Consider the following 461,373-nt stretch of genomic DNA (forward strand, 5'->3'; position numbering starts at 1 on the left):
GCGTCTTCGCCGAAGACGAGGCCGAACTACTGATCGCCGCCGCCTCCTCTGAGGCCGAACTCTCCGCGTTGGTGGACCGGCGGGTCCAGGGCCTGCCGCTGGAACACGTTCTCGGCTGGGCGGAGTTCTGTGACCTGCGGGTCGCCGTCGATCCGGGGGTGTTCGTGCCGCGCCGCCGTACCGAGTTCCTGGTACGGCGGGCCGCCGCCCTCGCCCCGCCGCATGCCGTCGTGCTCGACCTGTGCTGCGGCTCAGGCGCCGTGGGCGTGGCCCTGACCAGCGCCATCCCCGCCGCCGAACTGCACGCCACCGACCTCGACCCCGCGGCGGTCCGCTGCGCCCGCCGCAACTGCGCCACGGTGGGCGGACAGGTCTACGAAGGCGACCTCTTCGACCCACTCCCATCACGACTGCGGGGGCGGGTCGATGTCCTGGTGGCCAACGTCCCCTATGTCCCGAGCGACGAGGTCGGATTCCTCCCACCCGAGGCCCGCCACCACGAGCCCCGCATCGCCCTCGACGGCGGCCCGGACGGCCTCGACGTCCTACGCCGAGTGACAACGACAGCCGCGACCTGGCTGTCCCCGGGCGGCCACCTACTGATCGAAACCAGCGAACGCCAGACCACCCCCGCCACAACCGCCATGACCACCGGCGGCCTCGCCACCACCGTCGCCCACTCCACCGACTGGAACGCGACAGTGGTGATCGGCACCCTGCTCTGAAACCATGCGCATGGGGGTCGATCTTGCAGACCGGAGCCCGGAGTGCGAGCTGGGGTCCTGTGCAAAGGCGATTTCACTCACCACGCACCCCGAAGGCGGACACACCCCTCTGCGAGGGATGGCCGACCCTAGGCCGGGTCCTTTTCCTGATATTTGCGGAGAGCATTTCGACGAGGGAGTGCCCGAGCGGCAGTGGGTCAACATGGGTTTCACCCATAGCCGTCGCCCGAAGATGGGCCGGCCCTTGCGCATGGGCTGACCCTTACTTGATCTTTGTGGATGGCATCCCGGTGAGCCCAAGCGGCGGCGGGTTTACGGGGGTGAGCGTCGGGACCTGTGCGAACGTGTTTCTCTCGCCGCTGTCGCCCTGCGGAAGGTGCGCGTGCCCGTGCGGGTGGATTAGCCGCCCCCCGGGTCCGGTCCTTCTCGACTGTCCGGGCGGGGGTGAGTCTGCGGGGCGGAGCCCAGGGCGAGAGTCGGGACCTGTGTGAAGGTGTCTTCGTCCACCGCTGTCCCCCTCTTGAAGGCGGGCCCACCCTTCCGAGTGGATTGACCCACCTGAGCCTCGTGCTGCCGGAAGCTTTGGGGAGGGCATTTCGGTGGCGCCGCATCAGGCACCGTTCGCCCTCACCAGGGAGGGCTAATCTGGCCCACTCATCGCAGGAGTGTCAGTAGGCAGTGCGATGCTGACACCGACAACTCCGCTCACGGTGATCAATGGAGGGCCGATGCCTGGTGAACGATCACAGTCTGACTTGTCCTCGGTCGGCTTCGACTCTGCTTGGTGTGCCACCGACCTGGGTGAATACCGACCCTGCCGCTACACCTATGAGCACTACCCCTACGAGAGCCTGCCACCTCTCGACTCCACCGAGTTCACGGGCGCCTTTCAATGGCTCGGTGGTACCGGCGAACCCGTTCCCGAACAGGTCACGGCGCTCAATCACTTGGCGGAGAACCTTGCGGCCAAGGGCTTGACGCTGCCTCGGGACTTCGTCACCTTCCAGGCCGACTTGAAGCTGCACCGCTCGCTGGATGAGGTCTCGGTGACCGGCTGCTGGACCGATATCTCAGAGCCCCTGCCCAGTCCGGTCGAGCCTGGTGCCTTTGCCGTGCGATTCCTGCGGGACCAACAGGACTGCGTCATCTGGTACCTCTACCTCCGTCCTTCGGGTGAGGCGTTCGTGGTGCACTCCTATCTCGACTACGAATACGAGTACGAGGCACGGCGCGATGGCGAAGGGACGGAGACCGATCTCGACGATCCGGAGGAGCAAAGGGCTGCAATCCTCTGGTGTGCACCTTCGTTCGAGGAGTTCGCCCATCGGTTCTGGATTGAGAACCGTCTCTGGCATGCCCTCAACGGCAATGACCTGTCCGGACTCGAGCCTCAGATGCGTGACTACTTGCGCCACTACGCGCCGTCTGGGATACCCGCATGACCGTGCACTGAACGAGATCATGTGCGGATGGCAGAGCGGGTACGCGTTCGCGAGATCGATGGCGACGCGGGGCAGCGCCTGCTGCGGATCATCCGTAGAGGCACCGGTTCGGTGGTACTTGGCGGCGGGCACAGATGGTGCTGTTATCCGCGCAGGGCATGCCCGTGGCAAAGACCGCTGAGGTGACGTTCACCAGCGCGGACCGGATCCGGGATGTGATCCACAACTTTAACCCTGACGGCTTCGACTCGTTCTACCCGAAGTACAAGGGCGGCCGGCCCAGAACCTTCAGCCTCCTGGAGCGCCGGGAGATCAAGAAGATCGCCAAGTCCAGGTCGGCCGAGCACGACCTGCCGCTTTCGACCTGGAGCCTGGCCGAGCTGGCCGACTTCTTGGTCGCTCAGGGGGGCGGTCGACGACATCAGCCACGAGGGTCTGCGGGTCCTGCTCCACGAGGAGGGCGTCTCGTTTCAACGCACAACGACCTGGGAGACCTCCCGCGACCCCGACTACGCCGCCAAGAAGGCCCGCATCGAGCGCCTCTACGCGATCGCCGACGACGAGGTCATACCCGAGGACGGCGAGCCTGAAGTCGTCTTCTGCCTGGACGAGTTTGGTCCGCTCAACCTCCAGCCCACCCGGGCCGACAGTGGGCCGAGCAGAGGACGGCACAAGGATCCAGCCCGAGAGCCACGGCCCCGCAGGCGGGCGACCTACACCCGCCCGCGCGGAGTCAGGCACCTGTTCGCCGCCTACGACCTGGGCAGGGACAAGCTCTACGGTCACATCAAGCCGAAGAAGAGCCGGATGCGGTTCCTGGAGTTCTGCGGCTATCTGCGCAGTTTCCACCCGCCGAAGATCCGCATCGCGATCGTGCTCGACAACCTCTCGCCGCACCTGACCACGACAAGGACAGCCGGGTCGGCGACTGGGCCGCAGCCAACAACGTCGAGTTCGCCTACACGCCGACCAACAGTTCCTGGCTGAACCGCATCGTGCGACACGAGGCCGCATGTGATGAGTGGAATGTGCTGAAGGAGGTCGCTTGATGTCGACGGCATAATGCCCGGTCCAGTGCGTAATGGACCGTCCCCGCCCCGGCGTGCGTCATGGGTGACCGTGGGGTGTGAAGCCCGGGGAAATGCCCAAGGACCCTCGTTCCATCCGGGGGTCACAGGCTGGGGAAGGCAGATCAGTCCCGCGTTGATGAACGTGGCATTGCACGGCATGGAGCAGGCAGTCGGAGTCAGGTATTGGGAGACCGGCGGTGGCCTGCGGGCCACCCCGGACTCGCCGGTCCTGTGAGGTATGCCGACGATGTGCTCGCTGTGTGTCACTCCCGTGAGCAGGCCGAGGATATCCAGCAACGACTCGCGAGCTGGCTGGAGCCCAAGGGTTTGGTCTTCAATCAGGCCAAGACCCGGATCACCCACCTGGACCAGGGGGTGGACTTTCTGGGTTTTGAGATTCGCCGGTTCCGGGGGAAGTTGCTGACCAAGCCGAGCAAGGACGCGTTACGGCGGATCCGCAAGCGGCTGTCTCAGGAGGTGGCGGCCCTGCGAGGGGCCAACGCCGACGCGTTGATCGCCAAGCTCAACCCGATCGTCAAAGGATGGGCCGCCTATTACCGGATCGGGGTGTCCAAACGCGCCTTCGGCGCGCTGGACGCCCATCTGTGGAGACTGGCCTACGAGTGGGTCAAGATCTCCCACCCGAACAAGCCGAAGCGCTGGATCATCGCCCGGTACTTCGGCATGTTCAACACCGCCAGGCGCGACAAGTGGGTGTTCGGGAGCCGGGAGACCGGCTTCTACCTGCGCAAGTTCGCCTGGACGAAAATCGTCCGGCACCGGATGGTCGCAGGCCGGTCCTGTCCCGACGACCCGGCTCTGACCGGCTACTGGACCGAGCGGCGTCGCCGCGCCAGGGCCCCGGTGGACGCCGCCACCTGGCGGCTTCTACGTCAGCAGGGCGGCCGATGTCCGCTCTGCCGGGGCCTGCTGCTGCACGCCGACCGTGAGCCGCAGAGCCCGACCGAGTGGCAGCAGTGGCTCACAGCCACGCGCACAGCGATCCGCAAACAGGCGATCGCCGCTGCCGTGGAGCTCGGAAACCCGGACGAACACGCCGCAACGGGTCTCATACACGCCCACTGTCGCCGCCGACTCGGCGACGGCACCAACCCAGCACTTCCGCCCGGCCTCGTGCCAACAGGGCTTGCTTGAGCCGGTTGCCTGGAAAGCGGGCACGGCCGGTTCTGAGGGGGCCGGGGCGCGGTAACGCACTCCGGCTACCCGACGAAGCCCAGTTCATCGTCCTGCGCTACTTCGCCCTGGCCGGCACCGACCACGCCGGCCGCGAAGAGCAGGGCTGCATGATCCGCCGCTACATCATCTGGCGGAACAAGCACGCCGCCGATGAACGGCTACGCGAGGTCGCCAAGAGGGCGAACGTTGCCTGAGGCGGGCACTAGAGCGAGGGCTGGGACCTGTGCGAACGCGGTTTCAGCCACCGTCGTCCCTTTTGAAGGTGGACAGGCCCTTGCGCATGGGCTGGCCGTCGCCGGGGCTGGTCTCTTCCTGACCTCGGTTGCGCCTGTGCGATCGTGCTTTACCCACCGCTGTCACTTTGCAGGTGGGCACGTCTTTCCGGTGAGGACTGGCCGACCCTGGACCGGCTCTCGCTGATCTTCGAGAGGGATGCCCCGTTGACGTCGTTGGGGAGCACTGATCTTGTGCAGGCCGGGTGAGCCTGGGGTGCCGTGGCGTGATTGTGGTAGGGCGGTTCTCAGCTCTGGCAGGGCCGCTGCGGCCGGGCGACTTCGGCCGTCGGAGGAACACCGTGCCCGGGTGTGGCCCCGCGGGGTGCGGGGGAATGCGGCGACGATGGCCGCCACGGCCCTGGAGGGGGGTGGCGGCCTGCTCGGCGGGGATGGCTCAGAGCTTGCGGAGAACGGCGACGACCTTGCCGAGGACGCTCGCCTCGTCACCGGGGATGGGCTCGTAGTTGGCGTTGTGCGGCACGAGCCACACGTGGCCGTCCTTGCGCTTGAAGGTCTTGACCGTGGCCTCGCCCTCGATCATGGCCGCCACGATGTCGCCGTTGTCGGCCACCGGCTGCTGGCGGACCACGACCCAGTCGCCGTCGGCGATGGCGGCGTCGATCATCGAGTCGCCGGTCACCTGGAGGAGGAACAGCGTGCCCTCGCCGACGAGCTGCTTGGGCAGCGCGAAGACGTCTTCGACACTCTCCTCTGCAAGGATCGGGCCACCGGCCGCGATGCGGCCGACCAGTGGCACGAAGGCGGCCGTCGGTCGGTTGACCGCGGGCTCGTCCGTCGCGGCGTCGGGGTCGACCCAAAGGACCGGCTCGCCGGGGAGGCGTACCTCAAGCGCTCTCGGCCGATGCGGGTCGCGGCGTAGGTAGCCCTTGCGCTGGAGCGCGGTGAGCTGGTGGGAGACGCTCGACGTGCTGGTGAGCTGCACCGCCTCGCCGATCTCGCGCATGGAGGGCGGATATCCCCGCTGCTGAACCGAGTCTCGGATCACCTCGAGGATCTTGCGCTGTCTGGGGGTGAGGCCCAGCGAGTCTCGCCTGCGCACCGCGAGGTCGCTCGCCGCCCCTTCATCACGCCCACTCATGATCTGCCTCCTCGCCTACTGGACCGGCTCGCCGGGCTCACGTGGCTTCCTTCCGGACCGTGGTCTTCATGTCGCACACAGCAACCGTATCTTCATTGAAGATCATCATCAAACAATTGTTCGACTTGCTCCTCGAAATTATCGGTCGCGTGGTGTACAACATCGTACGGGAGTTCGATCGACACCGTGTTCGATTTGGCGATCTTATACCGGCCGTTTCGACCGGCCGGCCCGTGGGTGGGAGGTCATCATGCGGGCGACGACAACCACGACGACCACAACAACACCAGCCGCGATCCCATGGTCCACCCTCGCACGCCGCGAGTCCCTGCGCCGTGCCGCGGCCCGCCGTTCCGCCGAGCGCCGCCGCCAGGCGGCGGCCACGGCGTGGCGAACGCCCGACGTCCGGGCCGCGCCCGGGCTGGACGGGCAAGGGGCGGCCGGGCGACCAGGCTCCGACGCGAGGTCCCGGTCCGTAGGCCTGGGCGATGAGGCGGCGAAAGTCCCCCGGAGGCGGCCCCCGGCACGGGAGGCCGCACCTGCTGCCGGCCGCCGGAGGCAACCCCCGGCCACGGGGATCGGCGGCCCGTCTGGGATGCCGGTCTCCTCTTCGGGCGGTACGGGTCGGTCGAGTAGCAGTGACGGGCGATCTTCGGCTCAGGGCGTAGCGCGTACGGCCGGTGCTCGGAAGTCGCGTCCGTCCATGGGGTATGGCGACGTGCCTGGAATGTCCGCCTCCTCCTCGGGCGGCGCGGCGCGGCGGAGCGGCCGTGGTGAGGTGGCTTCTGGGCGGGGGGCCCCGGATCGGGTTGCGGCGCGTATGGGCGATGGGCGGAGCTTGCGTGGGGCGGTGGGGTACGGCGGGGTGTCTGGGGTGTCCGTCTCCTCCTCGGAGGGGGCGGGGCGGCGGGGTGGCCGTGGTGAGGTGGCTTCTGGGCGGGGGGCCCTGGCTCAGGGGGCGGCGCGTTCGGTTTCGGGGTACGGCGACGCGGCCGGGGCATCGCGGGTTCGGACTCGGGCGCGCGCGAGATCGCGTCCGGTTGCGGAGTACGGCGGGGTGTTCGGTTCTGTGGCGGCGGGTGGGGGTTCGCCGCGCCGTCGGGGCCGGGGGGCCGGTGGACGAGAGGTGGCGGCGGGCCGTGGCGTCCGGCTGGTGGTCGTGGGTGAAGGTACCGGCAAGAGGCCGCAGGGCCGGGGCGGCGGGGGGTCGCCGCAGGGCATGGCGCGGCCGGAGGTGCGGGCGCCCGTGCCAGGGACGGTGCGGCTGACCCGGCGGGGGAGGGTCGTGCTGGCCGTGCTGGTGGCGCTGATCGCCCTCGGCGTCTTCTGGCTTGGCACGCGGGCTGGCGTGGCCGCGGAGTCATGGCGGGTGCCGGGTGCGGCTAAGGCGGCGCATGTCCCGGTGGGGCAGCCGGTCGGCGAATGACCGGCGGAGGAGGCTAGGGGCGCCGGCCGGGCTGAGCGCAGGTGGGAGTGATGGGGTCGAGGTGATCGTGTGGTCGGGGCGGTCCTTCTGGGGGGTCGGTACCGATGGGGCTGAGGGGCGTGTCGGCCAGGCGGTGGCGAGGGGGCCAGGGGGATGGATGTCCTGTCGGGGGTGGTCAGGCGGCAGGTGATCGGTGGAAGGGCCACGGGTCGCGGTCAGGGGTGAATGCAGGGTTTTGGTGGGTCTCGGGGAGGTTAGGCATTTCGGGTGGTCCCGCCGAGGCGGTCGGTCGACCGATGAAGTTGATCTCTTGGCAGTGCAGGTCATGTGGCGGGGGAGGGGCGTGCCGGCCGTGCCGATGGCTGCTCTGGTGAGCGGTCGGCGCCCTGTGGGCGGGGCCGGGGCGGGCTGGGCTTTTGGTCGTTCGGGGTCGCCTGGCTTTGCCGGGGGCCGTTCGGCGTGGCGGAGTGTTGCGGGTGGGGCTCGGTGAGTGACTAGTGGTGGGTGTTCGAGCAGGTAGCGGCTGGGGTGTGGCTGGGGGCGGGGGGAAGGTGCGACACGCCCGGGGTGTTCTACATGGCGCGGGCTGAGCAGCGATTTTGGGGGGCGACAGGGGGTTCGACTTGCGTTCATCGGCCCGCGCTTCTAGGTTGGGACCACAACATCTAGTAGTTACACCGATGTAGTTCACCATAGGTTGTGTTCCGTCACCGCACCATGGCAGTCCGTGGGGCGTGCGCGAGCGTTCCCCTCGGCGAGGGGGTCTTCGAGTGCGGGAACGGCGCGGCGCGTGGGCTCCTGGTGGCGGTCGTTGGGAGGCTCGCGTGCATTGTCCGTTCTGCAGGCACCCTGACACACGCGTCATCGACAGCCGCTCGACGGAGGACGGCGCGGCCATCAGGCGCCGCCGTACGTGCTCCTCGTGTGGCAAGCGGTTCACCACCCAGGAGACGGTGCTGCTCATGGTGAGCAAGCGCAGCGGCGTGACCGAGCCGTTCTCCCGGGACAAGGTGATCGCCGGCGTACGCCGCGCGTGCCAGGGCAGGCCGGTGAGCGAGGACTCGCTCGCCCAGCTCGGGCAGCGCGTCGAGGAGAGCATCAGGGCCACGGGGGCCGCGGAGATCCCGTCCAACGAGGTGGGGCTCGCGATCCTGGGGCCGCTGCGCGACCTCGACGAGGTGGCTTACCTGCGCTTCGCCTCGGTCTACCGGGGGTTCGAGACCCTCGCCGACTTCGAGGCCGAGATCGCGCAGTTGCGCACCGAGCGCTCGGCCGTGGCGGCCGGGGGCGGCGGCGACGCCGACTGAGAACGAGCTACTGACGAGCTACACGGGTCAAGTGAACCCCGGCGCCGGGGGCGATTCATGCGGCGCGACATGTGGTCCACATTCGAGGGCTCAGGTGAGCCTGGAAGGGGGAGTCATGACCGAGACGGTCAGCGGCGCGGCAACGCGTGGGGGCAGGCGAGGCCGCAAGGGGTTGAAGGTCAAGCGCGTCCACACCACCCCGGGGGTACACCCGTACGACGAGGTGACCTGGCAGCGCCGCGACGTCGTCATGACCAACTGGCGGGACGGATCGGTCAACTTCGAGCAGCGTGGCGTCGAGTTCCCCGACTCCTGGTCGGTGAACGCCGCCAACATCGTGACGACGAAGTACTTCCGCGGCGCGGTGGGCACCCCGCAGCGCGAGTGGAGCCTCAAGCAGCTCGTCGACCGGGTGGTCGGCGTCTACACCCGTACCGGCCTGGAGCACGGCTACTTCGCCTCCGACGAGGACGCCGAGATCTTCGACCACGAGCTGAAGTACGCCCTGATCCACCAGCTCTTCGCCTTCAACTCCCCGGTGTGGTTCAACGTCGGCACCGCCAGCCCCCAGCAGGTGTCGGCCTGCTTCATCTTGTCGGTGGACGACCAGATGGAGTCGATCCTGGAGTGGTACAAGGAAGAGGGTGTGATCTTCAAGGGGGGCTCCGGCTCCGGGGTCAACCTCTCCCGCATCCGCTCCAGCAAGGAGCTGCTGTCCAGTGGCGGCACGGCCAGCGGCCCGGTGTCGTTCATGCGCGGCGCCGACGCCTCCGCGGGCACCATCAAGTCGGGCGGCGCGACCCGGCGGGCGGCCAAGATGGTCGTGCTCGACGTGGACCACCCCGACATCGTGGAGTTCATCGAGACCAAGGCGCGCGAGGAGGACAAGGTCCGCGCGCTCCGCGACGCCGGGTTCGACATGGACCTCGGCGGCAAGGACATCGTCTCGGTCCAGTACCAGAACGCCAACAACTCCGTGCGCGTCTCCGACGAGTTCATGCACGCGGTGGAGAACGGCGAGGAGTTCGGCCTGCGCGCCCGGCTGTCCGGCGAGGTCATCGAGACCCTGGACGCGCGTGACCTGTTCCGCAAGATGGCCAAGGCCGCCTGGGAGTGCGCCGACCCCGGCATCCAGTACGACGACACGATCAACTCCTGGCACACCACCCCGGAGACCGGCCGGATCACCGCCAGCAACCCCTGCTCGGAGTACGTCCACCTGGACAACTCCTCGTGCAACCTGGCGAGCATCAACCTGCTGAAGTTCCTGGGCGACGACGGGTCCTTCGACGTCCAGCGGTTCGTGAAGCTGACCGAGCTGATCATCACCGCGATGGACATCTCGATCAGCTTCGCCGACTTCCCGACCGAGAAGATCGCCGAGACCACCCGCGCGTACCGGCAGCTCGGCATCGGCTACGCCAACCTCGGCGCGCTGCTCATGGCGACCGGGCACGCCTACGACTCCGACGGCGGGCGGGCCATCGCGGGCGCGATCACCAGCCTGATGACCGGCGTCTCCTACCGCCGCAGCGCCGAGCTCGCCGGGGTGGTCGGCCCCTACGACGGGTACGCCCGCAACGCCGAGGCGCACAAGCGGGTCATGCGCAAGCACGCCGCCGCCAACGACGACCTGCGCACGATCGGCGGCATGGACACGGGTATCCACCGCGAGGCCACCCGCCAGTGGTCGGAGTGCCTGAAGACCGGCGAGAAGAACGGCTACCGCAACGCGCAGGCGTCGCTGCTCGCGCCCACCGGGACCATCGGGCTGATGATGGACTGCGACACGACCGGCATCGAGCCGGACCTGGCGCTGGTGAAGCTGAAGAAGCTGGTCGGCGGCGGTTCGATGCAGATCGTCAACCAGACCGTGCCGCGCGCCCTGGTCCGGCTGGGCTACCAGCAGGAGCAGGTCGAGGCGATCATCGAGTACATCTCCGAGCACGGGCACGTGGTGGACGCACCGGGGCTGCGGCCGGAGCACTACGAGGTGTTCGACTGCGCGATGGGCGAGCGGGCGATCGCGCCGATGGGGCACGTCAGGATGATGGCCGCCACCCAGCCCTACCTGAGCGGGGCCATCTCCAAGACGGTCAACCTGCCCGAGTCCGCCACGGTGGAGGACATCGAGCAGGTCTACCGGGAGGGCTGGAAGCTCGGGCTGAAGGCCCTGGCCGTCTACCGGGACAACTGCAAGGTGGGGCAGCCGCTGTCGATCGCCAAGAAGGGCGGCGACAAGGCCGGCGAGGACAAGCCGGCCGAGCCGCCCGTCGTGGAGGTCGTGGAGATCACCAGGCCGACCCGGCGGCGGATGCCGAACCAGCGGCCCAGCACCACCACCCGGTTCACGGTGGGCGGCGCGAAGGGCTACATGACCGCCTCCTCCTACCCGGACGACGGCCTCGGCGAGGTCTTCCTGAAGATGTCCAAGCAGGGCTCGACGCTGGCGGGCGTGATGGACGCCTTCTCGGTGGCGATCTCGATCGGCCTCCAGTACGGCGTGCCGCTGGAGACGTACGTGAGCAAGTTCGTCAACATGCGGTTCGACCCGGCCGGGATGACCGACGACCCGGACGTCCGGATGGCCGCCTCGGTGATGGACTACATCTTCCGCAGGCTCGCCCTGGACCACCTGCCCTACGACGAGCGGGCCGCGCTCGGCATCTTCTCCGCCTCCGAGCGCGCCGCGCAGCAGCGCGGCGAGGACCCGGCGGCCCAGCACGAAGAGGTGATGGACGCCGAGGCGCTGGCCCAGTCGGCCCCGATCGAGCGCGCGCCCGCCCAGGACGCGCCTCGCCCGGACCCGGCCCCCCAGGAGGTGCGGGCACTGGAAAGTCACCAGGGCCGCACCGCCGACGCTCCTCTCTGCATGACCTGCGGGACCAAGATGCGCCCCGCCGGCAGTTGCTACGTCTGCGAGGGCTGCGGCTCCACCAGCGGCTGTAGCTGACAGCGGCTGTAGTGCGTTCGAGCGCCCGGCCTCATGGGAGGCCGGGCGCTCGGCGTGCTCAGGACGCCCGCGACGACGACGCCGGCCGGGTGAGGGCGAGGGTGGCCAGGGCGGCCAGTGCGGCGATGGCGGCGGCGGCGATCACGCCGGTGTTCATGGCCGTGGAGAGGCCCAGGGTGCCGGTGAGCGCGTTCATGGCGGCGACGCCGATGGCGGCGCCCGCGTAGCGGGCGGTGTTGCCCGCCCCCGCGCCCATGCTGGCCCGTTCGGCGGGCACGCTCTCGATGGACAGGTGTGTGACCGCGGCGTTGATCAGGCCGCTGCCCGCTCCGGCGGCGGCCAGGGTGAGCGCGATCCGCGGCCAGGAGGGCGCCGGGCCCGCCGCGCCGATCAGCGGCAGTGCTCCCGCGGCGGCGATCAGCAGCCCGGCCGCGAGCAGTACGGCCGGCCGTACGCGCAGCCGCCTCGCCTGGAGCGCGGTCAGGAAGGACATGCCCGACCACGCCGAGAGCAACAGCGCGGTGGTCAGCGCGGAGATGCCGTGCGCGAGTTGCAGCGCGGTCGGCAGGTAGCTCAGGAATCCGATCACCGCCACCCCGGTGACCAGGGTGCCGCCCGTGGAGACCAGGAACAGCGGGCGACGCCACAGCCCCGGGTCGAGGAGCGGCGCGCGGCGCGAGGGTGGACGGGGAGGTCAAAGGGCCGCCTTTCTAGGTTCGTTCATTGAACCGTCAGCACGCTAGCTGTACTGCGTGCGCCGCTACGGCGACTTCCTGACCCACCTGAAGATCCCGCGAGCCGTGCTGTCCCAGCGCCTCAGCGCACTGGTCGAGGCCGGAGTGCTGCGCAAGAGCCGCTATCGGGACTCGCCGCCGCGCCACGAGTACGTGGTGACCGAGATGGGGCAGGAACTGTGGCCGGTGGTGTTCGCGCTGGCCCGGTGGGGCGAACGGCACCTGTCGGCCGACCGCTGGCGGATCTTCCTCCACCAGCCGTGCGGTGTCCCGCTCGAACCCAACGCGGCCTGCTCAGGCTGCGGCGTCGTGCCGGCGCTCCGGGAGATCGAGATGCGCCCCGCGCCGGAGGCCGATCACACCCAGACCGACCCGGTCAGCATCGCCCTGCGCCGCCCCCGCCGGCTGCTGGAGCCGCTGGTCCCCTGAGCCGGTATCCCGAGCCGGTCCCCACTGTCAGCAGGATTAGAGTGGACATGTAATCATCCTATGAATCAAACGCCCGACGTTGGGGGTAAAGGATGATCCATGACCTGGATCCCGAAGAGACCGCCGAGTGGCTGGAGTCCATTGACGCCGTGATCCGGGAGGCGGGCCCCGACCGGGCGCGCTTCCTGGTCGCGCGGCTCGGACAGGCGGTCCCTGTGGGCCTGGGCGCGACGCCGTACATCAACACGGTTCCGACCGCGGCCGAGCCGGACTATCCAGGAGACCTGGACATGGAAGAGCGCATCGCCGCCTACGACCGGTGGAACGCGGCGGCGATGGTCACCCGGGGGAGCCGGCTCGGGCTCGGCGGGCACATGGCGACCTACGCCTCGGCGGCGTGGCTGTACGAGGTGGGGTTCAACCACTTCTTCAACGCCGACGACCAGGTGTACTTCCAGGGCCACGCCTCACCGGGCGTCTACGCCCGCGCCTTCCTTGAGGGCAGGCTCACCGAGCAGCGGCTGGACGCCTTCCGGCGCGAGACGATCGGCGGACTGCCCTCCTATCCGCACCCCCGGGCGATGCCCGACTTCTGGCAGTTCCCGACGGTGTCCATGGGGCTCGGCCCGATCAACGCGATCTACCAGGCCCGGTTCAACCGCTACCTGCGCGACCGCGGCATCAAGGACACCTCGGGCTCTCGGGTGTGGGCGTTCCTCGGCGACGGCGAGATGGACGAGCCGGAGGCGACCGCGGCGCTCACGCTGGCCGTCCGGGAAGGGCTCGGCAACCTCACCTTCGTGATCAACTGCAACCTCCAGCGGCTCGACGGGCCGGTGCGCGGCAACGGCCGGATCGTCCAGGAGCTTGAAGGCGTCTTCCGGGGCGCGGGCTGGCACGTGGTCAAGTCGCTGTGGGGCGGCGCGTGGGACCGGCTGTTCGACGCCCCGGGCGGCGATCTGCTGGCCCGGACGCTGGGCGAGGTGCCCGACGGGCAGTTCCAGACCTACTCCGCCAGCGACGGCGCCTACATCCGCGAGCACCTGTTCGCCGGGCCGCTGCGCGGGCCGGCCGAGCGGTTCGGCGACGACGAGCTGGCCGCGATCGTCGGCGGCTCCCGGGCCGGGCACGAGCCGCGCAAGGTGCACGCCGCCTACCGCGCGGCGCTGGACACCCCCGACGTGCCGACCGTGATCCTGGTGCAGACCGTCAAGGGCTGGACGCTCGGCACCGGCGTCGAGGCGCGCAACGCCAACCACCAGATGAAGAAGCTCAGCCAGGACGAGTTCCGGGCGATGCGCGACCGGCTCGGCCTGCCGGTGTCCGACGAGGCGCTCGCCGGCGACATGCCGCCGTACGCGCACCCCGGCCCCGGCTCTCCGGAGGCCGCCTACCTGGCCGAACTGCGCGCGGCCAGGGGCGGGTACGTACCCGCCCGCCAGGTACGCGCAGCGCCGCTGCCCGAGCCGGACGCCAGGCCGTTCGAGGCCGCCGCCAAACCCAGGGGCGGTGCCGGGATCGCCACCACGATGGCGTTCGTCCGCCTGGTCAAAGACCTGATGCGCGATCCGGTGAGCGGGCGCAGGTGGGTGCCGATCGTGCCGGACGAGGCGCGCACGTTCGGCATGGAGTCGCTGTTCCCGACGGCCGGGATCTACTCGCCGCGCGGGCAGCGCTACGACGCCGTCGATCGCGACCTGCTGCTGTCCTACAAGGAGGCGGCCGACGGGCAGATCCTGAACGAGGGGATCACCGAGGCGGGCTGCATGGCGTCGTTCACCGCGGCGGCGACGTCGTACGCCACCCACGGCGAGCCGATGATCCCGTTCTACATCTTCTACTCGATGTTCGGCTGGCAGCGCACCGGCGACCAGATGTGGGCGCTGGCCGACCAGATGGGCCGCGGGTTCCTGATCGGCGCGACCGCGGGCCGCACCACGATGACCGGCGAGGGCCTGCAGCACGCCGACGGGCACTCCCAGTTGCTCGCCTCGGCCAACCCGGCCTGCCTGGCCTACGACCCGGCGTTCGGGTACGAGGTGGCCGCGATCGTCCGCGACGGCCTGCGCAGGATGTACGGCGAGGCGCAGGAGGACGTCTTCTACTACCTCACCGTCTACAACGAGCCGATGCCGCAGCCGGCGATGCCGGACGGCGTGGAAGAGGGCATCGTCCGCGGCCTGTACCGCTACGCGGGCGACGGGCACGGCTCACTGCAACTGCTGGCCAGCGGCACCGCGGCGCACTGGGCGCTCGCCGCGCGCCGGATGCTGGCCGAGGACTGGGGGGTGGCGGCCGACATGTGGTCGGTCACCTCCTGGAGCGAGCTGCGCCGCGAGGCGATGGACTGCGACGCGGAAGCCCTCGGCGACCCGGGAGCGCGCCGGCGGGTGCCGTACGTGACCCAGGCACTCGGGCAGGCGGCCGGGCCGGTGATCGCGGTGAGCGACTGGATGCGTGCGGTTCCCGACCAGATCAGGGCATGGGTGCCGCAGGAGTGGACCTCGCTGGGCACCGACGGGTTCGGCCTGTCCGACACCCGTGAGGCCGTCCGCCGCCGCTTCCGGGTGGACCCGCCGTGGATCGTGGTGGCGGCACTGAGCGCGCTGGGCAAGCCCGACCTCGCCGAGCAGGCCATCGCGAGGTACGGCCTGGCCCCCGCTCGCGCGGAGGGTCAGCCGGCCGGCTTCTGACCGGTCACCGTGGCCAGGTGCGCCTGCGCCCACGGCACCGGCAGGAAGCCGCGCTTGACGGTGAGGAGCTGCACGCTGGCCGTCCACGACTGGATGCCGGGGATGCCGGCCAGCGTTCGGCTGGTGAACTCGTGCAGCTCCGCCGTGGTCGGCATGATCACCTCGATCAGCAGGGACGACTGGCCGAGCGTCGCGGAGATGTGGCGGACCCCGCGGTGCCCGGTCAGCACCCCGGCCACGGCGTCCAGCCGGGCGGGCTCGACCGACAGCCAGAACAGCACCTCGGCCTCGTACCCGAGCGCCGACGCCGGGATGAAGGTGGAGATCGTCGCGCAGCCGCGCTCGGTCATCACCTCGAAACGCCGCCGCACGGTGCTCTCGCTGACGCCCAGATGCTTGGCGACGGACTGGAAGCTGGCCCGGCCGTCGTCGCGCATCACGTCGAGGATGTCGCGATCGACGTCGTCGAGGTGGTGCGGGCCGCAGGAGTGCGCGATCGGCTCGGCGGCGAACGCGCCGGGGGCGAAGTCCAGGCCTTGCAGGCTCCAGTCGTAGGAGATCTTGTAGGTGTGCAGCACCAGGTCGGCCTGGCTGCGCATGGCCCCGGGGATGCGCTGCACCTCGTCCACCAGGATGGAGAAAAGGTCGCGGCTCTTCGGCGCGACCAGCTCGAAGACGATGTCGTGGCTGCCGGTCACCACCGCGACGAACCTTATCTCGGGGAACCGGGCGAGGCGGTCGGCCACCCGTAACTGGGTGCCGGGGGAGCAGGCCAGCCGTACCAGGAAGACGTCCACGGGGCCGCGGTGCTCGACGTGCGGCACGGCGGCGACCACCACCACGCCGTCCTGGATGAGCTGCTGGGCGCGGCGGGCGACCGTCGTGGTCGAGGTGCCGATGGCCTGGGCTATGTCGGTCCAGCTCGCCCTGCCGTTCAGGTGCAGGGCGGCCAGGATCTTCCGATCGAGGGTATCGAGTTCATTCATCGGGTGCATTTTGACGCTTTTATAACTTGGTTAGCGCCACTTTTTATGAAATAGCAGTCTTTGTCAGGAAATCACGGACAGTGGCCTCGAAGAGACCGGCCTCCTCCACCTGTGGCGAATGCCCCGAGTTCTCGAAGACGACCAGCTTCGCGCCCGGGATCAGCCCGGCGATCGTCTCGCTGCACGACACCGGCGTGATCCAGTCGTGGCGGCCAACGGTCACCAGCGTCGGCGCGGTGATGCGGGGAAGCAGGTGCTTGATGTCGTAGTTCGGCTGGTTCACCGCGAACGCGTGATTGTGCGTCCGGTACCGGTACGGCGTGGCGTCCACTCGCTCGCCGACCTTGGCGGGGTCGTAGTCGTGGTCGTACAGCGGCAGGATCTCCCGCCAGCAGTCCCGCAGGTCGTCATCGTCGCGCACGGTGCCCGACATGATCCGGTCCAGCTTGGCCCGGTCGATCGCGACGCGCGCCGAGGCGAGCGCGTTGGCCAGCGCCAGCTCCTGGTTGGAGTTGTCGGCGGCGGTGTCGCGCAGCACCAGGGCGCTCACCCGCTCCGGATGCGCGATCGCGTACTCCATCGCGATGAACCCGCCATAGGACCCGCCCGCCATCACGATCCGCTCGGCCCCGGCCCATTCGCGCAGCCCGTCCACATCCGCGACCCACTGCTCGTGCGTGTACGGCTCACGGCCCTCGCTCGCCCCCGACCCCCGGGCGTCGAACACGATCACCCGGTAGGCGTCGGCCAGCCTGCCGAAGGTGGCCCGGGGCTCGGCCAGCGATCCCAGCCCCGGCGCGCCGTGGTGGGCGATCAGTGTCGGCGCGCCGGGCCGCTCGCCGCCCAGCACCTCGACGTTCAGCTCGTTGCCGTTGATCAGGACGCGCATCGCGCGCTCCTTCCTCACCGCTCACCGCGGTGGTTGCGTGCGTCGTTGTAGGCCACCGAGACCAGCGTCGCCGCCACCACCAGCAGCAAGATGGCCAAGGAGGGGAAGAGCGTGGTCCACCACGCCGAGGCGAGCGACCCGGACAACTGCGCCTTGTGCAAGATCCCGCCCCAGGACCAGCTGCCCGGGTCACCGAGCCCGAGGAAGGACAACCCCGCCTCGGCCAGTACCGCCCGTGAGACGGTCAGCACCACCGACACCCCGACCACCGGCATCACGCCGGGCAGCAGATGGCTCCTGATGATCCGCCCCGCCGACGCGCCGAGCATCCGGGCCGCCGACACGTACGGCAGCGGCACGATCGCCAGCGCCTGCGAGCGCACCACCCGGGCCACCTCCGGCCAGCTGAACAGCGCGATCACCATGACCAGCGTGGTCACGCTCGGCCCGGCCAGCGCCGCCACCAGGATCATCAGCGGCAGCACCGGCAGCGACAGGGACAGGTCGATCAGTACGCCCAGCGGGGTGTCCAGCCGCCTGAAGTAGGCGGCCACCACGCCGAGCAGCAGCCCGATCAGGATGGCCAGCGCCGAGGCCGCCGCGCCGACCGTGATGCTCACCCTGGTGCCCCAGATGACCTGGGCGAAGACGTCCTGTCCCACGTCGTCGGTGCCGAACCAGTGCGCCGCGCTCGGCGGCAGGGAGATGTCCGTGCCGTACCCCTCGGGGAAGGGCGCGATGAGCGGCGCGCAGAGCGCGACCAGGGTCATCAGGACCAGCACGGCCACCGAGCCGATGCCGAGCGGGTTGCGCCGGAACCCCTCCCACGTCCTGCGCCGCGGCGTCGGTTCGCGGGTCTGCTTCTTCGTCTCGTCCGTCGCGGCCACCGCGGTCATGAGGTACGCACCCTGGGGTCGAGCAGGCCGTAGGCGACGTCGGTCACCAGGTTCGCCACCACCACGGCCGCGGCCAGCAGTACGAACGCGCCCTGGAGCACCGGGAAGTCCATCTGCCCGACGGCCTCGAAGATGGCCCGGCCGATGCCGGGGTAGGCGTAGATCGTCTCGGTCAGCACCGCGCCGCCGACCAGCGCGCCGAGCTGGAGTCCGGCGATGGTGGTGGTGGGCAGCAGCGCGTTGCGCACGGCGTGCTTCCACACCACCGCGCCCGGCGGTACGCCCTTGGCCCTGGCCAGCGCCACGTAGTCCTCGCCCATGGTCTCGATCAGCGTGGAGCGCATGGTCAGCACGTAACCGCCGAGCTGGATGAAGACCAGCGACAGGCACGGCAGCACCAGGTGGTGCAGCATGCTCAGGCTGGCCGCCACGCCGGTCGCGTCCGGGTCCAGGGCGCCGCCGATCGGGAACCAGCCGAGCAGCACGCCGAACACGTACAACAGGAACACCCCGATGCTCGGCACGAACAGCGACTGGGCGGTGATGCCGCCGACCTGGATGAGCCGGTCGACCCACCCGCGCGCCCTGGTGGCGGCGAGCACGCCGAGCGGGATGCCCACCACGATGGTCACCGCCATCGCCGACAGGGTCAGGATCAGCGTCCAGGGCAACCGCTCCATCAGCACCGTGGTGACCGGCAGCGACTGACGGAAGGACATGCCGAGATTGCCCTGGACGAGCTGCGCGAGGTAGCTGCCGTACTGCACCAGCAGCGGCCGGTCCAGGCCGAAGTCGGCGAGCAGCTTGGCGCGCAGCTCCGCGGTCATGTTGGGGTCGGCCACCGTGACCACCGGGTCACCGGGCAGCAGCCGTACCAGGAAGAAGGTCACGGTGACGGCGAACCACAGCGTGACCAGGCCGCGCAGCAGCCGCGTGCCGACGAACTTGAGCGTCACCGTGACCTCCCCGACCTCAGCCGGCCCGCTTGACCTGGGCCAGGGAGAGCGGGTTGAGGATGGACAGCAGCTCGCTGGGCATCGGCTTCCAGTTGGTCCACTCGGCCGAGTGCGCGATGTTGAAGGTCTCGACGTAGAGCACGTTGTCGTAGACCTGGTCGCGGATGATGCGGGCGGCCTCCTGGATCGGCGCCTTGGCCTCCTCCGGTGACAGGGCGCGCTGGCCCTTGTCGATGAGCTCGTCGAGCTTGGGGTCGGCGACCTGGGCGTAGTTGATGAAACCGCCGGACTTGAAGGCCAGCCCGAAGTTCGCCGGCGGGTTGTCCATGATCGCCCAGGAGCCGGCGTAGACGTCGAAGTCGTGCTTGAGCGACTTGTCGACGTAGGTGTTGCGCTCAAGCCCCTGGAGCTTGATCGTGATCCCGGCCTTCTTGGCGGAGTCGCGGACCATCGGCGCCCACTTGGCGATGTTGGGGTCGGCCTGGTCGTAGATCATCGACACGCTCAGGTTCTGCTGCCCCGCCTCGGCCAGCAGCGCCTTGGCCTTGGCCGGGTCGTACGGGTACTCCTTGATCGTGGGATCCACGTAGCCGGGCTGGGAGGGGGTCAGCACACTGCCGTTGGAGGACTTGGCGAAGCCCTGCATGGCGATCTTCCTGATCGCCTCGTAGTCCACCGAGTAGGCGAGGGCCTGCCGCACGCGCACGTCGTCGAGCGGCTTGCGCATGGTGTTGTACTGCAGGTGCGCCCAGCCCAGCGACGGGATCTGGGTCAGCTTGATCTTGGGGTCGCTCTTCAGCGTGGCGGCGGTGGCCGGCGGCAGCACGTTCCCGATCATGTCGATCTCGCCGTTGCGCAGCGCCAGGACCTCGGTGTTGACGTCGGGGAAGACGCGGAACACGACCTCCTTGACGCCCGGCTTGCCGCCGGGCGCGGGCCCGAAGGACTCCACCCGCTCCATCAGGTAGCGCTGGCCGCGTTCGACCTTGGTCAGCCGGTACGGCCCGGCGCTCACCCAGTTCTCGGCGTTGGCGAACTTCTGCACGCTCGGCGCCTTCTCGAAGACGTGCTTGGGCACGATCGGCATCCAGAAGCCGACGTTGTGCAGGAAGGTGCCGTCCGGGCGGCTCAGATGGAACTTCACCTCGGTCGGGGAGACCGCCTCGGCCCTGTCCAGGGCGGTGATCAGCCCGGCCACGACGCCGAACTTCTCCTTCTGCACCGCCCCGATGGTGAACACCACGTCATCGGCGGTGACCGGCTTGCCGTCGGACCACTTGAGGTCGTCGCGCAGCTTGACGGTGGCGGTCTTGCCCTTGTCGCCGTAGGACCACTCGGTGGCGAAGTAGGGGATCCGCTGGCCCGCCTCGTCCATCTGCATCAGGTGCGGGTACATCAGGTTGGTGACCCACGTGTCGGTACGGCTGTTGCCGACCAGCGGGTTGTAGTTGACCACGTCGGCGGTGGTGCCGATGGTGATCCGGCCGGCCCCGGCTCCGCCGCTGCCACCCGTCGCGCCGCCCGTCCCCGACGACGGGGTGCTCGGGGCGCAGGCCGCCACGGCGGTGGCGAGCGCGGCGGCTGCCGCCGCCAGTGCGATGCGTCTCATCAGTACCAGACCTCTTCCAGCACCCGCAGCACGTTGCCGCCGACGACCTTGGTGATCTCGTCGTCGGAGTAACCGTTGCGGACCAGCCACGCGATGATGTTCCAGAAACACTCGGCCGGGTTCTCCAGGCCGTCGACGTAGGGGACCTTCTCGTAGGAGGCGCTGCCGTGCGCCTGCTTGATCGACAGGTGCTCGGCGAAGGTGTCGTGCAGCCCGACGTGGTCGCCGAACAGCGTGTCGGGGCCGAACGCCACGTGGTCGATGCCGACCAGGTCCACGCAGTAGGTGAAGTGGTCCATGACCGACTCCAGTGAGTGGCGCGGGTGGCCGGGGGACAGCGTGGTGTGCGGGGCGGCCTCCAGGCCGATGACGCCGCCGCGCTCGGCGGCGGCCTTGATGACCTCGTCCGGCTTCATCCGGTTGGTGGGCCACACCGAGCGGGCCCCGGCGTGGGTGATCAGGATGGGCTTGTCCGAGTGCCTGATCGTGTCGAGCGAGGTCCGGTCGCCGGAGTGCGAGACGTCGATCGCGATGCCGAGCTTGTTCATCCGGCGCACGGCCTTCTCGCCGAAGATGGTCAGGCCGCCGTCGTTGCGCTCGCGCAGGCCGCTGCCCAGCGTGTTGGCCTCGCTGTAGGCGATGCCCATCTGCCGTACGCCGAAGCCGTACAGCATGTCGATCCGGTCCACCTCGTTCTCGATCATGGTCGCCGCCTCAAGGGCGAGGACCAGGCCGATCCGGCCGGTCTCGTGCGCCGTGCGGATATCGCCCAGGCGCTCGACCTTGATCACGTAGTCCTGGTGGGCCAGGTCGGACAGCCGCATGCCGATGTCGGCCACGACGTCGGTCCACTTCCAGCCGGCCTGGCTGGTGATGCAGCAGGTGCCGTCCATCAGGTTGTCGAAAACGGCGGTCATGCCGGACCGCGCCAGGCCCGCGTAGCCGGTGTGGTGCCGCGCGGTGCGGTTGTACTCGACGGTCTGTGCGATGTCGGTGGGGAAGACCGAGGGGTGGTCGTGCAGGGAGACCACGACGTTGTCGGTCAGCAGGCGGCGCACCCGGTCCTTCTGCTCGCCGGAGAGGGGCACCCCCTCGTAGGCGGGCACCCGGCCGAGTTCGGGGGCGAGGTCGAACACCCGGTAGTCGGAGCCGGGCTCCAGGTAGTCGTAGGACCGGTAGCCGGTGTACCGCTTGGCGGGCTCTAGCACGCGCGATGTCCCCTCTCTGTGGAGCGGATCGCCACGACCCGCAAAAATCACTCATACATGCCAATAATCGGCGAAGTATGGCGAAAGCTTGCCTGAATTCGGCGTGAGGGTCAACCATCGGGCATGTATCAGCGATCAATCGCCGCTCCGGCGCGATCTTCGGTAACGAGCCGGGCAAGCAAAAGCCCGGAGCGGCGGGAGCCGTCCGGGCGCTGTGCTGCGGGTCGTGGCGGGGTCAGGCCGCTGGGGTGGGGCCGCCTTCGCGCGGGAAGGGGATGACGTTGCGGCCGGTCCAGGCGCGCAGGTCCACGACCGCCGGATCGGGGGCGGCCGTCGCCGGACGGCGGCGCGCCGAGCGGATGTCACGGATCTTGTGGCGCGCGGCGTGCGGCGCCACCGCTACGAGCTTCCTCATCTCAAGCCCCCGTCGTGATGATTTCGTTACCAGAAGACAACTACAGTCCAGCCCGTAAGACCGCGGTAAAGAAGCGGCTCGTGGGGCCGATGTGACCCTTGTGTCAGTAGGGAAGCCTGCGGCCGGACGGCGAGCGCAGGTCGAGCCCGTTCGTGGCGGCGGGGCGCCGCGCCCTGTGCGGCTTGGTGATCGTGATGCGTCGCATGATCTGCCTCCTTCCACCGGCTCGGCTGCCGGACATACCGACCTTCCACCAAAGAGGTTGACGAACGGTTGCAAGGGGCCTGCCCGGCCGACCTGACGGGGACGGCGGCCGGGCCGCAACGGATCGATCCCTTGCGCGCTACGCCCGCCCGCCGCGCGGCCGGTACGCGCCCGCGGGCACGCGCAGCGTCACGCCGATGCGGTTCCAGGCGTTGATCGTGGCGATCGCCATCACCAGCGCGGCCAGCACCGGCGGCTCGTAGTGCTTGGCCGCCTCGTCCCACACGTGGTCCGGCACCGCCTCGGCCCGGTCGGCCAGCCGGGTCGCCTCCTCGGTCAGCGCCAGCGCGGCCCGCTCGGCGTCGGTGTAGTACGAGGTCTCCCGCCAGGCCGCCACACTGAAGATCCGCTCCAGGCTCTCACCCGCCTCCTTCATGTCGTTGGCGTGCATGTCCACGCAGAGCCCGCAGGAGTTGATCTGGCTGGCCCGCAGTTTCACCAGCTCATAGGTGGACTTCGGCAGGCCGCTCGACCGCATGAACTTCTCCAGGCCGAGCATCGCCTCATACGCCGCGGGCGCGACCTCCGGCATGCTCAGACGCTGACTCATGGCTTCTCCTCATGTCCGACGACGGTCTTCCGTCGACTTTGACCGGACGGCGCCCGCGAACGTGACACCGCCACCGAACTTCCGCGCCGTTCCCGACGTCCAACTTCGTGTCGGCCGCGGCGGGCGGACCTCGAAGAGGTGGAATGGGAGGCGCACTTCCAGGGGATCACTTACACGCACGTTTTTGCCTGCGTTCGAACGAGAACTTTGCCGCCGGATTCGACGTCCAACACCCCAGCTACGAGTGCAGGGGGCAGGAATGGCGCAGTCGCTGAGCGATGGTGACCCGCATCGGCTGGGCGAGTACTGGCTTTCTGGCCGCCTGGGCGCGGGCGGACAGGGGGTCGTGTACGAGGCGTACGCGACCGACGGGCGGCGCGTGGCGATCAAGGTGCTGCGCGGCGACCCGGACGGCCGGCGCGGGCTGCGCGACCGGCTGGCCAGGGAGGCCGCATCCGCCCAGCGGGTCGCCTCGTTCTGCACCGCCCAGGTGCTGGACGCCGACCTGGACGGCAGGCGGCCCTACATCGTCTCCGAATACGTGGCGGGGCCGAGCCTGCGCCAGGCCGTGGCGGCCGGCCGTACCTTCACCGGAGGCGACCTGCACCGGCTGGCCACCGCGATCGCGACCGCGCTGACCGCGATCCACGAGGCCGGGGTGATCCACCGCGACCTGAAGCCGGACAACGTGCTGCTCGGCCCGGACGGCCCGCGCGTCATCGACTTCGGCGTGGCCCGGACCCCCGAGATGTCGCTCACCTCGACCGGGCTGGTCGCGGGCACCCCCACCTACATGGCCCCGGAGATCTTCATGGGCCAGCGGGCGGACACCGCGACCGACGTGTTCGCCTGGGGCGGGATAATGGTGTTCGCCGCGACCGGCGAGGACCCGTTCCGCGGCGAGAGCCTGGGCGCGGTGATGCACCGGGTCCTTTCCACCGACCCCGATCTCGGCAGGCTGCCGCTGGAACTGCGCGATCTGGTCGGAGCGGCGCTCGCCAAGGACCCCGCCGAGCGCCCGGCGGCAAAGGCGCTGCTGCACGCCCTGATCAGCGGGGACAGCGGGCCGGACGTCTCGCGGCTGCTCGCCGAGGGCAGTTCGGAGGCGCGCGGGGTGCGGACCCCGACCGGCGACCCGGCGCTCGGCGACCCCGCGCTCGGCACCCTGGCCGAGCAGGCGTACGAGATGCTGGACCCGGCCGAGCAGGCGGCGGTCCCCGAGGTCTTCCTGCGCCTGGTCACGATGACCGGCGACGGACGGCTCGCGCTGCGCGCCGCGTCGGTGCCCGAACTCACCGACGGGCGGCCCGAGGCCGAACGGGTGCTGGCCGTCTTCTCCTACCTGGTGACCGTGAGCGGCGAGGAGGTCACGCTGGCCAGGCCCGCCCTGGTACACGCCTGGCCGCGGCTGCGCGCCTGGGTGGCCGCCAACCGCGACGGCTTCGCCGTCCACGACGCGATCGCCGAGGGGGCCAGGCGCTGGCGGGCCCGCGGCAGGAAGGACGCCGACCTGCTCGCCGGTGGCGACCTGGCCGAGGCCCTGCACTGGGCGGCCACCCAGCGCTGCAACATCACGCTCACCCCCGCCGAACGCGACTTCCTGGAGGCCGCCGACGCACTGGCCCGCCGCCGGGTGCGCAGGGGCCGGGCGCTGACCGCCACGATGGCCACGCTGCTGGCCCTCGCGCTGGTGGCCGGGGCCTTCGCGGTACGCCAGAGCGCCGTGGCCGACGCCCGGCGGGTCGAGGCCGAGGCCCGCAGGATCGCGGGCATGGCCGAGGCGCTGCGGACCACCGACCCCGCCCGCGCCATGCTGCTCGGCGTCGCGGCCTGGAAGCTGGCCCCGCTGCCGGAGACCAGGGAGGCCCTGACCGCGTCCATCGCCCGGCCGGAGGTGGGCGTGTTCCGCGACCCCGCGGCCTCGGCGGCGCGCGCGCTCAGCTCCGACGGCCGCACGCTGGTCAGCGTGAGCGGAGGCGAGGTACGGATCTGGGACGTGCGCACCGGCAGGCGTACGGGCAGCTTCCCGATCGGGGAGTCCGCGCCGGTCAAGAGCGTGGCGCTGAGCCCCAACGGCAGGGAGCTGGCCGTCACCGCGGGCGGGCGCATCCGGCTGTGGGACCTCGGCACCGGCGAGGCGCGCCCCTGGATCCACCGGCTTCCCCCCGACTACCAGGACTACGACTTCTCCATCGGCTACGACCAGGCGTCGGACCTGCTCGCGGTGAGCGTCGGCCAGGGCGTCACCCTGTGGAACACGCGTACCGGCCACAGCATCCCCGTCCCCGACTGCTGCGGCCCGTCCACCATGCCCGACGCGAGCGCGGTGCTGATCCCCAGCCTGGACGGCGGCGTCAGCCGGATCGCCCCGCCGGGCGGCGAGCGGCGGGCGCTGCTGCCGCGCTGCCCCGGCTGCGGCCACAAGATCGCGGTCAGTGCGGACGGCCGGTCGATGGCCTCCGGCCTGGACACCATCATCAGCCTGCACGACCCGAAGACGGGGGAGGAACAGGGCGAGTCACTCGACCGATGGAACGGCGGCGACCTGCGGTTCAGCCATGACGGCCGGCTGCTCGCCTCGATCACCGCGGGCGGGCTCCAGATCTACCGGCTGCGCGACCGCAGTCTGGCGCTGGACCACGAGATCCCGGTCCGGGCCATGGTGCCCGAGGCCGGGCTGCCGCCGAAGGTCGCCTTCGACACCGACGGCCGCACCCTGCGCTACCTCGACGGCGACACGGTGGCCGGCCTCGATCTCCAGGGCGTGACCGGGGGCGAGGAGCGCTGGCAGGCGCTCAGCCCGGACGGGCGGCTCGTCGCCGGGCGCGACGACGCCACCGGCGAGGTACGGCTGCGCGACCTCACCCGTCCCGGCGCCCCGGACCGCGTGCTGGCCGTCGATCCCGACAAGGGCGAGAACCCCCGCTTCCGTGTCACGTTCAGCCGGGACGGCCGGCTCGTCGCGGCCAGCGGGCACACCGGCCGCGGCAAGATCGGGGTGTGGGACACCGCGACCGGTGGCGAACGGGCCACCCTCACCAAGATGCCGGTGGAGTACCAGGAGTGGCTGGTCTTCAGTCCCGACGGCCGGCGGCTGGCCTCGCTCGGCCAGCGGACAGTCGCGCCCTCGCTCCGCGTGGTCCTGTGGGAGCTGCCGGGCGGCGGGGTCTGCTGGAACTTCGACACCGAGCGGGTCAGCGCGCTGTCGTTCACCCCGGACGGCCGGTCCGTCGCGATGACCGGAGAGGACGGGGTCCGGCTGCTGGACGCGACGACCGGGCGGCAGGGCGTGCCGATGACCGCGAAGGGCGGGGCCGCGGCCCCGGACTTCGCCTCGGACGGCACCGCGTTCGCCGCCGACGACCCGCTGGCCGTGTGGCGGCCGGGCGCGGCGGAGTTCCTGGACCTGCCGTTACGCGGCACCGGGCGCGGCGTCACCAACCTCGCGTTCTCCGCGGCCTTCTCCACCGACCCGCCGCCGGAGGGCGGGCTGGCCGCCACCGCGGACTCCTCCGGCGATATCACGCTGTGGGACGCCACCAGCGGCCGGGCGCTGGGCCGCCCGGTCGTCGGCCAGGCGGCCGGGATCGCCGCCCTGGCGCTCTCCCCGGACGGCAGGTGGCTGTCCACGCTCGACGGCGACGGCCGGCTCTCCCGGGTCAGGACCGACCCGGAGTGGCTGGCGGCGGCGGCGTGCCGCCGGGCGGGCCGTACGCTGACCGAGAAGGAGTGGCAGACCGCCCTGCCCGACCTGCCTTACCAGGACGTCTGCCGCGCGTAGCGCGGATCAGCCGACGGGCGCGGCCCGCGTGGCCGGTGGCGTGTAGCCGGGGGCGATCCCCTGCTCGGCCAGCCATTCGCGAAGACCCGGGATGGACGACGGGTCGCTCGCGACCTTGGCGGCGTAGTGCGACAGCGCCACCTCCTCGCCATCGGTGTAGAGCAGCCGGGCCGGGCCGGACCACGACAGCCGCCAGCGGGCCTCGCCGTGCTGGATCAGCACCGCCTCCAGCGCCTGCCCGAGCACGCCGCCGAGCAGCGTCTCCGATGGATTCCAGCCGAGCTGCCGCAGTTCGTGGGTGAGCGCCGCGGCCTGCCCCCTGGCCAGCGCCTCGAAGGCCGCGTCCAGGTACGGCAGCGGCGTGCCCATCACCCGCTGCCCGGCCACGGCGAGGTCGTGCAGCGCCTCGGCGTTGCGCATCTCGTACATCGCCGCCGCCACCATGTCCTCCCACGGCACCGGCCGCAGCGTGGCCAGGGCCTGCGGGGACCAGATGGTGCCCTCCACGGCGTTCGCCGCGACCGCCGGATCGACCAGCAGCGCCGTGGCCGGCCGCCGGTCCGGGACGTGCCCGGGGTCGGGCAGCGCGGCGATGGCGGCCAGCCGTTCGGCGAGGCTGGGATGGGAGTCGTAGGGCGAGGTGGTCTCCGGCTCCCCGGCGGCGGAGGCGAGTTCGGCCTGCCTGCCCGGTTCGGCCAGCATCGCCGAAAAGCCCGCCATGACCTGCGCCGGGCGGCTGCCCGCCGCGCCCGCCATGCTCACGTAGCCCGACATGAACAGGTCCCAGCCCAGCGCGGTGAAGCGGACCTTGCGCAGTGCGCCGCTCATCGCCTCACGGCCCGCGATGGTGACCGCGAACCGGTCGGCCTCCAGCTCCTGACGCCGCGAGACGGCCTGGGACACGCGCATGTAGAGCTTGGCGTAGGCGAGGAAGACGCGTTGCAGCACGGGGTGGCGGCCCAGGTGGCCGACGGCCGCGCCGAGTGCCACCCTGCCCCGGTAGACGGGCGCGCCGAGGCGGGTGTGCGCGCCGCTGTAGTGGCCGAGTTCGTGCCCGAGCACCGCGCGCATCTCGTCAACCGTGAGGGCCTGGAGCAGGGGCAGCCCGATGTACATCCGGCGGCGGGTGGCCACCAGGCCGAGCAGCCGCGTCTCCTCGCCCACCGCCGCGTTGACCTCGGCCACCAGCCGGATCTCGTCGGGCGGGGCGGTGCGCACCCGCTGGGCCAGGTCCGTGACGACCCGCCATAGCTCCGGCTCCTGCCGCTGGTCCACGGCCACGCCCGGTTCCTCGCCCGGTCTGGCCCGGCTGACCATCCACAGCGCCCTGGCGAGCGCGATGGCGGCGAGCGTCAGTACGGCGGCCACCTGGATGCCACGGGCGTGGAAATCGACGAACAGGTAAACGTCGAAGAAGACGGCGCCGGCGAAGATGAGACCGACCAGCGCGTAGAAACCCGCGAGCAGGGTGAAGGCCAGGGCGGCCCGTAGTGCGGTGGTCATCGGGGGAAGGACTCCAGGGGCGACGACATTGCCCACAAAAATAGTGGAATTCCCTGCGTTATATGACGAATCCTCGGGTGTGGGCCGCCGGTCACGCAGGTCCGCGCCGGGGTGCCCTGGTCGGCATCGGCCACGGGCGCCGGCCGGCGTTGTGCGAAGGTTCAGTGTTCTGCAAGCGGTTCTTCAGCGGCGTGGAACATTCTGGAGTCGTGAAGGTGCATGGCCCCGTCGAGCAGGAAAAGTGTCGGTGGCGCTCGGCAGAATGGGACATGCACGCACGCACGAGCGCCACCCTGAGAGGTGCCATCATGTGCCAGCACCAGCCGACCTGCCCCAATGCCTACTCTGCCGATCGCGAAGCCGCACACGTCATCGCCGCACACCCCGACCAGGGGTGGAGCCTGCTGTGCAACGGCGTCCTGCTCTTCGAGGACACCGGCCTGCTGCTGCCCGACGGCCGCGCGGTCGATCCGCACCGGGCGCCCGTCGCGGCCTAGCGCCGCCCGGCCGTCCGGTCGCGCCGCATTTCCGCCACGCCGCCCGTGGCGGCACGGTGACCTGCCTTCGGCGGAGGCAGGCAGGACGCCGTCCCCGCCCGGGTGGTCGTAACTTGCCGATGCGCGGGCGACTTGATGGCCCGGCCCCGGGTAGTCCTCCTTCGGAGCACGCGTTCGGGACGCGATGGGGGAGAGACCGTTGGCACGCTGTGAGACCTGCGGAAACGACTACGACATGGCTTTCGAGATCCGGGCGCAGGGGGTGACCCACATCTTCGACTCCTTCGAGTGCGCGATCCAGCGGATGGCCCCGGTGTGCGAGCACTGCGGCTGCCGGGTGATCGGGCACGGCGTACAGGCCGGCGACCGGTGGTACTGCTGCGCGCACTGCGCCCGCGAGGAGGGCGCCGACCAGATCGTGGACCGGGTGGGCGCGCCGGCCTGAACGGCCGGTCAGTTCGCGGTGAACCACAGGGTGACGTCGCCGAGATCGGCGGTCGGCCCTTCGGCCAGCGTGCGCACGGCCGCGCCGCGCCGGTCCAGCATGATCACTTCGGTGGTGCGGGGGCCGGACCGCACCGCGAGCAGGTGCAGGTCGTCCAGCCAGCCCCGGACGACGACCCGCTCGGGCAGCGGCACCGACGCCCGCCGCGCGCCGGAGGCGGCGTCCCACAGGCAGACGCTCACCGAAAGACCCGGGCAGGCCGTGCCGAACACCGTGCCCGCCCATGACCTCGCCGCGTTCATGCCGAGCAGTTGCCCGACGCCGCGGAACGAGCGCAGCACCCTGCCCTTGAGGTCGTGCACGGCGACCGTGCCTCCCGCGCTCTGGTGCAGCACCGTCGAGCCGTCCCCGCCCCAGTAGTAGGCCGAGTCGTGCCCTCCGGGCAGGGACACCACCGAGGCGGTCCGCGCCGCCGGATCGACGACGACGAAACCGTCGGTCTCCTTGCGTCCGGTGCCGGGCTCGGGATAGATGGTCAGCAACAGCAACCGGCCATCGCCGCGCCACACCGGAGAGGCGGTGTACGCCGGTCTGGCGACGCTCTTGATCCGCACCTCCTGCCCGCGCACCCGGTCGGCGATCCGGATCGTCTCGAAGCTCAGGTCGCTTGGGGCGCCTGCGGTCACGGAGGCCACATAGCCGCCGCCCGGTGAGGTGACGGGCTCCTGGAAGCCCCCATAGTAGGAGAAGCGACGGGTGCGCGGGTCGCGCACGTAGGACGGAAACCCGTCGCCCTCCCCGCGGCGGTCGATGTAGCTGGAGACCGACACGGGGTCGGCGGCGTTCTCGCGCAGGATGATCCCGGTGCCGGGGATGCGGAATTCGGAGGTCGACTTCACCGGCATCCGGCCGCCCTTGGGCGCGGGAGCCGTGGGAGGGGCCGATCTCGGTTCGGTGGGCCCGGACGTACGGGTGAGCAGGACGCCCGCCGCGACCGCCACCGCCACCGCGCAGGCCGCGGCCACAAGCACGACCGGCCACCGGCGGCGGCGCGCGGGAGGGGCGGCCGACTCCTGGCCCTCGGCCAGCAACCGCACCTCGGGCACCGGATGGCCGAGCAGGGTGAGCAGCGCCTGCGTCGCGGTGGGGCGCGCCTCCGGGTCCTTGGCCAGGCAGCGCGCGACCAGCTCGCGCAGCTCGCCGTCCAGGGCGCCGAGGTCCGGTTCGGTGTGCAGGATGCCGGCGATCACGGCCGTCAGGTCGCCCGAACCGAACGGCGGGCGGCCGGTCGCCGCGCACACGATCGTGGACCCCCAGGCGAACAGGTCCGCGGGCGGCCCCGAGGGCAGCCCGGCGAACTGCTCGGGCGCCATGAACGGCGGGGTGCCGAGCAGCCCCTCGCCGGTGGTCTCGGCGGCGTCCAGCGCGCGCGAGATGCCGAAGTCGATCACCCGCGGGCCGTCCCTGCTGAGCAGCACGTTCCCCGGCTTGAAGTCCTGGTGCACCACCCCGGCCTGGTGGATGGCGGCCAGCGCGGTGAGCGTGCCGATCGCCACGCGGCGCAGCTCGGCCCCGCTCATCGGCCCGCGTTCTTTGATCACCTGCGCCAGGCTGGGCCCGTCCACGAACTCGCTGACGATGTACGGCACGCCGCCCGACTCGCCGGTGTCCAGCACCTGGGCGGTGCAGAACGCCTTCACCCTGCGGGCGAGCCCGATCTCACCGGCCCACGCGCCGCGGGCGTCGCCATCGGCCAGGCCCGCCTGGATCAGCTTGATCGCCACCCGCTCACCGCCCGGCCCTTCGCCGAGCAGGACGACCCCCTGCCCGCCCTGCCCGAGCCTGCCGAGGATCGTGTACCCGCCGACCGCCGCCGGGTCGCCGGGCCGGAGCGGGGCGGCGGCCATCAGCGTGCCGGGCGGGCGAACTGAAGCGACGCCTTCAGCCGATGCACATCGGCGAGCACCCGCCTGGTCGCCCCGACGAAGTCGATGACCTTGACCTGGTCCGCGTCCTTCTTGCCCTTCACCGGATCCTGGACCAGCAGGTGGTTCTCGTTGAACCAGCCGAGGAGCTGCCCGCTCTCGTCGGCCGGCACGGTGGCCCTGCGGTTGCCGGTCCTGGCGTCCCACACGCAGTAGTTCTCCTCGTCCGGGCACACCGTGACGAACTGCCGGCCCGACGGGGAGAACCAGTCGCGGGAACGGGGCTTGCCCACCCAGTGGAAGGTCTTGGTGACCTGCCCGGACAGGTTGTAGTACTCCATCCCGGTGACCTTGCCGTCGTAGTAGCCGCGCGCGATCGTGCCGTCGGGGGTGAAGGTGAAGGCCAGCGCGGCGTCGTCGGTGTACTCCGTCCGGACGTGGGTGGCGGTCCGCGTGCGCACGTCGATGACCACGAAACCGGTGATCCGCCGGATCTTCTTGTCCTCGTGCACCGAGAGCACCACCTTGGAGCCGTCCCTCGACCACACCGGGGTCATGGTCGTCAGCGGCTTCTTCACGGTGGACACGGTGAACTGCTCGCCGGTGTCCGGGCGGAGGAACCGCACGTGGTCGGTGTCGGAGTCGCGGAACTTGAGCCACGGGTTGAGCACCACCCAGGTGCCGTCCGGCGACACCTGGGGCTCCTCGCCGGTGCCGACCTGCTTGAAGGCGCCTGCCTTGTCCCTGACGTAGCTGCCGAACGGGCTGGACACCTCCAGGTACGCCTGGAGGCGGAGCGGATCCTTCGGGTGCTCGTGCAGGGTCGCCTGGGCCCGGTCCAGCTTGAGGTCACTGGCGGCCTTGCCCTCGACCTTCTCCAGCGGGGCGGTCGTGGAGCCGGGGGTGACCTGCGGCTGGGCGGTGATCACCGAGGGCTGCGGAGTGGAAGTGGCCGGCGCTTTCCTGTCGTCCGCGACGGCCCGGCCGGGGCCGCCGGGGACCAGGAAGTAGACGCCGGTGCCCGCGATGAGCGCCCCGGCCAGGAACGCCGCCCCGGCCGTGAGGACGCCGCGTCCCCTGCCGACCGGCCGGGTCGTCCGGTCCTGCCGCGACGGCGGCGTGGCGGCCGACACCTGTGAGGTGAGCACGCTCGGCTCGCCCACCAGGCGCAGCAGCGCGTCGCCGGCCGGGGGCCGCCTGGCCGGGTCCTTGGCCAGGCAGGCGGTGATCAGGCCGTGCAGCTCGCCCAGGTCCGGGAGTTCGGGCTCGCCGTTGACGATCCGGTTGACCGTGCCGGCCATCGTGCCGCCGTCGAACGGCGAGCGGCCGGAGGCGGCTGCCGCCATGGTCGCCGCCCAGGAGAAGACGTCGGCCGCGGCGGTGGGCGGGCCTCCGCTCAGCCGTTCCGGCGCGGTGTAGGCGGGTAATTCCACCCTGCGGGTCGCCCCGGTCTCCGTCGAGGTCACCGCCCTGGCCACACCGAAGTTGATCACCCGGGGGCCGTCCGGGCCGAGCACCACGTTGCCCGGCCGCAGGTCGCCATGGACCAGCCCGGCCTGGTGGATCGCGACCAGCGCGGTCATCGTGCCCACCGCCAGCCGGTGCAGCCCGACCCCGGTCACCAGGCCGCCCGACTCGGCCAGCGTGGGCCCGTCGATGTACTCGCTGACGACGAACAGCCGGTCACCGTGGGTGCCGGTGGTGAGGACGCGTGCCGTGTAGAAGGCCGAGAACCCCTGGAGGGGCGCGATCACCCGGTGGAAGCGCTCGCGGTCCACGTCGGGGTGCAGCAGCTTCACCACGACCCGCTCACCCGTGCGCGTCTGGGCGACGAACACGTCGTCGCCCAGGCGTCCGGTCAGCCGGTGACCCCCTACCTCTGCGGGGTCGCCCGGCCGCAGCGCGCTGATCTCCGGCATCGGAATTCCTCCCACTCCGCCCGTAGATCACCAATTATGAGGGCAGGGCGGCCTGTGTCGTAGACCCGGAACATGACCGGGAGGGGTCCGCGTGGCGACCGGGGGTCAGCGCTCCAGGTCCTGCTCCCTGCCGAGCTGCTCGCCCTGCTCCGGACCGAAGCCGAGGTCGGGGCCCTGCTCGCGGCGCTGCTCCCGGCCGGGCTCGCGGCCGTCCTGCTGACCTTGCTCCCGGCCTTCCTGACTGCCCAGTTCCACGATGATGTCATTGCCGTCGCGGCCACCGTCGCCGTCGTCGTCGTCGGGCTCGGCCTTCTTCCTGGGCGCGCACGCCGAGCCGCAGCCGCCGAAGCGCGAGGAGTTGATCGGCTTGAAGGAGGTCTTCGGCACGCCCTTGAGCGCGCCCATCATCGTGTCCTTCCAGATCGGGCCGGGGATGGTGGCCCCGAACACCGACCCGTAGTACCGGCCGCCGATGGTCACGCCGTTCAGCTTGTGGTTGACCGCGCCGCGTGGGTCGCCGATGCTGACCGCTCCGGCCAGGTCGGGGGTGGTACCGGCGAACCAGGCGGTGGACTGGCTGTCGGTGGTGCCGGTCTTGCCCGCGGCGTCGCGGCCGATGCCGCCCACACCGCGCATGGTGCCCTTGGTGAACACGCCCTCGAGCACGTACGCGGCGGCGTCGGCGACCTCGGGGTCGATGGCCTGGCGGCACTTCGGCTTGTACTTGACGACCTTGCCGTCCCTGTCGGTGATCTGACTGATCGCCTTCGGCTCGCAGTACTTGCCGCGAGCGCCGAGCACCGCGAAGGCGTTGGCGACGGTCAGCGGGTCCATCTCGTTCACGCCGAGGGTGAAGACCGGGACCTCGACCAGGGGCAGCCCATCGGACCGCTTGATGCCCATCGCCTTGGCCGTCTTGATCACGTCGCACAGGCCGACCCGCTGCTCAAGGGCCATGAAGAAGGTGTTGACCGACCCCCAGGTGCCGGTCTGCAAGGTCCGGAAGCCGGGGGCGCCCTCGTCGTTGGTCACGGTGTGGCTGGGGTCGCCGACGCTTTGGCCCTTGCAGTTCTTGAAGCCGGAGTAGCCGGTGCTGAACCCGGCTCCCGCGGTCAGCCCGTCGTTCACCTTCATGCCCTCTGCCAGGGCGGTGACCAGGGTGAACATCTTGAACGTGGACCCGGCCTGAAAGCCCGTGCCGCCGCCGTGCCTGGCGTCGGCCACGACGTTGTAGGACATCTCCTTCTTGCGTTTGGAGTTGCCGTACGCGCGGCTGGAGGCCATCGCCTTGATCTCCCCGGTGCCCGGCTCGACCAGGGCCTCGGAGGCCATCGCGTAGTCGGTGGGCGAGACCCGCTTCTTGATCGCCTTGTCGGCGGCGGCCTGCATCTTCGGGTCGATCGTGGTCTTGATGGCGAGGCCGCCGCGGTTGAGGAACTCCAGCCGGGCCTTGGGGGTCTTGCCGAAGTCGGGGTTGTTCAGGATCTCCTGCCTGACGTACATGCAGAAGTAGGGGTACGGGCTGTTCTCACAGCCGCCGGGCAGCGGGGTGCCCTTGTATCCCAGTTTCTCCGCCTTGGCCTTGGCGGCGTCGGCCTTGCTGATCTTGTTCAGCTCGGCCATCCGGTCCAGCACGATGTTGCGCCGCTGGACCAGCGCGTCACGGTACTTCTTGCCGCGGTGCGGGTCGGTCGCGTTGGGCTCCTGTACGGCTCCCGCCAGCGTCGCCGCCTGGGCCAGCGACAGCTCCGACGCCTTGACGCCGAAGAACCGCTTGGCCGCCGCCTCCACCCCGTTGGCGCTCGCGCCGAAGTAGGCGATGTTCAGGTACTTCTCCAGGATCTGGTCCTTGGAGTACTTCTTCTCGATCGCCATCGCGTAGCGCAGCTCGTTGAGCTTGCGGGCGTAGCTGGCCTCGGTCGCCTTCGCCCGCTCCTTCTTGGAGTCGGCCTGGTTGAGCAGCACCTGCTTGACGTACTGCTGGGTGATGCTCGAACCGCCCTGGCTGACCCCGCCGGAGTGGAGGTTGGTGGCCAGGGCGCGGATCGTGCCCTCGATGTCGATGGGACCGTGCTGGTAGAAGCGGTAGTCCTCGATGGAGATGATCGCCGTCTTCATGATGTCGGCGATCTGGTCGAGCGGGACGACCTCGCGGTACTCCTCGTAGAACTGGGCGATCTGCTTACCGTCCGCGTCCAGGACCGTGGTGCGCTCGGCGAGCGGGGGCTCCTTGAGGTCTTCCGGATTGAGGTTGAGCTCTTCCTTGACCGCGACGACGCCCAGCCCAACGCCGCCCACGGCGGGCAGGGCGACTCCGGCGGCGAGGACCCCGGCGGCGACGCCCATGACGGCCAGCGCTGCGATCTTTGAGCCGGACCCGGCCAGACTCATCCCCCGTTTCGACATGTGACTAGATTATGGGGTATTCGTGGTGGCCTTGAGACCGGATTGGCGCACCAGGGCAGAGGCGGTCCGGCTGCACATTGGTGACTCTGCGACCAGTCAATACTGACTGTGCCTGTATTGCTACAGAGGGTAATAATCGAGGAAACGCACCGCCCACAGGAAGGGAACCCCATGCGTTTCTCGCGCAGGATCACCGCGCTCGCCTTCGCCGGCGGCCTGGCCGCCGTGGCGCTCGCCACCCCCGCCGCCGCCACGCTCGAGCCCGCACCCGCCCCGGCCCCGGCGCCCGCCGTGCAGTGCTCCAACACCAACCTCATCGGCAACGTGATCAACCTCGACGTGCCGATCATCTCCTCGCAGCCGCAGGGGAGCTGCAACAACAGTTGATCTGACCGGCGACACGTCGCGGAGATCCCTGGCGGGGGTCTCCGCGACGCCCGTTCCGGGGCGTTCAGAACAGCCCGGCGGGCAGCGAGACGGGGCCTGTGGCGGTGTGGACGGTGAGGGTCCCTTCCGGGCCGGGGGTGACGTCGAGGTCGCCGGGGCCGGGCACGATCAGGGTCAGCAGGCGGGAGGCGGCGGGCGAGACCACGGTCACCGACTCCGTCCTGCGGAGGTAGCCGGTGCAGACCGTGCCCTGACGTACGAGCTGGCCTGGGGCGGGCGCGTGGTCCGGCGGCCGGAGCTGGAGGAGGGTGACGCGCCGGTCGCCTGCGGCGAGCGTCACCCGGCCCTCGCCGGTGGCCGCGACGCGCAGCGCGGGGGCGAAGTGCCACAGGTTGCGCAGCGTCCGACCGGCGGGCGCCTCGTCGAGCACCGCCATCAGGTCCGGGCCGTGGTGGACCAGTACCGTGCGAGTGCGCCGCACGCCGTACGCCTCGTCGGAGAGCCGGTAGCACTGCCTGGACGGCCCGATGGCGGAGGCGTCCAGCGAGGTCGCCGTGCCCGGCCTGAACTCGGCCTCCTGCACGATCGGCACGTTGTGCGCCTCGGGGGAGAGGGTCCACCGCCTGAACTCGGTCCGCTCATAGGAGTCGAACCCCGCCTCGACCAGTACGTCGTGCCCGCCCGCCTGGTAAGTGACGCCGAGATGGTCCTCATGGCCGTGCAGCCGCCTTCCCGGCCCGAACCGGAGCGAGTAGTAGGCGGCCTCCGGGTCGTCCCACGCCGTGCGGCCGAACGCGTAGCCGGCGTCGAACACCCGCGCCGTGGACGTCTGCGCGCCGCCGAACCGGGGCGGACGGGTGTCGGCGGGGCTGTCGCCGAGCGGTGCGAGCCGTCCGTCCGGCTGGGTGGCGTGCGCGATGTAGTGCGCGAGGACCGCGCGGCGCGCGGTGAGCCGCCCGGGCACCTCCAGGCCGCTGTTCTCGATGAGCCGCAGCGCGGCGCCCAGCCGCCGGTGTACGTACACCCCGTAGCGGGGGGCCTGCTCGTGCAGCGCGCCCTGCTCGTCGATGGCCAGTTCGGCGGAGGCGGTCATGCGGTCGATCGCCAGGCGTGTCCTGGTCGCGTCGCCCAGCCGCCGCCCGATCAGCAGCAGCGCGATGTCCTGGTCCAGGCCGTGGTTGTGGCCCTCGCGGTACAGGGCGGGGTCGGCGAGCACGTTGGCGTGCTCGGCGAGGGAGACGGCCAGCCACGGGTCGAGCACGTGGGCGCTCAGCGCCACCAGCGCCGGCCCGCGCAGCGCGACCGCGTGCTCGGCCCAGGCCCACTCGCTGACGTCCGCGCCGCGGCGCGGGTTGCTCCGCGCCCAGTCGCGGGCGATGTCGGTGGCGCGTTCCAGATGGTCGTGCTCACCGGACCTTTCGTACTCCACGACCAGGCGTCCCATCCAGCGCAGCGTGTGCAGGTTGAGCGCCCAGGACCGGTTCCGGTGCGGGTCCGAGTGCCAGTCGATGCCCCCGGCGGGCGTGCGGCCGAGTTCGGTGGGCGGCTGTCCGGCGAAGGTGACCACCCCGCGCGCCACCTCGGCGGCGTCGGCCGCGGGGAACAGGCTCGCGAGCGCGTCGGCGGTGATGTCCGGGGGCGGGGGATCCAGCGCGCGGCGGCGGCCGGGCACGGGCTTTCTGCGGGCATGCCAGAACAAGCGCTTGCTCCATTTCGGGCGACGGCCGAGCGCACGGCCGTGCTGGGGGAAGGTGCCGGTTCAGCCGGTCAGGACGGCGAAGGCGCGGGCGGAATCCGTGGCGGGGACGGCTCCTTGGCGGTCCAGCCTGCCGAAAGGACGAGTTCGGAGCGTTCTTCCGCGCCCGGCCCCTGGTCCGTGGAGGACAGGACCTGAGAGGTGCGCGGGTCGATGATCAGCGTCCGCAGTACCGGCGAGTTCGAACGCCGCACGGTGAAGGAGAACCCGGCCCCCTTCCGGCCCCGCTCGTCGGCGGTCTCGCCGAGGTACCGCACCTCCGGCAGCCCGGCGAGCACCCGGTAGGCGGCGGCGCGCACGCCGGGCGGGGAGGGCTTGCTCCACAGCAGCCCGCACATCGCGTCGGCGAGCAGGCCGTCGGGCGCGTCCGCGGGCAGCATGCCGCGCACCCGGCGTTCCAGATCGGCCGGATCGGCAGGCAGCCGCTGCGTCTGCGCCACGGTGAGGTCGCGCCCGGCGATGCTGAACGGCGCGCGGTCGCTGACCGGGGTCAGGTCGCCCTTGCCCGGCGAGGTGCGCAGCGCCACGCCGTACCAGGCGGACGGCGAGCCGTCCCGGCGCCAGGCGGCCTCGTCGGCGGGAGACCTGGGGCGGGTGCCGAGGTCACGATCGCCCTGCCAGTGGCGACCGTCCTCGGTGGCCCACTGCTCGCTCAGCCGCTCGGTCACGATCTGGTGGCCTGCGACCTGCCGGATCTCGCTGCGGAGCCTGCTGACATGCCAGTAGGCCCCCGCGGGCTCGCCCGGAACGGCCGCGGCGGCGGTCGCGGCGGCCAGCAGTACCGACCGCCCGGCCAAGGTGGCGGTGGGCGCGGGCAGCGCGGTGCCCACGACGACTGCCACCGCGGTGGCGGCGGCCAGCATCCAGGGCAGCCGGGCGCGGCGGCGGCGCTCGTTCTCCAGCCTCGCGCGTACCCGGGCGGCGGCGGAAGGATGGGGTGGCGGCGGCTCGCCGTACAGCTCCCGCAGCTCGTGCAGTTCGGGCAGGTCCTCGTGCGGCTTACCCATGCTCGGCCTCCGCGACGAGCATCGGATTGGCGCTGCCCAGCGAGCCGCGGAGTTTGCGCCTGGCCCGGCTCAGCCGGGAGCCGACCGTGCCGTAGGGGATGCCGAGCGCCGCCGCGACCTCCTCGTGGCTCAGCCCGGCGAGCGCGACGAGCAACAGCACGTCGCGGTCGCGCCGGTCGAGCGCCGCGACCGCCGCCGCCAGGCTGGGCCGCAGGCTCTGCGCGCTCACCCGCACCGCGACCCGGTCCTCGTGCCCCGGCGCGTCCGGATCGACGCCGTGCCGGGCCAGCGCCCGCAGCGTCCGCACCTCCAGCCGCCGCTGCCTGCCGATCAGGTTCGTGGCGATGCCGTACAGCCAGGACCGGACCGTCGCCCGCGCCGGATCGTAGGAGGCCCGCTTGCGAAACGCCACCAGGAACGTCTCGGCCACGACGTCTTCCGCGTTGTCGGGGCCGAGCCGCTGGGCCGCGTAGCGGTGGATCTCCGCGAAAAAGGCGTCGAAGACCTCGGCGAACCGCTCGGTGTCGGCCAGCGGGCGCGCCGCCGTCTCCCCGCCCGCCGCCGGGCCCGCCCACGAGATCGCGGTCACACCGGCCTCCACCGGGTAGATCTCCCCGTCATGTACAGCCTTTCGCGATGCGGGAACGTCGGACACTCCTTACTCTCCCGATCCCGCGATTCACTTTCACGCCGTCTGGAGGGCCATCGCCGATCTTGTGGATTTCGTGAAACTTGGGTGGTTCGGTACAGGACCGTCGGCATGTTACTGGGGCGGGGGATGCGGCATGATGGGCGCAGCCTGGCGCGAGCGGGAACGAGGCTCACCTTGATCACTTCTACGACGGGCCCGCGGCCCGCTGACTTCACCGACGTCCGGGCGACCAACCTCGCGGTGGTCTTGAGGTTCGTGCGGGAGAACGCGCCGTGCTCACGGGCCGACATCGCCGCCTCGACCGGGCTGAACAAGGCGACCGTCTCCAGCCTGGTGGCCGATCTGATCGAGCGGCGGCTGGTACGCGAGACCGGGCTCACCGAGAACCGCGTCGGCCGCCCGGCGACGATGCTCGTGCTGGACGGCTCGCCGTACGCGGCGGCCGGGATCGAGGTGAACGTCGACGGCCTGACCGTGGTGGCGGTCGACCTGTCGGGACGGCAGGTGCTGACCTTACGCAAGTCCTTTCCCGGTATCGGTGCGTCGGCGAGCCAGGCGGTGGCCGCGGTGGCGGCGCTGGCCCGCCGTACGGTCAACCGGATGGTCAGGGAGGAGCGGCGGGTCCTCGGGCTGGTCGTGGCCGTTCCCGGGCTCGTGGGCGTGGAGGGCAGGGTGCGCTTCGCGCCCAACCTGAACTGGCATGACGTGGACCTGGCGCACGACCTCGCGGCGGCGCTGCGCGACCCGGAGTTCCCCATCCAGGTGGACAACGACGCCAATCTCGGCGCGCTGGCCGAGCACCGCTTCGGCCCATACGGGGGCGCGGGCAACCTGGTCTACCTCACCGGCGAGGTCGGCGTCGGCGCGGGGGTGATCGTGGACGGGCGGCTGCTGCGCGGCGGCCAGGGGTTCAGCGGCGAACTCGGCCATGTGCAGGTCGATCCCGCGGGGCCGCGGTGCGGCTGCGGGCGGCTCGGCTGCCTGGAGGCCGTCGCCGGGATCGGCGCGGTGTTCGGCCGGTTCTCCGAGGGCGGCCCCGCGGTCTCCCCGGCCGTCGTGGCGCCGGAGATCGACGAGGTGGTACGCCTGGCCCGGGCGGGCGACCGGGCCACCCTCGCGGTGCTCGCCGACATCGGCGGCAGCCTGGGCAAGGGCGTGGCGATCCTGGCCAACCTGCTCAATCCGCAGGCCGTGGTGCTCGGCGGTCACTACGTGCCGCTCGCGCCCTGGCTGATCCCCGCGGCCGAGGCCGAGGCGCGCGTCCGCACGATCGCCCCGGACGCCGGCGGCTGCCGGATCGTGGCCTCCACCCTCGGGTACGGCGCGGCGGCCCTCGGCGGCGCGGCCCGCGTCCTCGACTCCATCGAGTCCGGCCGCCTCCCCGCCCGCCCCTGAGTCACGCCTCCAGAATTCGTGGCCGTCCGTCCCACGGACGGACGACGACCTCTGGCCGTTCTGGGCGGTGTTTCGAGGATCACCGCCGTCCGTCACCTGGCGTTCCTGAGCCGGGCTTTTCAGGGTTCGTCGTCGTTCGCCGGGCGGGTGGTGGGCGGGCGGCGGCCTCCGGTCTTGCGTGCGGCCGGGCGTTGGGGAGCGCTGTCGCGACCGCCCGCGACCAGGGTGTCGCCGGACTCGGGGGCCGGTGGGTGCTCCGGGGGCTTGGCGGCGGGCGGCCGGGACCGTGGGGCGCGGGAGGGTCTGCCGGCCTTGGCGGCGTCGTCTTCGGCCGGGTCCCCGGTACCGGGCTCGGCCGCCGTGTCCTTCTCCTCACGGGGCGCGGCGGTCACCGCGGGCGCGGGGTCGGCCTCCCGCCAGGAGGCCAGTACGTGATCGGCCTCGGCGTCGGCGGCGAAGTCGTCGGCCTGTTCCGCCTCGCGGCGCTTGATGACCACCATGTGGTCCACCGACACCCGCCCGGCCCCGCCCACCGCCAGCAGGATCGAGGCCGCGCCCAGCGCGATGATCAGATCGACGTCGCCGGTCAGCGGCAGGCTCTGGTCGCCGCTCGCGATCACGAAGACGGCCAGGGCCTCGGCGAACAGCAGCAGCCCGCACGGCCCCACCACCAGGCCCGCGACCAGCAGCGCCCCGCCGATCAGCTCGGTCAGCATGGTCACCGCCGCCCAAACCTGCGGGGCCGGGGCCTGGAGGGTGGCGAACTGCTCCGCCGTCTGGTTCAGCCCGGCCTCCAGCTTGTGCCAGCCGGTGGCGAAGAAGATGCCGCCCACGCCCAGCCTGGCGGCGAGCGAGGCGAGGTCGTGGAGAGTACGGCGCACGTCACTCATCATTCCCCGCCCTGTCGTGGTTGCCCATAGCCGACTGCCCTCCTGAGGGATGGTCGAACATCATGAAGGGTCGTCGTCCGGCGGCCTGCGGGGCGCGAGGACGGCGGCGGCCAGCGCGGTGGTGGCGAGCAGGGCGATGCTGACGCCGATCGCCGAGTGCAGCGCCCCGACGAACGCCTCCCGGGCGGCCCGCAGCAGGGCGCGGCCGGCCGTACCGCCGATCTGCTCGGCGACGTGGGCGGCGGCGGCCAGCGACTGGCGGGCCTGGGCGGTGGCCGCCCCGGACACGCCCGCGAGGCCGGGCACGGCCGGCGCGTAGACGACGGTGGTGATCGTGCCGAGCACCGCGATGCCGAGCCCCGCGCCCAGCTCGTAGGCGGTCTCCTCGATCGCCGCCGCGCCGCCCGCGCGGGACTCCGGGGCCGCGGCCATGATGGTGTCGGAGGCCGCCAGCAGCGCCACCTGCACGCCGAAGCCGATGCCGGCGAAGCACAGCGTCAGCAGTACCGGGTGGCTCTCGGTGCCCCACCACAGGGTCGGCGCGAGGGACAGCGCGGTGAGCGCCAGCCCGCCGCCCATGGTCGCCCGCAGCCCGCAACTGCGCAGCAGGCGGGCGGCGGAGAGGCCGCCCGCGACGGCGGCGACCATCAGCGGCAGCATCCGCACGGCGGCGGCCAAGGGGCTGTCGCCCAGCACCAACTGGAGGTACTGGGCGAGCATCAGCTCCAGGCCGACCAGCGCGAACACGGCCAGCAGCACGGTAGCCACGCCGGTGGAGAATCCCCTGCGGGCGAACAGCTCGACGTCGAGCAGCGGGTGGGCCAGCCGCCGCTGCCTGCGTACGAACACGGCCAGCAGGCCCGCCCCGGCGGCGAAGATCGCCAGTGCGGGAGCCACGCCGAGCACTTGCCCGGAGCCCGCCTCCTTCAGCCCGAAGGCCAGCGCAAGGATGCCGAGCACGGACAGCGCGGCGCTGAGGGCGTCCCAGCGGTGGCGGGTGGCGTCCGCGCCCGCGGACTCGGGCAGCAGGCGGGCCGCGGCGGGCAGCAGTACCAGCAGGATCGGTACGTTGATCAGGAAGACCGCGCCCCACCAGGCGTGCTCCACCAGCACGCCGCCGATCAGCGGGCCGACCGCCGCCCCGCCCGCCGCGACCGCGCTCCACACGCCGAGGGCGAACGCCCGCTCCCTGCGGTCGGTGAACACCTCACGGATGATGGACAGCGTGGCGGGCATGATCATCGCGCCGCCCACGCCGAGCAGCGCCCTGGCGACGATCAGCACGGCCGGTGAGCCCGCCGCCGCCGCGCCCGCCGAGGCCATCCCGAACACCGCGTACCCGGCCAGGACGAGCCTGCGCCTGCCGTACCGGTCGCCGAGGGTGCCGAAGGTGATCAGCAGCGGCGCGACCACCAGGGAGTAGACGTCGATGATCCACAGGAGTTCGACCGCGGTGGGTTCGAGGTCGGCGGTGAGCGCCGGGACCGCGATGTGCAGGACCGTGGCGTCCACCGCGATCAGCAGCAGGCTGAAACACAGCAGCGCGAGCACCGCCCACCGGCTCACCCGGCGGCGGCGCTTGCCGCTCCCGGCCCGCTGAACCTGGGAGTCGGCGACCATCCCGAACGTGATCATGGCCGCTCAGGGGGACCCGGCCCGCACGAACATGCGTGGCAGCTTAGGCCATCGCACCCCGCCCGGGGGCGGGCATCGCCGGATGCGTCAGGCGGTATGCGGATCGGCTACACCTAACCCCACAGATGCGGACAAGGTGTGATCGAAGAGTGAGTACCTCTCTAGAGAGATACAGCCATGTGTCGGAGACCTAGGCAAACGGTGATCTCCCACGGACCATTGCGGTCGTGGACAGGGACCGCGAGGCGACGGCCCGGCCGCCCCGACCGGGGCCTGTCGCCGCATGGGTCCCCCTCAATCCCGACAATCCGCGTGAGTGGTGCGTTTCGGCGGTCGCGCGGCTGAACGCGGGGGAGCCGGAGCCGGCGCTGGAGGCGGCCCGGGAGGCGCTGGGCCGCGATCAGCGCCTGGAGTGGGCGCATCGCGTCGAGAGCCTGGCGCTGGAACGCCTCGGGCACGACCAGGAGGCCGTGGAGTCGGCCGAGCGGGCCGTACTGCTGGCGCCGGGATCGTGGCCCGCCCGGCTGCGCCTGGCATCGGCCCTGCGCCGGATTCCCGGACGCCGGCGCGAGGCGTGGAACCAGGCGGCCAAGGCGCTGTGGTTCGCCCCCGAGGAGCCCGACGTACGCGTGCTCGCCGGGGACCTGGCCCTGCTCAGGGGGGAGCACGGGCGGGCCGCCGCCGCGTACCGGGCGGCGCTGCGCGAGGCCCCCGGCCATCCGGCGGCGCGGATCAACCTCGGGCTGACCCTGCTGCGCTGGGAACGCCCGCGCGGTCACCACGACGACGACTGGCCCGTCGATCCCCGGGAGACCGGCCGGGCGCGGCGGGCGCTGGAGGTGTGGTCCAGGCAGGTCCGCGCGCTGCTCGCGTCGGCCCTGGCGGCGGTGACGGCGGTCGCGGCGCTGACCGGTCTGCGCGCCGAGGCCCGGACCGGCGGGCTGCTGGTGCTCGTGATCGTCGCGGCGCTCACCCTGCGGCAGGCCCGCAAGATCCGGACCTGGAGATATGTGCCGGGGATGCTCGGGCGCGACCTGTGGTTCGGCGTGGCGGTGGGCGTGACGCCGCTGGTGGCGGTCGCCTACGCGGTCGCCGTCGCCACGCTGCCCGGCGGGGGTTTCGGCGTGGCGTGGGCGGGGTCGGCCGGGCTGGTGCTCGGCAACGCGCCCGCCCTGGCGATGGTCCGCGTACTGGCCGAGGGGTGGCGGGGCAGGCCCGTGCGCGCGCTCGCGGAGTTCGCCGCCGCGCTGCCCGAGCGCACGGCCAGGCGCGACGCCGCCGTGGCGATCTGGATACTGGCGGTCCGCGCCTGGTCGGTCACCTTGGTGCTGGCCGGGGTGGCGGCGGGCGCCGGCCGGCCGTACGCCGGGCTCGGCGCGCTCGTGGTGCCGCTCGCGCTGGCGCGGATCAGGCGGTCCGCCGGACTGGCCGGCCGTACGCGGGCCGTCCTCGCCGCCGACCGTTCTCTCGGCGCGGCCCTGGCCCTGCTCCTCGTGGCCTGCCTGGGCCTGTCGGCCGCGGTCCTGCCCGGCCCGGCCGCGATGTGGGGATGGCGCACCGGGCTGGCCGCGCTGCTCGCCATGGCGCTGGTGTTCACGCTGCGCGCGGTACGGGCCTGGTGGCGCGGCTCCCCGGGCCCGTGGCGGCCCTCCCTGGTCATGTGCGAGGGCTGCGGGACGTGGCCCCCCGCCGACGTCCGTCCCGGCGTCGGCCTGAGCCAGGAGGTACGGCGGGCGTTCACCTCCTCCCGCGGCGTGGTCCTCGCCTACGCCGACGCGAGCGGCCCCCGCGCGCTGGCCGTCGGAGCCGTGGCCTCGGTCGGCCCCGCGGGCGAACTCCGCCTGATCGCCGCCGACGAGGCGTGGCAGGCCGCCGAGCGCGACCCCAAGGTGGCGGTCTTCGTGGCCGATCCGATGGAACGCAGGTTCTGGGCCGAGGTGCGCGGGATAGCCCTTGGCGACCCCGAGGCCGAGGTCCTGCGGGTGACGCCGAAGGAAGTCGTCATCGGCGAATACCCGGGCCGCCATCAGGGAAGGCACCATGGTGACCGGCCGGGCCGCGCCTGACCGGCACCAGGCATTCCTCCGAGCGATTCACCAGGCGAGCCCGTGAGACGACGGGCCGGGCCGGACACCTGCGTCCGGCCGGCCCCGGAACACGCGGCGCGCCACGGCGAAACGCCGGGTGGCGCAGGCGCCCAAATGTCGCTCCCGTGCGGTATAACCGGGGGCGGACCGGGGAGGCGTGATGCGGGATTCCGGCAGGGCCCGGCCGACGGGGCGTGCAGCGGCCAGGGGTCTGTTCGAGCAGATCCGAGTTCGCTATTTCCAGATATCACCGGGCGTCCGGCGGGCGGGTTACGTCGTCGTGGCGATCGCCTCCGTCGGGGTCGCCATCGCGCTCGGCTGGCAGCTCGACAAGGCCCTCCTGCTCACCCTCATCGTGCTCGGCTTCCTCGCGCTCACCCTGCGCTTTCCCCGGGCGGCGGCCACGGCCCTGGTCGTGGCGGGCTGGGCGATGCTACTGCCGGTCTTCCAGAGCATGTTCGGCAGCCAGTCCTTCGCCCCCGTGGTGCTCATGCTGCTCGGCGGCGTCGTGGCCGGCATCGCCCACCTGATCCGCTGGGTCCCGCCGTGGGCCACCACGCTGGCCGCGCTGGTGGTGGCGGGCCTGCTGGCCGGGGCCCTGTTCCTGGCCTCCCCGGTCGTCGCGCTGTGGGGGGCCTGGGCCGGGGCCGCCGTGGTGCTGGCCTACCGGTTCGCCGCCGCCCGCAGGGTCCGGGCCGCGCTCACCGCGGGCGAGGCCAAACCGGTCCAGGCCCGCGCCCGCGACGGCGCCCCACAGCAGGGCGCGGCCTCCGCCGAGGCCGCCGCGCCCCCGCCGATCTCGGTGGAAGACGCGCTGGGCGAGCTGGAGCGCATGATCGGGCTGTTGCCGGTCAAGGAGCAGGTGCGTTCGATCGCCGCGTCCATCGAGGCGTCCAGGCTGCGGGCCGAGGCGGGCTACACCACCGAGCGGCCGATGCGGCACTTCGTCTTCGCCGGGCCGCCGGGCACCGGCAAGACCAGCGTGGCCCGCACGCTCGCCAAGATCTTCTACGCGTTCGGGCTGCTGGAGACCCCCTATGTGGTGGAGGCGCAGCGGGCCGACCTGGTGGGCGAATACCTGGGCGCGACCGCGATCAAGACCAACGAGCTGATCGACCGGGCGCTCGGCGGGGTGCTGTTCATCGACGAGGCGTACAGCCTGATGAACACCGGCGACGGCCAGGCCGACCGGTTCGGTTCCGAGGCCGTGCAGACCCTGCTCAAGCGGGCCGAGGACGACCGCGACCGGCTGATCATCATCCTGGCCGGCTACGAGAAGGAGATGACCGCCTTCCTGTCGTCCAACCCCGGGTTGTCCTCCAGGTTCGCCACCAGGGTCAAGTTCCCCAGCTACAGCGCCGAGGAACTGCTCGGCATCACCGAGGAGTTGCAGCGCGGCAGGGGCGACCGCCTCGCCGCCGACGCGCGTCCGGTGCTGGCCGGGCTGCTGTCCGACGTCGAGCGCCGCGGCCTGGTGGACGAGCTGGGCAACGCCAGGTTCGCCCGCAGCCTCGTGGAGGCCGCCGCGCAGGCGCGCGACGTGCGGGTGGTGGGCGCGGGCGGCGCGCCGAGCGGCGACGACCTGGTGGTCACCGCGATTCCCGACGTGACCAAGGCGTTCGACGAGCTGACCGCGAGGTTCCGCGGTTTCGCGGCGATCCCCACGCTGGAGGAGGCGCTCGCCGACCTCGACCGGATGGCCGGGCTCGACCCGGTCAAGCGGCAGGTACACGCCATCGCCGCGCAGCTCCGGGTGGCCAGGATGCGCCAGGAGCAGGGGCTGCCCACCCCGCCGCAGATGCGGCACTTCGTCTTCGCCGGCCCGCCGGGCACCGGCAAGACCACGGTGGCGCGCATCCTGGGCCGCATCTTCGCCGCGCTCGGGCTGCTGGCCCGGCCCGACGTCGTGGAGGCGCAGCGCGCCGACCTGGTGGGCCAGCACCTGGGCGCGACCGCGATCAAGACCAACGAGCTGGTCGACCGGGCGCTCGGCGGGGTGCTGTTCATCGACGAGGCGTACAGCCTGATCAACGCCGGTTACTCCGGCGGCGACGCCTTCGGCGCGGAGGCCGTGCAGACGCTGCTCAAACGGGCCGAGGACGACCGCGACCGGCTGGTGATCGTGCTGGCCGGTTACGCCAGGGAGATGGACGCCTTCCTGTCCACCAACCCCGGCCTGGCCAGCCGGTTCAACCAGCGCGTCGGCTTCCCCTCCTACGCGCCGAACGAGCTGGCCGAGATCGCCGAACTGCTGGCCGAGCAGGCCGGCGACCGGTTCGACGAGGCGGCCGGACGCGACCTCGTCGAGGTCTTCACCTGGGTCTGCGGCGAGGGCCTGATCGACAACCTCGGCAACGGCCGTTTCGCCCGCTCGTTGTTCGAGCGTGCCGCCATGCGCCGCGATGTCCGGCTGGCCGCCCGCGGCGAAACCGCGAGCGCGGCCGATCTCACCACCATCACCAGCGATGACGTGCGGGCCGCGGTGGACGAGCTGGCCGATCGCTGACCTCGCGCCTGCTCGATGATCTCGGTGGTGGCCGGTTCGCCCGGCCGTTGGGGGTACGGCGAGTGCGGCCGATCTCACCACCGTCACCAGTGATGGTGTGCCGGCGGTGATGGATGAGCCGGTCGATTGTTGACCTTGTGCCTGATCGGTGATCTCGGTGGTGGTCGGTGTGTCGGGTTGTTGGGGTACGGGGAGTGTGGCTGGTCTCGTGATCGTCGCCAGTGGTGGTGTGTGGGCGGTGGTGGGTGAGCCGGTCGATCGCGGATCTCGTGCTTGATCGGCGAGCCCGGTAATGGAGCGGGTGGCGATCCGCCGCGATGTCCGGCTGGCCGCGCGCGGCGAAACCGCGAGCGCGGCCGATCTCACCACCGTCACCAGCGATGATGTGCGGGCTGCGGTGGACGAGCTGGCCGATCGCTGACCTCGCGCCTGCTCGGTGATCTCGGCGGTGGCCGGTTCGTCCGGCCGTTGGGGGTACGGGGAGTGTGGTTGGTCTCGCCACTGTCGCCGGTGGTGGTGTGTGGGCGGTGGTGGGTGAGCCGGTCGATCGCGGATCTCGTGCTTGATCGGCGAGCCCGGTAATGGAGCGGGTGGCGATGCGCCGCGATGTTCGGATGGCTGATCGCCGGCCCCGCGAGGGCGCGGCGGAAACGATCGCGGTGCGTCCAGTTGTGATTACACTCTGTAGCGCAGCGGTGTGATTTCGTGATCGGGGGCGAACGGCGGTTTCCGCCGCGCGGTCACACGTGTGTGACTTTGGAGGGGATTGTGGGAAAGATCCGGCACTTGCGGTCGGGATGCGCCGTCGTGCTCGTCGGTGGCGCGTTGGCCGGGGCTGCGGGCTGCGGCTCCGGTGGGGAGCGGGCGGACCAGGCGGTGCCCACGGTGGCCAGGCCGTCCGACATCAACCCGGTGCCGCGCGAGCGGGTCGCCGACGGCGGCGCGCTGCGCTGGGGGATCGACGACTTCCCCCTCCAATGGAACCGCAACCACGTGGACGGCAACCTGCCCGAGGTCGAGCTGGTCACCGACGCCCTGATGCCGGCGCCGTTCCGCTCCGACGAGCGGGCCGTGGTCACCCCCGACCCCGACTACGTGACCGATGCCGCGCTCACCTCGACCCGCCCGCGGCAGGTGGTGACCCTGACCCTCAACCCGAAGGCGCGCTGGTCCGACGGCACCCCGATCACCTGGGCCGACTACGAGGCCCAGTGGAAGGCGCTGGACGGCAGGGGCGACGGCCGCCGGGTCGCGTCCACGACCGGCTACCGGGACATCAAGAGCGTCGCCCAGGGCCGCGACGACCACCAGGTGGTGATCACCTTCGCCCGGCCGTTCGCCGACTGGCGCTCGCTGTTCACCCCGCTCTACCCCAAGGGCACCAACGCCGACCCCAAGGCGTTCGACCGGTCCTGGCTGAACGCGCTGCCGGTGACCGCGGGGCCGTTCAAGTTCGGCGCCTTCGACCCGGCGGCCCGTACGGTGACCATCGTCCGCGATCCCGCGTGGTGGGGCCCGCCCGCCAAGCTCGACCGGATCGTCTTCCGCGCCATGCCGGTCGGCGCGCTGCCCGGCGCGTTCGCCGCCGGCGAGCTGGACATCGCCGATGTCGGAGCGTCCGCCCCCGCCTACAGCAAGGCCAAGAACGCCCCGGACGCGCGGGTCCGCCAGGCGGCCGGGCCCGACTTCCGGCACTTCACCTTCAACGGCGAAAGCCCGATCCTGTCCGACCCGGCCGTGCGCAGGGCCGTCGCGATGGGCATCGACCGCGCGGCCATCGCCCGATCCGACCTGGCCGGTCTGGACTGGCCCGGCGAGCCGCTGGACAACCACTTCTTCATGCCCAGCCAGCGGGGCTACCGCTCCAACGCGGGCGAGATCGGCCGGCACGACCCGGCCGCGGCGCGGCGGCTGCTGGAGGAGGCGGGCTGGCGTCTGCCCGTCCAGGCGGGCGGCCCGGCCCTGACGGCCCCCGCGGTCAGGCAGAAGAACGGCAGGCCGCTCCGGCTCACCTTCCTGATCCCGGCGGGCCTTCAGCTCGGCCGGTCGGAGGGCGAGCTGGCGCAGGCCATGCTCAAGGAGATCGGCATCGAACTCGTGCTGCGCGAGGTCCCCGGCGAAGACTTCTTCGCGAAGTATGTGATCCCCGGCGACTACGACATCGCGCCCTTCTCCTACATCGGCACGCCGTACCCGCTGTCCAGCTCGCAAGGGCTCTACTCCGACGGGGTGCGCGCCCCCGGCGGGCGCAAGCACTGGAACGCCAACCTGGGCCGCATCGGCGGCGCCGCCATCGACGCGGCCATCCGCAAGGCGAGCCGGGAGCTCGATCCGGCCGAGGCCCGCGCGCTCGTCAACCGGGCCGACGCGCTCATCTGGCGGCAGGTCAACGTCCTGCCGCTCTACCAGCGCCCACAGAACGTCGCGGTGCGGTCCGGCCTGGCCAACGCGGGCGCGCGCGGCTTCCACGACCTGCGGTACGCCGACATCGGCTTCACCAAGTAGCGCGGGCCGGGGGTGTCGCCGATGACCGGCCACCCCCGAGCGCTCACGCCGTGCGGGCCCTGGCCGCCGGGCCGGTCCCGATCTTCTCGACGGGGCGTCCGCGGGTGCTCACGCCGTGCGGGCCCTGGCCGCCGGGGCGGTCCCGATCTTCTCGACGGGGCGTCCGCGGGTGCTCACGCCGTGCGGGCCCTGGCCGCCGGGCCGCCCTCCGACGCCGAGGCGATCTCGATCACCTCGACCGGGCGCTGGGGGTCGTAGTACGCGCGCAGTGGCGCGGTCGCGGGCCGGTGGCCGGGGCTGCGCTCCCAGCGCTCGAACTCCTCGCGGCTCGCCCACTCGCTGGTCACGGCGAACGCCCCCGGGTCGCCCGGGTAGCACCACAGTTCGGTCGAGAGCAGCCCGGGCGTGCCCGCGATGGTGTCGGCGATGGCGTGGTAGCCGGAGGTCACCGTGGCCTCCGCCCCGGGTGGCACGCGGTACCAGAGCAGGACGCGGATACGGCCGGTCACCAAACGACCTCCTCAAGCCTGCGCCGAAGCACGATCACGTGCCTCCGTCAACATCGATGGTAGCGCCCGTCACATAGCCGGCCAGGTCGCTGGCGAGGAACGCGACCACGTTGGCGACCTCCTCCGCCTGCCCGAGGCGGCCCAGGCTGATGATCGACTTGTAGTGCTCCGCCCGGGCGGCGGGGATGTCGATGGTCTGGATGACGCCCGGCTGCACCACGTTGATCCTGATGCCCTTGGGGCCGAGCTCCTTGCTCAGCGTGCGCGACAACCCCAGCAGGCCCGACTTGGAGGCGGTGTAGTGCGCCCGCTGCGGCAGTCCCACCATGGCGACCCGTGAGCCGATCAGGATGATCGAGCCGCCCGCCGACAGCAGCGGCAGCGTCTCGTGGACCACGGAGAAGGCGCCGGTGAGGTTGGTCTCCACGATCCGCCGCCACTCCTCGTGGGACAGGTCGGCGAACGGCACGTGCGAGACTGCGCCGGCGTTGTTGACCACCACGTCGAGCCCGCCGAGCCGGGCCCGGCACTCGGCGGCCAGGTGGGCGACCCGCTCGTGGTCGCTCACGTCGGCCTGGATCACATGGTGGTTGCCGCCGGTCAGCCGGAGGTCCCGCCGTACCGCCTCGACGGCCTCCGACTCCTGCCGGTAGCAGGTCACGACGTCGGCGCCCGCCCCGGCGAGGGTCAGCGCGACGGCGCGGCCGATGCCCCGGGTCCCCCCGGTCACCAGGGCGCGTTTGCCGTCCAGTTTCAACTCCATGGGTCTCCTCCCGCGGTCGTCCGATTCCACGGTCATTGCCTATCAGCGCTGTCTACCTCCGCAGGGCCAGCGTCTCCACCACGCGACGGAGGGGGCGACCGGTACGGCGGCGGGAAGACGGCGGCCGATTCCGGCGGAACTCTGGCAGGGACGGCTCATGAGATTCGGCAACAACGGATCACGATCCCCAGCGGATCATTAGGAGGACGGATGATGGACACCGGGCCCCATCCAGGGCCGCCGGTGCGGGCGGTGCTCGTCTTCACCGTCCGGCCGGGCGACACCGCGGAGTTCGAGCGGGCCTGGGCGGACGTGGCCGACTGGGCCGGCCGGTGGTCCGGCTGCGTCCGTCAGACGCTGTGCCGGACCGACGCGGCCGAGCCGACGTATGTGATCACGTCGGACTGGGTGGACCGGGCGGCGTTCCGGGCGTTCGAGAGGAGTGAGGAACAGGACACCGTCACCGCTGAACTGCGGCGGCTGCGTCGTACGGCGCGCATGGAGCTGCACACGATGATCGCCGAACGCAGCGCCTCCGGCCCCGTCCACGCCGCCTGACCGGGCCCGCGGCCGGCGCCCGCACCGCGCCCGCCGCCTTTTCCGGCGCGTCCGCGCAATCGGGGAGGCGAGTGGACCTTACGCGCTCTTTACTCTTCGCATACGGTCAGCAACAATGAGTTAGTGTACGTCGTCGGCGTGCACGACTCGGTGCTGAACGGGAGCCAGGGTGCCGTGATGGGAAGAGAGTGTTTCGGCGCCGCCGCCCTCGGGGCGCTGCTCGTGGTCGGCGCATCCTTCGTGCTGCGCGCACTCGGGCGCGCCGCCGAGCGGCCGGGCGGCGCTCCGCCCGGCGCGCGGGAGGCCGCCACGGAGACCGACGCCGCAGCGGGCACGGTGGCGGCCGAGGTGTTCCGTGAGCGCCGCCGCATCGCCAGGGAGCTGCACGACACGGTCGGCCACGGGCTGCTGATGATCGCGATGCAGGCCCGGAGGCTGCCGTCCGTCGCGCCGCAGGCGCGTCCGGTGGCCGAGTCGATCGACGACATGGTCCGCGTCGTGCTCGCCGACATGCGGCGTACGGTGGGCGTGCTGCGCGGTGACCGCGCGGAGCCCGCGCCCGACCGCGCCGACCCGCTGTCGGCCCGGGTGGCCTCGGTGGTCTCCCAGGTGCCGCACGACGAGCCGGGCGGCCCGGTCGAGCTGGCCATCTCCGGCGCCGAGCGCAGGCTGCCCGAGCCGGTGGAGGCCATCGCCCTGCGCGTGGTCAGGGAAGGGCTCACCAACGCGCTCAAGCACGGCGACGGCTCGACGGTCCGGGTGCGGCTCGGGTTCGGCGGCGACCGGCTGTCGGTGAGCGTGCGCAACGGCTGCGGCCGGCCGGCCGGATACGTGCCGCGCGCGGCGGCCGGCCACGGGCTGGCCGGGCTGCGGGAGAGCGTGATCACCGAGGGCGGCGGGTTCGCCTGCGGCCCGCTCACCTCCGGCGGCTTCGTGGTGCAGGCCTGGCTGCCGGCCGAGGAGCACGCCCTGCGGCAGGCGCGCGGGCACGCCAGACGATCAAAAGAGACGGGGGAAGCTCATGAGATGTGTCCGTCTGCTCATTGTCGATGACCAGCCGCTGGTCCGCAGCGGGCTGCGGGCGACGTTCGAGGGGGTGGGCGATCTGTCGGTGGTCGGCGAGGCGGCCAACGGCGTGGAGGCGATCAGGCAGGTCCGCGCGCTGCGCCCCGACGTCGTGCTGATGGACATCAACATGCCTCGCATGGGCGGCCTGGAGGCCACGCGGGAGATCTTCACCGCGCACGGCGGCCCGCCCGCCGCGGGCGGCGGGGCGGTCACCCGCGTCCTGATCCTGACGATGTACGACCAGGACGAAAACCTCTACGACGCGCTGCGGGCCGGGGCGAGCGGTTTCGTGCTCAAGGACACCCCGACCGAGCAGCTCGTCGGCGCGGTCCGCACGGTGGCCTCCGGCGAGGCGCTGCTGTCGCCGTCGGTCACCCGGCGGCTGATCGAGGAGTTCGCCCGCAGGCCGGTGCTGTCGGCCTCGGCGGTGCCCGAGCTGATCGGGCTGACCGACCGGGAGGTCGACGTCTTCCGGCTGCTGGTGCGCGGCTACCGCAACGAGGACATGGCCCGCATGTTGCTGCTGGGCGAGAGCACGGTCAAGTCGCACGTGCAGCACCTCTACCAGAAGCTCGGCGTACGCGACCGCGTGCAGGTCGTCATCTACGCCTATGAGCGCGGTCTCATCCAGCCGGGCCAGGGCTGGGACTCCCTCGATCAGACGATCGTGTCCACCGGAAAGGGGAGACGGGAGTTCATGTCATCGGCGGGCGACAGGGCGGACGGGGCTGCCTAGCGTGGCCTGTGACCAGAGCGGTGTTCTGGCCGGTGTCCTGACCGGAGTCACCACTAGCCACGACTGGAGACAACCGTGACCGACCGGACCCTCATCGTCGATCGCTGGGAGCCCGATCCCGAGTCCGCACCTCCGCACGCCCCGGCGTCCGGGCTCGCGCCGCTGCCCGTGCCCCCGCCCGCACCGCCGCCCCCGCCGCCCGAGCCCGTCCCGGAACCCTCCGCCGCCGGCCCGGCCGAGGCCGGTGAGCGGCGCTGGACGTCCTGCGGGCGCTGCCGTTCGCTGCTCTACGTGCCGAAGCTCGCCCGCGACCTGTACGTCTGCCCCGAATGCGGGCATCACCGGCGCATCGGGGCGCTGCGCCGGCTGCGCATGCTGCTCGATCCCGGCTCCTTCCGCCCGGCGCCCGCCGTACACGGCGGCGACCCGCTGGGGTTCTCCGATTCCCGGCCCTACCCGGCCCGCCTGGCCCAGGCCAGGCGCGCGACCTCGCTGGCCGACGCCGCCTGCCACGGCCGGGGCGCCATCGGCGGGCACGAGGTCGTCGTGCTCGCGATGGACTTCGGGTTCATGGGCGGCAGCATGGGCTCGGCGGTGGGCGAGGCCGTGGCCAGGGCCGCCGACGAGGCTCTGGACACCCGCACCCCGCTGATCCTCATCACCTGCTCAGGCGGGGCGCGCATGCAGGAGGGCGCGCTGTCGCTCATGCAGATGGCCACCACCGCGCAGGCGCTGCGCCGGCTGGAGCGGGCCGGCGTGCTGCGCGTCTGCGTGCTGGCCGACCCCACCTTCGGCGGCGTCACCGCGTCGTTCGCCACCCTGGGCGACGTCCTGGTGGCCGAGCGGGGCGGGCTGATCGGCTTCGCCGGGCCGCGCGTCATCGCGGCGGCCACCGGCCGCCCGCTGCCCGAGGGCTTCCAGACCGCCGAACACCTCCACGGCAAGGGCCTGCTGGACCGGGTGGAACACCGCGGGTCCCTGCGCCCGCTGCTGACCCGCGTGCTCCACCTCGCGGCCCCGGCGGTCGGCCCCGCTCCGCCCTCGGGACGAGGGCCGGGCGTCGCGGTCGTCACCGACCCCGGCGAACTGGACACCGGCCTCAGCGCCTGGGACGTCGTCCGGACCGCGCGCGACATCCGCAGGCCCACCACCCTCGACTACATCCGGCTGATCGCCGATGACTTCGTCGAGCTGCACGGCGACCGCGCGCACGGCGACGACCCCGCGATCGTGGGCGGCCTGTGCTCGATCGGCGGCTCACGGGTCGTGCTGGTGGGCCACCAGAAGGGCCATGACACCGCCGAGCTGGTCGCCCGCAACTTCGGGATGCCGCACCCATGGGGCTACCGCAAGGCGCTGCGGCTGATGCGGCTCGCCGACCGGCTCGGCCTGCCCGTGGTCACGCTCGTCGACACCCAGGGCGCCGCCCCCGGCGTCGAGGCCGAAGAACGCGGCCAGGCGTGGGCGATCGCCGAGACCATCGCCGGCATGTCCGACCTTCAGGTGCCGGTCGTCTCGGTGGTGACCGGCGAGGGCGGCAGCGGCGGTGCGATCGCGCTGGCCGTCGCCGACCGGCTGCTGATGATGGAGCACTCCTGCTACTCGGTGATCAGCCCGGAGAGCTGCTCCACGATCCTGTGCGGCGACCCCTCCCAGGGCCCGGCCATGGCCGAGGCGCTGCGGCTGACCGCGCCGGAGCTGCTGCGGCTCGGCGTCGCCGACGGGGTGATCCGCGAGCCGTACGGCGGGGCGCAGGCCGACCACGCGGCGGCGGCGGCCAACCTCGCCGCGGCCCTGCTCGCCGCGATCGAGGAGGAGGCCAAGGAGCCGGCCGCGGGCCGCAGGGAGCGCAGGCACGCGAGGTTTCGCCGGCTGGGAATGGTGACCGATGGCTGATGAGCCGATGGTGCTGGGCTCGGCGCGCGGTGAGGAGCTGCGCCTGCTCCGGGCGGAGGTGAGCAGCCTGGTCAAGACGATCCCCGGCGCGGTCGAGCGGGTCGCGCTGCGGGTGGGGGAGTGCTCGCTGGAGATCGCCTGGGCGCGCCCGGCCGTGGCGGAGCCCGGGCGGCCGGTCGACGACGCGCCCGCCGAGCCCGCGCCGGCGCCTCCCGCCGCCGCCGACCCGCAGGTGAAGGCCGTCCGCGCCCCGCTGGTCGGCACCTTCTACGCCGCTCCGCAGCCCGGCGAGGCCCCGTTCGTCCGTGCGGGCGACCGCCTCGCGGCCGGGCAGCCGGTGGGCATCGTCGAGGCGATGAAGCTGATGAACCAGGTGCCGTGCGAGTGGCCGGGCGAGGTGGTGGAGATCCTGGTGGCCGACGGGCAGCCGGTCGAGTACGGCCAGGAGCTGCTGCGGGTCAGAGTGGAGGGCGCGACGTGAGCGTGCCGTTCAAGAAGATCCTCATCGCCAACCGCGGCGAGATCGCGCTGCGCGTGGCCCGGACGTGCCGGGAGATGGGCGTCCCGTGCGTGGCGGTCCACTCCACGGCCGACGCCGGGGCCCCGTTCGTGGCGTTCGCCGACGAGGCGGTGTGCGTCGGCCCGCCGCCCTCGCGGCGCAGCTACCTCTACATGCCGAGCCTGATCGAGGCGGCCCGGCGGCACGGAGCCGACGCCGTCCACCCCGGGTACGGCTTCCTGTCGGAAGACGCCGACTTCGCCCGGGTGTGCGCGGAGAACGGGATCACCTTCATCGGGCCCGCCCCCGAGGTCATGGAACGGGTCGGCGACAAGGCGCGGGTGCGCGGGCTGATGGCCGAGGCCGGGCTCCCGGTGCTGCCGGGCAGCGCCGGGCCGGTGACGAGCCTGGCCGAGGCCGAGCGGATCGCCGCCACCACGACCGGCTACCCGGTGGTGGTCAAGGCCGCGGCGGGCGGCGGCGGGCGGGGCATCGCCGTGGCGGGCTCGGCGGCCGAGCTGCGCGACGCCTACCGGGAGACCGTGGCGCTGGCCCGCGCCCTGTTCGGCAACGGCGATGTCTACCTGGAGCGTTACGTGCCGGGGGCCAGGCACGTGGAGGTGCAGATCCTCTGCGACGGCCACGGCGGCGCGGTCCATCTGGGCGAACGCGACTGCTCGTTGCAGCGACGGAACCAGAAGCTGGTGGAGGAGGCCCCGGCCCCCGGGCTGTCCGACGGGCAGCGCGCCGAGCTGGGCCGGCACGCCGTGCGCGGGGCGCTCAGCGTCGGCTACACCGGGGCGGGCACGATGGAGTTCCTGCTCGCCCCGGACGGCGTGGCGACCTTCATGGAGATCAACGCGCGCATCCAGGTCGAGCACCCGGTGACCGAGATGATCACCGGCCTGGACCTGGTCCGCGAGCAGATCCGCATCGCCGCGGGCGAGCCGCTGGGCTACACCCAGCGCGACGTCCGCCTCGACGGCGCGGCCGTGGAGTGCCGGATCAACGCCGAAGACCCCGACGCCGAGTTCCGGCCGACCCCGGGGCGGCTGGACCGGCTCGACCTCCCCGGCGGCCCTGGCATCAGGGTGGACGCGGGGTTCGTGGCGGGCGGCACGGTCCCGCCCTACTACGACTCGCTGATCGCCAAGCTGGTCGCCTGGGGGCGCACCCGCGAGCAGGCCATCGCCCGGGCCGAACGGGCGCTGGCCGAGACCACCGTGGCCGGTCCGGGGGTGCGGACCACCATCCCGCTGCTGCGCCGGCTGCTGGGCCATCCCGCCTTCGCCGACGGGCGGCACACCACCCGGTTCGTCAACGACCTCCTGGCGGGCGGCCTATGAGCCCGATCCTCTGAAATCTGTCGATAAATCAGTCCATTCCCCCTGGAGTCACCCATGTCACAGATACTCACTGATCAGGACCTACGTACGCTACTCATCGCGGTCGGACTGTCACCCGACGTGCCCGACGAGTCGCTCGCGCTCACCTTCGAAGAGCTCGACCTCGACTCCCTGGCCCGCATGGAGATCGCCACCCGGATCCAGGAGAAGTTCGGCGTGGACGTCGAGGACGACCTGGTGGCCGAGACGTCCCCGCAGCAGGCCAAGCACCTGGTCAACCAGCGACTGGAGAGTGCGGCATGATCGGCCACACCGACAACGTCGTGGACATCGACGCGCCCATCGCGTTCGTCTGGCGGCACACCAACGACGTGCGCGGCTGGACCGACCTGTTCACCGAGTACGCCAAGGTCGAAGTGCTGTCGGAGGAGGCCAACGCGGTCACCTTCCGGCTGACCATGCACCCCGACGAGGAGGGCAGGCAGTGGTCGTGGGTGTCCTACCGCGAGTGGGACCTCGACACCTACACCGTGCGGGCCAGGCGGGTGGAGACCGGGCCGTTCGAGTTCATGAACATCACCTGGACCTACGAGGCGCTGGAGGCCGACCGCACCCGGATGCGGTGGATCCAGGACTTCCACATGAAGCCGGGCGCGCCGGTGGACACCGCCGGGATGACCGAGCACATCAACCGCAACAGCCGCATCCAGATGGACCTGATCGCCGAGCGGGTGCGGCTGCGCCGCCAGGCCGTCGTGGGCTTCGACGACGTGATCGCCAACCGGCGGCGCGGCGGCGACCTGCGCACGCTGGTCGCGCCGAGCACGGTGGGCTCGGCGTTCGGCTTCTGCGGCGCGGTGCGCCTCGGGCCGGGCGAGCGGATCACCGAGCACTACCACCCCTACTCGGAGGAATACCTGTTCGTCGCGCGCGGTGAGGTGCGCATCGACCTGGACGGCACGCCGACCGCGGCCGTCCGGGACCACGCCGTCCTCATCCCGCGCAACGTGCGGCACCGGGTGGTCAACACCGGCGAGGAGGAGGCGCTGGTGGTGTTCACCCTGGCCCCGCTGGCCCCCCGGCCCGAGCTGGGCCACGTGGAGACCGAGACGCTGGGCGAGCCGGCCGCGGAGCCGGCATGACCGTTCGCCGCAGCGTCGTCACCGGAGTGGGCGTGATCGCTCCGGGCGGGGGCTCCAGGGAGGAGTTCTGGGCGCGGATCGTCGGCGGCAAGCCGGCGATCCGGCGGATCAGCGTGTTCGACCCGGCGCCGTTCCGCTCGCAGATCGCCGCCGAGTGCGACTTCGACCCGACCTGCCACGGGTTCACCCCGCGGGAGGTCCGGCGGCTGGACAGGTTCGTGCTGATGGCGATGGCGTGCGCGGACGAGGCGTTCGCCGACTCGGGCCTTACCCCCGGGGCGATCGACCACGACCGGATGGGCGTGTCGCTGGGCAGCGCGGTCGGCGCCACCATCCGGCTGGAGGACGAGTACGTCGTGGCCAGCGACCACGGCCGCCACTGGGAGGTGGAGGCGCGGCACGCGCTGCCGTTCCTGTACGGCGCGCTGGTCCCGGCCGCCGGGGCGAGCGAGCTGGCCGTGCGGTTCGGCGCGCGCGGCCCGGCGGCGGTGGTGTCCACCGGCTGCACCTCTGGGATCGACTCCATCGGGCACGCCCACACCCTCATCCAGGACGGCGAGGCCGACATCATGATCGCGGGGGCGTCGGACGCCCCGATCTCCCCGATCACGGTCGCCTGCTTCGACGCCATCCGCGCCACCACGCCGAGCAACGACGACCCCGAGCGGGCCTCCCGGCCGTTCGACGCCGACCGCAAGGGGTTCGTGCTGGGCGAGGGCGCCGCGGTGCTGATCGTGGAGGAGCTGGAGCACGCCCTGGCCCGGGACGCCCGGGTCTACTGCGAGATCACCGGGTCCGCGGCCAGGGCCAACGGCTTCCACATGACCGGGCTGCGGCCCGACGGGTTCGAGCTTGGCGAGGCGATCAGTGAGGCGCTGGACCAGGCCCGCCTCGACCCCGCCGACATCGGTTACGTCAGCGCCCACGGCTCGGGCACCAAACAGAACGACAGGCACGAGACCGCCGCCTACAAGCGGGCGCTCGGCGAGGCGGCGCGGCAGGTGCCGATCAGCTCCATCAAGTCGGTGATCGGCCACTCACTCGGGGCCATCGGCTCCATCGAGATGGCGGCCTGCGCACTGGTGATCGAGCGCGGCGTGCTGCCGCCGACGGCCAACCTCACCACTCCCGACCCGCACTGCGACCTGGACTACATCCCGGTCGTGGCCAGGGAGGCGACCGTCACGCACGCCCTGTCGGCGGGCAGCGGGTTCGGCGGGTTCCAGTCAGCGATGATCTTTTCCAGGTTCCGGGGGTGACGAGTGCGGCAACGGGCGGTGATCAGCGGCATCGGGGTGGTCGCCCCGACCGGTATCGGCGCGGCCGACCACTGGTTCGCCGGGCTGGCCGGGCGCAGCGGCATCCGGGAGTTGCCCGACCGCACCGCGGCCGGCCTGCCGGTGCGGGTCGCCGGGCAGGTGCCCGGCTTCGATGAGACCGAGTTCGTGGCCAACCGCCTGCTCGTCCAGACCGACCGCTGGACGTGGATGGCGCTGGCGGCCACCGACCTGGCTCTCGCCGACGCCGGTCTGGACACGCGAAAGGAGTTCCCTTTCCACCTTTCGGTGGTGACTGCGGCGGCCTCCGGCGGCAACGCCTTCGGGCAGCGGGAGATCCAGGCCCTCTACCAGGAGGGCCCGCGCTCGGTGAGCGCCTACCAGTCGATCGGCTGGTTCTACGCGGCCAGCAGCGGCCAGATCTCGATCAAGCACCAGCTCAAGGGGGCCTGCGGGGTCCTGGTCGCCGACGCGGCGGGCGGCGTCGACGCGCTGGCCCAGGCCCGGCGGCTGATCGCCAGGGGCACCGGCGTGGTGGTGACCGGCGGCACCGAGGCGCCGCTGTCGCCCTACGCGATGGCGTGCCAGGCGGGGCAGCAGACGCTGAGCCGCGACCCCGACCCGGCCACGGCCTACCGGCCGTTCGCCCCGGACGCGGCCGGGCACGTCCCGGGTGAGGGCGGCGCGATGCTGGTGGTGGAGGAGTGGCGGCGTGCGCACCTGCGCGGCGCGACCGTCTACGCCGAGGTGTCGGGGTCGGCCGCGACCCACGACGCGACCGACGCGACCCGCTCGCCCGCGCAGTCGCACCAGTACGCCAGGGCGATGCGCGAGGCGATCGCCCGCTCCGGCTGCACGCCCGACGACGTGGACGCCGTCTTCGCCGACGGGGCCGGCGACGTCTCCGCCGACGATTTGGAGGCGCGGGCGCTGCGGGAGGTGTTCGGCGACCGGCGGGTGCCGGTGACCGTCCCGAAGACGATGACCGGGCGGCTGTGCTCGGGGGGCGCGCCACTGGACCTGGCCTGGGCCGCGCTGGCGATCTCGCACGGCGTGCTGCCGCCCACCGTCAACGTCGATGCCGGCGAGGCGGCCCGGCGGCACGGCCTGGACCTGGTCACCGAGGCCCGGGACGGCTCGCTCGGCACGGTCCTGGTGGCGGCCAGGGGGGCGGGGGGTTTCAACGCGGCGGTCGTGCTGAAGGCGCCGGCGTACGACGAGTGACCAGGGCGCGTGAAACCGCCTGCATGGCGCGGCCGGCGGTAAGCGGGGGTGCGGGCGCGGGTGCCGTCGTTCGGCCCTGCGCCTGGCTCACGCCGGATTTGCTTTGACACCGGTGTCAAGGTTCTAGCGTGAGCAGCCGAACTCGCCGTCGAGCACCGCCCCGCTCGCTCACCTGAGAGGCCGCGCCATGAATCTCCTTCTGATCAGCGGCAGCACACGGGCAGGATCCACCAACACCGCCGTGGTGCGGGCGGTGCCCGAACTCCTCGGTACCGCGGTTCGCTGCCTGACCTATCTCGACCTGACGAAGCTTCCCCACTTCAACCCGGATGACGACGTCGACCCCCTTCCCTCCGAGGTCGTCCGCCTCCGCGCGCTGATCAGCGAGGCCGACGCGCTGCTGTTCTGCACGCCGGAGTACGCGGGAGATCTGCCCGGTTCGTTGAAGAACCTGCTGGACTGGACCGTCGGCGGGGTCGAGATCGTCGGCAAGCCCGCAGGCTGGATCAACATCTCGTCGTCCACCACCGGTGCGCAGGGCGCCCATCGCGCGCTGCGCGTCGTCCTGGGCTACACCGGGGCGGCGGTCGTGGACGAGGCCTGCGTCCGGATGCCGGTCGGGCGAAACGACGTGAGTTCGGAGACAGGAGAGATCGACGCGCTCCACGTCCGCGAAGAACTCGGCCGGGCCGCCCACCTGATCATCAAGGCCCTGGACGGGGCGTCCGCCACGACCCCGCGATGAAGTGGTACCGCCTCACGCCGGCACGGCGATGCGGACTCACGCTCCAGGCCCACCGGGGCGGAAACGGACCTGGTCACCGGGGCGGAGCTGCGCGATGACCGCCAGGGCGCGGGAGGTCAGCACGCCGATCACCGGATAACCGCCGGTGGGCGGATGGTCGGGCAGGAAGACGATGGGCCGCCCGTCCGGCGGCACCTGGACGGCACCGGTGACCATGCCCTCACTGGGGATCTCGCCCTCGCGGGCCCGGTGCAGTGTCGCGCCGCGCAGCCGTACGCCCACGCGGTTGCTCTCCGGCGTGATCTCGTATGGCGTGCCGTAGAAGGCGCGCAGCGCCTCCTCGGTGAACCAGTCCTCGCGCGGCCCCGGCAGCACGCCGAGCACCGGAGCCGCCGGGAACGCCGGGCCGGGCACGGCATCGACCGTGATCGGCCGGTCGCCCGCCACGCCCACCGGCAGCCGGTCGCCGGGACGCAACGGCGGCGGGCCGAGCCCGGACAGCGAATCATGCGAACGGCTGCCGAGCACCGCCTCGACCTCGACGCCGCCCCGCACCGCCAGATAGGTGCGCAGCCCCGCCACAGGAGCCCCGATCACCAGCTCCGCGCCCGCCGGAGCCCACACCGGGGCGTACATCTCCGCCGCCCGCCCGGCGAGGCGCAGCGGGCAGGGCGCGCCGGTGACGGCGACCCAGGCCGGATCGGCGAAGCGCAGCCGGGCCCCGCCGAAGGTCAGCTCGATGCCCGCGTGCCCCTCGGGGTTGCCGACCAGGCGGTTGGCCAGTGTCAGCGCGCGCTCGTCGGCCGCCCCCGAGCGGGGCACGCCCAGATGCGCGTAGCCGGGCCTGCCCAGGTCCTGGATGGTGGCGTAGGGCCCGGGCGCGAGGACGTCGATCACGGGCCCGCCACCTGGAACCGCACCCGCGTGCCGGGGCGCAGGATCGACGGCGGATCGGCGCGCACGTCCCAGGTGCGCAGGGTGGTGTGCCCGATCAGCCGCCAGCCGCCCGGCGAGGCCGACGGGTAGACGGCCGAGTAGGGCCCGGCGATGGCGACCGCCCCGGCGGGCACCGAGGTGCGCGGGGTGGCCAGGCGGGGTACGTGCAGCAAGGGGTCCAGGCCGGTCAGGTAGGCGAACCCGGGGGCGAAGCCGAGCCAGCCGGCGACCAGCTCGGTGCCGGTGTGCCGGGCGATGACCTCCCGGACGGAAAGCCCGGTCAGCTCGGCGACGCCGGGGAGGTCGGCTCCGTCGTAGACGACGGGGATGACGACGGTGTCGGTGCCGGACGGGCGCGCGGGGGGCGCCTCGCCCGCCGTACGGGCGAGGTCGCAAAGGCGGGCGCGCAGCCGCGCGAGATCGACGCCGGGGGCGACGACCAGCACGGTCGCCGGGCCGGGCACGATCTCCACGACGCCGGGCGGGCGTTCGGCGCGCAGCAGTGCGTCCAGGCGGTGGGAGATCGCCAGCTCGCCGGTCTCGACGAGCAGGCCGTGCTCGCCCGCCCGCCGGATCGCGGGCGCCTGGCCGCCGGTCACGCGAAGGGCCGCACGGACAGACCGGCCGCGGTGAGGGCGTCGCGGACGGCGCGGGCCATGGCGACCGCCCCCGGGGTGTCGCCGTGTACGCACAGCGACCGGGCCGCGACCTGCACCTCGGTGCCGTCGGTGGCGGTGACCGTGCCCCCGGCGGCCATCCGGGCGGCGCGGGCCGCCACCTCGCCGACGTCGTGCAGCACCGCGCCGGGCTCGCGCCGCGGGACGAGACGTCCGTCGGCGGTGTAGGCGCGGTCGGCGAACGCCTCGGTCACGGTCGGCACGCCCCGCTCGGCGGCCACCTCGCGCAGCACGGAGACCGGCAGGGTGAGCAGCGGCAGCACGGGGGAGAAGGCGGCGACCGCACTGACCACCGCATCGGCCTGCGCGGCGTCGCGCACCACCCGGTTGTAGAGCGCCCCGTGCGGCTTGACGTAGGCCACCCGGCCGCCCATCGCCCGCGCGATTCCGTCGAGCGCGGCGATCTGGTACAGCACCTCGGCCGACAGCTCCTCCGGATCGACGTCCATCGCCCGCCGCCCGAACCCCGCCAGGTCGCGGTAGGAGACCTGGGCGCCGATGATCACACCGCGGTCGACGGCGGCGGCGCAGGTGCGGCGGATCGTCAGCGGATCGCCCGCATGGAACCCGCAGGCGATGTTGGCGCTGGTGACGATGTCGAGCAGCGCGTCGTCGTCGCCGAGCCGCCAGATGCCGAACCCCTCGCCGAGGTCGGCGTTGAGGTCGATCTCCATCCCGCACCTCCTGCCGTCACGCCCACCCTAGACCCGCCCGCCCCGGCTCAGACCGGAGGCGAGTCGGGGATGTCCGCGATGTCGTCGAAGGCGGCGGCCAGCTCGTCGGGGTCGTCGCCGATCCGCTCGGCGATCTCGATCAGCACGTGCAGCACGTCGTGCCGGTCGTGCCCGAGGTCGAGCAGCCGCTGCGCCGCCTCCCAGAGCTGTGGCGGGTCGCCGTTCCACAGCCGCCTGGCGATCTCCTCGTGCCAGGCCAGGTGCTCCTGGTAGTCGGGGCGGTTGCGGTCGTGCAGGTGGTCGATCTCCAGCAGGATCCGCCGGTCGGCCTCGACCGCGGGGTTGAGCCGGTCGAGCAGTATGTCGCCGTGCGCGCCCTGGAGGTAGGGGAACGCGAACACCCGCCGGGCCAGCGCCGACAGGTCGCCGTCCGGCAGCAGCCGCTCCACCAGCTCGCGGTCCAGGCCGAGCGAGGCCGGATCGCGGTAGGTCTCGGCGAAGCGGTTGGTGGCCTCCCAGATCGCGTCGAGCGTGGCGCGCAGGCCGGGCTCGGGCAACGCCGTACGGCCGGCCGCGAAGCGCGCCCACGCCGACAGGACGTACGGGACCGCCTCCTGCTCCGCCGGGCTGAGCATGATCTTGCGGGGCAGCCAGTCGAGCAGGAACGTCTCACATTTGGTGGGACTGACCCGAAGCGGACGGCCGAAGTCCTGTTCGCAGCCGTAGTCGATGATGTGGTCGGCGCAGCGCGAGGCCGCCGACGGGTCGGACAGGTGCTCGGCCGCGTCGGAGGCCAGGAACTCCGCGGCCAGCATGGCCCGCCGCTCGCGGTTGTAGGGGGCCTCGGTGTGCAGCGGCGCGGGACGCTTGCGGCCGGGCGGCAGCGCCTTGATGCGCGAGCGGGCGAAGGCGTGGTAGGTGGCGTAGCTGTCGCTGACCGGCGGCGGGCCGTGCCGGTCGAAGGCGTCTCTGGTGGCCTTCATCGCCGACTCCAGCAGCGCCCTGGCCTGCTGGGCGGGCAACTCCTCGAAACGCAGCATGGGATTGCCGTCGGCCTCGGCCCGCGCCTTGTCCAGGAGGGTGTCCACCTGGGAGGAGACCCAGGCGTCGCGGGCCATGCCGCGCATGTTGTAGTCGACCACAAGCACCAGCGCGTGGCGCTCCTCGCCTGCCGTGCCGGTCAGGCCGCGGTAGCCGAACGTGCACACCACGGTGTCCTGGTCGCCGTAGGCGTCGCGGGAGACGTAGCAGCCGGTCGGCTTGACCGCGCCGACCCGGTCGGCCCAGCCCGGCCGGGCCACCCCCGACTCGATCAGCGCCAGCGCCGCGCCCTCGGCCTTGGCCGCCTGCCTGGCGGTGCCGAGGTAGGCCATCGCGATCAGCAGCGTGAGCCCGGCGGGCGTGCCCGCCTTGGCCGCGTAGTCGACCAGCCCCTCGCCGAGCACCTGCTCCACGTCGCCGCCGGGCAGGCGCCTGCCCCACCACGCGCCGATCATGTCGGAGACCATCAGCTCCGCGTCGAGCGGACTGCGCACGGCCAGCAGCTCTCGTGCGGCCTGCAACATCTCCGCGAACACGTCGTCTGGGGGCGGGGACTCCTGGGGGGCTCGACGGTGCTTACGGATCACGCAACCTCCTGGCGCGGCCGCCCGAGCCCGATGCCGTCGTGGGCGATGGCTCGCTCGATCACGCACCCCTCCTGTGTCGGCCGGGCGAGCCCTGGGCTGCCGTACTGGGCGGGCCGTCGCGGGCGCCGCGCACCCGGCGCCGCTGATGGCCCAACCTTCTCGCGTCACCGGGCGGTGCGGTGCGGTGGGCACGGCCCGGTGATCCCCTATGTTACCGGCGAATGCGCGGCGGTGGCGCGGAGTTGACGAGGGCGAGCAGGTGTTCCCTGGCCACCCGTTCGACGATCTCGGGGGTGGCCGGGATGCCGAGGTGCCTGGCGCACGTCCGCACGTCGGCGACGCGGCGCGCCACGGATTCCACGGGCACGCCACCGAACTCCGCGGTCAGGCGCTCGATCACGGGGTCCGGCGGGACGGCGGTGCTCACGGTGCCGACAGCGGCGCCGACGGTTGGTCGTGCGGCGAGATCGCGCATTACAAGGTCGCATTCTTCGCGTCATGGGACCGGCGCTCCCATTCCATATCTTCTTTCGCCGGTGTCAACCCCTCTCCGGCCGACATGCGAAGCTGGTTTCATGCGCATACAGATCGCCCAGCGGGCCGACGCCGACGAGCTCCTCGGCAGCAACCCGTTCGCCCTGCTCACGGGGATGCTCCTCGATCAGCAAGTCGCGATGGAATGGGCGTTCACCGGGCCCTTCACGATCGCCGAGCGGCTGGGCGGGGAGCTGTCGCCCGGCGAGATCGCCGACCGGGATCCCGAGGAGTTCGCGGCGCTGCTGGCGCGCAAGCCGGCCGTCCACCGCTACCCCTCCTCGATGGCCAAGCGCGTCCAGCAGCTCGCCGCCTATCTCGTCGAGCACTACGACGGCGACGCCGCGGCGCTGTGGCGCGATGTGCCCGACGGCAAGGAGCTGCTGCGCCGGCTGAACGACCTGCCGGGGTTCGGCAAGCAGAAGGCGCAGATCTTCCTGGCCCTGCTCGGCAAGCAGCTCGGGGTCACGCCCGAGGGCTGGCGGGAGGCCGCAGGGCCGTACGGCGAGCAGGGCTCGCACCGCTCGGTCGCCGACGTGGTCGACGACGAGTCCCTGGCCAGGGTCCGCGCCGCCAAGCAGGCCGCGAAGCAGGCGGCCAAGCGGGCTGCCGAGCCGGGCTGAATCGCACTGAAGCGCACTGAAGACGGCTGAACCGTGGCTGAACTGCGGACCGACCCGCACATGGCCTGGTGGCGGGGCGGAAAAGCGGAGCGCCGGGCAGGCCGAGTAGCTTGATCCTGCTGCGCGGCGCGCGGCGGATTTGGCAGGATGCGTTGACCGCATAGCGGCCGGGGCTTCCGTACGCGCATGTGCATCGCAGATGATGTACTGCAGTATCCGGTCCCCCCGGAGCTGCGCAAGACCGATTCTCGAGTTTGGAGATGTGCCTCGTGGGAGACCCTGGCACGCTACGGAGGTGCCGACCATGAGTGCCGAGACCTCCGTGCCCCGTCCCCGGGAGTCGGATGTGGATGTCACGGATTCCGCACTGCTGAACGGCTTGATGGGCCAGACTCCCTTCGCGCTGGCCTTCTTCGACACCAAAGGGCGTTTTCTGCGGGTCAACGACGTCTTCGCCGACGTCGTCGGGGTCGCCATCGACGGCCTGGTGGGCAGGCTGCCCAGGGAGACGCTGGCCGCCGACCTGACCGCGCTGATCGAGGGCGCCTTCCGCACGGTCGTGGAGGAGGACCGCGGCATCCACGACGGTGACCAGCGGGTGCGCGTCCGCACGCCCGACGGCGAGACCAGGCACTGGTCGCTGTCGTTCTCGCCGCTGCGCGATGAGAAGGGCCTGCTGCGCACGGTCGCCCTGATCGGAGCCGACATCACCGAGAGCCGGCAGGTCGAGGAAGACCTGCGGCGCAGCGAGGAGCGCTACCGCTCGCTCGTGGAGGCCCAGTCACAGCTCGTGTGGATCACCTCGCCGTCCGGCGCGGTGGTCGAGGACGCGCCGCGCTGGCGGGCCATCACCGGCCAGGGGCTGGAGGAGTACCTCGCCCACGGCTGGCTCGACGTCGTCCACCCCGACGACCGCCAGCACACCGAGGAGGCGTGGCGGGAGGCGCTGCGCGGCCGGACCATGTTCGAATGGAACTACCGGGTCCGTACCAGGGCCAGCGGCTACCGGCACTTCGAGGTCAGGGCGGTGCCGATCATCCGGCACGGCCGCGTGGTGGAGTGGGTGGGCGCCAACACCGACGTCACGCCGCAGCGCGAGGCCGAGGAGATGCGCGGCAGGCTGACCGACCAGCTCGGCGCCGCCGCGCTGCGCACCGCGCGGCTCCAGGGCGCGACGGCCATACTGGCCGAGGCGCTGACCGTGGAGCAGGTCGTCCAGGTCATCATCGACGTCGGCCGTACGGCGGTGGCGGCCGACAAGTCGGCGGTCGCGCTGCTCGACTCCGAGCGCCCGGTGCTGAAGCTGATCAACGGCACCGGCGTGCCCGACGTGCCCGGCTTCCCCGGCGATGAGATCCCGCTCAGCCAGACCAGCGTCATGACGATGGCGGTCAACAGCCGAAGGCCGGTCTTCGCCGAGTCGCCGGAGAGCCTGGCCACCCAGCTCAGAGACGCGGGCGCCGATGACGAGACCATCTCCAGGTTCACCGGCCACGACGAGGAGCGCGCCTGGGTGGGCCTGCCGCTGCTGGCCGCCGGGCGGGCGCTCGGCGCGCTGCGCTTCTCCTTCACCCGCCCCCAGAAGATCTCCCAGGAGGACGGCGTCTTCCTGGAGGCGCTGGCCGGGCAGTGCGCGCTCGCGGTGGAGCGGGCCACGCTGTTCGAGCGCGAGCACCGCACCGCCGAGACGTTGCAGCGCAGCCTGCTGCCCGACCGGCTGCCGGTGGTCCCGGGGCTGATGCTGGCCCAGCGGTTCCGCTCGGGCAGCCGCCACGTACAGGTCGGCGGTGACTGGTACGACGCGTTCGTCCTACAGGACAGCCGGGTCGCGGCGGTGGTGGGCGACGTGATGGGCAAAGGCGTCACGGCCGCGGCCGGGATGGGCCGCATCCGCAACGCGATGCGCGCCCTGGCGCTGACCAACCCGCCTCCCGCGGCCGTGCTGACCGGCCTGGACCGGGTCTTCGAGGCGACCGAGGACGAAGAGCAGGTCACCACCCTGGCCTACATGGTCGTCGAGCCCGGCACCGGGGAGGGCACCCTGGCGCTGGCCGGTCACCCGCCACCGGTGCTCGTCTCGCCGCAGGGTGTGCCGGTGCTGTGCGACGCCGAACCCGGCACTCCGCTCGGCTGGGCGGCCAGCCGCAAGCAGTTCAGGTTCTGTGTGCCGCCGGGGCACACGGCGGTGCTCTACTCCGACGGCCTGGTGGAGAACCGCAAGCGCGGTCTCGATGCCGGACTCGCGGAGCTTTGTTCGGTTGTGCAGGAGGCCCCGCCGGAAGTAGTCGGAAGCCCGCATTTGCTGCTTGACTTCCTGGTAGATCGTATGCTGGCGGGGTACGAGCAGGATGATGACGTTACCGTCCTGGCGATTCACGTGCCCGATGCCACGAAGAGTGACTGAATGAAACAGTCATAACGGTTGCTTTCGGATATCAGTGCGCGGCTTCCGTACGCACTACTCTCCCGGTCGGCCTAGGGTGGAGGGCAACCGCCGGGAGGCGGCCGTATGGAGTGCGGGGTCGTGTCACAATGCTGGGCAGGTCCGTCGCGGTCCGTACGGCCAGCACAACAAGAAGGCATCTGCCCCTAGCGGGCAACTTGGGTCCATTGTCGCCACGCGTTCGTTCGAGAGGTGTTCGTGTCGCCTGCAAGTTCGACTCGCTCAAAGCCATCGGAGCTGAACGAGCCCGTCATTCAGCGACTGCTCGAGCGTGGGCGCTCGCAGGGTTTCCTTGAGTCCGAGGATGTCCGCAAGGCCTTCGAGGAGGCTGACATCCCCATGTCGCACGCCGCCGGGTTCCTGCGGAGCCTGAGCAAGGAAGGCGTGACCGTGGTGGTGACCGCCGCCGACTCGGCCGCCGCGCCCAAGCGATCCCGCGGTTCCGGCAAACGCCGCACGGCCGCCCCTGTCAAGAAGTCCAAGCCCGCCTCGGCCGCCGCCAAAGAGCCGCAGCCCGAGACCGTGACCGCGGTCGTCAGCGAGCCTGAGCCGGTCATCGCGAGGAAGCCCAAGCCTGAGGCGCCCGCGGACAAGGCCGCGCGCGCCGAGGCCGCCAAGCGGGCGCCCGCCAAGAAGGCCGCCCCGGCAAAGCCCGCGCCCAAGCCCGCCGCTCCGTCGGCCGCCGCGGCCAAGAAGGCGCGGCCCGAGCCCGGCGCTCCGGCCAAGGCCGCCGCGCCCGCCGACGCCAAGCCCGCCGACGTCGATGACGAAGGTGACGTCGATCTCGATCTCGACGTCGATGTCGACCTTGAGGACTTCGAGCTCGACGACGTCGAGAGCGACGAGGTGGAGGCCGGCGACGAGGTCGACACGGCCGACGACGACACCGAATCCGACGCCGAGCCGGAGTCGGTCGTGAGCGACCCGGTCGGTGAGCCCAAGGCGGTCGTCGTCACGCAGGGCGAGGACGAGGTCCTGATCCTCTCCGACGACGACGATGACGCGCCCGTGGCCCAGGTCGCCGCGGCCGGCGCCACCGCCGACCCGGTGAAGGACTACTTGAAGCAGATCGGCAAGGTCCCGCTGCTCAACGCCGAGCAGGAGGTCGAGCTGGCCAAGCGGATCGAGGCCGGCCTGTTCGCCGAAGAGCAGCTCGGCACCGACGGCGACAACCTCCCCGTCGACGTCCGCGCCGAACTCGAATGGATCGCCGAAGACGGTCGCCGCGCCAAGAACCACCTGCTGGAGGCCAACCTGCGGCTGGTGGTGTCGCTCGCCAAGCGCTATACGGGGCGGGGGATGCTGTTCCTGGACCTGATCCAGGAGGGCAACCTGGGCCTGATCCGCGCGGTGGAGAAGTTCGACTACACCAAGGGCTACAAGTTCTCCACCTACGCCACCTGGTGGATTCGCCAGGCGATCACGCGCGCGATGGCCGACCAGGCCCGCACCATCCGCATCCCGGTTCACATGGTCGAGGTCATCAACAAGCTGGCCAGGGTGCAGCGCCAGATGCTCCAGGACCTCGGCCGCGAGCCGACCCCGGAGGAGCTGGCCCGCGAGCTGGACATGACCCCCGAAAAGGTCATCGAGGTGCAGAAGTACGGCCGTGAGCCGATCTCCCTGCACACGCCGCTCGGTGAGGAGGGCGACAGTGAGTTCGGCGACCTGATCGAGGACTCCGAGGCCATCGTCCCGGCCGACGCGGTCAGCTTCACCCTGCTCCAGGAGCAGCTCCACTCGGTGCTGGACACGCTGTCCGAGCGGGAGGCCGGGGTGGTCTCGATGCGGTTCGGGCTGACCGACGGGCAGCCGAAGACGCTGGATGAGATCGGCAAGGTCTACGGCGTGACCCGCGAGCGGATCCGCCAGATCGAGAGCAAGACGATGTCCAAGCTCCGCCACCCGTCCCGCTCCCAGGTTCTTCGCGACTACCTCGACTGAGGTCGCGCAGTAGTGCGGGTCACCAGGCGCCGGCAGGCGTCTGGTGACCGGTGCTTTCGGCAGGGCCGGTCGGCCTCGGGGAGGCCGGCCGTACACGGGATGCGGGCAACCGTCGTAGACTCCCACTGATCTCATCGCCGGTTCACCGCGGGGGCACTCCGTGGTCGCCAGGGCGTTCCCGGTGCGGGTAGTCAGCCGGTGGCCCAGGCCGGACCACCGCAGAAGGGACGATCTGAGCATGGCCGACGCGCAGCGCCTCGCCACGCTCACGGCTGCCCATGCGATGTGCCGCCGGGGCGGCTCTCTTACGGCCACACGGAACGGCGCTGGTACGGAGGCGCTGTTATCCGACGCACCGGCACGACGGGCTCATGTACGAGCGCACGCCGGGCACCTGCGGGATTGCGCGTGTGAGCCACCGATCGGCCGGGTGGAGTCTCCCTGGCCAGGGTCGGCGCACAGAGCAGAGCTGCCTGACGGCACGCCGATGTCTCTCGCCGGCCCGGTGGGGGCCGGAAAGGGTGCGCCCGACGCCGATGCGTCCGGGCATGTGGCACCTAGCGCACGGCGGTCTTGCGGGGGGTGCTCACGGTGTACTGAGCGCCCTGCCCTCGCTGTGCGGGCAACAGGGCGCCGAACGGGCATATGTCGTGTTCACGGAACCCGGCACCGTGGCCCGGGCGCTGGGCGAGCGCGCCGGATTGCCGATGCCGGCCCGGTGTCGCCACCGGGTCCGTTGATCTTTATCTTTCCTCGTCGCGTGCCATCGAAGGGGTTTCGCTCAGCCGCGCGGACTCGTCCTGGATGTCGGCGCCCTTATCGCGCAATGCCGCTACGTGCTGACGCCCATGATGGGCGCAGAACAGCAGCTCCCCACCCACGGGCAGGGTCGCGCGAATGTAGGCCTGGGCGCCGCATCGGTCACAGCGATCGAGGGCCGTCAGCGGCTTGGTGGGGGCGAGAGCTCCAGTCACGTATCGCCTTTCGGGTCATCCCCGCCGGGACGGGGATCTGGCGTCAGTCACTTGGGACAACATCTAACCGGACCTGGACGTTCCCAATCACCCCTCCGCTACGCCCAGAGCGGAATGTGTCAGAAAGTGACGGGGATCACTCTCCAGGTAACGCCAATCCTCTCCTAATGGCAAGCTTGTACGCGCACGATCGGGAAGAACGGTAAGCTACGCACACATGTTCGATGCAGAGTGGGAGTCGGTGTGACCGCCGTACGTCTGGAGACGACCTACACGGCCCGTCATCTGTCCGTGCTGGAAGGGCTTGAGGCGGTCCGTAAGCGGCCGGGGATGTACATCGGGTCCACCGACACCCGTGGCCTCATGCACTGCCTCTGGGAGATCGTCGACAACTCGGTCGATGAAGCCCTCGCCGGCTTCTGCACCCGCATCGAGGTCGAGCTCCACCGCGACGGTTCGATCGAGGTCCGCGACAACGGCCGCGGCATCCCGGTCGACGTCGAGCCCAAGAGCGGCCTGGCGGGCGTCGAGCTGGTCTACACCAAGCTGCACGCGGGCGGCAAGTTCGGCGGCGGCTCCTACGGCGCTTCCGGCGGCCTGCACGGCGTCGGCGCGTCCGTGGTCAACGCGCTGTCCTCGCGGCTCGACGTCGAGGTCGACCGCGACGGGCGGATCTACGAGATCAGCTTTCGGCGCGGCGTGCCCGGCGTCTTCGACGGCGAGGGCCCCACCGCCAAGTTCAAGAAGAAGTCCGGGCTGCGCGACGACAGGCGGCTCGGCCACAAGGGCACCGGCACCCGGGTGCGCTGGTGGGCCGACAAGCAGATCTTCCTGCCCGACGCCGAGCTGTCGCTGGACGAGATCCATGTGCGGCTGCGTCAGACCGCGTTCCTGGTCCCCGGGCTCACCCTCGCCCTGCGCGATGACCGCGGCGAGGAGCCGGTCGAGGAGGAGTTCCGCTTCGACGGCGGCATCTCGGAGTTCACCGAGTTCCTGGCGCGCGACGAGGCCGTGTGCGACGTGCTGCGGCTGCAGGGCGTGGGCCACTTCCACGAGACCGTCCCGGTGCTCGACGACCAGGGCCACATGACGCCGACCCAGGTCGAGCGGGAGCTGACCGTCGATGTGGCGCTGCGCTGGGGCAAGGGCTACGACACCACCGTGCGCTCGTTCGTCAACGTGATCGCCACCCCCAAGGGCGGCACCCACCTGACCGGGTTCGAGCGCGCCCTGCACCGCACGGTGAACGAGCAGTTGCGCGAGACCCGCCTGCTGAAGAACGGCGACGACCCCGTCCTGAAGGAGGACATCCTGGAGGGGCTCACCGCCGTGGTGACCGTCCGGGTGCCCGAGCCGCAGTTCGAGGGGCAGACCAAGGAGGTGCTCGGCACCTCGGCCGCCACGCGGATCGTCTCCCACGTCGTCTCGCGGGAGCTGAAGGAGGTCTTCGCCGCCCCCAAGCGCGGCCAGAAGCAGCAACTGCGGGCCGTTCTGGAAAAGGTGGTGGCCGCCGCCAAGGCGCGCATCGCCGCCCGCGAGCACCGCGACAACCAGCGCCGCAAGAGCGCCCTGGAGAACTCGGCGCTGCCCGCCAAGCTGGTCGACTGCCGCAGCGACGACATCGACCGCACCGAGCTGTTCATCGTGGAGGGCGACTCCGCGCTCGGCACGGCCCGCGCCGCCCGCGACTCGGAGTTCCAGGCGCTGCTGCCGATCCGGGGCAAGATCCTCAACGTGCAGAAGGCGTCCGTCGCCGACATGCTGAAGAACACCGAGTGCGCGGCGATCATCCAGGTCATCGGCGCGGGGTCGGGCCGCACGTTCGACATCTCGGCGGCCCGGTACGGCAAGGTCATCCTGATGGCCGACGCCGACGTGGACGGCGCGCACATCCGCTGCCTGCTGCTGACCCTCTTCCACCGCTACATGCGGCCCATGGTGGAGGAAGGCCGGGTGTTCGCCGCGGTGCCGCCGCTGCACCGCATCGAGATCAGCAACCCTGGCCGCAACCAGGAGAAGTACATCTACTGCTACTCCGACGCGGAGCTGCACAAGGTGCTGCGCGACCTGGAGCGGCGCGGCAAGCGCTGGAAGGACCCGGTGCAACGGTACAAGGGCCTCGGCGAGATGGACGCCGACCAGCTCGCCGAGACCACCATGGAGCCCCGGCACCGCACCCTGCGCCGGGTCCGCATCGAGGACGTCCAGGCCGCGGAGGAGATCTTCAACCTGCTGATGGGCAGCGACGTGGCGCCGCGCCGGGAGTTCATCGTGGGCAACGCGGCCGAGGTCGACCGCGACCACATCGACGCCTGACCCGCCCGCCGGCCACCGCTCGGCGGGCGGTTTCGGCATGGTCAGAGTTCGACGGGCATCAGCCTGCCGGTGTGCACATCGTAGATGGCGCCGCCGACCGGCAGGTCCGGGGGCAGGAACGGGCTGGTGCGCACCCGTACGAGGTCGTGCCGCAGCGCCTCGCTCTGGTCGGGCACGGTGTGAAACTCCAGGCTGCGGGTGTCCACGCCGTGCTCGGCGGCCATCCGGTGTACGTCGTCGTCGTTGACCTTCGTCATGCCGCAGTCGGTGTGCGGCATGACCAGCACCCGGCGTACGCCGAGCAGGTAGACCGCGAGCACGAGGGTTCGCTGGACGTCGTCGGTCACCCGCGCGCCCGCATTGCGCAGGATCTTGGCGTCTCCGGCCTTCAGGCCGAGCAGCCCGAGTGGGTCGATCCGGGAGTCCATGCAGGTCACCACGGCCAGGCCGCGGGCGGCCCGCCCGGTCAGGCTGGAATGAGCGAATTTGCGGGTGAATTTACGATTACCGGCAAGCACATCATCGAACGCGGTCATGGTGACAATGATTCAGCATGTCCCGATAAGGGTGCTGCCGGGTGGCCATGGGCGGGACATGCTTGGGTGAAGATTGCGAAAGTCGCCGCCACGGAGAGTGACGCTGCCCTAACTTAGGGTCCGACTACCGTGGAGAGGGCATGAGCAAGAGCCAAACCGTGGCCGCCTACCTGCGCGGCCAGGCCCGGTGGCGGCTCGACCGGGTCGAGCTGCGCGACGACGAGCGCAACGCCCGGTGCGCGCTGGCACTGCTGGACGCGGCGGCCTACGCCGCGGCCCTGGGCGACGACGACCCGCTGATGACCGGCCTGGTCCAGGCCGGCTGCTTCGCCGACGGCGGCCACGCCTTCACCCCCGACGACGAGACCGTCACCCTGATCCGCTCCTGGGAGGGCGAGCCCTGGCGGCTCCTCCTCACCATCGCCACCGCCCCCCGCCGCTCCTCCGCCTGACCCTGCCCTGCCGCCGTGTACGGCTGGGGCGGACCGCTCCGGGAGCGGGCGGGGTGGGGGCCTGGCGGGGTGGGTGCCAGGCCCCTGGGGATCAGGTGGGCTCGTTGCCCGGCTTCCACTTGATGCCGCAGCCCAGGCTGGGGTGTTGGGGCTCGGGTACGGCGGTGCCGGAGAGGACCGCGTCGGTCGCGGCGCGGAGGGAGGCGCCGGTGACCGGTACGTCGTTCTTCGGGCGGGCGTCGTCGAACTCGCCCCGGTAGGCAAGCCGCAGGTCGCCGTCGAAGAGGAAGAAGTCGGGCGTGCACGCCGCCCGGTACGCCCGTGCCACCTCCTGCGTCTCGTCGATGAGATAGGGGAAGGTGAACCCGGCCCTGGCGGCCTGCTCGGCCAGGTGGCCGGCGTCGTCGTCAGGGTAGTTGACCACGTCGTTGCTGCCGATGGCGACGATGGTCACCCGATCGGCGTAGTCGGCGGCGAAGGCTCCGATGCCCGCCTCGATCCGCCGGACGTACGGGCAGTGGTTGGACAGGAAGACCACGAGCGTGGCCGGAGCGCCCTTGATGTCGTCGAGTGAGAGGTGTCCGCCACCGACCGCGGGCAGGTCGAAGCCGGGGGCCGGCGTGCCGAGTGGGACCATGAACGAGGTGACAGGCATGTCCTCATTGTCGCGCACCTCGGCGGCGTGTCCCCGCCCGACCCGCGAAGGCAGGGCGAGGACATGCCGGCGACTCGCTCAGAAGGGGTCGTCGGAGTCGTCCTGGGCGGAGGGCGTCGGCGACCCGGCCATGATCGGGTGCGTGCCCAGCCCGCCGCCGATCGCGGCCACGGCGTTGGTGATGCGGATCCCCGACCCGTCGCGGCGGCCCAGCTCCTCCGGCAGTGGCACCGGCTTGCCGGTGGTGGACGCGCCCTTGGCTGGAGCGGGCCCCGCCCAGGCCAGCAGGAGCGTGTCCTCGCCCTTGAGGAAGCGCTGGGCCCGTACGCCGCCGGTGGCCCGCCCCTTGGCGGGGAACTCCGCGTAGTCGGACACCTTTCCGCCGCCGGTCTGCGTGCCGGGCAGGGCGGTGGCCGAACCGGCGATGGTGACCACCCGGGCGGGCAGCGCGGGGTCCACCGCGCCGAAGAAGATCACGGTGGCTCCCTCGTCGAGGCGCATGCCCGCCATGCCGCCCGCGGGCCTGCCCTGCGGGCGCACGGCCGATGCCGGGAACCGCAGAAGCTGCGCGTTGGAGGCGATGAACACCAGGTCGTGGTCTTCGCTCGGCAGCTCGACGGCGCCGACCACCCGGTCGTCGTCCTTCAGCCCGATCACCTCGAATTCATCCCGGTTGGCCGGATAGTCCGGAGCGACCCGTTTGACCACGCCGCCCGCCGTACCGAGAGCGAGACCGGCCCCGCCGCCGGTGAGCGACCCGATGCCGACCACCGTCTCTCCGGGGACGAGCGTGACGTATTCGCTCACCGGATGCCCGCCCGACAGTGTGGGCGGGGCGGCCACGGACGGCAGCGTGGGCAGGTCGACCACGCTCACCCGGATCATGCGGCCGTGCGAGGTGACGACCCCGATCTCGCCGCGCACGGTCGAGGCGACCGCCGACACCAGCACGTCGTGGTTGGAGCGCTCGCCCTCGGTGGCGAGCGGGGTGGCGTCGGCCGTACGGGCCAGCAGGCCGGTGGAGGACAGCAGCACCCGGCACGGGTCGTCGGCCACCTCCAGCGGCACGGCCACCGTGCCCGCGGCCCCGGACGACTCCAGCAGGACGGTACGGCGGGGCGTGCCGAACTGCTTGGACACCTCCGCCAGCTCCTTGGAGACCACCGCGCGCAGCCGGGTGTCGGAGGACAGGATCTCGCTCAGCTCGGCGATCTCCTGCTGGAGGGTCTGCCGCTCCCGGTCCAGCTCCAGCTTGTCGAATCTGGTGAGCCTGCGCAGCGGGGTGTCCAGGATGTAGGCCGCCTGGATCTCCGACAGCTCGAAGACCTCCATCAGCCGCGCGCGCGCCTGCCCGGAGTCGTCGGAGGAACGGATGACCTGGATGACCTCGTCGATGTTGAGGAGCGCGATGACCAGGCCGTCGACCAGGTGCAGCCGCTCCTCCCGCTTGCGCCTGCGGTAGGCCGAACGGCGGCGCACCACGTCGATCCGGTGGTCGACGTAGACCTGCAGCAGCTCCCTCAGCCCCAGCGTGCGGGGCTGGCCGTCGACCAGGGCGACGTTGTTGATGCCGAAGGTCTCCTCCATCGGGGTGAGCCGGTAGAGGTCTTCCAGCACGGCCTCGGGGTTGAAGCCGTTCTTGATCTCGATGACCAGGCGCAGGCCCTTGTGCCGGTCGGTGAGGTCCTTCAGGTCGGAGATGCCCTGCAGCCGCTTGGCGGTCACCAGCTCCCTGATCTTGGTGACCACCCGCTCGGGGCCGACGTTGAAGGGCAGCTCGGTGACCACGATGCCCTTGCGCCGCGGCGTGACCTGGTCGATGGCGCACTTGGCGCGCATCTTGAAGGTGCCCCGGCCGGTCTGGTAGGCGTCGCGGACGCCGTCCAGGCCGATGATCGTGCCGCCGGTGGGCAGGTCGGGGCCGGGGACGAACCGCATCAGCGCGTCGAGCCCGGCGTCGGGGTGCTTGATCAGGTGCCGGGCGGCGGAGATGACCTCGACCAGGTTGTGCGGGGCCATGTTGGTGGCCATCCCCACGGCGATGCCGGAGGCGCCGTTGACCAGCAGGTTGGGCAGCGCGGACGGCAGGACGGTGGGCTCGGTCTCCTGCCCGTCGTAGTTGGGCTTGAAGTCGACCGTGTCCTCGTCGATCGACTGCACGAGCATGGTGGCGGCGGTCGCGAGGCGGGCCTCGGTGTAGCGCATGGCGGCGGGGTCGTCGTCGGGCGAGCCGAAGTTGCCGTGCCCGTCGATCAGCGCCAGCCGCATCGAGAACGGCTGGGCCATCCGCACCAGCGCGTCGTAGATGGCGGTGTCGCCGTGTGGGTGGAGCTTGCCCATGACGTCGCCGACCACGCGGGAGGACTTGACGTGCCCCCGGTCGGGCCGCAGGCCCATCTCGTTCATCGAGTAGAGGATGCGCCGCTGCACCGGCTTGAGGCCGTCGCGGGCGTCGGGCAGTGCGCGCTGGTAGATGACCGAGTAGGCGTATTCGAGGTAGCTGGTGCGCATCTCGGAGGAGACATCGATATCGATGATCCGCTCCTCGAAGTCCTCCGGCGGGGGCGTCGTCGTTCGTCGGGCCATGTCGAACATTGTGCCGAAGGTGGCGACCGTTCCGCGACCTGGACGGAGCCTGGTGCGCGGCATGCGTGAGATGTCCGGAAGGTCGGCTATGCAGGCCGGTAAAACCTGGTAACAAGGACCTCATGGCTGACGTCCTTCCCGAAGCCGCGATGGTCCGCGAGGCGGCCGAGGAGCGGTTGCGCGCCCTCGCCGGAGACCACGCGCGCCTCCGCGATGACCAATGGACCGCGATCGAGGCCCTTGTGCTCAAGCGCCAGAGGGTCCTGGTGGTCCAGCGCACCGGCTGGGGCAAGTCGGCGGTCTACTTCGTGGCCACCGCCCTGCTGCGGGAGCTGGGCGAGGGGCCGACCGTCATCGTCTCGCCGCTGCTGGCGCTGATGCGCAACCAGATCGCCGCCGCCCAGCGGGCCGGCATCCGCGCCGTGACCATCAACTCCGCCAACAGCGACACCTGGGAAGACGTCTACGCCCGGGTCGCCGACGGCGAGGTCGACGTCCTGCTGGTCAGCCCCGAGCGGCTGAACAACCCCGAGTTCCGCGACAACGTGCTGCCCGAGCTGGCCGAGAGCGCCGGCCTGGTGGTCGTGGACGAGGCGCACTGCATCTCCGACTGGGGCCATGACTTCCGGCCCGACTACCGCAGGCTGCGCACCCTGTTCGAGGACCTGCCGCCCGGCGTGCCCGTGCTGGCCACGACCGCCACCGCCAACGCCCGCGTCACCCGCGACGTGGCCGAGCAGATGGGCGAGGAGACCCTCGTGCTGCGCGGCCCGCTGGAGCGCGAGAGCCTGCGCTTGAGCGTCGTACGGCTGGCCACCGCCGAGCAGCGGCTGGCCTGGCTCGCCCAGACCCTGCGCGAGCTGCCGGGCTCCGGCATCGTCTACACCCTCACCGTGGCCGCCGCCCACGAGATCGCCGCCTACCTGCGCGAGCAGGGCTACGAGGTGGCCGCGTACTCCGGCCAGACCGACCCGGACGAGCGCCTGGCCGCCGAAGAGGCGCTGCTGAACAACAAGATCAAGGCCCTGGTCGCGACGAGCGCCCTGGGCATGGGCTTCGACAAGCCCGACCTCGGGTTCGTCGTCCACGCGGGCGCGCCGCAGTCGCCGGTGGCCTACTACCAGCAGGTCGGCAGGGCCGGGCGCGGCGTCGAGCGGGCGGAGGTCATCCTGCTGCCCGGCCCGGAGGACCAGGCCATCTGGGCATATTTCGCCTCTCTCGCCTTTCCCCCCGAGCCGGTCGTACGGGCCACGCTGGCGGCCCTCGACGGCGGCGTGCTGTCCACCCCGGCGCTGGAGACCCGGGTCGATCTGAGCCGGAGCCGCCTGGAGATGATGCTCAAGGTCCTCGACGTGGACGGCGCGGTGCGCCGGGTCAAGGGCGGCTGGGAGGCCACCGGCGAGCCCTGGGGCTACGACGCCGAGCGCTACACGCGCATCACGGCCGAGCGCCGGGCCGAGCAGGAGGCCATGCTGGGCTACCTGACCACCACCGAGTGCCGTGAGGAATACCTGCGCCGTCACCTCGACGACCCGGCCGCGCGGCCCTGCGGGCGCTGCGACAACTGCACGGGCGAGCACCGGCCGGCGGAGGTCGCGCCCGCCGCCGTCGCGGGGGCCAGGGAGCGCCTGGCCCGCCCCGGCGTGGAGGTCGAGGCCCGCAGGCAGTGGCCGACCGGCATCGCCGACCTCAGCGGGCGGATCAAGCCGGAGTTCGGCGCCGAGCCCGGCCGGGCGCTGGGCAGGCTGACCGACATCGGCTGGGGCAACCGGCTGCGCGCCCTGCTGGCCGACGACGCCCCTGACGGGCCGGTGCCCGACGACGTGTTCGGCGCTGTGATCAAGGTGCTGTCGGCGTGGGAGTGGCGCGAGCGGCCGGTGGCCGTGGTCAACGTCCCCTCCGCCCGCCGTCCGGCGCTCGTGCGCGGCCTGGCCGAACGGCTGGCGTCGGTCGGCCGGCTGTCCTACCTGGGCGAGCTGGGCTACCGCTCGGGCCCGCCCGGACGGCAGTTCAACAGCGCCCAGCGGGTGCAGGCGATCAGGGCGACCCTGACGACCCCGCCGGAGCTGGCCGCCGCGCTGACGGCGGCCGGAGGGCCGGTGCTGCTGGTGGACGACCGGGTGGACACGGGGTGGACCATGACCATGTCGGCGGCGCTGCTGCGGCACGCGGGCGCGCCCGCCGTACTCCCGCTGGCGCTCGCCGTCACCACCTGATCCCCAGGGCGCGCGCCCGGCGCTTTCAGAGGCGGGGCCGCGCGCCCAGGTGGGAGATCGCCTTGGCGGCCAGCCGGCAGCCCGCCGACAGCGCCTCGGAGGGCGGCTTGCCCGCCAGCCACGGCGGCAGGAACCCGGCCGCGAAGGCGTCGCCCGCGCCGGTGCCGTCCACCACACGGTCCACCGGCTCGGCGGGCACCCGCACCGGCTCTGCGCGGTTGTTGGTGTACCACAGCGCGCCGTCGACGGAGAGCTTGATGACCACCTGCGGGAACCACGCGGTCAGCACCTTGGCGGCGGCGGCCGGGTCGTCGCGCCCGGTGAGCACCTTGGCCTGGTCGGCGTTGGCGAACAGCAGCTTGGCCCCGTGGGTCCATTCCAGGAACGGCTCGGCGCCGGTGCGCTCCAGCGGCGCGGCCGAGGAGGAGTCCACCGAGATGCTCATGCCCGCCCGCCGGGCCAGGTCGAGGGCGGTCATGCCCGCGTCCCGCGAACCCTCGTTGACCAGCGTGTAACCGGACAGGTGGAGGTGGCCGCCGGCGCTGAACAGGTCGCGCGGCAGGTCTTCCGGCGACAGCGCGGCGTTGGCCCCGGGGTCGGAGAGCATGGTGCGCTCGCCCTTGTGCGTGACCAGCACCACGCAGGTGCCGGTCGGCCGCTCGGGGTCCATCACGAGCCGGGCGTCGACCCCGTAGCCCATCAGCTCCATGTCGCGGTTGCGCCCTGTGATGTCGGCGCCCCTGCGGCCGATGAAGGCCACATCGGCCCCCTCGACCGCGAGCCAGGACGAGACATTGGCACCGGACCCGCCGCCGTGCATGGTCACGATCGCGGGGGTGTCGCTGGCCCTGGCGAGTGGGAAGCGTGCACGCGCGACCGCATCGGTCATGAGATCGCCCACCACGACAACCCGGGTCATGACGTCACCGCCTTGCTGCACTGCCTTCACGTGGCCTCACGTCTGACGCCGAGAAACCTAACAGTTTCTCGCGGGCCTTTGGGCCAGAGAGCCGACAGTGGGCGCCAGTCGATGCACAAGCGTTGTTGAAGAAGGGGCCCTGGTCTTGTCATCTGAGATCGCGGTTTACGCTCGGGACTGTTGGTGTGAGTGTGGAGGCGTCCGATGGCTGCATATTATCCCGCGCATTGGGAGGCCGACGTCGTTCTCGCCGACGGCGGCACCGCGCATGTCCGGCCCATTCGCCCCGCCGACGCGGAACGACTCCTGTCGTTCTACTCCCGACTATCCGAAGAATCCATATATTTCCGGTTTTTCGGGCCGCGCCCGCGACTGAGCGAGCGCGAGGTGACCCGGTTCACGAACGTCGACTACGTCGATCGGGTCGCGCTCATCGCCACCATCGGCGAGGAGATGGTCGCGGTCATCCGCTACGACAAGGTCCAGGAGGGCGAGGCGGAGGTCGCCTTCCTGGTCGAGGACGCCCACCAGGGCCGCGGCGTTGCCTCGGTACTGCTGGAGCACCTGGCGGCCACCGCCCGCGAGCACGGCATCGGCAGGTTCGTCGCCGACGTGCTGCCCGCCAACCAGAAGATGATGGCCGTACTGCGCCAGGCGGGGTACACCGCCCAGAGCCGTTTCGCCGACGGTGTGGTCAGGATGACGCTCGACCTGACCCCTACCGAGACCTCCCAGGAGGTCACCGCCGCCCGCGAGCATCGCGCCGAGTCGCGGTCCATCGAGCGGCTGCTCACCCCCGGCTCCGTGGCCGTGGTGGGCGCGTCGCGGGGCCCCGGCGGGGTGGGCCAGACCGTGCTGCGCAACCTGCTCGCCGCCGACTTCGCCGGGCCCGTCTACCCGGTCCACCGTGAGGCCAGGGCGCTGGCCGGGGTACGCGCCTATCCCAGCGTCACCGCCATCGACGGCGAGGTGGACCTCGCGGTGCTCGCCGTACCCGCCGAGGGCGTGCGCGATCTTGTCGTGGAATGCGCGGAAAAGGGCGTGCGCGGCCTGGTGGTCGTCTCCTCAGGGTTCGGCGAGACCGGCCCCGAGGGCCGGGCCAGACAGGACGAACTCGTGCGCATCGCCCGCTCCCACGGCCTGCGCGTGGTCGGCCCGAACTGCCTGGGCATCGCCAACACCGACCCCGGCGTACGGCTGAACGCCACCCTGGCCGCCACCATCCCGGCCCGCGGCCGGGTCGGCTTCTTCAGCCAGTCCGGCGCGCTCGGCACCACCCTGCTGCACCGCGTCGCCCAGCGGAACATGGGCATCTCGTCGTTCGTGTCCGCGGGCAACCGGGCCGACGTCTCCGGCAACGACCTCCTGCAGTTCTGGGAGGAGGACCCGGCGACCGAGGTGATCCTGCTCTACCTGGAGTCGATCGGCAATCCCCGCAAGTTCGCCAGGCTGACCAGGCGCGTCTCGCGGCGCAAGCCGGTGGTGGTGGTCAAGAGCGGCGGCACCACCCAGGGCGTGCCCATCGGCCACGCCGCCCCCGCGCTGAAACTGCCCGACAGCGCGCTCAGCTCGCTGTTCGAGCAGGCCGGCGTGATCCGGGTGGACGACCTGATCCAGCAGTTCGACGTGGCGCAACTGCTCGCCTACCAGCCGCTGCCCGCGGGGTCCCGGGTGGGCGTGGTGAGCAATTCCGACGCGCTGGCCCTGCTGGCGCTGGACGCCTGCGTCACCGCCGGGCTCGACCCACGGCCACCCGTCAACCTCGGGGCCGAGGCCGGAGCCGAGGCGTTCGGCGCCGCGCTCTCCGGCGAACTGGCCGACGGCGACACCGACGCCGTGGTCGTCATCTACATGCCGCCCATCCCCGGCGACGCGGCGGCCGTCGCCGCCGAGCTGCTGCGCAACGCCGCGGAAGCCCCCGGCAAGCCCGTGCTCGCCACCTTCGAGGGCCGCGTCGGCATGCTCCCCGAGCTGAGCCACGACCCACGGGGGCGCGACCCCGGGCGCGGCTCCATCCCGTCCTACGCGGCGCCCGAGGAGGCCGTACGCGCCCTCGCCCACGTCGTACGGCACGCCCAGTGGCGTGAGCGTCCCCTGGAGCAGCCCCCGATCGGCGGGGGAGAGGGCACCGCCGAGGCCCGCGACCTCGTACGCGACGCGCTGGCCGGCCGTGCCGGTCCCGTGGAGATCGACGCCGCCCGGCTGCTCGCCCCCTACGGCGTCACCGTGTGGCCCGCCCCGGTGGCCGCCACCGCCGACGAGGCCGTGGAGATCGCCGATGGGCTCGGCTGGCCGGTCGTGGTCAAGGCGGCCGACCGGGAGGCCGCCGCGCGGGCCGGGGCGGTCCGCCTGGGCCTGACCGGGCCCGAGGCGCTGCGCCAGGCGTACGCCGGGCTGTCGGCCCAGCTCGGCCCCGGCGTCCCGATCGCCGTGCAGCGGATGGCCCCGCAGCCGGGTGTGCCCGCGCTGATCAGCGCGGTCGAGCATCCGTCGGTCGGGCCCGTCGTGTCGTTCGGGCTCGGCGAGGTCACCGCGCGGCTGCTCGGCGACCGCGGATACCGCCTGGCCCCGCTGTCCACCGGCGACGCCGCCGAGCTGATCAGGTCGATCCGGGCCGCTCCGCTGCTGTTCGGCGAGTACGGCTACCCGCCGGTAGCGGTCGGCGCGCTGCGCGAGCTGCTGGTCCTCACCGGGCGGATGGCCGACGAACTCCCCGAACTCGACCGCCTGGACCTCGACCCCGTCCTGGTGGGGGAGAGCGGGGTGACGGTGCTCGGGGCGCGAGCCGTACTGCGCGTCCCGCAAGGCCCGCGCCCCGACGACGGGCCGCGCCGCCTGCGCTGAGCCGGGCGGGTGGCGTACCCCGGGCGGGCGGGTGAAACCGGCCCCCCGGACAGGGCAGGATGGACCCATGAGGGAAACCCGAGTCTCGGCCGCGGGCCTGCGCGAGGCGATCGATCGCAGCGGCTACTACCCCGACCTCGTGTCCGACGCGGTCGACTCCGCGCTGGGCAAGGAGGCGGTCGACGCCTACGTGGTACACCATGAGGCGACCTTCGACCCGGCCATGGAAGTCCGCAGGCACGTCACCGTGCTGGTGCTCACACCGACGCGGCTTCTGGTGTGCCACACCGACGAGCATCCGCCCGCCGAGGGCGTCACCGTGGCCCACGCCTCGACCACCACCGAGGCGGTGCGCCTCAGCCGTATCAAGTCGGTCGCGGTGACCAGGGTCGTCCCCGACCCGGCCGCCTACGCGCCCGGCGTGCCCCCCACCGAGGCCACGCTCAACATCGGCTGGGGCGGCATCTCACATGTCGACCTGGAGCCCGCCACCTGCGGCGACGAGAACTGCGAGGCCGACCACGGCTACACCGGCGCGATCACCGCCGACGACCTGTCCCTGCGGGTCAGCGACGCCGCCGACGGCGCCGAGGCGGTCGCCCACGTCCTGGCCTTCGCCAAGGCCCTCTCCGCCGCCACGGCCCACAGCACCCCCTGAAAGCCCCTGAAACCCCCCGCCACGCCCCCGCCACCTCCTCAGCCCCGCCCCGACCGGCGGCGCGCGGCCGTGACCGCCCATCCGGCGGCTGCCGGTTCGCGTCCCTGGAAGGGCGGCTTCGCACCACGGTCCGCTGTCCGCCTGAATCCGCGGCCCGGCGGCGCATAGCGATGGTCGCCGGGGCGGCCCCGTCCGGCGGTGCCCAGCGCCATGATCCTTCCTGGCCGCTCCCAAGGCCGCCGCGCGCCCGCGGCACTTCCGGCGCCCCGGCTCGGTGACGCCCCACGCCGTGATCCCTTCCCGGCCGGGTCCCTTGCTGGAGCCGTGCCACGGTCGGCGGTGCGTGGCCGTGTGCGGGGGCTCTGTGTCGTAGCGTTTCGCTGCGATGCATGGAACCCCGACCATCCCGAGGAGTGCCGTCCGATGCTGATCACACCTGCCGTTCTGGCCGCGCTGCCCGGCGCGTCCGTGCTCGATGTGCGCTGGCGGCTGGCCGGTCCGCCCGGCCTTTCCTCCTACCGCGAGGGGCACATCCCCGCGGCCGTGTTCTGCGACCTGGACACCGACCTCGCCGCACCGCCCACGCCGCCCGGACCCGGTGGCAGGCACCCCCTGCCCGAGCCCGCGGACTTCCAGGCCGCCATGCGCCGCCTCGGCGTCTCCGGCTCGCGGCCCGTCATCGTGTACGACGACGCCGACTCCACCGCCGCCGCGCGCGCCTGGTGGACCCTGCGCTACTTCGGCCACCCCGACGTCCGGGTGCTCGACGGCGGGTTCCGCGCCTGGACCGCCGCCGGCCTGCCGGTGGAGACCACCACGCCCGACGTGCCCCCCGGCGACTTCACCGTGAGCCCCGGCGGCATGCCCCTGCTCTCCGCCGAGCAGGCGGGCGCGTTCCCGGCCAGCGGGGTGCTGCTCGACGCCCGCGCCCCCGAGCGCTACCGCGGCGAGACCGAACCGATCGACCCGGTCGCCGGGCACATCCCCGGCGCGGTCAACGCCCCCACCGCGGCCAACGTGGACGAGACGGGCCGCTTCCTGCCCCCCGACCGGCTCAAGGCCCGCTTCGAGGGCCTGGGCGTCACCCCCGGCACCCCGGCCGGCGCCTACTGCGGCTCGGGCGTGACCGCCGCCCACGAGGTACTGGCGCTGCACCTCGCAGGGATATCCGCGGCCCTCTACGTCGGCTCGTGGTCGGACTGGATCACCTCGCCCGAGCGCCCGGTCGCGACGGGCTGAGCTACCCCAGGGGCCGGTGCCCCGCGCCGAAGCAGGCGAAGCCCCGGACACCGGTCGCCGAGGCCGCCGCGGCCAGCGCCCCCGCCGGGGTGCCGCCGGTGGCCAGCAGGTCGTGGAAGGCGGTCATCAGGGCCAGGGCCTCCTCGTCCCGTACCGGCACCACGCAGGCGACCACGCACGCCGTGCCCCGGGACAGCAACGCCCCCGCCAGCCCCAGCGGCCCGCCATCGGCCGGCGTGTGCGCCATGCCGGCCTCGCACGCCGACAACACCACCAGCCGGGGCGGCCTGCGCAGCCCCAGAAGGTCGTACGCCCTCAACGGGCCGTCGTCGAGCACCAGCCCGGACATCAGCGGACTGTGGGCGTGGAAGGCGCCGTGGGTGGCGAGGTGCGCCAGCGCGGCCCCGTCGAGCGCGGCCAGTACGGCGGCGGCCCGGGCCGGCACCCGCCGCGCGCCGGGGTGGCGAGCGGTCACCATCGCCGCCTCGGCGCGGGCATGGGTGAGCCCCGGACCGGCGACGGCGACCACACCGCCCGCCTCCTGCCGGGCCGCCGCCGTACGGTCGCCCGCCAGCCACCCGGCGGCGCTCGCGGCCACGCACACCGGCCGTCCGGCCAGCGCCGGGAGGGCGGGCCAGGGGAGGGGGTACAGCGGCCCGGTGGGCACGATGACCAGCGGGCCGTCACCGAGATGTCCCGCCAGCGGGCCGATCAGCTCCGCCTGCACGGCCGCCGCCTCCCGCTCCACCGGACCGGCGGCCTCTCCCGCCCCGTCCCGGCAGGCGGCGCGCCGCAGGCCGTACCGCAGCCGCAGGCCCGCCTCGGCGGCGCGCCTCGCCGGGCCGAACGCGTGCATGGTGATCTCGGTGCGGCTCACCACGACGGCGGTGAGCCGGTCGCCGTGCGTCAGGTACTCCACCAGCCTGGCCCCGCCCAGCGCGTCCTGCAACGCGCCGGGCTCGGGGCAGGAGGGGACGCCGGTACGGACGACCGCGCGCCAGCGTTCGGCCCAGGCCAGCGCCGTACCGGCGCGCCCGGTGCCGATCGCGACCGACAGGCCGAAGGCGGCCAGCCGTTCGCCCGCCCTGACCGCGTGGGCGCGGGTCATCGGATCGGTGAGCGCCGCCACTGACGCGCCCACCTCGGTGAGACCGCCCGCCACCGCGCGCAGCGCGCCCTCCTGGTCGCCGCGCGACGCCCGCGCCATGGCCTCTGCGTGCCGCCGCACCACCGGGTCGGTCGTGCCCGGGCCGCCGCGAAGGAGCGTGAGCAGCGCGTCGGCGAGGTCGCGGCGGCCCGCCTCCAGCGCGATCTCGGACGCCGTCAGCCGCAGCGCGTCCGCGGCGGTGGGGAAGGGACGGGCGAGCCGGTCCGCGCAGTCGATCAACGCGGGGAGCAGCGCCGGGTCCGGGCCGCGGGCCGCCAGCCGCGCCCGCAGGGCGACGCTCGCGGCCAGCGGGATCCAGCCGTCGCGGCCCTGGTCCTGTAATTCGGCGCGGGCCCGCGCCGCCGTACGGGCCGCCCGGTGCGGGTCGCCGGTCTGCAACTCCAGTTCGGCGAGCAGCAGCCTGGCCTCGGCCAGGACACCGAGGGCGCGCGCCGACTCCAGCTCCGGCACGGCCAGGCCGAGCAGCGCCCTGGCCTCCCCGGGCAGGTACGCCGCCACCAGCGCCCCGGCGAGGTCGCAGCGCATCGTGGCCAGCCGTTCGGGGTAGGCGGCGAGCGCCTCTTCCGCTTCGCGGTAGTGCGCGAACGCCCCGCCGATGTCGCCCCGCCTGGCCGCCACGAACGGCAGGTTGGCCTTGGCCAGCGCGGTGACGTGACCGAGGCCGACGGTCGCGGCCAGCTCGGCGCAGCGCTCCAGGTCGTCCTGCGCGGCGCGCGGGTCGCCGAGGTAGGCCGCGGTGATCCCGCGGTTGAGCAGCGCCCCGGCCAGGAACCGCAGGTCGTCCTGCCCGATGGCGGCCGGGCCCGCGGGGGTCAGTACGCGTACGGCGTGGTCGCAGCACCGCACCGCCTCGCCGAACCGGCCCAGGCGGCTCAGCGCCACCGCGCGCTGCGCGTCCAGCTTGGCGCGCTCGGCCCGGCACAGGTACGGCTCGGCGGCGTCGGCCACCTCCAGCGCCTGCGCGGGGCGGCCCAGCTCGGTGAGGACCGTGACCAGCGACAACCGGGCCTGAGCGGTCGGCTGCGGGGCCGCCGCCGCGCCCTCCCTCACGGCCCGCCGCAACTCCTCCTCCGCCAGCGGAAGGTCCCCCAGCTCCCGCGCGGCCAGCGCGAGCGCCCGCCTCGCCACCACCCGGGCGGCGAGATCCCCCTCACTCACGCTCGCCGCGAGCACCTCACCGGCCCGCCACCGGCTCGCCACGGGATCCACCGCACTCTCCACCACGGCCCGCCGCGCCGCCGCCAGCACCCCGCCCCCTTCCTCCGCGGCCCAACGGGGCGCCGCTCCACCCGGCCCGGCGGGGGTTCGCACAGCGGCGCCGCCGGGCTCGGCGGACCGGCCGGGTGGCGCGGTACCGGGGCAGGCGGGCCGACCGGGTGGTGGGCCGTCCGGGTCGGTGTGCCGGCTGCGGGGTGTTCCGGTGTCGCCGGTGATGGGCTTGGGCATGGTGGGTTCCTCAGCGGCCTAGGCGGGTCCAGGTCGTCGCGACCGGGGGGTGGGGCCCCCGGTGGCAGACGACGCTGTACCAGCCGGGGGGCAGGCCGCAGGCGGCGAACTGGCCGGTGTCGGGGAGGGGGCGCGGGTGGGTGTCGTGCAGGGCACGGATCTCCACGTGGCCGCCGGGACCCGGGTGCGGGATCACCCGGCCCGCGACGTCGATGGCGCCCGCGCTCGCCACGACCTCCATGTCCACGATCAGCCCGTCCGCGGCGAACCGCAGCCGCCGGCAGTCGCCGGGCCCGGCGCGCGTACCGATGGCCGGGGGAGCGGGGATCGGCCGGGCGGTGACCGCACCGGGCACCCGCAGCCGGTAGGCGTCCCTGGCCGACCCGGTGACGTGGCCGGGCACGGGATCGCGCGAGGCGGCCAGGTGCAGCGCTGCGATCAGCAGGTCGTCGCCGGTCATCGGGCCGCCTCCCTGGTGTCCACGATCGTGCGCAGCCGGCGCAGGCAGCGCGCCCGCGTGGGCCCCACGCTGCCCGGGGGCATGCCCAGCCGCACGGCCAGCCGCTGCGTCCCGGCGTCCGGGGCCGTGGCCATCAGCCGCAGCAGCGAGCGGCAGGGCTCGTTCATGGACTCCACCGCCCGCCACAGCCGCCCCGCCTCATCGGCGTCGAGCACGGCCGAGGCGATGTCCGGTACGGCGGTGCGGGCCGCGTGCGCGGGCTCCTCCGCGGGGGAGGGCGCGGGGTGCTCGCGGCGCCGCCTGCCGGCCAGCCGGATCGCCTCCCTGCGGGTGGTGGTGACCAGCCACAGGCCGACGGCGTGCGGCTCGCGGATGCCGCCCATGCTCTCCAGCAGCCGCAGCCAGGCGGCCTGTACGGCGTCCTCCGCGTCGGCCGCCCCGAGCCCGCAGGCCCTCGCGGTGGACCACATGGCCGCCCCGAACCTGCTCACCAGCGCGTCCCATGCCTCCTGGTCGCCATGGGCGGCGGCGACCAGCAGTTCGCCGGGCCGCACGTCGTGTGTGCGCTCCTCCATGGCCGCCGCTCACAACCGGGCCGGGACGACGACGCCGAGGCCGGGCACCCGCTCGCCGCGTTCGGGGTCGAGCAGTTCGGCGGCGGCCTCCGCGGGGGCCTGGCCGTTGCGGGCGGCCTCCGCCAGGGCGGCGCTGACCAGGGCGGTGGCGAAGGAGGTGCCGCTCCAGCGGGCGTACCCGCGAAACCCCTCGACGTCCAGGAAGCTGCTGGCCAGCCACTCCCCGCGGGCGCAGGCATCGACCCACGGCCCGTGCGCGGAGAACGGGGCCGCGGCGCGCTCTGCGGCGTCCAGCGCGCCCACGGCGATCACCCCGGGGAGCGCGGCGGGCCAGAACGGGCGTGTCGAGGGCGTGTTGCCCGCGCAGGCGACGGCCACCGTGCCGGACTCGGTCAGCCCGGCCAGCGCCGCGGCCAGCAGCGGCGGGGGCCGGTCGCCCGGGGTGTGGCCGCCGAAGGAGAGGTTGAGTATCCCCGGCGGGTCGTGCCGCAGCCGGTGCAGGGCGCGCAGCACGCGGGCCTCGTCGCCGACGCCGTGGCCGTCCAGGACCTTGAGGACGCGCAGCCGTACGCCGGGCGCCCGCCGCACCAGCAGGCCCGCGATGAACGTGCCGTGGCCGGCCTGCGGGTCGAGGCGGCCGTCGTGGTCGGCGTCGGCCAGTTCGGCGGCGCTCATGCCGACCTCGCCGAACCACGGGGCGGGCTTCCACCAGGGGTGCTCGGTGATGCCGGTGTCGAGCACGGCGACCTGCGGCCCGCGGGGAGCCTCCGGCCCAGGCGCCCAGGCGATCGGCTCGGCCGGCACCGGGCGGGAGGCGGGGCCGCCGAACCACAACGGCTGCCCGACGAAGACGTGGTTGGGCGAGACGAGGTGGCCGCGTTCGCCGAGGTCGGCGGCGACCTGGAGCGGGTCGACGCCGGCGGTCAGGCGTACGGTGCACACGCCGTCGGCCTCCGAGGCGGCGTGGGTCCAGCGCTCCAGGGCGCCGGCGCCGCGCAGGTCGGTGATCAACTGGCCCGGGCGAATGAGGGCGGGAGGCTCTCCAGAGCGTTCCACGATCGCGATCTCAGGATCCACAGCAGCTCCGTGGTGTTCGGCACGGCCGATGGCGTGCCCGCGTCGGGTAATCGACGGGTAATCGATCGGTCACGCAGTGTATCTTGCGGATGGGAGTGCTGTGTCAAGTGGCACTGGCGCAACACATAGGTATGACCCCGCCTCTGGTGTCACGTCACGACCGACGGTAGTCTCTCCTACAGTCACTTGTGATCATCCCAGTACGAGGCCGTTGGGGAAGGCGCACCTCGTACCGAAACGGGAGGTCCGGTGTCTGCTCGTGGCGTGCTTTACGTCCACTCGGCTCAGCCTGCGCTGTGCCCGCATATCGAATGGGCGGTCGCGGGCGTCCTTGGCGTGCCCGTCGACCTGAGATGGACTCCTCAGCCCGCCGCGCCTGGCACCGTGCGCGCGCAGGCGGAGTGGGAGGGTCATCCGGGCACCGCCCCGGCCGTCACGTCCTCGCTCATGGGATGGCAACGGATCCGGTTCGAGATCACCGAGGATGCGTCGCCGGGGATCGACGGTTCCCGGCACGCCTACACGCCGACCCTCGGCGTCTTCACCGCGGTCATCGGCGCCAGCGGTGACATCCTCGTGCCCGAGGACCGGCTGCGGGCGGCCATGCTGACCGCCGCGCAGGGGCGGGGCGTGCTGCAAGACGAGCTTGACAAGTTGCTCGGCCGTCCCTGGGATGAGGAGTTGGAGCCCTTCCGCTACGCGGGAGACGGGGCGCCGGTCCGCTGGCTGCACGCCGCCGTGTAGCCGCGGGCGAGGCCGCCTGGCACGTCGCGCGTGTGCGCGGTCGGGGAAGCCGCACACCCGCCGGCGGGTACGGCGAAGCCCCCGCACCGATCATCGGTGCGGGGGCTTCGCCGCTTACGATCATGTTGTGTCACGCAAAAGCGTGACAAATCGCCCTTAGAGCGGGATGTTGCCGTGCGCTCCACGGGCCGGGGTGGCCTGCGCGAGGACCTTCACGATGGCCCCGCGGGTGTTCGCCGGCTCCAGGACCTCGTCCACGACGCCCAGCTCCATCGCCCGGGCCAGCCCGCCGGTCATCTCCTCGTACTCGGCGGCCAGCCGCTCCTCCAGGGCCGGGCGCTCCTCTTCGGACACCGCGGCGAGCTGACGCCGCTTCAGCAGGCGCACCGCCGCCTTGGTGCCCATCACGCCCATCTCGGCGGTCGGCCAGGCGAAGACGCGGGTGGCGCCCAGGGAGCGGGAGTTCATGGCGATGTAGGCCCCGCCGTACGCCTTGCGGGTGATCAGCGTCACCCTCGGCACGGACGCCTCGGCGAAGGCGTGCAGCAGCTTGGCGCCCCGGCGCACGACCCCGTCGTGCTCCTGGCCGACGCCCGGGAGGTAGCCGGGCACGTCCACCAGGACGACCAGCGGCACCCCGAAGGCATCGCACATCCGGACGAACCTCGCGGCCTTCTCGGCGGAGGTCGCGTCCAGGCAGCCGCCCAGCCGCATCGGGTTGTTGGCGATCACCCCGACCGTACGGCCGGCCATCCGCCCCAGGGTGGTGACGATGTTGGGCGCCCACTTCGGGTGCAGCTCCACGCCCGGCTCGTCCAGCAGCCCCTTGACCAGCGGCTTGACGTCGTACGCGCGGCGCGGCGACTCGGGCAGCAGGTCGCTGAAGTCGATCTCCTTGACCTCCGAGGCGCGTGTCCGGCCCTGGTGCCCGAGGAGTACGGCCAGCCGCCGGGTCTGAACCAGCGCCTCCGGCTCCGACTTGGCCACGACGTGGACCACGCCGCTGCGCTTGCTGTGCGGCTCGGGCCCGCCGAGGCCCGCCATGTCGATCTTCTCGCCGGTGACGCTGTGCACCACGTCGGGGCCGGTCACGAAGATCCGGCCCTGGTCGGCCAGCACCACGATGTCGGTGAGGGCCGGGCCGTAGGCCGCGCCCCCGGCCGCCGGGCCGACGACCACGGAGAGCTGTGGAACGATCCCGGACGCCTTGGTCATCGCGGCGAAGACCCGCCCGACCGCGTGCAGCGACTCCACGCCCTCGGGGATCCGCGCGCCGCCGGAGTGCCAGATGCCGATGATCGGCACCCGCTCCCGGACCGCCACGTCGTAGGCGTGCACGATGTGCTCGCAGCCCTCACTGCCCATCGCGCCGCCCTGCGTCCTGGCGTCGTTGCAGAACGCGACCACCGGCACGCCTTCGACGCGCCCCATGGCGGCGAGGGCGCCGCTGGTGTCCTCTGGAGTGATCAGGCGGAGCGAGCCCTCGTCGAGCAGCGCCGCGAGGCGCACCTGGGGATCGCGAGGATCCGCGGCCTCCTTATCGGAGGCCGTGCTCACCACCCTGTTGTCAAGTACCGTCATGAGCGACTCCTCAATGAGTGGTGAAGGCGATCGCGACGTTGTGGCCGCCGAAGCCGAACGAGTTGTTGATCGCGGCGAGGTCGCCGTCGGGCAGCTTGCGCGGCTCGCCCGAGACGATCTCCACCTCGATGCCGTCGGCGGGGTCGTCGAGGTTGGCGGTGGCCGGCACGATCCGCTCGTGCAGGGTGAGCGCGGTGAAGACCGACTCGATGCCGCCGGCGCCGCCGAGCAGGTGGCCGGTCAGCGACTTGGTCGCGGTGACCAGCGGGTGGCCGCCGATCGCCTCCTTGATCGCATGCGTCTCGATCTCGTCGCCGATGGGCGTCGAGGTGGCGTGCGCGTTGACGTGGATGATGTCGCTCGGGTCGAGCCCGGCATCGCGCATCGCGAACTGCATGGCCTGCTGCCCGCCGACGCCGCTCGGCTCGGGGGCGGAGATGTGATGGCCGTCGCTGGTGTATCCGGCGCCCGCGGCGACCGCGTAGACGCGCGCGCCCCTGGCCCTGGCGTGCTCCTCGGATTCGAGCACCAAGATGCCCGCTCCCTCGCCCAGCACGAAGCCGTCCCTGCCCTTGTCGAACGGCCGGGAGGCGCGCTGCGGCTCGTCGTTGCGGGTGGACATGGCGCGCATCGCGGCGAAGGACGCCACGTTGAGCGGGTGGATGGCGGCCTCGGTGCCGCCGGCCACGACCACGTCGGCCCGCCCGGAGCGGATCATGTCGATCGCGTAGCCGATGGACTCGGCACCGGTGGCGCAGGCGCTGACCACGGCGTGGGTTCCGGCCCGCGCGCCGAGGTCGATGCTGATCCAGCCGGCCGAGCCGTTCGGCATCAGCATGGGCACGGTGAACGGCGAGAGCCGGTTCCAGCCCTTCTCACGGTAGGTGTCGTAGGCGGCCAGGATCGTGGTGATCCCGCCGATGCCGCTGCCGACCACCACGCCCAGGCGCTCGCCGTCGACCTTGGGGGCCCCGGCGTCCTGCCATGCCTCCCTGGCGGCGATGAGCGCGAACTGCTCGGCGCGGTCGAGCCGGCGCATCTCCGGCCGCGGGAGCACCTCGGCCGGGTCAACCGCGGCCACGCCGGCGAACTTCACCGGAACCGTGTCGACCCAGTCCTGGGTGAGGGTGTCGATACCCGACCGACCGGCGAGGAGCGCCGACCAGGTCGAACCCACGTCCCCACCGAGGGGCGTCGTCGCGCCGAGCCCGGTGACGACGACACGTACCTGGTCCCTAGCCACTTTGTGTGCACTCCTCTTGGTCGGTTGTGAAGATCCCGGGCATCCGCCCGTGGACGGCCGCGGTGGGCCCGCGCCCGCCCCACGGACTACCCCTGAATGAAGGTGATGACGTCCTTGACGGTCTTGAGGTTCTTGAGCTGCTCGTCGGGGATCTCGACGTCGAACTCGTCCTGGGCGGCCACGGCGATCTCGACCATGGACAGGGAGTCGATGTCGAGGTCGTCCACGAAGTTCTTCTCCGGGGTCACCTCGGAGGCCGGAATGCCGGTGATCTCGTTAATGATCTTCCCGAGGCCGTCCAGGATCTCCTGCTCGGTGATGGCCATGTCGCGATAACTCCTTGATCGGTTTCTTTTGCGTGGAATCGGGTCTTGCAGTCCGTACGGCGACGCCGTACAGGTCTCAGGGAAGCTCGACCACCTGGGCGGCGTAGGTCAGCCCGGCGCCGAACCCGAGCAGCAGGGCCAGCCCGCCGGACGGGACCTCGCCGCGTTCGATCATGCGGGACAGCGCCATCGGGATGGACGCCGCCGAGGTGTTGCCCGCGAGCACGATGTCACGGGCGATGACGGCGTTGTCCGCGCCGATCTTGCGGGCGATGGACTCGATGATCCGCAGGTTGGCCTGGTGCGGGACGAAGGCCGCGAGCTCCGCCGGGTCGATCCCGGCGCGGTCGCAGGCGTCCCTGGCCACGGGGTGCAGGGCGGTGGTGGCCCAGCGGAAGACGGTCTGGCCCTCCTGGTGCAGGAACGAGTTGCGGTCCTTGACGATGATCGCGTCGGACTTGTCGCCGTCGCTGCCCCAGACCACCGGGCCGATGCGGGGCACGTCGGAGGGGCCGACGACCACGGCGCCCGCGCCGTCGGCGAAGATCACCGCGGTGGAGCGGTCGTTCCAGTCCAGCCAGTGGGAGAACTTCTCGGTACCGATCACGAGCACGTTGCGGGCCGAGCCGGAGCGGACCGCGTCGGCCGCGGCGGACAGGGCGTAGCAGAACCCCGCGCAGGCGGCGTTGACGTCGAAGGCCCCGGGGGCGTGGATGCCCAGGCGGGAGGCGACCCGCCCGGCCGCGTTGGGGATCTGCGACTCCATCGTGCAGGTGGCCACGAGCACCAGGTCGATGTCGGCCGCGGACAGGCCGCTGGCGGCCACCGCCTTGCCCCCCGCGTGTACCGCCAGGTCGACCTCGGTCTCGTCCGGCGAGGCCAGCCGCCGTTCGGCGATGCCGACCCGGCTCTGGATCCACTCGTCGTTGGTGTCCATGGTCTTGGCCAGGTCGTCGTTGGTCACGACGTTGGCCGGTTGGTAGTGGCCGAAGGCCAGAATCTTGGCGCCGGGAGCGCCCTGTGCGAGTTTCACTTGAGCAGCTCCCTGGCGCTGTCGAGGTCGTCGGGGGTCTTGAGGGCCACGGTGGCCACCCCGCTCATGCCGCGCTTGGCCAGGCCGGTCAGCGTGCCGCCGGGAAGCAGCTCGATCATCCGGGTGACGCCCATCTCGGTCATGGTGGCCATGCAGCGGTCCCATCGGACCGGGCTCGCGACCTGCTCCACCAGGCGGGACAGGAGGTCGGCGCCACTGGAGACCGGAGCGCCGTCGAGGTTGGAGAGCAGTGTGACCTGCGGGTCGGCGGGCGTCACACCGGCCGCCGCGGCGCGCAGCCGCTCGACGGCGGGCGCCATGTGCACGGTGTGGAACGCTCCCGCGACGGAAAGCGAGACCAGGCGGGCGCGGGCCGGCGGGTCGCCCTTGAACGCGGCCAGCTCTTCGGTGGTGCCCCCGGCGACGATCTGCCCGGCGCCGTTGATGTTGGCGGGCGTGAGCCCGTGCCGCTCGATCGCGGCCAGCACCTCCGGCTCCTCGCCGCCGAGGATCGCCGTCATGCCGGTCTCGGTCAGCGTGGCGGCCTTGGCCATGGCCTGCGCGCGCTCGCGGATCAGCTCAAGCGCCTGCGCCGGGGTGAGCGCCCCGGCGATGGCCGCGGCGGCGAACTCGCCCACGCTGTGCCCGGCCACGAGGTCGGGCGTGCCGCCCAGCTCCGCGGCGGCGGCCAGCGCGGCGGCGACCAGGAGGGGCTGGGCGACCGCGGTGTCGCGGATCTCCTCAGCGCTTCCCGTGGTGCCGCAGGCGGCGAGATCCAGGCCGACGATCTCCGACCACGCGGCCATGCGGTCCGCGAATCCGGGCAGGTCGAGCCATGGGGCGAGGAAGCCTGGTTTCTGGGCGCCTTGGCCCGGAGCGACGATGACGAGCACGAAATCCAGCCTGCCCTGTAGAAGTTCACCACCCGGATAGAGATCCGTACGAACTTTGTCCACGGTTTGTTGTAGGGATCCTACAGTTCGTACGGACCACTCATGACGTGACAGAGGTCAGGTAACGGGTGATTCGGTCAGCCTGCCCAAGATCAGGCCGACCTGGAGGGTGAAGGCGGAACGGCCTTCGGTGGGCTGGTAGCCGGTCAGTTCGGTGATCTTCTTGAGGCGGTAGCGCACCGTGTTGGGGTGCACGAACAGCAGCCGGGCGGTGGCCTCCAGGGACGTGCCCTGCTCCAGGTACGTGGCCAGGGTGTCGAGCAGCGGCGTGCCCGCCAGCGGGAGGTAGACGTTCTCGATGAGCTGCGCGCGGGCGTCCTCGTCGCCGTCGATGGCCCGCTCGGCGAGAAGTTCGTCGGCGTTGACCGGGCGCGGCGCGTCGGGCCAGCCGCCCGCCGCACGCAGCCCGGCCAGCGCGGCACGCGCCGAGCGGGCCGCGGTGTGCAGGTCGGGCACCTCCGGGCCGATCACGATCGGCCCGGTGCCGAACCGCGGCGCCATCTGCCTGGCCGCCGACGCCGCGTTCTCCGCGCCGCCGACGATCACGATCAGCCGGTCGCCCTGAACCCCGGCCAGCAGGTCCATCCCCGTCCTGCGGCCCCGCTCGCGCAGCCCGTCGATGATCGACTCCGGCTTGCCCGGCGGTGTACGGCCGGCCAGCACCACCACGGGGGAGGACGTCCAGCCGAGCGCCGCGGCCCAGGAGTGCAGGCCGTCGTCCACCTCGCCCCTGACCAGGGCGTCCACGATGAGGGCTTCGAGCCGCGCGTCCCACGCGCCGCGCACCTCCGCCTCGCGGGCGTAGACCTGCGCCGCCGCGAAGGCGACGTCGCGGGTGTAGCGGAGCATGGCCTGTTCGAGCTGGTCGCCGCCGCCGGGCGCGGCCAGGTCGTCCACCTGCGCCTCGACCACCTCCACCACGACCCGGACGATGTCCACCGTCTGCTGGAGCGAGATCGAGCGCTTCAGCTCGCGCGGCGCGGTGCCGAAGAACTCGATGCTCGGGGTGGGCCTGCCCTCGCCCGCGTGCTGGAACCACTCGACGAACGCGGCGATGCCGGCCTGTGCCACCAGGCCGACCCATGAGCGATCCTCCGCCGACAACGCGCGAAACCACGGCAGCCGCTCGTCCATCCGCGACATGGCCGCGGTGCCGAGGGTGCCCATCGCGCGTTCGAGCCGCCGCGTGGTGTCCGCGCGGGCCTTGCCGCCGCTCTCGACGTCCGCGGCGGGTCCCCCGCCGGGCGCGGGACTGCCGGACTGCCTTTCCGATGCCTCGGTCACGTTCCTAGAGTGCCAGGTCACTCGGGGTGCTCACGCGCGTACCCGAATCACAGCACCGCCACGGCGGTGATCAGACCGAGGACCAGGTGGATCACCGCGAGCAGCCGCGCGCCGGGCTGCGGACGCGTCTCGCGTACCAGGTCCTGCACCGAGATGCCGATGATGTGGTCGAACAGCAGCATCGCCACCGTCTGCACGGCGATGCCCACCATGCCGAAGGTCAGGGTGGTGAGCAGCCTCTCGTGCAGTTCGCCGCTGGAGGACCACATCGAGGCGGCCACGATGAGCCCGATGGAGGTCAGGCCGGAGGAGGCGAGCAGGGTGGCGTTGGGGTTGCGGTCGGTCTTGATGAGGTCGCGCAGGTTGCCGGGGATGGCCAGGTCGATCACGTAGAAGCCGATGATCAGCAGCAGTACGCCAAGTGTCGCGTAGGCCAGGATGGCGAGCGCGCCGCGGCCGAGATCGTCGCCGAGGCCGTCGGCGAGGGGGGCGGCCAGGGCGGTCACCATCTGGCATGACTCCTAGTGGTCGCGGAGCCTGCCGTCCCTGCCGGGCACGGCGGTACGCCGGACGCGGTGAGTGGGGCTCACGATGGACGGTAACCCCAACAGATTACTGGTATGCCCGGCATTACCGCACTTACCGCGCTTAACGGAGTTCCGCTCTCTCGGCCGCCGGAGGCGCGGGAATGTCGGTGCGCAGGCGTAGTTTCGGAGTGTGAACCGTACCGATCGGCTGTACGCGCTCGTCGAGGAGCTGCGGGCGATCTCCCCTCGATGCCGGTCCGCGGCGGACCTGGCGGCCCGGTTCGAGGTGAGCGTGCGCACGATCGAGCGCGACATCGCGGCTCTGCAACAGTCCGGCGTCCCCATCTACCCCCAGCCCGGCAGGCGCGGCGGCTACGTGCTCGACAAGGCGATGTCGCTGCCCCCGCTCAACTTCACCCCGGCCGAGGCGGTGGCCATCGCGGTCGCGCTCGGCGGGGCGGGCGGCCGGCCGTTCGCCCGGCACGCGCGCACCGCGCTGCGCAAGGTCGTCGCGGCCATGCCCGGCGGCGACAGCGAGCGGGCCAGGGAGCTGGCCGCCCGGGTGCGGCTGTTCGACCAGGCCGAGGCCGACGACGCGGCGGCCTCGGCCGACGTGGCCCGGGTGATCGAAGACGCGCTCCAGCACCGCCGCGTCCTGCACCTCGGCTACCAGGACGGCAAGGGCGCGGTGACCACCCGCGACGTGGAGCCCGGCGTCTTCCTGGGCGGCCGGGGCGGCTTTTGGTATCTGGTCGGCTACTGCCGATTACGCGAAGACGTCCGGGTCTTCCGCCTCGACCGGATCACCGCGGCCGCGCTCACCGGGGAGCGCTGCCCGGAGCGGGCGCCCGAGGAGTTCACGACCGACCTGCCCGACATGGTCCTGCGCAACCCGGCGCTCGACTGACCGGCCGAAAACCCCGCGACCGGCCGGACACGCGTCCGAAAACACCGACAGGCAGTTGTCGCCCGGCCCGGTGACCATTGACCTGTCCGACCGATCCGACCTGTCCCGAACCTCGGCTCCGAGACTTCCCGGGCACGCCGCCCACCGCCGATCGGCGGCGCGCCCGGGAAACACCCCGGCAGCACGTAGCGCCCTTACGCCTCGCTAACCCGCGCAGCCCTAGACATGGACGTGTCGTCGCGCGGCGAAGGCCCGCGGGTTCTCGGAGGTGCGTGCAGTTGACCTCCTCCCCCTCGTGAACGAGAGGGATTCCGGCTCTCGCGAGCCGGACCTTCCTGCTTCACCGGCGACTGCCCCCACCCACCGATCCCGGAGGAACAGCGGTGACCGGTCTTACACGGCCTCCACAGGCATCACATCCCGCCGGCCCGGCGGCAGACCCACCAGACCTGACCATCACCCGGCGGATGTCACCAAGCGTAACAGAAGTATCACACTTTGCGCGGCCGATCGCCGAAACGGCGATCGGCCGAATCCTGCCCCGCTCCGCAGGAGATCCGGTTCCTCCCTCGCCTGAAGTCGAGGGTTTCCACGGAGGTATCCGATGAGAGTCCGGCGTGCGGTCGTGCTCACCGGCGTGGTGGCGGCGCTTTCCGCGCTCACGGCATGCGGCCAGCAGGCGTCGTCCAGCGGGGTCGCCTCGGTGGCCGGCACCGGGCGGGCGGGCGCCTCGGCGTCGCCGTCCCCCTCGGTCTCGGCCGACCCGGCCAAGTTCGCCCAGTGCATGCGCGAGCACGGTATCAAGATCAACGAATCCAAGGGGGGCGGAATGGTGACCGCCCGGGTCACGAAGGGCGACAAGACGAAGATGGAGGAGGCGCACAAGGCGTGCGGCAAGTACATCGAGGGGGCCATCGCCGAGCGGATGAACGACCCGAAGACGCACGACGCCATGGTGAAGTTCGCGGCGTGCATGCGCGAGAACGGCATCGACATGCCGGACCCGCAGCCCGGCAAGGGGTTCCCGGCTCTGGCCAAGCCGGCCAAGCGCCCCAGGGGTGACGCCGCCATGGAGAAGGCCATGAAGGCGTGCGAGGACCACCTACCCGGAGGTCGCACCAAGCGCCCCTGATCCCTAGGCGGGGGATCGCTCCCCGGTCGCGGGGAGCCGGACCACGACGGACAGGCCGCCGTCCGGGCGCGCGGTGGCGGCGGCCGACCCGCCGTGCGCCACGGCGATCGCGCGGACGATGGACAACCCGAGCCCCGACCCCGACGACGAGCCGATCCTGTCGTGCAGCCGCCGGAACGGCTCGAACAGGTCCGCCACGTCGTGGGGCGGAATGGCCATGCCGTCGTTCTCCACGGTGAGCACGACCTCCCCGGGCTCCCCGGTGATCCCGGCGGCCTCCACGGCCAGCCGCACGCGCAGCTCCCCGCCCTTCAGGTTGTACTTCACCGCGTTCTCCACGAGGTTGAACGCACACCGTTCGAGCAGCAGCGCCTCGCCGGCCGCCCACACCTGCGGCAGGTCGGCCGTCACGGTGACGCGCCGCCGCTCGGCCGCGGGCCCGACCTGGTCGAGCACCCCGCGCACGATCTGCCGCAGGTCCACCGGGTTGCGGGCGATCACCTCGTGCTCCGAGCGCGCGAGCAGCAACAGCCCCTCGATCAGGCGCTCGTGCCGGGCGTTGGTGCCGAGCAGCGCCTTGCCGAGCGCGCGCAGGTCGTCGGAGGCGTCCGGCTCCTCCAGCGCCACCTCGATCAGCGTGCGGTTGATGGCGATGGGCGTGCGCAGCTCGTGTGAGGCGTTGGAGACGAACCGCCGCTGCCCGTCGAAGGCGCGTTGCAGCCGGTCCAGCATCGCGTCGAAGGTGTCGGCCAGCCGTTTGACGTCGTCGCGCGGCCCGCGCAGCGCGATCCGCTCGTGCAGGGTGCTCTCCGAGAGGCGCTCGGCGGCGGAGGTCACCCGGCGCAGCGGGCTCAGCGCGCGGCCGGTCATCGCCCACCCGAACAGCACGCCGGCCACCCCCACGCCCAGCATGATCAGGACGGAGTTGCGCAGTACGTCGGCGAGCACCGCGGCCCGGCCGGCCTCCAGCCGTTCGAGCACGGTGGCGCCGAGGAAGTCCGCCGACCTGCCCACCGGCCCCTGCACCGGCCCCTCCACCGTTCCGCGCCGGGCGAACGCGTCCTCGCCCGGCAGTACCGGCGGCCCGTCGGTGGGCCGGGCCACGTCGACCGCCTTGGTCAGGGCGGCCAGCGGCTTGCCCGCCACGAACTGGTCCTGGATGGCGCGCTCGGTGAGCAGGTAGGTCACCCACACCAAGGTGGCGCCCCCCAGCAGGAACAGCAGGCTGTAGAGCAGCATGAGCCGGGCGCGCAGCCCGATGCCCGACACCCGGGCGCCGGCGGCCGACAGGCCGGCCGCGGCCCGCCGTACCGGCCTCACAGGCGGTATCCCGCGCCGAGCACGGTCTCGATGACCGGCGGGTCGCCGAGCTTCCTGCGCAGGGTCGCCACGGCGACGCGCAGCGCGCCGGTGCCCGCGTCGTAGTACTCGTCCCAGGCCCGCGCCAGCAGGTCGCGGGGCGAGACCGGCGCGCCTTCGGCCAGCATCAGCTCCTTCAGCAAGGCGAACTCCCGCCTGGTCAGGCCGACGGCCCGGCCGTCCCTGGTCACCGCGCGGGTGGCCGGGTCCAGCCGCAGGCCCGCGCGCTCCAGCACCCTGGGCCTGGCCCGCGCGGTACGTCGGGCCAGCGCGCGCACCCGCGCCACGAGTTCGGCGAACGCGAACGGCTTGGGAAGGTAGTCATCGGCCCCCAGCCCGAGCCCGGCCACCCGGTCGGTCACCGTGTGCGCCGCGGTCAGCATCAGCACCCTGCCGCCCGCGCCCGTCGCGACCAGGTGCCGGCACACGTCGTCGCCGTGCACGTCAGGCAGGTCGCGGTCCAGCACGACCACGTCGTAGTCGACGTACGACAGGCGTTCCATCGCCTCCGCCCCGTCGTAGACGACGTCCACCGCCATGGCCCTGCGCCGCAGCCCGCCCGCGATGGCGTCGGCCATCTCCGGCTCGTCCTCGACCACCAGCACGCGCATCTCACGCACCTCCGGTGACCAGCGTGAACCACCCGATGTTAGGAGCCGATAAGGCGACCGGCCCGGTGATCGCGCTTACCCTCCGCTAACCCCCGTCGCCCTACACATCGGGTGGTGCCACGGGCGTGGGTCCCGTGGGCCGGAGGTGAGGACGATGAGACGTGACCGGCCGGCCTGCCCGGGAGGCGGCGGATGAGGCGCAAGGGGGCGCTGTTCGCCGGGGTCGCGGCGGTGGCGGTGATCGGCGGCGGCACGTGGGCGGCGGTGAACTCCTACCGGCAGGGCGGCCCCGAGCCCGGCGGCACCGCCGCGCCCCCGCCGGCCACCGCCGAGATCACCAGGACCGACCTGGTCGACTCCGAGTCGGTGAGCGGCAAGCTGACCTATGCCGAGGAGCGCAAGGTGTCCTACAGCGGCTCCGGCACCGTCACCGCCGTCCCCGCCGAGGGAAAGGTGATCAGGCGGGGCGGCGCGCTGCTCAAGGTGGACCGCCGCCCCATGGTGCTCATGTACGGCAGGCTGCCGCTCTACCGCGAGCTGAACTCCGGCGTGAGCGACGGGCCCGACGTGGAACAGCTCGAACGCAACCTCAAGGCGCTCGGCTACGGCGACGACCTCACCGTGGACGAGGACTTCACCTATGCCACCTCGGCCGCCGTCAAGGAGTGGCAGAAGGACCGCGGCCATCCGCAGACCGGCGCGGTGGACGCCGCCCAGGTCGTCTTCCTGGACGGGGCCGTACGCGTGTCCGGCGTCTCGGTGGAGGTCGGCCGGAAGATCAACGGCGGCGAGGTGCTGACCGTGACCGGCACCCGCAGGATCGTCCAGGTGGACCTGAACACCGATGACCAGGCCCTGGCCCGCAAGGGCGCGCGGGTCACCATCGAGCTGCCGGGCGGCGCGGAGGTCAAGGGGCGCATCGTCCGCGTCGGCACGGTCGCCCAGCAGGTCAGCGCGGAGGAGGGCGGCGGCTCGACCATCGACGTGGAGATCTCGCTGGGCGGCCGGAAGACCGGCCGCCTGGACCAGGCGCCGGTCAACGTCGCCATGGAGAGCAAGCGGGTCAAGGACGTGCTCACCGTCCCGGTGGAGGCGCTGCTCGCGCTGCGCGAGGGCGGCTTCGGCGTGGAGGTCGTCGAGGGCGGCGCGACCCGCCTGGTCGCCGTGGAGACCGGCGCGTACGGCGGGGGCCGGGTCGAGATCACCGGCGACGGGCTCGCGGCGGGCATGAAGGTCGGGGTGCCCGCGTCGTGAGCGCCGCCAACGTCGTCGAACTGGCCGGGGTCACCAAGGTCTACGCCGGTGACGTCGCCGCGCTGCGCGGAGTGGACCTGCGGATCGGCGCCGGGGAACTGCTCGCCATCGTCGGCCCCTCCGGATCGGGCAAGTCCACCATGCTGCACATGATCGGCACCCTGGACCGTCCCACCACCGGCACCGTCACCATCGCCGGCCACGACGTGGGCGGCCTGTCCGACCGGCGGCTGTCCTCGCTGCGGGCACGCCATCTGGGGTTCGTCTTCCAGCAGTTCCACCTGTCGGCGGGCGTCAGCGCGCTGGACAACGTGGCCGACGGCCTGCTGTACGGCGGGCCGCGACTGCGCGAGCGGCGCGAACGCGCCGCGGCGGCCCTGGAACGGGTCGGCCTCGGCCACCGCCTCGGGCACCGCCCGCACCAGCTCTCCGGCGGCGAGCAGCAGCGGGTCGCGGTGGCGCGCGCGGTGGTCGGCGATCCGCCGCTGCTGCTGGCCGACGAGCCGACCGGGAACCTCGACTCCGGCGCGGGGGCGGAGGTGCTGGCCGTACTCGCCGGCCTGCACGAGTCGGGCACCACGGTCGCGATCATCACGCACGACATGGAGATCGCCGGCTGGGCACCCAGACGGGTCAGGCTCAAGGACGGCCTGATCGTGTCCGACGACTCCGGCGACGGGGACGCCGCGGATGTCACGGCGGCCGGGGTCGCGGGGGAGCGGCGATGAGCGACCGGCTCGCCCCGACGCGGCTCACCCCCGGCGACGTCCTGCGCGTGGGCGCGGCCGGGCTGCGCGCCCGCCCGGCCCGGGTCGTGCTGTCCGCGTTCGGCATCGCGATCGGCATCGCGACGATGGTCGGCGTCATCGGCATTTCCGCCTCCTCGGCGGAGAGCCTGCTGCGGCAGTTGGACCGGCTCGGTACCAACCTGCTCACCGTGCAGCCCGGCAACACCCTGTTCGGCGACGCCGCCAAGCTCCCGATGGACGCGCTCGCCATGGTCCGCAGGATCGGCCCGGTCACCACGGCCTCGGCCACCGGTGACGTGGACGCCGGCGTGCGCCGCACCGACCGGATCCCCGAGGAGATCACCGGCGGCATCGCCGTACGGGCGGCCGACGGCGACCTCGTCAAGACCCTCACGGGCCGGGTGCGTTCCGGGACGTGGCTCAACGCCGCCACGGAGAAGTACCCCGCCGTCGTGCTCGGCGCGGTCTCCGCGCAGCGGCTCGGCCTGAGCAAGGCGGGCGGCAGGGTCTGGATCGGCGGCCGGTGGTTCACCGTGCTCGGCGTCCTGGACCCGCTGCCGCTCGCCCCCGAGATCGACCGCTCGGCGCTGGTCGGCTTCCCGGCCGCCGAGCGGTACCTGGGCTTCGACGGCCACCCCACGATGATCTACGAGCGGTCGCAGGAGGCGGCGGTCGCCGACGTCCAGGCCGTGCTGCCGCGCACGGTCAATCCGGAAAACCCCGAGGAGGTGGAGGTCAGCCGCCCCTCCGACGCGCTGGCGGCCAAGGCCGCGGCCACCGGGGCGTTCACCGGGCTGCTGCTCGGCCTCGGCGCGGTGGCGCTGCTGGTCGGCGGCGTGGGCGTGGCCAACACCATGGTCATCTCGGTGCTGGAGCGCCGCAGGGAGATCGGGCTGCGCCGTTCCCTGGGCGCGACCCGCGGGCAGGTGCGGGTGCAGTTCATGGCGGAGGCGCTGCTGCTGTCCGCGCTCGGCGGGGCGGCGGGGGCGCTGCTCGGCGCGGCGGTCACGGTCGGGTACGCCTACACGCGGGACTGGCCCTCGGTGGTGCCGCCCTGGGCGCTCGGCGGCGCCGTGGGCGCGACCCTCGTCATCGGCACCCTGGCCGGGCTCTACCCCGCGATGCGCGCGGCCCGCCTGTCGCCCACCGAGGCCCTGGCCACCACCTGAAAGGCGAGGGGCGCCCCGCCGCGCACGGCGGGGCGCCCCTCGTGTCGTTCGTGCTACAGGCCCATCGACTGGGTGTCGTTGGACTCCGCGCCGCCGGCCTCCGTCACGCCGTTTTTCAGGTGGTAGCGGCTGATCGCCTCGCGCAGGTTCTCGGTCTCGATCTCCCCGCGCCGGGCGAGCTGGGTCAGCACGGCCAGCGTGATCGACGCGGCGTCCACGTGGAAGTGGCGGCGCAGCGCCGAGCGGGTGTCGGACAGGCCGAATCCGTCGGTGCCGAGCGAGGCCCAGTCGCCGGGAATCCACCGGGCGATCTGGTCGGGCACCGCCCGCATGTAGTCGCTGACGCCCACGAACGTGCCCTCCACACCCGACAGGGTGCGGGTGATGTGCGGCACCCTCTGCTCGGCGTCGGGGTTGAGCAGGTTGTGCTCCTCGCAGGCGAGGGCGTCCCTGCGCAGCTCCGTCCAGGAGGTGGCCGACCATACCTCGGCGGCGACCCCCCACTCCTCGGCCAGCATCCGCTGCGCCTCGAGCGCCCAGGGCCCGGCCACGCCGGACACCAGGATGTTGGCCTTCGGCCGCTCCGCCGCCCCCTCGGGGGCCTGGGAGAGCCGGTAGAGGCCGCGCAGCAGCCCTTCCACGTCCAGGCCCTCGGGCTCGGCCGGCTGCGGGTAGGGCTCGTTGTAGACGGTGAGGTAGTAGAAGACGTTCTCCGGCTGCTCGCCGTACATCCGGCGCAGGCCGTCACGGACGATGTGCGCGATCTCGTACGCCCACGACGGGTCGTAGGAGACCGCGGCCGGGTTGGTCGAGGCGATCAGCGGCGAGTGGCCGTCCTCGTGCTGCAGGCCCTCGCCGTTGAGCGTCGTACGGCCGGCGGTCGCGCCCAGCAGGAAGCCGCGCCCCATCTGGTCGCCGAGCTGCCACATCTGGTCGGCCGTGCGCTGCCAGCCGAACATCGAGTAGAAGACGTAGATCGGGATCATGTGCTCGCCGTGGGTGGCGTAGGCCGTGCCCGCGGCGGTCACCGATCCCATCGACCCCGACTCGCTGATGCCCTCGTGCAGGATCTGGCCCTCGGTGGACTCCTTGTAGGACAGCAGCAGGTTGCGGTCCACCGCCTCGTACGTCTGCCCGTGCGGCGAGTAGATCTTCGCGGTCGGGAACATCGCGTCCATGCCGAAGGTGCGCGCCTCGTCGGGGATGATCGGTACGAACCGCGCCCCGATCTCCTTGTCGCGAATGAGGTCCTTCAGCAGGCGGACGAAGGCCATCGTGGTGGCCACCGCCTGTTTGCCCGAGCCGCGCCGCAGGTCGGCGTAGACGGGGTCGCCGGGCAGCTTCAGCGGCTTGGCCCGGTTCACCCGCTTGGGCAGGTAGCCGCCGAGCGCCGCGCGGCGCTCCTTCATGTAGGCGATCTCGTCGTCGTCCTCGCCCGGGTGGAAGTAGGGCGGCAGCTCGCCCTCCAGGGCCGAGTCCGGGATCGGCAGGTAGAGCCGGTCGCGGAACTCCTTCAGCTCGGCCTTGGTGAGCTTCTTCATCTGGTGGGTGGCGTTGCGGGCCTCGAAGTCCTTGCCGAGGGTCCAGCCCTTGATGGTCTGGGCGAGGATCACGGTGGGCTGGCCGACGTGCTCACGCGCCGCCGCGAACGCCGCGTACACCTTGTGGTAGTCGTGACCGCCGCGCGACAGCCTGCGGATCTCCTCGTCGGACAGGTGGGAGACCATCTTGCGCAGCCGCGGGTCATCGCCGAAGAAGTGCTCGCGGATGTACTCGCCGCTCTCGACGGAGTAGGTCTGGAACTGCCCGTCGGGAGTGGTGTTCATCTTGTTGACGAGCACGCCGTCCACGTCGGCGGCGAGCAGCGGGTCCCAGTCGCGGCCCCACACGACCTTGATGACGTTCCAGCCGGCGCCGCGGAAGAACGACTCCATCTCCTGGATGATCTTCCCGTTGCCCCGGACCGGCCCGTCCAGCCGCTGGAGGTTGCAGTTGATGATGAAGGTGAGGTTGTCCAGCTCCTCGCGGGCGGCCAGGCCGATCGCGCCCAGCGACTCCGGCTCGTCCATCTCGCCGTCGCCGAGGAAGCACCACACGTGGCTGCGGCTGGTGTCCTTGATCTTGCGGTTGAGCAGGTAGCGGTTGAACCGCGCCTGGTAGATCGCGCTGATCGGCCCCAGGCCCATGGAGACCGTGGGGAACTCCCAGAAGTCGGGCATCAGTCGCGGGTGCGGATAGGAGGGCAGGCCCTTGAACCCGTGCGAGAGCTCCTGCCTGAACGCGTCGAGCTGGGCCTCGTTGAGCCGCCCTTCGAGGAAGGCGCGGGCGTAGATGCCCGGTGCGGCATGGCCCTGGATGTACACCTGGTCGCCGGACTCGCCGTGGTCCTTGCCGCGGAAGAAGTGGTTGAAGCCCACCTCGTAGAGCGAGGCCGCGGAGGCGTAGGTGGCGATGTGCCCGCCGACGTTGGTGCGTGCGTTGGCGCGCGACACCATGATGGCGGCGTTCCACCGGATGTAGGCGCGGATGCGCCTTTCCACGTGCTCGTCGCCGGGGAACCATGGCTCCCGCTCCGGCGGGATCGTGTTGATGTAGTCGGTGCTGCGCAGTCCCGGCACGCCGACAGAGTGCTCACGGGCCCGCTCCAGCAGGCGCAGCATCAAGTACCTGGCCCGCGAGCGCCCCTCCGTCTTGACGACGGTGTCGAGCGATTCGAGCCACTCTTGGGTCTCGCTGGGATCGACATCAGGAAGCTGGCTGGGTAGGCCGTCACTGATGATCGAGAAACGCTGGCGTCCGGAAGCCACTGGGTCTTCGCCTTCCGAGGATGGACTTGTGAAGCCTCTATGTATGGTGTCTAGGTCACTTCCATCCTGGCTGCTTACCCAGCAATGCGCATCTCTACTGTCGAGTAGCCAAGATGTCCCTGCTGGCAGTCGGCCGGATGTGGCCTAGTCCACCGATCGTAGGACGATTCTGGCATGTAGCGCCCCGACCGGCAAAGGTTCGCTCTGCAACGTGGGCGGCGTGAGGACGGGCCGGGCCCGCCAGGAGGGGTCCACCGGCGTGTCGCGTTCACGGCGAGCGTAACGATTCGGTCGAAGTTCTCCTCGCTCTCCCGCAGAGACGCCCGTGCCCTCTTCCCCAATGCCGCCCGCCGTACCAATGTGGAAGACACCGTGGCCATGCGGAAGGAGGGATGCACATGAACGCGACGGTTGGCGATCGGCTCCTCGTACACGGCAATGTCGTGGGGGAGCGGGACCGCCGGGGGGAGATCATCGAGGTGCGCGGCCCCGGCGGCGGCCCGCCGTACGTGGTGCGCTTCGACGACGGGCACACCGGTCTGGTATTTCCCGGCCCTGACGCCGTCGTCGTCCCAGCTCAACGGCGGCCGTAAGATCGACTGGTGAAGTCAACGGAGATCGAGGTCACGACCGGGACACGGGACCGTGTGCACGACATCACCCGGGAGTGCGAGAACTTCGCGAGAAGCTGTGGCGAGGACGGGCTGCTGCACGTCTTCGTCCCGCACGCCACGGCCGGCGTCGCGCTCATCGAGTTGGGCGCCGGCAGTGACGAGGACCTGCTCAAGGCCCTGGGCGACCTTCTCCCGGCCGACGGCAGGTGGCGGCACGCCCACGGCTCGAAGGGGCACGGGCGGTCGCACGTCATGCCGGCCTTCGTGGCGCCGTACGCGAGCGTCCCCGTGGTCGGCGGGCGGCTCGCGCTGGGCAGATGGCAGTCGATCACGATCGTTGATCTCAACGTGGACAACCCGAACCGTCGAGTTCGTTTGTCTTTTTTGTCCGACTAATCGGGGCATACCGCAGCCTCGGGCGGCCCGTTGCCGTGGCGACCGTTGACGTCGGCGGGTCACAGCGTGTGGACTGTGCCGAAGCGAAGGCCCACATAGGGCCGGACGTCCGCATCGGACGGGGCCATTCAAGCAGGAGGGATAGACGTGAGCGCGACCGCGGGTCAGGCGCAGGGCGAGCGCGGCCTGGCCGAACGACTCGGCCTGAAGCCGGGTCAGGTGGTGCAGGAGATCGGCTGGGACGAGGACTGCGACGAAGAACTGCGCGAGTCCATCGAAGAGCTGACCGGCAGCGAGTTGGTCGACGAGGACTACGACGACGTCGTTGACGTGGTGCTGCTCTGGTGGCGCGACGGCGACGGCGATCTGTTCGACGTCCTGACCGGCGCCCAGACCGGGCTGGCCGACGGTGGCCAGATCTGGTTGCTGACGCCGAAGGCCGGCAGGAGCGGCCACGTGGAGCCGAGCGATATAGGAGAGGACGCCACGACGGCGGGTCTGTCGCAGACCAGCAGCATCAGCGCCGCCGCCGACTGGTCGGGGACCCGGTTGGCGACCCCGAAGACGCGTCGTTAGCCCGTCGCTCGTTCATCGGGGGCCGTAACTGCCGTACGGCCGGCTCCGTGCGGGCCGTGCGGCAGAACGCGTGCGCGCGGCCGACGCGCGCCGTGGACGCTTGTCCACGTGCCTGGATACTGACATGGGAGGACCTTGCATGTCCGTCGAGGTCGGCTCCGTCGCCCCGGACTTCGAGCTGCAGGACCAGCACGGCACTCCGGTCCGGCTCTCCGGCCTGCGGGGGTCGAACACCGTCCTGATCTTCTATCCGCTGGCGTTCAGCGGTGTCTGCACCAGCGAGCTGCGGTCCATCCGCGACGAGTTCGCGCCGCGCCGCGACGAGGTGCGGGTGCTCACCGTCACGGTCGACTCGATTTTCGCGCTGCGCGCCTGGGGAGACCGGGAAGGGTACACGTTTCCGCTGCTGTCGGACTTTTGGCCGCACGGTGAGGTGGCGCGGGGGTACGGTGTCTTCGATGAGGAGAGGGGCCTCGCGTTGCGGGGCACCTTCGTCATCGACGGCGAGGGCGTGGTCCGCTGGAAGGTCGTCAACCCGATCCACTCGGCGCGCGACACGGCGGCGTACACCGCGGCGCTCGCCGCGATCTCGTGAACTCGTGAGCTCGTGACGATCGCGCAAGGCCCGATGTGACCTTCTGGCACGACGGGATCCAGATATTTCCAGATTTCCGGATCTTCCCGGCCTGCCAGGGCGGCTCCGCCCGGGACGGCCGGTGGTGACCGTCCAGCATCGATCCTGACGGAGGCGAGGATGCCCTGCTACCACTGCGGGGCCCGGCAGACGGACCCGGTTCGCGGCGCCAGCCCCTGGCTGCGCGGCGTCAGCGACGGAGGTCAGGTCCTCATCTGCCCGGACTGCCAGGGCGCCGCGGACCTGCGGCTCGACACCTGTGACACGTGCGGCTCCACCCGCCTGGTCTGCCGCCTCGGCGAGGTCGAGTGCCGCGACTGCGGCGCCGAACGCCCGGCCGCCAGATCCGCGGCCGGCGTCCTCGCCCCCACCACCCCGCCCGGCCTGTCCGCCGAGGTGGAGGCCGCCCTCAACCGCGTCCTGGGCCGTAACTGACCCACTCCCGCCCATCGGTTAGCGTCCAGGAGCGCAGGTCAGAGGGGCACAAGGAGAACAGGGCGAGGCTGCGCTATGGTCAAGGCGCGCCAGTCCACATAACGGTCGAGGCGTGACGAACACCACCTTTTCAGCATTTAATCAACGGATGGGCGGCATGAGCGCGTTCGTAGTGGGCCTCGACGTGGGCGGCACCTCGATGAAGGGAGGCGCCGTCACCCGCGAGGGCGTGGTCCTCCATACCGAACGCCGCCCGACCCCCCGCGCCGACGGCCCCGACGCCGTGGTGGCGGCCATCCGGACCTTCATCCTCGATCTGTCGCACATCCCGCCCGCGGGCACCGAACTTGCCGGCGTCGGCCTCTGCGTCCCCGGCCTGGTCACCCCCGACGCCGCCCTGTTCTCCGCCAACATCGGCTGGCGCGATGTCCCGGCGTCCGCGTTCGCCCCCGAGGGCGTGCCCGTCCGGCTCGGCCACGACGTACGCACCGGCGGCCTCGCCGAAGCGGTCATCGGCGCCGGGCGCGGGGTCGCGGACTTCCTCTTCCTGCCCATCGGAACCGGCATCGCGGGCGCGTGCGTACTGAACGGCTCGCCGTACGCCGGCGCGACCGGCTGGGGCGGCGAGATCGGCCACACCCCCGTCTACCCGGACGGCGAGCCGTGCGCCTGCGGCCAGCGCGGCTGCCTGGAGACCTACGCCTCCGCCGCGTCCGTGGCGCGGCGCTACGCAAGCCGTACGGGCCGCACGGCGCCCACCGAGGAGATCGCCATCCGCGCCGCCACCGGCGACGACCCGGCCGCCACCGAGGTCTGGACCGACGCAGTGCAGGCCCTCTCCCTCTCCCTGGCCACCTACACCCTCCTCCTGGACCCCTCCCTGATCGTCATCGGCGGCGGCCTCGCCGAAGCCGGCCCTCTCCTCCTCACCCCCCTCGCCGACCGCCTCTCCACCCACCTCGCCTTCCGCCCGGCCCCACCCCTCCGCCCAGCCGCCCTCGGCCCCCAGGCCGGCATGCTCGGCGCCGCCCTCCTCGGCTGGCAAATCGCCGGCCACCCCGACATCGGCACCGCCTGGACGTCTGATGTGCCCAACACCGCCCCAGTACCGTAAGGTGTAGTGCCGACCACGAACGGCGGGCGGTTAGCTCAGCGGTAGAGCACTCGCCTTACAAGCGAGGGGTCACTGGTTCGAACCCAGTACCGCCCACCAGCCAGAAGGCTCCATTTCCCATCGTGGAAACGGGGTCACCTCGTGCGATCACGCGCCGGATCCGACGCCGGTAGGCGGTCTCGGTGAATGTTCCCGCCCGTTGGGGCGGGCCAGGCCATCGGATGGGCGCACCCGGGCATCTTCGACGGCCGATATCCACCCGACGGCGCATTGGCCATTGACCCCTCGCTTGTAAGGCGAGTGGTCGGCCGCCGACCCGCCGACGACGGGATGGGGTTGGTGGTCTAGGTGCGGTCGTGTAGTTCGCGCATGTAGCGGTTGATTCGGGGCAGTCTGCGGGCCGACTCCTCCCTGTCGTCCAATTCCCAATGTTCGTCGCCGGGGTTGGGGAGAGCGGACAACTCGTGGCCGCGTGCCACCAGGGCCTCGCAAAGATCGTCGTGGTCTTGGCCCGTTACCTGCTCCCAGGCGTTGCCCGCCACGTAGCTCAAGAACTCGAACTCAGGCCAGTCATCGTTCGCCCACAGGCGTCCACGATGGATCATGGTCACCAGGCGTTGTACCTCCGGCACATCGGCCAGGGTGTCCGGGTCTCGGGCCACTCTTTCGAAGATTTCTCGTCCCAGGCCCACGAGCCACATCTGGAAGTACCAGAAGCCGTCGTCGGAGCCGCTGTGGAAAAGGGCGCGCATAGCGCCCCACATCAGCCAGGTGTCCACTTGGCGCCTGGCCCTGATGATGTGCTCGTCGAAACCGATGATCGCCTCGGCGGAGCGTTGTTCCAGTGCGTCCTGAAGCCAGGCCGCGCGTGCGTACTTGCCATCTGTCTCACGCCCGGATCGCTCTATCAGATGCCAGAACTCGTCGGGATCCATAGCGGGTGATCATGCCAGGCGCGTACGACAAAATCCCGGCGGGATGAGCCGGTGATTGTCCCGCAGGTACGCCGAGCCGGGGGAGACCCCCGGCAGTTTGTCGGTATTAAGCAATTTCGGCGGTTTGTGACGTGTGCCGGCTGGGCTTTCTGCCGCCGAAATGTACGACCGCGTGCCATCATGGCTGCTGCTGGGAAAGGAAGCCTGATGGGAAGACCCGCAAGGTATCCGCGGAATCGGCATTCGGCTCAGCCGCGGCGGTGGTGGAATCGGCCTGTTGTCCGGTGGGTCGGGAGTGCGGTTGCGACGCCGGTGCTGGTCGGGGTGTTGATCTGGGCGATTCAGCAGGGGATGGCGCCTCCCGTCGTGCCGGAGTCCGCCGCGAGGACTCCCAGGCCGTCACCGGTCCAGAAAGCCCGGTCGGGGCCGCCGGTTGCGGTGGATCTGGTGAAGGTCAAGCGGTTGTCCGACGACAACAGTTGGGCCTTCGCATCCGCTCCGGAGCTCTCGGCCGGTGATCTGGCCGCGCTCAACGCCATTCCCGCGCACACCGAGGCCCATGCCCAGTGGTTGCGGCGGCGGGGTGGTGTCGATGTCACGGAGACCGATATCGAGATCGTGGCCCGGGGCAACCGGGACCGGCCCGTGCGCATCATGGGGATGAAGGCGGACACCGAATGCCGAAAGCCGCTTTCCGGTGCCTACTTCGAGAGCCCGAGCGCCGGAGTGCCGGAGAAAATCGTGAAGATCGGCCTGAATCTGGACGAGCCCGAGCCGCGCGGCAAGGCCGAAGATGAGAACGGGAACTGGAATGGAGACTACTTTCAGCAGAACACGATATCGCTGAAGCCGGACGAGGAGATCGTCTTCCATGTGAAAGCGTGGACCCTTGAGCATTACTGCCGGTTCTCCATCGTGCTGGAGGTTCTCGATCGGGGCACGATGGTCGGTCAGGCCGTCAATGACGGGGACGGGCCGTTCCAGGTGACCGCCGCCATCACGAGCGAACCAGACGATTTCGGCGGTACGCGGACCAGGTTCGGCCAATATGACGAGGTGTACATCGGCGGCGTGGCCAACCCCGACCTCAGCGGCTGGATCGAGGTCGATCCATCGCGGTACGAGCGGCAACTGACCCCCTGATCGCTCGCGGGGTCAGAGGCCCAGGTAGGTCAGTACGGCGAGGACGCGGCGGTGCCCCGGGTCGGTCGGCGCGAGGTCGAGTTTGAGGAAGATGTTGCCGATGTGCTTGTGCACCGCGCGTTCGGTGATGACGAGCCGGGCGGCGATGTCGGTGTTGGCCAGTCCCTGGGCCATGAGCGTGAGGACTTCGCGCTCCCTCGGCGTCAGCCCGGCGAGCGGGTCCGCCTTGCGGGCCAGGAGCTGGGAGACGACCTCGGCGTCCAGCGCGGTGCCGCCGCCCGCGACGCGGCGCAGCGCCTCGGAGAACTCCTCCAGCCGGGTCACCCGGTCCTTGAGCAGGTACCCGACCCCGCCGCGGCCGTCCGCGAGCAGTTCCCTGGCGTAGACCTGCTCGACGTACTGCGAGAACACCAGCACCGGCAGGCCGCCGCCACGAACGACGGCCCGTCGCCCGTGATCGCGGCGACCTCGAAGCCCGCCGAGGCGATAAGGAGGTTCAGGCCCTCGGCCAGGACGACGTTGTCCTCCGCGATCACGACGCGCACGGCAGCGTCACCTCCAGGGTCGTCGGCCCGCCGGGCGGGCTGGTGACGCGGGTGCCGCCGTCCAGGGAGGTGACCCGGCGGCGGATGCCGGCGATGCCGGGCCAGTACCCGGGCCACTCGCCGCTGGCGTCGGTGGGGTACATGATCATCAGTACCGTTCTGATCGTGCCGATCTTCGCCTGGCTGCGCCTGCGTTCGGTCTCGGTCTGGCCCGCGGTGCTCGCGCACACCTTCGTCAGCAACGCCGGTGTCCAGATGATCTGGCTGTTCTCCGACGCCGCCCACCCCATCGACCCGCTCCAGGTGGGCCTGAACGGCTGGCCCGGCTGGATCGTGATGGGCGCGTTCGTCGCCTTCCTTGCCCTGACCGGCCGCCTCCGCCGGTGAGCCGGGCGGCGGGGCGTATGGTCGGAAGTGTGAGCGACGGTGCTGAGCCGATGTTCGCCCTGGTCAGGGCGGCTGCCGGGGCGTTGTTCTTCGACACGGCCGATCGGGTGATGCTGGTACGGCCGGTCTACAAGACCGGGCTGGACATCCCCGGCGGGTGCCTTTCGCCGGGGGAGACGCCCTACCAGGCGTGCGTGCGCGAAGTACGCGAGGAACTCGGCATCGAGCCGGACATCGGGCGGCTGCTGGTGGCCGACTGGGAGCCCGGTACGCGGGACGGTGGCACGATCCTCTTCGTGTTCGACGGGGGTGAGATCGACGACGGGACGCGTGAAAGGATCACGTTCACCGACGGCGAGTTGAGCGGATACGACTTCTGCCCGCCCGGTGAGCTAGAGGATGTGCTGGCCGGGCCGCTGGCGCGGCGGGTCAAGGCGGGCGTGGTCGCCCGGGAGCTGGGGGAGACGGTCTATCTGGAGTACGGCAGGGCCGTTCCCGCCACCTGATCGAGCCGGGCCGGGTGACCGGGAAAAGGCATTCCGGACGCCCGTTCGCCGGCGTGCCGCTACTGACCGGAATAACCGCCGGAGGCGAAAATCCGCTATACCTGGTTGCCGGAGTAGTCGGGTACGAGAGAAGGGTCTTCCGGAGGCTCCGCCAAAAGGTCCTGGATATCGGGAAGGGCCGCGCCCGCGGTGATGCGGGCACGGGCGCGGACGACCTCGCGAGCGTGCTGCTGGAGGCGGCGGCGGATGAAATCGGATTCGTCCGTGTCGCTGGTCAGGGCCTCAAGGAGCGCGGCGGTACGCTCGCGCACGCGACGGATCAGGATGCTGTCGTCGTCATTCCACGTCGGCACGCCGGTCACCCCCAAGAAAATGCGACGAAGGCCCCACAGGGCTTTGCCGGACCCGGTTTCTCGCCCGGTCGTGCCATTGCACGGCCGGACCATGATCTATGGCTAGGTCTTGACCACCCCCGTTGCGGGATTGTAACGCTGAGGCGGTGGGGATGACAGGGGCGAGAGGGGTTATGCAGACATTTCTTCCCTATCCCGATTTCCGGGCGTCCGCTGGAGTTCTCGATCCGGTACGACTCGGCAAACAGCGCGTGGAGGCGCTACAGGTCTTCCGCGCGCTGACCGTCCCCGGGTACGGCTGGCGCCACCACCCCGCCGTCGCCATGTGGGCGGGCTATGAGGAGGCGCTGGTGCGGTACGGGCTGGAGGTGTGCGCCCACTGGACCGGCCAGGGCCGTGCGGACACCTGTGCCGCCACGATGACCACCGAGCTGGCCGCGGCCTGCGGCATCCGCGCCGCCCGGGACCAGCCGGCGCTCGCGGAGGCGGGGGAACTGCCGCCATGGCTGGGCGACCCGGGGTTCCACCGGAGCCACCGTTCGGCGCTGCTCCGCAAGGACCCGGGTCACTACCGGCCGCTGTTCGGCGACGAGCCCGACGACCTGCCGTACGCCTGGCCGTCCTCCGGCCGCGCCCCCGCCTGCCGCCCGCCCGGCTGAGCCGGGCGTGACCCCGGACCGTCAGGGCACGAACAACCCCCAGTACGCGGCCCATCCGATCAACAGCACGCCACCCGTCAGGGCGAGCCGTCCCGCGCCCCCGGTACGCCGGAGCGTCAGCGCCGTGCCCACCGTCGCGACCGCCGCCGCCACCGCGAACACCTGAAGGACCAGCCAGACCACCGGACGGCCCGCCACCACCGGCCCCGGCGCGCCGGCCGCCGTGGCCAGCAGATAGCCCAGGTAGAGCACGGTCCCGAGCACGGTGACCACCCCGGTGGCGGCCAGCAGCGCGGGCCACCGCCGAGCCCGGTCCGCGCCATCGGCGGCTCCGCGCCGCCGCCGGATCAGGGCGGCGACCGGATAGCCCGCGAAGGCGACCAGCAGTACGGTGAGCGCGCCGAGCTGCACGGGCACCGACTCCCACCACGCCAGCGGCGTCACCGGTTCGGCGGGCAGGTCCTGGCGCGGCGGGGCGTCGGCCGAGGACGCGGGCGGGTCGTCCAGGCCGTGGATCCAGGAGGTGACCAGTTCGAGGTAACCCGGCACCAGGCCGTCGCCCTCGATGAACCCGTCGGGGCTTCGCATGAGCCCGTGGTCCGCGCCGGGCAGGATCTTGATCGTGTGGCTGGGGTTCCCGGCCGCGCGCAGCGTCGCGGCGAAGATCCGGGAGCTGTCGGCGGCCGGGATGCTGCGCTCGTGTTCGCCCCACAGGGCGAGTACCGGCCGGTCGATGCGCGCGAGCACCGGCACCGGCTCGTGCCCGGCCGCGCCGAACAGCCCGGCGCCCACCATGACCCTGGTGAGGTTGACGGCCAGCGGGCGTATCCGCGCCCCGGTGACCCCCGCGTGCGCGAGGTGGATGGCGTTGCTCCACACCTGGACGCGTTCGGGGGAGTGGCCGCCCGCGCCGACCGTGACCAGGAAGGCCACCTCCGGCGACCGGGACGCGGCCAGCGGGGCGACCCAGCCGCCCTCGCTGAAGCCCCAGAGGCCGACCCGCCCGGGATCGACGCCCGGCTGCCGGCGCAGCAGGCGAACCCCGGCGAGCGCGTCCTGCGCGAGCGCCGGGAACGACCGGCTGGTCTGGCTGTAGCCCTTGGTGCGCTTGTCGTAGACCAGGGCGACCACCCCGCGCCGGGCGAATTCGGCGGCCTGGCCGGCCTTGTCGTCAAGGGAACGGGGCCCGGCCCCGTCCACCATCACCACGGCGGGGGCGCGGCGGCCGGTGGCGGCGGGGGCGTAGATCATGCCGCGCAGCCGTACGTCACCGCTGTCGATGGTGACCTCGGTGCGGACCACGGTGCCGGCCCCGGCCGGCGGGGCGGTGAGCAGGGCCGTCACGGCGAACACCGCGAGCAACGCCGCGAGGGCCGACGATTTGCTCAAGGACAGCATCAGGTGCTCTCCTTTCTTGTTGGAAGGTCGGTTCACAGAAGGACTCGCCCTCGGGCGAGGTGATTCGGATCTTTCGCCGCGGGGTCGCCGAGTTGCCGCTCGACGGCCCCGCATTTCTCCGGCCGCCTCAGTCGTCAGGGGGCGGCGCGGGATCGGGGAAGCCCAGGAATCGGGTGTGCACCGTCCGGGCGTCCGGCGGGCCCTCACCCGCCCGGCGCGAGTAGCGTTTCACCAGGTCGATGTACTCCTCGAAGAATCGGGCCAGCTCCTCCAGCGTCACGCGGATCTCCCCCCGGGAGTACGGCATGGCATCGCCCCAGGGGCCCATGTCGTCCCGCGTGGCCCGAAATCGCTCGAACAGCTCCAGGTCGGCGACCAGGAACCCGTGTTCCAGCTCCGCCAGGGCCGCCCGCATGTCGTCGTCCCTGCGGCTCATCGGCGCGAACCGCAGGTCCACCGGGACCGGCCGCCACCACCGCTCGCGCCCGCGCGCCAGCTCGGGCACCTCCTCCACCAGCCCGTGTTCGGCCAGCACCCGCAGGTTGTAGCTGGTGCCCCCGGTGGTGATGCCGAGCGCCTTGGCGAGCGTGGTAGAGGTGGCAGGCCCCTCGCGAAGGTGGTCGAGGATGCGCTGCCTGATCGGATTGGCCAGGGCCTTGATCGTCCCCAGTTCGGCGGGTTCGGGTGGTGGTTCGGCCACAGTTACACGATAAATGATGCACGAGTTTTCGTGCAACTCGGGATCGGCTCGGCCTGACCGGATGGTGACAATCTCCCGCCCGCCCGGGATGTGTGAATCCGCCGGGCGGTCCCCGGTCGTACAACCGGCAGGTGCAGTGACCCGGATGGAGGCAGACAATGACCGCCATACCAGTGCGGGCCGGCCTGATCGGCACCCTCAACGGGCGCGGGCACCAGGCCGCCCTCAACGTGTTCCTGTTCATCGTGCTGGCGCACTGGGCCGAGCACATCGTCCAGGCGATCCAGATCTGGGTGATGGGCTGGCCGCTCCCCGAGGCGCGCGGCGTGCTTGGGCTGTGGTTCCCCTGGCTGGTCACCTCCGAGGCGCTGCACTATGGCTACGCGCTGGTGATGCTGGTGGGCCTGGTCGCGCTGCGGGGCGGCTTCACCGGACGCTCGCGCGTGTGGTGGAACATCTCGATGGGCATCCAGATCTGGCACCACGTCGAGCACCTGCTGCTGCTCTTCCAGGCGGCGAGCGGCACCCCCTTCTTCGGCAGGGCCGTACCGACCAGCGTGGTGCAGCTCCTGGTGCCGAGGGTGGAGCTGCACCTGTTCTACAACTCGCTGGTGTTCGCCCCGATGGTGGTGGCGATGGTGCTGCACCGGCGGCCCCGCCCCGACGAGCGCGCCCATATGGCCTGCTCGTGCGCCCAAAGCCGGTAAGGCTAGTAGAGCGGGTAGACCAGTGCCGGACCGCCGCCCTGCGGGCCCCCGCTGACCAGGCCGATCGCGGTGCCGCCCGCGTAGACGGGGCCGCCGCTGTCGCCCTCGGCGGCGTAGAGGTCGGTGACGGCGAGGCCGTGGATCGGCCCGTCGCCGTAGTCGGCGGTGGCGTCGAGCGCGTAGACGACGCCGCAGGAGGTGCCGGTCCGCGCGCCGGTCTTGCACAGGCGCTGGCCCAGGCGCACCTGGGCGGTCGAGTCGATCTCCTGGTAGGACCCGTCGGACTGCAGCACGCTGCCGGTCAGCCGCCAGCCCGGCTCCGGGGTGATCTCCGAGACGTCCCCGCCGGGGTAGCGCAGCCGGGTGATCTCGCCGAGGTGGTCGCCGCCGAGGTACCACGAGGGGCCGTACCGGTAGCAGTGACCGGCGGTCAGCACCCGGCCGGCCGGGCCCGCGCCGACGTTGAAGCCGGTCGAGCAGTAGGAGTCGCCCGCGGTGATCTGCTGCCCGCCGTACACGGGGCCGGACCTTCGGGCACGGCCGGCGGCCGGGGCGTGCGCGACCGTGCCGACGTAGGGCGTGACGGGCCGGTCGATGACGGAGGTGATGGTGCGGGCGTCCGGGGTCGAGCCGGCGAAGCCCCTGGTCACGCTGTCGTCCGCGCCGCGCAGCACGGCGATGTGCACCTTGCCCCGGGCGTGGTCGATGTACCAGTACTGGGCGTCGCCCGCCTTGCCCTGCTCGGCGAGCCGGTCCAGGCGCTGCTTCAGCGCGCGCAGCTCGGCGGCCTGGGCACGGGCGCCCGCCGCCCCCGCACTGGCCGGATCGGCGCAGGCCAGGGCCGCGGCGGCGAGCACAGGGGCGAGCACGATGGCCAAGGCCATGCGAGGGAGGGACACATGTGTCATGCGGTACTCCGAAAGGTCTGGAGGACAGGGACCGGCTCCGCCGGGAGAGCGGCGCGGGAGGGGACGCACGATTCAGGAGTAACAAGGCGGGGCCACCGCTGTCACTATGTGCTGCCGAATGAATCCGATGGGTAATCACACTGTGGCCGGGAAGCGCCGGACGCGCTGCCACCCGCCGCTTTCACCGGGGACCGACCGCTCGTCGCGATGTTTCGACCGTTCGGCGACGCCGCCGGACGCGCTGACCGCTGCTCGTCCACCGCTCACCGCTCGGCGTGCATTCCGCCCTTTCCGGCGACCGTGCCCGGGCGGACTCTCGACCTAGGTTCCATTCGAGGCAATAAATTCTGGCGATTCCGCTATTTACGGACTTCTTTTATCGACCCCCCGAACCCCCCGCACGCAGCACCGCCATGCCAAGGAGGTCCATTGCGGATGAGAAGATCCAGATCTACGACAGTGCTGGTCGCGGCCGTCCTGGTCGCGGCCATGCCCGGCCTGTCACAGTCGCACGCGGAAGTACGCGAAGATCCGCTCGCGGCGCCCGTGGAGTACGTCCCCGACGAGCCGTTGCCCGTCGAGCCCACCGAACCCCAGCAGGCACTCGACGCGCTCGGCATCAGCGGCTACCCGGACCGGCTCAGCGTACGACCGGGCGAGTCCGTGCAGTTCATGGTCAGTACGAAGGCGCCCGAGTTCAAGAGCACGATCGTCAGGGTGACCCACGGCGACGCCGACCCGGCCGGGCCCGGCCTGAAGGAACAGATCATCGACAGCCCGGTGAACAAGACCTACCCGGGCGCCCACCAGCCGCTGCCGCTGGGCTCCTACGTGCGGGTGCCCGACGACCGGCGGCTGCGGCCCTCGGGCGGATTCACCATCACCGCGTGGGTCGCGCCGTCCACGATCCCCGGCTCCCCGTACAACAGGACGGCACTGCAACGCACCCCGGTGGGCACGCCGCGCGCCCAGGGCCTGGTCACCAAGTGGTCGGAGACCGACCGCCGCGGGTACGGGCTGTTCATCGACGAGCAGGGCGCACTCGCGCTGCGCGTCGGCGCGGACACCGTCTCGACCGGCGTGAAGCTCAAGCCGTGGGCGCCCGCGATGGGCGGCCCGGAGATGTACTTCTCCAAGCGGCCTCGCCCGCAGCACGTCAACAACTCCGGCTGGTACTTCGTGGCCGCCGCCTACGACCCCCGGACGCGCAGGGCGACTGTGACCCAGCGCCCCGTGTCCACCATGCCGGACGACTCCGCGGCCACCACCACAAAGCAGGTTGGCTCCGGACAACTCGCCCACACCTCCGATCCACTGCTGATGGCCGGCTACTGGAACCGCTCGGGAGACACCCGCCCCGCCGGCCTCTACAACGGCAAGATCGAATCGCCCGCCCTGTACGACCGCGCGCTCAGCGAGCGCGAGATCGACGCCGTGGCCCGGGGACGGCACGCCCCCCGGCCCGCCGCCGCCTGGGACTTCACCCGGCACATGTCCGGCGACCAGGTGGCCGACACCGGCCCGCACCGGCTCTCCGGCACGGCGGTGAACATCCCGGTCCGGGCGCTCACCGGCCATGACTGGGACCGCAAGACGATGAACTACAACGAAGACCCCGGCCAGTGGGGCGCGATCCACTTCCACGAGGACGACCTCGGCGACGCCGCGTGGAAGCCCGCGTTCACCTGGAAGGTCCCCAAGGACGCGCGCAGCGGGATCTACGCGGCGCGCCTTGAGGCGGCCGGCAAGGTCTACCACGCGACCTTCGTGGTCCGGCCGAAGCAGGCCGAATCCAAGATCGCCATGCTGGTGCCCACGCTGACCTACCTCGCGTACGGCCAGACCGGCGGCTCCCTCAGCCAGTACTCCAACCACGCCGACGGCAGCGGCTACGTCTACTCCAGCCAGAAGCGGCCCATCACCAACCTGCGCCCGCTGACCACCGGGCCGAACGGCGAGGGCCGGCCGTGGGGCTTCGAGGCCGACACGCACATCTTCGACTGGCTGGAGACCAGGAAGTTCGACATCGACTACATCACCGACCACGACATCGACCGCGAGGGCCGCAGGATCCTCGACGACTACCAGACGGTGATCACCGGCACCCACCCCGAGTACATCTCCACCACCGAGCACGAGGCGATCAAGGGCTGGCTCGGCGACGGCGGCCGGCTGATGTACCTCGGCGGCAACGGGTTCTACTGGGTCACCGCCCTGAACCGCAGCAGGGAGTACACCGAACTGCGCCGCCACGACGGCACCGAGGCCTGGCAGGCGGCGCCCGGCGAGTACTACCACAGCACCGACGGCGAGTACGGCGGGCTGTGGCGCTTCCGCGGCACGCCGCCCCAGGAACTGGTCGGCGTCGGATTCTCCGCGCAGGGCTTCGGGCATCCCAAGGGGTTCGCCTTCTACAACAAGCCCTTCGACCGGTCCGAGGCCGGCTACTCCGAGGCCGGGGCCTGGATCTTCGAGGGCGTGTCGAAGAAGGACGGCATCGGCGGCGACCTGCCGAGCCTGCAGAGCCAGGGCGGCCCGATGGGCGAGGAGGTGGACCGGGTGGACTACTCGCTCGGCACGCCCCCCAACGCCATCGTGCTCGGCACCTCACAGCCGTTCGGCGAGCAGTACATGCACGTGGTCGAGGAGATCAACACCTCGGCCCTGTTCGAGGGCGGCGACACCAACCCGATGGTGCGCGGTGACGTCACGCTGATCCACTACCCGAACGGCGGGGCGGTCTTCTCCGCCTCCTCGATGGTGTGGAGCGGCTCCTTCTACAACAACGGCTACGACAACGACCTCACCAAGATCACCGAGAACGTGCTGAAGAAGTTCACCTCGGGCGACCCGCTGCCCGGGACGAAGGGAGCAGGGAAGGAGGACGCGGCCGGCACCCGGTGACGGACCGGGCCACCGGGAACCCGGTTCCCGGTGGCCACCGGTCACGCATGCGATGAAAGGTACGGTTCCTTGTACATAAGCGTTCGAGGCACCCCCGCCACCGGGTCCGGTAAGGCGGGTCGCGTGCCGGGCACCGTGGTCGTACTCGGGTTCGTCAGCCTGCTCACCGACATCTCCACCGAGATGGTCACGGCCGTGCTTCCGCTGTTCGTCACCATGGGCCTCGGGCTGTCCCCGCTGTTCTTCGGCCTGCTCGACGGCTTCTACCAGGCCGGGACCGCGGTGGCGCGAATCGGCGGAGGTTACGCCGCCGACCGGCTCGGCCGCCCCAAGGCCGTGGCGGTGGCCGGATACGGGCTCGGCGTGCTGTCCAAGGTCGTGCTGCTGCCCGCCGCCGGGTTCGCCGCGCTGTCCGGCGCGATCGGCCTGGACCGGATCGGCAAGGGGCTGCGCACCGGCCCGCGGGACGCGCTGATCGCCGAGGCCAGCCCGCCCGGCGCGCTCGCCCGGTCCTTCGGCGTCCACCGGGCCCTTGACACCCTGGGCGCGCTGCTCGGCCCGGTGGCCGCGTTCTACCTGCTCGCGGTGGTGCCGGGCGACTTCGACGCGGTGTTCACCGTGTCCATGTGCGTCGCGGGGCTCGGCGTACTGCTGCTGCTCGGCAAGGTCGCCGAACGCCCGGCCGCCCCCGCCGCCCGGCCCCGCGCGCGGCTGCGCGAGGCGGTACGGCTGGCCGCCCGCCGCACGCCGATGCGCCGGATGCTGGTCGCCGCGGCGGCGATGTCCGCGCTGACCGTGAGCGACGCCTTCATCTACCTGACCCTGCTGGAGCGCGGCGCGGTCTCGGCGCAGATCTTCCCGCTGCTGTTCCTCGCCACCGGGGCGGTCTACCTGGCCGGCGCGGTGCCGCTGGGGCGGCTCGCCGACCGGTACGGCAGGCCGCGCGTCTTCATGGCCGGCCATGTCGCGATCGTCGCCGCCTACCTGGTGGCGAGCGGCGCGGACGGCCTTCCCGCGGCCGGGGTGACCCTCGCGCTGCTCGGCCTGTACTACGCGGCGACCGACGGGGTACTGCCCGCCGCCGCGGCGGCGATGGTCCCCGGCGAGTGGCGGGCCACCGCGATCTCCGCCCTCCAGACCTGCGTGGCGCTGGGCAGGGGCCTGGCCGCCGTCGTCTTCGGCGCGCTGTGGGCGGTCGCCGGTCCCGCTCCGGCGCTGTGGGCGTTCGCGGGCGGGCTGGCGGTGGTACTGCTGTTCGCCGCGCCCACGCTGCTGCGCGGCCCCCTGGGAGGACGGGAATGAAGAACCGGGCCAACAAGATCATGATCGGGCTGGCGGTGCTGCTGGTGGCCGTCGCCGGAGGTACCGTGCTGACCTCGGTGCTCTCCCGGAGCGGGACCTCGGCGGCCGGGACCGCCGACCCCGAGCTGTTCGAGGAGCGGCACATCGTCTTCCGCTCGCTGCGCCCGGGGCCGGACCTGGGCCGCGTCGGCTACGTACGGGCCGGCGAGGAACAGGCCGGGCGGCGCGGCCTGGCGGGGCCGCACTGCCTGCGGGTCGCGGCGGCCGGACGGCAGGCGGTGTGCCTGCGGGCCGGGCGGGCGCCGGGGCGGCCGTACGAGGTGGCGGCGCTGGACGAAGGGCTCGCCGAGACCGCCGACGAGCCGCTGTCCGGTGTGCCCAGCCGGGCGCGGGTGGCTCCGGACGGACGGCACTTCGCGACGACGGTCTTCGTCAGCGGGCACAACTACATCTCGCTCGGCTTCTCCACCGAGACCATCATCTACCAGCGGGACGGGAAGGTGGTCGGCAACCTGGAGGACTTCACCTTCCTGATCAACGGGAAGCAGGACCGGAGCGTGGACCGCAACGTCTGGGGCGTGACCTTCGCGGCCGATTCCGACCGGTTCTTCGTCACCGTGGCGGCGTCCGGCCGCACGTACCTGGCCCGCGGCGACCTGGCGACGCGCACGCTGACCGCGATCCAGGACAACGCCGAGTGCCCCTCCCTGTCGCCGGACCAGACCAAGATCGCCTACAAGAAGCGGGTGAACGACACCTCCCAGGACGCCTGGCGCTTCCACTGGCTGGACCTTTCGACCGGCCGCGAACACCCGCTCGGCGAGTCCCGGAGCATCGACGACCAGCTCGCCTGGCTGGACGACGAGCACCTGATGTACGCGGTGCCGAAGGCGGCGGGGGGCAGGACCACGGCCGACATCTGGGTCGCCCCGCTGGACGGCGGCCCCCCGCGCACACTGATCCCGGACGCCGATTCACCGACCGTGGTCGGGGCCCTGACCTGAGGGATCGGCGGGGGCGCCGGGTCAGCCGCGGTCCTTCTGGTCGGAACGGCCGAGCAGGTGCGGCAGCAGGGCGAGGGTCCCGGCGGCCGCCGTCCCGCAGGTGAGCAGGGCGGTGGGCCAGGACGCGCCCGCCGCCAGGGCGAGCCCGCACGCGATGGCGGCCACCAGTGCGGCGGTGATCAGTGTGAGCCACTGATGTGTCGAGAACATGGTCGGGGTCGTCCTTCGGATGGTCGGTCAGCCTGTGACGGTCCGCTCGTCGGCCCAGAACTCGATGAGTTCCTCCACCGAGAGCGCTTCCAGAGGTCCGGGCGGGATTCGCCATGTGGTCAGCACCCATGTCGCGATGAGCAGGGTGCGCAGCTCCCCTTCGTCCCGGTCGTCCCGCCGCCCGGATCGCGGGGGGCCGGGCGGCGGGACGTCGCCGTCTTGCGGTACGGCGGGCGCGCCGGCGCCGGGGGCGATCATGGCGCCCGGCTCGGCGGACGGGGCTTCCGTGAGGCACGACATTGATGTGGCCTCCGTGATAGGGGTGCTGGACGCGCAAAACGATGCCGGACCGCTATCGGGGCTCGCTACCGGCTCAAACGTGTCCGGACGACGCCGGACGAATCCCTTTTGGCGGTGGCGGGGGTACGGGGTGGCCTTGGGCGCCGCCCGGACGTCGTCCGAGGTCATCCGGAGTCGTACGGAGCCGTACGGAGCTGTACGGAATCAGCGGAAGTCGGCCGGAAGTGGTAATGGACGGTTGGTTCAGGCCGATTCAGGACGGTGCTGCGGGTGGAATGTCCGGTAAGCCGCCGCCGTCGTGCGGTAAACATGTGCATATCCCTAATCCCTGCGGCATTACAAGATGGGAAAAGATGGGCAAAACACACCACAGCGGGCCGAATGCCGCCTTCATTGCCCGGCTTAACGAGTTGCGTGACTCGGTGGGGGCACCGAGCTACAAATACCTACAAGCCCTGTCAGAGCGCAGCGAACTGCCCGGTTCCCGCCCGCTGATCAAGAGCACCACCCAGGAGATCCTTTCCGGCAAGCGGGTACGGCTTCCGGACTGGCAATGGGTCTCCGCCTTCGTCCGCGCCTGCCACGCGGCCGCGGCCGAGTCGGGCCTGCCGACCGACGGCCTCGGTACCGTCCAGGAGTGGTGCGAACACCTGCGCGCCGCCCGCGCCGCCACCACCACCCCCGTGGCTCTCACCGAGCCCGCCCAGCCTCCGGAGCCGCCCCGAAATTCGGACCCCACCGGCCCGCACGAGCCGGCCGCCGGCCTGGCCGACCCTGTGATCGAGTCGCGCGGGCCGCTCGCCGGGTCGCCAGGGCCGCCAGGGCCGGGTGCTGAAGGGGCCGCGCCCGGGCCGGACATACGGGAGGCAGTGCCGGAGCCGCGCCGGGAGACACCCCCGCCGGGCGCCGCGTTCCCCGGAGCCCCCGCCGGACCGGCCTCCTGCGCCCCGGACGGACATACCGCCGCCGGTCACGGCCTCACCGGACCTGATTCGGACGGCCACGACACCTCCGGTCACGGCCACATCGGGTACGCCGGTGCGCCCGGGGTGCCGGCCGTGCCACCGCCCGCTGAGGGCCGGGGCGACGATGTGACCATGGCCCCCGCGCATGTCCTGGAGCGCTTCTACCTGAACACCCATGGCAGGACCGAGGCCCGCCTTGCGCGCTGGGCGAGCGACGGCGACGCCGAGGCGTGCTTCCAGCTCGCCGTGATCCACCTGCTTCGCGACGAGCCCTTCGACGCCAGCAACTGGCTGCGCCGGGCCGGTGAGGCCGGCCGGCCGGGAGCCCTGCGGCTGCGCGACCACCTCAACGCCAAGGAGGAGGCGGCCGAGTTCGCCTACCTGTTCGGGTGCCAGTACGAGTTCCAGGGCCGGGCCAAACGCCCGCTCGCCGCCTTCTTCCACGAAATCGCCGCGCGCTGCGGCCACCAGGACGCCGCCTTCCGGCTCGCGGTCATCCGCCGTAAGAGCGGCACCTGGAGCTGACCGGCGGAACTCGCCACCTTACTTGACCGATCGTTACAGGTGGGCGGTAAGGTGGCCGCGTGGTACGCACGCGGGAGTTCGACATGGACGCGGCCGTGGACGCCGCGATCGGCGTCTTCTGGCGCAAGGGCTACGCGGCGACCTCGATCCAGGACCTGGTCGAGGCCACCGGCGTCGGCCGCGGCTCGCTGTACGCCGCCTTCGGCAGCAAGGCCGGGCTGCACGAGGCGGCCCTGATCCGCTATGCCGAGCGCTCGGCCGCCGAGGCCGGCGCCCGGCTCAAGCGTGCCGCCCCGCCCCGCGAAGTGCTCCGTGACCTGCTGGCGTCGATGGTGGACGCCACCGTGCTGGACCCGGAACGGCGGGGCTGCCTGATCACCAACACCGCGACCGAGCGGCTGCCGCACGACCGTGTCGCCGCCCGCGTGGTGGGGGATGCTCTGGACGGGAACGCCACGTCGATCGCCGCCGTGCTGCGCCGCGCCAGGGAGCGCGGCGAGCTGCCCCCCGGCGCCGACGTGACCGCGATGGCCGACCTGCTGGTGACGACGATCCAGGGGCTGCGTGTGCAGGGCAAGGCGGGGGCCGACCGGCGGCGGCTGCTGGCGGTCGTGGATCTCGTCCTGTCTGGACTGTTCGTTAAAGATTGATTTCAATGAATTCGGAGTTCGAGATGACGACCGTCGCGGTGCTGGGCACGGGGATCATGGGCGCGCCCATGGCGCGCAATCTGGCCAAGAACGGCCTCCAGGTCAGGGCATGGAACCGGACCCGGGACAAGGCGCTGCCGCTGCAAGCCGATGGCATCACCGTGTGTTCCGATCCGGCCGAGGCGGTGACCGGGGCCGATGTCGTGATCACCATGCTCAGCGACGGCGACGCCGTGCACGCCGCCATGTCGGCCGCCGCTCCCGAGCTGGCCGCCGGCCAGGTGTGGGCGCAGATGAGCACGGTGGGCCTGGTCGCGCTCGACCGCCTCGCCGCTCTCGCGCAGGCGCACGGGCTGGTCTTCGTGGACGCCCCGGTACAGGGCACCCGCCAGCCGGCGGAGGCGGGGACCCTCGTGGTCCTGGCCGCGGGCCCCGCCGACGAGCGCCTGGAACCGGTGTTCTCCGCGGTCGGCGGCCGGACCCTCTGGGTGGGGGAGGAGGTCGGGGCGGCCACCCGGCTCAAGCTCACCACCGTCGGGTACGCCATCACCCTCACCGCGGTGCTGGCGGAGTCGCTGGCCCTGCTGCGCGCGCTCGGGCTGGACCCCTCGCTGTTCGCCGAGGTGGTCACCGGGAGTCCGCTGGACAGCGGGTACGTGCAGGCGAAGATGAAGTCGATCAGGGACGGCGACTACACGCCCAGCTTCACCGTCCGCAACGCGGAGAAGGACACCCGGCTGATCGCCGAGGCGGCGTCCGGGGCCGGGGTGCGGGTGGACATGGCGGTGGCCGCGGGCGAGCGCTTCCGCCGCGCCGAGGCCCAGGGCCACGGTGACGACGACATGGCCGCGGGCTATTTCGCCAGCTTTCCTGCTGATTCCACCTCCCGCTGAGCCCCCTGCCAGAGGAGACTGATAAGTCGCCGGCCCGGTACCGGGCCGGCGACTTCTTCGTTGGGCCGTCGCGCCGCCACCGAGCTGGCAGATCTTGCCGCCTCCGCGGCATCACCGCAGGTCAGAGCTTCTCTCCGGCAGGCGGGACCGGCGCAACCTGTCCGTTATCCCCATTTACCTACCTGATAGATAGGCTTGCCGCAGTTCAGGGAGGTGAGCATGGGAATGACAGACGTCCGGCGGCCCCGCGCGGACCGCGCCCGGCAGGTGGCCGATGTGCTACGCAGGGAGATCCTTCACGGCCGGTTCCGCCAGGGGGCGCTGCCGCTGGAAGGCGTGCTGGCCCGTGAGTTCGGCGCCTCGCGCAACACCGTGCGCGAGGCCCTGGGCCTGCTACGCGAAGAAGGGCTCGTGGACCGGGTCCCCGGAGTCGGGACCACGGTGGCGGGGGAGAAGTACCCGCACGGTCTGCACAAGCTGCTCGGCCTGGCCGAGACGCTGCGCGAGCACGGCGAGGTGACCAACGAGGTCCGCACGATGAGCGTCATCGTGCCGCCCGCCGCCGTCGCCGAGCGCCTGGACCTGCCCCCCGGCGAGCAGGTCGTCTACCTCGAACGGCTGCGCAGCCTCAACGGCCTGCCGCTGTCGCTCGACCTCACCTACCTGGTCAGGGAGGTCGGCGAGCCGCTGTTCGACGCCGACCTCACCTGCAACGACATTTTCGTGCTGCTGGAGGGGATCGCCGGGCAGCCGCTCGGCATGGCGGAGCTGACCCTGGAGGCGGTGAACGCCGACCCGCACACCGCCGCCGTGCTCGCGGTCCCGCGCGGGTCCGCGCTGCTCATGGTCGAACGCCTCGCCCATCTGGCCGACGGCCGTCCGGTGGACCTGGAGTTCATCCGTTTCCGCGGCGACCGGCTGACCATGCGCGGCCACCTGCGCCGCGATCAGGAGGGAGACTGATGGCTCTGGTGGAGCAACGCGTCGATGTCCCGGTGACCATCGACGAGGCGCTGTGCATCACCGGCTGCACGCTCTGCGTCGAGGCGTGCCCGCTCGACTCGCTCGCCATCGACGAGGTGTCCGGCAAGGCGTACATGCACGTGGACGAGTGCTGGTACTGCGGCCCCTGCGCCGCCAGGTGCCCCGTGGACGCCGTCACCATCAACATCCCCTACCTGCTGCGATGACCGCGATGACCGCGATGAGGAAGACCATGCGCAAGGTTCTGGCCGCCGTGTCCCTGCTCGCCGCGGCCGGATGCTCGGTGTCCGGCGCGGCCGGCGACAGCGGGAAGATCAAGGTCGTCGTCGGGTACCAGTCCAAGACCATCAACACCGTGACCGCGGGCACGCTGCTGCGCTCGCTCGGCTACCTGGAAAAGCGGCTCGGCCCCCGCTACAAGGTGGAGTGGCAGGACCACGACACCGGCGCGCCGATCACCGCCAAGATGGTGGCCGGCAAGATCGACATCGGCTCGATGGGCGACTACCCGCTACTGATCAACGCCTCCCGTACGCAGGCCACCGAGTCCGCGCGCACCGAGCTGATCTCCACCACCGGCTACAACCTGCGCGGCGGCCTCAACATGGTGGTCGTCGCGCCGGACTCGCCGGTCAAGGACCTGACCGGCCTCAAGGGCGGCAAGATCTCCGCCAGCGTCGGCTCCGCCGGGCACGGCACGCTGGTGCAGGCGCTGGAGAAGGCCGGGCTGAACCCGGCCACCGACGTCCAGGTGGTCAACCACCAGCCCCCGGTGGGGGCCTCGCAACTGGAGTCGGGCGGGGTGCAGGGTTACGCCCAGTTCGTCGCCTGGCCGGGCCTGCTGGTCTTCCAGGGCAAGGGACGCCTGGTCTACGACGGGTCGGCGCTCAACGTGCCGACCTTCCACGGCGTGGTGGTACGCCGGGCGTACGCCGGCCAGCGCCCCGAGGTCGTGGACGCCTTCCTCAAGGCCCAACTGGACGCCACCCGCTACCTGCACGAACACCCGCTGGCCGGCGCCGAGTCGGTGGCCGCGACCACCGGGCTACCCGCCGAGGTCGTCTACCTCTACAACGGCCCCGGCGGCATCTCCACCTTCGACGTCACCCTTAAGGAACCGCTCAAGGCCGCGCACGAGCACGACGTGCCGTACCTGGCCAGGATCGGCGACGGCTTTTCCGGGGTGGACCTCAAGCGGTTCGTCAACGACTCCTACATCCGCAAGGCGTACGGCCCGGGCTACGACACCGACGCCGCCGCCACCGTCAACCCGGCCAAGATCACCGGTACCGACCCCGTGTGCGCGAAGCCGGTGAGCGACCCCGCCACCGCGTCCGAGCTGTGGCTCGCCGGGGCCGCCGAGACCCGGCCCGCCGCCACCCCCACCTGCCTGCTACGCCAGATCGCCGAAGCAGGCGACGCACGGATCCGCGCCGCGTACGTGCCCGACACCACGACCGGCACCCGCTGGTTCGCCGGCGCGTCGGTCTGGCTGAAGGACCCCGGCGCCAAGAAGGACGCCCGTTTCCTGCCCTTCACCACCCAGGAGGGCGCCGACGCCTACCGCGCCGCCCACCCGAAGACGCGTCCCGTCTCCTACGCGGACGCCGTGGCCGAAAGCGGGGCGCGATGACCACCGGCACCACGGCCGGACGGGCCGCCCCGGCCGTGGCGAGCCCGCCCGAGGCGGCCCGCGAGGGCGGCCCGCGGTGGCGGCGATGGGCGGTGCGGGCCGGGGCGGTGGCCGTGGCCGGCGCGCTGTGGCAGATCCTGACCGTCACCGACGCCCGCCTCTGGCTGCGCTTCGACCGGCTGCCGGCCCTCGACGAGGTCGCCGCGGAGCTGGCCGGGCAGCTCGGCACGTCCATCTTCTACCTGGACCTGTTGCAGAGCCTGATCCGCATCCTGAGCGGGTTCGGCCTGGCCGCCGTCGCCGGGGTCGCGGTCGGCGTCGTGGTGGCGCGCTCGCGGTGGGCCGCCGACGTGCTCTCGCCGCTGCTGGAGGCGATCCGCCCGATCCCTGCCATCGCGCTGGTGCCGATCGCGATCCTCCTCTTCCCGGCCGACGAGCAGGGGATCGTGTTCATCACGTTCACCGCCGCGTTCTTCCCGATCATGGTGAGCACCCGGCACGCCGTGCGGGCGCTGCCGACGCTGTGGGAGGAGGCGGTGCTCACCCTCGGCGGGTCGCGCCGGCACGTGCTGTTCAACGTGGTGCTGCCGGGCGCGTTGCCCGGGGTGTTCGGCGGCCTGTCGGTCGGCATGGGCGTCGCGTGGATCTGCGTGATCTCCGCGGAGATGATCTCGGGCGAGTTCGGGGTGGGGTACCGGACCTGGCAGGCGTACACCCTCGTGGACTACCCGGCGACGGTCGTCGGGATGGTCACGATCGGCGCGCTGGGCTGGCTCACCTCGGCGGCGATCGAACTGGCCGGGCGGCGGGCGACCCGCTGGCTGCCCCGGGCGGAAGGGACGGGCCGATGACCACGGTGACCACGACGGCGGGCAAGGGCATGCGGCTGGTGCTCGCCGGGGCGGCGCTCGGGTACGGCGGGCACCCGGTGCTCGACGAGGTGAGGCTGGAGGTGGCGCCGGGCGAGATCGTCGTGGTGGTCGGCTCCTCGGGTTCGGGGAAGTCCACGCTGCTGCGCGGCCTGGCCGGGCTGCTCGCGCCGCGCGCCGGGCGGATCCTCGCCGACGGCGCGGAGGTGCGCGGGCCGTCCCCCGACCGGGCGATGGTCTTCCAGGAGGACGGCCTGCTGCCCTGGCGCTCGGTGCTGCGCAACGTGGAACTACCGCTCGGCATCCGCGGCGTCGGCCGGGCCGAACGCCGCCGCGCGGCCCTCGCCTGGATCGACCGCGTCGGCCTGGCCGGCTTCGCCGACCGGCTGCCCAGGGAGCTTTCCGGCGGCATGCGCCAGCGCGTGCAACTCGCCCGCGCGCTGGTGGGCGCGCCGCGTGCGGTGCTGATGGACGAGCCGTTCGGGGCGCTGGACGCCCAGACCCGGGCCGAGATGCAGCGCCTGCTGCTGGACGTGCTGCGGGACACCGCGGCCACCGTCGTGTTCGTCACCCACGACGTGGACGAGGCGCTGCTGCTGGGCGACCGCGTCCTGGTGCTCGGCCGTACCGGCGGGCTGCGCTCCCTGACCGGCGCCACCCGCGAGCAGATCGTGAAGGAGCTGTAAGCCACATGGAGATCCCCCCGGTCACCGAGGGACGGCGGCACCTGTCCTGCGAGGTCCTGGTCGTCGGCGGAGGTACGGCGGGCACGATGGCCGCCATCTCGGCCGCCGAGCGCGGCGCGCGGGTACTGCTGCTGGAGAAGGCCCACGTACGCCACAGCGGCGCGCTGGCGATGGGCATGGACGGCGTGAACAACGCGGTCATCCCCGGCAAGGCGACCCCCGAGGACTACGTCGCCGAGATCACCCGCGCCAACGACGGCGTGGTCGCCCAGAAGACGATCTACCAGACCGCCACCCGCGGCTATGAGATGGTCCGCCGGCTGGAACGGTACGGCGTGAAGTTCGAGAAGGACGAGTACGGCGAGTACGCCGTGCGCCGCGTCCACCGCTCGGGCAGCTACGTGCTGCCGATGCCCGAGGGCAAGGACGTCAAGAAGGTGCTCTACCGGGTGCTGCGCCGGCGTGAGATCCGCGAGCGCGTGCAGATCGAGAACCGGGTCATGCCGGTGCGGGTGCTCACCTCCCCGGAGGGCAGGGCCGTCGGCATCGTGGGCTTCGACACGCGCAGCGGGGAGTTCGTCACGGTTTCGGCGGGCGCGGTCATCCTGGCCACGGGCGCCTGCGGCCGGCTCGGGCTGCCCGCCAGCGGCTACCTCTACGGCACCTATGAGAACCCCACCAACGCCGGTGACGGCCACGCCATGGCCTACCACGCCGGGGCCGAGCTGAGCGGCATCGAGTGCTTCCAGATCAACCCGCTGATCAAGGACTACAACGGCCCCGCCTGCGCCTACGTGGCCAACCCGTTCGGCGGGTACCAGGTCAACAACCGGGGCGAGCGGTTCGTCGACTCCGACTACTGGTCGGGTCAGATGATGGCGGAGGTGTCCAGGGAGATCGGCTCGGCCCGGGGCCCGATCTACCTCAAGCTCACCCACCTGCCCGAGGAGAGCATCAGCGCGCTGGAAGGCATCCTGCATTCCACCGAGCGTCCCACCCGGGGCACCTTTCACGCCGGGCGCGGCCATGACTACCGGACCCACGACGTGGAGATGCACATCTCGGAGATCGGGCTGTGCGGCGGGCACTCGGCGTCGGGGGTGTGGGTGGACGAGCACGGGGCCACCACGGTGTCCGGCCTGTACGCGGCGGGCGACCTGGCGTGCGTCCCGCACAACTACATGATCGGCGCGTTCGTGTACGGCGACCTCGCGGGCACGCACACCGCGGACCACCACGGAGATCCGGGCGAGGGCCTGCCGGAGGACCAGATCGCCGCCGCGCACGAGCTGATCTACCGGCCGCTGCGCAACCCCGACGGGCCGCCGCAGCGGCAGGTCGAGTACAAGCTGCGCCGTTTCGTCAACGACTACGTGGCCCCGCCGAAGACCGGCGCCAAGCTGGACATCGCGGTCGAGGCGTTCGAGCGGATGCGCGAGGAGATCGCGGCGATGGGCGGGCGCACCCCGCACGAGCTGATGCGCTGCGCCGAGGTGGACTTCATCAGGGACTGCGCGGAGATGGCGGCCAGGTCGTCGCTGGTCCGCACGGAGAGCCGCTGGGGGCTCTACCACGACCGGGCGGACATCCCACGCAGGGACGACGGGGAGTGGCTGTTCCACCTCAATCTTCGTAAGCGCTCCGATGGCGGGATGGAGTTCATCAAGCGCCCGGTCGAGCCGTACCTGGTGCCGGTGCCGGAGTTCCGGCCGGTGCCGGGGACGGCCTCGGTGGTGGCCGGCTTCGCGCCCGCGGCCCGCGAGCGGGTGGCGGCCGAACGCGCCGAGCGCGCGGCGATCGGCCGCTCGCCGCGCATCCTGGAGCTGAACCGGATGGCCGAGGAGCAGCCCGGCCTGGACCGGTTCGCGCCCTACCTGGCCGACGACGACCCCAAGGTGCGCAGGGCGGCCATCGCCACGCTCACCGAGACGGTGCCCGAGGGCGCGGGGGCGGCCCTGGTGGCCGCGCTCGCCGACCGGCACGGCACGGTACGGCACGCCGCCGCCGCGGGCCTGCGCGAACTGGTCGAGGTACTGCCGGCCACCCGCGAACTCGCCGCCGGGCTCATCGCCCGGACCGCGAGCCAGGACGCCGTGGTCCGGGCGACCGCGCTGGACGTACTGCGGGCGCTGCGCCTCGGCGACCGCGACACCTTCGCCCCCGCCCTGGACGACGCCGACCACCGGGTGCGGATCGAGGCCGTGCGCGGACTGGTCTCACTGGACGAGCCCGAGCCGGTGGCCGGGGCCGCCGCCGACCCCGCGCGCGAGGTGCGGGTGTGGGTGGCCAAGGGCCTCGGCACGATCGGCAAGCCCGCCCCCGCCCTGGGGACGCTGGCCGGCGACCCCGACCCGCTGGTGCGGGCGGCGGCGCTGGAGGCTTCGGGCGCGACCGGCGCGCCGCTGTCCGACCTCGCCGTGGCCGCCATGCGCGACTCGGCCTGGCAGGTCAGGGTCGGCGCGGCCAGATGCCTGGCCGCGGCCGGCCCGCGTACCGCCACCGGCCCCCTGGTCGCCGCGCTCACCGACACGAACCTGGACGTCCGCAAGGCCGTCGTCCAGGCCCTCGCGAACTGGGCCGACCAGAACCCCGACGTCACCACGGCCCTCCGCAACGCCCTCACCGACCCCGACGCCGACGTCCGCGCCTACGCCCGCCGCGCCCTGGACTGAGCAACCGCGAGGGGAAGCGCACCGGTGCCCTGGTCTGAGGAGCGAAGGAGCCCGCGAGGGCGCGCCGGTCATCAGCGCCCGAGCCGCGACGCGCGCCGTCGCATTGAACACTACGGCATACCCCCTAAATCCGGTAGGAAATATTGACTTTCGGTCATCGGGATCGTAGCTTCGTGAACATGAGCAGGACCACCCATGACTGAGACCCTGCCCGACCTGGCGGTCGACCGGGACCGGTTCCGGCGGGCGCTGGCCGTCCACGCCGCCGGGGTCGTGATCGTCACCGCGAGCAGTGGCGACACGCCGGTCGGCCTCACCGCGACCTCGTTCACCTCCGTCAGCCTCGATCCCCCGCTCGTCTCCTTCTACGTGGACCGATCATCGAGCACCTGGCCCTGGATGCGGACCGCCGAACACTTCGTGGTCAACATCCTGGCCAGCGAGCAGGCCGAGCTCGCCGCCAGGTTCGCGCGCAAGGACATCGACAGGTTCGCCGCCCCGACCCGGTGGAACCGCGGCCCGCTCGGTCAGCCGGTGCTCGACGACGTGTCGGGTCACCTGTTCTGCCGCCCGCGCGAGACCATCGCCGTGGGCGACCACTTCCTCGTCGTCGGACTGGTCACCGACGTGAGCGTGCGGACGGCGACCCGCCCGCTGCTGTACCACCAGGGAAGGTTCGGGCGGTTCACGCCCCACAACTAGCCGGAACGCCCAGCCGGACTCAAGGACTCACGGACTCACGGCCGCACGTCGTGCCAGCGCGCGACGGCGGCCAGGTGGTCCTTCCTGCCGATGGCCACCAGGTTGGAGCGGTAGAGCCCGATCGCGCCGGGCTCGTCCAGCTCGGCCCTGGAGTGCGGGAGCAGGCGGTCGTTCAGCTCGTCCACGACGAAGACCCAGGGGTAGTGCGCGTAGACCTGGTCCAGCAGCTCACCGGCCGGGCATCCGCAGTTGGCCTGTAGCTCGGGGTGCACCTCGAACAGGAGGGTGGGCAGCCCGGCCAGGGTCTCGGCGGCCCCGCGCAGCACGAACCCCTCGTACCCCTCCACGTCGATCTTGATGATGTCCGGCCGCGCGTCCCGGCCGGTCAGGTAGGCGTCGATCGAGGTCATCGGCACGGTGACGGTGCTCCCCGGCGCGTCCGGCGTGGCCCCGGCGTTGGCCGCCGACGCCGAGTGCTTGCCCGACTGCTCGCCGGAAAGGTGCAGGGTCAGCTCGCCCGGCCCGGCCCCCACCGCCATGGGCTCCACCGTGACGCGCCCGGCGAGGTCGTTGGCCTCGACGTTGCGCCGCAGGTAGCCGAGGTTCTCCGGGACCGGCTCGAAGGCGGTCAGCCTGCCGTGCGGGGGCAGGTGGGCGGCGCCCGCGCAGGCGTAGACGCCGATGTTGGCGCCCACGTCGAGGATCGTGCCGCCGGTCGCGGCGAGCCGCTCGAAGATCGAGACCTCGAACTTCTCGTAGTAGCCGCCCGCGACCGACGGCATGATCGTGCGGTCCCAGGCCGGGCCGGTCAGGGTGAGCCCACGGTAGGCGGCCGTGACGTCGCTCGCATGCTCGCCGGTCACGCCCGCGCGGAACACCGCGTGGTAGATCTTGTTGACCAGCGGGAAGCGGCGGACGCTGCGGCCACGCAGGGCCACGCGGACGACACGTGAGCGGTTGGCGGCCCGCGCCGCCCGCATCAGGGAGATGGCGATCCCGCGCCGCAGGTTTTTTCTGCTCGGCATGGCATTCGGCATGGCACGAGTCTGGCCGAAAACGGCCTCGCGCACACATCGGCTGGCGCCGGGACGCGGGGCACGATACATTGAGGAGTTAGCGCTGAAGAGATAAGCACAACTCACTTCAAGTTTATTATCCCAGGGGGAGCAGGCATTGTCAACCGATGAGATCGCCCGCGAGCAGGAGTACGTGTCAATGCTCTACGGCCGGCTCGACGACCTGCGGGAGCGAACGGCGCGACGCCTGTCCGCGACGCTGCGCGAAGACCTGCCCGCCGGACCGGGGGACAGCGGCCAGGCGCTGGTCGAGCGCGACGTCGCGGCGACCCGGCACACCCGGCGGCTCGCCCAGATCGACGCGGCGGAGCGGGGGCTCTGCTTCGGCCGGCTGGACCTCAGCGACGGCGAGCGCTACCACATCGGCCGGATCGGTATCCACGACGACACCGGGGAGGACTACGAGCCGCTGCTGCTGGACTGGCGCGCCCCCGCCGCCCGCCCCTTCTACGTCGCCACGGGCGCGTCCCCGCACGGCGTACGGCGGCGCAGGCACATCTCCACCAAGGGCCGCACGGTCACCTCTGTCAGCGACGAGACCCTCGACTTCACCTCGGCCGACCCCGAGGCCCTGACCGGCGAGGCGGCCCTGCTCGCCGCGCTGACGGCGGGCCGTACCGGGCGGATGAGCGACATCGTGGAGACCATCCAGGCCGAGCAGGACGAGATCATCAGGTCCTCCCACCGGGGCGTGCTCGTGGTGCAGGGCGGCGCGGGCACCGGCAAGACCGTGGTGGCCCTGCACCGCGCGGCCTACCTCCTCTACACCCACCGCGACCTGCTGGAACGGCGAGGCGTACTGATCGTCGGCCCCAACGCCACCTTCCTGCGCTACATCGGCGAGGTACTGCCCTCGCTGGGCGAGACCGGCGTGCTGCTGGCCACCGTCGGCGAACTGTTCCCCGGGGTGAGCGGCGACCGGCCGGAGCCGCCCGCCGTGGCCGAGGTCAAGGGCCGCCCGCAGATGGCGGACGTGCTCGCCGCCGCCGTACGCGACCGGCAGTGGGTCCCGGACGACGACCTCACCGTCATGCACGACGATCGGGCGCTGACCCTGTCGCCCGGGATCTGCGCCCGCATCCGCGAGCGGGTACGGGCCACCAGGCTGCTGCACAACGAGGCGCGCCCGCTGGTGGTCAAGGCCGTCGCGGACGTGCTCACCCGGCAGTACGCGGCCCGGCTGGGCGAGGGCATCGAGGGCGGTGACGACCTGCTCGACGACGACGACCTCAAACTGATCCGCAAGGAGATCCTCGAAGAGAACCGCGAGGTCTGGACGGTGATCGACCGGCTGTGGCCGGTGCTGACCCCGCAGCGGCTGCTGGAGGACCTGTTCGCCTCCCCCGAACGGCTGGCCGCCGCCGCGCCCGGCCTCCCCGGCCGCGACCTGCTGGCCCGTGAGCCCGGCGGCGGCTGGACCGCCGCCGACGTGCCGCTGCTGGACGAGGCCGCCGAACTGCTCGGCCGCGACGAACGCGCGGTCAGGGCCGCCGAGGCCGCCGAGCGGCGCGAGCGGGTCGCCTATGCGCAGGGCGTCCTGGACATCTCGGAGGGCTCGCGTTCGATGGACGTGGACGCCGCCGGCGAGGCCGAGATGCTGTCGGCCGCCGACGTGATCGACGCCGAGCGGTTCGCCGAGCGGTATGAGGAGGGCGACCGGCGCGGCGTGGCCGAGCGGGCGGCGGCCGACCGCACCTGGACCTTCGGGCACGTCATCGTGGACGAGGCCCAGGAGCTCTCGCAGATGGCCTGGCGGATGCTGATGCGCCGGATCCCCACCAGGTGGATGACCCTGGTCGGCGACATCGCCCAGACCGGCCATCCGGCCGGGGCGACGTCCTGGCGGTCGGCGCTCGCGCCCTACGTCGGCGACCGGTGGGTGCTCCGCACGCTCAACGTCAACTACCGGATGCCGGCCGAGGTCATGGACGTGGCGGCGGGCGTGCTCGCCATGCTCGACCCGGACCTGACCGTGCCGCGTTCGGTACGCGAGACCGGCGAGCCCCCCTGGCAGACCCGGACGCGCGACCTGCCCGCCCTGGCCGCGCTGGCCGCCCAGGAGGCGGCACTGGTCGGCGAGGGCAGGCTGGCGGTCCTGGTGCCCACGTCCAGGCTGGGCGAGGCGCGCGAGCGGATCCTCGGCGACCGCACCGGCGACCCCGACCTGGGCAACCGGATGGTGGTGCTGGACGTGAGCGGGGCCAAGGGCCTGGAGTTCGACTCGGTGCTGGTGGTGGACCCGGCACGGATCGTCGCCGAGTCGGCGCGCGGCCTTTCCGACCTCTACGTCGCGCTCACCAGGACCACCCGCCGCCTCGGGGTCGTCCACGACGGCGACCTTCCCGCGCCGCTGGCCGGGCTGCGGGCCCGCCCGTAGCCTCCCGCGCGGCCGTGGACGAGCCGGATGTTACGTGAGACATTGCGCTGGCTCCCTCGTCAGCACAGTCCCGGGAGGAAACGCATGTCTCACGAACGACGGCGGGCCGGTTTAGCCTGCGTGCCGATGGCGCTGGCCATCGGCATCGCGCTGAGCCCGCCCGCGTCGGCGGCGGCCGGACCCACCGTCACGGTCGAGAACGGGCGCACCCAGCCGGTGTTCTCCTACGCCGACGCCATCCGCGAGCACGTCTACGTCGAGTCCCCGCTCGACGGCGACGCCGACGGCGAAAAGGACCGGGTCAGGGTGGACATCATCCGGCCCAGGGAGTCCGGGCCGCGGCTGAAGGTCCCGGTGATCATCGACGAGAGCCCGTACTACGACAACTCCGGGCGCGGCAACGAGTCCGAGCGCAAACTGTACGACGCCGCAGGCGAGGTGGCCAGGTTCCCGCTGTTCTACGACAACTACTTCGTCCCCCGCGGCTACGCCGTGCTCAACGTCGACATGGCCGGCACCACCCGGTCCGACGGCTGCCCGGACGCGGGCGGCCGGTCCGACGTGCTCGGCGGCAAGGCGGTCATCGACTGGCTGAACGGCCGGGCCCGCGCCTACCGCGCCGACGGCACCCCGGCCGCCGCCGCCACCTGGACCAACGGCGACGCCGCCATGATCGGCAAGTCCTACGACGGCACCCTGGCCAACGCGGTCGCGGCCACCGGCGTGGAGGGCCTGAAGACCATCGTGCCGATCTCCGCGATCAGCTCGTGGTACCGCTACCAGCGGATGAACGGCGTCGTCTACAGCTACGACTACATGTCCTGGCTGGCCGGCTACGTGGACACCGACCCGCCGGCCAAGTGCGCCGCCGTACGCGCGCGGCTGGACGCCGAGGACGGCGACACGACCGGCGACTACAACGCGTTCTGGAAGGAACGCGACTACCTGGCCGGCTCGCTCGCCGCCGCGCGGAACGTCCGGGCCAGCGTCTTCGCCGTCCACACCGCCAACGACCTCAACGTCAAACCCGACCACTTCGCCACCTGGTGGCGGGCGCTGGCCAGGTACGGGGTGCCGCGGAAGCTGTGGGTCGGGCACTACCACCACGTGGACCCCTTCGACTTCCGCCGCGACGCCTGGGTGGACACCCTGCACCGCTGGTTCGACCACTGGCTGTACCGCGTGCCGAACGGCATCATGCGCGAGCCCCGCGCCGACGTGCAGACCGGCCCGGACACCTGGATCACCCAGCGGGACTGGCCCGCCCCCGACGCGATCAGGGTGCCGCTGCGCCCCGGGCCCGGCGGCACGCTCGGCCTGCGGCCCGCCCGACGCGGCGCGCAGGCGTCCTTCACCGACATCGCCCAGCCCGAGGACGTCATGGTCGCCGACGCGGGCACCCCCGCGCCCGGCCGGCTGGCCTTCGTCACCGGCGAACTGCCGCTGGACTTACGCCTGTCCGGTACACCCCACGTCGATCTGCGGCTCAAGCTGGACCGGCCGACCGCCAACCTGACGGCGCTGCTCGTGGACTACGGCGCCGGCCCCCGGGTGGACTGGCGGCGCGGCCAGGGCATCACCACGGTCGCCGAGGAGAGCTGCCACGGTGAGGCCGCCGGGCCCGACGACGGCTGCTACCGCAAGACGGTCACCAACATCGCCGAACGCCCTGTGGAGGTCATCGCCAGGGGCTGGATCGACGCCCAGAACCGGCACTCGGCGAGCCGTCCCGCCCCGCTGCGGCCCGGCGTGTACGCGGACGTCCGCTGGGACACCCTGCCGCACGACTATGTCTTCCGGAAGGGACACCGGCTGGGCCTGGTCATCGCGGGCACCGACCGTGACTTCAGCCAGGAGGCCGCGACCGGCGCGACCGTGACGCTCGACCTGTCCAGGAGCGAGGTCCACGTCCCGCTCGTGGTGCCCAGCAGCCTGACCGCTCCCGACCTGCCCGAACGGCAGGACGACTGGCGTGGGCCGTCCTACGTCCCGCTGCCCGTGCCGGAGCCGCGCCTGCACTGAGAACCGAGCCGAATCCGATCACTGAGCCCGCCCGCGCGGGTTCCCGCCGGAAAATCTCCGGGTAGGCCCGTCGGAGTAACCACCGCCCGGACGATGGAGGGGTGTGGAACGACCAGCGGGTGTGGAGCCTGACCCGGCGCTGGCGCTGCTCGGCATGTACGACGCGGCGCTGCCCGAGGTCTATGGCTACCTGCTCGCCCGGTGCGGACAGCGGTCGCTGGCCGAGGACCTGACGGCGGAGACCTTCCTGGCCGCCGTGGAGGCTCTGCGCCGCAGGCCGCCGCCGGGCGGGCTCAGCACGGCGTGGCTGGTCGGCGTGGCCAGGCACAAGCTCATCGACCACTGGCGCAGGACCGAGCGCGAGGAGCGCGGCCTGCGCCTGGCCGGGGGCCTGCGGTCCGGCGACGTCGAGGACCCCTGGGACGTACGGCTGGACGCCCTGCTGGCCCGCGAGGTGCTGATGGACCTCGCCGGGCACCACAGGGCCGCGCTGACCCTGCGCTACCTCGACGGGCTCTCGGTGCCCGAGGTCGCGAAGGTCATGGGCCGTACCGTGCACGCGACGGAGGCGTTGCTGGTGAGGGCCCGCCGGGCGTTCCGCGCCGGATACGAGGAGTCCTTCGGGGGGAAGGGGGACCGCGATGGCTGATCCGTTCGAGGTCCTCCGCGAGCCCGCACGGCGGGTGGACCCCGACCCGGGGTTCGCCGCGCGGCTGCGGGCCAGGCTGGAGCGGGCCGTGCTCGACCCCGCGGAGGCGTGGAGAGGAGAACGCATGAGCATCACCGGTACGACACTGCGGCACGGCGACATCGGATATGCCTCGCTGTGGACCCCGGACGTGGGCCGCGCGGCCGGCTTCTACGGCGAGGTACTGGGCTGGCGGTACGCCCCGGGCGGGCCGCCGCAGGGCCGGCAGGTGGAGGAGGTCGCCCCGCACTTCGGCATGTGGGAGGGGGAGGAGCCCGCCTCGGTGTTCCTGGCCTACGTGGTGGACGACCTGGCCGAGGCCGTCCGCAGGGTCGAGGCGGGCGGCGGGCGGGCGCAGCCGCCGGCCGTGGAGCCGTACGGAGTGATCGCCCGCTGCCGGGACGACCAGGGCCTGCCGTTCGCCGTGTACGAGCCGCGGCCCGAGGCGCCGCCCGCCCCGCAAGGGCCGCGCGGCGGCGACCTCGCCTACGTCACCATCGAGGTGCCCTCCTCGGCGGCGGCCAGGGCGTTCTACGGGTCGGTGCTGGGCTGGGAGTTCACTCCCGGGTCGATCCCCGACGGATGGGGGGTCCACCGCGGCGGCGCGGAGATCCACCCGATGACCGGCATGTCGGGCGGGGCCGAGCGCGCCGCCGTGATTCCGATGTACGCCGTGGACGACATCCGGGCGGCCGTGGCCAAGGTGCGCGAACTCGGCGGCACCGCCGAGGAACCGCAGGCCAAGCCGTACGGCCGGCTCGCCGAATGCGCCGATGACCAGGGCACGCGCTTCTACCTGGGGGAGCTGGGACCGGCCTGACCCCCGGCGCGGCCGATAACCGTTGGGAAGTGCCCCCCCGGCTTGCCTATCCTTGCTGGAGACGGCCGCGCCGCCGGCGGCCGGGAAAGCGACCATGGGGCCTTCTTCGTGACATCTCCGCTCGATGAGCTGCGTGCTCGCCTGCCTGAGCTGACCCTGCGCGACCAGCGGCGGCTGCGCCGCAGGCTGGAGGGCGCGCGCAAGGTGCGCAACCGCGCCGCCCAGCAGAAGATCGCGACGGAGATCGCGGCCGAGGTGACGGCGGCCGAGTCGCGCGTCGCGGCGCGCCGCTCGGCCGTGCCCGAGATCACCTACCCCGAGGCCCTGCCGGTCAGCGCCCGCCGCGACGACATCCTCGCGGCGATCCGCGACCACCAGGTCGTGATCGTCGCGGGGGAGACCGGCTCGGGCAAGACCACCCAGCTTCCCAAGATGTGCCTGGAGCTGGGCCGCGGGGTCAACGGGCTGATCGGGCACACCCAGCCCCGCAGGATCGCCGCGCGCACGGTGGCCGAGCGGATCGCCGAGGAGCTGGGCGGGGAGGTCGGCCACGCGGTCGGCTACAAGGTGCGGTTCACCGACCATGTGGCCGACCAGACGCTGGTCAAGGTGATGACCGACGGCATCCTGCTGGCCGAGTTGCAGGGCGACCGGATGCTCGACCAGTACGACACGCTGATCATCGACGAGGCGCACGAGCGCAGCCTCAACATCGACTTCATCCTCGGCTACCTCAAAGAGTTGCTGCCCAGGCGGCCCGACCTCAAGGTGATCATCACCTCCGCCACGATCGACCCCGAGCGCTTCTCCCGCCACTTCGGCGACGCGCCGATCGTCGAGGTCTCCGGCCGCACCTATCCGGTCGAGGTGCGGTACCGGCCGCTCGACGACGACCAGGACGACCAGATCTCCGCCATCTCCGCGGCGATCGACGAGCTGTGCGCCGAAGGCCCCGGCGACATCCTGGTCTTCCTCAGCGGCGAGCGCGAAATCCGCGACACCGCCGACGCCCTGGCCAAACAGAACCTCAAGAACACCGAGATCCTGCCGCTGTACGCCCGGCTGTCGGCCGCCGAGCAGCACCGGGTGTTCCAGCGCCACACGGGCCGGCGGGTCGTGCTGTCCACCAACGTGGCCGAGACCTCGCTCACCGTCCCCGGCATCAAGTACGTCGTCGATCCCGGCTTCGCCCGGATCTCCCGCTACAGCCACCGGACCAAGGTGCAGCGGCTGCCCATCGAGGCGATCTCCCAGGCGTCGGCCAACCAGCGCAAGGGCCGTTGCGGCCGGGTCTCCGACGGCATCTGCATCCGGCTGTACGCCGAAGACGACTTCCTGACCCGCCCGGAGTTCACCGACCCGGAGATCCTGCGCACCAACCTGGCGTCGGTCATCCTGCAGATGACCTCCATCGGGCTGGGCGACATATCGGCCTTCCCGTTCGTCGATCCGCCGGACCAGCGCCAGGTCAAGGACGGCGTCAACCTGCTGCGCGAGCTGGGCGCCTTCGACGAGGCCAGGCGGATCACCCCGCTCGGCCGCAGACTGGCCGCGCTGCCGGTGGACCCGCGGCTGGCCCGCATGGTGATCGAGGCCGACCACAACGGCTGCGTCCGTGAGGTCATGGTGATCGCCGCCGCGCTGTCCATTCAAGACCCGCGCGAACGCCCCTCGGACAAGCAACAGGCCGCCGACGAGAAGCACCGCCGGTTCGCCGACAAGGAATCCGACTTCCTCACCTACCTCAATCTCTGGCGGCACCTCCAGGAACAGCAGAAGGAGCTGTCCTCCAGCCAGTTCCGCCGCACCTGCAAGGCCGACTTCCTCAACTACCTGCGGGTCCGCGAGTGGCAGGACGTCTACGGCCAGCTCCGGCAGATGTCCAAGTCGCTGGGCGTCACCCTGAACAGCACCCCCGGCGACGAACAGAAGATCCACATCTCGCTGCTCGCCGGCCTGCTCTCCCACCTCGGCGTCAAGGACCTCGACAAACGCCCGCCCCAGGAGGGCCAGCGCCGCCCGCTCACCGAGTACATCGGCGCGCGCAACGCCCGGTTCGCCATCTTCCCCGGCTCGGCGCTGGCCAGGAAGCAGCCGCAGTGGGTGATGTCCGCCGAGCTGGTGGAGACCTCCCGGCTCTGGGCCAGGGTCAACGCCAAGATCGAGCCGGAGTGGGTCGAGCCGCTGGCCCAGCACCTGGTCAAGCGCACCTACTCCGAGCCGCACTGGGAGAAGTCCCAGGGCGCGGTGATGGCCTACGAGAAGGTCACCCTGTACGGCGTGCCGATCGTCGCGCAGCGCAAGATCAACTACGGTCGCGTCGATCCCGAGCTGTGCCGCGAGCTGTTCATCCGGCACGCCCTGGTGGAGGGCGACTGGGAGACCCACCACGCCTTCTTCCGGGACAACCGCAAGCTGCTCGCCGAGGTGGAGGAGCTGGAGGAGCGGGCCAGGCGGCGCGACATCCTGGTCGACGACGAGACCCTGTTCGACTTCTACGACCAGCGGGTCGGCGCGGACGTCGTCTCCGCCCGCCACTTCGACGCCTGGTGGAAGCAGGCCAGACAGGACGACCCCGACCTGCTCAACTTCGAGGAGTCGATGCTGATCAGCGAGCGGGCCGGCGAGGTCAGCGAACAGGACTACCCCGATGTCTGGCGGCAGGGCGCCCTGCGGTTCCCGCTGACCTACCAGTTCGAGCCGGGGGCCGACGCCGACGGCGTGACCGCGCACATCCCGATCTCGCTGCTCAACCAGGTCTCCCCGGACGGCTTCGACTGGCAGATCCCCGGCCTGCGCGCCGAGCTGGTCACCGCGCTGATCCGCGCGCTGCCCAAGGTGCTGCGGCGCAACTTCGTGCCCGCGCCGGAGTTCGCCCGGCGGGTGCTCGAACGCGCGCGGCCCCGCGAGGAGCCACTGCTCACCGTGCTGTCCCGGGAGCTGCACGAGATGACGGGGGTCGCCCTGGCCCCCGGCGACTGGAACCTCGCCCAGGTGCCGGACCACCTGAAGATCACGTTCCGGGTGGTGGAGGGCAAGCGCACCCTCGCCGAGGAAAAGGACCTCGCCGCGCTCAAACGCCGGCTGGCCCCCCGGCTGCGGGCCACGCTGTCGCGGGCGGGCGGCGGCCTGGAGCGCACCGGGCTGCGCGACTGGAACGACCTCGGCACCCTGCCCAAGACCTTCGAGCAGCGCCGGATGAAGGCCTACCCGGCGCTCGCCGACGAGGGCGGAAGCGTCGCGGTGCGGCTGTTCGAGACCGAGGCCGAGCAGCGCCGCTCGATGTGGACCGGCACCCGCCGCCTGGTGCTGCTGGGCAGCCCGTCACCGGCCAAGTGGGTGCTCGGGCAGCTCGGCAACCAGCAGAAACTGATGCTCAGCCGCAGCCCGCACGCCGGGGCGGCGGCGTTGTTCGACGACTGCGTGGACTGCGCCGCCGACCGGCTCATCGCCGACGCCGGGGGGCCCGCCTGGGACGAGGCGGCCTTCGCCCGGGTGCGCGAGCACGTGCGGGCCGGGTTGTTCGACGTGACCCTCGACGTGGTGACCAAGGTCGAGGGCATCCTCGGGGTCTGGCACGACGTGACGATGACGCTGGGGTCGATGCGCTCGGGGGCCGCGGTGGAGGATGTCAGGGACCAGGTCGGCAGGCTCGTCCGCCCGGGCTTCGTCACCGCCACCGGCCTGCGCCGCCTGCCCGACCTCAACCGCTACCTGCGCGCCGCCCAGCGCCGCCTGGCCAAGCTCCCCGACGACCCGTTCCGCGACGAGGACTGGATGCTCACCGTCCACCGGGTCGAGGACGACTACCACGACCTGCTCGACTCGCTCACGGCCGACCGGCGCGGCGACGACGACGTGACCGAGATCCGCTGGATGATCGAGGAACTACGGGTCAGCTTCTTCGCCCAGACCCTCGGCACGCCCTACCCGGTGTCGGAAAAACGCATCCGCAAGGCCATGGACAAGATCACTTGAAGATCGACGTCTCCAGCTCGATGCCGATCGGCTCGGGCAGCCGGATCGGTGTGCCGATGGGGACCTTCTCCAGCCTCTGGTAGGCCCCGTCGCGAATGTCGCTGAGAACGGTGACCGACGGGGTGGTGATGGTGTCGATCAGCAGGTAAATCGGCACCCCGCCGCTGGCGTAGATACGAGGCTTGTCCTCCAGGTCCTGGGGGACGCTGCCGGCCGAGACGACCTCGGCGACCATGATGAGCCCCGACGAGCGCAGCTCCCGGGTACCCCAGCGGGGACAGTCGGCCGGGGCGAGGACATAGTCGGGCTCCACGGGCTCGCGCGGCCCGTCGATGCACACGCCCACGTTGCCCGCCCATGCCTTCCAGCCCTTGTCGTTCATCAGCGGGTACAGGGCGAAGGACAGGGCCATGGCATACCAGCCGTGCTCGGGGGTGCCGACCGGGCTCACGATGAGTCTCCCTTCAAGGACCTCCATGCGCAGCCCGGGGAGAGCGGGTAGGGCGTCGAACAGCTCTCGGGGGGTGGCGGGAGTGCGTGCGTTGTCCGCGACGACGAATGTGGTGTGCGGCAGGGGCGGGGGGGCCGGTGGCTGCGGCTCCACCAGTGGCTCCCAGGGGTCGTCGTAGTGGGTCTCCTGGCTTTCTTCCGACTCTTCTCCCGCCGTTTCCACGGCTTCTACCGCCTCCACCGCCTCCTCTTCTGCCGGGTCTTCGGTGATGACCTTCGCGGCACGACGAACCTTCGTTATGACCATGGCTCTATCCCTTCGTGGTCGAACGGACACGTTGAGTATCGCATGCCGGGCCCTGGCGCGCTGGCCGTTAGGGTGTTCGAATGCGGGAGATACGGGCGCTGGTTTTCGACGTGGGCGAGACGCTGATCGACGAGTCGCGGCTGTGGGCGCGGTGGGCCGATCGGCTCGGCGTGCCCACGCTGACGCTGATGGGGCTGATCGGCGGGATGGCGGCGCTCGGCCGGTCGCAGATGGACGCGCTGCGGCTGGTGCGCCCGGACTTCGACCTTTTGGCCGAGTCCGCCGCGTGGCGCGCCGAAGATCCCGCCGGCCTGCGGGAGAACTTCGACGCCGACGACCTCTACCCCGACATGCGGCGGGCGCTCGGCGCGCTGCGCGCGGCCGGATACCAGGTGGTGCTGGCGGGTAACCAGCCGCCGCAGGCCGCCGGGGCGCTGGCCGCGATGGACCTCCCGGCGGACGCCATCCACACCTCGGCCGAGTGGGGGGTCGAAAAGCCCGATCCCGCGTTCTTCGCCAAGGTGGCCTCGGTGGTGGGCCGCGAGCCCGCCCAGATCCTCTACGTCGGCGACCGGCTGGACAACGACGTGCTGCCCGCCCGCGCGGCCGGGATGCGCACGGCGCTGCTGCGCCGCGGGCCGTGGGGGTTCCTGCACGCGGCCCGGCCGGAGGCCGATCAGGCCGATGTGGTGATCGGCGGGCTGGACGAGCTGACCGCCCTCCTACACCCCAGGGTGTAGCCCGACCGCCCACCGTGGGCTGATGCCCCGCCCGGTGGTCCACCGCGATGCTGACAGGCGTGCAAGCCGGCGCCCGGCCGCGAACCCCGCGGCAGCGCGGTGCCGGGAGGTCTTCCGAAGAAGGGGCGTCTGATGACGGCAGCGGCCGGGTCCACGCGTACGGCAGGGCGGGCGGGGGCGGTGCTGGCCTCCCTGCGGGTCGCCGTGGCGCTGCACGGGCTGTCCATCTTGGTGCAGGCGGTGACCGCGGGGCAGATGATCGGCGGGGCGGACATGCGCGGCCTGCACGGCACCGGGGCCGGGGCGGTCCATGTGCTGGGCCTCGTGCAGCTCGTCCTGGCGGTCGTGTACTGGCGCGCGGGACGCGGGCCGGGGTGGCCGGCGGCGGCGAGCCTGGTGCTGCTTCTGCTGGGGTTCGGCCAGTCGATGACCGGCGGGATGGGCACCGCGGCGACGCACGTGCCGCTCGGCCTGCTCACCTTCGGCGTCGCCGTGGCCATCCTGGTCGTGGTGTTCCGGCCGGTCCGGGCGAGCTGAACCGCTGAACCGCTGAGCGGCGGTACGGCGTGCGGGCCCCCGCGGTCCCGCGCGCCGTGCCCGCTGTCACCTGTCACCTGTCGACCGGATGCCGGGCCCCGCACGCGGCGCGCCCCCCACGGCCGTGCCGCGTGCGGGTGGAGTCCGCGTGGCCGCGCGGGCTCCGTGCCCTCCCGGTGAAGCGGTGTCAGCCCTTGGCCGCGGACGGCGCCGCGCCCGCCGCGAGGTCGACGTCGCGGGTCTCGGGCGCGATGGCCAGGCCCGCGACCGTGAGCACGAGCGCGGCCAGGACGTACAGCGAGATGGCCACGGTGCCGCCGGTCGCCTCCAGCAGGGCCAGGGCGATGCTCGGCGCGAGCGCCCCACCGAGCACGCCCGCGATCTGGTAACCCATCGAGGCCCCGCTGTAGCGCAGCCGGGTGCTGAACAGTTCGGCGATGAACGCGGCCTGCGGGCCGTACATCGCGGCGTGGGCGATCAGGCCGACGATGGCCGCGAGCGTGATCAGCAGCGGTGATCGGGTGTCCAGCAGCGGGAAGAAGGCGAAGATCCAGGCTCCGGCGGCCACCGTGCCCGCCAGGTAGACCGGGCGCCTGCCGTACCTGTCCGACAGCGCGCCGAACAGCGGGATCAGCCCGAGCTGGACCGCCGAGCCGAGGAGCACCGCGTTGAGGCCGACCGAGCGCGGCAGGCCGTGCTCGTTGGCGACGTACTGGACGATGAACAGGGCGAAGGTGTAGAAGGCGACGTCCACGCCGATCCGCGCGCCGATCGCCGACAGCAGCGCCCTCGGGTGGGCGCGCAGCACGTCCAGCACCGGCATCCTGGCCTTCGCCCCGGCCTGCTCGACGGCCGCGAACAGCGGCGACTCGGCGATCCGCAGCCGGATCCACAGCCCCACGATGACCAGCGCGCCGGAGAGCAGGAACGGGACGCGCCAGCCCCAGGCCAGGAACGCCTCTTCCGGCAGGGTCACCGACATCAGTCCCAGCATCGCGGCGGCGAGCAGGTTGCCCGCCGGGACGCCGACCTGAGGCCAGCTCGCGTTGAAGCCGCGCCTGCGCGGGTCGCCGTGCTCGATGGACATCAGCACCGCCCCGCCCCACTCCCCGCCGAGGCCGAGCCCCTGCAAGAAACGCAGGATGACCAGCAGCAGCGGGGCCGCGACGCCGATCGAGGCGTAGCCGGGCAGCGCGCCGATCAGCACCGTGGCGATCCCCATCAGCAGCAGTGTGATGACGAGGATGTTCTTGCGTCCCACGCGGTCGCCGAAGTGGCCGAACACGATGCCGCCGACCGGGCGCGCGACGAAGCCCACGGCGAAGGTGGCGAACGCCAGGAACGTCCCCGCGAGCGGGTCGAACGTGGGGAAGAACAGCTTGTTGAAGACGAGCGTGGCCGCCGTTCCGTACAGGAAGAAGTCGTACCACTCCAGTGAGGTGCCGATGAGGCCGGCGACGATCACACGCCGTGCCTGGGACTGAGGGCCGGTCATCGTGTGCTCCGCTTCTGTCTGCGGGAGATTTCCTTCAACATAAGGATTGTTCAACAATTCGACAAGAGGTTTGTGGAATGATTTCTTGGCTAGATGGAGCAAGTCACGGCGCTGGAGCACGACCGCGAGCGCCTGGGCCGCAGCAGCACGGCCGAGAAGGTCGCCGACATCCTGCGGGAGCGGATCGCCGAGGGGTTCTTCACACCCGGGGAGCGATTGTCGGAGATGGAGATCGGCAAGGCGCTCGGTGTCTCCCGCAACACGCTGCGGGAGGCGTTCCGGCTGCTCTCCCACGAGCGGCTGCTCACCCACCGGCTCAACCGGGGGGTGTTCGTCAGGGTCCTTTCCGCCGAAGACGTGTCCGACCTCTACCGGGTGCGGCGGGTGATCGAGGGCGCCGCCGTACGGCGGGCCACCCCCGAGGGCCTGGCCGCGCTGCGCGACGCGCTCGCGGAGGGCGACCGGGCGGTCCGGGAGAGCCGCTGGCGCGACGTCGGCACCGCCAACCTCCGCTTCCACCAGGCCCTCGCCAAGATGAACGGCAGCAAGCGGCTCGATGACCTGATGCGCCAGTTGCTGGCCGAGCTGCGCCTGGTCTTCCACGTGATGATCGACCCGCGACTGTTCCACGGCCCGTTCGTGCCCCGGAACAAGGACCTGGTCGCGCTGCTGGAGGCGGGCGAGTACGACCGGGCCGAGCGCGAGCTGGAGATCTACCTCGACGACGCCGAGGCGATGCTGATCGAGGCGTTCGGCCGTGCCCGGCCGGGCGGGGCCTGAACCGGATCACGGCCACGAATTTCCCCGGAGGCGGACGGCCGCATACCGCGGCCGGGGAACAGCACGAGGATGAGCGCAGTGCCGCCCGACGGGCTGACCGCGAGCCGCCCGGCGCATGAGCTGATCAGGCGGCAGCTCGACCGGCTGCGCGGCGACATGCGCCGCGACGCCGTGATCAGCGCGACCGTCTGCGAGCTGGCGGCCAGGATGGGGATACGCCCGGCGGACGCCTCGGAATACCTCGCCGGGCTGTCCCGGGAGAGCGGCGTGGACGTGCTGGAGGTCGCCCTGTCGATGCGCGGCGGCGACCCGCCTCCGGTCCCTGAGGAGGCCAAGGTCGGCGTCCCGGAGTGGATCCGCGTCGCGCTCCAGGTCCCGCACGTGTCGGCCTGCTACCTCGTGCCGATCCACGACCGGGCGGGCCGGGTGATCGACTTCTACTACGCCGCGATGAGCCCGGGCGCGACGGACGTGACCGGGCGGTCCGCCGAGCGGCTCACCGGGCACCGGCTGATCGTGCGCAATCCCGGGGTCGTGCGCTCCTCGCTGTACGACGAGTACGTGCGCGTGATGGAGACGGGGGAGCCCATGCACCGCGGGCCGTTCGAGTACGTCGAGGTGCTGGGGGACCGGCTGTGGCCGGCCTCGCTCACCGCGCGGGCGGTACGGGCGGGCGACGGCCTGCTCACCTCCTGGCGCGCCCACGACGACGAGGAGCGGCTGGTGTCCGGCTGGGAGCGGGCGCAGCGCATCGCCGAACTCGGCTGGGGCGAGTGGAACCTGGCGACCGGCAAGGTCCGCTGGACCCGCCAGATGTACGAGATCTTCGGCAGGGAGGACGGCGAGGGCCCGATGCCCATCGAGGTCTTCCCCGGCAAGATCGTGCCCGAGGACCAGGCCGTGGTCGATGAGGGGCTGCGCACGCTGCTGGAGTACCGCGAGGCCGCCGAGACCGAGTTCCGGGCCATGCACCGGCACGGTGTCAGGCACGTCCGGATGGTGAGCGAGCCGGTCCTGGACAGCGCGGGCGTGCTGATCGCGATCAGGGTGCTGGCCATCGACATCACCGCGAGCCGCCGCCGCGAACGCGCGCTGGCCGCCGCGCACAGCCGGGCCACGCAGGCGCGCAGGCAGGCCGCGGAGGAGCAGCGGGTCGCCGCCCGGCTCCAGGACACCCTCCTGCCGCTGCGCCGCGGCACGCTGGACCTTCCCGGGCTGCGCGTCGGCCTGCGCTACTACCCCGGCGAGGAGGTCGACCGGCTCGGCGGCGACTGGTACAAGGCGCGGGCGCTGCCCGACGGCCGGGTGCTGCTCGCCATCGGCGACGCGATGGGCCACGGCCTGACCGCGGCCAGCCTGATGGCGCAGATGCGCAGCGGCCTGGCCGGGCTGGCCTACACGGGCGCCCCGGCCGACCGGCTCGCCACCTGGCTGAACGAGCTGATCTACCACGGCAGCAGCGCCATCACGGTCACCGGCACCGCGATCATCGGGCACTTCGACGCCGAGACCCGCGAACTGGCCTGGATCTGCGCGGGCCACCCCGCGCCGGTGCTGGTCAGGGACGGCACGGCCACCCTGCTCCAGGTACGGCCCGGCCCGATCATGGGCGCGCTGGAGTCGCTCTCCTACACGCTGGAGACGACGCCGCTGCGGCGCGGCGACCTGGTGCTCCTCTACACCGACGGGGTCGTCGAGCGGCGCGGGCGCGACATCGAGGAGGGGTTCGAGGCCCTGCTGGCGGCGGCCCATGGGACCAGGGCCGACGAGGACCCGGAGCGCGTGCTGGACCGCGTCCTGGCCGAACTGCGCGACGAACGCGGCGACGACGACATCTGCGTCCTGGCCGTGCGCGTGCTGTGATCAGGGCGTCTCGCTGCGCGGGCGGTAGCGCCCGGCCAGCCGGGCGAGCTTCAGGCTGAGGTGCAGGGTCAGCCGTTCGCCGCCGTCCTTGAGGTCCGCGCCGGTCAGTTCGGAGACGCGCTGCAACCGGTAGTACAGCGAGGTGCGGTGCAGGCGCAGCGTGCGCGAGGTGGCGACCGCGCTGCCGGCGAGGTCCAGGTAGGTCTCCAGGGTCTCCAGCAGCGGGAGGTGGGCGTCGTCGGCGAGCAGCGCCTCCAGCCCCGGGTGCAGCCCGAACGTCCCCGGCGGGAACTGCGTGAGCAGCCGGTAGACGCCGAGCCCGGCCCACTCCACCGTCCGGCCCAGCCCGGTGATCCGCAGCGCGGCCTCCGCGGCCTGGGCCGCCTCCAGGTAGGACCCCGCCGCCAGGTGCAGTGCGGGCCGCGGCCTGCCCACCCCGATGACGACCGCCCCCGCCATCGCCTCGTGCACGTCATCCGGCCGCAGCGCGCCCCCTTCGGCCAGCAGCACCCCGTGGTCGTAGCGGACCAGGTGCAGCAGCTTGCGCGCCCCCGCCCTCCTGCGCACCGCAAGCAGTCCCTGCTCCAGCGCCAGCCGGGAGGCGTCGTCGGCCTCCCGTCCGGACACGGGGCGGACCACCAGCGCGGTGACCGGCCCCCGCTGCGGGAAGGCCCCCGCCTCGATCAGCGTCCTGGCCGCCGTCCCCGCCGCGCCCGCCAGCAGTTCGGTCACCGCCTCCAGCTCCCGCCGCGAGGCCAGCCCGCTGGCCATGCTCTCCCGGAACAGCGCCAGCGCGACCGCGGGCGTGGCCCGCGCGGCCAGGTCCACCTCCGCGTCGGTCATGCACGGCCCGGCGTCGATGAACCACAGGAACCCGAGCAGCCGCCCGCCGTGCCTGGCCGGCAGGCACACCCGGGGTAACAGGCCGAGCGTGGGGGCGGCCGGGGTGCGCAGCGGCCCGGCCGACTCGTGGATGCCCGCCCTGCGCAGCCACTCGCGGACCTCCGGCGCGGTGTGCCTGCGCAGGATGGAGTCACGCCTGATGTCGTCGATCGGCCCGTCCTGCTCGCTGTAGGCGACCACCCGTTGCAGGCGGTCCTCAAGGAGCAGCGGCCGGCGCAGCCGGGACGCGAGATCGTCCACGAGGCTCTGGAGATCGCCGGCCATGACACCTCCGATCAGCCATTTTTGTCAACTGTCGGAAAAATGACCGCGAACCTTCCCTACAACTGTTCGGTGATCTACGTCAAGCCCGTCTGTAGCGTCCTTCGCTGAGTGTGTCGTAGCGCACGCCGTAGCGCGGAGGGGTGATCTTGTGAGCAGCCGGAGGTTCGTCAGGTCGTTGATCGCGACGGCCCTGCTCGTCCCGCTGGCGGTGACGGGCAGGGCCGTGCCCGCCGCCGCCGAGCCACCCCCGCAGCCCGAGCACCCCTGGCGGTACGACCACTGGCCGCAGGCCCAGCCGTGGCAGAGCGACGGGCCGGGCGCGCGGGTACGGGTCGCGGCCGGGGACCCGGCCCCGATCGACCCCCAGAACTGGAAGAACCCCGACCACATGACGTGGGCCGACTACCGCAGACCACCCGGCACCAACTGGGCCGACCCCTCGGTCAAGGGCTCAGTCCGCACCTTCAAGGGCGCGCTCGTCCTGCTGGACTACCCCGACCAGCCGTTCGTGGTGACCCAGCCGCAGGGCTCCACGGTCTTCAAGAACCCGAGCGCCGAGGCCCACGACATCCCCCGCGACCGGGTCGCCCGGTTCTACCAGGACTTCCTGAACACCCCGAACCAGACCAACCGCGGGCACACCATCCACGAGTACTGGATGGAGGACTCCGGCGGGCGCTACGGCGTGGACCTCACCGCCTTCGGCCCGTACCAGATGCCGGGCAAGGACCACGAGTACGGAATGGAGTTCCAGGGGAACGGCGCCTGCCCGGCCGGCGACAGGTGCGACCGCAACCTGCGCACCGACGGCCGCGCCGCCTGGATCGCCGACGTCGGGCAGCAGGTGCCCGCCGGATTCGACTTCGTCTTCTTCCTCAGCGCCGGGCAGGACGAGTCGGCCACCTGGCAGGAGTTCGGGATGATGAAGTTCCCGGCCAAGGAGCAGGTCACCGACGACTTCGGGCCCCCCGACGCGGCCCTCCCCAACTGGGCGAACACCCGCTACGTCGACTGGACCTCCTGGGCGTCGGCGTCGTCGATGTGGCCCAACGCCGAGGCCGGTTCCTCCACCCAGGCGGAAAGCTCCGGGCAGGGCGTCTTCGCCCACGAGCTGAGCCACATCCTGGGCATCGGCGACAACTACAACAACCCCTACGGCGTGCCGCCGCGCCGCGCCTACACCGGCATCTGGGAGATGCTCAGCCGCGGCTCCTTCAACGGCCCCGGCGGGCCGCACAGCAGGTGGAGCATCCCGCCCACCGGCGGCGGCTCGATGGGCGCCCAGCACATGCTGCGCAACAAGATCAAGCTGGGCCTGGTGGACGAGAACAACGTGCTGCGCCTGTCCCGTGAGGCGCTGGACGAGTCCGGGCTCGTGGTGGCCAGGGTCACCGCCCGCGTCGTCCAGCCGGGGCGGAGGGGCCTTTCGGGGGTCAACGTCGCCTTCGGCACCGGCGACAAGAGCCCGGCCTGCGACCCCGCCAAGGACCCGTTCTGCGACGGCGGCGGCTATGACAACTACACCATCGAGGTCGTGGACCGGATGGGCGCCGACTCCTTCACCCCTGATTCCGGCGTGCTGCTCGCCAAGACCAGGAACGAGGAGGTCCGGCCGTTCAAGCCGTTCGAGTGGGTGATCGACGCCAATCCGCAGGACATCGGGATGACCGACTACGTGCTGCCGGACGGCACCGCCGTACCGATCACCGTGGGCGACTACCGCCAGCTCTCCGACGCGCTGTTCCACGCCGGGACCGGGTCGGGCAGCGAGTTCGAGTACGTGGACGAGGCCAACCGGCTGCACTTCTACGTCCTGGACGTCCACCGCGACCGGCGCGGCGTGCTCTCCTACACCGTGGCGATCCGCTCCCTGGACGGCGCGGGCGAGCAGCGGCGCGGCGTACGGCTGTCGTCCACCGCCGGGGTCCCGGCCGGCGGCTCCTGGGCCAGGTGCGCCTTCCCGCTCCGCAACACCGGCCGGGCCACCGCGCCGGGCGGCGAACACCCCGAGGACGTCGGGTCCTACCTGCGCTCCGACGTCTACCGGCTGTCGGCCAAGGCGCACGGCAAGGGCTGGTCGGTCACGCTGCCCAACGAGCTGGCCACGGCCCGCTTCGGGGAGACGGTGCTCGTCCCGGTCCACGCCAGGCGGGCGGGCGGCGACCGGATCGGCAAGATCACGCTCACCGCCCGGTCCGAGAGCGATCCGGCGAGGACCGCGACGGCCGCCTGCGTCGCCCGCGCCCACCGCTGACCCCTCTCTGGCACCGGTCGAACTCCCCGCCCCGCGAACGCCCCCGGCACCCGGGCATCTGGTTGAATCGAAACACCGAGCCGATCTCTCCCTTCGGAGGTTGGGCCGATGCCCGGGGCGACACGGTGGACCGGCAGGCGGGCGCGTCCGCGCCCTCGCCGCGGCATTCGGGTCGCCGCCCCCGCGGCGGCCGGGGTGGCTGCGGCCGGTGCCAGCATCCTGGCCACCTCGCCCGACGTGTTCGAGTTACCGATCCCGGCCAGGGTCGGCGTCACCGTCGTGGCCGGCCTGCTGGTCGGCCTGCTGGCCTGGGGCAACGCCAGGCTGCCCGGCGGCGGGGAGAAGACGCGGGAGCCGGAGATCGGCCCCTCGTGGCGGCCCCCCGACCAGTGGCCGCCGGCCAGCGCCCACTTCACCGGCAGGGAGGAGGCGCTGGCGGAGCTGCGCGGCGTGTTCGCCGAGCGGTTCGACGGCCGCGGGCACACCGCCCGCCCCGACGCGACCTCCGCGCTCGTCGTCTCGGTGTACGGCAGGGCGGGCGTCGGCAAGTCGGCCCTGACCGCCATGTTCGGCAACGAGATCGGTGACTGGTTCCCCGACGGCCGCCTGTACGCCGACCTGCGCGGCGTGGACGCCCCCATCGATCCCAAGGAGGTGCTCACCGGGTTCCTGCGGGCCCTGGGCGTCCGCCTGGCCACCGACCCCGGCGGGACCGACGAGCTCCGCCAGCTCTGGCTCACCTGGACCAGGGGCCGGCGCATCCTCATCGGCCTGGACAACGCCGACGACGCCGATCAGGTGCTCCCGCTGCTGCCCGCCGAGCCCGGCTGCGCGGTCATCGTCACCTCCCGCCGCCCGCTGTACCTGCTCAACACCTACGACAAGCGGCTCGACGTGTTCAGCGAGGCGATGGGCGTGGAACTGCTGGCCCGCCTGGCGGGCGGCGAGCGGGTCGCCGCCGACCTCGCCTCCGCGCAGACCATCGTCGGCCTGTGCGAACGGCTGCCGCTGGCCATCAGTATCTGCGGCGGACGCCTGGCCACCAGGGAGAACTGGACCCTCGCCGAGCTGGCCGGGCGCCTCGCCGACGAGCGCCGCCGCCTCGACCAGCTCGAACTCGCCCCCAACAAGGGCGTGCGAGCCTCCCTCCAGCTCAGCTACGCCTACTGCACCGACGACCAGAAGCGGCTGCTGCGGCTGCTCAGCCAGGTCGCCGCCCCGGACGTACCGGACCGGGTGGCCGGTGAGCTGCTGGCCATCCAGCCGATCCAGGGCGCCGACCACCTGGAGGCGCTGATGGAGGCGCAGCTCGCCGAGTGCTCAGGCAAGGACGCCGCCCGGCAACTGCGTTACCGGCTGCACGAGCTGGTCAGGCTGTTCGCCCATGACATCGCCGTCGCCGAGGAGGCCGAGGAGGGCCGCAGGGCGGCGGTCGAGCGGGTGCTGTCCGGCTACCGCCACCACACGCAACGGGCGGCCATGGCCCGCTGGCCGCAGGACTGGTCGCCGACCGGCAGGCACCCCGGCGGCGGGGCCGCGGGGCAGGTCCAGGCGTCGGCGGCCGACTGGCTCAACGCCGAGCGGCTGAGCCTGGTCGCCATGGTCCACCAGGCGAAGAACCTCGGGCTGTGGGAGCAGGCCTTCGGCGTCGGCCGGGCGTTCTGCTCGCTGTGCCACTCGCTGCGCGCCTACTGGAGCGACTGGCGGGCGGTCGCCGACATCGTGTGCGAGGCCGCCGGGCATCTGGACGATCCCAAGTCGCTCGGCATCGCGCTGATCGAACGCTCCGCCGTGACCGGCGGCCTGGGCCTGCGCCGGGAGGCCCTCGCCGACGCCGAGCGAGCCCTGGACATCTTCACCGAGGGCGGCCACATCTGGTGGGCGGCCCGCGCGATGCGCGCGGTCGGGATGACGCTGTCCAGCGAGGGCAACATGGACCGTGGCGAGACGTTCCTGGTCGAGGCCATCGCCGCGTTCCGCGCCGAGGGCGACCGCTGGTGGTCGGCCCGCACCCAGCGCAACCTGGCCGAGCTGCGGCTGCGCCAGTTGCGCCTGGACGAGGCCGTCGTGCTGCTGGAAGAGGCGCTCAACATCTTCGAGGAGGACGGCAACCGCTACTCCGAGGCCCAGACCCTGCGGGTCTACGGCGAGGTCCTGTCCGCCCAGGCCAGGAGCCGCAACAGCGGGGGAGACCCGGCGGGCGCCGGGGGCGCGTTCATCAGGGCCGGTCTGACCCTGCACCGGGCGGCCGAGATGTTCCGGGCCCGGGGCGAGCAGTGGGAGGTGGCCCGCTGCCTGCGCGCGGCGGGCGAGGTCGGCAACCCGGGCCGCGAGCACGGGCTGCTGGAGCTGGAGCAGGTGCGCAAGGCCGCCGACATCCTCAGCTCGCTCGGCGACACCTGGGGCGAGGCGCGCACCCTGGTCTCCGCGGGCCGGGCGCACGCGAGGCTGGGCAGGTTCACCGACGCCGAGAACGCCCTGAACGCGGCTCTGCAGGCGTTCGGCCGGCTCGGCGACCGCTGGTGGGCCGCCCAGTCGCTGTACTACCTGGGCCGGGTGCGCCTGGACGCGCGCCGCACGGACGATGCCGAGGCCCCGCTGCGCGAGGCGTACGACATCTTCGCCACGCTCGGCGACCAGGCGGCGATGAAGCGGGTGCGCGAGTACCTCAGCGCCTCAGGTCCCCCGGATCCTCGCTGAGGCCGCCGCCGATCAGGCCCGCCCCCGTCCTCCTGACCTCCGCGACGCTCCGCCGGAACGTCTCGCGCACCTGTGCGGCCTGGTCGGCCAGCCGCTCCACGCGCGGCGCCGCATCCGCTCCCGGCACCGTCTCGGCGAGCAGGTCCTGGTAGTCGGGGGTGCGCTCGGTCAGTACCTCAAGCTGCTGGAACGCGCGGTAGACCTGGTCGGCCCGGTAGACCTGGAGCGCGTAGTCCTCCAGCGCGCGGACCCGGGTCGTCAGCGCGGACAGCGCCGCCGCGAGCGCGTCGTCGTACGGCGTGAACGCCTGCGACACCTCGTAGGGCAGGTCTCTCGGCACGATCCTGCGGTGCTCGGCCGCCACCGCGGAGATCCGGGCCAGCCTGCGGGCGATCTGCCAGGTCTCCTCAGGGAGGGTCACCGCGTTGTCGATGGTGTCGATCAGGCCCGCCCGGTTGATCTCGGAGGCGAGCACCGAGTCGGCCGCCTCCTGGGCGCGGCGCAGCAGGTCGGCGCAGTCCCGGTCCAGGTCCTCCGGCAGTACGTACCGGTCGCCGTGCTCGACGGCGAGTGCCACGCGCCGCCGCTCGCTCCGGCCGCCCGACTCCCCGGCGGCCCAGCGGATCGCCGCCACCATCCCGGCGACGGCGAGCGCGACCAGCAGGCCGCGGAAGTCGGTCAGCCCGGCGACCAGGATGAGAAACCCGATCAGCGCGAACAGCGGGAAAGGGTCGGCCTTGCGCTTGCCGCGCGCCTGGGCGGTCCGGCGTAAGCCGTTCGGGCGGCCCTCCCCAGGGTGCGGGGCCGGTGCGCCGCCCCTGGCCCGGTGCGCCCTGGCGGCGCGTAACGCCAGCGGGCCGGTCTGCAGCAGCCACCGCACGTCGCCGTCGAGCGCGGGGTCGAACTCCGCGCGTGGCGCACGCGTTCGTCGCACTCGCCGGTACCTGGTCTGGGGGTCCACCGGCCCTCCCGTCGCGCCGATCTCCTCGGTGCCCTCGCACGGCGTACGCCGCCGAAGGGCGACATCTCCTGTCCTAACCCGTAAGCGGCGATATATGACAGTAATAGCTACAGAGCCTATGGGGGGATGGACACAGTGACGCGCTGGATCGACCTCGAAGGTGCCGCCAACGTGCGCGACCTCGGTGGACTACCGACATCCGACGGCGGGACCATTCGCGGCGGAAGGGTCCTCCGCTCCGACAACCTGCAAGGTCTGACCGCCGGCGACATCGGGTTCCTGGTCGGTGAGCTGAAGCTGCGGCAGGTCGTGGACCTGCGCTCGAACGCGGAGGTGACGCTGGAGGGCCCCGGGCCGCTGACCGAGGTGCCCGAGGTGACGATCCACCACCACACGCTGTTCTCCGAACGCGGCGTCCACACGGACGTCGAGGCCGACACCGTGGACACCGACCGCGTGCTGCCCTCGACGGCCGGACGCGAGGAGACCGACCCCGCCGTACTGCGCGTCGCCGGCTTCTACCACGCCTACCTGCGCGACCGTCCCGACTCCGTGATCGCCGCGCTGCGCGTGCTGGCCGGCGCCGACGGGGCCGCGCTCGTCCACTGCGCGGCCGGAAAGGACCGCACCGGAGTGGTGTGCGCGCTGGCGCTCAGCGTCGCCGGGGCCACCCGGGAGGCGATCGTCGAGGACTACGTGGCCACCGCCGACCGCATCCACCGCGTCATCGCCCGGCTGCGGACCAGCGAGACGTACCGGGCGGACCTGGACAAGCGCCCGGTCGAGCACCACCTGCCCCGGGCGCCGTACATCGAGCGGTTCCTCGCCGGGCTCGATGCCCGCTTCGGCGGGCCGCTCGGCTGGCTGTCGGCCAACGGCTGGACCGGCGAGGACACCCGCGCCCTGCGCGCCCGGCTGCGCGACCCGCTGTGAGCCCAGCGGGTCAGCCGAGCCGGACCACCGTGCGCCCGGCCGCCGACTCCCTGGCGGCCTCCAGCACGGTCAGCGCGGCCACCGCGCCGGCGGGATCGACCGGAGGGGGTGCCCCTTCCCGCAGGCTCGCCACCACGCCCCGGTAGAAGTCGAGATAGGCCCCCGGCAGGGTGGGCACCCTGCGGCTGTCGCCGCCCGCGCGGACCACGCCCCACCGCTCGGGCGGCTCGTCGCCGAACCCCGGCTCGTCCGGCCGGGCCCCCGCACGCAGCCGCTCCTCCTGCACGTCCAGGCCCTCTTTCACATAGGCGGCCCGCGACCCGAGCACCCGCAGCCGGGGGCCCAGGTGCGGGGCGACGGCGCTGACCCACAGGTGGGAACGCGCGCCGGCCGCGTGCGTGATCGCGATGAACGTGTCGTCGTCGCCCGCCACGCCCTCGCGGCGCACGTCGGATTCGGCGTAGACCTCGACGGCCGGCCCGAGCAGCCGCAGCGCCTGGTCCACCAGGTGGCTGCCGAGGTCGTAGAGCAGCCCGCCGTACTCGGCGGGGCCGCCCGCCTCGCGCCAGCCGCCCTTGGGCACCGGCCGCCACCGCTCGAAGCGCGACTCCAGCCGCCGCACCTCGCCGAGCTCGCCCGATCGCACCAGGGCGAGCAGGGTGCGGAAGTCGCCGTCCCAGCGGCGGTTCTGGAAGACGGTGAGCATCAGGCCGCGCTCGGCGGCCAGTCGTACCAGCTCTTCGGCGTCGCGGGCCGTGCCCGCGATCGGCTTGTCCACCACCACCGGCAGGCCCGCCGCGAGCGCCTGCGTCGCGAGCGGCACGTGCGTGCGGTTGGGCGAGGCGACGATCACCACGTCGCACTGCTCCCACAGCCGCTCGGCGGCCTCCACCACACGCGTGCCGGGGTGCGCCGCGCGCACCCGCGCGGCGCGCGCCGGGTCGCGGGTCACCACCGCGGCCAAGCGCATCCCCGGCGTGGCGGCGACCAGCGGTGCGTGGAAGAACTCACCCCCCGTGCCATAGCCGATCAGACCGGCGCGCAGCTCCTCGAAACCCATCCTCCCACCCTAGGGGATCATGGGGCTGACCTCGGCGATCAGCTCTCCGTCTCATCCCGCTCCGCAAGGAACCGCTCGAACTGCGCGGCCAGCTCATCGCCCGTCGGCATGGGGGTGCTCTCGGCCATCAGGTTCTGCCCCGCCGAACCGGCGGCGAAGGCGTCGTACTGCTGCTCCAGCCCGGTGATCGCGGTGGACAGCTCGGCCGAGCCCTGGATCTGCTCCTCGATCTCGGCGGTGGTCTTCTCCGCCGCCGAGCGCAGGCCGTCGAGCGGGAACACCAGGCCGGTGCTCCTGGTGACGGCCTCCAGCGCGGCCAGCGCGGCCTGCGGGAACTCGGCCTGCGCCAGGTAGTGCGGCACGTGCACGGCGTAACCCACCATGTCGCGCCCCTGCGCGCCCAGCCGGAACTCCAGCAGCGCCGTCATGCTCCCCGGCACCTGGACCCGCCCGAAGGTCGTGCTCTGCGGCCCGATCAGCTCCGGGCGGCTGGCGTGCGCGGTCAGCCCGAGCGGCCGGGTGTGCGGGATGGCCATCGGGATGCCGTGCGCGGTGATCATCTTGCCGACGCCCAGCCGGGCGGCGACCTGCCCGACCGCCGTGGCGAACAGCTCCCACTCGCGGTCCGGCTCCGGGCCGGTCATCACCAGGAACGGCGTGCCGGTGGTGTCGTGCGCGAGATGCACGGCGAGCCGCGGCGTCTCCGCCTCGACCCATTTGTCGGTGTCGAAGGTCATGATCGGGCGGCGTGACCGGTAGTCGAGCAGCCGGTCCACGTCGAATGTCGCCACGATCCGGTGCTCCAGCTCGTCGAGCAGGTGGCCGAACGCGAGCCTGCCCGCCCCTCCGGCGTCGACGAACCCGTCGAGGTGGTAGAGCAGCACCGGATCGGTCAGCTCCGGCACGTCATCGCCGAGCTGATAGAGATCCGTCGGGTCGAACACGTTCCCCCACCCTTTCGTGAGTCCTGTCCCACTCAAACCTACGCCGCGTACCGCTGATTCCGCCGTGCGCACCTTACCGGTGCACAATGGCGAGCATGGAGTCAGAGCAGCCGGGCGAAGAGGTCCGGGAGTTCGCCACCCGGATGTTCGACCTGGCCAGGGCGGGCGACACCGACACCCTGGCCGCCTACGTCGACGCCGGGCTGCCGGTCAACCTCACCAACGAAAAGGGCGACACCCTGCTGATGCTGGCCGCCTACCACGGCCACGCGAGCACGGTCCGCGCGCTGGCCGAGCGCGGCGCCGACCCCGACCGGGCCAACGACCGGGGCCAGACGCCGCTGGCCGGCGCGGTGTTCAAGAAGGAGCCCGAGGTGGTGCGGGCGCTCCTGGACGCGGGGGCCGACCCCGGCCGGGGCACGCCGTCCGCGGCCGACACCGCGCGGATGTTCGGCAACGAGGAGTTCCTGCGCTGGTTCAGTCGATGAGCTCGTGGTGGAAGCTGCCCACCTCGCCGGGCAGCACCGCGTCGGTGAACCTCCGCGTCTCGCGCGCCCAGTCCAGGTAGCCGCGCATCCAGTCCTCCAGCCCGGTCACGCACCGCCGGGTGGCCACGCGCACCTGCTCGCTCGCGCGCAGCGCGTCGAGCCGGCGCTCCAGGGCGTCCTTGGCCGCGAGGAAGCGCCCGATCCGGTCGCGGACGGTCTGTTCCACCTGGTCCACTGCGTCCTGCAACGACCCGCCGTTGGCCTTCCACAGCACGATGACCAGGTTGTGGAACTCGCCCTGGAGCAGTTCCCTGCGCAGGCCGATCACGTCGTTGGTGCAGACCACCACGTGCCCGGCCTCGTGCCGCAGCGCGGTGTACTCGGGGGAGTGGCGGATGGCCATCGGCACCTCGAAGTGCTCGACCAGTTCGATGAGGTCGAAGGACGGCGGGACGTAGGCGATGTCCAGCTTGCGTTCCACGTAGGTCTCCGGGTCCGGCACCTTTCCCGTCGCCCGGTTGTCCACCTCCCACATCGCCGCGTCCAGGCACTGCCGCAGGTCGGCGGAGAACCGCTGCCACCACGCCTCACCGGCCCTGATCCGCATCCGCGCGCCGAGGTCCGCCAGGCCCAGCAGCACCGGCCCCGCCGAGGGCCCGGGCGGCTCGCCGCGCAGCAGCGCCTCGGCCCGCTCGGCCAGTCGCCGGGCCAGCCGGGGGTCCCTGCCCACCTCCGCCAGCTCGAACTGGTCATCGAACACGTGGAACCAACTGTTGAGGTCGGCCGCGAGCGCCAGGTCCGGCAGTGACGCCTCTGGATACAGCCGGGCCACCAGGCGCGCGTAGGACTCGCCGGCGAACCGGTCGGCCTCCGCCCCGCCGGCGATGAGGCCCAGCCGGGCGGCCCATGCGGTGGTGTGCTCGGCCGCCTCGGCCTCGAACGGATTGATACGCGACGGAAACGGTACGCACAAGTCAGGCAGTACCACGCTATCCACACATACCTCCATACAGCCGTTCTGTCGCGAAAGGAGCATTAAGCACCATAGGCCGCAAACGATGGAAGCGGCTATACCCTCCGCGGCAGGGGATCAATCACGATTCATCATGATCTAGCGGCGCCTGTGTGTTATGTCAGAATGCCCGAATTTTCGAGTGAGGCGGTCCTGTCCGCCAAGTCACTCCTAACCATCCCAAACCCCCACCATTTCCGCCCTCACCAGGCCGGATGTTCTCGGCTCCTCCACGCTGACCCGCCTGCCCCGCTCTAGCAACCCCTCTCGCCAAGGTCCGTCCGGTTCGCCACGGATCGCCGGTCCGTCAGGGTTTCATACTATATCGATCGGATTTGCAGGGTACAGTCGAGGGGCCGCTGGACGGGATCGCCGGACGCTCGCCCGCTGCGGCGGCGAGCCCCACGGCCCCGCCGCGGCCTTGTCCCCGCCCGTCGGGCGGCGAAAAGAAGGTCCTGACAAAAGCGCCGGTGATTTTCCCGGCGCGCGCCCGGTCGCTAGAACCGCGACCGGCGACCTTACCGGAAAGCGCTCTCGGCGCTCGCCCGCGGCGAAAGCGAATTCGGGTGAGCCTGCCTATTCCAACCGGCCGTCCGCGGCAGGCGGCCCCGCTCAGAGACCGGGGCCGGGCCGTGTCGCCGGATCGTCGTCGAGCGCGTAGTCGATGGCCTCGTCCATGTTGAGCCGCGCCCCCTGGCGGAAGTGCTCCTCGTAGGCCGCCTCGCCGATGAGCCTCTTGCACTCCTTGACGCTCTGCTCGTGCTCGCCGCCGAAGAACGGCGAACTCAGCAACGGCAGCCCGAACAGCGGCCAGTTGGTCTCCGCCGCGCCCAGCAGGTGGGCCGCGTGGGCGGCCTGGCCGGAGTCGGCGGCGATGCTGGCCATCGCCTCCAGGCACATCATGGCCCCGAGCACGTCGTGGAAGTGCGCCTTGATCCGCAGCGCCTCGCGGACGTTGCTGAGCGCCTCCTCCGCCCGGCCCGCGGCCCGCTGGGCCAGCGAGGTGGCCCAGTGCGCGTAGGAGCGCAGCCAAAGCTCGCCGCGCTGTTCGCAGGTGTGGCGCAGGTCGGCGAGCAGCGCCTCGGCCTCGCCGGGCTCGTTCTGGGCGATCAGTACGTAGGCCAGCTCCAAGATCGCCGGGAGCAGGCCGGGATTGAGCTCCTGGCCCGTCCGGTTGAACTCGATGGCCACGCCGAGCAGGGCGGTGGCCTTCTTCAGGTCGCCCTTGAGCGAGGCGGCGGTGCCCTGCATCTTGGTGGCCAGGATGACCGAGCGGGAGTCGCCGACCATCACCGCCTCGGTGCTGCACTGCTCGGCCCAGTGCTGGGCGGCGTCGATGTCGCCCTGCGCGCTGCACACGTAGGACAGCACCCACAGGGCCTTGCACCGCTCCTTGCTCGGCTCGGAGTTGGAGGCCAGCGCGCGTTCGAGGTAGAGGCGGCCCTCGCGGGCCAGCCCGCAGGCCACCCACATGAACCACAGCGCGCTGAGCAGTTCCAGCGCGATCTTCTTGTGCTCGCCGTGGTTCAGGCAGTAGTCGAGCGCGGCGCGGACGTTGTCGTGCTCCTGGCGCATCCTGATGAACCAGTAGACCTGCCGCATGCCCGACCAGGCGTGCTCACCGGTCTGGGCGAGCTTGAGGTAGTAGTCGCGGTGCCGCCCGCGCATCTCGTCGGTCTGGCCGAGCTTGTCCAGCCACTCCTCGCCGTAGTCGCGCAGCGTGTCGATCAGCCGGTAGCGCACGCCCTTGCCGTGCTGGTCCATCAGCAGGATCGACTTCTCCACCAGCCCGGTGACCAGGTCGGTGATCCGCTCCTCCGGCAGGCTGCCCGGCTCGCTGCAGACGGCCCTGGCCGCGTCCAGCTCGAAGTCGCCGGCGAAGATCGACAGCCTGGCCCACAGCAGCCGCTCGGCGGGCTCGCAGATCTCGTGGCTCCAGCCGATGGCCGCGCGCAGCGTCTGGTGCCGGGGCAGGGCGGTACGGCTGGCCCCGGCCAGCAGGCTGAACCGGTCGGTCAGCAGCGAGAGGATCTGCTGGACCGACAGGGCGCGCAGCCGGACCGCCGCCAGCTCGATGGCCAGCGGGATGCCGTCCAGCCTGCGGCACAACTCGGCCACCGCGCCGATGTTGTGCTCGTCGAGCCTGAAGTCGGGGACCACGGCCGCCGCCCGCGCCGAGAACAGCTCGACGGACTCGTTGCCGTAAAGGTCCTCGCCGGGGTCGTCGCCCGGTACGGCGAGCGGCGGGATGGGCAGCACGTGCTCGCCGGGGACCTGGAGCGACTGGCGGCTGGTGGCCAGGATCTTCAGGTTGGGGGCCTGCTTCAGGAGCTGGAGGACCAGCACGGCGCAGGACTCGATCAGGTGCTCGCAGGTGTCGATGATCAGCAGCATGTCCCGGCCGCCGACCCACTCGGTCAGGCGGTCGGGCCGCGCCGACTGGTCGGCGATGCCCAGGGCCGCGGAGATGGTGTGCTCGACCATCCCGGCGTCCTGGAGGCGGGCGAGGTCGGCGAACCACACGCCGTCGGCGTAGTCGGCCCGCACCTGATGAGCGAGCCGGAGCGCGGTACGGGACTTTCCCACACCGCCGATGCCGGTCACGGTCACCAGGCGTGACTCTTGAAGGTGGCGTTTGAGGGTGGTCAGCAGCCGGGTCCGCCCGACGAAGCTGGTGAGCTCCGCGGGCAGATTGCCTTCTCGCCGCCATCCTGCTGGGGCTGCCATGGCCGCCTCACCGGGGGGTAGCTGACACCTGCCTGCGCATCGTACCCCCAGTGCCGACGGCTGTCCGGGGGCGCGAGCATAAGCGGGAGCGAGGTTTGCGGCATCGAGCCGACAATCAGGACAAACCCTCTCAGTGGTCTCTGGTGTCACTGAGTAGGCTCGCCGCATGAGGCGCTGGGCGGGACGCTGGATCATCGCGGCACTGGCCGTCATGGTCGTGGCGGGGGCGGGAGCATGGGCGTTCTGGCCGTCGTCACCCTCCGTGACGGCGGCCGACGTGACGATCGGCGTGATGGACGGCCCGGCCGGCGACCAGCGGGTGCGGATCGACGCGACGTTCTTCACCCCGCCCGGCGGCAGGGCGCCCGCCGTACTGCTCGCGCACGGCTTCGGCGGCACCAAGGCGAGCGTCCGCGACGAGGCCGAGCGCCTGGCCGCCGCCGGCTACGCCGTGCTGACCTGGTCGGCCCGCGGCTTCGGCCGCACCACCGGGCAGATCGCCCTGAACTCCCCCGACTACGAGGTCAAGGACACCCGGCAGCTCGTGGACTGGCTGGCGGCCCGGCCCGAAGTACGGCTCGACGCCAAGGGCGACCCGCGCGTGGGCATCGCCGGAGCCTCCTACGGCGGTGCGATCGCCCTCATGACCGCCGCCCACGACCCCCGCGTGGACGCGATCGTCCCCCGGATCACCTGGCACGACCTGGCCACGGCGCTGTTCCCCGACGCCACCGGCCAGGGGCCCGAGCACGGCGTCTTCAAGCGCATGTGGGCCGGGATCTTCTTCGGCAGGGCCGGGCCCCCGCAGCGGCCGGAGGGCGCCGCCCGGACCGGCCCGGCCACGCCGCTCACCGCCGAGCAGGCGGCCTGCGGCCGGTTCCTGCCGGAGATCTGCGACCTGTACCGGAAGGTGGCCGAGACCGGCAGGGCCACCCCTGAGGCGGTGGAACTGCTGCGCCGCTCCAGCCCCGCCTCGGTGCCCGGCATGATCCGCATCCCCACCCTGCTGCTCCAGGGCCAGCGCGACTCCCTCTTCCCGCTCGACCACGCCGACGCCAACGCCAGGGCCATCGCCGCGACGGGCGCGCCGGTCCAGGTCGCCTGGTTCGACGGCGGCCACGACGGCGGCGACGGTGAGATCGACTGGATCCACGAGCGCACGGTGAGCTGGTTCGGCCACTTCCTGGCCCGCGACGGCGGCTCGGGCGTACCGGGCAGCGCCTTCACGGTCACCCGGGACGGCGGGCGCGACCCGGGCAGCCGGCAGCCGGTGCTGCTGCACGCCACCGCGGGCGGCTATCCGGGGCTGGGCGGCTCGGCGCGGACCACGCTGCCGCTGTCCGGCCCCGAACAGCGGATCGCCGCCCCGCCGGGGGGAGCGCCCGCCGCGGTGTCCTCGATCCCCGGCCTCGGCGCGCCCGGCGCGGGCGGCGCGGCCGAACTGTTCGGCGCGGCGGCGGACGTGCCGGGGCAGAGCGCGAGCTTCGAGACCCGCCCGCTGGCCCGGCCGGTTCAGGTGACCGGGAGTCCGGCGGTGACCGTCCGGGTGGCCGGCACCGACGCGCCGGGGCGGGAGGTGACGCTGTTCGCCGGGCTCCAGGACGTGGCCGCGGACACCCGCGCGCCGGTCCTCCCCAAGGGGCTGGTCGCCCCGGTCAGGTTCATCGTCCCCGACGGCGGCGGCGAGGTCACCATCCGGCTGCCCGCGATCGATCACCGGTTCGCCGCGGGCCACCGGCTCAGGGTCGCGATCGGCACCACCGACCTCGGCTACGCCATGCCGGACGAGGCGGCGGTGCACACGATCGCGCTGCCTGCGGGCGGCGGGACGCTCACGCTGCCCGGCGCGGCGCTGGAGACCCCGCCCGCGGGGCCGGTGTGGTGGGCCTGGGCGCTGCCGCCGGTCGCGCTGGCCGTGGCGGCGCTGATCGCGCTCACCGGCCGGCGCCGCCGTACGACGGGCGAGGACGCCCCCGACGAGGACGTCCCGCTGCGGATCAGCGGCCTCACCAAGAGCTACCGCAACGGCGAGCGGGCGGTCACGGACCTGAGCTTCGCCGTGCGCCGAGGGCAGGTGCTCGGCCTGCTCGGACCGAACGGCGCGGGCAAGACCACCACGTTGCGCATGCTGATGGGCCTGATCACCCCGGACGCCGGAGAGATCCGCATCTTCGGCACGAAGGTGACCCCCGGCGCACCCGTGCTGTCCAGGATCGGCTGTTTCGTGGAGGGCCCGGGGTTCCTGCCGCACCTCACCGGGCGGGCCAACCTGGAGCTGTACTGGCGGGCCACCGGGCGCCCGGCGGCGGACGCGCGCCTGGCCGATGCCCTGGAGATCGCCGGGCTCGACGGCACGCTCGACCGCGCGGTGCGCACCTACTCCCAGGGCATGCGCCAGCGCCTGGCCATCGCCCAGGCCATGCTCGGCCTGCCCGACCTGCTGGTGCTCGACGAGCCCACCAACGGCCTGGACCCGCCGCAGATCAGGGAGATGCGCCGGGTGCTGATCCGCTACGCCGAGCAGGGCCGCACGGTGATCGTGTCCAGCCACCTGCTCGCCGAGGTCGAGCAGACCTGCGACCACGTCGTGGTCATGCACCGCGGCAGGCTGGTCACCGCCGGGCCGGTCAGCGAACTGCTGGAGTCCGCCGCAAGGCCGAACGGCGCGGCCCGCCGCCTTGAGGACGTCTTCCTCAGCCTGATCGGAGACAACGCGTGAGCACCGGAACGGCGGGCGCGCCGGGATACTCGGCGCGGCGCACGCTGCCGCTGTCGGTGGAGTTCGTCAGGCAGTTGCGCCGCAGGCGGACCCTGGTGATGTTCGGGCTGCTGCTCGCGCTGCCGTGGGTGCTGGCCGCCGCCTTCCAACTGGGGGCCGGGCAGCCCCGGCCCGGCCAGGGCGCGGCGGGGACCGGGCTGCGGATGAGCGACCTCGCCACGACCGGCGGCCTCAACTTCGCCCTCTTCACCCTGTCGGTGTCGGCGACCTTCCTGCTGGTCGTGGCCGTCGCGCTGTTCTGCGGCGACACCGTGGCGGGCGAGGCGAACTGGGCGTCGCTGCGGTACCTGCTGGCCGCCCCGGTGCCCAGGGGGCGGCTGCTGCGGCAGAAACTGATCGTCGCGCTCGGCTACGCGGCTGCGGCCGTGTGCGCGCTGCCGCTGATGGCGCTGCTGACCGGGACCCTCGTCTTCGGCTGGGCGGACGTCCAGGTGCCGGGCACCGGCGAGGTCGTCCCGGCGGCCGTCGCGCTGCCGAGGTTCGCCCTGGTGGTGGGGTACGTGCTGGTCTGCCAGCTCGTGGTGGCGTCGCTGGCGTTCCTGCTCTCGGCCACCACCGACTCACCGCTCGGCGCGGTCGGCGGCGCGGTCGGCCTGGTGATCGTCTGCAACATACTCCAGGCCGTGGACGCGCTCGGCGGCGTGCGGGAGTTCCTGCCGACGTACTGGAACTCCGCATGGCTGGCGGCGCTCACGCCCGAACCGGACCTGAGCGGGATGCTCAGGGGCGTCGCCGTGGCGGTGGCCTACTCCTCGATCCTGATCGCGGTCGCCTTCCGCAGGTTCGGCCGCAAGGACATCGTCTCCTGAGAGATCGTGAGCGCGCCCGCCGCCGCGGGCGCTCAGCCCCAGTGCGGCGGGCGCTCCTCCAGCAGGCGGGCGGTGTCGTCGTCGCCGTCCAGACGGCCGCCCCAGCCGATGTCGGTGTCGTCGCTGGTCTGGTCATCGAGCACCGGTAGTCCCTCGTCGAAGAGGTCCACCGGACGCAGGTCATCCGGTCCGTGTGTCACGGCCACATCTTAGAGACCGCAGGGCGGGAGGGCGTACGGCATCCCCCCTTACCGGGGCTCGATCGCGCGGTGGCGTCCGCAATTGGACCAAGGATCCGATAACACTCCCGGAACTGTACTTCCGTCGTTACTTTGGGCTGATTTCGCGATCCTGGTATCAAACCCGGTTGAGGGTGAACCACTCCGAGTGGTACAGGACCAAACCGCTGAGCGATCTGTGACACGGTGGTCGCGAATGGTAGTGAAATCCTGCTTGTATGGCAGTGGTAGCTCCCCGCCCCCTGTTGGGAGCCTCGCTTCTGTTGTTCGTCAGTGTCGCCTGGGGGTCGGCGTTTCCACTGATGAAGGATCTGATCATCAGAATGCCGGTCACCGACCTGCTCACCGAGCGTTACGGCCTGGCCGCCCTGGTGCTGCTCGCGATCAGGCCGCGCTGCCTGCGCGGGCTGCCGGGGGCGGCCTGGTCACGGGGGGTCCTGCTGGGCGTGCTGTTCGGGGTGGGCCAGATCGCGCAGGCCGTGGCGCTGCACAGCCTGCCCTCCTCGGTGTCCGGCTTCGCGGTCGGCTGCAACGTCGTGATGACGCCCGTGCTCGGCCTCATCCTCCTGCGCATGCGCGTGTCCCGGCGGGTCTGGGTGGCGGTGGCCCTGTCGGCCGCCGCGATGTGCGTCTTCACGCTGCTCCAGGGAGTCGAGGGCCAGGGCGTCTCGGTGCTCGCGCTGTCGGGGACCCTATTCGCCGCGGCCCTGTACGCCGCGCACACCCTCGTGCTCGGGCAGACGTCCACCGACCGTCCGGCCGACAGTTACGCGATCGCGGTAATCCAGCTCGCGACGATCGCCGTCATGACCGGGGTGCTTTCGGTGCCGGGTGGTCTGACGCTTCCGGGCAGCCCGGCCGACTGGGCGGTGCTCGGTCACCTCGCCGTGGTCTCCTGCGCGCTGGGATTCCTGGCCAGGACGTACGGCCAGGCCCACGTGCGCGCCGTACCGGCCGCGGTCCTGCTGTCCTCCCAGCCGCTGTGGGTCGCGGTGCTCGCGGTGCTCGCGTACGGGGAGGCGGTGACGTTGAGCGTCGTCATGGGCGGCGCCATGGTCGCCATCGCCATGCTGCTCGTCGTGGTGCCGGGCAGGGGCGAGGACGACGAGCCGGAAGCCGACGCCGCGGAGTCGCGCGTGACGCTGCTGCGGGCCCGGCGGGTGGCCTCACAGCGGCTGCGCTCCCTCCAGTCCTTCCAGCCGCACCAGGATGAGGACGAGGACGAGGACGAGACGGCAGGCGAGAACGCGGGCGGCCAGGCCGGGCGGCCGGGGCCCGCCCGCGGGACCTCCCCGGTGCCGGGCGGCCCGGTCTGGGACGGCGCGGGTGACATTCGCGGCCCCCGCCTGCCCCATCCGCGCGGCGCCCCAGGCCCGGACCTGCCCCGCGCGCCCGGCGGCGCGGGCGGCGCGCCCTCCGCCCCGGCCGGAGGCGACGGGCCCGCCCCGGCGGACGGGCCGGTGGACCAGGTCGTCCAGCACGCCATCGAGGTGGTCAGGCAGCGCGCCGCCCGCGAGCTGATCGAGCGGTACGCCCCCCTCGTCATCGTGGTGGACATCCCGCATCTGGGCGACCTCGAAACCGGGGCCGCCGCGCTGGAACCCCTCCAGGTCCTGCCCGACGGCGACGCGCCCGGCCGCGATCGGCTGGACCTGGACCGGCTCGCCCCCGCCGACCCGGACGCCATGTGAGGCCCGGCGGCTCACCGCCGCGCGGACGGGAATCGGGCCACGAACCTGGCGCCGCGCGGGCTGTCCTCGACGGTCAGCGATCCGCCGTGCTCCTCGGCGATCTCCCTGGCGATCGGCAGCCCGAGGCCGGTGCCCCCGGCGTCCCTGCTGCGCGCCGCGTCCAGCCGGGTGAACCGCTGGAACACCACCTCCCGCTGGTCGGGCGGGATGCCGGCGCCGTCGTCGAGGACTTCGAGCACGGCGTGGCCGTCCCGGTCACCGACCGTCACGCAGATCTCGGTGCCGGCGTGCCGTTCGGCATTGTCCACCAGGTTGGTCAGCAGCCGGGCCAGCCGCAGCCGGTCGCCGAGCACCTCCACGCCGTCCTGGAGCTTGCGCACCACCCGAACGCGCCGCCAGCGCCGGTCCAGCTCGCCGCGCACCAGCTCCGACAGGTCCAGCCGGTCCCGTCTGGAGGGCGCGCCCGCGTCCAGCCTGGCCAGCATCAGCAGGTCGCTGACCAGCGCCTCCAGCCGTTCCAGGCTGCCGAGCTGGGCGCGGACCAAGGAGATCCAGTCGGTGTCGCCCGGGTGCAGCAGCGCGTCCTCGACCTGCGTGCGCATCGCGGTGATCGGGCTGCGCAGGTCGTGGGAGGCGTCCGAGGCGAACCGCCGCTGCTTTTCCACCTGCGTCTCCAGGCGGTCCAGGGTGCGGTTCACGCTCTCGGCGAGGCGGCGGATCTCGTCCTGGTAGGGCGGGACCGGCACCCGCCGCCCCAGGTCGGTGGCGCTGATCTCGTCGAGTTCGGATCTGATCGCCTCGACCGGGGCCAGCGTCTTGCTGGTCGTGCGGTAGGTGCCCGCGGTGGTCACCAGCACGAGCAGTAGCGCCCCGCCGACGAGCATCGTGGAGAACACCGGGCTGACGTACCACGGCACGTCATGGTCGGCCCCGTACACCAGCCAGTCGCCCTCCGGCTGGTGTACCCGAAAGCTCATCACCAGCATGCACTCGCTCTCGTAGCCGGGGATGTCGCAGCGCAGCCGCTGGGCGCGCACCTCGGCCTCGGTCGGCTCGAAGTCGGCCATCCTCGGCATGCCGGCCATTTCCGGGGTCGCGGCCAGGACCCGCCCGCGCGCGTTGACCACCTGTACGGCGGGCACCTCCAGGCCGGTCAGGATCGGGGTCAGCCGGCCCTCCCGCAGCAGGTGGACCACCTTGATGGACGCCCCGGAGATCTGCTCGGTGCGGTCGCCCGTGGCGAGGTCACGGACCCCGATCAGGGCCACCGCGATGCCCGCGGCGCAGATGAGTCCCATCACGAGACCGGCGACGAGAGCCAGTCGTGTCCTGATGGACCATCTGTGCCTTCTGCTCACCCGAGCCCCCGGTAATCAGGTGATCACACTAGGGGTATGTTGCTCGGAGTCAGGGAGATTCACCGCTAACCGAGAGTAAAACTAGGGTTTGGTGGTGTAAGAGGAGAAGATCCCTTCAAGCGGTCAGGGCGGGCCACGCGATTCGCCCGAGGTCCCGCGCCCCGGCTTCGGGTATATCTAGAGCGCGACGCACATCCGCACCACGGACGGGCCACGATGGGCCCGCCCGCACCGCGAGCACCGCGCACGCCGCGCGCCGAGCCGCTGGAGCTGCGAGTCATGGGCGACATAACCGGTCTTACAGGCTTCTATCGCATCGCCGCCGCCGACCCCGGCCGCCGTGCCGTGATCGACCAGGACGGCACGGTCACCACGTACGGCGAGCTGCTGACCCTGGTCAACGCGGTCACCCACGGGCTACGGGCCCGTGGCGCGGGCCACGGTGACGTGGTGGCGGGGGTCCTGCCCAACGGGGTGGACGCGCTGGCCCTCCCGCTCGCCGCCTGCCAGACGGGCATGCACTACGTCCCGGTCAACTGGCACCTCACAACCGGCGAGCTGGGCTACATCCTGCGCGACTGCGGCGCGCGGATCGTGGTCACGGCCGAGCCGTACGAGCCCGCCGTACGCGCGGGGGCGGCCGAGGGGGCCGAGGTCCTGCGGGGCGCGGCGGCGCTCGCCTGCGGCATGCCGTCCGGCCCGCCGGGCGATCGGAGGGCCGGGGCGATGCTCTGGTACACCTCGGGCACCACTGGAGTGCCCAAGGGAGTGCAGCGCGTCCTGCGCGACGGCGAACCCGAAGAGACCGTCGCGCGGCACATCTGGTTCTTCGGCGAGGTGTGCGACCTGCGGCCCGGCGACGGCGTACACCTGGTGACCGCGCCCATCTACCACTCCGCGCCCTCCGCGCACTCGTTCTTCGCCCTGCACATGGGGCACACCGTGGTCCTCGCGCCGCACTTCGACCCCGAGCGGGTGCTCGGCCTGATCGAGGAGTACGGCGTCACCAACACGCTGATGGTGCCGACGATGTTCCATCGGCTGCTGCGCCTGCCCGAGGCGGTCCGCGCGAAGTACGACGTGTCGTCACTGGCGCAGGTGATGCACACCGGAGCGGCCTGCCCGGTGCCGGTGAAGCAGGCGATCATGAGCTGGTGGGGGCCGGTGGTCTACGAGTACTACGGCTCGACAGAGTCGGCCATCCCCTTCGCCGTCAAGCCCGGCGAGTGGCTGGCCAGGCCCGGCACGGTGGGCAGGCCCTCGCCGACCTTCGAGGCCGTGATCCTCGACGACGAGGGCCATGAGCTCCCGCCCGGCGAGCCCGGCCTGGTCTACGTCCGCTCCTCGGGCAACCGGTTCGAGTACCGTGACGACCCGGCCGGCACCGCGGCCAGAAAGCGCGGCGACTGGTACACCCCCGGCGACATCGGCTACTTCGACCACGACGGCTACCTGTTCCTGTGCGACCGCCGCGCCGACCTGATCGTCTCCGGCGGGGTGAACATCTACCCGGCCGAGGTCGAGGCGGCCCTGATCACCCACCCCGCCGTCGCCGACGTGGCGGTGATCGGCGTGCCCGACGAGGAGTGGGGCCACAACGTGGTCGCCCTGGTGCAGCCCACACCGGCTGCGGGGCCCGGCCCGGAGCTGGCCGCGGCCCTGCTCGCGCACTGCGAGCCGCGGATCGCCCGGTTCAAACGGCCCAAACTGATCGAGTTCGTCACCGAACTGCCGCGCACGCCCACCGGCAAGCTGTCCAGGCGGCGGGTCAGGGACGACTACCTGGCCGCCCGGCCAGCACGGCCCTGATCAGCTCGCTGACCAGCGCGCTGCGGCCCGGCATCTCGGCCACCACCACGTGCTCGTGATCGGCGTGCGCGCCGCCGCCCACCGCCCCCAGGCCGTCCAGCGTCGGGCAGCCGACCCCTGCCGTGAAGTTGCCGTCGGAGCCGCCGCCCACCGCCGTGCCGGTCAGCGGCCCGATGCCCAGGCCGGTGGCGACCTCGCAGGCCAGCTCGAACAGCGCGGCCGAGGACGCCGGTTCCAGCGGCGGCCGATTGGGGCCGCCGATCAGTTCCAGCCTGGCCCCGGGCAGCCTGGGCGTGAGGGCGCGCATCCGCTCGTCCACCCGGTCCTGGGCGGCCTGGTCGGGCACCCGCACATCGACCCTGATGCGGGCGGCGGCGGGCACGGTGTTCGGGCTGGTGCCCGCGCTCAGCAGGGTCGGCGTGACGGTCGTGGCGCCCTCCGCCAGGCCGGCGATGGCGATGACCTGGTGGGCCAGCTCGATGCCCGCGTTGACGCCCAGCTCCGGTTCCAGGCCCGCGTGCGCGGCCTTGCCGTGCACCACCAGCTCATACCGGGAGACCCCCTTGCGCGCGGTCTTCAGCGCGCCGCCGTCCGCGCCGGCCTCCAGCACGAACGCGGCGGACAGGCCCCGGGCGCAGTCCTCGATCAGCCGGCGCGAGGTCGGTGAGCCCAGCTCCTCATCGCCGGTGACCAGCATCGTCACGCCGTCCAGCGACGGCAGCGCGGCCAGCGCGTGGAACGCCTGCACCAGCCCCGACTTCATGTCGAAAACGCCGGGCCCGCGGGCCACCCCGTCGGTGACCGACCAGGGGTGCGTGGCCAGGGTGCCGATCGGCCACACTGTGTCGTGATGGCCGAGCACCAGCACCCGGGGGACGCCGAACGTCCACTTCAGGTGCGTGACCCCGTCGATGACGATGGTCTCCGGCCGGCTCCCGAGCATCCGGGTGCCCTGGGCGGCGACCACGTCGGCGCTGCGCGCGACCGCCGCCAGGTCGGCCGAGAAGGATTCGCACAGCACGAGCTCTTTCAGATCGGCCAGCATGTCCGCCAGCATCGCGTCCAGTGCCTCCCTCGCCGTGATCTCCGGATGATCTCCGGCCGCTGGGACGACGTTACCCCTGGGCGGGCCCGAGGAGGTACGCCCCGGGCCGCGGCGCGCGGGTCAGCCGCCGGTACAGCGACGCGGTGCCCGGCCAGTTGTTGGTCACCCGGCCCGACGCCGTGCGGTACCAGCTCCGGCAGCCGCCCTGCCAGACCATCTCGGCCATCGCCCGGTCCAGCCGGGCCCGCCAGGCGTCCATCGCCTCCCGGCGCACCTCCATGTGCCCGTGCCTGCGGATGTACGGCAGGCAGGCCAGCACGTACCGCACCTGGCACTCGATCATGAGGATGATCGAGTTGTGGCCGAGGTTGGTGTTGGGCCCGTAGAGCAGGAAGAAGTTGGGAAAGCCGGGGAGCGCGATGCCGAGGTACGCCTCCGCGCCGTCCCGCCAGCGCTCGGCCAGCGTGGCGCCGTCGCGGCCGGTGACCCGGACGGGGGCCAGGAATTCGGTGCTGTGAAATCCGGTGGCGTAGATGATCGTGTCGTGGCGGCGCGGCGGGCCCTGCGCGGTCTGTACGCCGTGCCGGGTGACGCGGCTGATCGGGTCGGTCACCACCTCGACGTTGCCGCGGGTCAGCGCGGGGTAGAAGGCGCTGTCGATGATGATCCTGCGGCAGCCGATCCGGTGGGCGGGGGTCAGCTTGGCGCGCAACTCCGGATCGGGCACCTGGCGGGCGAGGTGGGACAGCGCCAGATCGCGCACCCGGCCGGCGCTCCAGCCGTCCTCGCGCAGCGCGGGATAGAGCGCGGTCTCGGCCTTGTGGTAGATCCATTCGCGGTAGGCGCGGCGCAGGAAGGGCAGGTGGCGCAGGGCGTGCCGGGCGGGCGCGGGGAAGGTCGCGTCCGGCTTGGGGATCACCCAGTTGGGGGTGCGCTGGAAGACGTCGAGGCGGGCGGCGAGCGCGGCGACGTGCGGGATGAACTGCGCGGCGGAGGAACCGGTGCCGATGACGGCGACGTCGCGGCCGGTGAGGTCGTGGCCGTGGTCCCAGCGGGCGGAGTGGAAGCTCGTTCCCGCGAAGCCCGGCATGCCGGGGATGTCGGGCATGCGGGGGCGGTTGAGCTGGCCGACGCTCATCACCAGCACGTCGTAGGCGTCGGTGCGCTCGGTCTCGCCGTGCCGGGTGGTGACATGCCACCGGCCGCCGGTGTGGCGCGCGGCGATGACCTCCGTGTTGAAGCGGATATGTCGCCTGGCGTCGTATTTGTCAGCGCAGTGCTCTAGATAGGCGAGGATCTCGGGCTGGCCGGGATATCGGCGTGTCCACGAGTGGTACTTCTCGAACGAGTAGGAGTACAGGTGGGACGGGATGTCACAGCCCGCGCCCGGATAGGTGTTGTCCCGCCAGGTGCCGCCCACCCGGCCCGCCTTCTCGTAGACGGTGAACGACGAGATCCCCGCCGCCCGCAGCCGGATGGCCATGCACAACCCGCCGAAACCGGCGCCGACGATCGCGACCGTGGGCATGCCTCGCCCTCCCGTGTCAGGATGCGCTTCCAGTATGAACGCCCGGTAGGGTGCGCAACGTGCCAGGAGGAACGCTTGCCGCCGTGGTCGCGGAGATCGAGTCGATGTACGAGCCCGGCTGGGCCGAGTCGTGGGACGCCGTGGGGCTGGTCTGCGGTGATCCGGAGGCGGCCGTACGGAAGATCCTGTTCGCCGTCGACCCGGTCGCCGTCGTCGCCGCCGAGGCGCTGGACTGGCGGGCCGACCTCATCGTCGTCCACCACCCGCTCTACCTGCGCGGCACCACCAGCGTCGCGGCCACCACGGCCAAGGGCCGCCTCGTGCACACGCTGATCGGCAACGGCGTCGCGCTCTACACCGCCCACACCAACGCCGACGTCGCCGACCCCGGCGTCTCCGACGCCCTGGCCCGCGCGGTCGGCCTCACCGGCGATCTCGTCCCGCTGGCGCCCGCGCCGGGCGACCCACGCCGGGGGCTCGGCCGGATCGGCAGCCTGCCCGCCCCGATGGCCCTCGCCGCGTTCGCCGACCGTGCCGCGCGCGGCCTGCCCCGCACCGCCTGGGGCGTACGCGTCGCCGGAGACCCCGATCGGGTCCTGCACAAGGTCGCGGTGAGCGGCGGGGCCGGTGACTCCCTGCTCAATGCCGCCCGCGCCGCCGGAGTCGACGCCTTCCTCACCGCCGACCTGCGGCATCACCCGGCGGGGGAGTTCGTCGAGGAGGGCGGGCCCGCGCTGCTGGACGCGGCCCACTGGGCCACCGAATGGCCGTGGCTGGCCGATGCCGCCGGCCGTCTCGCGTCCCGGTTGGCCGCTCGGGGGATTACTGTTGAGACGCGCGTTTCCGCCACGGTCACGGACGCCTGGACCACAACAGCACAGTGCGAGGATACGAAGTGAAAGCAGCCCCGGAAGCCCAGAAGCGACTGCTCCAGCTCGCGGAGCTCGACTCCATCCTCGACCGGCTGGCTCATCGTCGCCGCACCCTGCCAGAGCTGGCCGAGATCGACGAGGCCGCGGCCCGGCAGGCCCGCCTCACCACCCAGGTCATCACCGCCGAGACCGAGGCGAGCGACCTCGCCCGCGACCAGGCCAAGGCCGAGCGCGACGTCGACGCGGTGCGCAGCCGGGCCGAGCGCGACCAGACGCGCCTGGACTCGGGGCAGGTGGGCTCGCCCAAGGAACTGGCCGGTCTGCAGTCGGAGATCGCCTCGCTGCAGCGCAGGCAGGGCGATCTCGAAGAGGTCGTTCTTGAGATCATGGAGCGCCGCGAGGGCTCCGACGCCAAGGTCGCCACCCTCGGCGCCGAACGCGACGAGGCCGCCGCCACCCGCGCCGCCGCCGAGGAGCGCCGCGACGCCGCCTTCGCCGAGATCGACAAGGAGCACGCCGAGAACGCCGCCAAGCGCGCGGCCATCATCGGCGAGATCCCCGCCGACCTGCTCGCCCTGTACGAGAAGCTCCGCGGCCAGTACGGCGTGGGCGCGGCGATGCTGCACGGCGGCCGGTGCCAGGGCTGCAAGGTCTCGCTGTCCATCGCCGACCTCAACCGGATCAGGTCCGCCGCCCCCGACGAGGTCGTCCGCTGCGAGGAGTGCCGCCGTATCCTCGTCCGCACCGCAGAGTCCGGGCTGTGACCGCCGGTCCCTTCGTCATCGAGGCCGACGGCGGATCGCGGGGCAACCCCGGGCCGGCCGGCTACGGGGCCGTGCTGAAGACCGGCGGCGGCCGGATCGTGGCCGAGACCGCCGAGGCGATCGGCGTCGCGACCAACAACGTCGCCGAATACCGCGGCCTGATCGCCGGGCTCGGCATCGCGCTCGCGCACGGCGGCGAGGGCGTGGCGGTCGAGGTGCGAATGGACTCCAAGCTGGTCATCGAGCAGATGGCCGGGCGCTGGAAGGTCAAGCACGAAGGGCTGCGGCCCCTGGCCATCGAGGCGGCGGGGCTCGCCCGCCGGCTCCGGGTCACCTGGACCTGGATCCCGCGCGAGCGCAACACCCACGCCGACCGCCTCGCCAACGAGGCCATGGACGCCGCCGCCGAGGGACTGACCTGGAGCGCGTCGGCGACCCCTGCCGAGTCCGCCCCCGACGACGGTCACTTCCCCTCCGGCGGCCCTGCCCAATCGGCCGCCCCGGACGACGGGTCTTTCCGGGCCGGTGGCCCCGGGCAATCGGCCGCCCCGGACGACGGGTCTTTCCGGGCCGGTGGCCCCGGGCAATCGGTCGCCCCGGACGACGGGTCTTTCCGGGCCGGTGGCCCTGGCCAACCGGCCCCGCCTGACGACGGCCTTTTCCCCGCAGATGGCCCCGGCCGACGGGCCGCCGTCCCTCCCGGTAAGGCCGCACGTGACGGCGGTGCCGGCCGATCGGCCGCCCCTGCTTCCGGCAAGGCCGGGCGGCCTGACGGGGGTCTCTTCCCCGCGGACGGCACCGACCCGCTGGCCGCGGTCCCTGCCGGTGAGGTGAGGGGCACCGGCTGGCGGGGGCCGGTCACCGCTGCGACCACGCTTCTGCTGTTGCGGCACGGCGAGACCCCGCTGTCGGCTGAGCGCCGCTTCTCCGGCATCGGCGACCCCGAACTGACCCCCGGAGGGGTCGCCCAGGCCGAGGCGGCGGCGGTACGCCTGGCCGCTAAGCCGTACGAGATCGACGTGATCGTGACATCGCCGCTGGCCAGGGCCCGCGCCACCGCCGCCATCGTCGCCGCGCGCGCCGGCGTGCCGGTCATCGTGGACGACGGGCTGCGCGAGACCGACTTCGGCGACTGGGAGGGCAGCACGTTCACCGAGGTCCGGCGCAACTGGCCGGACGCCCTCACCGCCTGGCTGGCCGACCCCGCCATCGCGCCGCCCGGCGGGGAGAGCTTCGAGTCCGTCTCCCACCGCGTCCAGGACACCTTGGAACGCCTGCTCGCCGACCACGCGGGCAAGACCATCCTCGCCGTCTCGCACGTCACCCCGATCAAGACCTTCCTGCGCCTCGCCCTCGCCGCCCCGCCGGCCGCCCTCTACCGCATGCACCTCGACCTGGCCTGCCTGTCGGTGATCGAGTACTACGCGGACGGCCCCGCCGTGGTGAAGTCCCTCAACGACACCGCGCACCTGTCCTGAAACAACCGATAAGCTGAAGGACACGGCGGACGAGCCGGCCGGGCGGCCGCGTCGGGCCCCTTTCCATGGGGGCCCGCCGAGGAAGGTCCGGGCTCCACAGGGCAGGGTGATCGGTAACACCGACCCGGGGCGACCCGCGGGAAAGTGCCACAGAAAGCAGACCGCCTCCCGGTTCGCCGGGAGGTAAGGGTGAAAGGGTGGTGTAAGAGACCACCAGCGCCCACGGTGACGTGGGCGGCTCGGTAAACCCCACCCGGAGCAAGGTCAAGAAGGGGACGGCCCGAAAGGGCCGCCTCCGCGCGCGGCGTTCGAGGGCGGCCCGCCCGAGCCGCGCGGGTAGATCGCTTGAGGCCGCCGGCAACGACGGCCCTAGATGGATGGCCGCCGCCCGCCCCCGGGCGGGCACAGAACCCGGCCTACAGGCCGACTCGTCCGCCTTGACCCCCTTCCGGCCCCTCGCCGGTCAGGGGCGCAGGCCGAGGGCGGGGAGGATGGCCTGGTCGACGATGGCGGTGAGATGGTCCTCGTCGGGTGGGGCGCTCGTGTCGATCAGGCGCTTGACCACCAGGGCCTCGCCGATGTCGAGCACGACCGGGGTGAGCAGGGCGGCGGGGAAGTGGCCGCGGTCGGCGTAGTGGCGTAGCACGGTCTTGGTGAACGTGCCGCCGCGCTGGGCGAAGACCTGCTCGAACAGCGGCTGGGAGAGCTGCGCGACCCCCTTGGGGTCGGTGAGGATGGCCGCGACCGCGCGGCCCGCCGGGCTGAGCGCCCAGGCGACCATGAGCTTGAGGGCGCGTACGAGGTCTCCGCGCAGGTCGTCGGATCCGGGGGTGGGCTCCTCGATCGGGTGCATGTGGTAGAGCGCGTCGAGCAGTACCTCGACGGGGTCGGACCAGCGGCGGTACAGCGTCGTGCGGGCCGTCGCCGCCCGTCTGGCGATGCCGTCCATGGTCAGGCGGCCGATGCCGACGTCGGCCACCTCCTCCAGCACCGCCGTGTGGATGGCGTCGATCAGTGCCTCGCGGGGACGCCGGGTTCGTCCGCTCACCTTCACCCCTTGCTTTAGCTACACGCGTGTAGCTATTTTTGGCGGTAGCTACAGTCGTGTATCTATCACCGAGGGGACAGCCATGTCCATTTCTTCCCCCGCCGCCCCGCCCTCCCCGCCGCCGCGGGCCGTGCCGGTCGCCCACCGCGCACTCGCCCCCGACCTCGCGCGAGGCGTGATGCTGCTGCTCATCGCGGTCGCGCACGCGCACATGTACCTGGCGGGGCACCCGAGCGGCTTTCGCGGCTACACGCTGGACGGCGGCCCGCTCGACCGGGTGGTGGCCGGCGTCCAGATGCTCCTGGTGGACGGCCGGGCGCTGCCGATGTTCGCCGCCCTGTTCGGGTACGGCCTGGCCCGGCTGGCCGAGCGCCAGCTCGCTTCCGGCCGGGACTGGCGGCAGGTACGGCGGGTGCTGCGGGCCCGCGGCCGGTGGTTGCTGGCCTTCGGGTTCTGCCATGCGGCCCTGTTGTTCTTCGGCGACATCCTGGGCGCGTACGGCCTGATCGGGCTGGTCCTGCTCGGGTTCGTCCGGAGGCGCGAGCGCGCCCTGCTGTGGGCGGCCGGCGTCGGCCTCGTGCTGCACGTCGTGGTGCTCGCGCTGTTCGGGCTGGTCAGCGTGTCCGCCCCCAAGGGCGACACGCCCGCGGCGATGGCCGACCCGGTTCAGGCCGCCGTGTCCCGGCTGGTGGGCTGGGCCGCGATGACGCCGACGTACTTCGCGGTGAGCGTGGTGTCGGCGTTCCTGCTCGGGATGTGGGCGGCCCGCCGCCGCGTACTGGAGGAGCCCGGCGCGCACGGCGCGCTGCTGGCCACGACCGCGACCGCCGGCACGGTCATCTCGCTGGCCGGGGCCGTCCCGCTGACGCTGATCGACACGCGGCTGTGGGCCCCGGCGGAGGCGGTCTCCATCTCGGCGTACGTGCTGCACAGCCTGACCGGCATCGCCGGCGGCCTGGCCTACGCCGCCCTGGCCGGGCTCCTCGCCGACCGCCTGAAGCGGGGGCCCGTGGTCCGCGCGCTGGTTGCCTGCGGCCAGTGGTCACTGACCTGCTACCTGCTCCAGTCGGTGGTGTTCGTCGCGGTGTTCACGCCGTACCTCGGCGGTCTGGCCACCCGCGTCGGCGACGCGGCGGCGTCCGGCCTGGCCGTCCTGACCTGGCTGGGCACCGTCCTGCTCGCCGCCACGCTGTCCCGCCACGGCCGGCGCGGCCCCGCCGAGACCGCCCTGCGCCGCCTCACCTACGGCCGCTCCCGCTGACCGCCCCCGGGCACCACCGTCCGGTACACGCTGCGGATCACCGCCACCTCCGGATGCGCCCGCAACTCCGGCACACCGGACGCCAGCATGGCAAGGTCGCGCTTCACCCGGGATGCGACGCCGCCGCCCAGGACGTACCGGGTGGCGGAGCGCGCCCGCCCGGCCCCGCCCAGCAGCCGCATCGCCCCCCGGCTGGTGAGGCCGGTGTGCCTCAGGTCGAGATACGCGAGCCGGTGCGCGCCTCCGGACAACGCGTCGGCGATCCGCGCCGCCGCCCGTTCGTCCAGCCGGTTGTCCGTGGCCCCCAGGTGGCCGGCCGCCCTGACACGGCCCAGGTCCAGCACTTCGACGCCCGCGGCGACCGCCGCGGCCACCAGATCCGCCGCCGCGGCGGGCCCGATGCCGTCACTGGCCACGGACAGCCTGCGCGGCGCCCCGCCGCGCAGCGCGCCCGCCAGGGTGAGCGCGCCCGCGTCGCCCAGCGCCGCCGCCGAGACGTACAGCTCCTCGACGCCGCCGCCGTGGATCAGCCGGGCGAGTTCGGTGGCCCCGGCCGGGCCGAGCGGGTTGCCGCTCACGAACAGCCGCCCGATCCCGCCCGCGGCGAGCAGGTCGTCCACCAGTACGCCGAGCCCGGCCGCATCCAGGCCCGTCTGGACCAGGTCGAGCGTGGTCAGCCCGGTGCTCGCGGCCGAGCCCGCGATCCGCCCGCCGTCCGGGCCGAGCGGGTTGCGCTTGAGCCACAGCCCGCGCACGACGCCCGGCGAGGCGATCAGCCGGTCGGCGATCCGGCGGGCTCCGGCCGGGCCGATCACGTTGCACCCCAGGTAGAGGGTGGCTGCTCCGGCGGCGAGCGCCCCGGCCGCCGCGGTGGCGGCCCCCTCGTCGCCGAGCCCGTCGGTGCCGAGCAGCAGGTGCCTGGCCGGGCTCGCGGCGGGCAGCGCGCCCGCGACCAGCCGCATGCCGTACGGGCCGAGCGCGCGCTTGCAAAGGTCCAGCCGCCCGTCCGGCATCGCGGTGCCGGTCGCGAAGTCGGTACGGCGGGCCACCGGCTCGCCGCTGCGCAGCCAGGCGAGCAGGTCGTCCAGCGGCGGCGTCACCATGTCGCCACCTGGTAGTCCTTCAGGAAGACGCCGTGCAGCGGGTGCCCGGCCTCGCCGCGCACGATGGGGTCGTAGACGCGGGCCGCGCCGTCGATCACGTCCAGCGGGGTGCGTCGGTCCAGCCGGTCGCGTACCGGCACGGGGTGCTCGTCGGTGATCCAGCCGGTGTCCACGCTGCACATGTACACGCCCTGGCGGGCGAGGTCGTCCGCGCTGGTGCGGGTGAGCATGTTGAGTGCCGCCTTGGCCATGTTGGTGTGCGGGTGGCGGCCGGTCTTGTTGATCACCGCGAACCGCCCCTCCACCGCCGAGACGTTGATCACATAGCGCCGCCGCGCGGGGGAGGCGAGCAGCAGGGGCAGTAGGCGGTCGGTCAGCAGGACCGGTGCCATCACGTTGATCAGGTGTACCTCCAGGAACTCCGCGGGATCGATGCCGCCGATCCGGGTGGACCAGGAGTTGACCGGCGACAGATCCGGGAGGAGTCCGGAGATGTCGGGCGGGGCGGCGGTCTGCCGCACGGCCTCCGGGCCTGCTTCGGGGAGCGCCCGCTCGCCCGCCGTCAGCGCCGCGTAGGCCGACGCCGGGCGGCGGATGGTCTGGGCGGCGTTGTTGACCAGGATGTCCAGCGGCTCGCCCGTCACGGTCAGCCGGTCGGTCAGTGCGATGACATCGCGGGGGTCGCGCAGGTCGATGCCGATGATCCGCAGCCGGTCCGCCCAGTCGCCGGCCGCGGCGAACCGGCGGGCCGCGTCGGCCGGGAAGCGGGTGGTGACGGTGACGTGCGCGCCGTCGCGGAGCATCTTCAGCGCGAGCTGGTGACCGATCTTCACCCGTCCGCCGGTGATCAGCGCGCGGCGTCCGGTCAGGTCGGCGCGTGCCGTACGGCGAGCGGAGTTGGACGACGCACACGCGGGACACAGCAGGTGGTACAGGGCGTCGACTCGGGTGTAGGGGCCTTTGCACACGTAACAGCGCCGCGCGTGGCGCAGCCGGCCGGGACCGGGCGGGACCGCCGGCGGCCCGGCGACGGGGGCGTCGGCGACGCGGCCGGGCGTCCCCATGGCCGTGGCCGCCAGGACCTCCGCATCGGCCCGCCGCGCCGAACGCTCCCGCTCCCTGCGCCGCCGCCGCTGCCCATCGCGGACCAGGGCCAGCGCGGCATGCTCCAGCCGGAGCCGGTCGGCGTCGTCCAGCGGCAGCTCACGGGCCTCACCGAGGCCCCGCAGCACGGTCGTCACGTCCACTCGTCTTCCCCATCTCCTTGGAGGGGTGCGGCCCAGCCGGATTCGAACCGGCGTCCTCCTCTATGCGAAAGAGGCGCGACGACCGCTGCGCTATGGGCCGCATCGCCGGGAGGTCAAGGTCTCCCGGGCCGGGTCGTGCAGCCCGGCCGGATTCGAACCGGCGTCCTCCTTCTGAGCAAGAAGGCGCGACGACCGCTGCGCTACGGGCTGCACTGCCGGGCAATCTACCGCTGTTGTGATATTCGTGCCGCTGATTTATCTCCTGGCGCCGGGCCGCCGGGGGGCGGGGATGAGTACGGCGATGTGCGGGTGGGCTCCGGACAGGCTCACGTGCTGGACGTGGGCGGGGAGCAGGCCGTGGGCGATGGCCGCGGCCAGTTCGGCGGTGTCGGGGATCAGTACCACCGCGCGGCCGTCCGGGCGCAGCAGCCGCCGTATCTCCGGCCACAGCGCCGACGGCGCACGGGCCAGCCGCCCGCGCGGCGCGACCTGCCCGCCCCACGGCGGATTGGCCAGCAACCGGTCCACACCCCCGTCCGGCAGCGGAAGCGCCGCCGCGTCGGCGCTCTCGAAGATCGGCCCACTGAGTATTGCGGCCGGGTCGTAGGGGCGCGGTGCCGTGGGGTCCGGGGTGTGTCCACGTGGGAGGGTCGCCGCACCGGGGTGCTCGAAGGTGGGCTCGCTGAGCGCTGCGGCCGGGGTGTTGGTGGGCGGCGGGGTGTAGCCACGTGGGGCGTGCTTCGAGGTCGGGCCGCCGAGCCCTGCGGCCGAGGCGTTGGCGCGGGCGGCGTGCAGTGCTGTGGGGTCCAGGTCGTAGCCGCGCGGCACCGCGTCGGGCTGGAGCCGGGCGGCCTCGATGAGCAGCGTGCCCGCGCCGCAGCACGGGTCGGCCACCACATCGCCCGGCCGGATGTCGGCCAGCCGCGCCATCGCCGCCGCCACCGGCGGGTGCAGCGTCCCCGGCACGGTGTGCCGCTTGTAGGCGCGCCGGTGCAGGGGCCGCGGCGCGACCCGCAGCATCAGGGTGGCGTCGGTCCCGTCCAGGGTGAGCCGCCATGCGCCGTACCCCGGTGGCGGGGGAGTGCCGTCCCGCCGCGAGTGGTACGGCACGCCCAGCCGTACGGCCAGCGCCGCACCCGCCGCGTCCTCCGCGTCGTACCTGCTGAAGTTGCGCCTGCCCAGGAACGACGCCGAGACCTCCACCCCCGCGTGCCCGGCGGCATCGATGCCCGCGACCTGCCCGGCCAGCCGGGCGAGCGCGCCCAGCGCGTCCCGGCCGCGCCCGATGTCGGGCATCGTGGCGGCGAGCAGGAAGGCGTCGTCCGCCGTGCGCAGACCGGTCGAACCGGCCGCAGAACCGATGAACCGGACCTCACGGTGCCCGATCCACGTGACGGTGCCCAGGCGTTCGCCCAGCACCTCGCGGGCCACCGCGGTCTCCAGCCCGCTCACACAACGCGCCACCAGGCGCGCGGCCGTCACCGTACGGCCACGACACCGGGACGCGGTACATCGAGAAGACGCGTGTGATCACGCATGAGTCGTTCTTCTCCCACGTCGCGACTCGGGACGGCACAACACCGCCCCGCATCACCGGCGACGGGATCGCCTCGTCTCGCCGGCGGGTCGTCAACGTCGGAAGTTGAACTTCATGGCATGACCGTACCAGTAACCCGGCCCCTGGCGGCGAGAGCGTCGACCGTGGCGGTCAGCGGGAGCGGCGGCGGCGGGTGAGGAGGATGATCAGACCCGTGAGGAGGAGCAGGGCGAGGGGGACGCCGATCCAGGCGAGGGGGCCTGCGTTGGTGAGCGGGGCGGATATGCCTTCGGCTGGGGCGGGGGATCGGGGTGGTGCCGGCGTAGATGTGCGGGGGGTGCCTTGGGGGGCGGCGGTGGCGTAGGAGGGGCCTGGTTCGGTGGGGCCGGTCACCGAGACATCCAGGGCGATCTCGACCGGTGGGGCGGTCTCCGGCAGGTCGGGGCGGCTGCCGTACTTGATCGCGATGTAGTACCAGCCGGGGAGGGCCTGGCCTCGGGCGGCGGTGAGTTCGCGGTTGAGGTAGCGGACCGGGCGGATGGCCAGTGCGTCGCGGTCGGAGGGAAGCCGGCCGGCCTCGCCGTCGTACCACAGGATGCCGGACTGGGCGATCAGCGCGCGGGCCGGGCCGTAGGCGGAGGTCTTGGTGAGCAGCCGCGCGCCGGGCGCGTCGCCCGCGGGCAGCCGGACCCGGTACGCCAGACCCTGTCCCCAGTCCAGGCGCACCCGGTAGAAGACGTACTCGCCCGGGTAGAGCGTGTCGGCGTACCGCCCCGAGCCGTCGAGCGTGCCCGCCGTGGTGAACGACCCGCCGCCGGTCACCTTGACCGGCTCGCCCTCCCCGGCGGGCTCGGCGAAGGCGATCACGGAGTCGCGCGCGGGTCCCGGGTCGGCGGTCACCGGCGGCTCCAGGCCGACCTGTAACTCCAGCCAGGCCGGTTCGCCGGGACCGGCGTCGCGCTCCACCACGAGGGTGAACCGCCCCGGGCGGTCGCAAGGCCCGCCCTCGCCCGGGTCGGCGGACACCCGCCAGGTGCGCGCGAGCGGGACCACCGGGTCGCCGGTGGCGCTGTGGCCGGTGTCGCTCCAGGCGCACCGGGTGCCGTCCGGCGCGTAGCGGGCCAGGGTGAGCGTCTCCCTGGCGGGCGCGGCCGGTGGGAAGACACCGGTCGCGGTGAACCACGCCGTGTTCCCCGCGGGGACGTCGATCGCGTAGTGCCTGGCCTGGCCGGGGGCGATCTCGTCCAGATGGTCGCCCGGCCGCAGCGGCGCGGCGTCGCCGGGCCCTTCGCCCCCGGTGACCGGCGTGCCGGTCGGCTCGTAGTTGCGCAGCGCGATGCCCGTCACGCGGTTCAGGGCGGGGGCGAGGTCGCCGGCCTCGGCGGCGTCGGTGTAGGAGCCGCCGGTCTGGCGGGCGACGCAGGAGAGCTGCTTGCGCGCGGCGGCGTCCACCTCGAACCCGATCGTGTGCACGCGCAGGTCGGCGCCCTCGCCGGCCAGCTCCTCCGCGACCTCGCAGGGGTCGGGCGGGGCGCAGGTGTCCTCGCCGTCGGAGACCAGGACGATCGAGCGCGGCCCCTCCGTGGGCAGCGCGTCCGCGGCGGCCCGCAGGGCGCGTCCGATGGGGGTGTAGCCGCGCGGCTCGACTCGGTCGGCGGTGGCGACCAGTTCGGCGCCGGGCGTGCCGACCTCGTGCAGGATCTTCACGTCCCGGCAGCCGGCCGGCTTGTCGGCGGCGGTGTTGCCGGTGCCCGTGCCGTACACGGCCAGGCCGACGCGGGCGTCGGCGGGCAGGCCGTCCACCACGGTGTGCACGGCACGCCTGGCCGCCGCCATCTTGCTGCGCCCGTCCGCCGAGGTCTGCGCCATCGACCCGGACGCGTCCAGCACCAGCATGACCGGCGCCAGCTCCGCCGCCCGGGAGGAGTGGGCGGTGGCTGGAGCGGGGAGCATGGCTGTTGCGGTGAGTGTGATGAGCGCCGCCGTGAGGCGGTGGATCGCAAGGCGCATCGCCGGTCCCCCTCGTCTCCCATGTAAGTAAAGCGAGAGGTGCGGATCACGGCCAGTGGTTGCGGTGATCCGGGCGGTCAGGGTTTGTGGGCGACGCCCGCGGCGAGGACCCAGGCGGGGCGTGTCACGGAGGGTGCGGTGTGGTCGTCCGGCCGCCAGTCCTCGACCGGGACCAGCCCGGGATCGACCAGGTCGAAGCCCTCGAAGAAGTCCAGGACGACGTCCCTCGGGCGCGGTGTGAGCGGGCTGCCCGCGTTCTGGAAGCCGCGGCGGGCCGCGTTCATCAGCAGCGCGGGCGACTCGTCGGTGGTGTGCGAGATCACCAGGTGGCTGCCGGGGGCGAGCGCGTCGCGCAGCCGCCGCACGATGCCGGCGGGGTTCTCGCGGTCGGCGACGAAGTGGAGTACGGCCGCCAGCAGCACGCACACGGGTCGCTCGAAGTCGATCAGGGCCTGGGTGCCGGCGTGGCGCAGGATCTCGTCCGGGCGGCGCAGATCCTCGTTGATCACGGTGACCTGCGGGCTGGTGGCCAGCAGCGCCTGGCCGTGCACGACCACCACCGGGTCGTAGCTTGTCGGGTAGTGTGCACACATGAGGACGGCACGCTAGGAAGGGATCATCAGTGTTAGCTGCGGCGTTCGTGCGGGTCAGCACGGGAAGCCAGGACGAAACCTCACAGATCAAGGTGATCGACGCACACGCGCAAGAGCACGGATTCACGATCGTGAAGACATTCAAGCTACGCGGTTTCAGCGCGTCGCAAGGTACACAGGAACCGGCGCTGCGTGAGGCTATCGCGGACATTCAGCGCGGGGATTACGGCACGCTCATTGTCACGGAGTCGTCCCGACTCGACCGGCGCGAGGACCTTGACGCGCAAGCTGAAATCCTGCTGGCGATCCGTTCCGCTGGTGGCGACATCGTTTCGATTGCAGAACCTGAATTCGGAAAAACCGACTTCACCGGACGCATTGTGACACTAGTGGCGCAGCAGGCGAACGCCGAGAAATCGAAGACGGTAAAGGACACGACCTACCGTGGCATAATGATGATCCGTGACAACCGCGCCCACCATGGCGCGCTGCCTTCATTCTGGGCAACCAAGGGGGTCCGGTACGCCAAGCAGGCATATTGCACCGACCCGAACGCCATCACCGACATTTACGAGCGCGTAGCGGGGGGCGAGTCGCTTTCGTCGATCGGGCGAGCGTACAACCTTTACCCGCAGAGCGTTAAGAACATCCTGCAATTCGCCGCGCACCACACGGGCATAATCGAATGCTCATACACCCATCAGGGCCGTACGGAAACGTGGCCGCACATGGTTACGCCTGTCGTCGATTCGGCTCTATGGTGGCGCGCAAACCGGGTTATCGAGACGAACCTGACTGGAGCACGGGCGCATAAGGGCGGCCGACCCGTAGGCCGCCCGGAAAACTGGCTCTCCGGCGTTCTCGACTGCCCGGCATGCGGCGGAAAGATCTACCTCAACGCTGGCCTCACCCCTGCTGGGCGACCGCGCACCCCCAAGCTTCGGTGCGGCGGCTACGCCAAGAAACGCCTAGCATGCGGTGCCTTCGCAGGCATTGACGCAGAACCCGTCATTGACCTGATCGCCAGCATGTTCGCCAGCGACACGACGGAAATTCTGGCATTTCAGCGGATCGCGGGAAACGCACATGAACTGGATGCGCTGAACGCAGAAGCCCGCAAAATCCAAGCGCGTTTTTCCGTCACCGAAGATGATGACGAGTTTGACGCGCTTGTCGCAGAGCGCAAGGCGATCAAAGCGCGCATAGAGGGTTTCGTGATCACGCCCGACGCTTATGATTACGCGCCCACCGGGCAGACGGTAGCCGAAATGTGGGCCGACGGGGATACGGCCGTAAGGCGCGGCATGGTCCGCGCGGTCAAGGCCGCATGGGGAATGGCTCTTTCGGCCCGTGAGGGACAGTGGGAAATCGTGATCGGTGCGGCGGGCGCACAGAGCACCGAAGAAACGAGCGGGATCATCGACCTGGGCAACGGCTTGTGCTTCCGGCGCTAGAGCAGGCCCGGATAGCAAGACTCGAAAAGAAAGAGGCTCACTCGGAGAAGTGCCGAGTGAGCCTCTTTCGTTCCTCTGGTAGGGGATTAGCCCGGGGGGCGGGTCGCGTAGATGATGCGCACGATTCTTCCGGCTTCAATGTGCTTGAGCACTTCGGATAGCCTGAATTCTTCGGCCGCGATAATTACCGATTCTTCGGCCGGGATAATTACCGCTGAATTGGCGTCTGAATTGTTCGCCTTATAGGCGTTCACCTCTTTCGGGTCCGGTTTATCGGGATCGTTCGTCGTGAGGCATCACCTCCTTGCGCCGGACGGCTTCGTTCTGGCCGTGCGAACCGGGGGGCATGGACAGCCGGTTGGTCACGGACCGTGGTTGTCTCAATGTCTCGTCTCACGCGCGGCATGCGGCCTACGCGCGCAGGCGCGCGCGAGACGATGAGACATTGAGACGATTACTCAGAGTCACTTTCGGGGGTCGCCACGCGCCAGCGAGCGCGCCCCACCCGGATCACGCGGCCCTGCGTCTCCAGGGCGGCGAGATGCCGGTAGACCGTGGGGCGGCTCATGCCGGTAGCGGTGATCAGATCCCCGAGGGACACCCCCGCGTCGGATGCGGCGGCCAGCGCCGCCCACAGCGCCTCTGTAGCGCTCTCTCGCCCGCGTTCCCGGGCGTGCCTTCCCCCAGTGGCCGGGCGACCCTCCGGGGGCTCTACGGCGCTCTCAGCCGCCCCCGCCGCTTCGGCGGCTTCGGTGGCGGCTTCCAGCGCCGCCGCCGACACGGCATCCAGAGCCGGGCGGCGGTCGGCGTGCCGCTCGGCGGTCTCCTGCACCGCCGCATCGGTCAGCAGGAAGGTCCGCCCCCGCCGAGGCACGTCATGCTCCGTCGCGCTGACCAGGAACTTGCCGGGCGCATCCAGCAGGTGAGCCCCCCACCCCGCCTTGAGCATCCCCGACCCCAGAATGAGATCAACGTCGCGCCGTTCCCGGACCCGCATGCTCACCCGCACGTCCATCTGACTGCGGACCGCCCCCTGACCCATCGCCTTCTGCGAGGGCCGCTGGGTGGCGGCGATCAGGGTCACGGCGGGCGCGCGTCCTCGCCGGGCGATGCTGTCGGCGTACCGCATCGCCTCTGCTGCGTCGTCGGCCAGCTCGGCGTACTCATCGATCAGGATCACCAGCGCGGGCGCGTCCGGGGAGGGGTCCCACACCCGCAGACCACGGCGGGCCAGCGCATCCGCGCGCCCGTCCAGCACGGCCACCGCATCGGCCAGCAGATCGGTAGCCTGACGCGGCGTGGTCGCGAGCCGACCTAGGCACGGCTCCCACGGGCGCAGCTCCATACCCGCCTTCAAGTCGATGCCCCAGATGATCACATCCGGGCACGCCGACAGCTCACCCATGATCACGTTCACGCCGCCGCTCTTGCCCGCCCCTGCGACCCCGCCGACCAGGGCATGCCGACGCAGCAGGCTCACGCGGACAGGGCCGCCGTCCTCAAAGACGCCCAACTTCAACGGTTGCGTGATCGACGTGACCGACGGGCCAGGCCACGGGATCGCGTCGGCGTGCGGGTCGGTCTCGATCACCCGCACGTCGGCGCGGTCGGCGCGGTCGGGTAGCGGTTGCACCCGGACCGCGCCGCGCCGCGTGCCTAGGGCACTCTCGATCGCGCCTATCTTGGCTATCGCGTCTTCTGCGGTCTGCCCGCGCGCCAGCGCGAGCCGGGCGCGGTAGCCCCACACATCGATCACGGCGCTTTGGATACGTGAGCCTGCCAGGCCGATCGTCTGGGCGATGTCGGGCCACGCGGCCAGGGTCCGTTCCACCCGTACGCGGGCACGGCGTCGGCGGTGCGCCCACCACGGGACGGCGGTGATCACTCCCCCGACCACCAGCACGGCCGGAAGGGGAGGGGTGAACGGGTGTGCCAGGGTGCCCGCCGTGACCCATCCTCCGGCACCTACCAGCACCGTTGCGGCATAGCCGCGTTCGATGCCGCGTGTCAGGCCGACCCACCGACCGCCGACCGCCACGGCGACGGCGAGCACGGCGGCAAGGGTCGGCACCGACCACCACCACGAGGGGTAGGCGGTGTGCAGGACCAGGGCGGCGGCGGCCAGCGCGGCCATCACCCACCACGGCGCGAGCGCCGAACGGAAGCGCCAGGCCAGACGGCCGATGGTCACGATGACCAGCGGGGCGATGACGAGATCATCGGTCACCGATGCGATGGGCTGGATGCCGTCTCGGCGCATCCGCCGCGCGTTGCGGCGGAGCCGGTGCCGGGAGACGTGCCGGGGGGTCATCGCGCCCCCCGTTCGGCCTGTTCGGCGAGTGCGTCACGGACGTACCAGAGGGGGTCCCCCTCGCCGTCCTGTTCCGCGCTGAGCGTGGCGCGGGCGGCGGCGGTCAGGTCGGCGTGATCCCGCGTGAGGCGGGCCACTTGGGCGCGTAGCCGGGTGATCTCGGTGGTCAGGTCGGGGATGTGGTCGAGAGCCGCAAAAACGGTCTCCCAGTAGGGGGCCACGGTGCTCGTGGGCATCGGACGTGCCCACGCGTCCACGATGGCGCGTGCGGTGCGGGTGCGGTTAAGCACCTCCTGCAAGTCGGCGGACGGGTACGGGTGGCGGTGTTTCAACGGGCATCACTCTCCCTAGGTTGGGAACAGGGGTTTTCTGCGTTTCCGCAGGTCAGAGGGCCGCGAAAATCGCCGGCTCGCCTCGTAATGATCTTGATAGGGGCCATCACTGGCCGGTGATCCAGCTTGTGAGCGCGGCTAGTGCCTGCTGGATGGCAGGCGCGGCCATGGTGGCGGCGACCAAGAAGCCGAACAGCACGCACGCCAGGGCGTGCCAGAGGCGCAACCCGAGGTAGCGCCAGGCCAGGAACACGACCAGAGCGAAGATCACGACCAGCGGAACCGGAACGGTCAGCAAGGGGAGATCACCCCCTTTCATGCAGAGCGGGCGGGGACTGATGGGCGGCGGCTAGATGCCGTCGTGCCGGGCCTTGCGGCGCAGCCAGCGAGCGCGCGACCTGCACTTGCGGCAGCGCCGGTTACCGGATTCGAGGGCAGCGCCACAGGGGCACGCCAGGGGGCCGAAGAGGCGGATGAATGTGCGCATGAGTGATCACCTCCCAACCGGATGCCGAGGGGTGGATGTGCGAGAGTCGCGCGTGTAGAGCAGCACGCGACGCGCGGCCATACCGGACACACCCCTAGGCGGGTGTGCAACGCTCAGGCGGCGATCGTCGGCACGAATGCCGAACACGAGAATGGTGAAGCCTACGAACGTGGCTATGGAAAGCACCACGGCGACGGCGAGCACGGCATCAGCAAGGTTCATTGCGAAGCTCCTCCTTTGGCGCGATAGCCCTATAGGTGACCGCGCCGAAATCCTTCGCTACGCAGCCGTGCTCAACGGCGCTTTCGAGGAGAGCGGCGACTTGTTCGAGCTGGGCGAATGCCGGTGCGCCCGGCTGAGCGTCTAGGAACGCAATTACATCGACGCTGCGAGGCGCGGGAATGTCACGGTGAACTTCGAGAAAGTAGGCGAGTCGCCGGAGACCGGAAATAAGCTGCCTGCGGTGATTCTCCTCTGGTGTGTAGAGCATCGCGGTCACCTCCTTAGGGCTAGCCAGTCCTTTTGTCTGGCATGCCCACAAGTTCACCGCGCCGCTTCAAGATCTCCCATCACTTATTCCTAGTCGGATCGCTATACGCGCCTTAGGCGGCGCCCCTTGCGCAAAACGGGTCGTTTAGGACTCAGGCTGCTAGGGGGGATGCGCCGCCTGACCAGCGGGTTTAAACTCGCCCTGAATCCGTTTGCAACATGCGGTGCTTCCAGTAGCAGCGACCTACCAGGAGGACCACGGATGCAGGTCAAGCACGCCCACGCGGGTTGGCAGCCGTCCAGGTTGCGCGAACATCGCGAGGCGATGGGCCTCACCCTCGAAGCAGCGGGCGAAGAGCTGCGGAGGATCAGCGAGCGCCACCGATGGGGTCTCGCTGCCAACTTCCAGACGATCGGTCGGCATGAGCGGGGGGAGAGCTTCCCCCACGTGCACTATCGACGGGCCTACGCCTTGCTCTACCAGGCCGACGACGCAGCATTGGGATTTCGCGCGCCAAAACCCGGCGCGCCACAGCCGGGAGATCTAGAGATTCCGGGCGTAGTCGATGGCTCTAACTTTCAGAAGGAGGCAACAAGGGCGATTCAGGAAGCGCTCACGCGAATTTCCAGCATCGGGCCACCCTCCGATAAATCCATCAGAGATATTCTGGAGTCGCGCGTTCTCGACGCTTGGAGTTCTCGATTCGTCGTCAAAGCGCCAGAGCGTAAGACCCTGACACTTGTAGGAGGTTACGCCGGGTCGGGGAAAACGGAGTTCGCGCGATTTCTGAGCGACATTACAGGGTGGGCACTACTCGACAAAGATTCGCTCACACGCTGCATGGCTGAACGACTATTAGTTTCTCTGGGGGGCGACCCCAGCGACCGGCACTCACCCCTCTATATGAATGAGGTGCGTCCGCTAGAGTATCGATGCCTCATGGAAACCACCTTCGATAACCTCGATTGTGGTGTATCAACAGTACTCTCTGCCCCCTTCATCGCGGAGCTTAATCAGGAGTCATGGCTACTGCGACTAAAGAACAAGTGCGCCGCAAGAGGAGTAGAGGTAGCCGTTCTATGGGTCCGGTGCGACCTTGAGTCGATGCGGGAGTACCTTGAATTCCGCGCCGCTCCCCGAGACACCTGGAAGCTTCAGAACTGGGAGGAATACGCCGCAACGCTGGATACCGAAAAAGCTCCATCCGGCGTAAACATCACCGTAGATAACCGCTATGGCACTGCGATAGCCACCGCTGACCGAACCCGCGAATCACTGCGGCGCATGATGCCATGACTAAGCGGGGTGTGATTCTATACGGCCCCCCTGCGAGCGGAAAGAACTCCCTAACGGAAGCTCTTCAACGACTCGACAATAGGTTCACGCTCGTAGCCAAGCTCAAGCAGGGAAGCGGGCGCGTAGAGGGGTACCGGCCGGTTACGCAAGCGACCTTAGATGCGCTCCGCCACCAGCGGCGAATCATCGTAGAGACGCATCGCTACGGGAATACCTATGCACTTGATCGATTAGACGTCGCCACTGCCCTTAGCGCGGGAGAAATCCCAGTCGTGCATATGGGCAGCATCCTTGAACTACGTGCACTCAGCGACCCCATGCCTGGAATGTGGCTACACGTGATGCTGTGGATCGCCGAATCAACGTGTAGGCAGCGCTCGCAGCGTAGGGGCGATCACGACACGGACGACCGCGTAAAGGTGTGGCATGAAACTGCGCTCGACCTGCGCGCGAACGACGACGGCAACACTTTTCATCTGAGGATCGACACGTCCAGTGTTGAGCCACCCGCTGCGGCGCAGACAATAGCAACCGCGCTCTCAGGAATGTAGATAAAGAGGCTCCGGCGGGGAGATTCGAGCAGCGACCACGAATCTACCCCGCCGGAGCGCTAAGGCGCGACCTATAGTGTCGCGCGGTCTATAAGGCGTGAATGTGTGGCCGGTGCCACCTACACACCTGATTTTCCGTTAGATCTGAACTGCTGAGGAATCGATTCAGCTATCGATGCATTCCCCATCGCCTTTATAGCGGTATTCCAGCACCAGATCGCCACGCGGTTCATGACACAAAGCATGCGAAGCTCATAGAACGTGGGCGCGCTTATGACTCTTACGCATCCCTCAGCTATGGCCATCTGGCATATTTCGTCCTTGTACTCAGCGGTCCACGTCCCGTCAGCGTTTTGGGTTGCTTCGTAGCCAAGGATCGCGTGAGGTGCTACGTCGAACGGGGGCATAGCACCTCCTAGGGGTAGTCGATCCGGCCGATAGCCCGGATCATTTGTGGGCTCTTTGGAAACATCACGGAATAAGCGAGAACTTCGCCGTATCCGCCCGGACTGAGGTGGTCTCGTAGAAAAGTCCACGCCTCTTCGTTTCTGTGACTGACGTACCTATGCGTCACCTTTGAGCCGTCCATGTCGGCGTATACCCGCGCGAGATAGACAAAGATCTCGACGGATGGAATGTCGCACTTGTACCCATCGATCTCGATCCGGATCATTCGCGGCGGTGGATTCGGGCTGGTCATGGCAAGGATAGTACTACACCGTGCTATAGCAAGCTAGGTATGCGACATCTCGCCTAGAGCGTCATAGCACGCCAAGCTAGGCCGGGTGAGTGATCAAGATTGGGAGTGGAAGCCTGGCGTCCCTCGATGGGTGCAGGTCTACGAGTACCTACGCAACCAGATCGAGCGCGGCGTGCTCCGTCATGATGACAAGATCCCAAGCGTGTTGCAGCTTCAGGCTCAATACGGGATCGCCACGGCGACCGGTCAGAAGGTGCATAGAGCGCTACGTGCTGCCGGTTTGGTCCGCACTGAGCCCGGAATGGGCTCATACGTCGTGAGCCCCCATAAACGAGATCAGCCCTCCGAGGAGGGCTGATGAGACAGTTGCGGGGCTCGGATAACTATCGCGTCCGAGTCGCTGCTACAAGTTCAGGCCAGGGCCAATGCCCCCATGTGGCCACCTCTGCATCCCATGGCCGGTAGGTCACGGCCGGTACCTGATCACTCCACGCGGAGTCGTGCCAGTCGGCAAGGTGAGGACGCCACTCGATCTTGCGTAGAACCGCCTCAATCGCGCTGTCATCAGTCCCGTTCCGCCAGGCCAGAAGGGCGCGCACCATCGCGGGATACACCAACGGGTGCCCAACTCGGTGCCCCTCCCGACAGACAGCCCACGCCACATCACCGTGAGTCCAAGGATCAGTAGCAACGACCAGCAGCCATCCGGCGACGGCTGAACAGGATGGACAGGTCAGGCGGTAAGTACCCCAGTTGATCTCGCCCGCGACCGTCACGGACTCCTCACTCTCACGCATGATCCCTCCGTTGTCGGCTGCCTCCCAGTCTGCCCCCTGTTTCGACATACTCCAAGGTCACGACAGCCGTAGAGTATGAAGGCGTGTGTACACAACCCTGCTTGCAACGGTCGCAATCCACGTAGACCACCCGGGACTCCGGCGCGGCCCGTAACGCGACCTGGTGGACGTTCTCCTTGGTGGGCAGGCCCGCGCCGATGTCCAGGAACTGCCGTACGCCCGCCTCGACCGCCGCGTACCTGACCGCACGCCTGATGAACGCGCGGTTGGCGCGCGCGGTGAAGGGCGCGGCCGGGTTCGCCTCGATCATGCGTTGCGCCGCGGCCCGGTCGGAGGCGAAGTTGTCCTTACCGCCCAGCATGTAGTCGTAGATGCGCGCGCTGTTGGGGAAGCTGCTGTCGACCCTGGGAAGAGGGGTTGCGGCCATCGGACTCCCCTCGCCGCGGCAGGCACTGAACAGACGGTGAAGAATCGATCTTAGAGCGATTCTTCCGGCTTGTCCTCTGGGCCGCCGTCCCGCCCCGGCCGTCCGTTGGCCGCCGCCCTCACGGAGGCGGAGGGCATCCCTGAGCTGGCCCCGCTCGCCGCCGCCCTCCAGCGGCTGCCCGCCTCAGCCGCCGTCGCCCCCGTGCCCTGATCGGGCGCGGGGCATCCTGCGGTTCGCGACCGGCCCGGCATCACCGCCGCCCGGCCGGTCCCCGGTCGCGATGGCCTGGATCAGGTGGTGGTCGGGTGACAACGAGCACGCGGGGTCGGTACGCCCGGCGTCGCCGGTGAGCGCGTACGCCTGGCACCGGCACCCGCCGAAGTCGGTGTCCCGGCGGGCGCACCCGGCGCACGGCCCGCTCATCCACGCGGTGCCCCGGTAGGCGTTGAACGCCGCCGACTCCTCCCAGATCCAGCGCAGCGAGTGTTCGCGCACGTCGGGGAAGGCCAGGCCGGGCAGCACGTACGCGCCGGGGCAGGGCAGTACCCGCCCGTCCGGCGCGACGGTCAGCGAGATCGCCCCCCAGCCCCCCATGCACGGCTTGGCCACGCCGTCGAAGTAGTCGGGGACGACCCAGATCAGCTCCATCCGGCCGGCCAGCCGCTCCCGCCAGGCGCGCACGGTCTCCTCGGCGCGCCGGAGCTGGTCGCGGGAGGGCAGCAGCCGGTCGCGGTTGCGCAGCGCCCAGCCGTAGAACTGGGTGTTGGCCAGCTCCACCCGCTCGGCCCCCCAGGACGCGCCCAGCTCGATGATCTCGCCCACGGTGTCCAGGTTGTGCCGGTGCAGCACGACGTTGAGGCCGAGCGGGAGATCCGCCTCGCGGACCAGCGCGGCGGCCCGCTCCTTGGCGGCGAACCACCGGCCGCCCGCGATGCGGTCGGACGCGGCGGCCGTGGCGTCCTGGACGGAGAGCTGGACACTGTGCAGCCCGGCCGCGGCCAGCTCGGCCAGCCGCGCGGGGGTCAGCCCGGCGCCGCTGGTGACCAACTGCGTGTAGACCCCGGCGCGGGCCGCCGCCGCCACGATCGCGGTCAGGTCGGGCCGCAGCAGCGGCTCCCCGCCTGACAGGTGGGCGTGTACGACGCCGATCGCCGCGGCGTCCTCCATCACGCGGACCCACTGCTCGGTGTTCAGCTCGCGGTCGCGGGCGATCAGCTCGACCGGGTTGGAGCAGTAGGAGCAGTGCAGCGGGCAGGAGTGGGTCAGCTCGGCCAGCATCGCCCACGGGGGCGCGACGGCGCTCACCCGACCCATCCCTCGTCGCGGATGCGCGCCAGGAAGCCGGAGACGTCGGCGGCGACGGGCGCGGCGGGCCAGGTGCCGGTCAGTTCGGTGACGATGTCGCCGACGGTGCGCTCGCCGTCGCACAGCCGTACCACGGCGGCGGCCTCTTCGTTCAGCACCACGATCCGCTCGGGCATGACCAGCAGGTCCTGGTCGCGCACCGGGTCGTGGCGGAGCACGATCGCGCGCCTGAGCCGGGGCCGCCAGTCCGGGCCGGGCGGGGACGGCGGGGCGCTCACCGGTAGGCCCGTTCCACCGCGTCGAGCAGCGACCAGAGCACGTCGCACTTGTAGGCGAGGGCCGCCACCGCGCGTTCCTGGTCGGCCCGGCCGGACGCCCAGGCCAACACCAGTTCCAGCGCCTCCTCGCCGTCTCGCGCGCCCTGCGGGACGCGCATCCTGAAGTAGGCGAGGCCGTCCTGGTCGATCCACGGGTAGTGCCGCTCGAAGGCGTCGATCCGCTTGCGCATCAGGTCGGGGGCGAACAGCTCGGTCAGGGAGGCGGCGACCGCCTCCAGGGGGGTGCCGAGGCGGCAGAGGTTCACGTAGCCCTCGACGGCCAGCCGTACGGCGGGCAGTACGTCCTGCCCGGACAGCAACTGCTCGCGGGGAAGACCCGCGGCCTCGCCGAGGCGCAGCCAGCGTTCGATGCCGCCCTCCCCGGGGCGCGTGCCGTCGTGGTCGTGTATCCGGCGGATCCACGACCTGCGCAGTTCCGGCGTGTCCAGTTTGGCGAGGGTCAGCGCGTCCTTGATCGGGATGTGCCGCTGGTAGTGGAACCGGTTGAGTATCCAGCCGCGCAACTCGTCCTTGCTCAGCTCTCCCGCGTGCATCCGGAGGTTGAAGGAGTGCAGGTGGTGGTATCGCCGCTCCGGTACGGCACGCATCCGCGCCTCGAACTCGCTTCTCGTCCACGCCGTGGCGCTCACAGCTCGATCACCGTCCCCTCGGCCGCCACCCGAGCCCCGGACACCTCCAGCTCCGCGTGCTCGGGAGCGTCCGGATCGACCAGCGGATTGGTGTTGTTGAGATGGGTGTAGAGGACCCTCCCGGGGAAGGCCGCCAGGCGCGGGGCCGTGGCCACGATGGGCAGGTGCCCCATCTGGGTGGCGGTGCGGGAGGAGGCGCCGGACCGCCGGGGTTCGTCGTCGTCCCAGAACGTGCCGTCGATCAGCACGACGTCACAGCGGCGCAGCACGTCGTCCAGCCCGGCCGGCCAGGTGCCCATGGCGGGCGCGTACAGCAGTGACCGGCCCGTCGCCCGATCCGAGATCACCAGCGCCACCACCCACGCGCCGGCCGGGTCGTCCGTGCCGTCGGGGGTGGCATAGCGGGGGCGTTTGGCCGACAGGGGCACGGCGGCCACCTCGACGGTGCCGCCGAGCGCGACGGGCCGGACCTGGAGATCGCGCCGGTCCAGAGTGACGTACGGCGCGAGCGTGCCGTCCAGCCCGAGCCGCCGCCCGACCGCGTCGCCCACCGCGGGCGTGGCCCAGATCTCCAGCTTGTCCGCTTCGCGCAATCGTGGGATGCCGAGCGTGTGGTCGAGTTCGGCGTCGGTGAGCAGCACGCCGGACAGCGGCGTCTCGCGTGTACCGGCCGCCGGGAGCAGCCACGGGCACGACTCGATCTGCTCGCCGAGGTCGGGGGTGGCGTTGACGACATAGGACCTGCCGGGCGCCACCTCCAGTGCCAGTGACGCGTGCCGGCGGCGCCGGCGTGGATCAGCGCGTGCCCCGTGACAACCGGGGCACGCGCAGTTCCACTGCGGCACCCCGCCACCCGCCGCCGTGCCTAGGACCTGCAAACGCATGCCTGGCCCCTCTCGCGTGGTACGGAGGCGTCGTCGTGGCGGAATTACCGGGTCAGGAAGTAGGCCGTCATCTCCATGGAGGCCTCGACGATCTGGTAGTCGGGCTTGTGCCAGGTCATCTCGGCGGCCTCGCCGCGGGCTTTACGCCTCTTGGCGTGGACACGTGGCGGCCGTTTAGCGTCGGGTTTCTTTGGTGTCTCCATGGTTCTCGCCTCCCTGCTTCATCTGCTGCCACAGTACGTCCCCCGGTCGGCCGGTAAAAGCCGACTTTAAAGTGAAAGTTACATAACCTTGCGCCGTATGTCAGGTATCAGCGGTTATCCCACTCGGCGAGTATCGCGGCCTCCTTGTCCGGATCGATGCCGTGCGAAACCCGGACGTTGCCGAAGTTGCGCCGGTCGGCGGGGACATCACGGAGCCAGGCCCAGGTGTCGGCCACCGTCTCGGCGATGGGGCGGCAGCGCAGGCCGGCCGCCGCCGCCTTGGCCGAGGACATCCGCCACACGTTTCGCATATCCGGTGTGCCGGGCACCCACAGCGGAAACTCGGTCCACGGCTGCACCTCCCGCGCGAGCAGGAACTCATCGTCCACCCACACCGGCTCCGCGTCGGACCCGGTCACCCGGATGCACTCGGCCAGCCAGCCGCCGTAGGTGGTGGTGTCCGGCACCCCACTGGTCAGGAACCGGTCGTCGGTGCCCGCCTCGGCCTGGTCCAGGGTGAAGGCGGCGATGTCGCGGGCGTCGATGAGCTGCATGGACACCTCCGGGTCGCCGGGCGCGAGCACCCGCCCGCCCCGCTCCATGCGGGTCAGCCACCAGGGCAGCCGCCCGACGTTCTCGTGCGGGCCCAGGATCAATCCGGGCTGGACGATCAGCCGGTTGCCGTCGAAGCCCTGCTCCACGGCCCGCTCGCAGCCGGCCTTGAGCGTGCCGTAGTCGCCGTCGTCCGGACCGGCGTCGGGCGCGCAGTCGAACAGGGCCGACGTCTCGTCCACCGGCTCGGCAGGGAAGCCCTTGAACGCCGAGATGCTGGAGATGAACGCGTAGGTGGCGGCCCGGCCGGACAGCGCCCGCACCGATTCGCCGACCACCTGCGGCACGTATCCGCAGACGTCGATCACCGCGTCCCATTCGCGCCCTTCGGCGAGCCGGGCGAGGTCGGCCGGTGATTCGCGGTCGCCGTGGACCGCCTCGGCCCCCGGCGCGTCGGTGCCGCTTTTGCCCCGGTTGAAGGTGGTGACCTGATGCCCGCGGCGCAGTGCCTCCGCGACGATGGCCCGGCCGAGGAAAACGGTGCCGCCAATGATCAAAGTTCTCATACGGCTTATTCTTCGGACGTACCTCCGAGATGAGCAGGTGATTTCACGCCCAGCGCAAGGTGTATGCCAGGAGCAGAAGAAGCCTCGCCGGCATGGGCGAAACCCGACCCTTCGCGCCCGAGGACGTGTACCCGGGCGGCGGCGATGTCGAAGTAGAGCGCGACGAGCTCCAGCCGGCCCTCCGTCACCAGCTCCTCCACAACGGGATAGGTGCGCAAATTCGCCAGTTGCTGGGAGGCGTTGGACCGGCACAGCCGGTCGAGCGCGGGGGAGCGGTCGCCCTCGCCCGCCGCCTCGAACGCCGCCATGCTGGGATCGGCGTGCCGCAGCCAGCGCCGCAGGCCGGGCAGCTCGGCCGCCGGGTCGCCGCCGCCCTCCAGCAGGGTGGTCATCGCCGCGCACCCGGAGTGGCCGCAGACCGTGATCGTGCGGACCCCGAGCACCCGGGTCGCGTACTCGACCGCGGCCACGACCGAGTCGTCCGCGCCCGCCTCGCCGTACCGGGGCACCAGATTGCCCAGGTTGCGAACGGTGAACAGGTCGCCGGGGCCGCTCGCGGTGATCAGGCTCGGCACGACCCTGGAGTCGCTGCACGTAATGAACAGGTGGACCGGCTCCTGCTTTCGGGCCATCCTGGTCAGGAAGGGGCGCACCAGGTGCGCCGTGCGCCGATGGAACTCGCCCGCGCCGGCCAGCAGCTCCGGTACCGGTTCCTCGCCGGTCGTGATCTGCACGGGCCCTGACTCCGGCGCGGGGTGCGGCCCGGCCTCGGCGTCCGGCCCGGCCAGGCCCCGCCGCCGCTGCCGGTGGGCGCGCGGCAGCCACCAGCGCTCGGGCACCAGCGGCGGGGTCTTCGCCGGGAACATCCGATCGCCGCCCGCGGCCATCGCGTACCACTCGTCGTGCATCTCGTCGATGTCGACCGTGCCGCCGCCCCGCTCGTGGCCGAGCCGCCAGGCGTGGATGGCCTCGAACGCCGCGTTGTCCATGAAGTCGATATTGAGGTCGAGGTCCACCGCCGCCCCCGCCGGGAGCAGCCGCAGCGCGGCGGTGATCCGCGGCACGCCGAGGAAGGTCAGCGAGCCGCCGATCAGTACGTGCCAGCGCCCGTCGGGCCGCGGATTGAGCTGGACGGTGACCCACGTCAGCCGGCGCAGCGCGAGCAGCGCGGCGAGGCCCAGGCCGATGAGCACCCCCTCGGCCAGCCCGAGCAGCGCCACCCCGCCGAACGTCATCACATAGACCGGCACCTCGCCGTGCCCGCGCAGGTTGGGAATGTGGCCGAGATCGATCATCTTGACCCCGGTGAAGACCAGCAGGGCGGCCAGCGCCTCCATCGGGATGAGCTGCACCGCCCAGGCCAGGAACGCGGTGAACACCAGCACCCAGACCCCGTGCAGCACGGCCGACCAGCGGCTGCGCCCGCCCGCCCGGACGTTGGTGGTGCTGCGCACGATCACCCCGGCCACCGGCAGCCCGCCGAGCGCGCCGCTGACCATGTTGGCCATGCCCTGGCCGGTCAGCTCCCGGTCGAGGTCGGCGCGCGGGCCGTCGTGCAGCTTGTCCACGCCCACCGAGCACAGCAGGGACTCCACCCCGGCCAGCAGCGCGACCAGGAGCACCGCCCCGGCCAGCGCGTGCCAGTCGCCCTGCGGCCACAGCGGCGACTGCCACCCCTGGATGCTCCCGGCGAGGTCGACGCGGGTGACGTCGAGCCGGAACACGGCGGCGACCAGGGCCGCCACCAGCAGTGCGGCCAGCGGCGCGGGCACCGCGCGCAGCGGGGGCGGCGTCCTGGCCCACAGCACCAGCACCGCCACGGTGATCACACCGACCCAGACCCCGCCGGGGTGGTGGGTGAGCAACTGTGCGGGCAGCTCAGAGATGTTCTCGATCGCCGAACTCTGCGGGCTGCCGCCCAGCACCACGTGGAGCTGGGAGAGCGCGATCACCGCGCCCACGCCGGCCAGCATGCCGTGGACCACGGCGGGGGACACGGCCAGCGCGGCGCGGGCGACCCGGAAGACGCCGAGCAGTAGTTGCAGCGCGCCGGCGAGCAGGGTGATCGTGCAGGTGGCCCGCCAGCCGTAGGTCTGGACGAGGTCGAAGACGACCAGGGCCAGGCCGGCCGCGGGCCCGCTGACCTGTACGGCCGAGCCGCCGAAGGCCCCGCCCACCACGCCGCCGACGACAGCGGCCACCAGCCCGGCGATCAACGGGGCGCCGGACGCGACCGCGATTCCCAAAGACAGTGGCACGGCCACCAGGAAGACCACCAAGGAGGCGGGCAGGTCGTGTCTGAGCACGGAGCCGAGGTGACCGCTCGCTATCGATCCCTCACGCTGAGTGTTCACTGTCATGGTGCGAACCCTATGTCGTGGGGCACGCGAATTTCACCGGCCTGCGGGAACCTTTTGCAAGCCGCGGGGGGAGATCGAAGCCTTAGCGGTAATAGTCGGGATAGTCGGGTTCGGGGGCCCGGTGGTTTCCGCTGCGCCCGCCGGTCCTGCCGGAGCCGTCGGGGACCGCCTCGGCCTCGGGCTGGCCGTACAGCTCGCTGTAGGAGGGCCAGTTGCCGCTCTGCGGCGAGGGCTGCCCCGGCTGGGCGGGGGGATGGCGGTCGGGGATCGGCGCGGCGTACGGGCCGCCGCCGGAGAGCACGTCGTCGGCGGGCACGGCCCGGCTCGGGCCGGTGGGCGTGGACATCGCCGGGGAAGGGCCGGTCACGGTGTCCGACTCGTCGATCATCGCCCAGCCCGCGCGGACCTCGTAGGAGTTGGAGGAATAGGAGTCGCCGACCTGGTGGCCGGCGGAAGGGGTCACGGCCGGGAACGACTGGACGGGCGGCGCGGGCCACGATCCGCTGGAGGCCGCCGGTACGGCGGAGGCGGGCCCGGACGGGGGATCGTCGAGGATGTCGGCGGTGCCGCTCCAGGAATAGGAGTGCCGGTCATCCTGCCGGGGCGCGTCGGCCGCGGGGAACTGCCCGCTCGTGGCGGACACCGACCGGCCGGAGAACGGCCCGGTCGAAAGGGGGTCGCCGGCGGCGATGCGGCCCGCGGCCAGATGGCCGGGGGACAGGCTGTGGCCCCCTGTGGACAGCGGGTCGACCATCGGCTGGTCGCTTCTTTCGGGACGGGGCGCGGGCGCGCTCTCGCGCGGGTGCCCGGACGCCGCGGCCGGACGGCCCCGCCTGCCGGTGGTCAGCGGGTCGGCGGCCAGCGGGTCGCTCAGTGGGTCCGGTTTGGGAAGGGGCATTCGCTGGGTCACGTCCGCGGGCAGCGGGCCGGTGAGCGGGTCCGGCCTGCCACCGCCGGGACGCTGCCCGCGCGGCGCGGCGAGCGGGTCCGCCAGCGGGTCGGGCCGTCCGCCGCGTCCGGGGCCGGTGCCGACCAGGTCGGGTGTGCCGGCCAGCGGGTCGGGGCGTCCGCCGCGTCCCGGGCCGGTGCCCACCAGATCGGGCGGGCCGTTGCGCGCCGGATCAGGAGCCCCGGTGAGCGGGTCGGGCCGACCGGCGCGACCGGGGCCGGTGCCTACGAGGTCGGGTGTCCCGGTGAGCGGGTCGGGCCGTCCGCCGCGACCGGGGCCGGTGCCTACGAGGTCGGGTGTGCCGGTCAGTGGGTCGGGGCGGCCGGCGCGGGCCGGGTCGGGTGGGCCGGAAGGGCCGCCGGTCAGTGGGTCGGGCCGGGCCGAGGCGGTCGGGCTGGCGAGCGGGTCGGGCCTGCCGGGCCGGGCGCCGGCCGGCGGCTCCCCTTTGCCCGCGCCCGGGCGGGCGTCCGGCCGGGCGGGACGGGAGGCCGGACGCGGCGGACCGGCCAGTGGGTCCGGGCGCGAGGAGGCACGGGTGTCGGAACGCTGCGCGGGCGGCGAGTTGCGCCGCTGGGGCGTGCCCGCGCCACGCCGAGGCGTACCTCCGGAGCGGCGCGGCGGGCCCGCCGCGGGCCGCGCGGGACCGCGCCCGCCCGCCTGGTCGGCGGCGCGCGGCTCCTGTGGCTGGTTGAACATCACGGTCTTCTGGTCGGCCGCCGCCTGGCCGGGAGGGGTGCGCGGCTGCTGGTCGGGCTCCACCAGGTCGGCGAGGCCCCCTGGGCGCGCGGCCGGTACGGCCGGCGTACGCCTGGTCGGCTCGTCCGCCCCCGCGGCGTCATCGCGCACGCGCGGCGCGGCGCCTTCGCGGGGAGGATCCTGGGGTGCGCCCGCCGGGCGGGGGGCGCCACGCCTGGCAGCGATCGTCCCGCCGAATCCGCCTTCGTCGTCGCGGACCTTGCTCCAGTAGTCCTCGTCGTAGTCGTCCGCTTCGCCCCATTCGTTCACACCGCGCCGGCCGCGCCCGGAACCGGGGCGCTGCGGACGCTGGCGCTTCTCCTCCGGCTCGTCGATCGGGCTGAAGTCGGGTGTGAAGTAGTCGACGCGGGGCTCTCTGGTGGCGAAGTCGTCAGAAGAGAGCTCGGGCTGGCTCTCCGCCTGCTCGGCCATCTTCTTACGACGGTCGGCAGGCAGCGCGCTCTCCCGGCGGCTCATTGACCGCATGCCCAGTGCCACGACGACGAGCACGACGAGCACGACGGCGACCAGGCTTGCTATGACCGCGAACATTGCACCACCCTCAAGGCCATGGCCTGCCAGCGGCGCCGGTGAGACCGCGCGGCCATTGACGCGACCTGCCTGACTTGATCACCAACGCTCGGCGAACGGATCTGATTGTGTCGGACCACTATGAGCGTTGTCACACCCTAAGTGAAGAATTGGTAACCATTACTACCTCCGGTGCTCGGCGGGTCACTCGATGTGGACCGCGGTCAGGCGACCCCGAGCGATGGTCCGCTCCGCGATGCGTTGCAGCGCATCGGAGAGAGGGGTGTCCTCCTCGATCTCGACCTTGCGGTCGAGCGCGTAGACGGTGAAACGATAGTTGCCATCGGGGCGGCATGGGGGGGAGTAGCCAACCTTGCCGTTCGCCAGACGTAACTGGCCCGTTCCGGTGGGCATGCTTTGCGCGATGTTGTCACCCAGCTCGGTGGTGCGAGGGTCGATGTTGAACAAAACCCAATGCACCTCGCCGTCGAAGCCGGCGGCGTTGTTGTCGACGACCACGGCGACCGCCTCGGTGCGCGGAGTCGGCACGCCCGACCAGCGCAGCGGCGGGTTGCCGCGCTTGCCGGTGCAGGAGTATTCGGTGGGCAGCGGAGCGCCCTCACTGATCCGGGAGCTGGAGACGCTGATGGTGTCGAGGACGGAGCCGCCGCTGCCCAAAATGCCACAGCTTGCGGTGACGACGGCGAGCGCCCCGGCGACCACCGCCGAACGGGTGGCCCGGCGCGCGATCGCTGACGACCTCGGCTGCCCCATGCCCGATGATGCTACGCGGATCTGGCGCGTGCGCTGACCGGATCGCGAGGTTCTGTGGCCACGGCAGGCATTCCGATCGGCCACAATCGTGACATGGAGGGGGTGAGCTTGGACACTCGGATGAGCTTCGCCGTCCTCGGTAAGCTGGAGGTTCACCGTGCGGGGGAGCCCGTTGAGGTCGGCGGCCAGCGGCTGCGAGCCCTCCTCGCACTTCTTCTCATCGATCCCGGCCGCGCCGTCGGTCTCGACGCGCTGATCGCCGGAGTATGGGGCGATCGGCCGCCCGCCGGGGTGGCCAACGCCTTGCAGGCCCTCGTCTCCCGGCTGCGCTCGGCGCTCGGCGCCGGGACCGTGATCGCCGACGGCTCCGGCTACCGGCTGGCCGCCGATCCCGAACGCGTGGACGCCCACCGCTTCGCCGGCCTGGCCGCCCAGGGCGGCGAGATCCTCGCCGCGGGCGACCCCGCGGCGGCGGCGCGCACCCTGCGCGCGGCGCTCGCCCTGTGGCGCGGCCCGGCGTTCGCCGACCTGGCCGGCAACGACGTCGTCGCGGCCGAGGTCACCCGGCTGGAGTCGATCCGGCTGACCGCGACCGAAGACCGGCTGGAGGCCGACCTTCGGCTCGCGCGGCACGCCGAGGTACTGGCCGAATTGCCGGCGCTGGTCGCCGCCCACCCGTTGCGCGAGCGCCTGCGCGCTCAGCGGATGCGCGCCCTGTACGGCCTGGGCCGCCACGTAGAGGCGCTGGCCGCCTACCAGGAGGCCCGCGCCGAGTTCGCCGACCAGCTCGGCGCCGACCCTTCACCCGCGCTGTCCGACCTGCACCTCGCCATGCTCCGCAGGCAATGGCAGGAACCGCGGCGGGTCCCCGCCGAGATCTCCGCGCCCCCCGTGGCCCCCGAGCCGCCGCCCGCGCGAGAGCCCGGCGGCAACCTGCGGGCCGGGCTCACCAGCTTCGTCGGCCGTGAGGACGACCTGGCCAAGACCGGCGAACTCCTGGCCGGGCACCGGCTGGTCACCCTGATCGGGCCGGGCGGGGCGGGCAAGACCCGGCTCGCGGTCGAGTCGGCCAGGGCCGTCGCCGACCGCATGCCCGGCGGCACCTGGCTGGCCGAGCTGGCACCCGTCGCCGACCCCGACGAGGTCCCTTACGCGGTGCTCACCGCGCTCGGCGTACGCGACCCGCTCGCGCCCGCGCCGCGCGCCGGCCGTCCGAGAGAGGACGCCACGGCCCGGCTGGTGCGCTCGGTCGGCGACCGCGAGCTCCTGATCGTCCTGGACAACTGCGAGCATCTGATCGACGCCGCCGCCCGGCTGGCGGACCGGCTGGTCGCCGAGTGTCCCCGGGTGCGGGTGCTCGCCACCAGCCGCGAGCCGCTGGGCATCACCGGCGAGGCACTGTGGCCGGTCGGGCCGCTCGCGTTGCCGCCCCGCGACGCCACGGCCGAGCAGGTGCCGCGCTACCCGGCGGTCACGCTGTTCGCCGACCGCGCCGCGGCCGTACGCCCGGGGTTCGACCTCGCCGCCGAGGCCGGCGCCGTGCTGCGGATCTGCCGCGACCTGGACGGCATGCCGCTGGCCATCGAACTCGCCGCGGCCCGGCTGCGGTCGCTGTCGGCCGGGCAGATCGCCGACCGGCTCTCCGACCGGTTCCGGCTGCTCACCGGCGGCAGCCGTACCGCGCTGCCGCGCCACCAGACGCTGCGCGCCGTGGTCTCCTGGAGCTGGGATCTGCTGGAGGAGCCGGAACGCACGCTGGCCGCCCGGCTGGCCGTCTTCGCCGGCGGCGCGACCCTCGACGGCGCCGAGCGCGTCTGCGCGGGCGGCGGCCTCGACCCCGCCGACGTGCTCGACCTGCTGGCCAGGCTGGTCGACAAGTCGCTGGTGATCGCCGAGGCCGACCGCTACCGGATGCTTTCGACCGTGCGCGCCTACGCCACCGAGCGGCTGGCCGAGTCCGGCGAGGAGCACCGGGTACGGCTGGCCCACGCCCGCTTCTACACCGAGTTCGCCGCCGCTGCCGAGCCCGGGCTGCGCGGGCGCGAGCAGCTCAAGCGGATCGGGGAGCTGACCGCCGAAGGGGACAATCTGGCCATGGCGCTGCGCTGGGCCACCGAGGCGGGGGAGCGCGAGGTGGCCCTGCGGCTGGTGGGCACGGCGGGGTGGTACTGGTGGCTGATCGGGCACCGGGCCGAGGGCGCGTACCGGGCCCACGCCGCCCTGAGCCTCGCCGCGGGCGGCGAGGACACGATCGATCCGCAGGTCCTCGCGCTCGCGCACATGTCCTTCGGCATCAACGCCGCCGACGCGGGGGTGCTGTGGGACGAGGCGAACGCCTCGCTGCGGACCGCGATCGAGATCTCCCGCGAGCGGCTGGCCGGCCCACTTCCGCCGATGCTCGCGGTGGCCGAGATGATCCTCGCGCTGTTCCTGAACAGGGACGGCACCGAGGCCCTGGGCCTCGCCAGGCGGCTGATCGACCACCCCGACCCCTGGGTGGTCGCGATCGGCGGGCTGTTCCGCGGCATGCTGCTGATCAACGGCGGCCGGGTCGCCGAGGGCCAGGCCGAGGTCGAGGAGTCGCTGTGGCGCTTCCGCGAGATCGGCGACCGCTGGGGGATCGGCAACGCGATGGCCGTCCTTTCCGAACTGGGCATCATGCGCGGCGACTCGGAGCGCTCGATCCGCGACATGCGCGACGCCATCGCCGTGGTGGACGAACTCGGCGCCCGCGAGGACACCGCCTACCTGCGCTCCCGGCTGGCGATCGGGCACAACATGGCGGGCGACCGGGCCGAGGCCGAACGCGTGCTCGACCAGATGTGGGCGATCGTCCGCCGGGCGGGCGACCGCACCGGTGAGGCCGGGGTGCACAGCGTGCGCGGCGACTTCGCCCGCGAGGACGGTGACCTGGAGGCGGCCCGGCGGCACTACGCCGCCGGGATGAGCGCGCTCGGCGACAAGGCCCCGCCGCAGTTGCGGGCGCTGCTGACCAGCTCGCTCGCGCTGCTCGCCGAGGCGGAGGGCGATCTCGCCCGCTCCCGGCGGCTGCATCTGCGGTCACTGGAGATCGCGCTGGACGGCCGGGACGGGCCGGTGCTCGGCGGCGCGGTCATCGGCTGCGCCGGGCTGGCCCTGGCGGAGGGCGACCCCGCGCGAGCCGCCACGCTGCTGGGCGCGGCGGCGACCATCCGCGGGTTCGACGAGGTGGTGGACTTCGACCACGTGCGGATCACCGAGAACACGAAGGCCGCGCTCGGCCCGGAAACCCACTTCCGATGCTTCGAGCGCGGCCGTTCGATGCCGCTCGGCGATGTGCTGGCCCTGGCCCGCGCCCCCGGTGGCGGCCCTGGGCCCGCCCGGCGCTGAGCCCGCCGGGCGCAGCGCCGGTGGTCAGGCGTGGTTGCGGAAGACCCGGATCGCCAGCGGCGCGAAGACCACCACGAACCCGAGCGCCCACAGCAGCGAGATCATGGCCGACTGCGCCACCTCGCCGCCGATCAGCAGGCCGCGGATCGCGTCGGCCAGGTGGGTGACCGGGTTGACGTTGGACCACGCCTCCAGCCAGCCGGGGAAGGTCTGCGAGGGGACCAGCGCGCTGCTGGTGAAGGTCAGCGGCATCATCGTGGAGAAGGCGATCATCTGGACCTTCTCCGGGTTGGCCGCCTTCAGGCCGATCAGCACCGACAGCCAGGCCATCGCCAGCGAGACCACCACGAGCAGCGCGAGCGCGCCGATCAGCCCGGCCACGCTCGTGGTCACCCGGAAACCGAGGATCATGCCGAACCCGACCAGCAGCGCGAACGCCCACACCTGCTTGAAGGTGTCGGCGATGATCCGCCCGGCCAGCGGCGCGGTGCGCGCGATGGGCAGGCTGCGCAGCCGGTCGAAGACGCCCTTGGTGATGTCGGTGTTGAGGCCGATCGCGGTGGACAGCGTGTAGAACAGCGCGTTCTGGACGAGCAGGCCCGGTAGCGCGAACTGAAGGTAGTCACCCGTGGAGCCGGAGATCGCGCCGCCGAACACGTAGGTGAACAGCAGCAGGAACATGATCGGCTGGATGCTCAGGTCGAGCAGCTCCCACGGGTTGTGCTTGATCTGCACGAGGCTGCGCCAGGCCAGCGTCATGGTCTGCCGCACCGTGGCGCCGGCGCCGACCCGCTTGGCCGTGGCCGGCATCGCGGTGCTCATGGTGGTCACGCGAGGCTCCCTTCGGGATCTTGGTCAATGGTCGGCGGGGTGGTGGTCATACCAGCGCCTCTTCCTTGCCGGCGCCGGCGCCGGCGCCGGCCTCGTCCTCGGCCTCGGCCCGGTGGCCGGTGAGGGCGAGGAACACCTCGTCCAGGCTCGACCGCCGCAGCGACAGCTCGGACGCCACGACCCCCAGGTCGTCGAGCCGGCGCACGATCGCGGGGACCACCGCGGGATCGTGGACCGCCGCCATGACCTTGCCGCCCGAGATCTCGGGCTCGTCGTCGATCACGTCGGCCACCACCTGGACGACCAGGTCGAGGTGGGCCTCCTGGACCGGGCGGACCTCCAGCACCTGCGCGCCGGTGCGGGACTTGAGCTCGTCGGAGGTGCCCGAGGCGATCACCCTGCCGTGGTCGAACACCACGATGTCGTCGGCGAGCTGGTCGGCCTCCTCCAGGTATTGCGTGGTCAGCAGCACCGTCACCCCGTCGGCCATCAGGCCGCGCACCACGTCCCACAGCTCGTTTCGGCTGCGCGGGTCGAGACCCGTGGTGGGCTCGTCGAGGAACAGCACCTGGGGCCTGCCCACCAGGCTGGCCGCCAGGTCGAGCCGCCGGCGCATGCCCCCGGAGAAGGTCTTGGCCGCCCTGCCGCCCGCGTCGGAAAGCGAGAACCGCTCAAGCAGCTCGGCCGCCCTGCGCCTGGCATCGGCCCTGGACAGCCCGAGCAGCCGCCCGATCATCAGCAGGTTCTCCACACCGGTGAGCATCTCGTCGACCGCGGCGTACTGCCCGGTCAGGCCGATCATCGAACGCACCTGGTGGGCGTCTCGCCGCACGTCGAAACCGTTGACCCTCGCCGTGCCCGCGTCAGGCCGCAGCAGGGTGGCGAGCACCCGCACCGCGGTCGTCTTGCCCGCGCCGTTGGGCCCGAGCACCCCAAGCAAGCGGCCCTGCGGCACCACGAGATCGACGCCATCGAGGGCCTTGGTCTCGCCGTAGTGCTTGACCAGCCCTTCGGCCTCTATCGCGTGTCCCATCCGAGATCTCCTCTTCAATCGTTCGCTGTCACACCCTGCCAGGGGCCACTGACATTTCTCTGAGGCGTTCGCGCGGTCGCGGCACGAGCCGCTGAGATCCCGCTGACAGCCTGCTGAGCGCTTAGGCTGACAGGGTGACCATGCCAAGAACGCCGCCCCGCGGGGCGCCGCCCGCGTGCGGTGAGGGGCCCTGGTGAGCGTTCCGCTTCGCGACCCCGCCAACCGGGTCTCCCGCAAGGCCGTCACGCTGTGGGTGCTGGAGGCCCTGTTCGGCTTCGCCCTGCTGCTCGCCGGCTCGCTGCTCGCCGCGCTGTGGATCGACGGCGCGGAGTGGTGGTGGGTGCCGGGCTGGCTGGCCGCCGACTCCTGGCTGCTGCCGGTGGCGGTCGTCGTGGTGATGTCGCCGTTCGTGGTCATCGAGCCGCTGTGGCGCTATGCGGTACATCGGTGGGAGCTCACCGACGATGTCGTGTACGCCCGTTCCGGGTGGATCAGCAGGCAGTGGGTCTTCGTACCGGTGAGCCGCATCCAGACGGTGGACAAGGCCCAGGGGTGGTTCGAGCGCCTGCTCGGCCTGGCCACCGTGGAGATCCGCACCGCCTCCTACGCCGGTTCCTCCAGCATCAAGGGCCTCGAATACCCGGTGGCCGCCCGCCTCGCGGAAGACCTCGCCCGCCGCGCGGAAGAACTCAGAGACGACGCCACATGACCTCATCCCCACCCGGCGACCCCCGAGAGGGACACGCTGACCCGGCCCGGAAAGAGGATTCCCCTCCACCACATCAGGACCAGAGAGCCCCGGCCCCGGCGGAGGGGCCTGCCGGCTCCCCAGAGGGCGGGCCGGTCCCCTCGCGTGAGGGAGCCGGAGTCCCGGCGTCCGGGGAGAAGCCTGACCGCTCGCCCGAGGGCCTGACCCCCTCGCCAGAGGGACGGGAACGCCCGGTGTCCGGAGAGGGGCCTGACCGGTTGCCCCAAGGTGGGCCGGTGCCGTCGCGTGAAGGGCAGGGAGTCCCGGTGTCCGGGGAGGCGCCTGCCGCATCGTCCGGGGGCGGGTCCGTTCCGTGGGGTGAGGGGCGAGGGCTTCCGGTTTCGGGGGAGGGGGCTGCCTCGTCGTCCGGAGGTCGGGAGGCTTCGCCGGGTGAGGGGGGTCAGGGGGCACCGTCTTCGGGGCCGCGTGGGCCGGGGTGGTCTGGGAACGGCGGGGCGGTGGTGGGGGCGCCGGCTCGGCTCAGTCCGAGGGTGCTGCTGATCGATCCGGTGCGGATGCTGCCGTCGTTGTTCGTGCCGCTCGTCGGCGTGCTGTTCGTGGGCGGGTTCTCCCCGGCGTCGTTCGGGTGGGCCGCCTTCGGCGTGGTGGGCACCGTCGTCTACTCGGTGGTGCGGTGGGCGACGTTCACGTACCAGATCGTCGGCGACCGCCTGGAGCTGACCCGCTCGCTGGTCAGCCGATCGGTGCGGACGATCCCGCTGGAGCGGGTCCGTGGCGTGGACATCAGCACCCCGCCGCTGCACCGGCTGCTCGGCCTTTCGGTCCTGCGGATCGACACCGGGGCCAGAGGCGGCGGCGAGAAGCAGGAGGGGGAGCTCAACGGCGTGACGGCCGCCGAGGCCGAACGCCTCAAAGGCGTACTCCTGCGCCGCGCCAAAGCGGCCAGAGGCCAGGCCCCCGAGGCGGTGCCGGAGGCCACCGCGGGCGAGCGACCGGAGGTCCGAGCCGTACCCGGCGAGGCCGTGCCCTCCAAGCCCTCCGCACCTTCCGCAGCGGGCCAGGTGCACACCGCCGTGCCGCGAAAGTGGCTCCTGTACGGCCCGCTGTCCGGCGCGTACCTGCTCACCCCGTTCGCGCTGGCCGCCGGCGCGGTGGGCCTGGCGTTCCAGTGGGGCGAGGAGTTCGGCTTCGGCCGGCGCGCCGCCTGGGACCTCGGAAAGTGGCTGTGGACCCATCCCTGGCTCCTGGTGGTGGCGGCGGTCCTGCTCGTGCTGGCCATGCCGTTCGTGGGCGCGGTGATGTACGCGGTCTTCAACTGGGACTTCACCCTGCGCTCCCGGGACGGCTACCTGGTCGCCGAGCGCGGCCTGATCAACCGGCGCAGCGTCTCACTCGAACGACGCAGGGTCAGAGGCTATGAGATCGTCGACGCGCCGGCCGAGCGCTTCGCCCGCGTGGTGCGGGTATGGGCGATCGTGACCGGGCTGGGCGACTCGCAGACGCGGGGACAGCTCCTTCCGGTCGTACCGCGTCAGGCCGCGCTGGCCGTCACGGCCGAGGCGGTCGGCGGGTTCGCCGCGCCGCTGCGCCCGCATCCGGCCGCCGCTCTGCGCCGCAGGATGTTCCGCGCGGTCGCTCCGTGGCTGTTCCTGACGGCTGTGGGGGCCGTGACGGCCCTCACTACGGGGGACTGGGAGTGGTGGGCACCGGCGGGCCTCGCGTTGCTGTCGGCCGTACTGGGCGTACCGCTGGGGCTCGACCGGTACCGCTCGCTCGGGCACGCCTACGACGGCACGCGCCTGTCCGTGCGCTCCGGGTCCCTGCGCCGCCGTCAGGCGGTGGTCGAACGGCGGGCGGTGGTCGGCTGGACACTGCGCCAGACGTGGTTCCAGCGGCGGGCGGGCGTGCTCACCGTGATCGCCGGCGTGGGGGCGGGCTCGGGCGGGTACGCGGCCCTCGACGTCGCCGAAGCGGACGGCCCCGCCTTCGCGGCCGAGGTCACCCCCGACTGGCTGGCCCCCTTCACGGCCCGGCCCGAGCCCCCTGGCTGATCACCGAGCACGTCGACCGGCCGAGCAATGGCGTGGAGGTTCAGGTGGGCGGGGGCGGCCGGTGGGGTAAAGTGGATCTTCGGGCGGCGGCCTTTGGGCAGGGTCGTTGTGCCGGCCAGGTGCGGCCGGGGGAGTTCCATCGTCCCAGGGGACGGCTTAGCCGGCCCGCGGGGTGAGTGCCGGGGCTGGCCGGGCCGCCGGTCAGTCCTGCTTGCGGGCGCCGAACATGATCTCGTCCCAGGACGGGACGGACGCACGCCGTCCCCGTGACCCCTTCCTGGCGGGGCGTGCGGGAGCGGGCTTGGGCGTCGCCGGCGTGGGCGGGGGAGGCGGCGGCGCCGTCTCGGCGGCCTTCTCCACCGGCTTGGGCTCCGGCTCCGGTTGCGGCGCGGGTTCTGGTTCCGGTCGAGGTTCCGGCTTCGGCTCGGCGGCCTTCGCCGCCTTCTCCGGCTGCGGCTTGGGCTCCGGCGGCGCTTCGGCGGCGGTCTCCCGTACGGCGGGCGCGGACTCGCCGCTCGCCGTCGCCTTGCCGGCCTCGGGCGCCTCGCCACTCTCACCGGCGGACACCGGCTCGTCCGCAGCCGCGTCGGCCGCCTTGTCCGTCACAGCAGCGGCCTGCGCTGCGCCCGCCGCCGTCTCCACCTCGGCCGGGTCGGGCTCGGCCTGCGCCGGGCTCGTCGTGTCCTGCTCGGCGGTCGCCGGTGGCTCGGCCTTGGCCGGGCTCGTCGTGGTCTCCTGCTCTGCCACGACCGGCTCCGTGGCCGCCGGTGGCTCGGCCTTGGCCGGCCTCGTCGTGGTCTCCGGCCTGTCGATCGCCGGGGTGGGGGCGGGCTCGGCCTTGGCTGGGGTCGTCGTGGTCTCCTGCTCGGGCATCGCCGGGGCGGCCGTTTCGGCGGCCGGCGAAGGCTCGGCCTGAGCCGAACCCGTCGTCGCTTCCTGCTCGGCCACGGGCACGTCGCCCACCGTCGGGCCGGTCGGAATCGGCGGCGTCGCCGGAAGCTCGGCCGGCTCGGAGTGCTCCGGCCGGGCGGGCTCGGCGGGGACGGCCCTGGCGGGCGGCTCCTCGGTCCGGGGCCGATGGACGGCCTCAGGCAAGGCGGACAGCGGTGCGGACGCCGCGGGCGGGGCGGGCACCGGAACGGGCGGCGCAGGGGTGGGCACGGGCCTGGGAGGAGCGGGCGGCAGGTCCCTCTCCTCCTCGTGGACGCGGCCGGTCGCCTGGCGGTGCGGCTCGGGCCGCGGCGTGAGGAAGCCCGGCTCGGCCCGTGGCGGCGCGAACCCCGGTTCCGCGCGCGGCAGCGCGGGCGGGGCGGTGCGCGGCAGCGCCGGGGGGTCCGGGCGCGGCGCCGGGTCCGGCGGCGGGGGCGGTTCGTGGCGCACCACGGACGGGAAGCTCTTCGGCGGCGACGGCTCGGGCGCGAGCGGCGGCACCGGCTGGAGCTTGGCCACCCGGGGCACGAACGGCGTCACCGTGGAGTCGGGCACCGGGTCGGCGGCCTCGCCGCCGGGCTCGACGTAGTCGGCCGACGACAGCCGCAGCGCCTCGTCGTCGTGCGGGGAGATGTGCCGGCGGCGCGGGTCGAACAGCCACTCGGCGTGCCGGGTGTGACCGTTCCAGACGAAGCCGAGCTTGACCCGCCACAGGCCGTCGTCGCGCTTGGCGGAGTCCCAGTCGATCTCGTCGGCGGGCACGCCGCGCCGGGTCAGCCGCTCGGCGACCAGCTCGCCGAGGGTGGGGCCGGGAGAGGACTCGCCGGGCAGCCGCACCGCCACGCGCTGCGCCTGCTGGGCCATGTACTCGCGCTCCTGCAGGACGGGACCTTCGAACCAGCGGACCCGCTCGACGGGAATCCCCGCGGTGGCGGCGATCTCCTCGGCGGTCTCTCCCGCGCGGATTCGGGCCTGGATCTCCTTAGGGCGCAAGGGACTCTCCACTTCGATCTCGTACTGGCCGAGACGGGAGAAGTTTCCGCGGACCGCCGCGCGGAGCCGGTCGTCTACGGGAAGCGTGAACCGCGTACCTCGGCCGGCCGTCGCCAGCACGAGGTATGTGCCGTCCTCGCTCACCGCGACGAGCCGGAGCTCCTGCATGCGAGTCCCTTCGTCGTCGAGCTCAATCTTCCCCCGGACCCTTGAGTCTCTCGCGTGTGCCGGTTGCCTTCCAGCACCGTACCCGGCATGTCCGAACATCGCCTTGCTGGAGGGGGCTCGATCCGATGTGACGCCCGTCACATTCGCCGTTTCCATCGGCTTACATCCCACCCGTGGCCGAGGGGAGGCCGGATGTCCCTGATGGATTCTTCCCGATGGCGCGGCGACGTGCGGCGGACTTGACGGAAGAAGCCGGGAGAGGGCTCGCGCAAGGGGGCGTGAAACGGGCCTGTGGGGGAACGGCGGGCGGCCGGACGGCGGCGGCGGAACGGCCGGCCGGGTCCTGGACGGCTCGGCGCAGGAGTACCATCTGCGGGATCTCCATCGGATCAGGGACTGAGCGGCGGGAAGGCGGTCCTGAATGTGCCCCGCCCGCGAGTGGCGGTGGCGACGGGACACGCGGACGCGCACTTCCCGGGGGAAGCTCTTTACCGAATCAATGCGCGGGTCACCCGAGTGCCACGCCGAGGTAGTCACCGGAGAAGCGGCGGCCCGGGTGCAGACGGCCGCGCGGCGCGGCGAAATCGCCGAAGCGGGGGGTGTGTGCGCGGCTCGCCCAGGTACGGACCCCGCCGGGGTCAGGCGGTGCTCGGCGCCTCCGACGCGCGCAGCAGCCCCGAGCCCCCGATGCCGATGACGACGGCCAGCAGCGCGGCCCCCAGCGAGAACCCGTAGGCGTTGGACGCGCCGAACATGTCGGTCATCCGGCCGCCCGCCCACGCCCCGAGCGCGACGCCGAACCCGACCGACGTGGACAGCCACGCCATGCCCTCGGTGAGCAGGTGCGGCGGCACCAGGCGCTCGATCATGCTGTACCCGGTGATGATCGTCGGCGAGATGGCCATCCCGGCCACGAACAGCGCCGCGCCGAGCAGCGGCAGGTTGCCGATCAGCACGATCGGCGTCAGGGCGACGGCGAAGAAGATCAGCGCCCGGACGAACCGGCCGCGCAGCGAGAGCTTCCAGGAGCGCGCGCCGTACCAGAGCCCGGAGACCATGCTGCCGCCCGCGAACGAGGCCAGCAGCGCCCCCGACAGCGCCTTCGCGTGGTGCTCCTCGGCGAAGGCCACGGTGATGAGGTCCACCGAGCCGAACACCGCGCCCATGGCGAGCAGGACGCAGCACAGCAGGACCACGCCGGGGATCGTGATGGGGCTGCCCGAGCGCCCCGCGGCCCGGCCGGACGGCGGCTCGGTGCCGCGCTGGAGGGCGAAGAAGAGCGTCCCGATCACCGTGGAGACCAGCGCCACGATCAGCCCGGCGTACAGGTTGACCCCGGTGGCCAGGGCGGAGACCACGGCCGGGCCGGCGACGAAGATGACCTCGTCGGCCACGGACTCGAAGGAGAAGGCGGTGTGCAGCTTGGGCGAGCGGCCCAGCAGGTGCGTCCAGCGGGCCCTGACCATGGAGCCGAGCGAGACGGCCGCCGCGCCCACGACCACCCCGGTGGCGTACAGGGTCCACTGCGGCGCGCCGAGACCGGCGCACAGCATCAGCCCGACCAGGGCGGTGCCGTGCACGAGCACCAGCGGGATCAGCACCCTGCCCTGACCGAACCGGTCGGCGAGGCGGCCCGAGAGCGGGGCGGCGATGGCGAACGCGATCGACACCGTGGCCGACACCGCCCCGGCCGTGGTGTACGAATCGGTCAGCCCGGATATGAGCAGGATGATTCCGATGCCGAGCATCGACATGGGCATTCGCCCGAAGAATCCGCTGATGACGAAGCCCTTGACCCCGGGCATGTCGAACAGGCCACGGTACGCCCCCACCACTTCGACTCCCTCCGCACGCGCTCGGCGTGGAATTCGGCGCTGCTTCACCCGACCGCGTGCTCGGCACCGGAAACCGTGCCGGGCCGTCGGTGGCCGCGGGACCGGACCCGGCGGCGAGGGGGAGACTTATGCCCCTCTGGACGATGACGCACTATTGAGACTTGAATCAAGTGGATTTTCGCATTTGACGGCGACCGCGTGGACGGTGGGATAGCGTGAACCCGATGTTCCCCGCCCCCCGGTCCTCCTACCTGCCCGTCGTCCTGGCCGGGTTGACCGCGACGATCGTGGTCACCGCCGTCGTGGCGGGCTACCTGCTGTTCCGCCCTGAGCGGCCGGTGGGTTCGGTACGCGCAGATCGCGCCGTGGCGGGTGGCGGCAAGGCCCTCACCGCCCTGGACCGCATGGTGCCCACCACCGCACCGCACGCCGCGACCGCGCCGACCGCCTCCGCCCCCGCGCCGCGGATGACCGGCGGCCCGGGGATCACGCCCACGCCGCCGCAGGTCTTCGCCGTGGCGCAGGCGTCGGTGCCGCGCGCCACACTGCACAAGATCTCCGCGCTGAAGCACGTCCAGAAGATCGCCGCGGTGGACGCCGGGACCGTCCGCGTCTCCGGCACGGCGATCAGCCTGCTGGCGGTGAACCCCGCCGAGTTCCGCGCCTGGACGCCCAAGGCGGTCGCCGGTGAGCCGGGCGTCTGGGACGCGATCGCCAAGGGCGAGATCGTGGCCGACGCGCAGGCGGTCCGGCGGCTCGGCATGCTCCTGGGCGCCGATTACCAGGTGGACAACGGGCCGCGGCTGCGTCTGGGGGCCTCGGCCGCGTTCGGGCTGCCGGGCGTGGACGGCCTGGTCAGCGTGGAGGTGGGACGCGGGCTCGGCCTGCTGCCCGGCGTGGCGGTGCTGGTCCACGGGGAGGACGAGCACGCGGCGGCGCTGGGCTCGGGGGTGCGCGCGGAGCTCGGCCAGGGGGCCCAGGTGGTCACGGTGGGCGAGGCCGCGAACCAGGTCACGAAGGCCGCGAAAGCGGGCAAGGACGGCAAGGTGGAGGACGGCGCGGCACACCCCAAGGCCCCGCAGCGGGTGGTGGTGGGAAGGCCGGGCAGCTACCTGGAGCTGTACCAGGTCTCCGCGAAGGTCTGCCCGGGCCTTTCCTGGACCGTGCTCGCCGCCATCGGCCAGGTGGAAAGCTCCCACGGACGCAACAACGGCCCGTCCTCGGCGGGGGCGCTGGGGCCGATGCAGTTCATGCCGGCCACCTGGAAGGCGTACGGCGTGGACGGCGACGGTGACGGCAAGGCCGACATCTGGAGCCCCTACGACGCGGTGCCCTCGGCCGCCAACTACCTCTGCGCGAACGGTGCGAACCAGGGCGGCAAGAAGCTGGAGAAGGCCGTCTGGTTCTACAACCATTCGTGGAGCTATGTGCGCAAGGTGCTCGGCATCGCCGAGGGCTACGCCCGGCAGTACGGCTGACCCCGCGTCAACCGGCGGCGACCCGCTCCGCCGGCTGCCGCCGCTGCGGCCTCGGGCAGCAGGTGGCCGCGCACGTCAACGGCTCCGGCTCGGCCATCAGCTCGCCCACCATGCTCACGAACCGCGGATGCGTGCCCGCCGTGGCCGCCCGGGTGAGGCGCATGCCCAGCTCCCGCGCCCGGTCAGCCGCCTCCACGTCGAGGTCGTAGATCACTTCCATGTGGTCGGAGACGAAGCCGATCGGCACCAGCACGACGGCCGCCACGCCGTCCTTGTGAAGGTCCGTCAGGTGGTCGCAGACGTCGGGCTCCAGCCACGGCACCTGCGGCGGCCCGCTGCGGCTCTGCCACACCAGGTCCCAGTCCTGTCCTGAGCGGCCCACGGCCTCGGCCACCAGCCGCGCCGTGCTCCGCAACTGGGCCTCGTACTCGCCGCCGGAAGGCCCCGCGCTGCGCGCCATCGTCACCGGGACGCTGTGCGCGGTGAACACCAGCCTCGCCGTCGCCCGGTGCTCGGCGGGCAGCTCGGCGAGCGCCCGCTCGGTGTGGTCGGCCATCGCCGCGACGAACCCGGGATGGTCGAAGTAGTGCCGCAGCTTCACGATCTCCGGCGCGCCCGCCACCTGACCCACCGCCCCGGCGATGTCGTCCAGGTACTGGCGGCAGCTCGAAAAGCCCGCGTTGGCCGCCGTGACGAAAGCCGCGGCCTTGCGCACCCCGTCGGCGGCCATCTCCCGCACCGTGTCGGTGAGGAAGGGGTGCCAGTTGCGGTTGCCCCAATAGACCGGTACGCCGAGCGTCGGCTTGAGCGCCGCCACCAGTGCCCGGCACTGGTCGTTGATCGGGCTCACCCCGCCGAACCGCTGGTAGTGCGCCTCCACCTCCAGCAGTCGCTCCCTGGGCACACCTCGCCCTCTGACGACGTTCTCCAGGAACGGCATCACGTCATCCGGCTTTTCCGGCCCGCCGAACGACACGACCACCAGCGCATCGTAATTCCCCATGCCCCTATCCAACCCGATTCACTCGCCGGTCCCGCGCGCGGTGCCGCGAATGACACCGCCCGGTAGATTCAGGACGTGACGGACTTCAGGGATGTGTTCAAGGACATTCGGGACTATGTACGGGTGCCGCGCGTCGTCGGCCTGCGGTTGTCGCCGGACGGTACGAGGCTCGTCGCGGTCGTGCAGGCGCTGAATCCCGACGGCAGGTCCTACGGGACCGCGCTGTGGGACATCCCGGCGGCGCCGGACGGCACGCCGCGCAGACTGACCAGGTCGGCCAAGGGCGAGGCCGCGGCCGAGTTCACCGCGGCGGGCGATGTGCTGTTCGTTTCCGCGCGGCCGGACCCGACGGTCAAGGCCGACGACGACGAGGCCCCCGCGCTGTGGCTGTTGCCCGCCGAGGGCGGGGAGGCCCGCCGGGTCGCGGCCAGGGCCGGGGGCGTCAAGGCGGTGCGGTCGGGCGGCGGGGCCGTCGTCTTCGCCGCGGACGTACTGCCCGGCACCGAGGCGGGCGACGCCGAGCGGCGCAAGGCGCGCAAGGAGGCAGGCGTCAGCGCCATACTTCACGACGCCCACCCGGCGCGGTACTGGGATCACGACCTCGGCCCGGGCCAGACGCGGTTGTTCGCCTCCTCCGCCGTGGGCGACCGGCTGGAGGAGATCAGGGACCTGACCCCCGAGCCGGGCCGCGCGCTGGACGAACCGAGCTTCGCGGTGACGCCCGACGGATCGACCGTGGTGACGACCTGGGCGACGCCGAGGCCGGGCGGGGAGAACCGCAGCGACCTGGTGGCCATCCCGGTCGGCGGCGGGGAGCGGCGGGTCCTGGCCTCGGTGGAGGGCTACGACTTCCTGGGGCCGATCGAGATCTCCCCGGACGGGCGGTACGTGGCCTGCTCGCGTGAGACGCACGCCCGCGACGGGGCCGAGCCCAGGCTGCCCGAGAGCGTGCTCTGGGTGCTGGACCTCGCGACCGGGGAGGGCCGCGCGCTCGGCGAGGGCCTGTGGCCCGCCGCCATCGCCTGGGCCCCCGGCTCGGGCGCGGTCTACGTGATCGCCGACCGTGCCGGCCGCAGGCCCGTCTTCCGCGTGCCCCTGGACGGCGGCGACCCGGTACGGCTGACCGGTCCCGACTCCTCCTACATGGACCTGTGCCCCGCCCCCGACGGGACCACGCTGTACGCCCTGCGCAGCGGGATCGCCGAGGCCCCCGCCCCGGTCCGCCTCACCCTCGGCGCGGACGGCACGCGCGAGGAGGAACTGCCCGGCCCCGCGCCACGGCTCGCCGTGCCCGGCACCCTCACCGAGGTGACCGCCACGGCCGACGACGGGGCGGAGATCCGCGGCTGGCTGGCGCTGCCCGAGGGCGCGTCGGCGGACAACCCGGCGCCGTTCCTGCTGTGGGTCCACGGCGGCCCGCTGGGGAGCTGGAACGACTGGTCCTGGCGGTGGAACCCGTGGATCATGGCCGAGCACGGCTACGCCGTACTGCTGCCCGACCCGGCCATGTCCACCGGGTACGGCATGGAGATGATCCGCCGCGGCTGGCGCGACTGGGGGCCGCGGACCTTCGCCGACCTGATGGCCATCACCGACGCCGCCCTGGCCAGGCCCGACCTCGACGCGACGCGCACCGCCGCGATGGGCGGCTCCTACGGCGGCTACATGGCCAACTGGATCGCCGGGCACACCGACAGGTTCAAGGCGATCGTGACGCACGCCTCGGTGTGGCACCTGGACCAGTTCTCCGGCACGACCGACGCCCCGTACTACTGGCGGCGGGAGTTCGGCCCGCCGGACGGCGAGCCGCTGCGCAGGCTGTCGCCGCACCTGTCGCTGGAGAAGTTCACCACGCCCATGCTGGTGATCCACGGCGACCGCGACTACCGGGTGCCGATCGGCGAGGGACTGCGCCTGTGGTGGGACCTCCAGCGGTCCTCCGTGGTGGCGAAGTTCCTGTACTTCCCCGACGAGGGCCACTGGGTGCTCAAGCCGGGCAACATCGTCGCCTGGTACGAGACGGTCCTGGCCTTCCTCGCCCAGCACGTGCTGGGCGAGGAGTGGAAGACCCCCGCGTCGCTGTCGGGGGAGGGCTCATGACCGCGCCCGCCGAATTCACCCGGCTCGCGGCGGAGATCGCCCGCGAGGCCGGCGAGATGCTGCTCGCCAAGCGCCCCGCCCGCCCCGAGGTGGTGCAGACCAAGTCCAGCCCGACCGACGTGGTCACCGCCCTGGACCGGGCCGCGGAGGAGCTGATCCGGGCCCGCGTCCGCGAGGTGCGGCCGGACGACGCGATCCTCGGCGAGGAGGGCGGGGCCACCGGCGAAGGCGCGGTGCGCTGGATCGTCGATCCCATCGACGGCACGGTCAACTTCGTGTACGGCCTGCCGGACTGGGCGGTGAGCATCGCCGTCGAGGTGGACGGCGAGATCGTGGCGGGCGTGGTGAACGTCGTGCCGCGCGGTGAGGTGTTCAGCGCCTCGCTCGGCGGTGGGGCCTGGCTGGGCGGCGAGCGGCTGCGCTGCAACACCGGGGTGCCGCTTTCGGGGGCGCTGGTCGCCACCGGGTTCGGGTACCAGGTGGGGCGGCGGACGGTACAGGGCGAGGTGCTGGCCAAGGTGCTGCCGCACGTCCGCGACGTACGACGGGCGGGGTCGGCCGCCGCCGACCTGTGCGCGGTCGCGGCCGGGCGGGTGGATGCCTACTACGAGCGCGGCCCGCAGTACTGGGACTACGCCGCGGGCGGCCTGGTGGCGACCGAGGCCGGCGCCCGGCTCGGCGGGATGCGCGGCAGGCCGGTCGGCCCGGACATGACCCTGTGCGCCGCGCCGGGGCTGTTCGAGGAACTGCACGACCTGCTCGCCGGGTTCGATCCGGAACGCGACGAGTAGCGCGGCCGGTCTGCGACGAGCGAGGGGGCCGGCCCGGTGCGGACCGGCCCCCTGCGCGAAGCTCGGGCTCGGGTACGGGCTCAGCGGGTGAGCGTGACGCCGTTGTCCACGGCGATCCTGCGGAGGTCTTCGATCTCGGCGGTGAGGGTGTCGGCGAGGAAATCGTCGCCTTCGGACCTGGCCTCCTGGAGACCTCGGTAGGCCTGGTCGAGCCTGCGTTCGATGGTGGTGGTGAACTCGCCCATTTCTCACCTTCTTCCTCGGGGGCGGAGAGGGCCACGCCACCCCTGCGGTGAGTCGTCACCAGGGGTGTGGGACACGCTCTACCCACTGGCATATGTTCCTCAAACCACCATTCGCACAACTTGCCGGTGTGCTTCCTGTCACCGCCTCTCCTAGGGTGGTAGCGGGCTTACCCTGCGCTTACCGCCGCTGTGGTGACAATGGGACACCGTTCCGGCGCCTCGTGGGGGCGTGCGGGCGGATTCTTCGGGAGGTGCCAGAGACCGATGCGGGTGCTTGTGGTCGAGGACGAGCGGGTGCTCGCCGACGCGATCGCCACGGGGCTGCGCCGCGAGGCGATGGCGGTCGATGTCGCCTACGACGGCGGCGGCGCGCTCGAACGCACCGGCTACATCGACTACGACGTGATCGTGCTGGACCGCGACCTGCCCGTGGTGCACGGCGACGAGGTGTGCAGGCGGCTGGTGGCCGGCCGTACCGCCTCGCGCATCCTCATGCTGACCGCCTCCGGCGACGTGGACGACAAGGTCGAGGGGCTCGGCCTGGGGGCCGACGACTACCTGGCCAAGCCGTTCGTGTTCGTGGAGCTGGTGGCGCGGGTGCGCGCCCTCGGCCGGCGGTCGGCGCCCGCGCTGCCGCCCGTCCTGGAGCGCGCCGGCGTACGCCTGGACCCGGGCAAGCGCCTGGTCACCCGCGACGGCCGGGAGGTGGCGCTGACCAAGAAGGAGTTCGCGGTCCTTGAGGAGCTGATGCGCGCCGAAGGCGCGGTGGTCAGCCAGGAGGATCTGCTGGACAAGGCGTGGGACGAGAACATCGACCCCTTCACCAACGTGGTGCGGGTCACCATGATGACGCTGCGCAAGAAGCTGGGCGAGCCCCAGGTGATCGAGACCGTGCCGGGAGTCGGGTACAGACTGTGAGTGACAGACCGGACCGGCCGGCGGGGGAGGCCGCGGGCCCGGGATCGGCCAGGCCGACGTTCGCCGCGCCGCCGGAGCCCGCCGGGCACGCGGAGCCGACCCATCCGATGATCAGCCCGCACGTCAGCGAGCGGGGCGCCCCGGCGGGCCCGCAGCACGCCGGGCGCGGCGGCCCGCCGCCACCGACCGGCCCGCCCGCCTGGGACGGCCCGCCGCCGCTGGCCGCCCAGCCGCTGAGCCGCGGGCTGCGCGAGACGGTCAGGGAGCTGCCCGCCCGGCTGGGCATCCGCTGGCGGCTGACCCTCACCTACGGTGCGCTGTTCTTCGCCGCGGGCGCGATGCTGCTGTTCGTCATGTACACGATCGTCGGCGTGTCGATCGAGTCGGCCTGGCCGGTCGCGCCGTTCGACCTCAGCGAGGTGCCCGCCGAGACCGGGCAGCGGTTCGTGGAGTGGTGGGCCCAGCACCGCGACGGCGCGGTCGTCGAGGCCCGCGCGCACATGCTGAACCGCTCGCTGCTCGCGCTGCTCGGGGTGGGCATCTTCGCCCTGATCCTCGGCTACTTCGTGGCCGACCGGGCGCTGCGGCCGGTGGCCCAGATGACCGCGACCGCGCGCAAGCTGTCGGAGAGCACGCTGGCCCACCAGCGGATCGACCTCAAGGGCGCCGATGACGAGCTGAAGGAGCTGGCCGACACCTTCGACGCCATGCTCACCCGCCTGAACGAGGCGTTCCACACCCAGCGCAGGTTCGTCGGCAACGCCTCCCACGAGCTGCGCACGCCGCTGACCATCAACCGGACCGTGCTGGAGATCGCGCTGGCCGACCCGGACGCGTCAGAGGACCTCAAGGCCCTCGGCCGTACGCTGCTGGAGGTCAACGCCCGCAACGAACGGCTCATCGAGGGCCTGCTGCTGCTCGCGCGCAGCGAGCGGGAGCTGAGCGTGCGCCGGCCGGTCGATGTGAAGGACGTCACCGAGACGGCCCTGGAACAGCTCACGCCGATCGCCCGCGAGGCGGGCGTGTCCATCACCACCGAGCTGGTCTCCGCGCCCACGACGGGCGACCCGGTGCTGCTGGAACGCTGCGTGGCCAATCTCGTCGAGAACGCGATCAAATACAACATCACCGAGGCCGGAAAAATCTGGGTACGCACGGGAATGGCGGACGAGGCCCTCGTTGTTCAGGTGGCGAACACGGGGCCGCACGTTCCCGCGTACGAGGTGTCGAGCCTGTTCGAGCCGTTCCGGCGGCTCAACGCCGACCGGGTCGACTCCGCCAAGGGTTCGGGGCTGGGGTTGTCGATCGTGCGCGCGATCGTCTCGGCGCACGGCGGCAACGTCACCGCGGTCCCCAGAGACGGGGGCGGGCTGTTGGTCACCGTGCGGTTGCAGGGGTCGGGCGGGCCGCCCAGGCGGGGCTGACCGGCCCCGGGGGGAGGGCTGACATACGGGGTGGGACGAACGGGCGGCGCACCGGAGGGCGTATCCGGCGCTTCATCCGGCGGGGGGCGTCTCGTTCGCGCCGTACATGTGGTTGGATGTGCCGTCGAACACGGTGCTGCATGGCGTCAATGCTGTGGTTTCCGCCATATTTGGCTAACTGCTCCCATTGGCGGCGGCTCACACGCGTGTAGGGAGGTTCAGTGGCTGTCATCGCTGGGTACCGAAGCACAAATCTCTCGGACCTTTCGGGCACAAAGATGGGGCTCCCAGACGTTATAAGCGCGCGACGGTGCGCAGACAGATAGATGAGGGGGATGGAGAACGATGGCTACCGACTACGACAGCCCACGCAAGACGGACGATGACCTCAACGAGGACAGCCTCCAGGAGCTTCAGGCTCGCCGTACGGACAAGTCGTCCGGCAGCATCGACATCGACGAGACCGACCTCGCCGAGTCGCTTGAGCTGCCCGGTGCAGACCTTTCCAACGAGGAGCTCTCGCTCCGGGTGATTCCTCGTCAGGCCGACGAGTTCACCTGCTCGCGTTGCTTCCTGGTGCACCACAGGAGCCAGCTCGCCGCCGAGAAGGCCGGGGAGCAGATCTGCCGGGAGTGCGCCGCCTGATCGTCCCGACGGATTTGAGGGAGGCTCCGCAGCGTGACGGACAAAGCGGATCGGCCGTCGAGTGACGACATCGGCGAGCCCGGCCGGACACCGGACGAACCCGTGATCATGCCCGGGTCGTCCGACTCCGTCCAGCCGGGCCCGCCGGATCGAGCCGCCGCGTCCTCCGGCGAGCGCTCTCAGCACGACCCGGCGCACGACCCGGCCGGAGCCGGCGAGTCCCGTGACGACGACCGGGACCCCGCCGTGCGGGAGGAGCAGGACGCGCACGACGGCCGGCACGACGAGGTGGCGGTGCTCGTGGGCCGGCTGTCCCGGCCCGGCGAGCTGGACCGCGCCGAGCGGCGGCGGCTGCTCGGCCGCCTGACGGCCGCCCTGGTCACGGCGGGCAGGAAGGCCAAGGAGTCCGGCGCGGGCCGCGGCCGGTGGCTGGCCGACGTCTACATGGCCACGGCGCCCCGGATCCCCATCCGCGATCTGCGCACGCTTGAAGAACACCACTACGGGCTCACCGGCGAGGCCCTGGCCGACGATCTGGTCCGCACCGCGGCGAAGGCCACGACGGCCGTCGGCGCCGTCGGCGGCGCGCTCGCGATGGCCCAGTTCGCCGCCCCTCCGCTGCTGTTGTCCGCCCCCGCCCAGTTGGTCGCCGAGACGCTCGTGGTGGCGGCCATCGAGACCAAGCTCATCGCGGAGCTGCACGAGGTGTACGGCGTGGAGGTGCCCGGCAACGGCGGGCAGCGCGCACTCGCCTTCGCCATCGCGTGGTCCAAGCAGCGCGGCGTCGACCCCCTCGCGCCCGGCTCGGTCACCCTGGCCCTCGGCACCGCGGCCAAGACCGCGCTGCGCAACCGGCTGATGCGCACCCTCGGCCGCCATCTGACCACCCTCGGCCCCTTCCTGACCGGCGCGGTCGCCGGCGGCACGCTCAACCACGCCGCGACCAAGCGGCTGGCCACGGCGGTGCGCGGTGACCTGCGCAAGCGGGGCGCGCTGCCCGAGGGCGCCTCGGCGGCGCGGCGGGAGATCACCTCCGGCTGAGGTCCCCGCGCGTTCCGTGGGTAGGAATCCCGCAGGTGACACCGTGTACGGTGACCAGTGACGCGATCGGATTGGGACCCGCCTGAAGCCGGATTTTATGCTGTTCATACGAGTTCGTCCGGTAGCCGATCAGAAGCGGTGTGTGTCCTTTTCGTAAGGTGGTCGTAGCCGACCATTGGAGGAAGCGTGCAGGGCCGCAGCTCGTTTCTCATAGTCGCCAACCGCCTGCCCGTCGATCGTGACGGCCACGCGGGCTGGCGGCGCAGCCCCGGCGGTCTGGTGACCGCCATCGCCCCGGTGATGCAACGTCGTGACGGCGCGTGGCTGGGCTGGCACGGCGCACCCGACGAGAATCTCGACCCCTTCGAGCACGACGGCATGCACCTCATCCCGGTGCCGTTGTCCTCGGCGGAGGTGGAGCTGTACTACGAGGGCTTCTCCAACGCCACCTTGTGGCCGCTCTACCATGACGTGGTCGCCACACCCGTGTACTCGCGGGTGCTGTGGGACGCCTACCGGACGGTCAACGAGCGCTTCGCCCACGCCGCCGCCGACGCCGCGGCCGACGGCGCCGTGGTGTGGATACAGGACTACCAGCTCCAGCTCGTCCCGGCGATGCTCCGGCGGTTGCGCCCCGACCTGCGCATCGGCTTCTTTTTGCACATCCCGTTCCCGCCCTCGGAGCTGTTCACCCAGCTCCCCTGGCGCAGGGAGATCCTGGAGGGCCTGCTCGGGGCCGACCTGGTCGGATTCCAGCGGCCCGGCGGCGCCTCCAACTTCATCCGCCTGTGCCGCCGCCAGCTCGGCCTGCAACACCAGAAGCACGAGATCTACCGGGACGGCCGGGTCATCCGCGCCGAGGCGTTCCCGATCTCGGTGGACTTCGGGGAACTGGACAGCCTCGTCCGTGAGCCGCACATCGTCGCGCGGGCCAAGGAGATCCGCTCCGAGCTGGGCGATCCCGAGCACGTGCTGCTCGGTGTGGACCGGCTCGACTACACCAAGGGCATCGGGCAGCGGCTCAAGGCGTTCGGCGAACTGCTCGCCGACGGGGCGGTCAACGCGGGCGACGCCGTCTTCGTCCAGATCGCCACGCCGAGCCGCGAGCGCGTGGAGGAGTACCGCAGGCTGCGCAACGACATCGAGCTCCAGGTCGGCAGGATCAACGGCGAGCAGGGACTGATCGGCCACCAGCCGGTGCAGTATCTGCACCAGTCGTACCAGCGCAACGAACTCGCCGCGCTCTACCTGGCCGCCGACGTCATGGTCGTCACCCCCGTGCGCGACGGGATGAACCTGGTCGCCAAGGAGTACATCGCCTGCCGGCACGACCTGCGCGGGGCGCTGGTGCTCAGTGAGTTCGCCGGGGCCGCCGACGAACTGCGGCAGGCGTTCCTGGTGAACCCCTACGACGTCGACGGCCTCAAACGCGCGATGGTCGCCGGGATGCGCTCGACCCCGCACGAGCTGGCCAGGCGGATGCGCTCACTGCGCCGCCGCGTGGCGACCTACAACGTGGACCGCTGGGCCGGGGAGTTCCTCCAGGCTCTGGAGACGCCCTGAACCCCGACCTCACGCCTTGGGAGTGGCGGCCTGCGCGATGGCCCTGGCCTCGTTGCGCGCCGACCACGCCTGGTATCGCCTGGCCGCGGCCCGGGTCGCCACGATCCGGGCCACTTCCATGCCCACCGCGGTCACCACGGCGTAGCCGATCGCCTCGCCCATGCCGATGTCCGGCGAGTCGGGGTCGGCGGGCGGCTTCTTGCCCGTCGCCTTCTGCCAGCCGTACGCGATCGCCTTGCGCGTGACGAAGCCCACGCCGAGCGCGACCAGCCCTCCGATGGCCCGCCACGCCAGATCCGGCTTCTCCGCCTTGTCGGCCATAGCCGCCTCCCCCTTCCGTATATGCGAAAACCCTAGCCCGTCCGGGCAGGTCCCCGGACTACCATAGGGACGCATGACCGAACAGCGATCACGCTATCCCGCCGTGCCCGAGAAACCCGCTCTCGATGGGCTCGAAGCGGTATGGGTAGCCCGCTGGGAGGCCCAGGGCACCTACCGGTTCGACCGGGCGCGGCCCCGCGAGGAGATCTACTCCATCGACACGCCGCCGCCGACCGTCTCCGGGTCCCTCCACATCGGCCACGTCCTCTCCTACACCCACACCGACCTCACCGCCCGCTTCCAGCGCATGCGCGGCAAGACCGTGTTCTACCCCATCGGCTGGGACGACAACGGCCTGCCCACCGAGCGGCGGGTCCAGAACCACTTCGGCGTGCGGTGCGACCCGTCCATGCCGTACGACCCCGACTTCGAGCCGCCGGCCAAGCCGGGCAAGACCGAGGTGCCGATCTCGCGGCGCAACTTCGTGGAGCTGTGCCACCGGCTCACCGAGATCGACGAGCAGGCGTACGAGGAGGTGTGGCGGCGGGTCGGCCTGTCGGTCGACTGGTCGCTGCTCTACACCACCATCGGCGACCACTCCCGCGCGGTGTCCCAGCGCGCCTTCCTGCGCAACCTGGCGCGCGGCGAGGCGTACCTGGCCGAGGCCCCCACGCTGTGGGACGTCACCTACCGCACCGCCGTCGCCCAGGCCGAGCTGGAGGACCGCGAGCAGACCGGGGCATTCCACCGGATCTCTTTCCACCGGCCCGACGGCGGCCGGGTCGAAATCGAGACGACCCGCCCCGAGCTGCTGCCGGCCTGCGTGGCGCTGGTCGCCCATCCCGACGACGAGCGCTACCGGCCGCTGTTCGGCGAGTCGGTCACCACGCCGGTGTTCGGTGTGCGCGTTCCGGTCCTCGCGCATCGCCTGGCCGAGCCGGACAAGGGCTCGGGCATCGCGATGATCTGCACCTTCGGCGACATCACCGACGTCACCTGGTGGCGCGAGCTGGACCTGCCCACCCGGCCGGTGATCGGGTGGGACGGCAGGCTGCTGCCCGAGCCGCCGCAGGGCGTGCCCGCGGGCCCCTACTCGGAGGTGGCCGGCCGCACGATCGGCGCGGCGCGCGAGCGGATGGTGGCCATGCTGCGCGAGAGCGGCGACCTTTCCGGCGAGCCCCGGCCGGTGACCCGCCCGGTGAAGTTCTACGAGCGCGGCGACCGGCCGCTGGAGATCGTCACCACCCGGCAGTGGTACATCCGCAACGGCGGGCGCGACCCGGAGCTGCGCCGGGCGCTGCTCGCCCGTGGCGCCGAGCTGTCCTGGCACCCGCCGCGGATGCGGGTCCGCTACGACAACTGGGTGGAAGGGCTGGCCGGCGACTGGCTGATCTCCCGGCAGCGGTTCTTCGGCGTGCCCATCCCGGTTTGGTATCCGCTGGACGACGCCGGTCACCCGATCCACGACCGGCCGATCCTGCCCGCCGAGGGGACCCTGCCGATCGACCCCGCCGACGACGTGCCGCCCGGCTACACCGAAGACCAGCGCGGCAAGGCGGGCGGCTTCACCGGCGACCCCGACGTCATGGACACCTGGGCCACGTCGTCGCTGACGCCGGAGATCGCGGCCCGCTGGGGCGCGGACGACAGGCTGTACCACCAGGTCACCCCGATGGACCTGCGGGCGCAGGCGCACGAGATCATCCGCACCTGGCTGTTCTCCACCGCCGTCAGGTCGCACCTGGAGCACGACCGGCTGCCGTGGTCCAACGCGGCGATCTCCGGCTGGGTGCTCGACCCCGACCGCAAGAAGATGTCCAAGTCCAAGGGCAACGTGGTCACGCCGCTGGCGCTGCTCGAACAGCACGGCGCCGACTCGGTGCGCTACTGGGCCGCGGGCGGCAGGCTCGGGGTGGACACGGCGTTCGAGCCGGGACAGCTCAAGATCGGGCGGCGGCTGGCGGTCAAGATCCTCAACGCGTCCAAGTTCGTGCTGGGGCTCGGCGGCGCCACCGATGACCCCATCATCGAGCCGCTGGACCTGTCGATGCTGGCCCGGTTGCGCGGCGTGGTCGAGGAGGCCACCGCCGCCTTCGAGGGGTATGACCACACCCGCGCCCTGGAGGCCGCCGAACGCTTCTTCTGGGAGTTCTGCGACGACTACCTGGAGCTGGTCAAGAGCCGGGCCTACGGCTCCGACGCGGGGGCCGGGTCCGCCCGTGCCGCGCTGCGCCGGGCGCTCGACGTGCAGTTGCGGTTGTTCGCGCCGTTCATGCCGTTCGTCACCGAGGAGGTCTGGTCCTGGTGGCGTGACGGGTCCGTCCACCGCTCGTACTGGCCGGTCCCCGCCGACACCGGCACGGGCGGAGACCCCGAGGTGCTGGCCGCGGTGGCCGCCGTCCTGGCCCAGGTCCGCAAGGCCAAGTCGGAGGCCAAGCGGTCGATGCGGTCCGAGGTCGCCCGGCTCACCGTCACCGGCCCGGCCGCCGCGCTGGTACGGCACGCCCAGGACGACCTGTGCGCCGCGGGCAACGTCGAGGAGTTCGTCCTGGACCCGGCCCCCGGCCCCGCGGTCGAGGTGATCCTGGCCGCCGGCTGACCCGATCGCCGGTACACCGCCGGGGGCGCTGAGTGAGCAAGCTCTCGCCCCCGGTGCCCGCCGGGCGGAAATACGGCGCGCGTTCGGGTTCCGGACGTGCCAGGCTGTAATGCGTGATCTCCGACCCGCGGCGCCTGACGCAGCTCGTGCCCCCCGTCCTGGCCAAGATGGCGGCGTGGAGCGCGTGTCTGATCCTGCTCGGCGTCGTGGTCCACTACTTCGCGCAGGCCGTCGCGACCCTCCGGTTCGTGGCCCTGCCGGTGGCGATCGCGCTGTTGCTGGCGGCGCTGCTGTTCCCCATCACCAAGCGGCTGCGCAGGGCCGGGCTGCGGCCCATCTGGGCCACCTGGGCGACCATGCTGCTCGCCTTCGCCGTCCTCGTCGGCACCGGCTGGATCGTCGGCGCCCGGGCCAACGATGAGTTCCCGCGCCTGGTCGCCCAGCTCAAGAAGTCGGTCGAGGAGGTCCAGGAGTGGCTGATCACCGGGCCGCTGCACCTCCAGCAGGCGCAGATCCAGCAGTGGGTCGACCAGATCACCGACCTGATCACCACGCAGCAGGCCGTGATCGGCAACACCGTGCTGACCGGCGCGACGGTGGCCGTCGAGGTGCTCGCGTCCCTGGTGCTGCTGCTGTTCGTGACGTTCTTCCTGCTCAAGGACGGCGACCGGATCTGGGCCTGGGTGCTGCGCGCCTTCGGCGGCGTCGCCCCGCGGGTCGACCGGGCGGGCCGGGCCGCCTGGGCGACGCTCTCCCAGTACGTCCAGGGCACGGTGGCGGTCGCCGCCGTGCACGGCATCATCATGGGCATCGTGCTGGCCGGGATGGGGGTGCCGCTCTGGGCGCCGCTGGCGGTGCTCATCTTCTTCGCCAGCTTCATCCCGATCGTCGGCATCTTCATCGCGGGCGGCCTGGCCACACTGGTCACCCTGGGCTCGCAGGGGCCCATCCTGGCGCTGGTCTTCGTCGGCATCCTGGTCGTGGAACAGCAACTGGAAAACCACGTCCTGCAACCGCTGATCGTCGGCCGGGCCGTCAACTTCCACCCGCTGGCCGTGATCCTGGTGCTGGCCGTCGGCGGCGTGCTGGCCGGGATCACCGGCGCGGCGGTGGCCGTGCCGATCGCCGCGGTGATCTACCGGGCGCTGCCCGAGCTGCGCGGCGGCCCGCCCACCGAGCCGCCGCCCGCCGCCGCGAGCCGTACCGAACCCGCCGCCGGGCCATCCGCCGCGCCCGCGCCCGCTCAGCCCGGACCCGCCGCCGGCGCGGCCCCCGCCGATGCTCTCAGGGACGCCGACGAGCCGCCGCCGAAGGAGACCGCCGGCGGCGGAAGGCACGACAACGGCCAGGAGTAGCCCGAGCGGGTGCCCGGTGGCTGTAGTGTTCCGCAGCGTGACCCGTTCCATGGTGAAGAGCGTCCCGCGGGAGGCGGTCGCATGATCGGTGTGCTGATCAAGCGGCTGGACCAGGGCCTGCCCGTGCCGTCCTACGCCCGTCCCGGCGACGCCGGCGCCGACCTGTACGCCGCGCACGACGTCGAGTTGCAGCCGGGGGAGCGGGCGGTGATCGGCACCGGCCTGGCCATCGCGCTGCCCGAGGGCTACGCGGCGTTCGTCCATCCCCGCTCGGGGCTGGCGGCTAGGCACGGTGTCGCGATGGTCAACGGGCCCGGCACCATCGACGCGGGATACCGTGGCGAGATACGCGTGACACTGCTCAACACCGACGCCAAGGAGCCAGTGCTGCTGCGGCGTGGTGACCGCATCGCCCAACTGGTCTTCCAGCGGGTGGAGCGGGCCGATTTCCAGGAGGTCGAGCGGTTGCCCGAGTCGGTGCGGGGCACCGGCGGATTCGGGTCGACCGGTCGCTGAAACGTTTGCGAGGAGCGTGAGGAAAGTGTTCCGACGTCGCCGCCGTCATGCGGAGCCGGAGGCGGACGCCGCCGCTCCGGCTCCGGCGCCCGTGCCGGCCAGGGAGTCCGGGCCGTGGGACGCCGACGAGCCCTATCCCGAGCGCAGCCGGGTCGATCTGGGCGGGCTGCTGCTGCCGGTCATCGAGGGGGCCGACATCCGGCTGATCGCCCCGGCCGAGCAGATCGTCGGCGTCGCCATGCTGGTGGACGAGAGCGCGCTGCAACTGCACGTCCTGGCCGCGCCCAGGTCCTCGGGCCTTTGGGACGAAGTACGCGCCGAGCTGGCCGAGGGCGTCAAGAAGGCGGGCGGCACCACCGAGGAGCGCGAGGGCTCCTTCGGCACCGAGCTGGTCGGCCGGCTGCCGGTCGAGGGACAAGAGGCTCAGACGGTCCGTTACATCGGCGTGGACGGCCCCCGCTGGCTGCTGCACGCCGTGTTCAGCGGGCGGGCCGGTACCGATCCGGCCGCCGCCGAGCCGCTGGAGGCGGTCGTCCGTGACCTCGTCGTGGTCCGCGGCGAGGGGCCGATGGCACCCAAGGACACCGTCGAGCTGCGGCAGCCGCAGGAGATCCATCCGGCCGGAGACGACGCCGAGGGCGATGGGCCCGACCTCGATCCGTTCCGGCGCGGTCCTGAGATCACCGAGACCCGCTGACGACGGCCCGTTCCGGACGACCCTGCTGCCCGCATACCATCGCATAGGCTGATTCATCATGGTTGAGAGGAAGAGGCCGTGAGTGCGGCAGAACCCCACAAACCCAGGGGACTTCGCGGGTTCTTTAGGCGCCTGACGACGAGTCAGGCCGAGCTTGAGGCCGAGGAACTTCAGGAAGACCTCGACCGGCACGGCGCGACCCCGATAGTCAGGTGTCGCGGGCGGCGCAGGTTCTGCGTTGCCGGTACGCTACGGACGGTGACCTTGCGCCCACGCGGCGGCGCTCCGGCGCTGGAAGCCGAGCTCTACGACGGCTCCGACGTGATCGACCTGGTCTGGCTGGGCCGGCGGAAGATCGCCGGGATCGAGCCGGGCCGCATGCTCCGCGCGGAAGGGCTCGTCAGCCTGCAGGATGGGCGCAAGGTGATGTTCAACCCCAGATACGAGCTTCGCCCCGCGGGCGGCGCGTGACCTTGGAGTGGTGAGCGACACGATGAGTACGGCCGAGGCGACCTCCGGCGGCACCGCGTACGAAACGGTGGAGGCGGCGGTCCGCGCTCAGCTCGCCAAGGCGCTGGGCGGCAAGCGCGGCATCGTGGAGGCGGCGCTGCCGACCATCGCCTTCACGGTGAGCTGGATCGTCTCGGAAGATCTGCGGACCTCGCTCATCGTGAGCATCGCGCTCGCGGTGCTGCTGCTGGTGGCACGGCTGGTGCAGCGGTCCACCCCGCAGTTCGTGATCAACAGCCTGATCGGCATCGCCATCGGCGCGTTCTTCGCGGCCCGCACCGGCGAGGCCAAGGACTACTACCTGCCCGGCATCCTCTACAACGGCGGCTACGCGGCGGCCATGCTGCTGTCGGTGGTCACCCGCTGGCCGCTGGTCGGCTTCATGATCGGTTCGGTCACCGGCGACCCGACCGGCTGGCGCAGAGACCCGGGGATCGTCCGGCTGTGTTCCAAGCTGACCTGGCTGCTGATGATCCCGTGCCTGGTCCGGGTGGTCGTGCAGCTTCCCATCTACCTGATCTGGGGCAACGACGGCGTGGCCGCGATGGGGGTGGCCAAGATCGCGCTCGGCTGGCCGCTCCAGGTGGCCGCGCTGGGCGCGATGGTGCTGGTCCTGGCCAGGGGACGCACGCCCATCCAGCCCGCGTCCCCCATCGGGCCCCTGACCGGCGAGAAGCCCTCCTGATCAGTGCGGGGCCAGGAGCTGGGCCAGCTCCTGCTCGACCTCCTGGGAGGCGACGAACAACAACTCGTCGCCGGCCTCCAGCGGGTCGTCCGCGCTCGGCACCAGCACCCGGCCCTCGCGCAGGATGGCCACCAGCGCCGAGTCGACCGGCCAGGGCACCGAACCGGAGCGCTGCCCGACCACCGGGGCGTCGTCGGGCAGGGTCAGCTCGACCAGGTTGGCCTGCCCCTGCCGGAACGTCATCAGCCGGACCAGATCGCCGACGCTGACCGCCTCCTCGACCAGGGCCGACAGCAGGCGCGGCGTGGACACCGCGACGTCCACCCCCCAGGACTCGTTGAACAGCCACTCGTTCTTCGGATGGTTGATCCTGGCCACCACGCGCGGCACGCCGTACTCGGTCTTGGCCAGCAGCGAGACCACCAGGTTGACCTTGTCGTCACCGCTGGCCGCGATCACCACATGGCAGTTGTTGAGCCCGGCCTCGTCCAGTGAGGAGATCTCGCAGGCGTCGGCGAGCAGCCACTCGGCCCGCGGCACACTGTCGATCTTGATGGCCTTGGGGTCGTTGTCCACGAGCAGCACCTCGTGGCCGTTCTCCAGCAGCTCCGCCGCGATGGACCGGCCCACCGCCCCGGCACCCGCGATGGCCACGCGCATCAGTGCTCTCCCTCCGGTGCGCCGGCGAGCACCTTGTTGATCCGGTCCATGTCGTTCTCCGCGGCCAGCACGTGGAGGATGTCGCCCTCCTGGACGACGGTGTCGGACTTGGGCAGCAGCGCCTCGCCCATCCGGTTGACGAAGGCCAGCCGGACGCCTGTGGTCTCTTCCACCTCGGCCACGCGAGTGCCGATCCAGCCGGGATTGCAGGCGACCTCGGCGAGCACGACCGTGCCCGTCGGGTCGCGCCACAACGGCTCGGCGCCCTCGGGGAGGACGCGGCGCAGGATCTGGTCGGCGGTCCAGCGCACGGTGGCCACCGTGGGGATGCCCAGCCGCTGGTAGACCTCGGCCCTGCGGGGGTCGTAGATGCGGGCCACGACGTTCTCCACGCCGAAGGTCTCGCGCGCCACCCGGGCGGAGATGATGTTGGAGTTGTCTCCGCTGCTGACCGCGACGTAGGCGCCGGCCGTGCCGATCCCGGCCTCGGCGAGGACGTCGCGGTCGAAGCCGATGCCGGTCACCCGGCGGCCGCGAAAGCCCGCGCGCAACCTGCGAAACGCCTGCGGATCCCGGTCGACGATGGCGACGGAGTGTCCGTTGTCTTCGAGGATGTGCGCGAGGGTAGAGCCCACCCGCCCGCATCCCATGATCACGATGTGCATTCTCCCCCGCCGCTGGCTCGATTGAGGCGGACCGATTCGATGCCTGTGACAAGTATGGACCGTCCGGCGAGCAATACGGCAGTGCTCTGAGCCTGCCGGTCGACCTGCCGGTCAGTCAGTCCGGCTACCATCGTCAGGCGTGTCTAAAGTGACCGATGCCGTCAAGCGGCTCCTCGTCGGCCGGGCGCTGCGCAGCACCCAGCTGCACGAGCAGTTGCTGCCCAAACGCATCGCGCTGCCGGTGTTCGCGAGCGACCCTCTGTCGTCGGTCGCCTACGCCCCCCTGGAGATCCTGGTCGCGCTCTCGGTCGGCGGCGCCGTGGCCTACCTGTACTCCCCATGGATCGCCGCGGCCATCGTCGTGCTGATGTTCACCGTGGTCGCCTCCTACCGCCAGACCGTGCACGCCTACCCGAGCGGCGGCGGCGACTACGAGGTCGCCATGACCAACCTCGGCCCGAACGCGGGCGTCACGGTCGCCAGCGCCCTGCTGGTCGACTACGTGCTGACGGTCGCGGTGTCGGTCTCCTCCGGCGTGGACAACATCGGGTCGGCCATCCCCTTCGTGGCCGAGCACAAGGTCGCCATCGCGATCGCCATGGTGACCCTGCTGACGGTGATGAACCTGCGCGGCATCCGCGAGTCCGGGACGTTCTTCGCCATCCCCACGTACGCCTTCGTCATCGGCGTGCTCGGCATGGTCGCCTGGGGACTGCTCCAGATCGGCGTGCTCGGCGAGGAGCTGCGCGCGCCCAGCGCGGACTACACCGTGGTGCCCGAGCAGACCGGCGACCTGGCCGGCCTGGCGCTCGCGTTCATGCTGCTGCGGGCCTTCTCCAACGGCTGCGCCGCCCTGACCGGCGTCGAGGCGATCAGCAACGGCGTCCCGGCGTTCCGCAAGCCCAAGAGCCGCAACGCGGCCACCACGCTGTTGCTGATGGGCCTCATCGCGGTGTCGATGTTCGCCGGCGTGGTGGCGCTCGCGCTGGCCTCCGGGGTCAAGGCGGCGGAGAACCCTCCGACCCACCTGCTCATCGACGGCAGGCCCGCCGGGCCCGGCTACACCAACGACCCGATCCTGCCCTCGGTGGCCTCGGCCGTCTTCGGCCCTGGCTCGGTCGGCTTCATCTACATCAGCGCGATCACCGCGCTGATCCTCTTCCTGGCCGCCAACACCGCCTTCAACGGCTTCCCGGTGCTCGGCTCCATCCTCGCCCAGGACCGCTTCCTGCCCAGGCAGCTCCACACCCGGGGCGACCGGCTGGCGTTCTCCAACGGGATCATCCTGCTGGCCGCCTTCGCCTGCCTGCTGATCTTCGTCTTCGACGCGAACCCGAGCGCGCTCGTCCACCTCTACATCGTCGGCGTGTTCGTGTCGTTCACGCTCAGCCAGACCGGCATGGTGATCCACTGGACCCGCCTGCTGCGCACCGAGACCGAGCTGCCCGCACGGCGGCGCATGCAGCGCTCCCGGCTCATCAACGGGTTCGGCGCCATCCTGACCGGGCTGGTGCTGGTCGTGGTGCTGATCACCAAGTTCATGCTGGGCGCGTGGATCGTGGTGCTCGCGATGCCGGTGCTGTTCGGCATCATGAAGAGCATCCGGGCCCACTACGACCACGTCACCCAGGAACTCGCGCTGCCCGCCGAGGGCGAGGAGACCGAGCAGATCCTGCCGGCCCGCAACCACGCGATCGTGCTGGTCTCCAAGATCCACAAGCCCACGCTGCGGGCCGTCGCCTACGCCCGCGCCACCCGGCCCAGCTCGCTGGAGGCGGTCACGGTGGCGGTGGACGCCCGCGAGTCCGAGGCCGTGGCCGAGGAGTGGGAACGGCTGGGCGTACCGGTGCCACTGAAGATCCTCGACTCCCCGTACCGGGAGATCACCCGGCCCATCCTCCAGTACGTCAAGGACCTCCGCCGCCGTTCGCCCCGGGACGTGGTCACCGTCTATATTCCCGAATACGTCGTCGGCCACTGGTGGGAGCACGTCCTGCACAACCAGAGTGCGCTGCGGCTGAAGGGCCGGCTGTTGTTCATGCCGGGCGTCATGGTGACCAGCGTGCCCTGGCAACTGCACTCCTCACTGCGCCTCAAGGGCAGGCCGGAGCCCTTCGCCCCCGGCGCGGTGCGCCGCCCCTGGGACGGGCCGTCCCGCGATGAGCAACCGGGATCATGATGGATGAACTTCTGGACGTGAAGGTCGAGCGCGTCGCGCACGGCGGCTGGTGCGTGGGGCGGCACGAGGGCAGGGTCGTCTTCGTCCGGCACGCGCTGCCCGGCGAGCGGGTACGCGCCCGGGTGACCGAGGAGGTCTCGCGCTTCCTGCGGGCCGACGCCGTGGAGATCATCGAGCCGTCGCCCGACCGGGTGTCCCCGCCCTGTCCCTACGCCGGTCCGGGCAGGTGCGGCGGCTGCGACTGGCAGCACGCCGCACTGCCCGCGCAGCGCCTGCTGAAGGCGGCGGTGGTCACCGAGCAGCTCAAGCGGCTCGCCGGGATCGAACGCGAGGTCGTCGTGGAGGAGGTGCCGGGCGCGCCCGGCGGCCTCGGCTGGCGTACCCGGGTGCGGTTCGCGGTGCGCCAGGACGGCGTTGTGGGGCTGCGCCGGCACCGCTCCCACACGGTCGAGCCGGTGGAGGCGTGCCTGATCGCGCACCCCGAGGCGGAGGCGGCCGGGGTGGAGACGAAGTCCTGGCGCGGGGCCTCGGCCGTGGAGGTGATCGCCTCCTCGGCCGGCGACCGCGCGGTGGTGGTCACGCCGAAGGGGCGCAGGGGCGTCGCCGTACCTGATCTCGACGCGCCCGCGGCGGTGCTCGTGGACCGCGGCCGGGGCCGTACCGAGGCCGCCAGGGGCCGCGGTGGCGTCCGTGAGCGGGCCGACGGGCGCGAGTTCGAGGTGACCGGCAGCGGGTTCTGGCAGGTGCATCCGGGGGCCGCTGAGACCCTGCGGGAGGCCGTCCTGGCCTTCGCCGCCCCGCGCCCCGGCGAGCGCGTCCTCGACCTGTACTGCGGCGCCGGCCTGTTCACCGCCGCGCTCGCCGAGGCGGTCGGCCGCGAGGGCGCCGTGACGGGCGTGGAGTCCGACGCCGCCGCCGTCCGTGACGCCCGCCGCAACCTGCGCGACCTCCCCCAGGCCCGGATCGAGCGGGCGACCGTGGACGACGCCCTCGCCGGCCTGGAAGCGGCCGACCTCGTGGTGGCCGACCCCCCGCGTACCGGCCTGGGCCAGGGCGTCACCGGCGGCATCGCCGCGCACTCGCCCACGCGCATCGTCTACGTCTCCTGCGACCCGGCCACCCTGGCCAGGGACATCGCACTACTCGGCGGCCTCGGCTATGAACTGGCCGCCCTGCGCGCCTTCGACGCCTTCCCGATGACCCACCACGTCGAATGCGTGGCACACCTGGTCCGCGCATGACCGATGGGCGTCAGCGCAGGGCGTGGACCAGGACCTTGGCGACGTCGAGGGCGGGGCGGGCGCCGCGGACCGACAGCCAGGCCAGGTCTCTGCGGCGGGCGTAGCCGGCCAGCTTCCTGGCGTCCAGGAGGCCGAGGTCGGCGGTCTCGCGCAGCACCGGGGTCAGGCCGATCCGCCGCCAGGCGTCCTCTCCGGCGGGCAGGCCGAACGCGGTGGCGATCTGGGCCTGGGCCAGGCGGATCGAGGCGGCCAGGGCGCGCAGGTGCGCGCCGTCCGGCAGCGGGCGGAACGGCACAAGCAGGTTGACCGTGTCGACCGGGCCGGACGCGGCGAGCAGCCGCTGGTCGGCCGCCGACAGCCCGGTGGCGGTGAGGCGCAGCGAGAAGCCGACGGTCAGCGGCCGGCCCTCGCCGGCCGCCTCCCGCTTGAGCGTGGTGAGCGCCCGCGCCCGGCGGGCGGCGATCTTCTCGCCGCCGTCGCCGCCGATCTCGAAGTCGAGATGGGCCGCATCGAGGGTGTCCACGACCCGCCGGTAGGCGGCGGTGAGGCCGGCCTCGTCCGGGCAGGTGACGGCGGGCTCGGGGCCGGTGGGGCCGCCGAGGGCGGGCGCGACGTCGCCGCCCAGCGCCCTGACCTGCGCGAGCGCGCTGGTCACCGAGGTGTCGTCGAGATCGCGGGCCCCGCCCCAGCGCGGCAGGCACCGATCGGACTCGCCCGTGGTGAGGTGGCCCAGGGCGAACCACCGCGCGCCCGAGCGCCGCATCACCGCGGAAAGGCCGAGCCCCGGGTAGCGGGCCGTGTCCACGAACACCACGAACCCTTCGGGACCGGTGCGGATCGGCTGGACGACCAGCCTGCGGGGGCGCTCCATGCCGGTCACCTCCGTGGCCGAGGTGGCCGGCAGGCCGGCGGGCCTGGGACCGGCGGTGGCGCGCGGGCCGGGGAGCACCGCGAGCACCGCGCCGGTGGCCGCGAAGAGCAGCATGAACGCCAGGGCGACCACGGGCCGCGGCGGGGTGCCCGGCAGCCGCTCTCTCATCACCGTGCTCTCCCTCCGGCGGGCGACGGTCGCCGCATGTGCCCAGGCGGCTACCCTGTGTACCAAGGTCGAAGGTTAGCAAGTACTCGTACGGGTACGGGGGTCACTCCACGGATACGGTCCTTTTGCACGGATAATCGGACGTATGAAATTGAGGATCTTCATCGAGCCGCAGCAGGGCGCCACCTACGACGACCAGCTCCAGGTCGCCAGGGCGACCGAGCGGCTGGGTTTCGATGCTTTCTTCCGTTCCGACCACTACCTGGTCATGGGTGACGGCGACCCGCTGCCCGGGCCGACCGACTCGTGGGTGACGCTCGCCGGCCTGGCCCGGGAGACCTCCACGATCAGGCTCGGCACGCTGGTCAGCTCGGCGACGTTCCGGCTGCCGGGCGTGCTGGCGATCAGTGTGGCCCAGGTCGACCAGATGAGCGGCGGGCGGGTGGAACTCGGGCTCGGCACCGGATGGTACGACCCGGAGCACACCGCCTACGGCATCCCGTTCCCGCCGTTCGGCGAGCGCTTCGCCAAGCTGGAGGAGCAACTGGAGATCGTGACCGGCCTGTGGGGCACGCCGGTCGGCGAGACCTACTCCTTCGACGGCAGCCACTACCGGCTGGCCGACTCGCCCGCGCTGCCCAAGCCGGTGCAGAGCCCGCGCCCGCCGATCATCGTCGGCGGGCTGGGCGCGCGCCGGACGCCGCGGCTGGCCGCCGCGTTCGCCGACGAGTTCAACGTCCCCTTCGCCGTGCTCGACGACACCAAGGCCGCCTACGACCGCGTGACGGCGGCGTGTGAGGCGGTCGGCCGGGACCGGCTGATCTACTCCGCCGCCCAGGTGGTGTGCTGTGGCAAGGACGAGCGGGAGGTCGAGCGCCGGGCCGCCGCCATCGGGCGCGAGGTGAGCGAGCTGCGCGAGAACGGCCTGGCGGGCACGCCGGAGGAGCTGGTCGAGAAGATCGGCGGGTTCGCCGGGGCCGGGTGCGAGCGGATCTACCTTCAGGTGCTCGACCTCGCCGACCTGGACCACCTGGAGCTGATCGCGTCGGACGTCCTGCCGCACGTGTGACGCCCGAAAGGCCGGTACGGCACCCCGTACCGGCCTTTCGCCCCCAAAACATCGGATATGCCGATATCCCGGCCTATATCGGGTTTTATACAGTCGCCGGGCCGTGTGTGCTGCGCCAGACTGTCCACTGTGCTGCTCACGATCTCGACCACCGCGCGACCGGCCACCGACCTCGGATTCCTGCTGCACAAGCATCCTGACCGGGTGCAGGAGTTCGGCCAGTCCTTCGGCACCGCGCAGGTCTTCTACCCCGAGGCGGACGAGGAGCGCTGCACGGCCGCGCTGATGCTGGACGTCGACCCGGTGCGCCTGGCCCGCACGCGCGGCCGTACCACGCCTGACTTCTCGCTCGGCCAGTACGTCAACGACCGGCCCTACGCGGCCTCCTCGCTGCTCGCCGTGGCCCTCGGCGACGTCTTCCGGACCGCCCGCGCGGGCCGCTGCGCCGCCCGCCCCGAGGCCGCCGCCAACCCGCTGCCGCTGTCGATCACGCTGCCCGCGCTGCCCTGCCGCGGCGGCCCCGAACTGGCCCGGCGCCTGTTCGAGCCGCTGGGCTGGCAGGTCGAGGCGCAGGCCGTACCGCTGGACCCGCGCTTTCCCGAGTGGGGCGACTCCCGCTATGTGCGGCTGGACCTGCACGGCGAGGTACGGCTGGCCGACGCCCTGAACCACCTCTACGTCCTGCTGCCGGTCCTGGACGACGCCAAGCACTACTGGATCGCCGCCGATGAGGTGGACAAACTGATCCGCGCGGGGGAGGGCTGGCTGGCCGGGCACCCCGACCGCGAACTGATCGCCCGCCGCTACCTGGGCAGGCGCCGGGCGCTCCAGCGCACCGCCCTGGCCAGGCTCGCCGAACTCGGCGACGAGGTCGAGGAGTCCCTGGTCCCGCCGGTCGAGGAGGAGGCCGGCTCCCGGCCACCCGACGAGGAGCCGGACCCCCAGCCGGTCAGGCCGCTGAGCGCGCTGCGCAGGGAGGCGGTCCTCGCCGCGCTCACGGACGTCGGCGCGCGCAGCGTGGCCGACCTCGGCTGCGGCTCCGGCGCGCTGGTCGCCGACCTGCTCAAGCGGCCGGAGTTCGGCAGGATCGCGGCCATGGACGTGTCCGTCCACGCCCTCGCGGCGGCCCGGCGCCGGCTCGGCCTGGACCGCATGCCCGACGCCCAGCGCGGCCGGCTGGAACTGTTCCAGGGCGCGCTCACCTACACGGATGACCGGATCGCCGGTTTCGACGCGGCGGTGCTGATGGAGGTCATCGAGCACGTCGACCCGCCCAGGCTCGCCGCGCTGGAGCGGGTCGTGCTCGGCCTGGCCCGCCCCGGGCACGTGATCGTGACCACGCCCAACGCCGAGTACAACGTCCGCTACGAAGGGCTGACCGGACACCGCCACCCCGACCACCGCTTCGAGTGGAGCCGCGCCGAGTTCGCCGCCTGGGCGCACGCCGCCGCCGAGCGGTACGGCTACGACGTCACGTTCCGGCCGGTCGGCGAGCCGGACCCCGAGGTGGGGCCACCGACCCAGATGGGGATCTTCGCCCGCGCGGGGCGGGAGCAGGAGGGGATGGGTTCATGACCGTCGAGGTGAACGTTCCGGAGCTGTCGCTCGTGGTGCTGGTCGGGGTGTCGGGCAGTGGCAAGTCCACGTTCGCCGCCCGCCACTTCGCGCCGACCGAGGTGATCTCCTCCGACTTCTGCCGGGGCCTGGTCGCCGACGACGAGAACGACCAGTCCGCCAGCGGCGACGCCTTCGACGTGCTGCGCTACATCGCCGGCACCCGGCTGCGCCGGGGCCTGCTCACCGTGGTGGACGCCACCAGCGTGCAGCGCGCCGACCGCAGGTCGCTGATCGAGCTGGCCAGGTCGCATGACGTACTGGTGGACGCCATCGTCCTGGACGTGCCCGAGGAGGTCGCCGTCCGGCGCAACGCGGCCAGACCCGAGCGCGACTTCGGCCCGCACGTCATCGTGCGGCAGCGCAAGGACCTGCGCAAGTCGATGAGCGGTCTTGCCAAGGAGGGCTTCCGGCGGGTACACGTGCTGCGCGGCGTGGCCGAGATCGACGCCGCCACGGTGACCCGCGAGCCGGCCTGGACCGACAGACGGCACCTCACCGGCCCGTTCGACATCATCGGCGACGTCCACGGCTGCCGCGCGGAGCTGGAGACGCTGCTCGGCACGCTCGGCTGGGAGATCGAGCGGGCCGGCGGGCGGGCGGTGGGCGCGCGGCACCCCGAGGGCCGCACCGCGGTGTTCGTCGGGGACCTGGTGGACCGCGGCCCGGACACACCGGGCGTATTGCGCCTGGTGATGGGCATGGTCGCGGCCGGTACCGCGCTCTGCGTGTCCGGCAACCACGAGCAGAAGCTGTCCAGGGCGCTGGCCGGGCGCAAGGTCAAGGTCGCGCACGGGCTTGAGGAGTCGCTGGCGCAGCTCGGCGGCGAGCCGCCGGAGTTCGTCGCGGAGGTCCGGCGGTTCACCGACGGCCTGATCAGTCACTACCAGTTGGACGGCGGGCGGCTGGTGGTGGCCCACGCCGGGCTCAAGGAGCCCTACCACGGCCGGGCCTCCGGCCGGGTGCGCTCCTTCGCCCTGTACGGCGACACCACCGGCGAGACCGACGAGTACGGCCTGCCGGTCCGCTACCCCTGGGCCGAGGAGTACCGCGGGCGGGCCATGGTCGTCTACGGCCACACCCCCGTCCCGAAGACCGAGTGGGTCAACAACACCATCTGCCTGGACACCGGGTGCGTGTTCGGCGGGCGGCTGACGGCGCTGCGCTACCCCTCGCGGGAGCTGGTCTCGGTGCCCGCCGAGCGGGTCTGGTACGAGCCGGTCCGCCCGCTCGACGGCCCGGGCCGCCGTGACCCCGGCGTGCTGGCCATCGGCGACGTGACCGGCACCCGGTACGTCGAGTCCCGGTACGGCGGGCGGATCAAGATCTTCGAGGAGAACTCCGCCGCCGCGCTGGAGGTGATGAGCCGGTTCGCCGTCGATCCCCGCCGGCTGGTGTACCTGCCGCCGACCATGGCCCCGGGCGAGACCTCCGCCATGGACGGCTACCTGGAGCACCCCGACGAGGTGTTCGCGGAGTTCCAGGTCGCGGGTGTCGGCGAGGTGGTGTGCGAGGAGAAGCACATGGGCTCGCGCGCGATCGCCGTGCTGGCCCGCACGCCGCAGGCCGCCGCGGCCCGGTTCGGCGTGGACGACGGCGGCGCCGGCGTGGTCTACACCCGTACGGGCCGCCCGTTCTTCGCCGACCCCGCCCTGATGGACGAACTGGTCACGCGGCTGCGCGCGGACCTCGCGCCGCTGTGGGAGACGCTGGGCGACTGGGTGGTCCTGGACTGCGAGCTGCTGCCCTGGTCGGCCAAGGCGGGCGGGCTGATCCGCGAGCAGTACGCGTCGGTCGGCGCGGCGGCGGGCGCCGCGCTGCCGGAGGCGGTCGCCGCCCTGACGGCGGCGGCCGGGCGCGGCCTGGATGTGGACACGTCGCTGGACCGTGCCCGGCGCCGTCACGCCAACGCTGCCCTGTTCCGGGACGCCTATGCCCGCTACTGCGGCCCGGTGGACGGCCTGTCCGGAGTACGGCTGGCCCCCTTCCACATCCTGGCCTGCGAGGGACGTGTCCCCGCCGTGGAGGAGCCGCACGCCTGGCACCTGGCGCTGCTGGCCCGCGCCGAGTCCGAGCTGATCGCGCCGACCAGGCACATGGTCGTCGATCTCGCCGCCGAGGAGTCCCGCGCCGCCGCGACGCGCTGGTGGACGGAGCTGACCGAGGCGGGCGGCGAGGGCATGGTCGTCAAACCGGCGTCCTTCACGCCGGGGAGGGTCCAGCCGGGGGTGAAGGTGCGCGGCCGGGAGTACCTGCGGATCGTCTACGGTCCCGACTACACCGAGAGCCTGGACCTGCTGCGCGGGCGGTTCCTGGGCAGGAAGCGCTCGCTCGCGCTGCGCGAGCACGCGCTCGGCCTGGAGGCGCTGCACCGGCTGGCCGAGGGCGAGCCGCTGTGGCGGGTACACGAGCCGGTGTTCGCCGTGCTCGCGCTGGAGACCGAGCCGGTCGATCCGCGATTGTAGCGGTATGTGAGTGATCGTGTGCGTTGGGTAGGTATCCCATGTCGCCGGCCTGGACCGTTACGGCGGCGTACTCGGGGTAAGGAACGGCATGGGAACCACACCTACGGCGCGCACCCACGAGGAACACCTCGGGCACATCGTCTTCATCACGGCTGCCGCCGCCATCGGCGGGTTCCTGTTCGGCTACGACAGCGCGGTGATCAACGGGGCGGTCACCGGCATCCAGCGCCACTTTCAGGTCGGCCCGGTGGAGACCGGGACGACGGTGGCCGCCGCGCTGCTCGGCTCGGCGGCCGGGGCGTGGTCCGCCGGGCGGATGGCCGACCGCCTCGGACGCACCCGGACCATGCAGATCGCCGCGACCGTGTTCGCGATCAGCTCGATCGGGCAGGCCCTGCCGTTCGCGATCTGGGACCTCGCGATCTGGCGGGTCGTGGCCGGTATCGCCATCGGGATGGCGTCGGTCACCGGCCCCGCCTACATCGCCGAGGTCGCGCCGCCCGCCTACCGCGGCAGGCTCGGCTCCTTCCAGCAACTGGCCATCGTGCTCGGCATCGCGACCTCGCAGCTCGTCAACTACGTCATCGCCCAGCTCGCCGGCGGTGACGTCAACAACTACCTCGGGCCCTTGCAGGCATGGCAGTGGATGCTCGGTGCCTGCCTGATCCCCGCGCTGCTCTTCCTGCTGTTCGCGACGATCATCCCCGAGTCGCCGCGGTTCCTCGTGGCCGTGGGCAGGATCACCGAGGCCCACCGGGTGCTGCGCGAGGTCGAGGGCGACGACGTGGACGTTGCGGCCCGGGTGGGGGAGATCCGGTCGGTGCTGCGGACCGAGCGCAAGGCCACCATACGCGACCTGCGCGGGCCGAAGTTCGGGCTGCTGGGCATCGTCTGGGTCGGCATCCTGCTGTCGATGTTCCAGCAGTTCGTGGGCATCAACGTGATCTTCTACTACTCGTCGGCGCTGTGGCAGTCGGTGGGCATCGAGCAGTCCCAGTCGCTGCTGATCAGCTTCTCCACCTCGATCATCAACATCGTCGGCACCTTCATCGCCATCGCGCTGGTGGACCGGCTGGGGCGCAGGCCGCTGCTGATGACCGGTTCGGTGGGCATGGCCGTGTCCCTCGCCACGGCGGCGTGGGCGTTCAGCGCGGCCGGCGGCACCGGCGAGGACGTCGCGCTGCCTCCGCTACAGGGCATGGTCGCGCTGATCGCGGCGCACGTGTTCGTGCTGTTCTTCGCGCTGTCGTGGGGTGTGGTGGTCTGGGTACTGCTGGGCGAGATGTTCCCCAATCGCATCCGCGCGACCGCGCTTTCGGTGGCGGCGGCCGCCCAGTGGATCTCCAACTGGCTGATCACCGTGACCTTCCCCAGCCTGTCGGCGTGGAACCTGGCCGGGGCCTACGTCGGGTACGCCACGTTCGCCGTGCTGTCGTTCCTGTTCGTGCTCTTCTTCGTGCGGGAGACCAAGGGCCGCAGGCTGGAGGAGATGGGCTGAGCCGTACGGCCCCCTGGTCACCGGCGGTGCCGGCGGTGATGGTGGTGGCGGAAGAACCCTGCGCCCATGAAGGCGATCATCGCGATCATCATGATCAGGGGCGCCCCCAGGCCACCGGCGAGTATCAAGAGGCAGACCAGCATGATGAACGGGGCCACGGGCGGGAACCCGCGCCCGCGGCGCATGCGCCGCGGGCCGTACATCCCGTGCCAGGGTCCGTGCCCGTGCCATGGCCCGCCCTGCTGCCATGGGCCGCCGCGCCCCCAGGGTCCGCCGCGTCCCCATGGGCCGTGCCCGTGTCCGAATGGGGGCCCGGGCCAGGGGCCGTGGTCATGGTCGTCGCCGGGGCCCGTTCCGGTACGGCCGGCCGGGGCCGGGAGGTCATCGGCGATCTTGGCCAGCTCGCCCCCCGTCCTGGCGCCGAGCGTGAGGCCCAGGCGCTCCTCCAGCTCCTCCTGGGTCAGGCGGCCCTGAGCGAAGTGCTCACGCAGGGCCGCCATCATTTCGTCGCGCTCCGCGTCGCCGATGCGGAGGTCGTCGCGAGACGTCATCCGGGTCACTCCTCCGAGGGGTCACCGTCTGCCAGGATCTGGTAGAGCTTGCGGCGGGTCTCGATGAGAGTCTGCCTCGCCTCCCGGATCTGTGCTTCGCTGCCGGTCTGCAGGATCTGCATCATCGCGAACGCCGACTGGCGGGCGCTCTCCATCAGCTCCATGGTGCTTTCGTCGACGTCGGGGGTCATCTCCTCCCACGGCGCGCGCAGCTCGTCGGAGTGCTCGGTCACGTAGGCCGTGCCCTGCTCGGTGAGCCGGAAGGTCTTGCGCCCGTCGGTCTCCTCGGCGCGGACCAGGCCCTCGTCGGCGAGCTGCTGCAACGCCGGGTACACCGCGCCCGGGCTGGGCTTCCAGCCGCCCCGGCTGCGCTCGGCGATCTCCTGGATGATCTGGTAGCCGTTGCGCGGACCCTCGGCCAGCAGCGCGAGGATCGCCGCGCGGACATCGCCGCGCTTGGCCTTGCGGCCACGGCCGAAGTGCCGCCCGCCCGGCGGGAAGCCGCCGAAGAAGCCCGGCCCGAAGTCGCGCCCGAAGGCCCACGGGAACGGCCCGCGGGGCCCCCGGTGGCGGCGCTCGTGCGGCCCGCCCTCGCCCGGCCCCGGAGGCCCGCCGTGCTGCCAGGCCGACGCCATCGCCCGCACGGCCGACCGCGCCGCCCGCCGGAACTGCCGGTGCAACTCGTGCGGGTCGCCGTGCGCCCGGCCATCTCCCATCGCATGTGCCGATGCCATGCCTCCGCCCTCCTCTGGACGTACTGATTCGATCACTCTCGATGCTTCTACGATATATCGCTACTGTTCTTTAGACAAGTGGACGCAAGCGGACGTAACGCGTGAGCCAGATCACTGGATTAATCGGAAGGGTCAGGGAACAAAGCCTGGCGACGTACGCGTTGTCAGGGCATAGACGGGATCGTTCCCACCTCGGAAGGGCTGGGGGGTGCTTTCGAGGCCAGGGACGGTCCCGTCTGTCGTCTTTTCTGGGGTTTTCGGCGCTTCGGGCGCTTCTTCCGTGCGTGTGTGGTTTCCAGGCGACACGTCGTCGTCACCGTGCCGGATACTCGGCGCGGGCGGCCCATTGCCGTAGGCTGGTCAGCCGTGATCTTGTCATGATGGGGCACACGCACGCCCTCACCGGGGCGGTGGCCTGGCTGGCGGTGGCCCCCGGCCTCGCCGCGCTGCCGTACCTCCAGGAGTCCTCACGGTTCGTCGAGGTGGGGATCATGGCCGGCGCGCTGACGCCGGCCGAGCTGATCGCGGGCGCGCTGGTGTGCGCGGGAGCCGCGATGCTGCCCGACCTCGACCACCCGAGCGCGACGATCGCGCAGACCTTCGGCCCGGTCACCTGGGCCCTCAGCAAGGCGGTCGCGTGGATCAGCGGCGGCCACCGTGGGGCCACGCACTCCCTGGTGTTCGCCGTGGCGGTCGGCGCGGGGGCCCACGTCCTGGCGACCCGCTATCCGCTCGGGCGCGACATCCTGGTGGTGCTGATGATCGGGCTCGCGCTGCGCGCGATCGGGATCGGCATCCCGGGCAAGCGGCTCGCCTCGGCCCTGGTCAACATCGGCCTCACGGTGGGGCTGTACGCGGTGTTCCGGTCGCTGGAGGTCGGGTACGCCTGGCTGGGGCTGGCGATCGGCGTCGGCAGCCTGGTCCATGTGGTGGGCGACTGTTGCACCGAAAAGGGCTGCCCGGTGCTCTGGCCACTGCGGCAGCGGTGGGTGCTGCCGTACAAGATCGGGCTGAAGACCGGCCGCGCGTTCGAGCAGAAGATCCTGGCCCCGATCCTCTCCCTGGCGGTCGTCGGCCTCCTCTATCTCCGGTTGGCCCCCATGTAGCTTGATGTCGAGATATCATGGAAGATATCTTGATATCGAGACATCCGGAGGGTGTCCGCCGGGTAGGCCGGGTTAGGCAGACCTAACTGGCGGGCTCGCTCCGCGGGTGCGGGAGGATTCCCCTGGGAGGGGCCATCGCCCGCCCGAAGACGAACCAACGGCAATGGAGGAGGCGACCCATCGTGTCCGCGAACAGCTTCGGCAGCCGTGACACGCTCCGCGTAGGTGAGGCGGCCTACGAGATCTATCGGCTGGACGCTGTCGAGGGATCGGCGCGCCTCCCATACAGCCTGAAGATCCTCCTGGAGAACCTGCTGCGCACCGAGGACGGTGCGAACATCACCGCCGACCACATCAGGGCGCTCGGCGGCTGGGACCCGTCGGCCGCTCCCAGCGTGGAGATCCAGTTCACCCCCGGCCGCGTGATCATGCAGGACTTCACCGGCGTGCCCTGCGTGGTGGACCTCGCGACCATGCGCGAGGCGGTCCGCGACCTCGGCGGCGACCCCGCCATGATCAACCCGCTCGCCCCCGCCGAGCTGGTCATCGACCACTCGGTGATCGTCGACTTCTTCGGCGGCTCCGACTCCTTCCGCCGCAACGTCGAGCGGGAGTACGAGCGCAACCGCGAGCGCTACCAGTTCCTGCGCTGGGGCCAGACCGCCTTCGACGAGTTCAAGGTGGTGCCCCCGGGCACCGGCATCGTCCACCAGGTCAACATCGAGCACCTGGCCCGCGTGGTGATGACCAGGGACGGCAAGGCCTACCCCGACACCTGTGTGGGCACCGACTCCCACACCACCATGGAGAACGGCATCGGCGTGCTCGGCTGGGGCGTCGGCGGCATCGAGGCCGAGGCCGCCATGCTCGGCCAGCCGATCTCCATGCTGATCCCGAGGGTCGTCGGCTTCAAGCTCACCGGCAGGCTCCCCGCCGGCGCGACCGCCACCGACCTGGTGCTGACGATCACCGAGATGCTGCGCGGGCACGGCGTGGTCGGCAAGTTCGTGGAGTTCTTCGGCGAGGGCGTCTCCAGCGTGCCGCTGGCCAACCGCGCCACCATCGGCAACATGAGCCCCGAGTTCGGCTCCACCTGCGCGATCTTCCCGATCGACGGCCAGACCATCGACTACCTCACCCTGACCGGGCGCAGCGAGGAGCAGATCGCGCTGGTCGAGGCGTACGCCAAGGCGCAGGGCCTGTGGCACGACCCGGCCGGCGAGCCGGCCTACTCCGAGTACATCGAACTCGACCTCTCCACCGTCGTCCCGTCCATCGCCGGCCCCAAGCGCCCGCAGGACCGCATCGCGCTGTCGGAGGCCAAGGAGACCTGGCGGCGCGACGTCCGCGCCTACGTGGCCGACGAGGACGGCGTGGACGAGGCGTCCAAGGAGTCCTTCCCCGCCTCCGACAGCCCCGCCTCCAACGCGGCGGCCAACGGCGGGCGCAGGCCGCACAAGCCCACGCCGGTCGAGTCGGCCGAGCGCGGCACCTTCGAGATCGACCACGGGGCCGTGGTGATCGCCGCGATCACCTCCTGCACCAACACCTCCAACCCGTACGTGATGCTCGGCGCGGCGCTGCTCGCCAAGAACGCCGTGGACGCGGGCCTGTCCAGCAAGCCGTGGGTGAAGACCTCGCTCGCCCCCGGCTCCCAGGTGGTGACGGGCTACTTCGAGCGGTCGGGGCTCCAGCCGTACCTGGACAAGCTGGGCTTCAACCTGGTCGGCTACGGCTGCACCACCTGCATCGGCAACTCCGGCCCGCTGCCGGAGGAGATCTCCGCCGCGGTGCAGGCCGGTGACCTCGCGGTCACCGCCGTACTCTCCGGCAACCGCAACTTCGAGGGCCGGATCAACCCCGACGTCAAGATGAACTACCTGGCCTCGCCGCCGCTGGTGGTCGCCTACGCGCTGGCCGGCACGATGGACCTCGACCTCAACAACGAGCCGCTGGGCCTCGGCACCGACGGCAAGCCGGTCTACCTCGCCGACATCTGGCCGGACCCCGAGGCGGTGACCGAGGTCGTCAACTCCTCGATCGGCCAGGACATGTTCAAGCGCGACTACGCCGACGTCTTCAAGGGCGACGAGACGTGGCGCTCGCTGCCGATCCCCACCGGCGACACCTTCGAGTGGGACCCCGAGTCGACGTACGCGCGCAAGGCCCCCTACTTCGACGGCATGCCGCCGGAGCCCGCGCCGGTCACCGACATCGCCGGCGCCAGGGTGCTGGCCCTGCTCGGCGACTCGGTCACCACCGACCACATCTCCCCGGCCGGGTCCATCAAGGCCGACTCCCCGGCCGGACGGTACCTCCGCGACAAGGGCGTGGCGGTCAAGGACTTCAACTCCTACGGCTCGCGCCGGGGCAACCACGAGGTCATGATCCGCGGCACGTTCGCCAACATCCGCCTGCGCAACCAGCTCGCCCACGGCACCGAGGGCGGCTGGACCCGCGACTTCACCGCCGAGGGCGGACCGGTCGCCACCATCTACGACGCCTCGGTCAACTACCAGGCCGGCGGCGTGCCGCTGGTGGTCCTGGCGGGCAAGGAGTACGGCTCGGGCTCCTCGCGTGACTGGGCCGCCAAGGGCACCGCGCTGCTCGGCGTGCGGGCCGTCATCGCCGAGTCCTACGAGCGCATCCACCGCTCCAACCTGATCGGCATGGGCGTGCTGCCGCTGCAGTTCCCCGAGGGCGCCTCGGTGGCCTCGCTCGGCCTGACCGGCGAGGAGACCTTCGACATCACCGGCGTCGAGAAACTGAACGAGGGCGGCATCCCGCGCACGGTCAAGGTCCGCGCCGGCGACACGGAGTTCGACGCGGTGGTCCGCATCGACACCCCGGGCGAGGCCGACTACTACCGCCACGGCGGCATCATGCAGTACGTCCTGCGCTCCCTGCTCGCCAAGCCCTGACCCAACCCCGGAAGGCCGCCCGCTCCCGCGGGCGGCCTTCCGCACAACCTGCGGGCGCTGCACAGCGAGATCGACGACCTGCTGGACTTCTTGAAGGAGTCGGACCTCGTCACCGACTTCACCGACGCGTTCACCACGGTCGCGACCATGGAGGCGACCCCGCGCGAGGTGATCCGCAAACGGCTGCTGGTGCTGCACGCACCCGGCGCGAACGTGGGAATCAAACGGGTCGCCGCCGGTGGCCGCCATGGCAACGGCACCGCGTGCGCGTCGGACTCCAAGAAGTCCGGATCATGGTCATCGAACCTGATGACCGAGTACCACGCCCGGTACGGCGGCCCCGGCGTCGTGATCCATTGGCACGTCGACCGGAAATCGGTGTGCGTCCACTCCCGGCTTCGTTCCTGCAACGCCTCCGAGGTCGCCGCGTTGATGGAGGGCGTGCCCCGCACTGCACGGATGCCACCATCGACCGCCAGTACACCGACAGCCATGGCCAGTCCTTGGTGGGGTTCGCGTTCTCCTACGCCGATGAGCGGCGTGACCGTTGGGTGCCGATCAAGCGCGATGGGAGAATGCGAGCGCGGGCAGGACACCTGCTCGTTCGCGTTCATGGGCGCATGTCAGGTCGTAGAGAGGAGCCGGGTGGCTGCTTCCATCGATCTGGACTACCCGTTCGCCGACCGGTGGCTGGTCCAGAACAGCCCCGCCGATCGGGTGCCCAGCCATGGCACCACTCTGTTCGCCACGTCCTATGCGATCGACTTCGTGCCCGTCGGCGACACCGGGCGCACGGCGCCGATCACGTTCGGCTCTCTCGTGCGCCCGGAACCACCCGAGAAGTTCCCCGGCTTCGGACGCCCGATCCTGGCGCCCATCGCGGGTGTCATCTTGGCCGTGCATGATACCGAGCTCGACCACCCGGCGTATCGCGGCCTGCCCTCGATCGGCTACGCCCTGACTCAGCGCCGACGAACCGCCGCAGGCTGGGCGGCACTCGCCGGAAACCATGTGCTGATCGAGCACGCGGATGTCGTGGTCGCCCTCTGCCACCTCCAACGCGGCAGCGTCGAGGTTCGACCGGGGCAACAAGTGCGCGTCGGCGACGTGCTCGGCCGCTGCGGGAACTCCGGCAACAGCACCGAGCCCCACGTCCACGTCCAAGCGATCGACAACCGCGACGTCGAGCACGCCAACGCGGTGCCCGTGACGTTCAGAGGATCACTACCGCGCAACGGCGAGGTCGTCACCGCGCAGCAGCCGCGCCGGCACAACCAGTGAAGTCCTCGGGGGGGTCATCACGCATGGGAGAAAGGGACAGTCGTGCCGCTGACCTCGGCACAGCAGCCGGCGCGGGCATGACCTTCTTTGCCGATGTGCTCCCGCACGCGGCGCGGCACAGGCCGCCGCGATCCGGGCGGCCATGCGTCCGACGCGACAGAACCACTGCGGGCGGCCATGGAACAGGAACGCCGCTCCGCCCAGCCCGACCCTGCGCTGGCGGGTCGAGCCTGACCAGTGAAAACGCCAGGGCAGGCGAGCTTCACCCCGCACTGTGCCCGTTTTGGGGTGTTTTGTCGCCCGGTTATGCGGCCCCGATGTATGACCATGCACTCCGTGTGGCAATCAGCCGAACCTCGTGTACTCATTGACCACGGCTATCCTCCGCACCTCCTGTTCGGTCACGCCCCTGGCGCCGCTCAGGTCCGCATCACGGAGGTACGCACCGCCCAGGTCCGCGCCGCTCAGTTCCGCGCGGCGCAAGTCCGCGCCGCGCAGGTCTGCGTCACGTAGGTTCGCGCGGCTCAGGTCCGCGTCGCGTAGGTCCACACCGTCCAGGTCCGCGCCGCTCAGGTCTGCGTCACGCAGGTATGTGCCGCGCAGGTACGTGCCGCGTAGGTCTGCGCCGCTCAAGTACGCGCCGGCCAGGTCCGCGTGGGGGAAACGCACCCTGGAGAAGTCCGCACGCGAGGCGGGGTCCCCTTTCGCGCTGCGGGGGGACAGGGCAGGGGCGATGGCCAAGGCGGCGAGCACATCGGCTCCCGGCCGGGCACCCGTCCTCGACTTCGACACCGAGATCCGGCGGGTGATCTGCTCGACCAACGCGATCGAGTCGGTCAACGCCCGGATCCGGCGGGCGGTGAAGGCCCGCGGCCACTTCCCGAACGAGCAGGCCGCGCTGAAGTGCGTCTACATGGTGATCATGAGCTTGGATCCGACCGGGAAGGGCCGCAAACGCTGGGTCATCCGCTGGAATGCCGCGTTGAACGCCTTCGCCAACTAATCAAGATCGAGATACATCATTAACTCCAGGTGTGGAAATGGTCGCCAAACGTAGGTGGAACCGTAGAACGATCATGTCCATCCGGGGAGACACGATCATGTCCACGACACGGGGCCCACGGCCGCCGGCCGAGGTGTCCATGGGGTGCGTGGATGGCCGAGCCGGTCATGATGCGGCCCGCCGAGGCCCGCGGAGGCCAGACCCCGGCGAGGGCGGTCGGGCCGTCTCATGAGCGGGGCTCGACCCGCTGGTCGGCCGTGTCGAAGAAGTGCAGGTGGTCGCGACGGATGTGCAGGGGCATCGGATCGGTGACCGGGTCGTCGGCGTGTACCCGGGCGCGGAGCGGCTGGCCTTTGTGGGCGAAGTGGACCAGCCGCTCCCTGCCGAGGAGCTCGGTCACCGTCGGCGTCCCGCCGAGGTCGATGTCGCCGGGCCCGCCCGGCGGGCCCGGCCGGATGTCCTCGGCCCGGAATCCGATGGTCAGGTCCCGTCCCGTGAGCCCGCGCTCACGGAGCACGGCTTCGGATACGAGCCCGGACGGGAGCATGTTCATCGCTCCGAGAAACCGTGCCACGTAGCCGGTCCGCGGCTTCCTGAACACCGCCTCCGGCTCCCCGGCCTGCTCGACCGCGCCGTCGCGCAGCACGACCAGGCGGTCGGCGAGGCTGAGCGCCTCGGCCTGGTCGTGCGTGACGTACACGATGGTCATGTTGATCTCTCGCTGGAGCGCGAGCAGCTCGGTCCGCATACGTGTACGCAGCTCGGCGTCGAGCGCGGAGAACGGCTCGTCCATGAGGACCACACCGGGGCGGCGGACGAGCGCCCGCCCGATGCCGACGCGCTGCCGCTGACCGCCGGACAGTTCGCCCGGCCTGCGTCCGAGGAGATGGGTGACATCGAGCAGCTCGGCGGCCTCGTGTACCCGGCGCCGCCGTTCCGCTCTCGGCACGCGGGCCATCCGCAGGGGGAACTCGATGTTCTTGTACGCGGTCTTGTCCGGATAGAGCGCCGAGCCCTGGAAGACCATGGCGACCCCCCGTGACAGCGGGGATCCGCGGGTCACGTCGGCGTCGCCGATGTGGATCGTGCCATCGGTGACGTCGCTCAGCCCGGCGATCGAGCGCAGCAGCGTCGTCTTGCCGCACCCGGAGGCCCCCAGCAGCACGCTGATCTTTCCGGCGGGGAAGAAGAGGCTGACGTCGCGCAGCGCCTCCGTGCCGTCCGGGTAGACCTTGCGGATCGCCCGGCATTCGACCGAGTTCCCGGCCATCGCCGGCGGGTTCGTGGCCGGCTCGGCGCCAGCCGTGCGAGATGTCATTTGATCAGCTCGCTGACCGTCGCGGCCGCCTCGTCGAGCGCGGCCCGCGGCGTCCGGTCACCGGCTATGGCACCGTTGATCTGGTCGGTCATGCTCTTGGCGATCTCGACGTTGTGCGTGCCGGGGAACTGGTACCAGGGGACCAGATGAGCCATCTGGTCCCATGCCGGCTTGGCCAGCGGGTTTCGTTCGAGGTACCCGCCCAGATATCGGGGGTCGGTCGCGGCCTTCTTGTTGATCGGGGCGAATCCGCTGGCGTTCACGAGGTTCGTGACGCCGCGGGGGCCGACCAGCTCCTTGATGACGGTCCACTGGTCCTGGAGCCGGGCCCGGTCGGCGGTGAAGGTCGCGATGGCGGCGCCCCCGGCGACCGCCCTGCGCGTGCCGCCGTCGGGGATCGGGAACGGCGCGCTGCGGACGTCGAACGTGACCTGTGCGCGCAGAGTGGCGCTGTAGGAGGACGACTGCAGCACCATGCCGGCGTCGCCCCGGGTGAACGCGTCGCCGGCCTGCTGGTTGGGCAACGTACGCCCGTGGCCGCGGCGCCGCAGATCAGCCCAGAACGTCACGATCGAGGCGCCCGCCGAGGAGTTGAACGCGACCTGGGTCTCTTCGGGGTTCATGAAGCCGCCGCCGCCGGACCCGAGGAAGTTCTGGAAGCCGTAGGAGCCGATGTGGTCGGAGCGGATGACGACGCCGTTGGGCGCGGACCGCGATGACTTGATGGCCGCGGCGGCCTCGCGCAGCTCCGAGAACGTCCGAGGCGGTTCGTCGGGGTCGAGTCCCGCCTTCCGGAACACGTCGGCGTTGTAGTAGAGGGTGTAGGTCGAAACGCCGTAGGGGATCCCGTACACGGTTCCGTCGAAGCGGCCGAGGTCGAGCAGCCGGGGGTAGAAGTCCGCCAGGTCGAAGGACCGGTCGCCGGAGATCAGCGGGTCCAGCGGGGTGGCCCGCTTGGCGTCCGCGTAGGTGCGCAGCGAGTTCAACCCGGTGATGACCAGGTCGGGCACGCGCCCAGCGATCAGGTCGTTCTGCACGCGCTGGTCGACTCCCGTGTATGAGGTATCGCCCACCTTGATCAACCGGACCTTGATTCCGGTGCGGTCGGTGAAGCCCCGGTCCAGGGTCCGCTCCACACTTGTGATCAGTTGCGGGAAGTTCGGGAGGATGATCTCGACCTCGCGTGCGCTGGAGGCGACGCGCTCGGTGCCGGGCGTGCAGGCGGTGAGCGCCGCGGTGAGGAGGAGGGTCGCGAAGACACGGCGGCCCGGACGGGTGATGAGCATGGGACGACTCCCTGAAAGGGCGAAGCGGAGGATCAGTCGAGCGAGGTGGTCAACGCCAGCCCTCTGAGGAACCGGCGCTGGCAGCAGAGGAAAACGATCATGAGAGGGGTGACGGCCATCGCAGCCGCGGCCATCTGCGGCCCGTACTCGGCCCCGCTCTCGTTGGCGGCGAACCGGGCGACCCCGAACGGCACGGTCGCGTAGACGTCCGTGCGCAGGATGACCGACGGCCAGAACAGGTCGTTCCAGTGGTGGGTGACGCTGAACACGCCGAACGCGAGGATCGCGGGCCGGACGTTGGGCAGGACGACGCGCCAGACCATGCCGACGGGGCCGACCCCGTCCATGCGGGCGGCGTCGAAGACGTTCTGCGGGATCGACAGAATGAACTGACGGAACAGGTAGACACCGAACGCCGAGGCGCCGAAGGGGATGACGAGCCCTACGAGGGTGTCGCCGAGACCGGCCCGCGACAGCCCCACGTACACCGGGATCGCGGTGATCTGGCCGGGTACGACGAGGCAGCAGAGCACGAGGGCGCGTACGGCGCCGCCGCCGCGCAGCCGCAGCCGCGCCAGCGCGTAACCGGCCGGGAGCGCGGTCGCCACCTGCAGGAGCAGGATCAGGCCGGTGACGAGCACACTGTTGAGGTAATAGCGGGGCCAGTCCGCGCCGCTCCACGCGACACGGAAGTTCTCCAAGGTCGGGGTGAAGCCGAGCCCGAGCCCCTGCACCTCGTGCGGCGGTGCGAACGCGGCCCGCAGCATCACGTAGAACGGCACCAGCACGATGACCGCCCCGGCAAGCAGCGTCGCGTACGCGGCCCACCGGCCGGGCGCGAGGCCGCTCACCGGGCACCCGCCAGTTCCCAGCGCCTGCCGACGACCCGCACCTGCGCGACGATGGTCAGCAGCACCAGGGCGAGCAGCACCACGTTGACAACGGACGCGCCGCCGAGGTCCGAGAAGCCGATGCCGCGCTGCCACATCAGATACGCCAGAGTGGTGCTGGCGCCGTGCGGGTCCCCCTGCGTCATCACGGCGACCTGGTCGAACACCCGGAGCGAGTCACGGGTCGTTGTGATCAGCGCGAAGACGGTGGCCGGGCCGATCGCGGGCCAGGTCACCGTCCAGAACCGGTGCCACGGCCCGGCGCCGTCGAGGGTCGCCGCCTCCAGCAGAGCGCGGGGCACGCCGCTCAGGGCGGCCAAGAACATGATCATCGTCGATCCCACCCCCTGCCAGCAGCCGACGACCGCGACGGCGGGCAGCGCGAGCGACGTCGAGTTGAGCCAGTCGTGCACGCCGAGGACACGTCCGATGGAGGAGTCGATGATCCCGGTTTCCGGGTAGAACATCCATCGCCACACGACCGACATCCCGGCGAGCGTCGCCGCCACGGGCAGGAAGTACGCTGTGCGCAGGAGCCCGCGGCCCCTGGCGACGGTGTTGATGCCGAGCGCCAGCAGCAGTCCGACCAGCATGATGGGAAGGACGGTCATCGCCGCGTACGCGAGCGTGTGCAGCGCCGCGGGCAGCAGTTCGGAGCCGGTCAGCAGGCGCAGGAAATTGTCCGTCCCGACCGGTTCGAGCGCCCCGGTCAGCGGATCGTAGGAGAAGAAGCCGAGCGCGACGACCAGCACGACCGGTATCACGACGGCGACGACCAGCCCGATCACGGCAGGCGCGACGAGCAGCCGTTCAACGCGGCCGTGGGGCGCGGACCGGAGCACCGGCCCTCGCTCCGGACGCTGCGCGCCGGGCCGGCCCGCTGGTTCCGGTGACGTGCGGGCGAGTAGGTGCATGACCGAGTTCCTAGGTGTGAGGTGCGGAACGCCAGAGATGGCGGGCCGGGGCCCCCATCTGGTGGTGGGCCCAGGGGCACGCGGAGTGGACGCCGGTACGCGTGAACGGCGCGGCGGGCGGACGGATCGGCGACGGTAGGGAAGGGTGCGACGGCGGATACGCGGTCATGGCGGCTCTGCGGCCGGTCAGTCCAGTGCGATCGCGTTCGGTAGTTCGGCGATTCCGCTGATGATGGCGGCGTGCGGCACCCGGCGGAGTTCATCTTCGTCGTGGGCGCCGCCGAGGACGCCGATCGCGGCCGGGACTCCGGCACGGTAGGCGGCGAGCAGGTCGTTGCGCGTGTCGCCGGCCACCAGGGTGGACCGCACGCCGGTGGCCTCCAGCCGCGCGGCGGCGGCCCAGACGAGATCGGGGTAGGGGCGGCCCCTGCCCACGTCCTCGGGGGACAGCACGAGGTCGGCGAACCCGGACCAGCCGAGCTCCTCCAGCACCAGGTCGCGTATCTCGCGAGGGAAACCGGTGATGAGCGCGATCTTGATGCCATGGGCGCGCAGCCTGCCGAACACCGATGGGGCGCCGGGTTTGGCCGTGACGGTGCCGGAACGGACGGCCTCCACGACGGCGCGGACGAACTCCTCGTAGGCGGCACGAGCCCGGATCGCGTCGGGGACGATCAGCTCGAACATCCGCTGCTTCGGCATACCCCGCAGCTCGCGCAGCCGCGCGGGGGCGGGCGGGACGCCGACCGACCGAAGCGCCCGCTCGACGGCCGCGGGTACACTGCCGTTCTCCTCGACGGTGGTGCCCGCCATGTCGAGGACGGCGACCTTGACTCCCTCATCCTCCAGGTGAACGCGCACGCCTACCTCCATGCCTAGGCGGAGTGCTCGTCACTGATGCGGGACATCAGGTCGAGCGCCGATTTCGAGTACCTGCCGCGCCGTACCGCGACGCCGACGAGCAGGGCGTCGAACACGGCCAGATGGGTCGACCGGCTGGTCAGCGCCTCCAGTTGCAGGCCCTGGTCCGGGCCGCCCGCCACCAGTGCGAAGTCGGAGACCTCCACCAGGGGAGACGCCGCGAAACTGGTGATCGAGATGAGCGCCGCGCCGGCCCTGGCCGCCTCCCGCGCCGTCGTGATCGTCTCCACGGTCCGCCCCGTGTGGCTGAACAGCAATGCCACGTCGCCGCTGGACAGCCGGGTCGCGGCGAGGTGCTGCTCGATCGCGCCCTGCGGTGCGATCGCCCAGTAGCCGAGGGCGGACAGGCGGTAGGCGGCGTCCTGCGCGGGACTGGCCGACGCGCCGTTGCCGACGACGAGGATCCGCGAGGCGAACATCGTCTTTTCGATCGCGCCCTCAAGGGCCGGGGCATCGACGGTCTCCACCGCGTCGCGCAGCGTCTGGGCAGTGGCGAAGAGGATGCGGCGGACCAGTTGGGCCGCGCTCGTCTCTACGCCGATGCCCGCCGAGTGCACCACCTGCTCGTCGCGCAGGGCGATGTCCTTGGCGAGAGCCAGCTTGAGGTCCTGGAAGCCGGTGAAGCCGGCGCTCTGACACGCTCGCACCACCGTTGACGTCGCCGTCCCGATCTCGGCCGCGATCTCGGCGAGCGAGGAGTCGACGACCTGGTCAGGTCGTGCCAGAACGTACGCGAGGACCCGCGCCTCTGAGCTGTTCAGCGTGTTGCCGCAGGATTTGACCCGGGAGTAGACCTGACCGGACCGGAGGGCCCTCGGGTCGGCGCCGTCCGCCGGCTTCTGGTCTATCGCCATGGCACGACCACCACCCCGTCGTCGTCGGCCCACAGGTGCGAGCCGGGAATGAACGTCACGCCACCGAACCGTACGGGCCGGCCGACGACGCCCGCACCGGTCTTGGCCGGCTGACGGGGGTGTGATCCCAGGGCCATGATCCCGAAAGGCATACCGGCGAGCCAGCGCACATAGCGGATGGGGCCGTTGACGATGATCCCCGACCAGCCGTGTTCGAGCGCGAGCTCGACGTGGGTGGGCCCGCTGATCGCGCACCGTGTGGTGGCGTGGGCGTCGATCACCAGCACCCGGCCCTCTCCCGCGCCTTCCAGTACCCGCCGGACGAGGGCGTTGTCGTCATCGACCTCGACCGTCTCAACCGTCCCGCCGAACTCGCGGACCGCCCCGAAATGGGTCATCTGAACACTCAATACCTGGACATCACGTATCCGCGCGTCGGCGAGATCGCCCGTCTTGGACGGACCCGGAGGCCCCGTCCCGCCACGGCCGTCCTGCGTGCCCGTCCAGTCGCTCGCGCTCATTCAGAATCCGACTCCCGGCCAGCACCGCCCGTTCAACCGCTTGAGATCACGATGCCGCTCGCCGAGGATCGCCTTCCGCCCGTGCAGCACCCTCCGGTTGTCGAGGAAGACGACCTCGCCGGGTACCAGGCGGTGGACCAACCACCAGCGTTCGTCGTGGATCTCCGAGGAGAGCCGCTCGAAAGCCGCCACATGCGCGTCGCTGGGCCGGTTCATCTCCCGCATCCCGGCGCGGACGGCCTCGTCGCGGAACCTCAGTGCGTGCCGGCGGCCGGTGCGGTCGCGCTCCTCCACCGTGAGCAGGGGCGCGGTGATCGCGAAGTCCCGCTTCGGCACGTTGAAGATCGGGAACTCCGGCTCTTGGAGCAGGTCGTAGCTTCGCGGATCCGAGGCCGCGAGCCACTGGGCGATCGGCTCGATCCGCACCAGCACGGATTCGCCTCCGGTCTCCGCGTCGTTGGCGACGCAGGCCAGTACCAGATAGTGAGGAGGCTCCCCGCGCGCGGACTGGTCGGTGTGCGGCATCAACGCGGTGCGCCGCTGACTGTGCGGACGCTGTCGCGGATCAGTCGCGTCGGACGGCGTCACATGATCGATGTAGCGAACCGGCCGCTCCGTCGCCGCGACCAGCCCGCCGACGAAGTGGCACATCAGCGCCAGCAGGACGTCCGAGTCCGTCGGCACCTCCCGGAGCAGCGCCAGCCCGTCGTCGAACAACGCGTTGGACACCGAAGCGAGCGCCCCGACGGCATCCGGGCACACCTCGCGCAGTACGTCCCCGGTGTCGTCGCGGCTCATCGCGGCCACGCCGGCGACGGAGTGGCCGTTCTCGACCGCCTGCGCAGCGGCTCGCAGCCCTTCGGGCGCGCGCACCACCGTCAACCCATCTGTGCTCATCACCATCCCCTTTGGACTAGAAATCCCGAAACTGCCTCTTGTTCGGAACGGTAGATCCGGCGCCGGGGCGGGTCAAGCGGGGTACACCAATCTTCTCTTGTCATCCATTACCTGGACACTTCCGGGCAATCCCGGTGACGCGGCGGCGATGCGACCACCCCTGCACCCGCATCGACGATCCTTCATTCTCCTGATCTTCGGATCGCTAATCCGAGTTCCGCCAGGACCACGAGGAGCCGGCCCCCGGGGCGGGAGGCCACCAGAGCGACTCGACGGGACCGACCGGACTCACCACCATCCGGTTCTGGCCGTCCTCGCACGTGGAAGTCGCCGGCCCAGCAGCGAGGTCGTCAAGGCCGGATGCCCGCGAGGGCACCGTTGAACCTTCCGAATGGGCTCCGAAAGCCCTCGGGACGCGCTTCAGCGCAGGGCTTCGGCAAGCGCTTCGGCCAGGACTCGTCGACCGGCATGCTCCCCGCCGTTCCCCGGCTGCCGCGAACGCAACGCCGCCGTAGGCGCGCCGCCACAGCCCGCCCCCACCAGGTCGGGTTCAAACTCTCCGACGACGAACACGCCGATGTGAGCACGGCCACCGAACCAACCGGGCCGGCGGTCGGCGCCTACGCCGCGCAGGTCGTCACCGTGGCCGCCCGCCAGGAACCGCTCGTGCTGCCGGTCGCCGACCGCGACCGCATCGCCGAACTCATCCAGGCGCGCGCCGAACTCGCCCGCGCCGCCGCGCTCCTTACCGCCGCCGAACGGGACGCGGTGCTCCCCGTCTTGACCCGGGCCGCTCGCCGTATCGAATAAGCGCCGATGCCATCGCCCGCCATCCCACAAGAGCACGCAAGGCAGGCGGGACAAAGACCGCGTGATCGCCAAGGCCCATCCCGGGCCTGGTTCCCGCCTCCGCAAACTGCTGCAGGAACTGTACGGCCCCGGCACCAGCCGCTACGAACAGCGGACCGGCCCGCACCTGATCGCCGCCTGGGACCCGTTCGAGGCCGACCCGGCCACCGGCGCCGCCACCATCGGCGAACTCGCCGCCCACTTCGACCGCTACGCCGGTACGTATGGCACTGCTCGGCGTTGACCGCGCGCCATGCCCGCGTGCTCACCGACGACGAATGGGCCTGGATCGCCGCCCACCTGATGCACGCCGCGGGCATCGCCCCGATCGACGACCTGGAGGCGTGCCGCTGGATCGCCCTGCGGCACGCCCGCGACCACATCCACCTGGTGGCCACCCTCGCCCGGCAAGACGGCCGGCGGCCGAATCTGAACGGCAACTGGAACCGGATGCGGAGCACCTGCGACTGGATCGAAGCCCGACTCGGGCTGAGCCGCACACGTGTGCACGACTGAACCGTGAGGCCTCGCTGCGGTCCCCGGTCTGATCGCGGACAACTTGTCGGCGTTCGACATTCAGGTCATCCTCGGACCCGGAGCACAGCTTTCCGGACGGCAATGCGGTGGCCTTCAACGCCTCGCACAAGGTATCGGCCCCGGAGGCTTTGCGTGCTCGCCGGCCCATAAACCGCCGGATTAGCAGGGTGGCCGCATATCGCGAGGTAGACGACCGGTCCTGCTGCTCCGATGTACGGACTCGATGGCGTGTTCTCGGTCGTGGCGCCGATATCGCGTGGTACGGGGCAGCGGCCGGCCCCGGCCGTCCGCGGTATGGCATCGGCGATCATCTTGTGACCTGCCGCACGCCCCAATGCGCGGATGGCGTGCGGTCGATGGCACGCGGTAGGTTCGGATCTCACCGGCCCACGCCCCGTCGGCGTGCCAACGATTCCTCCGAAGGGCGCGTCTCACCTTTATGGGAGTACTGTCTCGCGCGACCGCCGCAGCCGTCGCCCTTCTCGTCGCCATGGGGCCGGCCGCCGCCGGCGCTGTGGCGCCCGCCGGTCAGTGGAGTGTCGTGTATAACGACCGCCGTGACTCCTACGACGCGGTGACGGTGACGCCTGGTGGGGCGGTCTGGGTCGCCGGGACGAGGCGCCCGGGTGGCGTCGAGTCGTTCCTGTTGAGGGGTGGCCGGTCCGCGTTCAAGCGGGTCACCGGGCCGGGGTTCCGGGTGAAGCGGCTGGCGTCGGCGTCCGACACCAGGGTCTGGGCGTTCGGCGCGTCGCGGTACGCCCGGTGGGACGGCAGGCGGTGGCAGGTCAAGCGATGGGTCCACGGCCGGGTCGATCGGGCGTACTCCATCGGCGAGAACCTTTGGGTCATCGAGAACTCCAACGCGTTCCCGCCGGCCGGTAAGGCCGGGTGGAAGGCGCGGTCCACGCTGCGGCGGCTGACCGGGTCGGTGTGGCGCAAGGTCCCCACGCCGATCGTGGTCAAAGGACTCGACGGCGCGTGGGCGGCGGGCTCGGTACGGGGCAAGGCGGCTCTGGCCCGCTGGACCGGCAAGACCTGGCGCGCGGTCGCCCTTCCCGCGATCCCGTCCGCACACGCGGGCCAGATCTCGGAACTGACGGATGTCGCGGTCGACGGTGAGACCGGCCGGGTGATGGCCGTCGGCTGGGCCGCCTGGCCGTGCGGCGGCGCGAAACGGTCCTTCTGCGGTGAGACCTTGCTGCTGTCCGGCCATCTGGGCAGCTTCGGCTTCGAGGTCCGTGGTGAACCGGGCATCCAGCCGCGCGCCCAGGCGGAGCCCGACGGCAGAGGCGGGGCCTGGGTCGTCTACGACGCCAAGGGCGGAGGCAGCCGCTTTCTGCACATCGGCCCCGGCAGCGTCGAGCCGGGCGCTTTTCCGGCTCCACCGAACCAGCGCGCGTCCGTCCGTGACCTCGCCATCCAGTTGGAGAGCGGCGGTTCCGTCTGGGCGGTCGGCGCGGCATCTCCGGGTGGCAGTGGCACGATCTGGGCCCACCGCCGCTGAGCTGAGCCGGGCGGGCCGAACGTACGCTGCTTCGCGCGTACCGTCGTCATGCCCATATGAACAAGGCCACCGCCCTATTGCTGGAAGGGCTGCCGGTGGCGAGGGCGGGCCTGCCCGGGATGCCCCGCTCAGGTCCACCGATGGGCGGGCGGGGGCGTGTCGGCTTGCCGGAGGCAGGGGGGATGGCGTCGATGTGCGCTCAGGGAGAGATCCCCCTTTTTGTGCCTTGGGGGCTCTTGAGGCGCCTTGGGATCGGTCTGGGGCGGCGTGATTGGATCGCCCGCATGGACCATGGGGCTTTGGTGCTACTTGTGGCGGCTTTGGCGGTCTTTGTCGGGTCGATTGTGCAGGGCGGAGTGGGCTTCGGGCTTGGCCTGGTGGCCGCGCCCGTGGTGACGATCATGGCGCCCGAGGTGGTACCCGGGGCCCTGCATGTGGTGAACCTCACGCTGGCGCTGTTCACCGTGGCGCTGGAGTGGCGCAAAGTGGACTGGCGGGGCGTGGGCTGGGGGGTCGTCGGGCGGTTGCCCGGTAGTGCGCTGGGGGCGATCGTCGTCGGTTACCTGTCGGCGAGCACGCTGGGCCTGTCCGTCGGCGCGATGGTACTGATCGCCGTGCTGCTCACCTGGCGGGCCGCCGAGGTGCCGCGCAACGCGGGCACGGTCGCCGCGGCCGGCCTGGTGTCCGGTGTCGCCGGTACCGCGACCGGCATCGGCGGGCCGCCGATGGCGCTGGTCTTCCAGAGTGCCAGGGGCCCGCAGATCCGGGCGACGCTGGCGATGTTCTTCGCGCTGGGCGCGGCGCAGTCGCTGTTCTTCCTGTGGTGGGCGGGCGAGCTGACCCCGCACTCGCTGCGTTTCGGCGCGCTGCTGGTCCCGTGCATGGTCGCCGGGTTCCTGGCGTCCGGCCCGCTGCGCCGCTTCCTGGACCGGGGGCGGGTGCGGGCGAGCGTACTCGTGCTGGCGGCGGTGTCGGCGCTCGCGTTGATCGCCCAGAGTCTCTTCGGCTGAACGTGAAAAGGCGCACGGCCGCGCCCGGGGGCGCGGCCGTGCGGTGGGTCGGTGGAACAGTTGGTCAGGCGACGCGTCCCGAGGACACGGCCCAGGTGTTGCAGCCCCCCGGGCCACCCGAGTCGAACCCCCGCTGCGCCCAGAACGCCTGGCTGTAGCCCTTGCCGTGGTCGTTCGTCGGCCAGGCCTTGTGGCCGTTCTTGCGGGTCCAGTCGTTCATGCTGCGCCACTCGGACGAGTTGACCGGGAGCGAGCTTTGCACGCTGCGCAGGAACGCCGATGCCATGCAGTCGGCCTGAAGCTCGAAGCGCCGCGACAGCAGCAGCTTGGCGGACCCACGAGCCCGGTTGTGCGTGGGGAAGTAGTAATTCGGTCCGATCTTGCTGACCGTCTGCACGTGGTGGGCGTACTCGTGCGCCATGAACTGGGCCGAGCCCAGCTCGAACGCGTCACGGACGACCTTCCGGGTCACCCCGATGTACATGGTCTTGTTGGCGGAACAGTAGTAGCCGCCGGCCCCCGTCGGCCACCTTCCGCACGGGCTGCTCACCTTGCCGGTGACGAAGCGCAGCCGCGGCTTGGCGAACGGCAGGCGCGCCTTGCGGAACTGGCGTGCCCACGCGTTGTTCAGGCAGGTGTTGACCTTGGTCATGAACCTGCGGTACGACGCCGCGCTACCGGAGCGGATCTGCCCCGCCGAGCAGTTGGACACGCTGATGCGCCCGGTGCGGTAGAGCGGGTTGTGCGTGGCGGCGCGCTTGCCGTACGGCACCGCCGCGGCCGCCTGGGTGTGCTGCGCCTTACTGGCCTCCTTGACCGCGGCCGGCGCGGCGGGTGCCGACGCCTGAGCGGTGCCCGTTCCGAAGAGCGCGAGCACCGTGGCCGCTGCGGCTAGGGTCGAGAGTTTCCTGATGGGGAGGGTGTTCATAATGATGCAGAGATTAGACCAATCCGTCGTATATCGGTGCAGTTTCGGCATCCTTTGAAGGATTCGGCTGAGGCGTCGGACAAGCGAACTAGACTCGTCCTAATGGCGGCGAGGGCGAACAGAGGGGATGGTTCCGTGGGCGAGCGGCCTGGACTCCTGAAGACCATCGAGGGGCCTGGCGACCTCAAGGAAGTGGAGGTGGCTGACCTGCCCCGGCTCGCCGAGGAGATCCGTGACCTTCTGATCAACTCGGTGGCCGAGTCGAAGGCCGGCGGTCATCTCGGCCCCAACCTCGGGGTGGTGGAGCTCACGATCGCCCTGCACCGGGTGTTCGACTCCCCGCACGACAAGGTGCTGTGGGACACCGGGCACCAGGCGTACGTCCACAAGATGCTCACCGGCCGCGCCGACGCCTTCGGCTCGCTGCGCCAGGAGGGCGGTCTTTCCGGCTACCCGAGCCAGGAGGAGTCCGAGCACGACCTCATCGAAAACTCGCACGCCTCCACCGCGCTGTCCTACGCCGACGGGCTGGCCAAGGCGTTCCGGCTGCGCGGCGAGGCCGAGCGCACGGTCGTGGCGGTGATCGGCGACGGCGCGCTCACCGGCGGCATGGCCTGGGAGGCGCTGAACAACATCGCCGCCGAGCGCGACCTGCCGCTGATCATCGTGGTCAACGACAACGGCAGGTCCTACTCACCGACCATCGGCGGCCTGGCCAGGCACCTGGCCTCGCTGCGGATGACCCAGGGTTACGAGCACGCGCTGGAGTTCGTCAAGGACTCCCTGGCCAAGGTGCCGGTCCTCGGCTCGCCCTTCTACGAGACCCTGCACGGCGTCAAGAAGGGCCTGAAGGACATCCTGGCCCCGCAGGCGATGTTCGAAGACCTCGGGCTGAAGTACGTCGGGCCGATCGACGGCCACGACGAGCAGGGCGTGGAGACCGCGCTGCGCAAGGCGCGCGGCTTCCGCGGCCCGGTCATCGTGCACGTGATCACCCACAAGGGGCACGGCTACAGCCCCGCCGAAAACCACGACGAGGACTGCTTCCACGCCCCGCAGCCCTTCGACCCGGCCACCGGCGAGGAGCGGCCCCGGGCGCGCGGCTGGACCGACGTGTTCAGCGAGGAGATCGTCCGCATCGGCGGCGAGCGCCCCGACATCGTGGCCATCACCGCGGCCATGCTGCACCCGGTGGGCCTCGCCGCGTTCGCCGAGGCCTACCCCGACCGCATCCACGACGTGGGCATCGCCGAGCAGCACGCGCTGACCTCCGCCGCCGGGCTGGCCCTGGGCGGCCTGCACCCGGTGGTCGCCGTCTACTCCACCTTCCTCAACCGCGCCTTCGACCAGTTGCTGCTCGACGTCGCGCTGCACCGGCTGCCGGTCACCGTGGTGCTCGACCGGGCCGGTGTCACCGGCGACGACGGGCCGAGCCACAACGGCATGTGGGACATGTCGATCCTGCAGGTGGTCCCGGGGCTGAGGCTGGCCGCGCCGCGCGACGGCGCGCGGCTGCGTGAGCTGCTGGCCGAGGCGGTCGAGGTGTCCGACGGCCCGACCGTGGTTCGTTATCCCAAGGGGCCGGTCGCCGCCGACATCGAGGCGGTCGGCAAGCTCGGCGAGATGGACGTGCTGCGCGCCGCCGACCCCGACGTGCTGCTGGTGGCGGTCGGCTGCATGGCCGAGACCTGTATGGAGGCCGCCCGCCTGCTCGACGCCCAGGGCATCTCCGCCACGGTCGTCGACCCCCGCTGGGTCATGCCGCTGGACGACGCGCTGCCGCTGGCCGCCGCCGCGCACAAGCTGGTCGCGGTGGTGGAGGACAACGGCCGGGTGGGCGCGGTCGGCGACACGGTGGCCCGCGCGCTGCGCGACGCCGACGTCGATGTGCCGGTCCGCACGTTCGGTGTCCCGCAGACCTTCCTCGCCCACGCCAAGCGCGCCAAGATCCTCACCGAGGCCGGGCTGACCGCCCAGGGCCTGGCGCGCGAGATCACCGAGGCGGTGGCCAAGCGCAGCCCGGTGCTCACCCCGCACACCACCCGCTAGCCCGTCGTGCCCGCCCGGTCCCACCAGGGCCGGGCGGAACACACCTCGCGCGAATGATGACGGTCTCGCGGGGAAGAGACCCCTCGATCAGCGTTGATCTGGGGGTTCGTGATGATGGCGGCGCGCACGAAGACGATCGAGGAGTCGATCCGCGACACCGAGGCGCCGGAACACCGGCTGCGAAAGCGGCTCAGCGCGCTCGATCTCACCGTCTTCGGCGTCGGAGTGATCGTCGGCACCGGCATCTTCGTGCTCACCGGCCGGGTCGCCCGCGACAACGCGGGCCCCGCGGTGGCGCTGGCGTTCGTGGTGGCCGCGGTCGTGTGCGGCCTGGCCGCGCTGTGCTACGCCGAGTTCGCCTCCACCGTGCCGGTGGCCGGATCGGCCTACACCTTCGCCTACGCCACCCTGGGCGAGTTCCCGGCCTGGGTGATCGGCTGGGACCTGGTGCTTGAACTCGCGCTGGGCGCGGCGGTGGTGTCCGTCGGCTGGTCGGGTTACTTCGCCTCGCTGATGTCGACGCTGGGCGTCGGCCTGCCCCCGGTGCTCGCCGGGGAGGACGCGGTGATCAACATACCGGCCATGGTCATCGTGCTGATCCTCACCGCGATCCTGGTGGCCGGGATCAAGGTCTCCGCGCGCATCAACCTGGCGCTGGTGATCCTCAAGGTGGGGGTCGTGCTGCTGGTCATCGTGGCCGGCCTGTTCTTCGTACGCGCCGCCAACTACACGCCCTTCATCCCGCCCGCCCGGTCCACCCCCGAGATGTCGGGGCTCGGCGCGCCGCTCATCCAGGTGCTCTTCGGGGTCACCCCCACCGCGTACGGCGTGGCGGGCATCTTCTCCGCCGCCGCCATCGTCTTCTTCGCCTACATCGGATTCGACATCGTGGCCACCGCCGCGGAGGAGACGAAGAACCCGCGGCGGGACATGCCGATCGGCATCATCGGCTCGCTGATCGTCTGCACCACGCTCTACGTGGCGGTCTCGCTGGTCGTGGTCGGCATGGTGCCGTACTCCCAGCTCAGCTCGGCCGCGCCGCTGGCCGACGCGTTCCGGGCGGTCGGCCAGCCGTGGCTGGCGACGGTGATCAGCATCGGCGCGATCGCCGGGCTGACCACGGTCGTGCTGATCATGATGCTCGGGCAGAGCCGGGTGCTGTTCGTGATGAGCCGCGACAACCTGCTGCCCAAGAACCTCGCCACGGTCCACCCCAGGTTCGGTACGCCCGCGCGGGTGACGATCATCATCGGCACGGTCACCGCGCTGCTCGCCGGGTTCATCCCCCTGTCGGCCCTCGCCGAACTGGTGAACATCGGCACGCTGTTCGCCTTCGTGGTGGTGTCCATCGCGGTGATCGTGCTCCGCCGTACCCGGCCCGACCTGCCCCGGGCGTTCCGCACGCCACTGGTGCCGCTGGTGCCGATCCTGGCCGTGCTGGCGTCCGTCTACCTGATGGCCAACCTCCCGGTCGAGACCTGGCTGCGCTTCCTGATCTGGATGGCGCTCGGGATCGCCGTCTACTTCGTGTACGGCAGGGGGCACAGCCGCGTCGCGCGGCGCCACCAGGGCGCGCCGGGCGCGCCCTGGGGCTGAGCGCTCAGGCCGCCGGCATCGAGGCGACGCCCCTGGCCAGGAACCGCGGCTCGGCATGGCCGGTGCGGTCCAGGTACGGGGTGATCCCGCCCAGGTGGAACGGCCAGCCCGCGCCGAGCACCATGCACAGGTCGATGTCCCTGGGGTCGGCGACCACGCCCTCGTCGAGCATGATCCGGATCTCCTCGGCTAGGGCGCGCAGCACCCGCTCGCGGACCTGTTCCGGCGTCGAGGGGGCGTCGCCGCCCGCGAAGAGTGCGACGGCCTCCGGATCGAGCGTCAGGTCCGGCCGGTAGACCCCGGGCTTGCCCGCCGCGACCAGGGCGGACAGGCCGGCCGGCACCTCGAAGCGGGAGGGGAAGGCCGCGTGCAGCGTCTCGGCCACGTGCAGGCCGACCGCAGGCCCGACGAGCTGGAGCAGCGTGAACGGGGTCATCGGCAGGCCGAGGTCGTCCAGGGCATGGTCGGCCACCTCGATCGGGGTACCCTCGTCCACGGCGGCGACCACCTCGCCCATGAACCTGGTGAGCAGCCGGTTGACCACGAACGCGGGCGCGTCCTTGACCAGTACGCAGTTCTTGCGCAGCGTCGCGCCGAGCGCGAAGGCCGTGGCCAGGGTGGCGTCGTCGGTGCGCTCGCCCCTGATCACCTCCACCAGCGGCAGCACCGCGACCGGGTTGAAGAAGTGGATGCCCACGACCCGCTCGGGGTGGCGCAGCCCGGCGGCCATCTCGCTCACCGACAGCGAGGAGGTGTTGGTGGCCAGGACGCACTCGGCAGTGACGACCGACTCGACCTCGGCGAGGACCTTCTGCTTGACGCCGAGGTCCTCGAAGACGGCCTCGATCACCAGGTCGGCGTCGGCGAACGCGGCCTTGTCCAGCGAGCCGGTGATCAGCCCGGTGAGCCGGTTGGCCTGGTCGGCGCTCACCCGGCCGCGCTCGCGCAGCTTGGCGATCTCGGCGTGCGCGTGGCCGACGCCCTTGTCCAGGCGCTCGGCGTCCAGGTCGGTGAGGACCACGGGGACCTCCAGCCGCCGGGCGAACAGCAGCGCGAGCTGTGCGGCCATCAGCCCGGCCCCGACCACGCCGACCTTGCCGACCTTCCTGGCCAGGGACTTGTCCGGGGCGCCGGCGGGCCGCTTGGCCCGGTGCTGGACCAGGTCGAAGGCGTACAGGCCGGAGCGCAGCTCCTCGCCGGTCAGCAGCTCGGTCAGCGCGTCGTTCTCGGCGGCGAAGCCCTCGTCGCGGCCGGCCGTACGGGCCAGCTCGATCAGGTCCAGCGCCCGGTAGGGGGCCGGGGTCGCGCCGCGGACCTTCAGTGCCACCAGGTCGCGCGCCCGCCGCAGGGCCGGCTCCCAGTCGGTGGCCGTGTGGTCGGTGCGCGGCGGGCTGACCTCGCCGCGCAGCACGCGGGCCGCCCAGCGCAGCGACTCCTCAAGGAAGTCGGCGGGCTCCAGCAGCACGTCGGCGATGCCCAGCGCGGCCGCCTCCGGCCCCTTGATCATCCGGTTCTGGGCGAGCGGGTTCTCGATGATCAGCTTCACCGCGGTGTCCGGGCCGGCCAGCCGGGGGAGGAGCTGCGAGCCGCCCCAGCCGGGCACCAGGCCGAGGAAGCACTCCGGCAGCGCGATCGCCGTGACTCCGGAGGAGACCGTCCGGTACGTGCAGTGCAGCGCGACCTCCAGGCCGCCGCCGAGCGCCGCGCCGTTGACGAACGCGAACGACGGCACGTCCAGCTCGCCCAGCCGGCGCATCACATGGTGGCCGAGCGCGGCGATGGCCCCGGCCTCCTCGCGGGTCGAAAGGCGGGTGGCGGCCTTCAGGTCGGCCCCCGCCGCGAAGATGAACGGCTTGCCGGTCACGCCGACCGCGGCGATGTCGGTCCGGGCGGCGATGCCGTCCAGGGCCCCGTTGAGCGCCAGCAGGCCCTGCGCGCCGAAGGTGCTGGGCCTGGTGTGGTCGAAGCCGTTGTCCAGCGTGATCAGGGCCATCGTGCCCGCGCCGTACGGCAGTGCCACGTCGCGCACCAGCGCCTGGGTGACGATCTCGTCGGAGGCCCGCGCGAGCAGCACGGACCGCCAGGTGGACAGGCTCACTTGGCCTCCTCGTTCAGGTTCTCCCAGATCACCGTTCCGCCCATGCCCAGGCCGACGCACATGGTGGTCATGCCGTACCTGATGTCGGGCCGCTCGGCGAACCGCCGGGCGAGCTGGATCATCAGCCGGACGCCCGAGGCCGCCAGCGGGTGGCCGTAGGCGATGGCGCCGCCGTAGGGGTTGACCCTCGGATCGTCGTCGGCGATCCCGTAGTGGTCGAGGAACGCCAGGACCTGTACCGCGAACGCCTCGTTGATCTCGAACAGGCCGATGTCGCCGATGGACAGACCGGCCAGCCGCAGCGCCCGCTCGGTGGCCGGGATCGGGCCGATCCCCATCACCTCGGGGTCGACTCCGGCGAACGCGTAGGAGACCAGCCGCATCCTGGCCGGCAGGCCGAGTTCGGCGGCGGTGCCGGCGGCGGCCACCAGGCAGCCGGTGGCGCCGTCGTTGATGCCGGAGGAGTTGCCCGCGGTGACCCGCCCGTGCGGGCGGAACGGCGTCTTCAGCGTGCCCAGCTTCTCCAGCGTGGTGCCGGGGCGGGGCGCCTCGTCCGCCGTCGCCAGCCCCCAGCCGCGCTCGGCCGACCTGGTCGCCATCTCGACGAGGTCGGGCTGGATCTTCTCGTCGGCGTACGCCTTGGCGGCCTTGTCCTGGGAGGCGACCGCGTAGGCGTCGGCCCGCTCCCTGGTGATCGCGGGGTAGCGGTCGTGCAGGTTCTCCGCGGTCATGCCCATCACCAGCGCGGAGGGGTCGACCAGCCGCTCGGAGAGGAAGCGCGGGTTGGGATCGACGCCGTCGCCCATCGGGTGCCTGCCCATGTGCTCCACGCCTCCGGCCACCGCGACGTCGTAGGCGCCGAACGCGATGCCGCCGGCGACGGTGGTGACGGCCGTCATCGCGCCCGCGCACATCCGGTCGATCGCGTATCCAGGCACGCTCTTCGGCAGCCCGGCCAGTACGGCGGCCGACCGGCCGATGGTCAGGCCCTGGTCGCCGGTCTGCGTGGTGGCCGCGATGGCGACCTCGTCCACGCGCTCGGGCGGCAGGGCGGGGTTGCGGCGCAGCAACTCGCGGATGACCCGGACGACCAGGTCGTCCGCGCGGGTCTCGGCGTACAGGCCGTTGGGCCCTGACTTGCCGAACGGCGTGCGCACGCCGTCGACGAACACGACGTCACGAGTGGATGGCACGGGCTCGCTCCTTGCGGCTGGTTGGCTATGCCTCCATGCTACTCATGAGTAACAAGCCTGGCACGCGCGGCGCGCGGGCGCCCCCGGACGGGATGCCGCTTCCCGTCCGGGGGCTGCTCTCGCCCCCGGCGCCACCTGCGCGATGCGGCCTTTGTGAAAGCGCCGCGGAAAAGGAGCCGAGTGGCTCGGGCCCGCCGTGGAACGGTCTATCAACTCCAGTTGACGACTACGGATTGAACATAAACTCGTGATTGGCGTTTCGTCAACTGTGGAAAACAGAGTTAGCAGAACTCCTCTACCCCAGTTGATGCGTGTAGACTGCCTCCATGTGCAGCACGCCGAGGCCAGCCCACCCGGGGGTGTGAGGTGCCGGACACGCCGCGGCAGGCGAGGAAAAGCCTCGCCGCCAAGCTGGACCACCTGTTTCGCACCGTGCGGCCGAAAGGCGGCGGTGAATACACGTTCGAGGAGGTCTCCGACGCGCTGAAGGCGCGCGGCGGCCCCACCATCTCCGGCACCTACATCTGGCAGCTCCGCAAGGGCCTGCGCGACAACCCCACGATGCGCCACCTGGAGGCTCTGGCCGACTTCTTCGGCGTGCCGCCGGCCTACTTCTTCGACGACGCGGCCGCCGAGCGCATCGACGCCGAACTGGCGCTGCTCACCGCACTTCGCGATTCTTCGATCCGGCAGATCGCGCTGCGCGCCTCCGGCCTTTCCACCAAGAGCCTGGACGCCATCACCGAGATGTTGGAACGCGTCCGCGAACTGGAAGGATTGGGCGACGCGGGCGATCACGCCGATAGTATGCGCTCCGAATAAACGGGCAGACCCTTGAAAGCGGGCTGGACACCCGCGCTAGTATCTGCTCAGGCGGACCTACGGGGGGCCGCTCAATTCGGGACGGGGACGCTATGCCGCGCGACCTCGCAATAACTGCCCACGCACTTGCCCGCTGTTTTCGCTGGATTCGCTCCGCGATCGGCCGTTCTCGCCCACGCCGGACTGCGCCCGACGGGCCGCCGCACTCGTCCCGGCACGGACCGGACGGCGAGGCCCCGGTTCCGGACCCGGGCCGCGGCGACGGCGATCTGCCCGGCAAGCCGGGAAGGGCATCGCTGAAGCGCCTCCGGCTGCGCTGCGAAGCCCGGCTGGACGCCCTCACCCTTCCCACGCCGTTCGACGTGCGCGTCCTGTGCGCCACGCTGGCGGAGGAGCGGGGACGCCCGATCCACCTGCTGCCGATGACCGGCAACCCCGGCGTGCAGGGATTGTGGGTGGCGACGGAGACGGCCGACGTGATCTTCTACGAGGACGCGACCACGCCGCCGCACCAAGAGCACATCATCCTGCACGAGCTGAGCCACCTGCTGTGCGACCACTACCGGGTCACGGACCCCGCCGCGGAGCTGGCCCGGGCGCTGTTGCCCGACCTCGACCCCGGCATGGTGGTCCGCATGCTCGGCCGTACCTCCTACACGGCGATCGAGGAGCAGGAGGCGGAGCTGCTGGCCACGCTGATCCAGCAGCGCGCCCGCCGGCCGCGGCGGGGTGTTCGCCCCGGCTCGCTGGCCCGTCGTCTCATGACCGCACTGGACTGGTCGTCGGGCGGCCCCCCCGCCCGGCCCTTTTGAACGGGGGAACGGGATGGCGGAGTGGATCCGCATGTACGGGCCGTCGATCGTCGCGTGGTTCCTGCTCCTCCTCGCTCCGCACGGCCGCCGCCGCCAGGCCGAGCCGTCCCGGCGCATGGTCGCGCTGGTCCTGACCGGCCTGGCCATCTCCACCACCGTCAACACGCCCGTCGTCTACGGCCTGATCGGCGAGCTGACCGGCATCCCCAATCTCGCGAGACTCCTCGGGCACGCCGGAATGCTGGGCGTGGCCTGGGCGGGCCACGCGTTCTTCCACCTCATGGACGAACCCGGCAGGAACGCCCGTGCGGGCATCGTGCGCTACGCCTGCTACCTGGCCGCCGCCCTGGTGGCCATGGCGGTGCTGTTCGCCGCCGCCCCCACCCCCGTCGATGACGTGCGCTTCGCCGCCAGGTACGGCGCGGCCCCGTGGGTCCTCGAATACTGGCTCGTCTACGCGCTGGCCATCGTGCCCGCCTTCGTCGGCGTGACCCGAGAGGGGCTGCGCTGCGCCCGCATGGCCGCCACGGCGACGCTGCGGGCCGGGCTGCACCTGGTGGTCGCCGGGGCCGCGGTCGCCATGGCGTACCAGGTCCACAAGGCGATCTACTTCGCCGCGCGGCGGCTGGAGTTCTCCTATCCGCCGGTGCCGCTGAACCTGGACGCGCTGCTCCCGCCGCTCTCCCTGCTGCTGTTGGTGATCGGCACGACCATGCCCGGCTGGGGGCCGCGGCTGAAGGTCCCCGAGGCGCTGGAGTTCGCCGGCCGCTATCTGGCCTACCGCCGGCTGCGCCCGCTGTGGCTGGCGCTCTACCGCGCGGTACCGGAGATCGCGCTCGTCCCCCCGGCGGCGGCCCTTTCCGAGCTGTCCCCGGTGGACCTGCGGCTGCGCCTCTACCGGAGAGTGATCGAGATCAGGGACGCCCGGCTGGCGCTGCTGCCGTACTTCGACCCTGAGGTCGCGGCGGCGGCCCGGAAGCTGGCCGCGCGCAGGGGCATCACCGGCCGGGACGCGGAGGTCCTGGCCGAGGCGGCGATGCTCGCGGCCGCGACGCACGAAAAGGAACGCGGGCGGTCGCCCCGCCTCGCCGGGGACGCGCCCACGGTGCCGGGCGGCGGCGACCTGGAAAGCGACACCGAATTCCTGGACGGCGTCGCCCGCGCGTACCGCGCACACCGCAGAAAGCTCACCCGGCTGTGCGCCGCGAGCGACAGCGTCGGGGTGTGAATCAATAGCTTTTCCAGCCAGCGACCAGCTTAATGGCGAAAAATTGCCCTAAAGGATCATATTTCCACGCAAACCGGTCAGACTTCTCCCTTGGTCTCCAGCCTGGTTAACGCTTTGGCCATCGGGCGCGCGGTCAGCCCGATCTGCCAGGAACGGGCGCCGAGCCCGCGCAGCCGGTCCGCGATCGACTCGTCATCGATCACCTCCGGCGGCTCCCAGGTCAACCGGCGCACCGCGTCAGGCTGCAACAGGTTCTCAGTCGGCATGCGGTGCTCATCGGCCAGCGCGGCGACCACCGCGCGCGCCGCGGCGAGCCGCCGGGCGGCGGCCGGGTCGCGGTCGGCCCAGCGGTTGGCGGGCGGCGGGCCGTCGCCCGGCGTGCTCGGCTGCGGAAGCTGGGTGTCGGGCAGCCCGCGGGCCCTGCCGATCGCGGCCAGCCACTCGCGCAGGTGCCGCCGGGCGCTGCGGCCGGTGAACGGCGCGATCTCGGTGAGCCCCTTGGTGGTGCGCGGGATCTCCAGGGCCGCGGTCACGATCGCCGAGTCGGGTAGCACCCGCCCGGGAGCGAGGTCGGCCTCCCTGGCCAGCCGGTCACGCAGGTTCCACAGCTCGCGCACGACCGCGAGGCCGCGCAGTGAGCGGACCTTGTGGATGCCCGAAGTGCGTCGCCACGGATCGGACCTCGGCACCGGCAGCGGCGTGGCGAGCACCGCGGAGAACTCCTCCTCGGCCCACTCCAGTTTGCCCGCTCCGGCCAGCTCGTCGTGCAGCGCGTCGCGCAGCTCCACCAGCACCTCGACGTCGAGCGCCGCGTAGCGCAGCCAGTCTTCCGGCAGCGGCCGGGTGGACCAATCGGCCGCGGAGTGCCCCTTCTCCAGGCGCAGGCCCAGCACGGTCTCCACCATGGTGCCGAGCCCGACCCGCTCGTAGCCGAGCAGCCGGCCGGCCAGCTCGGTGTCGAACAGCAGCCGGGGGCGCAGCCCCAGCTCGGCCAGGCAGGGGAGGTCCTGGGAGGCGGCGTGCAGCACGATCTCGGTGTCGGCCAACGCTGCGTCGAGCGCGGCCAGGTCGGGGCAGCACACCGGGTCGATCAGCACGGTGCCCGCGCCCGCGCGGCGCAACTGGACCAGGTAGGCCCTGCCGCTGTAGCGGTAGCCCGAGGCGCGCTCGGCGTCCACCGCCACCGGCCCGTGGCCCGCGGCGAACGCCGCCACCGCCGCGGCCAGCTCGCCGGGGGCCTCGATCACCGCGGGGATGCCCTCGCGTGGTTCCAGCAGCGGTACGGCCTCCCGCTCCGGAATGGTCTTCTCGTCGGTCACTTCCTGAAGGACTCCGGATCTTCGCGGCGGCGCGGCGACAGAGACGCCACGTCGGGTGGTAGCGGAGGCATACCCGCCGCGAGGCACATCAGATCGCACCATGCGGCGACATGGCCGGAAAGGTCGTCGTCCCTGGGCGACCAGGAGGCGCGCAGTTCCAGCTCGGTGGTGACGGGATCGGCCGCCTTGTTGCCGAACCCCTCCGACACGGCCCGGGTCACCGTGCCACCGGCCTCCGCGTAACCGGCCTGGTGGGCCTCCAGGGCGTCGGTCAGCCAGCTCCAGGCCACCGGCCCGAGCAGCGGGTCGGAGGTGATCTCCGGCTCCATGTCCGCCCGGACATAGGCCACCAGCCGGAACGGACCGTCCCAGCCGCGCTGTTGTTCGGGGTCGTAGAGCAGGATCAGCCGGCCGATCGCCAGCTCGTCGCCGTCGCGGTAGACCGACGCGCCGATCGCGGCGGAGTAGGGGGCCAGCCGCTGCGGCGCCGGGATGTCCTCCAGCTCGATCTCCGGTCTGACCTCCGTGCCGCGCAGACTCTCCACCGCGCGCCGGAAGGCGGCGGGGGCGTCGGGCGCGTCACCGATGGTCATAGTCGAAGAGTAGGTCGAAGTCAGGCGCATGGGGACCACGGGGGTAGATGTAGGAGCCATGGGAATCGATCAAGCCGCGACCGGGATTCGCCGCCGGTGGGTCGTACTCACCGGGAGCGGGCCGCCGATGAGCATCGCGTGCCCGCACTCCGCGCACGCCCACTCCGGACACTCGCCGGGATCATGCCCGTCGTGGCATGGCGGCTGCTCGAAGACCCGCTCTTCGGCACACGAGGCACAGCGCTCAGTGCGGCGCTCGGGGGAACTCCACATCGCGGTCATCTCACGGGCCTTTCGTCGGGTCGTGCTCCGAACGTTGGCACGCCCGACCGACAATTCCGCGCAACGCACTCGGCGTGTCCCGAAAGTGGTACCCGAATCGATGCCGCGCGGTGACTTGACGAACATTTGAACCAGCCGATAGCTCGTCACGGCTCTCCCATAACGCGCACTGTACCCTTCATGCGGCGTTCAAGCCGCATTCAATGGCCGCAGGGCGCTCGTGGCGTGGCGGCGCGCCGCCCGGACGCGCCCGGCGAAGGCGGCGGGTGACGGCGAGCGGAAAAGGCTGGCTTGGCCACACCATGCCGCATTTCCCCTCATCCCGCCGCCGCGTCCGTGCGCGGACCGCAGGTGCCCCATGGCACCCTGTGAGGGTGAATCCAGCCGAGTCCCCGTTCGTCCGTGCCTGCCGGCGCCTGCCCGTCCCGCACATCCCGGTGTGGTACATGCGCCAGGCGGGCCGCTCGCTGCCCGAGTACCGCGCGCTGCGCGAGGGCGTGCCGATGCTCACCGCCTGCGCCACCCCCGACCTGATCGTGGAGATCACGATGCAGCCGGTCCGCCGCCACGGCGTCGACGCGGCGATCTTCTTCAGCGACATCGTGGTGCCGCTCAAGGCCATCGGCATCGACCTGGACATCAAGCCGGGCGTCGGCCCGGTGGTGGCCGACCCGATCAGGTCGGCGGACGCGCTCGGCGCGCTGCGCCCCATCGAGCCCGATGACGTGCCCTACGTCGGCGAGGCCGTGCGCGGGCTGGTCAAGGAGCTCGGCCCGGTGCCGCTGATCGGCTTCGCCGGCGCGCCGTTCACGCTCGCGTCCTATCTGATCGAGGGCGGGCCGTCCAAGAACCACGACCACACCAAGGCCATGATGTACGGCGAGCCCGCGCTCTGGCACGCGCTGCTGGACCGCCTCACCGACATCACCATCGGCTACCTGCGCATCCAGGCCGAGGCCGGGGCCTCGGCCCTGCAACTGTTCGACTCCTGGGTGGGGGCCGTGGCCCCCGACGACTACCGGGCGTTCGTGCTGCCGCACACCAGTCGCATCTTCGCCGCGCTGGCCGACCTCGACGTGCCGCGCATCCACTTCGGCGTCGGCACCGGCGAACTGCTCGGCCTGCTCGGCGAGGCGGGGGCCGACGTGGTGGGGGTCGACTGGCGGGTGCCGCTGGACCGGGCCGCCGAGCGGGTCGGCCCGGGACGCGCGCTGCAGGGCAACCTCGACCCCGCGGTGCTGCTCGCCCCATGGGAGGTGATCGAGTCGCGGGCCCGCGACGCGCTTGCGCGCGGCCGGACGGCCGAGGGCCATGTGTTCAACCTCGGACACGGGGTCCTGCCCTCGACCGATCCCGGCGCGCTCACCCGGCTCACCGAGTTCGTGCACGCCTTCCCGGTCAACTGACCGCCGGTTCGCCCGCCTCCGCGGCCGGGGGCGGCGCGTGCCGCCTGCGGCTCCGCCGTACCAGCAGCACCAGGCCGGCCACCAGCGGGACGATCACGATCAGCCACGGCAGCAGTACGCCCACCAAGGTCAGCACGACCTTCACGAAGTCCGCCAGCCCGTGCCAGCCCGACCGCAGCCCGGCGGCGAACCCGCTGGGGTCGTCGGCCCGCTTCGGGGCGGGCGAGGCGGGCCCGAACAGGTGGAGCGTGATGGTGCCCATGCTGGTCCGCTCGGCCAGCGACTTCTGCCTGGCCTGCAATGACTCCAGGTCGGCCTCGCGCTCGTTGATCTCCCGTTCGACCTGGAGGACCTCGCCGATGGTGTCGGCCCGCTTGAGCAGCGCGCGCAGCGACTCCAGGGCCGACTTCGAGGACGCGAGCCGGCTCTCGACGTCGGCGACCTCCTCGGTGACGTCCTCGGTGCCCTGCCGCAGCGACTCACGATCGCCGAGTTCCTTCCCGAGCCGGGCGAGCACCCCCGGGTAGGCCGGGGGCGGCACCTTGAACTCCAGCCGGGCCGACGCGTCGCGCTTGCCGAAGGAATCACTCTCCTCCTTGGACAGATGGCCCTGCGCGGCGGTGACGATCTGCTTGGCCTTCTCGGCCGCCGCGGGCACGTCCTTGACCTTGACGCTCATCTCCGAGACGTAGATGACCGCCCGCTCGGCCTTGACCAGCTCGATCTTGCCCGAGGTGTCGCGTCCGGACTCCTCGTCGGTGGCGGACTGCGGCTTCCTGGCCGTGATGCTGGATTCGCCTTTGCCGGACCGGTCCTCTGAGGTGAGGGCGGCGGGGGCGTCGGCGCGCTCCGAGGTGGTCTGCGCGCTCCCGCCGCCACCGCCGCCGCACGCGGTGCCGAGCAGCAGGAGGGCCGCTAAGGGCACGCCCAGCCGCAGGCCGTGCTGAATTCTGCTCATGGTCTCATTCACGGCTGCGGCCATCGCGCGGTTTAACCGAGGGCGTCACGATGAAGTCACGTTCGGGTGCCGGTACCGTCTGGTGACATGAAGGGCGACGGCGGACGGCATGTGGTGGTCGTCGGAGGCGGGATCGCGGGCCTGGCCGCGGCCTGGTTCCTGCGGCGGCAGGCGGGTGACGCGGTCCGGGTGACCGTGCTGGAGGGCTCGCCGCGGATCGGCGGGAAGCTGCACGTGAGCGAGGTGGCCGGCGTCGCGGTCGACGCGGGCGCGGAGGCCATGCTGGCCAGGCGGCCCGAGGGCAAGGACCTCGCCCGGATGGCCGGCCTCGGTGACGAGCTGGTCTACCCCGGCACGACGCGGGCGTCGATCCTGAGCAGGGGCACGCTGCGGCCGATGCCTCCAGGTCAGGTCATGGGCGTGCCCTCCGACCTGGCCGGGCTCGGCAGGTCGGGTGTCCTGACGCCGTCCGGGCTGGCCCGCGCGCTGCTGGACCAGGTGCTGCCGGCCACGCCGGTCGCCGGCGACGTGTCGGTCGCCGCCTACGTCCGCGCCCGGATGGGCGCCGAGGTGGTCGAACGGCTGGTCGAGCCGATGCTCGGAGGCGTCTACGCCGGGCGCGCGGAGGCGTTGTCACTGGAGGCGACCATGCCGCGGATCGCGGCGGTGGCGCGGTCGGCGCGCTCGCTGTCCGGCGCCGCGCGGCAGATCGTCGCCGAGGCGCCCGCGGACGCGGGGCCGGTCTTCACCACGCTGCGCGGCGGCATGGGCGGTCTGCCCCAGGCCGTGGCCGCCGCCTCGGGCGCCACCGTCAGGACGGGCGTCACGGTGCGCGAGCTGCGCCGTACGACCGGCGGCTGGCGGCTGATCGCCGGTCCGGTGCCCGAGCCGGAGATCGTGGAGGCCGACGCGGTGGTGCTGGCCGTGCCCGCCGCCCCGGCCGGCCGGCTGCTCGCGGACGAGGTCCCGGCTGCCGCCGCCGAGCTGGCCGCGATCGAGTACGCGAGCATGGCCATCGTCACCCTCGCCTACCCCCGGGCCGCCTTCCCCGCCCCGCCGTCGGGCAGCGGCTACCTGGTGCCGCCGGTCGAGGGCCGCCCGGTCAAGGCGGCCACGTTCAGCTCGGTGAAGTGGCCGCACCTGGCCGCGGCCGACCCGAACACGATCGTGCTGCGCTGCTCGATCGGCCGGCTGGGCGAGGAGCGGATCCTCCAGCGCGACGACGGGGAGCTGGTCTCCCTGGCCATGGCCGAGATGTCGGAGGTGATGGGCGTGCGCGGGCTGCCGCGCGACAGCCGTGTCACCCGGTGGGGCGGGGCGCTGCCGCAGTACGAGGTGGGGCACCTGGACCGCGTGGCGCGCATCCGCGCGGCCGTCGCAGCCGCCCCGGGCCTCGCGGTCTGCGGAGCGGCCTACGACGGCCTCGGCATTCCTGCGTGCGTCGCCACGGCCCGTACCGCGGCGGCCCGGGTGCTGGACCACCTGGACCCCACGAGAGAATGGCAGTCGGCCGGTTCCGCGTGAGGCGGGACCACGGCGTGGTTCCATGGCGGCTTGCAAAGGGTGTGCCGATATGACGAGGGAAGAAGGCGCGCGGCCCAAGGCGCGTGACCTCAACCAGGTGATCCGCTACACGATGTGGTCGGTGTTCAAGCTGCGCGAGTCGTGCGAGGGCGACCGGAAGGCGATGGCCGCCGAGGTCACCGACCTGCTCGCCCAGGCGGCCGGCAAGGACGTGGTGACCAGGGGCTGTTACGACGTCAGCGGTTTCCGCGCCGACGCCGACTTCATGTTCTGGTGGCACGCCCCCACCTCTGAGGACCTTCAGGAGGTCTACTCCCGCTTCCGCCGTACCGAGCTGGGGCGGCGTTGCACGCCGGAGTGGTCGGCGATGGCGCTGCACCGGCCCGCGGAGTTCAACAAGTCGCACATCCCGGCCTTCCTCGCCGAGGAGGAGCCGCGTGCTTACGTGAGCGTCTATCCGTTCGTCCGCTCGCTGGAGTGGTACCTGCTGGACGACGCCGAGCGCCGGGCGATGCTGGCCGAGCACGGGAAGATGGCGCGCGACTACCCCGACGTGCGGGCCAACACGGTCGCCTGCTTCTCGCTCAACGACTACGAGTGGATGCTCGCGTTCGAGGCGGACGAGCTGCACCGGATCGTCGACCTGATGCGCCACCTGCGCGCCGCGAAGGCCCGCAGGCACACCCGCGTGGAGATCCCCTTCTACACCGGGGTGCGCAAGCCCGTCACCGAACTGGTGGCCGCCCTGCCGTAACGGGCGAAATATCCGCTTTGCCGAAGCGTAGGCTGACACGTCCATGATTTGTCATACTCAAGGCAGATCTCCGGCTGAGTGAGGCGAAAGCGTGGCAACGGGCGGTGACGGGGTGGCGCGTTCCAGAGGTCGCGGCGGGCGGCATCGCCGCGGCGGGCAGGGCGGGACGAGCGCGCGGCGGGCGGTGGCCTATGTGGCGGCGCTCGGCGCGCTCGGAGTGGTCGCGACGGGATACACGCTGATCAGGGGCGGCGAGGCTCCCGCGGTCGTCGCCGCGCCTTCCGGTACGGCGGCGCCCGCGGTCACCGGCGGCCCGCCGTACGCCGCCTCCGCGCAGGTCCCGTCGGAGGCGCCGGTCATCGCCTCGGACGCGGGAAAGACCGAGCAGAAGCCGGACGACAAGAAGAGCGACGAGAAGAAGAGCGACGAGAAGAAGAGCGACGGCAGGCGGAGCGAACGCAAGACCGCCGAGCGTGCGTCCGGGCCGTCCGAGCACACCGACACGCGTGCGGTGGAGTTCCTGCGCAGCAAGAAGGACTCGCCCGCCAAGCGCGTCACCGACGTCCGCTCGGTCGGTGGCTACCTGCGCATCTACACCGACCTGCCGCAGTCGGCGGACAACTCCCGCGACGCGCTCGAACTGTGCCAGCGCGGCCTGCGCTACCTGATCGAGGAACAGGGCATCGCCGACCCCATCGTCTTCGTGCAGGCGGAGTTCGGGGAGAACGGCAACCCGGTGCTCGCCAACATCCTCGGCTCCGACGACGCCAACTGCCGGGTCACCCACCCCAAGCCGGCGGACTGACGGGCGTCCGGATCATCTGATCCTGACCCTGGTCCTGCCGCACTTGACGCACCGCTGAGTGAGCACCCTGCCGATGGTCTCGATGGTCTGCCACCTGTGGCGCAGATGCAGGCGGTCCCGCAGCGCCGGTACCAGGGATCGGGCCGTCACCAGCACGATCTCCGCTCTCGCCATCCGGAAGCCGCTGATCGGACCCTCCCGCCTCAGCCGGGGCCGCGTGCCGGCACGAGGTGCGTCGGGACGGCGCCCGCTCCGGCGGCCCGCGCGTCTGCCCTGACGCCGGGACTCTGGGCGGCGTTCACGGAGGGGGCGTACGGCTCACCGGGGGAGCGGCGGATGCGGGGCTCGGCCGCCGCGGCTTGCGCCCGGCAGGGCTTCGTCATGCCGCGGCGGCCGATGGAGCCTGCTTCCGGTCCGTCGGCACGCGTCCCCCCTGGCATGAGCGCCCCCTCTGTCGCCGATCGCCATTAGCTTCCTGGCGGCGGCAAGGGACGCGCAAGACCTAAACCTGACCGGATATGGCTATCTGGCGGGCTGCTGTGCGGGCTCCAGCCGCAAGGCGATCGAATTGATGCAGTAGCGGTCATCCGTCGGGGTCGCGTAGCCCTCACCATGGAACACGTGTCCGAGGTGGGAGTCGCAGCGGCCACAGCGGACCTCTGTGCGCACCATGCCGAGCGAGCGATCCTCGATCAGCACGACGGCATCCGAATCGGACGGCTCGAAGAAGGACGGCCAGCCGCAATGGGAGTCGAACTTGGTCTCCGAGCGGAACAACTCCGCGCCACAGGCGCGGCAGGAGTAGACGCCGATCGTCTTGGTGTCGACGTACTCTCCGGTGAAGGGACGCTCGGTGCCCGCCTGACGCAGCACCCTGAACTCCTCGGGCGAGAGCTGCACTCGCCACTCGGCGTCGCTCTTGACCACTTTATCCATGCCTCCAGCCTACGATCGTGGCGCGCAGGACGCTTCATCGAGCCGAGTTGCGGGTGGAAGCATCCTTTCGGGGGAGATTTGGCGTCTTTGTAAGTGTGGGAGGTGTGTCACCTTCCATCGATGAATGGGGAGACCGTCCGCGGCCTGCCCCGGATGGCGCCGGCCCTCGCCCGTGCTGGGCGCCCTGACCGGGAGGCCGACCGCCGCCGGCGGCCGGGCGATGCGCCAGCGCCCGGCGAAATCACCGGCGCGGCGGATGGTCGTCGTGGTCCGTCCCGTCGAGCGCCCGATCCCGCCATCGGGCGGCTCCGGGACGGGCCCGCCCTAACCCGGGCAGGTCAGCGGGGGTACGGTCGGGAGCATGGCCTCGCCGTACATAGAACTTGAAGTCGGGCAGCGCACCGTCAAGGTCACCAATCCCGACAAGGTGTATTTCCCGGAGATCGGGGCGACCAAGCGGGAACTCGTGGAGTACTACGTCAGTGTGGGCGAGGGCGCGCTGCGCGGGCTCCGCGACCGGCCGACGTACATCAAGCGCCACCCGGACGGCGTGCTCAATGACGCCATCTACCAAAAGCGGCTGCCCGCCAAGCGGCCCGAGTGGGTCCAGGGCGTGACCGTGCGCTTCCCCAGCGGGCGTACCGCTGAGACGCTGCTGGTCACCGAGGTGGCGGACCTCGCCTGGTGCGCCAACCTGGGCACCATCGACTTCCACCCCTGGCAGGCCCGCGCCGCCGACCTCGCCCATCCCGACGAACTGCGGATCGACATCGACCCGCAGCCGGGCACCGGCTTCGACCAGGCCCGCGAGGTCGCCTTCGTGGTCCGCGACGTGCTCGGCGAACTCGGCATCACCGGCTTCCCGAAGACCTCCGGCAGCCGGGGCGTCCACATCGCCGTGCGCATCCGCCCGGAATGGGACTTCGTCCAGGTACGGTACGCGGCCATCGCCCTGGCCCGCGAGGTCGAACGCCGCGCCCCCGACCTCGCCACCACCGCCTGGTGGAAGGAGGAACGCGGCGAGCGCGTCTTCATCGACTTCAACCAGAACGCCCTGGACCGCACCGTGGTCGCCGCCTACTCCATCCGGGCCAGGCCGCACGCCCCCGTCTCCACGCCGGTCACCTGGGACGAACTCCCCGAAGTCGACCCGTCCGCCTTCGACATCCGCACCGTCCCCGCCCGCTTCGCCGATCTCGGCGATGTCCACGCCACTCTGGACGACAAGGCGTACTCCCTGACCCCCCTGCTCGAATGGTTCCACGCCGACGACCGCGGCGACCTGCCCTACCCCCCGAACTACCCCAAGATGCCCGGCGAGCCCAAGCGCGTCCAGCCCAGCAAGGCCCGCCCCTGACATCAGCCGGCGGGCGCCTGGTCACATCGCGCCGCCTCCGAGCCGTCGTCGGCGTCGTGGGCTGCCCGGGTGAATCGGAGATCGTTACTCTCGCCGGATGAGCGATGATTCCTCCCCTTCTCCGATTCGGGCGTTTCTGCGGTTGCCCGGGGTGGGGCCGCAGGCCGTGTGCGGGCTGCTGGCGCAGGTCACCCAGCAGGTCGGGCCGATCGGGGCGGTACTGGTGGTCAAGGAGTCCACCGGTTCGCTGGCGCTCGGGGGGTTGGCCGCCGCCGCGATGTCGGCCGGGGTGGGGGTCGCGCGACCGGTGCAGGGGCGGATCATCGACCGGCGGGGCATCGGGGGCGTGCTGGTGGCCACCGCGCTGGTGCACCTTGGCGCGCTGCTCGGGCTGGTGCTGCTGGCCGCGGCGGGCGCGCCCGGGTGGTCGCTGGTCGCCCTGGCGCTGGTGGCCGGGGCGGGGCTGCCGCCGGTTTCGGTGAGCATGCGCATCCACTGGGGCGAGCGGATCGGTACGGAGAGCCGTACCGCCGCCTACAGCCTGGTCTTCCTGGTGCAGGAGCTGGCGATCTTGACCGGGCCGCTGGTGTTCGGGGCGCTCGTCGCGGCGGCGTCGGCGTCGGTCGCGCTGGGCGGGGTCGCCGCGCTGGCCGGAGCGGGCACGCTGGCGCTGGCCGGGGCGCTGCGCTCGTCCCGGCCAGCCGCGCCGGACGGGGGCAGGGGCCGGGTGCTGCGGTCGCCCGGCGTGCCGACCCTGCTCGGCGTGGTCCTGCTGCTGGGCGCGGCGATCGGCACGCTGGAGGTGGGGATGCCCGCGCTCGCGTCGGCGCAGGGGCAGCCCGCGGTGGCGGGCGTGCTGGTCGCGATGGTCTCGGCCGGAGGGATCATCGGCACCGCGGTGTACGGTGTGCGGCGCTGGACCTCGCCGCCGGCGATCCGGCTGATCTGGCTGCTCGCCTGGATGGGGGTGGCCCTGGCCCCGCTGGCCCTGCTCACCTCACTGCCGCCCGCCGGGGCCCTGCTGCTGGTAGCGGGTCTCACGCTCACCCCGGCGCTCACCTCGACCTCGCTGATCGTGGACGAACTGGTCCCGGCGGCTCGCGCGGAGGCGTTCGGCTGGCTGTCCACGGCCATCGGCGTCGGCGGCGCGGCCGGTGCCGCGGCGGCCGGCGCGGTCGGCGAGCGCGCCGGCCCCTCGGCGATCTTCGCACTCGCCGCACTGTTCGCCCTGCTGGGCGCCGCACTCGCCCTGGCCCGCCTCCGCCGCACCCCCCGGTAGAAGCGTCACGGCCCGCCGGTCAGGGGCGTGTCGGGGTGATGGCGGCGAGGAGGCGGTTGTTGCCGCGCTGCCACAGGGTGCCGACCTCGGCGAAGCCCGCGTCGCGCAGCGCGGCCAGGTGGGTGGACAGCAGGGGCGACTCGGTGTGGTCGCGTTCGGCCGCCGCCAGCATCTGCTCCCGCTCGGCCACCAGCCCGGCGAGCGCCGGGTCCGCCGCGGTCGCCTGCCACCATTCCGCCCAGTCTTCGGGACGGCCCTCGGCGAACCGGCGGCCGGTCTCGCGGTCGTGTACCAGCTTCTCCAGGGCGGACAACATGGGGCTGGTGTCGCCGGTGTCCATGTGGTCGCCGTTGAGCAGCAGCCCGCCGGGGCGCAGGACCGAGGCCACCTCGGCGTAGACCGCCCGCAGGTGCTCCTCGGCCAGCCAGTGCAGCGCGGTGGTGCTGACCGCGACGTCGGCCGGGCGGTCCAGGGTGAGGGCGTCGCTCCAGCCGGGCACGCGCAGGTCGAGCCGGGTGAAGTGGAGCCCGCGCACGTGGCCGTATCCGGAGCGGCCGAGGGACAGCAGCAGCGGATCGGCGTCGACCGCGGCGACGGTGGCCCGCGGGAGCCGGGCGAGCAGCCGGACGGCCAGCGACCCCGGCCCGCACCCGAGGTCGATCACCAGTGGGTCGGGCCGGCCGGCCGCGGCCTCCACCGCGTCCACCAGCGCGGTGAACCGGTCTTCCCGGTCGGGCAGGTAGCCCTCCTGCTGCACGTCCCAGCGGGCGATCCAATCGTGTGCGGTCTGCTGGCTGAGCGTCGGCACGAACGCCTCCTTGTGACTGTCGTCTATGATTTCGACAGTCATGAATCTACGGCGAAGGGCGTGACTGGTCAAGTGAATTTCAACAGTCACACGGACGGCGTGGTCGCGGTCGCGGTCGGCCTGGTGAACGTCCTCACGCACGGCACGCGGCGGGGCAGGGCCTATGCCCCGCCTGAAGGGGAGGAACGGCGGCGCGCGGTCGCCGAGTCGCTGCGGCCCGGCGGCGGCCGGGCGGAGATCGCCGATGAGGAGGTGGCGGAGCTGACCGGCATCGCCACCGAGCTGCGGGCCGTGTTCACCGCGGTGGGCAGGGGAGATGTCGACGCGGCGGCCGTACAGGTCAACCGGCTGCTGGAGGAGTACCGGGCCCGGCCGCATCTGGACCGCCACGACGGCGAGCCGTGGCACCTGCACTTCCACGGCTCCGATGGCAGCCCGGCCAGGGACTGGGCGGCGAGCTGCGCCACCGGGCTCGCCGTGGTGCTCGGCGGCGAACTGCACGACCGCCTGGGCGTGTGCACCGCGCCGGTCTGCGACCGCGTCTACGTCGACACCTCGCGCAACGGCACCCGCCGGTTCTGCTCCACCGCCTGCCAGAACCGCGTCAAGGCCGCCGCGTTCCGGGCCCGTTCGGGATCATCGGGCTGAGCCGGGCGCGGCGGTGGAAGGGGAGGCAGGGCTCAGGAACGCCTGCGGCTCAGCATGAAGGCGACATTGACCGCCACGACGCCGAGCCACAGCATGAAGGACAGCCCCATGTCGGCATCGTTGACGGCGGTGGTGATCGTGCCGATCAACCCGACGCCCAGCGAGACGATGGCCAGCGCCAGCACCTGGCCGTCGCCGCGCTTGGACTGGCCGGCCGGAGTCGGCGTGGGAAGGCCGGCGGCCCGCTGGCGGACCCGCTCCTCGATCTGCTGGTCCACCTTCTCCAAAAAGCCCTCGACGATGGCGTCCTCGTACTCGGGCCCGAGGTCGCGCCGTGCCGCGACGGCCGCCTTCAGTTCGTCTGCCGAGTCAGTAGTCATCATGTTCTGAGGTATAGCCGCGCCCGGCCGATCCTGTCCATCGGGGATGTCCCGGAGATTATCTGGCGAGAATGTCGTCCAGGTCATAGGAGACCGGGCGTTCGAGCTGCTCGTAGGTGCACGATTCCGGCGTGCGGTCCGGCCGCCAGCGGCGGAACTGCGCGGTGTGCCGGAACCTCTCGCCCTCCATGTGGTCGTAGGCCACCTCCATCACCAGCTCCGGCCGCAGCGGGATGAAGGACAGATCCTTCTTGGCGTTCCAGCGCGAGACGTTGGACCCCGGCCGCCGCGGCCCGCCCGGGGCCTGCTCGCCGCCGGCCTCGGCCGCGGGGGCCATCCACGCCCCCCACGGATGGGTGGCCAGGTCGGTGAGGTACGGCTTGACCTCCTCGACCAGCTCGGCCCTGCGCGTCATCGGGAAGGACGCGGCCACCCCCACGTGGTGCAGCCGGCCCGCGTCGTCGTAGAGGCCGAGCAGCAGCGAGCCGACGATCGGGCCCGTCTTGTGCTCCCGGTAGCCCGCCACGACCACGTCGGCCGTGCGCTCGTGCTTGACCTTGAACATCGTCCGCCGGTCCGGTTCGTACGGCAGGTCGCCGGGCTTCACCACGATCCCGTCGAGCCCGGCCCCCTCGAAGGTCTCGAACCAGCGCCCGGCCAGGTCCGCGTCGTCGGTGATCGGGGTCAGCCGTACCGAGCCGCCCGAGCCGCGGAACAGGCCGGCCAGCAGCTCGCGGCGGCGCCGGAACGGCGTCTCCATCAGGTTGTCATCGCCCAGGGCCAGCAGGTCGAAGGCGATGAACGAGGCCGGCGTCTGCTCGGCCAGCAGCTTCACCCTGGAGGCGGCGGGATGGATGCGCTGCTGTAGTGCGTCGAAGTCGAGCACCTGCCCCCGCCGCAGCACGATCTCGCCGTCCACCACGACGCGGTCGGGCAACTCGCGCCGCGCCGCCTCGACCAGTTCGGGAAAGTAGCGGGTGAACGGCCGCTCGTTGCGGCTGCCCAGGTAGACCTCGTCGCCGTCGCGGAAGATGATGCAGCGAAAGCCGTCCCACTTGGGCTCGTACAACAGGGTGCCGTCCTGTGCCGGCAGGCCCTTGACGGCCTTGGCCAGCATGGGCGCCACCGGTGGTTCGATGGGCAGGGTCATGGTTCCTCCCTGGCATATCTGGTGAAGAGGAACCCGTCCTCTTCGAGAATCTGCGCGAGGCGCAGCGGCGTGCGGCCGACCGGCCCGTTGAGCACCCGGGCCGCGCCCCCGCCGATCAGCAGCGGGCTGACCGTCAGGCACACCTCGTCGATCAGCCCGGCCGCGGCGAGCCCGCCGCCGAGCCGGGGCCCGCCCTCGCACAGCACGTGGTTCAGCCCGCGTTCGCGCAGCGCACGCAGGGCCTGGTCCGGTTCGACCCGATCGTCGCCCGCGACGATCACGTCCGAGATCGCCGCGGCGGCCTCCCGCCGGTCGGGCGGCGCGGCGGCGCAGGTGATCACGATCGGCCTGGCCTGCGCGCCGGTCGCCGCGAAGAACTTCCCGCCGAGGTCCAGGTCGATCCTGCGGGTCACCACCGCGATCGGCGGTGTCGGGGGGCGGCCGGCCCGCAGCTCGGCCCACGAGTCGCGCGCCTCCACCGGCCCGTACCCCTCGCTCCTGACCGTCGCCGCGCCCACCAGGATCACATCCGCCAGGCCGCGCAGCACCTGGAAGAGCCGCCGGTCGGCGGGGCCGGACAGCCCCTCGGAGACCCCTTTGGACCAGGCCGCGCCGTCCAGGCTGGCGACCATGTTGATCCGCAACCATTCGCGATCCGGGTACGCGTACGCCGTTGCCAGGTCCACCTCGACCCGCTCGGCTGGGTAGATTCGCCGCACCCCCCTACCTTGTCATAACCCACTTCCCACCTGCGATTTCCGGTGGTTTTCGCGCTGCTGTTCCCATCGGTGGCCATCTGCTGCTTGACGATGGACGTAAAGAACCTGCCATCGTCCGTCAAGCAGTGGGTGGGATCAGTCGGTGGCCCGCCGCCGGTACAGGATGCGCATGGAGCGGCCCGTGACCGCCACCGGCGTGCCCGCGGCCCATGCCTCGTCGGCGGGCGGCTCCTCGCGCGGCCCGTCGTCGGCCGTGTCGAGCACCGCCCGCCAGCCGTCGCCGTACTCCGCCTGCGGCAAGGTGAACGTGATGTCCTCGTGGTGGGCGTTGACCAGCAGCAGGAACGAGTCGTCGATGATCCGCTCGCCGCGCGGGCCGGGCTCGTCGATCGCCTCGCCGTTCAGGTAGACGGCCAGCGACTTGGCGTAGCCGGTGTGCCAGTCGGCGGCCGTCATCTCCTTGCCCGCCGGGGTGAACCACACGATGTCGCGCCGGCCGTCGGTGGCCAGGCGGCCGTGGAAGAACCGCCTGCGCTGGAAGACCGGGTGGGCCCGGCGCAGCGCCGCGACCGCGCGGACGAACTCCAGCAGCCCGGACTCGGCCCGGGCCAGTGACCAGTCCACCCAGGACACCTCGTTGTCCTGGCAGTAGGCGTTGTTGTTGCCCCGCTGGGTGCGCCCGAACTCATCGCCCGCGGTCACCATCGGCACTCCCTGCGAGACGAACAAGGTGGCCAGGAAGTTGCGCCGCTGCCGCCGCCGCAGCCGGACGATCTCAGGGTCCTCCACCGGGCCCTCCGCCCCGCAGTTCCAGGACCGGTTGTCGTCGGTGCCGTCCCGGTTGCCCTCGCGGTTGGCCTCGTTGTGCTTGCGGTTGTAGGAGACCAGGTCGTTGAGCGTGAACCCGTCGTGGCAGGTCACGAAGTTGATGGAGGCCACCGGGCGGCGGCCGGAGGAGGCGTACAGGTCTTGTGAGCCGGTCAGCCTGGAGGCGAACTCCGGCAGCATCGAGCCGTGGCCGCGCCAGAAGTCGCGCATCGAGTCGCGGTACTTGCCGTTCCACTCGGTCCACAGCGGCGGGAAGTTGCCCACCTGGTAGCCGCCCGGCCCGACGTCCCACGGCTCGGCGATCAGCTTCACCTGGGAGATCACCGGGTCCTGCTGGATGAGGTCGAAGAACGCGCTCAGCCGGTCCACGTCGTGCAGCTCACGGGCCAGCGCCGCGGCGAGGTCGAAGCGGAAGCCGTCCACGTGCATCTCCAGCACCCAGTAGCGCAGGGAGTCCATGATGAGCTGGAGGGCGTGCGGGGAGCGCACGTTGAGCGAGTTGCCGCAGCCGGTGTAGTCGAGGTAGTAGCGCCGGTCGCCGTCGTGCAGCCGGTAGTAGGCCGCGTTGTCGATGCCGCGGAAGCACAGCGTGGGCCCCATGTGGTCGCCCTCGGCGGTGTGGTTGTAGACCACGTCGAGGATCACCTCGATGCCCGCCTCGTGCAGCGCCCTGACCATCGCCTTGAACTCCGTCACCTGCTCGCCGCTCTGCCCGGAGGAGCCGTAGCCGTTGTGCGGCGCGAAGTAGGCGATGGTGTTGTAGCCCCAGTAGTTGGTCAGGCCCCTGGCCACCATCGCGTGCTCGGGCACGAACTGGTGTACCGGCATCAGCTCGACCGCGGTGACCCCCAGGCCGAGCAGGTGCTCGATGACCGCGGGGTGGGCCAGCCCGGCGTAGGTGCCGCGCTGCTCGCGCGGCACGGCGGGGTGGCGCATGGTCAGCCCGCGCACGTGCGCCTCGTAGATCACCGTCTGGTGGTACGGCGTGCCCGGCCTGCGGTCGGAGCCCCAGTCGAAGAACGGGTTGACCACCACGTTCTTCGGCATGAACGGCGCGCTGTCGGCGCCGTTGGCCCGCGCCGGGTCGGTGAAGCGGTAGGAGAACAGCGCCTCGTCCCAGGTGACCTCGCCCTCGATCGCCTTGGCGTACGGGTCGAGCAGCAGCTTGGCCGGGTTGCAGCGGTGCCCTCTGGCGGGCTCGTAGGGGCCGTGGACGCGAAAGCCGTACCGCTGCCCCGGCGTGATCCCCGGAAAGTAGCCGTGCCAGACGAACCCGTCGCTCTCCGGCAGATCGACCCGCTCCTCACGGCCCCGGTCGTCGAACAGGCACAGCTCGACCTTGTCGGCGACCTCGGAGAACACCGCAAAGCTCGTGCCGACGCCGTCCCAGGTGCCGCCGAGCGGATACGCCTGCCCCGGCCAGACCTCACGCATGTGGCCCCATTGTCCTCCCGTCCGGCCGTCTCGCGCAGGCCGTTCGCCCAGATGCCCCTCGTGCGCGCCCGCACCCGGCGAACAGGGCGGGCGCGCGGCGGGTGTCAGCCGATCGGCTCAGCCGACCAGCTCGGCGTTCAGGCTGATCGTCGTTCCGGCCAGCGCCTTGCTCACCGGGCAGTTCTCCTTGGCCTTCTCGGCGGCGGCCTGGAAGTCCGCCGCGGAGATCCCCGGGACCTGGGCCTTGACCGACAGCACGATGCCGGTGATGCCCTCTCCCGGCTGGAACGTCACCTCGGCGCTGGTGTCCACGGTCTGCGGCGGCGTGCCCGCTCCGGCCAGGCCGTGCGACAGCGCCATGGAGAAACAGGTGGAATGGGCCGCGGCGAGCAGCTCCTCGGGGGAGGTCTTGCCGTTGGCCTGCTCCGCCCTGGACGGCCAGGAGACGTCGTAGGAGCCGACGCCGGAGGACTCAAGGTCGACCGTGCCGGAACCGTCAATGAGTGCGCCCTTCCAGTGGGCGGTCGCCTTGCGCGTGGTAGCCATGTGGTGCTCCCTTCTACGGAGTAGAAGCCTATGGGGCGGGCGCCTTCATCCCGGCATCAGGTGGGCAGGGCGCGGCCGATGAGCGTGTCGAGGTCAGGCCCCGGTGGCAGGGTGCCGAACGCGCGGCCCCCGTCCCCGTCCAGCCGGGAGGCGCAGAAGGCGTCGGCGACCGCGGCCGGGGCCAGCCTTACCAGCAGAGATCCGCAGAGGACCAGGGCCATCTCCTCGGCGATCCGCCGGGCGCCGAACGCGGCTTCGTCGGCGGTGCGTCCGGCGAGGGCGGACAGCGAGCCGTGCAGCCGCTCCGCCGCCGCGTCGAGCCGCCGGTCCGCGCCCTTCGCCAGCGCCACCTCGGCCGTGAACGCCTCCCGCGCCTCCGGCTCGCGCGACAGCGCGCGCAGTACGTCGAGCGCGGCCACGTTGCCCGAACCCTCCCAGATCCCGTTCAGCGGCGACTCGCGGAACAGCCGGGGCATCTGCGACTCCTCCACGTAGCCGTTGCCGCCCAGGCACTCCAGCGCCTCGGCGGCGTGCGCGGGCGCACGGCGGCACACCCAGTACTTCGCCACCGCGACCGCCGTACGGCGGAACGCCGCCTCCGCCCGGTCCCCGCCCAGCGCCCGGTCGGTCGCGCCGGCCAGCCGGGTCATCAGCGTGGTCGCCGCCTCCGACTCCAGCGCGAGGTCGGCCAGCACGTTGCGCATCAGCGGCTGGTCGGCCAGCCTCCGCCCGAACGCCGAGCGGTGCCCGGCGTGGTGCACCGCCTGTACCACCCCGGCCCGCATGCCCGCCGCCGAGCCGATCATGCAGTCCAGCCGGGTCATGTTGACCATCTCCAGGATGGTCCGCACCCCGCCGCCCGCCTCGCCGACCAGCCAGGCGACCGCGCCCTCGTACTCGACCTCGGCGGAGGCGTTGGACCTGTTGCCGAGCTTGTCCTTCAGCCGCATGAGCCGCATCGCGTTGCGCGTGCCGTCCGGCAGCACGCGGGGCAGCAGGAAGCACGACAGGCCCTCCTCGGCCTGGGCCAGCACCAGGAACAGATCGCACATGGGCGCGGAGTTGAACCACTTGTGGCCGGTGAGAGCGTACCTGCCGGAGCCGAGCGGTTTCGCCCTGGTGGTCCCGGCGCGCACGTCGGAGCCGCCCTGTTTCTCGGTCATCGCCATCCCGGCCAGCAGCCCGCGTTTGCCCGCCGGGGGCCGCAGCCCGGGGTCGTAGGCGGGGGCGGCGAGCAGCGGTTCCCAATCGGCGGCCAGCCCGGGGGAGTGGCGCAGCGCCGCGACGGCGGCGTAGGTCATCGAGATCGGGCAGCCGTGCCCGGCCTCCACCTGGGACCACACATAGAACTTGGCGGCCCTCGCCACGTGCGCGCCGGGGCGTCCGGCGGTCCACGGCGCGGCGTGCAGCCCGTTCTCCACCGCGACGGTCATCAGTTCGTGCCAGGCGGGGTGGTACTCGACCTCGTCGATGCGATTGCCGTACCGGTCATGGGTGCGCAGGACCGGTGGGTGCTCGTTGGCCAGCCGTCCCCATTCCTGGGCGCGTTCCGAACCGGCCAGCGTGCCGAGCCGGCGCAGTTCTCCCGACGCCCAGCCGGCTCCCTCGCGCTCGATCCCTTCCATCAGCGCGGCGTCGGCGGACATGTCGTGACCGGCCAACTGCGGAGCCTGGTTGAAGATTTCATGAGTCACGTGAATGGCCTCCTGAAATGGACTATTGCCGCAAATATCCATATGTCACCAAAGGTCATAATCTGGCGGAACTTTGCCGTGGAACAGTGGCATGCTTGGGTGGGGTGAGGGGCCAGCCGGAACTGTCCGCGACGCTGGAGCGTGGTGTTTGGTGGAAGCGCCGGACGCGGTGGTCGACGACCGCCGACTGCATCAGCGCATCGTAGGCGGTGACGAGACCGCGCTGGGAGAACTCTACGATCGCCTCGGGCCGCTGATCGTCGGCATGGCGGTCAAGGTGACCCGCGACAGGTCGGTCGCGGAGGACATCGCTCAGGAGGTCTTCATCACCTTGTGGGAACGGCCGCTCGCGTACGATCCCGCCCGGGGGTCGCTGCGCACGTGGCTGGCGACCATCGCGCACCGCAGGTCGGTGGACCACGTCCGGGCCGAGGAGCGCAGGAAGGGCGCGGTGATCGGGCCGCGGCTGACCGAGCCGCGACCGCCCGGCCTGGAGGACCAGATCCTGGACGCCGACGAGGCGCACCGGGTGCGCCAGGCCGTCCAGCGGCTGCCCGCGGCGCTGCGCGAGGTCATCGAGCTGGCCTACTTCGGGGGACGCACGTACCGGCAGGTGGCCGACGAACTCGGCCTGCCCGAGGGTACGGCGAAGTCGCGGATCAGGTTGGGGCTGCGCACCCTCGCGGACGCCCTGACCGAGGAGGCCGTCTGACCATGGACGGGGCGACCGAACGACTCTATCTGGACGCACTGGACACGCTCTCCGACACCGTCCGGGTGCCCGCGCGGCCCGGACTGCTGGCCGCCGCCCGGACGCGCAGGCGGCCGATGCCGCCCGTGCCGGCCTGGGCCGAGCCGTACGCGGCGCGCGTCGCGGCGATGGACGCCCTGCTCGCCTCCGCCGACCCGGCCGACTGGGACACCGTGGTCGTCGAGGGCTGGAACATGCAGGAACTGGTCGCCCACCTGGCGGCCAAGGACGGCCTGCTGGCCGCCGCCGTCGGCGCGCCCGTGGGCGGGCCACCGGTCACCGCGGACGACGCGGACGGCCGTACCGCCGAGGTACAGGAGCACCAGCGCGGACGCCCGCCCGAACTCACCCGCGCGGACTGGCGGGCCCAGGCCGACGCGCTGTGCGGACGCCTGGGCGCGATGGGCGACGGCGACATCGTGGACCAGGGCGGCTTCACGGCCCCCGCGGCCGACCACGTGCTGGCCAGAATGCTGGAGACCTGGATCCACACCGACGACGCCGCCAAGGCGATCGGCCTGGCGCTGCCGCTCCCGCTGCCCGCCCACATCCGGCCGGCCGCCGACCTGTGCGTCCGGCTGCTGCCGCTGACCATGCTGGTCTCCGGCAGGGACGGCTCGGGCCGGGCCGCGCACGTGACCCTGACCGGGGAGGGCGGCGGAGAGTGGGACGTCGCCCTCGGCCTCGGCGAGACCGTGGCGGCCACGCAGGTCCGCATCACCTGCGACGTGGTGGAGTTCTGCTTCCTGCTGAGCGGGCGCGGACGGCCGGAGGAGTTCGCCGCCGAGATCGAGGGGGATCGGGACCTCGGCCGGGAGATCCTGCTCAGCGCGCCCGCCCTGTCCGGGCCGTGACGTACTCCTTTCGGAGTGGATTCCTCCGAAAGGAGGAAGGGAGGCGGTCGTCGCGCACCGTACATTGAAGGCGTGAGCGATGCGATGCGGGCCTCGGACGCCGAACGGGAAGCCGTGGTCGACCGGTTGAAGACCGCCTCCGTGGAGGGCAGGCTGACGCTCGGGGAGCTGACCGAGCGCACCGAGGCCGCTTACACGGCCACCACCAGGGCCGAACTCGACGCGATCATGTCGGACCTGCCCGCCGCCGGGCAGCAGGCCCCGCTCCCGGCCCAGCCACAGGGGCCCAGGCGCCGCTGGTTCGTCTCGGTGCTGGGTGAGACCAAGAGGCGCGGCAAGTGGCGCATCGACCAGCAGGTCGGCGCGCTCGCGGTGCTGGGCGACGTCGTGCTCGACCTGCGCGAGGCGGAGGTGCGCGGCGACATGGTGGACATCGTCGCCACCTCGGTGATGGGCGACATCAAGATCATCGTGCCGGACGGCGTGGTGGTCGACCTCGAAGGGCTCGCGGTCATGGGCGACAAGCGGGTCGATGTCGTGGAGGCCCCCTCCGGAGTGAACGCGCCGGTCATCCGGGTGAAGGCGTACGCGGTCATGGGCGATGTGAAGATCATCGGCGACTCGCGGGCCGACCCCATCCAGCGCGGGTTCGCCGCCTGGCGCGAGCACTGGCGGGCGCTCCGCCACGACCTCGGCCTGAGCGCGCCGCCCCCGCATCATCCCCCGCACCCCCCGCATTCCCCGCATCCCCCGCGCCCGCCGCGCCCTCCGCAGTGGTGAATCGCGGGCGGGCCGGCGTGCAACGCCGGAGGGCGCCCGGAGCGTAGATACGGGTGACACCCCCGTCTGTGAGGAGCCCGCATGCGCGATCGGGCGGACTTCGAGCGCTTCGTCGCCGAGCGCTCCGCCCGGCTGCTGTGCCGCGGCAGATCGCCTGGAAACTGTACACGGCCGCCGGTTTCGGCGGCGTGACGGCCGACATCGCCGGCGCGCTCGGCATGCGCGATGACGAACGACCCGCTGATCCCCCCGGCCCACGCCTCACCGGCGGGCTTGAGCGCCTGCGCGCCCTCGCCCGGGAGAGGCCGTACAACGGCCTCTCCGACGCCGAGAACCGCACCCTGGCCACCACGCGCCGGCCGGACGAGATCGCGGCCCTGGTGACCCTCCGCCTCACCGGCCGCGAAGGGTGACCGGGCCTACGCGCCGGCGGTGAGGTCCGAAGTGATCAGTGCCTCGGTGTGGCGCTGGAGGACGAGGGAGGCCAGTTCGGGGGAGGGGCCGAGGACGGCCGCGACGGTGTGCGCGCCGGCGGCGAGGGTGTCGCGGCGGATCTTGTCGGCGAAGTAGCCCGGGGCCAGCAGGTAGGGGGCCACGGCGACGCGGGGGGCGCCGGAGCGGAGCAGGCGGGCGACGGCCTCGGCCGGGGTGGGGGAGCCGGCCGAGGCGTACGCCGGGACGACCGACCACCAGGGGCGGGCGCGGCGCCAGTGTCCGGCGATGCCCGCCACGACGGCGTTGGCGCGGGGGTCGCTGGAGCCCGCCGAGACCAGCACGACGGCCGTGTCCGGGTCGCCGAGGGGGACGCCCGCCTCGGTGAGGCGGTGTTCCAGGGCGGTGACCAGCAGCGGGTGCGGGCCGAGCGTGGTGGCCCGGTGGACGCGCAGGCCGGGGGCGTGGGCCGTGGCGGTGGTCAGGGCGGCCGGGATGTCGACCCGGCTGTGGTACGCCTCGGTGAGCAGCAGGGGCAGCACGACGGCCTCGGGCAGGCCGCGGAGGGCCTGGCCGAGGGTCGGCGGGGCGTGGTCGAGGTAGGCCGAGCGCACCGGCAGGCCGGGACGCTCCCGCCGTACGAGGTCGAGCAGCTCCTCCACGGTCTCGGCGGCGCGCGGGTCTCGCGATCCGTGCGCGACCGCGACCAGTGGAACCCTGCGCGCGCCGGTGCCCGGCCCGGCCGGAGACCTCGGGAACTCGGCGAACTTGGCGAACTCGGCGAGTCCCGGCCCGGCCAGGGGCCGGGTCAAAGGTGGATGCCGCATTCGGTCTTGCCCATCCCGGACCACCGGCCGCTGCGCGGGTCGGCCCCGTCCAGGACCTGGCGGGTGCAGGGGGCGCAGCCGATGGACGGGTAGTTGTCGTAGTGCAGCGGGTTGATCAGCACGCCGTTGTCGGCGATGTAGTTGTCGACGTCTTCTTGCGACCAGGCGGCGATCGGGTTGACCTTGACCATCTGCCGCTTGGCGTCCCACTCGACGACCTTGGTGTCGACGCGGGTCGTGGCCTCGTCGCGGCGGATGCCGGAGATCCAGGCGTGGTACGGCTCCAGCGCGCGGTTCAGCGGCTCCACCTTGCGCAGGAAGCAGCACAGGTCGGGGTTGCGGCCGAACAGCCGGGGCCCGAGGTCGCGCTCCTGCTCCTCCACCGTGCGCGAGGGCTGGACGTTGATCAGGTTGACGTCGTACACCTGCTGTACGGCGTCGCGCGTGCCGATGGTCTCGGCGAAGTGGTACCCGGTGTCGATGAACAGCACGTCGATACCCGGCTTGACCCGGCTGACCAGGTCGATCAGCAGCGCGTCGCTCATCGAGGAGGTCAGGCACAGCCGGTCGCCGAAGGTCGCCGCCGCCCATCGGATGATCTCCCGGGCAGGGGCGCCCTCCAGGAACTCGGCGGCCGACTCGACGATGTCCTGGAGGTCGAGGGTGTTGCGCTGCTCACGTAGGCCGATCTCTATCTCCACCACACTCATTGGCTGCTCACCACTCCGATCCCGAGGAACTTCAGTTTGAACGCCCGTACGCAGGACCTGCAGAACCAGCCCCCATCGCCCTCGTACGGCTCCAGGTCCTCCTCACCGCAGTAGGGGCAGTGGAAGGGGACGGCGCGCTCGGTCATTTGAGGTCCGCCTCCTCCGCGCGCTGGACCCATTCGGCGAAGGTCTCGCCTTCCTTCTTCTGGGAGTCGAAGTTGCGTACCACGCGCTCGACGTAGTCGGGCAGCTCGGCGGCGGTGGCCTTCAGGCCGCGCACCTTGCGGCCGAAGCCGGGGTTGACCCCGATCGACCCGCCCAGGTGGATCTGGTAGCCCTCCACCTGGTTGCCGTCGCCGTCCACCACCAGCTGTCCCTTGAGGCCGATGTCGGCGACCTGGATGCGGGCGCAGGAGTTGGGGCAGCCGTTGACGTTGATGGTCAGCGGGTCGGTGAAGTCGGGCAGCCGCGCCTCCAGCTCGTCGATCAGGCGCGACGCGCTGGCCTTGGTCTCGATGATGGCCAGCTTGCAGTACTCGATGCCGGTGCAGGCCATCGTCTGGCGGCGGAACGTGGAGGGGTTGACCTGGAGGTCGGCGGCCTCCAGCTCGGCCACCATGGACTTCACCTGGTCGGGCGCGACGTCGAGGATGACCATCTTCTGCTCGACGGTGGCGGCGACCCTGCGCGAGCCGTGCCGTTCGGCGATGTCGGCGATCAGGTGGAGCTGGTCGCCGCTGACCCGGCCCACGCGGGGCGCGAAGCCGACGTAGAAGTTGCCGTCGTGCTGGGGGAAGACGCCGACGTGGTCACGGCGTCCGCCGCGCGGCAGCTCGGGCGAGGGGCCGTCGGGAAGGCTGTAGCCGAGGTACTCCTTCTCCAGGATCTCCCGGAACTTCTCCGCGCCCCAGTCGTGGACCAGGAACTTGATCCGGGCGCGGTGCCGCAGCCTGCGGTAGCCGTAGTCGCGGAAGACGCTCGCGACCCCGGCCCACACCTCGTGGACCTGCTCGGGCCGGACGAACGCGCCGAGCCGCTTGCCCAGCATCGGGTTGGTGGACAGGCCGCCGCCCACCCACACGTCGAAGCCCTTGGTGCCGTCGGCCAGCTCGACGCCCACGAACGCGATGTCGTTGATCTCGTGGACCGTGCAGTGCGCCGCGCAGCCGCTGATCGCCGTCTTGAACTTGCGCGGCAGGTTGGAGAACGCCGGGTCGCCGATGTAGCGGTCGAGGATGTCGCGGATCTGGGCGCGGCCGTCGATGGTCTCCTCGGCGTCGATGCCGGCCACCGGACAGCCGATGATCACCCGGGGGGTGTCGCCGCACGCCTCGGTGGTGGACAGCCCGACCGCCTCCAGGCGCTCCCAGATGTCCGGGACGGACTCGATCTCGATCCAGTGGAACTGGACGTTCTGCCGGTCGGTGATGTCGGCGGTGCCACGGGCGTAGTCGTTGGAGATGTCGGCGATCACCCGGAGCTGCTCCAGGCTGAGCTGTCCGCCGTCGATGCGGACCCGCAGCATGAAGTAGCGGTCGTCAAGTTCCTCCGGCTCGAGGATGGCGGTCTTACCGCCGTCGATGCCGGGCTTGCGCTGGGTGTAGAGGCCGAACCAGCGGAACCTGCCGCGCAGGTCGGCGGGGTCGATGGAGTCGAAGCCCCGCTTGGAGTAGATGTCGATGATCCTCTGGCGGACGTTGAGCCCGTCGTCGTTCTTCTTGTTCTCTTCGTTCTTGTTGAGCGGCTCGCGAAAACCGAGGGCCCATTGGCCTTCGCCACGCGGGCGCTTGTGGTGGCGGTTCGCCGGCCTGGCCGGGGTTGTCATGGCGCGGTCCTTTGCGTCAACGATCTGGCGAACGATCTGGCGGTGGACGCGCGGTTCAGGTCTGCCGCCCGGGACTCGCCGTCGAGTGCCGGGGCCGTCTCATGGAAACGACGCCTGACCGACCACGCGCCCAGGTGTGAGAACAGAACTGGGCAGGGTCAGCGGGCGTCGATACAGATCGCGCTGCGGACACGCAGGAAGTCGACGTGGCGTCGCACGACGAGAAGCGGATCCGCTGGCATGTCCCAAACGATACCTTCCACATCACGGATGTCCAATGTTGGGTCCACACTTTGGGATGGATGTCCGGATCGGGACGCTTCGGGTATGGGCCCTAAATCGGGATATCGGGCAGGTCAGCCCTGGCGGCGCCAGCCGACCGAGGGCTCGGGCGGGCGGGGCGGTTGGTGCTGGCAGTCGCACCAGGAGCCGCCCCGGCACTCGTCGTGCCGGCGTTCCTTGCACTTCTGGCAGATCACATCCTCATTATTTCCCGTTCGGGCACCGCGTCCCCAGCGGGTGGAGGGGGCAGTATCAGGGCATGCGCACCCTTCTGAACGTGATCTGGCTGATCTTCGCTGGGGTATGGCTGGCCGCCGGTTACGTCCTGGCGGGCATCATCTGCTGCATTCTGATCATCACCATCCCGTTCGGCGTGGCCTCGTTCAGGATCGCGGCGTACGCGCTGTGGCCGTTCGGGCGCACCATCCAGCGAGATCCGTCCTCGGGCTGCCTGACCACGATCGCGAACGTGATCTGGCTGATCTTCGGCGGGATCTGGCTGGCCATCGGGCACGTGGTGACCGCGATCCCGCTGTTCATCTCGATCATCGGCATCCCGCTGGGGATCGCCAACCTCAAGATGATCCCGATCTCCCTGCTTCCCCTCGGTGCCCGGATCGTGTCCGTGGACGACCCGTATTACCTGCCCAGATGACTCGTTAGCCGGGTGCGGGCCCGGGTAGTCTGCGAAACGTTCGTTATCGGCGGGCCGAATCGCCCGCAGCCGTGACCGTTGGGTGCCATGACGTCAACCGACGCCCCTTCGCAGGGGGCAAAGGGCGCGCTAGGCGGCAAACGCGACAAAACGCGTTGCCTGGCGCGCTGGGCGCGCCTGATCCGGCGCGTTCCCCGGACGGCCCTTAATCACGCCCGGACCGAACTCCGCCGGATCGCCGGCACCCGCACATGGGCCGTGGTGCGGGCCACCACCATGGCGGGCGTCGCCTACCGGGTGACCGGTCTCGCCGGAGAGGCGGCGTTCTTCGCGCTGCTGTCGCTGCCCCCGTTCGTGCTCGGGCTCATCGGCATCCTGGCGCACCTGAGCACCTTCCTCGGGCCCGATGTCGTCCAGGACGTGCGCAGGAACATCGAGGAGCAGGCGCACGTGCTGTTCACCGACAACGCGGTGGACCGGGTGGTGACCCCGCTGCTGGACGACGTGCTCGGCGGCGGCCAGGTCCCGCTGATCTCGCTGGGCTTCCTGCTGTCGCTGTGGTCGGGCTCCCGGGCGCTGTTCGTGTACGTGGACCTCATCTCGGTCGCCTACGGCCTCGGTGAGGAACGCGGCATCATCCGGACCCGGATCATGTCCTTCGGCCTCTACATCGTCGCGCTGCTCATCGCGCTCATCGTGATGCCGGTGCTGGTGGTGGGCCCGACCCTGCTGGTCGGCGTCATCCCCGCGCCCTACGCCGTCATGGTGGACGTGCTCTACTGGCCGGTGCTCGTGGCCGGCTCGGTGCTGTTCCTCACCGTGCTGTACCACGTGAGCGTGCCGGTGCGTACGCGCTGGTGGCGGGAGGTGCCCGGCGCGGTGCTCGCGCTGGTCATCTGGATCATCTGCGCCGCCGTGCTGCGCGCCGTGCTGGCCGCCTGGTTCACCCCGCTGTCGGTGTACGGCTCGCTGGCCGCGCCCATCGCGGTGCTGCTGTGGCTCTACATCACCGCGCTGGCGGTGCTGATCGGGGCCACGCTCAACGCCGAGGTGGACCGGCTGTGGCCGGTCGAGGGGGTGGCCCGCCCCGGCCGTTCGGCACGTTGATCCGGCCCACCCCGCCCCGAGCCAGATCCCGGGCCGGCCACATCCGCTATCGTCTAAAAGCGTCGCGACTGGCGCGTCAGGGGTGGGGACAAACCACCGGGGAGCGATTGGGGCGGAGGCCGTGCGCCTGGGTCTTCGCGGGATCTCAACTCAAGGAGGAGAAATGAGTCTCGCCCAGGTCGATCCACGGATCGCCGAGCTCATCGGGGCCGAAGAGCGCCGCCAGGCCGGCACCGTCAAGCTCATCCCGTCGGAGAACTACGTCTCCAAGGCGGTGCTCGAAGCCACCGGCACGGTCCTCACCAACAAGTACTCCGAGGGCTACGCCGGCCGCCGCTACTACGAGGGCCAGCAGGTCATCGACCAGATCGAGACCGTGGCCATCGAGCGGGCCAAGTCGCTGTTCGGCGTCGCGCACGCCAATGTCCAGCCCTACTCCGGCTCGCCCGCCAACCTCGCCATCTACCTGGCGTTCCTCCAGCCGGGTGAAACGGTGCTCGGCATGGGCCTGCCGTTCGGCGGCCACCTGACCCACGGCTGGTCGGTGTCGGCGACCGGCAAGTGGTTCAACCCGGTCCGGTACGGCGTGCGCCAGGACACCGGCCGCATCGACATGGACGAGGTCAGGGCGCTGGCCCTGGAGCACCGGCCCAAGCTGATCTTCTGCGGCGGCACCGCGATCCCGCGCCAGATCGACTTCCCGGCGTTCGCCTCGATCGCCCAGGAGGTCGGCGCGGTACTGGCCGCCGACATCGCGCACATCGCGGGCCTGGTGGCGGGCAGCGCGCACCCGACACCGGTCGGGCACGCCGACGTCATCTCCACCACCACCCACAAGACGCTGCGCGGCCCGCGCGGCGCGATGCTGATGGCCTCCGCGGACGAGCACGCGACCGCCCTCAACAAGGCCGTCTTCCCCGGCCTCCAGGGCGGCCCGCACAACCACACCACCGCCGCCATCGCGGTGGCGCTGCATGAGGCGGCCCAGCCGGACTTCTCGGTCTACGCCCACCAGGTGGTGACCAACGCCAAGGCCCTCGCCGAGGAACTGCTGGCGCGCGGGTTCGACCTGGTGTCCGGCGGCACCGACAACCACCTCATCCTGATCGACCTCACCTCCAAGGGCGTGGCGGGCAAGCCCGCCGCCCAGGCGCTCGACCGGGCCGGACTTGAGACCAACTACAACACGGTCCCGTTCGACCCTCGCAAGCCCTTCGACCCCTCCGGCATCCGCATCGGCACCCCCTCGGTGACCTCGCGCGGGATGGCCGAGGCCGAGATGCGGCAGATCGGCGCCTGGATGGACGAGGTCGTCGGGGCACTCGCCAAGGGCGACGCCGAGGCGGTCATCACCCGCGTCAGGAACGAGGTCACCGAACTGACCGCCCGCTTCCCGACCCCGGGCCTGTAACAGAACGCCGAGCGCCCGCCCCGCGGCGGGCGCTCGGGTTCCGGCCCCAGCCGGGCGATACGTCGCCGCCGGTTCCGGCCCTGGGCCCGTAGGAGAACGACGGCGAACACCCGCCCCGGGGGTGGCGGCTGCTCGGTTCGGCCCCAGGCGCGGGGACGCGGCGGGACAAGGTCATGGAGCCGACCGGGCGGTACTCGACCCTGGGGCTGTAGGGGAACGGCGAGCGCTCGCCCCGGGGGGTGGGTGCTTGGATCCGCTCCCAGGCGCGGGGACGCGGTGGGGCGAGGTCATGGAGTTGACCGGGTGGTACTTGCCCTTGGGTTTGTTGGGGAACGGTGAGTGTCCGCCCGGGGGGGTGGGTGCTTGGTTCCGGTCTCAGGTGGGGGACACGGCGGGCGGATATCGGAGTGACGCTCGGATCGGTTTCCGGTAGGGTTCGTGGCAAGCGGTCGTCTGGTTGTGGGCGGCCATGGCATCGGTTGGAGGTGTGGGCTATGCGGGTCTTTCTGATGTGCCCTGCGACGTCACTCACCTCTGGGATGCCCACGTCGGCCTGATCGAGGCCAGGCGCGCTTCGCGCGGCATCCCGCGAAACAAAGGATGCACCGATGTCTCTGCCAGTTGACGCTGGTTCTTTCGATCTTTCCCTACTCGGCTGGGACGACTCGCTCGCCGCCGAGCTGCCCGAGGGCACCACCCCCGCGCGAGTGGCGCGGGTCGACCGGGGAGCGGCCGAGGTGATCGCCGCCACCGGTCAGTTCCAGGTCCAGTACTCCGCCCAGGTCCGGCGGGCCGCCGCGGCCGACCCGCTGGCGCTGCCGTGCGTGGGCGACTGGGCCGCGCTGCGGGCGCTGCCCGAGGGGCGGCACGAGCTGGTCGCGCTGCTGTCACGGCGCACGGCCTTCGTCAGGGGCGGCGTGAGCCGTGACTCACGCGGCGGGCTGTCCGGCGACGGCCAGGGCCAGGTGCTCGCCGCTAACGTAGACGTGGTCTTCGTGGCCGAGCCGGCGATGCACGCCACCGACCTGGCCGACCTCGGCCGGGTGGAGCGGCTGGTGGCCCTGGCCTGGGAGAGCGGCGGCACGCCCGTCGTGGTGATCACCAAGACCGACCTGCTCCACCTGGGGCTCGACGACCTGCTCGACGACGTACGGGGCTCGGCCCCCGGCGTCGACGTCCACGCCGTCTCGGCGATGAACGGCGAGGGCGTGGAGGAGGTCCGCGGGCACCTGTCCGGGGCGAAGACGGCGGTCGTGCTGGGGCCGTCGGGGGCGGGCAAGTCCACGCTGGTCAACGCCATGGCGGGCGCGGAGGTCATGGAGACCCAGCAGGTCAGGGCGGGAGACGGGCGCGGCAGGCACACCACCGTGCACCGGGAGCTGATCCCGCTGCCCGGCGGCGGGCTGGTCATCGACACGCCTGGCATCCGCAGGGTGGGCCTCTATGAGATGAGCGACGGGGTCGACCTGGTCTTCTCCGACATCGAGGCGCTGGCGCAGGGGTGCAGGTTCGCCGACTGCGGCCACCAGAGCGAGCCGGGGTGCGCGGTGCTGGCGGCGGTGGAATCGGGGGAACTGGCCGAGCGGCGGCTTGCGAGCTGGTACAAGCTCCAGCGCGAGGCGGCCTGGATGGCGGCCCGGACCGACGCGCGGCTCCGCACCGAGCAGACCAGAAAATGGAAGATCATCCACAAGGAGATGCGCCGTACCGGCCGCAACCGCCCCTGACCCCGCCACCCTCCGTACGGCACCCGCCCATCGCCCCGCGCGTGCCGTACGGCCGGCCGGGTTCCTGTTGCCGCCGCCGCGATTCGGTGGCTATCGGCTGAGTTGGCCGCCTGCCGTACGGTCTCTGCGTGCGACCGCCGTAGGGGCGGGGGCGTGCCGTCGTGGCCGCGACTCGATGATCGTCGGGCGGGTCGGCCGCCTGTCGTACGGTCTGCGCGCCGATGGTCCGGGCGTACCTCGCAGGCGGGGTTTGTGGCGCCGTGCCCGCGATTCGGTGGTCATCGGCCGGCTTGGCTGCCTGCCGTACGACTTGTGCGCCGTCGGCGCCTCGCGGCCGGGTTCGGTGTTCGTGTGTGGGGGTGGGTGCGAGGACGACTTGGGGCTTGGTGTGGGGGTAGGGCGAGGTACATGGGTGAGCATGGGGTGCGGCTGCCCTTCTTGGACCGGGCGGAGGCCGGGCGGCTGCTCGCCGGCAGGCTGGTGGGGCTGGGGCTGGCGGCGGGTGCCGAAGGGGGCGGCGGGAGGCCGGTGGTGCTCGCGTTGCCGCGTGGGGGGCTGCCGGTCGGGGCGCCGGTGGCGGAACGGCTCGGCGGGGTGCTCGACGTGCTGGTCACCAGGAAGATCGGTTATCCGCCGCAGCCCGAGCTGGGCGTCGGGGCGATCGCCGAGGGCGGTGAGCCGGTCTTCGACACCGGGCTGATGCGGCGGCTGGGCCTGTCACAGGACGCGCTGGCCGCCGTGGTGGAGGAGGAACGGGCCGAACTGCGCCGGCGGGTGGCCGCCTATCGGGGCGATCGGCCGCTGCCCGAGCTGGGCGGGCGCGATGTCATCATTGTTGACGACGGGCTGGCCACGGGGAACACGGCGCGGGCCGGGCTGCGCGCGGTACGCAAGGAAGGCCCCGCGCGGCTGGTGCTTGCCGTACCGGTCGGTGCGCCGGAGACGGTAGCGTCGATGCGGAAGGAGGCCGATGAGGTCGTGGTGCCCGCGGCGCCGCCGGAGTTCCAGGCGGTCGGCCAGTGGTACGCACGGTTCGGGCAGCTCTCCGATGCCGATGTGCTGGACGTGCTTCGCCGCTACGGGCCGAACGCGTGATCATGCAGTGCATGATCACGCGCCAGGGGGAAACGGCTGCTGCCGGGTTTGAGGGGATCAGGCGGCACTGATGCCGGCGCTTGCGGCACGGCGCATGCGACGACGACGCTCGGACGCGCGCTCGTCCTCGTTGAGTCCGCCCCAGGTGCCGTACTTTTCCGGGCGAGACAGCGCGTAGTCGAGACACTCCACGCGGACGGGGCACTGGGCGCAGATGGCCTTGGCCTTGCGCTCTCGAATGTCACGCTCGGGCTGACGCTCGCCGTCAGGGCCGAAGAAAAGTACGAGGTCCTCACCCCGGCACGCGGCGTCGTCCTGCCAGCCCCAGCTTGGTCGCGGGCGGGCGATCTGCCGACGTACCTGAGACATGAGACAACCACCTTATAGTGAGAGGTATTTCGGGTTTCTGCCGCATTGGACGCTTATGGCGTCTCTGAGTCAACGCGTTGCGTGCCCGTGGTGTTCCCGACGGTCAGGTCAGAGCAGGCGTGGCATAGCGCACAGGCGTCAGCCTGTCCAGCGACACCAGCCGGTAGGTCGTGATCGTCTCGGCGCAAGCCGTACCGCACGGTGTTGGGAACACCATCGGTTCGACCACAACCCGGAACCGTGCGTCGCCATGGCGCATTACCGCCGTGGTGACGTCACCGTCCGACCGTGAGGATTCCACGGCCACTCCGCCGACGGAGAGCTCGCCCGTGTGGTCACGCACGAAGTGCTCGGCGGCCTGCAGTGGCTCAGGGATGCCCGCGCGTCCCCGGAAACGATCGAGAACCACCTCGCCGTGCCGGTACGCGTTTGCCGCCGCGAGCGCGGCAGCCTCAGACATGTTGCCGTAGTAAAGCCCGTGTGGCAAGCACACCAGGTTGGCGGCGTATCGATCGCCGCCAACGTGTGACGTTTCCCACACTCTCCCCGGGAGGCTTTCCCCGAGATATCGCGCGAGAGGCAGACCTATGCGGGCACAACACGCATTGCGCTTGGCGTGCGTGCAGACCAGAAATACCGGCTCGCTCACCAGTATGCAGGACTCCGGGACCACTCCGCGCACCAGCGAGTCCAGGTCAAGATCGTCTGGATCAGCGAAAACGCCTTCGGCCAGCCAAGGGGTGTCCCCGGTGGAGTGCGCCAATAGCACATGGACGCCCTGGCGTGTCGAGCGGGTCCGCTTTCCGGGTCTGCGGATGAGCTGGGGGCGTACGCCCGCCGCCGAGGCCCGCGCGATGAGAGCGGCGACCTCGTCGGGGACCCGGCACTCGGGCAGCCGCGCCGCCCAGGGCCCGTCGTGCTCTATCAGGAGCCAGCTTCGCGCGCCCACCGTGGCGCTCGCGAGCGTGGGCACATCGCCGGTGTGGCACCCGCGCGGATGCGAGCAGCCTTTCGGTGCGGCTTCGGGCTCCGGACTGACCGGCACGAGACCCCCTTCTCGGATTTGCTTAGGTAACCCTAACCTAACCATGGGGTCATCGCGTACCCGGGGTGACACTCCGGACGTACGTCGGGATTGCCTAAAGAACCCTTATCAGGACATGGCGGCCAAGGCGGCCGGAAGGGCGGCCTCCCGGTCGGACGGGACGAGCCCCACACGGGTCCTGCGGTCGAGCAGGTCCGCCGCGTCGAGCGCGCCCTCGTGCCGGGCGCCCCAGGCGAACTCGGCCGCGATGACCCCCGGCCCGACCGGCTCGGCCAGCGCCGGATCGGCCTCCGCCAGCGCCTGCACGGCCTGCGCCTCCGCCCCGTACCGCTCCACGAGCCGCCAGGGCCCCCGCACGGCCCCCGAAGCCGCGCCCACGAGTGAGAGGCGCGCGGTGGGGCTCGGGCCCGCCTGTAGCGATCTCAGGGCCACCGCGCGGTCCACGGCGTCCTCCGCCATCCGGCGATACGTCGTGAGCTTGCCGCCGATCACCGTGACGATCCCCTCGGGCGAGGTCAGCACCGCGTGCCGCCGCGAGAGGTCGGCCGTGCGCCCGTCCCCCGCCAGCAAGGGCCGCAGCCCCGCGTACGTCCCCGCCACCTGCGAACGCCCGATCGGCTCGGCGAGCACCGAGTTGAGCACGTCGAGCAGGAACGTCACGTCGGACTCCGGGGCCTCGGGCACGTCCGGCACCGGGCCCTCCACCGGCTCGTCGGTGAGCCCGACGTGGACCCGTCCGTCCGGTTGCGGGAGCACGAGCGCGAACCGGCCCCGTTCGCCGGGAATCGGCACGTGCATACCGATCCGCGAATGCGGCAGCGTCCCCGGACCCAGCACCAGGTGGGTGCCCCGCGAGGGCCGCAGGCTGATGGACGGGTCCAGGGTCGCGGCCCACACGCCGGTCGCGTTGATGACCGCGCGAGCGCGGATGGTCAGCAGTCGCCCGCTCAGCTCGTCGCGGGCCACGGCCCCGTCGCCGCGCAGTTCGATCGCGCGGCAGCGGGTGAGCACGCGCGCGCCGTATCCGGCGGCGGTCCGGGCGATGGCCACCACCAGCCGGGCGTCGTCCACCACCCGGCCGTCCCAGGACAGCAGCGCGCCGCGCAGGTCGTCCGGGGCCAGGCCGGGGACGAGCCGCAGCGCGTGGGCGGCGTCGAGCCGGGAAGGGCCCGGCAGCAGCCGGCGCGGGGTCCGCGCGGCGGCCCGCATCGCGTCGCCCATCCGGTACCCGGCCATCATCGCCGCCGCCGTCCTGCGGGAGACCCGCGGCGTCAGGGGCAGCAGGTACGGCTGTGCGCGCACCAGGTGCGGGGCGGTCCTGGCGAGCAGCACCCCCCGCTCGGCCGCGCTCTCGGCGGCCACGCCCACCTGCCCCCTGGCCAGGTACCGAAGCCCCCCGTGGATCATCTTGGAGCTCCACCTGGAGGTGCCGAACGCGAGGTCGTTGGCGTCGATCGCGGCAACCGACAGGCCGCGCGCGGCGGCGTCGAGGGCGGCTCCCGCGCCGGTGGCGCCCAGCCCGACCACGAGCACGTCCACCGTCGTCTCGGCGACCTCGGCCAGCTCGCGCGTCCGCCGCGCCGCATTGAGCGACGTGCTGTGCCCGCCAGGGCTGCTCAGCCCGTTGTATCCGGACCCGTTGGGTTCCGGGCGGCTGCTGGCGCGCCGTCTGCGGGCGTACGGCATATGCCACAGTTTATGCCGTGCAACATCCGACCACCCCCGCCCGGCCGATGCTCTGGTCCGGTTGGGGCGACCCCGCCAAGGCCGCCGAGCTGCCGGAACGGGTAGGCGAGCTGCTGACCGCCCTCCTCGGCGTACGCCCGGCCGGGCCCGCCGTACCGCTCGGAGAGGTGCGCCTGCGGCCGGTCGCCCTGCCCGCGCCCGTCCTGGCCGGGCTGAGCGACATCGCCGGCCACGACCACGTCCGCTTCGACGACGAGACCCGGATCAGGCACACCCGCGGCAAGTCCACCCCGGACCTGCTGAAGATCCGCGCGGGCGACGGCTCGGACGCCCCGGACGCGGTGGTCCTGCCCGGCTCCCACGAGGAGGTCGCCGCCCTCCTGGCCTACTGCTCCGGCAACCGGATCGCGGTCGTGCCGTTCGGCGGCGGGACCTCGGTGGTCGGCGGCCTGACCGCCTCCGGGCACGGGTTCGCCGGAGTGGTCGCGCTGGACCTGTCCCGGATGAACCGCCTGCTGGCCCTGGACGCCACCTCGATGATCGCCGACCTGGAGCCGGGTGTCCGGGCCGCCGACGCCGAGCGGATGCTCGCCGGGCACGGCCTCACCCTGGGCCACTTCCCGCAGTCCTACGAGTACGCGACCCTCGGCGGGTTCGCCGCCGCGCGCTCCAGCGGCCAGGCGTCGGCGGGCTATGGCCGCTTCGACGACATGGTCATGGGCATGACCGTCGCGACCCCCGGCGGGACGCTTCGCCTGGGCCGCGCCCCGCGCTCCGCCGCCGGGCCGGACCTGCGCCAGCTCGTGCTCGGCTCGGAGGGCGCGTTCGGCGTCATCACCTCCCTGCGCCTGCGGGTGCGGCGGGCTCCCGCCGAGAAGGTCCACGAGGGCTGGCGGTTCGCCTCCTTCGCCGAGGGCGCGGCGGCGCTGCGCCACCTGGCCCAGCGCGGGCCGCTGCCCACGGTGCTGCGGCTCTCCGACGAGACCGAGACGATGGCGGGTCAGGCCGCGTCGGAGGTGACCGGGGGCCCGGAGGCCGAGGGCGGCTGCCTGGCCATCGCGGGCTACGAGGGCACGGCCGAGGACGTGCGGACGGTACGCGAGCGGGTCTCCGCCGTCCTGCCCGGACTCGGCGGAGTGCCGCTGGGGGAGGGGCCGGGGGAGTCGTGGGCGGCGGGCAGGTTCGCCGCGCCGTACCTGCGCGACTCCCTGCTCGGCGCCGGCGCGACCGCCGAGACGCTGGAGACCGCCGCCTTCTGGTCGGCCCTGCCGGGCCTCTATCAGGAGGTACGGCAGGCGCTCCAGGACCGGCTCGGCTCTCCCCTGATCATGTGCCACATCTCCCATGTGTACGAGACCGGCGCCTCCCTGTACTTCACCGTCGTCACCGCCCAGGCCGATGACCCCGTCGCGCAGTGGGAACGCGCCAAGGAGGCCGCCTGCCAGGCCATCGGGCGGGCCGGCGGAACCATCTCCCACCACCACGGCGTCGGCCGGGACCACCGGCGGGCGTACGCGGAGGAGATCGGCGAACTGGGCGTCGCGGTGATCCGCGCTGTGAAGGACCGTCTGGACCCTGCGGGAGTGCTCAATCCAGGCGTTCTGATCACATGATGATCTCCGCCCATTCCTCACAAACGTCATAATCGACGGTCAACCGCAATAAGATCGACCGCTGTGACGGCGTACGGCATTCCCCCGGTGGCCGGTCTCGGACCGGGCGATCCGGCCCAGCTCGGTCCATATCGCCTCGCGGGGCGGCTGGGCATGGGCGGCATGGGAACGGTGTATCTGGCCGAGGGCCCGCAGGGGCCGGTGGCGTTGAAGATGATCAACCCCAACCTGGCCAGGGACCGCGAGTTCGTCATGCGCTTCCAGCGCGAGGTGGCCGCGGCCCGCAAGGTCCGCAGGTTCTGCACCGCGCCGGTACTGGACGCCCGGCTGGAGGGCGAGCCGTTGTGGCTGGTCACCGAGTACGTCGCCGGGCCCGACCTCTCCCGGGTGCTGCGCAACGGCGGCCCGCTCGCCGGGTCCAACGTCGAGGCCCTGGCGGTCGGCGTGGCGACCGCGCTCAGCGCCATCCACGGCGCGGGGGTCGTCCACCGGGACCTGAAACCGGCCAACGTCCTGTTGTCCCCGCTCGGCCCGCGGGTGATCGACTTCGGCATCGCCCGCGCGCTGGACGCCGGGATCGGGCAGACCGCGACGGGGCGGCTCCTCGGCACGCCGGAGTACATGGCCCCCGAACTGGTCTCCGGCCACAAGGCCGGGCCGCCCGCCGACATCTTCGCCTGGGGCTGCGTGGTGGTCGCGGCGGCCACCGGGCGGTCGCCGTTCGCCTCCAAGACCGTGCCGGAGGCGCTGTACCGGGTCTCGCACGACACGCCCTCCCTGGACGCCATCGACCCTGCGCTGCGCGGGCCGGTGGAGGCCGCGCTGAGCAAGGACCCGGCGGCCCGGCCCACCGCCGACCAGTTGATCGCGGCGCTGACCGGGCGTTCGCACGCCGACACGGCCGACCTGGCCGGCGGCCTGCGTCTGGACCTCAGCTCGGTGGGGACGCCGCCGACATCCCTCGCCGGTAACGGCCAGGGCACCCCGCCGCCCGCCGCCAAGGACAGGCCGGCCGGAGGACGGCGGCGGCTCCTGCTCGCCGCAGCGGCCGGCGCGACCGCCGTGGGACTGGCCGTGGGCGGGGTCGCCCTGGCCAGGAGCCTGCCGTCCGGGCCTCCGCCGGCCTCCGAGGTGGTCTATCGGGAGGCGTTCGGCAAGGACGACTCCGGCTGGCGGGACGACTCCAGCGGCGTCACCGGCGGAAGGGGCTACACCGGCGACGGGCGCTACACCATGCTCAGCGACTCCAGCGAGCGCGACAAGTGGGCGCCGGCTCCGGTCAACGCCGAGGTGCCCGACGAGGTGCTGGTCTCCGCCAAGATCAACATCACCGAGGCGGACACCTCCGGCTGGGCCGGCCTGTACTGCGAGTACTCCGCGAGCGACAAGCCGGAGAGCTACTTCTACTACACCTTCTACGTGCGCAAGGAGGGTCAGGCCAGGATCGCCAAGACCACCGGCGCCCTGGTCACGGACCTGACGCCCGACATACAGGTGCCCGGCTACAAGCAGGGGACGGAACTGCGCGCACTGTGCTCGCGCGGCGAGGGCCAGATCCGCCTCTCCCTGTGGGCCGGCGAGACCCGGCTCGCCGACCTGACCGACACCGACGTCGCCCGCGCGACCGGACGCCCGAAGTTCGGCCTCGGCATCAGCCATTCGGAGTTCGGCGACACGTCCACCCGCGCGTATTTCGACGATTTCGTCATCAGCCGCCTTTCCTGACCGCCGGGTTGCCAATTGCTCACCAACCGCGACGTTCCCGCACGCGGAGGTAATCCAAGAGTCAAAATATGGTCATGGTCGAAGTGGCGGCGGAGCGAGGGAAACAGGCGTCATCACGGGTCTCCGAGGCGGGGGCGGGGTGGGATTGCGCGGAGGTCGGCACTTACCGGGCACTTCGCCCTGATCGGGATGGTTTCTCCTGGTTCAACCCGCGCACCCTGTGGCGTTCCCGCAACGAGGTGCTGGCCGGGCTGTTCGGCGATCCCTCCGGCAAGGTGCGGGTCCGATGGATGCGGGCGCAGCGCGCGCGGGGGGCCGACCCGGAGTGCCGGATCGACCGCGCGGACGGGCCGCGCTTCTCCTTCCTGCTGCTGGGCGATCCCGGTGAGGGCGACGCGTCGCAGTACGCCACCGTGCCCGGCATCCTCAAGATCGGCCAGGACACCGACTTCGCGGTGATCGCCAGCGACGTGATCTACCCGGCCGGGGCGGCCAACGAATATCCCGACAAGTTCTATCGGCCGTACAAGGACTACAAGGCCCCGATATACGCGATTCCCGGTAATCACGACTGGTACGACGGGCTCGGCGGCTTCATGCGGGTCTTCTGCGAGGCGCCGCCGCTCAAGGTCCAGGAGGAAGGGTTCAGCCTCTCGCCGGGAGGGCTGCGCGGGCTGCTCTGGTCCAAGCCCGAGCCGATCGACGAAAAGCTCCTCGAACGCGCGAGGGAGATGCGCCCGCTCCCCGAGCAGCAGGCCGTGCAGCCGGGCCCCTACTGGTTCATGGAGAGCGACAACCTGGTCATCGTCGGCATCGACACCGGCATCGAGGGGACCCTCGACCGCGAGCAGGGCGAGTGGCTGCGCCGGATCTCGGCGGGCCCTAAGCCCAAGCTGCTGATCACCGGCAAGCCGATCTACTCCCGCAACCAGCACAAACCCTGCCCGATCGAGGGCGGCGGCACGGTCGATGACCTGGTCCGCGACCCGGCCAACCGCTATGTGGCCGCGATCGGCGGCGACATCCACAACTACCAGCGCTACCCGGTCACGGTGGACGGCAGGGTGATCCAGTACATCGTGGCGGGCGGTTCGGGCGCGTTCACCCACGCCACGCACACCATCAGGAAGGTCACCGTGGGCGGCGTGGCCGAGCGCGACTTCCGCTGCTACCCGCTGCGCGGCGACTCGCTGTCCTTCTACAGCGGCCTGTACAGCAAGCGGCTGCGGATGAAGTGGCTGTACCTACGGCCCGCCGAGGCGGCGTGCATCATGCGTGAGCAGATCGGCAACGACCCGGTGCGGCCGGTGACCGAGGAGGTCCGCATCACCAGCCGGATGCGCTGGGCGGCGCGGTTCCTCGGCGCCTGGCCGATGCCGTTACGCCTGCCGGTGGGCCGCGTGTTCCACCGCTGGCTGTCGGAGTTGTCCGACTGGGACACCCCGCCCTTCTTCAAGAGCTTCCTGCACATCTCGGTCACCCCCGCGGAGCTGCGCATCCGCTGCTTCGCCGCGACCGGCTGCCTCGCCCAGGAGATCGACCCCCCGCTCGAAGACGAGGTCCGCATCCCCCTTACCTGAACATGGGCCGGGCGTGTGCCTGAATTGTCGGACTCACCTGGCAGGCTTGCGGTGTGCACATAGCGGTGGCCGCCGGTCCGGGCGGCACGGGCGTGCTCCGGCCGGGCGGCCCGGTGCCCGACCTGGGGGAGGCCGTCCGTGCGGCCGAGCGCGCCCATGCGCGCGAGCCGGGCGGCGGCGCGGGGCCCTGGGGGGAGTCGCCGCGCTGGGTGTGGGCCGACGCCCGGCAGATCTACCCCGCGCTGCTCGCCAAGGGGGTGCGCCCCGCCCGCTGCCACGACATCGCGCTCACCGAGTCGCTGCTGCTGGCCTACGCGGGCCGGTACGGCGAGCCCAGGTCGGCCGCCGCGGCCTACGCCAGGCTGCACGGCCTGCCGGTGCCCGAAGACCGCGAGGCGGCCGAGCCCGCCCAGGCGGCGCTGTTCGACACCGAGCCCCCCGCCCCGCCCGCCGAGGAGATCGACGTCGTCACCGACGTGTACGACGACCAGATCCGGCGCATCGCCGCGACCGCCGACCCGCGCCGGTTCCGGCTGCTGGTCGCCGCCGAGTCGGCGGGCGCGCTGGTCGCCGCGGAGATGGGCCACGACGGCATGCCCTGGCGGCGCGACGTCCACGACGAGCTGCTGACCGAGATGCTCGGCCCGCGTCCCGCCCACGGCATGCGCCCGGCCCGGCTCCAGGCCCTCGCCGACCAGATCGGCGCGGCCTTCGGGCGGCCGGTCAACCCCGACTCCCCGCAGCAGATCCTCAAGGCGTTCAAGTCGGCCGGCATCAGCGTCCCCTCGACCCGCTCCCACGTGCTCAAACAGGTCGAGCACCCGGGCGTGGCCCCGCTGCTCGCCTACAAGGAGCTGGCCCGCCTGCACAGCTTCCACGGCTGGGCGTGGGCCGACCAATGGGTGCGCGACGGCCGGTTCCGGCCGGAGTACGTGGCGGGCGGCGTGGTCTCGGGCCGCTGGGCGACCAGCGGGGGAGGGGCCCTGCAGATCCCCAAGGTCATGCGCCGCGTGGTCGTCGCCGACGACGGATGGAAGCTGGTGGTGGCCGACGCCGCGCAGCTCGAACCGCGGGTCCTCGCCGCGATGGCCGGTGACCGCGGGCTGGCCAGGGCGGCCGGCGAGATCGACCTGTACGCCGCGCTGGCCCAGGCGTTCGGCGGGCAGCGCGACCACGCCAAGATCGCCATGCTGTCCGCGATGTACGGCGGCACCAGCGGCGACGCCCCCAAGCTGCTCGCGGTGATGCGCCAGCGGTTCCCGATGGCCTACGCGTTCGTCGAGGACGCCGCCCGCGCGGGCGAGGAGGGCAGGCTGGTGCGGTCCTGGCTGGGCCGCACCTCCCCGCCGCCCTCGCCGCGCTGGCGGGAGCTGGTGCTCGGCCCCGAGGGGGCCAGGGCCGCGCGCGACCGGGGCCGGTTCACCCGCAACTTCGTGGTGCAGGCCACGGCCGCCGAGTGGGCCCTGGTGCTGATCGCGGTGCTGCGCGGCAGGCTGGCAGCCCCCGCGCGGCTGGTGTTCTTCCAGCACGACGAGGTCATGGTGCACTGCCCGGCCGGGCAGGCCGATGAGGTGGTCGGCGCGGTCGGCGAGGCCGCCCGCGAGGCGAGCCGGCTGTTGTTCGGCGACACCCCGGTCCGCTTCCCCATGCACGCGGTCGCGGTCAACCGGTACGCGGACGCGAAGTGAGCGTCCCGGCCAGCGGGGCGGCGCACAGCGTCACCATGATCCCGGTGGCCACCGCCAGCGCGCCGAAGGACAGGCCGCCCACGATCGCGCCCGCCAGCACCGTGCCGGCCGCGCCGCAGATGTTCATCAGCAGGTCCGAGAGCCCCTGTACGGCGGGCCGCCGCTCGATCGGCACCGACTCGGTGAGCAGCGCGGAACCGGCCACCAGCCCGCACGACCACCCCACGCCCAGCAGGACGAGCCCGGCGGTGATCTGGGCGACGCCGTGTTCGCCCGCGCTGCCGGACAGCGCCGCGGCGGCCAGCAGCACGCCCATGCCGATCAGCAGGACGGCGGGCCTGCCGATCCGGTCGGCGAGCCAGCCGACCAGCGGCGACAGCGCGTACATCCCGGCGATGTGCAGGCTGATCACCAGCCCGATCACCGAGATCCCGGCGCCGCCGTGGTCCAGGTGCACCGGCGTCATGGACATGATCGACACCATCGCGGTGTGCGTGACCGCGATGGCGGCCAGCGCCCTCCGGGCCGCGGCGCTCGCGCGGATGGCCTGCCAGGCCGCGCGCATCGTGCGTTCGCGGCCCTCGGTGGGGGCGGCCGGGCCTGTGGCGGTGGCCAGGCGGCGGGCCAGCAGCAGCGGGTCGGGGCGCAGGCCGAGCGAGACGACCGCCAGCGAGATCGCGAAGACCGCCGCAGCCAGCAGGAACGGTCCAGCCCACGGGTGCAGGCCGAGCGGCGGCCCGAACGCCTCGGCAGGTTCGGCCAGGTTGGGGCCGAGGACCGAGCCGATCGTGGCCGACCAGACCACCAGGGACAGGTGCCTGGCCGCGTGCCCGGGAGGCGACAGGTCGGTGGCGGAGTAGCGGGCCGCGAGGTTCCCCGCGCTGCCGCCGCCCATGAGCACCAGCCCGCACAGCAGCCCCGGCCAGGAGGAGGCGGCGATGGCCGCGACCGCGACCAGGCAGCCGGCGACGGCGCTGCCGTAGGCCAGGGCGAGTCCGCGCCTGCGGCCCCCCGCGCTCGCGGCCTTGGCGGCCGGCAGGGCCAGCAGTGCCGCGCCGAGTACGCCGGCGGTCCCGGCCAGGCCGCTGATCGGTTCCGAACCGGACAGCTTGTAGACGACCCAGGCGCTCAGGCTGAGCCCGAGGGCCACCCCGATGCCGCCGACGATCTGCGCGGCCACCAGCACCAGGAGGGTCCGGCGCTGGGCGGCGCGGATCGACGGTGAGGTGAACGATTCGGCGGGGCCCGCCACCAGAGCCGAATCGGTGGGTTTCTCGGGGTTTGTCGGTTTTGCTGCCACCAGTGCAGTGTGCCAGCAGCCCGGCCTCGGAAGGTCAGTCCTCCGGCCCGAACGTGCCGAAGAAGGTCTGCCGGATCTCCGCGCTGTCGTCCCAGCGCATGTCGGGCATGGAGAAGGTGATCCGGTAGGCCCGCTCGGCGCCCACCGACACGTACCGCACCAGCGTGTGCATCGGCACCCCGTTGGACAGCGTGTGCGTGTACTCCCACTCGGCGGCCTTCCACGCCCCGTAGGTGACGCCTTGCAGCCGTACCTGGATGTAGTCGGTGAACTCGGTGGACTCCCGCGCCTTGCGCAGCGCGGCCATCCCGCCGTCCGCGGCGGGGGCGGCCTTTTCCACGGTCACCGTCTGCTCGGTGTCGTCAGGGGCGGCGAAGGTCACCCGGCCGCCCTTGGCCGAGACCCGCCAGTCCCGCGGCACAGCCGCGGCCACGCCGCCCTTCTCGCGCAGCGAGAAGCCCTTGGGCACCTCCTTGGCGCCCACGACGACGTTGGTCGGGGACTGTGCGGTCGGGACGGGCGGGGCGGCCTGCTCGCCGGGCGCGGCGCCGGACCGCACGAGCGCCACGGCCACCACGACCACGGCGGCCAGGCCCGCTCCGGCGATCAGCAGCCGCCCGCGCGTCCCCGGCCGCCGTTCGACCCTGCCGGGGTTGCGGGCCGGGGGGCGCTCGCCGCCGTCGTGCCGTCCCTTGGGGGCGGGCCGGCGGGCCTGCCCGCCGCCGCGCAGGTCGTGTCCCCCGGACGGCCCGCCGAAGTCGGCGGCCAGGGGCTGGGAGGGGCTGGCCAGCGAGTCGTAGCCGGTGCGGTGCGACCCGGACGGGCCGCCGAACTCCGGAGGCAGCGGCTGGGACGGGCTGGCCAGTGAGTCATAGCCGGTGCGGTGCGGGCCGGAGGGGCCGCCCAGACCGGCATGGCCGCCCGAGGGCCCGCCGAAGGCGTCCGGCTCCGCGCCGGCCGGCTCGGGGGCGCCGCTGAAGCCCGTCACCGGGTCGTAGGGCACGCGGACCGGCCCCGAGGGCGTCTCGATGATCCGCGAGGGCATCGGTCCCGACGGCGGGTCCAGCGGCGGCAGCAGATGCGCGGGCGGGGCGGCCTCGTAGGACGGCGGGCCCGCCGCGTTCCGGTACGCGCGTCCGGCGGACCCGTGGCCGCGCAGCACCTGTTCCAGGATGTCCGACACCTGCGACGCCGACAGCCGTGCCGCCGGGTCCTTGCGCAACAGTCCCTCGATCAGCGGCAGCAGCTCACCCGCCCGCTCCGGGCGGGTCGGCTCCTCGGTCAGCACCGCGCCGAGCACCGCCACCGCGTCCGGCCCCTCGTACGGCGGGCGTCCCTCCACCGCCGCGTACATCGTCGCGCCGAACGACCACAGGTCGGCCGCCTGCGTGATCGCCAGGCCGCGCAACCGCTCCGGCGGGATGTAGGCGGGCGAGCCCATCAGCAGCCCGGTCTGCGTTACCGACACGTCGCCCTCGATGGCGGCGATGCCGAAGTCGGTCAGCACCACCCGGTCGGCGGTCAGCAGCACGTTGCCCGGTTTGACGTCGCGGTGCAGAATCCCGGCGTCGTGCGCGTGGCGCAGCGCGTCGAGCACCCGGATGCCGATCTCGGCGGCCTGGCCCACCGGCAGCGGCCCGGTCTCCCGCACGGCCTGCTCCAGCGACCAGGCGCGGACCAGTTCCATCACGATCCAGGGCCGTCCGTCGTCCTCGACCACGTCGTGGACGGTCACGATGCCCGGGTGGCTGAGCCGGGCGGCCGAGCGCGCCTCGCGGATCATCCGGCGGTGCGCGACCTGCTTGCCCGCGTGGTCGAGCCCGAAGGGCAGGATCAGTTCCTTGACCGCCACCGGCCGGTCCAGCAGCACGTCATGGGCCTGCCAGACGACCCCCATGCCGCCCCGGCCGACCGGCGACCCGAGGCGGTAGCGCCTCCCCACCAGCCGGCCCTGACCTTCGGCGAGACCCCCGCCGTCACCGCCTCGCGGCGTGGAGGGGAGATCGCCCAGCGTGCGATCGGTCATACCAGGCCCCTGTGTCCCGGAACCAAATGAAAACGCTCGTGCCCGGCGGCATCAGCGCCACATCGGCCCTCTGCTGATTCCAATGATTTGTGAATAATGCGTGGCTCGACACGCTATCGGGATGCTAATAGGCGATGCCACCCACTGTGACGGCAAACCGCTAAATGTCCGTTGAGCTGGGGTGACGGGGGTACGTCCCGCTGTCAGCGGCTCCCGGGGCCCGGTACGGCCTCGGCGAGCGCCGCTAGCGCGGCGGCGAACGCCGACGGGGGCGGTACGGCCAGGCCCGCGCCCACCTGCCCGACTCCCGCGCCCTTCCCGGCGATGCCGGTGTGGATCAGGGGCGGCAGCCCGGTGCGCGCCACCAGCGCCACGTCGATCTGGTAGGCGGGGTGCTCGGTGAGCGTGATCTCGTACATCGACCGGGTGGCCGCGGTCGCGTCCGCCCCCTCGCCACCGGCGAAGCGCACGATCGCCGGGGCGGCCGTCGCGAACCCGCCGAGCCCGGCGGCCTCGGCGGCGTCGCCGCAGCTCGTCCTGATCGCGATGAGCAGGTCGCAGGAGCGCGCGCGGGGCGGCTCGAAGGCCAGTTCGGCGGCGAGCCCGAGGTTGAGGTCGGTGGCCATCGCCACGATGGCGGCCTCCGCCCCCGGCACCGCGCCGACGCTCACGCCCCGGCCGGCCCCCGCACGGCCGCGAGGCCCACCCGCAGGCCCCACGCGAGGTCGGCGCCGGAGGTGTGGCCGAGCGACAGCAGCCGGGCCAGGGCGGGTTCGAGGGCCTGGCGTCCGCACATGCCGCGCAGTACCGCGACGACCTCGGCGCTCCCCTCGCCCCTGGCGGCGCAGTGCAGCAAGGTCGCCGAGATCGGCGTGGTACGGGTGCGCGCGTCGAAGGTGACGGCGGCGGCCAGCCAGCCGGCCGTCCACACGGCCCGCGCGGCGCCGCTCGCGCCGCCCAGCCCGCGCAGCGCCACCAGCAGCCCGGCCAGCATGTCATCGCCGCTCGGCGTGAGGCCTGGACCGAGCCCGACCAGGTGCTCGGCCGCGGTGATCATCCGGATCAGGGAGCCGCTGGCGCATCCGTCGGCCAGCAGGGTGGCCGCGCCGGTGTCCTCAAGGCCGGGGCGGCGCGGGCTGCGCGCGCAGGCCACGGCCATGATCTCCGCGGCCCGCGCCAGCGCGGCGGGATCGACCGGGCCGAGCGGCGGCGCCGGGTTCCACCAGCGGCGGGGACGCAGGACGCACCCGCCGAGCTCGATCGCGCCCTCGCCGACCATGGCGTCGTCACCGGCGGCGACGCCGGGCAGCGGGTCGCCGAGCACCACGCTGTTGGGCAGCCGGACCCCGTCACCGGTCACCAGGGCGACCACGCGCGGCTCCAGGTCGGCCCGGATCTCCAGGTAGACCCCGGTGGGAAAGGCGGCGAGGACCCGCGCCGGGCGGCGCGGCGCCTCGAAGACAGGCCGGAGCGCGCTGCTGGCGGCGCCGGAGATGTGCGCCGGGGGCTGACCCGTGCGGATCGGCCCCCTCCGCGCTCTCGGGCGCGTTCCAACGGTCACCGGACCTCCCTGATCTGCCGGACGGCCCGCGTCGAGCGGGTACCAGGATGCTCCCCCCGAGCGTGACCTTTGAACCCGACGGTAGCCCGACGGTAGATCGTGCGCTTCCGGCGCCCGTACGGAGAAAGCTGCCCAACAGTCGGCTCGATGGTTGGCTCTTCCTGACAGAGGAACCATCGGTCAAAATTCCCTCATGAGACCCCCTGGGCGCCTGGCGAGCACCGGCACGATCATCCATGGCGTGTCGGTCAGGGAGGTGCTCGGCGTCTCCAGCCTGACCGGCGCGCGGCTGATCGCCGGAGAGTCCGGGCTGGGCCGGATCGTGCAGCGGCTCAACGTGATGGAGGTCCCCGACATCCTGGCCTGGGTCAAGCCGCACGAGCTGCTGCTCACCACCGGCTACCCGCTGCGCCACACCCCGCAGTCGCTCGGCCGCCTGGTCGCCGACCTCGACGAGCGCGGCCTGGCCGCGATGGCCATCAAGCTGGGCCGCTATGTGGAGGTGCTGCCCGAGGAGATGGTCGAGCAGGCCGACCGGCTGGGGTTCCCGCTGATCCAGTTGCCGGACGACGTCGGGTTCGACGACATCCTCAACCAGGTGCTCACCGACATCCTGAACCGGCAGGCCGCCGTGCTGGCCAGGGCCGGGGAGGCGCATCGCGCACTGGTCGCGGTGGTGCTGGCCGGGGGAGGGCTGCGCGAGGTCAGCGCGGAGGTGGCCGGGCTGCTCGACGTGGCGGTGGCCACGCTCGACGGCACTGGGCAGGTCCTCGCCGCCGCCGGGCCCGAGGAGCATGTGGCCGCGTTGCGCCGGTTCGCGGCCGAGGGCGGCCCGCCGCCCGCCCCGGGCCCGGCGGGGCGGGCGATCGCCGCCGTCCCGGTCATGGCGGGCGGCCACCACCACGGCCGGATGGTCGCCTACAGCCCGGCGGGCACGATCCAGGACAGCGACGTCGGCATCCTGGAGAGCGCCGCCACGGTCGCCGCCCTGGTGGTGACCAGGCAGGAGGCGGTCAACGCGGTGGAGAGCAAGTACCGTGCCGACTTCCTGCGCGACGTGCTGACCGGCCGGGCCGGTACGGCGGAGCGGGTCGCCGCCAGGGCCCAGGCGTTCGGCTGGGACCTCGCCCGGCCGGTGATCGTCATGGTCGCCGAGCTGGACCCCGAGGGCGACGAGCGCACCGCCCAGGACCGCCTGGTGGCCTCCTGGACCGCCGCCATGCGCAGGCACGACCCCAAGGGCGCGGTGGCCGGCTTCTCCCACGAGGTGGTCGCCGTCGTGGACGCCTCCGCCGAGACGGCCCGCGTCGCCAAGGACGCCGCCGCCGCGTTCGCCGACAGCCCGCCCGCCACCTTCTCCACCGGCACCAGCCGTACCGCGGCGGGCCCCGACGCGCTGCCCGAGGCGTACAACCAGGCGCTCAAGGCCGCCAGGGTCGGCCGCCAGTTGCACGGCCCCGGCGCGGTCGCCCACTTCGACCAGCTCGGCGTCTACCGGCTGTTGTCCCTGGTCAGCGACACCGAGGAGCTGCACGCCTTCGTCCGCGAGACGCTCGGCCCGCTGGCCGGCGACGCCGACCCGGAGAACGCCGACCTGCGCCGCACGCTTCAGGTCCTGCTGGACACCAACCTGAACGTGGCCGAGACCGCGCGGCGGCTGCACTTCCACTACAACACCCTGCGCTACCGGATCGGCAAGCTGGAACGCATCCTGGGCGCATTCACCGGCGACGCCCACCTGCGGCTCAATCTGACCCTCGCGCTGCACGTGCTGCGCATGCGCGGCATCTGAGCGGGTCCGCCGGGGGCCGTATCCTGGCCGGGTGAACGAGACCTTCGAGCTGGAGACCGACTACATCCCGCTGTGCGACCTGCTCAAGGTGTGCGGCGTCACCGACACCGGCGGGGCGGCCAAGCACCTGGTCGCCGAGGGCGAGGTCATGGTCGACGGCGAGGTGGAGCTCCGCAAGGCCCGCAAGATCCGCGTTGGGCACACCGTCACCGGCGAAGGCTTCCAGATCCGCGTCGTGGCGGCCACCTGACAGCGCCGATCACCGGCCGTCTTCCGCGATGGAAGATCATCCCATTGAAAGATCGTGGCCGGGGGACGGGGGACCGCGCCGCGACGTGGGTACTGGAGGGAGCGTGAAGCCACCTCCATTCGCGTACCGCGCGCCGCGCGAGGTCGGGCAGGCGCTCGCCGACCTCGCCGCGGCGGGCGAGGACGGCAAGGTCCTGGCCGGCGGGCAGAGCCTGATCCCGCTGCTGAACATGCGCCTCGCCGCCCCCGGCACGGTCGTCGACATCAACCGCGTCGCCGGGCTGGACACCCTGACGGCCGGGCCGGACGGGGTGCGCGTCGGCGCGCTCACCCGGCAGGCGCGCGTGGAGCGTTCCGAGGAGGCCGCCGCCGTCCAGCCGCTGCTGCGCCAGGCGCTGCGGCTCGTCGCCCACCCGGTGATCCGCAACCGGGGCACGGTGGTGGGCAGCCTGGTCCACGCCGACCCGGCCGCCGAGCTGCCCGCGGTGCTGGCGGTGCTGGACGGGTCGGTACGGCTGGCGAGCGTGGCGGACGGCGAGCGCGACGTGCCCGCCCGGGAGTTCTTCACCGGCCCGCTGGAGGTGGCCGCCGGGCCCGGCGACCTCGCGGTCTCCGCGTTCTTCCCGGCCCTGCCGCCGCGCACCGGCACCGCCTTCCTCGAGGTGTCGCGGCGGCACGGCGACTTCGCGCTGGCCGGGGTGGCCGCGGTGGTCACCATGCGCGCCGACCTCGGGCTGGAGGAGGCCAGGGTGGCGTGCGCGGGGGTCGGCCCGGTCCCGGTCGTCGTCGATGTCACGGCGGAGGCGGGCGCGGGCGACCGGGCGGCGGCGGCGCACACCGTACGCGAGCGGATCGAGCCCGAAGACGACGTCCACGCCAGCGCCGCCTACCGGCGGCACCTGATCGGGGTCCTCACCGAGCGGGCGCTGGCCGAGGCGTCGAGGAGGGCGGCCGATGCCTGACCGGGACGGCCCGGACACCTCCCCGCCTGCCGCATCGCCGATCGAGTCGTCGGTCCGGCCCTCTGCCGCATCGCCCACCGCCCCGTCGGTCCGGCCGTCCGCCGAGCCGCTGGCCCGGTCGTCTGCCGCCCCGTCTGTCCCGCCGGGCGCATCGCTCGTTGAGTCGTCGGGTCGGCCGTCTGGTGGCCTGTCTGGTGAGCCGGTGTCCCGGTCGTCTGCCGCATCGCCCGCGGGGCCGCATGGCCGGTTGCTCGTCACGCTGACGGTCAACGGGGTCCGGCGTGCGGCCAGTGTGCCGCCTCGCCGGCTGCTGTCGGACTTCCTGCGCCATGACCTCGCCCTGACCGGCACCCATGTCGGCTGCGAGCACGGCGTGTGCGGCTGCTGCACGGTACTCCTGGACGGCGAGCCGGTCCGTTCCTGCCTGACCTTCGCGGTCACGGTGGACGGCCGCGAGGTCACCACGGTCGAAGGGCTCGCCCGCGCGGACGGCGAGATGTCGCCGGTGCAGCGGGCCTTCGCCGAGTGCCACGCCCTGCAGTGCGGCTTTTGCACCCCCGGCTTCCTGTGCGCGGTGACCGCCCTGCTGCGGGATGAGCCCGCGCCCAGCGAACGGCAGGTCCGCGAGGGCATCTCCGGCAACCTGTGCCGTTGCACCGGCTACCAGAACATCGTCAAGGCCGTCCACCGCGCGGCCGACCTGATCGCGGAGGAGTCGTGACCGCCAAGCTGTTCGGCGAGCCGGTCGGCCGGCGAGAGGACCCGCGGCTGCTCACCGGGCGCGGGCGTTACCTCGACGATCTCGGCTCCGGCGCGCTGGCCGCGGCGTTCGTGCGCTCGCCGCACGCGCACGCGCGCATCCGCGACATCGACGTGTCCGGCGCGCTCGACGTCGAGGGCCTGGTGGCCGTCTACACCTTCGAGGACCTGCCGCCCCGGATCGCCGAGCCGCTGCCGCTGCTGATCCCGCACCCGGCGCTCGCGCACGGGCGCACGGCCCGCCCGCTGGCCAAGGACGTGGTCAGGCACGTGGGGGAACCGGTGGCGATGGTGGTGGCCGACGACCGCTACCTGGCCGAGGACGCCTGCGCCCTGATCCGCGTGGACTACGAGCCGCGCGAGCCGGTGGTGGACGTGGAGCAGGCGGCCGAGGGCGGCCCTGCCGTACACGAGGACGTGCCCGGCAACGTGGCGGCGCACCTGGTTCAGGAGGTGCCGTCGGCGGCCGGGGTGCCGGCCCGGCAGGTGATCGAGTCCGCGCCGTACACCCTCGCCTTCCGGCTGGACATCGAGCGCAGCGCGCCGATGCCGCTGGAGGGCCGCGGCGTGCTCGCCCGCTGGGACCTCGACGACCGCTCGCTGCGCGTCTACTCCAGCACGCAGACCTCGACCGGCGTGCGCATGGCCATCGCGGCCCGGCTGGGCCTGCCGCTGCCGTCGGTGGAGGTGATCGCCCCCGACGTGGGCGGCGGCTTCGGCGTCAAGCTCGTGCATCCGTGGCCGGAGGAGGTACTGGTCCCCTGGGCGGCGATGGTGCTCGGCCGGGAGGTCAAGTGGGCCGAGGACCGCCGCGAGCACTTCGTCGCCTCCTCGCACGAGCGCGGGCAGGCGCAGTTCGTGCGGGTGGGGTTCGACGGCGAGGGCCGGGTGCTCGGCCTGGACGTCACGATCCTGCACGACCACGGCGCCTACACCCCCTACGGCATCATCGTGCCGATCGTCACCTCCACCCAACTGCTCGGCCCCTACCGGATCGGGGCCTACCGGGTGGAGTTCTCCTCCGTCTACACCAACACTGTGCAGGTCACCCCCTACCGGGGCGCGGGCCGCCCGCAGGGCGTGTTCTGCATGGAGCGCACGATGGACCGCATCGCCGCCTACCTGGACCTGGACCGTACGGCGGTGCGCGCGGCCAACCTCATCCAGCCCGGCGAGTTCCCCTACGACCAGCGCATGACCTTCCAGGACGGCCGCCCGCTGATCTACGACAGCGGCGACTACCCCGAGTCGCTGCGGATGATCAAGGAGCTGATCGGCTGGGACTCCTTCGCCGAGTACCGGGAGGCGGTCGCCGCCGCCGGACGCCGGGTCGGCATCGGCATCGGCTGCTACGTGGAGGGCACCGGCGTCGGGCCGTACGAGGGCGGCCACGTGCAGGTCACCCCCGACGGGCGGGTGCACGTCTCGACCGGGCTGACCTCACAGGGCCAGGGGCATGAGACGGTGTTCGCGCAGATCGCCGCGGGCGAGCTGGGCGTGCCGCTGGACCGGGTCTCGGTGGTGACCGGCGACACCCGCAGGCTCGGCTACGCGACCGGCACCTTCGCCTCGCGGGCGGCGGTGGTCAGCGGCAGCGCCATCGCGCTCGCCTGCCGCAAGGTCCGCGAGAAGGCGCTGCGCATCGCGGCCGAGGCACTGGAGGCCGACCCCGCCGACCTGGTGCTGGAGGACGGCGTGATCCGCGTCGCCGGGTCGCCCGGCGCGGCGATCGAGCTGGCCACGGTCGCGACGCTGGCCAACCCGCTGCGCTACGCGTTCGACGCGGAGGCGGCCAGGGCCACCCAGTTCGCCGCGCCGGGCGACCCGGACCGGCCGCCGATCGCCGAGGGCGAGGAGCCGGGGCTGGAGGGCCGCGCGTACTACTCGCCGCTGCGCTCGACGTTCGCCTCGGGGATGCACGCGGCGATCGTGGAGACCGACCCGGACACGGCGGAGATCAAGATCCTGCGTTACGCGGTGGTCCACGACTGCGGGCGGCTGATCAACCCGATGATCGTGGAGGGGCAGATCCACGGCGGGGTGGCGCAGGGCGTCGGCGGCGCGCTGTACGAGCGGATGGCCTACGACTCCCACGGTCAGCTCCGCAACGCCTCGTTCATGGACTTCCTGATGCCCTACGCCACCGAGATCCCGCACATCGAGACCGCCCACCTGGAGACCCCCTCCCCCCTCAACCCGCTGGGCGTCAAGGGCGCGGGGGAGGCGGGGGTGATCCCGGTGGCGGCGGTCATCGCCGGAGCCGTGGAGGACGCCGAGGGCATCGTGATCGACCGGATGCCGCTGTCACCGTCGGATTTGTTCCGGCTGCGCGAGGAGGCCGCCCGGCGGCGGTGAGTCAGCCGACCTTGGACAGCGGGGCGCTGGCGACGCGCTTGCGGAACACCCAGTACGTCCAGCCCTGGTACCCCAGCACGAACGGCAGCGCGATCAGCCCGATCCAGGTCAGCACGCCCAGCGTGTACGGGGCCGAGGCGGCCTCGGCGACCGTGAGCCCGGGCAGCGGCTCGGGCCACAGCGCCCCGAACAGCGCCGCCGTGCCGAGCGCGATCGCCCCCGCGGTCGCCGTGAACGCCCAGCCCTCCCGGCGCCGCCAGGCGAACGCCACCGCCGAGGCGAGGGCGGCCATCGCGGCCAGCGCGACCGCCCACAGCAGCGGGGAGCCGCCCGCGGGGATCGCGGAGAGGGCGACCACGCCGGTGGGGACGGCGGCCAGGGAGGCGGTCAGCGCGGCCCGCCGGGCGCGCCGACGTACCGGGCCCTCGGTCCGCAGCGCGAGGAACACCGCGCCGTGCAGCAGGCTGAGGGCCAGCGTGAACACCCCGCCGAGGAGGGCGGCGAAGCCGCTGTCCGCCAGCACGGCGGCGAAGATCGCGCCCCACAGGAACGCCGGCAGCCCGCTGCCCGCGAAGATGGCCGCGTCGCACCAGGACCGCTCACGGGCCGTGGCGACCTTCCCGCGCCACTCCAGCGCGACGCCGCGCACGATCAGCCCGGCCAGCACGAGCAGCACCGGCAGGTAGAAGCCGCTGAACAGGCCCGCGTACCAGGCGGGGAACGCGGCGAACATGGCGCCGACCGCGGTGATCAGCCACACCTCGTTGCCGTCCCACACCGGGCCGATGGTGGTGAGCACCTGCCGGCGCTCGGCCTCGCCGCGGGAAAGCACGGGCGCGAGCATCCCCACGCCGAAGTCGAAGCCCTCAAGGACGAAGTAGCCGGTCCACAGGAAGGCGATGATGACGAACCAGACGGTGGTGAGATCCATGCGTGCCCCTGATCAGTACATGAGGGTGGGCTGGAGGGCGGGGGAGTCGTCGCCGTCGCCCTGGCCCGGCCGTACGGCGGGCTCCTCCTGCGGGCCCGCCTTGACATAGCGGGCCAGCAGCGCGAACTCGGCGACGGCGAGCACGCCGTACAGGGCGGTGAAGACCGCCAGCGAGACGGCGACCTCGGTCAGGCTGACGCCGGGCGACACGCTGGCCGCGGTGAGCAGTTCGCCGGCGACGGTCCACGGCTGCCTGCCGATCTCGCTCAGCAGCCAGCCGGCGATCACCGCCAGCGTGGGCAGCGGCAGGGCGAGCAGGCAGAGGCGGGCGAACCAGGCGGGCAGCGGCCGTTCGCCGCCGCGCCTGCGCCTGCGGGTGAGCCACAGGCCGAGCAGCGAGAGCCCCACCGTGGACATGCCGAACACGATCATGACCCGGAAGGACCAGAAGACGACGGGAATGTTCGGCTGGTAGTCGCCGGGCCCGAACTCGGCGGCGAAGCGGCGCTGGATGTCGTCGGTGCCCTGGATCACCGCGCCGGGGTCGTTCGTGGCCAGGATGCTGAGCAGGCCGGGGATCTCCACGCCGGGCACGACGGAGAACGGCGCGCCGCTCTCGTCGTGGCGCAGCCCTTCGGCGGCGGCCAGCTTCATCGGCTGCTGCTCGTGCAGCAGCTTGGCCGACATGTCGCCGGTGCCGGCCACCACGGCCCCGGCCACCGCCGTCATGACCAGCGCGGCGCGCAGGCCGCTGCGCCAGGTCCGGGCGTCGGCGCCGCCGCCCGCCCGGCGTTCGCGCAGGATGCGGTAGCCGCTGACGGCGATCACGAAGCCGCCCGCCACCACGAACGCCGCCGCCACCACGTGCGGGACCTGCGCGACGGCCGTGGAGTTGGTGAGCACCGCCCACAGGTCGGTCATCCGGGCCTTGCCGTCCACGACGGTGTAGCCGACCGGGTGCTTCATCCAGGCGTTGGCGGCGAGGATGAAGTACGCCGACAGGTTGGAGCCGATCGCCGCCGCCCAGATGGTGGCCAGGTGGACGCGCTTGGGCAACCGGTCCCAGCCGAAGATCCACAATCCCAGGAACGTCGACTCAAGGAAGAACGCCAGCAGTGCCTCCATCGCCAGCGGGGCGCCGAAGACGTCGCCGACGAACGTGGAGTACTCACTCCAGTTCATCCCGAACTGGAACTCCTGCACGATGCCGGTGACCACGCCCATGGCGAAGTTGATCAGAAACAGCTTCCCGAAGAACTTGGTCAGCGTGAGGTAGTGCGCTTTGCCCGTGCGGTGCCAGGCCGTCTGGAGACCGGCCACGAAGACGCCCAGGCCGATGGTCAGCGGTACGAACAGAAAGTGGTACACGGTGGTGATTCCGAACTGCCACCGGGCGAGGTCCAGGGCTTCCAATCTTCCCCCTCACGAACGAAGCTCTACAAGCTGTAGTTCTACCTTCAGTAGTACTACAAGCTGTAGAGCAATGGGCCGGGGCGGTGCCGCGAACCGCTGCGATCTTCGTCACACCGCCGGCGGACCCGCGCCCCCGGCACGGGCCCGCCCGGCGGCACCCCTCCAGCGCGGCTCGAACCCCCTCGTGCCGCACGTTCACATCCTGCGCGAGCGACCCCCGCGCGGTCGTCACCCGCTCGGCTGATCCGGGACTACACCGGCCGGTGGACCAGCCCGAGGCCATGGCGGACGGGTGGCGAGAAGGCGACATGACGGATAACCGCCGTCAAAAGGGATTGTCGGCAGATCTGTTCTTCTTGAGCATGATCTCCGCGTGGTAGCGCCACACCCCCGTGGACACCGCGTGGATTCAGGGAGGACCCCAAGGATGCGACCACTTTCCCGCGTTACCCGTGTGCCCCGGGTCGTCGCGGTGACGGCGGGGGCCGCCATGCTGGCCGCCGGCCTGGCCCTCGGGCCCGCGACGCCCGCGGGCGCGGAGCCGGGAGGTTCCGCCCCGGCGCCCGCCGTACCGGCGTCCAGGCACACGCTGACACTGATCACCGGCGATGTCGTCGAAGTCCGGACCTACCCCGACGGGCGGCAGGCGGTCGCGCCCCGCCCCGGCCGGGCCGGTCGCCCGCTGCCCGACCTCAAGGTCACCGAACGGCACGGCGACATGTACGTGGTGCCGTCGGACGCGCGCCCGCTGCTCGCCGCCGACCGGCTGGACCGCGAGCTGTTCAACGTCACCGGCCTGATCGAGGCAGGCTACGACGACGCGCACCGGGCGGCGCTGCCGCTGGTCCTCACCTACGGCAAGGACGCGGCCCGCACGCTGGCCGCCCAGCCCGCCCCGGCGGGCGCGCGGCGCACGCGCGTGCTGCGCAGCGCCTCGGCGACCGCCGTGGAACGGCCGCCCGCCAAAGCCGCCGAGTTCTGGAACGCCATCTCGGCGGGGGAGCGCGGCCGGGCCGCCGCGCCGTACGCCAAGGTGTGGCTGGACCGCCCGGTACGGGCCACGCTCGCCGACAGCGTGCCGCGGATCGGCGCGCCCGCCGCCTGGCAGGCCGGCCTGGACGGCAAGGGCGTCAAGGTCGCGGTGCTCGACACCGGCATCGACCCCGCCCACCCCGACGTCAAGGACCGCGTCGCCGAAACGGCCGACTTCACCGACACCACCGACGCCGTGGACCGCAACGGCCACGGCACGCACGTGGCCGCGACGGTCGCCGGCAGCGGAGCCGCCTCGGGCGGCAAGGGCAAGGGCGTCGCCCCGGGCGCGTCCCTGTACGTCGGCAAGGTGCTCAACGCCAAGGGCGAGGGCTCGCTGTCGCAGATCGTCGCCGGCATGGAGTGGGCCGCCGCCCAGCGCGTGGACGTCATCAACCTGAGCCTCGGCACCAGCGAGCCGAGCGACGGCCGGGACCCGCTGAGCCGGGCTCTTGACGGCATGTCGCAGGAGTCGGGCGCGCTGTTCGTGGTGGCCGCGGGCAACTCCGGGCCACAGGACAGGACCGTCGCCTCGCCGGCCGCCGCCGACTCGGCGCTCACCGTCGGCGCGGTGAGCAAGACCGACGAACTCGCCTCGTTCTCCTCCCGGGGACCGCGCCTCGGTGACGACGCGCTCAAGCCGGAGATCACCGCGCCCGGCGTCGGCATCGTCGCCGCCCGGGCCGCGGGCACCGCGCTCGGCACCCCCGTGGACGACCTGCACACCTCGCTGAACGGCACGTCGATGGCGACCCCGCACGTCGCGGGGGCCGCCGCGCTGCTCGTCCAGCGCCACCCGGACTGGACCCCCGCGCAGCTCAAGGCCGCGCTGGTCTCGACCGCCAAGCCGGTGGACGGCCCGCTGGACGCGATGGGCTCGGGGCGGGTGGACGTCGCCAGGGCGGTGTCCCAGCACGTCCACGCCATGCCCGGCGCGCTCAGCCTGCCCCGGGCCATGGCCGGTAGCGAGCCCCGCACCGCGACCGTGGAACTGGTCAACACCGGCACCGCCCCCGCCGCCCTGGACCTCACCCTGGACGTCCGCGACGCCAAGGGCGCCCCCGCCCCCGCGGGCATGTTCGCCCTCTCCACCGCGCGCGCCGAGATCCCGGCCGGCGGCCGGACCCCCGTGGCGATCACCGTCGATCCCGCCAAGGGCGACTACGGCCGCTACGGCGGTCACCTGCGGGCCACCGCCCCCGGCACCGAGGTCTCCGTCGCGGTCGCCCAGTCCGTCACCCCCGAGCTGTACCCCGTGGAGATCGACGCGGCCTACCGGGACGGCGGCAGGCCGGGCGCGGACTCCGGCCTGGACGTCCTCAACCTGGACACCGACGAGTTCCACGACCTCGCCTTCACCGACGAGGGCACGCTGCGCGCCGAACTCCCCGCGGGCCGCTACTCGATGATGGCCACCATGCTGGAGCGCAGGCAGCCCGGCATCCACCCGGCCGAGTTCGTCTTCGCGGGCGACCCGGAGGTGAAGATCATCGGCCCGGCCACCGTGCGCATCGACGGACGCCGGGCGAGCCGGATCGAGCTCTCCACCGCGCGGCCCGTCGAGCACGCCCAGGTCACCATCGGGCACGTCCGGCAGGGCACCGAGGGCCGGGGCGGGCTGCACTCGTCGTGGATGATGACCCGGGCCACCGAACGCGCCTACGCCGCGCCCATCCCCAAGGCGAAGTCCGGCTGGTTCGAGGTCTACCACCGCTGGGACCTGTACGCGCCGGTCGCCACCGCCAGGACGATCCCGCGCGGCGAGAAGATCCGGCTGGTCCACATGGAACACGGCCCGGCCTTCGACGGGCGGCTGGACCTGCCGGTCTTCGACGGCGGCACCCGCGAGGACTTCACCGGCGTCGATCTGCGCGGCAGGCTCGCGCTGCTGACCTACCGGCCGGGACGGTCGGGGTTCGTGGCCGTGGAGAGCGCCATCGCGGCGGGCGTGGCCGTCGTGGTACTGGCCAACAACGAGCCGCATGGCGCGCTGTCGTACTGGGGCTTCGACCTCGGGGCCCCCGCGTTCACCGCCGGCTACGAGGAGGCGGCGAAGCTGCGCAAGGCCCGCAGGGTCCGCCTTGAGGGCACGCCCGTCAGCCCCTACTGGTACGACGTGATCCGCTGGCACGATGGCATGCCGCGCGACCTGCGCTACGAGATCTCGCCGCGGACCATGGCCAGGATCGAGGCCGGCTATCACGACACCGCCGACGAGCAGGGCTCGGTCTCGCGGGCCAGCTTCCGCCCGTACATGGGCGGCGTGGCGATCAAGCCGTCCCCGATCGACGGGGCGATGAGCCGCGACGAGTGGACGACCGGCGGCGACCTTTCGGTGCGCGTCCGCGCCGACCGCTCCGGCTTCGGCCGCGGCGAGCTGATGACCGGCGACCGGACCTACCGGGCCGGGCAGAAGGTCACCGAGCACTGGTTCGCCCCGGGCGGCCCCGGCCAGCCGCGGATCGACGCGCCCGGCTACACCCCCTACGGCCTGCCGCCGGTCCGCACCGGCGACACCGCGCGGTTCATGCTGCCCGAGTTCGGCGACTCCGACCCCGACCACTTCGGGTTCGTGTCCACCCCGGGCGACCGCACCAGCGCGCGGCTGTACCGCGACGGCACGCTGCTGCACGAGGGCGACCGGCTCTACAACACGGCCGTGCCCATGCCGCCGGAGCGGGCCGCCTACCGCCTGGAGCAGACCAGCGAGCGTACCGAGCAGTGGTGGGGGACCGCCGTCCGCACGGCGACGACCCACACCTTCACCTCGGCGCACACCGCCGAGCGGCAGGTGCTGCCGCTGCTGCGGATCGACTACGACCTCGGCGTGGACCTGCGCAACGCCGTACGGGCCCGCGGGCGCCACACCTTCGGCTTCACCGTGCGGCACCCGACGGGCGCGGCGTCCCCGCGCGTGGCGGGCGCCAAGATGCAGCTCTCCTACGACGACGGGGCGACCTGGAGCGACGTCCGCGTGGACCGGCGCGGCGACGGCCGCTACGCGGTCCGTGCCGACCACAGGCGCCGGGGCGGGCACGTCTCGCTGCGGGTGACCGCCTGGGACGCGGCCGGCGCCAAGGTCGAGCAGACCGTCATCAGGGCCTTCGCCCTGAAGTGACCGGACCCACGGCCGGGGCCCCGCGGCGAGCGGTGTCCCGGCCGTGCGCCGTCATTTCCACAGCACCGGGTACCAGATCACGTCACGGAAGGCCAGCATCCGCAGGTCCCAGTACAGGACCGTGAACACGCCGACCGTGATGAAGATCGCCCCGGTGATCAGCGCGACCCGCCCCGGCCGGGCGGCGAGCCACCGCCGCGTCCGGTCGCCCAGGCCCAGCGCCAGCACCACGAACAGCAACGCCATGATCACGATGTTGCCCGCCGACTGGAGCATGAACGCCAGCGCCCCGTAGAGCGGGTTGTGGCTCTCGGCCGCGTCCCGGAACAGCTTCCTGAACAGCCCGAACGGCCGGCCGATCAGGAACCCGCCGATCAGCGCGCCCATCAGCACCATGCGCGCGTTCGGGAACCTCTGTGAGACCGAGGCGAGCGGGTCGGGGACCACCCCGAGCGAGGCCAGGCCCAGGTACACGAACACCAGGCCGATCAGGCCGAACACCACCATCGATTGCACGTTGCGCGGCACCAGCCCGGACGCGGACGACGCGGTGGAGAACTGCGGCATCGCCGTGCCCACGAAGCCCACCACGGCCCCGTAGACGCCGGAGACGGCGAGCATCCCGACGCAGAGCCAGCCGAGCGGCCGAAGCGTCTCGCGCACCCGCGCCAGAGCCGAGCTCCGCTCGCCCAGCATCGGCGCGACCGCGCCCAGCGCGGCGATGTTGCAGGCGGTGAAGGTCCCGGCCAGGCCGGTGGTGAAGGCGTACACGACACCGGACAGGATCCCGGCGATCGGCGCCTCGGCGGCGTCGCGCCCGAGGATCGTGCCCGCGACGTTGGCCCCGATCGTCTGGTCGACGAACTGGGCCGACCAGACGACGCTGAGCAGGAATCCCGCCACCGCGCTGATCCACACCACCCGCCATGGACGACCGGGGAGGGCGACGGTGGCGGTAGGGGATCGGCTGACGGATCGGGTCATGTGCTCCACCTCCTGCGAACAGGCCGGATGAGACGGATCACCGGTAATACGGCGAGCGTCCCCGTGGAGGATCCCCTGCGGCGTCAGCCGTTGAAATGCCTGGCGAGCTGGGTCCGGTCGCGCAGGCCCAGCTTGCGCAGCACGGCCGAGACGTGGTTCTTCACCGTGCCCTCGGTGATGTAGAGGCGGGCCGCGATCTCCTTGTTGGCGGCCCCGGCGCTGACCAGCCTGGCCACCTCGATCTCCCGGGCCGACAGCTTCTCGTGACCGGCGGAGCTGATGACCGGTACGCCGCGCAGCTCGGCCACCAGCCGCGCGGCCACCGGGCTGGCCAGCACGGTCTCGCCGCGGGCCGCCCGCCGGATGGCCGCGACCAGGTCGTCGGGCGAGCAGTCCTTGATCAGGTAGCCGGCCGCGCCGGCGCGCAGCGCGCCGAAGATGTAGTCGTCCTGGTCGAACGTGCTGAGCACGATCGCGGCCACCTGCGGATGCTCCCTGGACAGGTGGCCGATCAGCTCCACCCCGTCCATCCCGGGCATGCGCGCGTCCACCAGCGCCACGTCCGGGCGGCATTCGGGGATCGCGCGCAGCGCCGCGTGCCCGTCGGCGGCGTCGCCCACCACCTCGATGGTGTCCTCGATCTCCAGCAGCTTGCGCAGCCCATGGCGCAGCAGCACCTGGTCGTCCACGAGCAGCACCCTGACCCGTGTCATCGGCGTACCTCCACTCCGGGCCGCGGGCCCGCCCCGGTCCCGGCGGGCAGCTCGGCGCGCAGCTCGAAGCCGCCGCCCTCGGCGTCGCCCGCGGTGAGCACGCCGCGCAGCGCCCTGGTGCGCTCGGCCAGCGACGGGAGCCCGAACCCGCCCGCGCCGTCCCGGCCGTCCCGCTTCCCGCCCTTGCCGTCGTCGTTGATGACCAGCGTCACGCGGTCCTCGCCGAAGGTCAGCCGTCCGTGTACCTGCCGCGCCTCCGAGTGCCGCAGCGCGTTGGTCAGCCCCTCCTGGAGCACCCGGTAGAGCACCAGCTCCACGTCCGGGTCGAGTGGGCGTTCCCGGCCCTCGACCTCGAAGGTGACGCTGAGGCCCGTGCCGTCGAACGAGGCCGCGAGCTGTTCCAGCGCGGCGCTGCCGACCCGCCCGTCCAGCGCGAGCGGGCGCAGCGCGCGCACCCACCGCCGGGCGTCGGCCAGCGCCTCCGCGGTGACCTCCTTGGCCTGGCGCACCTCCTGCCAGGCGGCGTCGGGACGGCGTTCGCGGTAGCGCTCGGCGTTCTCCAGGCCGACCTTGATCACGGTCAGGTGGTGGCCGATGGAGTCGTGCATCTCCGCGCCCATCCTGGCCCGCTCCTCGGCCACGGCCAGCTCACGGACCCGTTCGAGCAGGGCCTGGGCCTCCGCCCGGCGCAGCCGCGCCTCCAGGATGGCCGAGGTCATGCCGAGCACGAAGATGGCGAACACCCCCACCACACCGGCCTGCAACAGCGCCTCCTGCATGGTCCGGTCGAACAGCAGCGTCCCGGCGACGATGAACGCGAGCATGCCGGCCAGCACGGCGACGGCCGTGCGCATGCCGTGCACGAAGGCGATGCTGGCCGTGCCGATGAGGGTCAGCAGCAGGTGGGTGCCGTAGGAACCGGTCAGGCCGAGCGCGATGGTGGCCGGCAGGAACAGCAGCGGGATGAACCGGTAGCGGGGGGCGGGCCGCCACGGAAGCACCAGCCACAGGCCCATGACGACGACGATGTTGATCGCGAACAGCACCGAGTACAGGGTCTCGGCCGGTCGCAGCATGTGATCGCCGACCGTGGCCAGCAGCACCACCCAGAACACCACGTTGATCAGCGTGGGCCGGTCCGGATCGCCCAGCCACATCCACCGCGCTTCGCCTCGCCGCACCAGACGCGCCATCAGATCCTCCCGAGGGGACCGGCGGCTTCAGCCGCCGGGCGAATCGGGAGGGGGAGGGCCGCCAAGGCCCGAGCGTGCCCTGACCCGCCTGGACTGCGCATCACAGATCCCCTTCCAGGTTTGTCGGTGCCGGTCGATACCGTGGTCGTCTCGTTACCGAACGTAGGAGGTGGGAGGTGGGAATGCGCAGATCGTTCAAGTTCCTGCTGCGCCCCACCGGGGCTCATGCCACGGTCCGGTACGGCGACCGGTCGGGCGAGTTGAAACACATCCGCCGCGAGGCCCCTGACGGGCAGGGCCGGTGGCCGAAAGACGGCGACGGCTGCCGGTGGGACTTCCAGCCCGAGCACCCGGCCGCGTCCGCCGGCCGCCTGGCCGCCGCTCAGCGGGACATCGCCCGCACGAAACGCGGCTCCAGGCGGCGCGGTAAGGCCGTCGCCCGCGTGGCCGCCTTGCCCGCCAAGGCGCGGCGGCAACGCCTGGACACGGCGCGCAAGGCCGCGCCGAGGCTGATCGGCGGCTACGACGTGATCGTCTGCGAGGCGCTGAACATCGCGGGCATGACCAGACGGGCGGCGCCGAAGCCGGAGGGTGAAGGCGGATGGCCGCCCAGCGGCCGATCGGCGAAGTCCGGGCTGAACAAGAGCATCCTGGATGCGGGTTGGGGGGTGTTCCTGCGAATCCTCGCGTACAAGGCTGAATGCGCCGGTCGGGAGCTGATCGCGGTGAACCCCGCCGATACCTCCCGCACCTGCTCGCGTTGCGGGCACTGCGCGAAGGAGAATCGTGTCACTCAAGCCGGGTCCCGATGGACGGCGTGCGGCCATACCGCGCACGCCGACGCCAACGCGGCCAAGAACATCTTGAGGGCAGGGCTTGCCCTGCGTGAGGCAGCGCGAGCGGCTTGGCGAGAAGCCGCTCCCTTCAGGGAGCGGAGGAGTCACACGAACGACACTAGAAGCCCGGCGCCGCTCTGTGATCCCCCTTGAGCGGTCTGTTCACCATCACGATGGATTCGCCGCGCGGCGGTGAGTCGCCTGCCGCGTGGGCTCAGGTCGAGCCGGCCGACGGCGGACACGACGTGCAGAGCAGGACGAGATTCCGCGTCCGGGGCGTCCACCAGCGCGGGCGGCCGTGCGCCACGGCGTTCGGCTCCCGGACGGCGGTCCTCTCATCGACGAGCATGCGCCCATCGTCACCGGGACGCCGCCGGCCCGCGTCCCGTGGGGAGACGCGTCCGCTACGCCGGTGGGCGTATGGCGTACCGATCCCGGTTTCGGCGTTAGCGATGCCCTGCCGGGCGGGAATTGTCTAACCTCAGGACTCTGGAGGTGGCGATGAAGGTCGTCGGAAGTGCCGTGCTCGGCGTGGACCGTCCGCGGGTGTGGACCGCGCTGCGCGACCCCGCCGTACTGGTCCATGCCATCCCCGGCTGCCGCCGCCTCGAAGACCTCGGCGACGACTCCTACCGGATGACGGTCGCCATCGGCGTGGCCGCGATCAAGGGGGTCTACCAGGGCGAGGTCACCCTGTCCGACCTCACCGAACCGGAGCGCTTCACGCTCAAGGCCGGCGGCCAGGGCGAGCCGGGCACGGTGGACGCCACCGTCCAGATCCGCCTCGACGACGCCGAAGACGGCGGCACCCGGGTCGACTACGACGCCGAGGCGGTGATCGGCGGCATGATCGGCGGAGTCGGCCAGCGCCTCCTCGCCTCCATCGCCAAACGCACCGCCACCCGCTTCTTCACCGCCCTCGAAACCCACCTCACCACCCCGCTACCGGTCCCCTCACCCGCCGGACCGCTCCCGGCCATGGCCGAGGTATCCGCGGCCGTGCCGGAGGACGCTCAGGCCGAACGCGGGCGTGAGCCGAACGCGCTGCCCGCGTCTGCGGCCGTTCTGGAGGACCCTAAGGTCTACGTCCGCTCCGCACCCCCCGGCCGCCGCCCGGCCACCCCCGACCGCTCCTTGATCGCCGCCTTCGGCACCGGCGCGGGCATCGCCCTCGGCAGCGCCGTCATCGGCTGGCTCCTCGGCCGCACCACCCGCCGCCGCTGACCCATCGCTGATTCGGTACGGGTGTCCTGGGCTGGTGGCGGAGGTGCCGTGCGCCGGAATACCGAGGGAGAAGCCGGGGGTACGCCTGCGCCACCGGCCGTCGTGTGGGTGTTCCCGGTTCGTGCCGGTGTGACGGAGTCTCGCGGAAGAGGATCTCCAGGCGTAACGTGGCGAGTATGCGGGAGGCGCGTGCAGAGGATGCTCGGAGCCAGGCCAGGCAACTGATCGGCGATCTCCTGGGAGAGGATCGCCCGACCGCCCGGGCGCTGGTCGACCACGCGGTGCGGGTATTGGGCGACAAACGGGCCGCACGTTGTGTCGAGTTGGCCCGCTGGGCTCCGCTGACCCGCAGGTCCTCGGAGCTGGCCGCGCTGGCGGGGCTGCTGATCGGTACCCGCGACCTCGGTACGGGCTGGTGGGAGCGGGCCAGGGGCGGCAAGCTGCCCTCCCCGGACGAGGCGCTGTCCACCAGCGCCGCGATCGATCCGTGGACCGACCTGACGGTTCTGGAGATGCTCGCCGTCTGGATCGCCGACGACACCGCGGACGCCCTGTGGGGCCCCGCCGTCGCCTCCGCCGACCTCAATTCCTGGCACGCCGAGGACCGCATCGAGCTTCCCGGGGAGGCGCGGCCGGGACAGCGGCTGGTCGTCGAGTTCGACGCGGGCGGCCGGCTCGACGCCGTGGTGGTACGGCGGGAGGGCGGCGAACTGGGCTCCGACCTGGACTTCTCGACCCTGCGCTACTCACGGCCCGCCGAGGCGCAGTGGAGCTGGGGCGTGGCGGCCGGGCTGGGGCCGCACCCGCTCGCGGGCGAGCGGCCCGACCCCTACGCCGAGCCGGTCGAGGAGGGCGCGGCGGAGCCGCTGCGCACCTGGGCGCTGCGCCACGGCGCGAGTGTGGAGGCGACCGGAGACCCGTGGCGGCGCAAGGGCGAGGTGATCGCCGCCATCGAGCGGGTCGACTGGATGTGGCGCAGCGGCGAGTGGTTCGGCTGGTGGCGCGCGGTGTCGGCCCTGGTGGACGGCGACAGCGCCCAGCTCGCCGCCCGGATGGACGACATGGACGCCGCCCCCTGACACGACCGTTCGGGGAAGATGGCGACACAGCCGGCAGGCGGCCCTCCGGAAGTCGTCGAGCTGGTTGAATGCTCAGCCGACCGTACCTTGCCGGCCATCGGCCCTGCCTCGCAATGTGCCTCGTACCGGGCAGAATGCAAGCCCCACCAACGCGTGGGCTAGGCTCGGCGACCACCATGGGAGGCTGATCTTGCAGGGACCTCTGGACGACATCGTCGTGCTCGATCTCTCGCGGGCCCTTGCGGGGCCGCATGCCGCGCAGATGCTCGGTGATATGGGTGCCAAGGTCATCAAGGTGGAGCACCCGGCGGGCGGCGATGATTCGCGCGGCTGGGGACCTCCGTTCGTCGGACCGGACCACGACATATCCACGTACTTCCTGGCGGCGAACCGCAACAAGCAGTCCATCACCGCCGACCTGAAGACCCCCGAGGGCAGGACCCTGATCGAGCGGCTGGTCCGGCACGGCGACGTACTGATCGAGAACTTCCGCACCGGAGTGCTCGACCGCCTCGGTTTCCCGGTCGCCCGGCTGCACGAGCTGAACCCCCGCCTGGTCGTGCTGTCCATCACCGGTTTCGGCCACGACGGCCCCGAAGGCGGCAGGCCGGGCTACGACCAGATCGCCCAGGGCGAGGCGGGCCTGATGAGCCTCACCGGCCCGTCCGCCGACGAGCCGTACCGGGTCGGCGCGTCCGTCGGCGACGTGCTCGCGGGCATGTACGGCGCCTACGGCGTGCTCGCCGCGTTGCACGAGCGGGCGAGGACCGGGCGCGGCCGGGTGGTCCGCACGTCGCTGCTGGCGGGGATCGTCGGCGTGCACGCCTACCACGGGACGGCCTGGACGGTCGGCGGCCAGGTCCCCGCCGCCGCCGGCAACCACCACTCCACCATCGCCCCCTATGGCGCGTTCCGGTGCGCCGACGGGATGATCCAGATCGCCGCCGGAAACGACGCGCTGTGGCGCAAGGTGGCCGTGCTCCTCGATATCGACCCCGATATACCGAAATATGCGACCAACCGCGACAGGTTCGCCCATCGTGGCGACCTCGTCGCCGACATGGAGAAGGCCCTGGACGCGCACGACCGCGTGTACTGGCTGACCGCGCTGACCGAGGCCGGCGTACCCGCGGGCGCGATCCGCACCCTCGACGAGGTCTACACCTGGGAGCAGACCCGCTCCCAGGGCCTGCTGATCGAGGTCGATCACCCGGTGCTCGGCCGGATCGCGCTGCCCGGCCCGCCGGTACGCCTGGACGGCGCACCCGCCGCCGAGCACTCGCCCCCGCCCATGCTCGGTCAGGACTCCACAGACGTTCTGACCTGGCTGTCCGGCCGGGAGGGCGGCCAGCGGTGACGACCCCGGCCCGCCGCCCGGACGCCCGGGCACTGATCGACATCGTGCTCGACCCGGGTTCATGGCGGTCATGGGACGAACCGCCCGCCGACCGGGCCGAGCCGGGTTCGGCCTACGCCGAAGAACTCGCCGCCGCGCGGGCCAAGTCCGGCTACGACGAGGCGGTGATCACCGGGGAGGGCCTGCTGGACGGGCGCAGGGTGGCCGTGGTGATCTGCGAGTTCTCCTTCCTGGCCGGGTCGATCGGGGTGGCCGCCGCCGACCGGCTGGTGGCGGCGGTGGAGCGGGCGACCAGGGAACGCCTGCCGCTGCTCGCCGCGCCCGCCTCGGGCGGGACGCGGATGCAGGAGGGGGCGCTGGCGTTCGTCCAGATGGTGAAGATCACCGCGGCCGTGTCCGCGCACCGGGCGGCGGGCCTGCCGTACATCGTGTACCTGCGCCACCCGGTGACCGGCGGGGTGTTCGCCTCCTGGGGGTCGCTGGGGCATGTGACGGCGGCCGAGCCGGGCGCGCTGATCGGGTTCCTCGGGCCGCGCGTGTTCGAGTCGCTGCACGGCTACCCGTTCCCCGAGGGGGTGCAGGTCGCCGAGAACCTCTACGCGCACGGCCTGGTGGACGCGGTGGTGGCCGCAGAGGACGCCAGACGGGTCGCCGCCCGCGCGCTGTCGGTGCTGACCGCCGGACGCCGCGAGGTCACCGTCACCGGCCCGGAACCGGTCGGCCCGGTGCGGCCGGTCCAGGCGTGGGAGGCGATCACCAGGTCCAGGCGCGATGACCGGCCGGGCGTACGCGCGCTGCTCAAGCTGGGCGCGTGCGAGGTGACCCCGCTGCACGGCACCGGCGCGGGGGAGGAGGACCCCGGGATGCTGCTCGCCCTGGCCAGGTTCGGCGCCGCACCCGCGGTCGTGCTCGGCCAGGACCGCGGCAGGCGGCGCACGGCTCCCGGGCTCGGCCCGGCCGGGCTGCGGGTGGCCAGGCGCGGCATGCGGCTGGCCGCCGAACTCGGCCTGCCGCTGGTCACCGTGATCGACACGGCCGGGGCCGCGCTGTCCAAGACCGCCGAGGAGGGCGGCCTGGCCGGGGAGATCGCCCGGTCGATGGCCGAGCTGGTGATGCTCGACGCGCCCACCGTGTGCCTGATCCTCGGCGAGGGGGCGGGCGGCGCGGCACTGGCGCTGCTCCCCGCCGACCGGGTGGTGGCGGCCCAGCACGCCTGGTTGTCCCCGCTGCCGCCCGAGGGCGCGTCGGCCATCCTGTACCGCACCGTGGACTTCGCCCCGGAGATCGCGGTCTCCCAGCGGGTCGGCGCGACCCAGCTCGCCGCCGACGGGATCGTGGACCGGGTGATCCCCGAACTCCCCGACGCCGCCTACGAGCCGGCCGCCTTCTGCCGGCGCGTCGCGGGCACGCTGGAGCATGAGATCGCGGGCCTGCTGACCCGGCCCGCCGACGGACGGCGGGCCGCCCGCCTGGCCCGCTACCGCGACCTCGGCCGGTGAGCCCTAGGTGAGCGGGACGGGAATCCGCTCGATGCGGATCGAGAAGACCTCCTCGCGGGGCACGACGACCTCGTAGGCCCCGTGATCCACCATCCAGTAGCCCAACGCCTCGGCCTTCATACCGCTGTGCCCGGTATAGGCGATGTGCAGCCCGTCGTCGTCTTCGTCCAGGACGACGCACGGCTCGCCGCCGAACGCCCCCACCGTGCGGACCATCACCAGCGAGTCCAGCTCGCCGCGGGGCACCGGCCGCCGCCAGTAGCCGACGACCTCGGTGAAGCCCTCCTCGGGCTCCTCGCTGAACAGCACGGCCTCGTCGTTGTCGCCGCCCAGCGCGGCGGCGTAGCTCCTGTCGCCGAGGCGGGCGACGAACCCGGAGGCGATCGGCTCGATCTCGGCGCTCACGAGGCTCCTTCGGCGGGCCGCCAGGTGAGCCCGTCATATCGGCCGAACGGCCGCTCGCCGCTCCGCGCGGTGATGTGCGTGATCTCCGCCCCCGCCGGGATCGGCATCGGGATGGTGTGGAACTGCGGGACCACGTACTCCCGCGAGGTGGTGAAACCGTTGCCGGCGAACGGAGCTGAATCGCTCCAATCGCCTCCCATGTGCGGGCCGTACGGCACGACATAGGCGTCGACATCCCTGGCCAGCCAGCGCATCATGTAGAGCTCGGGCACGTCGGCCGTCAGCTCCGAGCCCTCGAACCCCAGGTCGAGCGCGTGGAAGAGCTGTCCGGGCGTGGTCAGCCGCGCGCAGTCCTGGGCGCGGTAGACGTAGCCGGAGATGACCGTGCGTTTACCGGACAGATACGGCACCAGCAACCGGGGCGGGATCACCTTCAGCATCAGCGTCCTCTTACCCGGCTCATTCACGGCGACAAGTTTACGATCTGTTGACCCTCACCACTCAAATGACACGATGTTCCAGGCATGGAAGAGTCGCCCGGACCTCCGCCGTGATCGCCGGATCCAGCTCCAGGACGCGCACCTCCGCCCGCGGCCCGAGATCGCCGCGCACCACGCCGAGCGGATCGACGAGCATGCTGCGCCCCACGCCGAAGCCGTCCTTCGCCTCCGGGTTGGGGGCCTGGCCGACCGCGATGGTCCACATCGTGTTCTCGATCGCCCGCGCCCGGACCAGGGTGACCCAGTGGTCCTCCTTCATCGGGCCCGATCCCCAGGCGGCGATGACGGCGAACACGTCGGCCCCGGCGTCCACCAGCGCCCTGGCCAGCTCGGGGAAGCGCACGTCGTAGCAGGTGATCAGCCCGATCCGCAGCCCGGCCAGCTCCACCACGACCGGCGTGCGGCCGGGGGCGACCAGGTCGGACTCGCGCGCGGTGAACGCGTCGAACAGGTGGATCTTCCGGTAGGCCGCCTTGACCACGCCCGCGCCGTCGATCGCGACCGTGGTGTTGTGGACGCGCCCCTCACCCGGCTCGAAGACCCCGGCGATGACCGGCAGCCCGCGCGTGCGCGCGGCGGCGGCCAGGCCGCCGACGAACGGCCCGTCGAGGGGCTGGGCCGACTCGGCGACCCGCGAGCCGAACCGGGTGAGCGTGGCCTCGGGGAAGACCGCGAGGTCGGCGCCCTGGGCGGCGGCCTCGTCGATCGCCTCGACCGCGCGTTTCAGATTGGTGTCGGGGTCGTAGGCGACGGGGATCTGGCACAGCGCGACCTTCTTCACCTGTCCAGCTTATTGCGCACGAACTCGCCGCACGTCAAGCATCGCCAGACCCATTCCAGCGGGCCGTATCGGTACCGGGCGAGCCACCAGCGGGAGAACGCGATCTGCGCGGCGATGGTCACGGCGCTCAGCCCGAACCCGGCCAGCCGGGTCGGATCGGCGGCCAGCAGCGGCAGCGTCAGCAGGATGACGGGAGTGCTGAGCAGGTAGTTGGTCAGGGCCATCCGGCCGAGCGGGTTGAGCGCCCAGGTGAGCGGGCCGCGCAGCGGTGTGCGCAGCAGCAGGAGCAGCCCGGTGCCGTACGCGAGCGCGGCGGCCAGCCCGCTCAGCGGGTACAGCGCCGCCACCCGCCCGCCGGCGGTGGTGAACGCCCACAGGTAGCCGAGCACGACCGCCAGCGGGACGCTCACCAGGAAGGCCGGCAGGGTCAGCCGCGGACTCGGGCGATACTCCATGGCCGCCATGCCGAGCAGGAACAGACCGGGCACCAAGATCACGCCACCGCCCAGCATCACCGCCCACGCGGTCGTGCCGAGCCCGAGCAGCAGCACCGCGAGGCGCGGCATGAACGACGCGGGAAGCAGGACCACCAGCCCGAACAGCGCGTACGGCAGCAGCACCTCGCCGGGGTTGACCATCGTGTGCAGGAACCCGAGGAGCGCGAGCACCACCAGCCGCCGCAGCAGCGCCACCCGGTCGCCGCCCGCCGACCGCAGGAACAGCACCAGGCTGATGCCGAACAGGAAGGAGAAGATCGGGTAGAACCGGCTCTGCAGCAGGTTCTCCACGGCCAGGTCGATCGGGATCCGGGCCTTGTCGGCGAGTTGCCCCCGCGTGTGCTGCCAGGTGTTGACCACCATGATCCCGCACAGCGCGAGGCCGCGGACCGCGTCGAGTTCGTGGATGCGGGGCGTCCGCCGCCCGCGCTCCCCTGGGCGGTGCGGGGTGATCACACTGAGCAGGCTAGTGGACCGGCCCCCCGTCCAGAACTTTCCTGACCAGGTGTGGGCTCCCGGTCAGGTTTTCCAGTGGAACTGAGTGGGTTTGCGAGAGGATGGCGGGGTTTGGTGCTTTCCTGAGGCGAGGAGACGGTCCTACCCATGCGCGACCTTCTTGCGTTCCTCAAGGATTCCGTCGTGCTGCTCAAGGCCGGGCGCGACCACGTTCTGATGGGGGACATGGCCTGGGCGGCCCGGTCCCGTGCCGTGCTGAGCGTCGTCGCAGGCGTGGTCGTGGTCGGGTCCGTGCTGGTGATCTTCCAGGTCTTCGGCGGGGAGGAGGCGGCGCCGCCCGCCTCCCAGGCCCGGCCGGTCGCGTCGTCGTCGCCCGCGCCCGCGCCGCCGCGCGGTCCGATGGCCTCGCTCGAACCCGTACGCCCGCCCTCCTCCGCCCCCGGCGAGCCGGAAAGAGGCGCCGACCCGGTCCGTCGGGAGGAGGCCGATCCCGATCGGCGCGAGCGCGCCACCGCGCCGCCCCGCCGTACGGCCGGGCCCGAGCCGTCCCCATCGGCCCGCCCGACCGGCCGCCCGACCACCCAGCGCCCCCGGCCGCCGACGCGCGGCCCGCGGCCCGAGCCGACCCGCGACGAGGTGACCGACCCGCCGCGCGAACCCGGGCCCAAGCCCACGCGGCCGACCGCGAGCCCTGTTCCCACCGCGCCGCCGCCGGAGAAGGGCTGCGACGGGGTGGACGTACGGCTGCCGCTGCTGGAGGTGTGCCTGTTCGGCTGAGCGGTGCGCGAAGGCGGCGGCCCGCTAGTCTGGCCGATGTGGATGAGCTTTTGATCGCGCGGATGCGAGAGTTCGGCACGACGGTCTTCGCGGAGATGACGGCGCTCGCCGTGCGCACCGGGGCGATCAACCTCGGCCAGGGCTTCCCCGACACCGACGGCCCGCCCGCGATGCTGGAGGCGGCGGTGCGGGCGATCCACGGCGGGCTCAACCAGTACCCGCCCGGACCGGGCGTGCCGGAGCTGCGCCAGGCCGTGTCCGCCCACCGCAAGGAGCACTACGGGCTCGACTATGACCCCGACGGCGAGGTCCTGGTCACGGTGGGCGCGACCGAGGCGGTCGCGGCGACGGTGCTGGCGCTGTGCGAGGCCGGCGACGAGGTCGTGGTCTTCGAGCCCTACTACGACTCCTACGCCGCGGCCATCGCGCTGTCCGGCGCGGTGCGCAGGCCCGTCACGCTGCGGCCGGTGGCGGGCCGGTTCGCCTTCGACCCCGATGAGCTGCGCGCCGCGGTCGGCCCGCGCACCCGGGCGATCCTGGTCAACTCCCCGCACAACCCGACGGGCACCGTCTTCACCCGCGACGAGCTGGCCGCCATCGCCGAGGTCTGCCTCGACCGCGACCTGATCGCCATCACCGACGAGGTCTACGAGCACCTGACCTTCGACGGTGTCGAGCACATTCCGCTGGCGACGTTCCCCGGCATGCGCGAGCGCACCGTGATGATCTCCTCGGCGGGCAAGACGTTCTCGGCGACCGGCTGGAAGACCGGATGGGTGTGCGCGCCGGGCCCGCTCACCGGCGCCGTGCAGGCGGTCAAGCAGTTCCTCACCTTCACCGCGAGTGCGCCCTGGCAGGTCGCGGTGGCCCACGCGCTGCGGCACGAGCTGGGCTGGGTGGCCGCCCTGCGCGACGATCTGCAGACCAAGCGCGACCGGCTGATGGACGGCCTGGCCGCGGCCGGGTTCGAGGTGCTGCGCCCGGCCGGCACCTACTTCGTGCAGACCGACATCCGCCCGCTCGGCTTCACCGACGGCCTCGCGCTCACCCGCGAGCTGCCCGGCCTTGCCGGGGTGGTGGCCATCCCCACCCAGGTGTTCTACGACCGCCCGGAGTACGGCAGGCACTTCGTCCGCTTCGCGTTCTGCAAGCGGGACGAGGTGATCGACGAGGCGGCGGCCCGCCTCGCCGCCCTCGCCGGGGCCGCGGCCCGCGGGTCAGCGGGATGAGGACCGCAGCGGCAGCTCCTTGAGCGCGATGGCGGCGGCAGCGCCGAGCAGCGCGACCGGGACGCCGACCAGGAAGACCGTGTCCATCGCGCGGGTGAACGCGTCCAGCACGATCTCCAGCACCGGGCCGGGCAGGCTCCGGATGGCGTCCGGAGCGCCGAGGTCGGGCGTGGCCTGACCGCCGGGCAGCGGGATGCGCGCCGCGGCCAGCCGTTCGGCCAGCTCGCCGCTGAGCCGGTTGGACAGGATCGCGCCGAACGCCGCGACGCCGACCGCGCCGCCCAGCGAGCGGAAGAACGCCACGCCGGAGGTGGCGGAGGCCATGTCGGCGCGGGTGACCGCGTTCTGGGCGGCGAGGACCAGGATCTGCATGCACATGCCGAGCCCGATGCCGAGCACCGCCATCTCCAGGCCGATGATCGCCAGCGGCGTGCCGACGTGCAGCTTGGACAGCAGGAAGAGCCCTCCGGCGACCAGCAGCATGCCCACCACGGGGAAGATCTTCCAGCGCCCGGTGCGGGTGACGACCCGCCCCGAGGTGATGGAGGAGGTCAGCATGCCGAGCACCATCGGCAGCGTCATCAGCCCCGAGGCGGTCGGGGTCATACCCCTGACGATCTGCAGGTACTGCGGCATGAACATCAGCGCGCCGAACATCGCCGCGCCGACGAACAGCGAGGCCAGGCTGGTCAGCACGAAGGTCCGGTCGGCGAACAGGCGGGGCGGCAGGATCGGCTCGGGGGCCCGGCGCTCGGCCAGCACCGCTCCGGCGAACATCAGCAGGCTGAACGCGCCCAGGCCGTACGTCCACGGCGAGTTCCAGGCGAACTCGTGGCCGCCGAGGGAGAGCATCAGCATCAGCGCGGTCGTGCCGCCGGTGATGCACGTGGCACCCCACCAGTCGACCCGCGCGTCGCGGCGGTTCAGCGGCAGCTTGAGCACCTTCTGGATCACGATGAAGGCGACCACCGCCAGCGGCACGCTGATCCAGAAGCACCAGCGCCAGGACATGTTGTCCACGATGAACCCGCCGAGCAGCGGCCCGGCGACGGTGGAGACGCCGAAGACCGCGCCGACGTAGCCGGTGTACCGGCCGCGCTCGCGCGGCTCGACCACATCGCCCAGGATGATCTGGGGCAGCGCCTGCAGACCGCCCGCGCCGATGCCCTGTACCACCCTGGCCGCGATGAGCTGCGGCATGTCCTGGGCGAACCCGGCGCCGACCGCGGCCAGCGTGAAGATGACCAGGGAGACCTGGAACATCCGCTTTCTGCCGTACAGGTCGGACAGTTTGCCCCACAGCGGGGTGGAGGCGGTCATGGTGAGCAACGTCGCGCTGGCCACCCAGGCCAGTTGCTCCTGCCCGCCGAGCGTGCCGACGATGGTCGGCAACGCCGTCCCCACCACCGATGTGGAGATCATCGAGGTGAGCATGGCGAGCACCAGCCCGACGAGGATCTTCAGCACCTGTCTGTGTGTGAAGCGCGGCGCGACCGCGGCTTGCTCCTGTGTCAGCAAGGACCGACCCTTCCCCCTATTAGCTGTAGTATGCATATAAAAAGTAGTAGACGCCTGTTTACTCGTCAAATTGCGAAGGATGGTGCAGTGCCGGAAGTGACCCTTTATGACCGGCCAGAGCTGCCGCGACGGGACAGGGAGCGCACCCGTCGCCGGATCCTCGACGCCGCAGGGCCGCTGTTCGCCGAACTCGGCTACGAGCGGGTCACCATGCGGATGATCGCCGCGGCGGCCGGGGTCAACATCGCGCTCATCAACCGCTACTTCGGCGCCAAGCGGGAACTGTTCGCCCAGGTGCTCGCCCAGCAGGGGCGGTTCCCCGGCGTGCTCGACGGGCCGCGGGACGAACTGCCCCGCAGGCTCGCCGAATACGTCGCCGACCGGCTGTGCTCCGGCGCCGGGAGCCCGGTCCTGGCCACGCTGTCCAGGTCCGCCGAGGCCCCGGAGATCCACGACCTGATCCGCGACCGGGTGGAGTCGGCCATCCTCGAACCGCTGCGGGCCCGGCTGCCCGGCCCGGACGCGCGGGTGCGCGCGAGCGTCGCGACCGCCCTCATCATGGGCGCGGGGACGCTGCGCCGGCTCTTCGGGCCCGAGGCGGCGGGCGGTCAGGACAGGGACGCGCTCGCCGACCGGCTCACCGTCGTCTTCCGCGCGTGCCTGTCATGAACGACTGCGTTGTACCGGACGGACGTACTACGTCCGGATGCGCTCAGATTGGACCACTTCCGGCTTCAGCGCGCTGACGATCAGGCAGCTCCGGCCGGGCACATGGTCCACCTGGAGCGTCGAGTGCTCGATGTGGAACCGGTCGTGCAGCAGGTCGGCGAGATCGCGGCGGACGTCGTGGCAGTTGCCGCCCGGCCGTACCGTGACGTGCGCCGACAGGGCAGGGAACCCGCTGGTCACCTCCCACACGTGCAGGTCCTGGACGCCGGTCACGTCCGGGTGCGCGGTCAGCGCCTCGATCAGCTCGGCCGGGACGATCCCCGCGGGGGCCGCCTCGAACAACACCCGGCCCGCGTCGCGCAGCAGGCCGTACGCCGCCTTGGCCATCAGGGCCGCGACCACCAGGGCGGCGATCGCGTCGGCCCGGCCCCAGTGGGTCACCCACACGATCACCCCGGCCGCGGCGGTGGCCATGAAGGCGTACATGTCGTTGAGGATGTGCTGGAAGGCCCCCTCGACGTTGAGGCTCCTGCGGTCGGCCCGGGAGATCAGCCAGGTGGCACCGGCGTTGACCACCACGCCCGCCAGCGCGGTGCCGACCACCAGCGGCCCCATCACCTGCGGCGGGTGGATCAGGCGGTGTACCGCCTCGACGGCGAAGAACCCGACCAGCAGGACGAAGGTCAGGCCGTTGAGCGCGGCGGACAGGATCTCCGCGCGCTTCCAGCCGAAGGTGTAGGCGCCGCGGGCCGGGCGGGCGGCCAGCCTGATGGCGAGCAGCGCCAGCGCGATCGAGGCGGCGTCGGTCAGCATGTGGCCGGCGTCGGAGATCAGCGCGATCGAGTTGGCCAGCGCGCCGATCACCGCCTCCGCGGCCATGAACACCACCAGCAGGACGAGCGCGGCGGCCAGGTACCGCCGGTCGGACGTGGCGCTGTGGCCGTGACCGTGGCCGTGCCCATGGCCGTGCCCGTGGCCGCGGCCAGGGTCGGCGCCGGGATCGGGTCCACGGTGGCGGCCGTGGTGGCGCGCGGGGGGTTTCGACGTCAACGTGCCTCCCTCAGGTGCTCGCGGCTCAGGTCGAGCAGCATGCGGACATGGGCGTCGGACAGGCGGTAGTAGATGGTGCGCCCCTCCCGGCGGCTCGCCACCACCCCGGCCGTGCGGAGCAGGCGCAGCGCGTGCGACACGGCCGTGTCCGTGACCTGGACGGCCTCGGTCAGGTCGCACACGCACAACTCCCCGGCCGCGAGCAGCGCATACAGCAACTGCGCCCGGGTCGGGTCGCCGAGCAGCCGGAACATCTCCGCCAGCCGGTTCGCCTCTTCGGCGGTCACCTGCCGGTCACGGCGCGCCTGCGTCCCCGTCCCTTCCGGGGGTCTGGCGGTGCGGGAGTCCAGTGCGGTGACCACGTTCATCGCTGTCGCTCCTAACATCTGAACAGGTTCAGAGATCAAGTCCGGCATTTCATGACAAGGCGGCGGCAGATCGGCCGCCGGCCGAAGGACACGCTCGCCGTCGGCGAGAATCGCCCACGCGCACCGCCCTTTCTCTGGCTAGCCTCACGCTGTGGGGGAACGGGTCCTGATCGCGCTCGGCGGCAACGCGCTGACCTCGCCGGACGGCAGCGCCGCCCCCGGCGACCAGCGCCGGGCGGTCGAATCGGCCATGCGCCAGGTCGCCGCGCTGATCGACGCCGGCCACCGGGTGGCGCTCACCCACGGCAACGGCCCCCAGGTCGGCAACCTGCTGCTGAAGAACCAGCTCGCGGCCGACGTCGTGCCGCCCGTCCCACTGGACTGGTGCGGCGCGCAGACCCAGGCCACCATAGGCATGCTCATCCTCAACGCGCTCGGCCGCCGCGCCGCGGTGGTCCTGACCCGCACGCTGGTCGATGCCGCGGACCCCGCCTTCGCCGACCCGGTCAAGCCGATCGGCCGCTACTTCACCGAGGCCGAGGCCCGGCGTTTCCGGCGGGCGGGGGAGCAATGGCGCGCGTTCGACCGCGGATGGCGGCGCGTGGTCCCCTCCCCGGAGCCGCGCGAGATCCTCGACGCCGAGGCGGTGTCGGCGCTGATGGACCGGGGCTTCGTGGTGGTCGCCGCGGGCGGCGGGGGAGTGCCGGTGACCCGCGCGCGGGACGGCGGCCTGAGCGGCGTCGAGGCCGTCGTTGACAAGGACCTCGCGGCGGGGCTGCTGGCGCGTGCCGTACGGGCCACGGTGCTGGTGATCGCCACGAACGTGCCGGGCGCGGTCGCGGGGTTCGGTACCGCGCGGGCGCGGCCCATCGGCCACGTCACCGCCGCCGAACTGCGCGCCCTGCAAGCCGCCGGGCACTTCGGCCGCGGCAGCATGGGGCCGAAGGTGGAGGCGGCGCTCGGGTTCGTCGACAACGGCGGGTCCCGCGCGGTGATCGTCTCGCTGCGCGACCTCGGCTCGGCGCTCACCGGACGGGCCGGAACGGTCGTGGTGCCGGGCGAGACGCCTGGCGAAAGCGCAGGGTAAGACCCAGGGCGCAGGCTGGAGCGCGGGCATGCCTCTCCTCTCCTTGGCCCGCATCGACGGAGATGTCCATGCGCTGCACCGCGAAAGGCTGCCCCGCCTTGGGGAAGGCGTGACGGGACCGGGCGGCGGTCGGAGGTCACCGACCTGATCGAAACGGGCTACGACGACGCGCGTAGCGACGATGCGCCCCTGATCGCCACCATGCGAGGGGCCACGCCCCCCAGACAGGACGTTCGCTCCCTCTCGCGGTGCCATCGTCTTTCCCGCCCGGGCCCGCGTCAAGGGCCCCTGTCACGGTGTGAGAAAGAGTAGTGTCCGCACGTTATGGACAGGCTGGTGAATCGCCGCCGCACCATGGGTAATTTCCGCCGGGGGGAAGGGCTCAGGCCGAGCGGAGGGGTGTGAGGGCATGCCGGATCCCATCGAGGTGCGCAAGGTCGCCATCGAGAGCGTGACCGACGCCTCCGGGCTCGCGGACCTGATCGACACGGGCGCGATCGAGGCCGATCGGGTGCTCGCCGTCATCGGCAAGACCGAGGGCAACGGCGGCGTCAACGACCACACCCGCATCCTGGCCGACCGCGCCTTCCGCGAGGTCCTGCTGTCGCGCGGCGGGCGCACCGCGGACGAGATCGCGCAGGTCCCGCTGGTGTGGTCCGGCGGCACCGACGGCGTACTGAGCCCGCACGCCACGATCTTCGCCACCGCCGACCCGGCGAGCGCGCCGCGCACGGACGAGCCCCGCGTGTCGGTGGGCGTGGCGATGAGCGAGGCCCTCCTGCCCGAGGACATCGGCCGCCCCGCCATGGTCATCAAGGTCGCCGCCGGGGTGGTCGCGGCGATGAAGAGCGCGGGCATCGACGACCCTGCCGACGTCCACTACGTGCAGACCAAGACGCCGCTGCTGACCCTGGCCGCGATCAATGACGCCAGATCCCGGGGCCAGGAGACGGTGACCGACGACACCGCGCTGTCCATGGACATCTCCAACTCCACGGCCGCGCTCGGCGTCGCCGTCGCGCTCAGCGAGATCCAGATGCCCGAGGCCGGTCAGATCCACCGCGACCTGTCCCTGTACTCCAGCGTGGCCTCCTGTTCCAGCGGCGTGGAACTCGACCGCGCCCAGATCGTGGTGGTGGGCAACGTGCACGGCATCGGCGGGCGCTACCGCATCGGGCACGCCGTGATGCGCGACGCGCTCGACGTCGACGGCATCTGGGCCGCCATCCGCGCAAGCGGCCTCGACCTGCCGGAACGCCCCCACCCGAGCGACCTCGGCGACCGCCTGGTCAACGTGTTCCTCAAGTGCGAGGCCGACCCGTCAGGGCGGCTACGCGGGCGGCGCACCGTCCTCCTCGACGACTCCGACGTCCACTGGCACCGCCAGATCAAGGCCGCAGTCGGCGGGGTCGCCGCCGCCCTCACCGGCGACCCCGCCATTTTCGTCTCCGTCGCCGCCACCCACCAGGGCCCACCGGGCGGAGCCCCGGTCGCCGCCATCTCCCGCCACCCCTGACCCCCCGTCAATCAGGGCCGGCCGGTACGGCTCCGGCCACGGGCCCCCTCGCTTTGGGTGCCTCGGGTGTGGCCGTCTCAGGGCGGTGTGCCGGTCGGCCCTGAACTCTGCCGTTCATCGGCGTACCGCCGGGAGCCGGTAGGCTCGCGGAACGTGCCGAGCATTCCGCGTCCACTGCTGCCCGACGACGACGGCGGGACCGACGCCGCGCTCTCCGCCGCCCTCCAGGCGTACGCCGAGGGCGGTATGGATGTGCGGGCGGTCATCGCTCCGCTGAGTACCGCGCGGCTGCTGGTGCCGGTGGTCGCCCTGCTCACCGAGGCCGAGGTGGGCGAGCACGGCCTCAAGCAGGAGAAGGAGAGCGAGATCGCGCTGCCCAAGCTGGTCGGGCAGGACGGCAGGGAGGCGGTGCTGGCCTTCACCGGGGCCGAGACGCTGGCGCTGTGGCGGCCCGACGCCCGGCCCATCCAGGCCACCGGGCCCCAGGTCTGCCAGGCGGCCCTCCATGAGCGGGCCGCCGCCGTGGTCATCGACGTCGCCGGTCCGGCGAGCTTCGTCATCGAGGGCACCCTCCTGCACACCCTCGCCGCCCTGCACGGCCCGGCCGATCAGGTCGCCGACCGCCTCGCCGCACACGGCGTCACCACCACCACCCCAGCCCCTCCAGCCTCCGCCACCCCCCGCCGCCGCCGTTTCCCCTGGCCCCGCCGCCACTGATCACCCCCCGCCCCCGGCACCACTTCCCGTCCGCCGCCACCCCCGCCGCCGTCGTTTCCCCTGGCCCCGCCGCCACTGATCACCCCCCGCCCCCGGCACCACTTCCCGTCCGCCGCCACCCCTGCCGCCGTCGTTTCCCCTGGCCCCGCCGCCACTGATCACCCCCCGCCCCCGGCACCACTTCCCGTCCGCCGCCACCCCAGCCGCCGCCGTTTCCCCTGGCCCCGTCGCCACTGGTCTGCTTTCCATGCTCCGGCGCACCACCTCCTGTCCGCCGCCACCATGGCCGCGGACTGCTTCCTCACCCTCCGCCGTCCCTGATCACTCCTCGCCGCGTAAGGCCACCTCTGCCCACCCGTTGCCGCTGATCGGCCTCGTCGCGCCCGGCGTCCTCGCGGTCGGTCGCCGATCCTGCGCTCCGGTGGGGGTGCTTGTTCCGCCTGTGGGCGAATCGTTGGTACTCGTCCCCGCATACCGTGGCTGATCGTGTCGATCCGGTCTCCTTACGTGGGGGTGGTGGGCTAGGGTCGGCGGGTGCCGACCGGTCTGATCGTTGGTCTGATCGCTCTTGTGGCGGGGGCGGCCGGCCTGTGGCAGCGGGAGTCGGTACGGCGGCACGTCGGGGACGGGCCGGACGGCCGATACTCCGCCGGGGCGTACGCGGTCGTGACCGCGGTGGCGTTGGCCGGGCCGGCGATGCGGTTCGAGTCACCCTGGGAGCTGGCCGCGTACGGCTGGCTCGTGGTCGCCGCCGTGCCGCTCGCCGTGATCGACGTCGCCGACTTCCGGCTGCCCGACGAGCTGACCATCACCGCGTACGCCGGGGTCACCATCCTGCTGGCCGTCGAGGCCGTGACGGCCGGGCGGCCCGGTGACCTGCAGCGTGCGGGCGCGGGCGCGATCGCCCTGGCGGGCTTCTACGCGCTGCTGTTCATCGTCCGCCCGGCCGCCCTCGGCCTGGGCGACGTGAAGCTCGCCCTCGCCCTCGGCACCGCGCTCGGCTGGACCGGCTGGGACTCGGTCATCGCGGCCGTCGTGCTCACCCACCTGTTCGCCGCCGTGTACGGCGTGGCGCTGCTCGCCGCCCGCCGCGCCCACCGCGCGACCGAAATCCCGTTCGGCCCCTTCATGATCTTGGGCGCGCTGGTCGTGCTGCACGCGTGGTGAGCGGGGTGTGACACCATAACGGTGCGGCGCATGGAAGACTTGTCCCCATGTTGCGCTGGTTGACCGCAGGCGAGTCGCATGGGCCCGAACTCGTCGCGATTCTGGAAGGTTTGCCCGCCGGGGTCGAGGTGACCACCCCCGAGATCGCCGAGGCGCTGCGCCGCCGCCGGCTCGGCCATGGCCGCGGTGCGCGGATGAAGTTCGAGCAGGACGTCGCCACCATCGTCGGCGGCGTGCGGCACGGCCGCACGCTCGGCAGTCCGGTGGCCGTCCGCGTGGGCAACAGCGAGTGGCCGAAGTGGGAGACCGTGATGGCCGCCGACCCGGTCGATCCGGACGTGCTGGCGAGGCAGGCGCGCAACGCGCCGCTGTCGCGGCCCCGGCCCGGCCACGCCGACCTGTCCGGCATGCAGAAGTACGGCTTCGACGACGCCCGCCCCGTCCTCGACCGGGCCAGCGCCCGCGAGACCGCGGCCAGGGTCGCGCTCGGCCAGGTCGCGGTCAACTTCCTGCGCCAGGCGCTGGGCGTGGAGATCGTCAGCCACGTCGTCGGCATCGGCACGGTCGCCGCGCCCGATGGCGTGCTCCCCGGCCCCGGCGACCTCGCCACCGTCGACGACGACCCGGTGCGCTGCTTCGACCCGGAGACCAGCGCGGCCATGATCGAGGAGATCGAGACCGCCCGCAAGGAGGGCGACACGCTGGGCGGCGTGGTCGAGGTCGTCGCGTACGGGCTGCCGCCGGGCCTCGGCAGCTACGTCCACTGGGACCGCCGGCTCGACTCCCGGCTGGCCGGCGCGCTGATGGGCATCCAGGCCATCAAGGGCGTCGCGGTCGGCGACGGCTTCGAGACGGCCCGGCGCAGGGGCTCGCACGCGCACGACGAGATCGTGGGCGAGAGCGACGGCGTGCGCCGCGTCACCAACCGCGCGGGCGGCATCGAGGGCGGCATGACGAACGGCGAGCCGCTGCGCGTCCGCGCCGCGATGAAGCCGATCTCCACCGTCCCCCGCGCGCTCGCCACCGTCGACGTGCACACCGGAGAGCCCGCCAAGGCCATCAACCAGCGTTCCGACGTGTGCTCCGTCCCGGCCGCGGGGGTCGTCGCGGAGGCCATGGTCGCCCTGGTGCTGGCCGATGTGGCGCTGGAGAAGTTCGGCGGCGACTCCGTGGAGGAGGTCGCCCGCAACTGCGCCGGCTACCTGTCGGCCATGCTGAAGCCGCCCTACCACGAGGGCGCGCAGGAGGCCGCCGAATGACGGTCACCGTGCTCATCGGCCCGCCGGGCTCGGGCAAGACCACCGTGGGGCGGCTGCTCGCCGACCGGCTGGGCGTCGACTTCCGCGACACCGACGCCGACGTCGAGGAGACCACCGGCAAATCGGTCAGCGACGTGTTCGTCGAAGACGGCGAGGAGCGGTTCCGCGAGCTGGAGGCCGCCGCCGTACGCGCGGCGCTGGCCGGGCACGACGGGGTGCTCTCGCTGGGCGGCGGGGCGGTGCTCGCCGAGGAGGCCCAGCGGCTGCTGGCCGGCCACACCGTGGTCTACCTCGCGGTCGGCCTGACCCAGGCGGTCCAGCGGGTCGGCCTGGCGTCGGCCCGGCCGCTGCTCGTGCTCAACCCGCGCAGCCGGCTCAAGAAGCTGATGGAAGAACGCCGGCCGATCTACGAACGGCTGGCCACGATCACCGTGACGACCGATGAGCGGGAGCCGGACGACATCGTGGAAGAGATCGCGAAGGCGGTGGCGCGGTGAGCGCCACCCGCATCACCGTCAAGGGCGACAGCCCCTACGACGTGGTGATCGGCACCGGGGTGCTCGGCGAGGCGGCCGGGCTGCTCGGCGACGGCGTGCGCACGGTCGCCGTGGTCCACCCCGGCACGCTCCCCGAGCTGGCCGGGCCCGTCGTCGAGGCACTTGCCGCGGCCGGCTACGAGGTCGTGCCGCTCCCCGTACCGGACGGCGAGCGGGCCAAGACCCCGCAGGTCGCCGCCGAGCTGTGGTCGGCATTCGGCCGGCACGGCATGACCCGCTCCGACGCGGTGGTGGGCGTGGGCGGCGGCGCCTGCACCGACCTCGCCGGGTTCGCGGCGGCCACCTGGCTGCGCGGCGTCAAGGTCGTGCTGGTGCCCACCACGCTGCTGGCCATGGTCGACGCCGCGGTGGGCGGCAAGACCGGCATCAACACCCCCGAGGGAAAAAACCTCGTGGGCGCCTTCTACCCGCCGGCCGGGGTGCTGTGCGACCTCGCGACGCTGGTGTCGGTGCCGCGCGCCGACTACGTCGCCGGGCTCGCCGAAGTGATCAAGGGCGGGTTCATCGCCGACCCCGTGATCCTCTCGCTGATCGAGGAGGACCCGGCCGGGGCCGCCACCCCCGAGGGCCCGCACACCCGCGCGCTGATCGAGCGCAAGGTCCAGGTCAAGGCCGACGTGGTGGGCGCCGACCTGCGTGAGTCCGGGCTGCGCGAGATCCTCAACTACGGCCACACTCTGGCCCACGCGATCGAGCGCGCCGAAGACTACCGGATCAGGCACGGCGAGGCCGTCGCGATCGGCATGGTCTACGCGGCCGAGCTGTCCCGCCTCGATGGGCGCATCGGCGCCGACCTCGTCGAGCGCACCCGCGCCATCCTCACCTCGGTCGGCCTGCCCACCTCCTACCGCCGCGACGCCTGGCCCGAGCTGAGCGACCACATGCGGCTGGACAAGAAGAACCGCGGCGCCAAACGGCGCTTCGTCGTCCTGGACGGCCTGGCCCAGGTCGGCAGGCTGGAAGACCCCTCGCCCGAGCTGCTGACCGCCGCGTACCAGGAGGTGGCGCGATGACCACCGTGTTCGTGCTGAACGGCCCCAACCTGGGCCGGCTCGGCCGCCGCGAGCCCGACGTCTACGGCGCGCAGACCTACGACGACCTGGTGGCGCTGTGCCAGAAGACCGGGCAGCGGCTCGGCCTGGACGTCGAGGTCAGGCAGACCGACGGCGAGGCCGAGCTGATCGGCTGGCTGCACGAGGCCGCCGACGGCCAGATCCCGGTGGTGCTCAATCCGGCCGCCTTCACCCACTACTCCTACGCCGTGCGCGACGCCGTGGCCCAGCGCACCGCGCCGCTGATCGAGGTGCACATCTCCAACCCGGCGGCGCGCGAGGAGTTCCGGCACACCTCGGTGGTCTCCGCGGTGGCCAGCGGCACGATCGCCGGTTTCGGGCTCACCTCCTACGTGCTCGCCCTGCACGCGCTCGCCGAGTCCGAACCGGTCTGACCGTGGCGTCCTATGGTTCGTTCGCCGCCATCGGCGACAGCTTCACCGAAGGGTTGAGCGATCCCGGGCCCGGCGGCGGTTTTCGCGGCTGGGCCGACCGGGTGGCCGAGCACCTGGCCTGGCTCGACCCCGGCTTCCGCTACGCCAACCTCGCGGTGCGCGGCAGGCTGCTCGACCAGGTGGTACGCGAGCAGGTGCCGAAGGCCATCGCGATGCGCCCGGAACTGATCTCCTTCTGCGCGGGCGGCAACGACCTGCTGCGGCCGGGGTGCGACCCCGACGCGATGGCCAAGACCTTCGCGCGGGCCGTACGCGACCTTCGGGAGAGCGGGGCCGAGGTGGTCCTGTTCACCGGCGTCGATCCGCGTGACACGCCGCTGATGCGGCGGATCCGGGGCCGGTTCGCGATCTTCTACCTGCACGTGCGGTCCATCGCCGACCTGTACGGCTGCCACCTGGTCGACACCTGGTCGATGCAGGGCCTGCGCGACTGGCGGGCCTGGCACGAGGACCGCCTGCACATGAACGCCGACGGCCACCGCCTGGTCGCCGCCCGGGTGCTGGACGTGCTCGGCGTGCCCGGCGAGGACTCCTGGCGCAAGCACTGGCCGGCCCGCAAGGGGACGGACCCGCGGGTCAGGCGCCGCGAGGACGCCGAGTGGCTGCGCCGGCACCTGCTGCCCTGGATCGGCCGCCGCCTGTCGGGCACCTCCTCCGGCGACGGCATCGCCGCCAAACGCCCCGACCTCACGCCCTACGCCTGAGATCCGCCCACGAGATCAGCCGGCGGCGAGGCGCTTGAGCGCGCCGCGCACGAGCGCCGGGTCGTTGGTGCTCCAGAACGGCGGGAGCGAGGCCCGCAGGAAGCTTCCGTAGCGGGCCGTCTCCAGGCGCGGGTCGAGGATCGCCACCACGCCCTTGTCGGTCTGCGACCGCAGCAGCCGCCCCGCGCCCTGGGCGAGCAGCAGCGCCGCGTGCGTGGCCGCCACCGACATGAAGCCGTTGCCGCCCTTGGCCGCGACGTGCCGCTGCCTGGCGGAGGTGAGCGGGTCGTCGGGCCGGGGGAACGGAATGCGGTCGATGATCACCAGACGCAGGGACGGCCCCGGCACGTCCACCCCCTGCCACAGCGACAGCGTGCCGAACAGGCAGGTCGGCTCGTCCTCGGCGAACTGCTTGACCAGCAGCATCGTGGAGTCGTCGCCCTGGCACAGCAGCGGGACGTCGAGCCGGTCGCGCAGCGCCTCGGTGGCGGCCTTGGCGGCGCGCATCGAGGAGAACAGCCCGAGGGTGCGCCCACCCGCCGCCTCGATCAGCTCGGCGATCTCGTCCAGGTAGGGCTGCGGCAGGCCGTCCCGTCCCGGCTGGGGCAGGTGCTTGGCGACGTAGAGGATGCCGCTGCGCGGATGGTCGAACGGCGAGCCGACGTCGAGGCCGGTCCAGCCCGCGCCCTTGGTCTCGGCCCCGCCCTCCCCGGCGGCGGGCTCGCCGAGCCCCCACTGGCGGGCCAGCCCGTCGAAGGAGCCGCCGAGGGCGAGCGTCGCGGAGGTCAGCACCACCGTGCGGTCGCCGAACAGGTTGTCCCGCAGCATGCCCGCGACCGTCAGCGGCGCGACCCGCAGCGTGGCCGGGCGGCGGTCGGTGGCCTCCAGCAGCCAGACCACCTCGGCCCGGTCGATCTCCCGCTCGTGGCCGTAGGCGTCGAGCATCCGCTGCGCGGTGTCGTGGACCTCGTCCAGCGCGGTGAACGCCGCCTTGCGCAGGCCCATGTCCTCGGCGTCCTTGCCCGCGTCGCGGGCAGCGCCGCCGGAACGGTCGCCGCCGCGCGGCCCGAGGGCGGTGACGCACGCGGCGGCGGCGTCGCGTACCAGCGCGAGGGTCGTGCCGAGCACCGGCGGCAGGTCGTCCACCCGGCCGGCGGGCGCGGCGCCGAGCAGCGCCTCCAGCGTCTCGCCCGCCTCCTGAAGGCGGTCGGCGGTGGCCTGCTCGATGAGCTTGGCCACCCGGCGCACGGCCAGGCCGACGGCCGCGCCGGACAACTCGTCGGTCACCACCGAGGTGACCCGGTCGACCAGCTCGTGCGCCTCGTCCACCACCACGACGTCGTGTTCGGGGAGCACCTCGAACTCCTCCATGGCGTCGATGGCCAGCAGCGCGTGGTTGGTGACCACGACATCGACCTTGCCCGCGCGCTCCCTGGCCAGCTCGGCGAAGCACTCGGCCCCGCTCGGGCAGCGCTGCGCGCCCAGGCACTCCCTGGCGCTCACCGAGAACTGCCGCCACGCCTGCTCGTTGACCCCGGGCACCAGCTCGTCGCGGTCGCCGGTCTCGGTGGTCTCCGCCCACTCCTGGATGCGCTGCACCATGCGGCCGGTGGCGCTCACCTCGCGGGGGTCGAAGAGCTGGTCGGGCTCGTCTTCCGGCCAGCCCGCGGTGACCTTGTAACGGCACAGGTAGTTACGCCGGCCCTTGAGGATCGCGAAGTCGGGCTCGTGCGGCAGCTCGGGGGCCAGGGCCTCGGCCAGCCGGGGCAGGTCGCGATCGACGAGCTGGCGCTGTAGCGCGATGGTGGCGGTGGAGACCACGACGGCCGAGCCGGTGATCATCGCGTGCCGGATCGCGGGGACGAGGTAGGCCAGCGACTTGCCGGTGCCGGTGCCCGCCTGCACCGCGACGTGGTCGCCCGCGTCGATGGCCCGCTGGACCGACTGCGTCATCCGCACCTGGCCGGGGCGCTCACTGCCGCCGAGCGCGCGCACGGCCACGGCGAGCAGGTCGGTGGCGGACGGCAGCGCGGGGCCGTCGCCCTCGCCCCCCTTGCCCTTGGCAGATCTGCCTGGCTTGTCCGGCTTGCCGCTCTTGGCGGGCTTGTCCGGCGTATTCGCCTGGCCGGGGTCGGCGGGCACGGCTCCGGCCTCGCCGGCCGCTACCGCTGCGAGGGCGTCACCTGGGGTCTGGTCGGGTGCGATCTGGTCGGGCACGGCAGTCAACGCTACCCGCTCGCCGGGCCGCCCGTGCCGCTCTGTGGATGAAGCCGGGCCGCCGCCACCGGCCTGTGGACGACCGCCGCGAGCCCCGCCCCGCCGTACGGACGGGGGTGCCATTGCGGCGTTCACCGGACGTGGACGGGAGGCGGCGTGGCACACTTGCGGCAAGTCCCGCATTGCGTCTCCACCGGGAAGGGGAAGGTATGTCTGATCTTCGTTCTGTATCCTGGTGGGGTCAGCGGGAGAGGCGAGAACGCCGGTTCGGTAGGGTTTTCCGGGGTCGAGTGGACGAATAAAGGCTGGTTAAAGCACTATGTCCTCCATGTCGGAAGTTGTCCCGTTGCCGTCGTTCGGCGAGGTTTTCTTTGATTCGCGTGGTCAGGAGCGGGTGCTCCGGGTCACGTGGCACGACGGAACCCTCGTACTGAGCCTCTGGCGGGGTGAGATGTGCACCGCCAGTTTCCGCATGCCGCTGGAAGACGTCGGCCGGTTGATCGACACCCTTGACGACGGGTACGTCGAGGCCGGGGGCGACCAGTTGGTCGAATCCGGTCAGCACGCCGTCCAGCCCCAGGAAGGGGAGCACTACTCCGGCGACTATCCCGAGACGGGCCACTACGCCCGCCCCCGGCAGGACGACTATGCCGCCGACTACCAGGGTGGCGAGGACGACTACCAAGGCGGCCACTACCCGGAGCAGGAGACGCAGGTCGCGCCGCCGATCGCGGCCGAGGAGCGCCCGCAGCGCGGCGGCGGCGGCCCGAGCGACGTGCTCGTCGCGCGCGGCACGCCCGGCCCGGACAAACTGGTGGCGAGCTACAACACCACGTCCGATGCCGTCCCCAGGGAGAACCTCATCGTCGGCGACTCCCTCCCGTACGGCCGCCAGCCCGCGGGCACCGACCCGGCCTACCACCCCGACCCCGCCTACCAGGACCCCGGCTATCCGGACACCGGATATCCCGGGGGCTCCGACACGGGGTACCACCCCGGGCCGGACGCGGGCTACCAGTCCGACACCGGTTATCAGAACGCACCCGATCTGGGGTATGCGGGCGGTTCCGACCTGGGCTACCAGTCCGACACCGGCTACCAGACGGCTCCTGACACGGGCTATGCCGGTGGCGGCGACACGGGCTACCAGCCCCTGCCCGATCCCGGCTACGCGGAGGGCCGGGAGACCGGCTACCAGTCCGCGCCGCCGGGCGGCGCCCGGCGCGGCCGGGGCACGGGAGGGCCCGCGACCGACCCCTACGGCTTCTCCGCCTCCGAGGTGGACGATCACGCGGCCTACGCCGAGTCGCCCCAGCCGCCCGCGGGACAGGGCGACTACGGCGACCGCTACGGCACCCAGCCCGACGCCTACACCGCGGAACAGTACTCCACGTCGCCCGACCAGCACGGCAGGCAGATCCCTCATCCCGACCCGTACGGGACGTCCGGCTATGGCGACGATGACCCCGGCTACGGTGGGGGCGAGCGCGGCAGGCGCTACCAGGAGGAAGACCCCCAGGGCTACTCCGGCGTCGACCCGGACGATCCGCTGGGCATCGGCACCCAGGGCCGCCCCGAAGGCGACGACTACTACCAGCCCGACGCCCAGCAGCCCCCGCGCCAGTACCCCAGCGACTCCCTCTTCGCCACCGGCGAGCGCCTGCGCCCCGAACAGGGCCACGACCCCCGCGACGACCGCCGCGACTGGTGACCCGCGGCCCTCACTGTCGCTCGGGCGCTTCCCTGTGCCGGACTTCAGCCGACGTCGGTGTACGGCGGGGCCTGTGAGCTTGCTCCGCTTTGGCGGACACCAACGATGTGGTGGTCAGCTCGTTCCGCTCATCCGCGTCGATCTCGGCCTGGCGCGCCCACTGCCGCACCGAGGTCTCGGTCGGATCGAAGTTCTTGGCCACCTCGCTGATCGATCGATCCCCCCGTCGGCACAACTCGACGATCTCCGCCCTGAACTCCGGTGTGAAGGACCGCCGCCGGCGCGGTTTCTTCTTCGCCATGTGGGCGGCGACCGGTGAGCCGGCGTACCTCGGCGCGGTAGGTGATCAATGTGGAGTTGGATACACCGGAGTATCCGCTTTGGCCTCAAGCCGCGCTGGGGTGTCCGGTGTCCGGTGCCCGGGGATGGGGCCGGGCGGGTCGTAATCTGATCTCCGACGAGGCGTTGGAGGTCATGTGGACGCTGCGACGGGGTTGCGCCTGCTCGCTCTCGCCGCCGGGGCGATAGCGCTCGCCGCCGTTGCCAGGCGCCGGGATTGGCCGGCGCCGCTGGTCCTGGTGGCGGCGGGGCTGTTGGTGTCGTTCGTGCCCGGGGTGCCGGTGTACCGGCTGGACCCCGAGATCGTGCTGCTGGTCTTCCTGCCCCCACTGCTCTACTCCGCCGCCCTGGACAGCTCCTTCCTGCGCCTGCGCGACTTCAAGCGCGCGGTGGGCCTGCTGTCGGTCGGCCTGGTGCTGTTCACCACCCTGGTGATCGGCGTGGTCATGCACCTGCTGATCCCGCAGCTCGGCCTGGCCGCCGCCTTCGCGCTGGGGGCGATCGTCGCGCCGCCCGACGCCGTGGCCGCGGTGGCGGTGGCCAGGCGGCTCGGGCTGCCCCGGCGCATGATCACCATCCTGGTCGGCGAGAGCCTGTTCAACGACGCCACCGCCCTGACGGTCTACCGGGTGGCCATCGCCGCCGCGATGGGCCAGGGCATCACTCTGCTCGGCGGGGTCCTCGATTTCCTCGTCGCGGCCGTCGGCGGCGTGCTGATCGGCCTTGCCGTCGCCTGGGCGCTGGGCTGGGTCCTGGAGCGCATCCGAGATCCGCTGGTCGAGAACACGATCATGCTGCTCATCCCGTTCGCCGCCTATCTGGCGGCCGAGGTGGTACACGCGTCCGGGGTGATCTCCGTCGTGATCGTCGGCCTCTACATCGGCCATCGGATGCACCGGGCCGGGTTCGGCACGCGGCTGCTGTCCGACGCGCTCTGGCGGGTGATCGCCTTCTTCCTGGAGACGATCGTGTTCGCGCTGATCGGGCTGCAACTGCACAGCATCGTCAGCGACGCGCTCAAGGTCCACGATCCGTGGACGCTCGCCGGTTACGCCCTGGCGATCTTCGGAACGGCGGTGGCGACCCGGTTCGTCTGGATGGTGCCCGCCGCGGCGCTGCCGCCCATCCTGTCGAAGAAGATCCGTGAGCGCGAGGGGACGCAGTCCTTCCCGAGGATCGTGGCGGTGTCCTGGGCGGGCATGCGCGGCGTGGTGTCGCTGGCCGCGGCGTCCACGCTGCCGGAGGACCTGGAGGGGCGCGCGCTGCTGCTCTTCCTCACGTTCGCGGTGGTGATCGGCACGCTGCTGGTACAGGGACTGACGTTCCCCACCCTGATCCGGCGACTCAAGATCACCAGTGACCGCGAGGTGTACGACGACAACCTGGCCGAGGCCGCCGCGCAGCAGGCCGCCGCCACCGCCGCGCTGGCCACCCTGCCCGACCAGGCCACCGCGAGTTCCGTCCACGCCGAGGTGATCGGCCAGCTCCGGGCCAAGGAGGAGCGCCGCACACTGAACGCCTGGGAACGGCTCGGCGGCGGCACCGGGCAGGAGGGCGAGGAGACCCCGAGCGCGGCCTACCGGCGCATGCGCCGCGCGATGCTCACCGCCGAGCGCGAGGTGTTCGTACGGCTGCGCGACGAGCGGCGCATCGACGACGAGGTACTTCGCCGCGTGATGCAGGAACTGGACTTCGAGGAGGCCATCCTGGAACGCGACTGATCACCGCCCAGAGGTGTGCCGGTCAGCCGATCGACTGATCGACGAAGCACCAGCGCCATTCCTCGCCCGGCTCGAAGGACCGGATCACCGGATGGCCCGTCTCGTTGAAGTGCGCCGTGGCGTGCCGCAGGGGTGAGGAGTCACAACACCCGATATGGCCGCATTCCAGGCAGCGCCGCAGGTGGACCCAGCGCGCGCCGACCTTCAGGCACTCCTCGCACCCTTCCGGCGTGCGCGCTGCCGGATCGTCTGCCGCCACCATGTGCTCACAAGCGGACATGATCCCCCCTTGAAACCGCCCATTCTCGTTCCTCGAATCGATCCTAGTTTCTAGAGCCGTGCGCGTTATCGGGTGTCTCTTCGTCACCACACGGGAGAAGCGGCTTGGGTAGGGTCTCAGGCATGCGACTTATTCCCCGCGTGGTCCTTCCCCTCTCCGCCGTGGCCGTCTTACTGACCGGGTGCGGTGAGCTCCAGGAGGTCAGCGGCACGGTCGACAAGGCTCAGGCGTGCCTGGAGGCCACCAAGATCGCCGGTGAGATCACGTCCAAGGCGGTGAGCCTGGCCAACAACCCCCAAGAGTTGGAGAAGGCCCTCAACGACGCGGCGACCAAGCTGGAGGACGGCGCGGCCAAGGCCGGTGACACGACCCTGCGCGAGGCGATGGAGGGGCTGGCCAAGTCCTACCAGAACCTCGACGTCAGCGACGTCAACTCGGCGGTCGACGCCGCGCAGCGGGCCGCCGCCGACACCGCCAAGTACCTCGGCGACATCACCCGGGCGTGCGGCGGCTCGTGACGCGCGCGCTCCTCCCCGTCGCGTTGCTGGTGATGGTGGTGAGCGCGGCCGGGTGCGGTGAGGTGGGCGAGGTCGGTGGGGCGCTGGCCCGCGTCCAGGCGTGCGACGAGGCGGTCGCCATCGCCAAGCAGACCCCGGAGGAGATCCAGGGCCGCGCCCCCGCAGAGGTCGAAAAGCGCCTGGACCAGGCGGCCGGCCGGCTCGACGACGTCGCCGAGAAGGCGGGGGAGAAGACCCTGCGCGAGGCGCTTGAGGGGCTGGCCACCGCCTACCGCGAGCTGGAGGTCGCCGATTCGGCGCGGGCCGGCCGCGAGGTGGCCGCCACCACCGCGAAGTACCTTCAGGTGATCGCCGCCGCCTGCGTCATGGACTGACGCTATCCCGGGTTGTCTAGGGGAAATGTGGCGGAAATAGCCTTTCTGGTATGAATGCTCAAGGATCGCGGGGGACCCGGGGGTCTCACCCCGATCCCGCGCACACCGCCGACACCGCCGACACCGCGCCGGGCAAGGAACCGGACCCGCGGTTCACGCTGGCCAACGAGCGTACGTTCCTGACCTGGCTCAGCACCTCGCTGGCGCTCAGCGCGGGAGGGGTGGCGATAGCCGCGGTCCCGGCCGCGGCGTTCACGCCCTGGCTGCGCACGGTCATGGCGGTCGTCCTGGTGATGCTGGCGGCGGTGGCCGCGGGCATGGCCTATCCGCGCTGGCGGCGCGTGCAGCGGGCGCTGCGCACCGCCAGGCCGCTGCCGCCGCCCGCCCTCGCCGCCGTGTTCGGGTACGGCGTGGCGGCGGTCGCCGTACTGGCCCTCGTCCTCATCCTGCTCGCGCTCTGACATGCCGCGACCGCTGTGGGACGAGGGGCTGCAGAGCGAGCGGACCAGGCTGGCCTGGGTCCGGACCGCGACCGTGCTGGCCGCGGGCGGGCTCGGCGCCGCCGGGATGGTCCTGCGAAGCGGCGCGAACCCACTGTCCGTCGCCGCCTTCGTACTGGCCACGCTGTTCGGTGGCGTGCTGCTCGCCCGTACGGGCGTGCGCTACCGGCGCGTCCAGCGCGCGCTGCACGAAGGACGCCCGCTCGACCACCGGGCCGACGCCGTGCTGGCCTGGTATGGCGTGCTCGCCGTGGCCGCGGGCGCGGCCGTGTTCGTGATGGCCGAGGCGGCAGCCCTGCTGACCCGTTAGGGCGAGGGCGGGCGGTCTCCGGCCGGCCCGCGGGGCACCGCCGCGGGAGCGCGCCCTTCCCCTGGGCGCTCCCGGCGTCAGTACCAGTTGTGGGCGCGGAAGTGGCCCCACGCGCCGCACGGCGAGCCGTACCGGCCCTTGATGTAGGTAAGGCCCCACCGGATCTGGGTGACGGGGTTGGACCGCCAGTCCCAGCCGGCGCCCGCCATCTTGGCGGCGGGCAGGGCCTGCGGAATGCCGTACGCCCCTGAGGAGCTGTTGGTGGCGCGGTGGTTCCAGTTGCTCTCGCGGGTCCACAGGCTGTCCAGGCAGCGGAACTGCCGCACGGTCCAGGCGCGCTGCACGACGATGCGGAAGGCGATGGCCTTGTTCTTGATCGCCGGCACCTGGATTCTCGGCCTCGGCCTGGCCGAGGTGCTCCATCTGCGCTTGTAGATCCGCTCCGGGGTGACCTGCTGTATTCGCGGCACTTCCGGCTCGTAGCTGGTCTCCTCGTGGGCGGCCGGGTCGAGCGCGGGCGGTTCCTGGCGGTTCGATTCGGCGTCGGTCCGGTCGAGGTCTCTGTCGGCCTGGGCGGGGGTGGCGTGGCCTCCGGTGATGGTCACCGCGGCGAGCAAGGTCGCCGCTGCGTTTCGCAGTACTCGGTAGCTGTCCACTTGGGTCCTTGTCGTCGGGTCGCGTGCGGGGGCACGCGGGCGACCGGACGTTCCGTTCGCCCGCGTGCGCCGCCCGTCCACGCCCGTGGATTCGGGCGAGGCGGGCCCGCGTGGCCGGCCGGACCTTGACACCTCTCGCGAAGGTGTTCCGGAAGGCGCCGCGACGGATTCCTCTCAAGCGGATTGAAATACGCGGCCCACGCCGTCCGGCGTTTCCCGCGACACGTAAAGGACGGAAATTTGCCGAGGAACCGCCGATGCCGTACGAGGGCGTTCCGCGCGTTTTACCGGCCCGCGATCCGGATGGCCGGGACATTGCCCGGCATCGGCAGGCCAGTGGGACGAGCGCCGCCGGGCCGGGGCCGGGCGCTGGCGGGGCGGGGTGCCGGGCGTACCGGGCGGCGCGCCGCGCACGGCCTGGTACGGCGGTTGACGCCCTCCGGAAGGCCGGTCCACGATATTTGGAAAGATTGGAGTTAGAACCGCTTAATGGTTGATTCATTGGCTTTTGTGAACGACGGTGAATTTGATGGGGGTTGAGAGGTGTTCGTCGCGCCGCCGCGCGCCGCCGAGCCACTGTAGGCTGGAGATCATGAATGTTCGTGACATCCCGGTCCGCACCCTGTCGGACGCCCCCACCACGCTCGCCGAGCTCGCGGGCGACAAGGCCGTGCTCGTCGTCAACGTCGCCTCCAAGTGCGGCCTCACCCCGCAGTACTCCGGCCTGGTCGAGCTCCAGCAGCGCTACGGCGAGCGCGGCTTCACCGTCGTCGGCGTGCCGTGCAACCAGTTCGCGGGACAGGAGCCGGGCAGCGCCGAGGAGATCCAGGAGTTCTGCTCGGCCACCTACGGGGTCGACTTCCCGCTGCTGGCCAAGTCCGAGGTGAACGGCGACGGCCGGCACCCCCTCTACACCGAGCTGACCGCCGTGCCCGACGCCGATGGGCAGGCGGGCGACATCCAGTGGAACTTCGAGAAGTTCCTCCTGGATCGCGAGGGCAACGTGGTCGGCCGCTTCCGCCCGCGTACCGAGCCCGCAGACCCGGCGATCACCGAGGCCATCGAGAAGGCCGTCGGCTGAGGCCGCCGCGCCGTACGGCGCGGCCCCTCCCGCCCGGCCTCACCTGCGGGGGCCGCAGCTCCCGCGGATGATCAGCTCGGTGGGCAGCCGGACGCCGCGCGTCCGGCGGCCCGCCGTACGCAGCACCAGCTCGGCGGCGCGGTAGCCGATGTCCTGCGCGGGCGGGGCGATCACGGTGAGCGGCGGCGCGCACAGTTCGGCCCACGGCACGTCGTCGAACATGATCAGTGACACGTCCCGCGGCACCCGCAGATCCAGCTCCCGCGCGGCCAGCACGGCCGCCTCCCCGAGTACGTTGCCGCCCGCGATGACCCCCGTCAGGTCGGGCCGGTGCTGGAAGAGCCCGGACGCGGCGGCGTAGGCCGAGTCGCGCGTTCCCCGGCCGAAGACGATCAGCTCCTCGTCGATCGCGATCCCCAGCGCCGTCAGCGTGTCGCGGAACGCCGCCGCGCGCTGCGGCTGCCCCACGCCGCCCAGATAGGCGATCCGCCGGTGGCCCAGCCCCACCAGGTACTCCACCGCGTTGCGCACGCCCGCGCGCTCGTCGGCGAGGACCGCGGGCACCGCGCTCAGCGCGTTGTCACGGCTGATGACCCTCCGGTCGGCGAAGACCACCGTCATCCCGGCCCGGATCGCCGGCCCCCAGGGCTCGGGGGCGCCGGACGGCACCGCGATGACGCGTTCCACGCCCTGTTCCAGCAGGACGCCGATCAGCTCCGCCTCGCTCTCCGCGTCGTCGCCGGTCGCGCCCAGAATGACCGGTTCGCCCGCGGCCCTCGCGCAGGCCAGCACCCCGTCGGCGACCCGGCCGTGGAAGGAGTCGGTGATGTCGGGGACGAGCAGGCCGATCCCTCCCGTGCGGCGCTGGCGCAGGTTGCGCCCGAGCGCGCTGGGCCGGTAGTCGAGCTCCGCCGCGACGGCCAGCACCCGTTCCCTGGTCGGCTGGCTCGCCGATCCGCCGGACAGCACCCGGGAGACGGTGGCCACCCCGACGCCCGCCGCCTCCGCCACGTCCTTGATGGTCGTCCGCGTTTTCATGGAAACGATTCCATCATGTATTCCAGGTCCAGGCCAGCCCGCTTGGTAACGAAACGGCTGGTGACCTAGCGGGTCTTGACAGCGATGTCCGTTTCAGGTGAGATGCATGAAAACGTATCCACATCCGTGGTGATCCCTACGGAAAACCGGGCCGCACCCGCGCGCGTGAAGGACTGTCATGGCATCCATCGTTCTGAGCAACGTCGACAAGATCTACGCCGGCGGCGTCAAGGCCGTGAACGGTCTCAATCTGGAGATCAAGGACGGCGAGTTCATGGTCCTCGTCGGCCCCTCCGGGTGCGGCAAGTCGACCGCGCTCCGGATGATCGCCGGCCTGGAGGACATCAGCGGGGGCGAGATCGCGATCGGCGAGAAGGTGGTCAACCACCTGCCCCCCAAGGACCGTGACATCGCCATGGTCTTCCAGAACTACGCGCTCTACCCGCACATGACGGTCGCGGAGAACCTCGCCTTCGGCCTGAAGCTCCGCAAGATGCCCAAGCCCGAGATCCAGAAGCGGGTCAACGACGCCGCCAAGATGCTCGGCCTGGAGCAGTACCTCAAGCGCAAGCCGGCCGCGCTGTCCGGTGGCCAGCGCCAGCGTGTCGCGATGGGCCGGGCCATCGTCCGTGAGCCGCAGGCGTTCCTGATGGACGAGCCGCTGTCCAACCTCGACGCCAAGCTGCGCGTCTCGATGCGCGCCTCGCTCAACCAGATGCACGAGCGCCTGGGCGTCACCACCGTCTACGTCACCCACGACCAGGTCGAGGCCATGACCCTCGGCGACCGGGTCTGCGTGCTGCGCGATGGCATCCTCCAGCAGGTCGACACTCCGCAGAACCTCTTCGACAACCCGGTCAACCTGTTCGTGGCCGGCTTCATGGGCTCGCCGTCGATGAACTTCGTGACCGCCGAGCTGGTCCAGGCGGACGGCGGCGCCGCCGCCGCGTTCGCCGGGTTCCGGCTGCCGGTGCCCGCCTCGACGTTCACCGAGAAGCCCGGCCTGGACCAGTACCTCGGCCGGAAGGTCATCTTGGGCATCCGCCCCTCCGACTTCGAGGACGCCGCCGCCGCCAACGGGCACACCGGTGCCGGGTGGGCACGGCTGCCGGTCCGCGCGGAGGTCACCGAGGAGCTGGGCAGCGAGATCAACGTGCTGTTCCTGATCGACGCCCCGCCGGTCGAGCACAAGGACACCGTGGCCGCCAAGGACGCCGACGAGGACGGCGAGCCGATCCCGCTGGCGGGCGACAAGTCCCTGTGGACCGCCCGGGTCAACGCCCGCAGCCACGTGCGTCCCGGCCAGCAGACCGAGCTGGTCGTGGACACCCACAACCTGCACTTCTTCGACCAGGGCTCCGGTCTGGCGATCGGCCACCCGGCCAACGTCGGACGCTGACCCGCACGGGTCACCGGGCCGCCTGGCGGGGCCCGGTGACCACCACCGGCCGCCGTCCGGGCTCAAGGCCCGGACGCCGGCCCGACAGACGCCCCTGGGCGCACGACCGAGAGGCCCTCGCTGTGACCCCCTCCCACGGTGAGGGCCTCTCGCATTCCCGGGAACCGCGGCCGGATCAGTGATCGACGCGGGCGGCGAGGCGGGCCGCCAGAGCGGGCGGGACCAGCCGGGCGCAGGCGGCGATCGCCTTGTAGCGCAGCGTCGGGATGCTGATCAGCTTGCCGAGGGCCAGGTCGCGCATCGCCGTACGTGCCACGCGGTCCGCGTCCAGCCATAGATGGTCTGGGATGCCGGAGGTGTCCATCCCGACCCGCTGATGGAACTCCGTGCGCACGAAACCAGGGCAGAGCGCCATGACCCGTACCCCTGAGCCGGCCAGTTCGGCCCCGGCCGACGCGCTGAAGGTCGCCACCCACGCCTTGGTCGCGCTGTAGGTGCCGTTCGGGAAGAACCCCGCCACCGATCCGACGTTGATCACGCCGCCCCGCCCGCGGGAGCGCATCCACGGCACGGCGGCGAGCGTCAGCCGGAGCACCGCCTCGCAGTGCACCCGCAGCATCCGGGCCTCCTCGTCGGCGGATACCTCGGTGAACGAGCCGCTGAGGGCGAAGCCCGCGTTGTTCACCAGCAGGTCGATCCCCTCGCGCAGCCGGTCCGCCACCCGGGCGAGGTCCTGTTCGCGGGCCAGGTCGGCGGGCAGCGCGCGGGCCGGCACACCGTAGCGGAGGGTGAGCCCGGCCGCGGTCTCCTCCAGCCGTGCGGCGTCGCGCGACACCAGGACCAGGGAGAACCCGTCCGCCGCCAGGCGGCGGGCGAACGCGGCGCCGATGCCGGCGGTCGCGCCGGTGATCAGAGCGGTTGGCATGAATGCAGCGTAACGGTCCGTAGGCGGCGCCGCCCGCCGGTACGCGCCGGACCGGCAAACGGGGGATATAGCCAAGAAAGGGGCATAACTACCTCAAAATCCCTCGAAGCGGAGGTATCTCGCCCAATGGAAGGATCTCCCCGTGCTGAGGGCCCCCGTACCCCACGACCGGCTGCTCCCCGGTCCCGTCCGTTCCGGCGCGGCCGGCTGCGTGCGTTATGGGTGGCGCTGGGAAGCGCGGCCGGGCTCGCGGTGCTCGCCGTGCTGGAGACCTTCGTCATCGTCGGCGATCCGCCCGGCCCGGTGGTGGCGCTGCTGGCCGTCTTCGTGATCGCGGTGGCCGGGGTGGTCCTGACCGTGCAGGCCGTCCAGCGCCGGCGGGCCCGGCGCGAACGCGCCGAGCGGGCCAGGGCCCGGGCCGCCTCCCGCGCGCGGTTCCTCATGGCCGTTCTGGACCCCGAGGCGGCCGGCCGCGTCATGCGGCATTCTCACCGCCAAACGCGGAACGAACCTTGCCGCCACTCCTGACACAGTCGGGGGCATGAAGACGGCGAACGCGAAACGGGTCATCGATCGGCGCACCCTCAACCGGACCACGCTGGCGCGGCAATGGCTGCTCCGGCGGGCCGAGCGGCCGGCGCTCGACGCCGTGCGCCACCTTGTCGCACTACAGGCGCAGGCCACCGCCTCGCCGTACATCGGCCTGTGGACCCGGCTGGCCACATTCGCCCGCGACGACCTGACCCGGGCGCTGTACGACCGCGCGGTCGTGCGCTCCTCGATGCTGCGCGGCACCCAGCACATCGCCGCCGCGGACGACTTCCTGTGGTTGCGCCCGATGGTGCGCCCGGCGCTGGACCGGGGCCGGCAGGCGGCGTACGGCCGCCAGACCGCCGGCATCGACCTGGACGAACTCGCCGCGCTCACCCGTTCCCTGCTCACCGGGCGCACGCTCACCAGGGCCCGGCTCGGCGCGCTGCTGGCCGAGCGCTGGCCCGGCCGCGACGGCGGCGCGCTCGGATGGACGGCGCAGGCGGTGGTCCCGGTGATCCACGAACCGCCGAGCGGCACCTGGGGGCGCGGCGGTGCGACCCCCTTCACCCTGGCCGAGGAGTGGATCGGCGCGCCCATGGACGATGATCGTCCGGTCGCCGAACTGATCCGCCGCTACCTGGCCGCCTTCGGCCCGGCGAGCGTGCGGGACTTCCAGATCTGGTCGGGGCTGCGCAGGATGGACGCCGCGTTCGCCCGGCTCCGCCCCGCGCTCACGGTGTACGCCGACGAGGCCGGACAGGAGCTTTTCGACCTGCCTGACCTGCCGCCGGCGGACCCCGCCGAGCCCGCCCCCGTCCGGTTCCTCCCTGAATACGATGATCTCATCGTCGCCTACGCCGACCGGACCCGGCTGATGAGCGCCGAGGACCGCAAGCGGGTCTGCGTCGGTTCGCTGGTGAAGGCGACGGTGCTGGTGGACGGCAGGGTGCGCGGTGTGTGGAAGGTGTCGCGGGAGGGCGCGACGGCGGTGCTGACCATCGAGGAGTTCGCGCTGATCGCCGGCCGGGACGCGGTGGCCGAGGAGGGCGCGCGCCTGTTGCGGTTCTGCGAGCCCGGCGCGGACCGGCACGTCGTCCGGTACGCGGGCGATCACCAGTGGGCGGGGCGGGCGAGCGCCGGGGGCAGCCGGGTCGCCTGATCGCCTTGGGCGGCGTCGAGCTGGGACTGGATGAGGAAGATGCTTCCGGTGAGGTCGGCGCCGCCGAGCTTCGCGCCGCGCAGGTCGGCCCCGATCAGGTCGGCGGCCCTGAGATCGGCCCCGCGCAGGTCGGCCCCGATGAGGAACGCGCCGCGCAGATTCGCGCCCCGCAGATCGGCGCGGCGCAGGTCGGCCCCGGCCAGGTCCGCGCCCCTGAGCTGCTTGCCGGGCGTCCTGCCGCCGCCGCGCCGGCGGCCCTGGCCCTTGGCCAGGCCGGCCCTGGCCAGCTCACTGGCCTTGAGCAGCAGCGCGTTGACCTCTTCCCGATGCTCGCGCAGGTCGAGTTCGGCGAGCGCGTCGGGGGTGCCGCCGGTCAGCCGTTCGGTCTCGGCGTACGCGGCGGCGAGGTCGTCCCGCAACCCGTGCGCGGCGGGCATCGTGAGCGCTTCGCCGATGTACCACAACAGCTCGTGCAGTTGCCGCATGGTGGCGAACACGCCGAACATCGACGCGGCCGTCTCGGGGTGCGCCCGCCAGTCCCGGCCGCCGAAGGTGACCTGGGAGACCTGCTGTCCCGCGCCGAAGCAGTCGAACACCGTGCATCCGGTGAAACCGCGTTCCCGCAGGGTGGCGTGGACGCCGCAGCGGAAATCCGATTTCAGGTTGGGGCAGGGACGCCCGGCGGGCTTGTCGATCGCGAAGTCCGCCGACTTCGCGAAAGCGGGCGCGACGCAGCACAACCCGAAACATCGGCCGCAATCCGCCCGCAGATCCCCGGGCCGGGAGTGCTGCTCCCGCGCGGGCGGGGGTGCGGCGGGCCGGGACGTTCGCCGCGCGGTGCGGCGGCCCCGGGTGGGCGGGCTCGTGCCGGAGTGCCGGTCGGCGGCGGCCCCGGACGGCGTGGCGGCCCCATGCGGGTGGATCTCATCGGGCGGCGTGGGCACGTCCAGAACTCCTGTGCGTCGTCGGCGGGCCACCTGCGGCCCTGCGGAAACGCCGAATTCTACCCGCCCGGCCCGGCCGTACGGACCGGGCCGGGCCGGGCGGGGGCGGGTCACCTGCCGCCGAGCTTCTTGTCGAGCCCGGCCCGGCGAAGGGCCTCGGCCATCGCGCCCGTGGCCGGCGGCTGGTCGCGGCGGCGGTCGCGGGGCTGGTCGCCACGCCGGCCCCGGCCGCCCTGCTGGTTGCGCGGCGCGGACTGCCGGTCGCGCCGCCCCTCGGCGGGCGCGGGCTCGTCCTCCAGGCGCAGGGTGAGCGAGATCCGCTTGCGCGGGATGTCCACCTCCAAGACCTTCACCCGGACGATGTCACCCGGCTTCACCACGTCACGCGGATCCTTGACGAAGTTCTTCGACATGGCCGAGACGTGTACCAGGCCGTCCTGGTGGACCCCCACGTCCACGAACGCGCCGAACGCCGCGACGTTGGTGACCACGCCTTCGAGCCGCATGCCGGGCTTGAGGTCGGAGAGCTTCTCGACCCCGTCGGCGAAGGTGGCCGTCTTGAACGCCGGACGCGGGTCGCGCCCCGGCTTCTCCAGTTCCTTCAGGATGTCGCTGACGGTCGGCAGGCCGAAGGTGTCGTCCACGAAGGAGCCCGGGTCGAGCGAGCGGAGCACCGCGCCGTTGCCGATCAGCGCGGGCAGGTCGCTCCCGGTGGCGGTCAGGATGCGCCGGACCACGGGGTACGCCTCCGGGTGGACGCTGGAGGTGTCCAGCGGGTCATCGCCGCCGCGGATGCGCAGGAAGCCCGCGCACTGCTCGAACGCCTTCGGGCCGAGCCTCGGCACGTCCTTCAGCGCCGCCCGCGAACCGAACGGGCCGTGCGACTCGCGGTGCTGCACGATGTTCTCGGCCAGCCCGGAGCCGATTCCGGAGACCCGGGTGAGCAGCGGCGCCGAGGCGGTGTTGACGTCCACGCCGACCGCGTTGACGGCGTCCTCCACCACCGCGTCCAGCGAACGCGACAGCTTGGACTCCGACACGTCGTGCTGGTACTGCCCGACGCCGATGGACTTGGGGTCGATCTTCACCAGCTCGGCGAGCGGGTCCTGCAGGCGGCGCGCGATCGAGACGGCCCCGCGCAGCGAGACGTCCATCCCGGGAAGCTCCTGGGCCGCGTACGCCGAGGCGGAGTAGACCGAGGCGCCCGCCTCGGACACCACGATCTTCGTCAGCCCGTGGACCAGCTTGACCAGCTCGCCCGCCAGCTTGTCGGTCTCCCTGGAGGCGGTGCCGTTGCCGATCGCGATCAGCTCGACGCCGTGCTTGCTCACCAGCGCCCCGAGGGTGGCCAGCGCCTCGTCCCAGCGCTGCTGCGGCTGGTGGGGGTAGATCGTGGCGGTCTCGACGACCTTGCCGGTGGCGTCGACCACCGCGACCTTGACGCCGGTGCGGAAGCCCGGGTCCAGGCCCATCGTCGTACGTGAGCCGGCCGGCGCGGCGAGCAGCAGGTCGCGCAGGTTGGTGGCGAACACCCGGACCGCCTCCTCCTCGGCCGCCTGCCACAGCCGCATCCGCAGGTCGATGCCGAGATGCACCAGGATGCGGGTGCGCCAGGCCCAGCGCACGGTCTCGGTCAGCCAGCGGTCGGCGGGGCGGCCGTGGTCGGCGATGCCCACGTGGGCGGCGATCCGCTCCTCATAACCGCCCTCGTCGTCTTCCTGCGGGTCCATCGTGAGGGTCAGGAACTCTTCCTTCTCCCCGCGGAACATGGCCAGGATGCGATGCGAGGGCAGCTTGGCGAACGGCTCGTCGAACGCGAAGTAGTCGGAGAACTTGGCGCCGTCCTCCTCCTTGCCCTCGCGTACGGCCGAGACCAGCCGGCCGCGCGACCACATCCGCTCGCGCAGGGCGCCGATGAGGTCGGCGTCCTCGCCGAAGCGCTCGACCAGGATCGCCCGCGCGCCCTCCAGCGCCGCCGCCGCGTCGGCGACCTCCTCGGTGACGAACCCGGCCGCGGTCTCGGCCGGGTCGAGGGTGGGGTCGCCGAGCAGCTTGTCGGCCAGCGGCTCCAGGCCGGCCTCCCTGGCGATCTGCGCCTTGGTCCGCCGCTTGGGCTTGTAGGGCAGGTAGATGTCCTCCAGGCGGGCCTTGGAGTCGGCGGCCATGATCTGGGCTTCCAGCGCCTCGTCCAGCTTGCCCTGGGAGCGGATCGACTCCAGGATCACCGCGCGCCGCTCCTCCAGCTCGCGCAGGTAACGCAGCCGCTCCTCCAGCGTGCGCAACTGGGTGTCGTCGAGCGCGCCGGTAGCCTCCTTGCGGTAGCGGGCGATGAACGGCACGGTCGCCCCGCCGTCGAGCAGCTCGACGGCCGCCTGAACCTGACGCTCGCGTACGCCGAGCTCCTCGGCGATCCGCTGATCGATAGACGTGGTCACGTCTTCCGCCTTCCCCCTTGGGTCCGGGGACGATTGTGCCGCCATCCGGCCGTACTTGTCGCGCGGCCCCGGCGCGGCGGGACCGGCCGGTGCGGTGGCCGACTCTTTCAGTCGACTTCAGTTAAGCCGCCTCTGGCTGTGTATTCATTTTGTTCTGCGGAATGTTTTGCGGCCTACCGGCCCTCGCGGGTATGCCATGATGTGGTTGCGCTTCACAATTACAGTGAAGTTCACCAGGATAGTTGAACTTCGGCTGAAGGAGGCGGGCAGAGTGCCGGCAGAAGACGCGGGGGTGGCTCTCGCGCGCCGTCTTCGCTCGCTGCGCGAGGACGAGTGGCCGCAGGCCAGGATCACCCAGTTGCAGCTCGCCCGGGCGCTGGGCGGTGACCGGCCGCTGAGCGTGCCGCTCATCTCCTCCTGGGAGTCCGTCTCCAAGCCGAAGATCCCGCCGCTCAGCCGCCTTGAGGCGTACGCCACGTTCTTCGCGACCAGCCGTTCGATCGAGGGCGGCAGGCCGCGCATGCCCGATCCGGCCGCGCTGACCCCCGAGGAACGCGCCCGGCGCGGCGAGCTGTACCGCGAGCTCCAGGCGCTGCGGGCCGCCGCGCTGCGCCGGCTCAACGAGCCGGCCCGGCCCGCCCCGGGCGGCATCAGCGGCCTCGGCGGCCTGTGCGACACGGCGGGCGCGCGGGGGGAGGGGCCGTGGCTGTTCGAGGAGGGCGAGGCGGTCACGCTCGTGTGCGCGCAACTGCCCCCCGACATGCTGGCGCGCATGCCGTACGCCGACCGCGACGACCCCGACTTCATCGAGCTTTACACCTACGCCGACCTCGACGCGCTGTTCGAGCTGCACGGGCACGTCCGCGCGCTCAACCCGGGCAGCCAGGTCAATCTCCGCGTGGCGCAGCGGCTGCATCCCGACGACTACACCACTCACCTGGTACTCCTGGGCGGTGTGGACTGGAACCTGGCCACCCAGAACGCGCTCAACCGGCTGCGCCTGCCGGTCGAGCAGGTGGCCGACTGGAACGATCCCGCCGGGCCGTCCTTCGTGGTGACCGACGGCGCGGAGCGGCGCGCCTTCCACCCGGTCCTGGACCGGACGGGCGATGCCAAGCGCCTGGTGGAGGACGTCGGCCACTTCTTCCGCGGGCGCAACCCCTACAACAGGAAACGGACCATCAGCATCTGCAACGGCATGTACGGCCGGGGCGTGCTCGGCGTGGTGCGCGCGCTCACCGACGCCCGCTTCCGTGACCGCAACGCCGAGCACATCGCCGAGCGGTTCGGCGGGGCGGAGTCCTACAGCATCGTGACCCGCGTGACCATCGAGGGCGGCGTCGTGCTCACCCCCGACTGGACCATCCCCGACAACCTGCTACATGAGTGGACGGGCTGCACTGAATGAGCCGTCCGCCACCGCCGTCCAGGAGGCCGGGTGGCAGCCCTTTCCATCATGGCTCGCACCGGCACCTCCTGGCCGCGGGGCGTCCGGCGGCGCCGCTCGGGCGCGTCGACGCGCTGGTCGTGCCCACCGCGCGGCGGGCGGCGGCGCTACGGCACGCCGCCGGGCTGGCCCGCGCGCTCGCGGTGCCCCTGGTGGCGCTGTGCAGCAGATGGGCGAGCGCGGCGGGGGCGGCCAAGGCGGCGGACGCGGCGGGCGCCGCGCTGCTCGCCATCGACGTGCCGGAGGCGCGCAGCCTGGCACTGCCCGCGCTGGCCACGACGGACCTGCTCGCCGACACCAAGTTCGAGCGCAGGACGGACGTCAGCGCCAAGCGCAACCTCGGCCTGCTCATCGCCCGGATGGTGGGCTGGCGGCGGATCGTCTTCCTCGATGACGACATAACCGTCTCCGACCGCGGCGACCTGCTGCGCGCGGCGCGGCTTTTGGACGTGTACGACGGCGTCGGCCTGTCCATCGGCGGGTTCCCCGACAATTCGGTGGTCTGCCACGCGCACCGGCGGACGGGCGGATACCAGGAGACGTTCATCGGGGGAGGGGCGCTGGCGGTGGACCCGGTACGCACGACGTCGTTCTTCCCCGACATCTACAACGACGACTGGTTCTACCTGCTGGACGACAAACGGCTGCGGCGGGTCGCCGTCACCGGCAGGGCCTTCCAGGCGCCCTACGACCCGTTCGCCCATCCCGACCGCGCCCGGGCCGAGGAACTCGGCGACGTGCTCGCCGAGGGCGTCTACTCGCTGCTCGACGTCGGCGGCACCGTACGCCACGCCGACCGCGGCTTCTGGGTGGGCTTCCTGGGCAGGCGGCGGCGTTTCATCGACGACGTGAGCCGCAGGGTGGAACGGTGTCCCGACACCCCCGAGCGGCGCCGGATGACCCTGTCGCTGAAGGCGGCGCACGGCAGGCTCCAGTTCATCACGCCCGACCTGTGCGCGGACTACCTGCACGCCTGGCTGGCCGACCGGACCCGCTGGCGGCGCTTCGCGCGCAGGCTGCCGACGCCGGTGCGCCTGGAGCGGGCGCTCACCCTGGCGGGGCTGGAGCCGCGGGAGATCGTGGTCCGCCGGGCGAGGGGCGGTGGTTACCACAAAGTATGCCAATCTAGTAGCTATCTGGGCGTAAGGGATGAATGGACGCCGAGTGGATCTCTCGGGCATTCTTAGGAAATGAGGCAGCCGGCGACCGACGGAGTGTTCCGTGCCCGACCCGCTCATACGGCCCGCCATCTACACTGATTTAACCCCGCTAATTCGCTATTTCGGGCAGGCCGATTTCTTTTTCGAGCGCTTCCACCGCCAGCGCCGCGGCCGAGGCGTGCTGCTCATCGCACTACGCGGAGGTGATGTCGTCGGGAACGTCTACCTGTGGTGGGAACCGGCCGAGGAACTGGAACTGCGCGAGCGGCTGCCCGGCGTACCGGTGATCACCCACCTGGAGGTACGTGCCGACCAGCGCAACCGGGGCGTCGGCACCGCCCTGCTCGCCGAGGGCGAACGCATCCTCGCCCAGCGCGGCCACCACCGGGTCGCCCTCGGCGTCGGCCTGGCCAACACCGATGCGCGGCGACTCTACGCACGGCTGGACTATGTGGAGTGGGACCACCCACCGGTCCGGATGCCGGGTGAGATCTTCCAGATCCTCGTCAAGGCCCTCGGCGACCGCTGCCGGACCGGCCGCCCCGGGTCCGGCGGCCCGCGCCTGGGCTGAGCCCCTGGCGCCGGCCGCCTTCGCGGGTCGTTTCCGCAGGTTGGCGCGGGGCCGCCGGAGGATCGCCGGGGAGGGGCGATTCTGTCGGTGATCGCCGCTAGTGTCGCAGCGTGATCGATCGGTGGAGCCGTGATCAAGTGCTGGAGCTCGCCCCCGACGCCCCTTCGCGCAAGGCCGCCCAAGGCGTCGCCGCGCCCGCGAAGTGGCCGGTGTCCGGGGTGGCGTCCGAGGTGGTGTGGGGCGAGTGCAAGGGGAGCGGCGCGACCCCGTACCGCGCCTGCGTCGACCTGTCCGAGCCCGCCTTCCGGTGCAGTTGCCCCAGCAGGAAGTTCCCCTGCAAGCACGCGCTCGGCCTGCTGCTGCTGTGGTCGGCCGGCGGCGTGCCGGAGGAGGGGGGCCTGCCCCCGTGGGCGGCGGAGTGGATGGCCCAGCGCCAGGACCGCGCCGACCGGCGTGCCGCCGCCGTCGAGGCCAAGACGACGGCCGAGGCGACGGCCGCGCCGGGCGGCCCGGAGGAGGCCGGGGCCGACCCCGGGCGCGGGCGCGAGCAGGCCGAGTCCCGCGCGGCGCAGCGCGAGCGGCGTGTCACCGCCGGCCTGTCGGAGCTGGAGCGATGGCTCGCCGACCAGATCAGGCAGGGCATCGCGGGCACCCGCACCTCCGGCTTCGGACACTGGGACGACGTGGCCAAGCGCCTCGTCGACGCCCAGGCCCCCGGGGTCGCGAGCGCGGTGGGCCGGCTGGCGCCGGTCCTTTCCGGCGACGACTGGCCGGGGCGCCTGGTGGAGGAGTACGCGTTGCTGCACCTGCTGGCCGTGGCGCACCGCCGCGAGCCGGACGGCGACCTCGCGCAGACGGTCAGATCCCGGGTGGGTTTCCCGGTCACGCGCGAGGAGGTGCTGGCGGGGGCCACGGTCCGCGACGAATGGCATGTGCTCGGCAGGCGCGACACCGAACAGGACCGGCTGATCGCCCGCCGGGTCTGGCTGCGCGGGCGCGCGAGCGGGCGTTCGGCCCTGGTGCTGTCGTTCGCGCCGATCGGGCAGCCGCTGGACGCCTCGCTGCTCACCGGCAGCGTGGTCGACGCCGACCTGGCCTTCTACCCGGGGTCCGGGCCGCTGCGCGCCCAGGTCGCCGCGCGCCACTCGATGCGCAACGGGGGCGAGCCGCCAGGGGCCACGATCCCGCAGGCGCTGTCGGAGGTGGCCGGGGCGCTGGCCGCAGACCCATGGCTGGACTCCTGGCCGGTGGTCCTGGCCGGAGTGGTCCCGCTGCGCGGCGGGGAGCGGTGGCTGCTGGGCCACCCTGAGCAGGAGGAGGGCTGGCCGCTGGCCGGCGGGAGCCCGCCGTGGCGGCTCATCGCGGCCTCCGGCGGCCACCCGCTCACGGTCGCCGCGGAGTGGACGCCGCGCGGGCTGGTCCCGCTTTCGACCCATGACGAGGAAGGCGAGGTGGTCGTGCTGTGAGCGGGATGCCCGAGCGCTCGGGAGCGCAGTGGCAGCAGATCGTTTCGGCGGCCCTGGTCGGTACCGACCGCAGGCCGCCGTACGACCCGGCGGGCGGCGGAGATCCCGCCGTGGACCTGCTCGAACGCGCGGCGGTGGAGACCGTGCGAAGGCGGGCCGGGCAGCGGCTCAGCAGGGGCGAGCCGCTGCCGCCCGCACCGGCCGAAGACCGTCCGGCGGTCTCCAGGGCCGCCGCCGACCGGCTGGCGCGGATTCTCGGCGGCGAGCACTCCCGGCTGCTGCCGGAGTGGCTGGCCGAGGCGGCCCGGCAGGGCCTGCGGGTCCCCCCGCACCTGCTGCCCGAACTCCTCGACCACGCCGCCAAGGACCGCTCGATCCGCCCGCATGTGGCCGCCCTCGCCGCCCGCCGTGGCCGCTGGCTGGCCACCCTCCACGACGCCGCCTGGCCCTTCCTCGCCAAAGAGCTAACCACCCCACCGGCGCACCCCGCCGCCCCGGGGCTGCCAGGGGTGCCGGGTGCGGGTACGCCGGGGCAGGCCGGCCTCGTCGGCCCGGATACGCCTGGAGCGCCGGGTTCCGGTGAGGCGGCCGGCCGGCGTCCCGGCGATTCCGATGTGGCCGGGGGAGGCGTCGAGGCGGACGGGGGCGAGGTCTGGCGGCTTGGCACTCAGGGGGATCGGGTCGCCTATCTGGCCGGGTTGCGGGCGGTCGATCCCGGGGCGGCGCCGGCCTTGCTCTCGCGAGGGTGGGAGCGGGAGGGGCCCGACGATCGGGCCGCTTTCCTCGGGGTGCTGGAAGAGGGGCTGTCGGCGGGTGATGAGCCGTTCCTGGAGGGCGCGCTGGACGACCGGCGCCGTGAGGTACGGCAGGCCGCGGCCGACCTGCTGACCCGGCTGCCCGGTTCGCGGCTGGGTGAGCGGATGGCCGAGCGCGGCCGGCGGTGCCTGCGTCCGTCGGGCGGCCGGATCGCGGTCGTGCCGCCGGAGACCTGCGACGCGGGCATGGCCCGCGACGGCGTCCGGGCGGCCCCGCCGCGTGGCACCGGGGAGCGGAGCTGGTGGCTCCAGCAGGTGGTGGCACGTACCCCGCTTCGGGTGTGGGCCGAGGTGTTCGGCGTCCCGCCCGACATCCTCGTCGGAATGAAGATCATCGACTGGGGACGCGAGGTGCGGGCGGGCTGGGTGCGCGCCGCCGTGCTCCAGCGCGACCCCGCCTGGGCGCGGGCGCTGTTCGCCGTCGATCCGCTGGCCGAGCTGCTCGCCGTACTCCGTCCCGCCGAGCAGGAGGCGCTGGCCGCCGACTTCGTCGCCCGGCACCCCGTGGACGGCCAGTTGATCATGGTGCTGGGCGGCGCGGCGGCCCCGTGGGGGCCGGCCCTGACCCGCGCCGTGCTGCACAAGATCCTCGACGTGGCCGGCACCCAGCCATGGAACCTCGGCGAGCTGATCAGGCTCGCCGGTGAGCGGGCCGACCCCGCGCAGCACCAGGCGGCGGCCGGGTTGTCCCTCGAACCACCAGTGCAGGAGGTCGCCGCCGTCCTCCGCTACCGAAGTGACATGTTGAAGGAGTTGTCGTGACCGACGTCCTGCGTCCGCACGCCGAAGACCTCTACGCCGAGGAGCTCGCCGTGCTCGCCAAGTCAGACGACCGGCCACGGCCGCCCGGCTGGCGGCTGTCCCCGTGGGCCGTGACGACGTACATCCTGGGCGACGGCGACCAGATCACCCCCAAGTACATCGGCCCCCGCCGCGTGGTCGAGGTGGCCGTGGCCACGCTCGCCACCGACCGGGCGCTGCTGCTGCTCGGCGTGCCCGGCACCGCCAAGACCTGGCTGTCGGAGCACCTGGCCGCCGCGGTCAGCGGTGACTCCACCCTGCTGGTGCAGGGCACTGCGGGCACCGCCGAGGAGGCCGTCCGCTACGGCTGGAACTACGCCCGCCTGCTCGCCGAGGGCCCCTCCAGGGAGGCGCTGACGCCGAGCCCGGTGATGCGCGCCATGACCGATGGCGGCATCGCGCGGGTGGAGGAGCTGACCCGCATGCCGTCCGACGTCCAGGACGCGCTGATCACCGTGCTGTCGGAGAAGACCCTGCCGATCCACGAGCTGAACGACGAGGTCCAGGCGCGGCGCGGGTTCAACGTCATCGCCACCGCCAACGACCGCGACCGGGGCGTGAACGAGCTGTCCAGCGCGCTGCGCAGGCGTTTCAACACCGTGGTGCTGCCGGTGCCCGCGACCGTCGAGGAGGAGATCGACATCGTCTCGCGCCGGGTGGAACAACTCGGCCGCTCGCTCGCGCTGCCGGAGATCCCGGCCGGGCTGGAGGAGATCCGCCGGGTGGTGACCGTGTTCCGCGAGCTGCGCTCGGGCGTCACCGAAGACGGCCGCACCAAGGTCAAGTCGCCCAGTGGCACGCTGTCCACCGCCGAGGCCATCTCGGTGCTGACCAGCGGCGTCGCGCTGGCCGCCCATTTCGGCGACGGCGTGCTACGGCCCGCCGACGTCGCGGGCGGCATCCGGGGCGCGGTGGTCCAGGACCCTGTCTCGGACCAGGTGGTGTGGCGCGAGTACCTAGAGACCGTCGTGCGCGAGCGCGACGGCTGGAACGACTTCTATCGTGCGTGCCGCGATGCCGGCTGAACCCGCCCTGCTGGGGGTCCGCCACCACGGCCCCGGGTCGGCCCGCGCGGTCCGGGCGGAGCTCGCCCGGCTGCGGCCCGACATCGTGCTGATCGAGGGGCCGCCGGAGGCCGATCCGCTGGTCGCGCTCGCGGGCGATCCCGCGATGGAACCGCCGGTGGCGCTGCTCGCGCACGTTCCCGGCGAGCCGGCCAAGTCGGCGTTCTGGCCCTTCGCCCGGTTCTCCCCGGAGTGGCAGGCGATCCGGCACGCGCTCGGCGTGGGGGTGCCCGTCCGCTTCTGCGACCTGCCCGCCGCCGCCATGTTCGCCATGGCCGGCACCGAGCAGGCCGAAGACACCGACGCGGACGACACCGCACCGGTCGATCCGATCGGCTCGCTGGCCGCGGCCGCCGGATACGACGATCCGGAGCGCTGGTGGGAGGACATGGTCGAGCACCGCGCAGGGGCGACGCCGTTCGAGGTGATCGCCGAGGCGATGGCGGCCGTGCGCGACGGGCACGTCCCCGGCCCGCGCGAGGCGCTGCGCGAGGCGCACATGCGGCGGGCCGTCCGCCGCGCCCGCAAGGACGGTTTCGAGCGGATCGCCGTGGTCTGCGGGGCCTGGCACGTTCCCGCGCTGGCCGCGCCGATCACCGCGAAGGCCGATGACGCGACGCTGCGCGGGCTGCCCAAGGCCAAGGTCGAGATCACCTGGGTGCCGTGGACGTACGGCAGGCTCGCGGCCTTCAGCGGCTACGGCGCGGGAGTCACCTCCCCCGGCTGGTACGACCACCTGTTCGCGGCCCCGGACCGGCCGGTCGAACGCTGGCTGGCCGGCGCGGCCGGCGTGCTGCGCGAGGAGGGCCTGGCCGTCTCCTCCGCCCACGTCATCGAGTCGGTACGGCTGGCCGAAGGGCTCGCCGTGCTGCGCGGGCGTCCGCTGGCGGGCCTCGGGGAGGTCACCGAGGCGGCCAGGGCCGTGCTGTGCGAGGGCGACGACCTGCCGGTCGAGCTGATCCAGCGGCGGATGGTCGTCGGCGAACGGCTCGGCGCGGTCCCCGACGACACCCCGATGGTCCCGCTCCAGCGGCACCTGCGCGAGGAGCAGCGCAGGCTCAAGCTCAAGCCCGAGGCACTTGACCGCGACCTCGATCTCGACCTGCGCAAGCCGCTCGACCTCGGGCGCAGCGTGCTTTTGCACCGGCTGCGGCTGCTCGGCGTCCCTTGGGGCACCGCCCGCGAGTCGCGTGGCAAGGGCACGTTCCGCGAGTCGTGGACCCTCGTGTGGCGGCCGGAGTTCGACGTCGAGCTGATCGAGGCGAGCGCGTGGGGCACCACCGTGGGGGCCGCCGCCGCGGCCAAGGCCCGCGACCTGATGACCAGGGAGGGGGTGACGCTGGCCGACCTTACCGAGACCCTTGAGGCGTGCCTGCTGGCCGACCTCGGCGAGGCGCTGCCGTACGCCCTCGACGCGCTCGCCCAGCGGGCGGCCCTCGACCCCGACGTGACCCACCTGATGGCGGCGGTGCCCGCGACGGCCCGCGCGCTGCGCTACGGCGACGTGCGCGGCACCCCGGCCGAGGGCCTGGGGAAGGTGGCCGGCTCGATGCTGGCCCGCATCCGCGCGGGGTTGTCCCCGGCGCTGACCGGCCTGGACGACGCCGCCGCCAAGGAGATGATCGGCCATCTCGACGCCGTCCACGCGGCCACGGGCCTGCTGCCGGAGGCCGAGCGGGCCGCCTGGCTGGCCGCCCTGCACGGCGTCGCAGGCCGCGGCGACCTGCACGGCCGGATCGACGGCAGGCTGACCCGGATGCTGCTGGACGCGGGTTCCTTCGACGGGGAGGAGACCGCACGGCGGATGGCGCTCGCCACCTCGGCGGGGCATTCGCCCGCGCGGGTCGCCTTCTGGGTGGAGGGCTTCCTGGCGGGCGGCGGGCTGCTGCTGGTCCACGACGCGCAGTTGCTCGGGCTGGTGGACCGCTGGCTGAGCGGCCTTTCCGGCACGGCGTTCGTCGATGTGCTGCCGCTGCTCCGCCGCACGTTCGCGACCTTCGACGCGCCCGAGCGGCGGGCCATTGGCGAGCGGGTGCGCAACGCCGGCCGGGCCGGGGCGGGCGGCAGGGACGAGGCCACGGTGGAGATCGACGAGGAGCTTGCGGCCGGGGCCGTCGCCACGGTACTGGCGATCTTGGGGAGGTCCGGATGAACGACATGACCGGCACGGCCGATGAGCGGCTGCGGCGCTGGCGGCTGGTGCTCGGCGGCGACGCCGACGGCACCGGCTGCGCGCTCGGCGGGGCCGACGCGAAGATGGACGGCGCCCTGGCCGCCCTGTACGGCAGGCCCGGCGAGCAGGGCCGTTCGGGCGCCTCACGTTCTGCCGGCCTCGGCGCCTCCGCGCCCACCGTCGCCCGCTGGCTCGGCGACATCAGGGGCTATTTCCCCAGCACGGTCGTCCAGGTCATGCAACAGGACGCCATCGAGCGGCTGAACCTCACCGCCCTGCTGCTGGAGCCGGAGATGCTGGAGGCCGTCGAGCCCGACGTCCACCTGGTCGGCACGCTGCTGTCGCTCAACCGCGTGATGCCCGACCAGGCCAGGGAGTCGGCCAGGGCGGTGGTCCGCAAGGTCGTGGAAGACCTCGAACGCCGGCTGGCCCAGCGCACCCGCACCGCGATCACCGGCGCGCTGGACCGCTCGGCCCGCACGCATCGGCCGCGCCGCCCGGCCGACATCGACTGGGACCGCACCATCCGGGCCAACCTCAAGCACTACCTGCCCGAGCGGCGGACCGTCGTGCCCTCCCGGCTGGTCGGCTACGCCCGGCGGCAGCAGGCGGTGAAACGCGAGGTGGTGCTGTGCGTCGACCAGAGCGGGTCGATGGCCGCCTCGGTGGTCTACTCGGGCGTGTTCGGCGCGGTGCTGGCCTCGATGCGCTCTCTGAAGACCTCCCTGGTCGTCTTCGACACCGCCGTGGTCGATCTCACCGACCGCCTCGCCGACCCCGTCGAGCTGCTGTTCGGCACCCAGCTCGGCGGCGGCACCGACATCAACCGGGCCATCGCCTACTGCCAGGGCCTGGTGACCCGCCCGGCCGACACCACGTTCGTGCTGATCAGCGACCTTTACGAGGGCGGGGTCCGGCAGGAGATGCTGCGCCGGGTGGCGGCGATGCTGGCGGCCGGGATCCAGGTGATCGTCCTGCTCGCGCTGTCGGACGAGGGAGCGCCGTCCTATGACCACGACAACGCCGCGGCGCTGGCCGCGATGGGGGTGCCCGCCTTCGCCTGCACCCCCGACGCCTTCCCGTCCCTGATGGCCGCGGCGGTGCAGCGGCGCGACATCCGCGCATGGGCCGAACGCCACCTTCCGGCCGGGGCCGTCGGGTGACGCTCACCGGCGGGGCGCGCCACGGCGTCCCGCCGGTTCAGTGACCGGCGCCTTCCGGGCGGGCCCACTTCGGCATCAGCAGCGCCAGCAGGCAGGTCAGCAGCAGCATCCCGGCCAGTACGCCGAGCGTGACGCGGACCGCGGTGAGCTCGGCACCGGACCCGCCTCGCTGTACGCCCACGTGGCCAACAAGGACGAGCTGCTGGACCTGCTCTATGACCGGGTGCTCGCCGAGGTCGAGACCCCGAAGGCCGACCCCGGGCGCTGGCGGGAGCAGATGCGCGACCTGGTCCCGCACATCTACGAGGTGCTGAGCGCGCACGCCGACATCGCCAGGGTGGCCATGGCCAACATCCCGAGCGGGCCCAACGCGCTGCGCATCACCGAGGCCGAGCTGGCGATCATGATCAGCGGCGGGGTGCCGCCGCGGATCGCGAGCTGGATGATCGACCGGCTCAACCTCTACATCGCCGCCGACGTCCACGAGGGGGCGATGTACGCGGCCAGGCAGCGCGCCTCCGGCAAGGACGCCGGCGAGTTCATCAGCGACTTCTTCGGCCGGTTCGGCGACTACTACCGCACCCTGCCCGAAGACCGTTTCCCGATGATGACGGCCCACGTGGACGACCTCCTGGAGGGCGGCGGCAGGGTCCGTTTCGAGTTCGGCCTGGACCTGCTGCTCGGCGGCCTCGCCCGGTACGGAGCCCCGGGCGACCGGTGACGCCACGGTGAGTGAGCCGTTACAGCGGGTTTGAACGCAGCCGTCCGGGTGCAGTGAGGCAGCATGCGGACGTTCCCGACGGCCCGCGGCAAGATCCCCGACGTCGCCGTGGCCGATCTCCCCGACCCCCGCCCACTGCGGCGCGTGATCGGCCCCGGAGTCGTGGCCGCGGCGATCGGCCTGGCCTCCGGTGAGTTCGTGCTGTGGCCCTACATCTCCGCCAACGTCGGCCTGGTCTTCCTGTGGGGCGCGTTCGTCGGGGTGATCTTCCAGTTCTTCATCAACATGGAGATCGAGCGCTACACGCTGGCCACCGGCGAGACCGCGCTGACCGGCTTCAGCAGGCTGTGGCGGCCCTGGGGCCCGGTGTTCATCGCGTTGGCGGTACTGGCCAACATGTGGCCGGGCTGGGCGACGAGTTCGGCCACCGTGCTCACCTACGCCATCGGGGCGGGCGATCCCGTGCTGTTCGCCATCGGCGAGCTGGTGCTGATCGGCGTGATCCTCACCCTCGCACCGTTCATCTATCGCTGGGTGGAGCGCATCGAGTTCGTCAAGATCGGCGCGGTGCTGGTGCTGCTGGTGGGCGCGCTGGCGGTGGCGCTCGCCACCGAGTCGCGCGGCGGCCTCGCCCAGGCCGTCACCGCGCCCGCCGTACCGCTGGAACTGGGGGCCGCGCTGATCCTCGGCGCGCTGGCCTTCGCCGGGGCGGGCGGCGCACAGAACCTCGTGCAGAGCAACTGGATCCGGGACAAGGGCCTCGGCATGGGCGCCAGGATGCCCAAGCTGGTCTCCCCGGTGACCGGCCGCCCGGAGGCCGCCCCCTCCACCGGCTACCGCTTCCCCGCCGACGAGGCCAACCTCGCCAGGTGGCGGGGCTGGTGGCGGGTGGCCAACACCGAGCAGCTCGTGTCGTTCGTCCTCATCACGGTGCTGACCATCACCGTGATGTCGATGCTCGCCCACGCCACCGTCTTCGGCCGGGAGGTCGCCAACGACGTGACCTTCCTGCGCGTGGAGGGCCAGGTGCTGAACGAGCGCACCGGATGGTTCGGCACCTTCTTCTGGATCATCGGCGCCTACTCCCTGTTCGCCGCCGCCCTCGGCATCCTGGACTACATGGGGCGCCTGGTCTCCGACTCGCTGAAGGTCACCTACCTGGCCGCGAGCACCCGCTGGAGCGAGTCCGCCCTGTACGTGGCCGTGGTCTGGGCGCTCATCGCGATCGGCGGCGTCGTGCTGCTGGCCGGGTTCGACCAGCCGCTGGCGCTGCTGGTGATCTCGGCGGTGGTCGGCGGCTTCATGATGTTCCTCTACTCGGGGCTGCTGATGATCCTCAACCGCAGGGCGCTGCCCCGCGAGATCGGGCTGCGCGGGTACCGCCTGGTGGTGATGGCGTTGATCTTCCTGTTCTTCGCGTTCTTCGCGGCACTTACGGTCATCGACCGGATCCGCGGGCTGTAGCCCGGTTTTGCGCGGGGCCGGAGAAGGGGCACCATGGAAGGGAGAGGCGCGCGGGAGGGGGCATGGGCGGGTCGCTCGTCACCAAGCCAGCACACCAGGGGGTCCGTTGCCGCGCGTCCGCGAAATCGAGGTCTTCCGGCTCACCCTGCCGTACGGCAGGCGGCCGGAGAGCATTCTCGTCCGGCTGACCGACCATGGCGGGATGACCGGGTGGGGCGAGGTCGTCGAGCCCGGCCTGGACAAGGCGTGGACGACGCTTGAGGAGAGCCTGGCGCCCGCGCTGGTCGGCGTCGACTGGGAGCATCCCGACGAACTCGACACGATCTCGCGCGGTGGCAGCGCCGCGGACATGGCGTGCTGGGACCTTTGGGCGCGGATGCGCGGGGTCCCGCTCGCGCACGCGCTCGGCGGCAGCCGCACCTCGCTGATGGCGACGGTCAGGATCGCCGGCGACCGGTCGCTGGAGAGCCTGGTGGCGCGGGTCAACCAGCAGGTCTGCGGCGGATACGCGCACGTCACGCTGGACGTCCACCCCGGCTGGGACGTCGAGCCGGTGCGCGCCGTACGCCAGGCGTTCCCCGGCCTCGCCATGTCCGTTGACGCCCAGGCCGCCTACACCGAGATCGACGCCCTGGTCGCGCTCGACTCCTACGACATCGCGGTGATCGAGCGGCCGTTCGGGACGACCGACCCGGTCACCCACGCCATCCTCCAGGACCGGGTCTCGGCGGCGGTCGCCGTCGAGGCCGGCTCCGATGCCGAGCTGGCCGCGCACGTCTCCGCGGGCTCGGCCAGGGCGCTGCTGCTGCGGCCCGCCCGCTTCCCCTCGCTCAGCGACGTACGCCGGGTCCACGACCGGGCCATGGCCGCCGGGTGGGAGATCCTCTGCGCGGGAGGCCAGGGCACCGGCCTGGCCAGGGCGGCCACCGTGGCGGTGGCCGCGATGCCGGGCTGTAACCTGCCCTGCGACGTCACCCAGCCGCCGCGCAGCGCGCAGATCGTGACCCCGCCGGTCGGGGCCGCGGGCGGCGTCGTCGCCGTCCCGCTGACCCAGCCCGGCCTCGGCCACACCGTGGACGAGGCGCGCCTGCGCCGGCTGGCCACGGTGTCCTTCACCGCCTGACGCCGGGATGACCGCCTGAGGCCGGATCAGCCGCCGCTGCAGCCGTCCGTCAGGCCGGTCACGCCTTCCGGGCCGCCCCCGGTCGTGGTCGGCGACGGCGTGCGCTTCTTGGCGGCCGTCTTGGGGGAGGAGTCCGCCGAGGTCTCCGGAGTGGCCTTGGCGGCCCGCGCGGGCTTGGGCCGCACCGAGTCGCGGATGGCCTTCGCGGTCACGGAGCGGATCTTCGTCCAGTCCGGGTATCCGGTGTTGATCAGCGGCGGCACGAACTGCACGCTGTTCACCTTGGCGTTCTTCACCCGCAGCGCGACCGGGACGAGGTGTTCCAGCATGGGCCGGGGGATGTCGGTGCGCAGCAGTTCCTTGGTGGCCAGCGCGACCCTGTTGAAGCGGGCCAGCACGGTGGCGGGGTCGGCCTGCTCCAGCAGCGCGCCGAGCACGCAGCGCTGGCGGCGCATCCGGGTGAAGTCATCGCTGTTGGTCCTGGACCGGGCGAACCACATCGCGTCCGCGCCGCCGAGCTTGCGGGTGCCCGCCTTGACCAGGCCCTCGTTGTACTTGCCGAAGACCACGTCCCGGTCCACCGTCAGGGTGACCCCGCCGATGGCGTCGATGAGCCGGGCGAAGCCCCACATGTTGACCAGCGCGAACCAGTCGACCTTCAGCCCGAGGGTGTAGCCGACCGTCTCCTTCAGCGTGCGCGCGCCCTGGTTCTTGCGCCCGCCGAAGATCTCCGGGTGCGTGTCGGCGTACTCCCACACCGCGAAGAGCAGGTCCTCGCGCCCGCCGCCCGGCCCGACCGGCAGCCGGAACCCGTCAGGGAAGCGGGCGTGCATCGGGCTGCCCGGAGGGAACCGGACGTTCTCCAGGTTGCGCGGCAGGCTGAGCAGCACGGTGCTGCCGGTCTTGATGTCCACGCTGGCCACGTTGATGCTGTCGGTGCGCACCCCGACGCGGTGGTCGTCGGCGTCACCGCCGAGCAGCAGGACGTTGAGCCGGTCGCGGCCGTTCCACGGGTCCTCCGGCTTGACGGTCTCGGTGGGGTCGGGCGCGCTGTTGAACACCTCGTCGAGCGTGCGCCGGCTGACCGTGACGAAGTTCACCGCCCAGGCGAACGGCACCAGCACCGCCACCGCGGTGAGCCCGGCCACCACTCCGGTGATCGCCTGCCCGCGCGCCGGGAGCACCCCGGGCCGCAGCACGACGAACGAGTGGACGATCACGGCGAACCAGGCCAGCCCCAGCACGACCGCGCCGACGGTGATCCCGGTCAGCCACTCCGACGAGGTCAGCCGCCCGATGAAGCCGGCGTCGGCGGTGAGGGCCCGTACGCCGGCCGTGACCAGCAGCGCCGCGTATACGCCGAGCAGCGCGAACCCCGTCCGCCGATGGCCGGTCTTGAGGTGCGCGGCACCAGGCGCGACCACGGACACCAGCGTCCACCCGATCACCGCACCGATGCCGAGCGTTCTCGATCGTTCCCGCACTCGCGCTTGTTCCCCTCGCGATATGTCCCAAGTGTCCCACCCGGCGTCGTGGGGGATATTAGACGGGTTAGCGTGGCTGACAGGGTACCGGCGCGTGAATATCCCGCGAACGCGTGTCCCGGCCGGGGTACGCCGAGTCGATCCACAAACTTTTCCGGCCCCTGCCCGGTCGGTGCGGCGGGCCCGGCAACGGGTTAACGTGAGGCATGCTCGATGTGCTCGGACCCGGTTACGAGGCCACCGTCCTGCCCATGGGACACGACGAGGAGGGCGAGGTCGTCGCCACCCTGGTGCGGCGGCGGGCGGCCGGGCCTTCGCGGCGCGCCGTGCTCTACATCCACGGCTTCACCGACTACTTCTTCCAGACCCACCTGGCCGACCACTTCGTCGCGCAGGGGTTCCACTTCTACGCGCTGGACCTGCGCAAGTACGGCAGGTCGCTGCTCCCGCACCAGACCCCCGCGCTGGTGCGCAGCATGACGCACTACTTTCCGGAGATCGACGAGGCCGTGCGGATCATCCGCGAGGACGACGGCAACGAGGTCGTCGTGGTCAACGCCCACTCCACCGGCGGGCTCATCGCCGCACTGTGGGCCGACCGGGTCCGCGGCACGGGCCGGGTGCAGGGCCTCATCCTCAACAGCCCCTTCCTGGACCTCAACGTCTCGGCGTACCTGCGCTCCATGGCCGACCTGCTGATCTGGCCGCTGGCCCGGGTGCCCGCCCGCACGGTGCTCCCGCTGGCCCTGGCCACCGCGTACGGCAGGAGCCTGCACCACACCTTCCACGGCGAATGGGACTACGACCTGGCCTGGAAGCCGCTCACCGGGTTCCCCGTCCACGCCGTGTGGCTGTCGGCCGTCCGCAGGGCCCAGCGCCGCCTGCACGGCGGGCTGAACGTCGACGTGCCGGTCCTGGTGCTGTGCGCGGACAAGGGCCTGCGGCTACGCGACTTCGCCCCCGAGGCGCACAGCGCGGACGTGGTCCTGGACCCTGACCACATGGCCCGCTGGGCGACCAGGATCGGCGGGCACGTCACATGTGTCCGGGTGCCCGGCGGCATCCACGACCTCGTGCTGTCCGCCGAGCCGGTGCGCAAGCAGGTGTTCGGCGAGATGGACCGCTGGACGCGCTGCCACCTGGCCGGCGACGCCTACCAGGGGAACGCGAACAACCCGTAGTAGGCGGCCACCGCCAGCAGCACGCCGGTGCCGCCGAGCACCCCGGCGATGGCCACGTGCTGCCACCGGCTCGGCTGCCAGCCCTCGCGCAGCGCCGACACCACCGCGGCCACCGCCGTGACCTCCTGGAGCAGCATCAGCACCGCGAGCACCCGGACCACGATCCAGCCGGACAGCACGGCGGGCCACGCCCCCGCCTGGTTGATCGAGAACAGCACCAGCAGCGTGATGAAGCCGAGCACCGACACCAGCAGGCCGAGGCCGGTCAGCGCCATCCGCCGCAGCCGCCGCCGGATCGGCGGCCAGAGCAGGGCGTTGGTCTGCGCCCGGGTGTCGCGCCCGCGCAGCCGTACGACGAACTGCGCGACCGGCCCGGCCACGTAGCCCACGACCGCCAGGCACAGCGCCAGCCCGAGCACCGTGCCGCCCGCGTACCAGGGGGCGGCCGGCACGTCACTGGCCTGGTACCGCTGGACCGGGGTGGCCCCGGCCATCCGCACGGCCGGCGTGCCGTTCTGGGGGAGGCCGTCGATCCAGTTGACCAGCGTCTCCAGGTAACCGGGCGCGAACGGGCCCGCGCCGATCCGCATCGCGTGGTCGGCGCCGCCGAGGAACCTGATCGTGTAACGGTCGTTGCCGGCTGCCGCCAGGCCCTCGGTCAGCGCCTGGGTGCTCTCCACGAACGGGATCGAGGGGTCCATCGTGCCGTAGAGCGCCAGCACCGGCTGATGGACCCTGGACAGCCAGGGCAGCGGATCGTGGCGCAGGAAGTCCAGGCCGACCACGCCCATCGCCCGCGACAGCAGGTCGCGTACGCCCACCGGGGCGTACAGCCGGAGCAACTGCTCGTTCAGCGCCCAGGCGACCTGGCGCAGCGGCGAGACGTTGGGCGCCGACACCATGACCAGGAAGCCGACGTCGGCGCTGCGCGCGGCGGCGATCGGGGTCGCCCAGGTGCCCTCGCTGACGCCCCACAGCCCGATCCGGGTGCGGTCGACGTCCGGACGCTGGCGCAGGTGCCGCACCATGCGCAGGATGTCATCGGCGAGCAGCCCGAAGTCGCGGGTGCCGAAGGAGTAGCCCACCGACCGCTTGTCATAGCCGAGCGTGATGACGCCCGCCTTGGCCAGCCACTCGGCCTGGGCGGCGAACTCGCGCCGGTCGGCCGAGCCCGACCCGTGCACGAAGACCACGGCCGGGTGCGGCCCCGGTGTCATCGGCGCCCAGATGATCGCCTGGGACGTCGTGCCCTGCAGCGGGATCGTGACCTGCTCGGTGGTGATCGGGCCTTTGCCGGCCACCGGGGCCCGCTCGCTCGCGGGCTGCGGAGGCAGCGAGCTGAACGCGGCGTCCGCTTTGAGCGGAGGCGGATCGAACGACGGCGGCAGCGCGTAACCCACTGTGGCGAGCACGACCAGCACCAGACCGGCGGCCACGCTCAGCGTGCCTCGACCGACGCGCACCTGTACCGCTCCCCGGATCGGGGCCAGAGACGGCCCAATGTCGTTAATGTTCCCTCCGATCTTTCAGCGTACTCGGCAAAGAAACCGCCCGCCGCCAGTGCGTGTTCGGCCTGATTCGTCGCCGGAAACTGTTAGCGTCCTGCGACATGCGCGTGCTGCACACCTCCGACTGGCACCTCGGACGCTCCTTCCACCGCGAGAGCCTGCTCGCCGCGCAGGCCGCGTTCGTGGATCATCTGGTCGAGACCGTCAGGAGCGAGCGGATCGACGCCGTGGCGGTGGCCGGCGACATCTACGACCGCGCGCTGCCGCCGGTGGACGCGGTGGCGCTGTGCAACGAGGCGCTGCACCGGCTCGCGGACGCGGGCGCGCGGGTGATCATGATCAGCGGCAACCACGACTCGCCGCGGCGGCTGGGGTTCGGGGCCGGGCTGATCGACGCGGGCGGCGTCCATCTGCGCACCGACCCGGCCGCGGTGGCCACCCCCGTGCTCGTGGACGGCGTGGCCTTCTACGGCATCCCCTACCTGGAGCCGGAGACGGTCCGCGGGCCCTGGGAGCTCACCGCCCGCAGCCACGACGCGGCGATCCGGCACGCCATGTCACTGATCAAGGCCGACGCCACGGGCCGGCCGGGCCCCTCGGTGGTGCTCGCGCACGCCTTCGTGACCGGCGGCGAGGCCAGCGAGAGCGAGCGGGACATCCGGGTCGGCGGCGTGGACAACGTCCCGCTGGACGCCTTCGACGGCGTCGGCTACGTCGCGCTCGGCCACCTGCACGGCCGCCAGCGGATGAGCGAGACGGTCCGCTACTCCGGCTCCCCGATCGCCTACTCCTTCTCCGAGGAGCGTCACACCAAGGGCTCGTGGCTGGTCGCCCTGGGCGAGAACGGGATGGAGGCGGCGGAGTTCGTGCCCGCCCCGGTACCGCGCCCGATCGCCCGGCTCAGCGGTCACCTGGACGACCTGCTGACCTCGCCGCGCCATGCCGGTGTCGAAGACCACTGGCTGGCCGTGGTGCTCACCGACCCGGTCCGGCCCAAGGGCGCGATGGAACGCCTGCGGCAGCGCTTCCCGCACACCCTCACCCTGGCCTTCCAGCCGGAGGGCGGCGGCGAACGGCCCGCCGTGCGGCGCACGGCGGCCGGGCGGCCGGAGATCGACGTGGCCCTCGACTTCGTCCGCGAGGTGCGCGGCGAACCGGCCGACGACGCCGAGCGGAAGCTGCTCCAGCAGGCCGTCGAGGCGTGCCGGATCAAGGAGGCGGCGGCGTAGATGCGGCTGCACCGCCTCACCATCACCGCCTTCGGCTCCTTCCCCGGCACCGAGACCGTCGACTTCGACGCCCTCGGCGAGGCCGGGCTGTTCCTGATCCACGGGCCGACCGGCGCGGGCAAGACGACCGTGCTCGACGCGGTCTGCTACGCCCTCTACGGCCAGGTCCCCGGCCAGCGCAACGACGCGCGGAGCCTGCGCTGCGACCACGCGCCGCCCGGCCGGGGGCCGAAGGTCGAGCTGGAGGCCACCGTACGCGGCCGCCGGTTGCGGCTGGCCCGCTCCCCGGCCTGGCAGCGCCCCAAGCAGCGCGGCGAGGGCATGGTAGAGGAGAAGGCCAAGGTCCTGCTGGAGGAGCTTTCCGCGCGGGGGGAGTGGACGTTCCTGTCCGGCCGCATCGACGAGGCGGGCGACCTGGTCGGCGGCCTGCTGGGGATGAACGCGGCGCAGTTCCAGCAGGTGGCGATGCTGCCCCAGGGGGAGTTCGCCAAGTTCCTGCGCGCCGACGGGGAACTGCGGCACGCCCTGCTCGAACGGCTGTTCTCGGTCAAGGTCTTCGGGCAGGTGGAGAAGTGGCTGGCCGACCACCGTACCCAGACCTGGCGCGACCAGGAGGACCTGGCCAAGGCCGTGGCCTCGGTGGCCGACCGGATGCGCGGCGCGGCCGGCGACGGGCTGCTCGAAGACGTACCCGATGATGACGATGATCAGGAGGCGTGGGCGCGGTCCCTGCTGGCCGCCGCCGACGGGCTGGCCGCCCGGGAGGAGACGGCGGCGACGATCAGCGGGTCCGCCCTGCGCGCGGCCCGCGACGAACTCGACGCCGGCCGGGGCCTGGCCGACCGCAAACGCCGCCACACCGAGGCGCTGGCCCGGCAGGCGCACCTGGACGCCGCTGCCGAGGAACGCGCCGACCTCGGCGTCCTCCTCGCCGACGCGGCCCGCGCCGGGCGGGTGCTGCCGCTGCTCCACCGCGCCGAACAGCGCGCCGAGGCCGAGGCCAAGGCGGCGCTGCTGGCCGCCGAGTCGATGTCGCGGGTGCTGCCCCTGCGCCCGGCGGGCGATGACGACCTCGCGGCGCTGGAACGCGAGCGGCGCGATGAGATCGCCCGGCTCGGCGGGCTGCGCGCCGACGAGGAACGCCGGGCCGCGCTCCTGGCCGAGATCGCGGAGATCGGCGCCGAGCTGACCCGGCTCTCCGGCCGCGAGACGGCGACGGCCGAGCTGCTGGCCGTACTGCCGGGCAGGCTGCGCGAGGCGGAGGAGCGGCACGCCGCCGCCCGTCAGGCCGAGGCCGCTTTGCCCGCCGCCGAAAACGCCCACGAGACCGCCGTCCGCACCCGCACCGCCGTCCACCGCCGCGACACCCTCACCACCGCCCTCCAAGCCGCCCTGACCTCCCTTCCCATCGCCCTTGGCGACGGGGAAGGGGCCCGGGAGCTGCGGGAGCGGCTGGTGGGGCAGGAGCGGGCCGTACGCGATGAGCTGGCCGGGCTTGAGGCGCTGCGCGGCGACGAGGCGCGGGTCCATGAGCTGGGCGAGCAGATCAGCGCGCTGGCCGCCGAGTACGACGAGCTGACGCAGCGCGAGGCCGCGGCCCGCGCCGCGCTCGCCGACCTCCCCGTACGCCTGGCCGAGGCCACCGCCCGCCTCGACGACCTGCGCGCGCGTACCGCCGCCATCCCCGCCGCCGAGGCCGCCCGCGACGCGGCCCGTCATCTCCTGGAGGCGGCCGGCCTGCGCGACTCCCTCATCCCCGAGGCCGAGGACGCCCACCAGGCCAGGCTGCTGGCCACCGACACCGCCCAAGACCTCCGCGACCGCCTGCTCACCGCCCGCCAGGCCAGGATCGACGGCATGGCGGCCGAGCTGGCCCGCCGCCTCGTCCCCGGCGAGCCCTGCGCGGTGTGCGGCTCCCCGGAGCACCCCCGCCCCGCCGAGGAGCAGGCATTCGCCCCTGAGGAGGAGGCCGAGGCCGAACTCCGCCACCAGGAGGCCCAGGACGCCAGGCAGGCCGCCGAGAGCCACGCCGCCGTACTCGCCGACCGCCTCAGGGAGGCCACGGACCGGGCTGATGGCGCCACCGCGGAAGAGGCCGCCGCCGCCCTGGCCGATGCCGAACTACGGCTCGCCGAGCTGGCCGAGGCCGCCGATCAGGAGGCCGCCCTGGCCGAGGAGGCGGCCCGCGCGCAGGCCGATCTCGACGAGGCCCGCGACCGCGCCGCCGAGTCCGCAGGTGCCATCGCCGAGGCCGCCGCCGCCCTCGCCGGGGCGCGGGCCGAGCTGGAACGGCTCACCGCCCGGCTGGAGGCCGCCCGTGGCGAGGACGCCTCGCTGCCCGAGCGCCGCGACCGGCTGACCGCCGAATGCGCGCTGCTGCGCGACGCCGCGGAGGCCGCCGGACGGGTCGCCGAGCTGACCGTGACGCTCGCCGAGGCCCGTGCCGCCGTACCGGACCCGGAGCTGACCGCCGAGGAGGCCGAGGAGGCCGTATGCGCCGCCGAGGCCGAACCGGCCCGGCTGCGGGCGCTGGCCGCCGCCGCGCCCGAGGCGGGCGCGCTGGCGGAACGACTGGCCGCGCAGCGCACCGCGGCGGAGGAGGAGAGCAGGCGGACCGCCGCGGAGCTGGCCGCCGCCCGTGCCCGCCGGGACAGGTCAGCCGCCGAGGCCGACCGGCTCGGCGCGCTGATCGACGAGGCCAGGGGCGAGGACCCCAGCCTGGCCGCGCGGCTGGACCGGCTGGCCGCCGAGGCCGCGCTGCTGCTTGATGCGGCAGAGGCCGCCGGGATCGCCCGCACCGCCACGGCCGAGGCCGCCGCCGCGCGCGCCGAGGCGGGGGAGGCGGCGGCGGAGGCCGGGTTCGCCGGCCTTGACGAGGTCCGCGCCGCCGTACGCCCGTCCGCCGAGCTGGAGGAGCTGACCGAACGGCTGCGCGCGCTGGACGCCGAGTCGGCCGCCGTCGCGGCGCTGCTGGCCGACCCCGAACTGCGCGCGGCGGCCGAGGCGCCCGACCCTGACCTGCCCGCCCTGACCGAACGCCACGACGCCGCCGAACGCGTCCACGCCGCCTGCTCCTCGCGCCGCGACCAGGCCCGCGACCGGCATGACCGGCTCACCGCCCTGGCCGCCGAGCTGACCGGGAGCCTGGCCCGCTGGCGGCCCGCCCGCGAACGCCACCGGCTCGCCCGGCGGCTGGCGGAGCTGGCCGGCGGCACGTCCGCCGACAACACGCTCGACATGCGCCTGTCGTCGTACGTGCTCGGCGAGCGGCTGCGCCAGGTCGTGGACGCCGCCAACGACCGCCTGGACCACATGTCGGGCGGGCGCTACCTGCTGCAGTACGACGTGCGCAAGACCGCGGGCAGCCGCAAGCGCTCCGGCGGCGGGCTCGGCCTGCGCGTCCTGGACGGCTGGACCGGCGTGGACCGCGACCCCGCCACCCTGTCCGGCGGCGAGAGCTTCGTGACCTCCCTCGCCCTGGCCCTCGGCCTGGCCGACGTGGTCAGCGCCGAGGCGGGCGGCGCGGAGATCGGCACCCTCTTCGTCGACGAGGGCTTCGGCACCCTCGATGACGACACCTTGGACGGCGTCCTGGACATCCTCGACGGCCTGCGCGACGGCGGCCGGGCCGTCGGCATCGTCAGCCACGTCGCCGAACTGCGCACCCGCATCCCCACCCAGCTCGTCGTCACCAAGTCACGCACCGGCTCCGAACTGACCGCCCGCACGGGCTGACCCGCCAGGCCCGGCGGGTCAGGCCGGGGGATCGGCGGGGCGGCGGGACTCGGTGACGTAGGCGGCCAGTTCGCGGACTCGTTCGGCGTGCTGGTCGTGTCCCACGATCACCGGTGGCTCGTTGTACGGCATGGCGTCGGAGGAGCGGCGCAGCTTGATGTACTGGCCGCAGGCGTCGATGGCGTACGGCTCCATGTCGTCCTGGAGCGCGCCGATGACGGTGATGCCGTAGGTCTCGCCGATCCGCCGGAACAGCGCCACGGCCTCCCTGCGGTGCTCCTTGCCGAGGTTGCGGCCCAGCTCGTCGAGGACCAGGCACAGGTGCCCGCCGCCGGAGGAGGCGATGGCCGCCGCGCAGACCAGCTTGACGGCCTTCTCGTCCATCAGCGCGGTGTTGGCCCTGCGGTTGTAGGGGACGAACCCCTGCCCCTCGCCGCGCCGCCACTTCGGCACGACCTTCCAGGCCCACCGCTGCTCGGGATCGGCGGGCGCGGGCGGCACGGGGAACTCGATGGTCGCGCCGTAGCCGCCGTAGGCCAGGTCGAGCCGCTCGAACTCCTCCGCCACCCGCGTCAGCCGCGCCTTGATCGCCGCGGTCAGCGCCGCCCGGTGTACGGCGGTGGAGCGCGCGGCCTCCTCCGCGCCGGTGGCGGCGGCGGCCAGGTCGCGCTGCCGGGTGGCGAGCTGGGACTCGATCTGCCGGCGCTGGTGCCGTTCGTACTCCTCCTGGCCGCGCAGGTAGGACGACAGGGCGGTGCACACGCCGGGGAAGGTGGCCTGTTCGCGCGCCGTACGCCCGGCGCCCGGCTCGGTGCGTTCGCGGATGAGGAAGCGCAGCTCCTCCGGCATCTCCTCGTCCTCGCCGGGGAAGGTGTCGCGCAGCGCGCGGTCCAGGTGCCGCTCGGCGGCCCGCCACCACTCCTCCGCGGTGAGCGGTCGCTCCTCCTCGCCGAGCGCGGCGAGCCATTCGACGGCCCCCTCCGCCTCGCCGTCGAAGGCCCGGACCAGCTCGGCCAGCCCGAGCGCGGCGCGCTCCGCCCCGACCCGCTGTTGTTCGGCGCGGGCCTGGGCGAGCTCGCCGTCGTGCCGGGCGCGGCGCGACTCCAGCCGTTCGATCTCCATGTCGCGGGTGCGGGCCCGGAAGTCGAGCGCGCCGACCTCGCGGTCGGCCGCGGCGACCTTGGGGGCCAGCTCGGCGAGCGCGGCCGTCAGGCCGGTCAGGCGCTCGCGGCGCTCGGCGAGCCGCCGCTCGATCTCGGCCAGCCGGTCGGCCGCCCGCGCCCCCTCCAGCCGGCGCGCCGCCTCGGCCACGCCGTCCTCGCAGGCGCGGACCAGCGCGGCGGCCTCCTCCTGCGTGTCGCGGGCGCGGTTCAGGCGCTGCTCGGCGGCCTTGATCCGCGCCTCCCTGCCGGTCGCCACCGCCTCGAAGGCCCCCACGACGGTCACCCCCGCCGCGCTCACCAGCACCGAACCGGGCAGCCCGGCCAGCGCCGCGGCGGCGGAGTCGAGGTCGGCCGCGTCGATCAGTACGGCGTGCTCGTGTGGCCAGCCGCGCAGGGCGCGGGTCTCGGCGTGGTCGCGGGCCTGTTCGGCCACGTCGATCGCGTCGAGCAGGCCGCTGGCCGGCACGCCGTGCTCGGCCAGCGCGCGCAACTGCGCCGCCGCCGGGCCGCCTTCGGCGTCGTCGAGCGCCGCGGACGCGCCGGAGACCTCCTGGTCGGCCACGCCGAGCGCCTTCAGTGCCAGGTTGAGCCGCTGCCTGGCCGCCGCGACCTCCGCCTCGGCGGCGGCCACCGCGCGGCCGTCGGCGAGCCTGCGCAACTCCTCCAGCGCGGGGATCTGGCCGCGCAGCTCGTCCGCGGAGTTCTCGGCGACGGCGCGGTCGGCGGTGAGGGACGCCGCCCTGGCCTGCGCCTCCGCCAGCTCCTTGCGCGCCTCGGCGAGCCGCCGGTCAAGAGTGTCGTCCTTCAGGGTGGCGATCTCGGCCTTCACCTCGGCCATGGCCGATGCGGCGGCCTGCTCCGCCGCCTGGTGCCGGGACAGCTCGGCGGCGAGCGCGGCGTCGCGGGCGGCCGTGTCGGCGACCCGGCGGGCGAGCCTGCCCTTCCAGCAGCGCAGCGCGTCGGCGAGGCGGACGCGCGCCTCGTCGCGCCGGTCGAAGGCGTCGATCAGGGTGCGCGACTCGGCCTCGAACTCCTGGAGCCGCGCGACGGCCTGGGCGGCGCGGACGCGTTTGGCGTGCTCGTCGCGCCTGGCCTCGCGCTCTTGGTCGAGCTCGGCGTCCAGGCCGGTCAGGGCGGCCACGGCCTCGAAGATGCGCTCGGGGGAGATCTCGTTGAGCGGCTGGGACAGCAGGTTGGTGGCGACCTTGCTGCGCACCGACGTGGACAGGAAGGACACGCAGCGCACCCGGTCGCCGTAGAGGACCTTGGTGAGGTCGCGGGCCACGATGTCGCGGCGGCCCGCCGAACGGGGCAGGGTCAGCCACATCTCGTCGGCCCTGGCCACCCGCTCGGCCTCGGAGGCCGCGGAGGCCAGGTAGACCCCGCCGGTCCAGCGGATCTCCAGGTGCGGGGCCTCCTGGTTGACCCGCAGCCACACGGTGACCGGGCCCGCGGGCGCCTCCGGGCCCGTCTGCCCGCCCCCGGGCGTGTCGAAGACGCCGACGATGTAGCCGTGGTCGGCGCTGGCCCACTGCCTGCCGGCGCCCCCGGTGGCCAGCTCGGCGTTGAACAGCAGCTCCGAGACCGCCTTGGCGCCGGACGCGAAACGCCACTGCTCGTCGCCGAGCAGCGCGGTGATCGCGGCGATGAAGGACGACTTGCCCGCGCCGTTGGAGTCTTTCGGCCCGGCCCCGGCCACGACGATGAGCGTGCCGGGCACGGTCGGCACCGGGTGCGTGGAAAGCCGCGAGATGTTGACCGCCTGCACGGCGATCAGCACCCTGTCGCCGACGAGGTTTTCTACCCGTGTCACCGCTCGTCTCTCTCCCGCACGTTGCCGGCATGGTCTGGAGTCGCGGGCGGGCGGCCGGTGGGCCTGCGCTTGGCGCGGACGGCCGCCGCCAGCGGGGTGTTGGGCCCGGCGGCCAGGATCAGCTCCTCCTGCAGGCGCTTCCTGGCGGCCGGCGTGAGCCGGTGGAACTGCGGCCCCGGTACGTAACCCCCGGCCTCCTCGCCCGCCTTGACCTGGGTCAGCAGCCCGGCCTGACGCAGTGTGCGCAAGGCCGCGTCCAGCTCGCCGATCGGCAGCTGGGTGTGGCGGCGCAGCTCTTCGGCGGGGGCCGGGTGCGGGGAAAGCCAGGTGTCCTCGCCGAGCAGGCCCTCGGCCCGGGGGATCGCGACCGAGTGGACGAGCACCAGGACGAGCACCGCCCGCTCGGCCTCGCCCAGCGTGCTGCCCGCCGTGGCGGCGGCGGCCTCGCCGTAGCCGGAGGTCCAGCGCTCGCGGGCCTGGATCAGCACCCGGCCGCGCCGCGCGAGCATCTCCGCCAGCGCGCGCCGCAGGGCGGGGTCGCGCAGCGCCGCGAACCGGACCTCCTGCACCGGCTCGGCGGCGTGCTCGACCGCCATGAAGGCGGCCACCAGCTCGGCCCGCCGCCGCTCGTCGAACGCGCCGAGCAGGTCGTCGTCCAGCGGCTCGCCCGCGAGCACGGCGGACTCCGTGCCCGGCGGCGGCTCGGCCAGTGGCAGGGCCGTCACGGTGTCGCCGGGGTCGGGGAGGCGGCCCATCAGCTCGCGGAGCTGGGCGTGCGACTCGGCGGGCCAGGTGGCGCAGCGCGGGCCCAGGCGCACCTCGCCGTCGGCCAGCACGATCCACGCCGAGTCGTGCAACCGGCGCAATGCGCCGATCGCCCAGTTGCGCATCAGGTCGTCGGTACGCCCGATCAGCGCCCGGTACGCGGAAAGGACGGTCTCCACCGGCGCGGGCCCGCCCGGCCACGGGTCGGCGGCGAGGTCGCTCCAGCAGCACTTCAGGCAGGCGGCCAGCACCCGCCTGGCCTCACCTGACCGCTCCGCCGAGATCGGGGCGACCTGGTATTCGAGCAACAGCGACGGACTCGCCCCATCCGGCCACACCGGCACCGCCACCTCAGGCCCATCCCCGCGCGCCAGCCGGGCCATCCCGGCCGCCGCGGCCTCCCCAGGAGCCAAGACCAGCGGCCCGGTCGCCCGCGCCCGGGCATGCGCGGCAGCCTCACGCGCGAAGCCCCCGGCCGCCGTATCACGCGGGTCGGTCGTGGTCACGGCCGGTCCTTCCTAGGGGCGGCCCGAGCGGCCGGGTGGACAGGGCGCAGTCGCGCGGGTCGGTCGTCGTCATGGCCGCTCCTCTCGGGCCGAGGTGAGCGGCTCAGTGCGCTGGGTGCGCGCGGCGGCGTCGCGGCCGGTCCCCCTGGGCCGGTATGGGCCGCCCGGCGGCCCGTGTCCTGGGTGTGCGCGGCGGCGTCGCGGCCGGTCCCTTCTTGGGCAGCGGGGCGGTTGCGGCTTTCGGCCGTCGGGTCGCGTGGGTCAGTCGTCGGCACGGCCGGTCCTTTCCAGGTGGCCGTGGGACAGCCAGGCGGGCTCGGCGCCGGGGGTCGCGGTCAGGGCGGCGGACCAGCGCAGGCGGTAGGGGAGCTCGGGGTTGAGGTCGGCGGCGGCGAGGTCGGCGAGCAGGCGGCGGGCCGAGACCCACTCCCCGGAGTGGGCGAGCAGGTCCTGGACGGGGACCGAGTCGCGGCCGGCCAGCGCCTCCTCGGCGACCTCGGCCAGCCGGCGCAGTGCCCCGGCGGTGCCGCCGTCGAGGGAGTCGGCGGGCCCGTCGTCGGGCAGCGCCGAGCGGGGTGGCGTGGGCGCGACCGGCGCCGGGCGCGGGGCCTCATCGACGGCGTGGACGATCTCGGCGGGGTCGTGCCAGGGCGCGGGCGCGTCGAAGACGAACCCGTCGAGCACCGCGGCCAGCCGTTCCTTGGACGCGGTCTGGGTGAAGGTCCGCCACGTCTCCGACGGCAGCAGGGTGAGATTGCGCGTGGTGCCCGCCGAGTCGGCGAGCCGGCCCGCCGCGCGCCGGGAGGCGTCGCTGTAGGCGTAGATCGCCGCGCGCAGCTCGGTGCAGGTGCGGTCGAGCTGCGGCCAGCGGGTGAGGATCGTGCCGTGCAGCCCCTGCGCGCGGCGGGCGATCTCCTCGGTGCCCCACAGCTTGGGGGCCTGCTCGCGCAGCTCCTCGATGGTGCCGGTGCTGAGCGTGATCAGCTCAAGGGCCCACAGCCGGAACGCGCGCGCCAGGTTGCCCGCGCTCTCGGCGGCCTGCTCCATGGTCGTGCGCGGGTCGGCGACGTTGAGGTCTTCCAGCGCCAGCAGCCGGTGCATCTCGGACTGGCCGCCGTCGTCCATCATCCGGCGGATGAACATCAGCCCCACCACGCTGGTGAAGGACGCGCGGTAGCGAAGCTGGTTGGGCTTGGGGAAGACCTCGCGGATCGCGCCGAGCCCCTTCAGCACCCGCAGCCGGTTGTCCAGCAGGTCGGGGGGATACGCGCGGCAGGCGTAACGCATCTGCTCGTGGGTCAGCCAGTCTTCGCCCGCCTCGGCGAAGGCCGCGAACAGCGTCTCGGCGATGTCGACGAACGCCGGATCGTCCACGACCGCGCCGCTGTCCCTGGCGAGCGCCGCGAACATGCGGCGGTAGGTCGCGAGGACGGCCTCCTCGCTGAGGGCGGCGTCCAGCGTGATCTCGTGGTCGGTCTCGGGCACGCGCACTACGGTACGGCTTGCGGCCGACAATCCTGGACCGCGCGAATCGCCGCCCACGAGGAACCGGGCGGAAAACATCAGCAATGGTTGGAACGTTGAGGTCGGCCCGTGACGCTGCGCTAGGGTGACGTTCGGTAAATCGGGGGCAAAGCACGGGTTATCTGGCGCACGGGGTGAACAGGGTGAAGATCGCCAGACCGCGTGGTGACCGCGCCACCGCGGTCGCCGCTGCGGCGATTGTCGGCGCGCTGGTCGTCGCGGCGGCCGTTTTCGGCGTGGGGGTGTCCAGCGCCAACCCCCGGCTCGCCGACGTGGGCGCGTGGCTGTGGAGCAAGGCCAGGGGCACCGTCGTCCACGCCAACGGCCTGTCCGGCGAGGTGGACGGGCGCATCACCCCGTCGGGCTCGCGGGGCAAGCGGCTCGACGTCGTCCAGGACGGTTCCACCGTGCTGCTGGTGGACCAGGAGACCGGTGTGGTCAGCAGGATCGAGCCGAGCCTGCTGAAGGTGACCCAGACCCGCGACTTCGAGACGGCCGGGCTCCAGTTCGTCGTGTCCGGCACGACGGCGTACGCCGTCGATCCGGAGGGCACCGTGCGCCGCATCGACCCGGCCACGCTCAACGCGGTGGGCTCGCCGATCGCGCTGCCCCGCCCGCTCGGCGCGGCGGGGATCGACGGGGGCGGCCGGCTGTGGGTTCCCGTCCCGGCCACCGGCGAGGTCGTGCCCGTGCAGGGCGGCGTCAAGGGCGCCCCGGTGAAGGTCGGCGCGGCGGGCGACCCGCTGTCCCTGACCATCGCGGGCGGCCTGCCCGTGGTCACCAACACCCGGTCCTCCAGCGCCGTCGTCATCGGTGAGGACGGCAGCACCGGCCGGATCGCGCTGCCCAGGGAGGTCGCCGCGCAGGACGAGCCGGTACTCGGCCCCAACTCCACCGACGGCCCGCTCGCGCCCATCCTCGTGCCCGGCCCGGACGGGCTGCTGATCGTCATCGACACCGACTCCAGGGCGCCGCAGAGCGTCAAGCTGTCCACCGTCGCCGCCCCCGAGTCCCTGGGCGTCCCCCAGGTGCTCGGCACCCGGATCTACATCCCGAACAAGGAGACCGGCGGCCTGGTCGTGTGGGACAGCGCGACCGGCGGCGAACCGGGCGAGGTCGCGGTGGCGGGCCGGCCCGGTGACGTGGACGTGTTCGTCAAGGACGGCCAGCTCTGGGCGAACGACCAGCACGGCGACCGCGCGGTCGTGATCGACGTGGACGGGCGCAGGCACGAGATCGACAAGAACGACCAGGACGTACCGGGCCCGACGCGTACCGCCAAGCCGATGCCCACGATCAAGCCGCGCCCGACCGGCGAGCCCGACCCGACCACGCCACCGAGCCAGGCCCCCATCGAGGAGGAGCCCGAAGAGCCGGACCCCGTCCCCACCAAGAAACAGACCCCTACCCCCACCCCTGAGCAGAGCGAGACGCCAACGCCGACGCCCACCCCGTCGCCCAAGGCCCCCGGCGCGCCCGGCACGGTCAGCGCCCGGCCCGGCCCCGGCAAGGTCGATGTGACGTTCGCGCCGTCCGACGGCGGCGAGGTCCGCCACTACTCGGTGGAGGTGTCCCCGTCGGGCGGCGAGGTCAGCCCGCAGCGGGTGGACGCGAACGGCCCCTACCAGTTCGAGTTCAGGGGCGGCGACTGCGACAAGGACTACAGCTTCACCGTGGTCGCGCACTGGGAGGGCGGCGAGGTGCGCTCGCAGCCCAGCGCCGGGACCAAGCCCTGCGTCGCGCCGGGCAAGCCCAGCGGTTTCACCGCGAAGGCCAAGAACAAGGGCGCCGACCTGAGCTGGAGCGCCCCGGAGAACGCCGGTGACGACACCACCTACACGCTGTCGGGGGCGGCGGAGAAGAGCGGGATCGAGGGCACCTCGTTCAGCGTGGACGGGCTGAAGAACGCGGCCAAGCACGAGTTCACCCTCAAGGCGCGCAACGCGGCGGGGGAGGGCGAGGGCTCGGTGTCCACCTCGGTGGACCTCGCCTATCCGGCGCAGTCCTACAAGAACGCCAACAACGGGACGACCGACTCCCTCATCCAGTGCGGCCCACAGGGCGGCTGTGAGGTGGGCAAGATCCCGAAGGGCGAGTACCGGTCGCTCACCGTGATCTGCCAGACCAAGGGCAAGACGATCACCGACAACGAGCAGGGCGGCACCAGCGACGTCTGGAACCGCATCGAATGGAACGGCGGCGTCGCCTACATCAGCGACACGCTGATGGCCACGCCCAAGGGCGGTTTCCCGGCCGCCCCGCTGTTCCAGTGCGAGGACTGAGAAGGGGGCGACTCAGTGAGCGATCAGCAGTATGGGCGGCAGCCGGTTCACGGGGGCGGCGGCTACCGGGAGCAGGAGACGTCCTACGGGACGTACGACCTGCCGGGCCACACGTCCGGCCCGCCGTACCCCGGGGGAGCGGCAGGCCACCAGGACCACCTCGGCGAGCAGTCCTACCCGCGGCACGCCGGCGGCCATGCCTCCCCGGACGGCTACGGGTCCTACGGCGGCCAGGACCCGGCCCCCGGCCACGCCTTCCAGGGCGGTCACCGGGCCGCCCCGGCGCACAACGGGACCGGCTACGCCGAGCAGAGCGGGCCCCAGAACGAGACGGCCGCGCTGGCCGGTCAGTTCGCGCAGCGCTTCAACCTGCTCGCCGAGAACATCGAGCGCATCATCCGCGGCAAGCGCGAAGCCGTCGAACTCGCCCTGATCTGCCTGTTCTCCGAAGGCCACCTGCTGATCGAGGACGTACCGGGCACCGGCAAGACCACCCTCGCCCGCGCCGTCGCGGCCAGCGTGGACGCCGCCTGGCGGCGCATCCAGTTCACCCCGGACCTGCTGCCCTCCGACATCACCGGCGTGTCGATCTTCAACCAGGCGTCCAGGACGTTCGAGTTCCACCAGGGCCCGGTGTTCGCCAACATCGTGCTCGGCGACGAGATCAACCGCGCCTCGCCCAAGACCCAGGCGGCGCTGCTGGAGGTCATGGAGGAGCGCCGGGTGACCGTCGACTCCGAACCCCATCCGGTGCCCCGCCCGTTCCTGGTCGTCGCCACCCAGAACCCGGTGGACATGGACGGCACCTACCCGCTGCCCGAGGCGCAGCTCGACCGGTTCCTGATGCGGATCTCCGTGGGCTACCCCGACCACGCCGCCGAGGTCCAGGTGCTCAAGGGGATGCCGACCGGGCCCCAGGTGGAACGGCTGCCGGTGGTCGCCCGGGCTTCGGACGTGGCCGGGATGATCGACTTCGCGACGCGCATCCATGTGGCCGACCCGATCTATGACTACGTGGTCGGCGTGGTCGCCGCGACGCGTACCTCGCCGGAGGTCCGGCTGGGCGCGAGCCCGCGCGCCAGCCTGGCGCTGCTGCGCGCGGCGAGGGTGCGGGCCGCCGCGGCCGGGCGGCACTACGTGGTGCCGGAAGACGTCAAGGCGCTGGCCGCGCCGGTGCTCGCGCACCGCCTGGTGCTCACCCCGGAGGCGGAGCTGCGCGAGCGCACGGCGGGCGCGCTGGTGGGGGAGATCCTGGCCGCGATGCCGGTGCCGCAGGCGCTCGCCGGGGTGTGACCGCATGCTCACCCCGCTGGGCCGGGGCGCCGCGGCGGGGGCCGTGCTCCTGTACGCCGCCGCGCTCCCGCTCGGCTACCCGGAACTGGCCGTGCTGGCCTGCGGGACGGTGCTGGCGCTCGGCGCGGCGCTGCTGTGGACCGCACCGCGCACCCGGCTCGGCGTGCGCAGGGAGATCACGCCGCTGAAGGTGCCGAGGGGCGACGCGGCCGTCGCCGTGCTGCACATCCACAACCAGGGCCGATGGACCCTGCGCGGGCTGCGCGCCCGCGACCGCTTCGGCGCCGCCGAACGTGGCGTGGACGTTCCCGGCATCGCCAAGGCGACCACCCGGTCGGTGAGCTACCCGCTGCCCACGCAGGCCAGGGGGGAGATCCCGGTCGGGCCGCTGCACCTGGTCCGTGCCGACCCGCTGGGGCTCACCCGCCGGGTCCGCCGGTACGGCGAGGTGGCCACGCTCCTGGTCAGGCCGCGCACGGTGGTCATCCCCGTGCTGCCCTCCGGACGCGCGCCCAACCTGGACGGGCCCACCGGCGACAACGCGCCCGCCGGGACCGCGACCTTCCACACCTTGCGGGAGTACGTCGTCGGCGACGACCTGCGCCACGTCCACTGGCGGTCCAGCGCCCGCACCGGGACCCTGATGGTCCGCCAGTTGGTGGACGCCAGCCTGCCCGGCACCACGGTCGTGCTCGACACCCGCGAGGGCGCGTACGCGTCGGCGGAGCTGTTCGAGACCGCGGTGGACGCGGCGGCCTCGGTGGCGGTCGCGGCGGCGGGGGCGGGCTTTCCGGTCAAGGTCGTCACCGGGCGGGGCCTGCTGGCCGAGGTCAAGGGCGGGGCGGCCGACGCGGAGACCATCTTGGACCGGCTGGCCACCGTGACGCCGGGGGAGTCCGGGGTGACCGAGGCGGTGCGCCTGGCGCGCGGCGGCGGCGCGCTCGTGCTGGTCTCCGGCGACACCGCCCTCGCGGCGGACGGCGTGCCGCAGGCGTCGGCCGCCAGGCGCCGCTTCGACCGGGTGGTACTGCTGCGCTGCGCCGCCGGCCCCTCGGGCCGTCCGGCCGCACCCCCCGGCGTCACCGTCCTGGACCTGACCACCTTGGACGAACTGCCCGCCACCTGGCGAGGAGCCACCCGATGACCCGGCCAGGGGCGGCCGGCGCTCTGGCGGCGAGGGGCCCGGTGGCCCGGCCGGGCCTTGACCCGTCTGGGGTGGCCGCGGAACCGGTGTCCGCCTTGTGGTGGGAGGGCGTGCGATGAGCGGTCTGGGCTGGGTGGGCATCGTCAGGCTCTTGGTGGCCGGAGTGGTGGCGGGGGTGGCCGGATGGGGATTCTCGCGGGTGTTCGCCCCCGGGGACCTGCTGCCCGCCGTGCCCGTGGCGGCGGCCGGGCCGGTGCTGGTCGCGCTGCTGTGCGCGGGACGGCCGCTGTGGCTCGCCCTGCTGGCCGATGTGCTCCTGTGGCCGGTGGGCGCGGCGGTGTTCGTGTACGGCGAGACGCAGCCCGCCGTGGCCGCCCGTGCCGTGACCGATCTGACGAACTCCTGGCACGCCCTGCTCACCACGCTGCTGCCCGCCCCCGGCGAGCCCGCCCTGCTCATCCTCGTCTACACCCTCGTGTGGGCCGCCGCGCTGATCGGCGCCGAACTGGTGACCCGCACCAGGACCCGCGCCGCGCCCGGCCTGCCGGCCATCGCGGTGTTCGTGACCGCGCTGCTGCTCGGCGTGGACGGCCCCGGCTCCAACCTCCCGGTGGCCGCCGCCCTGCTGGCGCTGGTGGCGGCGCTGTCGCTGCTCGCCGACGACCGGCCGCCGCTGTGGGCGGCGGCCGGAGTGCCCGCGCTGGCCGCGCTCGCCGCCGTGGCGATGCTGCTCGGCCCGCTGCTGCCGGTGGCGGCCGAGCCGTACAACCCGCGCGCCGACGCCGTACCGCCGCAACCGGTCCGCTTCGACAGCGTCAGCCCGCTGGACCGGGTCTCGGCCTGGTTGCGGCGGCCGGAGACCGACCTGTTCACCGTCCGCTCGCAGACGCCGCTGAACTGGCGGCTCGCCGTGCTCGACCGCTACGACGGGGTCCGCTGGACGTCATCGGCCAAGTTCCGCCCGACCGGAGGGCGCGTGCCCGACGAGGAGCGGCAGGGCCGGTTCTACACCGTCCAGCAGACGTTCACCCTGGCCGGCCTGCGGGACCGCTGGCTGCCCGCCGCACAGCGCCCGACATGGGTCGCCGGAGTTCCCAAGGTGGCCGCCGACCCCGAAAGCGGCTCCCTCGTGGCGACCGCGGACCCCAAGAAGGGCCTCACCTACCAGGTCACCTCGCGCATCGCCCGCCCTGAGGCGGCGGACCTGGACAACTCGGCCGCCACCGCCGACCCCGCCCTGCTGGACTTCCCCGAGGGGCCGCAGCGTGCCGCGTTCGCCAGGCTGGCCCGGCAGGCGGCCGGCGGCGCCGAACTTCCCTACCAGCGGGCCGAGGCCCTGGAGTCGTTCATGCGCTCGGCGGCCAAGTACGACATCACCGCGCCGCCCGGCCACTCGCTGCCCGGCCTGGACTACTTCCTGCGCCAGTCGCGCCGCGGCACCTCCGAGCAGTTCGCGTCCACGTACGCGCTGCTGGCGCGGACCCTCGGCCTGCCCAGCAGGGTCGTGGTCGGCTTCCGGCCCGGCGAGCGCACGGACGGGGCCTTCCATGTCCGCACCGGCGACGTGCTCGCCTGGGCGGAGGTGAAGTTCGACGGCGTGGGCTGGCTGGCCTTCGACCCGACGCCGCCGCGCAGCGGTTCCAAGGACCGCCACGACGTCGTGTCCGCCGTGGAGAAGGACCGCCAGCGGCTCAAGGAGCAGCTCGGCAAGGCGACGGAGAACAAGCCGCGGCCCAGGACCGACCGTGGCGACGGCGACGGACGCGCCACCCCCGGCGGCGGCCCCGCCTGGTGGCTGGTCGCCGCCCTCGCCGCCGCCGCGCTCGCCGGCTGTTACCTGCTGCTGGCCGCGGCGCTGCCCTGGTGGCGGCGTCGCCGCAGGCGTACGGCGGGCGACCCCGGCGCGCGGGTCGCGGGCGCCTGGCGGCAGGCGTGCGACGACCTGGGGCTGTCGGCGGACGGCGCGCTGACCGCCGAGGAGGTGACCGCGCGCGGCGGCGACGCGCACGGCGATGATCTGGTGTCGCATCTCACACCATTGGCGCACATCTCAAACTATGTGCGATTCGCCCCAGAGCAGGTCGCCAACGAAGACGCCGAGGAGGCGTGGCGGCGCAGCGACGCCGTACATCGCCTGATCGTCCGGCGCACCCCCGCCGTGCGCCGGTTGCGCCGCCGGCTGCACCCGCGCAGCCTGCGCCGATGATCGACGGCCGGGAAACGTCGGTAGCGGATGGCATGCTTTGGGGGGTGAGCACGCGAGCGGTGAGCCCGAAGTTCGTCGGCAGGTCCGGCGAGCTCGCGAGCCTGGCGCGCGCCCTCGGCCTGGCGCGCGAGGGCAGCGCCTCCACCGTGCTGGTCGGCGGCGAGGCGGGGGTCGGCAAGACCCGCCTGATCCGCGAGTTCACGGCCCGCGCGGGCGGCGATGCCCGGGTGCTGGCCGGCGGCTGCCTTGAGCTGGGTCACGACGGCCTGCCGTTCGCGCCCTTCGCGGCGGTGCTGCGCACGCTGACCCGCGACCTCGGCCATGAGGCGATCGCCGCGCTGCTGCCCGGCGGCTCGGCCAGCGCCGCCATGCTCCTGGTGCCCGCCGACCCGCCGACCGAGCTGCGCGGCCAGTTGATGGAAAACCTCAGCCGGATGATGCACGAGCCGAGCGACTGGGCCGAGAAGGAGGCCCAGGCGCTGGAGGCGATCGAGGTGGCCCACCTGGTGGGCGACGCCGCCACCGAGGCCGAGGCGATGACCACCGTGGCCTGGGTCCGCTGCCGCGACCACGACCTCGCGCGGCACCGGGGTGGCGCCGGTCAGTCGTACAGGTAGACGTAGACCTGCTGGATGGTGCCCGGGAAGTTGACCGCCGACGTCTCGCCAACTCCCACCCGTGGGCCGGTCACAGAGAAGGGGCCGTTCGCCGGGTTCACGTGCATACCGTACGCGGAGACCGCATGCGTGCCGGTGCCGCCCGTGCACTTGCTGTAGGCCCAGTATCCGTCCTGCCATCTGGTGCAGCCTGTCGGGGCGGCGTGGACGGGGGACGCGGTGGCCATCAGCAATGACGCGGTGAGCATGGCGGTGAAGGACGCGGCTAAGGCCCGGCTTCTTGTCATGTGCGCTTTCTCCGGCTCCGAGGTGAATCCGTTAAGAAACTTTCCTAAACGAAAGATACGCCTGCGACGAAACGAGTCAAGGACGTCCCACGACCCACCCGGTGTCCGAAAAGGGCGCATGGGCTCAGCCGGATGAGGGTCCGCTCTGGGGGCGCGCGCCGCGGATGCAGGTGGGCCGCGACCAGGCGGTCGTCGACTCCTGGCCGATGCTGAGCGGGACGCCGACCACGAAGCAGTATCCCGAGCGGGGCCGCAGCCCGAGCACCCGCGTGGAGGTGGCGCCGCGTTCGAGCACGGTCGTCTGCTGGCCGTGCGCGGGCTCGCGCTGGAGCACCAGCGGGTACTCCCTGGCCGCGCCGGGCAGCGACCAGCGCAGCGTGACCGTGGCACCGCCGTCGGAGACGACCTTCAGCCGCCGGGGCGCGAGCGCCCTGACCGCCCCCGGATCGATCGCCTGCTCGGGCGGCCGGGTCACGGCGGCCGACGAGGTCGCCGTGGTGGTGGGCCCCTCGCCGGTCCGTCCGTCCTGCCCCGCCACGAACACCGCCACGCCGACCCCCGCCCCGGCCAGCGCCGCCGTCACCATGCCCACCGCCAGGTGCGTGCGCACCCTGGGCTTGGGCGCTATCGCGAGCGTGGCCGAGCGCCCGGACGAGGCCGATTCCGGCTCGCCGGGCTCGGCCGCCACCGGATCGCCGCCGATGATGTCGGTGACCGGCAGCCCCAGCTCCATCTGCAGCCGCTGGAGCCGCCCGGCCATGGCCCGGGCGGAGGGGTACCGTTCGTGCGGCTCCTTGGCCATCGCCCGGGTGATCGCCTCGATGACCTGTGGCGGGACGTCGCCACGCTGGATCGGCGGCGGCGGGCGGCTCAGCACCCGCAGCATCAGCGGCGCGATCGAGGAGTCGGTCGGGCTGTGGAAGGCGGGCTGCCCCGCCAGCAGGTGGTAGAGCGTGGACCCCAGGGAGTAGATGTCGGAGGGCACGCTGTGCGGCTGGCCGCGCAGCACCTCGGGCGCGGCGTGCAAGGGGGTGAACGCGTGCGCGCTCGCCGACACCTCCGCCATGTCCACGACCCTGGCCACGCCGAAGTCGGCGATGGCCGGCTCGCCGTACTTGGAGATCAGGATGTTCTGCGGCTTGATGTCGCCGTGCAGCACCCCCGCCTCGTGTACGGCGGCGAGCGCGGCGGCCAGCTTCACCCCGGTGCGCAGCACGTCGGGCACCGGCAGCGGCCCCTCACGGCTCAGCCGGTCGCGCAGCGAGCCGCCCTCGAACAGCTCCATCGCGATGTACGGCCGGCCCGACCGGGTGGCCCCGGTGTCGAAGACGGTCACCACGTTCGGGTGCCCGGTCAGCCGCCCGGTGAGCTGGAGCTCCCGCTGGAACCTGCGCAGCGTACGCTGGTCCACCCGGTCCACCGACAGCAGCTTCAGCGCCACCTGACGGTCCAGGCGCTCCTGGTAGGCGCGGTACACGACGGCGAAGCCGCCCTGCCCGACCTGCTCAAGAACGCGGTAACCCGGCGCCTCCTCCATTGGTCGCACCGCCCGTGTCTCCCCCTGTATCCCCGTTGGGCAGATCTTAGTCGGCAAACCACGTCTTAGTGGGGCGAAAGCCCAGCGCCGATCAGGCGAACGTCAGCGGCAGCGGGACCAGCAGCGCCACCCCACCGGCCAGCGAGGCGACCGCCACGAGCAGGAAGAACAGGATGTAGAAGCCGCCGGGCAGCACGGTCAGCCGGGCGAGCTGGTCGGCGTCGCTGTCGGGGGCCCGCCCCCTGCGCCGCTTGCGCTGTAGCTCCATGATCGGACGCACCCCGCCGAACAGCAGGAACCACACCGCGAGGTAGGCGCAGATGCCCTGCACCTCATCCGCCGCGAACCAGGACAGCGCGAACACCGCGCCCCCGGTGATCACCAGCGACAGCACCCCGAACAGGTTGCGGATCAGCAGCAGCATGCACGCGAGCAGCACCAGCACCGCCCACAGCAGCAACGTCACGTAGCCCTCGGAGATCAGCCACGCCCCGCCCAGCCCGAGCAGCGAGGGCGCGACGTAGCCCGCCAGGGCCGTCAGGATCATCCCCGGCCCGGTCGGCCTGCCCCGGGTCAGCGTCACGCCCGAGGTGTCTGAGTGCAGCCGGATGCCCTGTAGCTTGCGCCGCGTCAGCACCGCGACCAGCGCGTGCCCGCCCTCGTGCGCGATGGTGATCAGGCCGCGCGACACCCGCCAGGACACCGCCGATCCCACCGCCACGAGCGCCACCAGCGCCGCCACCAGGATCGCCCAGGTAGGCGGAGCGTCGCGGGTCGTGGTCAGATGGACCCACACCTCGTTCAGAGATTCCATCGGTGTAAAGCCTGCACCAAGAACGACACCGCCGCGACCCTCCGTGGCAACCCCGTGGAGATCCAGGTGCCGGAATTCGTCCAAGAAGCCCGACTAAACTTCGGATTCCGGGCAGAACGCCTAGCGGCGGCGGAAGAGGGGAGGCGGACCATGAGCGAGCGGCGACCGCGCGGGATGCGTGCCTTCCTGCGCCCTCCCGGCCGCAGGGTCGACGAGCCCGCCCCCGAGCGATCCATGGACCCGCGCGGCGACGAGGCCCCGCACTCCAGGCCCAGCGTGATCGACAACGCCCTCTACGTCAGCGGCAGGAGGGTGGACACGCCCTCGTCGCTGGCCGACGCCTTCGACAGCCTGAAGAACACCCCCGACAGCATGGCCTGGATCGGCCTGTACCGTCCCAAGGACTGGGAACTGGTCGAGGTCGCCGAGGAGTTCGGTCTGCACGAGCTGGCCGTCGAGGACGCGATCGTCGCCCACCAGCGCCCCAAGGCCGACAGGTACGGCGACACGCTCTTCGTGGTGCTGCGCGCCGCCCGCTACCACGACGAGGTCGAGGAGGTCGCCTTCGGCGAACTGCACGTCTTCGTCGGCCCCAACTACGTGATCACCGTACGGCACAGCGAGGCCCCCGACCTGTCGGCCGTCCGCCGCCGGATGGAGTCGGAGCCCGCGCTGCTCCGCCAGGGCCCCCAGGCCGTGCTGTACGCGATCCTGGACGCGGTGGTGGACGGCTACGCCCCGGTCGTCGGCGGCCTGCAGAACGACATCGACGAGATCGAGGTGCAGGTCTTCGGCGGCGACCCCGCGGTGTCCCGGCGCATCTACGAGCTGTCCCGCGAGGTGATCGAGTTCCAGCGGGCCACCCTGCCGCTGCTCGACATGCTCGACGGGTTCGTCGCCGGGTCCGCCAAGTACGGGGTGGACGAGGAACTGCAGAGCTACCTGCGCGACGTGGCCGACCACGCGATCATCGTGGTGGAGCGGATCGCCGGCTTCCGGCAGTTGCTCCAGGACATCCTGGTGGTCAACTCCACCCTGGTCGGCCAGGCGCAGAGCCTGGAGATGACCAAGCTCACCGAGGCCAGCTACGCGCAGAGCGAGGAGGTCAAGAAGATCTCCGCCTGGGCGGCCATCCTGTTCGCCCCCACCCTCGTCGGCACCATCTACGGGATGAACTTCGACTTCATGCCCGAGACGCACTGGTCGCTCGGCTACCCCTTCGCGGTGCTGCTCATGGCGGCCGTGTGCGTGACGCTCTACGTGGTGTTCAAGCGCCGCGACTGGCTCTAGGCGCGGCCGGTCATCCCCAGGTGGGCGAACCGCGGCCACAGCTCGCGCCACGGGGCGCGCTGGCCGCGGCAGATCCAGATCGTCCGGCCCTGCTCCTTGCCGGCCAGGCCGACGCCGTTGTCGATGCGCCCGGCGGGGGTGACCTCGTGCCAGAAGCGGGTGAGGTACGCCCGGCCGGCCGCGCCGCGCGGGCCGACGAAGATCGTGGGACCGCCGTCGCGGGCGGGGACGCGGAAGTACCGGTAGCCGTTGTGGCCGCTGTGCGCCGGGGGCAGGCCGTACCGCCCGCCGTACAGGTCGATGGCCCCGGCCTCGCCATAGTTGTCGGCCATGATCGTCACCAGCGGGCGCTCGGCGGGAGGCAGCGTGTCGCGGACCCTGGCCACCTCGGCGACCAGCTCGGGCCAGCCGACGGTCTCGGTGGTCGCGCTGTTGGTGGCCTGCGGGCTGCGGGCCAGCCAGGTCACCGGGTAGATCGGCAGGGACATCACCGCGGCCAGCGCCCCGGCCACCGCGTACAGCCCGGGCAGGACCGGCCGCGGCCAGCGCGCGGCGGCCAGCCGGGACTCCAGCTCGACCGCGCCCGCCGCCCACAGCACCGCCCACATGCCCGCCAGGTAGTTGGGCTTGCCGCCGGTGGCCAGGAAGGCCACGACCAGGATGAGGTAGGCCCACCCGAGGAACCGGTAGCGGTGCAGCCGGGGCGAGCGGAACAGCCGCACCCAGCCGTACGCCCACAGCGGCGAGGTGAGCAGCCCGGTCAGGATCACCAAATACGGCAGGAAGCCGGGCCGGCCGAGGAAGTCGTCGTTCGTGCCGATCGCCTCGGCCATGCCGAGCTGCGGCCAGCCGTGCGCGTGCTGCCACAGCAGCGAGGGGATCGACGGGATCACCGCCACCACCGCCGCCGCCCACGGCGCGGCCCGGCGCAGCAGGTCGCGCGGCCCGGCGATCAGCATCCCCGCGAGAACCGCGGCCAGGACGAACGCCACCAGGTACTTCGCCTGCAGCGCCACCGCCGCCGCGGCCCCCGCCGTCAGCGCCCACACCGCCTGGCCGGTCCGCACCCAGCGCAGCAGCAGCCAGATCAGCGCCGTGGTCGCGAGCAGGTCCACGGTGACGGTGTAGAGGCTGTGCCCGGCGCTGAGGACGAACGGGGAGACTGCGTAGGCGGCCGAGGTCATGAGCTGGGCCGCGCGCCCGCCGTTCAGTTCCCTGGCGGTCAGCGCGGCGACCACCACGCCCGCCGCCACGATCGACGCCGCGACGACCCGGACGGCGACGATCGACTCGCCGGACACGGCGGTGATCGCCCGCATCAGCAGCGGCAGCAGCGGCGGCTGGTCGGGATAGCCCCAGGCGGGATGCCGCCCGGCCTCGATGAAGTAGAGCTCGTCGCGGTGGAAGCCGTAGCGGGCGGACACCGCGACCAGGACCGCCCAGTAGAAGGCGGTGAGAACGAGCACCGGCCGCCAGGCGACCGCGGGCACGCCAACGGCCGCCGGGGCGGCCGATTCGGCCGCTTGACGTGTCGTCACCTGCGAAAACGTATGTCCGCGGCCGGCGGCCCGCAACCGGTTCGGTAAAAGTCGTTGCGGCTGCAACCGGTTCTCATCGGCCGGCCGGGACCGCCTGGCCTGCGCCGCCGGCCGACCGGGGCGACGGCGGCTGTAACGCGTTTCAGTCGAAGCGCGGGGCCCTCAGCCGAGCATCTTGCGCGCGGCCTCCTCGATCTCGGCCTCCGACAGCAGCACGTGGCCGGCCGCCTCGCCGAGCGGGATGAAGGAGTCGTGCGAGGTGACCCTGGCGATCTGGCCGGTGAACCCCGCGTCCAGCAGCTCGGCGACGATGCCCTCGGAGACGCCGCCGGTGCGCCGGGTCTCGTCGGCGATCAGCACCTTGCCGGTGAGCTGGGCGGCCTCCAGCAGGTCGGCGGACGGCAGCGGGGACAGCCATCGCAGGTCGAGCACCCGGCAGCCGTATCCCTCCGAGGTCAGCCGCACGGCGGCGCGCAGGCTCATCCGCAGGCCGTTGCCGAACGTGACGATGGCCAGGTCGCGCCCGTCGCCGTAACTGCGCGCCCGCCCGATCGGGACGTGCGTCTCGGCCCACCGGGACGGCGGCGCGTACGGGGCCGGCCAGCCCCGGTCGCCCTCGTCGAACAGGTCGCGCGTCGTGTAGAGGGCGATCGGCTCCAGGAACACGCACACCGAGCCGTCGGTCCTGGCCGCCGTCAGGCAGGTGCGCAGCATGGCCGCGGCGTCGTCGGGCCGGGCGGGGGAGGCGATCACGACGCCGGGGATGTCGCGCAGCGCGGCGATCGAGTTGTCGTTGTGGAAGTGGCCGCCGAACCCCTTCTGGTAGGCGTAGGCGGCGACCCTGACCACCATCGGGTTGCGGAACTGGCCCCTGGAGAAGTAGGACAGCGTGGCCGCCTCGCCGCGGATCTGGTCGAGCGCGTTGTGCAGGTAGGCGAGGTACTGGATCTCCGGCACGGGCAGCATGCCCGACAGCCCGGTGCCGAGCGAGAGGCCCAGGATCGCCTGCTCGTCGAGCAGCGTGTCGAACACCTGGCCCGCTCCGAAGCGCTTTTGCAGGCCGCGGGTCACGCCGTAGACGCCGCCCTTGCGCGCGACGTCCTCGCCGAACACCAGCACGCCCGGGTCGGCGGCCAGCGCGTCGGCCAGCGTGCGGTTGATCGCCTGGGACAGCGTCAGCGGCCCCTCGTCCTCGGGCAGCGTCCTGCCGAAGGCGCGGTCGCGCGCCGCGGGCTCGGCGACCGCGGTGACCGCGGCGGCGACCCGCTCGGGACGGCGGGGCGCGAGCGGGGCGACGATCTCGGCGGCGGAGGTCAGCTTCGGCCGCCTGGCGCTCTCCATCGCCATCCGCAGCACGTGCTCGCGGACGGCCTCGTAGCGATTGAGCAGCGCCTCGGGCGTGGTGAGGCCCGACTCGACCAGCAGCCGGGCGGTCGCCACCAGCGGGTCGCGGTCGAGGTCGGCGGTGATCTCGCGCCGGGTGCGATAGGACGACTCCACGTCGGACCCGGCGTGTCCCATCAGCCGGACCGTCTTCAGGTGCAGCAGCGCGGGCGCCCGCCGCTCGCGGACGTGACCGGCCGCCGCGCGGGCCGCCTCGTAGGCCGCGACCAGGTCGCAGCCGTCGGCGGCGAAGTACTCGATGCCGCGCGGCACGGCTTGCTCGACCCACCCCGCCGGGGTGCGGACGCTGATGCCGATGCCGTTGTCCTCGCAGACGAACAGGATCGGCATGGGCATGGACTGGAAGGCGCCGTAGGCGGCGGTGTTGAGCCCCGACAGGGCGGACGCGTGGTTGATCGAGGCGTCGCCGAAGCTGCACACCACGATGGCGTCCTCGCGGCGGCCCGAGGCCAGGCGCAGCGCGCGGGCCCGGTCGACTGCGAAGGCGACGCCCACCGCGCGGGGCAGGTGGCTCGCGATCGTGGAGGTCTGCGGGATGATCGCCAGCTCGGGGTGGCCGAAGACCTTGTGCCGGCCGCCGGCCACGGGCTCCTCCGCCGACGCGGTCAGGCCGAGCAGCACATCGCGCATGCCCTCCTCGGGCAGCCGCCCCGCTGCCGCCGAGCGGGTCAGGTAGAACGCGCCCGACCTGTAGTGCAGCAGCGCCGGGTCGTCCAGCCGGACGGCGGCGGCGACCGCCGCGTTGCCCTCGTGCCCGGCCGAGCCGATCGTGTAGAAGCCCTTGTCCTCCTGGCGCAGGACGCGGGCGGCGATGTCGAGCAGGCGGCTGCCGACCTGGTGGTCGAACAGCTCCTGGCATCTGCGCCCGGTCAGGGTCGTGCCGGGGGTGATCGGGAGGTCGGGGTCACGGGTCGTCCCTGCTCGCAGGGCGGCAACCGCGTCGGTGAAATGGGTCTCAACTATGTCGCGCGCCACGATCCGATTATGTCGCGGCGAGCCGGTCCCGTCTTGCGCCCCGTCGACATCCGCGGTGGAACGGTCCTGGCTGACCACTGTAAATGACAGTTTGTCAATATTTACAACCAAATGGAGGGTAAAGCCGTCTTCTAGAAGAGAGCAGACGTGGCACCCTCATGCCGCGTTCCGACCCGACGTTCAGTCGACGGGGAAGGGATGGACACCCGCATGTTGAAACGCATCCAGACCGCCATCGTGGCGGCGGTCATGGGCGCCGGGGCGCTGGCCCTGGCACCCGGGGCGTCCGCTACGGCGGCGACGGCCCCCACCGTCTCCGCCTTGACGGTCGCCCCCTCCGCGGTGGTGGTGAGCGGCGCGCCGGTCACCGCTGAGTTCAGCTTCATCACCGCCAACGCTCCCGAGAACGTGGAACTCCAGCTCAAGCCGCCGGGCATCAGCGTGGGAACGCAGCTCCCGCTGCAGTCCAAGGACCTGGGCGACGGCAAGAAGTCCTGGACGGCCACGAAGACCTTCGACCGGGCGAGCACGAGCGGGACCTGGACCCTGCTCGCGATCGCGTCCAACAAGGACGGCAACGACTCCAAGAACGAGAAGTTCACCGTCCGCAAGGTGCGGGACACGCGGATCGTCGGCTTCGACGCCGATCCGCGCCGGGTCCACAAGGGCGGCACCATCTCCGTGGACGGCAAGCTGCTGGCCGACGGCCGGCACGGCTGGGACGGCTATGCCGGGCAGCGGGTCAAGATCCAGTTCAAGGGCCACAGGTGGCACCGCTGGGTGGACGTGACCAGTGACCGGACCGACCGGCACGGCCGGTTCTGGGCGCGCGTGACGGCCAGGACCTCGGGTCTGTGGCGCGCCGAGTACGAGGGCGGCTACCACGCAGAGGGGTCGGTCAGCCGGCCCGAGTACGTCCGCGTCGCCCGCCCCACCCCGCCGCCGCCCCCGGAGAAGGCCGGCAGCAGGATCGTCAAGTTCGACGCCTACAACGAGCCGGCCAAGCGCGGCAGGCATCTCAGGTTCGCCGGCGTCCTCCAGGTGAAGGACGGCTGGAGCTGGGACGGGCACAGGTCCAAGGTGCGGCTGTACTTCAAGGCCGACGGGTCGCGCAAGTGGAACTACGTCAAGACGACGTGGTCCACCTGGAGCGGCAAGTTCTACACCAAGAGCAAGGCGTGGAAGTCGGGTCAGTGGAAGGCCGTCTTCGCCGGTGACTCCGACGCCTACGGCTCGACCAGCAAGCACGACCACGTGCGGGTCCGGCGGTAGCCGTACCGGCTCGTGACACGCACAAGGGCCCGGGACCTCATGGTCCCGGGCCCTTCCCCGTCGTGCCGCCCGTCACTCGGCCCTGCGGAACTGCGCGACGGCCACGCCCAGCAGCACCACGCCGATGGCCGCGACCAGCCCGAGCTCCAGCCCGATCGACAGCTTGGCGCCGAACCAGCTCACCCCCGGGTTGAGCATCGCGTTGACCTGCGGCGCGACGTCGAGCGCGCCGAACACCGCCTGGCGCATCGGGTCGACCGCGTAGGTGAGCGGGTTGACCGTGGTCAGCACGTGCAGCCAGGACGGCAGGTTGGCCAGCGGGAACATCGCGCCGGACAGGAACATCATCGGCATGATGGCCATCTGCATGACGCCGAAGAAGGACTGCATGTTCTTCATCCTGGCGGCCAGCATCACCCCGAAAGCGGTGATCGTGAAGGCCGCGAGGAACATCTCGCCGAGCAGGGTGAGCATCAGCACCGGGTCGTACGGCACGCCGACCGCCCCCGCCAGCGCCAGGATCACGATCCCCTGCCCGGTGGCCACGACGGCCCCGCCCAGGCACTTGCCGACCACGATCGCGGTACGGCTCACCGGGGCCACCAGCATCTCGCGCAGGAAGCCGAACTCACGGTCCCACACGATCGACCCGGCGGAGAACATCGCCGTCATGATCACCGTCATCGAGATCATGCCCGGGTACATGAACGTACGGAAGTCGAGCCCGGGGATCGCCCCGGACACCAGGGTGCCGAGCCCCGTGCCCATCACGAACAGCCACAGCACCGGCTGGATGAGCATCGAGACCATGCGCGTGCGGTCGTTGAGGAACCGCAGCATCTCACGGTGCAGGACCACCTTCACCGCGCGCAGGTCGTGCGCGGCGCTGCGGCGTGGCACGCGTACCGCTATCGCGTCGCTCGTCATCGTCTTCGATCACCTTTCGGGGGTCAGCGGCGGGCCATCGCGCGCATCCACGCGTTGCCCGAGCCGGACTCGGCGTCGCGGATGGTGGAGCCGGTGTAGGACATGAACACGTCGTCGAGGGAGGGCCTGGACACGCTCACCGCCTTGATGGGCATGCCCAGCTCGGTGAACAGGCGCGGGACGAACTGCTCGCCGGAGGCCACGGCGAAGGTCACCTGTCCCTCGCGCACGGCCGCCTCCAGGCCGAATCTGTCGCGCAGCGCGGCGATGGCGGCCTCGTCGTCGCCGGTCTGGATCTGCACGCGATCCTCGCCGACGCTGGCCTTGAGCGCCTCGGGGGAATCGATCACCACGATCTCGCCATGGTCGATGATGGCGATTCTGTCGCAGTACTCCGCTTCGTCCATGTAATGCGTCGTCATGAAGATCGTAATGTCCTCACTGCGCCGCAGATCATTGATATATCCCCATATGGCGGCGCGGGTCTGGGGGTCCAGGCCGACCGTCGGCTCGTCCAGGAACAGCACGCGCGGCGAGTGCAGCAGCCCGCGGGCGATCTCCAGGCGGCGCTTCATCCCGCCGGAGAACGTGCTCACTTTGGCGTCCTTGCGGTCCCACAGCGCGACCATCTCCAGGACCTGCCTGATGCGCGGGCCGACCGTGCTCTTGGGCAGGCCGTACAGCTCGGCGTGGAACATGAGGTTCTGCTCGGCGCTGAGGTAGCCGTCGAGCGTCGGGTCCTGGAAGACCAGGCCGATGTTGCGCCGTACCTCGTCGCGCTCGGTCACGACGTCGTGCCCGGCGACCAGCGCGCTGCCGCCGGTCGGGTTGACCAGCGTGCACAGCATGCCGATGGTCGTGGTCTTGCCCGCGCCGTTCGGCCCGAGGAAGCCGAACACCTCGCCGGGCGCGACCTCGAAGTCCACGCCCTTGACGGCCTCGACCTTGCCGTAGCTCTTGCGCAGGCCCTGTACTGCGACCGCCGCCACGCTCATTCGGCTCCCTCCGCCGGTCGTGGATCAATGCCGTCCGTGTGGTCGTCGGCGAGGATCTTGAAGAATCCGCGCCGGGTCTCCTTCAGCAGCCGCTTGGCGGCGGCCACCTGCTTGTCGTCGGCGGTACGTGTGAAGTGCAGGAACGCCTCTCCGACCTGTCCCCACAGCAGCCGCAGCTCGTGCCGGTCCTCAGGGACGCTCCTGATCACCTCGGCCCATGGCTCGGCCAGCTCGGCGGCGCGCTGCTCGACGTGGCGCCTGCCCTCGCCGGTGAGGTCGTAGACCCGGCTGCCGCCCGACTCCCGGCCCTGGACCAGGCCCTCGTCCTCCAACTGCTGGAGCGCCGGGTAGACCGAACCGGGGCTCGGCCGCCACACGCCGAGACTGCGCCGGGAGATCTCCTCGATGACCTGGTAGCCGTTGCGCGGACCTTCGCGCAGCAGCGCCAGCGTGGCGGCCCGTACGTCGCCCCGCCGTACTCTCGGCGCGAACTCCGGGCCCGGGGGCGGGATGTGCGGCGGTATCACTGCCCCGCCGTGGTGCGGTGGGATCGCCGCCACGCCGGGCGCGTACGGCCCGTGCGCCAGTGCTTCCGCGACCTCGTCCGCCTCCCAGGACTCGTCCTCCACCCCGTGTGCCGCCGCCGCCCACCACGGCGGCCCGCCCCCATGGCCGCCACGCCAGGACGGCTCGCCTGCCTGCATGTGGCCTGGCGGGCCTTCGGGCCAATGGGCCGGTGGTCCGCCGCCCGGGCCGTGCCAGGGCGGCGGACCGTGGCCGGGGAAGCCCCGGTGGCCGTGTCCCGCTCCACCGGCCATCCCGGGCCGGTCGCCGCTTCCGTTCATGACTTCTCCTCAACTATCGAGATACGTTAAAGATATATCTAGATAGTTGTGACGACAACCCCATATCCGGGCAAAGCGCGAGTGTTAGTAGCCGCTAACTTCCAGCCGACGAGAGCGCCGCGCGGGCCATCGTGTGCAGAAGGGCCGTCATCGCTTCCGCGGGCAGCTCGCCCGCGCTGTGCGGCGTGGAGTTCAGCAAGCCCAGCACCGCGTGCGTGGCCGCCCGCAACCGGGCCTGCGGGCAGGACGGGTGCAGCTCGCTGAGGACGGTCACCCACTCCTCGACGTACAGGCGTTGCAGCCGGCGGATGGCCCGCCGGGCGGGCTCGGGGACGTTGTCCAGTTCCCGGTCGTGCACGGTGATCAGGGCCGGGTCGCCGAGCGCGAAGGCCACATGCCCGGCGAGCAGTGCGTCCAGTGCCTCCTGGGGGCCGTCCGCCGAGGTCACCACCGCCGCGCCGGTGGCGCGCAGCCGTTCGCTGATGTCCAGCAGCATCTCGGCCAGCAGCGCGTCCTTGCCCGTGAAGTGCCGGTAGAGGGCGGGCCCCGACGTGCCCACCGCCGCCCCGATGTCCTCGATCGAGACGCCATGGAACCCGCGCGCCGCGAACAGCGCGGCGGCGGCCCGCAGGATCTCCGCGCGCCGCGACCCCCGCGCCCGGGCGGTCCCCGGAGGCCGGGCCGTGGCGGTGCCGTGCGGGGTAGGGGTCGAGCGGGGCGATTCCGAAGGCGGTGTCACCCCTCGCATGGTAGACGGTTACGTTAATGGTTACTAACATCCGTACTCAGGAGCCAGGAGGTGGTGCGCCCGTGCGTGAGCGAGGCGGTGGGGATGCGTGGCCCGTACTCCGGTCGGCGGTCGATCCCGGCGGCGAGGCGTACAAGCAGAACGCGGCGGCCAACGAGCGGCTGGCCGCCGAACTGCGCGAGAAACTGGCCGTGGCCGCGGCGGGCGGCCCGGAGCGCTCGCGTACCAGGCACGTCGAGCGCGGCAAGCTGCTGCCCAGAGACCGCGTCGATGCCCTGCTCGATCCGGGGTCGCGCTTCCTTGAGCTGTCGCCGCTCGCCGCGACCGGCATGTACGACGACGCCGCCCCGGCCGCCGGGATCATCACCGGAGTGGGCCGGGTGAACGGCCGCGAGGTCGTGGTGGTGGCCAACGACGCCACCGTCAAGGGCGGCACCTACTACCCGATGACCGTCAAGAAGCACCTGCGCGCCCAGGAGGTCGCCCTCCACAACCGCCTGCCGTGCATCTACCTGGTCGACTCCGGCGGCGCCTTCCTGCCCGCCCAGGACGAGGTCTTCCCCGACCGCGAGCACTTCGGCCGGATCTTCTACAACCAGGCCACCATGTCCGCCAGGGGCATCCCGCAGATCGCCGCCGTGCTCGGCTCGTGTACCGCGGGCGGGGCCTACGTCCCGGCGATGAGCGACGAGGCCGTCATCGTCCGCGCCCAGGGCACGATCTTCCTGGGCGGACCGCCGCTGGTCAAGGCGGCCACCGGCGAGGAGGTCAGCGCGGAGGAACTCGGCGGCGGCGAGCTGCACTCCCGCACCAGCGGCGTCACCGACCACCTGGCCGAGGACGACGCGCACGCGCTGGCCATCGTCCGCGACATCGTGAGCACCCTCGGGCCGCGCCCGCCGTCCCCGTGGGAGGTCACCGCCGCCGAGGAGCCCGCCCACGACCCCGGCGAGCTGTACGGCATCGTCCCGCCCGACCCGCGCATGCCCTACGACGTGCGCGAGGTGATCGCCCGCGTGGTGGACGGCGGACGGCTGCGGGAGTTCAAGGCCGAGTACGGCCCGACGCTGGTCACCGGCTTCGCCCGGCTGCACGGCCACCCCGTCGGGATCATCGCCAACAACGGCATCCTGTTCAGCGAGTCGGCACTGAAGGGCGCGCACTTCATCGAGCTGTGCGACCGGCGGTCCATCCCCCTGGTCTTCTTCCAGAACATCAGCGGTTTCATGGTCGGCAAGGCGTACGAGGCGGGCGGCATCGCCAAGCACGGCGCCAAGATGGTCACCGCCGTGGCCTGCGCGCGGGTCCCCAAGTTCACCGTCGTGATCGGCGGCTCCTTCGGCGCGGGCAACTACGCGATGGCCGGGCGCGCCTACTCCCCGCGCTTCCTGTGGATGTGGCCGAACGCCCGGATCTCCGTCATGGGCGGCGAGCAGGCGGCGAACGTGCTGGCCACGGTCCGCCCGGGGATGACCCCGCAGGAGGAGGAAGCGTTCAAACGCCCGATCAGGGAACAGTACGAGCGCCAGGGCAACCCCTACTACTCCACCGCCCGGCTTTGGGACGACGGCGTGATCGACCCGCTCGACACCCGGACCGTGCTCGGCCTGGCCCTCGGCGCGGCGGCCAACGCCCCCCTCGACGACGTCGGCTACGGCGTCTTCCGGATGTGAGGTTCGATGTTCGAGACGGTTCTCATCGCCAATCGCGGCGAGATCGCGGTCCGCGTCATCCGCACGCTGCGCCGCCTGGGCGTACGGGCGGTCGCGGTGCACACCGCCGCCGACGCGGGCGCGCGCCACACCACCGACGCCGACCTGTCGGTGGAGGTGCCCGGTTACCTCGACATCGAGGCGATCGTCGCCGCCGCGCTGGCCACCGGAGCCCAGGCGGTCCACCCCGGCTACGGCTTCCTGGCCGAGAACGCCGCCTTCGCCCGCCGCTGCGCCGACGCCGGGCTGGCCTTCGCCGGCCCGCCGCCGGAGGCGATCGAGGCCATGGGCGACAAGATCCAGGCCAAGGCGACGGTCGCGGCGGCGGGGGTGCCCGTGGTTCCCGGCGGCGCCGAGCCCGCCGACGACCTGGCCGAGGCCGCCGCGCGGGTCGGGTTCCCGGTGCTGGTCAAGCCGTCGGCGGGCGGCGGCGGCAAGGGCATGGTCGTGGTCCGCGAGGCGGCCGGCCTTCCCGCCGCGCTGGAGTCGGCCCGCCGTACCGCCCGCGCCGCGTTCGGCGACGGCACGCTGCTGATCGAGCGGTTCGTGGAGAACCCGCGGCACATCGAGATCCAGATACTCGCCGACGGGCACGGCGGGGTCGTGCATCTGGGCGAGCGCGAGTGCAGCCTGCAACGCCGCCACCAGAAGATCATCGAGGAGGCCCCGTCGCCGTTCCTGACACCGCAGGTCAGGGCGCGGATGGGCGGCGCGGCCGTCGAGGCCGCGCGCGCGGTCCGCTACGCCGGGGCGGGCACGGTCGAGTTCATCGTGGACGGCGCCACCGGCGAGTACCACTTCATGGAGATGAACACCCGGCTCCAGGTCGAGCACCCGGTGACCGAGCTGGTCACCGGCCTGGACTTGGTGGAGCTGCAACTGCGGGTGGCCGCCGGAGAGCCGCTGCCGTTCGGCCAGGACGCGGTACGGCTGACCGGCCACGCCGTCGAGGCCCGCGTCTACGCCGAGGACCCGGCCCGCTCGTTCCTGCCCACCGGAGGCCCGCTGCTGGTCCTGCGCGAGCCGGACTCCGGGGCGCGCGGCGACCGCGCCACCGTGCGGGTCGACTCGGGGATCGCCGAGGGCGGCGTGGTGGGCGGCGGCTTCGACCCCATGCTGTCCAAGGTCATCGCCTGGGCGCCGGACCGCGCGGGCGCGCTGCGGGCGCTGTCCGACGCGCTCGCCGAGACGGTGATCCTCGGGCTGACCACCAACATCCCGTTCCTGCGGGCGCTGCTGACCCATCCCGAGGTGCGGGCGGGCACGCTCGACACCGGCCTGGTCGAGCGCCGGCTGGAGGAACTGGTGCCGCCCGCCGTACCGCCCCGCGACGTACTGGCCGCCGCCGCGCTGGTCTTCCACGACGGCCTGGCCCCCGCCGGGCCCGCGGGCCCCTGGGAGGTCCCGGACGGCTGGCGGATCGGCGCGCACGCCTGGACGACCTGGCGGCTCGCGCCCAGGGGCGGCGACACCACGCGCGTCGAGGTCCGCGGGGTGCCCCGCTCGGGCGCCGCCGTACGGATCGGCGACCTGACGGCCGCCGCCCGGCTGGAGACGCGGGGCGACCACGAGGCGCTGGTCACGCTCGACGGGGTCGCCAGGCGATACTCGCTGGCCGTGGACGGCGACTCGGTGTGGCTGGGCACGGGCGGCGCGGCCTGGAACATCGCCCGCCACCTGCTCGGCGACCCCGGCGACCGCGAGCGCCAGGGCGGCGCGGGCGACGGCGTGGTCCGCAGCCCGATGCCCGGCACGGTCCTGGTGGTCAAGGCCGCGCCCGGCGACACGGTCGCCGAAGGGCAGCCGCTGCTGATCGTGGAGGCCATGAAGATGGAGCACACCGTCACCGCCCCGGTGGGCGGCGTGGTCGCCGAGCTGCCGGTCCGCGCCGGGACACAGGTGGAGATGGACGCGGTGCTGGCCGTCGTCAAGAAGGAGGGGGAGCAGGCATGATGCGCGAGCCGTACGCCGTGCCGAGGCCCGGGCTGCCGGAACGGGTGACCGTCTACGAGGTCGGCCCGAGGGACGGCCTGCAGAACGAAGCGGCGATCGTGCCGGTGGAGGTCAAGGCCGAGCTGATCGGCAGGCTGGCCCGCGCCGGGCTGACCACGATCGAGGCCACCAGCCTGGTCCACCCCAAATGGGTGCCCCAGCTCGCCGACGCCGAGCAACTGCTCGGCGTGATGCCCCGCCAGGACGGCGTGCGCTACCCCGTCCTGGTCCCCAACGAACGCGGGCTCGACCGCGCCCTCGCGCTCGGGGTGACCGACATCGCGATCTTCGGCAGCGCCACGGAGACCTTCGCCCAGCGCAACCTGAACCGCAGCGTGGCCGGGTCCATGGAGATGTTCGCCCCGGTGGTCGCGCGGGCCCGCCAGGAGGGCATGCGGGCGCGCGGCTACCTGTCGATGTGCTACGGCGACCCCTGGGAGGGCCCGACGCCGATCGAGCGCACCGTCGCCGTGGGCCGCGACCTGCTCGATCTCGGCTGCGACGAACTCTCGCTCGGCGACACCATCGGCGTCGCCACCCCCGGCCACGTCGCGGCGCTGCTGGACGCGTTCGCCGCCCGCGACGTCGGTCCCGGCAGGCTCGCCGTCCACTTCCACGACACCTATGGCCAGGCCCTGGCCAACACCCTGGCCGCGCTCCAGCGCGGCATCACCGTCGTGGACGCCGCAACGGGCGGCCTCGGCGGCTGCCCGTTCGCCGAGTCCGCCACCGGCAACCTGGCCACCGAAGACCTCGTCTGGATGCTCCACGGGCTGGGCGTGCAGACCGGGGTCGATCTGGCCGCCCTCGTCGAGACCGGCGCCTGGATGGCCGGCAGTCTCGGCCGTCCCAGCCCGTCACGCGTCGTCCAGGCCCTATCCGGGAAGTGAGGCAGCTCTCATGAAGCTCAGCGACGAATACGAGGACCTGCGCAAGACCGTGGAGGCGTTCGCCCGCGACGTGGTCGCCCCCGTGATCGGCGACTACTACGAGCGGGAGGAGTTCCCCTACGACATCGTCCGCCAGATGGGCGCGATGGGCCTGTTCGGGCTGCCCATCCCCGAGGAGCACGGCGGCATGGGCGGCGACTACTTCGCGCTCTGCCTGGCCTTGGAGGAACTGGCCAGGGTCGACTCCAGCGTGTCGATCACGCTTGAGGCGGCGGTGTCGCTGGGCGCGATGCCGATCTACCGCTTCGGCGACGACGAGCAGCGCGCCCGCTGGCTGCCCAGGCTGGCGGCCGGGGAGATGCTGGGCGCGTTCGGGCTGACCGAACCGGGCGGCGGATCCGACGTACCGGGCGGGATGCGCACCAAGGCCCACCTGGACGGCGACGAGTGGGTGATCAACGGGACCAAGGCGTTCATCACCAACTCCGGCACCGACATCACCGGCGTCGTGGCGGTCGCGGCCATCACCGGCACCACCGAGGCCGGCCGTCCGGAGATCTCCACGATCCTGGTGCCCTCGGGCACTCCCGGCTTCACGGTGTCGAAGAAGTACTCCAAGGTCGGCTGGTCGGCCTCCGACACCAGGGAGCTGTCCTTCGCCGACTGCCGGGTCCCGGCGGGCAACCTGCTGGGCGAGCGGGGCCGGGGGTACGCGCAGTTCCTCCAGACCCTCGACGAGGGCCGGATCGCCATCGCCGCCCTGTCGGTCGGGCTGGCCCAGGGCTGCGTGGACGAGTCGCTGCGCTACGTCCGCGAACGGCGGGCGTTCGGCCACCCCATCGGCCACTACCAGGCCATCCAGTTCAAGATCGCCGACATGGAGGCCCGCGCGCACACCGCCCGGCTGGCCTACTACCACGCGGCCGAGAAGATGCTGGCCGGCGAGCCGTTCAAGAAGGAGGCGGCCATCGCCAAGCTGGTCTCCAGCAACGCCGCGATGGACAACGCCAGGGAGGCCACCCAGATCTTCGGCGGCTACGGCTTCATGAACGAGTTCCCGGTCGGCCGCTTCTACCGCGACGCCAAGATCCTGGAGATCGGCGAGGGGACCAGCGAAGTGCAGCGCATGCTGATCGCCAGGGAGCTGGGCCTGTCCGCGCTCTGACGGACAGGCCCTTCGCACCGCTGGTCAGGTGAGCTGGGCGTCCAGGCGGTAGCCGTCCACCGTGACGTAGACCTGGTCGCCCGGCCGCGCGTTCAGCCGCATCAGCACCGGTTGTAGCGAGTCGAACACCGGCTGGCGATCCCGCCAGACCAGCACCACGGCGTTGTCGCCCGGCCCGGTCACCGACAGCAGCGTGCCCGGGCGCATGCCTAGCTGGGCCGCGTAGCCCTCCGGGACGGCCACCGGCTCGCCGCGCAGATGCTCGCTGGTGACCTCGATCCGCTGCCAGCGCCGCGGGTCCGACGTGGGGCTCGGCGGCGGGGGCGGGGGAGCGGACGGCGCGCCCGCCCGCTGGCCGGGGGTCAGGTGCGGGCGTCCGCTGCCGGACAGCGCGGACAGCGTCGCGAGGGCCGCGCTCGGGTCGATCGACGCGGGGTTGACCTGGGGGACCGGGCGGCCCTCCCGGTTGTGCCCGTTGGCGCCCGGCGTACGGCGGGGCAGTGGCTGGTTCGGCTGCGGCGCGCCGCCGCCCAACGCCTCCTGGTCGTGCCGGGCGGCTTCGTGCCCGGGGGTGTCGGTCTGCAGCGCCTCCAGCCACGCCCTGGCCGAGTGCGCGCGGATGCCGAGCTGGGTGAGCATCTCCACCACGTCGGCGTCGGCCGGTTTGCCGGCGAGCATCTGCCGGGTGCGCTCGCGCAGCCCGCCGAGATCGCCGACGACCAGCCAGCCGTCCTGCAGCCGCCGGTCGGGCATCAGCGTGACCAGCACCCGCCAGAGCTGGGTGCGCAGCACGGGCACCTCGATCGGGTGCGCGGGGTCGGCCCCGATCAGTTGTTCTTCTGTGGCCGCCGCGCCCAGCCACTCGGTGAGCCGGAACAGGTGCCCGGTCAGCGGGGAGGACTCCGGCGAGCGCAGCCAGTGCAGTACCTGTTCCTCGGCCCGGCGCTGGGCCTGGGAGAGCACCTCGCGGTCCACGCCGAGCCGGTGCGCGAGAGCGCGCAGGCTGATCGGGTCGGCGGCGAACAGCCGTTCCACCGCGACCGCCTGTTCCAGCGGCTCCCATCCTCTGAACATGCCGTCCAGCAGGCCGATGAGCGGGAACTCCGCGGTCGCCGCCGCGCCCTCGGGCGTCGGCGCGGGATAGGGCTGCGCAGGCTGCCCGGGTTGTGCGGCCGGGGCCTGGCCCTGCACCTGCCGGCCCTGCTGCGCGGGTGCCTGCTGTGGCGGCGCGGGTGCCTGCGGGTGATGCGCGGGTGCCTGCTGGTGTTGCGCGGGTGCCTGTTGCGGCTGTGCGGCCGGCCGGCGGGGCAGGGCGGCGGACGGCTCGCCGGTCGCGCCCGCCTGCGCCGGTACGGCCTGCGCCGGGGCCGCGGCAGGGCGGCCCGCCGAGGGGTGCGCCGGTATCCGCGTGAGCACCTCGCGGAAGACCGACGCGACGATGAGCTCCAGTGCCGTGGAGGCCGCCGCGGCCGGCGTCGCGAGGTCGCCCGGCGTGAGCCTGCACACGGTCCCCCATCCGCCGAGCCGGTCCACCACCGCGCGCGCCTGGACCGGCCAGTGGATCGGTTCGGGCATGGTGAGCGTCTGCAGGGCGGGCATCACGTCGGTCAGCGGGAGATGATCCCACCGGGACGCCGACAGGCGCGCGAGCCGGTCGCAGAGCCAGTCCAGCCCCATCACGGCGATCGCGCGTGGCAGTGTCACGGAGGCCCACCAGCCGGAAGGCAGTCGGGGGTCGGCCAGAACTTCGGCGACCTGCTTGGGCCGGCTCCAGCGCAGAGCCGGAACCAGATCGCTCAGGCAGATCGATGACTCGGCGTCCATCGGCAGACCGCAACCTCCCCAGAGTGACGCGTGTGGCTAATGGTGCAGCCTACGCCGCAAGCTATCAATTGGTGTCAATAGGGTAAAGCTCGTTGGCGGTGGAATCGGGCGAATCGCGTATCTAGCGGCTTCTATTGCAATCTGCCGCTCCCTGTCCCATGGATGTTATGGCGCGCCGCATGCCCACCGCCCACCCCGCCCCGGTACATCCCGCCTTCCCCGCCGGCCACCCCCAGGCCACGCCAGCGGCCACCCCACACCCCTGACCTCCCCATTCGCCCTCGCCCGGGCCACAGGCACCTGCGCCGCCGGCCCTCTCGCATGGCGCCGAACACTCTCCGCCCCCGCCACGGCACCTTCCTCACGCCACCCCGCTCCCTGACGTCCCCCGCAAGCGCCACCCGGCCGCTCACGCCCGTGCACGCGTACGGCGTCGGGCCGGGCCGGAGGCGTCTACGCTGTCGGCCCCCGTGACACGGCAGCGAGCGCATCGGGCCGTCGCCTGACCCGGACATCCCGTCTTCCCTCACGCCCCAGGCCGCCGACGACCTCGATCGCGTCCCGCGAAGTGGTGGAGCCTTCCCGCGGCCTGAGGGACCGAGCTGCGCCGATGTCCGATTTGAACGTTCCCGTTCACGCCACCTCGGCAGGACTCCCCGCCACGCGGTCGCCCACGCCTCCCTGTGCGCGTACGGCGGCGGGGCGGTAGGTGTCTCCGCCGCCTGCCGCCGTGGCAGGGCGGCGAGCGCGTCAGGCCGTGGCCTGCCCGGCTCGTCCCCTACATTCCGCCTCGCCTCATGTCACCCCTGTGCGCGTACGGCGGCGGGGCGGTAGGTGTCTCCGCTGCCTGCCGCCGTGGCAGGGCGGCGAGTGCGTCAGGCCGTGGCCTGCCCGGCTCGTCCCCTACGTTCCGCCTCGCCTCATGTCACCCCTGTGCGCGTACGGCGGCGGGGCGGTAGGTGTCTCCGCTGTCTGCCGCCGTGGCAGGGCGGCGAGTGCGCCAGGCCGTGGCCTGCCCGGCTCGTCCCCTACATTCCGCCTCGCCTCATGTCACCCCTGTGTGCGTACGGCGGCGGGCGGCCGGTTGCGGCCGTTGCGGCGCACCGTCATTCGCCGCTCGGCCTGCGCGGTGTCCGTTTTGGAACGGTCCCGTTCGCGTCGCTCGGTGGGACATCGATCCGGCCGTTGCGCGTTAACGCATTTCTCATAAGGCGTGGCTAAGTTTTGATGCGTGACCGTGCGACTACTCGTCGTAGACGATGAACCCGCGCTCCGGGAGGCGCTTTCGGCGACGCTGGAGTTCGAGGGATACGCCGTCGGGGTGGCGGCCGATGGGATGGCCGCGCTGGACGCGCTTGCCCGGGAGCGCTACGACGCGGTGCTGCTGGATGTGATGATGCCGCGAATCGACGGGCTGACCGCGTGCCGCAGGCTGCGTGCCGCGGGCAACCGGGTGCCGGTGCTGATGCTCACCGCCAGGGAGACGGTCGGCGACCGTGTCAGCGGCCTGGACGCCGGGGCCGACGACTACCTGGTCAAGCCGTTCGAGCTGGACGAGCTGCTGGCCCGGGTGCGCGCCCTGTTGCGTCGCGGCGAGCCGCCGGGGGCGCGCGATGACGACGCGGCCGATGTCCTGCTGGCCTTCGGCGACCTCACGATGGACACCGCGGGCCGCGAGGTGAGCCGGGCGGGCCGGCCGCTGGAGCTGACCCGCACCGAATACCTGCTGCTGGAGTTCTTCCTGCTGCACCCCAGGCAGGTGCTCACCCGTGAGCAGATCCTGAGCGAGGTGTGGGGGTTCGACTTCGAGCCCGCCTCCAACTCCCTCGACGTCTACGTGATGTACCTCCGCCGCAAGACCGAGGCGGGCGGGCTGCCCCGGCTGATCCACACCGTGCGCGGCGTGGGTTACGTCCTGCGGGCGGCGCAGTGACCGGTCGCACCCTGCGCTCCCGGCTCACGGTGCTGGTGGCGGTCGCCGTCGCCCTGGCGATCGCGGTCTGTGCCGTGGCGTGCTGGATCATCGTGCGCGGCGAGATGCTCAAGCACCTCGACCGCGGCCTCCAGGGCCCGCCCACCCCGGAGGGCGCGCGCAAGCGCGCCCAGGACATCGCCATGATCCTTGAGCACTGCGCCGACCCCAGAGCGGCCAAGGGCGACCCGCTGCGCGCCTATGTCCCGCCGCTCCAGTTCATCTACGCGGCCGACGGCCGGCGCTGCGTCCTCAGCCCCGGCGGCCTGCCGGTCACCGCGGCCGATCGCGCCATCGCCGCGCACGGCGGTAAGATGATCAAGGATGCCACGACCGACACCGGCATGGCCGTGCGCGTCAAGACCCAGCAGATCGCCCCCGGGGTGGCCGTCATGGAGTCGCGCTCCCTCGCCGAGTTGCATTCCACGCTGGCCCGCCTGGCCGGGCTGCTGGCGTCCATCGCGGCGCTCGGAGCCCTGGGCGCGGCGTCCGTAGGGCTGCTGATCTCGCGTACCGCCCTGCGCCCGGTCGGCAAGCTGACCGGCGCGGTCGAGCACGTCGGCCGGACGGGCGACCTCACCACCCGCATCCCCGTCGAGGGCACCGACGAGATCGCCCGCCTCGGGGCCGCGTTCAACTCGATGACCAGCGCCCTGACCCGCTCCCGCGACCGGCAGCGGCGGCTGATCGCCGACGCCGGGCACGAGCTGCGCACCCCGCTCACCAGTCTGCGCGCCAACATCGACCTGCTGCTGCGCAGCGAGCACACCGGGCGGGCGATCGACCCCGCGGCCAAACGGAGGTTGCTCGGCAGCCTGAAGGCGCAGTTCGAGGAGCTGTCCACGCTGGTCGGCGACCTGCTTCAGCTGGCCAGGCCGGAAGGCGACCACAAACCGGGCGAGCCGATCGCCTTCCACGACCTGGTGAGCGTCGCGGTGGCCCGGGCGCGGCTGCGCGCGCCCACCGTCCACGTGACGGCCGACCTGTCGACCTGGCACGTCACCGGGCACGCCCCCACCCTGTCCAGGGCGGTGATGAACCTGCTGGACAACGCAGTGAAGTTCAGTCCGCCCGGCGGCACGGTGGAGGTGCGCCTGCGCGAGGGACGGCTCTCCGTGCGCGACCACGGGCCCGGCGTGCCCGCCGAAGACCTCGAACACGTCTTCGACCGCTTCTGGCGCTCGCCCACCGCCCGCAGCCTGCCCGGGTCCGGGCTCGGCCTGGCCATCGTCGCGCAGGCGGCCCGCGACGTGGGCGGCGAGGCGGGCATGGCCAACGCCCAGGGCGGTGGCGCGGAGGCATGGATCAGCCTCCCCGGCGTGGTTTTCTCATCTCCCGTTAATAATTGACTCACCCTTGTCAAATATCCGGCTCCCAGCGTGGGGCCATGAGCATGAACGAGTTGACGGGTGCGCCACCGCGGACGCGGCTGGTCGAGATCGTCATTCCCGTGCACAACGAACAGCGGGTCCTGGAGGACAGCGTTCGCCGGCTGCACGGATATCTGTCGGCCGCGTTCCCCTTCGCCTTCCGGATCACGGTCGCCGACAACGCCAGCACCGACGCCACCTGGGAGGTGGCCACCCGCGTCGCACGCGATCTCGGTGACGTGCGGGCGGTGCGCATCGCGGAGAAGGGCCGGGGGAGGGCGCTGCGCCGGGTGTGGAGCCAGAGCGACGCCGACGTCGTCGCGTACATGGACGTCGATCTGTCCACCGACCTGGACGCGTTCTTGCCACTGGTGGCCCCGCTGCTGTCCGGGCACAGCGACCTGGCGATCGGCACCAGGCTCGACGCCTCGGCCAACGTCGTGCGCGGCCCCAAGCGCGAGGTGATCTCGCGCGGCTACAACCTGCTGCTGCGGTCGGTCCTCGGCGCGCGGTTCTCCGACGCCCAATGCGGGTTCAAGGCGGTGCGCGCCGAGGTCGCCCAGGCGCTGCTGCCGTCGGTGCGCGACGAGGAGTGGTTCTTCGACACCGAGCTGCTGCTGCTGGCCGAGCGGCACGGCCTGCGCATCCACGAGGTCCCCGTCGATTGGGTCGACGACCCCGACAGCCGGGTCGACATCCTCAAGACCGCGCTCGACGACCTGCGCGGCATGGTCCGCGTGGCGATGACCGGCGCGACCAGGCAGCTCCCGATCTTCGCGGTGATCGGCGGGATCAGCACGCTGGCGCACCTCGGCCTGTTCGTGGCGCTGCGCCAGGTGGTGCCCGCGGTCGCCGCCAACGCGCTGGCGCTGTTCCTCACCGCCATGGCCAACACCGCCGCCAACCGGCGGTTCACGTTCGGCGTCACCGGGCGCGCCGGGGCGCTGCGGCACCAGCTCGAAGGCGGTGTGGCGTTCGTCGTCGGGCTCGGGCTGAGCACCGGCGGCCTGGCCCTGCTCGACGCCGTCGCGCCGCACGCCTCCACCCTCGCCGAGGTCGGCGCGGTGGTCGCCGCCAACGGGCTGGCCACCCTGGTCCGCTTCCTGCTGCTGCGCACCTGGGTGTTCAACCTGCGCCGCCCGGTCAACCGGGGGTTGCGTTGAGCGCCGCCACGACCACCGAGCCGGGCCTCGCCCCGGACACCGCCTCCCGCACCCGCGCGCTGCTGTCCCGGCTTCCGCTGGCGGCGGTGCTGGCCCTGGCCGCGCTGCTCTACACCTGGGGGCTGGGCCGCAACGGGCACGCCAACACCTACTACTCCGCGGCGGTGCTGTCCGGCACGCAGAGCTGGAAGGCGTTCTTCTTCGGCGCGCTCGACGCCGGGTCGTTCATCACCGTCGACAAGCCGCCGCTCGCGCTGTGGGTGACGGGCCTGTCCGTGCGGGTCTTCGGTATGTCGAGCTGGAGCCTGCTGCTCCCGCAGGCGGCGGCGGGCCTGGCAACGGTCTGGCTGTTGCACATCGCGGTACGCCGGAGCGTCCCCGGCCGCCCCGGTCGCGTCGCTGCCGACCTGGCCGCGCTGGTGCTGGCGCTGACCCCGATCACCGTGGCGATCAACCGCGACAACAACCCCGACCCGATCCTGGTGCTGCTGCTCACCGGGGCCGCCTGCGCGTGCCTGGCCGCGCTGCGCGACGGGCGGGCCCGCCCGCTGGTGCTCTGCGCCGTCCTCGTCGGCCTGGCCTTCAACACCAAGATGCTCCAGGCGTACCTGGTCGTGCCCGCCTTCGCCGGGGTCTACCTCTACGCGGCCCCGGGCTCGCCGGCCCGCCGGCTGCGCGCGCTGGCGGCGGCGGGGGCGGCGCTGCTGGTCTCCAGCGCCTGGTGGATGACCATCGTCGACCTGTGGCCCGCCGCCGACCGGCCCTTCGTGGGGGGCAGCACCCATAACAGCATGTGGGACCTGGTGATCGGCTACAACGGCCTGGGGCGCTTCCTCGGCATGCAGGCGGGCACGCACAACCCGCCCGCGTTCGGCGGGGAGCCCGGGGCGGGGCGGATGTTCAACGACCTGGTGGCCGGGCAGATCTCGTGGCTGCTGCCGTTCGCGCTGGTGGCGCTCGTCGCGGGGCCGCTCATCCTGGCCCGGGTGCCCGCAGCGGGCTTCGCGCACGACGGGGAGCGGCGCACCGAGCCGGTCCGCGCGGCGCTGGCGCTGTGGGGCGGCTGGCTGGTGACGCACCTGGTGGTCTTCAGCTTCACCGGCGGGGTCTTCCACCCCTACTACACGGCCGTGATGGCCCCGGCCGTGGCCGCGCTCTGCGGGATCGGCGGGGTCCTGCTGTGGCGGGCCCACGTCCACTCTGCGGCCTGGTCCTGGCTCGCCCCTGCGTGCACGGCGGTGACCGGCGCCTGGGCGTTCACCCTGCTGCGCCGCACACCGGAGTTCGCCCCATGGCTGCCCTGGGCCGTGGCCGCCGCTTCGGCCCTCGTCACAGCGACCCTCGCCCTGCGCGCCCTGACCCACGCCCCGCCGGCCCCGGCCGGCCCCACGGCGGCGCCCCGCCTGCCGGCACTGGCCCGCGCGGCGACATCGGTTGGTTCGGTGGTCGCGATGGTGCCGGGCTTGCGGGTGTTGGTTCGTGTGGTGGGTAAGGTCCTGCGGGCGTTGGTTCGTGTGGTGGCATCGGTTGGTTCGGTGGTCGCGATGGTGCCGGGCTTGCGGGTGTTGGTTCGTGTGGTGGGTAGGGCCCTGCGGGAGCTGCCCCATGCGGCGGAGTCGGGCGATTCGGTGGCGGTGCCCGGCCAGCGGGCGCTGACGGGCACGGCAACGGTGGCAGGCGGGTCGGCGGGCGTTGGGGCCGCCGTGGTGAGTGGTTCGGTGGGCATCACAAGAGGGGAGGGCGGGCGGAGAGCGATCCGGCCGGGGGCGTCGTGGCTTGGCGGGGTGGTTCCGGTTGCTGCTGTGGCAGCGGCGCTCGCCGCTCCGGCGGCGTTCGCGGTGACGCCGCTTGGCTCGCCGGTCAGTGGGGGCAATCCGACGGCCGGTCCCGAGACCGGGCCGATTCCGGGGCTTCCGCCTGGTGCGCTGGGTGGTGCGCGGGTCGCGCAGGCCGTGCCGTTCGGTGGAGGAGCCGGGGGTGGTGGCCTGGGTGGCTTCGGCGGCCGGGTGAGCGACGGGCTGATCGCGTACCTCAAGCGTGAGCAGGGCGGGGCGACCTGGCTGGCCGCCTTCGGCAACGCTCAGCCCGCAGCGCAGGTGATCCTCGCCACGGGCCGGCCGGCGCTGGCGATGGGCGGGTTCCTCGGTTCTGATCCGGCGATGACCGTGGAGCGGCTGCGCGATCTCGTCGCCGCAGGGCGGTTGCGGTACGTGATCCCCGGCGGGGGCTTGCGCGCCGCGACCCGAGGTGACCGCGGGCTCACCCAGTGGGTGGAGGCCACCTGCGCACCGGTCGATCCCGCCGAGTACGGCGAACCGCGTCCCCCCGGCTGGCCGGACCTGGCGCCGACCCCAAAGGGCCGACGGGCCGACGGCACGCGGGTCTATCGCTGTGGCGAGTGACCCAGGCCGGTGACCCAGGCTGTGCGGTTCAGGCGGGGAGGGTAGCCGGGTCGCAGTGGTCTCTACGTCGTCCATGTCGCTCAGGCGGGTGACCCAACCGGGGAGGGCGGCCAGTGGGAAGGCCAGGCGAGCGGCGGTGTCCACGTCGTTCGTGTCGCCCGGGCGGGGGCCAGCGGGGAGGGCGGCCGGGTGGCGGGGGCGTCGACGTCGTTCGTGTCGCTCAGGTGGGCGGGGCAGGCCGGGTGCTTCAGGCGGGGAGCTCAGCCAGAGGGAAGGGTAGCCGGGGCGCGGCGGCGTCTACGTCGTTCGTGTCGTTCGGGCGGGTGACCCAGCCGGGGAGGGGCCAGCAGGGAGGCCAATGGGGGGCGGCGGGGGTCACGTCGTCCGTGGGGGCGCGGGGTGGGTGGTTCAGGCGGGGAGGGCGGCCAGTAGGAAGGCCAGGCGGGCGGCGGCGGCGTCTACGTCGTCCATGTCGCCCAGGCGGTAGCCCCAGGAGGTCACGAAGGCGCCATCGGCGCAGGTGACCGTTTCGAACAGTGTTGAGCTGAAACGGTTGCGGACGCATACGTAGGCCGGGTCGCTGTTCAGGGCGATGCTCTGCACCGAAAGATCGGCATGCCGCCGGGTCGCACCGGCGAAGCGCTCAAGACAGGACAATGTGTCCATCATCGTGAGTCACCTCCGCAACTTTTTCTCGCGACAGGATTGCACGATCAATCCGGCCAAGCAAGCAATTGCGGCATTTAGTCCACGGGAGATTCGGTCTGCCGATCGAAGTCGTCCAGTACACGCACGATCACCGCGCGGGCCTCGTCGTCGAAAGCCGCGATCTCGCAGAACTCTTCGAACACACGTCCGTAGAAGGCGATGTCCTCCGGATCGCGGAGCATCAGTTCCTTGGTTCGGGTGGCGACGCCGACCAGCGTCTCGTTGTAGATCCAGAATCCGTTCAGCACGGCCGAGGGGAGCGGCGCCTCGAACGGCACCACACCGAACTCCACGTTGGGCAGCGTGCTCACCGCGAGCAGCCGGTCCAACTGGCCGCGCATCACGTTGAGCGGCGCGAGCCGGTAGCGCAACGCCGCCTCCGGCATCAGAAACCGGAACCGCCGCCTGCCGTCGTAAAGGATCTCCTGCCGTTGCATCCGCACCCGGATCGCCGCGTCGATCTCCTCGGCCGCGCTGTAGAGGCGCTTGACCTTCGCGAACACGTTGCGCGCGTACTCCGCCGTCTGCAGCAGCCCGATGACCAGGCCCGGCTCGAACACCCGGAACAACTGCGTCCGGGCCTCAAGGTCGCGCATGTCCTCCTGGATGGCGGCCAGTCCGCTGCGGTGCCGCTGCCGCCAGGAGTCGTGCCGCTCCACCAGGCTGATCACCTGGGCGATCAGCTTGTCCACGACCTCGGGCGGGGCGTCCACCGCTTGAGCCCACACCACCACGTCGTCTTCGGAGGCCGTCTGTCGCGCGTTCTCCAGTCTGGAGACCTTCGACGGCTGCCAGCCGAGGCGCTCGGCGAGTTCCTTGCCCGACAGATGGGCGGCCTCGCGTAGTTGCCGGAGGTGCATGCCCAAGTCGATCCGGGCCTGCTGGAAGCTGCTCAAACCTACCTCCGGGTGGGGCGCCGGACGGCCGGCGACGCCAGGACCCTGTCGCTCCGGTCCGAGGAGTCACGAATGCGGATGAGAGTAGACCGCGCTCGCCGTTCTATCCAGTGGGCGCGCCCGAATCGTGATCAACGCTCCCCGGCCGCCCCGCGCCCCGTCGCGCCCTCAGCGGTCGAGGACCCGCTTGGCCACCTCCGTGAGCAGTTCCCGGGGGATTTCGACGACGGTCTCGCCTTCGAGCACGTCGCGCAGGTCACCGAGCGCCTCGCCGTCGGTGACCCGCAGGCCCTGAACGACGATGGTGCCCCGATCGGTCTCGTAGAGCGACGGGCAGGCTCCCGCCTCAGACGTGGAACCGAGGAATCGCAGGCGCATGATCGATCCTTCCCCGAGCGGACCTCGCATTAGCAATTGCGCGCAATTGTAGCGATCAATGGGTATAGGATCTTTATAGCTACCCAGAAGGTATAAATTACGGTCACAAAACTGCAACGCCGTGCACGCCACGCCACAAGTGCGCAGTCGCGCACGAGGGTCAGCGGGCCCAGTACGGGCGGCGCTTCTCGGCGAAGGCGCGGATGCCCTCCTGGCCTTCTTCGGAGGTGAAGCGTTCGGCGGAGAGCCCGGCCATGCGGCGCATGCCCTCCTCGAGCGGCAGGGCGGGCACCTCGCGCACCAGGCGCTTGGCGATCGCCAGCGCCTCCGGGCCGCCGAGGCGCAGCATGCCGGCGTAGTGCTCGACCGTGGCGTCCAGTTCGTCGTCAGGTACCGCCCTGGTCAGCAGCCCGATCTGCGCGGCCCGGTCGGCGTCGAAGACCTCGCCGGTCAGGAAGTACTCCGCCGCGGCGCGCGGTTCCATCCGCCGCAGCACGGTGACCGAGATCATCGCCGGCACCACGCCCAGCCGTACCTCGCTGAACGCGAACGACGCCGACCGCGGGGCGATGGCGAAGTCGCAGGCCGCCACCAGGCCGAGCCCCCCGGCCCGGGCGGTGCCGTTGAGCCGGCAGATGACCGGTTTGGGGCTGTTCCACAGCAGGCTCATGATCTCCGGCAGCGCCTCGGTCACCGGCGCGGACGCGGGGCGGCCCGGCTCCGCGGCCCGCTGCTCCCTCAGGTCGGCCCCCGAGCAGAAGACCGTGCCGGTCGCGGTGAGCACGATGACCCGCACGCCGTCCTCGTCCAGCGCCCGGCGCAGCCGGTCGGCCAGCTCGTCGAGCAACCGTACCGACAGGGCGTTGCGGTTGCGCGGCGAGTCCATCGTGATCGTCGCCACGCCGTCGGCCGCCCGCGCGTGCACCAGCTCTTCCACGTCAACCCACCATCCGATCGTGCGCTGCCTCAGGGGTTCCAACTTTCGCACGCGGCGGCGCACGCCCGATCATGGGCCTCCCCGGTGGCCGGGCGTCAGCCGCAGTGGCTCCAGCCGCTGGTCCAGCGGGCCGACTTGAAGGAGCCGCCCCAGATGACGCATTTCTTGACGGCGGGCAGCCGTACCGGACCGGCGTAGGCGGTGAACCGGCCGCTGTCGCCCCCGGAGGCCCCGCCCTTCACCTTGAGCGTGGCGCTCATCGCGACCTTGGCCGGTATCACGTACTTCGACATCGTCACGACGCAGTTGCGGCCCGCCGAGGCGTTGAAGAGCAGGTACACGGTGGCGCCACCGCCGAGCCCATGGGAGTTGATCACCTTGTAGCCGGGGCCGCAGACGCCCGCGGGGGTGTGCGGATTCGGCTTGGGCGGCGCGATGGTCCTGGTCGGCCTCGGCTTGGGCGTCGTGGTGGTCTTCGTCGGAGACGGCCTGCTGGTCGGCTTGACCGTCGGCTTGGCGGTGGGCTCCGGCGGGCCGGCCGTCGCGGTCGGTTCGGGGCCGGGCTCCGTGGGCTTGCGCGTCGGCTCCGGCTTCGGCTTCGGCTCGTGGGTCTTGGTGTGCCGGGGGCCCGGCTCGTTCGCCTGCTCCCCGGTACGGCTGGCCGCGTCGTCGCGCGGCGGATCGTGCCGCGCGCGGGTCTTGCGCGGTGGCGCCGGCGACTGCCAGGCACTGGTCTCGGGCGTCGGCGGCGGCGGTCCGGCCTCGCTCGGCGGGACGACCTGCTCCCGCGCGGTCCCGGCCGCCTGCGGCGTGCCCGGGGTGAGGTTGTCGGCCATCAGGGTGAGCGTCCCGGTCCTGGCGAGCACCACCGAGCCGCCGCCCAGGACCACCGCGCCCGCCGCCAGGGCCGCGACCAGTACCGCGGGCCGCTTGAACCGGCCACCGCGCCGGGGCGTGTGCAACGGCCCGGTGGGCTCTTCGGCGCTCGGTCGCCCGCCGTGCGGCACGGCCGGGCGGCGCAGCGGCCCCGCCGCCCGCCCGGTCAGGTGCCCGACCAGATCCTCGGCCGTCGGCCGCATGGACGGGTCCTTGGACAGGCAGGCCGCCACGACCTCGCGAATCGGCCCGTCGAGGCCCCCCAGCTCCGGATCGTTGTGCAGAATCCGGTTCATCACCACCGGAATGGAGTCCTGGCCGAAGGCCGGCCTCCCGGTGGCGGCGAACACCATCGTGACGCCCCAGGCGAACACGTCGGAGGCGGGGGAGACCGGGGCGCCCGCGAGCTGTTCCGGGGCGAGGTAGGACGGCGTGCCGATGGCCATGCCGGTCGCGGTGGTGCCCGGCGCGTCCAGTGCCCTGGCGATGCCGAAGTCGATGACCACCGGCCCTTCCGGGCCCATCAGCACGTTGGCGGGCTTGAAGTCGCGGTGCAGGATTCCGGCCCGGTGGATGGCGGCCAGTGCGGTGGCGGTGGCGATGGCCAGCCGTTCCAGCGCCCCGCCCCGCCGCGGCCCCTCGCGGTCCACGAGTTCGCGGAGCGAGGGGCCCGGGACGTACTCGCTGACGATGTAGGGGCGGTTGCCCGCGAGGTCCGCGTGCAGTACCGGGGCGGTGCAGAACCGCGCCACCCGCTGGGCCACCGCCACCTCGCGCAGGAAGCGCGTCCGCGCCTCCTCGTCGGCGGTCAGGCCGCTGTGCAGGAGCTTGACCGCGACCTGCTCGCCCGCGGGGCCGCGGCCCAGATAAACGACCCCCTGGCCGCCTTCACCGAGCCGGCCGACCAGCTCGAAGGGACCCAGGCGGCGCGGGTCTTCTGTGCTCAGCGGCCGGACCTGCACCGGTTGCTCCACCCCCGACAAATCACCTGAAAAAGCCTAACTCTGGCATGTCACGCTACCAGTGTGCGGCGTGATGCGGGTGGGAACCGCGATCCTGCCAGGGGTGGATCCGGCCGGTGCTCAGATGGCCTTTCCGGGGTTGAGGATGCCCAGCGGATCGAAGACCTTCTTGATGCCGGCGTTGATGCCGCTCGCCAGCGGGCCGGTCTCCAGTTCCAGCCAGCGCCGCTTGAGCAGGCCGACGCCGTGCTCGCCGGTGAGCGTGCCGCCGAGGTCCAAAGCGGCCCGGAAGACCTCGTCGGCCGCGTCCCAGACGTTCTGCGGCGGCTCGGGTACGCCGTGGTCGAAGACGAACACCGGGTGCAGGTTGCCGTCCCCGGCGTGCGCGACCGTGCAGATCAGCACGTCGTGCCGGGCCGCGGCGCCCTCGATGGCGGTCATCATGTCCGGCAGCGCCGAACGCGGCACGCAGACGTCCTCGACCAGGCAGTTGCCCAGGCGCTCCTTGGCCGTGTAGGCCATCCGGCGAATGCCGATCAGTTCCTCGGTCTCGGCCGGGCTGTCCGACACGGCGACGAACGACGCGCCGTTCTCCATGCAGAGGTCGTGCATCCGCCGGGCCACGGCCTGGCCGTCGGTGGCGTCGGACTGGGCGATCAGCATGGCCGCCACGCCCGCCTCCAGGCCGATGTTGCGCCAGTCGTCGATGGCCTTGAGCGTGGCCCGGTCGAGCAGTTCGAGCAGGGACGGCTGGCAGCCGGCGGCGATGATCGCCGACACCGCCGAAGCGGCGTCGCGCAGCGAGGCGAACTCGGCGGCGATCGTGGCGGGCGGGCCGAGCGGGGCGCGGCGCAGCCGTACCGTGGCCGCGGTGATCACCCCGAGCGTGCCCTCGGAGCCGACGAACAGCCCGGTCAGGTCGTAGCCGGTGACGCCCTTGACGGTACGGCGGCCGGTGTTGAGCACCTGGCCGTCGGCGAGCACGACTTCCAGGCCGAGCGCCGAGTCGCGGGTCACGCCGTACTTGACGCAGCGCAGGCCCCCCGCGTTGGTGGCCAGGTTGCCGCCGACCGTGGAGATCTCGTAGGAGGAGGGGTCGGGCGCGTACATCAGCCCGTGCTCCCTGGCGGCCGAATCGAGGTCGGCGGTGATCACGCCGGGCTCGACGACCGCGATCTCGTCGGCGGCGGACAGTTCCTTGATCTGCGCCATCTTCGCCACGGAGAGGACCACGCAGCCCTCGCTCGCCGTGGCCCCGCCGGCCAGGCCGGTGCCCGCGCCGCGCGGTACGACGGGCACCCGGTGCGCGGTCGCCCACCGCAGCGTCTCGATCACGTCGTCGCGGCTCTGCGCGAGGACCACGCCGAGCGCCGCGCCGGGCGCCAGGAAGGTCCGGTCGCGGGAGTAGGAGTCGGTCACGTCGGGGTCGGTGAGCACCCGCCCGTCGGGGAGGGCCTTGGCAAGGAGATCAATGGTGGAGCCGGTCACGTCTGCGACTCTACGCGGCGCCCTTTCGCGACCTTCACCCGGCCTTCCGTGTGGCGGTACGGCGTTCCGTTTCCGGTCGCCGGGCGGCCCGCCGATGGGGAGGCCGGACCGGGCACCGCCGAGGCTGTGCTATGGAAAACGCTTCCGCGTAATGAATAGCTGCCGGAATTATCCTAATATGCCCTTTTTGTACTGCAAATTGATTACAATTCCGCAACATACAGAATCCGGTTTACTCCTGGTTTACCTTCTCCTCTAACGTCCCGATTGCGGATTTCTAGGTGCCGCGTCACAGGCGTCGCAGAGATCCAGTGACGGCATGCTGACACCCGGTATGCCAGGACTTGTGCCCGGTAAACCCGGGCGAGGGAGGAACAGTCTGTTGTCCAGCAGAGGCAGGGGCGCCGGGCGGCGCCTACTCGCTATCGTGCCAGCGATCGGGTTAACCGCCGCCGGATTGACGGTGGTGGGGGCCGCCGCTCCTTCGGACGCGTCGGTCGCCCGTTACCAGCCGAGCGCCGCCGACCATTACATCAACTACGCCGCTCCCCGTGTCCAGCAGGAACAGGACGAGCGCTCGGTCGACGACCGGGCCCGTTCGCTGTCGCCGGCGGAGAAGGTGGACCGGAAATTCTCCAGCGGTAACCCGGTCACCGGCCGGATCCTCGCGCAGCGGGAGCGCGAGGCGATCAGGACCGGGAAGAACCCCGCGGAGTTCATCTTCAAGAAGTCCAAGCAGACGCGGACGGCCAAGCTGCTCACGCTGCTCGTGGAGTTCAATGAGAACGCCAATGACGACTTCTCCGGATTCAAGCGTCCGCGCGTCATCGGCAGCCCCCCCAGCGACTGTGTCACCGAGCCGCCCGGCACACTGCTGAACGGCCCGCTCCACAACGATCTCCCCGACCCCGCCACGCTGCCCAAGAAGGACAACAACAGCTTCTGGGTGCCGGACTTCAGCCCCGCGCACTTCAACAAGATGCTGTACACCAAGACGGGCATCACCGAGCGGGTCCGCAAGGACCTCAAGGGCCCCGACGGCAAGCCGGGCATCGACATCTCCGGCTACACCATGAAGAACATGTACGAGGAGATGTCCAAGGGCGCCTACTCGGTCACCGGCGAGGCCGTCGGCTGGATCAAGGCCCCGCACTCCGAGGCGTGGTACGGCGCCGCCGCCTGTGGCGGAGCCTCGCAGGACATGTCCGGCCACCCGGACAACAAGGTCGGCGCGGCCCAGCTCGCGATCGACGCGGTGAACGTCCTGGCGGCCCAGCAGCCGGACTTCCCCTGGGCCGACTACGACCTTGAGGACGTCTCCGACGCCGACGGCGACGGCAACTACGTCGAGCCCGACGGCGTGATCGACCACCTCGTGCTGGTCCACGCCGGCGCGGACAAGTCCGGTGACGGCGGCGAGCAGGGCACCTACGCCATCTGGGCGCACTCCAGCGCGGTGGCGGGCGGCCACGTCATCCCCGGCACCGACAAGAAGATCTCCAACTACATCGTGCAGCCGGAGGACTCCGGCGTCGGCGTGTTCGCCCACGAGTACGGTCACGACCTGGGCCTGCCCGACCTGTACGACACCTCCGGCAACGCCGAGAGCGCGGTCGACTTCTGGGACCTGATGTCCAGCGGCTCCCACTCGGGCCCGATCTTCCAGTCCATGCCGACCCACATGGGCCTGTGGGACAAGTGGGTGCTCGGCTGGGCCAACCCGAAGACCTTCAACCCCGGTGACAGGTCGCGGGTGGTGCCCGTCGGCCAGACCTCGCGCACTCCGAAGTACACCGAAGACGGTGTGCGGGTGAACCTGAAGAGCGAGCCGCTGGCGATGGTCAAGCCGCACAGCGGATCCAAGACCTGGTGGTCCAACCTGGACCAGGAGTGGGCCGACGTCAAGCTCGCCCGCGACATCCAGGTGCCGAGCGGCACGGACGTGAAGTTCTGGCTGTGGAACAACTACGAGATCGAGGGCGACTGGGACTACGGCTTCATCGAGGTGTCCACCGACAACGGCGCCACGTGGACCCAGCAGAAGGTCTACGACGAGGCCGGCACCGAGGTGACCACCCCCGACGGTTACCCCGACCCGAACAAGAACCTCGCCACCTTCGGCAACAAGAAGTACGGCCTGACCGGCAACACCGACGGCTGGCGGCACGACTACGTCAACCTGACCCCGTTCGCCGGTAAGTCGATCAAGCTCAGGCTGACCTACAACTCCGACGCCGCCTACACCCCGCGCGGCTGGCACGCCGACGACTTCGCCCTCACCAACGGCACCGAGACCGTGTGGAGCGACGACGTCGAGAACGGCGCCAACGGCTGGCTGACCATGGGCGGCTCGCACACCAACACCCACGGCGCCGGCTGGAACCAGAACGACGGCTTCCGCGCCATCGACCGGTTCTACCTCGCCGAGTGGCGCAACCTGGACGGCTTCGACAAGGGCCTGCAGTACGCCTACGACACCTCCTACCTGCGTGACGGCGCGTGGAAGGTGGAGAAGGTCAAGTACAACGCCCCGGGCATGCTGGTCTGGTACCGCGACTCCACCCACACCACCAACAACATCGCCGACACCATCGGCGCCCCGCCGAGCATCGGCCCCAAGGGCAGCCTGCTGCTGGTCGACTCGCACTACGAGCCGCTGCGGCGCACCGGCGAGGCCGCCGAGAAGGACCCCAACCTGAGCAAGAACCTCCAGGGCCGGGTCCAGACCTCCAACGCGGCCTTCTCGTTCAAGAAGACCTACCCGTTCACCGAGTGCCTGGAGGCGGCCGACGAGCCGTTCAGCGAGTACTGCACCAAGTTCTCCGCGCTTCCGGCGGTCCCGCACTTCACCGACGCCAAGACCTGGTACCCGGGCATCGAGGTGCGCGAGGACGGGCTGTACTACCGCGACGGCGACGCCTCGGTGGTCGTGCCCTCCAAGAACGACGAGGCTTACTCCACGCGCGTCGTGAACGTGGACGGCACTCCCGCCAAGGAGCTGTACGGCCAGGTCATCACCGGCAACCATGTGCTCGGCTCCGGCAACCCCGGCGACGAGAACAAGGCGCTCGGCGTCCAGCTCCGGCTGCTCGCCCCGCTGCCCGGCAACCTCGCCGCTTTGATCCAGGTGACCCCGCCCAAGAAGTAGGTCCCGAGGATCGATTCCGCTGATCGAAGGCGCGTCGCCGTGGCCGGTCTCCCGGCCGCGGCGACGCGTTCGCATGAGGGCCGTACGATGTGCTCGGAAATTCGGGCGGGCCCGCCCGGCCGTACCGGATGAGGGGAAGCGTGAGCGAGCAGCGCAGCAAGGACGAGCACACGGCGGCCATCAGGACCGACCGCAAGATCGCCGTGGTGGTCAACACCCACTCGCGCCGGGGCCGCCGCCGCTTTCCCGAGGTGCTGCGCCTGCTGGACGCCAAGGGCCTGGAACCGATGGCGGTCCACGCGGTGGTCAACCCCAAGCGGCTGCGCCAGACGCTGGAGAGCGCCCTGGCCCTCGGCCCCGACCTGCTCATCGTCGGCGGCGGCGACGGCACGCTGAGCACCGCGGTCAAGCACCTGGCCCAGCGTGATGTCGCGCTCGGCGTGCTGCCACTCGGTACCACCAACAACTTCGCCCGCAGCCTGGGCCTGCCGCTCGACCTGCCGGGCGCGGCCGAGGTGTTCCGCACCGGCAAGGTCGCCGACGTGGACGTCGGCATGGCGGGCGACCGGCCCTTCGCCAACCTGGCGAGCTTCGGGGTGTCGGTCGAGGTGGCGAGCAGGGTACGGCCGTGGCTCAAGCGGCTGGTCGGGCGCGCGGCCTATCCGCTGACCGCGCTCGCCGTGCTCCCGCGGTACCGGCCCTTCCGCGCCTACATCACGGTGGACGGCCGCCGCCACGAACTGCTGACCCACCAGCTCAACGTGGCCAACGGCCGCTTCCACGGCGGCCGGCAGGTGGCCAGGGACATGAGCATCGACGACGGCACGCTGGTGGCCTACCAGCTCGGCTCGGGCAAACTGCTGCGGCTGCTGCTGGAGACCATGGTCAGGGCGGTCAGCGGGCGCTGGCGCAGCCTGGCGGGCGGGCCGTTCGTCGTCGGCGGCGAGATGCTGCTGGAGACCGATCCGCCGATGGCCGCCGAGGTGGACGGCGAGGTACGGCTGCGTACCCCGCTGACCCTGCGCACGGTGCCGAACGGCCTGCGGGTGATGGTCCCGGCCGCCTTCGAGGATCGCTGAGCGGCCGTCTGGTTTGCCCGCGCTGTCCCGGGTAGACGAATCCCCACATTCCCCGACTTTCGAGATTCGACGGTCGAGTCATGTGGAGGTGCGAGATGAGCGAGACCGACCCAGGAGGGCCGTCGGCCCGGCACACCGCCGGTGAGGTGGGGGCCCGCAGACACCCCGTGGGTGAGGCCGTACGGGCCGATGAGAGCGGTTCGCTGAACGTCCCGCCCACCCAGCGCGAGACGGGCGGGGAGGCCCACCGGGGCACCGGTGAGGACACCGGCGTGCCCACCCCCGCATCCGGCCGGGGGAGCGGCGAACCGATCGCGGGGACGTCCGCCCCCGCGGACCTGGACCGCACCCGCCCGGCGGCCCCGCCGTCCAGTGACGCCGACCGGATCGGCGAGGCCGCGGCCGAGATCCGCGAACGGCGCAGGCCGACCAAGTTCCTGATGCTCGCGGCGGGCACCGCCGTCGCCCTGGTCGCCCGCCGCCTGCTCCGCCGCCGCCGCGGATAGGCCGCGACCCCGTCCGGAGGGCGCCGCCGGGCTGACAGACTGAGGGGCGTGGAGTGCCTTTTCTGTGCCATCGCCGCGGGCGCGCAGCCCGCGCAGATCGTGCTGGACGACGAGGTCGCGGTCGCCTTCCTGGACGCCAGGCCGGTGTTCAAGGGGCATGTGCTGGTCGTCCCGCGCGAGCACGCGGAGACCCTGACCGACCTGCCGGTCCCCGCCGTCGGGCCGTTCTTCCAGCGGGTCCAGAGCATGGCCGCCGCCGTGGAGGAGGGCCTGTCGGCCGCGGGCACGTTCGTGGCGATGAACAACCGGATCAGCCAGAGCGTCGCCCACCTGCACGTCCACATCGTGCCCCGCAACCGCAAGGACGGCCTGCGCGGGTTCTTCTGGCCCCGGGTCAAGTACGCCGACGAGGCGGAGGCGGCCTCCTACGCGGACAAGATTCGTTCCGCGCTGCGCGGCTGACCGGCTAGCCTGCCGCTGTGGCAGTGGAACCCCTCGTCGCGGTGGTCGTGGTGGCCGTTCTGGTGAGCGTGCCCACGTTCGTGCTGTGGCGGGTGCTCCGCGGGCGCAGGGAGCTGGGCAGCAGCCCCGCCGAGCGGGCCACCTTCGAGACCCTGCACACCGCCTCGCTGGCCGCGCCCCCGCTGCGCGCCGGGCTGACCGAGACCGGGGCCACCAAGGCATCCCGCCACCTGCGCGAACTCCTCGGCTCACCGGCCCTGGCGATCACCGACGGGGAGCGGCTGCTGGTCTACGACGGCGTGGGCGAGCACCACGCCGCCGCCGCCTTCGACCTGGCCGGTCAGACCTTCAAGGACGGCAGGACCCACGTCTTCGGCCCCGACGTGGTCACCTGCGACCAGCCCGAGTGCCCGATCAGGTTCGCCGTGGTGGTCCCGCTCACCCCCGACGACCGGGTGGTCGGCACGCTCACCGCGTACGGCGGGCACG

At 72.2% G+C, this 461,373-nt stretch carries 394 protein-coding genes, 3 tRNA genes, 1 other RNA gene, 2 pseudogenes and 1 riboswitch (2 of these 401 running past the window's edge); of the genes and pseudogenes, 219 read left to right on the forward strand and 181 right to left on the reverse strand.

The window, feature by feature from the left end; all coding sequences use genetic code 11:
* From ACH34R_RS07540 to ACH34R_RS07560, 5 genes are all read left to right on the forward strand, one after another.
* Positions 1-725: the 3' portion of a putative protein N(5)-glutamine methyltransferase gene (locus ACH34R_RS07540; RefSeq protein ID WP_397560559.1), read on the forward strand. The gene continues 49 nt to the left of window position 1, outside the view; the window shows 725 of its 774 coding nt (coding positions 50-774); its start codon lies beyond the left edge, outside the window; its stop codon occupies positions 723-725.
* Between the two features lie 728 nt (positions 726-1,453).
* The gene (locus ACH34R_RS07545; RefSeq protein ID WP_397560560.1) at positions 1,454-2,167 is read left to right on the forward strand and encodes a hypothetical protein; all 714 of its coding nucleotides are present in this window, start codon (positions 1,454-1,456) and stop codon (positions 2,165-2,167) included.
* 158 nt (positions 2,168-2,325) lie between these two features.
* Positions 2,326-2,757 (forward strand): helix-turn-helix domain-containing protein, encoded by a 432-nt coding sequence (locus tag ACH34R_RS07550; protein ID WP_397561021.1) that lies wholly within the window; start codon positions 2,326-2,328, stop codon positions 2,755-2,757.
* Between the two features lie 711 nt (positions 2,758-3,468).
* Positions 3,469-4,392 (forward strand): group II intron maturase-specific domain-containing protein, encoded by a 924-nt coding sequence (locus ACH34R_RS07555; protein WP_397560561.1) that lies wholly within the window; start codon positions 3,469-3,471, stop codon positions 4,390-4,392.
* A complete protein-coding gene (locus ACH34R_RS07560) occupies positions 4,389-4,628 on the forward strand; it encodes a hypothetical protein (protein WP_397560562.1) in 240 nt (79 codons plus the stop codon). The genes ACH34R_RS07555 and ACH34R_RS07560 overlap by 4 nt, the downstream gene beginning before the upstream one ends.
* Before the next feature lie 475 nt (positions 4,629-5,103).
* Here ACH34R_RS07560 and lexA read toward each other — a convergent pair whose 3' ends face one another.
* Positions 5,104-5,808: a transcriptional repressor LexA gene (gene lexA, locus ACH34R_RS07565; protein ID WP_397560563.1), complete on the reverse strand. Its 705-nt coding sequence runs from the start codon at positions 5,806-5,808 to the stop codon at positions 5,104-5,106.
* 1,159 nt (positions 5,809-6,967) lie between these two features.
* Here lexA and ACH34R_RS07570 point away from each other — a divergent pair.
* From ACH34R_RS07570 to ACH34R_RS07580, 3 genes are all read left to right on the forward strand, one after another.
* Entirely contained in the window at positions 6,968-7,234 is a 267-nt protein-coding gene (locus ACH34R_RS07570; RefSeq protein ID WP_397560564.1) for a hypothetical protein, read from the forward strand.
* Positions 7,235-8,058: 824 nt separating this feature from the next.
* On the forward strand, positions 8,059-8,541 hold the full coding sequence (gene nrdR, locus ACH34R_RS07575; RefSeq protein WP_111168816.1) for a transcriptional regulator NrdR: 483 nt from the start codon (positions 8,059-8,061) through the stop codon (positions 8,539-8,541).
* A gap of 115 nt (positions 8,542-8,656) precedes the next feature.
* Positions 8,657-11,494 (forward strand): vitamin B12-dependent ribonucleotide reductase, encoded by a 2,838-nt coding sequence (locus ACH34R_RS07580; RefSeq protein WP_397560565.1) that lies wholly within the window; start codon positions 8,657-8,659, stop codon positions 11,492-11,494.
* Between the two features lie 58 nt (positions 11,495-11,552).
* Here the strand turns inward: ACH34R_RS07580 and ACH34R_RS07585 are convergent, their stop codons facing one another.
* The gene (locus ACH34R_RS07585; protein ID WP_397561022.1) at positions 11,553-12,143 is read right to left on the reverse strand and encodes an MFS transporter; all 591 of its coding nucleotides are present in this window, start codon (positions 12,141-12,143) and stop codon (positions 11,553-11,555) included.
* Between the two features lie 103 nt (positions 12,144-12,246).
* Between ACH34R_RS07585 and ACH34R_RS07590 the strand changes: the two genes are divergently transcribed.
* Positions 12,247-12,657, forward strand: a complete 411-nt coding sequence (locus ACH34R_RS07590) for a winged helix-turn-helix transcriptional regulator (RefSeq protein WP_397560566.1) — start codon at positions 12,247-12,249, stop codon at positions 12,655-12,657.
* 92 nt (positions 12,658-12,749) lie between these two features.
* A complete protein-coding gene (gene aceE / locus ACH34R_RS07595) occupies positions 12,750-15,350 on the forward strand; it encodes a pyruvate dehydrogenase (acetyl-transferring), homodimeric type (protein ID WP_397560567.1) in 2,601 nt (866 codons plus the stop codon).
* Here the strand turns inward: aceE (ACH34R_RS07595) and ACH34R_RS07600 are convergent.
* From ACH34R_RS07600 to ACH34R_RS07635, 8 genes are all read right to left on the reverse strand, one after another.
* Positions 15,332-16,336 (reverse strand): Lrp/AsnC family transcriptional regulator, encoded by a 1,005-nt coding sequence (locus ACH34R_RS07600; protein ID WP_397560568.1) that lies wholly within the window; start codon positions 16,334-16,336, stop codon positions 15,332-15,334. The genes aceE (ACH34R_RS07595) and ACH34R_RS07600 overlap by 19 nt on opposite strands.
* 43 nt (positions 16,337-16,379) lie before the next feature.
* Entirely contained in the window at positions 16,380-17,225 is an 846-nt protein-coding gene (locus ACH34R_RS07605) for an alpha/beta fold hydrolase (protein ID WP_397560569.1), read from the reverse strand.
* 14 nt (positions 17,226-17,239) lie between these two features.
* On the reverse strand, positions 17,240-18,121 hold the full coding sequence (locus ACH34R_RS07610) for an ABC transporter permease (RefSeq protein WP_397560570.1): 882 nt from the start codon (positions 18,119-18,121) through the stop codon (positions 17,240-17,242).
* Positions 18,118-19,077, reverse strand: a complete 960-nt coding sequence (locus ACH34R_RS07615; protein WP_397560571.1) for an ABC transporter permease — start codon at positions 19,075-19,077, stop codon at positions 18,118-18,120. The genes ACH34R_RS07610 and ACH34R_RS07615 overlap by 4 nt, the downstream gene beginning before the upstream one ends.
* A gap of 16 nt (positions 19,078-19,093) precedes the next feature.
* Positions 19,094-20,686: an ABC transporter substrate-binding protein gene (locus ACH34R_RS07620; RefSeq protein WP_397560572.1), complete on the reverse strand. Its 1,593-nt coding sequence runs from the start codon at positions 20,684-20,686 to the stop codon at positions 19,094-19,096.
* A complete protein-coding gene (locus ACH34R_RS07625; protein WP_397560573.1) occupies positions 20,686-21,894 on the reverse strand; it encodes a dipeptidase in 1,209 nt (402 codons plus the stop codon). The genes ACH34R_RS07620 and ACH34R_RS07625 overlap by 1 nt, the downstream gene beginning before the upstream one ends.
* Before the next feature lie 235 nt (positions 21,895-22,129).
* Positions 22,130-22,309, reverse strand: a complete 180-nt coding sequence (locus tag ACH34R_RS07630; RefSeq protein WP_397560574.1) for a hypothetical protein — start codon at positions 22,307-22,309, stop codon at positions 22,130-22,132.
* Between the two features lie 343 nt (positions 22,310-22,652).
* Positions 22,653-23,123 carry a carboxymuconolactone decarboxylase family protein gene (locus ACH34R_RS07635; protein ID WP_397560575.1) on the reverse strand — a complete coding sequence of 157 codons (471 nt, stop codon included), beginning with the start codon at positions 23,121-23,123 and terminating at the stop codon, positions 22,653-22,655.
* A gap of 259 nt (positions 23,124-23,382) precedes the next feature.
* On the opposite strand from ACH34R_RS07635, the gene ACH34R_RS07640 reads away from it, so the two are divergent.
* Complete coding sequence (locus tag ACH34R_RS07640; protein WP_397560576.1) at positions 23,383-26,904, forward strand: protein kinase; 3,522 nt, start codon at positions 23,383-23,385, stop codon at positions 26,902-26,904.
* A gap of 6 nt (positions 26,905-26,910) precedes the next feature.
* Here ACH34R_RS07640 and ACH34R_RS07645 read toward each other — a convergent pair whose 3' ends face one another.
* Complete coding sequence (locus tag ACH34R_RS07645; RefSeq protein ID WP_397560577.1) at positions 26,911-28,407, reverse strand: M48 family metalloprotease; 1,497 nt, start codon at positions 28,405-28,407, stop codon at positions 26,911-26,913.
* A 308-nt stretch (positions 28,408-28,715) separates the two neighbouring features.
* Here ACH34R_RS07645 and ACH34R_RS07650 point away from each other — a divergent pair, with 308 nt between their 5' ends.
* Both ACH34R_RS07650 and ACH34R_RS07655 read left to right on the forward strand, forming a co-directional pair.
* Positions 28,716-28,904, forward strand: a complete 189-nt coding sequence (locus tag ACH34R_RS07650; RefSeq protein ID WP_111171765.1) for a DUF5999 family protein — start codon at positions 28,716-28,718, stop codon at positions 28,902-28,904.
* A 199-nt stretch (positions 28,905-29,103) separates the two neighbouring features.
* Complete coding sequence (locus tag ACH34R_RS07655) at positions 29,104-29,349, forward strand: hypothetical protein (RefSeq protein WP_397560578.1); 246 nt, start codon at positions 29,104-29,106, stop codon at positions 29,347-29,349.
* Positions 29,350-29,357: 8 nt separating this feature from the next.
* Here the strand turns inward: ACH34R_RS07655 and ACH34R_RS07660 are convergent, their stop codons facing one another.
* From ACH34R_RS07660 to ACH34R_RS07670, 3 genes are all read right to left on the reverse strand, one after another.
* Positions 29,358-31,256, reverse strand: coding sequence for a serine/threonine-protein kinase (locus ACH34R_RS07660; RefSeq protein ID WP_397560579.1), 1,899 nt, complete (start codon positions 31,254-31,256; stop codon positions 29,358-29,360).
* Positions 31,256-33,193 (reverse strand): protein kinase, encoded by a 1,938-nt coding sequence (locus ACH34R_RS07665; protein WP_397560580.1) that lies wholly within the window; start codon positions 33,191-33,193, stop codon positions 31,256-31,258. The genes ACH34R_RS07660 and ACH34R_RS07665 overlap by 1 nt, the downstream gene beginning before the upstream one ends.
* A gap of 105 nt (positions 33,194-33,298) precedes the next feature.
* On the reverse strand, positions 33,299-35,599 hold the full coding sequence (locus ACH34R_RS07670) for a transglycosylase domain-containing protein (RefSeq protein WP_397560581.1): 2,301 nt from the start codon (positions 35,597-35,599) through the stop codon (positions 33,299-33,301).
* A gap of 171 nt (positions 35,600-35,770) precedes the next feature.
* Here ACH34R_RS07670 and ACH34R_RS07675 point away from each other — a divergent pair, with 171 nt between their 5' ends.
* The gene (locus ACH34R_RS07675) at positions 35,771-35,986 is read left to right on the forward strand and encodes a hypothetical protein (RefSeq protein ID WP_397560582.1); all 216 of its coding nucleotides are present in this window, start codon (positions 35,771-35,773) and stop codon (positions 35,984-35,986) included.
* A gap of 64 nt (positions 35,987-36,050) precedes the next feature.
* On the opposite strand, the gene ACH34R_RS07680 is transcribed toward ACH34R_RS07675, so the two are convergent.
* From ACH34R_RS07680 to ACH34R_RS07690, 3 genes are all read right to left on the reverse strand, one after another.
* A complete protein-coding gene (locus ACH34R_RS07680; RefSeq protein WP_397560583.1) occupies positions 36,051-37,685 on the reverse strand; it encodes a heparinase II/III family protein in 1,635 nt (544 codons plus the stop codon).
* Between the two features lie 68 nt (positions 37,686-37,753).
* A complete protein-coding gene (locus tag ACH34R_RS07685) occupies positions 37,754-38,749 on the reverse strand; it encodes a CU044_5270 family protein (RefSeq protein ID WP_397560584.1) in 996 nt (331 codons plus the stop codon).
* Complete coding sequence (locus tag ACH34R_RS07690) at positions 38,742-39,338, reverse strand: RNA polymerase sigma factor (protein WP_397560585.1); 597 nt, start codon at positions 39,336-39,338, stop codon at positions 38,742-38,744. Before ACH34R_RS07690 ends, ACH34R_RS07685 begins: the two co-directional genes overlap by 8 nt.
* Positions 39,339-39,575: 237 nt before the next feature.
* Between ACH34R_RS07690 and ACH34R_RS07695 the strand changes: the two genes are divergently transcribed.
* Positions 39,576-40,796 (forward strand): ROK family protein, encoded by a 1,221-nt coding sequence (locus tag ACH34R_RS07695; protein WP_397560586.1) that lies wholly within the window; start codon positions 39,576-39,578, stop codon positions 40,794-40,796.
* Positions 40,797-40,915: 119 nt separating this feature from the next.
* Here ACH34R_RS07695 and ACH34R_RS07700 read toward each other — a convergent pair whose 3' ends face one another.
* A complete protein-coding gene (locus ACH34R_RS07700; RefSeq protein ID WP_397560587.1) occupies positions 40,916-41,677 on the reverse strand; it encodes a DoxX family membrane protein in 762 nt (253 codons plus the stop codon).
* Between the two features lie 69 nt (positions 41,678-41,746).
* Positions 41,747-43,321, reverse strand: a complete 1,575-nt coding sequence (locus ACH34R_RS07705; RefSeq protein ID WP_397560588.1) for an MFS transporter — start codon at positions 43,319-43,321, stop codon at positions 41,747-41,749.
* Between the two features lie 227 nt (positions 43,322-43,548).
* Here ACH34R_RS07705 and ACH34R_RS07710 point away from each other — a divergent pair, with 227 nt between their 5' ends.
* The 3 genes from ACH34R_RS07710 (at position 43,549) to ACH34R_RS07720 (ending at position 50,419) form a co-directional block, all read left to right on the forward strand.
* Positions 43,549-45,387, forward strand: coding sequence for a tetratricopeptide repeat protein (locus ACH34R_RS07710; protein WP_397560589.1), 1,839 nt, complete (start codon positions 43,549-43,551; stop codon positions 45,385-45,387).
* A 181-nt stretch (positions 45,388-45,568) separates the two neighbouring features.
* Positions 45,569-47,914, forward strand: coding sequence for an AAA family ATPase (locus tag ACH34R_RS07715; protein WP_397560590.1), 2,346 nt, complete (start codon positions 45,569-45,571; stop codon positions 47,912-47,914).
* 786 nt (positions 47,915-48,700) lie between these two features.
* On the forward strand, positions 48,701-50,419 hold the full coding sequence (locus tag ACH34R_RS07720) for an ABC transporter family substrate-binding protein (RefSeq protein WP_397560591.1): 1,719 nt from the start codon (positions 48,701-48,703) through the stop codon (positions 50,417-50,419).
* 173 nt (positions 50,420-50,592) lie between these two features.
* On the opposite strand, the gene ACH34R_RS07725 is transcribed toward ACH34R_RS07720, so the two are convergent.
* Positions 50,593-50,928: an antibiotic biosynthesis monooxygenase family protein gene (locus ACH34R_RS07725; protein WP_397560592.1), complete on the reverse strand. Its 336-nt coding sequence runs from the start codon at positions 50,926-50,928 to the stop codon at positions 50,593-50,595.
* A 34-nt stretch (positions 50,929-50,962) separates the two neighbouring features.
* On the reverse strand, positions 50,963-51,691 hold the full coding sequence (locus ACH34R_RS07730; RefSeq protein WP_397560593.1) for an SDR family NAD(P)-dependent oxidoreductase: 729 nt from the start codon (positions 51,689-51,691) through the stop codon (positions 50,963-50,965).
* Between the two features lie 210 nt (positions 51,692-51,901).
* Here ACH34R_RS07730 and ACH34R_RS07735 point away from each other — a divergent pair, with 210 nt between their 5' ends.
* The 11 genes from ACH34R_RS07735 (at position 51,902) to ACH34R_RS07785 (ending at position 62,182) form a co-directional block, all read left to right on the forward strand.
* On the forward strand, positions 51,902-52,249 hold the full coding sequence (locus ACH34R_RS07735; protein WP_397560594.1) for an antibiotic biosynthesis monooxygenase family protein: 348 nt from the start codon (positions 51,902-51,904) through the stop codon (positions 52,247-52,249).
* Between the two features lie 177 nt (positions 52,250-52,426).
* Positions 52,427-53,302, forward strand: coding sequence for a sensor histidine kinase (locus tag ACH34R_RS07740; protein ID WP_397560595.1), 876 nt, complete (start codon positions 52,427-52,429; stop codon positions 53,300-53,302).
* The gene (locus ACH34R_RS07745; protein WP_397560596.1) at positions 53,271-54,053 is read left to right on the forward strand and encodes a response regulator; all 783 of its coding nucleotides are present in this window, start codon (positions 53,271-53,273) and stop codon (positions 54,051-54,053) included. The genes ACH34R_RS07740 and ACH34R_RS07745 overlap by 32 nt, the downstream gene beginning before the upstream one ends.
* A gap of 75 nt (positions 54,054-54,128) precedes the next feature.
* Positions 54,129-55,949 carry an acetyl-CoA carboxylase carboxyltransferase subunit alpha gene (locus ACH34R_RS07750; protein ID WP_397560597.1) on the forward strand — a complete coding sequence of 607 codons (1,821 nt, stop codon included), beginning with the start codon at positions 54,129-54,131 and terminating at the stop codon, positions 55,947-55,949.
* On the forward strand, positions 55,942-56,430 hold the full coding sequence (gene accB / locus ACH34R_RS07755; protein ID WP_397560598.1) for an acetyl-CoA carboxylase biotin carboxyl carrier protein: 489 nt from the start codon (positions 55,942-55,944) through the stop codon (positions 56,428-56,430). The genes ACH34R_RS07750 and accB overlap by 8 nt, the downstream gene beginning before the upstream one ends.
* Positions 56,427-57,794: an acetyl/propionyl/methylcrotonyl-CoA carboxylase subunit alpha gene (locus tag ACH34R_RS07760; protein WP_397560599.1), complete on the forward strand. Its 1,368-nt coding sequence runs from the start codon at positions 56,427-56,429 to the stop codon at positions 57,792-57,794. The genes accB and ACH34R_RS07760 overlap by 4 nt, the downstream gene beginning before the upstream one ends.
* A 54-nt stretch (positions 57,795-57,848) precedes the next feature.
* Positions 57,849-58,097: an acyl carrier protein gene (locus tag ACH34R_RS07765; RefSeq protein WP_397560600.1), complete on the forward strand. Its 249-nt coding sequence runs from the start codon at positions 57,849-57,851 to the stop codon at positions 58,095-58,097.
* Positions 58,094-58,936 carry a cupin domain-containing protein gene (locus tag ACH34R_RS07770; protein ID WP_397560601.1) on the forward strand — a complete coding sequence of 281 codons (843 nt, stop codon included), beginning with the start codon at positions 58,094-58,096 and terminating at the stop codon, positions 58,934-58,936. The genes ACH34R_RS07765 and ACH34R_RS07770 overlap by 4 nt, the downstream gene beginning before the upstream one ends.
* Positions 58,933-60,195 (forward strand): beta-ketoacyl-[acyl-carrier-protein] synthase family protein, encoded by a 1,263-nt coding sequence (locus ACH34R_RS07775; protein ID WP_397560602.1) that lies wholly within the window; start codon positions 58,933-58,935, stop codon positions 60,193-60,195. Before ACH34R_RS07770 ends, ACH34R_RS07775 begins: the two co-directional genes overlap by 4 nt.
* A gap of 3 nt (positions 60,196-60,198) precedes the next feature.
* Entirely contained in the window at positions 60,199-61,437 is a 1,239-nt protein-coding gene (locus ACH34R_RS07780) for a beta-ketoacyl synthase N-terminal-like domain-containing protein (RefSeq protein ID WP_397560603.1), read from the forward strand.
* 187 nt (positions 61,438-61,624) lie between these two features.
* Positions 61,625-62,182, forward strand: coding sequence for an NADPH-dependent FMN reductase (locus ACH34R_RS07785; protein ID WP_397560604.1), 558 nt, complete (start codon positions 61,625-61,627; stop codon positions 62,180-62,182).
* Between the two features lie 36 nt (positions 62,183-62,218).
* On the opposite strand, the gene ACH34R_RS07790 is transcribed toward ACH34R_RS07785, so the two are convergent.
* The 5 genes from ACH34R_RS07790 to ACH34R_RS07810 form a co-directional block, all read right to left on the reverse strand.
* On the reverse strand, positions 62,219-63,079 hold the full coding sequence (locus tag ACH34R_RS07790) for a biotin-dependent carboxyltransferase family protein (protein ID WP_397560605.1): 861 nt from the start codon (positions 63,077-63,079) through the stop codon (positions 62,219-62,221).
* Positions 63,076-63,717 carry an allophanate hydrolase subunit 1 gene (locus ACH34R_RS07795; RefSeq protein WP_397560606.1) on the reverse strand — a complete coding sequence of 214 codons (642 nt, stop codon included), beginning with the start codon at positions 63,715-63,717 and terminating at the stop codon, positions 63,076-63,078. The genes ACH34R_RS07790 and ACH34R_RS07795 overlap by 4 nt, the downstream gene beginning before the upstream one ends.
* Complete coding sequence (locus tag ACH34R_RS07800; RefSeq protein WP_397560607.1) at positions 63,714-64,469, reverse strand: LamB/YcsF family protein; 756 nt, start codon at positions 64,467-64,469, stop codon at positions 63,714-63,716. The genes ACH34R_RS07795 and ACH34R_RS07800 overlap by 4 nt, the downstream gene beginning before the upstream one ends.
* Before the next feature lie 47 nt (positions 64,470-64,516).
* Positions 64,517-66,034 (reverse strand): hypothetical protein, encoded by a 1,518-nt coding sequence (locus ACH34R_RS07805; RefSeq protein WP_233508226.1) that lies wholly within the window; start codon positions 66,032-66,034, stop codon positions 64,517-64,519.
* 274 nt (positions 66,035-66,308) lie between these two features.
* On the reverse strand, positions 66,309-66,524 hold the full coding sequence (locus ACH34R_RS07810) for a hypothetical protein (protein ID WP_397560608.1): 216 nt from the start codon (positions 66,522-66,524) through the stop codon (positions 66,309-66,311).
* A gap of 148 nt (positions 66,525-66,672) precedes the next feature.
* Between ACH34R_RS07810 and ACH34R_RS07815 the strand changes: the two genes are divergently transcribed.
* From ACH34R_RS07815 to ACH34R_RS07825, 3 genes are all read left to right on the forward strand, one after another.
* Positions 66,673-67,254, forward strand: a complete 582-nt coding sequence (locus tag ACH34R_RS07815; RefSeq protein ID WP_397560609.1) for an HhH-GPD-type base excision DNA repair protein — start codon at positions 66,673-66,675, stop codon at positions 67,252-67,254.
* 304 nt (positions 67,255-67,558) lie between these two features.
* Positions 67,559-69,658, forward strand: a complete 2,100-nt coding sequence (locus tag ACH34R_RS07820; protein WP_397560610.1) for a SpoIIE family protein phosphatase — start codon at positions 67,559-67,561, stop codon at positions 69,656-69,658.
* Positions 69,659-69,895: 237 nt separating this feature from the next.
* Complete coding sequence (locus ACH34R_RS07825) at positions 69,896-71,641, forward strand: RNA polymerase sigma factor (protein ID WP_397560611.1); 1,746 nt, start codon at positions 69,896-69,898, stop codon at positions 71,639-71,641.
* A 743-nt stretch (positions 71,642-72,384) separates the two neighbouring features.
* Here ACH34R_RS07825 and ACH34R_RS07830 read toward each other — a convergent pair.
* Positions 72,385-72,615: a hypothetical protein gene (locus tag ACH34R_RS07830; RefSeq protein ID WP_397560612.1), complete on the reverse strand. Its 231-nt coding sequence runs from the start codon at positions 72,613-72,615 to the stop codon at positions 72,385-72,387.
* Between the two features lie 243 nt (positions 72,616-72,858).
* Here ACH34R_RS07830 and ACH34R_RS07835 point away from each other — a divergent pair, with 243 nt between their 5' ends.
* Positions 72,859-74,931, forward strand: a complete 2,073-nt coding sequence (locus tag ACH34R_RS07835; RefSeq protein WP_397560613.1) for a type IIA DNA topoisomerase subunit B — start codon at positions 72,859-72,861, stop codon at positions 74,929-74,931.
* Positions 74,932-74,972: 41 nt separating this feature from the next.
* Here ACH34R_RS07835 and ACH34R_RS07840 read toward each other — a convergent pair whose 3' ends face one another.
* Positions 74,973-75,467, reverse strand: a complete 495-nt coding sequence (locus ACH34R_RS07840) for a beta-class carbonic anhydrase (protein ID WP_397560614.1) — start codon at positions 75,465-75,467, stop codon at positions 74,973-74,975.
* Positions 75,468-75,607: 140 nt separating this feature from the next.
* Between ACH34R_RS07840 and ACH34R_RS07845 the strand changes: the two genes are divergently transcribed.
* Entirely contained in the window at positions 75,608-75,919 is a 312-nt protein-coding gene (locus tag ACH34R_RS07845; RefSeq protein WP_397560615.1) for a hypothetical protein, read from the forward strand.
* Positions 75,920-76,010: 91 nt separating this feature from the next.
* Here ACH34R_RS07845 and ACH34R_RS07850 read toward each other — a convergent pair whose 3' ends face one another.
* Positions 76,011-76,574: a thioredoxin family protein gene (locus ACH34R_RS07850; RefSeq protein ID WP_397560616.1), complete on the reverse strand. Its 564-nt coding sequence runs from the start codon at positions 76,572-76,574 to the stop codon at positions 76,011-76,013.
* A gap of 78 nt (positions 76,575-76,652) precedes the next feature.
* Entirely contained in the window at positions 76,653-79,169 is a 2,517-nt protein-coding gene (locus ACH34R_RS07855; RefSeq protein WP_397560617.1) for a DNA topoisomerase (ATP-hydrolyzing) subunit A, read from the reverse strand.
* 113 nt (positions 79,170-79,282) lie between these two features.
* Between ACH34R_RS07855 and ACH34R_RS07860 the strand changes: the two genes are divergently transcribed.
* Positions 79,283-81,376, forward strand: a complete 2,094-nt coding sequence (locus ACH34R_RS07860) for a RecQ family ATP-dependent DNA helicase (RefSeq protein ID WP_397560618.1) — start codon at positions 79,283-79,285, stop codon at positions 81,374-81,376.
* Positions 81,377-81,401: 25 nt separating this feature from the next.
* On the opposite strand, the gene ACH34R_RS07865 is transcribed toward ACH34R_RS07860, so the two are convergent.
* A complete protein-coding gene (locus ACH34R_RS07865; RefSeq protein WP_397560619.1) occupies positions 81,402-82,295 on the reverse strand; it encodes a carbohydrate kinase family protein in 894 nt (297 codons plus the stop codon).
* Positions 82,296-82,499: 204 nt separating this feature from the next.
* Between ACH34R_RS07865 and ACH34R_RS07870 the strand changes: the two genes are divergently transcribed.
* From ACH34R_RS07870 to ACH34R_RS07880, 3 genes are all read left to right on the forward strand, one after another.
* Positions 82,500-85,139, forward strand: a complete 2,640-nt coding sequence (locus ACH34R_RS07870) for a GNAT family N-acetyltransferase (protein ID WP_397560620.1) — start codon at positions 82,500-82,502, stop codon at positions 85,137-85,139.
* Positions 85,140-85,206: 67 nt separating this feature from the next.
* Positions 85,207-85,797 (forward strand): DUF5998 family protein, encoded by a 591-nt coding sequence (locus ACH34R_RS07875; RefSeq protein WP_111170572.1) that lies wholly within the window; start codon positions 85,207-85,209, stop codon positions 85,795-85,797.
* A 423-nt stretch (positions 85,798-86,220) separates the two neighbouring features.
* Positions 86,221-87,036: a sulfurtransferase gene (locus ACH34R_RS07880; RefSeq protein WP_397560621.1), complete on the forward strand. Its 816-nt coding sequence runs from the start codon at positions 86,221-86,223 to the stop codon at positions 87,034-87,036.
* Between the two features lies 1 nt (position 87,037).
* Here the strand turns inward: ACH34R_RS07880 and ACH34R_RS07885 are convergent, their stop codons facing one another.
* From ACH34R_RS07885 to ACH34R_RS07900, 4 genes are read right to left on the reverse strand one after another with little or no spacing between them, the layout of a single operon-like run.
* The gene (locus ACH34R_RS07885) at positions 87,038-89,650 is read right to left on the reverse strand and encodes a CHAT domain-containing protein (protein ID WP_397560622.1); all 2,613 of its coding nucleotides are present in this window, start codon (positions 89,648-89,650) and stop codon (positions 87,038-87,040) included.
* A 10-nt stretch (positions 89,651-89,660) separates the two neighbouring features.
* A complete protein-coding gene (locus ACH34R_RS07890) occupies positions 89,661-90,110 on the reverse strand; it encodes a hypothetical protein (RefSeq protein ID WP_397560623.1) in 450 nt (149 codons plus the stop codon).
* Positions 90,107-90,685 carry an RNA polymerase sigma factor gene (locus tag ACH34R_RS07895; RefSeq protein ID WP_397560624.1) on the reverse strand — a complete coding sequence of 193 codons (579 nt, stop codon included), beginning with the start codon at positions 90,683-90,685 and terminating at the stop codon, positions 90,107-90,109. Before ACH34R_RS07895 ends, ACH34R_RS07890 begins: the two co-directional genes overlap by 4 nt.
* A 9-nt stretch (positions 90,686-90,694) precedes the next feature.
* On the reverse strand, positions 90,695-91,762 hold the full coding sequence (locus ACH34R_RS07900; protein ID WP_397560625.1) for a S8/S53 family peptidase: 1,068 nt from the start codon (positions 91,760-91,762) through the stop codon (positions 90,695-90,697).
* Between the two features lie 249 nt (positions 91,763-92,011).
* Between ACH34R_RS07900 and ACH34R_RS07905 the strand changes: the two genes are divergently transcribed.
* Positions 92,012-92,506: a DUF3145 domain-containing protein gene (locus ACH34R_RS07905; RefSeq protein WP_111167607.1), complete on the forward strand. Its 495-nt coding sequence runs from the start codon at positions 92,012-92,014 to the stop codon at positions 92,504-92,506.
* Positions 92,507-92,662: 156 nt separating this feature from the next.
* On the opposite strand, the gene ACH34R_RS07910 is transcribed toward ACH34R_RS07905, so the two are convergent.
* From ACH34R_RS07910 to ACH34R_RS07940, 7 genes are all read right to left on the reverse strand, one after another.
* The gene (locus ACH34R_RS07910; RefSeq protein ID WP_397560626.1) at positions 92,663-94,087 is read right to left on the reverse strand and encodes an acyl-CoA carboxylase subunit beta; all 1,425 of its coding nucleotides are present in this window, start codon (positions 94,085-94,087) and stop codon (positions 92,663-92,665) included.
* Between the two features lie 10 nt (positions 94,088-94,097).
* Positions 94,098-95,330: a beta-ketoacyl-ACP synthase II gene (gene fabF / locus ACH34R_RS07915; protein ID WP_397560627.1), complete on the reverse strand. Its 1,233-nt coding sequence runs from the start codon at positions 95,328-95,330 to the stop codon at positions 94,098-94,100.
* A gap of 86 nt (positions 95,331-95,416) precedes the next feature.
* A complete protein-coding gene (locus ACH34R_RS07920) occupies positions 95,417-95,656 on the reverse strand; it encodes an acyl carrier protein (protein ID WP_397560628.1) in 240 nt (79 codons plus the stop codon).
* Between the two features lie 76 nt (positions 95,657-95,732).
* Entirely contained in the window at positions 95,733-96,689 is a 957-nt protein-coding gene (locus ACH34R_RS07925; protein ID WP_397560629.1) for a beta-ketoacyl-ACP synthase III, read from the reverse strand.
* Positions 96,686-97,582, reverse strand: a complete 897-nt coding sequence (locus tag ACH34R_RS07930) for an ACP S-malonyltransferase (protein WP_397560630.1) — start codon at positions 97,580-97,582, stop codon at positions 96,686-96,688. The genes ACH34R_RS07925 and ACH34R_RS07930 overlap by 4 nt, the downstream gene beginning before the upstream one ends.
* A 117-nt stretch (positions 97,583-97,699) precedes the next feature.
* The gene (locus ACH34R_RS07935; protein ID WP_397561023.1) at positions 97,700-98,809 is read right to left on the reverse strand and encodes a PucR family transcriptional regulator; all 1,110 of its coding nucleotides are present in this window, start codon (positions 98,807-98,809) and stop codon (positions 97,700-97,702) included.
* A 164-nt stretch (positions 98,810-98,973) separates the two neighbouring features.
* Positions 98,974-99,435: a DUF350 domain-containing protein gene (locus tag ACH34R_RS07940; RefSeq protein ID WP_397560631.1), complete on the reverse strand. Its 462-nt coding sequence runs from the start codon at positions 99,433-99,435 to the stop codon at positions 98,974-98,976.
* A 208-nt stretch (positions 99,436-99,643) separates the two neighbouring features.
* Here ACH34R_RS07940 and ACH34R_RS07945 point away from each other — a divergent pair, with 208 nt between their 5' ends.
* Both ACH34R_RS07945 and ACH34R_RS07950 read left to right on the forward strand, forming a co-directional pair.
* On the forward strand, positions 99,644-100,360 hold the full coding sequence (locus ACH34R_RS07945; protein ID WP_397560632.1) for a helix-turn-helix transcriptional regulator: 717 nt from the start codon (positions 99,644-99,646) through the stop codon (positions 100,358-100,360).
* Between the two features lie 604 nt (positions 100,361-100,964).
* Complete coding sequence (locus ACH34R_RS07950) at positions 100,965-101,492, forward strand: hypothetical protein (protein ID WP_397560633.1); 528 nt, start codon at positions 100,965-100,967, stop codon at positions 101,490-101,492.
* Positions 101,493-101,495: 3 nt separating this feature from the next.
* Here the strand turns inward: ACH34R_RS07950 and ACH34R_RS07955 are convergent, their stop codons facing one another.
* Complete coding sequence (locus ACH34R_RS07955; protein ID WP_397560634.1) at positions 101,496-102,812, reverse strand: sensor histidine kinase; 1,317 nt, start codon at positions 102,810-102,812, stop codon at positions 101,496-101,498.
* The gene (locus ACH34R_RS07960; RefSeq protein WP_111167597.1) at positions 102,809-103,462 is read right to left on the reverse strand and encodes a response regulator transcription factor; all 654 of its coding nucleotides are present in this window, start codon (positions 103,460-103,462) and stop codon (positions 102,809-102,811) included. Before ACH34R_RS07960 ends, ACH34R_RS07955 begins: the two co-directional genes overlap by 4 nt.
* A gap of 192 nt (positions 103,463-103,654) precedes the next feature.
* Here ACH34R_RS07960 and ACH34R_RS07965 point away from each other — a divergent pair, with 192 nt between their 5' ends.
* Genes ACH34R_RS07965 through ACH34R_RS07975 form a run of 3 tightly spaced genes read left to right on the forward strand, consistent with a single transcriptional unit; the run spans position 103,655 to position 106,634 of the window.
* Entirely contained in the window at positions 103,655-104,716 is a 1,062-nt protein-coding gene (locus tag ACH34R_RS07965; protein ID WP_397560635.1) for a peptidoglycan-binding protein, read from the forward strand.
* Positions 104,713-105,444: an ABC transporter ATP-binding protein gene (locus ACH34R_RS07970; protein ID WP_397560636.1), complete on the forward strand. Its 732-nt coding sequence runs from the start codon at positions 104,713-104,715 to the stop codon at positions 105,442-105,444. The genes ACH34R_RS07965 and ACH34R_RS07970 overlap by 4 nt, the downstream gene beginning before the upstream one ends.
* Positions 105,441-106,634, forward strand: a complete 1,194-nt coding sequence (locus ACH34R_RS07975) for an ABC transporter permease (protein WP_397560637.1) — start codon at positions 105,441-105,443, stop codon at positions 106,632-106,634. Before ACH34R_RS07970 ends, ACH34R_RS07975 begins: the two co-directional genes overlap by 4 nt.
* Before the next feature lie 53 nt (positions 106,635-106,687).
* Here the strand turns inward: ACH34R_RS07975 and aceE (ACH34R_RS07980) are convergent, their stop codons facing one another.
* A complete protein-coding gene (gene aceE, locus ACH34R_RS07980; protein WP_397560638.1) occupies positions 106,688-109,441 on the reverse strand; it encodes a pyruvate dehydrogenase (acetyl-transferring), homodimeric type in 2,754 nt (917 codons plus the stop codon).
* A 398-nt stretch (positions 109,442-109,839) separates the two neighbouring features.
* Here aceE (ACH34R_RS07980) and ACH34R_RS07985 point away from each other — a divergent pair, with 398 nt between their 5' ends.
* From ACH34R_RS07985 to ACH34R_RS08015, 7 genes are all read left to right on the forward strand, one after another.
* Positions 109,840-110,034, forward strand: coding sequence for a DUF1918 domain-containing protein (locus ACH34R_RS07985; protein WP_111167611.1), 195 nt, complete (start codon positions 109,840-109,842; stop codon positions 110,032-110,034).
* A gap of 9 nt (positions 110,035-110,043) precedes the next feature.
* Positions 110,044-110,451 (forward strand): secondary thiamine-phosphate synthase enzyme YjbQ, encoded by a 408-nt coding sequence (locus ACH34R_RS07990; RefSeq protein WP_397560639.1) that lies wholly within the window; start codon positions 110,044-110,046, stop codon positions 110,449-110,451.
* Positions 110,452-110,598: 147 nt separating this feature from the next.
* Entirely contained in the window at positions 110,599-111,027 is a 429-nt protein-coding gene (locus tag ACH34R_RS07995) for a DUF3052 domain-containing protein (RefSeq protein WP_113981004.1), read from the forward strand.
* Between the two features lie 139 nt (positions 111,028-111,166).
* Positions 111,167-111,622 carry a peroxiredoxin gene (locus tag ACH34R_RS08000; protein ID WP_397560640.1) on the forward strand — a complete coding sequence of 152 codons (456 nt, stop codon included), beginning with the start codon at positions 111,167-111,169 and terminating at the stop codon, positions 111,620-111,622.
* 159 nt (positions 111,623-111,781) lie between these two features.
* Positions 111,782-112,096: a hypothetical protein gene (locus ACH34R_RS08005; RefSeq protein ID WP_397560641.1), complete on the forward strand. Its 315-nt coding sequence runs from the start codon at positions 111,782-111,784 to the stop codon at positions 112,094-112,096.
* Between the two features lie 157 nt (positions 112,097-112,253).
* Positions 112,254-113,210, forward strand: coding sequence for an ROK family protein (locus ACH34R_RS08010; RefSeq protein WP_397560642.1), 957 nt, complete (start codon positions 112,254-112,256; stop codon positions 113,208-113,210).
* A 24-nt stretch (positions 113,211-113,234) separates the two neighbouring features.
* A tRNA-Val gene (locus tag ACH34R_RS08015) sits at positions 113,235-113,309 on the forward strand.
* Between the two features lie 245 nt (positions 113,310-113,554).
* Here ACH34R_RS08015 and ACH34R_RS08020 read toward each other — a convergent pair.
* Positions 113,555-114,145 carry a DUF4240 domain-containing protein gene (locus ACH34R_RS08020; protein ID WP_397560643.1) on the reverse strand — a complete coding sequence of 197 codons (591 nt, stop codon included), beginning with the start codon at positions 114,143-114,145 and terminating at the stop codon, positions 113,555-113,557.
* A gap of 447 nt (positions 114,146-114,592) precedes the next feature.
* Here ACH34R_RS08020 and ACH34R_RS08025 point away from each other — a divergent pair, with 447 nt between their 5' ends.
* Positions 114,593-115,288: a hypothetical protein gene (locus ACH34R_RS08025; protein WP_397560644.1), complete on the forward strand. Its 696-nt coding sequence runs from the start codon at positions 114,593-114,595 to the stop codon at positions 115,286-115,288.
* Between the two features lie 12 nt (positions 115,289-115,300).
* Here ACH34R_RS08025 and ACH34R_RS08030 read toward each other — a convergent pair.
* Positions 115,301-115,833, reverse strand: a pseudogene (locus tag ACH34R_RS08030) (LuxR C-terminal-related transcriptional regulator).
* Complete coding sequence (locus ACH34R_RS08035) at positions 115,821-115,982, reverse strand: hypothetical protein (protein WP_397560645.1); 162 nt, start codon at positions 115,980-115,982, stop codon at positions 115,821-115,823. The pseudogene ACH34R_RS08030 and the gene ACH34R_RS08035 overlap by 13 nt, the downstream one beginning before the upstream one ends.
* On the opposite strand from ACH34R_RS08035, the gene ACH34R_RS08040 reads away from it, so the two are divergent.
* Complete coding sequence (locus tag ACH34R_RS08040; protein ID WP_397560646.1) at positions 115,975-116,220, forward strand: hypothetical protein; 246 nt, start codon at positions 115,975-115,977, stop codon at positions 116,218-116,220. The genes ACH34R_RS08035 and ACH34R_RS08040 overlap by 8 nt on opposite strands.
* Positions 116,221-116,249: 29 nt before the next feature.
* On the forward strand, positions 116,250-116,726 hold the full coding sequence (locus tag ACH34R_RS08045; RefSeq protein ID WP_397560647.1) for an NUDIX domain-containing protein: 477 nt from the start codon (positions 116,250-116,252) through the stop codon (positions 116,724-116,726).
* A gap of 95 nt (positions 116,727-116,821) precedes the next feature.
* Here ACH34R_RS08045 and ACH34R_RS08050 read toward each other — a convergent pair whose 3' ends face one another.
* On the reverse strand, positions 116,822-117,088 hold the full coding sequence (locus tag ACH34R_RS08050; RefSeq protein WP_397560648.1) for a hypothetical protein: 267 nt from the start codon (positions 117,086-117,088) through the stop codon (positions 116,822-116,824).
* A 164-nt stretch (positions 117,089-117,252) separates the two neighbouring features.
* On the opposite strand from ACH34R_RS08050, the gene ACH34R_RS08055 reads away from it, so the two are divergent.
* On the forward strand, positions 117,253-117,738 hold the full coding sequence (locus tag ACH34R_RS08055) for an MSMEG_6728 family protein (protein WP_397560649.1): 486 nt from the start codon (positions 117,253-117,255) through the stop codon (positions 117,736-117,738).
* 21 nt (positions 117,739-117,759) lie between these two features.
* Here the strand turns inward: ACH34R_RS08055 and ACH34R_RS08060 are convergent, their stop codons facing one another.
* Positions 117,760-119,136 (reverse strand): alpha/beta hydrolase family protein, encoded by a 1,377-nt coding sequence (locus tag ACH34R_RS08060; RefSeq protein WP_397560650.1) that lies wholly within the window; start codon positions 119,134-119,136, stop codon positions 117,760-117,762.
* Positions 119,137-119,263: 127 nt separating this feature from the next.
* Positions 119,264-119,836 (reverse strand): ArsR/SmtB family transcription factor, encoded by a 573-nt coding sequence (locus ACH34R_RS08065; RefSeq protein ID WP_397560651.1) that lies wholly within the window; start codon positions 119,834-119,836, stop codon positions 119,264-119,266.
* A gap of 158 nt (positions 119,837-119,994) precedes the next feature.
* On the opposite strand from ACH34R_RS08065, the gene ACH34R_RS08070 reads away from it, so the two are divergent.
* Positions 119,995-120,543, forward strand: a complete 549-nt coding sequence (locus ACH34R_RS08070) for a hypothetical protein (protein ID WP_397560652.1) — start codon at positions 119,995-119,997, stop codon at positions 120,541-120,543.
* 2 nt (positions 120,544-120,545) lie between these two features.
* On the opposite strand, the gene ACH34R_RS08075 is transcribed toward ACH34R_RS08070, so the two are convergent.
* Positions 120,546-121,427 (reverse strand): S1 family peptidase, encoded by an 882-nt coding sequence (locus tag ACH34R_RS08075; RefSeq protein WP_397560653.1) that lies wholly within the window; start codon positions 121,425-121,427, stop codon positions 120,546-120,548.
* A gap of 459 nt (positions 121,428-121,886) precedes the next feature.
* Between ACH34R_RS08075 and ACH34R_RS08080 the strand changes: the two genes are divergently transcribed.
* The 3 genes from ACH34R_RS08080 to ACH34R_RS08090 all read left to right on the forward strand — a co-directional run bounded on the left by ACH34R_RS08080 (position 121,887) and on the right by ACH34R_RS08090 (position 126,661).
* Positions 121,887-124,355 (forward strand): N,N-dimethylformamidase beta subunit family domain-containing protein, encoded by a 2,469-nt coding sequence (locus ACH34R_RS08080; RefSeq protein ID WP_397560654.1) that lies wholly within the window; start codon positions 121,887-121,889, stop codon positions 124,353-124,355.
* Between the two features lie 123 nt (positions 124,356-124,478).
* Positions 124,479-125,657 carry an MFS transporter gene (locus ACH34R_RS08085; protein ID WP_397560655.1) on the forward strand — a complete coding sequence of 393 codons (1,179 nt, stop codon included), beginning with the start codon at positions 124,479-124,481 and terminating at the stop codon, positions 125,655-125,657.
* A complete protein-coding gene (locus ACH34R_RS08090) occupies positions 125,654-126,661 on the forward strand; it encodes a hypothetical protein (RefSeq protein ID WP_397560656.1) in 1,008 nt (335 codons plus the stop codon). The genes ACH34R_RS08085 and ACH34R_RS08090 overlap by 4 nt, the downstream gene beginning before the upstream one ends.
* Before the next feature lie 21 nt (positions 126,662-126,682).
* Here ACH34R_RS08090 and ACH34R_RS08095 read toward each other — a convergent pair whose 3' ends face one another.
* Both ACH34R_RS08095 and ACH34R_RS08100 read right to left on the reverse strand, forming a co-directional pair.
* On the reverse strand, positions 126,683-126,871 hold the full coding sequence (locus ACH34R_RS08095; RefSeq protein WP_397560657.1) for a hypothetical protein: 189 nt from the start codon (positions 126,869-126,871) through the stop codon (positions 126,683-126,685).
* A gap of 27 nt (positions 126,872-126,898) precedes the next feature.
* Complete coding sequence (locus tag ACH34R_RS08100) at positions 126,899-127,171, reverse strand: hypothetical protein (RefSeq protein ID WP_397560658.1); 273 nt, start codon at positions 127,169-127,171, stop codon at positions 126,899-126,901.
* A 422-nt stretch (positions 127,172-127,593) separates the two neighbouring features.
* Between ACH34R_RS08100 and ACH34R_RS08105 the strand changes: the two genes are divergently transcribed.
* The 10 genes from ACH34R_RS08105 to ACH34R_RS08150 all read left to right on the forward strand — a co-directional run bounded on the left by ACH34R_RS08105 (position 127,594) and on the right by ACH34R_RS08150 (position 137,750).
* Positions 127,594-128,661, forward strand: coding sequence for a hypothetical protein (locus ACH34R_RS08105; protein WP_397560659.1), 1,068 nt, complete (start codon positions 127,594-127,596; stop codon positions 128,659-128,661).
* A 59-nt stretch (positions 128,662-128,720) separates the two neighbouring features.
* On the forward strand, positions 128,721-129,311 hold the full coding sequence (locus tag ACH34R_RS08110; protein ID WP_397560660.1) for a TetR/AcrR family transcriptional regulator: 591 nt from the start codon (positions 128,721-128,723) through the stop codon (positions 129,309-129,311).
* Between the two features lie 5 nt (positions 129,312-129,316).
* Positions 129,317-130,204 (forward strand): NAD(P)-dependent oxidoreductase, encoded by an 888-nt coding sequence (locus tag ACH34R_RS08115; protein ID WP_397560661.1) that lies wholly within the window; start codon positions 129,317-129,319, stop codon positions 130,202-130,204.
* A 219-nt stretch (positions 130,205-130,423) separates the two neighbouring features.
* Positions 130,424-131,167: a GntR family transcriptional regulator gene (locus ACH34R_RS08120; protein ID WP_397560662.1), complete on the forward strand. Its 744-nt coding sequence runs from the start codon at positions 130,424-130,426 to the stop codon at positions 131,165-131,167.
* Positions 131,167-131,394, forward strand: coding sequence for a ferredoxin family protein (locus tag ACH34R_RS08125; protein ID WP_113980978.1), 228 nt, complete (start codon positions 131,167-131,169; stop codon positions 131,392-131,394). The genes ACH34R_RS08120 and ACH34R_RS08125 overlap by 1 nt, the downstream gene beginning before the upstream one ends.
* Positions 131,395-131,399: 5 nt before the next feature.
* On the forward strand, positions 131,400-132,821 hold the full coding sequence (locus ACH34R_RS08130) for an ABC transporter substrate-binding protein (RefSeq protein ID WP_397560663.1): 1,422 nt from the start codon (positions 131,400-131,402) through the stop codon (positions 132,819-132,821).
* Entirely contained in the window at positions 132,818-133,672 is an 855-nt protein-coding gene (locus tag ACH34R_RS08135; RefSeq protein WP_397560664.1) for an ABC transporter permease, read from the forward strand. The genes ACH34R_RS08130 and ACH34R_RS08135 overlap by 4 nt, the downstream gene beginning before the upstream one ends.
* Positions 133,669-134,376, forward strand: coding sequence for an ABC transporter ATP-binding protein (locus ACH34R_RS08140; protein WP_397560665.1), 708 nt, complete (start codon positions 133,669-133,671; stop codon positions 134,374-134,376). Before ACH34R_RS08135 ends, ACH34R_RS08140 begins: the two co-directional genes overlap by 4 nt.
* Before the next feature lie 5 nt (positions 134,377-134,381).
* A complete protein-coding gene (locus tag ACH34R_RS08145) occupies positions 134,382-137,048 on the forward strand; it encodes a fumarate reductase/succinate dehydrogenase flavoprotein subunit (RefSeq protein WP_397560666.1) in 2,667 nt (888 codons plus the stop codon).
* Positions 137,049-137,243: 195 nt separating this feature from the next.
* Positions 137,244-137,750 (forward strand): flavin reductase family protein, encoded by a 507-nt coding sequence (locus tag ACH34R_RS08150; protein WP_397560667.1) that lies wholly within the window; start codon positions 137,244-137,246, stop codon positions 137,748-137,750.
* A 35-nt stretch (positions 137,751-137,785) separates the two neighbouring features.
* Here the strand turns inward: ACH34R_RS08150 and ACH34R_RS08155 are convergent, their stop codons facing one another.
* Positions 137,786-138,787: an FkbM family methyltransferase gene (locus ACH34R_RS08155; RefSeq protein ID WP_397560668.1), complete on the reverse strand. Its 1,002-nt coding sequence runs from the start codon at positions 138,785-138,787 to the stop codon at positions 137,786-137,788.
* 136 nt (positions 138,788-138,923) lie between these two features.
* Between ACH34R_RS08155 and ACH34R_RS08160 the strand changes: the two genes are divergently transcribed.
* The 5 genes from ACH34R_RS08160 (at position 138,924) to hrpA (ending at position 148,711) form a co-directional block, all read left to right on the forward strand.
* A complete protein-coding gene (locus ACH34R_RS08160; protein ID WP_397560669.1) occupies positions 138,924-141,203 on the forward strand; it encodes a HelD family protein in 2,280 nt (759 codons plus the stop codon).
* Positions 141,204-141,329: 126 nt separating this feature from the next.
* Entirely contained in the window at positions 141,330-143,225 is a 1,896-nt protein-coding gene (locus ACH34R_RS08165) for a Xaa-Pro dipeptidyl-peptidase (RefSeq protein WP_397560670.1), read from the forward strand.
* Between the two features lie 103 nt (positions 143,226-143,328).
* Positions 143,329-143,874 carry an RNA polymerase sigma factor gene (locus ACH34R_RS08170; protein WP_397560671.1) on the forward strand — a complete coding sequence of 182 codons (546 nt, stop codon included), beginning with the start codon at positions 143,329-143,331 and terminating at the stop codon, positions 143,872-143,874.
* On the forward strand, positions 143,867-144,733 hold the full coding sequence (locus ACH34R_RS08175; RefSeq protein ID WP_397560672.1) for a VOC family protein: 867 nt from the start codon (positions 143,867-143,869) through the stop codon (positions 144,731-144,733). The genes ACH34R_RS08170 and ACH34R_RS08175 overlap by 8 nt, the downstream gene beginning before the upstream one ends.
* Before the next feature lie 108 nt (positions 144,734-144,841).
* A complete protein-coding gene (hrpA, locus tag ACH34R_RS08180; RefSeq protein ID WP_397560673.1) occupies positions 144,842-148,711 on the forward strand; it encodes an ATP-dependent RNA helicase HrpA in 3,870 nt (1,289 codons plus the stop codon).
* Here hrpA and ACH34R_RS08185 read toward each other — a convergent pair.
* On the reverse strand, positions 148,704-149,468 hold the full coding sequence (locus tag ACH34R_RS08185) for a Uma2 family endonuclease (protein ID WP_397560674.1): 765 nt from the start codon (positions 149,466-149,468) through the stop codon (positions 148,704-148,706). The two genes, hrpA and ACH34R_RS08185, sit on opposite strands and share 8 nt — an antisense overlap.
* An 80-nt stretch (positions 149,469-149,548) precedes the next feature.
* Here ACH34R_RS08185 and ACH34R_RS08190 point away from each other — a divergent pair, with 80 nt between their 5' ends.
* Together ACH34R_RS08190 and ACH34R_RS08195 are read left to right on the forward strand one after the other, a co-directional pair.
* On the forward strand, positions 149,549-150,208 hold the full coding sequence (locus ACH34R_RS08190) for an HAD family hydrolase (protein WP_397560675.1): 660 nt from the start codon (positions 149,549-149,551) through the stop codon (positions 150,206-150,208).
* A 132-nt stretch (positions 150,209-150,340) separates the two neighbouring features.
* Positions 150,341-150,745, forward strand: coding sequence for a hypothetical protein (locus ACH34R_RS08195; protein WP_397560676.1), 405 nt, complete (start codon positions 150,341-150,343; stop codon positions 150,743-150,745).
* A 187-nt stretch (positions 150,746-150,932) separates the two neighbouring features.
* On the opposite strand, the gene ACH34R_RS08200 is transcribed toward ACH34R_RS08195, so the two are convergent.
* On the reverse strand, positions 150,933-152,240 hold the full coding sequence (locus ACH34R_RS08200) for an MFS transporter (RefSeq protein WP_397560677.1): 1,308 nt from the start codon (positions 152,238-152,240) through the stop codon (positions 150,933-150,935).
* A 93-nt stretch (positions 152,241-152,333) separates the two neighbouring features.
* On the opposite strand from ACH34R_RS08200, the gene ACH34R_RS08205 reads away from it, so the two are divergent.
* On the forward strand, positions 152,334-153,020 hold the full coding sequence (locus ACH34R_RS08205) for a GntR family transcriptional regulator (protein ID WP_397560678.1): 687 nt from the start codon (positions 152,334-152,336) through the stop codon (positions 153,018-153,020).
* Positions 153,021-153,089: 69 nt separating this feature from the next.
* Complete coding sequence (locus ACH34R_RS08210; RefSeq protein WP_397560679.1) at positions 153,090-154,883, forward strand: PP2C family protein-serine/threonine phosphatase; 1,794 nt, start codon at positions 153,090-153,092, stop codon at positions 154,881-154,883.
* Here the strand turns inward: ACH34R_RS08210 and ACH34R_RS08215 are convergent, their stop codons facing one another.
* Complete coding sequence (locus ACH34R_RS08215) at positions 154,884-156,050, reverse strand: PucR family transcriptional regulator (protein WP_397560680.1); 1,167 nt, start codon at positions 156,048-156,050, stop codon at positions 154,884-154,886.
* 148 nt (positions 156,051-156,198) lie between these two features.
* On the opposite strand from ACH34R_RS08215, the gene ACH34R_RS08220 reads away from it, so the two are divergent.
* Complete coding sequence (locus tag ACH34R_RS08220; RefSeq protein ID WP_397560681.1) at positions 156,199-158,304, forward strand: M6 family metalloprotease domain-containing protein; 2,106 nt, start codon at positions 156,199-156,201, stop codon at positions 158,302-158,304.
* Positions 158,305-158,412: 108 nt separating this feature from the next.
* Positions 158,413-161,004: a tetratricopeptide repeat protein gene (locus tag ACH34R_RS08225; protein ID WP_397560682.1), complete on the forward strand. Its 2,592-nt coding sequence runs from the start codon at positions 158,413-158,415 to the stop codon at positions 161,002-161,004.
* On the opposite strand, the gene ACH34R_RS08230 is transcribed toward ACH34R_RS08225, so the two are convergent.
* A complete protein-coding gene (locus ACH34R_RS08230) occupies positions 160,973-161,938 on the reverse strand; it encodes a hypothetical protein (protein ID WP_397560683.1) in 966 nt (321 codons plus the stop codon). The genes ACH34R_RS08225 and ACH34R_RS08230 overlap by 32 nt on opposite strands.
* A 153-nt stretch (positions 161,939-162,091) precedes the next feature.
* On the opposite strand from ACH34R_RS08230, the gene ACH34R_RS08235 reads away from it, so the two are divergent.
* Positions 162,092-162,898 (forward strand): tyrosine-protein phosphatase, encoded by an 807-nt coding sequence (locus ACH34R_RS08235; RefSeq protein WP_397560684.1) that lies wholly within the window; start codon positions 162,092-162,094, stop codon positions 162,896-162,898.
* Between the two features lie 10 nt (positions 162,899-162,908).
* Here ACH34R_RS08235 and ACH34R_RS08240 read toward each other — a convergent pair whose 3' ends face one another.
* On the reverse strand, positions 162,909-163,958 hold the full coding sequence (locus ACH34R_RS08240) for a Gfo/Idh/MocA family oxidoreductase (RefSeq protein WP_397560685.1): 1,050 nt from the start codon (positions 163,956-163,958) through the stop codon (positions 162,909-162,911).
* A gap of 38 nt (positions 163,959-163,996) precedes the next feature.
* Positions 163,997-164,902 carry a proteasome assembly chaperone family protein gene (locus ACH34R_RS08245; protein WP_397560686.1) on the reverse strand — a complete coding sequence of 302 codons (906 nt, stop codon included), beginning with the start codon at positions 164,900-164,902 and terminating at the stop codon, positions 163,997-163,999.
* A gap of 95 nt (positions 164,903-164,997) precedes the next feature.
* Here ACH34R_RS08245 and ACH34R_RS08250 point away from each other — a divergent pair, with 95 nt between their 5' ends.
* Complete coding sequence (locus ACH34R_RS08250) at positions 164,998-165,390, forward strand: ankyrin repeat domain-containing protein (RefSeq protein ID WP_397560687.1); 393 nt, start codon at positions 164,998-165,000, stop codon at positions 165,388-165,390.
* On the opposite strand, the gene ACH34R_RS08255 is transcribed toward ACH34R_RS08250, so the two are convergent.
* Positions 165,380-166,387, reverse strand: a complete 1,008-nt coding sequence (locus ACH34R_RS08255; RefSeq protein ID WP_397560688.1) for a hypothetical protein — start codon at positions 166,385-166,387, stop codon at positions 165,380-165,382. The genes ACH34R_RS08250 and ACH34R_RS08255 overlap by 11 nt on opposite strands.
* Before the next feature lie 627 nt (positions 166,388-167,014).
* The gene (locus ACH34R_RS08260) at positions 167,015-169,129 is read right to left on the reverse strand and encodes an ATP-binding protein (RefSeq protein WP_397560689.1); all 2,115 of its coding nucleotides are present in this window, start codon (positions 169,127-169,129) and stop codon (positions 167,015-167,017) included.
* A 166-nt stretch (positions 169,130-169,295) separates the two neighbouring features.
* On the opposite strand from ACH34R_RS08260, the gene ACH34R_RS08265 reads away from it, so the two are divergent.
* Both ACH34R_RS08265 and ACH34R_RS08270 read left to right on the forward strand, forming a co-directional pair.
* On the forward strand, positions 169,296-171,848 hold the full coding sequence (locus ACH34R_RS08265) for a CocE/NonD family hydrolase (RefSeq protein WP_397560690.1): 2,553 nt from the start codon (positions 169,296-169,298) through the stop codon (positions 171,846-171,848).
* Positions 171,845-172,717, forward strand: a complete 873-nt coding sequence (locus ACH34R_RS08270) for an ABC transporter permease (RefSeq protein WP_397560691.1) — start codon at positions 171,845-171,847, stop codon at positions 172,715-172,717. The genes ACH34R_RS08265 and ACH34R_RS08270 overlap by 4 nt, the downstream gene beginning before the upstream one ends.
* Positions 172,718-172,749: 32 nt before the next feature.
* On the opposite strand, the gene ACH34R_RS08275 is transcribed toward ACH34R_RS08270, so the two are convergent.
* The gene (locus ACH34R_RS08275) at positions 172,750-172,917 is read right to left on the reverse strand and encodes a hypothetical protein (RefSeq protein WP_397560692.1); all 168 of its coding nucleotides are present in this window, start codon (positions 172,915-172,917) and stop codon (positions 172,750-172,752) included.
* A gap of 257 nt (positions 172,918-173,174) precedes the next feature.
* Between ACH34R_RS08275 and ACH34R_RS08280 the strand changes: the two genes are divergently transcribed.
* Positions 173,175-174,647, forward strand: a complete 1,473-nt coding sequence (locus ACH34R_RS08280; protein WP_397560693.1) for an EamA family transporter — start codon at positions 173,175-173,177, stop codon at positions 174,645-174,647.
* Positions 174,648-174,658: 11 nt separating this feature from the next.
* Here the strand turns inward: ACH34R_RS08280 and ACH34R_RS08285 are convergent, their stop codons facing one another.
* Positions 174,659-175,945 (reverse strand): sensor histidine kinase, encoded by a 1,287-nt coding sequence (locus tag ACH34R_RS08285; protein WP_397560694.1) that lies wholly within the window; start codon positions 175,943-175,945, stop codon positions 174,659-174,661.
* A gap of 339 nt (positions 175,946-176,284) precedes the next feature.
* Between ACH34R_RS08285 and ACH34R_RS08290 the strand changes: the two genes are divergently transcribed.
* Positions 176,285-177,814: an AMP-binding protein gene (locus ACH34R_RS08290; protein ID WP_397560695.1), complete on the forward strand. Its 1,530-nt coding sequence runs from the start codon at positions 176,285-176,287 to the stop codon at positions 177,812-177,814.
* Here the strand turns inward: ACH34R_RS08290 and ACH34R_RS08295 are convergent.
* Both ACH34R_RS08295 and ACH34R_RS08300 read right to left on the reverse strand, forming a co-directional pair.
* The gene (locus ACH34R_RS08295) at positions 177,774-178,871 is read right to left on the reverse strand and encodes a M20 family metallopeptidase (RefSeq protein WP_397560696.1); all 1,098 of its coding nucleotides are present in this window, start codon (positions 178,869-178,871) and stop codon (positions 177,774-177,776) included. The genes ACH34R_RS08290 and ACH34R_RS08295 overlap by 41 nt on opposite strands.
* 58 nt (positions 178,872-178,929) lie before the next feature.
* Positions 178,930-180,387, reverse strand: a complete 1,458-nt coding sequence (locus ACH34R_RS08300; RefSeq protein WP_397560697.1) for a flavin-containing monooxygenase — start codon at positions 180,385-180,387, stop codon at positions 178,930-178,932.
* Positions 180,388-180,446: 59 nt separating this feature from the next.
* Here ACH34R_RS08300 and ACH34R_RS08305 point away from each other — a divergent pair, with 59 nt between their 5' ends.
* The 4 genes from ACH34R_RS08305 to rnpB all read left to right on the forward strand — a co-directional run bounded on the left by ACH34R_RS08305 (position 180,447) and on the right by rnpB (position 183,936).
* Positions 180,447-181,286 (forward strand): Nif3-like dinuclear metal center hexameric protein, encoded by an 840-nt coding sequence (locus tag ACH34R_RS08305; RefSeq protein ID WP_397560698.1) that lies wholly within the window; start codon positions 180,447-180,449, stop codon positions 181,284-181,286.
* Positions 181,283-182,023: a zinc ribbon domain-containing protein gene (locus ACH34R_RS08310; RefSeq protein ID WP_397560699.1), complete on the forward strand. Its 741-nt coding sequence runs from the start codon at positions 181,283-181,285 to the stop codon at positions 182,021-182,023. The genes ACH34R_RS08305 and ACH34R_RS08310 overlap by 4 nt, the downstream gene beginning before the upstream one ends.
* Positions 182,020-183,501, forward strand: a complete 1,482-nt coding sequence (locus ACH34R_RS08315; protein ID WP_397560700.1) for a bifunctional RNase H/acid phosphatase — start codon at positions 182,020-182,022, stop codon at positions 183,499-183,501. The genes ACH34R_RS08310 and ACH34R_RS08315 overlap by 4 nt, the downstream gene beginning before the upstream one ends.
* Positions 183,502-183,531: 30 nt before the next feature.
* Positions 183,532-183,936, forward strand: an RNA gene (gene rnpB, locus ACH34R_RS08320) — RNase P RNA component class A.
* Positions 183,937-183,964: 28 nt separating this feature from the next.
* On the opposite strand, the gene ACH34R_RS08325 is transcribed toward rnpB, so the two are convergent.
* Positions 183,965-184,549 (reverse strand): TetR-like C-terminal domain-containing protein, encoded by a 585-nt coding sequence (locus tag ACH34R_RS08325; protein WP_397560701.1) that lies wholly within the window; start codon positions 184,547-184,549, stop codon positions 183,965-183,967.
* Positions 184,550-184,631: 82 nt separating this feature from the next.
* Between ACH34R_RS08325 and ACH34R_RS08330 the strand changes: the two genes are divergently transcribed.
* On the forward strand, positions 184,632-185,810 hold the full coding sequence (locus ACH34R_RS08330; RefSeq protein ID WP_397560702.1) for a DUF418 domain-containing protein: 1,179 nt from the start codon (positions 184,632-184,634) through the stop codon (positions 185,808-185,810).
* Here the strand turns inward: ACH34R_RS08330 and ACH34R_RS08335 are convergent.
* From ACH34R_RS08335 to ACH34R_RS08365, 7 genes are all read right to left on the reverse strand, one after another.
* On the reverse strand, positions 185,792-186,913 hold the full coding sequence (locus ACH34R_RS08335) for a ribonuclease inhibitor (RefSeq protein ID WP_397560703.1): 1,122 nt from the start codon (positions 186,911-186,913) through the stop codon (positions 185,792-185,794). The genes ACH34R_RS08330 and ACH34R_RS08335 overlap by 19 nt on opposite strands.
* Positions 186,907-188,160, reverse strand: a complete 1,254-nt coding sequence (locus ACH34R_RS08340; RefSeq protein WP_397560704.1) for an SDR family NAD(P)-dependent oxidoreductase — start codon at positions 188,158-188,160, stop codon at positions 186,907-186,909. The genes ACH34R_RS08335 and ACH34R_RS08340 overlap by 7 nt, the downstream gene beginning before the upstream one ends.
* A 26-nt stretch (positions 188,161-188,186) precedes the next feature.
* Positions 188,187-188,261, reverse strand: a tRNA-Ala gene (locus ACH34R_RS08345).
* Positions 188,262-188,296: 35 nt separating this feature from the next.
* Positions 188,297-188,371, reverse strand: a tRNA-Ser gene (locus ACH34R_RS08350).
* 44 nt (positions 188,372-188,415) lie between these two features.
* Entirely contained in the window at positions 188,416-189,612 is a 1,197-nt protein-coding gene (locus ACH34R_RS08355) for a TRM11 family SAM-dependent methyltransferase (protein ID WP_397560705.1), read from the reverse strand.
* 256 nt (positions 189,613-189,868) lie between these two features.
* Entirely contained in the window at positions 189,869-191,707 is a 1,839-nt protein-coding gene (locus tag ACH34R_RS08360) for a VWA domain-containing protein (RefSeq protein WP_397560706.1), read from the reverse strand.
* Positions 191,708-191,784: 77 nt separating this feature from the next.
* Positions 191,785-192,300: an SAM-dependent methyltransferase gene (locus tag ACH34R_RS08365; protein WP_397560707.1), complete on the reverse strand. Its 516-nt coding sequence runs from the start codon at positions 192,298-192,300 to the stop codon at positions 191,785-191,787.
* A 29-nt stretch (positions 192,301-192,329) separates the two neighbouring features.
* On the opposite strand from ACH34R_RS08365, the gene ACH34R_RS08370 reads away from it, so the two are divergent.
* Positions 192,330-193,754: a recombinase family protein gene (locus tag ACH34R_RS08370; RefSeq protein WP_397560708.1), complete on the forward strand. Its 1,425-nt coding sequence runs from the start codon at positions 192,330-192,332 to the stop codon at positions 193,752-193,754.
* Positions 193,755-194,208: 454 nt separating this feature from the next.
* On the opposite strand, the gene ACH34R_RS08375 is transcribed toward ACH34R_RS08370, so the two are convergent.
* From ACH34R_RS08375 to ACH34R_RS08395, 5 genes are all read right to left on the reverse strand, one after another.
* The gene (locus tag ACH34R_RS08375; RefSeq protein WP_397560709.1) at positions 194,209-196,065 is read right to left on the reverse strand and encodes a helix-turn-helix domain-containing protein; all 1,857 of its coding nucleotides are present in this window, start codon (positions 196,063-196,065) and stop codon (positions 194,209-194,211) included.
* The gene (locus ACH34R_RS08380; RefSeq protein WP_397560710.1) at positions 196,062-196,355 is read right to left on the reverse strand and encodes a hypothetical protein; all 294 of its coding nucleotides are present in this window, start codon (positions 196,353-196,355) and stop codon (positions 196,062-196,064) included. Before ACH34R_RS08380 ends, ACH34R_RS08375 begins: the two co-directional genes overlap by 4 nt.
* Positions 196,356-196,503: 148 nt before the next feature.
* Positions 196,504-196,695 (reverse strand): hypothetical protein, encoded by a 192-nt coding sequence (locus tag ACH34R_RS08385; protein WP_397560711.1) that lies wholly within the window; start codon positions 196,693-196,695, stop codon positions 196,504-196,506.
* 195 nt (positions 196,696-196,890) lie between these two features.
* On the reverse strand, positions 196,891-197,106 hold the full coding sequence (locus ACH34R_RS08390) for a hypothetical protein (RefSeq protein ID WP_397560712.1): 216 nt from the start codon (positions 197,104-197,106) through the stop codon (positions 196,891-196,893).
* Complete coding sequence (locus ACH34R_RS08395) at positions 197,093-197,383, reverse strand: hypothetical protein (protein ID WP_397560713.1); 291 nt, start codon at positions 197,381-197,383, stop codon at positions 197,093-197,095. The genes ACH34R_RS08390 and ACH34R_RS08395 overlap by 14 nt, the downstream gene beginning before the upstream one ends.
* Positions 197,384-197,635: 252 nt before the next feature.
* Here ACH34R_RS08395 and ACH34R_RS08400 point away from each other — a divergent pair, with 252 nt between their 5' ends.
* Positions 197,636-198,670, forward strand: a complete 1,035-nt coding sequence (locus ACH34R_RS08400; protein ID WP_397560714.1) for an AAA family ATPase — start codon at positions 197,636-197,638, stop codon at positions 198,668-198,670.
* A 966-nt stretch (positions 198,671-199,636) separates the two neighbouring features.
* On the opposite strand, the gene ACH34R_RS08405 is transcribed toward ACH34R_RS08400, so the two are convergent.
* Entirely contained in the window at positions 199,637-199,921 is a 285-nt protein-coding gene (locus tag ACH34R_RS08405; RefSeq protein WP_397560715.1) for a hypothetical protein, read from the reverse strand.
* A gap of 130 nt (positions 199,922-200,051) precedes the next feature.
* Between ACH34R_RS08405 and ACH34R_RS08410 the strand changes: the two genes are divergently transcribed.
* A complete protein-coding gene (locus tag ACH34R_RS08410; protein ID WP_397560716.1) occupies positions 200,052-200,279 on the forward strand; it encodes a winged helix-turn-helix domain-containing protein in 228 nt (75 codons plus the stop codon).
* A 431-nt stretch (positions 200,280-200,710) separates the two neighbouring features.
* Here the strand turns inward: ACH34R_RS08410 and ACH34R_RS08415 are convergent, their stop codons facing one another.
* Positions 200,711-201,145, reverse strand: coding sequence for an SAM-dependent methyltransferase (locus tag ACH34R_RS08415; RefSeq protein ID WP_397560717.1), 435 nt, complete (start codon positions 201,143-201,145; stop codon positions 200,711-200,713).
* A gap of 69 nt (positions 201,146-201,214) precedes the next feature.
* Between ACH34R_RS08415 and ACH34R_RS08420 the strand changes: the two genes are divergently transcribed.
* The gene (locus ACH34R_RS08420) at positions 201,215-201,355 is read left to right on the forward strand and encodes a hypothetical protein (protein WP_397560718.1); all 141 of its coding nucleotides are present in this window, start codon (positions 201,215-201,217) and stop codon (positions 201,353-201,355) included.
* On the opposite strand, the gene pqqE is transcribed toward ACH34R_RS08420, so the two are convergent.
* From pqqE to ACH34R_RS08465, 9 genes are all read right to left on the reverse strand, one after another.
* Complete coding sequence (pqqE, locus tag ACH34R_RS08425) at positions 201,329-202,450, reverse strand: pyrroloquinoline quinone biosynthesis protein PqqE (protein WP_397560719.1); 1,122 nt, start codon at positions 202,448-202,450, stop codon at positions 201,329-201,331. The genes ACH34R_RS08420 and pqqE overlap by 27 nt on opposite strands.
* On the reverse strand, positions 202,447-202,728 hold the full coding sequence (gene pqqD, locus ACH34R_RS08430) for a pyrroloquinoline quinone biosynthesis peptide chaperone PqqD (RefSeq protein WP_397560720.1): 282 nt from the start codon (positions 202,726-202,728) through the stop codon (positions 202,447-202,449). Before pqqD ends, pqqE begins: the two co-directional genes overlap by 4 nt.
* The gene (gene pqqC, locus ACH34R_RS08435) at positions 202,725-203,417 is read right to left on the reverse strand and encodes a pyrroloquinoline-quinone synthase PqqC (RefSeq protein WP_199537236.1); all 693 of its coding nucleotides are present in this window, start codon (positions 203,415-203,417) and stop codon (positions 202,725-202,727) included. The genes pqqD and pqqC overlap by 4 nt, the downstream gene beginning before the upstream one ends.
* Entirely contained in the window at positions 203,414-204,301 is an 888-nt protein-coding gene (pqqB, locus tag ACH34R_RS08440) for a pyrroloquinoline quinone biosynthesis protein PqqB (protein ID WP_397560721.1), read from the reverse strand. The genes pqqC and pqqB overlap by 4 nt, the downstream gene beginning before the upstream one ends.
* Positions 204,302-204,345: 44 nt before the next feature.
* Entirely contained in the window at positions 204,346-204,504 is a 159-nt protein-coding gene (pqqA, locus tag ACH34R_RS08445) for a pyrroloquinoline quinone precursor peptide PqqA (RefSeq protein WP_111170180.1), read from the reverse strand.
* A gap of 107 nt (positions 204,505-204,611) precedes the next feature.
* The gene (locus tag ACH34R_RS08450) at positions 204,612-205,622 is read right to left on the reverse strand and encodes an NAD-dependent epimerase/dehydratase family protein (RefSeq protein ID WP_397560722.1); all 1,011 of its coding nucleotides are present in this window, start codon (positions 205,620-205,622) and stop codon (positions 204,612-204,614) included.
* Between the two features lie 5 nt (positions 205,623-205,627).
* Positions 205,628-207,982 (reverse strand): SulP family inorganic anion transporter, encoded by a 2,355-nt coding sequence (locus tag ACH34R_RS08455; protein ID WP_397560723.1) that lies wholly within the window; start codon positions 207,980-207,982, stop codon positions 205,628-205,630.
* An 82-nt stretch (positions 207,983-208,064) separates the two neighbouring features.
* On the reverse strand, positions 208,065-210,218 hold the full coding sequence (locus ACH34R_RS08460; RefSeq protein ID WP_397560724.1) for a hypothetical protein: 2,154 nt from the start codon (positions 210,216-210,218) through the stop codon (positions 208,065-208,067).
* Between the two features lie 183 nt (positions 210,219-210,401).
* Complete coding sequence (locus ACH34R_RS08465; protein ID WP_397560725.1) at positions 210,402-210,971, reverse strand: YbhB/YbcL family Raf kinase inhibitor-like protein; 570 nt, start codon at positions 210,969-210,971, stop codon at positions 210,402-210,404.
* Between the two features lie 102 nt (positions 210,972-211,073).
* Between ACH34R_RS08465 and ACH34R_RS08470 the strand changes: the two genes are divergently transcribed.
* Complete coding sequence (locus tag ACH34R_RS08470) at positions 211,074-214,340, forward strand: AfsR/SARP family transcriptional regulator (RefSeq protein WP_397560726.1); 3,267 nt, start codon at positions 211,074-211,076, stop codon at positions 214,338-214,340.
* 24 nt (positions 214,341-214,364) lie between these two features.
* Here ACH34R_RS08470 and ACH34R_RS08475 read toward each other — a convergent pair whose 3' ends face one another.
* A complete protein-coding gene (locus ACH34R_RS08475) occupies positions 214,365-215,162 on the reverse strand; it encodes an ABC transporter permease (protein ID WP_397561024.1) in 798 nt (265 codons plus the stop codon).
* 55 nt (positions 215,163-215,217) lie between these two features.
* Complete coding sequence (locus tag ACH34R_RS08480) at positions 215,218-216,204, reverse strand: ATP-binding cassette domain-containing protein (RefSeq protein WP_397560727.1); 987 nt, start codon at positions 216,202-216,204, stop codon at positions 215,218-215,220.
* Positions 216,205-216,397: 193 nt separating this feature from the next.
* On the opposite strand from ACH34R_RS08480, the gene ACH34R_RS08485 reads away from it, so the two are divergent.
* Together ACH34R_RS08485 and ACH34R_RS08490 are read left to right on the forward strand one after the other, a co-directional pair.
* Positions 216,398-216,913: a PH domain-containing protein gene (locus ACH34R_RS08485; protein ID WP_233508348.1), complete on the forward strand. Its 516-nt coding sequence runs from the start codon at positions 216,398-216,400 to the stop codon at positions 216,911-216,913.
* Between the two features lie 530 nt (positions 216,914-217,443).
* Positions 217,444-218,964 (forward strand): PH domain-containing protein, encoded by a 1,521-nt coding sequence (locus ACH34R_RS08490; RefSeq protein WP_397560728.1) that lies wholly within the window; start codon positions 217,444-217,446, stop codon positions 218,962-218,964.
* 201 nt (positions 218,965-219,165) lie between these two features.
* Here ACH34R_RS08490 and sepH read toward each other — a convergent pair whose 3' ends face one another.
* Both sepH and ACH34R_RS08500 read right to left on the reverse strand, forming a co-directional pair.
* Positions 219,166-221,055 (reverse strand): septation protein SepH, encoded by a 1,890-nt coding sequence (gene sepH / locus ACH34R_RS08495; protein ID WP_397560729.1) that lies wholly within the window; start codon positions 221,053-221,055, stop codon positions 219,166-219,168.
* 638 nt (positions 221,056-221,693) lie between these two features.
* A complete protein-coding gene (locus ACH34R_RS08500) occupies positions 221,694-222,887 on the reverse strand; it encodes an MFS transporter (protein ID WP_397560730.1) in 1,194 nt (397 codons plus the stop codon).
* Positions 222,888-223,114: 227 nt separating this feature from the next.
* On the opposite strand from ACH34R_RS08500, the gene ACH34R_RS08505 reads away from it, so the two are divergent.
* A complete protein-coding gene (locus ACH34R_RS08505; RefSeq protein WP_397560731.1) occupies positions 223,115-224,368 on the forward strand; it encodes a lytic murein transglycosylase in 1,254 nt (417 codons plus the stop codon).
* Between the two features lie 7 nt (positions 224,369-224,375).
* On the opposite strand, the gene ACH34R_RS08510 is transcribed toward ACH34R_RS08505, so the two are convergent.
* The gene (locus ACH34R_RS08510; RefSeq protein WP_397560732.1) at positions 224,376-225,371 is read right to left on the reverse strand and encodes a ferrochelatase; all 996 of its coding nucleotides are present in this window, start codon (positions 225,369-225,371) and stop codon (positions 224,376-224,378) included.
* Between the two features lie 75 nt (positions 225,372-225,446).
* Between ACH34R_RS08510 and ACH34R_RS08515 the strand changes: the two genes are divergently transcribed.
* Positions 225,447-227,471: a prolyl oligopeptidase family serine peptidase gene (locus ACH34R_RS08515; protein ID WP_397560733.1), complete on the forward strand. Its 2,025-nt coding sequence runs from the start codon at positions 225,447-225,449 to the stop codon at positions 227,469-227,471.
* The gene (locus tag ACH34R_RS08520; protein WP_397560734.1) at positions 227,468-228,262 is read left to right on the forward strand and encodes an inositol monophosphatase family protein; all 795 of its coding nucleotides are present in this window, start codon (positions 227,468-227,470) and stop codon (positions 228,260-228,262) included. The genes ACH34R_RS08515 and ACH34R_RS08520 overlap by 4 nt, the downstream gene beginning before the upstream one ends.
* An 80-nt stretch (positions 228,263-228,342) precedes the next feature.
* Here the strand turns inward: ACH34R_RS08520 and ACH34R_RS08525 are convergent, their stop codons facing one another.
* Positions 228,343-228,507, reverse strand: coding sequence for a hypothetical protein (locus ACH34R_RS08525; protein WP_199537314.1), 165 nt, complete (start codon positions 228,505-228,507; stop codon positions 228,343-228,345).
* 264 nt (positions 228,508-228,771) lie between these two features.
* On the opposite strand from ACH34R_RS08525, the gene ACH34R_RS08530 reads away from it, so the two are divergent.
* The 5 genes from ACH34R_RS08530 (at position 228,772) to ACH34R_RS08550 (ending at position 234,098) form a co-directional block, all read left to right on the forward strand.
* On the forward strand, positions 228,772-229,425 hold the full coding sequence (locus ACH34R_RS08530) for a response regulator transcription factor (protein WP_113980923.1): 654 nt from the start codon (positions 228,772-228,774) through the stop codon (positions 229,423-229,425).
* Complete coding sequence (locus ACH34R_RS08535) at positions 229,422-230,849, forward strand: sensor histidine kinase (RefSeq protein WP_397560735.1); 1,428 nt, start codon at positions 229,422-229,424, stop codon at positions 230,847-230,849. Before ACH34R_RS08530 ends, ACH34R_RS08535 begins: the two co-directional genes overlap by 4 nt.
* Before the next feature lie 345 nt (positions 230,850-231,194).
* Positions 231,195-231,494, forward strand: a complete 300-nt coding sequence (locus tag ACH34R_RS08540; RefSeq protein WP_397560736.1) for a DUF4193 domain-containing protein — start codon at positions 231,195-231,197, stop codon at positions 231,492-231,494.
* Positions 231,495-231,527: 33 nt separating this feature from the next.
* The gene (locus ACH34R_RS08545) at positions 231,528-232,535 is read left to right on the forward strand and encodes a hypothetical protein (protein ID WP_397560737.1); all 1,008 of its coding nucleotides are present in this window, start codon (positions 231,528-231,530) and stop codon (positions 232,533-232,535) included.
* A gap of 186 nt (positions 232,536-232,721) precedes the next feature.
* The gene (locus ACH34R_RS08550) at positions 232,722-234,098 is read left to right on the forward strand and encodes a trehalose-6-phosphate synthase (protein WP_397560738.1); all 1,377 of its coding nucleotides are present in this window, start codon (positions 232,722-232,724) and stop codon (positions 234,096-234,098) included.
* A gap of 9 nt (positions 234,099-234,107) precedes the next feature.
* Here the strand turns inward: ACH34R_RS08550 and ACH34R_RS08555 are convergent, their stop codons facing one another.
* On the reverse strand, positions 234,108-234,419 hold the full coding sequence (locus tag ACH34R_RS08555; protein ID WP_397560739.1) for a DUF4235 domain-containing protein: 312 nt from the start codon (positions 234,417-234,419) through the stop codon (positions 234,108-234,110).
* A 73-nt stretch (positions 234,420-234,492) separates the two neighbouring features.
* On the opposite strand from ACH34R_RS08555, the gene valS reads away from it, so the two are divergent.
* The 6 genes from valS to ACH34R_RS08585 all read left to right on the forward strand — a co-directional run bounded on the left by valS (position 234,493) and on the right by ACH34R_RS08585 (position 240,781).
* Positions 234,493-237,018 carry a valine--tRNA ligase gene (valS, locus tag ACH34R_RS08560; protein ID WP_397560740.1) on the forward strand — a complete coding sequence of 842 codons (2,526 nt, stop codon included), beginning with the start codon at positions 234,493-234,495 and terminating at the stop codon, positions 237,016-237,018.
* A gap of 113 nt (positions 237,019-237,131) precedes the next feature.
* Positions 237,132-238,373: an AI-2E family transporter gene (locus tag ACH34R_RS08565; protein WP_397560741.1), complete on the forward strand. Its 1,242-nt coding sequence runs from the start codon at positions 237,132-237,134 to the stop codon at positions 238,371-238,373.
* 81 nt (positions 238,374-238,454) lie between these two features.
* A complete protein-coding gene (gene dut, locus ACH34R_RS08570; RefSeq protein WP_111168172.1) occupies positions 238,455-238,889 on the forward strand; it encodes a dUTP diphosphatase in 435 nt (144 codons plus the stop codon).
* A 25-nt stretch (positions 238,890-238,914) separates the two neighbouring features.
* Positions 238,915-239,586: a DUF3710 domain-containing protein gene (locus ACH34R_RS08575; protein ID WP_397560742.1), complete on the forward strand. Its 672-nt coding sequence runs from the start codon at positions 238,915-238,917 to the stop codon at positions 239,584-239,586.
* A gap of 78 nt (positions 239,587-239,664) precedes the next feature.
* Entirely contained in the window at positions 239,665-240,057 is a 393-nt protein-coding gene (locus tag ACH34R_RS08580) for an OB-fold nucleic acid binding domain-containing protein (protein ID WP_111168174.1), read from the forward strand.
* Between the two features lie 22 nt (positions 240,058-240,079).
* Positions 240,080-240,781, forward strand: a complete 702-nt coding sequence (locus ACH34R_RS08585) for a DUF3159 domain-containing protein (RefSeq protein WP_397561025.1) — start codon at positions 240,080-240,082, stop codon at positions 240,779-240,781.
* On the opposite strand, the gene ACH34R_RS08590 is transcribed toward ACH34R_RS08585, so the two are convergent.
* Both ACH34R_RS08590 and ACH34R_RS08595 read right to left on the reverse strand, forming a co-directional pair.
* A complete protein-coding gene (locus tag ACH34R_RS08590; RefSeq protein ID WP_397560743.1) occupies positions 240,782-241,441 on the reverse strand; it encodes a potassium channel family protein in 660 nt (219 codons plus the stop codon). It lies immediately after the preceding gene.
* A complete protein-coding gene (locus ACH34R_RS08595; protein ID WP_397560744.1) occupies positions 241,441-242,106 on the reverse strand; it encodes a potassium channel family protein in 666 nt (221 codons plus the stop codon). The genes ACH34R_RS08590 and ACH34R_RS08595 overlap by 1 nt, the downstream gene beginning before the upstream one ends.
* A gap of 139 nt (positions 242,107-242,245) precedes the next feature.
* Between ACH34R_RS08595 and ACH34R_RS08600 the strand changes: the two genes are divergently transcribed.
* Positions 242,246-244,285, forward strand: a complete 2,040-nt coding sequence (locus tag ACH34R_RS08600) for an APC family permease (RefSeq protein ID WP_397560745.1) — start codon at positions 242,246-242,248, stop codon at positions 244,283-244,285.
* Positions 244,282-245,526 carry a class I SAM-dependent RNA methyltransferase gene (locus tag ACH34R_RS08605; protein ID WP_397560746.1) on the forward strand — a complete coding sequence of 415 codons (1,245 nt, stop codon included), beginning with the start codon at positions 244,282-244,284 and terminating at the stop codon, positions 245,524-245,526. The genes ACH34R_RS08600 and ACH34R_RS08605 overlap by 4 nt, the downstream gene beginning before the upstream one ends.
* 10 nt (positions 245,527-245,536) lie before the next feature.
* Here ACH34R_RS08605 and ACH34R_RS08610 read toward each other — a convergent pair whose 3' ends face one another.
* A complete protein-coding gene (locus ACH34R_RS08610) occupies positions 245,537-246,565 on the reverse strand; it encodes a hypothetical protein (protein WP_397560747.1) in 1,029 nt (342 codons plus the stop codon).
* Between the two features lie 145 nt (positions 246,566-246,710).
* Between ACH34R_RS08610 and ACH34R_RS08615 the strand changes: the two genes are divergently transcribed.
* From ACH34R_RS08615 to ACH34R_RS08630, 4 genes are all read left to right on the forward strand, one after another.
* Positions 246,711-247,634: an LLM class F420-dependent oxidoreductase gene (locus ACH34R_RS08615; RefSeq protein ID WP_397560748.1), complete on the forward strand. Its 924-nt coding sequence runs from the start codon at positions 246,711-246,713 to the stop codon at positions 247,632-247,634.
* 129 nt (positions 247,635-247,763) lie between these two features.
* On the forward strand, positions 247,764-249,209 hold the full coding sequence (locus ACH34R_RS08620) for a 3' terminal RNA ribose 2'-O-methyltransferase Hen1 (RefSeq protein WP_397560749.1): 1,446 nt from the start codon (positions 247,764-247,766) through the stop codon (positions 249,207-249,209).
* On the forward strand, positions 249,206-251,713 hold the full coding sequence (locus ACH34R_RS08625; RefSeq protein ID WP_397560750.1) for a polynucleotide kinase-phosphatase: 2,508 nt from the start codon (positions 249,206-249,208) through the stop codon (positions 251,711-251,713). Before ACH34R_RS08620 ends, ACH34R_RS08625 begins: the two co-directional genes overlap by 4 nt.
* Before the next feature lie 88 nt (positions 251,714-251,801).
* The gene (locus tag ACH34R_RS08630; protein ID WP_397560751.1) at positions 251,802-253,211 is read left to right on the forward strand and encodes a sugar porter family MFS transporter; all 1,410 of its coding nucleotides are present in this window, start codon (positions 251,802-251,804) and stop codon (positions 253,209-253,211) included.
* Between the two features lie 17 nt (positions 253,212-253,228).
* Here the strand turns inward: ACH34R_RS08630 and ACH34R_RS08635 are convergent, their stop codons facing one another.
* On the reverse strand, positions 253,229-253,762 hold the full coding sequence (locus ACH34R_RS08635; protein WP_397560752.1) for a DUF1707 domain-containing protein: 534 nt from the start codon (positions 253,760-253,762) through the stop codon (positions 253,229-253,231).
* A gap of 5 nt (positions 253,763-253,767) precedes the next feature.
* Positions 253,768-254,496: a PadR family transcriptional regulator gene (locus ACH34R_RS08640; RefSeq protein ID WP_397560753.1), complete on the reverse strand. Its 729-nt coding sequence runs from the start codon at positions 254,494-254,496 to the stop codon at positions 253,768-253,770.
* A 377-nt stretch (positions 254,497-254,873) separates the two neighbouring features.
* Here ACH34R_RS08640 and ACH34R_RS08645 point away from each other — a divergent pair, with 377 nt between their 5' ends.
* From ACH34R_RS08645 to ACH34R_RS08655, 3 genes are all read left to right on the forward strand, one after another.
* Positions 254,874-255,602, forward strand: a complete 729-nt coding sequence (locus ACH34R_RS08645; RefSeq protein WP_397560754.1) for a metal-dependent hydrolase — start codon at positions 254,874-254,876, stop codon at positions 255,600-255,602.
* Positions 255,603-255,784: 182 nt separating this feature from the next.
* Positions 255,785-258,523: an aconitate hydratase AcnA gene (acnA, locus tag ACH34R_RS08650; RefSeq protein ID WP_397560755.1), complete on the forward strand. Its 2,739-nt coding sequence runs from the start codon at positions 255,785-255,787 to the stop codon at positions 258,521-258,523.
* Between the two features lie 90 nt (positions 258,524-258,613).
* Complete coding sequence (locus ACH34R_RS08655) at positions 258,614-259,804, forward strand: Tn3 family transposase (RefSeq protein ID WP_397560756.1); 1,191 nt, start codon at positions 258,614-258,616, stop codon at positions 259,802-259,804.
* A 345-nt stretch (positions 259,805-260,149) separates the two neighbouring features.
* On the opposite strand, the gene ACH34R_RS08660 is transcribed toward ACH34R_RS08655, so the two are convergent.
* Complete coding sequence (locus ACH34R_RS08660; protein WP_397560757.1) at positions 260,150-260,473, reverse strand: pentapeptide repeat-containing protein; 324 nt, start codon at positions 260,471-260,473, stop codon at positions 260,150-260,152.
* 103 nt (positions 260,474-260,576) lie between these two features.
* Between ACH34R_RS08660 and ACH34R_RS08665 the strand changes: the two are divergent.
* Positions 260,577-260,807 (forward strand): annotated as a pseudogene (locus ACH34R_RS08665) (transposase); the annotation flags it as partial.
* Positions 260,808-261,033: 226 nt separating this feature from the next.
* On the opposite strand, the gene ACH34R_RS08670 reads toward ACH34R_RS08665, so the two are convergent.
* The 8 genes from ACH34R_RS08670 to ACH34R_RS08705 all read right to left on the reverse strand — a co-directional run bounded on the left by ACH34R_RS08670 (position 261,034) and on the right by ACH34R_RS08705 (position 268,408).
* Positions 261,034-262,077, reverse strand: a complete 1,044-nt coding sequence (locus ACH34R_RS08670; protein ID WP_397560758.1) for an ABC transporter ATP-binding protein — start codon at positions 262,075-262,077, stop codon at positions 261,034-261,036.
* A 44-nt stretch (positions 262,078-262,121) separates the two neighbouring features.
* Entirely contained in the window at positions 262,122-263,411 is a 1,290-nt protein-coding gene (locus tag ACH34R_RS08675; protein WP_397560759.1) for an ABC transporter substrate-binding protein, read from the reverse strand.
* Between the two features lie 32 nt (positions 263,412-263,443).
* Positions 263,444-264,262 (reverse strand): carbohydrate ABC transporter permease, encoded by an 819-nt coding sequence (locus ACH34R_RS08680; RefSeq protein WP_397560760.1) that lies wholly within the window; start codon positions 264,260-264,262, stop codon positions 263,444-263,446.
* Entirely contained in the window at positions 264,259-265,215 is a 957-nt protein-coding gene (locus ACH34R_RS08685) for a carbohydrate ABC transporter permease (RefSeq protein WP_397560761.1), read from the reverse strand. The genes ACH34R_RS08680 and ACH34R_RS08685 overlap by 4 nt, the downstream gene beginning before the upstream one ends.
* A gap of 186 nt (positions 265,216-265,401) precedes the next feature.
* On the reverse strand, positions 265,402-266,076 hold the full coding sequence (locus ACH34R_RS08690; protein ID WP_397560762.1) for an HAD family hydrolase: 675 nt from the start codon (positions 266,074-266,076) through the stop codon (positions 265,402-265,404).
* A gap of 14 nt (positions 266,077-266,090) precedes the next feature.
* A complete protein-coding gene (locus tag ACH34R_RS08695; protein WP_397560763.1) occupies positions 266,091-266,990 on the reverse strand; it encodes a MurR/RpiR family transcriptional regulator in 900 nt (299 codons plus the stop codon).
* A complete protein-coding gene (rraA, locus tag ACH34R_RS08700) occupies positions 266,981-267,511 on the reverse strand; it encodes a ribonuclease E activity regulator RraA (protein WP_397560764.1) in 531 nt (176 codons plus the stop codon). Before rraA ends, ACH34R_RS08695 begins: the two co-directional genes overlap by 10 nt.
* Positions 267,512-268,408: a TauD/TfdA family dioxygenase gene (locus ACH34R_RS08705; protein ID WP_397560765.1), complete on the reverse strand. Its 897-nt coding sequence runs from the start codon at positions 268,406-268,408 to the stop codon at positions 267,512-267,514.
* Between the two features lie 468 nt (positions 268,409-268,876).
* Between ACH34R_RS08705 and ACH34R_RS08710 the strand changes: the two genes are divergently transcribed.
* The 5 genes from ACH34R_RS08710 (at position 268,877) to ACH34R_RS08730 (ending at position 272,308) form a co-directional block, all read left to right on the forward strand.
* Entirely contained in the window at positions 268,877-269,218 is a 342-nt protein-coding gene (locus ACH34R_RS08710; RefSeq protein ID WP_397560766.1) for a hypothetical protein, read from the forward strand.
* Between the two features lie 61 nt (positions 269,219-269,279).
* Entirely contained in the window at positions 269,280-269,501 is a 222-nt protein-coding gene (locus tag ACH34R_RS08715) for a hypothetical protein (RefSeq protein WP_397560767.1), read from the forward strand.
* A complete protein-coding gene (locus ACH34R_RS08720; protein ID WP_397560768.1) occupies positions 269,498-269,773 on the forward strand; it encodes a hypothetical protein in 276 nt (91 codons plus the stop codon). Before ACH34R_RS08715 ends, ACH34R_RS08720 begins: the two co-directional genes overlap by 4 nt.
* Positions 269,774-270,335: 562 nt before the next feature.
* On the forward strand, positions 270,336-271,298 hold the full coding sequence (locus ACH34R_RS08725; protein ID WP_397560769.1) for a hypothetical protein: 963 nt from the start codon (positions 270,336-270,338) through the stop codon (positions 271,296-271,298).
* Between the two features lie 284 nt (positions 271,299-271,582).
* A complete protein-coding gene (locus ACH34R_RS08730) occupies positions 271,583-272,308 on the forward strand; it encodes a TSUP family transporter (RefSeq protein WP_397560770.1) in 726 nt (241 codons plus the stop codon).
* A gap of 64 nt (positions 272,309-272,372) precedes the next feature.
* On the opposite strand, the gene ACH34R_RS08735 is transcribed toward ACH34R_RS08730, so the two are convergent.
* The gene (locus ACH34R_RS08735; protein WP_158558330.1) at positions 272,373-273,236 is read right to left on the reverse strand and encodes a neutral zinc metallopeptidase; all 864 of its coding nucleotides are present in this window, start codon (positions 273,234-273,236) and stop codon (positions 272,373-272,375) included.
* A 102-nt stretch (positions 273,237-273,338) separates the two neighbouring features.
* On the opposite strand from ACH34R_RS08735, the gene dxs reads away from it, so the two are divergent.
* The gene (gene dxs, locus ACH34R_RS08740; protein ID WP_397560771.1) at positions 273,339-275,285 is read left to right on the forward strand and encodes a 1-deoxy-D-xylulose-5-phosphate synthase; all 1,947 of its coding nucleotides are present in this window, start codon (positions 273,339-273,341) and stop codon (positions 275,283-275,285) included.
* A 111-nt stretch (positions 275,286-275,396) separates the two neighbouring features.
* On the forward strand, positions 275,397-276,881 hold the full coding sequence (locus ACH34R_RS08745) for an amino acid permease (protein ID WP_397560772.1): 1,485 nt from the start codon (positions 275,397-275,399) through the stop codon (positions 276,879-276,881).
* Positions 276,882-276,885: 4 nt separating this feature from the next.
* On the opposite strand, the gene ACH34R_RS08750 is transcribed toward ACH34R_RS08745, so the two are convergent.
* Positions 276,886-278,979, reverse strand: coding sequence for a 3-hydroxyacyl-CoA dehydrogenase NAD-binding domain-containing protein (locus ACH34R_RS08750; protein ID WP_397560773.1), 2,094 nt, complete (start codon positions 278,977-278,979; stop codon positions 276,886-276,888).
* Positions 278,976-280,151 (reverse strand): thiolase family protein, encoded by a 1,176-nt coding sequence (locus ACH34R_RS08755; protein WP_397561026.1) that lies wholly within the window; start codon positions 280,149-280,151, stop codon positions 278,976-278,978. Before ACH34R_RS08755 ends, ACH34R_RS08750 begins: the two co-directional genes overlap by 4 nt.
* 387 nt (positions 280,152-280,538) lie before the next feature.
* On the opposite strand from ACH34R_RS08755, the gene ACH34R_RS08760 reads away from it, so the two are divergent.
* The 3 genes from ACH34R_RS08760 (at position 280,539) to ACH34R_RS08770 (ending at position 283,034) form a co-directional block, all read left to right on the forward strand.
* The gene (locus tag ACH34R_RS08760; RefSeq protein ID WP_111171467.1) at positions 280,539-280,994 is read left to right on the forward strand and encodes a helix-turn-helix domain-containing protein; all 456 of its coding nucleotides are present in this window, start codon (positions 280,539-280,541) and stop codon (positions 280,992-280,994) included.
* A 92-nt stretch (positions 280,995-281,086) separates the two neighbouring features.
* A complete protein-coding gene (locus tag ACH34R_RS08765) occupies positions 281,087-281,806 on the forward strand; it encodes a hypothetical protein (protein ID WP_397560774.1) in 720 nt (239 codons plus the stop codon).
* A gap of 13 nt (positions 281,807-281,819) precedes the next feature.
* Positions 281,820-283,034 carry an MAB_1171c family putative transporter gene (locus ACH34R_RS08770; RefSeq protein WP_397560775.1) on the forward strand — a complete coding sequence of 405 codons (1,215 nt, stop codon included), beginning with the start codon at positions 281,820-281,822 and terminating at the stop codon, positions 283,032-283,034.
* Positions 283,035-283,111: 77 nt separating this feature from the next.
* On the opposite strand, the gene ACH34R_RS08775 is transcribed toward ACH34R_RS08770, so the two are convergent.
* Together ACH34R_RS08775 and ACH34R_RS08780 are read right to left on the reverse strand one after the other, a co-directional pair.
* Positions 283,112-284,353 carry an HRDC domain-containing protein gene (locus ACH34R_RS08775; protein WP_397560776.1) on the reverse strand — a complete coding sequence of 414 codons (1,242 nt, stop codon included), beginning with the start codon at positions 284,351-284,353 and terminating at the stop codon, positions 283,112-283,114.
* Entirely contained in the window at positions 284,350-284,946 is a 597-nt protein-coding gene (locus tag ACH34R_RS08780; RefSeq protein WP_397560777.1) for a DUF3000 domain-containing protein, read from the reverse strand. The genes ACH34R_RS08775 and ACH34R_RS08780 overlap by 4 nt, the downstream gene beginning before the upstream one ends.
* A gap of 656 nt (positions 284,947-285,602) precedes the next feature.
* On the opposite strand from ACH34R_RS08780, the gene hemE reads away from it, so the two are divergent.
* Positions 285,603-286,634: a uroporphyrinogen decarboxylase gene (gene hemE / locus ACH34R_RS08785; RefSeq protein ID WP_397560778.1), complete on the forward strand. Its 1,032-nt coding sequence runs from the start codon at positions 285,603-285,605 to the stop codon at positions 286,632-286,634.
* On the opposite strand, the gene ACH34R_RS08790 is transcribed toward hemE, so the two are convergent.
* Entirely contained in the window at positions 286,627-287,592 is a 966-nt protein-coding gene (locus ACH34R_RS08790; RefSeq protein ID WP_397560779.1) for a DUF4349 domain-containing protein, read from the reverse strand. The two genes, hemE and ACH34R_RS08790, sit on opposite strands and share 8 nt — an antisense overlap.
* An 87-nt stretch (positions 287,593-287,679) precedes the next feature.
* On the opposite strand from ACH34R_RS08790, the gene hemG reads away from it, so the two are divergent.
* The 3 genes from hemG (at position 287,680) to ACH34R_RS08805 (ending at position 290,675) form a co-directional block, all read left to right on the forward strand.
* A complete protein-coding gene (gene hemG, locus ACH34R_RS08795) occupies positions 287,680-289,116 on the forward strand; it encodes a protoporphyrinogen oxidase (RefSeq protein ID WP_397560780.1) in 1,437 nt (478 codons plus the stop codon).
* Positions 289,117-289,165: 49 nt separating this feature from the next.
* Positions 289,166-289,870, forward strand: a complete 705-nt coding sequence (hemQ, locus tag ACH34R_RS08800; protein ID WP_397560781.1) for a hydrogen peroxide-dependent heme synthase — start codon at positions 289,166-289,168, stop codon at positions 289,868-289,870.
* Between the two features lie 91 nt (positions 289,871-289,961).
* Complete coding sequence (locus ACH34R_RS08805) at positions 289,962-290,675, forward strand: hypothetical protein (RefSeq protein ID WP_397560782.1); 714 nt, start codon at positions 289,962-289,964, stop codon at positions 290,673-290,675.
* Positions 290,676-290,687: 12 nt separating this feature from the next.
* On the opposite strand, the gene ACH34R_RS08810 is transcribed toward ACH34R_RS08805, so the two are convergent.
* Together ACH34R_RS08810 and msrB are read right to left on the reverse strand one after the other, a co-directional pair.
* Positions 290,688-290,849 (reverse strand): hypothetical protein, encoded by a 162-nt coding sequence (locus tag ACH34R_RS08810; protein WP_397560783.1) that lies wholly within the window; start codon positions 290,847-290,849, stop codon positions 290,688-290,690.
* A gap of 348 nt (positions 290,850-291,197) precedes the next feature.
* The gene (gene msrB / locus ACH34R_RS08815) at positions 291,198-291,611 is read right to left on the reverse strand and encodes a peptide-methionine (R)-S-oxide reductase MsrB (RefSeq protein WP_397560784.1); all 414 of its coding nucleotides are present in this window, start codon (positions 291,609-291,611) and stop codon (positions 291,198-291,200) included.
* A gap of 361 nt (positions 291,612-291,972) precedes the next feature.
* Here msrB and ligD point away from each other — a divergent pair, with 361 nt between their 5' ends.
* Positions 291,973-292,968 carry a non-homologous end-joining DNA ligase gene (gene ligD / locus ACH34R_RS08820; protein WP_397560785.1) on the forward strand — a complete coding sequence of 332 codons (996 nt, stop codon included), beginning with the start codon at positions 291,973-291,975 and terminating at the stop codon, positions 292,966-292,968.
* Positions 292,969-293,065: 97 nt separating this feature from the next.
* Positions 293,066-294,247, forward strand: a complete 1,182-nt coding sequence (locus ACH34R_RS08825; protein WP_397560786.1) for an MFS transporter — start codon at positions 293,066-293,068, stop codon at positions 294,245-294,247.
* Positions 294,248-294,266: 19 nt separating this feature from the next.
* Here the strand turns inward: ACH34R_RS08825 and ACH34R_RS08830 are convergent, their stop codons facing one another.
* Positions 294,267-295,097 carry a class I SAM-dependent methyltransferase gene (locus tag ACH34R_RS08830; RefSeq protein ID WP_397560787.1) on the reverse strand — a complete coding sequence of 277 codons (831 nt, stop codon included), beginning with the start codon at positions 295,095-295,097 and terminating at the stop codon, positions 294,267-294,269.
* A gap of 30 nt (positions 295,098-295,127) precedes the next feature.
* Between ACH34R_RS08830 and ACH34R_RS08835 the strand changes: the two genes are divergently transcribed.
* Complete coding sequence (locus tag ACH34R_RS08835) at positions 295,128-295,703, forward strand: CGNR zinc finger domain-containing protein (protein ID WP_397560788.1); 576 nt, start codon at positions 295,128-295,130, stop codon at positions 295,701-295,703.
* A gap of 32 nt (positions 295,704-295,735) precedes the next feature.
* Here ACH34R_RS08835 and ACH34R_RS08840 read toward each other — a convergent pair whose 3' ends face one another.
* The 6 genes from ACH34R_RS08840 to ACH34R_RS08865 all read right to left on the reverse strand — a co-directional run bounded on the left by ACH34R_RS08840 (position 295,736) and on the right by ACH34R_RS08865 (position 302,496).
* Entirely contained in the window at positions 295,736-296,086 is a 351-nt protein-coding gene (locus ACH34R_RS08840) for a hypothetical protein (RefSeq protein ID WP_397560789.1), read from the reverse strand.
* 55 nt (positions 296,087-296,141) lie between these two features.
* The gene (locus ACH34R_RS08845) at positions 296,142-297,233 is read right to left on the reverse strand and encodes an ATP-dependent DNA ligase (RefSeq protein WP_397560790.1); all 1,092 of its coding nucleotides are present in this window, start codon (positions 297,231-297,233) and stop codon (positions 296,142-296,144) included.
* On the reverse strand, positions 297,230-297,952 hold the full coding sequence (locus tag ACH34R_RS08850; RefSeq protein WP_397560791.1) for a pyrimidine reductase family protein: 723 nt from the start codon (positions 297,950-297,952) through the stop codon (positions 297,230-297,232). Before ACH34R_RS08850 ends, ACH34R_RS08845 begins: the two co-directional genes overlap by 4 nt.
* A 135-nt stretch (positions 297,953-298,087) precedes the next feature.
* A complete protein-coding gene (gene glgX / locus ACH34R_RS08855; RefSeq protein WP_397560792.1) occupies positions 298,088-300,214 on the reverse strand; it encodes a glycogen debranching protein GlgX in 2,127 nt (708 codons plus the stop codon).
* Between the two features lie 117 nt (positions 300,215-300,331).
* Entirely contained in the window at positions 300,332-300,760 is a 429-nt protein-coding gene (locus tag ACH34R_RS08860) for an OsmC family protein (RefSeq protein WP_111169749.1), read from the reverse strand.
* Between the two features lie 56 nt (positions 300,761-300,816).
* Positions 300,817-302,496 (reverse strand): isovaleryl-CoA dehydrogenase, encoded by a 1,680-nt coding sequence (locus ACH34R_RS08865; protein WP_397560793.1) that lies wholly within the window; start codon positions 302,494-302,496, stop codon positions 300,817-300,819.
* A gap of 109 nt (positions 302,497-302,605) precedes the next feature.
* Between ACH34R_RS08865 and ACH34R_RS08870 the strand changes: the two genes are divergently transcribed.
* The 4 genes from ACH34R_RS08870 to ACH34R_RS08885 all read left to right on the forward strand — a co-directional run bounded on the left by ACH34R_RS08870 (position 302,606) and on the right by ACH34R_RS08885 (position 305,252).
* Entirely contained in the window at positions 302,606-303,166 is a 561-nt protein-coding gene (locus tag ACH34R_RS08870; RefSeq protein WP_397561027.1) for a sigma-70 family RNA polymerase sigma factor, read from the forward strand.
* A 2-nt stretch (positions 303,167-303,168) separates the two neighbouring features.
* Positions 303,169-304,059 carry a maleylpyruvate isomerase family mycothiol-dependent enzyme gene (locus tag ACH34R_RS08875; RefSeq protein WP_397560794.1) on the forward strand — a complete coding sequence of 297 codons (891 nt, stop codon included), beginning with the start codon at positions 303,169-303,171 and terminating at the stop codon, positions 304,057-304,059.
* Positions 304,060-304,131: 72 nt separating this feature from the next.
* The gene (locus tag ACH34R_RS08880) at positions 304,132-304,839 is read left to right on the forward strand and encodes a DUF1707 domain-containing protein (protein ID WP_397560795.1); all 708 of its coding nucleotides are present in this window, start codon (positions 304,132-304,134) and stop codon (positions 304,837-304,839) included.
* 137 nt (positions 304,840-304,976) lie between these two features.
* A complete protein-coding gene (locus ACH34R_RS08885) occupies positions 304,977-305,252 on the forward strand; it encodes a hypothetical protein (protein WP_397560796.1) in 276 nt (91 codons plus the stop codon).
* A gap of 6 nt (positions 305,253-305,258) precedes the next feature.
* Here ACH34R_RS08885 and ACH34R_RS08890 read toward each other — a convergent pair whose 3' ends face one another.
* The 4 genes from ACH34R_RS08890 to ACH34R_RS08905 form a co-directional block, all read right to left on the reverse strand.
* Entirely contained in the window at positions 305,259-305,981 is a 723-nt protein-coding gene (locus tag ACH34R_RS08890; protein ID WP_397561028.1) for a sirohydrochlorin chelatase, read from the reverse strand.
* Positions 305,982-306,079: 98 nt separating this feature from the next.
* Entirely contained in the window at positions 306,080-306,808 is a 729-nt protein-coding gene (locus ACH34R_RS08895) for a phosphoadenylyl-sulfate reductase (protein ID WP_397560797.1), read from the reverse strand.
* Positions 306,805-306,954: an Insertion element protein gene (locus ACH34R_RS08900; RefSeq protein ID WP_111171873.1), complete on the reverse strand. Its 150-nt coding sequence runs from the start codon at positions 306,952-306,954 to the stop codon at positions 306,805-306,807. Before ACH34R_RS08900 ends, ACH34R_RS08895 begins: the two co-directional genes overlap by 4 nt.
* On the reverse strand, positions 306,951-308,633 hold the full coding sequence (locus ACH34R_RS08905; protein WP_397560798.1) for a nitrite/sulfite reductase: 1,683 nt from the start codon (positions 308,631-308,633) through the stop codon (positions 306,951-306,953). The genes ACH34R_RS08900 and ACH34R_RS08905 overlap by 4 nt, the downstream gene beginning before the upstream one ends.
* Positions 308,634-309,174: 541 nt before the next feature.
* Between ACH34R_RS08905 and ACH34R_RS08910 the strand changes: the two genes are divergently transcribed.
* The 5 genes from ACH34R_RS08910 (at position 309,175) to ACH34R_RS08930 (ending at position 314,910) form a co-directional block, all read left to right on the forward strand.
* Positions 309,175-309,570, forward strand: a complete 396-nt coding sequence (locus tag ACH34R_RS08910) for a YccF domain-containing protein (protein WP_111171718.1) — start codon at positions 309,175-309,177, stop codon at positions 309,568-309,570.
* Between the two features lie 87 nt (positions 309,571-309,657).
* Positions 309,658-310,677 carry a YihY/virulence factor BrkB family protein gene (locus tag ACH34R_RS08915; RefSeq protein WP_397560799.1) on the forward strand — a complete coding sequence of 340 codons (1,020 nt, stop codon included), beginning with the start codon at positions 309,658-309,660 and terminating at the stop codon, positions 310,675-310,677.
* 54 nt (positions 310,678-310,731) lie between these two features.
* Positions 310,732-310,817, forward strand: a riboswitch (ZMP/ZTP riboswitch).
* A 23-nt stretch (positions 310,818-310,840) separates the two neighbouring features.
* Positions 310,841-312,088, forward strand: a complete 1,248-nt coding sequence (gene glyA / locus ACH34R_RS08920; RefSeq protein ID WP_397560800.1) for a serine hydroxymethyltransferase — start codon at positions 310,841-310,843, stop codon at positions 312,086-312,088.
* Between the two features lie 608 nt (positions 312,089-312,696).
* Positions 312,697-313,815: a ribosome small subunit-dependent GTPase A gene (gene rsgA, locus ACH34R_RS08925; protein WP_397560801.1), complete on the forward strand. Its 1,119-nt coding sequence runs from the start codon at positions 312,697-312,699 to the stop codon at positions 313,813-313,815.
* A 408-nt stretch (positions 313,816-314,223) separates the two neighbouring features.
* A complete protein-coding gene (locus ACH34R_RS08930; protein WP_397560802.1) occupies positions 314,224-314,910 on the forward strand; it encodes a phosphoribosyltransferase in 687 nt (228 codons plus the stop codon).
* A 57-nt stretch (positions 314,911-314,967) separates the two neighbouring features.
* Here ACH34R_RS08930 and ACH34R_RS08935 read toward each other — a convergent pair whose 3' ends face one another.
* The 3 genes from ACH34R_RS08935 to ACH34R_RS08945 form a co-directional block, all read right to left on the reverse strand.
* On the reverse strand, positions 314,968-315,279 hold the full coding sequence (locus ACH34R_RS08935; RefSeq protein ID WP_111171958.1) for a WhiB family transcriptional regulator: 312 nt from the start codon (positions 315,277-315,279) through the stop codon (positions 314,968-314,970).
* A 103-nt stretch (positions 315,280-315,382) separates the two neighbouring features.
* Positions 315,383-316,324: a sucrase ferredoxin gene (locus ACH34R_RS08940; RefSeq protein ID WP_397560803.1), complete on the reverse strand. Its 942-nt coding sequence runs from the start codon at positions 316,322-316,324 to the stop codon at positions 315,383-315,385.
* Between the two features lie 108 nt (positions 316,325-316,432).
* Positions 316,433-318,010: a glycerol-3-phosphate dehydrogenase/oxidase gene (locus ACH34R_RS08945; RefSeq protein ID WP_397560804.1), complete on the reverse strand. Its 1,578-nt coding sequence runs from the start codon at positions 318,008-318,010 to the stop codon at positions 316,433-316,435.
* 47 nt (positions 318,011-318,057) lie between these two features.
* Here ACH34R_RS08945 and ACH34R_RS08950 point away from each other — a divergent pair, with 47 nt between their 5' ends.
* From ACH34R_RS08950 to ACH34R_RS08965, 4 genes are all read left to right on the forward strand, one after another.
* Positions 318,058-319,623, forward strand: coding sequence for an FAD-binding oxidoreductase (locus ACH34R_RS08950; protein WP_397561029.1), 1,566 nt, complete (start codon positions 318,058-318,060; stop codon positions 319,621-319,623).
* Positions 319,624-319,686: 63 nt separating this feature from the next.
* Positions 319,687-321,348, forward strand: a complete 1,662-nt coding sequence (locus tag ACH34R_RS08955) for a serine/threonine-protein kinase (RefSeq protein WP_397560805.1) — start codon at positions 319,687-319,689, stop codon at positions 321,346-321,348.
* Positions 321,349-321,422: 74 nt separating this feature from the next.
* Positions 321,423-322,928, forward strand: coding sequence for a metallophosphoesterase family protein (locus tag ACH34R_RS08960; protein ID WP_397560806.1), 1,506 nt, complete (start codon positions 321,423-321,425; stop codon positions 322,926-322,928).
* 53 nt (positions 322,929-322,981) lie between these two features.
* On the forward strand, positions 322,982-324,616 hold the full coding sequence (locus tag ACH34R_RS08965) for a bifunctional 3'-5' exonuclease/DNA polymerase (protein WP_397560807.1): 1,635 nt from the start codon (positions 322,982-322,984) through the stop codon (positions 324,614-324,616).
* Here the strand turns inward: ACH34R_RS08965 and ACH34R_RS08970 are convergent.
* The 4 genes from ACH34R_RS08970 to ACH34R_RS08985 all read right to left on the reverse strand — a co-directional run bounded on the left by ACH34R_RS08970 (position 324,591) and on the right by ACH34R_RS08985 (position 329,503).
* Positions 324,591-325,916 carry an MFS transporter gene (locus ACH34R_RS08970; protein ID WP_397560808.1) on the reverse strand — a complete coding sequence of 442 codons (1,326 nt, stop codon included), beginning with the start codon at positions 325,914-325,916 and terminating at the stop codon, positions 324,591-324,593. The genes ACH34R_RS08965 and ACH34R_RS08970 overlap by 26 nt on opposite strands.
* A 34-nt stretch (positions 325,917-325,950) precedes the next feature.
* Complete coding sequence (locus tag ACH34R_RS08975; RefSeq protein ID WP_397560809.1) at positions 325,951-327,942, reverse strand: protein kinase; 1,992 nt, start codon at positions 327,940-327,942, stop codon at positions 325,951-325,953.
* A gap of 203 nt (positions 327,943-328,145) precedes the next feature.
* Positions 328,146-328,613, reverse strand: a complete 468-nt coding sequence (locus ACH34R_RS08980) for a hypothetical protein (protein WP_397560810.1) — start codon at positions 328,611-328,613, stop codon at positions 328,146-328,148.
* Entirely contained in the window at positions 328,610-329,503 is an 894-nt protein-coding gene (locus ACH34R_RS08985; protein WP_397560811.1) for a DUF2877 domain-containing protein, read from the reverse strand. Before ACH34R_RS08985 ends, ACH34R_RS08980 begins: the two co-directional genes overlap by 4 nt.
* A gap of 193 nt (positions 329,504-329,696) precedes the next feature.
* Here ACH34R_RS08985 and ACH34R_RS08990 point away from each other — a divergent pair, with 193 nt between their 5' ends.
* The 5 genes from ACH34R_RS08990 to cutA all read left to right on the forward strand — a co-directional run bounded on the left by ACH34R_RS08990 (position 329,697) and on the right by cutA (position 335,620).
* Entirely contained in the window at positions 329,697-331,295 is a 1,599-nt protein-coding gene (locus ACH34R_RS08990; protein ID WP_397560812.1) for a PucR family transcriptional regulator, read from the forward strand.
* A 31-nt stretch (positions 331,296-331,326) separates the two neighbouring features.
* Positions 331,327-331,545, forward strand: coding sequence for an RNA-binding S4 domain-containing protein (locus ACH34R_RS08995; RefSeq protein WP_111167366.1), 219 nt, complete (start codon positions 331,327-331,329; stop codon positions 331,543-331,545).
* 103 nt (positions 331,546-331,648) lie between these two features.
* Positions 331,649-332,506: an FAD binding domain-containing protein gene (locus ACH34R_RS09000; protein ID WP_397560813.1), complete on the forward strand. Its 858-nt coding sequence runs from the start codon at positions 331,649-331,651 to the stop codon at positions 332,504-332,506.
* Positions 332,507-332,753: 247 nt separating this feature from the next.
* Positions 332,754-333,227 (forward strand): (2Fe-2S)-binding protein, encoded by a 474-nt coding sequence (locus ACH34R_RS09005; protein WP_397560814.1) that lies wholly within the window; start codon positions 332,754-332,756, stop codon positions 333,225-333,227.
* Complete coding sequence (gene cutA, locus ACH34R_RS09010; protein WP_397560815.1) at positions 333,224-335,620, forward strand: aerobic carbon-monoxide dehydrogenase large subunit; 2,397 nt, start codon at positions 333,224-333,226, stop codon at positions 335,618-335,620. Before ACH34R_RS09005 ends, cutA begins: the two co-directional genes overlap by 4 nt.
* 1 nt (position 335,621) lies before the next feature.
* Here the strand turns inward: cutA and cydB are convergent, their stop codons facing one another.
* Positions 335,622-336,551, reverse strand: a complete 930-nt coding sequence (cydB, locus tag ACH34R_RS09015; RefSeq protein ID WP_397560816.1) for a cytochrome d ubiquinol oxidase subunit II — start codon at positions 336,549-336,551, stop codon at positions 335,622-335,624.
* Positions 336,552-336,563: 12 nt separating this feature from the next.
* Positions 336,564-337,964 carry a cytochrome ubiquinol oxidase subunit I gene (locus tag ACH34R_RS09020; RefSeq protein ID WP_397560817.1) on the reverse strand — a complete coding sequence of 467 codons (1,401 nt, stop codon included), beginning with the start codon at positions 337,962-337,964 and terminating at the stop codon, positions 336,564-336,566.
* A 454-nt stretch (positions 337,965-338,418) separates the two neighbouring features.
* On the opposite strand from ACH34R_RS09020, the gene ACH34R_RS09025 reads away from it, so the two are divergent.
* Positions 338,419-342,114, forward strand: a complete 3,696-nt coding sequence (locus ACH34R_RS09025) for a S8 family serine peptidase (protein ID WP_397560818.1) — start codon at positions 338,419-338,421, stop codon at positions 342,112-342,114.
* Between the two features lie 51 nt (positions 342,115-342,165).
* Here ACH34R_RS09025 and ACH34R_RS09030 read toward each other — a convergent pair whose 3' ends face one another.
* From ACH34R_RS09030 to ACH34R_RS09040, 3 genes are all read right to left on the reverse strand, one after another.
* Positions 342,166-343,098: a hypothetical protein gene (locus ACH34R_RS09030; protein WP_397560819.1), complete on the reverse strand. Its 933-nt coding sequence runs from the start codon at positions 343,096-343,098 to the stop codon at positions 342,166-342,168.
* 83 nt (positions 343,099-343,181) lie between these two features.
* Entirely contained in the window at positions 343,182-343,811 is a 630-nt protein-coding gene (locus tag ACH34R_RS09035) for a response regulator (RefSeq protein ID WP_397560820.1), read from the reverse strand.
* A complete protein-coding gene (locus ACH34R_RS09040) occupies positions 343,808-345,004 on the reverse strand; it encodes a sensor histidine kinase (protein ID WP_397560821.1) in 1,197 nt (398 codons plus the stop codon). The genes ACH34R_RS09035 and ACH34R_RS09040 overlap by 4 nt, the downstream gene beginning before the upstream one ends.
* Positions 345,005-345,186: 182 nt before the next feature.
* On the opposite strand from ACH34R_RS09040, the gene ACH34R_RS09045 reads away from it, so the two are divergent.
* A complete protein-coding gene (locus ACH34R_RS09045; protein ID WP_397560822.1) occupies positions 345,187-345,993 on the forward strand; it encodes an RNA-guided endonuclease InsQ/TnpB family protein in 807 nt (268 codons plus the stop codon).
* Between the two features lie 61 nt (positions 345,994-346,054).
* On the opposite strand, the gene ACH34R_RS09050 is transcribed toward ACH34R_RS09045, so the two are convergent.
* Positions 346,055-346,189 carry a hypothetical protein gene (locus ACH34R_RS09050; protein ID WP_397560823.1) on the reverse strand — a complete coding sequence of 45 codons (135 nt, stop codon included), beginning with the start codon at positions 346,187-346,189 and terminating at the stop codon, positions 346,055-346,057.
* Positions 346,190-346,341: 152 nt separating this feature from the next.
* On the opposite strand from ACH34R_RS09050, the gene ACH34R_RS09055 reads away from it, so the two are divergent.
* From ACH34R_RS09055 to ACH34R_RS09070, 4 genes are all read left to right on the forward strand, one after another.
* On the forward strand, positions 346,342-347,064 hold the full coding sequence (locus ACH34R_RS09055; RefSeq protein ID WP_397560824.1) for a CoxG family protein: 723 nt from the start codon (positions 346,342-346,344) through the stop codon (positions 347,062-347,064).
* Between the two features lie 176 nt (positions 347,065-347,240).
* Positions 347,241-348,143 carry a hypothetical protein gene (locus ACH34R_RS09060; protein ID WP_397560825.1) on the forward strand — a complete coding sequence of 301 codons (903 nt, stop codon included), beginning with the start codon at positions 347,241-347,243 and terminating at the stop codon, positions 348,141-348,143.
* A gap of 190 nt (positions 348,144-348,333) precedes the next feature.
* Complete coding sequence (locus ACH34R_RS09065) at positions 348,334-349,500, forward strand: CaiB/BaiF CoA transferase family protein (protein WP_397560826.1); 1,167 nt, start codon at positions 348,334-348,336, stop codon at positions 349,498-349,500.
* Complete coding sequence (locus tag ACH34R_RS09070; protein ID WP_397560827.1) at positions 349,497-350,999, forward strand: carboxyl transferase domain-containing protein; 1,503 nt, start codon at positions 349,497-349,499, stop codon at positions 350,997-350,999. The genes ACH34R_RS09065 and ACH34R_RS09070 overlap by 4 nt, the downstream gene beginning before the upstream one ends.
* Before the next feature lie 3 nt (positions 351,000-351,002).
* Here ACH34R_RS09070 and ACH34R_RS09075 read toward each other — a convergent pair whose 3' ends face one another.
* From ACH34R_RS09075 to ACH34R_RS09090, 4 genes are read right to left on the reverse strand one after another with little or no spacing between them, the layout of a single operon-like run.
* Positions 351,003-351,404 (reverse strand): hypothetical protein, encoded by a 402-nt coding sequence (locus ACH34R_RS09075; protein ID WP_397560828.1) that lies wholly within the window; start codon positions 351,402-351,404, stop codon positions 351,003-351,005.
* On the reverse strand, positions 351,401-351,871 hold the full coding sequence (locus ACH34R_RS09080; RefSeq protein WP_397560829.1) for a hypothetical protein: 471 nt from the start codon (positions 351,869-351,871) through the stop codon (positions 351,401-351,403). Before ACH34R_RS09080 ends, ACH34R_RS09075 begins: the two co-directional genes overlap by 4 nt.
* 34 nt (positions 351,872-351,905) lie before the next feature.
* A complete protein-coding gene (locus ACH34R_RS09085) occupies positions 351,906-352,685 on the reverse strand; it encodes a carbon-nitrogen hydrolase family protein (RefSeq protein WP_397560830.1) in 780 nt (259 codons plus the stop codon).
* Positions 352,682-353,638: a DUF418 domain-containing protein gene (locus tag ACH34R_RS09090; RefSeq protein ID WP_397560831.1), complete on the reverse strand. Its 957-nt coding sequence runs from the start codon at positions 353,636-353,638 to the stop codon at positions 352,682-352,684. Before ACH34R_RS09090 ends, ACH34R_RS09085 begins: the two co-directional genes overlap by 4 nt.
* A 147-nt stretch (positions 353,639-353,785) precedes the next feature.
* Here ACH34R_RS09090 and ACH34R_RS09095 point away from each other — a divergent pair, with 147 nt between their 5' ends.
* Positions 353,786-354,415, forward strand: coding sequence for a hypothetical protein (locus ACH34R_RS09095; RefSeq protein ID WP_397560832.1), 630 nt, complete (start codon positions 353,786-353,788; stop codon positions 354,413-354,415).
* Between the two features lie 62 nt (positions 354,416-354,477).
* On the forward strand, positions 354,478-355,644 hold the full coding sequence (locus ACH34R_RS09100) for a pyridoxal phosphate-dependent aminotransferase (protein WP_397561030.1): 1,167 nt from the start codon (positions 354,478-354,480) through the stop codon (positions 355,642-355,644).
* Here the strand turns inward: ACH34R_RS09100 and ACH34R_RS09105 are convergent.
* Positions 355,633-357,111: an MDR family MFS transporter gene (locus ACH34R_RS09105; RefSeq protein WP_397560833.1), complete on the reverse strand. Its 1,479-nt coding sequence runs from the start codon at positions 357,109-357,111 to the stop codon at positions 355,633-355,635. The two genes, ACH34R_RS09100 and ACH34R_RS09105, sit on opposite strands and share 12 nt — an antisense overlap.
* 138 nt (positions 357,112-357,249) lie before the next feature.
* Here ACH34R_RS09105 and ACH34R_RS09110 point away from each other — a divergent pair, with 138 nt between their 5' ends.
* Complete coding sequence (locus tag ACH34R_RS09110) at positions 357,250-357,831, forward strand: TetR family transcriptional regulator (RefSeq protein ID WP_397560834.1); 582 nt, start codon at positions 357,250-357,252, stop codon at positions 357,829-357,831.
* A 27-nt stretch (positions 357,832-357,858) separates the two neighbouring features.
* Here ACH34R_RS09110 and ACH34R_RS09115 read toward each other — a convergent pair whose 3' ends face one another.
* Positions 357,859-358,881 (reverse strand): cation diffusion facilitator family transporter, encoded by a 1,023-nt coding sequence (locus ACH34R_RS09115; protein ID WP_397560835.1) that lies wholly within the window; start codon positions 358,879-358,881, stop codon positions 357,859-357,861.
* Positions 358,878-359,249: an ArsR/SmtB family transcription factor gene (locus ACH34R_RS09120; RefSeq protein ID WP_397560836.1), complete on the reverse strand. Its 372-nt coding sequence runs from the start codon at positions 359,247-359,249 to the stop codon at positions 358,878-358,880. Before ACH34R_RS09120 ends, ACH34R_RS09115 begins: the two co-directional genes overlap by 4 nt.
* A 151-nt stretch (positions 359,250-359,400) precedes the next feature.
* On the opposite strand from ACH34R_RS09120, the gene ACH34R_RS09125 reads away from it, so the two are divergent.
* The 9 genes from ACH34R_RS09125 to ACH34R_RS09165 all read left to right on the forward strand — a co-directional run bounded on the left by ACH34R_RS09125 (position 359,401) and on the right by ACH34R_RS09165 (position 367,763).
* Positions 359,401-360,336, forward strand: a complete 936-nt coding sequence (locus ACH34R_RS09125; RefSeq protein WP_397560837.1) for a carbamate kinase — start codon at positions 359,401-359,403, stop codon at positions 360,334-360,336.
* Positions 360,337-360,745: 409 nt separating this feature from the next.
* Positions 360,746-361,852: a ring-opening amidohydrolase gene (locus tag ACH34R_RS09130; RefSeq protein WP_397560838.1), complete on the forward strand. Its 1,107-nt coding sequence runs from the start codon at positions 360,746-360,748 to the stop codon at positions 361,850-361,852.
* Between the two features lie 153 nt (positions 361,853-362,005).
* The gene (locus tag ACH34R_RS09135) at positions 362,006-362,569 is read left to right on the forward strand and encodes an SseB family protein (RefSeq protein WP_397560839.1); all 564 of its coding nucleotides are present in this window, start codon (positions 362,006-362,008) and stop codon (positions 362,567-362,569) included.
* A gap of 534 nt (positions 362,570-363,103) precedes the next feature.
* A complete protein-coding gene (locus ACH34R_RS09140; RefSeq protein ID WP_397560840.1) occupies positions 363,104-363,736 on the forward strand; it encodes a prepilin peptidase in 633 nt (210 codons plus the stop codon).
* Positions 363,737-363,783: 47 nt separating this feature from the next.
* A complete protein-coding gene (aroC, locus tag ACH34R_RS09145) occupies positions 363,784-364,995 on the forward strand; it encodes a chorismate synthase (RefSeq protein WP_397560841.1) in 1,212 nt (403 codons plus the stop codon).
* Positions 364,992-365,492 carry a shikimate kinase gene (locus tag ACH34R_RS09150; RefSeq protein WP_397560842.1) on the forward strand — a complete coding sequence of 167 codons (501 nt, stop codon included), beginning with the start codon at positions 364,992-364,994 and terminating at the stop codon, positions 365,490-365,492. The genes aroC and ACH34R_RS09150 overlap by 4 nt, the downstream gene beginning before the upstream one ends.
* A complete protein-coding gene (gene aroB / locus ACH34R_RS09155) occupies positions 365,489-366,565 on the forward strand; it encodes a 3-dehydroquinate synthase (RefSeq protein WP_397560843.1) in 1,077 nt (358 codons plus the stop codon). The genes ACH34R_RS09150 and aroB overlap by 4 nt, the downstream gene beginning before the upstream one ends.
* On the forward strand, positions 366,562-366,999 hold the full coding sequence (gene aroQ / locus ACH34R_RS09160) for a type II 3-dehydroquinate dehydratase (protein ID WP_111169495.1): 438 nt from the start codon (positions 366,562-366,564) through the stop codon (positions 366,997-366,999). Before aroB ends, aroQ begins: the two co-directional genes overlap by 4 nt.
* 2 nt (positions 367,000-367,001) lie before the next feature.
* Positions 367,002-367,763 carry an SGNH/GDSL hydrolase family protein gene (locus ACH34R_RS09165; RefSeq protein ID WP_397560844.1) on the forward strand — a complete coding sequence of 254 codons (762 nt, stop codon included), beginning with the start codon at positions 367,002-367,004 and terminating at the stop codon, positions 367,761-367,763.
* 15 nt (positions 367,764-367,778) lie between these two features.
* On the opposite strand, the gene ACH34R_RS09170 is transcribed toward ACH34R_RS09165, so the two are convergent.
* Positions 367,779-369,791: an ATP-dependent DNA helicase gene (locus tag ACH34R_RS09170; RefSeq protein WP_397561031.1), complete on the reverse strand. Its 2,013-nt coding sequence runs from the start codon at positions 369,789-369,791 to the stop codon at positions 367,779-367,781.
* Positions 369,792-370,308: 517 nt separating this feature from the next.
* Between ACH34R_RS09170 and ACH34R_RS09175 the strand changes: the two genes are divergently transcribed.
* The gene (locus tag ACH34R_RS09175; RefSeq protein ID WP_397560845.1) at positions 370,309-371,691 is read left to right on the forward strand and encodes a hypothetical protein; all 1,383 of its coding nucleotides are present in this window, start codon (positions 370,309-370,311) and stop codon (positions 371,689-371,691) included.
* 10 nt (positions 371,692-371,701) lie between these two features.
* On the opposite strand, the gene ACH34R_RS09180 is transcribed toward ACH34R_RS09175, so the two are convergent.
* The gene (locus ACH34R_RS09180) at positions 371,702-371,992 is read right to left on the reverse strand and encodes a transposase (protein ID WP_397560846.1); all 291 of its coding nucleotides are present in this window, start codon (positions 371,990-371,992) and stop codon (positions 371,702-371,704) included.
* Positions 371,993-372,167: 175 nt separating this feature from the next.
* Here ACH34R_RS09180 and ACH34R_RS09185 point away from each other — a divergent pair, with 175 nt between their 5' ends.
* Positions 372,168-373,751: a Na+/H+ antiporter gene (locus ACH34R_RS09185; protein WP_397560847.1), complete on the forward strand. Its 1,584-nt coding sequence runs from the start codon at positions 372,168-372,170 to the stop codon at positions 373,749-373,751.
* Between the two features lie 22 nt (positions 373,752-373,773).
* Here the strand turns inward: ACH34R_RS09185 and ACH34R_RS09190 are convergent, their stop codons facing one another.
* Positions 373,774-374,031: a ubiquitin carboxyl-terminal hydrolase 14 gene (locus ACH34R_RS09190; protein ID WP_397560848.1), complete on the reverse strand. Its 258-nt coding sequence runs from the start codon at positions 374,029-374,031 to the stop codon at positions 373,774-373,776.
* A 122-nt stretch (positions 374,032-374,153) separates the two neighbouring features.
* On the opposite strand from ACH34R_RS09190, the gene ACH34R_RS09195 reads away from it, so the two are divergent.
* Genes ACH34R_RS09195 through ACH34R_RS09210 form a run of 4 tightly spaced genes read left to right on the forward strand, consistent with a single transcriptional unit; the run spans position 374,154 to position 375,733 of the window.
* Positions 374,154-374,549, forward strand: a complete 396-nt coding sequence (locus tag ACH34R_RS09195; protein ID WP_397560849.1) for a hypothetical protein — start codon at positions 374,154-374,156, stop codon at positions 374,547-374,549.
* Positions 374,534-374,923 (forward strand): hypothetical protein, encoded by a 390-nt coding sequence (locus ACH34R_RS09200; RefSeq protein WP_397560850.1) that lies wholly within the window; start codon positions 374,534-374,536, stop codon positions 374,921-374,923. The genes ACH34R_RS09195 and ACH34R_RS09200 overlap by 16 nt, the downstream gene beginning before the upstream one ends.
* A gap of 50 nt (positions 374,924-374,973) precedes the next feature.
* Positions 374,974-375,384: a YidH family protein gene (locus tag ACH34R_RS09205; protein WP_397560851.1), complete on the forward strand. Its 411-nt coding sequence runs from the start codon at positions 374,974-374,976 to the stop codon at positions 375,382-375,384.
* Between the two features lies 1 nt (position 375,385).
* Positions 375,386-375,733, forward strand: coding sequence for a DUF202 domain-containing protein (locus ACH34R_RS09210; protein WP_397560853.1), 348 nt, complete (start codon positions 375,386-375,388; stop codon positions 375,731-375,733).
* Positions 375,734-375,810: 77 nt separating this feature from the next.
* On the opposite strand, the gene ACH34R_RS09215 is transcribed toward ACH34R_RS09210, so the two are convergent.
* Complete coding sequence (locus ACH34R_RS09215) at positions 375,811-376,389, reverse strand: lytic transglycosylase domain-containing protein (protein ID WP_397560855.1); 579 nt, start codon at positions 376,387-376,389, stop codon at positions 375,811-375,813.
* Between the two features lie 592 nt (positions 376,390-376,981).
* Here ACH34R_RS09215 and ACH34R_RS09220 point away from each other — a divergent pair.
* On the forward strand, positions 376,982-377,470 hold the full coding sequence (locus tag ACH34R_RS09220; RefSeq protein WP_397560856.1) for a glutathione peroxidase: 489 nt from the start codon (positions 376,982-376,984) through the stop codon (positions 377,468-377,470).
* 39 nt (positions 377,471-377,509) lie between these two features.
* On the opposite strand, the gene ACH34R_RS09225 is transcribed toward ACH34R_RS09220, so the two are convergent.
* A complete protein-coding gene (locus tag ACH34R_RS09225) occupies positions 377,510-378,508 on the reverse strand; it encodes a LacI family DNA-binding transcriptional regulator (protein WP_111171780.1) in 999 nt (332 codons plus the stop codon).
* A 178-nt stretch (positions 378,509-378,686) separates the two neighbouring features.
* Between ACH34R_RS09225 and ACH34R_RS09230 the strand changes: the two genes are divergently transcribed.
* A complete protein-coding gene (locus tag ACH34R_RS09230; protein WP_397560858.1) occupies positions 378,687-379,907 on the forward strand; it encodes an ABC transporter ATP-binding protein in 1,221 nt (406 codons plus the stop codon).
* Positions 379,908-380,082: 175 nt separating this feature from the next.
* Here ACH34R_RS09230 and ACH34R_RS09235 read toward each other — a convergent pair whose 3' ends face one another.
* Positions 380,083-380,832 (reverse strand): SDR family NAD(P)-dependent oxidoreductase, encoded by a 750-nt coding sequence (locus ACH34R_RS09235; RefSeq protein WP_397560860.1) that lies wholly within the window; start codon positions 380,830-380,832, stop codon positions 380,083-380,085.
* A 222-nt stretch (positions 380,833-381,054) separates the two neighbouring features.
* Here ACH34R_RS09235 and ACH34R_RS09240 point away from each other — a divergent pair, with 222 nt between their 5' ends.
* A complete protein-coding gene (locus tag ACH34R_RS09240) occupies positions 381,055-381,360 on the forward strand; it encodes a hypothetical protein (RefSeq protein WP_397560862.1) in 306 nt (101 codons plus the stop codon).
* Positions 381,361-381,373: 13 nt separating this feature from the next.
* Positions 381,374-382,525: a winged helix DNA-binding domain-containing protein gene (locus ACH34R_RS09245; RefSeq protein WP_397560864.1), complete on the forward strand. Its 1,152-nt coding sequence runs from the start codon at positions 381,374-381,376 to the stop codon at positions 382,523-382,525.
* Here ACH34R_RS09245 and ACH34R_RS09250 read toward each other — a convergent pair.
* Both ACH34R_RS09250 and ACH34R_RS09255 read right to left on the reverse strand, forming a co-directional pair.
* Positions 382,477-383,295 carry a pentapeptide repeat-containing protein gene (locus tag ACH34R_RS09250; protein ID WP_397561032.1) on the reverse strand — a complete coding sequence of 273 codons (819 nt, stop codon included), beginning with the start codon at positions 383,293-383,295 and terminating at the stop codon, positions 382,477-382,479. The genes ACH34R_RS09245 and ACH34R_RS09250 overlap by 49 nt on opposite strands.
* Before the next feature lie 284 nt (positions 383,296-383,579).
* Positions 383,580-385,904 carry a Tex family protein gene (locus ACH34R_RS09255; protein ID WP_397560865.1) on the reverse strand — a complete coding sequence of 775 codons (2,325 nt, stop codon included), beginning with the start codon at positions 385,902-385,904 and terminating at the stop codon, positions 383,580-383,582.
* Positions 385,905-386,175: 271 nt separating this feature from the next.
* Between ACH34R_RS09255 and ACH34R_RS09260 the strand changes: the two genes are divergently transcribed.
* The 8 genes from ACH34R_RS09260 (at position 386,176) to ACH34R_RS09295 (ending at position 396,564) form a co-directional block, all read left to right on the forward strand.
* Positions 386,176-387,312 (forward strand): helix-turn-helix domain-containing protein, encoded by a 1,137-nt coding sequence (locus tag ACH34R_RS09260; protein ID WP_397560866.1) that lies wholly within the window; start codon positions 386,176-386,178, stop codon positions 387,310-387,312.
* Positions 387,309-388,538, forward strand: a complete 1,230-nt coding sequence (locus ACH34R_RS09265) for a hypothetical protein (protein WP_397560868.1) — start codon at positions 387,309-387,311, stop codon at positions 388,536-388,538. Before ACH34R_RS09260 ends, ACH34R_RS09265 begins: the two co-directional genes overlap by 4 nt.
* 34 nt (positions 388,539-388,572) lie before the next feature.
* Positions 388,573-389,082 (forward strand): GNAT family N-acetyltransferase, encoded by a 510-nt coding sequence (locus ACH34R_RS09270; RefSeq protein WP_397560869.1) that lies wholly within the window; start codon positions 388,573-388,575, stop codon positions 389,080-389,082.
* Positions 389,083-389,192: 110 nt separating this feature from the next.
* Positions 389,193-390,548, forward strand: coding sequence for an SWIM zinc finger family protein (locus ACH34R_RS09275; protein WP_397560870.1), 1,356 nt, complete (start codon positions 389,193-389,195; stop codon positions 390,546-390,548).
* Between the two features lie 5 nt (positions 390,549-390,553).
* Positions 390,554-392,125, forward strand: coding sequence for a DUF5691 domain-containing protein (locus ACH34R_RS09280; RefSeq protein WP_397561033.1), 1,572 nt, complete (start codon positions 390,554-390,556; stop codon positions 392,123-392,125).
* A complete protein-coding gene (locus tag ACH34R_RS09285) occupies positions 392,122-393,189 on the forward strand; it encodes an AAA family ATPase (RefSeq protein WP_397560871.1) in 1,068 nt (355 codons plus the stop codon). Before ACH34R_RS09280 ends, ACH34R_RS09285 begins: the two co-directional genes overlap by 4 nt.
* Positions 393,179-395,380 (forward strand): DUF5682 family protein, encoded by a 2,202-nt coding sequence (locus ACH34R_RS09290; protein ID WP_397560873.1) that lies wholly within the window; start codon positions 393,179-393,181, stop codon positions 395,378-395,380. The genes ACH34R_RS09285 and ACH34R_RS09290 overlap by 11 nt, the downstream gene beginning before the upstream one ends.
* Positions 395,377-396,564 (forward strand): VWA domain-containing protein, encoded by a 1,188-nt coding sequence (locus ACH34R_RS09295; protein WP_397560875.1) that lies wholly within the window; start codon positions 395,377-395,379, stop codon positions 396,562-396,564. The genes ACH34R_RS09290 and ACH34R_RS09295 overlap by 4 nt, the downstream gene beginning before the upstream one ends.
* A 37-nt stretch (positions 396,565-396,601) precedes the next feature.
* Here the strand turns inward: ACH34R_RS09295 and ACH34R_RS09300 are convergent, their stop codons facing one another.
* On the reverse strand, positions 396,602-396,745 hold the full coding sequence (locus tag ACH34R_RS09300) for a hypothetical protein (RefSeq protein ID WP_397560876.1): 144 nt from the start codon (positions 396,743-396,745) through the stop codon (positions 396,602-396,604).
* Here ACH34R_RS09300 and ACH34R_RS09305 point away from each other — a divergent pair, their 5' ends adjacent.
* The 3 genes from ACH34R_RS09305 (at position 396,746) to ACH34R_RS09315 (ending at position 399,872) form a co-directional block, all read left to right on the forward strand.
* Entirely contained in the window at positions 396,746-397,285 is a 540-nt protein-coding gene (locus tag ACH34R_RS09305) for a TetR/AcrR family transcriptional regulator C-terminal domain-containing protein (RefSeq protein WP_397560878.1), read from the forward strand.
* A gap of 63 nt (positions 397,286-397,348) precedes the next feature.
* A complete protein-coding gene (locus tag ACH34R_RS09310) occupies positions 397,349-398,749 on the forward strand; it encodes an Nramp family divalent metal transporter (RefSeq protein ID WP_397560879.1) in 1,401 nt (466 codons plus the stop codon).
* A 106-nt stretch (positions 398,750-398,855) separates the two neighbouring features.
* Positions 398,856-399,872 (forward strand): enolase C-terminal domain-like protein, encoded by a 1,017-nt coding sequence (locus ACH34R_RS09315; RefSeq protein WP_397560880.1) that lies wholly within the window; start codon positions 398,856-398,858, stop codon positions 399,870-399,872.
* Positions 399,873-399,898: 26 nt separating this feature from the next.
* On the opposite strand, the gene ACH34R_RS09320 is transcribed toward ACH34R_RS09315, so the two are convergent.
* On the reverse strand, positions 399,899-401,356 hold the full coding sequence (locus ACH34R_RS09320; protein WP_397560882.1) for an LCP family protein: 1,458 nt from the start codon (positions 401,354-401,356) through the stop codon (positions 399,899-399,901).
* A gap of 206 nt (positions 401,357-401,562) precedes the next feature.
* Between ACH34R_RS09320 and ACH34R_RS09325 the strand changes: the two genes are divergently transcribed.
* Positions 401,563-402,537: an alpha/beta hydrolase gene (locus ACH34R_RS09325; protein WP_397560884.1), complete on the forward strand. Its 975-nt coding sequence runs from the start codon at positions 401,563-401,565 to the stop codon at positions 402,535-402,537.
* On the opposite strand, the gene ACH34R_RS09330 is transcribed toward ACH34R_RS09325, so the two are convergent.
* Entirely contained in the window at positions 402,510-404,000 is a 1,491-nt protein-coding gene (locus tag ACH34R_RS09330; RefSeq protein WP_397560885.1) for an alpha/beta hydrolase family protein, read from the reverse strand. The two genes, ACH34R_RS09325 and ACH34R_RS09330, sit on opposite strands and share 28 nt — an antisense overlap.
* Positions 404,001-404,146: 146 nt before the next feature.
* On the opposite strand from ACH34R_RS09330, the gene ACH34R_RS09335 reads away from it, so the two are divergent.
* Positions 404,147-405,274, forward strand: a complete 1,128-nt coding sequence (locus ACH34R_RS09335) for an exonuclease SbcCD subunit D (RefSeq protein ID WP_397560886.1) — start codon at positions 404,147-404,149, stop codon at positions 405,272-405,274.
* Entirely contained in the window at positions 405,275-409,009 is a 3,735-nt protein-coding gene (locus tag ACH34R_RS09340) for an AAA family ATPase (RefSeq protein ID WP_397560887.1), read from the forward strand.
* 18 nt (positions 409,010-409,027) lie between these two features.
* Here the strand turns inward: ACH34R_RS09340 and ACH34R_RS09345 are convergent, their stop codons facing one another.
* From ACH34R_RS09345 to ACH34R_RS09355, 3 genes are all read right to left on the reverse strand, one after another.
* Positions 409,028-411,985 carry a chromosome partitioning protein ParA gene (locus tag ACH34R_RS09345; protein ID WP_397560888.1) on the reverse strand — a complete coding sequence of 986 codons (2,958 nt, stop codon included), beginning with the start codon at positions 411,983-411,985 and terminating at the stop codon, positions 409,028-409,030.
* Positions 411,982-413,256, reverse strand: a complete 1,275-nt coding sequence (locus ACH34R_RS09350) for a hypothetical protein (RefSeq protein ID WP_397560889.1) — start codon at positions 413,254-413,256, stop codon at positions 411,982-411,984. Before ACH34R_RS09350 ends, ACH34R_RS09345 begins: the two co-directional genes overlap by 4 nt.
* Positions 413,257-413,517: 261 nt before the next feature.
* Positions 413,518-414,741, reverse strand: a complete 1,224-nt coding sequence (locus ACH34R_RS09355; RefSeq protein ID WP_397560890.1) for a hypothetical protein — start codon at positions 414,739-414,741, stop codon at positions 413,518-413,520.
* A 182-nt stretch (positions 414,742-414,923) separates the two neighbouring features.
* Here ACH34R_RS09355 and ACH34R_RS09360 point away from each other — a divergent pair, with 182 nt between their 5' ends.
* The 5 genes from ACH34R_RS09360 to ACH34R_RS09380 all read left to right on the forward strand — a co-directional run bounded on the left by ACH34R_RS09360 (position 414,924) and on the right by ACH34R_RS09380 (position 422,322).
* Positions 414,924-417,062 (forward strand): hypothetical protein, encoded by a 2,139-nt coding sequence (locus ACH34R_RS09360; protein ID WP_397560891.1) that lies wholly within the window; start codon positions 414,924-414,926, stop codon positions 417,060-417,062.
* A 339-nt stretch (positions 417,063-417,401) separates the two neighbouring features.
* Positions 417,402-418,355, forward strand: coding sequence for an AAA family ATPase (locus tag ACH34R_RS09365; RefSeq protein ID WP_397561034.1), 954 nt, complete (start codon positions 417,402-417,404; stop codon positions 418,353-418,355).
* A 4-nt stretch (positions 418,356-418,359) separates the two neighbouring features.
* Positions 418,360-419,499 carry a DUF58 domain-containing protein gene (locus tag ACH34R_RS09370; RefSeq protein ID WP_397560892.1) on the forward strand — a complete coding sequence of 380 codons (1,140 nt, stop codon included), beginning with the start codon at positions 418,360-418,362 and terminating at the stop codon, positions 419,497-419,499.
* Between the two features lie 115 nt (positions 419,500-419,614).
* Entirely contained in the window at positions 419,615-421,705 is a 2,091-nt protein-coding gene (locus tag ACH34R_RS09375; RefSeq protein WP_397560893.1) for a transglutaminaseTgpA domain-containing protein, read from the forward strand.
* Positions 421,706-421,749: 44 nt separating this feature from the next.
* Positions 421,750-422,322, forward strand: a complete 573-nt coding sequence (locus ACH34R_RS09380) for an ATP-binding protein (RefSeq protein ID WP_397560894.1) — start codon at positions 421,750-421,752, stop codon at positions 422,320-422,322.
* Here ACH34R_RS09380 and ACH34R_RS09385 read toward each other — a convergent pair.
* The 3 genes from ACH34R_RS09385 to ACH34R_RS09395 form a co-directional block, all read right to left on the reverse strand.
* Positions 422,307-422,609, reverse strand: a complete 303-nt coding sequence (locus ACH34R_RS09385; RefSeq protein WP_397560895.1) for a hypothetical protein — start codon at positions 422,607-422,609, stop codon at positions 422,307-422,309. The two genes, ACH34R_RS09380 and ACH34R_RS09385, sit on opposite strands and share 16 nt — an antisense overlap.
* 124 nt (positions 422,610-422,733) lie before the next feature.
* A complete protein-coding gene (locus ACH34R_RS09390) occupies positions 422,734-424,146 on the reverse strand; it encodes a protein kinase (RefSeq protein ID WP_397560896.1) in 1,413 nt (470 codons plus the stop codon).
* A gap of 91 nt (positions 424,147-424,237) precedes the next feature.
* Positions 424,238-424,960 carry a M50 family metallopeptidase gene (locus ACH34R_RS09395; protein ID WP_397560898.1) on the reverse strand — a complete coding sequence of 241 codons (723 nt, stop codon included), beginning with the start codon at positions 424,958-424,960 and terminating at the stop codon, positions 424,238-424,240.
* Between the two features lie 150 nt (positions 424,961-425,110).
* On the opposite strand from ACH34R_RS09395, the gene ACH34R_RS09400 reads away from it, so the two are divergent.
* Positions 425,111-426,250: a magnesium and cobalt transport protein CorA gene (locus ACH34R_RS09400; RefSeq protein ID WP_397560899.1), complete on the forward strand. Its 1,140-nt coding sequence runs from the start codon at positions 425,111-425,113 to the stop codon at positions 426,248-426,250.
* On the opposite strand, the gene ACH34R_RS09405 is transcribed toward ACH34R_RS09400, so the two are convergent.
* Positions 426,247-427,788, reverse strand: a complete 1,542-nt coding sequence (locus ACH34R_RS09405) for a glycosyltransferase family 39 protein (RefSeq protein ID WP_397560900.1) — start codon at positions 427,786-427,788, stop codon at positions 426,247-426,249. The two genes, ACH34R_RS09400 and ACH34R_RS09405, sit on opposite strands and share 4 nt — an antisense overlap.
* A gap of 162 nt (positions 427,789-427,950) precedes the next feature.
* The gene (locus tag ACH34R_RS09410; RefSeq protein WP_397560901.1) at positions 427,951-430,167 is read right to left on the reverse strand and encodes a thiamine pyrophosphate-dependent enzyme; all 2,217 of its coding nucleotides are present in this window, start codon (positions 430,165-430,167) and stop codon (positions 427,951-427,953) included.
* A gap of 210 nt (positions 430,168-430,377) precedes the next feature.
* Between ACH34R_RS09410 and ACH34R_RS09415 the strand changes: the two genes are divergently transcribed.
* Positions 430,378-431,439 carry a hypothetical protein gene (locus ACH34R_RS09415; RefSeq protein WP_397560902.1) on the forward strand — a complete coding sequence of 354 codons (1,062 nt, stop codon included), beginning with the start codon at positions 430,378-430,380 and terminating at the stop codon, positions 431,437-431,439.
* A gap of 72 nt (positions 431,440-431,511) precedes the next feature.
* On the opposite strand, the gene ACH34R_RS09420 is transcribed toward ACH34R_RS09415, so the two are convergent.
* The 4 genes from ACH34R_RS09420 to ACH34R_RS09435 all read right to left on the reverse strand — a co-directional run bounded on the left by ACH34R_RS09420 (position 431,512) and on the right by ACH34R_RS09435 (position 434,840).
* Positions 431,512-432,366 (reverse strand): ABC transporter permease, encoded by an 855-nt coding sequence (locus ACH34R_RS09420; RefSeq protein WP_397560903.1) that lies wholly within the window; start codon positions 432,364-432,366, stop codon positions 431,512-431,514.
* A gap of 23 nt (positions 432,367-432,389) precedes the next feature.
* Positions 432,390-433,361, reverse strand: a complete 972-nt coding sequence (locus ACH34R_RS09425) for an ATP-binding cassette domain-containing protein (protein WP_397560905.1) — start codon at positions 433,359-433,361, stop codon at positions 432,390-432,392.
* Positions 433,358-434,206, reverse strand: coding sequence for a PadR family transcriptional regulator (locus ACH34R_RS09430; RefSeq protein WP_397560906.1), 849 nt, complete (start codon positions 434,204-434,206; stop codon positions 433,358-433,360). Before ACH34R_RS09430 ends, ACH34R_RS09425 begins: the two co-directional genes overlap by 4 nt.
* 94 nt (positions 434,207-434,300) lie before the next feature.
* Positions 434,301-434,840 carry a TetR/AcrR family transcriptional regulator gene (locus ACH34R_RS09435; protein WP_397561035.1) on the reverse strand — a complete coding sequence of 180 codons (540 nt, stop codon included), beginning with the start codon at positions 434,838-434,840 and terminating at the stop codon, positions 434,301-434,303.
* Positions 434,841-435,016: 176 nt separating this feature from the next.
* On the opposite strand from ACH34R_RS09435, the gene ACH34R_RS09440 reads away from it, so the two are divergent.
* Genes ACH34R_RS09440 through ACH34R_RS09455 form a run of 4 tightly spaced genes read left to right on the forward strand, consistent with a single transcriptional unit; the run spans position 435,017 to position 440,713 of the window.
* On the forward strand, positions 435,017-436,627 hold the full coding sequence (locus ACH34R_RS09440) for a carboxyl transferase domain-containing protein (RefSeq protein ID WP_397560908.1): 1,611 nt from the start codon (positions 435,017-435,019) through the stop codon (positions 436,625-436,627).
* 6 nt (positions 436,628-436,633) lie between these two features.
* A complete protein-coding gene (locus ACH34R_RS09445) occupies positions 436,634-438,619 on the forward strand; it encodes an acetyl/propionyl/methylcrotonyl-CoA carboxylase subunit alpha (RefSeq protein ID WP_397560909.1) in 1,986 nt (661 codons plus the stop codon).
* On the forward strand, positions 438,616-439,548 hold the full coding sequence (locus ACH34R_RS09450; protein WP_397560910.1) for a hydroxymethylglutaryl-CoA lyase: 933 nt from the start codon (positions 438,616-438,618) through the stop codon (positions 439,546-439,548). The genes ACH34R_RS09445 and ACH34R_RS09450 overlap by 4 nt, the downstream gene beginning before the upstream one ends.
* Positions 439,549-439,558: 10 nt before the next feature.
* Positions 439,559-440,713 carry an acyl-CoA dehydrogenase family protein gene (locus ACH34R_RS09455; RefSeq protein WP_397560911.1) on the forward strand — a complete coding sequence of 385 codons (1,155 nt, stop codon included), beginning with the start codon at positions 439,559-439,561 and terminating at the stop codon, positions 440,711-440,713.
* 24 nt (positions 440,714-440,737) lie between these two features.
* Here the strand turns inward: ACH34R_RS09455 and ACH34R_RS09460 are convergent, their stop codons facing one another.
* Entirely contained in the window at positions 440,738-442,537 is a 1,800-nt protein-coding gene (locus ACH34R_RS09460; protein WP_397560912.1) for a hypothetical protein, read from the reverse strand.
* A gap of 1,237 nt (positions 442,538-443,774) precedes the next feature.
* Between ACH34R_RS09460 and ACH34R_RS09465 the strand changes: the two genes are divergently transcribed.
* The 4 genes from ACH34R_RS09465 to ACH34R_RS09480 are packed head-to-tail and all read left to right on the forward strand — an operon-like array spanning position 443,775 to position 449,444.
* Positions 443,775-444,470 carry a response regulator transcription factor gene (locus tag ACH34R_RS09465; protein WP_397561036.1) on the forward strand — a complete coding sequence of 232 codons (696 nt, stop codon included), beginning with the start codon at positions 443,775-443,777 and terminating at the stop codon, positions 444,468-444,470.
* A complete protein-coding gene (locus ACH34R_RS09470) occupies positions 444,467-445,858 on the forward strand; it encodes a sensor histidine kinase (RefSeq protein ID WP_397560914.1) in 1,392 nt (463 codons plus the stop codon). The genes ACH34R_RS09465 and ACH34R_RS09470 overlap by 4 nt, the downstream gene beginning before the upstream one ends.
* Positions 445,859-445,896: 38 nt before the next feature.
* A complete protein-coding gene (locus tag ACH34R_RS09475) occupies positions 445,897-447,042 on the forward strand; it encodes a glycosyltransferase (protein WP_397560915.1) in 1,146 nt (381 codons plus the stop codon).
* Positions 447,039-449,444, forward strand: a complete 2,406-nt coding sequence (locus ACH34R_RS09480) for a glycosyltransferase family 39 protein (protein WP_397560916.1) — start codon at positions 447,039-447,041, stop codon at positions 449,442-449,444. Before ACH34R_RS09475 ends, ACH34R_RS09480 begins: the two co-directional genes overlap by 4 nt.
* 408 nt (positions 449,445-449,852) lie before the next feature.
* Here the strand turns inward: ACH34R_RS09480 and ACH34R_RS09485 are convergent, their stop codons facing one another.
* The 6 genes from ACH34R_RS09485 to ACH34R_RS09510 form a co-directional block, all read right to left on the reverse strand.
* On the reverse strand, positions 449,853-450,113 hold the full coding sequence (locus tag ACH34R_RS09485; protein ID WP_397560917.1) for a hypothetical protein: 261 nt from the start codon (positions 450,111-450,113) through the stop codon (positions 449,853-449,855).
* A 74-nt stretch (positions 450,114-450,187) separates the two neighbouring features.
* On the reverse strand, positions 450,188-451,048 hold the full coding sequence (locus ACH34R_RS09490; RefSeq protein WP_397560919.1) for a helix-turn-helix domain-containing protein: 861 nt from the start codon (positions 451,046-451,048) through the stop codon (positions 450,188-450,190).
* Positions 451,049-451,216: 168 nt separating this feature from the next.
* Complete coding sequence (locus ACH34R_RS09495) at positions 451,217-451,426, reverse strand: hypothetical protein (RefSeq protein WP_397560921.1); 210 nt, start codon at positions 451,424-451,426, stop codon at positions 451,217-451,219.
* Between the two features lie 160 nt (positions 451,427-451,586).
* Positions 451,587-452,363 carry an enoyl-CoA hydratase-related protein gene (locus tag ACH34R_RS09500; protein ID WP_397560923.1) on the reverse strand — a complete coding sequence of 259 codons (777 nt, stop codon included), beginning with the start codon at positions 452,361-452,363 and terminating at the stop codon, positions 451,587-451,589.
* Positions 452,364-452,458: 95 nt separating this feature from the next.
* On the reverse strand, positions 452,459-454,201 hold the full coding sequence (locus ACH34R_RS09505; RefSeq protein WP_397560924.1) for a serine/threonine protein kinase: 1,743 nt from the start codon (positions 454,199-454,201) through the stop codon (positions 452,459-452,461).
* A 120-nt stretch (positions 454,202-454,321) separates the two neighbouring features.
* Complete coding sequence (locus ACH34R_RS09510) at positions 454,322-455,689, reverse strand: FAD-binding oxidoreductase (protein WP_397560926.1); 1,368 nt, start codon at positions 455,687-455,689, stop codon at positions 454,322-454,324.
* A 427-nt stretch (positions 455,690-456,116) separates the two neighbouring features.
* On the opposite strand from ACH34R_RS09510, the gene ACH34R_RS09515 reads away from it, so the two are divergent.
* The 5 genes from ACH34R_RS09515 to ACH34R_RS09535 all read left to right on the forward strand — a co-directional run.
* Entirely contained in the window at positions 456,117-458,837 is a 2,721-nt protein-coding gene (locus ACH34R_RS09515) for an immune inhibitor A domain-containing protein (protein WP_397560927.1), read from the forward strand.
* Positions 458,838-458,977: 140 nt separating this feature from the next.
* Positions 458,978-459,916 carry a diacylglycerol/lipid kinase family protein gene (locus tag ACH34R_RS09520; protein WP_397560928.1) on the forward strand — a complete coding sequence of 313 codons (939 nt, stop codon included), beginning with the start codon at positions 458,978-458,980 and terminating at the stop codon, positions 459,914-459,916.
* Positions 459,917-460,011: 95 nt separating this feature from the next.
* Complete coding sequence (locus ACH34R_RS09525) at positions 460,012-460,422, forward strand: hypothetical protein (RefSeq protein WP_397560929.1); 411 nt, start codon at positions 460,012-460,014, stop codon at positions 460,420-460,422.
* 48 nt (positions 460,423-460,470) lie between these two features.
* Positions 460,471-460,884, forward strand: a complete 414-nt coding sequence (locus tag ACH34R_RS09530; protein WP_397560930.1) for an HIT family protein — start codon at positions 460,471-460,473, stop codon at positions 460,882-460,884.
* A gap of 23 nt (positions 460,885-460,907) precedes the next feature.
* Positions 460,908-461,373, forward strand: partial view of a histidine kinase gene (locus ACH34R_RS09535; RefSeq protein ID WP_111169481.1) — the 5' end (the start) only. It continues 731 nt past the right edge of the window; only the first 466 of its 1,197 coding nucleotides appear in the window; its start codon is at positions 460,908-460,910; its stop codon lies beyond the right edge, outside the window.

The sequence above is a fragment of the Spongiactinospora sp. 9N601 genome, assembly GCF_044326295.1.
GTDB classification, from domain to species: domain Bacteria; phylum Actinomycetota; class Actinomycetes; order Streptosporangiales; family Streptosporangiaceae; genus Spongiactinospora; species Spongiactinospora gelatinilytica.

Excerpts from the sequence above, each read along its gene's own strand:
- ACH34R_RS09205 (WP_397560851.1), top strand. The coding sequence starts at position 374,974 with ATGAATGCTCAAGGATCGCGGGGGACCCGGGGGTCTCACCCCGATCCC.
- ACH34R_RS08780 (WP_397560777.1), bottom strand. The coding sequence starts at position 284,946 with ATGACCATCGGTGACGCGCCCGACGCCCCCGCCGCCTTCCGGCGCGCG.
- ACH34R_RS09150 (WP_397560842.1), top strand. The coding sequence starts at position 364,992 with ATGACGGTCACCGTGCTCATCGGCCCGCCGGGCTCGGGCAAGACCACC.
- ACH34R_RS08365 (WP_397560707.1), bottom strand. The coding sequence starts at position 192,300 with ATGTGTGCACACTACCCGACAAGCTACGACCCGGTGGTGGTCGTGCAC.
- ACH34R_RS08260 (WP_397560689.1), bottom strand. The coding sequence starts at position 169,129 with ATGGCAGCCCCAGCAGGATGGCGGCGAGAAGGCAATCTGCCCGCGGAG.
- ACH34R_RS08280 (WP_397560693.1), top strand. The coding sequence starts at position 173,175 with ATGGCAGTGGTAGCTCCCCGCCCCCTGTTGGGAGCCTCGCTTCTGTTG.
- ACH34R_RS09230 (WP_397560858.1), top strand. The coding sequence starts at position 378,687 with ATGGCATCCATCGTTCTGAGCAACGTCGACAAGATCTACGCCGGCGGC.
- ACH34R_RS08155 (WP_397560668.1), bottom strand. The coding sequence starts at position 138,787 with ATGCCGAATGCCATGCCGAGCAGAAAAAACCTGCGGCGCGGGATCGCC.
- ACH34R_RS07840 (WP_397560614.1), bottom strand. The coding sequence starts at position 75,467 with ATGACCGCGTTCGATGATGTGCTTGCCGGTAATCGTAAATTCACCCGC.
- ACH34R_RS07735 (WP_397560594.1), top strand. The coding sequence starts at position 51,902 with ATGATGGACACCGGGCCCCATCCAGGGCCGCCGGTGCGGGCGGTGCTC.
- ACH34R_RS08150 (WP_397560667.1), top strand. The coding sequence starts at position 137,244 with ATGACTGAGACCCTGCCCGACCTGGCGGTCGACCGGGACCGGTTCCGG.
- ACH34R_RS07630 (WP_397560574.1), bottom strand. The coding sequence starts at position 22,309 with ATGAGGAAGCTCGTAGCGGTGGCGCCGCACGCCGCGCGCCACAAGATC.
- ACH34R_RS08075 (WP_397560653.1), bottom strand. The coding sequence starts at position 121,427 with ATGGCCTTGGCCATCGTGCTCGCCCCTGTGCTCGCCGCCGCGGCCCTG.
- ACH34R_RS08905 (WP_397560798.1), bottom strand. The coding sequence starts at position 308,633 with ATGACAACCCCGGCCAGGCCGGCGAACCGCCACCACAAGCGCCCGCGT.
- ACH34R_RS09290 (WP_397560873.1), top strand. The coding sequence starts at position 393,179 with ATGCCGGCTGAACCCGCCCTGCTGGGGGTCCGCCACCACGGCCCCGGG.
- aroQ (WP_111169495.1), top strand. The coding sequence starts at position 366,562 with ATGACCACCGTGTTCGTGCTGAACGGCCCCAACCTGGGCCGGCTCGGC.
- ACH34R_RS08210 (WP_397560679.1), top strand. The coding sequence starts at position 153,090 with ATGAGCGCAGTGCCGCCCGACGGGCTGACCGCGAGCCGCCCGGCGCAT.
- ACH34R_RS08770 (WP_397560775.1), top strand. The coding sequence starts at position 281,820 with ATGGCGGAGTGGATCCGCATGTACGGGCCGTCGATCGTCGCGTGGTTC.
- pqqB (WP_397560721.1), bottom strand. The coding sequence starts at position 204,301 with ATGCGTTTGCAGGTCCTAGGCACGGCGGCGGGTGGCGGGGTGCCGCAG.
- ACH34R_RS09245 (WP_397560864.1), top strand. The coding sequence starts at position 381,374 with ATGAAGACGGCGAACGCGAAACGGGTCATCGATCGGCGCACCCTCAAC.
- ACH34R_RS07865 (WP_397560619.1), bottom strand. The coding sequence starts at position 82,295 with ATGACCCGGGTTGTCGTGGTGGGCGATCTCATGACCGATGCGGTCGCG.
- ACH34R_RS09295 (WP_397560875.1), top strand. The coding sequence starts at position 395,377 with ATGAACGACATGACCGGCACGGCCGATGAGCGGCTGCGGCGCTGGCGG.
- ACH34R_RS07675 (WP_397560582.1), top strand. The coding sequence starts at position 35,771 with ATGCGTTTCTCGCGCAGGATCACCGCGCTCGCCTTCGCCGGCGGCCTG.
- ACH34R_RS08125 (WP_113980978.1), top strand. The coding sequence starts at position 131,167 with ATGGCTCTGGTGGAGCAACGCGTCGATGTCCCGGTGACCATCGACGAG.
- ACH34R_RS08240 (WP_397560685.1), bottom strand. The coding sequence starts at position 163,958 with ATGGGTTTCGAGGAGCTGCGCGCCGGTCTGATCGGCTATGGCACGGGG.
- ACH34R_RS07920 (WP_397560628.1), bottom strand. The coding sequence starts at position 95,656 with ATGGCCATCACCGAGCAGGAGATCCTGGACGGCCTCGGGAAGATCATT.
- ACH34R_RS08710 (WP_397560766.1), top strand. The coding sequence starts at position 268,877 with ATGCTCCCCGCCGTTCCCCGGCTGCCGCGAACGCAACGCCGCCGTAGG.
- ACH34R_RS09375 (WP_397560893.1), top strand. The coding sequence starts at position 419,615 with ATGAGCGGTCTGGGCTGGGTGGGCATCGTCAGGCTCTTGGTGGCCGGA.
- ACH34R_RS09180 (WP_397560846.1), bottom strand. The coding sequence starts at position 371,992 with ATGGCGAAGAAGAAACCGCGCCGGCGGCGGTCCTTCACACCGGAGTTC.
- ACH34R_RS07765 (WP_397560600.1), top strand. The coding sequence starts at position 57,849 with ATGTCACAGATACTCACTGATCAGGACCTACGTACGCTACTCATCGCG.
- ACH34R_RS09050 (WP_397560823.1), bottom strand. The coding sequence starts at position 346,189 with ATGCTCGTCGATGAGAGGACCGCCGTCCGGGAGCCGAACGCCGTGGCG.
- ACH34R_RS07800 (WP_397560607.1), bottom strand. The coding sequence starts at position 64,469 with ATGGAGATCGACCTCAACGCCGACCTCGGCGAGGGGTTCGGCATCTGG.
- ACH34R_RS07705 (WP_397560588.1), bottom strand. The coding sequence starts at position 43,321 with ATGATCACGTTCGGGATGGTCGCCGACTCCCAGGTTCAGCGGGCCGGG.
- ACH34R_RS08635 (WP_397560752.1), bottom strand. The coding sequence starts at position 253,762 with ATGACGTCTCGCGACGACCTCCGCATCGGCGACGCGGAGCGCGACGAA.
- ACH34R_RS07895 (WP_397560624.1), bottom strand. The coding sequence starts at position 90,685 with ATGGAGGAGCGCACACACGACGTGCGGCCCGGCGAACTGCTGGTCGCC.
- ACH34R_RS08190 (WP_397560675.1), top strand. The coding sequence starts at position 149,549 with ATGCGGGAGATACGGGCGCTGGTTTTCGACGTGGGCGAGACGCTGATC.
- aceE (WP_397560567.1), top strand. The coding sequence starts at position 12,750 with ATGATCCATGACCTGGATCCCGAAGAGACCGCCGAGTGGCTGGAGTCC.
- ACH34R_RS09395 (WP_397560898.1), bottom strand. The coding sequence starts at position 424,960 with ATGGAATCTCTGAACGAGGTGTGGGTCCATCTGACCACGACCCGCGAC.
- ACH34R_RS08625 (WP_397560750.1), top strand. The coding sequence starts at position 249,206 with ATGACCGTCGAGGTGAACGTTCCGGAGCTGTCGCTCGTGGTGCTGGTC.
- dut (WP_111168172.1), top strand. The coding sequence starts at position 238,455 with ATGATCGGTGTGCTGATCAAGCGGCTGGACCAGGGCCTGCCCGTGCCG.
- ACH34R_RS09415 (WP_397560902.1), top strand. The coding sequence starts at position 430,378 with ATGTTGAAACGCATCCAGACCGCCATCGTGGCGGCGGTCATGGGCGCC.
- ACH34R_RS09430 (WP_397560906.1), bottom strand. The coding sequence starts at position 434,206 with ATGAACGGAAGCGGCGACCGGCCCGGGATGGCCGGTGGAGCGGGACAC.
- ACH34R_RS08525 (WP_199537314.1), bottom strand. The coding sequence starts at position 228,507 with ATGGGCGAGTTCACCACCACCATCGAACGCAGGCTCGACCAGGCCTAC.
- ACH34R_RS08095 (WP_397560657.1), bottom strand. The coding sequence starts at position 126,871 with ATGTTCTCGACACATCAGTGGCTCACACTGATCACCGCCGCACTGGTG.
- ACH34R_RS07815 (WP_397560609.1), top strand. The coding sequence starts at position 66,673 with ATGCGCATACAGATCGCCCAGCGGGCCGACGCCGACGAGCTCCTCGGC.
- ACH34R_RS08290 (WP_397560695.1), top strand. The coding sequence starts at position 176,285 with ATGGGCGACATAACCGGTCTTACAGGCTTCTATCGCATCGCCGCCGCC.
- ACH34R_RS08225 (WP_397560682.1), top strand. The coding sequence starts at position 158,413 with ATGCCCGGGGCGACACGGTGGACCGGCAGGCGGGCGCGTCCGCGCCCT.
- ACH34R_RS08790 (WP_397560779.1), bottom strand. The coding sequence starts at position 287,592 with ATGAGCAGAATTCAGCACGGCCTGCGGCTGGGCGTGCCCTTAGCGGCC.
- ACH34R_RS08455 (WP_397560723.1), bottom strand. The coding sequence starts at position 207,982 with ATGACAGTGAACACTCAGCGTGAGGGATCGATAGCGAGCGGTCACCTC.
- ACH34R_RS08990 (WP_397560812.1), top strand. The coding sequence starts at position 329,697 with ATGAGACCCCCTGGGCGCCTGGCGAGCACCGGCACGATCATCCATGGC.
- ACH34R_RS09100 (WP_397561030.1), top strand. The coding sequence starts at position 354,478 with ATGCGAGAGTTCGGCACGACGGTCTTCGCGGAGATGACGGCGCTCGCC.
- ACH34R_RS07645 (WP_397560577.1), bottom strand. The coding sequence starts at position 28,407 with ATGACCACCGCACTACGGGCCGCCCTGGCCTTCACCCTGCTCGCGGGT.
- ACH34R_RS08295 (WP_397560696.1), bottom strand. The coding sequence starts at position 178,871 with ATGCTGGCGGACATGCTGGCCGATCTGAAAGAGCTCGTGCTGTGCGAA.
- ACH34R_RS08530 (WP_113980923.1), top strand. The coding sequence starts at position 228,772 with ATGCGGGTGCTTGTGGTCGAGGACGAGCGGGTGCTCGCCGACGCGATC.
- ACH34R_RS09190 (WP_397560848.1), bottom strand. The coding sequence starts at position 374,031 with ATGTCCGCTTGTGAGCACATGGTGGCGGCAGACGATCCGGCAGCGCGC.
- ACH34R_RS08090 (WP_397560656.1), top strand. The coding sequence starts at position 125,654 with ATGAAGAACCGGGCCAACAAGATCATGATCGGGCTGGCGGTGCTGCTG.
- ACH34R_RS08035 (WP_397560645.1), bottom strand. The coding sequence starts at position 115,982 with ATGATCATGTACCCCACCGACGCCAGCGGCGAGTGGCCCGGGTACTGG.
- ACH34R_RS08505 (WP_397560731.1), top strand. The coding sequence starts at position 223,115 with ATGTTCCCCGCCCCCCGGTCCTCCTACCTGCCCGTCGTCCTGGCCGGG.
- ACH34R_RS08250 (WP_397560687.1), top strand. The coding sequence starts at position 164,998 with ATGGAGTCAGAGCAGCCGGGCGAAGAGGTCCGGGAGTTCGCCACCCGG.
- ACH34R_RS08375 (WP_397560709.1), bottom strand. The coding sequence starts at position 196,065 with ATGACCCCCCGGCACGTCTCCCGGCACCGGCTCCGCCGCAACGCGCGG.
- ACH34R_RS07775 (WP_397560602.1), top strand. The coding sequence starts at position 58,933 with ATGACCGTTCGCCGCAGCGTCGTCACCGGAGTGGGCGTGATCGCTCCG.
- ACH34R_RS07975 (WP_397560637.1), top strand. The coding sequence starts at position 105,441 with ATGAGCGACCGGCTCGCCCCGACGCGGCTCACCCCCGGCGACGTCCTG.
- ACH34R_RS07880 (WP_397560621.1), top strand. The coding sequence starts at position 86,221 with ATGCTGATCACACCTGCCGTTCTGGCCGCGCTGCCCGGCGCGTCCGTG.
- pqqA (WP_111170180.1), bottom strand. The coding sequence starts at position 204,504 with ATGGAGACACCAAAGAAACCCGACGCTAAACGGCCGCCACGTGTCCAC.
- ACH34R_RS08140 (WP_397560665.1), top strand. The coding sequence starts at position 133,669 with ATGACCACGGTGACCACGACGGCGGGCAAGGGCATGCGGCTGGTGCTC.
- ACH34R_RS08865 (WP_397560793.1), bottom strand. The coding sequence starts at position 302,496 with ATGGATATTTGCGGCAATAGTCCATTTCAGGAGGCCATTCACGTGACT.
- ACH34R_RS08610 (WP_397560747.1), bottom strand. The coding sequence starts at position 246,565 with ATGAGAGAGCGGCTGCCGGGCACCCCGCCGCGGCCCGTGGTCGCCCTG.
- ACH34R_RS08950 (WP_397561029.1), top strand. The coding sequence starts at position 318,058 with ATGCTCTGGTCCGGTTGGGGCGACCCCGCCAAGGCCGCCGAGCTGCCG.
- ligD (WP_397560785.1), top strand. The coding sequence starts at position 291,973 with ATGGCCTCGCCGTACATAGAACTTGAAGTCGGGCAGCGCACCGTCAAG.
- ACH34R_RS08175 (WP_397560672.1), top strand. The coding sequence starts at position 143,867 with ATGGCTGATCCGTTCGAGGTCCTCCGCGAGCCCGCACGGCGGGTGGAC.
- ACH34R_RS08810 (WP_397560783.1), bottom strand. The coding sequence starts at position 290,849 with ATGGCGAGAGCGGAGATCGTGCTGGTGACGGCCCGATCCCTGGTACCG.
- ACH34R_RS08390 (WP_397560712.1), bottom strand. The coding sequence starts at position 197,106 with ATGAACCTTGCTGATGCCGTGCTCGCCGTCGCCGTGGTGCTTTCCATA.
- ACH34R_RS08840 (WP_397560789.1), bottom strand. The coding sequence starts at position 296,086 with ATGATGACTACTGACTCGGCAGACGAACTGAAGGCGGCCGTCGCGGCA.
- ACH34R_RS09445 (WP_397560909.1), top strand. The coding sequence starts at position 436,634 with ATGTTCGAGACGGTTCTCATCGCCAATCGCGGCGAGATCGCGGTCCGC.
- ACH34R_RS08415 (WP_397560717.1), bottom strand. The coding sequence starts at position 201,145 with ATGGCCGCAACCCCTCTTCCCAGGGTCGACAGCAGCTTCCCCAACAGC.
- ACH34R_RS08135 (WP_397560664.1), top strand. The coding sequence starts at position 132,818 with ATGACCACCGGCACCACGGCCGGACGGGCCGCCCCGGCCGTGGCGAGC.
- ACH34R_RS09225 (WP_111171780.1), bottom strand. The coding sequence starts at position 378,508 with ATGAAAACGCGGACGACCATCAAGGACGTGGCGGAGGCGGCGGGCGTC.
- msrB (WP_397560784.1), bottom strand. The coding sequence starts at position 291,611 with ATGGATAAAGTGGTCAAGAGCGACGCCGAGTGGCGAGTGCAGCTCTCG.
- ACH34R_RS08265 (WP_397560690.1), top strand. The coding sequence starts at position 169,296 with ATGAGGCGCTGGGCGGGACGCTGGATCATCGCGGCACTGGCCGTCATG.
- ACH34R_RS07845 (WP_397560615.1), top strand. The coding sequence starts at position 75,608 with ATGAGCAAGAGCCAAACCGTGGCCGCCTACCTGCGCGGCCAGGCCCGG.
- ACH34R_RS08165 (WP_397560670.1), top strand. The coding sequence starts at position 141,330 with ATGGCGCTGGCCATCGGCATCGCGCTGAGCCCGCCCGCGTCGGCGGCG.
- ACH34R_RS08630 (WP_397560751.1), top strand. The coding sequence starts at position 251,802 with ATGGGAACCACACCTACGGCGCGCACCCACGAGGAACACCTCGGGCAC.
- ACH34R_RS08000 (WP_397560640.1), top strand. The coding sequence starts at position 111,167 with ATGTCCGTCGAGGTCGGCTCCGTCGCCCCGGACTTCGAGCTGCAGGAC.
- ACH34R_RS07545 (WP_397560560.1), top strand. The coding sequence starts at position 1,454 with ATGCCTGGTGAACGATCACAGTCTGACTTGTCCTCGGTCGGCTTCGAC.
- ACH34R_RS07730 (WP_397560593.1), bottom strand. The coding sequence starts at position 51,691 with ATGGAGTTGAAACTGGACGGCAAACGCGCCCTGGTGACCGGGGGGACC.
- ACH34R_RS07935 (WP_397561023.1), bottom strand. The coding sequence starts at position 98,809 with ATGGGCACCCTCGGCACCGCGGCCATGTCGCGGATGGACGAGCGGCTG.
- ACH34R_RS07885 (WP_397560622.1), bottom strand. The coding sequence starts at position 89,650 with ATGCCCAAGCCCATCACCGGCGACACCGGAACACCCCGCAGCCGGCAC.
- ACH34R_RS08510 (WP_397560732.1), bottom strand. The coding sequence starts at position 225,371 with ATGGGGAATTACGATGCGCTGGTGGTCGTGTCGTTCGGCGGGCCGGAA.
- ACH34R_RS08875 (WP_397560794.1), top strand. The coding sequence starts at position 303,169 with ATGGACGGGGCGACCGAACGACTCTATCTGGACGCACTGGACACGCTC.
- dxs (WP_397560771.1), top strand. The coding sequence starts at position 273,339 with ATGGCGGCGAGGGCGAACAGAGGGGATGGTTCCGTGGGCGAGCGGCCT.
- ACH34R_RS08975 (WP_397560809.1), bottom strand. The coding sequence starts at position 327,942 with ATGACCGATCGCACGCTGGGCGATCTCCCCTCCACGCCGCGAGGCGGT.
- ACH34R_RS08100 (WP_397560658.1), bottom strand. The coding sequence starts at position 127,171 with ATGTCGTGCCTCACGGAAGCCCCGTCCGCCGAGCCGGGCGCCATGATC.
- ACH34R_RS09455 (WP_397560911.1), top strand. The coding sequence starts at position 439,559 with ATGAAGCTCAGCGACGAATACGAGGACCTGCGCAAGACCGTGGAGGCG.
- lexA (WP_397560563.1), bottom strand. The coding sequence starts at position 5,808 with ATGAGTGGGCGTGATGAAGGGGCGGCGAGCGACCTCGCGGTGCGCAGG.
- ACH34R_RS07820 (WP_397560610.1), top strand. The coding sequence starts at position 67,559 with ATGAGTGCCGAGACCTCCGTGCCCCGTCCCCGGGAGTCGGATGTGGAT.
- ACH34R_RS07910 (WP_397560626.1), bottom strand. The coding sequence starts at position 94,087 with ATGACGGTACTTGACAACAGGGTGGTGAGCACGGCCTCCGATAAGGAG.
- ACH34R_RS08705 (WP_397560765.1), bottom strand. The coding sequence starts at position 268,408 with ATGAGCACAGATGGGTTGACGGTGGTGCGCGCGCCCGAAGGGCTGCGA.
- ACH34R_RS08115 (WP_397560661.1), top strand. The coding sequence starts at position 129,317 with ATGAATTCGGAGTTCGAGATGACGACCGTCGCGGTGCTGGGCACGGGG.
- ACH34R_RS09060 (WP_397560825.1), top strand. The coding sequence starts at position 347,241 with ATGCGGGAGGCGCGTGCAGAGGATGCTCGGAGCCAGGCCAGGCAACTG.
- ACH34R_RS07785 (WP_397560604.1), top strand. The coding sequence starts at position 61,625 with ATGAATCTCCTTCTGATCAGCGGCAGCACACGGGCAGGATCCACCAAC.
- rraA (WP_397560764.1), bottom strand. The coding sequence starts at position 267,511 with ATGAGCGCGAGCGACTGGACGGGCACGCAGGACGGCCGTGGCGGGACG.
- ACH34R_RS09265 (WP_397560868.1), top strand. The coding sequence starts at position 387,309 with ATGAGCCGTCCGCCACCGCCGTCCAGGAGGCCGGGTGGCAGCCCTTTC.
- ACH34R_RS07965 (WP_397560635.1), top strand. The coding sequence starts at position 103,655 with ATGAGGCGCAAGGGGGCGCTGTTCGCCGGGGTCGCGGCGGTGGCGGTG.
- ACH34R_RS07580 (WP_397560565.1), top strand. The coding sequence starts at position 8,657 with ATGACCGAGACGGTCAGCGGCGCGGCAACGCGTGGGGGCAGGCGAGGC.
- ACH34R_RS08005 (WP_397560641.1), top strand. The coding sequence starts at position 111,782 with ATGCCCTGCTACCACTGCGGGGCCCGGCAGACGGACCCGGTTCGCGGC.
- ACH34R_RS09130 (WP_397560838.1), top strand. The coding sequence starts at position 360,746 with ATGCCGGATCCCATCGAGGTGCGCAAGGTCGCCATCGAGAGCGTGACC.
- ACH34R_RS08200 (WP_397560677.1), bottom strand. The coding sequence starts at position 152,240 with ATGACCGGCCCTCAGTCCCAGGCACGGCGTGTGATCGTCGCCGGCCTC.
- ACH34R_RS08845 (WP_397560790.1), bottom strand. The coding sequence starts at position 297,233 with ATGACCCTGCCCATCGAACCACCGGTGGCGCCCATGCTGGCCAAGGCC.
- ACH34R_RS08215 (WP_397560680.1), bottom strand. The coding sequence starts at position 156,050 with ATGGCCGGCGATCTCCAGAGCCTCGTGGACGATCTCGCGTCCCGGCTG.
- ACH34R_RS08960 (WP_397560806.1), top strand. The coding sequence starts at position 321,423 with ATGGTCGAAGTGGCGGCGGAGCGAGGGAAACAGGCGTCATCACGGGTC.
- ACH34R_RS08765 (WP_397560774.1), top strand. The coding sequence starts at position 281,087 with ATGCCGCGCGACCTCGCAATAACTGCCCACGCACTTGCCCGCTGTTTT.
- ACH34R_RS08900 (WP_111171873.1), bottom strand. The coding sequence starts at position 306,954 with ATGACCGAGCGCGCCGTCCCCTTCCACTGCCCCTACTGCGGTGAGGAG.
- ACH34R_RS08860 (WP_111169749.1), bottom strand. The coding sequence starts at position 300,760 with ATGGCTACCACGCGCAAGGCGACCGCCCACTGGAAGGGCGCACTCATT.
- cydB (WP_397560816.1), bottom strand. The coding sequence starts at position 336,551 with ATGGATCTCACCACCGTCTGGTTCGTCATCATCGCCTTCCTGTGGACC.
- ACH34R_RS07740 (WP_397560595.1), top strand. The coding sequence starts at position 52,427 with ATGGGAAGAGAGTGTTTCGGCGCCGCCGCCCTCGGGGCGCTGCTCGTG.
- ACH34R_RS09175 (WP_397560845.1), top strand. The coding sequence starts at position 370,309 with ATGTCGGAAGTTGTCCCGTTGCCGTCGTTCGGCGAGGTTTTCTTTGAT.
- ACH34R_RS08735 (WP_158558330.1), bottom strand. The coding sequence starts at position 273,236 with ATGAACACCCTCCCCATCAGGAAACTCTCGACCCTAGCCGCAGCGGCC.
- rsgA (WP_397560801.1), top strand. The coding sequence starts at position 312,697 with ATGTCTCTGCCAGTTGACGCTGGTTCTTTCGATCTTTCCCTACTCGGC.
- ACH34R_RS08060 (WP_397560650.1), bottom strand. The coding sequence starts at position 119,136 with ATGCTGTCCTTGAGCAAATCGTCGGCCCTCGCGGCGTTGCTCGCGGTG.
- ACH34R_RS09280 (WP_397561033.1), top strand. The coding sequence starts at position 390,554 with ATGCCCGAGCGCTCGGGAGCGCAGTGGCAGCAGATCGTTTCGGCGGCC.
- hemG (WP_397560780.1), top strand. The coding sequence starts at position 287,680 with ATGAAGGGCGACGGCGGACGGCATGTGGTGGTCGTCGGAGGCGGGATC.
- ACH34R_RS08555 (WP_397560739.1), bottom strand. The coding sequence starts at position 234,419 with ATGGCCGACAAGGCGGAGAAGCCGGATCTGGCGTGGCGGGCCATCGGA.
- ACH34R_RS08070 (WP_397560652.1), top strand. The coding sequence starts at position 119,995 with ATGACCGCCATACCAGTGCGGGCCGGCCTGATCGGCACCCTCAACGGG.
- ACH34R_RS08910 (WP_111171718.1), top strand. The coding sequence starts at position 309,175 with ATGCGCACCCTTCTGAACGTGATCTGGCTGATCTTCGCTGGGGTATGG.
- ACH34R_RS07960 (WP_111167597.1), bottom strand. The coding sequence starts at position 103,462 with ATGCGCGTGCTGGTGGTCGAGGACGAGCCGGAGATGGCCGACGCCATC.
- ACH34R_RS07870 (WP_397560620.1), top strand. The coding sequence starts at position 82,500 with ATGGCTGCATATTATCCCGCGCATTGGGAGGCCGACGTCGTTCTCGCC.
- ACH34R_RS08285 (WP_397560694.1), bottom strand. The coding sequence starts at position 175,945 with ATGGGACTCATCTGCGCCGCGGGCATCGCGGTGGCCCTGATCGGGGTC.
- ACH34R_RS08120 (WP_397560662.1), top strand. The coding sequence starts at position 130,424 with ATGGGAATGACAGACGTCCGGCGGCCCCGCGCGGACCGCGCCCGGCAG.
- hemQ (WP_397560781.1), top strand. The coding sequence starts at position 289,166 with ATGACGAGGGAAGAAGGCGCGCGGCCCAAGGCGCGTGACCTCAACCAG.
- ACH34R_RS09045 (WP_397560822.1), top strand. The coding sequence starts at position 345,187 with ATGCGCAGATCGTTCAAGTTCCTGCTGCGCCCCACCGGGGCTCATGCC.
- ACH34R_RS09370 (WP_397560892.1), top strand. The coding sequence starts at position 418,360 with ATGCTCACCCCGCTGGGCCGGGGCGCCGCGGCGGGGGCCGTGCTCCTG.
- ACH34R_RS07855 (WP_397560617.1), bottom strand. The coding sequence starts at position 79,169 with ATGTTCGACATGGCCCGACGAACGACGACGCCCCCGCCGGAGGACTTC.
- ACH34R_RS08130 (WP_397560663.1), top strand. The coding sequence starts at position 131,400 with ATGACCGCGATGAGGAAGACCATGCGCAAGGTTCTGGCCGCCGTGTCC.
- accB (WP_397560598.1), top strand. The coding sequence starts at position 55,942 with ATGGCTGATGAGCCGATGGTGCTGGGCTCGGCGCGCGGTGAGGAGCTG.
- ACH34R_RS07600 (WP_397560568.1), bottom strand. The coding sequence starts at position 16,336 with ATGAATGAACTCGATACCCTCGATCGGAAGATCCTGGCCGCCCTGCAC.
- ACH34R_RS07610 (WP_397560570.1), bottom strand. The coding sequence starts at position 18,121 with ATGACCGCGGTGGCCGCGACGGACGAGACGAAGAAGCAGACCCGCGAA.
- ACH34R_RS09400 (WP_397560899.1), top strand. The coding sequence starts at position 425,111 with ATGAGCGAGCGGCGACCGCGCGGGATGCGTGCCTTCCTGCGCCCTCCC.
- ACH34R_RS08465 (WP_397560725.1), bottom strand. The coding sequence starts at position 210,971 with ATGGGGCAGCCGAGGTCGTCAGCGATCGCGCGCCGGGCCACCCGTTCG.
- ACH34R_RS08520 (WP_397560734.1), top strand. The coding sequence starts at position 227,468 with ATGACCGCGCCCGCCGAATTCACCCGGCTCGCGGCGGAGATCGCCCGC.
- ACH34R_RS07640 (WP_397560576.1), top strand. The coding sequence starts at position 23,383 with ATGGCGCAGTCGCTGAGCGATGGTGACCCGCATCGGCTGGGCGAGTAC.
- ACH34R_RS08185 (WP_397560674.1), bottom strand. The coding sequence starts at position 149,468 with ATGGTCATAACGAAGGTTCGTCGTGCCGCGAAGGTCATCACCGAAGAC.
- ACH34R_RS08695 (WP_397560763.1), bottom strand. The coding sequence starts at position 266,990 with ATGGCGATAGACCAGAAGCCGGCGGACGGCGCCGACCCGAGGGCCCTC.
- ACH34R_RS08615 (WP_397560748.1), top strand. The coding sequence starts at position 246,711 with ATGAAATTGAGGATCTTCATCGAGCCGCAGCAGGGCGCCACCTACGAC.
- ACH34R_RS08670 (WP_397560758.1), bottom strand. The coding sequence starts at position 262,077 with ATGGCCGGGAACTCGGTCGAATGCCGGGCGATCCGCAAGGTCTACCCG.
- ACH34R_RS09095 (WP_397560832.1), top strand. The coding sequence starts at position 353,786 with ATGCGCGACCTTCTTGCGTTCCTCAAGGATTCCGTCGTGCTGCTCAAG.
- ACH34R_RS08335 (WP_397560703.1), bottom strand. The coding sequence starts at position 186,913 with ATGGTGACGCCGCCGCTGGACGACCTGCTCGCCTGGCTGCGCAGCGGC.
- ACH34R_RS08540 (WP_397560736.1), top strand. The coding sequence starts at position 231,195 with ATGGCTACCGACTACGACAGCCCACGCAAGACGGACGATGACCTCAAC.
- ACH34R_RS07745 (WP_397560596.1), top strand. The coding sequence starts at position 53,271 with ATGAGATGTGTCCGTCTGCTCATTGTCGATGACCAGCCGCTGGTCCGC.
- ACH34R_RS08360 (WP_397560706.1), bottom strand. The coding sequence starts at position 191,707 with ATGCGCCTTGCGATCCACCGCCTCACGGCGGCGCTCATCACACTCACC.
- ACH34R_RS09385 (WP_397560895.1), bottom strand. The coding sequence starts at position 422,609 with ATGACAAGAAGCCGGGCCTTAGCCGCGTCCTTCACCGCCATGCTCACC.
- ACH34R_RS08480 (WP_397560727.1), bottom strand. The coding sequence starts at position 216,204 with ATGGGACACGCGATAGAGGCCGAAGGGCTGGTCAAGCACTACGGCGAG.
- ACH34R_RS09525 (WP_397560929.1), top strand. The coding sequence starts at position 460,012 with ATGAGCGAGACCGACCCAGGAGGGCCGTCGGCCCGGCACACCGCCGGT.
- ACH34R_RS08055 (WP_397560649.1), top strand. The coding sequence starts at position 117,253 with ATGCAGACATTTCTTCCCTATCCCGATTTCCGGGCGTCCGCTGGAGTT.
- ACH34R_RS07665 (WP_397560580.1), bottom strand. The coding sequence starts at position 33,193 with ATGCCGGAGATCAGCGCGCTGCGGCCGGGCGACCCCGCAGAGGTAGGG.
- ACH34R_RS09460 (WP_397560912.1), bottom strand. The coding sequence starts at position 442,537 with ATGGACGCCGAGTCATCGATCTGCCTGAGCGATCTGGTTCCGGCTCTG.
- ACH34R_RS07770 (WP_397560601.1), top strand. The coding sequence starts at position 58,094 with ATGATCGGCCACACCGACAACGTCGTGGACATCGACGCGCCCATCGCG.
- ACH34R_RS07850 (WP_397560616.1), bottom strand. The coding sequence starts at position 76,574 with ATGCCTGTCACCTCGTTCATGGTCCCACTCGGCACGCCGGCCCCCGGC.
- glyA (WP_397560800.1), top strand. The coding sequence starts at position 310,841 with ATGAGTCTCGCCCAGGTCGATCCACGGATCGCCGAGCTCATCGGGGCC.
- ACH34R_RS07715 (WP_397560590.1), top strand. The coding sequence starts at position 45,569 with ATGCGGGATTCCGGCAGGGCCCGGCCGACGGGGCGTGCAGCGGCCAGG.
- ACH34R_RS09495 (WP_397560921.1), bottom strand. The coding sequence starts at position 451,426 with ATGCGCCTGCGATTCCTCGGTTCCACGTCTGAGGCGGGAGCCTGCCCG.
- ACH34R_RS07685 (WP_397560584.1), bottom strand. The coding sequence starts at position 38,749 with ATGGGTAAGCCGCACGAGGACCTGCCCGAACTGCACGAGCTGCGGGAG.
- ACH34R_RS08145 (WP_397560666.1), top strand. The coding sequence starts at position 134,382 with ATGGAGATCCCCCCGGTCACCGAGGGACGGCGGCACCTGTCCTGCGAG.
- ACH34R_RS08595 (WP_397560744.1), bottom strand. The coding sequence starts at position 242,106 with ATGCACATCGTGATCATGGGATGCGGGCGGGTGGGCTCTACCCTCGCG.
- ACH34R_RS09420 (WP_397560903.1), bottom strand. The coding sequence starts at position 432,366 with ATGACGAGCGACGCGATAGCGGTACGCGTGCCACGCCGCAGCGCCGCG.
- ACH34R_RS08400 (WP_397560714.1), top strand. The coding sequence starts at position 197,636 with ATGCAGGTCAAGCACGCCCACGCGGGTTGGCAGCCGTCCAGGTTGCGC.
- ACH34R_RS08830 (WP_397560787.1), bottom strand. The coding sequence starts at position 295,097 with ATGACTGTCGAAATCATAGACGACAGTCACAAGGAGGCGTTCGTGCCG.
- ACH34R_RS09055 (WP_397560824.1), top strand. The coding sequence starts at position 346,342 with ATGAAGGTCGTCGGAAGTGCCGTGCTCGGCGTGGACCGTCCGCGGGTG.
- ACH34R_RS08450 (WP_397560722.1), bottom strand. The coding sequence starts at position 205,622 with ATGAGAACTTTGATCATTGGCGGCACCGTTTTCCTCGGCCGGGCCATC.
- ACH34R_RS07950 (WP_397560633.1), top strand. The coding sequence starts at position 100,965 with ATGAGAGTCCGGCGTGCGGTCGTGCTCACCGGCGTGGTGGCGGCGCTT.
- ACH34R_RS09210 (WP_397560853.1), top strand. The coding sequence starts at position 375,386 with ATGCCGCGACCGCTGTGGGACGAGGGGCTGCAGAGCGAGCGGACCAGG.
- ACH34R_RS09390 (WP_397560896.1), bottom strand. The coding sequence starts at position 424,146 with ATGGAGGAGGCGCCGGGTTACCGCGTTCTTGAGCAGGTCGGGCAGGGC.
- ACH34R_RS08640 (WP_397560753.1), bottom strand. The coding sequence starts at position 254,496 with ATGGCATCGGCACATGCGATGGGAGATGGCCGGGCGCACGGCGACCCG.
- ACH34R_RS08010 (WP_397560642.1), top strand. The coding sequence starts at position 112,254 with ATGAGCGCGTTCGTAGTGGGCCTCGACGTGGGCGGCACCTCGATGAAG.
- ACH34R_RS09120 (WP_397560836.1), bottom strand. The coding sequence starts at position 359,249 with ATGAACGTGGTCACCGCACTGGACTCCCGCACCGCCAGACCCCCGGAA.
- ACH34R_RS08405 (WP_397560715.1), bottom strand. The coding sequence starts at position 199,921 with ATGACCAGCCCGAATCCACCGCCGCGAATGATCCGGATCGAGATCGAT.
- ACH34R_RS09195 (WP_397560849.1), top strand. The coding sequence starts at position 374,154 with ATGCGACTTATTCCCCGCGTGGTCCTTCCCCTCTCCGCCGTGGCCGTC.
- ACH34R_RS07670 (WP_397560581.1), bottom strand. The coding sequence starts at position 35,599 with ATGTCGAAACGGGGGATGAGTCTGGCCGGGTCCGGCTCAAAGATCGCA.
- ACH34R_RS08300 (WP_397560697.1), bottom strand. The coding sequence starts at position 180,387 with ATGCCCACGGTCGCGATCGTCGGCGCCGGTTTCGGCGGGTTGTGCATG.
- ACH34R_RS08080 (WP_397560654.1), top strand. The coding sequence starts at position 121,887 with ATGAGAAGATCCAGATCTACGACAGTGCTGGTCGCGGCCGTCCTGGTC.
- ACH34R_RS07985 (WP_111167611.1), top strand. The coding sequence starts at position 109,840 with ATGAACGCGACGGTTGGCGATCGGCTCCTCGTACACGGCAATGTCGTG.
- ACH34R_RS07635 (WP_397560575.1), bottom strand. The coding sequence starts at position 23,123 with ATGAGTCAGCGTCTGAGCATGCCGGAGGTCGCGCCCGCGGCGTATGAG.
- ACH34R_RS09040 (WP_397560821.1), bottom strand. The coding sequence starts at position 345,004 with ATGGCGCGTCTGGTGCGGCGAGGCGAAGCGCGGTGGATGTGGCTGGGC.
- ACH34R_RS08460 (WP_397560724.1), bottom strand. The coding sequence starts at position 210,218 with ATGTTCGCGGTCATAGCAAGCCTGGTCGCCGTCGTGCTCGTCGTGCTC.
- ACH34R_RS09035 (WP_397560820.1), bottom strand. The coding sequence starts at position 343,811 with ATGACACGGGTCAGGGTGCTGCTCGTGGACGACCAGGTGCTGCTGCGC.
- ACH34R_RS09030 (WP_397560819.1), bottom strand. The coding sequence starts at position 343,098 with ATGACCCGATCCGTCAGCCGATCCCCTACCGCCACCGTCGCCCTCCCC.
- ACH34R_RS08915 (WP_397560799.1), top strand. The coding sequence starts at position 309,658 with ATGACGTCAACCGACGCCCCTTCGCAGGGGGCAAAGGGCGCGCTAGGC.
- ACH34R_RS07660 (WP_397560579.1), bottom strand. The coding sequence starts at position 31,256 with ATGGCCGCCGCCCCGCTCCGGCCCGGCGACCCGGCGGCGGTCGGCGGG.
- ACH34R_RS07620 (WP_397560572.1), bottom strand. The coding sequence starts at position 20,686 with ATGAGACGCATCGCACTGGCGGCGGCAGCCGCCGCGCTCGCCACCGCC.
- valS (WP_397560740.1), top strand. The coding sequence starts at position 234,493 with ATGACCGAACAGCGATCACGCTATCCCGCCGTGCCCGAGAAACCCGCT.
- ACH34R_RS08945 (WP_397560804.1), bottom strand. The coding sequence starts at position 318,010 with ATGCCGTACGCCCGCAGACGGCGCGCCAGCAGCCGCCCGGAACCCAAC.
- ACH34R_RS08685 (WP_397560761.1), bottom strand. The coding sequence starts at position 265,215 with ATGCACCTACTCGCCCGCACGTCACCGGAACCAGCGGGCCGGCCCGGC.
- ACH34R_RS07860 (WP_397560618.1), top strand. The coding sequence starts at position 79,283 with ATGGCTGACGTCCTTCCCGAAGCCGCGATGGTCCGCGAGGCGGCCGAG.
- ACH34R_RS08825 (WP_397560786.1), top strand. The coding sequence starts at position 293,066 with ATGAGCGATGATTCCTCCCCTTCTCCGATTCGGGCGTTTCTGCGGTTG.
- ACH34R_RS07650 (WP_111171765.1), top strand. The coding sequence starts at position 28,716 with ATGTGCCAGCACCAGCCGACCTGCCCCAATGCCTACTCTGCCGATCGC.
- ACH34R_RS08195 (WP_397560676.1), top strand. The coding sequence starts at position 150,341 with ATGACGGCAGCGGCCGGGTCCACGCGTACGGCAGGGCGGGCGGGGGCG.
- ACH34R_RS09485 (WP_397560917.1), bottom strand. The coding sequence starts at position 450,113 with ATGATGGACACATTGTCCTGTCTTGAGCGCTTCGCCGGTGCGACCCGG.
- ACH34R_RS08605 (WP_397560746.1), top strand. The coding sequence starts at position 244,282 with ATGATGGATGAACTTCTGGACGTGAAGGTCGAGCGCGTCGCGCACGGC.
- ACH34R_RS08590 (WP_397560743.1), bottom strand. The coding sequence starts at position 241,441 with ATGCGCGTGGCCATCGCGGGTGCCGGGGCGGTGGGCCGGTCCATCGCG.
- ACH34R_RS08040 (WP_397560646.1), top strand. The coding sequence starts at position 115,975 with ATGATCATCAGTACCGTTCTGATCGTGCCGATCTTCGCCTGGCTGCGC.
- aroC (WP_397560841.1), top strand. The coding sequence starts at position 363,784 with ATGTTGCGCTGGTTGACCGCAGGCGAGTCGCATGGGCCCGAACTCGTC.
- ACH34R_RS08745 (WP_397560772.1), top strand. The coding sequence starts at position 275,397 with ATGATGGCGGCGCGCACGAAGACGATCGAGGAGTCGATCCGCGACACC.
- ACH34R_RS08585 (WP_397561025.1), top strand. The coding sequence starts at position 240,080 with ATGAGTACGGCCGAGGCGACCTCCGGCGGCACCGCGTACGAAACGGTG.
- ACH34R_RS07890 (WP_397560623.1), bottom strand. The coding sequence starts at position 90,110 with ATGACCGGCGACGACCTGCTGATCGCAGCGCTGCACCTGGCCGCCTCG.
- ACH34R_RS08730 (WP_397560770.1), top strand. The coding sequence starts at position 271,583 with ATGGACCATGGGGCTTTGGTGCTACTTGTGGCGGCTTTGGCGGTCTTT.
- ACH34R_RS09310 (WP_397560879.1), top strand. The coding sequence starts at position 397,349 with ATGCGGACGTTCCCGACGGCCCGCGGCAAGATCCCCGACGTCGCCGTG.
- ACH34R_RS07805 (WP_233508226.1), bottom strand. The coding sequence starts at position 66,034 with ATGTTGCAGGCCGCACGAGAGCTGCTGGCCGTGCGCAGTCCGCTCGAC.
- ACH34R_RS09340 (WP_397560887.1), top strand. The coding sequence starts at position 405,275 with ATGCGGCTGCACCGCCTCACCATCACCGCCTTCGGCTCCTTCCCCGGC.
- ACH34R_RS08675 (WP_397560759.1), bottom strand. The coding sequence starts at position 263,411 with ATGCTCATCACCCGTCCGGGCCGCCGTGTCTTCGCGACCCTCCTCCTC.
- ACH34R_RS09220 (WP_397560856.1), top strand. The coding sequence starts at position 376,982 with ATGAATGTTCGTGACATCCCGGTCCGCACCCTGTCGGACGCCCCCACC.
- ACH34R_RS08935 (WP_111171958.1), bottom strand. The coding sequence starts at position 315,279 with ATGTCTCAGGTACGTCGGCAGATCGCCCGCCCGCGACCAAGCTGGGGC.
- ACH34R_RS09335 (WP_397560886.1), top strand. The coding sequence starts at position 404,147 with ATGCGCGTGCTGCACACCTCCGACTGGCACCTCGGACGCTCCTTCCAC.
- ACH34R_RS09325 (WP_397560884.1), top strand. The coding sequence starts at position 401,563 with ATGCTCGATGTGCTCGGACCCGGTTACGAGGCCACCGTCCTGCCCATG.
- ACH34R_RS08475 (WP_397561024.1), bottom strand. The coding sequence starts at position 215,162 with ATGAGCACCGCGATGCCGGCCACGGCCAAGCGGGTCGGCGCCGGCGCC.
- ACH34R_RS08930 (WP_397560802.1), top strand. The coding sequence starts at position 314,224 with ATGGGTGAGCATGGGGTGCGGCTGCCCTTCTTGGACCGGGCGGAGGCC.
- ACH34R_RS09450 (WP_397560910.1), top strand. The coding sequence starts at position 438,616 with ATGATGCGCGAGCCGTACGCCGTGCCGAGGCCCGGGCTGCCGGAACGG.
- ACH34R_RS08645 (WP_397560754.1), top strand. The coding sequence starts at position 254,874 with ATGATGGGGCACACGCACGCCCTCACCGGGGCGGTGGCCTGGCTGGCG.
- ACH34R_RS08020 (WP_397560643.1), bottom strand. The coding sequence starts at position 114,145 with ATGGATCCCGACGAGTTCTGGCATCTGATAGAGCGATCCGGGCGTGAG.
- ACH34R_RS07940 (WP_397560631.1), bottom strand. The coding sequence starts at position 99,435 with ATGGTGACCGCCCTGGCCGCCCCCCTCGCCGACGGCCTCGGCGACGAT.
- sepH (WP_397560729.1), bottom strand. The coding sequence starts at position 221,055 with ATGCAGGAGCTCCGGCTCGTCGCGGTGAGCGAGGACGGCACATACCTC.
- ACH34R_RS07605 (WP_397560569.1), bottom strand. The coding sequence starts at position 17,225 with ATGCGCGTCCTGATCAACGGCAACGAGCTGAACGTCGAGGTGCTGGGC.
- ACH34R_RS09475 (WP_397560915.1), top strand. The coding sequence starts at position 445,897 with ATGAGCATGAACGAGTTGACGGGTGCGCCACCGCGGACGCGGCTGGTC.
- ACH34R_RS08205 (WP_397560678.1), top strand. The coding sequence starts at position 152,334 with ATGGAGCAAGTCACGGCGCTGGAGCACGACCGCGAGCGCCTGGGCCGC.
- ACH34R_RS09425 (WP_397560905.1), bottom strand. The coding sequence starts at position 433,361 with ATGAGCGTGGCGGCGGTCGCAGTACAGGGCCTGCGCAAGAGCTACGGC.
- ACH34R_RS08330 (WP_397560702.1), top strand. The coding sequence starts at position 184,632 with ATGTCCATTTCTTCCCCCGCCGCCCCGCCCTCCCCGCCGCCGCGGGCC.
- ACH34R_RS07550 (WP_397561021.1), top strand. The coding sequence starts at position 2,326 with ATGCCCGTGGCAAAGACCGCTGAGGTGACGTTCACCAGCGCGGACCGG.
- ACH34R_RS09235 (WP_397560860.1), bottom strand. The coding sequence starts at position 380,832 with ATGCCAACCGCTCTGATCACCGGCGCGACCGCCGGCATCGGCGCCGCG.
- ACH34R_RS08235 (WP_397560684.1), top strand. The coding sequence starts at position 162,092 with ATGGACACAGTGACGCGCTGGATCGACCTCGAAGGTGCCGCCAACGTG.
- ACH34R_RS07875 (WP_111170572.1), top strand. The coding sequence starts at position 85,207 with ATGAGGGAAACCCGAGTCTCGGCCGCGGGCCTGCGCGAGGCGATCGAT.
- glgX (WP_397560792.1), bottom strand. The coding sequence starts at position 300,214 with ATGCGTGAGGTCTGGCCGGGGCAGGCGTATCCGCTCGGCGGCACCTGG.
- ACH34R_RS08895 (WP_397560797.1), bottom strand. The coding sequence starts at position 306,808 with ATGAGTGTGGTGGAGATAGAGATCGGCCTACGTGAGCAGCGCAACACC.